The 411,416-nt window shown below is 36.0% G+C and carries 375 protein-coding genes, 3 tRNA genes and 1 pseudogene (1 of these 379 only partly in view); 207 read left to right on the forward strand and 172 right to left on the reverse strand.

Going from position 1 to position 411,416, the window contains the following annotated elements:
* The 4 genes in view from C8N37_RS16955 to C8N37_RS16970 are tightly spaced (at most 3 nt apart) and all read right to left on the reverse strand, a layout consistent with a single transcriptional unit that may run on beyond the window.
* On the reverse strand, positions 1–1,198 hold the 5' portion of the coding sequence (locus C8N37_RS16955; protein ID WP_108160025.1) for an AAA family ATPase. 29 nt of this gene lie to the left of the window's left edge; only the first 1,198 of its 1,227 coding nucleotides appear in the window; the start codon lies at positions 1,196–1,198; its stop codon lies beyond the left edge, outside the window.
* A 3-nt stretch (positions 1,199–1,201) separates the two neighbouring features.
* Positions 1,202–2,521: a restriction endonuclease subunit S gene (locus tag C8N37_RS22965; protein ID WP_211322294.1), complete on the reverse strand. Its 1,320-nt coding sequence runs from the start codon at positions 2,519–2,521 to the stop codon at positions 1,202–1,204.
* A complete protein-coding gene (locus tag C8N37_RS16965) occupies positions 2,514–5,519 on the reverse strand; it encodes a type I restriction endonuclease subunit R (RefSeq protein WP_108160026.1) in 3,006 nt (1,001 codons plus the stop codon). Before C8N37_RS16965 ends, C8N37_RS22965 begins: the two co-directional genes overlap by 8 nt.
* Positions 5,519–5,704, reverse strand: coding sequence for a helix-turn-helix transcriptional regulator (locus C8N37_RS16970; protein WP_108160027.1), 186 nt, complete (start codon positions 5,702–5,704; stop codon positions 5,519–5,521). The genes C8N37_RS16965 and C8N37_RS16970 overlap by 1 nt, the downstream gene beginning before the upstream one ends.
* Positions 5,705–5,921: 217 nt before the next feature.
* Here C8N37_RS16970 and C8N37_RS16975 point away from each other — a divergent pair, with 217 nt between their 5' ends.
* Both C8N37_RS16975 and C8N37_RS16980 read left to right on the forward strand, forming a co-directional pair.
* Positions 5,922–6,356, forward strand: coding sequence for a DUF1896 domain-containing protein (locus C8N37_RS16975; RefSeq protein WP_108160028.1), 435 nt, complete (start codon positions 5,922–5,924; stop codon positions 6,354–6,356).
* On the forward strand, positions 6,346–11,793 hold the full coding sequence (locus tag C8N37_RS16980) for an N-6 DNA methylase (RefSeq protein WP_108160029.1): 5,448 nt from the start codon (positions 6,346–6,348) through the stop codon (positions 11,791–11,793). Before C8N37_RS16975 ends, C8N37_RS16980 begins: the two co-directional genes overlap by 11 nt.
* A 94-nt stretch (positions 11,794–11,887) precedes the next feature.
* Here C8N37_RS16980 and C8N37_RS16985 read toward each other — a convergent pair whose 3' ends face one another.
* From C8N37_RS16985 to mobA, 4 genes are all read right to left on the reverse strand, one after another.
* A complete protein-coding gene (locus C8N37_RS16985; RefSeq protein ID WP_108160030.1) occupies positions 11,888–12,364 on the reverse strand; it encodes a hypothetical protein in 477 nt (158 codons plus the stop codon).
* 291 nt (positions 12,365–12,655) lie between these two features.
* A complete protein-coding gene (gene mobC, locus C8N37_RS16990; protein ID WP_108160031.1) occupies positions 12,656–14,656 on the reverse strand; it encodes a conjugal transfer protein MobC in 2,001 nt (666 codons plus the stop codon).
* A 162-nt stretch (positions 14,657–14,818) separates the two neighbouring features.
* Positions 14,819–16,111, reverse strand: coding sequence for a conjugal transfer protein MobB (gene mobB, locus C8N37_RS16995; protein WP_108160032.1), 1,293 nt, complete (start codon positions 16,109–16,111; stop codon positions 14,819–14,821).
* Positions 16,108–16,551, reverse strand: a complete 444-nt coding sequence (gene mobA, locus C8N37_RS17000; RefSeq protein WP_108160033.1) for a conjugal transfer protein MobA — start codon at positions 16,549–16,551, stop codon at positions 16,108–16,110. Before mobA ends, mobB begins: the two co-directional genes overlap by 4 nt.
* 734 nt (positions 16,552–17,285) lie before the next feature.
* Between mobA and C8N37_RS17005 the strand changes: the two genes are divergently transcribed.
* The 17 genes from C8N37_RS17005 to C8N37_RS17085 all read left to right on the forward strand — a co-directional run bounded on the left by C8N37_RS17005 (position 17,286) and on the right by C8N37_RS17085 (position 30,782).
* A complete protein-coding gene (locus C8N37_RS17005; RefSeq protein WP_108160359.1) occupies positions 17,286–18,053 on the forward strand; it encodes a ParA family protein in 768 nt (255 codons plus the stop codon).
* A 2-nt stretch (positions 18,054–18,055) separates the two neighbouring features.
* The gene (locus C8N37_RS17010) at positions 18,056–18,493 is read left to right on the forward strand and encodes a DUF3408 domain-containing protein (protein ID WP_108160034.1); all 438 of its coding nucleotides are present in this window, start codon (positions 18,056–18,058) and stop codon (positions 18,491–18,493) included.
* 5 nt (positions 18,494–18,498) lie between these two features.
* Positions 18,499–19,134: a conjugal transfer protein TraD gene (locus C8N37_RS17015; RefSeq protein WP_108160035.1), complete on the forward strand. Its 636-nt coding sequence runs from the start codon at positions 18,499–18,501 to the stop codon at positions 19,132–19,134.
* Positions 19,135–19,193: 59 nt separating this feature from the next.
* Entirely contained in the window at positions 19,194–20,270 is a 1,077-nt protein-coding gene (locus C8N37_RS17020; protein WP_244914454.1) for a hypothetical protein, read from the forward strand.
* A gap of 211 nt (positions 20,271–20,481) precedes the next feature.
* Positions 20,482–20,790, forward strand: a complete 309-nt coding sequence (locus C8N37_RS17025) for a DUF4134 domain-containing protein (RefSeq protein WP_108160036.1) — start codon at positions 20,482–20,484, stop codon at positions 20,788–20,790.
* A gap of 16 nt (positions 20,791–20,806) precedes the next feature.
* On the forward strand, positions 20,807–21,646 hold the full coding sequence (locus C8N37_RS17030; protein WP_244914455.1) for a DNA adenine methylase: 840 nt from the start codon (positions 20,807–20,809) through the stop codon (positions 21,644–21,646).
* Complete coding sequence (locus C8N37_RS17035; RefSeq protein WP_108160037.1) at positions 21,627–21,959, forward strand: DUF4133 domain-containing protein; 333 nt, start codon at positions 21,627–21,629, stop codon at positions 21,957–21,959. The genes C8N37_RS17030 and C8N37_RS17035 overlap by 20 nt, the downstream gene beginning before the upstream one ends.
* A complete protein-coding gene (locus C8N37_RS17040; RefSeq protein WP_108160038.1) occupies positions 21,956–24,460 on the forward strand; it encodes a TraG family conjugative transposon ATPase in 2,505 nt (834 codons plus the stop codon). Before C8N37_RS17035 ends, C8N37_RS17040 begins: the two co-directional genes overlap by 4 nt.
* A 26-nt stretch (positions 24,461–24,486) precedes the next feature.
* On the forward strand, positions 24,487–25,119 hold the full coding sequence (locus C8N37_RS17045; protein WP_108160039.1) for a DUF4141 domain-containing protein: 633 nt from the start codon (positions 24,487–24,489) through the stop codon (positions 25,117–25,119).
* 2 nt (positions 25,120–25,121) lie between these two features.
* A complete protein-coding gene (gene traJ, locus C8N37_RS17050; protein ID WP_108160040.1) occupies positions 25,122–26,117 on the forward strand; it encodes a conjugative transposon protein TraJ in 996 nt (331 codons plus the stop codon).
* Positions 26,118–26,132: 15 nt separating this feature from the next.
* Positions 26,133–26,756 carry a conjugative transposon protein TraK gene (traK, locus tag C8N37_RS17055; RefSeq protein WP_108160041.1) on the forward strand — a complete coding sequence of 208 codons (624 nt, stop codon included), beginning with the start codon at positions 26,133–26,135 and terminating at the stop codon, positions 26,754–26,756.
* Between the two features lie 11 nt (positions 26,757–26,767).
* Positions 26,768–27,205, forward strand: coding sequence for a hypothetical protein (locus tag C8N37_RS17060; RefSeq protein ID WP_108160042.1), 438 nt, complete (start codon positions 26,768–26,770; stop codon positions 27,203–27,205).
* A 10-nt stretch (positions 27,206–27,215) separates the two neighbouring features.
* The gene (locus C8N37_RS17065) at positions 27,216–27,503 is read left to right on the forward strand and encodes a nitrogen regulatory IIA protein (protein WP_108160043.1); all 288 of its coding nucleotides are present in this window, start codon (positions 27,216–27,218) and stop codon (positions 27,501–27,503) included.
* Positions 27,490–28,821: a conjugative transposon protein TraM gene (gene traM / locus C8N37_RS17070; RefSeq protein WP_108160044.1), complete on the forward strand. Its 1,332-nt coding sequence runs from the start codon at positions 27,490–27,492 to the stop codon at positions 28,819–28,821. The genes C8N37_RS17065 and traM overlap by 14 nt, the downstream gene beginning before the upstream one ends.
* A 27-nt stretch (positions 28,822–28,848) precedes the next feature.
* The gene (traN, locus tag C8N37_RS17075) at positions 28,849–29,742 is read left to right on the forward strand and encodes a conjugative transposon protein TraN (RefSeq protein WP_108160045.1); all 894 of its coding nucleotides are present in this window, start codon (positions 28,849–28,851) and stop codon (positions 29,740–29,742) included.
* Between the two features lie 24 nt (positions 29,743–29,766).
* A complete protein-coding gene (locus C8N37_RS17080; RefSeq protein ID WP_108160046.1) occupies positions 29,767–30,327 on the forward strand; it encodes a conjugal transfer protein TraO in 561 nt (186 codons plus the stop codon).
* A gap of 11 nt (positions 30,328–30,338) precedes the next feature.
* Positions 30,339–30,782 (forward strand): DUF3872 domain-containing protein, encoded by a 444-nt coding sequence (locus tag C8N37_RS17085; RefSeq protein ID WP_108160047.1) that lies wholly within the window; start codon positions 30,339–30,341, stop codon positions 30,780–30,782.
* Positions 30,783–30,838: 56 nt separating this feature from the next.
* Here the strand turns inward: C8N37_RS17085 and C8N37_RS17090 are convergent, their stop codons facing one another.
* The 14 genes from C8N37_RS17090 to C8N37_RS17150 all read right to left on the reverse strand — a co-directional run bounded on the left by C8N37_RS17090 (position 30,839) and on the right by C8N37_RS17150 (position 40,386).
* Positions 30,839–31,552 carry a hypothetical protein gene (locus C8N37_RS17090; RefSeq protein WP_108160048.1) on the reverse strand — a complete coding sequence of 238 codons (714 nt, stop codon included), beginning with the start codon at positions 31,550–31,552 and terminating at the stop codon, positions 30,839–30,841.
* A complete protein-coding gene (locus C8N37_RS17095) occupies positions 31,545–32,741 on the reverse strand; it encodes a DUF262 domain-containing protein (RefSeq protein WP_108160049.1) in 1,197 nt (398 codons plus the stop codon). Before C8N37_RS17095 ends, C8N37_RS17090 begins: the two co-directional genes overlap by 8 nt.
* A gap of 419 nt (positions 32,742–33,160) precedes the next feature.
* Positions 33,161–33,970, reverse strand: a complete 810-nt coding sequence (locus C8N37_RS17100) for a PRTRC system ThiF family protein (RefSeq protein ID WP_108160050.1) — start codon at positions 33,968–33,970, stop codon at positions 33,161–33,163.
* On the reverse strand, positions 33,967–34,695 hold the full coding sequence (locus C8N37_RS17105) for a PRTRC system protein B (protein WP_186812837.1): 729 nt from the start codon (positions 34,693–34,695) through the stop codon (positions 33,967–33,969). The genes C8N37_RS17100 and C8N37_RS17105 overlap by 4 nt, the downstream gene beginning before the upstream one ends.
* A gap of 7 nt (positions 34,696–34,702) precedes the next feature.
* Positions 34,703–35,650, reverse strand: coding sequence for a hypothetical protein (locus C8N37_RS17110; protein ID WP_186812836.1), 948 nt, complete (start codon positions 35,648–35,650; stop codon positions 34,703–34,705).
* Positions 35,651–35,670: 20 nt separating this feature from the next.
* Positions 35,671–35,847 (reverse strand): hypothetical protein, encoded by a 177-nt coding sequence (locus tag C8N37_RS22970; protein ID WP_186812835.1) that lies wholly within the window; start codon positions 35,845–35,847, stop codon positions 35,671–35,673.
* A gap of 22 nt (positions 35,848–35,869) precedes the next feature.
* Positions 35,870–36,088: a PRTRC system protein C gene (locus tag C8N37_RS17115; protein WP_108160052.1), complete on the reverse strand. Its 219-nt coding sequence runs from the start codon at positions 36,086–36,088 to the stop codon at positions 35,870–35,872.
* Between the two features lie 35 nt (positions 36,089–36,123).
* Positions 36,124–36,741, reverse strand: coding sequence for a PRTRC system protein E (locus C8N37_RS17120; RefSeq protein WP_108160053.1), 618 nt, complete (start codon positions 36,739–36,741; stop codon positions 36,124–36,126).
* A gap of 13 nt (positions 36,742–36,754) precedes the next feature.
* Positions 36,755–37,666: a hypothetical protein gene (locus C8N37_RS17125; protein ID WP_211322295.1), complete on the reverse strand. Its 912-nt coding sequence runs from the start codon at positions 37,664–37,666 to the stop codon at positions 36,755–36,757.
* Between the two features lie 29 nt (positions 37,667–37,695).
* The gene (locus tag C8N37_RS17130) at positions 37,696–38,175 is read right to left on the reverse strand and encodes a hypothetical protein (protein ID WP_108160055.1); all 480 of its coding nucleotides are present in this window, start codon (positions 38,173–38,175) and stop codon (positions 37,696–37,698) included.
* A 12-nt stretch (positions 38,176–38,187) separates the two neighbouring features.
* Positions 38,188–38,394 carry a hypothetical protein gene (locus tag C8N37_RS17135; RefSeq protein ID WP_108160056.1) on the reverse strand — a complete coding sequence of 69 codons (207 nt, stop codon included), beginning with the start codon at positions 38,392–38,394 and terminating at the stop codon, positions 38,188–38,190.
* 3 nt (positions 38,395–38,397) lie between these two features.
* The gene (locus C8N37_RS17140) at positions 38,398–38,838 is read right to left on the reverse strand and encodes a hypothetical protein (RefSeq protein WP_186812834.1); all 441 of its coding nucleotides are present in this window, start codon (positions 38,836–38,838) and stop codon (positions 38,398–38,400) included.
* Positions 38,839–38,886: 48 nt separating this feature from the next.
* The gene (locus C8N37_RS17145; RefSeq protein WP_108160057.1) at positions 38,887–39,960 is read right to left on the reverse strand and encodes a DUF932 domain-containing protein; all 1,074 of its coding nucleotides are present in this window, start codon (positions 39,958–39,960) and stop codon (positions 38,887–38,889) included.
* A gap of 48 nt (positions 39,961–40,008) precedes the next feature.
* Positions 40,009–40,386 (reverse strand): single-stranded DNA-binding protein, encoded by a 378-nt coding sequence (locus C8N37_RS17150; RefSeq protein WP_108160058.1) that lies wholly within the window; start codon positions 40,384–40,386, stop codon positions 40,009–40,011.
* A 15-nt stretch (positions 40,387–40,401) separates the two neighbouring features.
* Here C8N37_RS17150 and C8N37_RS17155 point away from each other — a divergent pair, with 15 nt between their 5' ends.
* The 3 genes from C8N37_RS17155 to C8N37_RS17165 all read left to right on the forward strand — a co-directional run bounded on the left by C8N37_RS17155 (position 40,402) and on the right by C8N37_RS17165 (position 42,324).
* The gene (locus tag C8N37_RS17155) at positions 40,402–40,683 is read left to right on the forward strand and encodes a hypothetical protein (protein ID WP_108160059.1); all 282 of its coding nucleotides are present in this window, start codon (positions 40,402–40,404) and stop codon (positions 40,681–40,683) included.
* Between the two features lie 365 nt (positions 40,684–41,048).
* Positions 41,049–41,906, forward strand: a complete 858-nt coding sequence (locus C8N37_RS17160) for a restriction endonuclease (RefSeq protein WP_108160060.1) — start codon at positions 41,049–41,051, stop codon at positions 41,904–41,906.
* A 142-nt stretch (positions 41,907–42,048) separates the two neighbouring features.
* Positions 42,049–42,324 (forward strand): Ada metal-binding domain-containing protein, encoded by a 276-nt coding sequence (locus C8N37_RS17165; protein ID WP_108160061.1) that lies wholly within the window; start codon positions 42,049–42,051, stop codon positions 42,322–42,324.
* A 21-nt stretch (positions 42,325–42,345) separates the two neighbouring features.
* On the opposite strand, the gene C8N37_RS17170 is transcribed toward C8N37_RS17165, so the two are convergent.
* The 4 genes from C8N37_RS17170 to C8N37_RS17185 form a co-directional block, all read right to left on the reverse strand.
* Positions 42,346–45,087 carry a DUF4365 domain-containing protein gene (locus C8N37_RS17170; protein ID WP_108160062.1) on the reverse strand — a complete coding sequence of 914 codons (2,742 nt, stop codon included), beginning with the start codon at positions 45,085–45,087 and terminating at the stop codon, positions 42,346–42,348.
* 162 nt (positions 45,088–45,249) lie between these two features.
* A complete protein-coding gene (locus tag C8N37_RS17175; RefSeq protein ID WP_108160063.1) occupies positions 45,250–46,482 on the reverse strand; it encodes a site-specific integrase in 1,233 nt (410 codons plus the stop codon).
* Positions 46,483–46,889: 407 nt separating this feature from the next.
* Positions 46,890–46,976: transfer RNA gene (locus C8N37_RS17180), tRNA-Ser, on the reverse strand.
* A 131-nt stretch (positions 46,977–47,107) separates the two neighbouring features.
* The gene (locus C8N37_RS17185) at positions 47,108–49,222 is read right to left on the reverse strand and encodes an HD family phosphohydrolase (protein ID WP_108160064.1); all 2,115 of its coding nucleotides are present in this window, start codon (positions 49,220–49,222) and stop codon (positions 47,108–47,110) included.
* 170 nt (positions 49,223–49,392) lie between these two features.
* On the opposite strand from C8N37_RS17185, the gene rpe reads away from it, so the two are divergent.
* The 4 genes from rpe to C8N37_RS17205 all read left to right on the forward strand — a co-directional run bounded on the left by rpe (position 49,393) and on the right by C8N37_RS17205 (position 56,578).
* Positions 49,393–50,073 carry a ribulose-phosphate 3-epimerase gene (rpe, locus tag C8N37_RS17190; protein WP_108160065.1) on the forward strand — a complete coding sequence of 227 codons (681 nt, stop codon included), beginning with the start codon at positions 49,393–49,395 and terminating at the stop codon, positions 50,071–50,073.
* Between the two features lie 458 nt (positions 50,074–50,531).
* A complete protein-coding gene (locus C8N37_RS17195; protein WP_108160066.1) occupies positions 50,532–53,294 on the forward strand; it encodes a bifunctional aconitate hydratase 2/2-methylisocitrate dehydratase in 2,763 nt (920 codons plus the stop codon).
* A gap of 58 nt (positions 53,295–53,352) precedes the next feature.
* The gene (locus tag C8N37_RS17200; RefSeq protein WP_108160067.1) at positions 53,353–55,620 is read left to right on the forward strand and encodes an aconitate hydratase; all 2,268 of its coding nucleotides are present in this window, start codon (positions 53,353–53,355) and stop codon (positions 55,618–55,620) included.
* A gap of 67 nt (positions 55,621–55,687) precedes the next feature.
* A complete protein-coding gene (locus C8N37_RS17205) occupies positions 55,688–56,578 on the forward strand; it encodes a hypothetical protein (protein ID WP_108160068.1) in 891 nt (296 codons plus the stop codon).
* A gap of 31 nt (positions 56,579–56,609) precedes the next feature.
* Here C8N37_RS17205 and C8N37_RS17210 read toward each other — a convergent pair whose 3' ends face one another.
* Both C8N37_RS17210 and C8N37_RS17215 read right to left on the reverse strand, forming a co-directional pair.
* Entirely contained in the window at positions 56,610–57,446 is an 837-nt protein-coding gene (locus C8N37_RS17210) for an MBL fold metallo-hydrolase (RefSeq protein WP_108160069.1), read from the reverse strand.
* A gap of 83 nt (positions 57,447–57,529) precedes the next feature.
* Positions 57,530–58,672, reverse strand: a complete 1,143-nt coding sequence (locus C8N37_RS17215) for a serine hydrolase domain-containing protein (protein WP_108160070.1) — start codon at positions 58,670–58,672, stop codon at positions 57,530–57,532.
* A 336-nt stretch (positions 58,673–59,008) separates the two neighbouring features.
* Here C8N37_RS17215 and C8N37_RS17220 point away from each other — a divergent pair, with 336 nt between their 5' ends.
* On the forward strand, positions 59,009–61,615 hold the full coding sequence (locus C8N37_RS17220; protein WP_108160071.1) for a TonB-dependent receptor: 2,607 nt from the start codon (positions 59,009–59,011) through the stop codon (positions 61,613–61,615).
* Between the two features lie 161 nt (positions 61,616–61,776).
* On the opposite strand, the gene gap (C8N37_RS17225) is transcribed toward C8N37_RS17220, so the two are convergent.
* From gap (C8N37_RS17225) to C8N37_RS17255, 7 genes are all read right to left on the reverse strand, one after another.
* Entirely contained in the window at positions 61,777–62,775 is a 999-nt protein-coding gene (gene gap, locus C8N37_RS17225) for a type I glyceraldehyde-3-phosphate dehydrogenase (protein WP_108160072.1), read from the reverse strand.
* Positions 62,776–62,784: 9 nt separating this feature from the next.
* Entirely contained in the window at positions 62,785–63,393 is a 609-nt protein-coding gene (locus C8N37_RS17230) for a redoxin domain-containing protein (protein WP_108160073.1), read from the reverse strand.
* 95 nt (positions 63,394–63,488) lie between these two features.
* Positions 63,489–64,574, reverse strand: coding sequence for an AI-2E family transporter (locus C8N37_RS17235; RefSeq protein WP_108160074.1), 1,086 nt, complete (start codon positions 64,572–64,574; stop codon positions 63,489–63,491).
* Positions 64,575–64,789: 215 nt separating this feature from the next.
* Positions 64,790–65,182, reverse strand: coding sequence for an SMU1112c/YaeR family gloxylase I-like metalloprotein (gloA2, locus tag C8N37_RS17240; RefSeq protein ID WP_108160075.1), 393 nt, complete (start codon positions 65,180–65,182; stop codon positions 64,790–64,792).
* Between the two features lie 6 nt (positions 65,183–65,188).
* Complete coding sequence (locus C8N37_RS17245) at positions 65,189–66,253, reverse strand: NADH:flavin oxidoreductase/NADH oxidase (RefSeq protein WP_108160076.1); 1,065 nt, start codon at positions 66,251–66,253, stop codon at positions 65,189–65,191.
* A 53-nt stretch (positions 66,254–66,306) separates the two neighbouring features.
* A complete protein-coding gene (locus tag C8N37_RS17250; RefSeq protein ID WP_108160077.1) occupies positions 66,307–67,026 on the reverse strand; it encodes a 3-ketoacyl-ACP reductase in 720 nt (239 codons plus the stop codon).
* Positions 67,027–67,078: 52 nt separating this feature from the next.
* Positions 67,079–67,666: an NUDIX domain-containing protein gene (locus tag C8N37_RS17255; RefSeq protein WP_228115828.1), complete on the reverse strand. Its 588-nt coding sequence runs from the start codon at positions 67,664–67,666 to the stop codon at positions 67,079–67,081.
* A 22-nt stretch (positions 67,667–67,688) separates the two neighbouring features.
* Between C8N37_RS17255 and pyrE the strand changes: the two genes are divergently transcribed.
* Entirely contained in the window at positions 67,689–68,336 is a 648-nt protein-coding gene (pyrE, locus tag C8N37_RS17260) for an orotate phosphoribosyltransferase (protein ID WP_045752542.1), read from the forward strand.
* 18 nt (positions 68,337–68,354) lie between these two features.
* Entirely contained in the window at positions 68,355–68,753 is a 399-nt protein-coding gene (locus tag C8N37_RS17265) for an SRPBCC family protein (RefSeq protein WP_108160079.1), read from the forward strand.
* A gap of 90 nt (positions 68,754–68,843) precedes the next feature.
* Here C8N37_RS17265 and C8N37_RS17270 read toward each other — a convergent pair whose 3' ends face one another.
* The 6 genes from C8N37_RS17270 to C8N37_RS17295 all read right to left on the reverse strand — a co-directional run bounded on the left by C8N37_RS17270 (position 68,844) and on the right by C8N37_RS17295 (position 75,954).
* On the reverse strand, positions 68,844–69,560 hold the full coding sequence (locus C8N37_RS17270) for a superoxide dismutase (RefSeq protein WP_108160080.1): 717 nt from the start codon (positions 69,558–69,560) through the stop codon (positions 68,844–68,846).
* Between the two features lie 579 nt (positions 69,561–70,139).
* Complete coding sequence (brnQ, locus tag C8N37_RS17275) at positions 70,140–71,435, reverse strand: branched-chain amino acid transport system II carrier protein (protein WP_108160081.1); 1,296 nt, start codon at positions 71,433–71,435, stop codon at positions 70,140–70,142.
* Positions 71,436–71,680: 245 nt separating this feature from the next.
* On the reverse strand, positions 71,681–72,280 hold the full coding sequence (locus tag C8N37_RS17280) for a hypothetical protein (RefSeq protein WP_108160082.1): 600 nt from the start codon (positions 72,278–72,280) through the stop codon (positions 71,681–71,683).
* Positions 72,281–72,293: 13 nt separating this feature from the next.
* Positions 72,294–72,854 (reverse strand): biliverdin-producing heme oxygenase, encoded by a 561-nt coding sequence (locus C8N37_RS17285; protein WP_108160083.1) that lies wholly within the window; start codon positions 72,852–72,854, stop codon positions 72,294–72,296.
* A 10-nt stretch (positions 72,855–72,864) separates the two neighbouring features.
* Complete coding sequence (locus C8N37_RS17290; RefSeq protein WP_108160084.1) at positions 72,865–73,578, reverse strand: HmuY family protein; 714 nt, start codon at positions 73,576–73,578, stop codon at positions 72,865–72,867.
* Between the two features lie 6 nt (positions 73,579–73,584).
* On the reverse strand, positions 73,585–75,954 hold the full coding sequence (locus tag C8N37_RS17295; protein ID WP_244914456.1) for a TonB-dependent receptor: 2,370 nt from the start codon (positions 75,952–75,954) through the stop codon (positions 73,585–73,587).
* A 289-nt stretch (positions 75,955–76,243) separates the two neighbouring features.
* Between C8N37_RS17295 and C8N37_RS17300 the strand changes: the two genes are divergently transcribed.
* Genes C8N37_RS17300 through C8N37_RS17310 form a run of 3 tightly spaced genes read left to right on the forward strand, consistent with a single transcriptional unit; the run spans position 76,244 to position 79,971 of the window.
* Positions 76,244–77,095 (forward strand): heme/hemin ABC transporter substrate-binding protein, encoded by an 852-nt coding sequence (locus C8N37_RS17300; RefSeq protein WP_108160085.1) that lies wholly within the window; start codon positions 76,244–76,246, stop codon positions 77,093–77,095.
* An 8-nt stretch (positions 77,096–77,103) separates the two neighbouring features.
* On the forward strand, positions 77,104–78,138 hold the full coding sequence (locus C8N37_RS17305; RefSeq protein ID WP_108160086.1) for a FecCD family ABC transporter permease: 1,035 nt from the start codon (positions 77,104–77,106) through the stop codon (positions 78,136–78,138).
* 3 nt (positions 78,139–78,141) lie between these two features.
* Positions 78,142–79,971: a heme ABC transporter ATP-binding protein gene (locus C8N37_RS17310; RefSeq protein WP_108160087.1), complete on the forward strand. Its 1,830-nt coding sequence runs from the start codon at positions 78,142–78,144 to the stop codon at positions 79,969–79,971.
* Positions 79,972–79,980: 9 nt separating this feature from the next.
* Here C8N37_RS17310 and C8N37_RS17315 read toward each other — a convergent pair whose 3' ends face one another.
* A complete protein-coding gene (locus tag C8N37_RS17315; protein WP_108160088.1) occupies positions 79,981–80,940 on the reverse strand; it encodes a helix-turn-helix transcriptional regulator in 960 nt (319 codons plus the stop codon).
* 263 nt (positions 80,941–81,203) lie between these two features.
* Between C8N37_RS17315 and C8N37_RS17320 the strand changes: the two genes are divergently transcribed.
* The 7 genes from C8N37_RS17320 (at position 81,204) to C8N37_RS17350 (ending at position 89,614) form a co-directional block, all read left to right on the forward strand.
* A complete protein-coding gene (locus tag C8N37_RS17320) occupies positions 81,204–81,563 on the forward strand; it encodes an S-adenosylmethionine decarboxylase family protein (RefSeq protein WP_108160089.1) in 360 nt (119 codons plus the stop codon).
* 3 nt (positions 81,564–81,566) lie between these two features.
* Positions 81,567–82,973 (forward strand): hypothetical protein, encoded by a 1,407-nt coding sequence (locus tag C8N37_RS17325; RefSeq protein WP_108160090.1) that lies wholly within the window; start codon positions 81,567–81,569, stop codon positions 82,971–82,973.
* 14 nt (positions 82,974–82,987) lie between these two features.
* A complete protein-coding gene (locus C8N37_RS17330) occupies positions 82,988–83,206 on the forward strand; it encodes a DUF350 domain-containing protein (RefSeq protein ID WP_108160091.1) in 219 nt (72 codons plus the stop codon).
* The gene (locus C8N37_RS17335; RefSeq protein ID WP_108160092.1) at positions 83,199–84,713 is read left to right on the forward strand and encodes a polyamine aminopropyltransferase; all 1,515 of its coding nucleotides are present in this window, start codon (positions 83,199–83,201) and stop codon (positions 84,711–84,713) included. The genes C8N37_RS17330 and C8N37_RS17335 overlap by 8 nt, the downstream gene beginning before the upstream one ends.
* Positions 84,714–84,792: 79 nt before the next feature.
* Positions 84,793–86,310 (forward strand): NAD(P)-binding protein, encoded by a 1,518-nt coding sequence (locus C8N37_RS17340; RefSeq protein WP_170114554.1) that lies wholly within the window; start codon positions 84,793–84,795, stop codon positions 86,308–86,310.
* A gap of 153 nt (positions 86,311–86,463) precedes the next feature.
* Positions 86,464–87,510, forward strand: coding sequence for a ferredoxin--NADP reductase (locus C8N37_RS17345; protein ID WP_108160094.1), 1,047 nt, complete (start codon positions 86,464–86,466; stop codon positions 87,508–87,510).
* Positions 87,511–87,706: 196 nt separating this feature from the next.
* On the forward strand, positions 87,707–89,614 hold the full coding sequence (locus C8N37_RS17350; RefSeq protein WP_108160095.1) for an acetoacetate--CoA ligase: 1,908 nt from the start codon (positions 87,707–87,709) through the stop codon (positions 89,612–89,614).
* Positions 89,615–89,749: 135 nt separating this feature from the next.
* Here the strand turns inward: C8N37_RS17350 and C8N37_RS17355 are convergent, their stop codons facing one another.
* The gene (locus tag C8N37_RS17355; RefSeq protein ID WP_108160096.1) at positions 89,750–91,357 is read right to left on the reverse strand and encodes an acyl-CoA carboxylase subunit beta; all 1,608 of its coding nucleotides are present in this window, start codon (positions 91,355–91,357) and stop codon (positions 89,750–89,752) included.
* A gap of 151 nt (positions 91,358–91,508) precedes the next feature.
* Here C8N37_RS17355 and C8N37_RS17360 point away from each other — a divergent pair, with 151 nt between their 5' ends.
* The 4 genes from C8N37_RS17360 to C8N37_RS17375 all read left to right on the forward strand — a co-directional run bounded on the left by C8N37_RS17360 (position 91,509) and on the right by C8N37_RS17375 (position 95,525).
* On the forward strand, positions 91,509–92,654 hold the full coding sequence (locus tag C8N37_RS17360) for an acyl-CoA dehydrogenase family protein (RefSeq protein ID WP_108160097.1): 1,146 nt from the start codon (positions 91,509–91,511) through the stop codon (positions 92,652–92,654).
* 16 nt (positions 92,655–92,670) lie between these two features.
* Positions 92,671–93,492, forward strand: coding sequence for a hydroxymethylglutaryl-CoA lyase (locus tag C8N37_RS17365; RefSeq protein WP_244914457.1), 822 nt, complete (start codon positions 92,671–92,673; stop codon positions 93,490–93,492).
* A 12-nt stretch (positions 93,493–93,504) separates the two neighbouring features.
* Positions 93,505–94,290: an enoyl-CoA hydratase/isomerase family protein gene (locus C8N37_RS17370; protein ID WP_108160099.1), complete on the forward strand. Its 786-nt coding sequence runs from the start codon at positions 93,505–93,507 to the stop codon at positions 94,288–94,290.
* 512 nt (positions 94,291–94,802) lie between these two features.
* A complete protein-coding gene (locus C8N37_RS17375) occupies positions 94,803–95,525 on the forward strand; it encodes a class I SAM-dependent methyltransferase (RefSeq protein ID WP_211322296.1) in 723 nt (240 codons plus the stop codon).
* 296 nt (positions 95,526–95,821) lie between these two features.
* On the opposite strand, the gene C8N37_RS17380 is transcribed toward C8N37_RS17375, so the two are convergent.
* From C8N37_RS17380 to C8N37_RS17415, 8 genes are all read right to left on the reverse strand, one after another.
* On the reverse strand, positions 95,822–96,289 hold the full coding sequence (locus C8N37_RS17380; RefSeq protein ID WP_146171101.1) for a hypothetical protein: 468 nt from the start codon (positions 96,287–96,289) through the stop codon (positions 95,822–95,824).
* Positions 96,290–96,299: 10 nt separating this feature from the next.
* Complete coding sequence (locus C8N37_RS17385; RefSeq protein WP_108160101.1) at positions 96,300–98,159, reverse strand: CocE/NonD family hydrolase; 1,860 nt, start codon at positions 98,157–98,159, stop codon at positions 96,300–96,302.
* A 141-nt stretch (positions 98,160–98,300) separates the two neighbouring features.
* Positions 98,301–99,605 (reverse strand): DEAD/DEAH box helicase, encoded by a 1,305-nt coding sequence (locus C8N37_RS17390; RefSeq protein ID WP_108160102.1) that lies wholly within the window; start codon positions 99,603–99,605, stop codon positions 98,301–98,303.
* Positions 99,606–99,680: 75 nt separating this feature from the next.
* Entirely contained in the window at positions 99,681–100,688 is a 1,008-nt protein-coding gene (gene asnA, locus C8N37_RS17395; protein ID WP_108160103.1) for an aspartate--ammonia ligase, read from the reverse strand.
* A gap of 286 nt (positions 100,689–100,974) precedes the next feature.
* A complete protein-coding gene (locus tag C8N37_RS17400; RefSeq protein WP_021189141.1) occupies positions 100,975–101,301 on the reverse strand; it encodes a HesB/IscA family protein in 327 nt (108 codons plus the stop codon).
* Positions 101,302–101,392: 91 nt separating this feature from the next.
* Complete coding sequence (locus tag C8N37_RS17405) at positions 101,393–102,565, reverse strand: cysteine desulfurase family protein (protein WP_244914459.1); 1,173 nt, start codon at positions 102,563–102,565, stop codon at positions 101,393–101,395.
* 25 nt (positions 102,566–102,590) lie between these two features.
* Positions 102,591–103,025, reverse strand: a complete 435-nt coding sequence (locus C8N37_RS17410; protein ID WP_108160104.1) for a DUF983 domain-containing protein — start codon at positions 103,023–103,025, stop codon at positions 102,591–102,593.
* A gap of 2 nt (positions 103,026–103,027) precedes the next feature.
* Positions 103,028–103,897: a helix-turn-helix domain-containing protein gene (locus C8N37_RS17415; protein ID WP_108160105.1), complete on the reverse strand. Its 870-nt coding sequence runs from the start codon at positions 103,895–103,897 to the stop codon at positions 103,028–103,030.
* Between the two features lie 136 nt (positions 103,898–104,033).
* On the opposite strand from C8N37_RS17415, the gene C8N37_RS17420 reads away from it, so the two are divergent.
* Entirely contained in the window at positions 104,034–104,885 is an 852-nt protein-coding gene (locus C8N37_RS17420) for a mechanosensitive ion channel family protein (protein WP_108160106.1), read from the forward strand.
* Positions 104,886–105,008: 123 nt separating this feature from the next.
* Here C8N37_RS17420 and C8N37_RS17425 read toward each other — a convergent pair whose 3' ends face one another.
* The 5 genes from C8N37_RS17425 to C8N37_RS17445 all read right to left on the reverse strand — a co-directional run bounded on the left by C8N37_RS17425 (position 105,009) and on the right by C8N37_RS17445 (position 110,316).
* Positions 105,009–105,992 (reverse strand): 2-hydroxyacid dehydrogenase, encoded by a 984-nt coding sequence (locus tag C8N37_RS17425; protein WP_108160107.1) that lies wholly within the window; start codon positions 105,990–105,992, stop codon positions 105,009–105,011.
* A 178-nt stretch (positions 105,993–106,170) separates the two neighbouring features.
* Entirely contained in the window at positions 106,171–107,601 is a 1,431-nt protein-coding gene (locus C8N37_RS17430) for a serine hydrolase domain-containing protein (protein WP_108160108.1), read from the reverse strand.
* Positions 107,602–107,637: 36 nt separating this feature from the next.
* Complete coding sequence (locus C8N37_RS17435; RefSeq protein WP_108160109.1) at positions 107,638–108,378, reverse strand: LytR/AlgR family response regulator transcription factor; 741 nt, start codon at positions 108,376–108,378, stop codon at positions 107,638–107,640.
* Positions 108,371–109,414, reverse strand: coding sequence for a sensor histidine kinase (locus tag C8N37_RS17440; RefSeq protein WP_108160110.1), 1,044 nt, complete (start codon positions 109,412–109,414; stop codon positions 108,371–108,373). The genes C8N37_RS17435 and C8N37_RS17440 overlap by 8 nt, the downstream gene beginning before the upstream one ends.
* Before the next feature lie 2 nt (positions 109,415–109,416).
* Positions 109,417–110,316 carry a LiaF transmembrane domain-containing protein gene (locus C8N37_RS17445; protein WP_108160111.1) on the reverse strand — a complete coding sequence of 300 codons (900 nt, stop codon included), beginning with the start codon at positions 110,314–110,316 and terminating at the stop codon, positions 109,417–109,419.
* A 284-nt stretch (positions 110,317–110,600) separates the two neighbouring features.
* On the opposite strand from C8N37_RS17445, the gene C8N37_RS17450 reads away from it, so the two are divergent.
* Positions 110,601–110,930: a DUF3276 family protein gene (locus tag C8N37_RS17450; protein ID WP_045753998.1), complete on the forward strand. Its 330-nt coding sequence runs from the start codon at positions 110,601–110,603 to the stop codon at positions 110,928–110,930.
* Positions 110,931–111,141: 211 nt separating this feature from the next.
* Here C8N37_RS17450 and C8N37_RS17455 read toward each other — a convergent pair whose 3' ends face one another.
* Positions 111,142–111,873 (reverse strand): FadR/GntR family transcriptional regulator, encoded by a 732-nt coding sequence (locus tag C8N37_RS17455; protein WP_108160112.1) that lies wholly within the window; start codon positions 111,871–111,873, stop codon positions 111,142–111,144.
* A 138-nt stretch (positions 111,874–112,011) separates the two neighbouring features.
* Here C8N37_RS17455 and C8N37_RS17460 point away from each other — a divergent pair, with 138 nt between their 5' ends.
* The 3 genes from C8N37_RS17460 to C8N37_RS17470 all read left to right on the forward strand — a co-directional run bounded on the left by C8N37_RS17460 (position 112,012) and on the right by C8N37_RS17470 (position 117,901).
* A complete protein-coding gene (locus C8N37_RS17460) occupies positions 112,012–115,311 on the forward strand; it encodes a SusC/RagA family TonB-linked outer membrane protein (protein ID WP_244914460.1) in 3,300 nt (1,099 codons plus the stop codon).
* Between the two features lie 21 nt (positions 115,312–115,332).
* Positions 115,333–116,868 (forward strand): SusD family outer membrane lipoprotein NanU, encoded by a 1,536-nt coding sequence (gene nanU / locus C8N37_RS17465; protein WP_108160113.1) that lies wholly within the window; start codon positions 115,333–115,335, stop codon positions 116,866–116,868.
* 112 nt (positions 116,869–116,980) lie between these two features.
* Positions 116,981–117,901: a dihydrodipicolinate synthase family protein gene (locus C8N37_RS17470; protein WP_108160114.1), complete on the forward strand. Its 921-nt coding sequence runs from the start codon at positions 116,981–116,983 to the stop codon at positions 117,899–117,901.
* Positions 117,902–118,022: 121 nt separating this feature from the next.
* Here C8N37_RS17470 and C8N37_RS17475 read toward each other — a convergent pair whose 3' ends face one another.
* Both C8N37_RS17475 and C8N37_RS17480 read right to left on the reverse strand, forming a co-directional pair.
* The gene (locus C8N37_RS17475) at positions 118,023–119,849 is read right to left on the reverse strand and encodes an alpha-L-fucosidase (RefSeq protein ID WP_170114555.1); all 1,827 of its coding nucleotides are present in this window, start codon (positions 119,847–119,849) and stop codon (positions 118,023–118,025) included.
* 180 nt (positions 119,850–120,029) lie between these two features.
* The gene (locus C8N37_RS17480; RefSeq protein WP_244914461.1) at positions 120,030–120,863 is read right to left on the reverse strand and encodes an AraC family transcriptional regulator; all 834 of its coding nucleotides are present in this window, start codon (positions 120,861–120,863) and stop codon (positions 120,030–120,032) included.
* A gap of 568 nt (positions 120,864–121,431) precedes the next feature.
* Between C8N37_RS17480 and C8N37_RS17485 the strand changes: the two genes are divergently transcribed.
* The 4 genes from C8N37_RS17485 to C8N37_RS17500 are packed head-to-tail and all read left to right on the forward strand — an operon-like array spanning position 121,432 to position 128,011.
* The gene (locus C8N37_RS17485) at positions 121,432–124,188 is read left to right on the forward strand and encodes a DUF1553 domain-containing protein (RefSeq protein ID WP_108160117.1); all 2,757 of its coding nucleotides are present in this window, start codon (positions 121,432–121,434) and stop codon (positions 124,186–124,188) included.
* Positions 124,189–124,193: 5 nt separating this feature from the next.
* Positions 124,194–125,687 (forward strand): DUF1501 domain-containing protein, encoded by a 1,494-nt coding sequence (locus C8N37_RS17490; protein WP_108160118.1) that lies wholly within the window; start codon positions 124,194–124,196, stop codon positions 125,685–125,687.
* A gap of 12 nt (positions 125,688–125,699) precedes the next feature.
* Positions 125,700–126,581 (forward strand): sugar phosphate isomerase/epimerase family protein, encoded by an 882-nt coding sequence (locus C8N37_RS17495; RefSeq protein WP_244914462.1) that lies wholly within the window; start codon positions 125,700–125,702, stop codon positions 126,579–126,581.
* Entirely contained in the window at positions 126,578–128,011 is a 1,434-nt protein-coding gene (locus tag C8N37_RS17500; RefSeq protein ID WP_244914463.1) for a DUF2231 domain-containing protein, read from the forward strand. Before C8N37_RS17495 ends, C8N37_RS17500 begins: the two co-directional genes overlap by 4 nt.
* Before the next feature lie 201 nt (positions 128,012–128,212).
* Here the strand turns inward: C8N37_RS17500 and C8N37_RS17505 are convergent, their stop codons facing one another.
* The 7 genes from C8N37_RS17505 to C8N37_RS17535 all read right to left on the reverse strand — a co-directional run bounded on the left by C8N37_RS17505 (position 128,213) and on the right by C8N37_RS17535 (position 136,545).
* Positions 128,213–128,731: a GNAT family N-acetyltransferase gene (locus C8N37_RS17505; protein WP_211322297.1), complete on the reverse strand. Its 519-nt coding sequence runs from the start codon at positions 128,729–128,731 to the stop codon at positions 128,213–128,215.
* 125 nt (positions 128,732–128,856) lie between these two features.
* A complete protein-coding gene (locus C8N37_RS17510; RefSeq protein ID WP_211322298.1) occupies positions 128,857–129,336 on the reverse strand; it encodes an N-acetyltransferase in 480 nt (159 codons plus the stop codon).
* A 57-nt stretch (positions 129,337–129,393) separates the two neighbouring features.
* A complete protein-coding gene (locus C8N37_RS17515; protein ID WP_108160370.1) occupies positions 129,394–129,849 on the reverse strand; it encodes a VOC family protein in 456 nt (151 codons plus the stop codon).
* A gap of 81 nt (positions 129,850–129,930) precedes the next feature.
* Positions 129,931–130,779, reverse strand: a complete 849-nt coding sequence (locus tag C8N37_RS17520; RefSeq protein ID WP_108160120.1) for a helix-turn-helix domain-containing protein — start codon at positions 130,777–130,779, stop codon at positions 129,931–129,933.
* A gap of 169 nt (positions 130,780–130,948) precedes the next feature.
* Entirely contained in the window at positions 130,949–132,631 is a 1,683-nt protein-coding gene (locus tag C8N37_RS17525; RefSeq protein WP_108160121.1) for a RagB/SusD family nutrient uptake outer membrane protein, read from the reverse strand.
* Between the two features lie 10 nt (positions 132,632–132,641).
* On the reverse strand, positions 132,642–135,602 hold the full coding sequence (locus tag C8N37_RS17530) for a SusC/RagA family TonB-linked outer membrane protein (RefSeq protein ID WP_108160122.1): 2,961 nt from the start codon (positions 135,600–135,602) through the stop codon (positions 132,642–132,644).
* Between the two features lie 544 nt (positions 135,603–136,146).
* Positions 136,147–136,545 (reverse strand): ribosomal maturation YjgA family protein, encoded by a 399-nt coding sequence (locus tag C8N37_RS17535; protein WP_108160123.1) that lies wholly within the window; start codon positions 136,543–136,545, stop codon positions 136,147–136,149.
* Between the two features lie 193 nt (positions 136,546–136,738).
* On the opposite strand from C8N37_RS17535, the gene C8N37_RS17540 reads away from it, so the two are divergent.
* From C8N37_RS17540 to C8N37_RS17550, 3 genes are all read left to right on the forward strand, one after another.
* Complete coding sequence (locus tag C8N37_RS17540; protein WP_108160124.1) at positions 136,739–137,311, forward strand: Crp/Fnr family transcriptional regulator; 573 nt, start codon at positions 136,739–136,741, stop codon at positions 137,309–137,311.
* A gap of 71 nt (positions 137,312–137,382) precedes the next feature.
* Positions 137,383–138,204 (forward strand): alpha/beta hydrolase, encoded by an 822-nt coding sequence (locus tag C8N37_RS17545; protein WP_108160125.1) that lies wholly within the window; start codon positions 137,383–137,385, stop codon positions 138,202–138,204.
* Positions 138,191–139,075, forward strand: a complete 885-nt coding sequence (locus tag C8N37_RS17550; protein ID WP_170114556.1) for an EamA family transporter — start codon at positions 138,191–138,193, stop codon at positions 139,073–139,075. The genes C8N37_RS17545 and C8N37_RS17550 overlap by 14 nt, the downstream gene beginning before the upstream one ends.
* A gap of 91 nt (positions 139,076–139,166) precedes the next feature.
* Here C8N37_RS17550 and C8N37_RS17555 read toward each other — a convergent pair whose 3' ends face one another.
* Complete coding sequence (locus C8N37_RS17555) at positions 139,167–140,531, reverse strand: aldehyde dehydrogenase (protein WP_108160127.1); 1,365 nt, start codon at positions 140,529–140,531, stop codon at positions 139,167–139,169.
* Between the two features lie 32 nt (positions 140,532–140,563).
* Complete coding sequence (locus C8N37_RS17560; RefSeq protein ID WP_108160371.1) at positions 140,564–141,151, reverse strand: glutathione peroxidase; 588 nt, start codon at positions 141,149–141,151, stop codon at positions 140,564–140,566.
* A 346-nt stretch (positions 141,152–141,497) separates the two neighbouring features.
* Here C8N37_RS17560 and C8N37_RS22860 point away from each other — a divergent pair, with 346 nt between their 5' ends.
* Positions 141,498–141,647, forward strand: coding sequence for a hypothetical protein (locus C8N37_RS22860; protein ID WP_170114557.1), 150 nt, complete (start codon positions 141,498–141,500; stop codon positions 141,645–141,647).
* Between the two features lie 3 nt (positions 141,648–141,650).
* Here C8N37_RS22860 and C8N37_RS17565 read toward each other — a convergent pair whose 3' ends face one another.
* Genes C8N37_RS17565 through C8N37_RS17575 form a run of 3 tightly spaced genes read right to left on the reverse strand, consistent with a single transcriptional unit; the run spans position 141,651 to position 143,548 of the window.
* Positions 141,651–142,634 carry an aldo/keto reductase gene (locus tag C8N37_RS17565; protein WP_108160128.1) on the reverse strand — a complete coding sequence of 328 codons (984 nt, stop codon included), beginning with the start codon at positions 142,632–142,634 and terminating at the stop codon, positions 141,651–141,653.
* A gap of 12 nt (positions 142,635–142,646) precedes the next feature.
* The gene (locus C8N37_RS17570) at positions 142,647–142,934 is read right to left on the reverse strand and encodes a putative quinol monooxygenase (RefSeq protein WP_108160129.1); all 288 of its coding nucleotides are present in this window, start codon (positions 142,932–142,934) and stop codon (positions 142,647–142,649) included.
* Positions 142,931–143,548 (reverse strand): NAD(P)H-dependent oxidoreductase, encoded by a 618-nt coding sequence (locus C8N37_RS17575; protein ID WP_108160130.1) that lies wholly within the window; start codon positions 143,546–143,548, stop codon positions 142,931–142,933. The genes C8N37_RS17570 and C8N37_RS17575 overlap by 4 nt, the downstream gene beginning before the upstream one ends.
* A gap of 294 nt (positions 143,549–143,842) precedes the next feature.
* Here C8N37_RS17575 and C8N37_RS17580 point away from each other — a divergent pair, with 294 nt between their 5' ends.
* Positions 143,843–144,742 (forward strand): LysR family transcriptional regulator, encoded by a 900-nt coding sequence (locus C8N37_RS17580; RefSeq protein ID WP_108160131.1) that lies wholly within the window; start codon positions 143,843–143,845, stop codon positions 144,740–144,742.
* 207 nt (positions 144,743–144,949) lie between these two features.
* On the forward strand, positions 144,950–145,933 hold the full coding sequence (locus C8N37_RS17585) for a Gfo/Idh/MocA family protein (RefSeq protein ID WP_108160372.1): 984 nt from the start codon (positions 144,950–144,952) through the stop codon (positions 145,931–145,933).
* 199 nt (positions 145,934–146,132) lie between these two features.
* On the opposite strand, the gene C8N37_RS17590 is transcribed toward C8N37_RS17585, so the two are convergent.
* Positions 146,133–146,450, reverse strand: coding sequence for a hypothetical protein (locus tag C8N37_RS17590; RefSeq protein WP_045755665.1), 318 nt, complete (start codon positions 146,448–146,450; stop codon positions 146,133–146,135).
* A gap of 889 nt (positions 146,451–147,339) precedes the next feature.
* Between C8N37_RS17590 and C8N37_RS17595 the strand changes: the two genes are divergently transcribed.
* A complete protein-coding gene (locus C8N37_RS17595; RefSeq protein ID WP_108160132.1) occupies positions 147,340–147,846 on the forward strand; it encodes a sigma-70 family RNA polymerase sigma factor in 507 nt (168 codons plus the stop codon).
* A gap of 90 nt (positions 147,847–147,936) precedes the next feature.
* Here the strand turns inward: C8N37_RS17595 and C8N37_RS17600 are convergent, their stop codons facing one another.
* The gene (locus C8N37_RS17600; protein ID WP_108160133.1) at positions 147,937–148,980 is read right to left on the reverse strand and encodes a DNA topoisomerase IB; all 1,044 of its coding nucleotides are present in this window, start codon (positions 148,978–148,980) and stop codon (positions 147,937–147,939) included.
* A gap of 432 nt (positions 148,981–149,412) precedes the next feature.
* Here C8N37_RS17600 and C8N37_RS17605 point away from each other — a divergent pair, with 432 nt between their 5' ends.
* The 7 genes from C8N37_RS17605 to C8N37_RS17635 all read left to right on the forward strand — a co-directional run bounded on the left by C8N37_RS17605 (position 149,413) and on the right by C8N37_RS17635 (position 155,389).
* Positions 149,413–150,402, forward strand: a complete 990-nt coding sequence (locus tag C8N37_RS17605; RefSeq protein WP_228115855.1) for an aldo/keto reductase — start codon at positions 149,413–149,415, stop codon at positions 150,400–150,402.
* Positions 150,403–150,575: 173 nt separating this feature from the next.
* Entirely contained in the window at positions 150,576–151,292 is a 717-nt protein-coding gene (locus tag C8N37_RS17610; protein ID WP_211322299.1) for a type 1 glutamine amidotransferase domain-containing protein, read from the forward strand.
* Between the two features lie 16 nt (positions 151,293–151,308).
* Complete coding sequence (locus tag C8N37_RS17615) at positions 151,309–152,277, forward strand: YihY/virulence factor BrkB family protein (protein ID WP_108160135.1); 969 nt, start codon at positions 151,309–151,311, stop codon at positions 152,275–152,277.
* Between the two features lie 504 nt (positions 152,278–152,781).
* Positions 152,782–153,102, forward strand: coding sequence for a hypothetical protein (locus C8N37_RS17620; RefSeq protein WP_108160136.1), 321 nt, complete (start codon positions 152,782–152,784; stop codon positions 153,100–153,102).
* Between the two features lie 20 nt (positions 153,103–153,122).
* Positions 153,123–153,944 carry a hypothetical protein gene (locus C8N37_RS17625; RefSeq protein WP_108160137.1) on the forward strand — a complete coding sequence of 274 codons (822 nt, stop codon included), beginning with the start codon at positions 153,123–153,125 and terminating at the stop codon, positions 153,942–153,944.
* A gap of 439 nt (positions 153,945–154,383) precedes the next feature.
* Positions 154,384–154,677, forward strand: coding sequence for a hypothetical protein (locus tag C8N37_RS17630; protein ID WP_146171102.1), 294 nt, complete (start codon positions 154,384–154,386; stop codon positions 154,675–154,677).
* A gap of 34 nt (positions 154,678–154,711) precedes the next feature.
* A complete protein-coding gene (locus tag C8N37_RS17635; RefSeq protein WP_108160139.1) occupies positions 154,712–155,389 on the forward strand; it encodes a hypothetical protein in 678 nt (225 codons plus the stop codon).
* Between the two features lie 164 nt (positions 155,390–155,553).
* Here C8N37_RS17635 and C8N37_RS22865 read toward each other — a convergent pair whose 3' ends face one another.
* Both C8N37_RS22865 and C8N37_RS17640 read right to left on the reverse strand, forming a co-directional pair.
* On the reverse strand, positions 155,554–155,715 hold the full coding sequence (locus C8N37_RS22865; protein ID WP_170114558.1) for a hypothetical protein: 162 nt from the start codon (positions 155,713–155,715) through the stop codon (positions 155,554–155,556).
* 30 nt (positions 155,716–155,745) lie between these two features.
* Complete coding sequence (locus C8N37_RS17640) at positions 155,746–156,948, reverse strand: glycosyltransferase family 4 protein (RefSeq protein WP_108160140.1); 1,203 nt, start codon at positions 156,946–156,948, stop codon at positions 155,746–155,748.
* 445 nt (positions 156,949–157,393) lie between these two features.
* Here C8N37_RS17640 and C8N37_RS17645 point away from each other — a divergent pair, with 445 nt between their 5' ends.
* From C8N37_RS17645 to C8N37_RS17675, 7 genes are all read left to right on the forward strand, one after another.
* A complete protein-coding gene (locus C8N37_RS17645; protein ID WP_108160141.1) occupies positions 157,394–158,860 on the forward strand; it encodes an ATP-binding response regulator in 1,467 nt (488 codons plus the stop codon).
* A gap of 6 nt (positions 158,861–158,866) precedes the next feature.
* The gene (locus C8N37_RS17650) at positions 158,867–162,469 is read left to right on the forward strand and encodes a response regulator (RefSeq protein ID WP_108160142.1); all 3,603 of its coding nucleotides are present in this window, start codon (positions 158,867–158,869) and stop codon (positions 162,467–162,469) included.
* Positions 162,470–162,486: 17 nt separating this feature from the next.
* Positions 162,487–162,858 (forward strand): response regulator, encoded by a 372-nt coding sequence (locus C8N37_RS17655; RefSeq protein ID WP_108160143.1) that lies wholly within the window; start codon positions 162,487–162,489, stop codon positions 162,856–162,858.
* On the forward strand, positions 162,859–163,683 hold the full coding sequence (locus tag C8N37_RS17660) for a CheR family methyltransferase (RefSeq protein ID WP_108160144.1): 825 nt from the start codon (positions 162,859–162,861) through the stop codon (positions 163,681–163,683).
* A 19-nt stretch (positions 163,684–163,702) separates the two neighbouring features.
* Positions 163,703–164,272 carry a chemotaxis protein CheB gene (locus C8N37_RS17665; protein WP_108160145.1) on the forward strand — a complete coding sequence of 190 codons (570 nt, stop codon included), beginning with the start codon at positions 163,703–163,705 and terminating at the stop codon, positions 164,270–164,272.
* 69 nt (positions 164,273–164,341) lie between these two features.
* A complete protein-coding gene (locus C8N37_RS17670; protein ID WP_108160146.1) occupies positions 164,342–164,722 on the forward strand; it encodes a response regulator in 381 nt (126 codons plus the stop codon).
* A gap of 322 nt (positions 164,723–165,044) precedes the next feature.
* A complete protein-coding gene (locus C8N37_RS17675) occupies positions 165,045–165,569 on the forward strand; it encodes a YciE/YciF ferroxidase family protein (protein WP_108160147.1) in 525 nt (174 codons plus the stop codon).
* Positions 165,570–165,813: 244 nt separating this feature from the next.
* On the opposite strand, the gene C8N37_RS17680 is transcribed toward C8N37_RS17675, so the two are convergent.
* Positions 165,814–166,725: a diacylglycerol/lipid kinase family protein gene (locus tag C8N37_RS17680; protein ID WP_108160148.1), complete on the reverse strand. Its 912-nt coding sequence runs from the start codon at positions 166,723–166,725 to the stop codon at positions 165,814–165,816.
* Positions 166,726–166,809: 84 nt separating this feature from the next.
* On the opposite strand from C8N37_RS17680, the gene surE reads away from it, so the two are divergent.
* Positions 166,810–167,541 (forward strand): 5'/3'-nucleotidase SurE, encoded by a 732-nt coding sequence (gene surE / locus C8N37_RS17685; protein WP_108160149.1) that lies wholly within the window; start codon positions 166,810–166,812, stop codon positions 167,539–167,541.
* Between the two features lie 168 nt (positions 167,542–167,709).
* Positions 167,710–167,949 carry a hypothetical protein gene (locus C8N37_RS17690; RefSeq protein WP_108160150.1) on the forward strand — a complete coding sequence of 80 codons (240 nt, stop codon included), beginning with the start codon at positions 167,710–167,712 and terminating at the stop codon, positions 167,947–167,949.
* 141 nt (positions 167,950–168,090) lie between these two features.
* Here the strand turns inward: C8N37_RS17690 and C8N37_RS17695 are convergent, their stop codons facing one another.
* Entirely contained in the window at positions 168,091–168,603 is a 513-nt protein-coding gene (locus tag C8N37_RS17695; protein ID WP_108160151.1) for a hypothetical protein, read from the reverse strand.
* A gap of 102 nt (positions 168,604–168,705) precedes the next feature.
* The gene (locus C8N37_RS17700; RefSeq protein ID WP_108160152.1) at positions 168,706–169,167 is read right to left on the reverse strand and encodes a ferritin-like domain-containing protein; all 462 of its coding nucleotides are present in this window, start codon (positions 169,165–169,167) and stop codon (positions 168,706–168,708) included.
* A gap of 238 nt (positions 169,168–169,405) precedes the next feature.
* Between C8N37_RS17700 and C8N37_RS17705 the strand changes: the two genes are divergently transcribed.
* Entirely contained in the window at positions 169,406–169,621 is a 216-nt protein-coding gene (locus C8N37_RS17705) for a hypothetical protein (RefSeq protein ID WP_244914464.1), read from the forward strand.
* A 1-nt stretch (position 169,622) separates the two neighbouring features.
* Positions 169,623–170,300 carry a DUF421 domain-containing protein gene (locus C8N37_RS17710; protein WP_108160153.1) on the forward strand — a complete coding sequence of 226 codons (678 nt, stop codon included), beginning with the start codon at positions 169,623–169,625 and terminating at the stop codon, positions 170,298–170,300.
* Positions 170,301–170,354: 54 nt separating this feature from the next.
* Here C8N37_RS17710 and C8N37_RS17715 read toward each other — a convergent pair whose 3' ends face one another.
* The 5 genes from C8N37_RS17715 to C8N37_RS17735 form a co-directional block, all read right to left on the reverse strand.
* The gene (locus tag C8N37_RS17715) at positions 170,355–171,401 is read right to left on the reverse strand and encodes a fatty acid desaturase (RefSeq protein WP_108160154.1); all 1,047 of its coding nucleotides are present in this window, start codon (positions 171,399–171,401) and stop codon (positions 170,355–170,357) included.
* 329 nt (positions 171,402–171,730) lie between these two features.
* Complete coding sequence (locus tag C8N37_RS17720) at positions 171,731–171,925, reverse strand: cold-shock protein (RefSeq protein WP_045753501.1); 195 nt, start codon at positions 171,923–171,925, stop codon at positions 171,731–171,733.
* Positions 171,926–172,239: 314 nt separating this feature from the next.
* Positions 172,240–174,777: an outer membrane beta-barrel family protein gene (locus C8N37_RS17725; protein WP_146171103.1), complete on the reverse strand. Its 2,538-nt coding sequence runs from the start codon at positions 174,775–174,777 to the stop codon at positions 172,240–172,242.
* Between the two features lie 158 nt (positions 174,778–174,935).
* Positions 174,936–175,625 carry a LytR/AlgR family response regulator transcription factor gene (locus C8N37_RS17730; protein ID WP_108160156.1) on the reverse strand — a complete coding sequence of 230 codons (690 nt, stop codon included), beginning with the start codon at positions 175,623–175,625 and terminating at the stop codon, positions 174,936–174,938.
* Entirely contained in the window at positions 175,615–176,655 is a 1,041-nt protein-coding gene (locus C8N37_RS17735; RefSeq protein ID WP_170114559.1) for a sensor histidine kinase, read from the reverse strand. Before C8N37_RS17735 ends, C8N37_RS17730 begins: the two co-directional genes overlap by 11 nt.
* Before the next feature lie 146 nt (positions 176,656–176,801).
* Here C8N37_RS17735 and C8N37_RS17740 point away from each other — a divergent pair, with 146 nt between their 5' ends.
* Positions 176,802–177,191 (forward strand): DUF1398 domain-containing protein, encoded by a 390-nt coding sequence (locus C8N37_RS17740; RefSeq protein WP_108160158.1) that lies wholly within the window; start codon positions 176,802–176,804, stop codon positions 177,189–177,191.
* Positions 177,192–177,394: 203 nt separating this feature from the next.
* Here C8N37_RS17740 and C8N37_RS17745 read toward each other — a convergent pair whose 3' ends face one another.
* The gene (locus C8N37_RS17745) at positions 177,395–178,330 is read right to left on the reverse strand and encodes a hypothetical protein (protein ID WP_108160159.1); all 936 of its coding nucleotides are present in this window, start codon (positions 178,328–178,330) and stop codon (positions 177,395–177,397) included.
* Positions 178,331–178,616: 286 nt separating this feature from the next.
* Between C8N37_RS17745 and C8N37_RS17750 the strand changes: the two genes are divergently transcribed.
* Positions 178,617–180,032 carry an MFS transporter gene (locus C8N37_RS17750; RefSeq protein ID WP_244914465.1) on the forward strand — a complete coding sequence of 472 codons (1,416 nt, stop codon included), beginning with the start codon at positions 178,617–178,619 and terminating at the stop codon, positions 180,030–180,032.
* A gap of 243 nt (positions 180,033–180,275) precedes the next feature.
* Here the strand turns inward: C8N37_RS17750 and C8N37_RS17755 are convergent, their stop codons facing one another.
* Positions 180,276–182,078 carry a serine hydrolase gene (locus tag C8N37_RS17755; protein ID WP_108160161.1) on the reverse strand — a complete coding sequence of 601 codons (1,803 nt, stop codon included), beginning with the start codon at positions 182,076–182,078 and terminating at the stop codon, positions 180,276–180,278.
* Positions 182,079–182,311: 233 nt separating this feature from the next.
* Here C8N37_RS17755 and C8N37_RS17760 point away from each other — a divergent pair, with 233 nt between their 5' ends.
* A complete protein-coding gene (locus tag C8N37_RS17760; RefSeq protein ID WP_186812833.1) occupies positions 182,312–183,049 on the forward strand; it encodes a phytanoyl-CoA dioxygenase family protein in 738 nt (245 codons plus the stop codon).
* 130 nt (positions 183,050–183,179) lie between these two features.
* On the opposite strand, the gene C8N37_RS17765 is transcribed toward C8N37_RS17760, so the two are convergent.
* Positions 183,180–183,647, reverse strand: a complete 468-nt coding sequence (locus C8N37_RS17765; RefSeq protein ID WP_108160162.1) for an Lrp/AsnC family transcriptional regulator — start codon at positions 183,645–183,647, stop codon at positions 183,180–183,182.
* A 143-nt stretch (positions 183,648–183,790) separates the two neighbouring features.
* On the opposite strand from C8N37_RS17765, the gene C8N37_RS17770 reads away from it, so the two are divergent.
* From C8N37_RS17770 to C8N37_RS17785, 3 genes are all read left to right on the forward strand, one after another.
* Entirely contained in the window at positions 183,791–185,176 is a 1,386-nt protein-coding gene (locus C8N37_RS17770; RefSeq protein ID WP_108160163.1) for an MFS transporter, read from the forward strand.
* 735 nt (positions 185,177–185,911) lie between these two features.
* Entirely contained in the window at positions 185,912–186,328 is a 417-nt protein-coding gene (locus C8N37_RS17775) for a VOC family protein (RefSeq protein WP_108160164.1), read from the forward strand.
* Between the two features lie 438 nt (positions 186,329–186,766).
* Positions 186,767–187,312: a GNAT family N-acetyltransferase gene (locus C8N37_RS17785; RefSeq protein WP_211322300.1), complete on the forward strand. Its 546-nt coding sequence runs from the start codon at positions 186,767–186,769 to the stop codon at positions 187,310–187,312.
* Positions 187,313–187,822: 510 nt separating this feature from the next.
* Here the strand turns inward: C8N37_RS17785 and C8N37_RS17790 are convergent.
* Positions 187,823–187,896 (reverse strand) — tRNA-Ile (locus C8N37_RS17790).
* A 328-nt stretch (positions 187,897–188,224) separates the two neighbouring features.
* Between C8N37_RS17790 and C8N37_RS17795 the strand changes: the two genes are divergently transcribed.
* Entirely contained in the window at positions 188,225–189,478 is a 1,254-nt protein-coding gene (locus C8N37_RS17795) for an MFS transporter (RefSeq protein WP_108160165.1), read from the forward strand.
* A gap of 127 nt (positions 189,479–189,605) precedes the next feature.
* Here C8N37_RS17795 and C8N37_RS17800 read toward each other — a convergent pair whose 3' ends face one another.
* Positions 189,606–190,367, reverse strand: a complete 762-nt coding sequence (locus tag C8N37_RS17800; RefSeq protein ID WP_108160377.1) for a hypothetical protein — start codon at positions 190,365–190,367, stop codon at positions 189,606–189,608.
* Positions 190,368–190,695: 328 nt separating this feature from the next.
* Here C8N37_RS17800 and C8N37_RS17805 point away from each other — a divergent pair, with 328 nt between their 5' ends.
* Positions 190,696–192,501: a serine hydrolase gene (locus tag C8N37_RS17805; protein ID WP_108160166.1), complete on the forward strand. Its 1,806-nt coding sequence runs from the start codon at positions 190,696–190,698 to the stop codon at positions 192,499–192,501.
* Positions 192,502–192,901: 400 nt separating this feature from the next.
* The gene (locus C8N37_RS17810) at positions 192,902–193,759 is read left to right on the forward strand and encodes a bestrophin family protein (protein WP_244914466.1); all 858 of its coding nucleotides are present in this window, start codon (positions 192,902–192,904) and stop codon (positions 193,757–193,759) included.
* Between the two features lie 258 nt (positions 193,760–194,017).
* On the opposite strand, the gene C8N37_RS17815 is transcribed toward C8N37_RS17810, so the two are convergent.
* Both C8N37_RS17815 and C8N37_RS17820 read right to left on the reverse strand, forming a co-directional pair.
* Positions 194,018–194,404 carry a GNAT family N-acetyltransferase gene (locus C8N37_RS17815; RefSeq protein ID WP_244914467.1) on the reverse strand — a complete coding sequence of 129 codons (387 nt, stop codon included), beginning with the start codon at positions 194,402–194,404 and terminating at the stop codon, positions 194,018–194,020.
* A gap of 167 nt (positions 194,405–194,571) precedes the next feature.
* Positions 194,572–195,096 (reverse strand): O-acetyl-ADP-ribose deacetylase, encoded by a 525-nt coding sequence (locus C8N37_RS17820; RefSeq protein ID WP_108160168.1) that lies wholly within the window; start codon positions 195,094–195,096, stop codon positions 194,572–194,574.
* 772 nt (positions 195,097–195,868) lie between these two features.
* On the opposite strand from C8N37_RS17820, the gene C8N37_RS17825 reads away from it, so the two are divergent.
* Positions 195,869–197,323 carry a TlpA disulfide reductase family protein gene (locus C8N37_RS17825; RefSeq protein WP_108160169.1) on the forward strand — a complete coding sequence of 485 codons (1,455 nt, stop codon included), beginning with the start codon at positions 195,869–195,871 and terminating at the stop codon, positions 197,321–197,323.
* A 288-nt stretch (positions 197,324–197,611) separates the two neighbouring features.
* Here C8N37_RS17825 and C8N37_RS17830 read toward each other — a convergent pair whose 3' ends face one another.
* Positions 197,612–198,955, reverse strand: coding sequence for a serine hydrolase domain-containing protein (locus C8N37_RS17830; RefSeq protein ID WP_108160170.1), 1,344 nt, complete (start codon positions 198,953–198,955; stop codon positions 197,612–197,614).
* 1,377 nt (positions 198,956–200,332) lie between these two features.
* On the opposite strand from C8N37_RS17830, the gene C8N37_RS22870 reads away from it, so the two are divergent.
* Positions 200,333–200,503: a hypothetical protein gene (locus tag C8N37_RS22870; protein ID WP_170114560.1), complete on the forward strand. Its 171-nt coding sequence runs from the start codon at positions 200,333–200,335 to the stop codon at positions 200,501–200,503.
* A gap of 157 nt (positions 200,504–200,660) precedes the next feature.
* On the opposite strand, the gene C8N37_RS17840 is transcribed toward C8N37_RS22870, so the two are convergent.
* From C8N37_RS17840 to C8N37_RS17850, 3 genes are all read right to left on the reverse strand, one after another.
* The gene (locus C8N37_RS17840; RefSeq protein WP_108160172.1) at positions 200,661–201,359 is read right to left on the reverse strand and encodes a CPBP family intramembrane glutamic endopeptidase; all 699 of its coding nucleotides are present in this window, start codon (positions 201,357–201,359) and stop codon (positions 200,661–200,663) included.
* A 76-nt stretch (positions 201,360–201,435) separates the two neighbouring features.
* Complete coding sequence (locus tag C8N37_RS17845; protein ID WP_108160173.1) at positions 201,436–202,017, reverse strand: Crp/Fnr family transcriptional regulator; 582 nt, start codon at positions 202,015–202,017, stop codon at positions 201,436–201,438.
* A gap of 90 nt (positions 202,018–202,107) precedes the next feature.
* Positions 202,108–202,317: a hypothetical protein gene (locus C8N37_RS17850; protein ID WP_108160174.1), complete on the reverse strand. Its 210-nt coding sequence runs from the start codon at positions 202,315–202,317 to the stop codon at positions 202,108–202,110.
* 292 nt (positions 202,318–202,609) lie between these two features.
* Here C8N37_RS17850 and C8N37_RS17855 point away from each other — a divergent pair, with 292 nt between their 5' ends.
* From C8N37_RS17855 to C8N37_RS17880, 6 genes are all read left to right on the forward strand, one after another.
* The gene (locus C8N37_RS17855) at positions 202,610–203,227 is read left to right on the forward strand and encodes an RNA polymerase sigma factor (protein WP_108160175.1); all 618 of its coding nucleotides are present in this window, start codon (positions 202,610–202,612) and stop codon (positions 203,225–203,227) included.
* Positions 203,228–203,292: 65 nt separating this feature from the next.
* Positions 203,293–204,267, forward strand: a complete 975-nt coding sequence (locus C8N37_RS17860; RefSeq protein WP_094773699.1) for a FecR family protein — start codon at positions 203,293–203,295, stop codon at positions 204,265–204,267.
* A gap of 126 nt (positions 204,268–204,393) precedes the next feature.
* A complete protein-coding gene (locus tag C8N37_RS17865) occupies positions 204,394–208,041 on the forward strand; it encodes a SusC/RagA family TonB-linked outer membrane protein (RefSeq protein WP_108160176.1) in 3,648 nt (1,215 codons plus the stop codon).
* A gap of 13 nt (positions 208,042–208,054) precedes the next feature.
* Positions 208,055–209,707 carry a SusD/RagB family nutrient-binding outer membrane lipoprotein gene (locus C8N37_RS17870; RefSeq protein ID WP_108160177.1) on the forward strand — a complete coding sequence of 551 codons (1,653 nt, stop codon included), beginning with the start codon at positions 208,055–208,057 and terminating at the stop codon, positions 209,705–209,707.
* Between the two features lie 31 nt (positions 209,708–209,738).
* Positions 209,739–210,935 carry a purple acid phosphatase family protein gene (locus C8N37_RS17875; RefSeq protein ID WP_244914468.1) on the forward strand — a complete coding sequence of 399 codons (1,197 nt, stop codon included), beginning with the start codon at positions 209,739–209,741 and terminating at the stop codon, positions 210,933–210,935.
* 1 nt (position 210,936) lies between these two features.
* Positions 210,937–211,782, forward strand: coding sequence for a glycerophosphodiester phosphodiesterase family protein (locus tag C8N37_RS17880; protein ID WP_170114561.1), 846 nt, complete (start codon positions 210,937–210,939; stop codon positions 211,780–211,782).
* Between the two features lie 112 nt (positions 211,783–211,894).
* Here the strand turns inward: C8N37_RS17880 and C8N37_RS17885 are convergent, their stop codons facing one another.
* The 8 genes from C8N37_RS17885 to C8N37_RS17920 all read right to left on the reverse strand — a co-directional run bounded on the left by C8N37_RS17885 (position 211,895) and on the right by C8N37_RS17920 (position 222,902).
* The gene (locus C8N37_RS17885; protein WP_108160180.1) at positions 211,895–212,734 is read right to left on the reverse strand and encodes an SDR family NAD(P)-dependent oxidoreductase; all 840 of its coding nucleotides are present in this window, start codon (positions 212,732–212,734) and stop codon (positions 211,895–211,897) included.
* 72 nt (positions 212,735–212,806) lie between these two features.
* Positions 212,807–213,715 (reverse strand): helix-turn-helix domain-containing protein, encoded by a 909-nt coding sequence (locus C8N37_RS17890; RefSeq protein WP_108160181.1) that lies wholly within the window; start codon positions 213,713–213,715, stop codon positions 212,807–212,809.
* A gap of 407 nt (positions 213,716–214,122) precedes the next feature.
* Complete coding sequence (locus tag C8N37_RS17895) at positions 214,123–215,133, reverse strand: purple acid phosphatase family protein (RefSeq protein WP_108160182.1); 1,011 nt, start codon at positions 215,131–215,133, stop codon at positions 214,123–214,125.
* A gap of 12 nt (positions 215,134–215,145) precedes the next feature.
* Positions 215,146–216,795 (reverse strand): RagB/SusD family nutrient uptake outer membrane protein, encoded by a 1,650-nt coding sequence (locus C8N37_RS17900; protein WP_108160183.1) that lies wholly within the window; start codon positions 216,793–216,795, stop codon positions 215,146–215,148.
* A 15-nt stretch (positions 216,796–216,810) separates the two neighbouring features.
* Positions 216,811–219,837 carry a SusC/RagA family TonB-linked outer membrane protein gene (locus C8N37_RS17905; protein ID WP_108160184.1) on the reverse strand — a complete coding sequence of 1,009 codons (3,027 nt, stop codon included), beginning with the start codon at positions 219,835–219,837 and terminating at the stop codon, positions 216,811–216,813.
* A 19-nt stretch (positions 219,838–219,856) separates the two neighbouring features.
* Entirely contained in the window at positions 219,857–220,924 is a 1,068-nt protein-coding gene (locus C8N37_RS17910) for a FecR family protein (protein WP_170114562.1), read from the reverse strand.
* A 205-nt stretch (positions 220,925–221,129) separates the two neighbouring features.
* Entirely contained in the window at positions 221,130–221,654 is a 525-nt protein-coding gene (locus C8N37_RS17915; protein ID WP_094773689.1) for a sigma-70 family RNA polymerase sigma factor, read from the reverse strand.
* A 168-nt stretch (positions 221,655–221,822) separates the two neighbouring features.
* Positions 221,823–222,902: a baeRF3 domain-containing protein gene (locus tag C8N37_RS17920; RefSeq protein ID WP_108160186.1), complete on the reverse strand. Its 1,080-nt coding sequence runs from the start codon at positions 222,900–222,902 to the stop codon at positions 221,823–221,825.
* 459 nt (positions 222,903–223,361) lie between these two features.
* Here C8N37_RS17920 and C8N37_RS17925 point away from each other — a divergent pair, with 459 nt between their 5' ends.
* The 11 genes from C8N37_RS17925 (at position 223,362) to moaCB (ending at position 234,668) form a co-directional block, all read left to right on the forward strand.
* Positions 223,362–223,955, forward strand: a complete 594-nt coding sequence (locus C8N37_RS17925) for a (2Fe-2S)-binding protein (protein WP_108160187.1) — start codon at positions 223,362–223,364, stop codon at positions 223,953–223,955.
* Positions 223,952–224,929 carry an FAD binding domain-containing protein gene (locus tag C8N37_RS17930; protein WP_108160188.1) on the forward strand — a complete coding sequence of 326 codons (978 nt, stop codon included), beginning with the start codon at positions 223,952–223,954 and terminating at the stop codon, positions 224,927–224,929. The genes C8N37_RS17925 and C8N37_RS17930 overlap by 4 nt, the downstream gene beginning before the upstream one ends.
* A 66-nt stretch (positions 224,930–224,995) precedes the next feature.
* Complete coding sequence (locus C8N37_RS17935; RefSeq protein WP_108160189.1) at positions 224,996–227,203, forward strand: xanthine dehydrogenase family protein molybdopterin-binding subunit; 2,208 nt, start codon at positions 224,996–224,998, stop codon at positions 227,201–227,203.
* Positions 227,204–227,263: 60 nt separating this feature from the next.
* On the forward strand, positions 227,264–228,394 hold the full coding sequence (locus tag C8N37_RS17940) for an XdhC family protein (protein WP_108160190.1): 1,131 nt from the start codon (positions 227,264–227,266) through the stop codon (positions 228,392–228,394).
* An 8-nt stretch (positions 228,395–228,402) separates the two neighbouring features.
* Positions 228,403–229,383, forward strand: coding sequence for a GTP 3',8-cyclase MoaA (gene moaA / locus C8N37_RS17945; RefSeq protein WP_108160191.1), 981 nt, complete (start codon positions 228,403–228,405; stop codon positions 229,381–229,383).
* A complete protein-coding gene (locus C8N37_RS17950; RefSeq protein ID WP_108160192.1) occupies positions 229,383–231,149 on the forward strand; it encodes an NTP transferase domain-containing protein in 1,767 nt (588 codons plus the stop codon). The genes moaA and C8N37_RS17950 overlap by 1 nt, the downstream gene beginning before the upstream one ends.
* A gap of 6 nt (positions 231,150–231,155) precedes the next feature.
* Positions 231,156–231,890, forward strand: coding sequence for a sulfite exporter TauE/SafE family protein (locus C8N37_RS17955; RefSeq protein ID WP_108160193.1), 735 nt, complete (start codon positions 231,156–231,158; stop codon positions 231,888–231,890).
* Positions 231,891–231,981: 91 nt separating this feature from the next.
* Positions 231,982–232,212 (forward strand): MoaD/ThiS family protein, encoded by a 231-nt coding sequence (locus C8N37_RS17960; RefSeq protein WP_108160194.1) that lies wholly within the window; start codon positions 231,982–231,984, stop codon positions 232,210–232,212.
* Position 232,213: 1 nt separating this feature from the next.
* Entirely contained in the window at positions 232,214–233,323 is a 1,110-nt protein-coding gene (locus C8N37_RS17965) for a HesA/MoeB/ThiF family protein (RefSeq protein ID WP_108160195.1), read from the forward strand.
* Positions 233,324–233,752, forward strand: a complete 429-nt coding sequence (locus C8N37_RS17970) for a molybdenum cofactor biosynthesis protein MoaE (protein WP_108160196.1) — start codon at positions 233,324–233,326, stop codon at positions 233,750–233,752.
* A 1-nt stretch (position 233,753) separates the two neighbouring features.
* Positions 233,754–234,668, forward strand: a complete 915-nt coding sequence (gene moaCB, locus C8N37_RS17975) for a bifunctional molybdenum cofactor biosynthesis protein MoaC/MoaB (protein WP_108160197.1) — start codon at positions 233,754–233,756, stop codon at positions 234,666–234,668.
* Between the two features lie 10 nt (positions 234,669–234,678).
* Here moaCB and C8N37_RS17980 read toward each other — a convergent pair whose 3' ends face one another.
* Positions 234,679–235,815, reverse strand: a complete 1,137-nt coding sequence (locus tag C8N37_RS17980) for a cysteine desulfurase family protein (RefSeq protein WP_108160198.1) — start codon at positions 235,813–235,815, stop codon at positions 234,679–234,681.
* A gap of 591 nt (positions 235,816–236,406) precedes the next feature.
* Here C8N37_RS17980 and C8N37_RS17985 point away from each other — a divergent pair.
* The 3 genes from C8N37_RS17985 to C8N37_RS17995 all read left to right on the forward strand — a co-directional run bounded on the left by C8N37_RS17985 (position 236,407) and on the right by C8N37_RS17995 (position 239,316).
* Positions 236,407–237,711, forward strand: coding sequence for a Gfo/Idh/MocA family protein (locus C8N37_RS17985; RefSeq protein WP_108160199.1), 1,305 nt, complete (start codon positions 236,407–236,409; stop codon positions 237,709–237,711).
* Positions 237,712–237,956: 245 nt separating this feature from the next.
* The gene (locus C8N37_RS17990) at positions 237,957–238,313 is read left to right on the forward strand and encodes a response regulator (RefSeq protein WP_108160200.1); all 357 of its coding nucleotides are present in this window, start codon (positions 237,957–237,959) and stop codon (positions 238,311–238,313) included.
* 283 nt (positions 238,314–238,596) lie between these two features.
* Positions 238,597–239,316, forward strand: a complete 720-nt coding sequence (locus C8N37_RS17995; protein WP_108160201.1) for a YoaK family protein — start codon at positions 238,597–238,599, stop codon at positions 239,314–239,316.
* A gap of 15 nt (positions 239,317–239,331) precedes the next feature.
* Here the strand turns inward: C8N37_RS17995 and C8N37_RS18000 are convergent, their stop codons facing one another.
* The 4 genes from C8N37_RS18000 to C8N37_RS18015 all read right to left on the reverse strand — a co-directional run bounded on the left by C8N37_RS18000 (position 239,332) and on the right by C8N37_RS18015 (position 242,851).
* The gene (locus tag C8N37_RS18000) at positions 239,332–239,928 is read right to left on the reverse strand and encodes a methyltransferase domain-containing protein (RefSeq protein ID WP_108160202.1); all 597 of its coding nucleotides are present in this window, start codon (positions 239,926–239,928) and stop codon (positions 239,332–239,334) included.
* A gap of 611 nt (positions 239,929–240,539) precedes the next feature.
* The gene (locus tag C8N37_RS18005) at positions 240,540–240,725 is read right to left on the reverse strand and encodes a hypothetical protein (protein ID WP_108160203.1); all 186 of its coding nucleotides are present in this window, start codon (positions 240,723–240,725) and stop codon (positions 240,540–240,542) included.
* 256 nt (positions 240,726–240,981) lie between these two features.
* Positions 240,982–241,347: a response regulator gene (locus C8N37_RS18010; protein ID WP_108160204.1), complete on the reverse strand. Its 366-nt coding sequence runs from the start codon at positions 241,345–241,347 to the stop codon at positions 240,982–240,984.
* Positions 241,340–242,851 (reverse strand): PAS domain-containing sensor histidine kinase, encoded by a 1,512-nt coding sequence (locus C8N37_RS18015; protein WP_244914469.1) that lies wholly within the window; start codon positions 242,849–242,851, stop codon positions 241,340–241,342. The genes C8N37_RS18010 and C8N37_RS18015 overlap by 8 nt, the downstream gene beginning before the upstream one ends.
* 1,007 nt (positions 242,852–243,858) lie before the next feature.
* Between C8N37_RS18015 and C8N37_RS18020 the strand changes: the two genes are divergently transcribed.
* A complete protein-coding gene (locus C8N37_RS18020; protein ID WP_108160206.1) occupies positions 243,859–245,301 on the forward strand; it encodes an SDR family oxidoreductase in 1,443 nt (480 codons plus the stop codon).
* Positions 245,302–245,346: 45 nt separating this feature from the next.
* Here C8N37_RS18020 and C8N37_RS18025 read toward each other — a convergent pair whose 3' ends face one another.
* From C8N37_RS18025 to C8N37_RS18045, 5 genes are all read right to left on the reverse strand, one after another.
* Entirely contained in the window at positions 245,347–245,766 is a 420-nt protein-coding gene (locus C8N37_RS18025; protein WP_108160207.1) for a nuclear transport factor 2 family protein, read from the reverse strand.
* A gap of 355 nt (positions 245,767–246,121) precedes the next feature.
* Entirely contained in the window at positions 246,122–246,622 is a 501-nt protein-coding gene (locus C8N37_RS18030; protein ID WP_108160208.1) for an RNA polymerase sigma factor, read from the reverse strand.
* Positions 246,623–247,055: 433 nt separating this feature from the next.
* Positions 247,056–247,457, reverse strand: a complete 402-nt coding sequence (locus C8N37_RS18035; protein ID WP_108160209.1) for a hypothetical protein — start codon at positions 247,455–247,457, stop codon at positions 247,056–247,058.
* Positions 247,458–247,592: 135 nt separating this feature from the next.
* Positions 247,593–248,042 carry a hypothetical protein gene (locus C8N37_RS18040; RefSeq protein WP_146171104.1) on the reverse strand — a complete coding sequence of 150 codons (450 nt, stop codon included), beginning with the start codon at positions 248,040–248,042 and terminating at the stop codon, positions 247,593–247,595.
* Between the two features lie 108 nt (positions 248,043–248,150).
* Positions 248,151–249,533, reverse strand: a complete 1,383-nt coding sequence (locus tag C8N37_RS18045; RefSeq protein ID WP_108160211.1) for a type III PLP-dependent enzyme domain-containing protein — start codon at positions 249,531–249,533, stop codon at positions 248,151–248,153.
* 552 nt (positions 249,534–250,085) lie between these two features.
* On the opposite strand from C8N37_RS18045, the gene C8N37_RS18050 reads away from it, so the two are divergent.
* Genes C8N37_RS18050 through C8N37_RS18075 form a run of 6 tightly spaced genes read left to right on the forward strand, consistent with a single transcriptional unit; the run spans position 250,086 to position 258,816 of the window.
* Positions 250,086–250,640, forward strand: a complete 555-nt coding sequence (locus tag C8N37_RS18050) for an RNA polymerase sigma factor (protein ID WP_108160212.1) — start codon at positions 250,086–250,088, stop codon at positions 250,638–250,640.
* A 53-nt stretch (positions 250,641–250,693) separates the two neighbouring features.
* Positions 250,694–251,686, forward strand: a complete 993-nt coding sequence (locus C8N37_RS18055) for a FecR family protein (protein WP_108160213.1) — start codon at positions 250,694–250,696, stop codon at positions 251,684–251,686.
* Between the two features lies 1 nt (position 251,687).
* On the forward strand, positions 251,688–254,726 hold the full coding sequence (locus C8N37_RS18060; protein WP_108160214.1) for a TonB-dependent receptor: 3,039 nt from the start codon (positions 251,688–251,690) through the stop codon (positions 254,724–254,726).
* 4 nt (positions 254,727–254,730) lie between these two features.
* Positions 254,731–256,074 carry a DUF4876 domain-containing protein gene (locus C8N37_RS18065; protein WP_108160215.1) on the forward strand — a complete coding sequence of 448 codons (1,344 nt, stop codon included), beginning with the start codon at positions 254,731–254,733 and terminating at the stop codon, positions 256,072–256,074.
* A 31-nt stretch (positions 256,075–256,105) separates the two neighbouring features.
* Positions 256,106–257,650 carry a DUF6850 family outer membrane beta-barrel protein gene (locus C8N37_RS18070; protein WP_108160216.1) on the forward strand — a complete coding sequence of 515 codons (1,545 nt, stop codon included), beginning with the start codon at positions 256,106–256,108 and terminating at the stop codon, positions 257,648–257,650.
* A 20-nt stretch (positions 257,651–257,670) separates the two neighbouring features.
* On the forward strand, positions 257,671–258,816 hold the full coding sequence (locus C8N37_RS18075; RefSeq protein WP_108160217.1) for a cytochrome-c peroxidase: 1,146 nt from the start codon (positions 257,671–257,673) through the stop codon (positions 258,814–258,816).
* Positions 258,817–258,819: 3 nt separating this feature from the next.
* On the opposite strand, the gene C8N37_RS23300 is transcribed toward C8N37_RS18075, so the two are convergent.
* The gene (locus C8N37_RS23300) at positions 258,820–259,233 is read right to left on the reverse strand and encodes a DUF6713 family protein (protein WP_108160218.1); all 414 of its coding nucleotides are present in this window, start codon (positions 259,231–259,233) and stop codon (positions 258,820–258,822) included.
* Positions 259,234–259,520: 287 nt separating this feature from the next.
* On the opposite strand from C8N37_RS23300, the gene C8N37_RS18085 reads away from it, so the two are divergent.
* The 4 genes from C8N37_RS18085 to C8N37_RS18105 all read left to right on the forward strand — a co-directional run bounded on the left by C8N37_RS18085 (position 259,521) and on the right by C8N37_RS18105 (position 263,250).
* Positions 259,521–259,901 (forward strand): DoxX family protein, encoded by a 381-nt coding sequence (locus C8N37_RS18085; protein WP_108160219.1) that lies wholly within the window; start codon positions 259,521–259,523, stop codon positions 259,899–259,901.
* A gap of 590 nt (positions 259,902–260,491) precedes the next feature.
* A complete protein-coding gene (locus C8N37_RS18090) occupies positions 260,492–261,328 on the forward strand; it encodes a sulfite exporter TauE/SafE family protein (protein WP_108160220.1) in 837 nt (278 codons plus the stop codon).
* Complete coding sequence (locus C8N37_RS18095) at positions 261,328–261,708, forward strand: DUF1634 domain-containing protein (protein WP_108160221.1); 381 nt, start codon at positions 261,328–261,330, stop codon at positions 261,706–261,708. The genes C8N37_RS18090 and C8N37_RS18095 overlap by 1 nt, the downstream gene beginning before the upstream one ends.
* 609 nt (positions 261,709–262,317) lie before the next feature.
* Positions 262,318–263,250 carry a hypothetical protein gene (locus C8N37_RS18105; RefSeq protein WP_146171105.1) on the forward strand — a complete coding sequence of 311 codons (933 nt, stop codon included), beginning with the start codon at positions 262,318–262,320 and terminating at the stop codon, positions 263,248–263,250.
* A 3-nt stretch (positions 263,251–263,253) separates the two neighbouring features.
* Here C8N37_RS18105 and C8N37_RS18110 read toward each other — a convergent pair whose 3' ends face one another.
* The gene (locus tag C8N37_RS18110; RefSeq protein WP_108160224.1) at positions 263,254–263,637 is read right to left on the reverse strand and encodes a winged helix-turn-helix transcriptional regulator; all 384 of its coding nucleotides are present in this window, start codon (positions 263,635–263,637) and stop codon (positions 263,254–263,256) included.
* A gap of 152 nt (positions 263,638–263,789) precedes the next feature.
* Here C8N37_RS18110 and C8N37_RS18115 point away from each other — a divergent pair, with 152 nt between their 5' ends.
* A complete protein-coding gene (locus C8N37_RS18115) occupies positions 263,790–264,467 on the forward strand; it encodes a YceI family protein (RefSeq protein ID WP_108160225.1) in 678 nt (225 codons plus the stop codon).
* A gap of 103 nt (positions 264,468–264,570) precedes the next feature.
* Here the strand turns inward: C8N37_RS18115 and C8N37_RS18120 are convergent, their stop codons facing one another.
* Positions 264,571–265,986, reverse strand: coding sequence for an MFS transporter (locus C8N37_RS18120; protein ID WP_108160226.1), 1,416 nt, complete (start codon positions 265,984–265,986; stop codon positions 264,571–264,573).
* A gap of 119 nt (positions 265,987–266,105) precedes the next feature.
* Between C8N37_RS18120 and C8N37_RS18125 the strand changes: the two genes are divergently transcribed.
* Together C8N37_RS18125 and C8N37_RS18130 are read left to right on the forward strand one after the other, a co-directional pair.
* Positions 266,106–266,444, forward strand: coding sequence for a winged helix-turn-helix transcriptional regulator (locus C8N37_RS18125; protein WP_108160227.1), 339 nt, complete (start codon positions 266,106–266,108; stop codon positions 266,442–266,444).
* 122 nt (positions 266,445–266,566) lie between these two features.
* Entirely contained in the window at positions 266,567–267,634 is a 1,068-nt protein-coding gene (locus C8N37_RS18130) for a DUF4476 domain-containing protein (RefSeq protein ID WP_108160228.1), read from the forward strand.
* Between the two features lie 21 nt (positions 267,635–267,655).
* Here C8N37_RS18130 and C8N37_RS18135 read toward each other — a convergent pair whose 3' ends face one another.
* The 3 genes from C8N37_RS18135 to C8N37_RS18145 form a co-directional block, all read right to left on the reverse strand.
* Positions 267,656–268,600 carry an alpha/beta fold hydrolase gene (locus tag C8N37_RS18135; protein WP_108160229.1) on the reverse strand — a complete coding sequence of 315 codons (945 nt, stop codon included), beginning with the start codon at positions 268,598–268,600 and terminating at the stop codon, positions 267,656–267,658.
* 210 nt (positions 268,601–268,810) lie between these two features.
* Positions 268,811–269,566, reverse strand: coding sequence for a non-homologous end joining protein Ku (gene ku / locus C8N37_RS18140; protein WP_108160230.1), 756 nt, complete (start codon positions 269,564–269,566; stop codon positions 268,811–268,813).
* 60 nt (positions 269,567–269,626) lie between these two features.
* Positions 269,627–269,818, reverse strand: coding sequence for a hypothetical protein (locus tag C8N37_RS18145; protein WP_108160231.1), 192 nt, complete (start codon positions 269,816–269,818; stop codon positions 269,627–269,629).
* A gap of 1,600 nt (positions 269,819–271,418) precedes the next feature.
* Between C8N37_RS18145 and C8N37_RS18150 the strand changes: the two genes are divergently transcribed.
* Complete coding sequence (locus C8N37_RS18150; RefSeq protein WP_108160232.1) at positions 271,419–272,897, forward strand: glycoside hydrolase family 130 protein; 1,479 nt, start codon at positions 271,419–271,421, stop codon at positions 272,895–272,897.
* Here C8N37_RS18150 and C8N37_RS18155 read toward each other — a convergent pair.
* Positions 272,875–275,091, reverse strand: a complete 2,217-nt coding sequence (locus tag C8N37_RS18155; RefSeq protein WP_108160233.1) for a glycosyltransferase family 4 protein — start codon at positions 275,089–275,091, stop codon at positions 272,875–272,877. The genes C8N37_RS18150 and C8N37_RS18155 overlap by 23 nt on opposite strands.
* 383 nt (positions 275,092–275,474) lie before the next feature.
* Here C8N37_RS18155 and C8N37_RS18160 point away from each other — a divergent pair, with 383 nt between their 5' ends.
* Positions 275,475–275,663 (forward strand): CsbD family protein, encoded by a 189-nt coding sequence (locus C8N37_RS18160; RefSeq protein WP_108160234.1) that lies wholly within the window; start codon positions 275,475–275,477, stop codon positions 275,661–275,663.
* 538 nt (positions 275,664–276,201) lie between these two features.
* On the opposite strand, the gene C8N37_RS18165 is transcribed toward C8N37_RS18160, so the two are convergent.
* Positions 276,202–276,275 (reverse strand) — tRNA-Ile (locus C8N37_RS18165).
* A gap of 86 nt (positions 276,276–276,361) precedes the next feature.
* On the opposite strand from C8N37_RS18165, the gene C8N37_RS18170 reads away from it, so the two are divergent.
* From C8N37_RS18170 to C8N37_RS18205, 8 genes are all read left to right on the forward strand, one after another.
* On the forward strand, positions 276,362–277,000 hold the full coding sequence (locus C8N37_RS18170) for an HAD family hydrolase (protein WP_186812832.1): 639 nt from the start codon (positions 276,362–276,364) through the stop codon (positions 276,998–277,000).
* 88 nt (positions 277,001–277,088) lie between these two features.
* On the forward strand, positions 277,089–277,283 hold the full coding sequence (gene rpsU, locus C8N37_RS18175; protein ID WP_021190399.1) for a 30S ribosomal protein S21: 195 nt from the start codon (positions 277,089–277,091) through the stop codon (positions 277,281–277,283).
* A gap of 93 nt (positions 277,284–277,376) precedes the next feature.
* Entirely contained in the window at positions 277,377–278,255 is an 879-nt protein-coding gene (locus tag C8N37_RS18180) for a tyrosine-type recombinase/integrase (protein ID WP_108160236.1), read from the forward strand.
* A gap of 14 nt (positions 278,256–278,269) precedes the next feature.
* Complete coding sequence (gene hpf / locus C8N37_RS18185) at positions 278,270–278,614, forward strand: ribosome hibernation-promoting factor, HPF/YfiA family (RefSeq protein ID WP_045754592.1); 345 nt, start codon at positions 278,270–278,272, stop codon at positions 278,612–278,614.
* A gap of 190 nt (positions 278,615–278,804) precedes the next feature.
* A complete protein-coding gene (locus tag C8N37_RS18190; RefSeq protein WP_108160237.1) occupies positions 278,805–279,179 on the forward strand; it encodes a DUF6686 family protein in 375 nt (124 codons plus the stop codon).
* A 180-nt stretch (positions 279,180–279,359) separates the two neighbouring features.
* Positions 279,360–279,887: a ferritin gene (locus C8N37_RS18195; protein WP_108160238.1), complete on the forward strand. Its 528-nt coding sequence runs from the start codon at positions 279,360–279,362 to the stop codon at positions 279,885–279,887.
* Positions 279,888–280,026: 139 nt separating this feature from the next.
* Positions 280,027–282,783, forward strand: coding sequence for a TonB-dependent receptor (locus tag C8N37_RS18200; protein ID WP_108160239.1), 2,757 nt, complete (start codon positions 280,027–280,029; stop codon positions 282,781–282,783).
* Positions 282,780–283,748: an NAD(P)H-quinone oxidoreductase gene (locus C8N37_RS18205; RefSeq protein WP_108160240.1), complete on the forward strand. Its 969-nt coding sequence runs from the start codon at positions 282,780–282,782 to the stop codon at positions 283,746–283,748. Before C8N37_RS18200 ends, C8N37_RS18205 begins: the two co-directional genes overlap by 4 nt.
* Here the strand turns inward: C8N37_RS18205 and C8N37_RS18210 are convergent.
* Positions 283,745–284,617 (reverse strand): AraC family transcriptional regulator, encoded by an 873-nt coding sequence (locus tag C8N37_RS18210; RefSeq protein ID WP_108160241.1) that lies wholly within the window; start codon positions 284,615–284,617, stop codon positions 283,745–283,747. The genes C8N37_RS18205 and C8N37_RS18210 overlap by 4 nt on opposite strands.
* A gap of 140 nt (positions 284,618–284,757) precedes the next feature.
* On the opposite strand from C8N37_RS18210, the gene fucP reads away from it, so the two are divergent.
* The 7 genes from fucP to C8N37_RS18245 all read left to right on the forward strand — a co-directional run bounded on the left by fucP (position 284,758) and on the right by C8N37_RS18245 (position 291,472).
* Positions 284,758–286,020: an L-fucose:H+ symporter permease gene (gene fucP, locus C8N37_RS18215; RefSeq protein ID WP_108160242.1), complete on the forward strand. Its 1,263-nt coding sequence runs from the start codon at positions 284,758–284,760 to the stop codon at positions 286,018–286,020.
* Positions 286,021–286,027: 7 nt separating this feature from the next.
* Complete coding sequence (locus C8N37_RS18220; RefSeq protein WP_108160378.1) at positions 286,028–286,363, forward strand: L-rhamnose mutarotase; 336 nt, start codon at positions 286,028–286,030, stop codon at positions 286,361–286,363.
* Position 286,364: 1 nt separating this feature from the next.
* A complete protein-coding gene (locus C8N37_RS18225; RefSeq protein WP_108160243.1) occupies positions 286,365–288,029 on the forward strand; it encodes a UxaA family hydrolase in 1,665 nt (554 codons plus the stop codon).
* A 133-nt stretch (positions 288,030–288,162) separates the two neighbouring features.
* Positions 288,163–288,927 (forward strand): SDR family NAD(P)-dependent oxidoreductase, encoded by a 765-nt coding sequence (locus tag C8N37_RS18230; protein WP_108160244.1) that lies wholly within the window; start codon positions 288,163–288,165, stop codon positions 288,925–288,927.
* Between the two features lie 56 nt (positions 288,928–288,983).
* Positions 288,984–289,841, forward strand: a complete 858-nt coding sequence (locus C8N37_RS18235; protein WP_108160245.1) for a fumarylacetoacetate hydrolase family protein — start codon at positions 288,984–288,986, stop codon at positions 289,839–289,841.
* Positions 289,842–289,851: 10 nt separating this feature from the next.
* Positions 289,852–290,679 carry an amidohydrolase family protein gene (locus C8N37_RS18240; RefSeq protein ID WP_108160246.1) on the forward strand — a complete coding sequence of 276 codons (828 nt, stop codon included), beginning with the start codon at positions 289,852–289,854 and terminating at the stop codon, positions 290,677–290,679.
* 1 nt (position 290,680) lies between these two features.
* Positions 290,681–291,472, forward strand: a complete 792-nt coding sequence (locus C8N37_RS18245) for an L-fucose dehydrogenase (protein WP_108160379.1) — start codon at positions 290,681–290,683, stop codon at positions 291,470–291,472.
* Positions 291,473–291,535: 63 nt separating this feature from the next.
* Here C8N37_RS18245 and gap (C8N37_RS18250) read toward each other — a convergent pair whose 3' ends face one another.
* From gap (C8N37_RS18250) to pfkA, 3 genes are read right to left on the reverse strand one after another with little or no spacing between them, the layout of a single operon-like run.
* Positions 291,536–292,534, reverse strand: a complete 999-nt coding sequence (gap, locus tag C8N37_RS18250) for a type I glyceraldehyde-3-phosphate dehydrogenase (RefSeq protein WP_108160247.1) — start codon at positions 292,532–292,534, stop codon at positions 291,536–291,538.
* Positions 292,535–292,538: 4 nt separating this feature from the next.
* Positions 292,539–293,390, reverse strand: a complete 852-nt coding sequence (locus tag C8N37_RS18255; protein WP_108160248.1) for a hypothetical protein — start codon at positions 293,388–293,390, stop codon at positions 292,539–292,541.
* Positions 293,391–293,409: 19 nt separating this feature from the next.
* Complete coding sequence (pfkA, locus tag C8N37_RS18260; RefSeq protein ID WP_108160249.1) at positions 293,410–294,396, reverse strand: 6-phosphofructokinase; 987 nt, start codon at positions 294,394–294,396, stop codon at positions 293,410–293,412.
* Positions 294,397–294,559: 163 nt separating this feature from the next.
* Here pfkA and C8N37_RS18265 point away from each other — a divergent pair, with 163 nt between their 5' ends.
* The 9 genes from C8N37_RS18265 to C8N37_RS18305 all read left to right on the forward strand — a co-directional run bounded on the left by C8N37_RS18265 (position 294,560) and on the right by C8N37_RS18305 (position 309,986).
* The gene (locus C8N37_RS18265) at positions 294,560–295,231 is read left to right on the forward strand and encodes an NUDIX hydrolase (RefSeq protein WP_108160250.1); all 672 of its coding nucleotides are present in this window, start codon (positions 294,560–294,562) and stop codon (positions 295,229–295,231) included.
* A 158-nt stretch (positions 295,232–295,389) separates the two neighbouring features.
* Positions 295,390–296,001 (forward strand): TetR/AcrR family transcriptional regulator, encoded by a 612-nt coding sequence (locus C8N37_RS18270; RefSeq protein WP_108160380.1) that lies wholly within the window; start codon positions 295,390–295,392, stop codon positions 295,999–296,001.
* Between the two features lie 21 nt (positions 296,002–296,022).
* Complete coding sequence (locus C8N37_RS18275) at positions 296,023–297,372, forward strand: TolC family protein (RefSeq protein ID WP_108160251.1); 1,350 nt, start codon at positions 296,023–296,025, stop codon at positions 297,370–297,372.
* A 12-nt stretch (positions 297,373–297,384) separates the two neighbouring features.
* Entirely contained in the window at positions 297,385–298,443 is a 1,059-nt protein-coding gene (locus C8N37_RS18280; protein WP_108160252.1) for an efflux RND transporter periplasmic adaptor subunit, read from the forward strand.
* 16 nt (positions 298,444–298,459) lie between these two features.
* A complete protein-coding gene (locus C8N37_RS18285) occupies positions 298,460–301,636 on the forward strand; it encodes an efflux RND transporter permease subunit (RefSeq protein WP_108160253.1) in 3,177 nt (1,058 codons plus the stop codon).
* Positions 301,637–301,811: 175 nt separating this feature from the next.
* Positions 301,812–303,653, forward strand: a complete 1,842-nt coding sequence (gene glmS, locus C8N37_RS18290; RefSeq protein ID WP_108160254.1) for a glutamine--fructose-6-phosphate transaminase (isomerizing) — start codon at positions 301,812–301,814, stop codon at positions 303,651–303,653.
* Between the two features lie 5 nt (positions 303,654–303,658).
* Complete coding sequence (locus C8N37_RS18295; RefSeq protein ID WP_108160255.1) at positions 303,659–305,845, forward strand: DUF4954 family protein; 2,187 nt, start codon at positions 303,659–303,661, stop codon at positions 305,843–305,845.
* Between the two features lie 245 nt (positions 305,846–306,090).
* Entirely contained in the window at positions 306,091–308,094 is a 2,004-nt protein-coding gene (locus C8N37_RS18300) for a DUF3857 domain-containing protein (protein ID WP_108160256.1), read from the forward strand.
* Positions 308,091–309,986, forward strand: a complete 1,896-nt coding sequence (locus C8N37_RS18305; protein ID WP_108160257.1) for a DUF3857 domain-containing protein — start codon at positions 308,091–308,093, stop codon at positions 309,984–309,986. Before C8N37_RS18300 ends, C8N37_RS18305 begins: the two co-directional genes overlap by 4 nt.
* Before the next feature lie 44 nt (positions 309,987–310,030).
* On the opposite strand, the gene C8N37_RS18310 is transcribed toward C8N37_RS18305, so the two are convergent.
* Positions 310,031–310,303, reverse strand: coding sequence for a hypothetical protein (locus C8N37_RS18310; RefSeq protein WP_045754652.1), 273 nt, complete (start codon positions 310,301–310,303; stop codon positions 310,031–310,033).
* Between the two features lie 304 nt (positions 310,304–310,607).
* Between C8N37_RS18310 and C8N37_RS18315 the strand changes: the two genes are divergently transcribed.
* Both C8N37_RS18315 and C8N37_RS18320 read left to right on the forward strand, forming a co-directional pair.
* A complete protein-coding gene (locus C8N37_RS18315; protein ID WP_108160258.1) occupies positions 310,608–311,252 on the forward strand; it encodes a Rossmann-fold NAD(P)-binding domain-containing protein in 645 nt (214 codons plus the stop codon).
* 214 nt (positions 311,253–311,466) lie between these two features.
* On the forward strand, positions 311,467–313,680 hold the full coding sequence (locus C8N37_RS18320; RefSeq protein WP_108160259.1) for an NADP-dependent isocitrate dehydrogenase: 2,214 nt from the start codon (positions 311,467–311,469) through the stop codon (positions 313,678–313,680).
* An 88-nt stretch (positions 313,681–313,768) separates the two neighbouring features.
* Here the strand turns inward: C8N37_RS18320 and C8N37_RS18325 are convergent, their stop codons facing one another.
* The 9 genes from C8N37_RS18325 to C8N37_RS18370 all read right to left on the reverse strand — a co-directional run bounded on the left by C8N37_RS18325 (position 313,769) and on the right by C8N37_RS18370 (position 323,994).
* On the reverse strand, positions 313,769–313,990 hold the full coding sequence (locus C8N37_RS18325) for a hypothetical protein (protein ID WP_108160260.1): 222 nt from the start codon (positions 313,988–313,990) through the stop codon (positions 313,769–313,771).
* Between the two features lie 103 nt (positions 313,991–314,093).
* Positions 314,094–314,609 (reverse strand): MepB family protein, encoded by a 516-nt coding sequence (locus C8N37_RS18330; RefSeq protein WP_244914471.1) that lies wholly within the window; start codon positions 314,607–314,609, stop codon positions 314,094–314,096.
* 35 nt (positions 314,610–314,644) lie between these two features.
* The gene (locus C8N37_RS18335) at positions 314,645–315,301 is read right to left on the reverse strand and encodes a DUF1801 domain-containing protein (RefSeq protein ID WP_108160261.1); all 657 of its coding nucleotides are present in this window, start codon (positions 315,299–315,301) and stop codon (positions 314,645–314,647) included.
* Positions 315,302–315,491: 190 nt separating this feature from the next.
* Positions 315,492–316,757 (reverse strand): hypothetical protein, encoded by a 1,266-nt coding sequence (locus tag C8N37_RS18340; protein ID WP_146171106.1) that lies wholly within the window; start codon positions 316,755–316,757, stop codon positions 315,492–315,494.
* 6 nt (positions 316,758–316,763) lie between these two features.
* Entirely contained in the window at positions 316,764–318,752 is a 1,989-nt protein-coding gene (locus tag C8N37_RS18345) for a hypothetical protein (protein ID WP_108160263.1), read from the reverse strand.
* 4 nt (positions 318,753–318,756) lie between these two features.
* The gene (locus tag C8N37_RS18350; protein WP_146171107.1) at positions 318,757–319,443 is read right to left on the reverse strand and encodes a hypothetical protein; all 687 of its coding nucleotides are present in this window, start codon (positions 319,441–319,443) and stop codon (positions 318,757–318,759) included.
* Positions 319,444–319,600: 157 nt separating this feature from the next.
* Positions 319,601–320,230, reverse strand: a complete 630-nt coding sequence (locus tag C8N37_RS18360) for a response regulator transcription factor (protein ID WP_108160266.1) — start codon at positions 320,228–320,230, stop codon at positions 319,601–319,603.
* A complete protein-coding gene (locus tag C8N37_RS18365; RefSeq protein WP_108160381.1) occupies positions 320,230–322,488 on the reverse strand; it encodes a sensor histidine kinase in 2,259 nt (752 codons plus the stop codon). The genes C8N37_RS18360 and C8N37_RS18365 overlap by 1 nt, the downstream gene beginning before the upstream one ends.
* 150 nt (positions 322,489–322,638) lie before the next feature.
* Positions 322,639–323,994: a WG repeat-containing protein gene (locus tag C8N37_RS18370; RefSeq protein WP_108160267.1), complete on the reverse strand. Its 1,356-nt coding sequence runs from the start codon at positions 323,992–323,994 to the stop codon at positions 322,639–322,641.
* A 363-nt stretch (positions 323,995–324,357) separates the two neighbouring features.
* Here C8N37_RS18370 and C8N37_RS18375 point away from each other — a divergent pair, with 363 nt between their 5' ends.
* The 5 genes from C8N37_RS18375 to C8N37_RS18395 all read left to right on the forward strand — a co-directional run bounded on the left by C8N37_RS18375 (position 324,358) and on the right by C8N37_RS18395 (position 329,343).
* The gene (locus C8N37_RS18375; protein ID WP_108160268.1) at positions 324,358–324,825 is read left to right on the forward strand and encodes a hypothetical protein; all 468 of its coding nucleotides are present in this window, start codon (positions 324,358–324,360) and stop codon (positions 324,823–324,825) included.
* Between the two features lie 69 nt (positions 324,826–324,894).
* The gene (locus tag C8N37_RS18380; protein WP_108160269.1) at positions 324,895–326,418 is read left to right on the forward strand and encodes an NAD(P)H-hydrate dehydratase; all 1,524 of its coding nucleotides are present in this window, start codon (positions 324,895–324,897) and stop codon (positions 326,416–326,418) included.
* A 368-nt stretch (positions 326,419–326,786) separates the two neighbouring features.
* Positions 326,787–327,590, forward strand: coding sequence for a hypothetical protein (locus C8N37_RS18385; RefSeq protein ID WP_108160270.1), 804 nt, complete (start codon positions 326,787–326,789; stop codon positions 327,588–327,590).
* 220 nt (positions 327,591–327,810) lie between these two features.
* Positions 327,811–328,206, forward strand: a complete 396-nt coding sequence (locus C8N37_RS18390; protein ID WP_108160382.1) for a VOC family protein — start codon at positions 327,811–327,813, stop codon at positions 328,204–328,206.
* A gap of 168 nt (positions 328,207–328,374) precedes the next feature.
* Positions 328,375–329,343 carry an ROK family protein gene (locus C8N37_RS18395; protein ID WP_108160271.1) on the forward strand — a complete coding sequence of 323 codons (969 nt, stop codon included), beginning with the start codon at positions 328,375–328,377 and terminating at the stop codon, positions 329,341–329,343.
* 135 nt (positions 329,344–329,478) lie between these two features.
* On the opposite strand, the gene C8N37_RS18400 is transcribed toward C8N37_RS18395, so the two are convergent.
* Positions 329,479–330,114 (reverse strand): alpha-ketoglutarate-dependent dioxygenase AlkB family protein, encoded by a 636-nt coding sequence (locus tag C8N37_RS18400; protein ID WP_211322301.1) that lies wholly within the window; start codon positions 330,112–330,114, stop codon positions 329,479–329,481.
* Between the two features lie 299 nt (positions 330,115–330,413).
* Here C8N37_RS18400 and C8N37_RS18405 point away from each other — a divergent pair, with 299 nt between their 5' ends.
* The gene (locus C8N37_RS18405) at positions 330,414–331,796 is read left to right on the forward strand and encodes a M20/M25/M40 family metallo-hydrolase (RefSeq protein WP_170114563.1); all 1,383 of its coding nucleotides are present in this window, start codon (positions 330,414–330,416) and stop codon (positions 331,794–331,796) included.
* 145 nt (positions 331,797–331,941) lie between these two features.
* Here the strand turns inward: C8N37_RS18405 and C8N37_RS18410 are convergent, their stop codons facing one another.
* Entirely contained in the window at positions 331,942–332,883 is a 942-nt protein-coding gene (locus C8N37_RS18410; RefSeq protein WP_108160273.1) for an alpha/beta fold hydrolase, read from the reverse strand.
* 697 nt (positions 332,884–333,580) lie between these two features.
* On the opposite strand from C8N37_RS18410, the gene acnA reads away from it, so the two are divergent.
* Positions 333,581–336,355 carry an aconitate hydratase gene (gene acnA / locus C8N37_RS18415; protein WP_108160384.1) on the forward strand — a complete coding sequence of 925 codons (2,775 nt, stop codon included), beginning with the start codon at positions 333,581–333,583 and terminating at the stop codon, positions 336,353–336,355.
* Between the two features lie 130 nt (positions 336,356–336,485).
* Here the strand turns inward: acnA and C8N37_RS18420 are convergent, their stop codons facing one another.
* The 4 genes from C8N37_RS18420 to C8N37_RS23125 form a co-directional block, all read right to left on the reverse strand.
* Positions 336,486–337,139, reverse strand: a complete 654-nt coding sequence (locus C8N37_RS18420; protein WP_108160274.1) for an HAD family hydrolase — start codon at positions 337,137–337,139, stop codon at positions 336,486–336,488.
* Between the two features lie 378 nt (positions 337,140–337,517).
* Positions 337,518–338,342, reverse strand: a complete 825-nt coding sequence (locus tag C8N37_RS18425; RefSeq protein WP_108160275.1) for an NHL repeat-containing protein — start codon at positions 338,340–338,342, stop codon at positions 337,518–337,520.
* Positions 338,343–338,577: 235 nt separating this feature from the next.
* Positions 338,578–338,904, reverse strand: coding sequence for an ankyrin repeat domain-containing protein (locus C8N37_RS23120; protein WP_244914472.1), 327 nt, complete (start codon positions 338,902–338,904; stop codon positions 338,578–338,580).
* Positions 338,891–339,145: an ankyrin repeat domain-containing protein gene (locus C8N37_RS23125; protein WP_244914473.1), complete on the reverse strand. Its 255-nt coding sequence runs from the start codon at positions 339,143–339,145 to the stop codon at positions 338,891–338,893. The genes C8N37_RS23120 and C8N37_RS23125 overlap by 14 nt, the downstream gene beginning before the upstream one ends.
* 610 nt (positions 339,146–339,755) lie before the next feature.
* On the opposite strand from C8N37_RS23125, the gene C8N37_RS18435 reads away from it, so the two are divergent.
* From C8N37_RS18435 to pepF, 4 genes are all read left to right on the forward strand, one after another.
* Positions 339,756–340,229 carry a hypothetical protein gene (locus C8N37_RS18435; protein ID WP_108160276.1) on the forward strand — a complete coding sequence of 158 codons (474 nt, stop codon included), beginning with the start codon at positions 339,756–339,758 and terminating at the stop codon, positions 340,227–340,229.
* Between the two features lie 90 nt (positions 340,230–340,319).
* Entirely contained in the window at positions 340,320–341,120 is an 801-nt protein-coding gene (locus tag C8N37_RS18440; RefSeq protein WP_108160277.1) for an SOS response-associated peptidase, read from the forward strand.
* Positions 341,121–341,139: 19 nt separating this feature from the next.
* Positions 341,140–341,865 (forward strand): hypothetical protein, encoded by a 726-nt coding sequence (locus C8N37_RS18445; protein WP_108160278.1) that lies wholly within the window; start codon positions 341,140–341,142, stop codon positions 341,863–341,865.
* Between the two features lie 293 nt (positions 341,866–342,158).
* Entirely contained in the window at positions 342,159–344,033 is a 1,875-nt protein-coding gene (pepF, locus tag C8N37_RS18450; RefSeq protein ID WP_108160279.1) for an oligoendopeptidase F, read from the forward strand.
* Between the two features lie 124 nt (positions 344,034–344,157).
* Here pepF and C8N37_RS18455 read toward each other — a convergent pair whose 3' ends face one another.
* Positions 344,158–344,565, reverse strand: a complete 408-nt coding sequence (locus C8N37_RS18455) for a hypothetical protein (protein WP_108160280.1) — start codon at positions 344,563–344,565, stop codon at positions 344,158–344,160.
* A 165-nt stretch (positions 344,566–344,730) separates the two neighbouring features.
* Complete coding sequence (locus C8N37_RS18460) at positions 344,731–345,273, reverse strand: RNA 2'-phosphotransferase (RefSeq protein WP_108160281.1); 543 nt, start codon at positions 345,271–345,273, stop codon at positions 344,731–344,733.
* Between the two features lie 819 nt (positions 345,274–346,092).
* Here C8N37_RS18460 and dinB point away from each other — a divergent pair.
* Entirely contained in the window at positions 346,093–347,271 is a 1,179-nt protein-coding gene (gene dinB / locus C8N37_RS18465) for a DNA polymerase IV (RefSeq protein ID WP_108160282.1), read from the forward strand.
* Positions 347,261–350,197: a DNA polymerase III subunit alpha gene (dnaE, locus tag C8N37_RS18470; protein WP_108160283.1), complete on the forward strand. Its 2,937-nt coding sequence runs from the start codon at positions 347,261–347,263 to the stop codon at positions 350,195–350,197. Before dinB ends, dnaE begins: the two co-directional genes overlap by 11 nt.
* 30 nt (positions 350,198–350,227) lie before the next feature.
* Here dnaE and C8N37_RS18475 read toward each other — a convergent pair whose 3' ends face one another.
* On the reverse strand, positions 350,228–350,701 hold the full coding sequence (locus tag C8N37_RS18475) for an SRPBCC family protein (protein ID WP_108160284.1): 474 nt from the start codon (positions 350,699–350,701) through the stop codon (positions 350,228–350,230).
* 314 nt (positions 350,702–351,015) lie between these two features.
* Here C8N37_RS18475 and C8N37_RS18480 point away from each other — a divergent pair, with 314 nt between their 5' ends.
* Positions 351,016–351,546: a GNAT family N-acetyltransferase gene (locus C8N37_RS18480; RefSeq protein ID WP_108160285.1), complete on the forward strand. Its 531-nt coding sequence runs from the start codon at positions 351,016–351,018 to the stop codon at positions 351,544–351,546.
* Between the two features lie 99 nt (positions 351,547–351,645).
* Here C8N37_RS18480 and C8N37_RS18485 read toward each other — a convergent pair whose 3' ends face one another.
* The gene (locus tag C8N37_RS18485; protein WP_108160286.1) at positions 351,646–352,476 is read right to left on the reverse strand and encodes a hypothetical protein; all 831 of its coding nucleotides are present in this window, start codon (positions 352,474–352,476) and stop codon (positions 351,646–351,648) included.
* Between the two features lie 612 nt (positions 352,477–353,088).
* On the opposite strand from C8N37_RS18485, the gene C8N37_RS18490 reads away from it, so the two are divergent.
* From C8N37_RS18490 to C8N37_RS18500, 3 genes are read left to right on the forward strand one after another with little or no spacing between them, the layout of a single operon-like run.
* Positions 353,089–354,468: a hypothetical protein gene (locus tag C8N37_RS18490; protein ID WP_108160287.1), complete on the forward strand. Its 1,380-nt coding sequence runs from the start codon at positions 353,089–353,091 to the stop codon at positions 354,466–354,468.
* Positions 354,469–354,471: 3 nt separating this feature from the next.
* Positions 354,472–355,476: an SPFH domain-containing protein gene (locus C8N37_RS18495; protein WP_108160288.1), complete on the forward strand. Its 1,005-nt coding sequence runs from the start codon at positions 354,472–354,474 to the stop codon at positions 355,474–355,476.
* 3 nt (positions 355,477–355,479) lie between these two features.
* Positions 355,480–355,701: a hypothetical protein gene (locus C8N37_RS18500; RefSeq protein WP_108160289.1), complete on the forward strand. Its 222-nt coding sequence runs from the start codon at positions 355,480–355,482 to the stop codon at positions 355,699–355,701.
* A 412-nt stretch (positions 355,702–356,113) separates the two neighbouring features.
* Here C8N37_RS18500 and C8N37_RS18505 read toward each other — a convergent pair whose 3' ends face one another.
* From C8N37_RS18505 to C8N37_RS23305, 9 genes and pseudogenes are all read right to left on the reverse strand, one after another.
* A complete protein-coding gene (locus C8N37_RS18505) occupies positions 356,114–356,884 on the reverse strand; it encodes a phosphatase PAP2 family protein (protein WP_108160290.1) in 771 nt (256 codons plus the stop codon).
* 307 nt (positions 356,885–357,191) lie between these two features.
* Positions 357,192–357,881, reverse strand: a complete 690-nt coding sequence (locus tag C8N37_RS18510) for a VIT1/CCC1 transporter family protein (protein WP_108160385.1) — start codon at positions 357,879–357,881, stop codon at positions 357,192–357,194.
* Positions 357,882–357,888: 7 nt separating this feature from the next.
* The gene (locus C8N37_RS18515; protein WP_108160291.1) at positions 357,889–358,557 is read right to left on the reverse strand and encodes a cytochrome b/b6 domain-containing protein; all 669 of its coding nucleotides are present in this window, start codon (positions 358,555–358,557) and stop codon (positions 357,889–357,891) included.
* A gap of 51 nt (positions 358,558–358,608) precedes the next feature.
* Positions 358,609–359,796: a DUF3570 domain-containing protein gene (locus C8N37_RS18520; protein ID WP_244914474.1), complete on the reverse strand. Its 1,188-nt coding sequence runs from the start codon at positions 359,794–359,796 to the stop codon at positions 358,609–358,611.
* A 34-nt stretch (positions 359,797–359,830) separates the two neighbouring features.
* Positions 359,831–360,061 carry a DUF4266 domain-containing protein gene (locus tag C8N37_RS18525; protein WP_108160292.1) on the reverse strand — a complete coding sequence of 77 codons (231 nt, stop codon included), beginning with the start codon at positions 360,059–360,061 and terminating at the stop codon, positions 359,831–359,833.
* 1 nt (position 360,062) lies between these two features.
* On the reverse strand, positions 360,063–360,998 hold the full coding sequence (locus C8N37_RS18530) for an FAD:protein FMN transferase (RefSeq protein WP_108160293.1): 936 nt from the start codon (positions 360,996–360,998) through the stop codon (positions 360,063–360,065).
* A gap of 7 nt (positions 360,999–361,005) precedes the next feature.
* Positions 361,006–361,428 carry a thioredoxin family protein gene (locus tag C8N37_RS18535; RefSeq protein ID WP_108160294.1) on the reverse strand — a complete coding sequence of 141 codons (423 nt, stop codon included), beginning with the start codon at positions 361,426–361,428 and terminating at the stop codon, positions 361,006–361,008.
* A gap of 119 nt (positions 361,429–361,547) precedes the next feature.
* Positions 361,548–362,810 carry a sensor histidine kinase gene (locus C8N37_RS18540; RefSeq protein ID WP_211322302.1) on the reverse strand — a complete coding sequence of 421 codons (1,263 nt, stop codon included), beginning with the start codon at positions 362,808–362,810 and terminating at the stop codon, positions 361,548–361,550.
* Positions 362,807–363,455 (reverse strand): annotated as a pseudogene (locus tag C8N37_RS23305) (response regulator transcription factor). The gene C8N37_RS18540 and the pseudogene C8N37_RS23305 overlap by 4 nt, the downstream one beginning before the upstream one ends.
* Before the next feature lie 414 nt (positions 363,456–363,869).
* On the opposite strand from C8N37_RS23305, the gene C8N37_RS18550 reads away from it, so the two are divergent.
* The 8 genes from C8N37_RS18550 (at position 363,870) to C8N37_RS18585 (ending at position 370,670) form a co-directional block, all read left to right on the forward strand.
* Positions 363,870–364,076, forward strand: coding sequence for a hypothetical protein (locus C8N37_RS18550; RefSeq protein ID WP_108160295.1), 207 nt, complete (start codon positions 363,870–363,872; stop codon positions 364,074–364,076).
* 445 nt (positions 364,077–364,521) lie between these two features.
* Positions 364,522–365,019 (forward strand): GNAT family N-acetyltransferase, encoded by a 498-nt coding sequence (locus C8N37_RS18555; RefSeq protein WP_211322303.1) that lies wholly within the window; start codon positions 364,522–364,524, stop codon positions 365,017–365,019.
* Positions 365,020–365,048: 29 nt separating this feature from the next.
* On the forward strand, positions 365,049–365,576 hold the full coding sequence (locus tag C8N37_RS18560; RefSeq protein ID WP_108160297.1) for an NADPH-dependent FMN reductase: 528 nt from the start codon (positions 365,049–365,051) through the stop codon (positions 365,574–365,576).
* 375 nt (positions 365,577–365,951) lie between these two features.
* The gene (locus tag C8N37_RS18565; RefSeq protein ID WP_108160298.1) at positions 365,952–366,761 is read left to right on the forward strand and encodes a ribose-phosphate diphosphokinase; all 810 of its coding nucleotides are present in this window, start codon (positions 365,952–365,954) and stop codon (positions 366,759–366,761) included.
* Positions 366,754–368,262: a nicotinate phosphoribosyltransferase gene (locus C8N37_RS18570; protein WP_108160299.1), complete on the forward strand. Its 1,509-nt coding sequence runs from the start codon at positions 366,754–366,756 to the stop codon at positions 368,260–368,262. Before C8N37_RS18565 ends, C8N37_RS18570 begins: the two co-directional genes overlap by 8 nt.
* Positions 368,252–369,034, forward strand: a complete 783-nt coding sequence (gene nadE, locus C8N37_RS18575; protein WP_108160300.1) for an NAD(+) synthase — start codon at positions 368,252–368,254, stop codon at positions 369,032–369,034. The genes C8N37_RS18570 and nadE overlap by 11 nt, the downstream gene beginning before the upstream one ends.
* 14 nt (positions 369,035–369,048) lie before the next feature.
* The gene (locus C8N37_RS18580; RefSeq protein ID WP_108160301.1) at positions 369,049–369,963 is read left to right on the forward strand and encodes a cysteine hydrolase family protein; all 915 of its coding nucleotides are present in this window, start codon (positions 369,049–369,051) and stop codon (positions 369,961–369,963) included.
* Between the two features lie 2 nt (positions 369,964–369,965).
* Positions 369,966–370,670: an NUDIX hydrolase gene (locus C8N37_RS18585; RefSeq protein ID WP_108160302.1), complete on the forward strand. Its 705-nt coding sequence runs from the start codon at positions 369,966–369,968 to the stop codon at positions 370,668–370,670.
* A gap of 120 nt (positions 370,671–370,790) precedes the next feature.
* Here the strand turns inward: C8N37_RS18585 and C8N37_RS18590 are convergent, their stop codons facing one another.
* Both C8N37_RS18590 and C8N37_RS18595 read right to left on the reverse strand, forming a co-directional pair.
* Entirely contained in the window at positions 370,791–371,138 is a 348-nt protein-coding gene (locus C8N37_RS18590) for a hypothetical protein (protein WP_108160303.1), read from the reverse strand.
* Positions 371,139–371,630: 492 nt separating this feature from the next.
* Positions 371,631–372,302, reverse strand: coding sequence for a hypothetical protein (locus C8N37_RS18595; protein ID WP_108160304.1), 672 nt, complete (start codon positions 372,300–372,302; stop codon positions 371,631–371,633).
* A gap of 621 nt (positions 372,303–372,923) precedes the next feature.
* On the opposite strand from C8N37_RS18595, the gene C8N37_RS18600 reads away from it, so the two are divergent.
* Complete coding sequence (locus C8N37_RS18600; protein ID WP_146171108.1) at positions 372,924–373,553, forward strand: hypothetical protein; 630 nt, start codon at positions 372,924–372,926, stop codon at positions 373,551–373,553.
* A gap of 222 nt (positions 373,554–373,775) precedes the next feature.
* Here C8N37_RS18600 and C8N37_RS18605 read toward each other — a convergent pair whose 3' ends face one another.
* A complete protein-coding gene (locus C8N37_RS18605; RefSeq protein WP_170114565.1) occupies positions 373,776–374,207 on the reverse strand; it encodes a toxin-antitoxin system YwqK family antitoxin in 432 nt (143 codons plus the stop codon).
* A 220-nt stretch (positions 374,208–374,427) separates the two neighbouring features.
* A complete protein-coding gene (locus C8N37_RS18610; protein WP_108160307.1) occupies positions 374,428–375,615 on the reverse strand; it encodes a GAF domain-containing sensor histidine kinase in 1,188 nt (395 codons plus the stop codon).
* A gap of 494 nt (positions 375,616–376,109) precedes the next feature.
* Here C8N37_RS18610 and C8N37_RS18615 point away from each other — a divergent pair, with 494 nt between their 5' ends.
* From C8N37_RS18615 to C8N37_RS18690, 16 genes are all read left to right on the forward strand, one after another.
* Positions 376,110–376,715: a Crp/Fnr family transcriptional regulator gene (locus C8N37_RS18615; protein ID WP_186812831.1), complete on the forward strand. Its 606-nt coding sequence runs from the start codon at positions 376,110–376,112 to the stop codon at positions 376,713–376,715.
* Positions 376,716–376,811: 96 nt separating this feature from the next.
* Positions 376,812–377,459: an NADPH-dependent F420 reductase gene (locus C8N37_RS18620; RefSeq protein WP_108160308.1), complete on the forward strand. Its 648-nt coding sequence runs from the start codon at positions 376,812–376,814 to the stop codon at positions 377,457–377,459.
* Positions 377,459–378,187, forward strand: coding sequence for a hypothetical protein (locus C8N37_RS18625; RefSeq protein ID WP_108160309.1), 729 nt, complete (start codon positions 377,459–377,461; stop codon positions 378,185–378,187). Before C8N37_RS18620 ends, C8N37_RS18625 begins: the two co-directional genes overlap by 1 nt.
* A 28-nt stretch (positions 378,188–378,215) precedes the next feature.
* Positions 378,216–378,632: an ester cyclase gene (locus tag C8N37_RS18630; protein ID WP_108160310.1), complete on the forward strand. Its 417-nt coding sequence runs from the start codon at positions 378,216–378,218 to the stop codon at positions 378,630–378,632.
* 460 nt (positions 378,633–379,092) lie between these two features.
* Entirely contained in the window at positions 379,093–379,674 is a 582-nt protein-coding gene (locus C8N37_RS18635; RefSeq protein WP_108160311.1) for an LOG family protein, read from the forward strand.
* A 605-nt stretch (positions 379,675–380,279) separates the two neighbouring features.
* Positions 380,280–380,732 carry a nuclear transport factor 2 family protein gene (locus C8N37_RS18640; RefSeq protein WP_108160312.1) on the forward strand — a complete coding sequence of 151 codons (453 nt, stop codon included), beginning with the start codon at positions 380,280–380,282 and terminating at the stop codon, positions 380,730–380,732.
* 522 nt (positions 380,733–381,254) lie between these two features.
* On the forward strand, positions 381,255–381,968 hold the full coding sequence (locus C8N37_RS18645; RefSeq protein WP_108160313.1) for a hypothetical protein: 714 nt from the start codon (positions 381,255–381,257) through the stop codon (positions 381,966–381,968).
* A 402-nt stretch (positions 381,969–382,370) separates the two neighbouring features.
* A complete protein-coding gene (locus C8N37_RS18650) occupies positions 382,371–382,706 on the forward strand; it encodes an antibiotic biosynthesis monooxygenase family protein (RefSeq protein ID WP_108160314.1) in 336 nt (111 codons plus the stop codon).
* A 23-nt stretch (positions 382,707–382,729) separates the two neighbouring features.
* Positions 382,730–383,137, forward strand: coding sequence for a GNAT family N-acetyltransferase (locus C8N37_RS18655; RefSeq protein WP_108160315.1), 408 nt, complete (start codon positions 382,730–382,732; stop codon positions 383,135–383,137).
* Positions 383,138–383,367: 230 nt separating this feature from the next.
* A complete protein-coding gene (locus tag C8N37_RS18660) occupies positions 383,368–384,501 on the forward strand; it encodes an NAD(P)/FAD-dependent oxidoreductase (RefSeq protein ID WP_108160316.1) in 1,134 nt (377 codons plus the stop codon).
* Positions 384,492–385,205, forward strand: coding sequence for a methyltransferase domain-containing protein (locus tag C8N37_RS18665; RefSeq protein WP_108160317.1), 714 nt, complete (start codon positions 384,492–384,494; stop codon positions 385,203–385,205). The genes C8N37_RS18660 and C8N37_RS18665 overlap by 10 nt, the downstream gene beginning before the upstream one ends.
* Positions 385,202–386,254: a type III polyketide synthase gene (locus tag C8N37_RS18670; protein WP_108160318.1), complete on the forward strand. Its 1,053-nt coding sequence runs from the start codon at positions 385,202–385,204 to the stop codon at positions 386,252–386,254. The genes C8N37_RS18665 and C8N37_RS18670 overlap by 4 nt, the downstream gene beginning before the upstream one ends.
* 6 nt (positions 386,255–386,260) lie before the next feature.
* Positions 386,261–386,695 carry a 3-hydroxyacyl-ACP dehydratase FabZ family protein gene (locus tag C8N37_RS18675; protein ID WP_045756417.1) on the forward strand — a complete coding sequence of 145 codons (435 nt, stop codon included), beginning with the start codon at positions 386,261–386,263 and terminating at the stop codon, positions 386,693–386,695.
* Positions 386,692–387,963, forward strand: coding sequence for a beta-ketoacyl-[acyl-carrier-protein] synthase family protein (locus tag C8N37_RS18680; RefSeq protein WP_108160319.1), 1,272 nt, complete (start codon positions 386,692–386,694; stop codon positions 387,961–387,963). Before C8N37_RS18675 ends, C8N37_RS18680 begins: the two co-directional genes overlap by 4 nt.
* Before the next feature lie 11 nt (positions 387,964–387,974).
* A complete protein-coding gene (locus C8N37_RS18685) occupies positions 387,975–388,229 on the forward strand; it encodes an acyl carrier protein (RefSeq protein ID WP_108160320.1) in 255 nt (84 codons plus the stop codon).
* The gene (locus tag C8N37_RS18690; protein ID WP_108160321.1) at positions 388,226–388,732 is read left to right on the forward strand and encodes a 4'-phosphopantetheinyl transferase family protein; all 507 of its coding nucleotides are present in this window, start codon (positions 388,226–388,228) and stop codon (positions 388,730–388,732) included. The genes C8N37_RS18685 and C8N37_RS18690 overlap by 4 nt, the downstream gene beginning before the upstream one ends.
* A 239-nt stretch (positions 388,733–388,971) precedes the next feature.
* On the opposite strand, the gene C8N37_RS18695 is transcribed toward C8N37_RS18690, so the two are convergent.
* Positions 388,972–389,859 carry a LysR family transcriptional regulator gene (locus C8N37_RS18695; protein WP_170114566.1) on the reverse strand — a complete coding sequence of 296 codons (888 nt, stop codon included), beginning with the start codon at positions 389,857–389,859 and terminating at the stop codon, positions 388,972–388,974.
* 122 nt (positions 389,860–389,981) lie between these two features.
* Between C8N37_RS18695 and C8N37_RS18700 the strand changes: the two genes are divergently transcribed.
* Together C8N37_RS18700 and C8N37_RS18705 are read left to right on the forward strand one after the other, a co-directional pair.
* On the forward strand, positions 389,982–391,193 hold the full coding sequence (locus C8N37_RS18700; RefSeq protein WP_108160323.1) for an MFS transporter: 1,212 nt from the start codon (positions 389,982–389,984) through the stop codon (positions 391,191–391,193).
* 144 nt (positions 391,194–391,337) lie between these two features.
* On the forward strand, positions 391,338–391,700 hold the full coding sequence (locus tag C8N37_RS18705) for a GNAT family N-acetyltransferase (RefSeq protein WP_394342495.1): 363 nt from the start codon (positions 391,338–391,340) through the stop codon (positions 391,698–391,700).
* A 473-nt stretch (positions 391,701–392,173) separates the two neighbouring features.
* Here the strand turns inward: C8N37_RS18705 and C8N37_RS18710 are convergent, their stop codons facing one another.
* Positions 392,174–392,479 (reverse strand): winged helix-turn-helix transcriptional regulator, encoded by a 306-nt coding sequence (locus C8N37_RS18710; protein ID WP_211322304.1) that lies wholly within the window; start codon positions 392,477–392,479, stop codon positions 392,174–392,176.
* A gap of 142 nt (positions 392,480–392,621) precedes the next feature.
* Between C8N37_RS18710 and C8N37_RS18715 the strand changes: the two genes are divergently transcribed.
* Both C8N37_RS18715 and C8N37_RS23200 read left to right on the forward strand, forming a co-directional pair.
* Positions 392,622–393,224, forward strand: a complete 603-nt coding sequence (locus C8N37_RS18715; protein ID WP_108160326.1) for a nitroreductase family protein — start codon at positions 392,622–392,624, stop codon at positions 393,222–393,224.
* Positions 393,225–393,368: 144 nt separating this feature from the next.
* Complete coding sequence (locus C8N37_RS23200) at positions 393,369–393,503, forward strand: hypothetical protein (RefSeq protein ID WP_261775300.1); 135 nt, start codon at positions 393,369–393,371, stop codon at positions 393,501–393,503.
* A gap of 626 nt (positions 393,504–394,129) precedes the next feature.
* On the opposite strand, the gene C8N37_RS18720 is transcribed toward C8N37_RS23200, so the two are convergent.
* Positions 394,130–394,738 carry an MgtC/SapB family protein gene (locus C8N37_RS18720; protein WP_170114567.1) on the reverse strand — a complete coding sequence of 203 codons (609 nt, stop codon included), beginning with the start codon at positions 394,736–394,738 and terminating at the stop codon, positions 394,130–394,132.
* A gap of 575 nt (positions 394,739–395,313) precedes the next feature.
* Between C8N37_RS18720 and C8N37_RS18725 the strand changes: the two genes are divergently transcribed.
* On the forward strand, positions 395,314–395,592 hold the full coding sequence (locus C8N37_RS18725; RefSeq protein ID WP_108160328.1) for a hypothetical protein: 279 nt from the start codon (positions 395,314–395,316) through the stop codon (positions 395,590–395,592).
* A gap of 212 nt (positions 395,593–395,804) precedes the next feature.
* Here C8N37_RS18725 and C8N37_RS18730 read toward each other — a convergent pair whose 3' ends face one another.
* Positions 395,805–396,227 carry a GNAT family N-acetyltransferase gene (locus tag C8N37_RS18730; RefSeq protein ID WP_108160329.1) on the reverse strand — a complete coding sequence of 141 codons (423 nt, stop codon included), beginning with the start codon at positions 396,225–396,227 and terminating at the stop codon, positions 395,805–395,807.
* Between the two features lie 397 nt (positions 396,228–396,624).
* On the opposite strand from C8N37_RS18730, the gene C8N37_RS18735 reads away from it, so the two are divergent.
* Positions 396,625–396,846 carry a hypothetical protein gene (locus C8N37_RS18735; protein WP_146171109.1) on the forward strand — a complete coding sequence of 74 codons (222 nt, stop codon included), beginning with the start codon at positions 396,625–396,627 and terminating at the stop codon, positions 396,844–396,846.
* Here C8N37_RS18735 and C8N37_RS18740 read toward each other — a convergent pair.
* Positions 396,836–398,812 carry a PAS domain-containing sensor histidine kinase gene (locus C8N37_RS18740; RefSeq protein WP_108160331.1) on the reverse strand — a complete coding sequence of 659 codons (1,977 nt, stop codon included), beginning with the start codon at positions 398,810–398,812 and terminating at the stop codon, positions 396,836–396,838. The two genes, C8N37_RS18735 and C8N37_RS18740, sit on opposite strands and share 11 nt — an antisense overlap.
* Before the next feature lie 293 nt (positions 398,813–399,105).
* Here C8N37_RS18740 and C8N37_RS22680 point away from each other — a divergent pair, with 293 nt between their 5' ends.
* The 4 genes from C8N37_RS22680 to C8N37_RS18755 all read left to right on the forward strand — a co-directional run bounded on the left by C8N37_RS22680 (position 399,106) and on the right by C8N37_RS18755 (position 401,001).
* Complete coding sequence (locus C8N37_RS22680) at positions 399,106–399,306, forward strand: hypothetical protein (RefSeq protein WP_146171110.1); 201 nt, start codon at positions 399,106–399,108, stop codon at positions 399,304–399,306.
* Between the two features lie 264 nt (positions 399,307–399,570).
* A complete protein-coding gene (locus C8N37_RS18745) occupies positions 399,571–400,071 on the forward strand; it encodes a HEAT repeat domain-containing protein (RefSeq protein WP_108160332.1) in 501 nt (166 codons plus the stop codon).
* 86 nt (positions 400,072–400,157) lie between these two features.
* Entirely contained in the window at positions 400,158–400,697 is a 540-nt protein-coding gene (locus C8N37_RS18750) for a hypothetical protein (RefSeq protein WP_108160333.1), read from the forward strand.
* A 22-nt stretch (positions 400,698–400,719) separates the two neighbouring features.
* The gene (locus C8N37_RS18755) at positions 400,720–401,001 is read left to right on the forward strand and encodes a CPCC family cysteine-rich protein (protein ID WP_108160334.1); all 282 of its coding nucleotides are present in this window, start codon (positions 400,720–400,722) and stop codon (positions 400,999–401,001) included.
* Positions 401,002–402,286: 1,285 nt separating this feature from the next.
* On the opposite strand, the gene C8N37_RS18765 is transcribed toward C8N37_RS18755, so the two are convergent.
* The 3 genes from C8N37_RS18765 to C8N37_RS18780 all read right to left on the reverse strand — a co-directional run bounded on the left by C8N37_RS18765 (position 402,287) and on the right by C8N37_RS18780 (position 404,234).
* Positions 402,287–402,685 carry a hypothetical protein gene (locus C8N37_RS18765; RefSeq protein WP_108160336.1) on the reverse strand — a complete coding sequence of 133 codons (399 nt, stop codon included), beginning with the start codon at positions 402,683–402,685 and terminating at the stop codon, positions 402,287–402,289.
* Positions 402,686–402,876: 191 nt separating this feature from the next.
* Positions 402,877–403,335, reverse strand: coding sequence for a hypothetical protein (locus tag C8N37_RS18770; protein WP_108160337.1), 459 nt, complete (start codon positions 403,333–403,335; stop codon positions 402,877–402,879).
* 314 nt (positions 403,336–403,649) lie between these two features.
* Positions 403,650–404,234, reverse strand: a complete 585-nt coding sequence (locus C8N37_RS18780) for a hypothetical protein (RefSeq protein ID WP_108160339.1) — start codon at positions 404,232–404,234, stop codon at positions 403,650–403,652.
* Between the two features lie 108 nt (positions 404,235–404,342).
* Here C8N37_RS18780 and C8N37_RS18785 point away from each other — a divergent pair, with 108 nt between their 5' ends.
* On the forward strand, positions 404,343–404,546 hold the full coding sequence (locus tag C8N37_RS18785; protein ID WP_108160340.1) for a hypothetical protein: 204 nt from the start codon (positions 404,343–404,345) through the stop codon (positions 404,544–404,546).
* 635 nt (positions 404,547–405,181) lie between these two features.
* Here the strand turns inward: C8N37_RS18785 and C8N37_RS18795 are convergent.
* The 5 genes from C8N37_RS18795 to C8N37_RS18815 form a co-directional block, all read right to left on the reverse strand.
* On the reverse strand, positions 405,182–405,658 hold the full coding sequence (locus tag C8N37_RS18795) for a DUF6896 domain-containing protein (protein ID WP_108160342.1): 477 nt from the start codon (positions 405,656–405,658) through the stop codon (positions 405,182–405,184).
* A gap of 24 nt (positions 405,659–405,682) precedes the next feature.
* A complete protein-coding gene (locus C8N37_RS18800) occupies positions 405,683–406,087 on the reverse strand; it encodes a hypothetical protein (RefSeq protein ID WP_108160343.1) in 405 nt (134 codons plus the stop codon).
* Positions 406,088–406,236: 149 nt separating this feature from the next.
* Positions 406,237–406,914, reverse strand: a complete 678-nt coding sequence (locus C8N37_RS18805; protein WP_108160344.1) for a hypothetical protein — start codon at positions 406,912–406,914, stop codon at positions 406,237–406,239.
* Between the two features lie 163 nt (positions 406,915–407,077).
* Positions 407,078–407,476, reverse strand: a complete 399-nt coding sequence (locus C8N37_RS18810; RefSeq protein ID WP_108160345.1) for a DUF5958 family protein — start codon at positions 407,474–407,476, stop codon at positions 407,078–407,080.
* A gap of 77 nt (positions 407,477–407,553) precedes the next feature.
* Positions 407,554–408,054 (reverse strand): GNAT family N-acetyltransferase, encoded by a 501-nt coding sequence (locus C8N37_RS18815; protein WP_108160346.1) that lies wholly within the window; start codon positions 408,052–408,054, stop codon positions 407,554–407,556.
* Between the two features lie 334 nt (positions 408,055–408,388).
* On the opposite strand from C8N37_RS18815, the gene C8N37_RS18820 reads away from it, so the two are divergent.
* The 4 genes from C8N37_RS18820 (at position 408,389) to C8N37_RS18835 (ending at position 409,954) form a co-directional block, all read left to right on the forward strand.
* A complete protein-coding gene (locus tag C8N37_RS18820; RefSeq protein ID WP_108160347.1) occupies positions 408,389–408,622 on the forward strand; it encodes a hypothetical protein in 234 nt (77 codons plus the stop codon).
* 30 nt (positions 408,623–408,652) lie between these two features.
* Positions 408,653–408,892: a hypothetical protein gene (locus C8N37_RS18825; RefSeq protein ID WP_108160348.1), complete on the forward strand. Its 240-nt coding sequence runs from the start codon at positions 408,653–408,655 to the stop codon at positions 408,890–408,892.
* Between the two features lie 34 nt (positions 408,893–408,926).
* Entirely contained in the window at positions 408,927–409,247 is a 321-nt protein-coding gene (locus tag C8N37_RS18830) for a hypothetical protein (RefSeq protein WP_146171111.1), read from the forward strand.
* Between the two features lie 365 nt (positions 409,248–409,612).
* Positions 409,613–409,954, forward strand: coding sequence for a hypothetical protein (locus C8N37_RS18835; protein WP_108160350.1), 342 nt, complete (start codon positions 409,613–409,615; stop codon positions 409,952–409,954).
* A gap of 100 nt (positions 409,955–410,054) precedes the next feature.
* Here C8N37_RS18835 and C8N37_RS18840 read toward each other — a convergent pair whose 3' ends face one another.
* The gene (locus C8N37_RS18840) at positions 410,055–410,951 is read right to left on the reverse strand and encodes an alpha/beta hydrolase family protein (RefSeq protein ID WP_108160351.1); all 897 of its coding nucleotides are present in this window, start codon (positions 410,949–410,951) and stop codon (positions 410,055–410,057) included.
* Between the two features lie 220 nt (positions 410,952–411,171).
* Positions 411,172–411,416: hypothetical protein (locus tag C8N37_RS22975; RefSeq protein WP_211322305.1), on the reverse strand; the 245-nt coding region annotated here is incomplete at its 5' end.

The raw sequence follows: 411,416 nt of genomic DNA on the forward strand, positions 1-411,416 counted from the left end.
TTGGAACCACTTCATTTGATACTGCTGGCACAGCTTGTGCTACTTCTGGTTGTTGAGATTCTGCTGCTATTTCTTCGTCAAAGATTAATGGCAAATAAAATTCATACTTATCAGTAAAGGCTTTTAGTATCCTTTTAAAAAGGTCTTTATTATCATCACCCATTTCCACAGGATCGAAGATGGAATACTTTCCGTGACTAAAGAGTTGTAACGCCCTTTCAAAAAGCACCTCATCCTCCATTCCATCAATACATTTATCGATTTTATCATAACCAAAAAATGTTGCAGTTTTTTCTAAAACACTTCGTAAAGAATTAAAATGATAAGTAAATATTTTGTTGGATACAGCGATTTTATTTAGCTCACTAAGTGTTGCGATATGATGAAAAAATGGAGTATCACTGGTGTCTTGCAAAGCATATCCGCTAGTTTTTTTACAATGTAAAAAGTACCGTTTATTCTTTACCTTTCTTCCAAATTCATTATACAAAACATTGAAAAATAAGCTATGGTGTGTAGAAATTACCGTTTTAATTTCATTACCTTCAGTTGTTAGCAGGTTGCATAAATCACAGGCTACCGCTATAGCATTATTTTCATCGAGTGAAGAAATTGGGTCATCGATATAAATGTACTTAACCCAACTGTACGCCGGGTCTTTATCAATCGCTAATTCGCAAATTGCGAGAAAGAAACACCAAATAAATAGCGTTTCTTCGCCTCTCGAAATCTTTATGTTTTCTACTGTTTGTTCATGTCCGTCAACTACGATACTTCTAGAAAAAGTTACAGTTGAGGTATCATAATTAATATCGAATTTTAAATCTACGTAGTTATTGAAAAATGCTTCGATTTTAGCATCAAGCTCTAACTCGTGTAATCCGTCAAAAAAAGCTGAATCAGCATTTAGATTTAATACCCTATTGGTATCGTTCTCCAAATCGTTATTCCAAGAAAATAAGTCTTCTGTAAAAGCATTAAAATACAAAGTATCTCTGTTTGTTACATTTCCTTCTACATCAAACTCTTTACCTGCCTGCTTAAAATCCATGGAAAGTCTGGTTTTTCCAGTGCCGTTGTGGGCAAAAAAGAGAACCAAATCTTTCATTGGGCGATGATCGCCAGTTAAATCCTTTCTGAAATGCAGAGCAACTTCTTCTAAGGTTGTAAAATTGATTAATTCGTTTTTATTACTCATGCCCTAATCATTCATTTTTGGAAATAGACTTTGCATCAATCCTTTTTTATGTAATCTCAATTGATCTATTTTTTTTGTTTGTAATGTAATCAACTCATCTAATGCAGATAAGCAAGAAGCTATTTTTTGTTGCTCTTTCTTATTTTTTGGAAATGCTATCAATATTTCCGAGATTCTAGTAGCAGAAATGCCCAACACTTTTGCACCTTGTGATTCCCGTTGAATTTGTTTTCTTATCCAAGCGGATTTAAACAAATAACCTCCGAAACCAATAGCTAACTGGCTTTTCTTTTGTCTCGCCAATAATGTGTGTAAACCTGAAACTATTTTTTCTCCATTAAGATTGACAATTTCAATGCTTTTACCTATATCATTTAAATCCTCCGAAGCGTCTGCAAAAATGACATCACCCTCCACACAATAACTATCCTCTTTTATTTTGTCTATTGAAACATCTTCATTTATAAAAGGTACGTCTTCATTTGTTATGTCGAATAAAGTAGGATATTTCATATGAATATCTCCATAATGTATATTTTTTACACTTCCAGTTTCATAGTTTAAATTATCTCTCGAAAATGAATTTGTGACGTAAAACTTATAAACTTTTCCTAATGATGTTTGAATCCATTCTTCATCATTTTCAAATTTTAGAAATCGCTGTTTTGGTTTCTTTTCTCCTTTTTGAGGAAAAAGGTTTTGCATCAACCCTTTTTTGTGGTCGTTTAATAAATCCAATCTTTGAATGTGAGCTTCGATAACTTCATCTAAAGAGAAAATTGAGTTTGCAATTTTTTGTTGCTCTAATAAACTTGGCATCGCCAATTCTAATTCCCTAATCTGCGAGACTGCAACTACATTTTTTATTGCCCCACCTGCTGATTGAGATAGAAGCTTGTTCTGATTCTCTTCTGTTTCTAAGCTTATTTTAACAAAAAAATTATCGTAGTTCTTTTTTACCGTAAGTTTAAGTAGTGCTTGATTGATAACACCTTGCTCGTAATATTTGGGAATCATTGCAAATTTCCCCATGGTTCCAGAGCAACTCATAATGAGGTCACCTGATTTAACAGAAAATCTTTTTAATTCTTTATATTTTTCTTCATTTATTCGATACCTAAATGAACTAAAGTCACCATAAATTGCATGTGATTGTTCATACACTGCAAATCCTTCATCTACAAAAATTTCTTTTTTTAATGCCCCGCCAAAAGGGCCACGTACTAAAGTACAAATCTCTTCAAGAGGTTTAGCTTTCCAAGTATCCTCATTTTCAAATTCAGGAAAACGCAATTCTGGTATCAAAGTATTTTCTTTATTCATAAGCTGCTAATCCTGCTATTTCACGCCCTTGGGCTAATTTCTTTAGTTGTGGTATTAAATCTTCCATTAATCCCAATTCCCTCACTCTACGTTCTTTCCAATTCAACTGTAATGGTTCTAATAAATCCGTTAGTTTTTCACCATCGAAAATCATTCGAGAAACAATCTTCTCCACAAACATTTTCAAGTCTGCGGTTTGAAGTCCATATTTCGCCGCTATCGTTGCAAGTTCCTGATTATATTTCTCATCCTTAAACGCATCATACATTTTCTTAAGCTCTTCCGTAGTATAGCCAGTAGTCCAATCCAAAGCACCAATAAATTCCGTCAAATCGATTTGCTCTTCCATTAGGTTAGAGTTAGCACTTAACAGACTAATGACCTGTGCTTTTGTCATTTTCTGCTTGGAGGACTTCTTCTGAGTGCTATCAGCAATCAAATTCATGATGTAGTCATAATCAATGACCGCAGAAGCAAACAGAACGAACTCAAAATCCAATTGCTGAATTTCTTCCGGTGCGTTATCTCCCTCTTTTTCCTGTCTTTTTTGAAATCTCTTAGCAGTTTCTATGTAAGAGCTACGGAAATCCTGAAAAGTTTCTTTTGGTAAAAGAGATTCAATTTCTATTCTTTGCCCTTCATTCAAATCCGTAAATTGATCTAACTGTAATTTGAAACGTTGGACTTCTTTAAAGGTTTCAATAAAAGCTATTTTTGCTGCATCGCCTTTTAAGTTGTAAACATCATCAGGTTTCATTAAAAGACTGTTGTCTTCCATGAACTTGTTTAATTTCTCTATTGCTCCTTTAAACTTATCCATTACAACCGGAGCGGGATCTACCAGCCATATTTCTCTTGGATTATCGACCTTCTCACCAGAAAATAAAGCGATTGCTTGATTTACTTCATCCTGTTGTGAGCGAAAATCAAGAATATTACCGTACGGTTTGGTATCATTTAAAACTCGATTAGTTCTTGAAAAGGCTTGAATAAGCCCGTGGTATTTTAGATTTTTATCTACATACAGTGTATTCACGTATTTAGAATCAAAACCAGTAAGCAACATATCCACTACAATGGTAATATCAATCTTATTTTTATGTGCATATTCTTTATTATTGTATTTCTGATCTTTGATTCGCCTTTGAACATCCTGGTAATATATATCAAATTCGTTTATGGTATGGTTTGTTCCAAACTGCTTATTATAACCGGATATAATATCAGTCAACGCTTTTTTCTTTTCCTCAGGATTTTGCTTGTTATCTTCTTTTTCCTGTGTTAGATCGTCCTGAAGCTGTTTGATGTCCGCTGCATTTTTCTGACTTTGTTGGTCACCTTCTTTGGCAATCAGTTGTGCTGGAGGAGAGAATACACAAGCTATATTTAAAGATGAATAATAGATAGGATCATTTAAATGTTTCTTTTCCTGAATTTCTTTAAATAGTCGATGGTACTCAATAGCACTATTAATCGATGATGTAGCGAAAACAGCATTGAATTTTCTGTTATTAGTTGCTGCATCATGTTTTTCCAAAATGGCCTCTACCACTGCCTGTTGTGCTATTGCTTCTCCTGGTTTAGCGACTTGACTGCCTTGCCCTTTGAAATAATCAATATGAAAACGAAGGACATTCTTGTCTTCTATGGCATGGGTAATAGTATAAGAATGCAATTCCTTCTCAAAGATATCCTTTGTAGTTTTGTAGGAACCATATTCTCCTTCGCGAATATTGAAGGTAGCATTTTCATCAAAAATAGGAGTTCCTGTAAAACCAAATAATTGAGCATTTGGAAAAAAATCTTTTATCGCTTTATGGTTATCACCAAATTGAGAACGATGACATTCATCAAATATGAATACCATTCGTTTATTTCGTAAAGGTTCTAAACGCTCTTTATAATTCTTCTTATTTGTTCCATCAAGTGCTAATCCTAACTTCTGAATCGTAGTGACGATAACTTTATCTGCATAGTCGGTAGATAATAATCTCTTTACCAATGTTTCGGTATTTGTATTCTCTTCTACACTTCCTTCTTGAAATTTATTAAATTCTTCACGAGTTTGCCGATCAAGGTCTTTACGGTCAACCACAAACAAACACTTTTCAATGTCAGGATTACTTTTTAATAAAGTCGATGCTTTAAAGGAAGTTAGAGTTTTTCCACTTCCTGTTGTGTGCCATATATACCCATTTCCTCTGTTGTCTTTAATACAATCAACAATTGCTTTTACAGCATAGATCTGGTAAGGTCGCATCACTAGCAATTTTTGCTCGCTTTCTACCAAAACCATATATTTACTAATCATTTCACCAAGTGTGCATTTTGTCAAAAACTTCTCAGTGAAATCGTGTAAATTATTAATCTTGTTGTTGTTGATGTCTGCTAACTCGTAAACAGGAAGAAATTGTTCATCGGCGTTAAATGCAAAGTGTTGATTTTTATTATTGGCAAAGTAAAGTGTTCTACCTCCATTACTAACAATAAATAATTGCATGTAACAAAGCAAGGAATTACTGTATCCATTACCAGGTTCATTTTTGTAATCAACAATTTGCTGCATAGCTTTCCTGTGAGAGATATCTCCTTTTTTAAGTTCAATTTGAACCACAGGTAAACCATTAATGAGCAAAATAATATCATATCGTTGATGGCTATTTTCGGTATTAACTCGCAATTGATTGATGACTTCAAAATCATTCTTGCACCACTGTTTGTTATTGACAAGAGTATAATGCAATGGAGTACCATCTTCTCTTTGAAAATACTGTCTTTCTCTTAACAGCTTTGAAGCCTCAAACACATCTGGATTTACTATCTCTTCACGTAAACGCAAGAATTCATTATCGGTCAATTTTACACGATTTAATGCCTCGAATTTCTGACGAAAATTTGATTCCAAAGATTTTCTATCAACAATTTCAGGTCGATAGATATATTTGAGCGCTTTGAGTTGCTCAATCAGGCTAAGTTCTATTTGGTTTTCTTTGCTCATTATTCTATTAATAAATCTTTGGCACTAACTCCGAGAATGTTTGCAATTTTATACAAGTCTTCAATACTTGGTTGTCTAACATTTCGAGAGTACTCGTTAACAGTGTTGTAACTTTTATTCAATTTCTTTGCAAGCCAAGTTTGTGAAATTCCCTTTTCCTTTAATACTTCTTTAATTCGGTTCATTAACTTAATGCTTGAATAATATACAGTGCCAAATATAATGAATATACAATATTAAAAGGTGAAAATACCCACTATATAGCAGGGAGTTTATAAATTTTCATTAGAAATGCTTTATCATGACAAATCTAACCTCTCAAAGCCAAACCCTTACACTCCTCTTGATACAGAGATCACCTGCTATAATTTAGAATTCATCTGAAATTCTAAATAAAATAGTATGAGTCAATTACCAAAAGAGTTGTCGTATTTCGAATTACGACTTCAGGAATTATTGAATACCAGTTTCCCTGAAAAAGCTTCCGATCAAAAATTTATTATGCAGCGATCTGCACTCGCTGACACCACATATGAAGATGCCTTTCGGGCAGGTTATTCTATAGATGAATGCAATTCAATTGCCAATGAAGTTCTTTTCGAAGGATTACATTTTTCGCGCTTCGACACCATATTTCAGGTTGTCTGCCATGAATTTGATTCGTTAATGGCGGACGATACCTTACGTCCATTTGCGTTAAAGATGTTACCAGTATGTGAGCCCGTGTTTGCCACATATGAACTGACGGATGATTTTGCTTATAGTTATGAATTCGATAAGCTATACACCGAGCTGACGGGAACCATAGCCATTTGGATTGGTGAGAATGGGCTTTGATAAGCGTTTTCACCTACAACAAAATATAAAGTCCTTACATATTGCATTTCAACTGGAAAAAGAAGGCCGGGAGGCTAACGTAGGTGAACGACAGCAGCTCATGCAGTATAAGGGATTCGGGGGACTAAAGTTTGTGCTTAATCCTGTGACAAGAGATTCGGATATTGACTTCTGGAGTAAGTCTGAAAGAAGCCTGTTTGATCAGACCAAAGGACTTCATCAATTACTTCTGGATAATTCTACCGATGAAAAACAATACCGAGGGTATGTAGATAGTATGAAAAGTTCTGTACTTACCGCTTTTTATACTCCACCTGAAATTATTGATGCCATATCGTTTGCTTTAAAAGAGCGTGGGATTCAAATTAATAAGTTCTTAGAACCCTCTGCAGGTATTGGTTCTTTTATAGAATCATTTAAAAAATCGAATGGCCCAATACGGGATATTTTGGCTTTTGAAAAAGATCAGCTAACTGGTAATATCCTTAAACAAATTTATCCTGGTAGTAATGTAATGGTCAGGGGCTTTGAGGATATCTCTGAGAGGGAGCAGGGTACTTTTGATGTCATAGCGAGTAATATTCCTTTTGGTGATACTTCTGTTTTCGATTTATCTTATTCTCGTAGTAAAGATCCGGCCAAAGCTAAGGCGGCTCAAAGTGTACATAATTACTTCTTCTTGAAGGGGACGGATATGCTACGGGATGGGGGCCTATTGGCTTTTATCACCTCTCAGGGGGTATTGAATAGTCCGGCAAATGAAACTATACGTCGGGCGCTGATGGAGAATAATAATCTTATTTCGGCTATCCGTTTGCCCAATAACCTGTTTACGGATTATGCCGGGACAGAAGTAGGCAGTGATCTAATTATCCTGCAAAGAAATACAGGTAAAAGCCAATTATCTGAACGAGATAAGCAATTCTGCACTGCATCTATCCAAACTGATGGGATAGCAAATAATAGTTTGTTTGATAACCTGGACCGTACCGTTCATACTTCCCTTCATAAAGGAACCAATCCGTATGGCAAGCCATCTTGGGTTTTTGAACATAATGGCGGTGTGATTGGCATCGCTAAGGATATAAAGCAAATGCTTTCGGACGATATCGAAAAGTACTATTTCCATGATCTATATTATGGTATTTCCAATAGGGAATCTGTGATCGGCAATCCGAATAAGCCTGTTTCCGTACAGGAGGTTGTAGAACCCTTAGACAATGCGACTGAAATTAAGGTGGAGTCGGTCCCTATTCCATCTGACAATAATCAGCAGGACGTTAAGCAACTCAGCCTTTTCGATCTTTTTGAAAATAATGCAGGTTCTGTGACCACCTTATCCCGGCCAACAAAAAAAACCAGGACTAAAAGAAGTAGTTCTAAATCTATAATTAATACTAAAGGTTTGCAGACCGATCTGTTTAGTAGCCTTCCACCTGATTCTTATCTGACAACGGGGAAAAATAGCGAAGGCAGGAAGGGAAATAAAAGTGTTCCGAAAAAGACGGGCATTGTAGGTGACTTATTTTCTTCCGTTAACGAATCAGATTCGGAAAGTAAACCTGAAGCAGTCGTGCTTCCTATTCCAGCAGGAGGGTCTTATACTGGAAAAATTAATTCCTTTCATCGAAACGATTGCCTTGCCTTAGATAAGGGATGGGTTGGCCATTTAAAGCAAGTCCATACAAAAAATGGAGATGCCTATTTCCAACCTTTGCAGTTACCCGCACTTCAAAAGGAAAAAGCGGTAGTCTATATTAAACTGCGGGATACCTATCATGACCTTTATCATAAGGAAGCTACCCAGCACCGGGAATTCGCGGAAGAGCGGAAAGTTCTTAATGAATTATATGACGCTTTTGTAAAACGGTATGGCAACCTGAACAGTGCGGATAATATCAAGCTCATTAAGACAGACAGTGCAGGTAAGGAAATTCCTTACCTGGAACGTGTTATCGGTGGAGTTGTGCATAAAGCTGATATTTTCAATCATCCCGTTAGTTTCTCCACTATTACTATTGCCACAGACAACCCTGATGAAGCTTTAGCCGCTTCTCTGAATAAATATGGACGTGTTGATCTTGACTATATGTCTGAGATAAGCGGAATACCCTGGGATCAGCTTACGGCCGATTTAGACGGCCGAATCTATTATAACCCAATTCGGAAGGAATATGAAGTTAGCGAACGTTGGCTTGCTGGAAATGTGGTAGAAAAAGCCAAGTCCGTAAAAGCATATTTGGATGCTCATGACGACTTACCTCCGGAAATAGAGGTTGAAGCTTTAGATAGCTATCGCGCTTTGCTTCGTGCAAGGCCCAATAAAATTGACTTTGAAGAACTTGATTTTAACCTGGGTGAGCGCTGGATACCTACCGAAATCTATTCCCGCTTTGCATCCTCTTTATTTGAAACGGAGGTAAAGGTTAGCTATTCCGAAAGTACGGATGACTTTGCTGTGGCCTGTGCTACTAAAAATCTACTAATCCGGGAAAAATATGCTGTAAAGGGCGAGCGGAGGACCTTTGATGGAATTTCTTTATTGAAGAATGCCTTAGTCAATACTACTCCGAATATCAAAAAGACTATAGTAGACGGGGATAAGGAATACAAAGTTATGGATATGGAAGCCATACAAATGGCTAATACTAAGATTGACGAAATCCGTTCTGCCTTTACCGAATGGCTGCATGCGCAAAGCTATGAATTTAAGCAGCGGCTTACCGATCAGTATAACGATACCTTTAATTGCTTTGTTCGACCAAATTACAATGGTATCCATCAGGAGTTTCCGGGACTGGATCGTAGAGCATTAGGTATTGATGACTTATACAGCAGTCAGAAAGATGCCGTCTGGATGATCAAGCTGAATAATGGCGCTATTTGTGATCATGAAGTTGGAGCCGGCAAGACGCTGATTATGTGTACTGGTGCCCAGGAAATGAAACGACTGGGAATGGCCCACAAGCCTATGATCATTGCCTTAAAAAGCAATGTACATGAAATAGCGGAAACCTACCGTACAGCTTATCCTCATGCCAAAATACTTTATCCTGGCAAGGATGATTTTACCCCACAAAAGCGGCTAAGGATCTTTGGTGACATTAAAAACAATGACTGGGACTGTGTTATCCTGACGCACGAGCAATTTGGCATGATACCCCAATCTCCTGAGATACAGCAGGAGATTTTGCAAATAGAATTGGAAAGTGTATACCATAATCTCGAAGCCTTAAATGCACAAGGGAAAGAGGTTAACCGACGTATGTTGGTCGGTGCTGAAAAGCGACGAGATAATCTGGAAGTTAAACTAAAAACCCTTGAATATGATATAGCGAATCGAAAGGATGATGTGGTTGATTTTAAGATGATGGGAATCGATCACCTTTTCGTGGATGAAAGCCATCAGTTTAAAAATTTGATGTTCAATACCCGGCATGATCGTGTTGCCGGTTTAGGTAATTCTGAAGGTAGCCAAAAGGCGATGAACCTGCTCTTTGCCATTCGTACTATTCAGAAGCGTACAGATGCCGATATGGGCGCTACATTTCTTTCTGGCACTACGATCAGTAACTCCTTAACTGAATTATACCTCCTGTTCAAATACCTGCGTCCTCGGGCTTTGGAGAAACAGGGAATCAACAGTTTTGATGCCTGGGCAGCGATATATGCGCGAAAATCAGTTGACTATGAATTTTCGGTTGCCAACAACATTATAGCCAAAGAGCGCTTCCGTTATTTTATTAAGGTGCCGGAGCTTGCACAGTTCTATGCTGAAATAACGGATTATCGTACCGCCAAGGATATTGGTATTGACCGGCCTGTAAAGAACGAGATCTTATATCATATTTCTCCAACACCTGATCAGGACGAATTCATTGGGAAATTAATGTTGTTTGCTGTTAACGGTGATGCAACACTTTTGGGGAGAGTACCCCTTAGCGATAGTGAAGAGAAAGCAAAAATGCTTATAGCGACGGACTTCGCTCGCAAGATGTCGCTGGATATGCGGCTGGTTAATGGTAAGTATGAAGATCATCCCGGTAATAAGGCTACACATTGTGCTTCTAACATCGCAAAATATTATAAAAAGTTTAATGCTCAAAAGGGCACCCAGTTTGTTTTCTCTGATCTGGGAACCTATAAACCCGGGCAATGGAATATTTATACAGAAATTAAGCGCAAGCTGGTCGAAGACCACGGAATTCCCGCGCATGAAATACGTTTTATTCATGAGGCCAAAAGCGATAAGCAACGTAAGGCGCTTATTAAGGCCATGAACGATGGTAAGATCCGCGTTCTATTTGGTTCGACCAGTATGTTAGGGACAGGGGTTAATGCGCAAAAAAGAGCAGTAGCCATTCATCATTTGGACACTCCCTGGCGACCCAGCGATTTAGCGCAACGGGATGGTCGCGCTATCCGTAAGGGAAATGAGATTGCGAAGTTCTTTGCTAACAATACAGTTGATGTTATTATTTATGCTGTTGAGAAATCATTGGATAGCTACAAATTCAATTTATTGTACAACAAACAATTTTTTATCGATCAGCTAAAATCAAATAGTCTGGGAAAACGTATTATAGATGAAGGTAGCATGGATGAAAAATCAGGTATGAATTTTTCAGAATATGTCGCTATTCTTTCCGGAAATACGGATCTATTGGAAAAGGCAAAGATAGAAAAACAGATAGCCGGAATGGAAAGTGAAAAGCAGGCATTTAACCGTTCTAAATCTAGTTCAAAATTTAAGCTTGAGGGTTTTATTCATGCTATTGAAACTTCAAACAGTCGATTGAATCGATACAAACAAGATTGGGCTATATTGAAAGAGCGAGTCCAGAGACATCCTGATGGAGCTATTATAAATAAAATTGTCTTAAATGATCTACCTGAAAATGCCAATTTTAAACAAATAGGAGCAAAGCTCTATGATCTTTCAATAGATATTCATTGTATTGATGGCTATAGAAATATAGGTAGTTTGTATGGTTTCCCTTTATTGGTAAGGACTGAAATACCCCAAGGAGAACGGACAACCATTGATAAGGATAACCGCTTCTTTGTTATGGGCGACAGTGAAATCAAGTATTCTTTTAATAATGGTATTATGGCGAAAGATCCTGAAACTGCAGCATTGAATTTCTTAAGAGCGTTGGAAAAGTTGCCGGGTTATATTGAGGAAGAAGAAAGAAGTATTGAAGGGCTTAAAAAGGATCTTCCGATATTAGAAGAGCTGGTTAACGGTACTTGGTCTAAAGAAGCTCGATTAAGTGAGCTTAAAACTGAGCTAGCCGCTGTAGAAAGGAAGATTCTGCTGTCGCTTTCATCCGAAAAGGAGTCTTTGGATGGCGAAGAAAACTCACAGGCTCCGGTCAAAGAATCGGAAAGTATTGTACGAACAAAAGGTGTTCATTTGCCGAGGGGGATTCTGTAAAAATTTAATCCTAAAAATAAAGCCAAATAATGTTTTTATTATTTGGCTTTAAATAATTCATTGTTAACCTATACACCATAAGGTTTAAAATGCATTACCAACTATTACAACGATCACAAATACCGTAGCCGGCATCCTGATCAAACTTTATTTGTTCTTTGACGTTTGCTAAGAATGAGGTGCCACAACATCCACAGGTAAACCAGGCTTTCTCGTGGCCCTGCGGATTGATAGTAATAAGTTGTGCATTCTTGATCATGATAAAATTAGAAGTTTCAGATTCTTGCAAATATTTGCCCAATATGTCTACATTGTCAATCCAGCCATTTGTAATTGATTCCACCTGTTGGTAATTTGCATCGATAGAATGGATTTCTTGGCGTAAAATGGCCAATTCCAAAAGCATATTATCAATATGTCCGTCCGGTACAGCATACATAAAGTACTTCCCATCATTGCTGGTCCATTTCATAACCTGATATGTCTCTATGCTACCACTCTTAATTTTAATAGCCGCTTCCATAGCGTTTGTAACTTCAACAATCTCGTGTGTTCTCGCTTCGTAATACATAATTTAATTTTTTGAGGTTAAACAATATTTATATGGCTACGGAATTCGGGTTTTCTCCTGACCTTGCGATGCGGGTGGGTTATGTTCGAAAAGCCAAAAGGAACACTGAATAAATGATGGCTATGTGCGGTTGAAAAAATGCCATAATATACCTACAAATTATAGGCGTAATATGGCATGAGTTTATGCGGTAGTCTTTTGGCTAAAGTCAGGGGATAAGCCCGAACTTTGCTAGGAAATAATGATGGATAAAAATTTATTAAATCCCATTTTGGGAATATAGATGGAAAACTATTTTTGTTGCACCAAATGCTGCAGGTTTGGATCATTACTGATCCTTTCTAATTCGCTGACAATTACAAGGGCTATATCGGCCTTTATTTGTCGATAATTAGCATCAATTATTTCTTGCATATTGTCCTTTCCTGATTCATCAGTAAAGGACAATATTTGTGGAATCTTTTTATAGGCTTTGGTTTCAGCAGTCACCTTATCCGTATCCACTACAATCTCTGCATGAAAGATTTTCTGGTCGATACGTTCATCAAAGTTATCTGCTACTGCCCCGACAAACATACCCTGGGTAAGCGTGGAAATTTTAGAAGCCGGAATCAAACTATCAAGTTGGGTGCTAATGGAGGTAGACTTGTCATTGCGATTGATAGTCATACTCTGTCTTTTCTGTAATACTTTACCAAAACGCTCAGAAAGGTTCTTTGCCGTTTCACCGACCACTTGACCGGAGAATATGTTGCCAACAGTATTTTGAATAACTTTTGCTTCTTTATCTCCATAGTCTCGGATTAGCTGGCTGAAGTCTTGAAATCCTAGACATACGGATACCTTATTTGATCTGGCAGTTGCTATAAGGTTATCTAGACCACGAAAATATATGGTTGGAAGCTCGTCGATGATCACTGAACTCTTTAATTGGCCTTTTTTATTGATCAGTTTTACTATTCTGGAATTGTATAAACCTAGCGCAGCGGAGTAGATATTTTGCCGATCCGGATTATTGCCAACACATAAGATTTTAGGTTCTTTCGGGTTGTTGATATCTAAGGAAAAATCGTCCCCAGTCATTACCCAATAAAGCTGGGGAGATATCATTCTTGATAACGGAATTTTCGCCGAAGCGATCTGACCTTGTAACTGATCCTGTGCACCTCCCAACCAGGCATCCATAAAGGGAGAGAGGTAATTTTCTAAAGCGGGATAGGATGTTAGTATGGTAAATACATCAGCATACTTTTTGTTTAGTAATTCTATTGCATGCGGAAAGGTGCAGTACTTGCCATCCTGATATATTTTTAGATACCATATAATCGCTGCCAGTAAAATAATTGGGGACTCGACAAAGAAATCGCCCTGTTTGGTTATCCACGATTTATTAAGGTTCAACATTATCGTATAAGCTGCTTCGTAAGCATCTGATATATCCGACATGAATGCTGCATTTAACGGATTGCAACGGTGGCTCTTCCGCGGGTTGTCGAAATTGATTACATAGAACTTGGGTTTTACTTCATACTTATCCGTATTTTTTATTAGGTGATTATAAGCAATGGTGGATAGGTCATCAAACTTGAAGTCGTAGATATACATAGAGAATCCTTTCTCAATATGTTGTTTGATGTAGTTGTTTACGATTGCAAAGGATTTTCCGGAGCCAGGGGTACCCAGTACAATTGAGGCTCTAAAAGGGTTTACCACGTTTGCCCAACCATCATTCCATTTATTTTTGTAGTAAAATTTAGTAGGTAAATTAACGGAGTACTCGTTCTCCATCAATTTGGTTTCCTGCTGAAAGCTTTCGTTTTCATTGTTGAAAACGTCAGTCATCAGGTTGTTCTTCAAAAGCCGGCTCATCCATACACCAGCCATCAACAAAGCGATATACCCTAATGCGATGGAAAGAAAATAAAGGAAAATGCCAATCTGTGGGGAAAGCTGCAGGAGTATCGTATTAAGGAAAAACAGGGCGAATCCTATTCCCAGCGCTGTGTAGATTTTAGGCCAGGTAATTTTCTCATTTTTTACGCCTTTTGTACCCAAACAACTAAGGGCCAATAACAAAACTGCAAATACCTTTGTATACAGTGTATGTTCAAAAAGTCCTGCTGTCCTATTGAAATTGAACAGAATCTTATTGATAACTTCCAATGTCCAACCCCTGTCATAAAAGAAGTTATGGCAGTACCAGTAAAGGTGCATTAATACCAGTAGGATACTCACTGCACGCATAAAAGCCATGATCTTGGCTAGTCCTCTTAAATCGTCTTCTCCTTGCATTTTTACCTGATTAAAATGTTCGGGAGTTAATTTAGGAGCTAGTCTAAGGAGCTAATTGTATAGGGCAGGCTTTGGTGTTACCTGGCTTTGTTTGGCATGGTATAGGAATAAAAAAAGATGGCAATTGCCATCTTAATTTTTATCTCGTTTATAGGAATGGAATTATTGTTGCTGTCCTGGTTTTCTTTTTTTCCTTTTTCTTTTCATAATATTGGTGAAGGCTTGTTCTTCATAATCCTCATCTTGGGCTTCTGGTAATAATCCTCCCAACGCTTCAATCAAACCTTCACCAGTTGATTCGAATTTTAGGAAGTCAAATAAATGGTGTGGTTCTTCCTTAGTCAAGGTTAATTCCTTTGTATAGGGCTGTTCGGTATTATTTAATTCGGGTATTTTCAGATCCGGTACCACGTTATTATTCCAGAAGTTATTAAAGGTATTGGCTGATAAATGCTTTGCTAACCTCGATCCATTCCAAACCGTTCGGGAATTGTGATCTATAAAAGTTATTCCATAGATACGTCCCGTTTCATTTCTACGGACAACCACATTTATTCCTTGATTGGATAATTGTTTTTTGAATCCCTTTTCATCCATCGTTACCTTCAGGGCAGTTGTAATGATAGCATTCAGAGTTTGTTTGCATAAGTGAGCATTCAAGTCATCCTTGCTTTTTCTAAAATGCTCCTCTAAGTTTTTTAGACTTGCTGCCTTCCCAAATAATGAAGCTTTGAACGGGTTTCCCGCCTTTTCACCGTTTTTGTTTAACGGAAAATATAAAAGACCCTGCTGTAGCTTTCCTTGCAGCTCGCCTTCTATTTTCTCCGTTGTAATATTGAAAAGAGAAAGTAAACCATTGTATTCGCCTAATGTTTGGAATTTATAGTAACTCGGTAGGTGACGAACTACAGATGCGATCTGGCATTTAACATCACCTGCCTGATAATCCACCGGATTGAAAATTTTATCATTGTACTTTTGCTCTTTTTCTGTAGCGGCAATTAAGCCATATTTCGTTTCTAGCTCCCGGCAAATCTTCATGGAGCGCATTTTCTCAAACTTATCCGAAATCTTTTTGCCCTCTTCGTCAACACTTACGGATACAATATGTATATGAGATCGATCAATATCAGAATGTTTAAAAACAATATAAGGTTGTTCACCGTATCCCATTTCCTTCATATACTGTTCAGCTATGTTCTGGAATTGTTCATTGGTAACCTTATCTTTCGGATCGGGATTTATGGAAATATGGATGGTATGTTTCTCCGTATTGCGGTTAGCAATAAGGTACGGTGCAAAAGACTCCGCTAATTGGGCAACAGAATAGTGTCCGTTTTTAGTTTCAATCATCTTATTGGTTAACAAAATCTCTCCTTTTTCATGCTGAACTTTAAGCTGGTTGTATGCCAATGCTCCATATAAATTTGAGCTTCTCCCGATTTTTGCTATCATTTATCAACAGGTTTTTTGAGTTGTTTTATTTCAAATTCCTCGGTGATCTGGATGATTTTCTGGCAAAGCAGGGCCATTTCTGCTGTCTGTTTTTCTAATTTGAAAAGATAGGCTGCCGCCTTTTTTTCCGATAGACCACCATATAGAAGCTTCACCACCTGGTTATAATTAACCCCAATAGAGCGGAACTGGCTATGAAATGAAGTCAACCGCATATAGAAATCAAGAGTGCCTTTATCGATCTTAACCGTCTTTATGGTTTTAGAAAAAATGCAGGATGTTATAAAGTGTGCTTTAACCATTAGCCCGGATTGCTCAAAAAGTTCGAGGAATTTATTATGTTCTTCCTGATTAAAGGAAATGGTATAACGAAATTTGGCGGGGTCCTTTTTGGGACGCCGACCCACTCTTTTGGGTAATGTCTTATTATTTTCTTTCATCACTTTTCAACTTATAATTTTATTAAACGCCCTGACTTCGGAAGGTGTTTTCTGCCCCCTGCAAGGGCAAGTAGTTTTGCGCATCGGAAATCATTTCGAGATGCGCAAAACACAACTTGCCGTGTTCCGGTGAACACAAGAATCCCGATGATTCGGGATTGTGGTTAACATGGAAAAAACGGCTTTGGGCCGTTTCCATTAAGCACAGATTTGTATTCAAATAATTGGATAATTCCTTGTCTTTTGTCATTATACAAAGTAAAATGATATGCTGCATTGTTGAACATAGCACTACCCGGCCAATTAAAGCCAAGAACAGCCAAACAGGTAAACCAGAACAATTACAATTATATATATGCATTTCTTTGAACCTACAAAGTGGCATAAGGGTGTGAGTACATATCCATATTGGTACGTAATTACAGCAGTAATAATAATGGTATGTCTTCAATTAGAGATACAGTTAGATAAAAAGGGATACCTGTAACTATATATGGTTTTAGCAAACTATACTGATACTTATAACTGCATACCCAATGATATGGAAATACCTATCTAATGGATTAGGTTCTATTGTAGTTATAAGAATGAATATTTAGGATGGTATTTAATACTGTATTTAGTTACTACCCTATAACCTTGTTTATATATGAAGATCGAGTCTTTCATAGTCGGTTATCTCTGTACTTATGTTCCTATGTGAGTTCCAAGTTGTATACATAAATATTAACGATATGAAGGAAAAATTAAAAACAAAATTTATCGCTTTTGCTTCCCAGAAAGGAGGTGTAGGAAAAAGCACTTTTACAACACTTGTCGCTAGTACGCTTCACTATAGGATGGGATATAATGTGGTCGTTTTTGATGCGGATTTTCCACAGCACAGCCTCATAAAAATGAAAGCCAGGGACAAGGCTATGGTTATGGAGAATGAATACCTACAAAAACTGGCGTATAGGCAGTTTACGACCATCAATAAAAAAGCATATCCTATCATTAAGCATAAAGCTGATGATGTACTTCATGAAGCCCAAGAATTTGTAAACAATTCGACCATTCCTATTGATGTAGTTTTCTTTGATCTACCGGGTACAGTAAATAGCCCAGGGATTTTAAATGCCCTTGCCGGTATGCATCACATTTTTACCCCCATCTCGGCAGATCGTGTGGTCATGGAAAGCACACTTATTTTCAATCAGCTTCTACAAGACGTTATAATGAAAAATGGGGAAACATCAATTGAAAGCGTCCACCTCTTTTGGAATCAGGTTGATGGTAGAGAAAGTACACCGCTATATGCTATTTATAACCAACTAATAGCAGAATTGGGATTAAAGTTGATGCGCAGCCAAATAAAGAGCAGTTCCCGATTCCGGAAAGAGAATGAGGCTGAAAGTAAATTAGTTTTTCGTTCAACTGTAATGCCTCCGGATGAACGGTTAATGAAAGCCTGTCAACTAGACCAATTTATACGTGAGTTTACAACTATTATAAAACTGTAATTATGGGAAACGAAAAGAAAAAGACATCTCCTGGAATTAACGCAGAGCTGATGATGAGTATGATGGAGGAAGGTGTAAAAAAGGAAGGTTTACAGGTTCCAGTAGAAACTACGTCAGTTGATGCCCCAAGTAATGATGCCCCTGTAAAAGAACAAGGGTTGAATAAAGCAAATACAAGAGAAAAGAGTAAAGTTAGAAGATCCTCAGAAGTAGAATATGAAAGTATTTTTTTTCGGAGAACCGACACTAATGCCAGAGATGGAAAAACGGTTTATATCCGACCCGAATTTCATGATAAACTATCTCGGATCGTTCAAGTAATCGGTGAAGACAAATTATCTATTTATGCTTACCTGGATAATTTGTTGGATTACCATTTTAAAGAATTCGGTGAGCAGATCACTAAGAGTTACAATGATAAGTATAAACCAATATTGTAATAATTATGGAAATCGTAATTGTGATTTGCTTGCTTATTATCATCATCTTGCTTTTGCATGACAAGGTTGTCATTTATAAATGGTCACATCAAAATAAAGCATCTGAAAAGGTTAACCCTGACTTACCCGATATCATAGGGCAACCGAAGGCTATACCAAGACTTCAAGAGCCAATTGAAGCCATCGAGTCTCAAGTTGTTTTCCCGATAGTAGATCCACATAATTTAGATATTGAGTACGACAAAAATGAGATTGTTCGTATTCAGATTCCTCAGGAAGAACTTGATGAGGTATTTGGAACCATGCCTGATTTTGAGGAAGAAGAAGAATCATGGATGGGTCAAGGAGTTGAGGTTGATGATTTCGGCTTTGCACAAGGAGTATCCTTTGATGAACTGGCTAAGGTTGGTAGAATTTTGAAGGAAGAGAAACTGGAGTATAATCAAAAAATGGAAGCTGTTGAAATAGTTCAAAAATTACAGGGAACAGAATTATTTTATTTATTGGAAAACTCTATAGAAGGGGCTTCGCGCAAAATTGCACAGCTTTTAGATAGTTCATTTAACTCTTCTATGGACTCAACTTCTTCCACAATGCGGAGTGATGATCTTTCTGACTTTGATATTGAAGAATATATTTAGATAAACTGATTCAGAAGAATGGTGATCTTATAATTTGATAATCGTTTTAAAGCATAACAATGAATTTAGAAAATGATCCTAATTTTTTTTATGAAGAATACAGGGGCCATATTATAGCAAGCTCAAAGAATAATGTTCCTGAAAACTCCATTAGCAGTAATCTAATTGTTTATTACAATTCCGACTCTCCAGAATATGCATTTATAGTCGGTTCAGATAAAAACAATGAACTAGGAAGTAAGGAATCCTTTAAGCAAATGGTAGATGAAGCCAGATCATATATTGATTTGTGTTGTTGCCAGGACTTGAATCGAGGAATTGAGAAGCCTGGTACAGCTTTACCAATTGTAGATATTGAAGGAACGGATTTCTTTGTTGATGTAACCAGGTTCCAGCTAATAGAAGTTTTTAATAGCAATAATGTAATTCCATTTATTAAAATGGAAGATTATGGAGATTATTATAGTTTCGACTATAACAAACTATTTAAGAACGTTCCTGAACATTATAACAAAAATAATATAGAAGTTGACATACCGCAATTTGTGGAATTAGATCCAAATGGTATGGCGCATAAATATGGTATTACTTTAGAACAAGTAAGCGCCAAAACCGACTTTGACTTTATTGTTGATCAAAAGGAATTTGATTTACGCGTTAACCAGGGAAGGTTGCCGACAATTGATATTGCTGGCCACTTGTTTTATGTCGATATGCGTATGGACAAACTTCGACCGAAGGATGATTTCTTATCAAATGGTATTACTTTTTCGGAGATCGACGATCACTACTCTGAAGAACGAAAAGCCTATTTGATTCCATATGATCCGCAAAAACATGAATTTAGGAGATTGGATTATGATAAAATAAGCAGCATACCTACAGATCTTCTTGCAATTGAAATTCCATTTCAACAGGAACTTGATCCTGTTGGATGGAACCGCCAGAATGGCTGGGATATTAAGCAAGATTTAAAGCATTTAGGAATAAAAAGTCATTTCAAAGCAAAGGAAATCGATTGGAAGAATACCTATATTGTAGATATCATAAAAGATAATTTAGAGAGGTTAAATCAAAAAGAAGAAAGACCTAAAGTTAAAACTGAAATATCAAAAAGTAAAGGTCGAAAAATATAAAGTGGAAGAACATTTAGTAATAAATGAGCTAAGTGCCAAACTGTAAAAAGTTTGGCACTTTTTATTGCTTTTATATTCGGTTATAGTGCCAGTAAATGCCAAGTTGTTCCACTCACTTCCACTTTGTTTACACGACTTAAAATCTGAAACACATTTGCCTAAGAATCCCGTATGGTGCGGGTTTCGATTAACAAATTAATGTGTTTCAATTATGAAAAAACAAAGAAAAAAATTATTTCTGGTCGGGTTGGTCATGTTATCAGGATTCAGTGCGTTTGCCCAAGGTGGAAACGGATCTGCTGGAATTAGCGAAGCGACGCAAATGGTGACGAGCTATTTTGACCCAGCGACGCAACTCATCTATGCCATTGGGGCTGTGGTTGGCTTAATTGGGGGTGTTAAGGTTTACAATAAATTCAGCTCTGGTGACCCAGATACATCGAAGACTGCAGCTTCCTGGTTCGGAGCCTGTATTTTCTTAATTGTCGCGGCTACTATCCTTCGTTCCTTCTTTCTCTAATCCTTACCGAAACGTTATGGCAACAAGAAAAAGAATGAAAACGCCGCTGACCTACTATGGTGGCAAACAAGGATTGGTAAGTATTATACTACCTATTATCCCCGAGCATTTAACCTATGTAGAGCCCTTTGTTGGTGGAGGGGCAATTTTCTGGGCTAAAGCGCCTTCTAAGGTTGAGGTTATTAACGATTATAACCGAGAGCTTATCAACTTTTACGAAATCTGTAAAAATGATTTTGTAGAACTGGAAAAGATGATTAGGATTAGTTTGCACAGCCGCTCTCTACATTCTGATGCACAAGTAATCTATAAACATCCCCATTTGTTTACCAGGCTACAGCGGGCATGGGCAGTTTGGGTATTGTGCCATCAATCTTTTGGCTCAAAAATGGATGACGTTTGGGGATATGACAAGCTTGGAACGACCTCCGCAACCAAACTATTTAATAAACGTGAATCCTTCACAGAAGATTATGCTATCCGGTTACAAAATGTTCAGATAGAGAACACTGATGCGTTGCGAATTATTAACTCACGTGATCATTCCTTAGCCTTTCATTATTGTGATCCCCCATATTACAACTCAAACTGTGGCCACTACGACGGGTATTCATCTGAAGATTATCTAGCCTTGCTAAAATGCCTGTCCGAAGTAAAGGGGAAATTCCTATTGAGTAGTTACCCAAGCCCTGAACTCACAGCGTATGCAAAAAATTACAACTGGATTTCTATAAAGCTTCAACGGGATGTGGTAGTAGATAGCAATTCCGGGAAAGCAAGAAAGAAAAAGACAGAGGTTCTTACGGCCAATTACGAACTAAATAATCAACAACATTATGAGCAATTACAATATTAATAAAGGCGTTGGGCGAACTGTAGAGTTTAAGGGGCTTAAGGCGCAATATCTTTTCCTATTTGCAGCCGGATTGTTAGGTGTTCTGATCCTGGTCATGGTGATGTACATAGCCGGTCTCAGCTCGTATTTCTGCTTGTTTTTAGGTGTTGCAGGTGCATCCCTTATAATTTGGCAGACTTTTTCCCTGAATAGGAAATACGGGGAACACGGCTTAATGAAAATTGCAGCCCGGAAGCGACACCCAAAGTATATCATTTGCCGGAAGTCTATACGTCGCTGTATTAAATTCACTCCTAAATCCGGTGTTGTATGAGAAATGTATCAAAGATTACAACACTGGAAAGTAAGTTCCCGTTATTGGCGGTTGAAAACAACTGCATCATTTCCAAAGATGCTGATATTACGGCCTGTTTCGAAGTGCATTTACCAGAACTGTTTACAGTGGCTTCTGTTGAGTATGAAGCAATTCATGCTGCATGGCACAAGGCAATTAAAACATTGCCTGATTATACAGTCATCCATAAACAGGATTGGTATCTTAAAGAAAATTACGCACCTGATCTAGGACAGGAAGACCAAAGCTTTTTAGCCAAGTCGTACCAACGTCATTTCAATGAGCGTCCATTTCTAAATCATTACTGTTACCTATTCCTGACCAAGACTACAAAGGAACGGATGCGAATGCAAAGTAACTTTAGTTCCCTTTGCAAAGGCACGCTTATACCTAAAGAGATCAGGGATAGAGATACGATTCACCGCTTTATGGAATCGGTAGCGCAATTTGAACGTATCGTTAATGATAGCGGATTTATCACCATTAAAAGGCTCACCGAAGATAATATCGTCGGGACCGTGGAAAGTCAGGGATTGCTAGAACAATATCTCACGCTATCAAAAGATGCCGGAATACCCATGCAGGATATTTCACTTGGTGCTGAAGAAGTACGTATTGGTAATAATCGTTTATGCATGCACACACTTTCAGATACCGACGATTTACCAGGCACCGTTTCTGCAAACAGTCGATTTGAAAAGCTATCAACTGACCGAAGCGATTGCCGTTTGTCTTTTGCTGCTCCAGCTGGATTATTATTGAGCTGTAATCATATCTATAACCAATATCTGTTTTTGGACAACAGCGAAGCAAATCTTCAAAAGTTTGAAAAGTCTGCCCGGAATATGCATTCATTGGCCAGATATAGCAGAGCAAACCAAATCAATAAAGAGTGGATAGAAAAATATCTGAATGAAGCGCACAGCTTTGGACTTTCGTCTATAAGAGCGCACTTTAACATCATGGCCTGGTCGGACGATCCGGTAGAGTTAAAGCAGATCAAGAATGATTGCGGTAGCGCATTGGCACTAATGGAATGTAAACCTAGGCACAACACAACAGATGTAGCTACATTGTATTGGGCAGGAATGCCGGGTAATGCCGGGGATTTTCCGAGTGAGGAAAGTTTCTACACTTTTATAGAACCTGCATTATGTTTTTTCTCCGAAGAAACCAACTACCAAAATTCTCCGTCGCATTTTGGTATTAAATTATCAGACCGCTTAACGGGCAGGCCTATTCATGTAGACATTTCCGATCTGCCTATGAAAAAAGGGATAATTACTAATAGAAATAAATTTCTGATTGGCCCTAGCGGATCTGGAAAATCTTTTGTAAGTAACCATCTTCAGCGACAGTACTACGAACAGGAAGCTCATATTCTCCTTGTAGATACCGGAAACTCATACCAAGGACTGTGTAACCTGATCAACAGTAAAACCAAAGGAGAGGACGGTATTTACTTTACTTATACAGAAGAGAATCCGATTGCATTCAACCCATTTTACACCGATGATTTAGTTTTCGATATTGAGAAGAGGGAGAGTATAAAAACGTTGATAATGACACTTTGGAAACGGGATGATGAACCGCCAACCCGTTCTGAAGAAGTGGCCTTGTCCAATGCTGTTTCCGGCTACATAGAAATTATAAAACAAGCAGATTCCAGTCCTTCATTCAATGGGTTTTATGAATATGTGGGTAGCGATTACCGTATGATATTAGAAGAAAAAAAAGTGAGGGAAAAGGACTTTGACATTGCCAATTTTCTCAATGTACTCGAACCCTATTATAAAGGCGGTGAATATGATTATTTGCTTAACTCAGATCAGCAGTTAGACCTTCTTTCCAAACGTTTCATAGTGTTCGAAATAGATGCAATCAAAGATCACAAAACGCTGTTTCCTGTCGTCACTATCATTATTATGGAGGTGTTCATTAATAAGATGCGCAGATTGAAAGGAATTCGCAAGGTAATTCTCATCGAAGAAGCCTGGAAAGCGATTGCGAAGGCGGGTATGGCCGAGTATATTAAGTATTTGTATAAAACCGTTCGCAAATTCTTCGGAGAAGCCATAGTCGTAACCCAGGAGGTGGACGATATCATCCAATCTGAGATCGTAAAAGAAAGTATCATCAATAATTCGGATTGTAAAATCCTGCTTGATCAGCGAAAATACATGAATAAGTTCGATGATATCCAAAAGATGTTGGGATTGACTGATAAAGAAAAGGCGCAGGTCCTTTCCATTAATATGAACAATGATCGGTCACGGAATTACAAAGAAGTATGGATTGGACTGGGTGGTACCCATTCCGCAGTGTATGCCACTGAGGTGAGCACTGAAGAATACCTTGCTTACACCACCGAAGAGGTTGAAAAGATGGAGGTCATGCAACTTGCGGATGAATTAGATGGAAATGTAGAACTCGCCATAAAGCATATCGCCTCACAAAGGAGAGATCAAGACAATCAATAATTATTAACAACATAAAAATTCAAGAAATGAAAAAGATCATTTATCTCGTAGTTACTGCCATTACATTAGCAGTAGTACCAGCGGCAAAAGCCCAATTCATTGTTGCTGATCCGGCAAACCTTGCGTCGGGCATTTTAAATAGTGCAAACGAAATCATCCAAACATCCTCAACTGTAAGCAATGTAGTTAAAAACTTTAAAGAAGTTGAGAAGGTGTACAACCAGGGTAAAGAATATTATGACAAGCTTAAAGCGGTCAGTAACCTAGTAAAAGATGCCAGAAAGGTACAGCAAACGGTATTGCTTGTTGGGGATGTGTCCGAGATGTACGTTAAGAATTTCGGTAAAATGATGAACGATCCAAACTTTACACCACAAGAGCTGGTGGCGATTGGTAACGGATATTCAGCATTGTTAAATGAAAGTACCGAATTACTGAAGGAATTAAAGCAGATTATATCCTCTTCCAGTCTTTCACTTAATGACAAAGAGCGCATGGATGTGATTGATAGGGTTTACAAGGAAGTGAAGGAATACCATAGCCTGGTAAGGTACTACACGAACAAAAATATTTCAGTCAGCTACCTTAGAGCAAAGAAAAAGAATGACGGTAAGAGGATACTGGATCTATATGGTAGCCCAAGTCAAAAATACTGGTAGCTATGGAATGGAATAATCTTCACGAACTACTGCGGGCACTTTATGATGACATGATGCCGCTTGCAGGGGATATGGCAGCAGTTGCAAAAGGTCTTGCGGGATTAGGAGCCTTATTTTATGTGGCATTAAAGGTTTGGCAAGCATTGAGCCGTGCCGAACCGATAGATGTGTTTCCATTATTACGCCCTTTCGCTTTGGGATTGTGTATAATGTTTTTTCCAACTATCGTTTTAGGCAGCTTAAATGCCATACTTAGCCCGGTGGTTACCGGTACACACTCTATGCTCGAAGACCAGGTGCTGGATCTGAACAAATTGCAGGTGCAAAAAGATCAATTGGAATATGAGGCGATGATCCGTAATCCTGAGACGGCGTTTATGGTTTCAGACGAAGAGTTTGATAAGAAGTTGGATGAATTGGGATGGTCACCTAGTGATATCGGTACAATGGCAGGAATGTATATGGACCGGACTGGCCATCAAATCCAAAAGGCAATCAAGGATTGGTTCCGCAACCTGCTTGAAATACTCTTTCAGGCCGCCGCCCTTGTGATTGACACCATAAGAACTTTTTTCCTGATCGTTCTTAGTATCCTTGGGCCTATAGCATTTGCTATCAGCGTGTGGGATGGATTTCAGGGTACACTCGGGAAATGGTTTACTCGCTATATAAGTGTATATCTCTGGTTACCTGTCTCGGATTTGTTCAGCTCGATGCTAGCAAGGATTCAATCTTTGATTTTGGAAAGAGATATTGCCATGCTTGCTGATCCGACGTTCATCCCTGATACCTCCAATACTGTATATATCATTTTTATGATCATCGGTATTGTGGGATACTTCACCATACCTACTGTAACGAGTTGGATCATTCAAAGCGGTGGTGCAGGAAACTTTACTAAAAATGTAGCGCAAACCGCAAGCAAAGCCGGTGGAGTTGCGGGAGCAGTAGCTGGATCTGCTGCAGGAAATGTAGTTGGTCAACTCATGAAAAAGTAATTAAAATTTTAAAAAATGGAATTTAAAACATTAAGAAACATTGAAAACAGTTTTCGGAAAACCAGGCTATATGCTATTGTATTTGCTGTCCTGTGTGCCGCTGTGTGCGGATATACAATTTGGAAGTCTTACTTTTTTGCTGAACAGCAAAGGCAAAAAGTATATGTATTGGATAATGGCAAATCTTTAATGCTGGCGCTCTCGCAAGACGCCAGTATTAACCGACCGGTTGAAGCCAGGGAGCATGTAAAACGTTTTCACGAACTATTCTTTACACTTGCACCCGAAAAAGGTGCAATTGAAAGTAATATGAAACGGGCATTTAATCTGGCTGATAAATCTGCTTTTGATTATTATAAGGATTTATCTGAAAAGGGTTATTACAACAGAATAATCTCTGGTAATGTACAGCAACGGATTGAGGTGGATAGTGTCGTTTGCAATTTCGATCACTATCCCTATTCTGTGCGAACCTATGCTAAACAGTTTATTTTCCGATCCAGTAATGTGACTAAGCGTAGCCTGGTTACTTCTTGCAATCTCCTAAATTCAGTTCGCTCGGATAATAATCCACAGGGGTTCAACATAGAAAAGTTTGCAGTAATTGAGAACCGGGATATTGAAGTTATTGAACGATAAAAACGAACCTCATGGAAAATATATCAAATCTTGAAAACTTTGCTAAGATACTTACTGAGAAAGGATACAATGGATACTTTCTTACTGCATCAAAATACCCAGATAAAATAAAAGAAAGCATTGAAGCCTATCTAAAATGTTGCCAAGATGGGACAGACAATCAACCTCGTGGAGATCATATGCTACTCTCAACTTATTTAAAATGGGATGGCGAAGATAAACCCCATGTGCAGTGCACCATGTATGTAAAAAACCTGGGCAATAAATTTTTTCTGGATAAGATGGAGATTAATCTAGCCGCGCCAGGAAATCTATCCATTAAAAAAGTAGTGCTAAATAATCTGACTGTTGCTACCGCACCAAACAGATTAGAGGCTGTTGATATGGTTTGGAGAGTCCTTCAGTTTAAATCTGAAAAAAATATGAAGCGCGCTCGTTTAAAATTCTAAATGAGTTGAAATGAAAAATATAATGTTAAGTGTTCGAGACCGCATAAAAGTGTTAGAACATTGGTGGAATTCTTTACCCCTGAAAAAGCAGCAACAATATACTCGTATACTGTTTATTTCATATGCCTTACTAACGGTAATTATTCTACTAAATGTTTTTTTTGAAATAGCTCAACCAGAAAATAATATAAAGATTGAGCATATCAAGCCACCCGAGTTACAAGGCGGTAAAAGTCCTGCTTCGATGCAGGATACGGTTTCAATAATTATTAAAAATAAAATTTATGAAAGAATTTGAAAATAAGGTTCGGTTTCCCGGAGAAAAAAGCGACCCGGAAAAGATAACCGAATCAATTGATGAAAAGAAAATTAATAAGGACCGGATAAAAAAGATCTTGATTTTTGGTCTTATGGGGATTGTGTTTTCAGCCTGTATGTATCTGATATTTAAACCGTCAGTCGAAAAGGAGGAATTGCAGAATATTGGATTGAACGATGCTGTACCTGAAGCAACTGGAGCCGGGATGCAAGCGGATAAGCAAAAAGCTTATGAACAGGAAATGTTCGAACAAAAAGACCAGGAAAAGCGGAACGCCTTAACTACCCTTTCTGATTATTGGAATACGGAATCTAAAGAGCCAAACAATAATGAAACTTTAGAGGAGGCAGGCACTGTAAATTTAAACAAAGCTGACAATCAATACGGTAAATCAACCAATCCTGCACTTTATAGTTATCAACGCGCTCAGAATACCTTAGGTTCCTTTTACCAGGATAATAGTTCAGAAAGCAATGAGTTAAGAAGACAGGTGGAGGAATTAAAAGAAAAGCTTGCTGAAAAAGAGATTCCTAAAGCTGCAACCGTTGATGACCAATTGACTTTAATGGAGAAGTCATATGAAATGGCGGCAAAGTATCTTCCCAAAGGAACGAATGTTGGAAACACTCCGGTTAGTGATAGCGTTAAGGTTTCATCAGCAACCAAAAGTCAAAAGGAATATTTTGTTTCATTTGCTCCAGCAAGAAAGAATGCGGTTTCAGCATTATATAGAGAGCCAAGTGATAGTACATTCTTCGCGGAGTGGAATCAAAACCGAAACCGGGGATTTTATACTGTTGGATCTACAGATCAGGTCGTTCAACCTAAAAACAGTATCAAAGCGAGTATATATGAAGAACAGACGATTGTAGGCGAGGGAGGAGTACGTTTGCGGTTATTGGAATCAGCCAGAACACCTAACCGGGTTATTCCTATTGGTTCAATTGTTACTGCAATTGGAAAATTTCAAGGCGGTCGATTACAGCTAAAAATCAATTCGATTGAATTTGAAGGCCATATAATCCCGGTGGATATTACTATTTATGATGTCGATGGGCAAGCTGGTCTTTATGTTCCGTATTCTCCCGAAATGAATGCACTTACGGAAATGGCCGGTAATATGAGCCAGTCCTCCGGACAAAGTATCATGCTTACCCAATCTGCAGGCCAACAAGTCGCTGCGGATCTCAGCCGAGGGGTGGTACAGGGTATTTCTGGTTATTTCTCAAAGAAGGTAAAGACACCGAAGGTTACCCTAAAAGCAGGTCATCAAGTTTTTCTTGTTTCAAAAAAATAAGGTCTAACGATATTTAAAATTTATATAATGAATAATCACATTTTAATCACTTGGGCAATAGCCCTACTATTTGGTATCCATTTTCCAGTTTTGGCCCAGGATACTATAAACGCTTCGCTTTCACTAGGTAAAATAGAACCTTATAAAATGGAGGTTACTTATGATAAGACTTCCCACCTGATCTTTCCAACTGCAATAAGATATGTGGATCTTGGCAGTGACAATTTGATAGCAGGGAAAGCGGATGATGCTGAAAACGTATTACGCGTAAAAGCTTCTGTGAAGGACTTTGAGCAGGAAACAAACTTTTCAGTGATTACCAATGAAGGGAAGTTTTATGGCTTCAATGTATATTACAGTACAAACCCAGAAGCTCTAATTTATGACCTTTCGCATATGCAGAAGGCTGTCGATAAAGTAGGTGGGAGTGAAGTCCTATTTGAGGAGCTGGGAAATAATTCACCATCACTGGCCGGATTGTTACTGGAAACTATCTATAAAAAGGATAAGCGGATTGTTAAGCATATCGGTGCTAAGAGCTTTGGAATTCAATTTCTGCTTAAAGGAATTTATATCCATAATGGAAAATACTATTTCCATACGGAAATGAGTAATAAGACTAATGTTCCCTTTCAAATTGACTTCATCAACTTTAAGGTGGTGGACAAAAAGCTGGCTAAGCGGACGGTAATCCAAGAACGAACTATGATTCCGCTTCGGACTTATAAACCTTTAGCCGAAATCGCAGGAAAGTCCAAAGATCAGAATGTGTTTCTACTGGACCAATTTACTATTGCAGATGACAAGGTTCTATTAATTGAAATCTTTGAAAAGAACGGTGGCCGGCAGCAAACACTTCATATAGAAAACTCAGACCTGGTTAGTGCTCGTTTGATCAATGCAATGCACTTAAAGTTTTAATCACCTTTTAATTTCGAAATAGACATGAAAAAGTACATCTGTATTATGATGTTCCTGTTAACAGGAATAATTAGTAGCCAGGCGCAACGAATGATGCCAAAGCAGAAAGGATTAGAAATTAATGCTGGTATCTTATCATTTGATCGAATTGGTGCCGATTACTACCTGGGTATCGGGATGACGTTAAATGGTAAAAACGGCAATTATGGACTTTGGGGTTTGCAGTACTCGCAACAAAACCATTCCTATAAAGATATCACTATTCCTGTTGAAAGCTATTTAGCGGAAGGAGGCTATAGTATATTTCTTTTAGGGGATAGACGCAAGAATATTGCATTGAACCTTGCCCTAACTGGAGTTGCAGGTTATGAAAGAATTAATAATGGTGAAACAGTCCTCTATGATGGTGCAAAGATTCTAAGCGAAGAAAATTTTATTTATGGTGCTGGTGGGCAGCTCCGCCTCGAGACTTACCTGACCAACAAATTTGTTTTAAGTCTTCAGGGAGGAACAAGGGCTCTGTGGGGAACTGATCTGGAGCTCATGCGACCATCCGCAGGTTTTGGAATTAAATTTAACTTTTAAATGCACAAACAATGATGAAAATGATAAATAAATTCAGAACATTTTTTTTTATTATAATCTTAGTTCTGGTCAGCATTGGGACAGTATTCACTTTTGTGTCCTGTAAAAAAGATCTGGAAATTCAGCAGGATTTTCCATTTGAGGTTATAGTAATGCCGGTGCCGAAAGCCCTAGCTATTAACCATTCGGTTGAAATCCGTGTTAGTATTAAAAGTGCTGGCACATATAACGGAACAGATTATTTTATTCGGTATTTCCAATATGATGGAGAAGGACAGCTAAAGTGTTATGATGACCCGTCGTACCAACCCAATGACCTATATCCTATACCATCGGAAGAGTTCAGGTTATACTATACATCCCTATCGACTGTTTCGGAAGCGTTTAGTATTTGGATATCGGACAGCTTCGGGAATGAAAAGGAAGTGAAGTTTGAGTTTAATAACAAGGGTTAGAATTTAAATGCAAAGACTAAAAAAGGCTTATCAAAAACGATAAGCCTTTTTTGTTGTTAATTATCCTTTAGGCACAAATACTTTTCATAAAGTCTAATAAAAACTTTATCGATAAGAATAAGGATTCCAAATCTTATTGGGTAATTATTCAAATTGTAATTTTCTTCAGATAGTTCTTTAAGTGTTGGCAAATTACTTTGGTAGGAAAGGGTATTGTGAGCGCACCTATTTCGGTGTTTATAAAGTAATTCATACTTATCTTGTAGAACGTTTTCAAGTAAATTGTCTGAAGTAGCAAAAAAATGATTCTTGATAAGATTGGTATGATTTAAAAAGAAATCACTTGCAATAACTTGATTCCATGATCCTAAATTTGTTTCTTGGAACGCTTTCTGTAACTCCCAAATTGTCTTTCTTCTTATTTCTTTCCGATTTATTGAGGTAGTTACATCAAAATTAGGTTCCATTAGTTTTATTTGATCTAGCAGATCATTATAAACTAAGTTTTTTTCCTTGTATGTAGAACAAGCTCCTAATAAAGTTTGTGTGAATCTTTTATACCGATATTCAAAGTCAACACTCGCTAATTCCCAACAAATAATTTTCATTTTTTGTTCTTGAAAGCCAGTCATTTTCAAAAATGTCGACTGTAAGATATGCTCATTTAATGGATATGTTTCAATTCCATTGCCTAATCCATAATTTCCTGAAACCACATCACTTAGAATGTTGCAAATGGGAGATAGAATAAAATTACTTTGATTATGCATTTGTATACTTATTATAAATGTCAATAGAAGCGTTTATTCTTTCTTTTAGATATTTTAATGCACTCGGTGCTCTTTTATGTGCTTCGTCAGATTTAAATAATGCTATTTTTTCATTTAACTCAACAAATAATTCTGTCTTTTTCGAAGTGTCAATGGTTTTTTCTTTATAAACGATTAAATAAATTAAGCCCAAAAAATACATATCTAAATCTATGATAGAAGTATATTGCTTATGCATTTCTAAGTCGTTCATTGTTGATTCAAGTATATCATAGCGTGATTTAAAATCATTAGTTGGAAAAATTGAATTAAAGTTTATAAAAATAGAGGATGTCGATTCGCCCACCACAGAGTAAATATATTCCTCATAATACTCTTCCATCTTTTGTTTATACCCCCGAGCAATTTTATTAGTATTTCCATCCTTATCATACTGAGACAATAAAGCTAAGAACCTTGCGAAGTCTACCTTTTTGTTTACGCTCACAGTGTTTACAGTAAATGCTTTCACAAATTCAGGATCGAAAAAACCCTCTAGTTCACTATTAAGGAAGTACAAAGGAGCCCTACTTTCTTGCTCTAAAAGTTTCTCTCCTTGAAGATTGATATTTCTAAAAACAGATGAATAATAATTTAATTGATCTTTTTCATTTTTGGTAAATGGCACTAAATAAGAAAAACCTAAATATGTCTCTTCTAGAAATTTATCTGTTATATTTATTGAAAGAGTTTTGTAATTCCCTGGTGCAATACTGCTTAAAATCTTTTCCTTATTATTGCCCTTTTGTGTAAGGTATTCAAAATCCCAGCTTAAAATATTATCAAGCAGATAGCCATCTTCTTCTTCCTCATCATCATCGTCATTCTCGTTCGCAATTTTAATTGCATTTAAAGTGGCCTTAAATTGGCTTTGATCAGGATACAAGCCTAAATATGCTAATAAAATACTCGTTAATCGTTGTTGCCCATCAAGAATTAAATTTTCCCCCTTTCCATTTTCTATCTTGAATAATCCAATTGTTATAGGAGGAACAAACTGCTTTTTCTTAAAGCTCTTAATAAGAGTCTCTACCTTTTTCTCATTCCAAACAAAAAATCTTTGGTAATTCGGCAGCACTATGTTTTGTTTAAGAATTAGGTCAATCCAGTGTTTTAAATTATATTGACCATAATAGACTCTGTTTTCCATTTTTTTGAAAGTGTATTTTTTTAATAATAAGGTTAAAAGGATAAATTATTTCAAATGTATATCATTTAATACATTATATATAATGTTTTTACAAATTATTTAAAAAATGTTTCATTATTATCAAAGGTAATTCCTAAAGGTTCTATTTTTTTGCCAAAATAAGCGTATTCTTCTTCTCTGATTATCGGTTTCTTTGCTACTTTCTTTTTCGGATACCTCACGAAAGAAAGTAGTTACAATGGGGATCAGTTAAAGGGATATCAATTATCCCACATAAGCAACACGCAATCGTTTTGACAATTTATTGGGAGCAGGTTGGAGGAATAGGCTAATTGACAATGTGATTGCACCTATTCACACGCAAAAATGCGCTTCCGAAAGGAGTGAGGAAGTGCATTTTTGCCGCCAGGATTGGCGATTTAAGCGACTTTTATGGGAGTAGTGCGGTAGTCTTTGAGATTATGAAAAAAACCCTTAGACTGTGTCATACCATTGCGAAATAGCTTCCACAGTAGGTCGCAACCCATTTGAGCCAAAGATCCATTAATAAATAGGTCCTGCTTTGCTAAGGCATCAGGAAGGCTACAACTTGGAGTATCATCTTCTTTTTCAGATTGTTTCAGTAGTTCTCCATATTCATCCGTAATAAATGGTAAAGAAGCAACGGTTTCATATTTTTTAGATTCGGGTTGGTCTATGCTACCTACTGTTGCAAGAATAACTTGTCCAGTATGCTGGCTATTACCAAAGTCAAGCCAGTACAGCGGTCTGTTTCTATCATTCCCAAAAGCTTTTTTTGACGATTTAAGTATTTCTGCCACATCAAATCGTGCTTTTACATTATCAACACAGGTTATTGTAATATTTGCAATTGCCTTTTCGTTGATGTTACCAAATCTATCACGTTCAAATTTACTAGGCTGTGCTTTCCAATTTGTACCTTCATTACGGTTTGCCTTATTGATAATGGCAACGGATTTTAATAAACCAACCTCTGACCTAGCGAACTTTTGCCTACCTAAATTAGCGGTTGTAATTGTATCATCGTCCCAAAGAGTGACAAATAGACCTGGGTGCCCAAATTCAATAAGACTATGATTCATTTCTAAAAGTGCTGTCAGAACTTTGCTACCTGTACCGCCTGCACCAATTAAGTTTATGGTTATGGGGTTCGTAGGCGCAATAAGATAATTGTCCACAAAATGAACTGCTGTTTTTATGGTATTCATTTTATAAGATTTTTAAGGGTCATATTATTCTTTTTAAGAGCGTCTAAAGGGAATGGCTTGTCTGTCCCGATAAGCTTCTTCCAAATTTGGATACAATTGCCATTTACTGAATTTAGTCCGTCCACAAAGTGGCTGAAATAGCTATTGAAAAAATAGTACTCCCACGCGGTTGTAAATTCCTCCAATGATGCGAAGTTTTTTATTTCAACATTTACTGTTCCCAAACATACCTTACCATCATGATAGATATTAAAGTAGGGGGCGTAATATAATGGCGTTTTTGCTGTCGGTCTTTCATCACTTGATAAGGCGAAAACCGAAAGGCTGTTTTTTGTTGCATACCATACCATCGGTGGTACAAATGCAAAACCATTTGGAATTCCTAATCTACTTACAAAAAACAATTCTCTTTTTTGTGCATTTGTGTACCAAAGGACAGAACCATTTTTTGATGGATTAAGATGTAAAATGTTTGGCGACAATATATCTTTTGGTTTTAAATAAGCTTTATTCTGCTCTTCTTCTGTTTGTAAAGCTGCGGCAAGTTCTTCCGCTTCCAGTACGGTAAGAGGATGAGCATTAATAGGATTTCCATTGTTGTCCATTTCAAAGTGTTCAACATATGTATCTTTAAAATTATCGTTCTTCGTTTGGTAGAAAACTAATGCTGATACTGGGTAATACAACTCACCAAAATTTTGGGTAATATCATTAATTGCTCTCATTTAGAATTTATTTATAATCATATAATAAAGTGCATAGATCACATAGTAAGTTAAAGAAGCGCTTTTCAAAATCTAATGTGTAACCTGCAATTCTGCTACCATCAATTGGAGTAAATATTGTTGGTACTTCAATTTGGCTACATTCATTAAATTCATTGTTGACGGTTTCTTTGATGTTGTTATATAACCATCCTTTGTCTTCTGCATAAAAAGAAATGTATTGATCCATCCTAATAATTCTCTCGTCATCATCATAAGGATTAATCTCAGGAATTAATGAATTACGAAAAATGCTTTCCTTTGGATATGCGTTATATAGGGCATAAGCTTCGTTTGCTATCATCCAGCAGTCGCGGTCAAAGTCATCCACTTTATTAAAGAGCCTTAATCGTTGTTCAAAAACATTCAAGTTAAACGGGTTCTGTAACTTTTTGAGAATTGAATCGCCAATTATTTCAGCTTTTACTATATCACCCATAGCATCTTCTTCTTCTTCCTCGTCCTGTTCCACCCATTCCCTGTGCATTTCATAGTGATAATACAGATAGCTAGATTCATTTCTGTAATAAGGTACATTAGCAATGCTATGCAGATAGCTAAAAACGGATAAAAGCAAACGAGCATTTCTTTTTCGCTCAGGGTCTTTTATCATTTTATAAAGGGGTATTACTGGGATATAATACAAAGAGGAACCCGTATAATGAACTTGCTTACTTGCCAAATATGTTTTCCTTTTACTTTGGGCAATATGCAAATTTTCCCAATCGGCAACATTCTCCTTTAATTTTGTCTGCATATCCCAAATGCCCAATGAAATATTATAGGGAAATGGGTAATTTATTGTAGACAATGGATTGATATTGAATTTACTTGCAGTTTTGGTAAGGGATTTATAAAAATCCCTTACTGTTCTTTTAGCTTTATAATCAAATTGTAAACCTTCCTTAGCATTCAATTTTGGTAAGAACTGGCACTTTAGAAAACTATTGGAAGCATCGAAACTGGTACTGATTGCTGTTTGTCTTTCTGAATCTCGTTTGCATCTTTCGGTATTTGCATCCATAGAGCAAATTTTCCCAATTGTTTGTGAAGTGTTTTCTCCCTTTTGCCCGTAGGTAACGTAATTGTTCCTGCTATTATTTTGCGTTCCATAAATCATAATAAAAAATTAGAGTTAACCTTTTGTACCCATAACACTTTCAAAAACATATTCGATTGCATCATCCTTTATTTTAGGAGCAGATACTTTTGCCGTTGTCAATATGGGATACATACTGGAATAATGGTTCAATACTGCATCTGTACTCCATCTTGGCTCAGGGTCATTTAATATAATATTCTGCCCTTTGTCTTTCAGGATAAATTTCCTTTTCAATTCTGTAGCTAATAACATAGTGTATCAATTTAAATTAGTGAATAAATAGCCAATTAAATAGCCTGTTCTCCCAAACTATCAACTTCTCTTTCAGGCTCAATTAAATGGCTTTGTTCGACTTTATCCGGAAGGGGTTGGCTTATTTCATCCACCGAAGCAAAAAGGTTAGGAGCTGAGAACTTGTCGGATAAAGATTTTTTCCGTTTTAGGATTTCTTCAGCCATTTCAGGGTATTCTGTGGCATCAGGAACTTTCATCCATGCGTCACGGTGCCTTCCTTCTTTTTCAAGTTCATCCACTTTAGCCATTGCATCTTTATACTTCTTGTCTTTGGCTTCCTGCTCTTTCTTGGCTTTGTCCGTTTTTTCTTTTTCCATTGCCGATTGCTTTCGAACTTCGTCCATTTGTTTTTCGAAAGCTACCATATCTACTAAAAGTCCCGATATCTTTTGTACAGGTGTAGTAATTTTTTGGAAAAAATCCTCGTCAAATTCCTGCGGAGTTGCATTTATAGTTACGGAAGGAATAAGATTTTTGGCCTTATCTCCGCAGGCATCATTTAGGACCAATACGGAAACAACAAGGTTGTTTTCTATTCCTTTGGAAATATTTAATTGTAATACGCCTGTGTATTCCAACTGTGCTATTTGATTAAAAAAATTTGTGTTCATATCTTTTCTAGTTTTATAGGGTATTATAATTATCTAAAGCCTTAATATCCTGTTCGGTTAAAGTAGTGGTGTAAAGGAATGTGCCAGGCATGACGATAAGGTCTGTACCTTTTACACGGAAAAAGTTTATATTTTGGTTTTTTTTAGCCCGATAAAATTTATCATATTCGTCCTCCATTGGGTTTTTCCAATCAGGCGTGTAATTGGTATGAATTAGAAACTTTGACAATTCAACAAAGGAGTAAATTCGAATATGTGGAATCGGTATCAAATCCTTTATAGTTACTTTGAGGTCTGGTAAATCTTTTTTTATAGCTTTTAAAAAATATGTTTTCATCTTTTTAGTTTTTATTGGTGCATTTTCTTCGCCGAAATAGGTCAGTTTATGGTAATTACAACAAGCAATAGCATCGCTTATGCGGTCTAATAGAATTCCTGCTTGGGTGCGCTGTTCTTTTAACCTTTGACCTACAAGGTTACAATCCAAATGTTTTTGTAAGATTTCCTTAAAGATATCTGCTTCATAATATTGATAGCTTCTGCTATGTTCTACAATGCGGTTATAGCACCATTCCGTAAATACCTGTGATTTATGTCCCTTTGTCTTTTTTTGGTGAGGTTGCTTCACTAAATCCTGACGGGAAAACCCGTATCTACCCATTAATTTGCGTTTTAATTTTTCAGTTTTGATTATATAATCTACACTGATATACCATTTAATTAAGGCGGTTTTATTGGGGTTATGAACCCGAAATTTATAGTTGCCATATTTACGCAAATCAATAAATGGTAGACGTTCTCCATTTGGCAAATCCAAATAATCAGGTTTGATTTTTCCTTTTTCAATAGCCGAATAAACCGAAGTGGCATAGACCATTTTAAGAAAGGCGAATTCTAAAATTGGTACGTGTGATTTTGTTATCATGTTTTCCATGTTCTTTCAATTTGTTTTTGTTAACCTATTCTATTAGCTGACCTGAATTGTTCAATTACATAATCAACTTCCTTTTCTGTTTTACAATCCCTAAGTTGAAGATTCAGTTTTTCGACCTCTTTATATGGTATAAATGGATTTAAACCATATTCAATGTGGCATCCCTCTATTTTTACCAAGACCCTATATGGCTTTGTAATTACACTTCGTAACCTAAATGCTTGCAATGCAAAATCCACCAAACCCGTTTTACTGTACAATTCTAGGAGCTGATTCATTTTAAAAAACCTTCCGTAGCGAGTTAATGGAGATTTCTTTTTCTTTTTGCCTTTTGTTTTTGTACGGATTCTTAAATCGTCCAAGAACTGTTCATGTGTATAGTCCTTGTATTCTTCACAAAGAATGGCAAATGCAAAAACTGGTTGTTGCTTAAATAGTCTTCTCGCTTTCCGCAACCTGCGAAGTGCAAATAATTTTTCAGGAGGTAAGGGCTTGCCCATAATTGAAAACTTTTAAGAATTGAACTTCATAATTTGTGACTTCTTTACCTGTAAAAGTTTCTCGTACAAGTCCGTCCAGTAGGCACTTTGTTTATTGTCAAATTGTTCATAGCCTTTATTTACATGGCGGTAATCTTTACGGTCACCTGTGATTAAAATAGCTTCATCGAGGTCTGCAACTTCAATATTGTTTCCGTTTAAATCTGTTATGTTTATCATAGCTTATCGGGGTAAAGTGGGCATTAAAGAATTATCTGAATTTAAAATGTAATAGGTGATTGTTTTATCACTCCCGAAAAACAGGTCGATTGCTTTTTTTAGGAAAAAATCACATTCCTTTGAACTGGCATATTCAATTAGGCAATCTTTTGTGAAAATTGCATCATTACCATCAAAAAGATAGTCTGCAAAGGATTTTGGCTTTTGCCAAAGCTTGCCTTTATTTCTATTCATATTGTCATACGTGGAATAAACAAGCCTAAACCAAAAATCCGCGGTAAGAAATCCTTTTACATTCCATGCTTTGCGTAATGCGATTTCGTATTTCAAATACATTTCACATTCCTTTTTAATGGCTTTTTGGATGTTTTCCAATTCTTCGGGAAACAAGGCAAAAAGTAATTTCCCTTTATCTAAATCGTCCATAGTATAAAGTACTTTCATAATAATAAGATTAAGGCTACCACCATAAAGGAGGTAGCCTATGGTGAATTAATTGAATTGTAAAATTTCTGCTCCGTTCATTTCAATGGAAGTACACAGGTCGAAAGCCTTCTGACTTCTCTTTTGTGCTGTACCACCTAGTACGATATTCTTTAGCTTGTCTTCATCGTCTGAAAATTTCTTTACATTTTGATAGTACCCCGTAACGGCATTGTAAGCGCCGAATAACGTGCCTTTGGTTGTATCCAAAAGTTGGGATTCACTTGTCATGGCGTATGCAAAAGCATCTTCTACAATGTTTCTAAATGCAGTAGAAAAGTCGTCTTCAGCTCCTTGCTTAATAAGGTCAAGCGTTTCACTGTTAGGGCATAAAGCCAATTGGATTAGCTTTTTTACTTGTTGATCCGTTACTTTTAACCTTGTCCAGTTATTGAATACCCCTTCCAGTTTGTTGCTCATGGAATTTGCTATACCCATTATTTTATGGGCATTGTCCAGTCGTTCCTTTGCATTTGCGGTATGTTTGATGCGTACCACATTTTGCATATTGTGGATTGCTGCATTGAGTGTATTTTGACAGACAATTCGCACGGGGGTAAATGCTGCTGTTATGCTTCCACTTCCATCGTGGGAAGTAGTAAGGAATATATATTTCTCCGTCACATCATCACCATCACCTACACGGATATAATCGGGCAGTTTTGCGGTAATAAAAATGCGTTCCCCGTTACCTAATGCTCCTGCGGTTTCGTATAGGATACCGTGTTTATCACCCACTATGGAATCAAAAAAACTAAAGGCGTCTCTGTTCTGTATGATATGGTAGTCATTACCGACAATACCCAATACACAATTATTGTCGGTGCGTACATTGGCAAAGTAATTTGGAACCTGAATTTCTTTCATGCCCACCTCTAAGCCGTTTGCGGTTTCTATTAGACCGTTACCGTGTGTTACAAGGGGAGATTTAACTACCTCATAATCCAAACCTGCCTGAATTATTGCTTCTGCACTTGTGGGATAGTTGTCTATAATTTGCCCTAAGCCGTGCCATGCCTTTTGCTTTACGCTAAAAAATGAGTACCGTCCTGTTATTTCGTTGAAATTGATATTGTGTGCCATGATATAGAAATTTTAATGTTTGAAAAATTGATTGGGTTCTTATCTTGTTTAAAATGGGAGGTCTTCCTTCTCTGTGTCCATTGGTTGGTCTGCTGTGTTCTGTACAGGGTCGGCTTTCTTTACTCCTGCAAGCGCTTTAATATTAGAGGTGTGAAAATTTAATTCTGCCTTTGGTTGTCCGTCCGTGGTTAACCATGCTCTTGCGCTTGGGTGTCCTGTCAGCTCCACCAATACGCCTTTGGTTAGGAACTTCATTACTTTCGTAGATTTCCAAAATGAGCAATTGAAATAAGCTGTATTGTTTACCCGTTCTCCCTGTTTGTTCTTGTAGCTCTCGTTTACTGCTACTGAAAAGTTTACCACTTCTTTACCGCCCTTTGTGGTGTTCACTTCGGCGTCTCTTGTTAATCTTCCTGTGATGTTCATGTCATTACGTTTTAAATGCTTAAAAAAATTGTTTACTCCTTTTTTGTCTTTCCTTTTTGGTGGCTCGCTTTGCTTCGCTTCTCATTTTTCCAAAAGAAAAACCGGAAAAAAGAAAGCAAGAATCGGAAGTGTGCAATAGCGCAGACCAAGAAAAAAAATGATTTAATGGGGGTTCCTTTAGGGGGAAACCGTTCATTCATTTTTTTTATTGGTGGCTTTGTGGGTGTGCTGCGCATCTTCATCTTAGCTGCCCTTTTAACCGGTTGCCTGTGGAAAATGCACAAGTGTATCACTTGATTGTAATAAGCCAGGCTTAGGGGCCTGGCACTGAAATTTGGAAAGGAATGGGAAATGTGTAAAGGGATATATCCAATTTTCAGAAAAAAAGCAGCAAAGCTCTTTGTCCGTATTGGTGCAATAGGATAATGTGCTTTGCCTTTCTTTATTGATTTAAAAACCGCCAGGGATGGAAGCGGCATACTCCGATTTATCGGAGATATAGTGGACAGCCTGATCCATGAAGAGGCGGCATAACAGTTACGTTTTTACATCTTTATTAAATTACTTTTTATCGTTATCTTGATATCTAAATGAGGTATTCTTTTATCAACCTTTTTGTTTTTGCGAATAAGTAAATATTTTTAAAAACTAAATTTTGAATTATGCTTGATGAATCTGCACTTGATTGGGAGGAATATGAAAGGATCACAAAATATATTTACCAGTCCCTTGGAGCGAACTATGGTATCAAGGTCATTGGCTACGGCAGGGATAATAATCTGAAAGGATCTTCTGGAGTTAAACATCAAATAGACGTTATGACGGAACAATTTCTAGGTGGGAAGAGATTACTTACCGCTATAGAATGTAAATACTGGAATAGAAAAGTAAATAAGGATGTTATCATGAAGCATTTGGAGATAATGCAGGATTTAGAGATAGAGAATGGTATCATCGTCTGCAAATCTGGGTTTACGAAGGATACAGTTACCTATGCTGAACATAGAGGTATAAAGCTTGTTATTTTACGTGAAGTCGAAGAAGATGAAAATGAACATGGAACGGAAATTGAACTGGGAACAATTGAATTGAAGATTCATAGCACCATCACTCGAGCAAATATTACCAGCATAAATTTTGGCAAAAAAGCTGTTCATTTTGATCCATCAATAGGAGCTGTGTATTATTGGAAACTACATAACGCTTCAGGCAATGAATATCCATTAAAACCTTTATTGTTTGCATATGGGGATAAAGTAAGGCGCCAAAATGAGCCGTTGAAAAACATTACTATAGACTTTCCCATTGATGATGGTTGGCTTATAAATATTGGTGAGGAAGAAATAGAAGTAGAAAAACTTGCTGTCACCGGCTTTCTATTGATTAAAGATAGTAATAATGTAAAATCCTTTACTTTAAGTGACCAGGTATGGATGGTAATGGAAGAGCTGTTTGATGTAAGGAGACTAAGTATGTCAAAAAGTGGTTTAATATGGAACCTACCAAAGAAAACCAATTAAATACAATCTAAAAGAAAATTGGTCAATTTCTTCTGTACCGGTTTAATGGCATTTAACAAATTTTATGCGATCATAAGTTACATTTGTTTAGGATATAAAATTTAATGTTTGGCATTTATTACTGTTGAATAGAATTGATAAAATGATACAAAATATTGAGTTAGGAGATACTGCTTTGGATAGAATAGTAGCAGTAAACGGTCTGGTAAAAAGAGGCATGATAAAGTTTTCAGGTGACAGCCGTTCTAATATTTATGGGTTAATTAATTGTGCATCAGGAAGACGAACGAGGATCAAAAATCGTGTGTTCTTTAAAGATGAAAAAGAGGCTTTAGATGAAGGCTATAGGCCATGTAGTCATTGCCTGAATGAAAAATATAGAAAATGGAAAGAAGCAACTTTAGGAAATTTAAGCTAATAAAATACTAAGGTATAATTATTAAAAAAGTTCTTCTACCTCATCTATTTGAGGGTTGTAGATATCAAAATAAAGACGCTCAATTTTTTGATCTCGATTATTTCTAAGATAATTTTTAATGGCTTTCTCTAATTTCTTAGATTTCGCAAAATGATTGAAGTAGTATTTTGTCGGATATAATCCTAACCAAGAAATTTTAAATTTTTCATAGTCATAGCTTTCAAGATCCTGTAACCAATCATAATAATCTCCAAAACCTTTAAAATTTTTATTTGAAATATCGTTTGGTTGGATATTAAATTTAAAACATAGATTTAGAAACATATCAAACAAGGGGTAATCATTGTCTTGGGGACCATAAAAACTATTCTTGAAGGAATGCTTATTTGGATTTGGAAATGTTGCCTCTATAAATTGCTGCAAGAATTCCGATTCTTTAAAAGGCAACACATTAAAAATAGCAGAATTATAATAATGATCAACCTTAAATTTTTTATGTAACTGAGTTATAATTCTTCTCTTAATCTGGGTTTTTAAAGTGTTATCAACTACTGGATGAAAGTATATTAAGGTATTAAAATATTCAAGTTTATCATTTTTCCCATCAAATGCAAGCTTCATAAGATTCTTGCGTTGCTGTTGTGAGAATATTAAAATCTGATTTCTCAATTTCAATTCAGCAATGAATATACTTAATCGTGTTTCAAGATACATATCTTCTTTTTGAAGGAAAAAGAAAATGAGTTCTTTTAATAGGTCTGTAGAGAGCTGACTTCTCTTACGACCAAAAAAGCTATTAATTTGAGCATAAGAATCCGGGCTCGGTAAAACCGACTTGGATATGCAATCAATTATTTCTCTAGTTATCTTTTCTGCTTGTGAATCGTTCATCTGCAACATAGCAGCGAGAGATAAACAGTTATTAAAAATCTTCGGATATAGGTTGCGCCATAATGATCCATCATCTGAGGTATAAGCTTTGAAAGAATCAATAAATAAATAATGGTTGCCTAATAAATTGGTGATTTTTTCGAAAAATTTTCCTCTAACTCCGTTATAGGGAATTGACTTAAAATGATATTTATTGAAATATCGCCAAATCAATTTATGGTCACCGTCAAAAATCAGTTGATTTATATGATAATCATTAAATTCGGTAATTACGTTACTATTAGTTTCGCGAAGCGCTAAAGCTATGAATAGTCCTTCTGTGAACTCATCCATTAGATTATGGAATTCACTAAAACGATCATAAATTATTCGGTTTCCTGATATAAAAGAGTTCAGTTGAGCAAATCCGGTAAACAATTGATCATAAGAATGGGTGATGAAATTTCCTCCTTCAATGAAGCTTTGGTATTCGTTTCTAAGTTTTGACATTGCAGTTTGAATTTCATATGCATTGTCTGAATAAAAGCGAACATCCTTAATATAATTAAACAGTTTTTGATGATGGCTTCTATTTCGTTCTTTATACACAAACTGATCCAAATTAATTTCCATTAATGCTTTTCCATGCTTGTACGCGTCTCTATCATAATAAGCATACCTGATAAGTTTCCCCAATTTGATCAAATTAAACTGAGTTATCATAAACAAAGTTTTTTTTCTGTCTTTAAATGCTTGCCTTCCAATTTCCTCGAAAGTCTTAGCTGACTTCAAGAAGTCACCGAATGTATAGTGCATATATGCATTAACCATTTGTTCATCAAGTGTTTTATCCTTTACCTCACTAAGTTTTTCCATAGCAAGAGGAATTTCTAACCTGTTGTAGCAGCAAGCTACACAGTTGCAATCACTATGGTTAAAATAGCGGGTAGATACTTCTTTTCTCGATTTATGAGAAACAATGCTATAAATATGATTTTGACTAAATTTGGACAGTATAGTTTTAGCCTTTTCCTGGTAATCTTTTACACCTTTGATATACGAAGAATCCGCAAAATTAATAATCCCATCAGGTTGCACACTAAAAGTATCCAGCATTGCGACAAGATCCTCATTATCAGTGTAAAGCTTGAATTGTTGGTAAAAAGCTGGTTGATCTTCAAAGATTTTAAACGGATAGTATTGAATCAGAAGGTTAATTGGGACGAATTGTACTTCTTCATAGAGATACTCGATAACATTGTATAATTGTTCCAAAAGGGGTTTGTTCCGATCAACTTGAAAATCTGTACCTGCCGTGAGTGAATTTTCGTTTTTTGTTGCGACCTTAAAAAATTGTGACGTTTTAGATGCTTCGACATCTCCTAAAAATTTCAAGAAACTGCCAGGCGTCAACCTATTTTCAGGATCAATGTATAATTGTAAGGACTTTTTATTTTCTATAATAGATTTCTCTAAACGTTCTTCAAGGGTGTAATCGAGTTGAATAGGATGCCAGTATATGGTTTTTGTTGAATTATCACAAACAATAAAAATTAATGCCCATGGCATTTGCTGCTTATAATACTTAATATGTCTATGCTCTAAAGGAAAAGAAATCAACCCTTTGTTTCTGGTATTTTTTAATGTGGTTACTGGCTCGTCCGTTGCTTTGACTTGTAACTTGAACATTTCTACAGTTTCATTGGGCTTGCGAATAAGGTCAACCTGAAAATCTACCCCACGATCTTTTTGATCTTCTTCAGATTTTATAACAATATGTAAATCTGGATATATTTGTCTGATTTCTTCTAGCACATTATTTAGTAATATATTGCCGGATTCCTGAATTTCTTCTGAAGTTCGAGAAACATTACCATGCTTTTTTTTTGCCATTCTTTACTCCTTTATTATTATCAAATTTAATATTTTAATTGATGATAAATCAATCCTTTAATTAAGCTATTTAAATTTATTAAGCAATATTAAAAAGTTGAAAAAAAATAAGCGCAACAATTGCGCTTATTTTTTTCAGGTTGCTATCATTTTTTGAAATCCTTAGTATTGAATATTAATTTGAAGATATTTTTGTTGGAGTAATGTCATGTCTTCACTTATTTTTTTATCAATTATTTTTGCATAATGTTGAGTTTGTTTTAAAGATTTATGTCCTAGCATTCTAGAAACGGTTTCTATTGGAATACCATTAGTCAATGTAACAGTGGTTGCAAATGTATGTCGTGCCATGTGAAAAGTTAGATTTTTTTTGATAGAACACAAATCTGCAATTTCTTTTAAATAAGCATTCATTTTTTGATTCGAGAAGCATGGAAATACTTTTTCATTAAACCGCCCCTCGTTGAATCCATCATATTTACTAATTAAAAATAAAGCTTGGGGAAGAAGTGGAATCTTTGTCAGGTTGTCTGTTTTCTTTCTTGTATAGGAAATCCAGGTTTGTTCGTCAACACCAGTAAAGAATTGTGAAGGGGTTAACCTGAAAACATCTATATAGGCCATACCTGTAAAGCAGGAGAAAATAAAAATATCTCTCACCAGAGAAAGGCGTTCTATAGAAAACTTTTTCTTTAATAAGATTTTCAATTCATCTTCGGTCAGGAATTCACGGATAACATCCTTTTTGACTAGTTTGAATTGACTAAAAGGATCTTTTTTAATCCATCCTAATTTAACACACTGTAACACAATCTTTTTAAAATTTCCAAGATATTTCGAAGCCGTGTTTTGACTACAGTTCCTAACAGTTTTTAGCCAAAAGTCATATTCCTTGATAAATTCATAATCTAGTTTTCTGAGCTCTAAATCCTCTACATTATATTTCCATTTGATGAATTCCCTGGTATGAGAAAGGCTGGTTTCATAACGCTGAATTGTTCCGGTAGCAAAATCTTTGCCCTCCAAACTTTTCATTTTATCATTTTCATTCTTGAATATCTCTAGTATAAATTTTCTATCATCCGTTTTTCCAAACAGTAATTGGAATAAATTTTCTGTAGAAATATCTTCCCCAGATGTAATAAGTTCGCGCTTGACTTCATAGACTTTTGCAACTAAAGCATCCAAGTAATGATTGATTGTTTTACTATCCTCTTTATTGCCAATTGCCCGATTTGCGTTTTGATCCCATCGATCTTTAAACCAAGTTCTTTTCGTGGAGAATTCCTTAGCAATTCCATTAACGGTAATTCTTCCATACAATTTTCGTTTCAATCCATCACTGCTGTCTGTTTTCTTTAAAAAGAACAGCAATCCAAAGCTTTTTTCTAACATAACAAATAATGTTTATGGTTATACAAAGTTCGAATTGATGCACCTTTAATACAAGATGTAAAGCTATTTAACTAGTTGATTTACATTTACTTACGTTATTAAACGTGGCAGTTTTTAAGTCAATAATAAACTGCCACGATTGCGGCGTATTATTATTGAAGATTTTTGAAATTTTTGTTATTTGACTAAAATAAAAATGCCTGTAAATAGTGTATTTACAGGCATTTTGTATTTAAGGAAAATCGTCAGAGCATGAAAAAGGCGATATTCTTTATAGAATATCGCCTTTGAGCGGAGAGAGAGGGATTCGAACCTTATGGGTTAAAACCTCTTCCCGCGCGTATTCTATAGTGCTTAAAACAAAAATGCCACGAATAAGGATTATTCGTGGCATTTATATCATTTAGCGGAAGAGGAGGGATTCGAACCCTCGGTACCGTTTCCAGTACGACAGTTTAGCAAACTGTTCCTTTCGGCCACTCAGGCACTCTTCCTCGTTTTGACATTGCAAACATAAGGCAATTATTTTATTCTGCAAAGTCTATTTTATAAAAAAATAAAAAAAAATCGTAAGGTTTTAGTAAGCGATTGTATGTCAATTTATTGCTTGTCCAATAAATTTCACTTATTTTTTCTTACTGAGATCGTAATCAACCCTGACGTGATAAATACTCTTCAACATCGCCTTGAAAATGTTTGAAGACTCCGTGATTTCCTTCAATGTGATGTTACTATTTGCAAATTGATTCAATTTTAATTTGTGTTCAATGATCTTATCGACAAGTGTATTGATCGACTCTTCTGTATGCTCTTTAAGGGCTCTAGATGCTGCTTCTACGGAATCGGCCATCATGAGTACTGCTGTTTCTTTGGAATAAGGAATTGGCCCTGGATATTGATACAACGATTCGTCAACAAGTTTGTCCGGATTGTTCTTGATAAATAAATTGTAGAAGTAATCGACTTTTGTGGTACCATGATGTGTCTTGATGAAATCGATAATCACATCTGGAAGTTGATTTCTCTTTGCTATTTCAACTCCTTTGATGACATGGGAAATAATAATTTGCGCACTCTGTTCTGGAGATAGCTCATCATGTGGATTCTTTTCTGTTTTTTGATTTTCGATAAAAAACTGTGGATTTGTTATTTTTCCGATATCATGATACAATGCTCCAGCGCGTACGAGTAGGGGATTTCCGCCTATTCTATAAATAGCAGCCTCTGCTAAATTTGCTACTTGAAGCGAATGCTGGAAAGTCCCTGGTGCTTTAAAGGATAGTTCTCTTAGTAGTTTGGAATTACTATTGGTAAGTTCCATGAGCGTTAAATCCGAAACAATGCCAAAGAGTTTTTCAAATGCGTATACCAATGGATATGCCATTAAGGTAATCATGACACTGACAACAAAAGGTATGACGTCCATGATATTGATCGTACTCAGGGATCCATTTCGTGTCAGCAGAAGACCAAAATAGGCAATGAGGTAAGTGGCGAGTATAATCGCAGATGAAATAAAGAATTGCTCTCTCTTGACTAAAGTTTTGATGCTATAGATCGCAACTATACCAGCCATAAATTGTAAAAAAACAAATTCATATGAGTTGGGGACAAATAAAGCGGCTAGCAATACCATCAATAGATGGATATTTAAAGCTACTCGCGAGTCGAATAGAATCCGGATGATAATCGGGACGGAACAAAAGGGGATATAATATAAATTGGGAATCTTAATTTTAATCGCCCACGATAACGCAGCGAGCATCCCGATGATCACAATCATGATAATCGAAAGTAGGCGATTGTTGTAGTAGATATCTTTTCTGAATAGATAGAGAAATACCAATAAGATGGATAATGCCAGAGAAATAATCAAAAACTGCCCTAAGGTAACATAGGTTTGATTACCTGATATTTTACCTTCGTCTTCGTAGATCTTACGAAGTGATTCTAACTTTTGATAGGTTTCATTGCTGATAATCTTATCCTTCTCGGCTATAAGTTCACCTTTTTGTACTACCCCCCGAGTAGAGGAAATATTAGCTAAAGCTGTTTGTTCTAGTCGTTCTGTTTGTTGATCGTTATAGACGTAATTGAGCGTAATGTAGTTTTTTAAGGTTTCCAATAGCCACTTTTTATAGACGATCTTGGACGAATTGTTGAGGACTGAATTTGCATATTCATAGGATGATTCTATGGTGTAACAGTCGGCGGTATTTTTTTGAGTGGCTACTTTGTCTTGGATCAGGGTAAAATTATACTGTTTTGCGGCGGGACTTTTGTCGTCATTTCTATTTTGAAATCGATTATTTAGAGATAAGATACCACGATCGTAAAGATGTCCTAATATGGCATTCCCCACCAATCGATAATCTTGGATTTTTTGAGTTGTTGTATCCAATTTATTGGTTTGCCATTTTTCAGCTAGATCCGTTTCAAACTGATCAATCTGCTCTCTACTGATGGTGGGATTGACATCATAAATAGGTTGAATGGTTTTGAGGATATTTTTTTTATCCTCATTTAATTCTTCTTGTGTTTTAAGAATAGCAAAATTATAGGGGGAAATCAAGTTTTCATGATCCCACACTTTTCCTTTCTGAAATTCGTAACGAAAGCGTGCTTGCTTTGGAAGGAATATACAAATAAGAATAATCGTCGCCAATATTAAACTGATCTTACGAATGAGGTTAAGATTGTTGTCGGATTCGCGATTATATTTAATTTTTAATCTACTCACGGAATTGAATTGTTGTTGGATAATAAAGAATTACTCAAGCAAATGTACTTAAAAATGTCCTATTATTAAGTTCTTTGTCAATAGGAACCAGGGTTATATTTAATTTTTTTGATTTAAATTAGAGGCTTCCGCAAGACTTAATTATCTTTGTAAAAACAAATCAAAGACTCATGTCAAGTAAAAAGCATCTTATTGCACCTTCAGTTTTGGCAGCGGATTTCGCTAAATTATACGATGATATTATAATGGTAAACAATAGTGAGGCCGATTGGTTTCATATTGATATCATGGATGGCGTATTTGTGCCAAATATTTCTTTTGGTTTCCCTGTGATGCAAGCAATTGCAAAGCATGCGACAAAACCATTAGATGTACATCTCATGATTGTAGATCCAGATCGTTATTTACAATTGTGTAAGGATTCGGGAGCTGCGGTAATTACCGTACATTACGAAGCATGTACGCATTTACACCGTACGTTAGCAGCGATTAAAGAGTTGGGTTGTCAAGCAGGGGTTGCCTTAAATCCACATACTCCAGTTTCTTTATTGGCAGATGTTATCGCTGACTTAGATTTGGTATGCTTGATGTCTGTTAATCCTGGTTTTGGAGGGCAGAAATTTATTCAAAATACTTACAGTAAAGTTAAACAATTGCGTGCTATGGCTGCAGGTGTAAATGATGGATTGTTAATCGAAATCGATGGCGGGGTAGGTGTAGCTAATGCAGGAGCATTGCTTCAGGCTGGTGCTGATGTCCTAGTTGCTGGTAGCTCAGTATTTGCAGCGGCTGATCCAACTCAGTCCATAGCAGACTTAAAAGCAGTTGATATTCAGTTGCAAAATATTTAATCAAAATAAAAGGATATAGAAAAGGGGGAAATCAGACATGACTTCCCCCTTTTCTATATTCGTAGCTCAGATCATATTTAATATCAGCGTCAAAATTTATTAATAATACGGAGTACTAATTTTAGAAAATTAAAGTGTAAATGATTGTTTTTTAACTCTTTATTTTACTTTTTTGATGTAAAATAATTCTTGTTTAGAATATTTCCAAATTGAGGGAATAAATATCAATGATAGCTATTAACCACTGATTTTTAGTATTTTTGTGCTCACATTTCAGCATTGATTTTATTGAAAATAGATCTTTAAAATCAATACGGTATGAAGCTCAATGAAGTGTCACGGTATCCACGCATAACCTGATATTTTTTTAGCTTAATGTATTAAACTTGTGGCTGTATTGGAAAACTGCATTGTGTATTTTTTTGAACAGCCTTTAACATATAAAAGATTTATAAACTATGAGTATTTACAACGATTACGTACAAGAGGTTGTAGAACGAAAAGGTCAAGGATTAAATCCTAAACCAATTGATGGAGCAGAATTATTAAGTGAAGTTATTGCTCAAATTAAAGATTTAAATAACGAAAATAGAGCTGATTCTCTAAACTTGTTTATTTACAATACCCTGTCTGGTACAACGAGTGCAGCGGGTGTAAAAGCAATATTTTTAAAAGAAATTATTCTAGGAAAAGAGGTCGTCGCAGAAATTACGCCAACTTTTGCATTTGAGTTATTGTCTCATATGAAAGGTGGTCCTTCTATCGAAGTACTTTTAGACCTAGCATTAGGTGATGATGCGGCTATTGCGAAGCAAGCTGCTGAAGTGCTTAAAACACAAGTTTTCCTTTATGAGGCGGATACGACTCGTTTAAAAAATGCCTATACTAACGGGAATGTCATCGCAAAAGAAATTCTAGAGAGTTATGCTCAAGCTGAATTTTTCACAAAATTGCCTGAATTGCCAGAAGAAATAAAAGTGGTTACTTTTATCGCTGGTGAAGGTGATATTTCTACGGATCTATTATCTCCAGGTAACCAAGCGCACTCGCGCTCGGATCGTGAGCTACATGGTCAATGTATGATCACTCCAGAGGCTCAGCAACAGATTAAAGCTTTACAAGCACAGCATCCAGACGCTAGTGTGATGTTAATTGCTGAAAAAGGTACCATGGGAGTAGGGTCTTCTAGAATGTCAGGTGTAAATAATGTGGCATTATGGACTGGTAAACAAGCTAGCCCTTATATTCCATTTGTTAATATTGCTCCAATTGTAGGGGGTACTAATGGTATTTCTCCAATTTTCTTGACTACAGTAGATGTAACAGGTGGTATTGGAATTGATCTTCAAAACTGGAAGAAAAAAGTCGATGCAAATGGTGAGGTTATTCGTAATGAAAATAATGAGCCCATTTTAGAGCAAGTGTATTCAGTGGCTACAGGTACTGTTCTTACAATCAATACTATAACTGAAAAATTATATCATGGAGATCAAGAGTTAATCGACATTTCTAAATCTCTTACTCCTCAGAAAAGAGAATTTATAAAAGCAGGTGGTTCTTATGCTATTGTATTTGGCAAGAAAATCCAAACATTTGCGGCTGGGGTATTAGGTATTGAAATCCCGAAGGTATTTGCTCCTTCTAAAGAGATTTCTATTGAAAACCAAGGCTTAACTGCAGTCGAGAAAATCTTCAATAAAAATGCTGTAGGTACAACTCCAGGAAAAGTATTACATGCTGGTTCTGATGTTCGTGTTAAAGTGAATATTGTAGGTTCTCAAGATACGACAGGTTTAATGACCGCTCAAGAGTTAGAAGCGATGGCCGCAAAAGTCATTTCTCCAACGGTAGACGGTGCTTATCAATCTGGATGTCACACCGCATCTGTATGGGATAAAAAAGCGCAAGCTAATATTCCTAAATTGATGAAGTTTATGAATGACTTCGGATTGATTACAGCGCGTGATCCAAAAGGGGAATACCATGCTATGACTGATGTTATTCACAAGGTATTAAATGATATTACGATTGATGAATGGGCGATTATCATTGGTGGTGATTCGCATACGCGTATGTCCAAAGGTGTAGCTTTTGGAGCTGATTCGGGAACTGTTGCCTTGGCATTAGCTACTGGTGAAGCCTCCATGCCGATTCCAGAGTCTGTTAAAGTAACATTCAAAGGAAGTATGAAGCAACATATGGATTTCCGTGATGTGGTTCATGCGACACAATCTCAGATGTTACAGCAATTTGGTGGAGAGAATGTATTCCAAGGTAGAATCATCGAGGTTCATATCGGAACACTTCTTGCCGATCAAGCGTTTACATTTACAGATTGGACTGCAGAAATGAAAGCAAAAGCTTCGATCTGTATTTCCCAAGATGAGACGCTAATTCAATCTTTAGAAATTGCTAAGAGCCGTATCCAGATCATGATCGATAAGGGTATGGAAAATAAAAATCAAGTATTACAAGGATTAATCGATAAAGCTAACAAACGTATCGAGGAAATTAAGACAGGTGAAAAACCTGCTTTAACTCCAGATGCAAATGCTAAATATTATGCTGAAGTGGTGATCGATCTTGATATTATTGATGAACCGATGATTGCTGATCCTGATGTCAACAATGTGGACGTCTCAAAACGTTATACGCATGATGCCATTCGAGAGCTTTCTTACTATGGCGGTGACAAAAAAGTTGACTTAGGTTTCGTAGGTTCTTGTATGGTACATAAAGACGATTTAAAAATCGTTTCTCAAATGCTGAAGAACGTAGAGAAACAACTTGGTGTTGTTAAATTTAATGCACCATTGGTTGTAGCTGCACCTACTTACAACATCATTGATGAATTGAAAGCTGAAGGAGATTGGGAATATTTACAGAAATATTCTGGTTTTGAATTCAGTGATATTTTACCAAAAAGTACAGCACGTACAGAGTATGAAAATATCATGTATTTAGAGCGTCCAGGTTGTAACTTGTGTATGGGTAACCAAGAAAAAGCGGCAAAAGGGGATACCGTAATGGCTACTTCTACTCGTCTTTTCCAAGGTCGTGTAGTGGAAGATAGAGATGGTAAAAAAGGTGAATCTTTATTAGCCTCTACTCCAGTGGTTGTGCTTTCTGCTATCTTAGGTAGAATTCCAAACATGCAAGAGTATAAAGCTGCTGTTGAAGGTATCAACTTAACAAAATTTTCGCCTATTTCGACAAAGTAAAAACTAATACTGGAGTTTGAGTAAATAACTTATATAAGTATCATAAAATTAGAAATATATGGCTTTTGATATAGAAATGATTAAAAAGGTATATAGCCGTTATGAGGAGCGTGTAAACGCTGCTCGTAGCTTGGTTAATAAACCTTTAACCCTATCTGAGAAAATTTTATATACTCACTTATGGGATGGAAATGCAACTGAAACATACGATAGAGGTGTATCTTATGTTGATTTTGCTCCAGATCGTGTAGCAATGCAGGATGCGACTGCACAAATGGCATTATTGCAATTTATGCAAGCGGGTCGTCCTCAAGCGGCTGTTCCATCAACAGTACACTGTGATCACTTGATTCAAGCGAAAGAAGGTGCTCAAGTAGATTTGCAAAGAGCGAATACAGAATCAAAAGAAGTTTTTAATTTTTTAGGTTCTGTCGCAAATAAATATGGTATCGGTTTCTGGAAACCAGGAGCGGGTATTATTCACCAAGTCGTTTTAGAAAACTATGCTTTCCCTGGTGGTATGATGATCGGAACAGATTCACATACGGTTAATGCTGGTGGTCTAGGTATGTTGGCTATTGGGGTTGGTGGTGCAGATGCATGTGATGTCATGGCTGGTCTACCTTGGGAACTTAAATTTCCGAAATTGATCGGTGTTAAATTAACAGGTAAATTAAGTGGCTGGACTTCGCCTAAAGATGTGATCTTGAAAGTTGCGGGTATCTTAACTGTAAAAGGTGGTACTGGTGCTGTTGTAGAATATTTCGGTGAGGGTGCTCAATCTATGTCTTGTACGGGTAAAGGTACAATCTGTAATATGGGTGCTGAAATTGGTGCAACGACCTCTACATTTGGATATGATGAGTCGATGGAGCGTTATTTACGTGCTACTGGTCGTGCTGATGTTGCTGATGCGGCAAATGCTGTTAAGGAACACTTAACTGCCGATGCTGAAGTATACGCAAACCCGGAATTATATTTTGATCAACTTATTGAGATTAATTTATCTGAACTCGAGCCTTCATTAAATGGTCCTTTTACACCAGATCTATACACACCAGTTTCACGTATGCGTGAAGAGGCTGCTAAAAATGGTTGGCCTACAAAAGTGGAGTGGGGATTGATCGGTTCATGTACAAACTCTTCTTATGAAGATTTGTCACGTGCTGCTTCTATCGCTAAACAAGCGGTTGATAAAGGTTTAGTAACGAAGGCAGAATTTGGTATCAATCCGGGTTCTGAGCAAGTTCGTTATACTGCTGATCGTGACGGTTTATTGAAAACTTTCGAAGATCTGAATGCAACCATCTTTACAAATGCTTGTGGTCCATGTATTGGTATGTGGGATCGTGTAGGTGCTGAAAAGCAAGAGAAAAATACAATCGTCCACTCATTCAACCGTAACTTTGCAAAACGTGCGGATGGTAACCCGAATACATTTGCTTTCGTAGCTTCTCCTGAGATCGTTGCGGCAATTGCAATTTCGGGTGATTTGGGCTTCAACCCTTTGACAGACACCTTGACAAATGCTCATGGTGAGCAGGTCAAGTTGGATCCTCCTACGGGTGATGAATTGCCTGAAAAAGGGTTTGCAGTAGAGGATGCTGGATATCAAGCTCCTGCTGAAGATGGTTCATCTGTTGTAATTGATGTGAATCCTGATTCTGACCGTCTGCAATTATTAGAGCCTTTCGCTGCTTGGGAAGGTACAGACTTGAAAGGTTTGAAATTATTGATCAAAGCTAAAGGTAAATGTACAACTGACCATATTTCTATGGCTGGTCCTTGGTTGAAATACCGCGGTCATTTGGATAATATCTCTAACAATATGTTGATTGGTGCTGTTAATTACTTTAATGAAAAAACAGACTCCGTTAAAAATCAATTGACTGGTGAATATGGTCCTGTTCCTGCTACTCAACGTGTTTATAAAGTGGCCGGTATCGGATCTATCGTAGTTGGTGATGAAAACTATGGTGAAGGTTCTTCTCGTGAACATGCTGCCATGGAGCCACGTCACTTAGGTGTTCGTGCGGTATTGGTTAAATCTTTTGCTCGTATCCATGAGACTAACTTGAAAAAACAAGGTATGTTGGGGTTGACTTTTGCTAATAAGGAAGATTATGATAAGATTCAAGAGGACGATACAATCGACATCTTAGGATTGACAACATTTACTCCAGGGCAGCCGTTAACTTTGGTACTTCACCATTTGGATGGAACTGAAGATCAAATCTTAGCTAACCATACTTACAACGCTCAACAAATTGAGTGGTTTAAGGAAGGTGGTGCTCTGAACATTATTCGTAAAAATCAGGTAAAATAAAGTTATTATTTTGCTTATATGAATATAACCCGGTACTTTTGTGCCGGGTTTTTTATTGACAAACAATATGAATAAATTTTTATTGGCCTTAAGTGTGCTAACAGTATCTGCTTCTTCTTTATTTGCACAAGATCACAGTAGCGAATTACCTGCAAAACCAATTGCTAAAAGCATATTCAATCCGAAATATTCGCGTACGGAAAGCAACAAAGGTAAGTTTTATTTTCATTGGGGATATAACTTTTCATCATACTCTAAAAGTGATATTCATTTCAAGGGTACGGGATATGACTTTACTTTATTGGATGTAAAAGCATCGGATAGACCGACTAAGTTGTCGATGACCTATATTAACCCTGCTACGATTTCAATTCCTCAATTCAATTTCCATTTTGGGTATTTTATCAAGGATAATTACTCCATTTCGTTAGGTTGGGATCATATGAAATATGTGGTCGATATTCCTCAAACTGTACGGATTAAGGGGCATATCAGCCCTGAAATTTCTGAACCGGGTATTCCAACAGGTGGTATGGCTGGAACGTATAATGGTGAGCAAGTAACTTTAGTAGATTCGGTATTGAAGTTTGAGCATACGGATGGATATAATTTTGCTTCTGTCGCACTAGAAAGACATGATGATATCTGGGTCTCTAGAACTGGAAAATCTTATTTGTCTATGGAAACTGGTGCTGAAGTTGGATTGCTAGTTCCAAGGACTGATGTTCGATTATTTGGAGTAGGAGAGAATAATTTTTGGAATATTGCTGGTTATGGAGCTGCTGCAAAAGTAGGCTTACAATATCATTTTTTAAAGTGGATGTATTTGCAGACGAGTTTCAAATCCGGCTGGACAGATCTTAATAATATTCGTACTACGGGTAGAAACAATATTGATAAGGCAAGTCAATCGATATGGTTCTTTCAGAACTATTGGGTGCTTGGTTTCAAATTTTAAATAAAAAAGCGGATGAACATCCGCTTTTTTATTAAATATCAGAAAGCTGAAAACTCTCTTTCAGCCTTATTCCTTTTTCTGTATGCTGTAAAGTACAACAAGCGTTGACAGCATCATGTTCTAAGAAAAGGATATACTCTTGATCCACAATTTCCTGCCAGTAGTTTTTCCTTTCCTCCATCGTGGTCAGTGGTCTCACATCATAGCCCATGACATAAGGAAGGGGGATATGTCCTACAGAAGGTAATAGATCTGCCATATATAAGATTGTTTTGTCTTTATATTGAATTTGCGGTAACATCATGGATTCTGTATGTCCGTGAGCATACCTGATTTGGATATTTGGACCAAATGGATTGGTCTCTTTTTCAATAAATTTAAGTTGTCCGCTTTCTTGTATGGGTTTTATATTTTCCTCTAAAAAAGATGCTTTTTCTCTTGGATTGGGATGAGTCGCCCAATCCCAATGTTCGGTATTACTCCAGTAATTAGCATGCGTAAATGAAGGCCGTAACTTATCTCCTTGTCGTGCTATTGCTCCACCACAATGATCAAAATGTAAGTGCGTCAAGATGACATCTGTAATATCTTCTCTATTGAAACCATATTTTGCTAATGATTTATCGATGCTATTGTCTCCGTGTATATAGTAGTGTCCAAAAAATTTTTCAGATTGCTTGTCGCCCAATCCTGTATCAACAAGTATTAACTTTGCGCCGTCTTCTATCAACAGTAAACGATTGGTCCAAGTACACATATTATTGGAATCGGCGGGATTTGTTTTATGCCATATGGATTTAGGTACTACACCAAACATAGCTCCACCATCTAATTTGAAGTTTTGAGTTTCAATTGTGTATAACTGCATAACTTTTTCTTTTTATGTATCTCATACGAATATACTAGTTTTGTTTAGCAAAACAGAGTCTTAAAAATAAGATCATAGGTTGATCAATTCTGAATCATAGTTTGATAGATGAGCTGAATACAATCTTTTAAGAATGGATTGAATTCGGTGTATTCGGGTACATGGCAACCATTTGTGATGACTACTATTCCGAATTTTTCTTTAGGATCAAAAAACATCGCACTATAAAGCCCATATGCAGAGCCTGTATGTCCGATCAATGTTTTATGCGGAACTAATTTGTCCGTTTTCATAAGAGCGAGGCCATAACCCTCGTCAGATGTAATCGGGATCTGCATCAGTTTTGAACTGCTCTTTTTGATGATTTGCAGCCCATTAAATCCTTTTCCATAATTCATATGCATACCCATATACTTCGCCAGATCAACGGCTGAAATCTTCATTCCACCAGTAGGAGAGAAAACAGGTGTAGAATGAGCTATTGTATAATTTTTGATTTCCAATGATCTTGAAAGATAAGCATTGGGCTGGGGATTGAATTCTTGTTTATTATTATCATATTCATAGAGCGTCACAAACTTCTGTTTATCTAAGGAGTCTACACAATATCCTGCATACAATTGCAGAGGATCGAGGATATGTTCCTTGATATATAAATCAAATCGCTGTCCCGATAACCGTTCAATAACCGCTCCAATCATATTAAAATTGAGGTTGCAGTATGCATATTTTGTCCCTGGCTCATAGTTGCTATACGAGTTTTTGTATTGATCAGAATGTGTTGGATTGATAACATCCAAGTCAAAGTATCCATTTTTATCATTGATACTTGAGGTATGCGAAAGTATCATCTTTAATGTGATCTTTTTATCTGGAAAATTAGGATTTCGAATTTTGAATCCAATCAGATCACTAAAATCATCATCCAGATGACATTTATTTTGTTCGATCAATTGCATAATAGCCGTTGCGGAAAAGGATTTTGAGATTGATGCTATTCGAAAGATATCATCAGGATGAAGAATTTGATCCTGTTCTACGTTTTTAAGCCCGTAAGACTGAGAAAACAGCATGGTATTATTTTTTACGACAGCAACTGATAGACCAATAGCCTGATATTGTTTCATAATATCGGTGATTTTTTCGTCAAAAGATTGTTGTTGAGCCCAGCTTAATTGGTTGCAATAGCAGACTCCGATAATAAGTATGAATAGGAATTTTTTCATGATTTATGGATTAGTATTGAAAGGTATAAATAATAAATAAATATTGATGCAACAGTTTGCATTTTTATGCAATGGTGTTGCAGATTTTAGCTTTATCTGAGATCCTGAATACTTTCAGATATAAACGATCAAATCGGAGTATCATCGCTATACGCATTCTTGGATTGGCGTGATGTGTAGGAAGATGATTCTACGTAATGTTTTGTTAGTTAGTGTTTTGTGTTTATTTTTTGATTTTAAAATATTTTTTATATTTATTTAAAATAAGTCTAAATAGAATGAAAAAAAGATTGTAAGTTTGCATCCAAAATAAAATTAATCTATTTATCATATACTATGAAAAAGTCATTTCTCGGCTTGGTACTAAGCTTAGGATTAGTCGGGGGGATACAATTAGAAGGAATTGCACAGCACAGTGGAATTCATGGAAAACTAAAAAATAAATCTGGTAATCCAATTGAGGCTGCGACGATCATTGTTAAAGAATTAGGGAAATCGACAGCAACTGATCGTAATGGATCCTTTTCGTTTTCTTCATTGCCCGATGGTACTTATACCATCATCGTTAAAAGCTTGGGTAATGTCATTGACGAAGAGCGTATACAAGTTGTCAATGGGGTTTCGCAACAGATCAATTTGGTCGGGCAGAGCAGCGATTCCAAATTGGATATCGTGGATATTCGTGGATACAATTCACATAATAATCAGACAGTCAGTGTTGGGAAAGCTGGAATTGCTGATAAAGATCTGCCACAGAGTGTTCAAATTATAAATGAGCAAGTAATCAGAGACCAACAAGTGAATCGATTAAGTGATGCCTTAAAGAACGCAAACGGAATCGCTATGGGGGCAAATAGGGGCGGTGTTAACGAAAATTTCTATGCACGTGGTTATAGTCTTGGAGCAAATAATATCTTCAAAAATGGCGCGCGTACTAATAATGGTGGTTCTATAGAGGCTAGTACTTTGGAGTCTGTCGAGATATTAAAAGGAAGTGCTGCGTTATTATATGGAGGTGTAACGGGTGGTGCTGTTGTCAATTTAGTAACCAAAAAGCCAAAATTTGAGTATGGTGGAGAAGCTTCGGTTCGTGTTGGTAGTTATGATTTTTATAAACCAACGGTTGATGTCTATGGACCTCTTTCTGATCAATTAGCTTTCAGAGTGATCAGTACTTATGAAAAATCAGGAAGCTTCAGGGATCATGTAAATTCTAAAAGGTTGTATGTCAATCCTTCTATTTTATATAAGATCAATGACCGTACGGATATCAACTTTATGTTTGATTACCTAAAAAGCGATTACACACCAGATTTTGGTATTGGATCCGTGGATGGCAAACTAAATAAAGATGTCGGTCGTCATACTTTTTTAAATACACTTTGGGCATATAACAAAACAAATACGACAAATGGTCAGATTAATTTGAATCATCAGTTTAATGATAATTGGAAGTTAAATGCTATTGCTAGCTACCAAAGCTATGGCCGTGATTACTATGGATCTGATCGGATCCAAGCTGCTGCCAATGGTATTGCCCCGCGTAATTTAACGCGTTCAAAATCGGATGAACTGACGTTCAATCAGCAATTGAATTTAACTGGTACAGTAAAAACGGGATCTATCAAGCACAAGATTTTGGTGGGAGCTGATGCTGATCAATCGAACACGAAGGCTTATGCATATCGTATTGATAATACTTTAAATATCAAGACAGTCACGTACGATCAAAAAGGATTGCCCATCATCATGCCAGGATCTGTTTACGATAATATAAATGTTTTTGATCCGGTATCAACAGTATATACTTATATTCCTAGTCATTTTGAAAATAATCTAGCAAATCCTAAAGTTACAGTTCCTGCAGTGATGCAGACTGGGGTTAGAACAGATATGCCAGGAGCAGAATATTTAACCAGAACAACGACTAATATCTACCGTTATGGTGTGTTTTTACAAGATCTGATTGAGGTTACAGACAAATTTAAGGTACTTGCGGGTTTACGATATACATATCAAAGAACGCCTTATGCTGAAAAATATACCTATGCTACTGATGTAACTGAAGATGTTAAAAATTTGGATGCTAACCAAAAGGAATTGGGCGCAAAAGTTGATCAAGCTTGGTCTCCAAAATTTGGATTGATCTTCCAACCCATCCCAACATCAAGTATCTACGTTACTTATGCGAATAACTTTACATCTAATGCGGGTTATGATGTCGACTACAAACCAATGGGTCCTTCGACTATAGATCAGTATGAGGCAGGTATTAAGAATGATTTTTTCAACGGACGATTGACGGCAAATGCTTCGGTATACCGCATTAATAACAACAGATTTGCACAGCAATTGCTCGTTAAACCTGATGGAACGGATAATGGTGATACAAACATGAAAGAGTTTTCTGGCAAAACGGCTTCGGACGGTGTTGAGCTTGATGTAACGGGTTCTATTTTACCGGGCTTAGACATCTTAGCAGGATATTCTTATAACTATATGCGTTATACAGAAACGAGTCCTATCACCGAAATTACTACGGTTGTCAATGGCACTCCGAAGGTTACAGAGGTTTCTGGTAATCAGGAAGATGTTCGTTTAGTCGGTACTACAGCACATACTGCAAATGGAACAATCTTCTATACTTTGCAAAATGGCGGTGCTAAAGGATTAAAATTGGGCGTATCGGCATTTTATACAGGAAGAAGAAATGCAGGCTGGAATAATACCAAGATCAATGTGAGAGATGGTCTTGACCGTCTGATTACTGTCAGTCCTTTTACAACCGTAGATATCTCTGCTGGATATACGTTTAAAAAATGGACTATTCTAGCTAAAATGTCTAACATCAATAATGCGTTTAATTATTATATTCATGAAAATTATAGTGTGAATCCAATTCCTCCTAGAAGTTTTATGACCACATTGACTTATAAGTTTTAAGGAATTTGTTGAGTGAACTTTATGTAAAAAGGGTCTAACTTTTTGGGCGCATTGCCATTAGACCCTTTTTACATTTTTGTTACGATGCTGAGCTGATCGTACAATTTTCTTTTAGAGCTGGATGCGCGAGCAACTATTTCTTGCTGAAATGACCTGTTGTTCTAAAGTTTACTGATTTTATCCAGTATATCTACCAGTCGATTTGAATAACCAAATTCATTATCGTACCATCCCACAACTTTAACCAGTCCGCCTACGATAGAAGTTAGTTCTGAATCAAAGACACAGGAATATGGATTATTGATAATATCCACAGAGACTATCGGATCTTCTGTATAGTATAATACATTCTTTAATTCACCTTCTGCCGCTTCTTTAAATTTCGCATTGATTTCTGCTACTGTAGGTTGATGTATCAACGTACAAGTGAAATCTGTCAGCGAACCATTTAACACCGGAACACGGATACCTGCCCCCCCCAATTTACCCTCTAGATGAGTGAAAACATTGGTGATTGCTTTAGCTGCACCTGTAGTGGTTGGAATAATAGATGATGAGGCGGCACGGGCTCGACGAAGGTCGCGATGTGGAGCATCATGCAGATTTTGATCACCTGTCATCGAATGCACCGTCGTGATATAACCGTCTTTTATACCCCAGTTTTCATCTAATATTTTCACTAATGGCGCAACATTGTTTGTCGTGCATGAAGCGTTAGAGAGTATAGGTACATTTAAGTCAAATTCCTTATCATTGATACCCAATACAATTGTTGGTACATCTTTATCAGAAGAGGGGGCTGATATGATTACTTTCTTGGCACCAGCCAGCACATGTAAATTTGCTTTTTCTCTACTGGTAAAATGACCTGTTGATTCTATGACCACATCTATATCTAATGCCTTCCAAGGAAGGTTTTCTGGATTTTTTTCATTAGTCACTAAAATCCGTTGATCATTGATAATGAGGTGATGCTCATCAAAATCAACTGTACCAAAGAATGGACCATGAACAGAATCATACTTAAATAGGTGTGCCAATGTCTTGGTGTCGGTTAGGTCATTGATCGCAATAACCTGCAAATGATCGGCACCCCTAAGTAAAATATTGCGTAGTGTATTCCTTCCAATACGTCCAAACCCATTTATAGCAATATGCATGACTAATTACTATTTATGAAATTCAGCGATTGCTTCATTTACATTTTTGTCCCCTTCCCATTGCGCTTTCAACTGGCCATCTGCACCATATACATAATTAGCTGGAAACTGCTCTGGAACGTGTATTTTTTGAATAAATTCTTGATTTTTATCTACTAAAATTTCAACGTTTTCCATTTTGGATAGTTTAGGAGCAAAATTGTCAAAAAATCCTAATACCAATGCTGGATCATTCATAGAAACGTAATAAATGTTGATGTCTTTAAGTCTCTCTCTATTTTTTTCTAATTCAGTAGCTTCTTGTTGGCAGTGGCTGCATCCAGGATCAAATAAGATAAATACAGTGTTTTTATCTTTTGAAACATCTGATTTTGTGACTTTAATTCCGGATTTTAATTGATAGAAAGTGAAATCTGGAAGCATTTTAGCAGCTTCTTTTGCCACGGCAGTAGGAGCAGCTGCATGAGCACTGTGATCATGTGCACTATGGTCGTGACCATCATGCTCATCATGAGCTTCTGTTTTTTGTGCTTCTTGTGTCTTATTATTTGAATTGCAGGAGAAAAGCATGGATGCTGTAAAAATTCCTGTTATGCCTAATATTAATTTTTTATTCATGGTAATGGTATCAATTATCTATCAAAACTATAAAAAATATTGAATTTAAACTTTAAAAATGCTCATAATGACATTGCACTGTATATTTGACTTGGTCAGGTAATGATATTTTGATCCTGATCATAATTTGTAAATGATGTGGACTCAATGATTTCTGGTTTTCCTTTGCCATATTCGTTGTTATACACTTTAAGCAATACGCGAACGGAAGAAATAATTAATGGACCAAATATAAGTCCTAACATCCCAAATAGGTTTAATCCTAATAAAACACCAAATACGGTAATCAATGGTGGTACATCGCCTAGTTTTCTTAAGATCGTGAATCGGAGGACATTATCGATGCCGCCAATTAATATAAATCCATACAAAGCAAGTCCAATAGCATTGCCCGTGGATCCTATGGCAAGTAGGTAAATCGCTGTGGGCACATATACGGTCATCGTTCCCAATACAGGTATAATGGTGGAAATTGCTGTAATGATACCTAATAAAATAGGGCTGTCTACGCCAAAGATCCAATAACCAATACCCGCTACGATACCCTGACATATTCCTAAAATCGGAATCCCGATCGCATTTGAACGAACCATCATACTGATTTCATTCCACAATTCATTTTTACTCTGTTGTGAAAATGGGATCGCATGCCCGATTGTTGATTCCATCTCTTTACTATAATATTGCATGAAATAAAGTACAAATAATGCAACAATGATATTGACAACTGTTTCTGCAACAGAATTCAGTACATTAGGTATATATTTCGCTAATCTTTGCAGTGAATTGAGAATGGCTTCATCTGATAAATCTATGTTTTTTAAGACGGGCTTGTTGTGCATATAATCTTTTACAGAATCAAATTTGGAAAGAATATCTTTTTGATTGACGATGAGTTGTTCCAATTGTGGCATCAGATAATTGATCAATCCCCAAAGTGGGAATACGATAAAGATGACCGAGAGACTGATCAGGAAAATGCTGGCTACGGATTTGTTCCATCTTTTTTTCTCTGTAAGGGTATGGTAGATATTTCTGAATAAAATGTAAAGTGTTATTGCTCCTAAAAAGCCTGGTAAATAATAGGATAAATTGGTGAAAATTAATATACAGATCAATAGAATGATCGTTATCAACATGATCTGGTTAATCGAATTGTTGTTTATTTGTTTGTACTTCATGGTCGGCTCCTCAGAATAAGTAAATACTAAGCACTTGATTTGCTAAAATAAGATAAATTTGTTTTACCTAATAGCATTATAATATAAAACAAATTTATCGATATCTCTGATACCTTCAAGAATTATTTTATAGTGGAAATATATTAAATATTGCTGATAATTTTTTGGAGAGGAATAAAAAAAAGCTAGCTTTAAAGTGAGCTAGCTTAAATAAATCAAACTTCGTAAAGCTCCAGAGGTAACCCATCTGGATCTTGAAAAAAGGTGAATTTTTTATTGGTCAATTCGTCAATCCGAATGGGTTCGACAACAATGCGCAATTGTTCCAAATATTGTACTTCTTTAGCAATATCCGATACCGCAAAAGCGAGGTGTCTTAAACCAATAGCTTCGGGTTTAGAGACTCTTTTAGGTGGGTCGGGGAATGAGAACAATTCAATAATATAGTTTCCATTCAATGCCAAATCTAATTTGTATGAATCTCGGTTCTCCCGATATATTTCCTGAATAATTGTCAAACCCAATAGTTCTGTATAGAATTGTTTAGACCGTTCATAATCGCTACAGATAATTGCGATATGATGTACTTGCTGTAAATTTAGTGGCATATCAGGTTATTTAGCACGTTCGTATTGTGATGGCCAATCGATAGGATCCCCTAATACTTCTGCAAAATGAAATGGAAGATGTGGGTCTTTCAGAAAAGCGCGGGCGATCATGATGATATCTGCTTTATTATCTTGTAAAATCTGTTCAGCATGAACAGCTTCTTTTATAAGCCCAACGGTGGCTGTAGTGATGCCAGTTTCTTTTTTTATTGCTGCGGCAAAGGGAAGTTGATAATCTTGTTGAGGATTTATTTTTTGATATACAACTGCCCCTCCTGTAGAGACATCTATCACTTCGACACCGCGTTTTTTTAATTCCTCTGCCAGGGCAATAGATTGCCCCAGATCCCAACCATCGTCAGCCCAATCGGTAGCAGAGATTCTGACCCATAGTGATTGTGTAGTGAGTTCTTGTTGTATTGCATCAACAATCTCCAATAAAAATAATATTCTATTTTGAAATGAACCACCATATTGATCCGTTCTGATATTGGAAAGCGGTGATAAGAATTGATGGATGAGATAACCATGTGCTGCATGAATCTCGATAATATCGTAACCTGCCTGAACAGCTCTTCGAGCAGCGATTTTAAAGTCGGCAATTGTCTCTTTAATTTCTTCAATCGACAGCGGTAGGGGAGCAACCTCTTTTTCTGGCCTAAATGCCAGTGCTGAAGGTGCAACTGTTTGCCATCCATTTTCTGCTTGAGGAGCGATCTGATAATGATTTTCCCAAGGTTTTCCCGTACTAGCCTTACGTCCTGCATGTGCTAATTGAATCCCTGGAATGGCATGATGTTCCTTAATAAATGTCGTGATTTCTTTAAATTTTTCGATGTGTTCATCTTTCCAAATACCCAAATCTCCAGCGCTGATTCTCCCTTCTGGAACTACAGCTGTCGCTTCTTGGATGATTGCAGCAGCACCTCCTGTCGCGAATTGCCCTAGGTGCACCAGGTGCCAATTGTTGGCAAAACCATCAAGGGCAGAATATTGGCACATGGGAGAAACCACGAGTCTGTTTTTGAGCGTGATATGTTTGAGGTTTAGTTTTGAAAATAAAATACTCATATAATAAAGAAATTAAAAATGAAATAAAAAAGGAGCAAGAGCTCCTTTTAATTTTATGATGGATTTGTGGACCATAAAGATGCAGATTTTAACATGGCTCTTCTTGGTAATTTCAAATTTGCAATAATTAATTCTGCAAAATCTTCTGGTTGTAATACCGATTCCGGATTTCCGTCTGTCAAACCTAATTCTTTGGACATATCCGATGCAATGGTGCTTGGCATCAAGGTACATACACGAATGTTATGTTTGCGAACTTCACGCATAAGTGAATCTGCCATGCCAATAACTGCAAATTTCGAAGCACTATAGGCTGAGGTTGTAGCTGCACCATTCAATCCTGCAGTAGAAGAAACAAAGATAATATCACCTTCATTTTTTTCGATCAACTGTGGAAGTATAGCCTTCGTTACATAATAACTGCCCAGTACATTGGTCTGGATAATACTCGTCCACATATCAGCATCCATATCCAATAACGAACCAAATGATGCAATACCAGCATTGTTAATGACGATATCAAACTTGCCAAATGAATGGTTTAATTGTTCAATACCTTGTTGTACAGAGGTTAGATCTGAGATATCAAAAACAGCATATGTAGCCGTCACACCCAAATCTTGTAATTCTTTAACGGTCAATTTTAATTGCTCTTCACGACGCCCTGTAATGGCGACATGTACGCCTTCTTTTGCCAACGCAATAGCAGTTGCTTTTCCTAATCCACGCGCGCCACCTGTTACTAATGCTTTTTTACCAGCTATATTTTCCATATTTTAAAGTTAGCTATTCGAGTTAAGCTTAATGTCAATAGAATTTAAAATTTTACAAATTGTCCTCTAAAATATGTGCAATGATGGGATAGGTATTTTGCCTCACTTGCTTTAAGTTTCTTCCATCGAGCCATTCAGCTTGGGTGATATCTTCTTCAAGTTGTGGTACGAGCTTAGGGACTTTATTGACCCCCATTTCATACCAGTTGGTTTGTTTCAATACAAATTCACCATTTCTGAGATAATAGGTATGGTACGAGGTCTGTATTTTTTTTCCGAGATAGTCTATCTTTAATCCACACTCTTCTTCGACTTCCCTTACTGCAGCTTCTCTCATCTTTTCATGGCTTTCAACTTTACCTTTTGGAAGGTCCCATTTGCCTAATCGAAAAATGAATAAATAGTCTCCTTCGCCATTTTTAACTAAGCCACCTGCAGCTTTTATAATTTTATGCTTTTCTTTTAATTTCTGAAAAACCGATTCACAATCTTTGTGTATATATATAAATGATCTAGGAATGTCATTTTGTTCAGATAATTTAAAAAGTTTTTCAAGTTCAATATCTTGAACATCAATAGTTTGAGGGTTTTTAACGCCCGTAGGAACAAAATCTGCCAAAATTAGCACAGATTGGTTCATATAAATTTTATAAATTTGCGACATGAATAATTTAAATGAGGTTGAACAAAAAGTTGCTGAATCCTTATTGCAAATTAAAGCAATAAAATTGCAACCTAAAAACCCTTTTACTTGGGCATCGGGTTGGAAGTCTCCAATTTATTGTGATAATCGTATTACTTTATCGTATCCAGCAATCCGTACGTATATTCGTCAGAAGCTTTCAAAGTTGATTCAAGAAGAATTTGGATCTGTGGATATGATTTCTGGTGTAGCTACTGCAGGTATCCCACAAGGTGTTTTAGTTGCTCAAGATTTGGGCCTACCATTTTCTTATGTGAGAAGTAGTGCTAAAGATCACGGTCGTCAAAATATGATTGAAGGTGAGGTTGTTAGCGGTCAGCGCGTTGTTGTTGTTGAAGATTTAGTTTCTACAGGTAAAAGTAGTTTAGTTGCTGTAAAAGCTTTACGCGAAGCGGGATGTAATGTAGTAGGTCTAGTCTCTATATTTACGTACGGTCTTGATGAAGCTACGAAGAATTTTGCGGATGCAAAATGTACTTTTCATAGCCTTTGTGATTATAATTCACTTATTCAAGTGGCAGCAGAAAATGGTTTTATTTTTGAAGAGGATGTGGAGCTATTGAAAGATTGGAGAAAAAATCCATCGACTTGGTCACCGACAGTTTAATAAATAAAGGATATTTTTATGACAACGATTCAGAATAATGTAACGATTGAAAAGTCAGTTCAAGAGGTTTTCGCTTTTTTAACGGACTTAAATAATCATGAGCAATTGATGCCTGAAAACATTTATAATTGGTCTTCGACTGCTGATGAAGCACGGTTTACAATCCAAAATATGGCTAAATTAGCTTTGAAAGTAGAGGAACGTATCGTAGATCAAGAAATAAAATTAGTACCAGCAGAAAAAGCTCCTTTTGATGTTACATTAAAGTGGACTTTGTCAGCAGTAGCAGCTGATGTAACAATAGCAACCTTTACTATTGATGCTGATCTGAATATGATGATGAAAATGATCGCTTCGGGTCCATTGCAAAAATTAGCTGATTTTCAAGTGAATAAATTGAAAGAGATTTTAGGATAATCTATCCCTATGTTATCCTGTAAATTTTCAGTCTATAAAGAAATGTCTTCCAAATTGGAAGACATTTTCATTTTATAGCGATATGATACGTTATGCAAGTCTTTCGTGTACTATTTTCCAATTCACTACATTCCACCAGTTTTTGATATAGTCGGCTCTCTTATTTTGATAGTGTAGGTAATAGGCATGCTCCCAAACATCAAGTGCCAAAACTGGAATTCCTCTTTGATCTACGACATCCATCAACGGATTGTCTTGATTTGCGGTAGAGGTGATCTTTAACTTACCCGATTCGTCTAAGATCAACCATGCCCATCCAGAACCAAATCTAGAAGTTGCAGCTGCTGCAAATTCTGATTTAAATTTTTCCATGCTTCCGAAAGATGCAGTAATCAGTTGCATTGTTTTCTCAGAAGGTCCTGTTTGCTTAGCAGATAAATTTTCCCAGAAGAAATTGTGGTTCCATGCTCCCCCAGCATTATTTCGAGCCTTAGCAGAATATTTAGAAATATTTGCTAATAATTGTTCTTCTGATGATTCTGAAATATTTTCGGCAACAATGGCTTCATTGATCGCTTTGATATATGCAGCATGATGCTTCGTATAATGGATTTCCATAGTGAGTGCATCAATATTTGGCTCCAGATCGGAATACGTGTACGGTAATTTGATTTGACTAAAAGAAAGAGGAGCGGCTAGATGACGAGCAGGTTCAGCTTGCGCTAAATTTGTTAAAACACTGCTCGATACAGCAACAGCCAATGTTGCCTTAGCGGTGTTGTGAAGGAAATTTCTACGTGTTTGCATTCTTTTATTATTAAGTTAATAGTAGTAATATAACGTGTTTTTTTAGTTTTATTATTCTTTATTGCGGGAAATTTTGAAATAGAACATGAATGTTACTAAACCATGACTTTTTGATTCTATATCAAATGTAAATATAGTTGTAATTCACCTTTTATGTTAATAAAATTAAATTTTAAAATAATTAATGGCGCGGTATTAATTTTTATTATCAACTTGTTGAGATAGGCTTTTTTATGGTAAGGCCTAAAGTTCTGGTCAAAATACCAAGATATGTCGCGATATTTACTTTTGATCGCACAATTTTATATCTATGTTGCAGTTGCGAAAGCGATCAGCATATTTTTTAAAAATGCAGGTTAAATAATGTCTGTACCGATCTATGCACATCATGGTTTAGTGGACGGTTGCCCTGTTAGGATTTCGTGGCTAGATTTTAGCAGATTATGAATTGATGTTAAAAGATTTTACTTCAGATACTAGCTTGTTATCTCGATGATATCGCTATTTTAATTCGTGAAATTATCGTTATTAGAAAGGGCATTATGTTATTGAAAGGTAACAACGAACTTTTGTATGATATTAGTATTGCTTAGTTTTTAACTTGTCCCATAATAAAAACAATGCGAATCCAATGATCGACGGGACTACCCACCATAACTCATATCCTGCAAACGGGACTGATCGTAGCATTTTTTCTGCTCCTCGTATATGGATATCAAATCCTGCTAAAAGATAAATTGTAGAAAATAGTGTAGTCCCTGCTAGAGCTCCTATGTACGGTAATCTGGACTTTATAAAACGACCAAAAATCAGCACATAGAGTACAAGGGTAATGACGATCGGATAGATGAAAGCTAAAAAAGGATACGCAATTTGAATAATATATTCGACTCCAGTAATCGCAAGTACTGCTGAAAAAAGACAACAAATGATGACAATCCACTCGTAAGTAATTCTATTATTAAACAGTTGACTGAAAAATGTGCCTACGGCGCAAGTCAATGCAATTGCAGTGGTTAAACAGGCTAATGCTATACTGATCGAAATCGCTAATACGCCATAACTACCAAATATTTTGTGTGAAATAAATAGCAGTAATTCGGCACGTTTCACATCAGTAGATACGGGGTAACCAGATTTAGCCCCTAAAAATACTAAACCACCGTATATCAATAGTAAACAAAAGGTTGCAAGACAACCCGCACTGGTGACAATTCTATTTTTATCTTTTAGTTTTTCATATCCTTTGGCTTTTGCAGCAGCGATAATGATACTACTAAAAATGACTGAAGCCAGTACATCTAATGTTTGATATCCTTCAATAAAACCGAGCTTAAAAGCTTGTATAGATTCCATTTGATGTGTAATGTCTGCTGATAAAGGGAACAAAGCCCCCATAATGATCATACCGATCAATAAAATCAAAAGTAAGGGTGTTAGAAAATTTCCAATGACATTGACGACTTTGGATGGGCGGATAGATAGGATAAAGGTAACCGTAAAAAATAAGATCGAACCCCAGATCGGTGATAGGTTAGGGAAGGCTGGGAGTAGACCGACCTCAAATGTGGTGGCAGCAGTTCTAGGAATAGCAATCAACGGCCCTATACCGAGCATGATGATGATACCCAATATAGTGGCTATATAAGGATGTGTTCTATTGCCTAAATCTTGGAATGATTCTCCAGAGTTGATGATGGATAATACGCCCAAAAGTGGAAGTAAAATACCCGTAAGACAAAATCCAATGATAGCCCAATCCCACTGATCAGCCGCATGGAGACCTATAAATGGAGGAAGGAGTAGATTTCCCGCTCCAAAAAACATGGCAAATAAGGCGAATCCCAGTGTGGTAATATCTTTGATTTGTTTCATTAGTTATCATGATCTTGTTTGTCATATCCCTTATTGATCCTGCACATATAGCAATAAGCTTATTTTGCAGATCGCTTATATTTTAAAAAGCAAGTTGGAATATGAATTGAATTATTAATTGGCAAATATAATAGACTTTCTAATTAAACCGTTATCAACACATATAGGGTGGGGCAAAAAACACCAAAGCATCTTGATTTTCATCAAAATGCTTTGGTGTTTTTATTGAAAATAGATTTTTAGGTCTACTTTGCAAAATGTTTTACTTTTAGTGTGTAAGTGGCTTCACCATTTAAAGCGACAACTGACTCGGCATTGAAGATAATTACTTCTTCCGCATCTTTAGATAGGGTTGTTCCTTTATACAAAATAATAAATCGATTTGCTGTAGGATAGACTGCATGATTGTTTTTAAAATCATAGATAATCCAAGTTGGTCCAGTTGCTGGTTGGCCAGCACTTGAAGCATCAATAGCTAATGATGGTGTTTCAGTAAAATTAAGCGTCTCAAGATCTGAGACTTTTATGGCATCAATTGTTTTACCAGCAAGGTCAAAATATCCAAATTTATAAGCTGTAGTGCTGGGTTTCAAGGTTGATCCGTACATTCCTGATAAATTGATCGTACTTGTTTTTTCTTCTGCTGCTATATTTTTGACTAAATCATAATAAAGCGTTGTTGATGGAGGTACTACAATTGTGCTTGTTTTAACTGTTGCTTTGCTATCTAAAAGAATTGCAGGATTGACATCATTATCATCGCTCTTGCAAGAGCTCAAATTGAATACTGTTATGGCAACAAATGCTAAGCTAGCGATGTTTTTCAGTTTAAATGTGAAATTCATGATTATATATAGTTTAAGATAAAACAGATTTAGAGTTAAATGTATTGGTAAATGCTGCGAATGTAGCCAAAGCTGCATCAATTGCTTGCTGATGATCTTCGTCAGCGACTTCTTGATTGATAATAGCTGTGAATTCAGCCCATTTGTCTTGCGATTTATCGCCGTAGCCATTGAAGAAGTTAAAACCTGTGGTAATTCCTCTATGTTGTAGCATCTTGACAATATGCGGACCGCCCATAATAGAACCTTCTAGTACATATAATGCGCCGATAGCTTGGTTTTTATTTTCAATATCTGGTGAAGCAACCTCTGGTAAATTGTCCAGTTTGCCGCCTAGATCTACAATATCTTTTTCTATGTGAGATGCATTTCTTCGTGTAGCAAAGTACGGAGCCAAGCTACTAGGTAGTGCTGCTTCAATATGTGCTTCAGCCGCTTTAAAGTAAGCGTAAAAATATTTTAATACATCTGCATAATCTAAGTTATTTTCAATTGCTTTCAATTTGAAAATCACATTTTTTTCTAATTCTTGGTGGCCGTTTTTAGTGGCTTCTTTGATTTTTAAGTTTAACATAATAAGTGTATTATTTAGTTTTTAAATTTTTTGAACCGTCTTCTTGAACGAAATACTTGAATGTGAAGTAAGGTGCAGGCCAATTTAGATCGGTTACTGCTGCTGGAGCTCCTTTATACATGCTGATCATCTGTAATTTAGCATAGTTGCCATTGCTTAAACGGATCACGTATGTTCTTCCTGGAGCTGTTTTTGCCAAATGCGAAACCATATCATAATTAAACCAGCCCTGAGAGTCTGAATCAAGAATCATACCGACGCCATTGATACTTTTTTGTTCAAAATCGGCATCACTGGGTGCTGTAGTGACTTGATCATAAGCTTGTTTGACTAAAATAATTTTGTGTTTAGATCCATTTCCAAATGCAGGGGTACTATTTACAGTACCATCATTGACATAAAGCGTGCTGTTGTACTGACCTGAAAATGCGATGTCCCAGTCTGTTTTACTAAAATTAGCATTTGAATCGGCCTTATTTTTTAACCAAGTCTGCTTTTTATCAGAGAAACGGAAAAGGAAAGTATGAAAGTCTCGAGTTTCTTTGGGATTTCCATTTCCCGCAGACCCATTGCCTACGTAGGCATCTACATCACCAGCCAAATCACTGATTACTGTACTCACACCATCGCTTAATTCTTCGTTTGGGTTTACATTTGATTTGCTGCAAGATGATAATAGTATTCCTATACAGATGTAATTTCCTATTTTAAATAATGTTTTCATAGCTATTTATTTAGTTATTCTATATGATATACCCATTAGTATAGTTCTACCGATTTGTCCTGGGATTAAATAGTTGACATAGTTTCCCAGGTTTTCTCCACTCAAACGAACAGTGAATGGTAGTTGATCAAATTTTTTCTCGATAGTCGCATTGTAAAGGATATGCTGATTGACAAATATATCGAACCGATCTATAAAATGATTTCCATTGGCATCGCCGAAAGCATATTTTCCTCTGAAATTAGCACGAGCATTCACAGTTAAGTTAAAGGGAGCTTTATAAATAACGCCTACATTGAACTGATGTCTTGATCTATTTTCCAAGCCCCAGTAGTCTTTGGGGGTAGGGGTATAGGAATTGCCTGTCTTTGCATCGTATAGGGTATTATATGGCCAATTGCCTTGTTTAATACTGTCGGCTATACTCATGTCTTTGGCGATTAGATATTGATATCCTGCATTGATCGTAATTTGTTCCATTGGTCTTGTTGAAAAGGAGACATCAAATCCTTTGTTGACAGATTGAGGGAGATTCTGATAGGAATATATCGCCATGTTCTGCATGCCTGTCGCAACTTGGATACTATTGATCTGATTTTTGAGTTGATGATGGAATACATTAACTTCCAGCGTGGTATTTGATAATGGTTTCCAAGTGAATCCTGCATTGATCGAAGTGTTACTCTCTGCCTGTAGGTTACGATCAAGTTGATTGATGATATAATTGCGTTTTTCAGAGATCTGTCCAGCTGCATCCATCTGATCGAGAGTATTACGGAGTACTTCGTTACCGATGACATAATAATTGGCGGCAGGATTATAAAAGACCTGATAGCGTGTTTTGAAGTCTGGTGCTTTAAATCCAGTCCCTATGCCCGTTTTAAAAGTAAGTTGAGGCAATAGTTGATACGTCACTCCAAAGCTAGGATTCAGTTTGCCTCCATAATTATCGGTTTGATCGTAGCGTAAGCCCATGACAATTGTGGTTTTTTTTCCGATTGTTTGATTGGCCTGAGTATATAAAAAGAAGTTTTTCTGATTTTTGTTATCAAAATTTTCGGCAACATCCATCGATTCAATAGACCCACCTAAGCCCATCGTTAAATTGAGCCCATTGTACTGATAAGCAAATTGTTGTTCTAGACGATGCACCATTTGCGTAAAATTGTCCGAAATTAGGCTAGCATCATTTTGTTCGGCAGTTACTTTATTGTCAGATTGATAATGAGAGAGGTAATATGTAGATAACGATTTCCAACGCTCATTCCAACGGCTATCGTAGAAGATTGAAGCATTGACATCTGTTTCTTTCTGTTGATCTAGCGTGCTGTAATCTTGTCCATAGGCACGTAGCATATCTGATTGACGATAGTTGTATCGGCCTGATGCTCCAATGAAATGTTGATCATCTTTCAACTGATGCCTGACCTTTCCTTGAATAGCAAAGGTCTGATAGGGTGGAATTGTTGTACCGCTAGACTGATAATTTTTGTTAGTATTATAGCCGTCTGTCCGATAGTAGTTGGTCGATAGTAAAGCTGTTCCTTTGTTTTTATTAAAAGAAGTTTCACCTTCTAAGGTCGCATCTAATATATTAAAACTCCCATAGTTTATATTGCCATGCAATTGAGGTGTCACTTTACCTAGGCGGGTAATGATGTTGATCGCACCACCCAAAGCATCACTTCCGTAAAGGCAAGAAGAAGCTCCTTTAATGATCTCTATTCGTTCGATATTTGTTACAGAAATACGAGATAAGTCAAAATTTCCCGAACTTCTGCCAAGCATGGGCTGTCCATCGATCAGGATCATCACATATTCGCTGGAGAATCCCTGAAGTTGAACGCCAACAGAGCGATTACCACCGGCAGTATTACTGACAATCGCGATACCCGTTTGTTCTTTTAACACTTCGTCTAAGCGTCGACTGCCCATCAGTTCAATTGCTTTTCTATCAATGATAGTCACAGGCATAGCCGAATTTTTTGGATCTATTAGTGATGGGCGATTTTGAATTTCTTGTGTCACTAAAGCCTCATTCAACAATTGATTGGATTTACGAAGCTGAAAGCGATGTATCTGTTTGTCTTTTGCTAGTAATTCTATAGAACCATGCAGAGTTTCATATCCAACTGCAGTTAATGCATATCTATAAATTCCTGCATACAGCTTTTTTATGAAGAAGGTGCCTTGATGATCTGATTTTGTGGAGGAATGATCAGGATCAAGTACAATGCTGACATCAGAAACTGGTTTTTGTTGTTCATCTACTACCAATCCCTGAAATTGCGCATTTTGTTGTGCGTATAGCGTGTTGCCTTTTCCGAAGAGAAAAAGAAAACTAAAAAGCAGCAAGAGATTGTGTATAGTCTTCAAAGTTATTTGTAATAATTCTAAATAATAATGCAAGTATCTCCATAAAATGCCAAAGTTTATTTATGCATTGTGTATTTTGATTTGTGCAAAGCGTATTAAATTTTGTGCTATCTGATATTATATTCCTGATTTAACGCGTGTGAATATTTATGTAAAAACATGATAAACAATGTTTTGAGTGTTTTTATGGAGGGCCTTGTCTGTTAGTGGAAGCGTATTACAAATGTAGCCCTTTATTTGTAATTAGTTTAAATAAGCTCATTTTTGTTTTCATCAATGAACAAATAATATGAAGAAAATTTTCAATAATCTCGCGCTTATCGTTGTTTTATGGTTTTGCTATTCAGTAACTATAGCACAAGTTAATCCACCTAAGAGAATAGTTTCCTTAAGTGGGAGCTTGACCGAAATTGTCGATGCACTGGGATTGGGAGCCAATCTGGTTGCTGTAGACGTGACCAGTGATTATCCAGGTTATGTGAAAGAAATCCCAAAGGTGAGTAAGAACAGATCAATTACTGCTGAAGGCATTGCCTCATTCAGACCTGACATCGTTTTGGGATTTGAAGGTGAAGTGAATGCTGCTGTATTAGCACAATTTAAAACATTAAATATTCCATGTATTTTATTTACACAGGATTTTTCTGAGGCAGGGTTGACTGGATTAGTTAGAAAGGTAGGGCAGTCCTTAAATGTATCTGCTAAAGCAACTCAAGTAGCGGAGCAATTGTCAAAAGATTTAAAGTCTGCTATCGCAAAAGCCAAATCGAGTAAAGCAACTAAAATGATGTTCGTGTATGCCCGTGGAGCTGGTGCAATGAGTGTATCGGGTTCTGGTACAGCTGTTGATGCGGTTATTAAGTTAGCGGGTGCCCAAAATGTGATGAAAGGCTTTACCGGATATAAGACTTATAATACGGAAGCATTAGTACAGGCAAATCCAGAAGTAATCTTGTTATTTGATTTTGGAATGTCCAGTTTAGGAGGAAAAGATGCTATACTCAAATTACCTGGGGTTAACTTAACCACAGCAGGTAAAAATAAAAGAGTAATTGCTATGGATGCCTCCTTGTTAAATGGTTTCAGTATGCGTTTACCACAGGCGATACAGCAGTTGCACGAAAAATTATTTGGGAAATAGTTGCTGTAATGAAAAATACCTTAATTTACACGCTACTCAGCATATTACTTATTGTCGTAGTCATATTTTCGTTAGGGATGGGATCGATATCGGTTTCCTTTTGGGATGTTTGTTCTATACTGTTACATAAGATAGGTCTTAAAGCATCATCAGGCATTGATGAGTTGACTGTCAATGTTTTGGAACAAATACGGTTACCTCGAATTCTGATGGGCATTGCAGTGGGTGCAGCCTTAGGGATCAGTGGTGCGGCTATTCAAGGTATATTTCGAAATCCATTGGCTGAACCGGGATTAATGGGGATTTCTTCTGGGGCTTCTTTTTTTGCAGCTTTGGTGATTTCTTTCGAAGGTTTACTGCTTCCTTTAATTTCAGCAAGCTTAGGATATTATGTTCTTGCTTTTGCTGCATTTTTAGGTGCTACATTAACGGTTCTTATTGTTTATCGTATTTCGATGAACAATGGAAAATCACATATCGCCACCATGCTACTCGCAGGAGTTGCCATGAATGCATTTGCTGGTGCGTTGACAGGATTAATGAGTTACTTAGCAACTGAACAACAATTACGCTCCATTACATTTTGGTCATTAGGGAGTTTAGCAGGAGCATCATGGGAAAACATTCAAGTGTTATATCCTTGTGTATTGATTTCTTTAATTGTTTTGCCTCTTTTTGCTAAACAATTAAATGTTTTTGCTTTAGGTGAATCTCAAGCCGAAATGATGGGGGTCAATACCAGCCGATTGAAAATTGTTGTTATTTTATTTTCAACTTTGGCTGTAGGGGCAGCAGTGGCATTTTCTGGCGTCATTAGTTTTGTTGGTTTATTAGTGCCACACGCAATCCGATTGATTGGTGGTGTTGATAATCGCTATGTGTTAATTGCGTCAAGTATTGCTGGCGCTTTGGTTTTGACTCTTGCTGATCTATTGTCGCGGTTGATCATACAACCATTGGAACTTCCGATTGGCGTTATTACAGCTTTATTGGGTACTCCCGTTTTCTTATTTATCCTGATTAGAGACAAGAATAAAATCTAATTTATGCTACAAGTACAATCACTATCATACGAAATTAAAGGACGTTCTATTTTAAGGGAGATTGATATTTCTATTCAAAAAGGAGAGTTTTATGCTATTGTGGGAGCAAATGGTGCAGGGAAAACATCTTTGCTGCGCATACTTGCATCAGATCTGAAACCTGCTAAAGGAGAGATATGGTTTAAAGGCAAGCCTTTGCGTTCTTATTCATTGAAGGAACTCGCTTATTCGAGAGCTTTCTTACACCAATCTAATAGTATGGCGATGGCCTTTACGGTGGAGGAAGTGGTTCGCATGGGACGCTATCATTTAAAAGCAGTTCAAAAGCAGCATGACCTAGCGATAATGGAGTGCATGCGTATTTGTGAGGTGGATCATCTTGCTGACCGAAAAATCCAACAATTATCGGGAGGAGAGCAGCAGCGTGTTCATTTTGCTAGGGTATTAGCGCAAGTTTGGGACCAGAAAGATGTGCTCCTTTTATTAGATGAGCCTGTCGCGAGTATGGATATCCAATTTCAACATCAAACCTTAGCGATTGCGAAGGCATTGACTGCTGTAGGCTTTAGTGTTGTTGCCATCCTACATGAATTGAATCTTGTCGCACAATATGCAGATCGTGTATTAATGCTTAAATCGGGACGGAAATGGTGGGAGGGAGCTCCTATTGAAGTGCTCAAGCCTGAAAATATATATGCTATATTTGGAGTGCAAACTAAAGTGAGTACTGATATGGCTACGCTGACACCGTCTGTACAAACTTGTACAGTGCATTATTCAGCAGCAAAATTTAATTCAAATTATAAACATGAATTGGCTATGGAATTGAAAGAAAAATACGAAAATTATAAAAAAGATCATCCTAAAGCAAGGATCTATGATTGTGCTAAAGCACTTGCTGTCAGTGAGGCACAGCTTCTACTGACACAGTTATCAGATGATGTAGTGTTGCTTAAGGACGATATGTGGGCTATTCTGCAAGAATTACCGCGTCTAGGTCATGTGATGGCTCTAACGCGCAATGATGCATGTGTGCATGAAAGAAAGGGTACTTATCCAGCAGCTGCCAACGAAGGTCATGTGGTGTTGTTTCATAATGATGATATTGACCTACGGGTTTTTATTCAAAATTGGGCATATGCATTTGCTGTAAAGGTCAAAGATCTATGGAGTATCCAGTTTTTTGATACTTCAGGTTTGGCAGTCCATAAAGTATATTTGACCAAGGACTCTAATCCGCTTGCTGTGTATGAAGAACTGGTCAATGCTTATCGTGCTGTAGATCAAACCTATTTTACAATCAACATTCCTGCAGTTTTGAGCGATATCTCCATTCCAGATTCGGAGATTGATATCGATAGTTTTCAATCCGATTGGTTGAATATGAAGGATAGTCATGAATTTTTCGGTATTCTGCGTAAATATAGCTTACAAAGAACTCAAGCACTGCGATTGGCACCAGCAGGTTTTGCAGAAGAAATGTCTAGTGATAGATTTTCCGAAATCTTAAATGAGGTTTCTGAACAGCAGGTTCCTGTGATGGTTTTTGTCAGTAACAAAGGTTGTATCCAAATTCATTCGGGGCTGATCTCTAGGCTTGTGACTATGGATAACTGGTTCAATGTGTTAGATCCACAATTTAATTTGCATCTTAATATGGATGCTATAGACCAAATATGGCTTGTACGGAAGCCATCAACAGATGGTGATGTACATGCAATGGAAGTGTATGATAAGCAAGGTAATTTGATCGTACAATTTTTTGGAAAGAGAAAACCTGGTGTACCTGAATTGGAATCATGGCGCTCACTACTACTGGCGCAAAAGGTATAAAGAATATAACTAACGGCTTATTTCTGAAGGAAGTAAGCCGTAATATTTTTTAAATGCGTGTGTAAAACTTGCCTGATGTTTGAAACCCACGATGGTGCTCACTTCATACATGTTTTTGTTTTCATTTAAAATCAAACGCTTTGCCTCTTCCATGCGGATACGCGTGATGTAATTGTAAATGGTCGTCCCGAAATGTTGTTTAAATCCATTTCGGAGTTTAAATTCATTCAATAACACTAATTTTGATAGTTGTTTGTGTGTCGGGGGATTAACAAAACTATTCCGAAGGATGCGTTGTGCCTCTTCCAGTTTTTGAACATCTTCGATCTTTAAAAGATCAGTTAGCTTATCACTGATGAAACTGAATTGCTCAAATTGAAGCATGATTAATTCCAATATACGTGCATTGACGAATATCTGTTTCAATTCATTCTTATTTGTCGTGGTACGAATACTATCAATGATACCCTTCATTTCTGTGGTGACAAAAAGGTCTTCTTCGACAATAGAGATTACTTTTCTTTCTTTCATTTTCTCTTTGAACTCTACATGCAGCGGAGTATGTATGCTGATCATATTCTGATAGAGCTCTGGTGTCATGATGACCATAAAATAGAGAAAATCCTGATTGGTCTGAATCGGGTGTTCTTCGTAAAGAGATGGAATATAACGGATGTTGTGTTTACTGAACGTAAACCCGTGTGCAGATTCTGATTTGCTCAGGATAAATTGACTCACTACAGCTTCTCCTTCTATCTCTGAAATGATATCAACCGGTGCCGAAACACGCATATCTGCACAGAGCACAAATAGACCTCTGCTGAGGATCTGATACGTACTGATATTGATCGGACTTTTATTGATTGCAATGTGCTTTTCGGATAAAATGGTATTGATAGAGCTTATTTCAGGAAGCTCTTCCCAAAATAGCCACTCATTATGTTGTTTTATCTTTGCCTTTATAATCATACCTAATCACAAATATACACTATTTATAATAAATCTAAATTAATTTATTGAAATGAGACCTTTAGATGACGAGCAATTATTCTATTTTAAAAAACAGGTTAATTGAAATGCAAGCAGATGTTTATGAATAAGATAATTAGCTTATAGTCTATGAATCTAAGTGTCATGTCGGGCAATAACTTGGTTAATCTACTCTATTTTAATATCTTTTAAATTAAAAAAATGTATATATTTGCCGCCATAGCCGAGAACCATTTTTAGAAATGAACGAACAGTATAAGCCAGGAACCCATCAATTATTAACACTACAGGTGAATGATGTTGATCTGTTAACCAATATGTCGAATTTTTTGGATTTTACAATACATCAAATAAATGATCATGGTTTGAAAATTGTTGGAATCTCATCTCATGAATTTGACAGTAAAGGGTTCACAGTAGCTATATGTTTGATGGAATCACATATCTGTATCCATACATGGCCTGAGTTTTCGCAGCTTACACTAGATATTTATTTATGTAATTATCTCAAGGATAATACGGATAAAGTACTTGAGCTTGGAGAGATTTTTAAGCATTATTTTGATGCTTTAGTATTGAATGAAACCATTGTTAACCGGTAGTTTATGCTTATCATTTGTCCGAAATGTAACATTCGACATAATTTTGAGGTTGAAGTTGTAGATTATAAAGGTTTTGTTTGTTCTAATTGCGGAAGTTATTATAAAGGTGAAGATCATACGACCTGGAGTTTTGTTAAAGTTTTTCCGAAGCCTGAATATATTTTATGGGCTAGCTTAGGGGAACGGATTAGAGAAAAGAAAAACGAGTATGTGGTTATTACCAAAATACAACGGGTTAATCTAGATGGGGAGTATAGTAATGAATATGTAGGCCTCAGTGCCAAAAACAATGAAATTTACTGGAGTGATGGACCTGATTATGCGGCTATTCTACATTCGGTTGGACTGCCAGAAATAAAATCAGTAAAGGAAGATCGGCTTAAATTACAGACGAGGACTTATGTTTTAAAATATCAGGATTCTCTCGAGGTTGTATACGCGGAAGGGTTTGTCTTTGAAGATCTAGATGCAAGATCTCAAGCTAATACTTATGTCAATAGTATCAATGAAGATCGTTTTGTTTCGCATGAAATTATTGATAACGTGAACGAGTACTATAGTGGAACATATCAAAATCAAGAAGACTATTTTCAAACCTTTCAATATTATAATGAATATCTAGGCCGGAAGAAAAAAACGAGCTATATCTTTAATGTATTGGCTATTGTTTTTATTATCCTTATCGGTTTAGGATTTTTGGTAATAAACAGGTCCAATATTCAGGAGTATTACTATCAATTTGATCAAAAATTTACCTCTTCAAAATTGAATAATGAATACATTGGGGAGTCTTTTAGTGTCAATGGCGGTGAACCACAAAAATTAACTTTTCAAGGAATTTCAGATGTTAATGCTCCCAATGTGCATCTTCGGATCAAGTTGGTTAATGAACTTACCAATCAAATACAGGAAACAGCACTATTGCAGCATCATTATAATGAAGTCAATCATGCTTGCGGTATTTCGGTGAGTTTTTGTAAAGTAGAGCCCGGCACCTATCACATGGTATTTGAAACCTACTCAACTAATAAGAGTGCTGTTTTAGTATATCTAAATGAAGACTACAAGATTACTTTTGGAGGTGTAGATTACTGGGGCTTAATTATTACTTACGTTTTGCTTGTATTATTGGTCTTGTGGATCAGAAATTCATTGTTAGGACTTGGAAAAGATAGCCTTATGTTTGTCAATAAAGAAATTAATTATTTAACGGTATTGAATTATAAAGGCTTTGGATCCTGGTTCGTGATCTTGTTTGGATTATCTTTAGGCTTACAGTACTATAATAAATATATCAAAACTTGTACAACATCTTATCAAGTAAATACAGTGGAAGATAATACCTATACCGGATCTCGGTATCATTATTATCGACCAACATATTCGGATTATGGTTCTAGTCACAAATAAAAATATATAGTCATATGAATTATGAAATCTTTTACAAAGGAATAGCGGCATCGATTGTCTATTCTATAATCGGAATTGTCGTTTTTATATTTGCTTATTGGGTTATAGAGAGGTTAACACCTGAAAAATCATGGCAAGAAATCGTTAAAAACAAAAATATTGCATTAGCGATTGTTTTTGCTGCATTCATTCTAGGCATATCGATTATTATTGCGGCAGCTATTCATGGATAAAAAAAAGAATCTGCCCATTTTTCTGCTGATATCTGTTTTCATAATTGCTACATGTGGCCTTATTTATGAGCTGGTTGCAGGTGCATTAGCTAGTTATTTGTTAGGAGATTCTGTAAAACAATTTTCATTTATTATTGGGACCTATCTTTTTGCGATGGGCGTGGGTTCGTTTTTTGCTAAGTTTATTGTTAAAAATCTGTTAGACCGATTTATAGATATCGAGTTGTTGATTGGAATAATTGGTGGAACTAGTTCTGTTATTTTATTTCTGTTATTTCAACAAGTTGAACACTTCCAGTTGATCTTATATCTTTTTGTTTTTTTAACAGGTTGTCTTAGCGGAATGGAAATACCGCTGTTAATGAATATTTTAAAAGATCGTGTCAACTTTAGAGACTTGGTTTCTAATGTCTTCACTTTTGACTATATCGGTGCTCTTATTGCCTCTGTATTATTCCCAATACTACTCATTCCGAAACTTGGGGTAATGGGGACATCTTTATTTTTTGGAATTATCAATGTTACTGTTGGCATATTTCTCTCTTTTTATTTGAGTAAGCAACTTAAAAATCCAATTATTCTTAAAATAAAGTCACTTGTATGCTTTATTATTTTGATTGGTTTGTTTTTTTACTCAAATGAACTGTTAAAATATTCCGAGAATCAGCTATACAGTACCAATGTTATATATAAACACTCTACACCATATCAACGTATTGTACTGACTGAGGCAAAAGGAGAATATCAACTGTTTTTAAATAATAATCTCCAATTCAATACAAAGGACGAATATCGATATCATGAAACGTTGGTCCATCCAGCGATGTCTATTGCTAAAAGTCCAAAGAAAGTACTTGTTTTAGGAGGGGGTGACGGGCTCGCAGTAAGAGAAATTTTAAAATATTCTTCTGTAGAAAAAGTAGTGCTTGTCGATCTGGATGAGGGGATGACAAAATTGTTCCAGACAAATGAACTGTTGAGAAAGCATAATGCTAATGCATTGAACAATGCTCGTGTTGAGGTTATCAATATGGATGCGTTTCTTTGGGTGAAGGAAGCAAAAGATAAATTTGATGTGATGATTATCGATTTTCCTGATCCATCTAATTATAGTTTGGGAAAACTCTATACAAACAATTTTTACAAAAGCCTATATCCACTTATGGAGCCGCAATGTATCGTTTCTGTTCAAACAACATCTCCATATTTTGCACCAAAATCTTATTGGTGCATTTATGAGACTATCGCATCTGTTTTTCCGAATAATTTGGCCTATCATACTTATGTTCCTTCTTTTGGCGAATGGGGATTTAACCTCTTCTCACCCGATATGAGAGTCAATTTTAATCGCGTAAACCAGCGTGTTCCAAATTTGAAGTATTATAATTATAATCTTCAGAAAATGACCGATTTTCCAGCTGATATGAAAGCCGTAGATGTGGAAATAAATCGTTTAGATAATCAGATTTTAGTACGGTATTTTGATGAGGAGTGGAGTAAAATATAAAGAATCCAGGCGATCATTTGTTAAAAATAGTATTTTACTGACGTTAGGAAGCTATCTTTTATCTTCCTGTAAAAGGAGAATGAATACTATATTTCTAAAATTAACGGGGACAAACCATATTTTAGGACATAAACTACGGTTTCCTGATTTTCCAAATATTAGTGAGATACTGGAGGTTCCAGTATTAATTATAGGGGGTGGGATTGCAGGGCTTACAGCCGGATATACATTAAATAAGCGTGGAGGGAAAGATTTTTTTCTTGTAGAATTAGATGCTGAGACGGGAGGGAATGCAAAGAGTGGAGAAAATAAGTATTCCAAATATCCACTTGGAGCTCATTATTTACCGCTTCCAAATGCTTCTAATGTTGAGTTGATTGATTTTTTATTTGATGTAGGAGTTGTAATTGGCCGAGATGACAATGGCAATCCAATTTTTGACGAAGAGCAGTTGTCCTTTGCTCCACAGGAACGTTTATTTATCAAAAATTATTGGCAGGAAGGTATTGTACCGCAATATGGAAGTAGTGATGCTGATCAACAGGAGCTTACCAGGTTTCTGCATAAGATGGAAGAGTTTAAAGCCTTGAAAGATCAAAATGGCCATTATATTTTTAATATTCCAATGTGCTATTCTTCACCTGAAAAATTTGATTTAGGCCTTGATCAGATAACGATGGAAGAGTGGTTACGAAAAGAAGGTTATACATCGAGCTATCTTCATGAGTATCTTAATTATTGCTGTAGGGATGACTATGGTACTGGAATAAAATATACCGCTGCATTTGCGGTGATTCACTATTTTGCCGCTCGAAAGCACGATTTTAAAAAATATGAAGATGCTGTACTTACGTGGCAAGAAGGAAATGGTCGATTAGCCAAGTTATTGGCTGAAAGCTTCGAAAATCAAATTTTGAAACAACATATGGTTTACAAAATAACGGTAAACGAAAGTAATGTTGAAGTGTTGCTGTTCGATGCGCAGAGAAAGGTGTCAAAAAAAATAATAGCTGAAAAAGTGATTAATTGCTGTCCGCAATATGTCAACAAGTACCTATTGCCGCAAAGAGTCAAAAATTTTCAACTGCTACAGTATGCTCCCTGGATTGTTGCAACAGTGGTGCTGCATAAATTTCCTTTTGCTGATGGGGCCAACCTTGCCTGGGAAAACATTATTTTTGGAGCAAAGGGATTAGGGTATGTATATGCACAGCACCAGAGTCTTGGCCAGTTTAAAAGCCCATTTGTAATTTCATATTATCATAGTTTGGACGGTACGGATTTAAATGAACAAAGGCGTAAACTGTATAATCAAACTGATGAGCAATGGAAGGAGTTTATTATTAAGGATCTTTCAATAGCGCATTTTGGTATTGAAGATGAAATCATTTCGATAGAGATTTTTAGGCATGGCCATGGCATGGTTTCTCCAATTCCTGGTTATTTGTCTTCTGAATATAGAAAACAACTGACTTTACCCATTGCTAACAAGATTTTCTTTGCGCATTCTGATTTAAGTGGAATTTCTATTTTTGAAGAAGCTTTTTATCAGGGAAGGGAGGCTGTATATGATATGCTTGATAATTGGGAAGCATAATGTTCAACATTTTTGAAGATAAAGCAGATCCGTTAAGTATTAAATTTTTCGTATAGATTTGGTTAAGAAATAGATGAATTCATTATTATAGCTATCTATAGCCTATTGCAATTAATGATTTGATAAAACTCGATGTGAATACTATCTTTGGCTATGCACAAGCTCAGAATTACGAACATCATTCCGCGTGAAAATCACAATGTAACCATTAATTTTGAACCAGTATCAGGGGAGTTTCCAACTTATAAAGCTGGTCAATTTTTGACTTTATCTTTTGAATTTGCTAATCGGGAGCTGAGGAGATCGTATTCTTTCAGTAGTTCTCCAGATGTCGATGAACCCTTAAGTATTACGGTTAAGCGGGTTGAGAACGGTGAGATTTCCCGTTTTTTACACCATAAAATTCAGGAGGGAGATATTGTGGATGCATTAGATCCACAGGGGTTGTTTACTTATGATCCTATTCAAGATAGCGAACGTACCGTATTTTTATTCGCCGCAGGTATTGGTATCACTCCTTTATTCTCCATCTTGAAGACTGCATTGGTTCGGGAAAGTAAATCAAAGATTGTGATGGCTTATAGCAATAGCTCTCCAGAGGTAACTCCTTTTAAAGAAGAACTACAGGAATGGGCAAAAAAATATCCGGATCGTCTTCAGATTATTTGGATTTACTCCAACAGTAAAAATCTGATGACAGCAAGATTGAACAGAGATTATATCCTTTCCATTTTGAAAAATCATTTGCCAACTACACATCATAATGTTCTGTTTTACACCTGTGGTCCGGTAATCTATATGGACTTGTGTCGATTTACTTTGTTAGGGATGGGGTTTGATGAATCTCAAATCAAACGCGAGACCTTTTTGCTTCCTGAAAATGAAGAAGACGATGATGATGAATCGGAAAAAGAGGTGGATAAAAGTACCTATTCCATTAAGTTAAACTTTCAAGGTCAAAGTTATCATCTGGACATCCCATATAATAAATCTATTCTAGATGTTGGTTTGGAAAACAAGATTAAGCTCCCATATTCCTGCAAGTCGGGTATGTGCAGTACCTGTATATCGGATTGTTCACAAGGAAAGGTACGCATGACCTATAATGAAGTGTTAACAGATCGTGAAATTGAAAATGGACGTATATTGCTGTGTACGGGACATCCAATTGAAGCGGATACGGTTATAGATGTATTTTAATATTATATTTTTTTCTATTCATAGTCGTACTGTCAACGATTATGTGGATCTTTTATTGGTATTTCAATCTACAGGCTTATTATTCTGAATTAGATCATGACGTGTTAGCATCTATTTTATATTGATCAATCGTTTGATCTCATTTATTTTACATTATTTTCGTTAGATTTGATTCAAACCAAATGAATCAAAAATAATGAGTAATTTACTTTGGGAGCCTTCTATTGCTTATCAAGAGGAGTCTTCTTTACACCAGTTTAAAGAATTTGTAACAAATAAACGGCAACTCAGCATGGATTCCTATCCTGTACTCTGGGACTGGTCTGTTTCACATCTAGATGAGTTTTGGGAAGATATAGCCCTATTTTTTAATGTTATTTTTCATCATCCTTATCAGCGGGTTTTTGAAACATCTACACAAGGTTTTATTGGTTCTAAATGGTTTGAAGGCGCTACATTAAATTATGCTGAGCATATTTTTCGTCAGTCGACCATAGATCGTCCAGCTCTTTTATTTCAAGAGGAGAATAAGCCCGTTCAGGTGATTTCATGGAAAGAACTGGAAGTGATAGTTAAATCGCTACAAGAGTATCTTATAGGGCAGGGGATACAGCAAGGTGACCGCGTCGTGGCTGTGTTGAAAAATAGCCCAGCTTCTATCGCTCTTTTTTTAGCAGTAAATAGTATTGGTGCGATATGGTCATGCTGTTCTCCAGATTTTGGAGCGACAAGTATATCCGAGCGATTTGCTCAGGTGACGCCCAAACTTTTATTTGCAGATGCGGCATATACCTATAACGGCAAATGGTTTGATCTGAAAGATTCGATGATCGATTTAGCTTCGAATCTAGAAAGTTTAGTCGGGGATGTCATTTTTGTTGGGGAACAAATTTGGGAGGACATCATATCTCAAGACACGGGCTCACCATTGCAATTCACAGCAGTTCCTTTTGATCATCCGATCTGGATTTTATATTCTTCGGGTACTACTGGTAAACCTAAAGCGATCACGCACAGTTGTGGCGGTATTTTATTGGAACATTTCAAAGCTTTGGCTCTTCACCAGAATGTGCAAGAGGGGGAACGATTTATCTGGTATGCAACTACTGGTTGGATGATGTGGAACTATGCCCTTTCTTCTTTATTGGTAGGGGCAACGCTGTGTATTTACGAAGGTTCTTTGGTCTATCCTGAAAAATTATCTTTTTGGAATTTTATTGCTGAACATCAGATCGATCATGTGGGTGCTGGTGCGGCTTATTATATCGCTAATCAGCAATTTGAATTGACAAAGCCGCGTTATCAACCTAAAACTATCGGTTCTACAGGTTCTCCGTTGCCTCCGCAGACATTCTCTTGGTTACAAAAGCAATTTCCACAAGCACAGATAATTTCCTTAAGTGGCGGAACTGATGTATGCAGTGCATTTCTATCCGGAAATCCTTTACTACCGGTATACGCTGGTGAAATACAGTGCTTGACCTTAGGGTCAAAGATTGAGGCTTATAATGAAAATGGAGAATCGGTAAAAAATGAGGTGGGCGAGCTGGTTATTACATTGCCTATGCCTTCCATGCCAATATACTTTTGGAATGATCATCACAATATTCAATATCAAGCTAGTTATTTTGATAAATATCCAGGTGTTTGGTGTCATGGGGATTGGATCAAGTTTACCGAGCATGACGGTATTATCGTTTACGGTCGTTCGGATGCTACTTTGAATCGAGGTGGCGTACGAATCGGGACTGCTGAAATCTATAATATATTGAACACTTTTTCGGAAGTTGCCGATAGTTTAATTATTTGTCTTGATCAGGAGGATGGAACATCGACCATGCCATTGTATGTTCAGATGCGGGATGGAGTTTCCCTTAACGATGAACTGAAGGCTGCGATCAAATTAAAGTTAAGAAAGAGTTATAGTCCGCGCCATGTGCCTGATGATATCATTGCGGTACCAACGATACCTTACACCCTTAGTGGCAAGAAATTGGAGATTCCTGTGAAAAAAATTATGATGGGAACTCCACTCGAAAAAGCGGTCAGTGTAGCTGTATTAAAAGATCCTAAGTCTTTGGATTTTTGGTTAAAATCACTTTAGTTCAGTGTTTTGTGTATTCTATTGTAAATAATTACTATAGATAAAATAATAAAGCTCCGATTTACAAACCGGGGCTTTATTATTTTTTATGCTATGGATTTATTTTTGTAAAATATGGTGCTCGCCCTATAGTGATCAGGTTTGGATCACACCGACATTGTAGCGTTCAGTTATTGGATTATGATTAGCAGCTTCTATTCCTAGACTAATCACCTTCCTTGTTTCATCAGGTCTAATGACTCCATCGACCCAGATACGGGCAGCAGCGTAATAGGGGCTGAGCTGCTCGAGGTAACGCTTCTTGATATCATCTAGCAGGGTGTTCTTTTCTTCTTCTGAGATCTCTATTCCTTTCGCTTTTAGGGCAGATTCTTGAATCTGTAAGAGGGTATTACCGGCAGCGGCACCACTCATAACTGCCATCTGTGCTGTAGGCCAAGCATAGATTAATCTAGGATCATATGCTTTACCACACATTGCATAATTTCCGGCACCATAGCTATTACCAATGATGAATGTGAATTTAGGAACGACTGAATTTGCCATCGCATTGACCATCTTAGCACCATCTTTAATGATGCCGCCCTGTTCGGAGCGACTACCGACCATGAAACCTGTTACATCCTGCAAGAATACCAGTGGAATTAATTGTTGATTACAGTTCATGATAAAGCGTGCAGCTTTGTCTGCCGAATCGCTGTATATTACGCCACCCATCTGCATTTCAACAGCACCAGCTGGTTTCTTAGCTTTAACTATTTCTCGTTGATTGGCAACGATCCCTACTGCCCATCCGTCAATACGGGCAAGACCACAGACAATCGTTTTGCCATAATCCTGTTTATATTCTTCAAAAGTACCTTCGTCAACCAAAGCTTCTAAAAGCTTGTGCATGGAATAGGGTTTTGTACGATCTAAAGGAAGTATTTCTGCGATTTCTGTACTTTTTCGTAGTGGTTCTTTAGATTCCTTTCGATTGAAACCTGCTTTTGGGTGTGCACCAAGTTTATCCATAACACCTTTTATGGCATCAAGACAGCTTGCTTCATCCGGGAATTTATTGTCTGTCACACCAGAGATAACAGAATGTGTGCTTGCGCCTCCCAATGTCTCCGCATCTACTGTTTCACCAATAGCAGACTTTACTAAATAAGGGCCAGCTAAAAATACGGAACCCGTTCCTTCAACGATAAATGCATAATCGGACATGATCGGCAAATAGGCACCTCCCGCGACACAACTGCCCATTATAGCGGCTATTTGAGGGATACCCATAGAGGACATTTTAGCATTATTTCTAAAAATGCGTCCAAAATGTTCTTTATCAGGGAATATTTGATCCTGCATCGGTAAAAAGACACCTGCAGAATCGACAAGGTATATGATGGGAATTTTGTTCTCCATAGCAATTTCTTGCGCACGTAGATTTTTCTTGCAGCTAATGGGGAACCAGGCACCAGCCTTTACAGTGGCATCATTAGAGACAATGACGCATAATTCGTCTTTAACATATCCAAGCACACAGACAACACCTGCATTTGGGCAGCCGCCTTCTTCAGGGTACATCTTGTCTCCGGCAAACTGGGCAATTTCAATATAAGTTCTGTGATCATCGAGTAGGTATTCGACACGCTCCCATGCAGTGAGTTTTCCTTTAGCTTTTAATTTTTTGATTTTATCTTCGCCACCTCCCAAGCGAAGTTCTGCTCTTTTTAGTTCTAACTCTACAATTAGTTCATTCATGTTATAATTGGATTTTAAGCATGTCAAATTCAGAATTTGATAATATGAGATAAATTTAACATTATATTTTGAGTTTCTCTAAAAAAAGATGTTATAATTTTGTTATTATTGTAAATAACAGAATTCCAATTATAAATTAAAGATAACATTTATGTTTATTGAAAATGAACAACAAATGATGATGATTCGCCAAAGTGCTCGAGACTTTGCTGAAACTCATATTCGTCCCTACATCATGGAGTGGGATGAATCACAAACATTTCCAGCGCCTTTATTTAAGAAACTCGGAGATCATGGTTTCATGGGCATTATTGTCCCGGAAGCTTATGGTGGATCTGGCTTTGGATACCAAGAATATATCACTATTCTGGATGAAATATCCAAAGTTTGTGGTTCCATAGGACTTTCGGTAGCGGCACATAATTCGCTGTGTACAAATCATATATTGAGTTTCGCTAATGAAAGTCAGAAACAAAAATACTTGCCAAAATTAGCCACTGGAGAATGGCTGGGTGCTTGGGGGCTTACTGAGACAGGTTCGGGGTCTGATGCTGGAGGTTTAACTACTGTTGCGGTTCGTGATGGTGATTATTTTGTATTGAATGGTTCTAAAAATTTCATCACGCATGCGATTAGCTCGGATGTAGCTGTTGTCCTAGCGCGTACAGGCGAGAAAGGTGACAAAAAAGGTGTGACTGCTTTTATTATCGAAAAGGGGACTGAAGGGTTTTCTGCTGGTAAAAAAGAAAATAAATTAGGGATGCGTGCTTCAGAAACAGCTTGTCTATTTTTCGATAATTGCCGTATTCATCAGGATCAGATGGTCGGTGAAGAGGGGCAGGGTTTTGTTCAGGCATTGAAACTATTGGATGGTGGACGTATTTCAATTGCAGCGCTATCGTTGGGAATCGCTCGTGGTGCATATGAGTGTGCTCTGAAGTATGCAAACGAAAGAGAACAGTTCAATCAGAAGATTTTTGAATTTCAGGCGGTTGGATTTAAGCTTGCAGAAATGGCTACAGAAATTCAGGCAGCAGAGCTGCTGACCCGTCAAGCGGGATACATGAAAGATCGTGGTGAGCGTATTTCTAAAATCGGCGCAATGGCTAAGCTTTATGCTTCCGAAGCTGCTGTATCGGTCTCCAATGAATCTGTACAGATTTTCGGAGGATATGGCTTTACGAAGGATTATCCTGCTGAAAAGTTTTTTAGAGACGCAAAATTATGTACAATCGGGGAAGGTACGTCGAGTATACAGAAGATGGTTATTTCTCGGGAAATTCAAAAAGATGCCTAAAAAAGAAGATATAATTTTGGTAGAATGTCCCAGAGATGCCATTCAAGGGATATCGCATGTGATTCCAACAGAAAAAAAAGTTAAGTATTTGAACATGTTGCTTGAAAGCGAACTGTTTGACTGGCTTGACTGTGGATCGTTTGTGTCTCCAAAAGCTGTTCCGCAATTGGCGGATACTGAAGAAGTGCTTCGTCAGCTGAATACTTCTGGTAAAACGAAGCTGCTGGGGATTATTGCTAATGAACAAGGTGCCCTACGTGCTGTGAAATCGGAGAATATTACGTACTTGGGCTATCCTTTTTCCATCTCTGAGGTTTTTCAACAGCGGAATACGAATGCGTCTATAGCGGATTCATTTGAGCGATTGAAGGGGATTGTTGAAATCGCCCGTAAGCATGAAAAAGAAGTGGTGGTCTATATATCTATGGCGTTTGGAAATCCATTTGGTGATTTTTGGAGTAATGAACTTGTGCTGGATTGGATGGACAAAATTGCTGCCCTTGGGGTGGTGGAGTTCTCTTTGGCAGATACAACTTCTGAGGCAACATTGCCGCAGATCACACAACTTTTTGAACAGGCGTTACAACGGTTTCCTGCCTTACATATCGGTGCACATTTTCATTCTCCTAAGGCAAGTAGTCTAGATAAAATCAATGCTGCTTACTTTGCTGGGTGTAGAAAATTTGATGGTGCTATTTTAGGTTTTGGTGGCTGTCCTTTTGCTGAAGATGATTTGGTTGGGAATATTCCCACGGAAGATTTAATGTATTATTTTGAGCGAAAAGGGCAGGATAAAATATTGACCTTTGGTGGTGAATTTATTAATTTAATAGCATAAAGTCAGATTGTTATGAATGGTTATTTGAATTATAAGTTTATTAAGGTAAAACAGCTCGATCATGTTTTTTATCTGACGTTGGCCCGTCCTGAAAAACGAAATGCTTTTACACCGTTGATGATCGATGAGATCCATCATGCCATACAAATGGCGGATGCTGACCCTGAAGTTCGGGTAGTGGTGCTTGACGCTGAAGGCCCTGTTTTTTGTGCGGGTATGGATCTAAATGCTTTTGAAAATCCAGATAAAATTGACCATTCGGATGTCGTGCCGCATGTGGATTTATCATTGGGCGAGGTGATGTCAATTTTGAATAAACCTTCCATTGCAGTTCTCGAAGGAAATGTGATTGCGGGAGGTTTTTTAATGATTCTGGAGTGTACTTATGTTTTTGCTCATTCGGCTGTCCAGTTTTCTTTACCAGAGGTTCAGATTGGTTTATTTCCTTTTCAAGTCTTAGCTGGTTTGCTTAAACATTTACCGTATCATAAAGCAATGGATCTATGTATTCATTCGGAGGTCATAACGGCACAAGAAATGAAAAGTATGGGATTGGTTTATGATCTTCTGGATCAAAAGCCAGATATTTTACCTGCATTGATAGCTAAGCTCACTTCTGCGGCACCTTTGGCCGTGAAGATGGGCTTTGAGGCAGCGAAGCAATTACGTGAGCTTAAATCGTCTGATCAGTATGCTTTTCTTCTAGAGCAGTTGGTTAAATTGAGGTCAAGTCATGATTTTAAAGAAGGAATGGCCGCACGTATGGAAAAAAGACCTCCAAATTGGAAAGGAGAGTAATTGTTATTAAAACATGCTGAAGCTAGGTCTACTCGTTAAAGGTGAAAATTCCCACGGGATAGAGGTAAAGATAATGCATATAGCCCAAGCAGTGTGGATTAAGATCGTTCTGAACTTATCTGCACTGCTTTGTTTTTTTATGGTTTTATATCAATAGTCGTAAATGCCATACTACCAATGGTCGCCATGTTGATCTGTTCCATCACCAAAAAGCGTACTTTGATGATGTTTTTGAAGGTGTCGATAAATAGTTGACCGTCTGACTTTCAGTATAGTCGGTTTGATCCTACGATAAACTGTATGTAAAGTAGTATCAATGTGACGATTGAAAGTCTATAATCATACAGTTTTCATGCGACACCTTTTTTCCAGCCTATATGACCTGAATTTGAAATGTGAACAATTGATGTGTTTTAAGGTTTAATATGCTGCCCTTAGTGTGAAAGGATAACAAACTAAGGATGTAAATGTATTTTCTTTAATTTCCTATTTTTATATTGTAATTTTATGAAATGACTGATTTTGGAACAAAAAAAGGTGGCTACACACAGATGAAAGGGTTTCGTCAAAAAGCTGAGTATGCTCTCAACAGGGTCAGGTTTTTGACAAAACAGCGAGGAGTCATCAATACTTGTAAATTTATTTATAGTCGATATTTATATTTTTTTAAGTACCGCATCAATCTGGCTGGAGTAATGACTCCGCAAGAACTTAATATTCAGAATAAGGGTGCCTGTAATTATGAGCCTATAGCACATTATACCTTTAATAGAATGTTGAAAAATATTAACTTCTGTTGGCATGAAAGCACTTTTGTTGATTTTGGATGTGGAAAAGGGGCTGCTATTTTGCTGGCAACTCGGTACAATTTCAAACGTTATATAGGCGTCGAACTATCTCCATTATTGGTTGATGATTGTCGTAAAAATATTCAAAAATTTATTGGAAACAGGGTTTTAGATTATAAAATTGTCCATTGTAACGCAGCGGATTACCTCATTGAGGATGATGTTAATGTATTTTATTTTTTTAACCCATTTGCTCCGTCTGTTCTAAAATCTGTGTTGGATAATATTGAATTATCGCTGATTAAGAGACACAGAAAAATAATAATTTTATATTGCAATGGAGTGGATCTATCCTTAATATTGGATCGTGGCTACAAAATAGTTTACTCGGAGGATGTAGATCCTATTACCCGATATTCATGTGGTAATTATGCCCTTGGAAATTAATATTATATTGAAAATATTCCAATAGCTGCTATTGCAAATTACTTCAACTGATTCTCATCTGATGTTTTACCGAGGTCGTCATGAAGGCTTACATGTTCCCGCTTTAATTGATAAGTTGACCTCTATGGCACCATTAGTAGTTAATGGTGGTTTTTTGTAAGCTAAGATGCTAGGGGGTTTAAAGCGGCTGATCAATGCGCTAATAAATCGTTCGATAATTGAGGTTAAGTCATGATTTCAGAGCGGGGTAAACGGTCGCAAAGAAAAAGCCTGCCAAATTGAGAGGAGCGTAATCCTTAAAACATTCTGAAGCTCGGTCTGCTGGTTAATGGGGAAAATTCCCATGGTATAGACGTGAAGATAATACATATAGCCCAAGCAGTGTAGATAAATATCGTTCTGAATTTAGCTACAGTGCTTGGTGTTTTATGGGCTTTTATATAACCAATTGTAAATACGATAATGCCAATGGTCATCATGGTGATATGTTCCATGCCAAAAAAGCGTACCTGACGCAATTTGACGGCATCTTTAAAATTTTCAATAAAGTATTGTACGATTGGGCTATCAAAATAGAGCGTTAATCCTACTGCAAACTGTATGTAAAGTAAAGTTAGCGTTAGGGTCTGAAGTGCAAAATCATACAGTTTTATTTGATGCTTTTTTTTCCAGCCCATATAGCTGCGCAGTAGCAAAAGAATAAGACAGATGACAATCATCCATCTGGTAGCCGAGTGCAGGGCAAGGAGAAAATGGTAAAGCATGCTATTATACTTATTTTAAAACTGAAAATTCAATATATGAAGAGTTGTTATGATCGTGAAAAATGCGATGTGTGGCTTTTCTGTAGTCACTTGCCGTGGCTTCATAACCTTCAAAAAATTGCTGTGGATTTCGTTCTGCAATTGGAAACCACGTGTTTTGTATCTGTATCATGATGCGGTGGCCTTTTTTGAAGGTATGTGCGACATCTGGCATACTGTAGTTGACCGCAGTAACGAAATCTGGTTGCATAGGTTCTGCTTTTTCAAATCCATTCCGATATTTTCCCGCCATAATTTCACCACGAACCAGCATTTGGTAGCCATCCATTACTTTATTGTTGAATGAAGGGCTGTTTGCAGGATAAACATCAATTAGTTTGACAACATAATCGGCATCTGTTCCAGAGGTGGATACTTTTAAGAAGTTTTTAATAGGCCCTACTATGGTGATATCTTCTGTTAGTGGTTCTGTTTGATACACCATAACATCAGGTCTAGTTGAAGCGAAACGCTGATCGTCGATCATGTATTCGCGTGTCCTGCTCTCCATAACACCACCTTGATAGGGTACAGGTTTGTTAGGATCGCTGACGTACTCATCCCATGAATCTGTACGGCCCACTTTTTCAAACCCTAGTTTGCCTTGGGGTTGTAGATACAGTTTTTTATCTTCTACATCTTGTGGTGGCCATTTTTCAAATGATTTCCATTGATTGCTTCCGGTTACAAATATATTGGCTTCAGCAGCTTTGAAATCACCTTTTCCCTTTAAATAGTAATTGAAAAATGGCAATTCAAATTTTTCTTGATAGGTCACACTTGTTTTTTGGTCGAACTGGATGTCACCGAATGAGCTTCCATCACCACGGACCCATCCGCCATGAAACCAGGGTCCTGCAACTAATATCGAGTTATTCTTTGGGTTCTGTTTTTCTATTGCTTTATAAGTCTCAAATGTTCCGTAGGCATCTTCTGCATCGAAAAAGCCACCGACAACCATGACAGCAGGTTTAACATCTGTTAAGTGCGGTAGTATCTCGCGATCTTTCCAGAACTGATCATAATGCGGATGAGCAAATGCGTCATTCCAAAATTTTACAGAATCGCCAAAATAGGTGTCTTTTAGATCTTTGGCAGTTCCGGCATTCATATAAAATTGATAAACATCTTTTGAAGGATATTGAAAAGTTTTCGGTGCTTGGTCTGGTGTGATGGGTTTAGGTCTTGGGATTCCAAAACTGGACATAAACTTGAATGCGTCACCTGTGAATAGTACGCCATTATGATGAAAATCGTCGCCCATATACCAATTCGTAACGGGTGCTTGAGGAGATACTGCTTTTAGAGAAGGGTGTGTTTTAACTAGGCTTACGGTGGAGTAAAATCCTGGATAGGAAATGCCATACATGCCTGCTTTGCCATTATAGTTTTGGAGATTTTTACTTAGCCATTCTAGTAAATCGTAGGTGTCCGTGCTTTCGTCAATTTCCTTTTTTCCTTTTTTTAAATTGGTAGGCCTAATATCATCAAATGTTCCTTCACTCATCCATTTGCCACGTACATCTTGATAAACAAAAATATAGCCTTCCAGAGTCATTGCTGGAAAATTTCCTAAAGTCTCTTTAAATTTATCTTCGCCATAGGGTCCAACGGTATATGGGGTGCGATTTAGTAAAACAGGATACTGCTGGCTTTTATCTTTTGGTGTGTATATGGTCGTAAATAGTTTTACGCCATCACGCATAGGTATTGCAATTTCCTTTTTGTCATAATGTGTTTTAACATAGTTCGTTTCGAGTGTTTCTTGTGCCTTTACTTGATGTGTAAAGCTGATGACGAGAACTGAAAAAACGATAAGTGCTTTTTTCATGGTATTAGATTAATGTTACGGTAAGACAAGGTAAGGAAAATCTATAAAATAGCGGATTAAAAAAACCAGATTAAGGGTTTAGCCTGTCGTCTGGTTTGATATATGCGTAAAAAATAGTTGATAAAAAAGGATTAAATTGTTCTAACTTCTTAGAATTCTGATTTTTTTACCTTTGATTTTACCTAAATTGGAATGTTTTAATATGGTGCTCACTAACGGACGTTTTACAGCTACAAAAGATTCTCTATCTTTCACTTCGATGATCCCTACATCACTTTTTTCAATTTGGTCTAAGTTGAGTAAAAAACCGACTAAGTCAATTTTGTTTACTTTATCTTTTTTCCCCGCTGAAAAGTATAAGGTTGCAAATTCAGAGTTTTTTGGTAAATCATATTCTCCATCTATTTCTTCAATGGCGATATCATCGGCAACATAAGGGTAATCTTCGTCAGGTTTTAAAATGATGAAGACTTCACCTTTGGCTTGCATACGTGCTGTCCGACCATTTCTGTGCGTAAAATCATCTTCTCGGTAAGGTAGCTGATAGTGGATGATGGCGTCAATCTCAGGGATATCAAGTCCCCGAGCGGCAAGATCCGTTGTGATCAAAATGTGATTGCTATTGTTTCGGAATTTTAATAATGCCAATTCGCGATCGCTTTGTTCGAGTCCACCATGAAACACGTCATGTATAATATCCCTATTTTGCAGTAATTCGCTGATGTGATCGACAGCATCACGATGATTACAAAAAATGAGGACTTTTTGATTTCCTATTTTGCACAGTAATTGAAATAAAGCTTCCAGCTTTTTATGAATAGGTGCAACAATCTTTTTGATTGTCAATGCTGGAGTGCTTTGGGTATCGTTGAGGAAATTAACTTCTGTAGCAGCAGATATGCCTGTGAAATCAGGTATATCTTTCATTGCGGTAGCAGAGGTTAATATACGTGTTTCTAAGGTTGTTAAATAATCAATAATGAAAGACATCTGTTCTTGAAAGCCTAACTCGAGCGATTTGTCAAACTCATCCAAAACTAAAGTCTTGATTTGAGTCGGATCAAAATGATTGCGCTCCAGGTGGTATACAATACGACCTGGTGTACCGATGAGGATCGCAGGAGGATTTTTCAGATTGTTTCTTTCGGTTTTGGTATCGTGACCACCGTAGCAACATGTTATTTTATAACCGGTAGCAATTCTTTTTAATACGGATTCGATTTGCAAAGCCAATTCACGAGTCGGGACTAAGATCAAAGATTGTACTTCTGCTGCATCTTTATCTAATGTTTTCATCAATGCAAGTGCAAAAGCTAAGGTCTTGCCTGAACCGGTTGGTGAGAGTAGGATGAGATTTTCTTTTTCTTTGAATTTTTCCATTACCTCATTCTGCATTTCATTAAGCGAAGAGATGTGGAGTTTTTGTAATATGGCGTCTATTTGCATGTTACAAAAGTACACAAAGTATTATATAAAAAAAGATCTGCTAGTAGCAGACCTTTTTTATATTTTGAAATTCAATTATAATAAATGAATCCCTTTCTCTTGGAGGGACTGTTTTTCTTGTTCGTCCCAGATACTGACTTGAACTTCACCGATATGTGCTTTTTTTAGCATGAACATACATACTCGGGATTGACCTATTCCACCACCAATGGCTTCTGGTAATTCGTCATTCAAGAGCATTTTGTGAAAAGATAATGCTGCTCTTTCGGGGTTATTTCTGATAGCGAGCTGTCTCTCTAAAGCTGTTTTGTCAACACGGACACCCATAGAAGATAGTTCAAAAGCTGTATTCAAAACAGGGTTCCATACTAAAATATCACCATTTAGACCATTGGTACCGCCCCCATTGTCCGTGCTCCAATCATCATAATCTGCCGCACGTCCATCATGAGCTTCGCCATTAGATAAAACACCTCCAATACCATAGATAAATACAGCACCATACTCTTTGGCAATTGCATTTTCTCTTTCTTTAGGAGTCAATGTTGGATAAGTTTGTAATAGCGCCTCGGAAGAAATAAAGGTAATCTCCTCTGGCAGTACTGCTTTAGTATCGGGGTATTGACGCTCCACTTGTTTTTCTGTAAAGCGTAAGGCATCATATATCTTGAGAACAATATCTTTTAAAAAAGAAAATGTTCTTTGTTCTGAAGAGATTGTTTTTTCCCAGTCCCATTGATCTACGTAGATAGAATGGATCGGCGTATAGTCTTCATCAGGACGTAGCGCGCGCATATCGGTTAATATACCTTCTCCGACCTCAAGTTCTAGCTCTTTTAACCTTAAACGCTTCCATTTGGCAAGTGAGTGAACAACAACAGCTTTGCGTTCTTGTAATGCTTTGATCGGGAATGCGACTGGTCTTTCGATGCCGTTTAAATCATCATTTATACCTGTACCATCGAGTACAACCAAAGGTGATGAGATAGGAATCAATCCTAAATTATTTCTAAGTTGTTGTGCAAAAGTATCCTTTACAAAACTAATAGCAACTTCAGTTTTTAATAACTTTCTTTTATCCATGAAATGTATATATATCAAAAAATAGCCTCTTGGTTATCTATTTTTTATTTGTATTAGTCGAGAATTTATGTGAAGACACGATCAACATAAATTCTATTTTCCCTCAATTTGCATCAAAAATAACAATATTTCAGATATAACAAGGTATTGTTGGGAAATTTATTTGCAACTTGAGATATTTTTGATTTGATGGCAAGAATATGCCTATATTGATGATATCTTATAAAAACAAAGAGGTCGTCCTATCATGATAGGACGACCTCTTTGTTTTTTATATGTTTGTTTTTTAAACGGAGAAACTTTCACCACAAGCACAAGTTCTGGTGGCATTTGGGTTATGAAATTCAAATCCTTTACCATCTAATCCATCCGAATAATCAAGTTCTGTTCCCGCTAGGTATAAGAATGATTTTATATCTAAACATACCTTAACACCTTTATCTTCACAAAACTGATCGCCTTTTTTTTCTTCGTTATCGAAATGCAGTTTATAGCTTAAGCCTGAACAGCCTCCGCTTTCAACAGCAACACGCACAAAATAACTGCTGTCATATTTTTCAGTACTCATTATCTCTTCAATTCGAGATTTTGCTTTGTCTGTAACGGTTACCATATTGCTGAATTATTATATTTAATATTGAATATTACAAATTACGATAACTTCTTTTTTAATTCCAATATAAATCTGTTCGCAAATGTAATAATTAAGTAATAAGACCAGCTTGAAAGAGTTGCCAGATTGGAGAGTGTTCTCTAATTTTTTTTACTGCTGCTGTTATTAAGATAATGGTGGTGTAGATTTCTTGTTTTGTTGTCAATCGACTTAGGCTGAATCTTACTGTTGCTAATGCATCTTCTTTTGAAATACCCATAGCGAGCAGTACATGCGAGGGGTCTCTGGTGCCGCTCACACATGCAGAGCCTGAAGACAAGGCGAGTTGCGGGCAATGGGTCATAAGTTCACTCGCTAATATATGTCTGAAACAGATCGATGTCGTATTGGGCAGTCGTGAAACTTCTTTTGCATGGATATATACTTCAGGTATTGCGCTTAAAGCATTTTCTAGATCATTTCTCAATTGCATGATCGCATCATCATGTGGTATATGTACCATTGCTGCTCCTAAGCCAACGATGTTGGGAACATTGTATGTTCCTGCTCGAAACCCATGCTCTTGTCCTCCGCCCGCGATTAATGCACTTATTTGTATCGGTTTGCTTTTACGACGAATAAATAGTGCTCCGATGCCTTTGGGACCGTGCAGCTTGTGCGCGCTTAAACACAATATATCAATAGGGGTTTGGGCAAGATCGAGTTGGAATTTTCCGATGTATTGTGTTGCATCACAAAAATATAGACAATCTTTCCTGTTGCAGATGGCTGAAATTTCATCAATCGGGTGTATATAGCCTGTTTCATTGTTTGCGGCCATGATGCATACTAATATAGTCTGTGGCGTTATATGCTTTTCTAACATACTAAGATCTATTTTTCCGGTGTGGTCTACCTCTAGATAGGTGACTAAAGCGCCTTCTTTTTCAAGATCTTGTAAGGTCGTCAAAACAGCTTTATGCTCTGTCTTAACGGTGATGATATGTTTTCCTTTGGATTGATAGTTTTTATAGATTCCCTTTAGCACCGTATTGATAGATTCGGTTGCGCCTGAATTGAAAAAAACTTCTTTTGTTTGGCAATTGAGCGCTTGGGCAACTTGAATGCGGGCTTTTTCAACAGCAGCGTTGGCTTCGCGTCCCATACTGTGATACAGGCTGGATGCGTTTGCATAATTATGGATGAAATAGGGTACCATGGTCTCCCATACATCATCCATAATTCTAGTAGTAGCATTATTATCAAGATAAATCAAATCCTTCATGATATAAAGGTAGAAATTATCTTGTTTATAAAGTCCTTGACGTCGGATTGATTTCTTTTTGTTTGATGTTGGGATTGTAATTTAATCCTGGACTCAACCAATACATCAATACAACTCTCGAATATCGGTAATTGAAAGGGCTTAGTATAAAAACTGTTAATAGGGCTACAATCGAGTATAGCCAAAATGAATTGTCATTGCCGGTTATCACATAGGCAGCAACACAAGCTGTAATCATTTCAGCTACTGTAAATGCATAACTAACAAACATCGATACATAAAAATAACCAGGTTCACGTTCGTAACGTAGACCACAGTAATCACAATGCGTATTCATTTTTTGAGTTTTAAAACCGTAAGTATTCCCAGTGAATATTTTACCTTTTCTACAACGAGGGCACAATGCTTTGCTGGCGGCTTTAAATTCTGATAATTCGTAGGTAGTTTCCTGCTCTTTCATATCTAACTGTTGTTTTTTCTGAATTCATCGGGTGTTAATCCAGTAGCTTTTTTAAAAAATTTAGTAAAATAAGAGTTGTCATTAAAATTCAACTCGATGGCGATCTCATTAATATTGAGATTTTTATTGACCAATAACCTTTTTGCTTCAAGTAATACACGCTCCCTGATTATCTCTCCTGCGGCACTTCCAATGTAAGACTTGCAAATGGCGTTCAAATGATTGGGAGTAATAAATAATTGTTCTGCATATGCTTTTGGCAATCTGATTTCTTTAAAATTTTTTTCCACTAATCGTTGATAATTATGGAAAATGGTGTAATTATAAGGATTACTTGTTTTTTCTGTTTTTGTGCCATGCCATGACTCAATCCAAAGTAAGAGTTGCAGCAGGCTCACACGAATTAAATCTGTAGCAATTGGATTTTTACTCGTTTCGTAAAATGCTTCAAACATAGTTAAGGCATCTTGTTGATAAGTGTCTGGTATAGTAAAAACAATCTGATCGTTTTGACCACTTAAAAACGAGAAACGATTTAAGTAATCAGTCCTTAATAAAAAGGATTGAAAATATTCTGGATCAAAATTGACAACAAAGCCTTTTTCGTCCCCATTGAAATTCCAAGTATGGACTTGCCCTGGTGCCATAAAGTAGATTTGATAGGGTTCTATTTCATGTTTTTCAAAATCGATCAAATGATTTCCTGAGCCTTTCGTAAACAGCACAAAATGGTAGAAATTGTGTTTATGCGGAAATACCATATTGTGATGTTTTGCGATATAATCAGCAAGATGATCTACAAATAACAGACTGCTCGAATCATTGTTGATGGAACAGTTGTCTAATACGGGTATGGTACTTTTCTTTATCACACTACAAATTTACTTCAAATATAATATATGCGACTGATTTAATTATCGATTTAATGGTGTTTTTCAACGATTGATAAATTTATTGTCAATTTGTGACCCAATTGTTATATTTATAGGAAACAAAAGCAGATTACACATGAATAGATTAGAAACCAGTCTGGACACGTTATTAGAAGTTGTACTTTTAAAGGTACCAAGTATTATTACAGGGATTATTATATTGATCATTGGAAGTTACCTTGTCAAGTTTTTACTGAACCTCATCAGTAGGCGATTTGAGAAGCGTCATGTAGACTTATCAATTCGAGGTTTTGTGATGAGTATATTGCGCGTTGTGTTTTACGCATTATTATTCTTGACGGTAGCAAGTACGATGGGGATCCAAACAACGTCGTTTATTGCAGCATTATCTGCATTTGGTCTAGCAGCAGGTTTAGCTTTACAGGGTAGCTTAAGTAATTTTGCTGGTGGGGTATTGATCCTTTTATTTAGACCGTTTGAAGTCGGAGATTATATGAGCAGTAATAATGGCACTTCGGGGACTGTGGAACGAATAGATATCTTATATACGACTTTAATTGCCGGAGATGGTGTTCGTGTATTTAGTCCAAATGGCCCTTTAGCAAACTCCGTTATTCAAAATTTCACAAAAATTACCAACCGACGTTTTGAGTATACTGTAGGTATCTCGTACGATGCTAATATTAAAGAAGCTCGCGAAATCATTATGAATGTGCTTCATGCTGATCCTCGTGTTCTAAAAACACCTGCTGTAGAGGTGTTTGTAAAAGGATTGGGAGATAGTTCTGTTAATTTGACCATACGTGCATGGACAAAAAAAGAAGATTTTTGGCCTGCAAATAACGAAAATCAAGAGGCTATTAAAATTGCTTTGGATAAAAATAATATTAGTATCCCGTATCCGCAGACCGAGATGCGTATTATTTCGGATCCAAATGGGGGACAAGACCGTATTATGAAATCTTAATCTAAGGATCGGATTAAGATGAAGTACCGATAGGCTAAAATAGCTTGTTGGTACTTTTTTAGTTTTGTAGGGTCCTTTTTAGCATATCTTGGTAAAATCAGTTTATTGACTTTATTGATCAATTTATATATTATTTTCATAGATCTCGTTATTTAATATTTGTGGCATTTTGATTTGATTTTTTAGTGCTATTAAATTATTAGCTGCCATCAGAGCCATGTTATCTCTTGCTTCGACTGTTGCGGATCCAATGTGGGGTAGCACGGCCACGTTGGACAAGTTTAGCAACGGATTATCGGCATTCATCGGTTCTGGATTTGTCACATCTAAACCTGCTCCCCATATCTCTTCATTTTTTAATGCAGTGTAAAGATCTTGTTCATGATGTAATCCTCCTCGTGCTGTATTGATGAAAATTGCTGTATTTTTCATTCTTTTGAAGGCATCTTTATTAAATTTCTCTTTCGTTTCCGCAGAAAGATTGGCATGCACCGATAGTACATCACTCTGCGTCAGCAATTCATCGTAATTAACGTATGTAGCATCAAGTAATCTATTCGCATTCTGATTTGGATGCCTATTGTGATAAATGATATTCATATTATAGGCTGCTTTCGCTTTGCGGGCAAGTTCAAATCCGATACGTCCTAATCCAAATATACCTAAAGTCTTACCATATAATTCTATACCCAGGTGTTCAGTCAATTCAAAATTTTTCCATTCATCGCTGATGATTTTTCGGTACATATAAAAAGCTTTTCGTGATACGGCCAACATCAATAAGAAAGCGATATCCGCTGTTGCGTTGGATAAGACGTCGGCAGTATTGCTCACTGGTATACCTTGTTTGGTAGCTTGATGAAGATCAACGCTATCATATCCTGCGCTCATCAATGCAATTCCTTTGAGATGGCTACACGCATTAAAAAACTTCTCATCCAAGAGATTGTGCCCTGCGGCAAAGAGATAATCGACCTTTTGACAGGCCTCGATTAAATCGGATTGATCAATATTTCCTGGTTCAGTACGATAGGTGATATCAAAACCAGCCTGTTGTAAACTATCAATAGCTTTCTGGGGAATTGTTCTGCATATAAAAACTTTCATACTCGTATCATCAAATTAATATAACCAAACTTAGGTAAATTTGTTTTATATGAGATAATTATATACTAAACAAATGACCAATATTTCGTCTACCATCCAGAATTATGGAATACGGGAAATAAAAAAATAGGGAACATATAATTTAATATGTTCCCTGAGTAGCAGTATGATCGATGGATTATTTTTGAGATAATAGAAAATGGAAGATCGATATTCCGGTATTTTCTACCGATTCTGCAGCATTGGAAAGTAAAACTACTGCTGTTTTTTTGTCTGGAGCGATGGCTATGAATGAACTGCTTCCTCCTGTTCCACCTGTATGGAAATAATACGTGATATCGTCCAATAAATCCATGTGCCATGCTAAACCAATGTCGGTATTGGGTGGTATGAAATAAGTAAATTGACGTGTCAGCGCCATTGCATTTTCAAGTTGCGTTTGAGGCATTTTGAATTGTACTTGAGCAAAGTTGAGTAGATCTGTTACCGTAGATTTTAAACCACCAGCAGCACTAAAGATTTGAAAATCCCAAGCTTTAGTTTCTTCACCATTGCTATTATATACCTTTGGAAGGTATTGTGTTTTCGGATTGAGCATATCCGATGTAGCTGTTAAGCCTAAAGGCTTGGCTATAATCTCCTGAATATTGGTGTTATAGCTCTTTTTATTTAATGATGTTAAAATGTCTCCAAGTAAAGCATAACCTAAGTTGCTATATTCATATTTTTCACCGCTTTCATATGTTGCTTTGAATGTTGATAGGAATTGATATAAATACTTTCTATCATAATCTTTATAAGGATTATTGGGGTCAAAATTTTTGGTTTTATCCAGATTACTTGGTAATCGAGGTAAACCTGAGGTATGATTAGCTAAAGTTTTGAAGGTAATTTTTTGTAAACTAGGATTTGTTTTTAACGAATCTGGTAAAAAATCAACGATCGATTGATCGAGACTTAATGTTTCATTTTCAACAAAATTAGCAAGGAGTGTCGCTGTGAAAATCTTGGAAAGAGATCCTATTTCATAAAGTGTCGAACTGGTTGGCAGGGTCTTATTTCCCTTTTCAGTTTCGCCATAGAAGTAGGTGTTGAGCTGGCCGTCCTTAATGATACCAATGGCTAAAGATTGTGTGTTTCCTTTTTTCGTATACACATTCGCTGCCGAATCAATGAAAAAATCAATTTTATTTTCGACAACAGTATTGGTCAATACAGGTTCCTTCTTTTCTGCAACTGGTTTGACAGAAGGGTAGAAACCTAATGTATGGTAATGAAAAGTGCTATCTACACCAAAAGGAACTCGAAAGGATTCTTTTGCAAAATCTATACGATACTCGCTAATACCATTCTTAAAGTTTATTTTTTCAGCATGTTGGATCCTTCCTAAAGGATAGATTTCACGATCTAATAGGTTTTTTAATGAAGAGTAAGGTACTGCTTTTTTAAATCCATCATTGGCTAAACTATAAATGGAATCTGTCTGTTGTGAATTGATAAAAAATTCTATTTTATTATAGAATGTATGATTTATTTGTTCTTGATTAGAATGTTGAGCAACAGCAGACAATGAACTACTGAGTAAAAGTGCAGCAATAAAATTTTTCATAATGAATATACTGCTGCAAATTTACATAAACTTTATCTATATGCCAATCATTTGTTTTAATCTGGCATATCCGGATTTACTGATATTTAGTTTTTCACCTGTGATTAAAATGGCTACAAAACTGTCCTTCTCCCAAGGTTCTATACGCGCTAATTGATCAACTTTGATGATATAGGAGCGATGAATTCTGACAAATGTTTGTTCATCTAGATGTTTTTCAAAAAAAGCCATTGTTTTATTTTTTAGAAATAAGCCATCTGGGGTATGAATTTTTACATAGTCATCGTAAGCTTCCAAATATTTGATTTGTGGAACTGGTATTATTTTAATTTGGGTTCCAGTTTTCACTACGATGCGGTCTAATTTGGATTCTTCTTGATGAATAACAGCTTCATAATTGGGTGTCGGTTCGGCAGCAGGTTTAGCAAAATTTAACTTAAACTTTTCGAATGCCTGCTTAAATCGATTTGGTGAAATTGGTTTCATCAAATAATCAATCGCATTTTTTTCGAATGCTTTTAATGCATAATCGTCAAATGCTGTTGTAAATATGACTGCAGGTGGATTTTCTACCAATTCCAGCATTTCAAAACCGGTCAATTTTGGCATCTGAACATCTAGAAATAGCAGGTCAGGTTGATGCTGCTGTATTGCCTTTACTCCTTCAAATCCATCTCCACATTCAGCAACAATAGAAACTGATGGGTCCTGGCTGAGGTATTCTACTAAGATAGAACGCGCTAAGGGTTCATCATCAATAAGGATAACTTTAATCATATTGCGGTATTTTGATACTACTGGTAAATATATTGTTTTCACTTTGGGTTGTCAGAAGATCATTTCGACCGAAAAGTAAAAATAAACGTCTTTCAATACTGGTAAGTCCAAATCCTGTTCCTTTTGATTGGATAGCTTCACTTGGGTCGAACGGATTTTCTATGGAAACGTGTAACATCTTATTGTCTAAGAAACATTTGATGTTAATGGTTACATTTTCAGTAACGTTATATAGTCCATGTTTAATCGCATTTTCAACTAGTGGCTGTAAAATCATGGCTGGTATTTTAGTTGATAAGACATCTTGATCATGATCAATATGTATATAAAGGCGGTGACCAAATCTTACTTTTTCAATGTCCAAGTATAATTCCAGATGGTTTAACTCTTCTTGTAAAACAATTAATTGATTGTTTTCTTTACGAAGTGTACCCCTCAAAAAATCAGATAATTGAAAAGTCATATTGCGAGCCTCTTCGGGTTTACTACCAATTAATGCAATAATAGAATTTAGGCTATTGAAGAGAAAATGAGGTTGTAGTTGCTGTCTCAGGTTGTATAATTCAGCTTCGCGCAATTGATTCTCCGAATCTTGTTTTCTTTTGATATTCGAAATATACTCTTCTTGTATATTCCATACAATAATGAAAATTGCTACAGAAGTCAGAATCAGAAAATTGACAATGTAACGGTAGGGAATAATCAGATCATAGATCTTTAAATGCTCTTTTGGTAGATAATATTGGACAACCAGGCGACTGCCTAGGATGCTAATACCACTCATGATAAATCCGATAATCAGTACTTTCCAAATCTGATTGGGTTTGGGGATATAGTAATTCAAAGTGGTAGAAATGGCATAGCAACAGAGCATCATCATCAGGCTATTGATAATGGAGTCTTTAATAGTTATATCACTAGGAAATCCAGATCTATACATCAAAGCATATTGCATGACAAAGTAGCCAAGCAATATGCTTAAACAAATGATTAAAATGAGTCGATTTTTATTCTGCAATAACAGTTTATCCTTCATGGCTAGGCATTTCTAATGGTCAAATTCCCAAAAAGACAAGTACCTGTAATATATAATTTTTTTGCGGGGTCTCTTGTGAGCCCTACGTTGAAACGTCGGTCGTCGACATCTCCAAAAACCGAAGAGACATTGGAGTATACTGTCCAATTTGCAGGTACAATAATTTTGGCACTTCCAAACATTTGAAAGGCATCTATAACTGCTACATCTGTAATATCAGCTTGTGTTAGATCAATGGATACACTGCCAAACATACATGCAATGTTTCCTCCTCTAAAATTTTTAGAGAGAATGAGTTTTTTAAGGCTCGCAAATATGGAGTTAACATTAAGAACGTCCTCGAAGCTATTATCTGTTTGTGTGTAATTTGGAGCAGCGAAGGTCTGCTCGTTGAGCAGACCTTGATTACTGTTATCTTTTGCAATGGAATTTTCATCTGTTGTTTTATCTTCAACTTCAGCTTGAACACCTTCTGTAGCAGGATCGACAACGCGTTTGTCCCAATCGAAATCTGCAGGGGGCTTTGGTGGACTATTAGGGCTTAGTGGCGTAGGAGGAAGTGGGGGCAATCCCTTTTTTCTACCCATAATAAAGTATGCGCCTAACCCGATAATCAGGATCGGAAAGATGATACCACCAAAATCAGTGTGCATAATTCTTTTTGCAAGAAACGCTAGACCGACAGCTATTAATATAACAGCGGATTTTTTCTGAAAATTGGAATTAACACCAATGACTAGACCTATAATGATCGGTATCATATACCAACCAAATATCCAGGATGGAAAGAAGAAATCTATGTTTAAATTTTTTAGCAATAATAGGATTCCAATGAGTATGATGATACCACCTATGATATTTTTGCTGTTGTTGCTTTTTGGTACGAATGGCTCTTTTTCCATGACTTTTAAATTTATACTTCAAAGATATAGGTGTTTTATAACCTTGAGTAAGTGAAATAGGTAATCGATCAATATTATTCGGTAAATGTAATAAAAACCTCGGTGAAAAGATATTCTTATCAAGCGATTGATTGCATATTATATCCAAATATAAAAGTCTTATATGCTAAAATAGTGCAGGACAGGCTTAATATTTATTTTTTTTCGAATAATATTTGGAAGTTTCATGCTAATTATTATATATTTATCAAAGATTAAGATTACTTAAACTTAAATAATAACCAATGGGAGATTTTGAAAACAAAGAGCGAGAAGAGGTTTTTTCAAAAAAAGTGAGAGCAGGTAAACGTACTTATTTTTTTGATGTAAAGGCTACACGGTCTAACGATTATTACATTACTATCACTGAAAGTAAAAAACGTTTTGAAGATGGACAGTTTATTAAACACAAAATATTCTTGTACAAAGAAGACTTTGAAAAATTTGCAGAAGGTTTGACAGATGTTGTTGAATACATCAAGTCAAATCAAGAAGTTGTTGAAAAACGTTATGAGCCTAATTTTGAGGACCCAGCATATGCTAGTGAATCATCTAAAGATGATTTTTCTTTCTAAAATTTTTACAAATTCACTATAGAAGGGCCGTAAGAAAATTATTGCCCTTTTTATTTTTTTAATCAGCATGCCTTGAAGATCATGCAGAAAATGTCCCCTTTCTATCCAAAAATGAAAGGTGACATACTGCTTAGAAGTGCGAGTGGTGTAGCAAGGCGCAGTTCTATAGAGACGGCTTATCTTGCTTCCAGTTTGCTTTAATCAGATCTTATTAATCAACGATCGTACTGTCATACTGTTGGATGCGCTGAAAGTGATTGTCTAAATGTTGTCGCATAGCATTTCTGAAGACTTCAGGAGTACCGACTTTTAGAATATCTACGAGCCCACGATGGGAAATAAAGTTTTTTGAATTTGATTTTTCAATCAACATTCCACTTGAGTGAACGAATTTAAAGACAGGTAAAAGTAAGTTCTGAAAATCCTTTAACATGATATTGCCACTGATTTCATATAGCTTTCCATGAAAAGCTACTTCGATTTCAATGTCAAATATACTATTATCTAAATCCATAGATTCTTTCGAAACAATTGCTTCTAATTCTTGAATATCTTCAGGAGTGATGCGTTGATACAGTAAATCGGCCATACCGAGTTCTAGGATTAATCGCATCTCAAATAAGTCGCGCAATGTTTTATCGTCCATAATAGTTGGATAAAGCGACTTTTTCATCGGACTGATTAAATCAGGACTTGTTAACACAGCCCCTCTATGTTTCTTGGATTCAATTAATCCCACTAATCTTAGTCGTGACATAGCTTCCCGTATTACCGTACGGCTCACGCCCAAAGTTTCTGCCAATTCTAATTCTTTTGGAAGTGCATCGCCTATTTTTAATCCCTGACTTATAAATAAATTGATGATTTCTTTCTCCACTTTATCAACTAAAGATGAGGTGTCAATGGTATTTACAAAATTGATTAATGTTGAATTTGTGCTCATAAAAGTGCTTGTATACGCTTAAAAGCAAATATACATATAAATAACAACAAGTATGTTATACATAATATTAAATTTATGTTGCTTTTAATAGATTAATTTATATAAATTTGCTTTATGTAATACTTAATAATAACCAATATGTATTCAAACCGCAAATTAAAACATTTATTAATCTGGTCTATGCTAGTGGGAAATCTAGCTTTAGTGCATGCACAAGATCGAAACATCCAAGGTAAGGTTAGGGACGCCGTTACAGGAGAGGTGCTCAGTAATGTCACAGTTAGTGTAAAAGGAGGTAAGCAATCCTTACAGACTAGAGCTGATGGATCATTTATTTTACCTACTCATCCGAATACAATCTTAATTATCACTTCTACAGGCTATAAATCTCAGGAGGTACAAGTTGGTCAAGGAGAGACATTGGATATCAAGCTAGAATCTTCAAATCAACAAATTGATGAAGTTGTTGTGGTGGGGTATGGGACACAGAGCAGAAGAAGTGTAACCGGTTCTATTTCTAAATTGGATAAAGAAGTGCTTCAAAATTCGCCTAGATCTAATGTTGCAACTGCACTTCAAGGAAGTATTCCAGGATTACAGGTTGTTAATAAATCTGGTCAACCAGGTGCAGCTCCTATGTTAAAGTTAAGAGGTGGGGCGTCTATCAATAATCCGGGAGCTCCTCTAGTTATTGTTGATGGTGTTATTCGGGATCTGAATGATATCAGTTCTGAAAACATTGAGTCGATTGATTTATTGAAAGATGCTTCTGCGACAGCTATTTATGGCGCTAGAGCAAACAATGGAGTGCTTTTGGTGACGACTAAAACAGGGAAGGCAGGCACTTCTAATATATCCTACAAATTTGTCGGAGGCTTTAACCAGCGCAGAGCAGGTTATGAATATATGAATGCAGGTGATTATATCCAATATACGCGACAAGGCTATTTAAATGCTGGGCGCTCATTGCAATCTGTCAATAGCTCAAGGGGATTGGGTATTTCATCAGACCCTGCTTACAATTCTGCATTTGATATTAAACAATTCACAGATGAATTGAAGCCCTTATTAAATCAGGGTTGGAAGCTTGTGGATGATTCCTATGGAGGTCAGATCATTTATAAAGATCATGGTGGTGAAGTGGAAGATGCCTTATTTAGAAATACCTATACAAAAGATCATTATGTAAATGTTTCGGGAGGAAATGAAAAAGGGAAATACTTCGCAGCATTTGATGCTTATAATGAAGATGGCGTGATCGTTGGTTCTAGCTACAAAAGATACACGGGAGATATCAATGGTTCTTACAAGTTGAAACCTAACGTGGAAGTATCAACCAATGTTACACTTTCCACTGCTTCACAATATGGGACACCATCTTCCGAAACGAATGCGATCTATAGGACATTAGCGATTTGGCCTACTTTTAATCCATGGATTGATGACGCTAAAACACAACCGAATCCAGGTATTTCAGTCAGTGATGGAAATCCACTTTACTGGTTAGGGCGGTTGAAACGTAAAAATGAAACGAACCGTATTGTGGCGAATGCTTCTTTAAAATGGGATATATTGCCAGGCCTTTATCTTAAAGCAACAGGTAATGCTTATATGAAAGAAGAGTTGAATGAGTCTTTCCAAATGTCTACCCAAACTTATTCCAATATATTTTCAAATCCACAAACGATTGGGAGTAGTTCAAGAGATGCTTTTCGTAATTTGAATAGAGACTTTCAGACGCAGTTCAATGGTATCTTAAATTATTCGAAAAGTATTGCAGAAAAGCATAATATTTCTGCAATGGTGGGAGCAGAATATTTTAAAGTGAAGACCGACTATATGCAAGTGTATGGAAAAAATGCACCTACTGATGATATCCCTACGGTCAATGCATCTACGGTTTTCGCAGCTGGAAGTAATACCAGTAATGCATCTGAGTACCGAATCATATCTTCAATGGGACGACTTGCATATGATTATGATGGCAGAATATTGATCAATGCTGTATATCGATTAGATGGAACTTCTATATTAGCACAAGGAAATCGTACTGGATTTTTCCCTGGGGCATCCGCAGGATGGAATATGCATCAAGAAGAGTTTTTTAAGAAATCCGTTCTTTCAAAATATATAACCACCTTCAAACCACGGATAAGTTATGGCGAGAATGGAAATATAGCAGGTCTAGGTCGCTACCAAGTACAAGGAGTATATAACGTGCAGCCCAGTTACAATGGTTTGGCTGGCTATTTAAATACTTCTCCCGTAAATAAGAATTTAGCTTGGGAGACCAGTAAAACAACAGGTGCTGGTTTGGATTTGGGTATATTGAACAATCGGATTACTGTATTATTGGATTATTACGATCGCCGTACAAGTAATTTACTAACCAATTTGTTGTTGCCTAGTTACGTCGGATTTCCAAACATCACAACGAATTTAGGGACTTTACAAAATAAAGGTTTTGAAGTCGCGGTACAGTCACAAATTTTAAAAAATCCTGATGGATTTAATTTAAATATTGGTGCTAATGCTGCTTTTGTCAAAAATAAAATCTTGGAACTTCCATTTAATGGTGTTGAAAATAATAGACAGGGTGGTTTACGGGTTTACGATCCAGCTTCAGGTCAAGTTAAATGGGTAGGAGGTTATCAAGAAGGTCAAACATTGGGCGATATCTATGCTTATAAACAAGTTTCTATTTTTAAAGATGATGCAGAAGTAAGTCAGATAGCAGGCAATAGAACTGATCAAATTGCTGGGATCACTGGACCTAATCTACCTGCAGGTAAAAATGGAAGGATAACGCCCGGCGATGTCAATTGGCTCGATGTTGATGGTAATAATATCATCGATTCTCGTGATCAAGTATATATCGGAAATATCAATCCTAAGTGGACTGGTGGTTTTACTACAAATATGAGTTATAAAGGATTCACTATGTTTTCCAATTGGGAATTTGCATTAGGACATACCATTTATAATGATCTTGTTGCGCGTACATTGGGTAATTATCAGGGAACCTTTAATTATTTAGAATTACAAAAACAAGCATGGTCTCCTACGAATACGGACACAGATATTCCAAAAGTTTACTTTGCAGATCAAGTTGTAGGATCAAAACAGAATTATACACGGGGTAATAATGGCAATCCAAATTTGAATAGTAATAATTCTAGATTTTATGAGAAAGGGGATTATTTAGCGCTTCGCGAAATTACTCTTTCCTATGATCTTCCAAAATGGTTATACTCAAAAACACATATTCTTTCACGAGCTCGAATTTATGTAAGTGGAAATAACCTCTTTTATATTACTAAATTTTCTGGTCCAACGCCTGAACCGCCAGTTGATGGAAACAATGTAGGAACTGGTGTGTATGGTGGTACATATCCGACCCCGAGATCATATGTATTGGGTGTTCAACTTTCTTTTTAATTGAATTAATTGAAAACTATCATGAAAAAAACAATATTAACTTATCTATTTGTAGGAAGCTTAACCTGTTTGGGATTAAATTCATGTACAAATGATCTGGAACTTACGCCAGTAAGTAACTATAGTGATGAAATTTATTGGAAGACAGCAGATCAATTTGACGCATTTGTTGTCGGTTTGCATTCCAGATTTAGAACGCATGAGCGCAATTTTTTACTTTTAGGCGAATTGCGTGCTGGGCTTTTCGGCAATGATCCAGGAACTACTGCATCTTTCACTGGAGAAGCATCACAAGGTCTGGAAAGAATGTGGCTACACAATTTGGATATGGATAATTCTGGAGTAAGCAATTTTGGAGGATTATATGATCAGATCAACCAACTTAATTTAATGATTAACAAATTGAACAGTACCAATGTATTGACTGAAGGAACAAAAAACTATTACTTAGGTATGGCGCATGGTATGCGTGCATTTTACTATTTCCAGTTATATCGGACTTGGGGAGATGTCGTTATTCAGACCGAAGCTATCGATAAGATTGAAGTTTCAAATCTTGCAAAAGCGGCATCACCTGCAGCAGAGGTAATAGCGCTGATTAAATCAGATGTGGATCAATCAGTTTCAGCTTTTGGAACAGATTATAGTATTAAACAAGAACGTTCTTTTTGGTCTAAAAGTGCTTCTTTAATGCTCAAAGCAGAGGTTTATTTGTGGTCAGCACATCGCGAGGGCGGTAAACCAGATGCTACTATTGCAAAAAATGCTCTGACAGATATTAAATCTAATTTACCTTTAGCTTTGCAAACAGACTTCAACAGCGTTAATGATGTAAAAAGTAAAGGAAATAATGAAATGATATTTGTGCTTCGACATAAACTGAATGAAGCCACTCTTGGATTTATTACAGATTTTGTTCCTAATGCAAATATTCTTGTTAATTTCTCCGATTCTTTGGCTAAACGTCAATTTAGTGTGACACAGGATAATTATGGAGGTTTATTACGAATCCCAACTCGTATCCGTACTTATCGTAATTATCATGATTTAGACACGCGTAAAAACACCTCTATTCAGGCGGCATATAGTAAAGATAATACAGGTAATTATAAAATTGCAGGTTGTTTCCTAAAGAAATACCAAGGAGAGCAGAATGCAGGTTCTAGAGCTTACACCAATGATTATCCCATATATCGTTATGCAGATCTTTTATTATTGTTGGCTGAAGCAAAAGTCATTCTAGGAGAAAGCCCGAAAGAAGAAATCAATCTAGTACGTAACCGTGCATTTGGTACTCATTATACGGAGAGTGTATTTGGTTATCCAAATCAATCTGTTGATAAAAATCCTAATGAAGCGATTTTACAGGAACGTAAATTTGAATTTTTAGGGGAGGGTAAGTATTGGTACGACTTAAGAAGGTTTGGCAATCAATATGTGTTTTCCCATACAGATTTATCGGCACAAGAGGCTTATAAGTTGTTATGGCCGATTGATCGTGCTTCACTGACAAACAACAGAGCTCTTAAACAGACGGTTGGCTATCCTGAATTTTAATAGTCTGCCAATCGTTTATTGCTATTATTTTAATAAAAAAACATATCCTGCCTCATTTAGTAATTGAAATGGGGTGGGATCATATTTAAACTGAAAACATAAGTATATATTTATGATCACTCAAAAAATCGAGGGCTTAATTGCAGCTCCCTTTACGCCATTTAATGAAAACGGCACATTAAATTTAGCCCAAATACCCCATTATTACCAATCTTTAAAAAACAATAATGTGAAGGGGGGATTTATCTGTGGATCAACAGGAGAAGGAGTATCTTTAACCTTTGATGAAAAGGTGGAGGTGTTAAAAGCCTGGGCTAAACTCACGGTAGCCGACTCAGATTTCATCTTGATGGTATTATTGGGAGGAACTAATATTAAGGAGTGTATTGAACTGGCTAAAATTGCTGAACAAGAAGGTGTTGATGCAGTTTCATTTACATCTCCATATTATTTTAAACCTGCTGATGTAGGACAATTGACTAAATGTTGTGCTGAAATTGCTGCAGCCGCACCCCAGACGGCTTTTTATTATTATCATATACCCGTATTGACTGGCGGAAATTTTGCGATGCTTGACTTATTAAAAGAAGTAGATGGCAGGATCCCCAATTTTGCAGGTATTAAATACACCCATGAAGATTTTATGGATTTTTTATCGTGTATGAATTTTGCTGGACGTAAATATGATATGTTGTGGGGAAGAGATGAAAATATGTTGTCATCCCTTGTGTTAGGAGCAAAGGGGGCTGTTGGAAGTACTTATAATTACGCAGCACCATTATATCACGAGCTGATAGAAGCATTTAATGAAGGTGACTTTGAACGAGCCAACTTGTTACAACAAAAATCTATTGATATGATTACTTTATTAGGAAAATATGGTGGTATAGCAGTAGGAAAGTCATATATGAGACAAATTGGAATAGATTGTGGTGCGTTTAGACTTCCCGTCAAAAATATGTCTGTTGAACAATATCAATCATTTGAACATGATGTTGCTCAATTGAGCTTTAACACATTTTGTTCAAAGTAGTAGCAAACTTATTTCACATATGTATGAGTTAAAGCAATCCTAATGTTCGGTTTGTGCGAAAAAGTCGATTCCCTTTTATATATGATAAAAAGGAATCGACTTTACGATATATCGATATTATTTATTTAGCAGGAATCAGGCTGATTGAACTGATCTCTGGAAGCATGTTTCCTTTGATTTCAAGTGCATTGAGCTCAACTTTTAAAGCAGTATCACCCAGCGATTGCTGAGAGATCTCAAATGTTCCAATTTCCATATCTACAAACTGATTGCCTTTAGCATCCTTAAGTTGGTATGACAGTTTGTTGTTTCCCAATGAAAGTGAAATTGTACCTGATTTTTGTTCATTAGGGAGATAATTGACAACTACTTTATAAGTGCCAGGACGTTGTATTTTGATATCCCATACCACTTGATCTCCTTTATTTGACCAATCACCTATTGCATTAGGACGATTGGGATTATGTGTCGTAGCACCGACAACTTTAATACCTCCAGAGCCAGTTAATTTGGCATTATTTGCTGTCAATACTATTCGTCCGTCTTTTTGAGTGCGTATCTGCTGTCTTATAACCTCTGGCAAACCCTTAATTTCAGCTACGATCACCAATGGCATTCGACCGTTAAAATTAGCTGGTAATTGAATTGTCTTGCCAGCAGATGTATTTGTAATTTTTAAAGACTTTTTAGAATCTCCTATTACATATGATTTACTGATCGTACTAGCCAAGGGCACCTCTATGGTCCCATTTTGTGGAATATCAAAAACATGGAAATAAAGCTTTTTACCCTTCTGAGTACAGTATCCCCAGTCAAGACCTTGAAATGGGCTTGCCGTAGTACCGTAGATTGCTTCACTATTAACTTTCATCCATTGTCCAATATCTTGAAGCAACATCACTGCTTTTTCAGGTATTGCACCTTCACCATCAGGTCCTACGTTAAGTAAGAAGTTTCCACCTTTACTAACAGTTTCAATAAATAAACGCATTGTTTTGTCAAAAGATTTCCAGTTTTGGTCATGTGCGCTATATCCATAACTTTCATTCATGGTATGGCTCACTTCCCAGTCCATGCCTGGAAGACCAGTTGGTGGAATATATTTTTCGGGAGTACCTATATCTCCATTTTTATTTTCTAGGCCATCCCAGAATCTATTGTTAACGATAATTTGCGGTTGCCATTTGATCAAGTCTGTCAAGATACGCTTTGTTCCCCAGCTTTCGCCTTCTCTGTTTTTACTGCTAAAGTCCAGCCATAGCACATCTAATCCGCCATAATTATTAGCAAGTTCTTTTACTTGTCCGTACAGATAATCTTTATAAACTTCGTGATTTGGTTTATAATCAGTAGGGTTGGGATTCAGATAGGAAAGGCCTTCGTAAGAATCAGGATGTTGCCAATCTAAGAGTGAATAGTAAGCTCCTGCTTTTAGACCTTGCGCACGAAATGCGTTGATAACTTCTCCATATAAATCCCGACCCATGGGCGAGATATTCGTACTTCCTGTGATATCATTTTTTAAAGAATAGGGTTGTTGGCTATTAAAAATGGAGAATCCTTCATGATGACGTGATGTAATGATGACATATTTCATGCCTGCTTCCTTAGCTAAAGATGCCCATGCATGGGCATCAAATTTTGAAGCCGTAAATTTTGGTTTTAATGCTTCCGCATAAGGTTTACTTGGTACCTTGGCCCAAGCTTGTATCCATTCGGCATAGTGTTGTGGATATTGTTTTCCATCCCAACTACCTCCAGCAGCACTGTAGAGACCCCAATGGATAAACAAGCCAAATCGAGCTTCTCTAAACCATTCCATACGACTGTCCTTTGTTTCTTTCCATCCGGATACTCCTTCGTATGGAACTGATGAAGATTGCGCAGTAGCAGATAAAACTGCTGTAGAAAGTAAACTGAGGAGTGTAATTTTTTTAATTATTTTCATGAAGGTTTGGTTCGGTTTGACACAAGGATGCATCAAGTTGACGATTGTTTTTATCTTTTGGAAATAAATCGAATGATTTGTATGTTTTAAATTAATAACGGTTATTGATCGCTCATAACATATAGAAAAATCGATTTGCATTTTTTGAGTTCGTTAAATCCGTACAACATAGCAAGAATTTTAAAGATGATCATGAATGTTAAATTTTCCTAGTTCCATTTCCTTTCGGTATAAACTCGGATTCTTATTCATAATTTCTTTAAAGAACTTATTGAAGTTCGTTAGATTTTGATAACCGCTCGCATAGCAGACCTCAGAAATATTATAGTTTTTATCTTTTAATAGTTTACAAGCATGACCTATTCGCATTTCATTCACAAATCTAGAAAACGATTTCTGTGTGTGTTTTTTGAAAAAGCGACAGAATGCATTTGGAGTCATATCCAATAAAGCAGATGCATCCCGCAGGGAAACAGTATCTTTAAAATTTTGCATGACATATAGATAAATTAAATTTATACGTTTATTTTCTCTTTCGCTATAAATAGGTTTGTATGCACCATTTGACAAACTATCGTATTCATTCGTTTGGTACAACAATGTGATGAGATTCAGAAAACCTGTTATTTTCGATAAAGAATCTTTATCGATTAAATCGCGCATCATAACAATTGCTTTTTCTAATGTGTCACCAAAAAAACGTAAACCATCTTTTGCCTTATCTATAAACTGCTCCATGGCTTGGATCGTAGATTGATCATCGGTTAATTGAATGAGAAAATCAGCAGGGAAATAGATGACAATAGCTCTCGCACGTTCATGATGATTTTCCGTTAAAAATACATCGTCATTACGCCAGATATGGGGAATATTTGGACCAATCAATACTAGATCTCCAGCGCTAAATGAGTCGATATGGTTGCCAACAATACGTTTACCATAGCTTTCTTCAATGAGAACAAGTTCACATAACTCGTGAAAATGTAGGGGATTACTTAAAAAAGCTTCGTCCACCAGTTTACGAATATATAAATTTCAATATCATAAAACAATTTTAAGCTATAGGCAGTAGTCAATACTATAAGGAGGGATATATAGTTGTAAGAGCAAATTCAAAATATACGTATAGTATCTTCACATTTTAACTATTGCTTTTCAATAACATTATTTTTTAATACTTCAATGATCCCAGAATTTGAACATTTACGAATGCTCAAGTCATTAAGCATGATCGCGTCATCAACGTTTATTCCAAATATTAACTGGACTATATGAATCATAGTTTTTTAAAAATATAGGTTTAAAAAAGATAATACCCACAGTTTTTAGTTACTTAAGTAAGTAAACTCTTCAATAGCGTTAATATTCTGTCACTAATTGATAATTTGGTTGTAATTTCTTATTGTTTAGATCGCTAATTTTATAATTATTAAAAATAGACCAGCTTTAAGCAACATCATTATAGAAACCTTAGTATTATTTTATAAAACCTAAAGAGCCAATTTAACAATTTGTCTTTGTATAAAAATCTAAATATCGAGGTGGAGATTTAACCTTAAAGTTAAATATATATATATTAAAAATGAAGAAGAAAGTCGTCGTCGTTAGCATTTTATTGAGTGTAATTGTGGCTGTCGGATTATTGACCTTTCAACAGGAGAATCCTGTCGATTTTAGTGCTGATGTGAAGCCGATTCTCAATAAACACTGCATTACATGCCATGGGGGAGTAAAGAAAAATGGCGGATTTAGTTTACTTTTTGAAAATGAAGCATTTGCGAAAACAGAATCTGGTCAATCAGCTATAATTAAGGGAGATGCAGACCATAGTGAATTTATTAAGCGGTTGACGAGTGATGATCCAGAGTTAAGGATGCCTTATAATGCGCCTATGCTCCATGATGATGAAATAGATATATTAAAAAGGTGGATAAATGAGGGAGCAAAATGGGGTGAGCATTGGGCATACACTTTACCAGAAAAAGTGGAAGTTCCAAAACCTTTTTCATTTGCAAGCTTATTAGGGATGAACCCATCTGGGATATCGAATAATATCGATTATTTTATTCAGGACAAACTGAAAGAAAAAGACTTATCTTTTTCAAAAGAGGCAGATAAAGAAACTTTATTGCGACGCCTTTATTTAGATATTGTTGGTATACCTCCAAGTTTATCCGAACTACAATCCTTTGTAAAGGATACGAGAGAAGAGGCTTATGAGGAAAGAGTTGATCGACTATTAGCTTCTCAGCAGTATGGTGAAAAATGGGCAAGTTGGTGGTTAGACCTAGCTCGTTATGCCGATACAAAGGGTTATGAAAAGGACGGTTCAAGACAGATTTGGCCTTATCGCGATTGGCTCATTAAAGCTTTTAATAAAGATATGCCTTTCGACGAATTTATGGTACAGCAATTAGCGGGTGACTTATTACCTGATCCAACTAAAGATCAGCTTATTGCAACTGCTTTTCACAGAAATACGATGAATAACGATGAAGGGGGGACAGACAGTGAGGAATTCCGTATGGCTTCAGTTTTAGATCGTGTCAATACGACTTATCAGGTTTGGCTGAGTACAACTTTTGAATGTGTGCAGTGTCATAGTCATACTTATGATCCATTTAAATTTGAAGAGTATTACAAATCTGTCGCTTTTTTTAATAATACCCGTGATGAGGATACTCAGGGAGATCATCCCAGATTAAGGTTCTATAAGGCCGAAGATGAAAGCAGAGTGGATAGTATCAAATCTTGGTTGACCCAGAAAGGAAATCAAAAGTTGATTCGTTCAACAGATTTATTCTTGCATACATTAGAACCTAAAATTCACGCACATTATAGTGATCAAGTTGAAAATGGTGCTTTGTATGACACCAAATGGCTCGGAATACGTTCTGGTGGAAGTGCACGATTGAAACATATTACTTTACAAGGAAAGAAGCAACTATATATCAACTACTGGACAACTTTAAAGGGAGGCACTATTGAGGTAAGAAAGGGAAGTAAGACGGGGCCATTACTGACCCTTGTACAACTTCCTAGCACTTCGGGAAGGCAGGTTATTCAAGCAGATATGAAGGAAGATACCGGAGTTCATGACCTTTATCTACTATTTAAGAATGCAACAGCAGCAAAAGATCAGCCGATTTGTATGATTGAGTGGTTTGCGTTGCGCGAAGGGTTTCCAGTATCTACAGACCCGGAGTCCCAGCGTATGCAAAATAACTTTATGCAACTGATTAATACAAATCCTGAAAGTGTGCCTGTGATGATTGAAAATCCTGCAGAAATGCATCGTAAAACACATGTGTTCGAGCGGGGAAATAGGTTGGCTTTAGGTAAAGAAGTACAGCCAGCAGTCCCAGCAACATTAAATCCATTTCCAAAGGGGGCGCCTAACAATAGATTGGGTTTTGCGAAATGGATTGTAAGTAAAGATAATCCTTTGACAGCACGTACTTTGGTGAATAGAATCTGGGCACAATTATTTGGACGTGGGTTGGTGGAGCCACTTGGGGATATGGGGACGCAGAGTACACCATCTATGCATATTGAATTATTGGATTACTTAGCGCTAGATCTCATGCAAACAAAAAAATGGAGCATGAAGTCTTTAATTAAAGATATTGTCATGTCTTACACTTATAAACAATCATCAAGTTTAAATCAAGGTGATGCCGATAAAGATCCTGCCAATATTTATTTAGCAAGGGGTCCCAGATTCCGACTTTCTGCTGAACAGATTCGTGATCAGACATTAGCTGTTAGCGGTCTCCTAAGTTCCAAAATGTATGGACATTCGGTGATGCCCTATCAACCGGATGGTGTATGGATGACCGTGTATAGTGGTGAATCGTGGACTACAAGTACAGGTGAAGACCAATTTAGAAGGGGGCTTTATACATTTTTGAAACGGACAAGTCCTTATCCTTCATTTATCTCTTTTGATGCATCGAGCAGAGAAGTTTGTCTGGTCGACCGTATCAGAACAAATACGCCATTGCAAGCGCTTACAACTTTAAACGATCCTGTTTATCTGGAAGCAGCTAAACATCTTTCAAAGCTTATGCAGCAGGAAGGATCAGGAGATTCTAAAAAAATAATTTCCTATGCTTATAAGAAACTGATGTTAAAAAATCCGAGTGCAGAAAAAGTTGTTGCATTGGAAAAATTATATAAAGAGGCATTACTAAATTTCAATAAAAAACCGGCAGAGGCTATCAAATTTATGGCTGTAAATGCCAGCGAATCAAAAGATCCAGCTTTAACTTCGAATGCTGCTTATATGGTTGTAGCCAATGCATTATTAAATCTGGATGAATTTCTTACAAAATCGTAAAGGACATGAAAGATCTCAATAAATTATTTCGTGAATTGCAACAACAGAAATTGCAGGCGGTCACGCGTAGACATTTTTTGAAGGATTGTGTGGCAGGTGTGGGAAGCATTGCATTAGCTAGTTTTTTGGCAAGTTGTGGAGGTAACTCGGGCTCATCTGGAGCGATAGATCTAAATGCACTGAATCCACTAGTGCCGAAATCCCCACATTTTCCAGGAAAAGCAAAGAGCGTCATTTATTTGCATATGGCAGGAGCTCCTTCACAATTGGAACTCTTTGACTATAAGCCAGTGTTGCAGACATTACACAATCAACCTTGTCCAGAGTCACTATTAGCGGGAAAAACTTTTGCCTTTATTAGAGGAATTCCTAAAATGTTAGGCCCACAAGCGGCTTTTAAACAATATGGACAAAGCGGTGCTTGGGTATCCGATCATTTACCACATTTTAGCAAGGTTGTGGACGATGTCAGCTTCTTAAAAGCTGTGCATAGCGATCAGTTTAATCATGGTCCTGCCCAAATGTTTATGCAAACTGGTAGCGCAAGGCTGGGCAGACCAAGTATTGGGTCATGGGTGACTTATGGTTTGGGATCTGAAAATAGCAACTTGCCGGGTTTCGTTGTCTTGACTTCAGGAGGAAAAACTCCTGATGCAGGAAAGAGTGTCTGGGGATCTGGATTCTTACCATCCGTTTATCAAGGTGTACAATGCCGTTCGAAAGGAGATCCTGTAATCTATCTTGCCGATCCGGAAGGAATGAGCAGAGATTTGAAAAGGCATGCTATTGATGCAATCAATGACGTAAATAAGGAAGAGTATAATACCTATAAAGATCCTGAAACATTATCTCGAATAGCCCAATATGAGATGGCTTACAAAATGCAGGTGGCAGTTCCTGAGGTGATGGACATCAGTCAAGAACCCGCGCATATCCATGAACTATATGGTACAGAGCCGGGTAAAGAATCTTTTGCTAATAACTGTTTACTGGCGCGTAAACTAGTTGAACAAGGTGTTCGTTATGTTCAACTATTTGATTGGGGCTGGGATAGCCATGGTACAAATGCTTCTGATTCTATAGATCTGGGATTCCGTAATAAGTGTAGAGAAATCGACAGACCAATGACAGCTTTAATTATGGACTTGAAACAACGCGGGTTATTGGATGAGACATTAGTCGTATGGGGAGGAGAATTTGGGAGAACTCCAATGCAGGAAAATAGGGATAATAGTGATATGCCATTTTTAGGTCGTGATCATCATACGGATGCCTACACGATCTGGATGGCAGGAGGCGGAGTCAAAAAAGGGGTGACCTATGGCGAGACCGATGAAATCGGGTTTACAGGTGTCAGCGGAAGATCGTCCGTTCATGACGTACATGCTACTATGCTTCATCTACTTGGCTTTGATCATGAAAAATTTACTTATGAATTTCAGGGAAGGCCATTCCGTTTGACGGATGTTGAAGGTAACCTGATTAGTGCGATTGTTTAATAAATACGTGGAATGAAATATCTATATAGCATTATGCTTTTTGTTTTGTGGGCTCTACCAAATCAAGCTCAAGTAAATGATCATTTGAAGATCAAGTTCTACTGTACCAATTGGGGTATGGCTGAGTCGTGGGATAGTTACTGTGCCCGAGTAAGTCAAGCTGGATTTGACGGTCTAGAGACTTGGCTTCCCGCAGCAGGAGAAGAGCGTACAGCCATGTTTGATGCTTTAAAAAAACATAAGCTCTCTTTGGGTTTATTAAGTGGAGGTGGTGGTGCCAATTTTGAGCAGTATCTGGCTTCTTTTATAAAAAATGTTGAGGATGCCGCGCAACAAAAACCGGATTATATCAATTGTCATACTGGAAAAGAGTATTATACGTTTGAACAAAATAAAGCTTTAATTGATGCAGCAGAAGCCATTTCTAAAAAAACGGGTATCCCAGTTAGACATGAAACACACCGCGGCCGATTTAGCTTTGCCGCACATATTACAAAAAAGTATTTAGAAGAGATTCCGCATTTGCGTTTAACATTAGATATATCACATTGGTGTAATGTTCATGAGTCCATGTTATCAGATCAGAAAGAAGCCGTTCAATTGGCGCTTTTAAAGACTGGACATATACATGCTCGTGTTGGTCATCCGCAAGGACCACAGGTTAATGATCCCGCTGCGCCAGAATGGAAGCCTATACTGGATCAGCATTTAGCATGGTGGGATGAAATTGTACGTATCCATAAGGAAAATAAGGCAAAAGTTTTGACCATAACAACTGAGTTTGGTCCATCAGGATATTTGCCGACTTTACCCTATACACAACAACCTGTAGCCGATCAATGGAGTATCAATGTGTTCATGTTAAATCTTTTAAAAGCACGATATAAATCATGATGTTGTTTTTTGAAGAGCTCATGAATTTTACAGGAAGATGGCATCCAATTTTAGTACATCTTCCTATCGGAATGTTAATTATTGCCTTTATAAGGGCATTGTTTTCAAGAAGAGAACACTATAAAAATATAGGACCGGCAATATCATTATCGTTATTGTTAGGAAGTATCGCCGCAGTTTTAGCTTGTTTTACAGGATACCTGTTGTCTTTGCAAGGTGGTTATGAGCAAGAAACGTTGAATTTTCATCAATGGTTAGGGCTTGCTGTTGCGGTCATTAGTCTATTTTTGTATTTTCTTTATAAAGAGGGAGTCCGTTATTCTTTTATAGTAAAATTAAGATCTTATCGCCTGTTACTGTTATTTGTAATGTTTATTCTTATCGGTTTTACAGGTCACTTCGGAGGTACCTTGACACATGGCAAAGGATATTTTAAAGATGCGCTTCCCTCGGCAATTAAAGATGCAGTAGGGATCGAGCAGGTATCTGAAGAAACAATTTTACTGACAAATGTGCAACAAGTACAGGTGTATTCAGGGATTATCCAGCCTATTCTGAAACAAAGATGTGAAAGCTGTCACGGGGAGAAAAAGAAAGAAGGAGGTTTAGCTCTTCAAGATCAAGCCCATTTATTAAAGGGTGGAGATGGAGGAACGGTTCTTATCGCTAATGATTTAGAAAAAAGTGAATTATATGCTCGTTTGATTCTACCCGAAGGGCATAAAAAAAGAATGCCTCCAAAAGGTCGTAAACCAATTACCGCGGAACAGATTAAATTGATTGAGTGGTGGGTGAAAGAAGGTGCTGATTTTGGTAAAAAATCGAGTGACTTGGTACAGACTGCAGAGATTAAGGAGATTTTAGGGAAATTGGAGAAGGGAAGTGAAACTACTTCACCGTTTGAAGAACTTCCAGAAGCAAAGAAATTGCCTGTAGATTTTGTACAGCAGTTGCAAGCAAAAGGAATCAAGGTTTTGCCTATAGCCAGCAATAGTGAGTATGTAGCCATTAATGCCATTAACTATCCTGAATTTGATGATCAGGATTTAAAAGATCTTTTAAAGATCAAGGATAACATTGTGCAATTGAAATTGGGGAATACTGTTATAACTGACCAAGGACTTAAGATGATGACCGAATTTCCTAATTTGATGAAGTTGCATTTAGAAAATACGAAAATTACAGATGTAGGGATCGGTTATTTAAATGGGCATCCTGCATTATCATACATTAATTTATTTGCTGTTCCTGTTACAGATAAAGGGTTAGAAAAATTAAATAAAATGCCCAAATTGAAACAGATCTATGCTTATCAAACTAAAGCAACGTTAACCGGTGTTGAAAATTTGAAGAAGATCGCTAAACAAGTTGTGCTGGATACAGGATCTTATCAATTACCTTTTTTAGCTTCGGATACTGTTCGTTTTTGAAAACGGTCTATCAATTGAAGTCCTTATTGGTAGGTAACCTACGTGGCAAATTTCAATTTTTAAATGCTTTTTTTTAGCCTTATTTTTTAATAAAAAATATAAATCTAATAGGGTGATGTTTAAAAATTATTAAAGAAATGATTTTTATTCCTATTAGTAAAGGATTATAATTGTATTTTATCATTGGATTTATAATGAATATTATAAATCCAATGATAAATTTTTCTGCTTCCTTGTTAATATTAATTTTTCAATGCTAACGCCTTCTTCATTTCCTTGAAAGTAGCTTATAAATCCAAACTTTTCTAACAATTTTCTAGAAGCAATATTTTGTGGATGAATTACCGCAATGATATCTTTGTCCTGATCTATTTTCAATGCTAAAGATAATAGATGTTCACAGATTTTAGTTCCTAGACCTTTCTTCCAATGCTCTCTTTTGAGTAAATAGCCAATTTCAAAAACGCTATTATCTTTTTTGTAAAAGACTAGTTTGCAATCTCCTATGATTGTGTCATTTGCTGCGTCTAATACTTGAAAATAACCTAAACATTCATGCTGTCGGCCTAGATCCAGAATAAAGTCAAATTTTTTATTAGCATCAGCTACGGACATACCTTTTCCAGTGATGTATTTCATCACATCATCTTCCTTAACGAGATTGTGATAGTGCAAAAAGTCTTTTGCAGTATATTTTTTAAAGGTGAGTTTGGTAATCATATGTGATAAAAATTAGATCTTAGCAAATGGCGATTTTTTTATTTTGAGGTTTTTAAAGGTTTCATTATATGTGAATAAGTTAAAATATGGAATTTTTAAATAGAAATCATGTTTACCAAAAAATATTACTCTTTATGCCATTTCATTATCAGCTCAATTTCTCCTGTTTCAGCATCTATCAGTTCGGAAACCTCTACAAATCCCTTTTTTTGATAAAATGCTACACTTGGTCTGTTCTTTTTGTAAACTTTTAATTGGAGATTATGCCGCATTTTTTTGGCATGATTTAACAATAATGTTCCTACCCCTTGACCTTGACCATGTGGTGAAACAAAAATGGCAGCTACATCATTCTCTACGAGTGCAATAAAACCTAGAATTCTAACTCCACTGTCTAATAAGTATGTTTCTGAAGAGGGTAAATATTGTTTTCGCATGGCAATTTTATTTGCCTTCCAATATTCTTTTTTAATAAAGTCATGTGCTTGCAGTGATGCCTGGTACCATATTTCGACAAGCTGATCCAGATCAGCTTCATCTGCTTTTCTAATCATTGAATTATTCATAATCGCGTATTTATTGCATGTTTGTGTTTTAGTATTCATGGAGGATTTATGGTTTAATAGCTCTCTCATTCAAAAATAACATGCTTATACTTATTTTTAAATTGTTTTTGTTATTTTTTGCCAGTCAGCATAGCTTAATACCCCTAATTCAGGCTGTCCTTGACCGTCTAACATACTGATAAACTCCAGACTATTGCCATCAGGATCGTCAAAATAAATAGCAATAGCGGGCATCCATGCAAAAACCATTGGATCAGTACAACCGTTGTTTAAAAAATTGTAAGGTTTTAAATCATTTTTTTCTAGCCATGATACGGCATTGTCTCGTATAAATTCCAAATCACAATGAAATGCAAAGTGTCTTTTTTGAATCGGTGAAGGTTTTTCCCATAGCCCCAGCATCGCTTTTTTAGCGGGTGTCAACCAGAGAAATGCAATGCGACGGGGATGGTCGATATGTGCCAATTCCAAATTTAGGGTATGGGAATAAAATGCAATCGCTTCTTCCATATTGCTCACTTCGATATGGGTTTCAAATAGTCCATTAATCATAGTTTCTTGTTTTGATTTAGTCAAAGCTAACAAGAATATCACCATGGGTAGATAGCAGATATGCGGTAAAGCAGACCTTTTTTACGGTTTTGATCGGTAATCGGTAGGAGTCATGCCCCGTAATTTGTAAAAGAGTCGTGAAAAGTGATTGGCTGTGTCAAAGTTGAGCATGAGCGCAATCTGTTTGATGTTCATATCTCCATATTTTAACAAAAGTTCAGCTTCAACCATAAGCTGATTTTGAATTAAACGGAGTGCCGAATATCCAAGTTGATCATGTACACATTCGCTTAGGTATTTAGGTGATATATGAAGTTTATCAGCGTAAAATGCGACATCTTTAGCTATTTTAATATGCTCTTTTACTAAATTTCGAAAGCGCTGTGTAATTTGATATTTTCGATTAATGGAAGTATCCGAATTGATTAAACAAACTTCACAGATCCGGTTATATTCGTATAAAAGTTGGATGAGATAAAGACGAATCATGTCTATTCCAAATGGTTTACCATGATCAAGTTCCAATTTTATTTTTTTAAACTTATAGCAAAAATCATGAAATTCTATCCTTTTTAACGGAAATGTTGGCGCATATTCTGGATTTATAAATAAGAGGTCTTGCAGAATCTTGGTTTCAAATATACCTGTAGATAGGAGTGTGCTGTCAAAATTAATGATCTGTGCCGCATAATCGGAACTAGGACGCTGTAATGAATAGGTAGATAAAGGTGGGATTATAGTAATAGAACTTTTAGTTATTCGAAAAGTATGATGATCGATCTGTATTTCACAAAATCCTTTCATTCCTAAGATAAGCACGTAACAGTTTGTTCTCTGATCATTTATTGCCTTGAATTCTGATGCAGAGCATAATTCTATCTGTACGGTACTATCATTTTTCAATGTGTTAAGGAGTTCTTTTTGAGTCATTATTTACTATTATATTCTTAGTAGAGGTTTTATTTTCCTTTATTTTATCTATTCATGGTCTGACTTGTGCCAGATAACAAAAGTACAGCATATCTGCAGTAAATTTTCATGTATTCCTATGATAAAAAAATAAACCCCTTAAATCAATGACTTAAGGGGGTATTATCGGTTAGTAACCAGGGTTTTGTTCTAGCTTATTGTTTCCAGCAATAGCTTGATTCGGGACCGGGAAACGGTTGAGATGTATGCTATTAGAAGGGGAGTGATCCCACCAGTTTTCTGTCGTAAAGGCTTTCCATCTGATGAGGTCAGTTCTTCTACGTCCTTCTCCTAGAAATTCGATACTCCATTCATCGAGAAAACGATATTTATCTATATTAGCCATTGTTACTGGATTTAAATCAATATTGTCTTTAAAATTTCTTTTTCTGACCTCATTGATTAATGTGACAGCTTTACTTTTATCTCCGATACGAAATTCACACTCGGCTAACATATAATAGATTTCCGCTAATCGGATCACCGGCATATCTGCGCCCCATCGCAATGTATTATTAGCTAGATTCGGAATTGGAACTTTTACCAGACGAATTCCAGTATTTTCTTCACCTTCGGACATCTTTGATGGAAGTTGAGCCACAGAACTGTATTTTTTTCCTGGACCAACTTCTGAAAAACGTGCCACCTGATCTACAAAATTCAAGGGCTGTTTATTATATTCTTCACCGCCAAGAATGGCTTTCCCGTCTGGAGATAGATGAGGTCCCACAATGAACATACCTTCATAATTTTCAGCACCTAAATAGTGATAGGAGTTCTTTCGGAAATCTCCATTATTCAATGTTTCATAAGGTGATCCTAATTTAAAATCACTGATATATAGTGTACCATCTGGTTTTCTGGAAGGAGTAAGGTGGGCACCATTATTCCCACCCATATCTTGACTAAAATATTCACGTGTATTGTAATGGTAGAAGTCCGCATAAAACCAATTGTATTCTAACATTTTAAATTCTGAAGGCATAGACCATATGATTTCTGGAGAACTGTTGTTTTTGAAGCCATGAACCCCATTCCAGGTTGGGTCTAGTTGATAATCACCATATTCTTTATTGATGAGTGCCTGACTTAATTTTCTACTTTCCTCATACATCGGTTTACCAATATAAGTTTCCGCATTAAAATACAATTGAGCAAGCATCGCCGCTACAGCAGCTTTTCGTATTGCCCCTTCTTCTTTATCACCAGCTTTTTTTGCAGGTAAATTATTCAATGCTGCAGTTAGTAACTTTTCAATATGTAAAAAGAGTTCCTGATCGGTATTTCGAGGAAGTGATTCTTGATCTAGTGATTCAAAAATCGGCATTCCTCCAAAATAGTCCAATCCTCTCAAATAGAAGTATGAAATTAAAGCATCGAGTTGAGCCATATCAGCATTTTGGCGCTCAGCAGTTAAAGCAAATTTTGTATAATCCAATTTAGAAAGGTCATTTTTGGTATCCAGAGCAAGAGCAACTCCCATGAGGGTTCCACGCCAAGTTCCCCAGATCCAACCGTCATCTGCGGTCCATTTATGATAATGATATCGTTCATTTTCTCCACCATTATACCAATGTCTGCCCTTTGTCGTGATCGCAAAGTTGTCTGCGGTATACTCTTGTAGTCTCCAGCGATCTTCTCCCAGATACCATTTTGCATGTGTAAAAGGTCTAAACAAGGCTGCTTTAATATCTTTTTCACTTTTATAAAATGTTTCAGGAGTGACAGAACTATAAAATTCCTGATCTAATTTGGTACAGCCCTGAAAGATGAGTCCTGCAGATAGTGTTAATATCGATATGTATTTTTTCATGATTTTATTTTTAAAAATTAACTTGTAGACCCATCATAAAAGTTCTGGTTTTTGGATAGACATTCCTTTCTTCAAAACCAGGTTCAAGTCCATTGATGTTCACCTCCGGATCCAATCCGGTATAATTTGTAAATACAAACAAGTCCCTTGCGGTAGCGTAAATACGAAGTGACTTAATAGGTTTGATGAGCTGAGGATGGAATGAGTAACCTATATTTAGTGCATCAACTTTTAAGAATGTTCCTTTTTCAAGCCAATAATCACTCAATTCTTTTTCACCTTTGATATTTTTATGTTTGTCATAGGCTTCTGCCAAAACATTCTGTCCTTTCACATTTGGCAAACTGTAGTACATATTGATCATATTAAATACATCATGTCCAATCCAACTACGCATATAGATACTTGCATCCCAGTTTTTATAAGAGAACTGATTGTTCCAAGATAATTGAAGCGTTGGGATCGCATTGCCGACGAAGGCTTTATCGCCAACAGTTTTACTCCGTTCTCTAACATCAAATGTATTTCCATCTTTGTCGTATAGCTGCCAGTAACCATCATCTGTAAATCCTGCAAATTTCCAAATGTAAAATCTTCCTATATCTTCGCCTGGATAAAGTCTCACTGCTGATCCAGGAGAACCTGGCGCAGGAAAGTCTTTTCGATCAGTAAATGTTTGGCTGCCCCACAGGGTATTGAGGGTACTTTTATTATGAGACGCCACAATACCAGTACTATACGTGAAGTGCTCATTGGAGACTGCTTTGAAATTTAATTCAAATTCGTAACCCGTATTTTGCATGCTTCCCACATTCATCGTTGTTTTATCATGGATTGCTGGTGGTTGGGAGACGCTGATGTCATAAATAAGGTCATCTATTTTACGCTTATAGATGTCAATTCTTCCGCTCAGTTTATTTTCTAGAATTGAAAAATCTAGACCCAGATTATACTCTTTTTTTACTTCCCATTTGATATCAGGATTTTGATTGTGCATGACACCGTATGTTCTAAACCAATTACCATCTTGTAAAAACCAGGTATCAGCACTATACATTCGGCTCGCTACTTTAGCGTCAAAACCTTCATTTCCGGTTTCACCATATCCTGCCCGCAATTTTAAATCATTGATAAAACTAACATCACTTAAGAAGGGTTCTTGTGAGATACGCCATCCTGCAGATAGACCAGGAAAGAATCCCCATCTATTTTTGGGAGCAAACTTACTAGAACCCTCATAACGTGCTGTCGCAGTCAGGATATAGCGATCCAAATAAGAGTAATTGACACGACCAAAAAAAGCAGCTAATTTCACCCAGGGATTGCGCCATGAGCCCATACCTGCTCTACCTTCCACTAAATAGCTCCCAGTTCCCATATCATTTTCTTTAATGCCATCTACAGGGAAATCAGAGTTATTGGCTGAAAATCCTTGACCATTAAAATCTTGATAACTGTAACCTGCGACCGCATTTACCGCATGATCTGCCCATCGATTATTGTAATTAACCGTCCATTCAAATACCCGGTCATTATATTTGTTATAGTATTGTGAAGCATTTCCATCTACACCATCCTGCCTTGATAATCGATGTTGAGCGGATCGATAATAAGTGCCATGTTCAGAATTGTTTTTAACCCCAATTGTTGCACTTGTGGTTAGATGTTCGGTGAGATTGAGCTTTAACGTACTATTGGCTAACAGATATTTAAATTGTTTTAAATCTGATCTCAGTTTCACTTCGGCCACTGGATTCCAATAATCATATCCACCCACTAGTACATTAAATCCGCTGACGTCATTGACATCATAAGGAGTCTCTGTTGGGTTAAGCACCATTGCCATATTGAAAATGTCATTATTGCTCCCAAACGCTTTTGCTTCATTGTAGCTTACATTGGTGTTTAGTTCAGCAAACCCGTCAAAAAACTTAAAGGATGAATTGATACGTCCACCGATTTCTTCCCTTTTAGATGTAATGGCCATACCGGTAGCATCTCGTTTTGTAAAGGTCGTGTACACATTGGCATTTTCAGATCCGCCACTGATGTTGACCACTTGTCTATGGCTAAATGGATTGTTATTTGTCACTTCATCGTACCAATCTGTTTTGTGTCCCAGGTCATTACCGAGGCCATATTCAACAAATTTTTCAGCAGATAGGACTTCAGGTTTTTTGCGCACGGTTTCAATGAAATATTCTGAAGTAAAATTGACTTGTGCTTTTCCTATTTGAGGTCTTTTAGTTGTAATTAAAATAACGCCACCAGAAGCTCTAGTTCCATAAATCGCCGCGGCCGAAGCGTCTCGCAGCACATTAATTGATTCAATGTCTTCCTTAGCAACCGAATTGATATCACCACCAGGTACACCATCAATCACAACCAAAGGACCCTGAGATGCATTGACCGAATTAACACCTCGTAGTTGCAAGGAAATTCCTCCATTGGGATCAGTCCCGTTGGTGGAGATGACGCTTAGCCCTGGAACTTTTCCTTGGATAGCAAGTAATGGTGAGACCGCACCAGCGACCATGTCTTTTTGTTTGATGGTGGATACAGCACTGGTGAGTTCTTTTTTATCGATCGTACCATAACCAACTACGACAGCTTCTTCTAGGCTTTGTGCTACCGATATCATTTTGATATTGAGGACGGTTTCACCATTGTATCGAACCTCTTGTGTTGTAAATCCAATCATCTGGATGGAGATCACTTCATTTTTTTTGACATTGTTCAATTTGAAAATTCCATTCTGGTCCGAGGCGGTACTGTTGGGAGTACCTTTTACATGAATGGTAGCTCCGGCTAAAGGGCTTCCAGCTTCATCGGTGATACTACCGCTAAGTACTGACTGTAACTCATTACTGTAGTGGGTCATAGGCGATGCCATAGATGTGATCGCGTAGAAATTGGTACTAAACAGCAATAATTTGGTAGCTACTTTAAAATTGTTGATTTTAAATTTCATAAGCTAAAAGGTTTATAAGAGGTGTTTAAAATTATTGGTGAAGATTATTTTGAGTATAATCCGTTAGATATTGAAGTCAATACGCCGTAGCAATAATAGGAGCTTATTAAGTATTTAATAATTATCATAGTTGGTTTGGTTATAATCCTCAAATTGAGAAATTTTTAAACTTTAAACCTTATGGTGAGACATTTTGATATGATTATGAGACGATTTGCTTGCATTTTATCTTTTTAGGTAAAAAAGTATAAAATCATAATAAAATAATGCTGATCTCACTTTTTGAAATTGATGGTCCTAATCTATCCTGTTAAAGATTGTTTTTGGATTATGAACAAGCACTTGTGTTTGCTTATTTCAACGTATAGATACGTATTTAAAGTTGTTGGGAGAAAGATTTAAATTTAGATGTACAATGGGATTGTTTTTCTATGTAAATATAAAGCGTCTATATCGCAATTGTGTTTAATCAACTGAAATAGACTTTTAGAAAAATAATAATAGAAACTAAGATCATTTAGATTGGATGATGTCTTCACGCCATTTACATGTTTTTCGGAGGACAGATCTTATAGTTTTTATCTTTGTCCAATAAGAAAGCAAGAGTAACGCCAACGATATAACCTATTAAATCTGACCATAGGAATCCTTGTCCAAATACCAGACGAAGTATTGGGTTATTTCTGATATAGATCAAAAAGGGATATTGTACCAATTGCAAGCATTCAATGAAAAAACAAAAAACAACCGCTGTTGTAAAGGAGAATAAATTTGAACGATCATAAAATAGAAACCTAGAGAGCCAGTAGACCATCACAGCATAAAGTATATCACCCGTTACAGCTGGAATAAAGGTCAATTTTCTAGAAGCTAAGCCTACTATTATTGTTATTATAGCAAGGTAAAGATACTTTATCTTTTTATTTCTCAGGTTAGTTATCATGAATGATTGCGATTACTATTTTTGATATTAACGTCAAGAATTTTTAATTACTGTGCTTGTAAACCTCTCGTAGGCTGATCTTAATTGCGAAAGTAGTTAAATATTTCGGAGAAGTGAATAAGTCGGATAATAGAACTTGAGTAGTGAGAGTAGGAACAATTGTGTAATTTAGCCAATAGCAATACAATTGGATATGGATGATTTTTTGAAACACGTAAATTCTTATTACCCCCTTTCAGAGCAAACAGCTGATGCTGTTAAGGCCATTTGCAAAATACAATCTTTCAAAAAGAATGATTTAATTTTAAGCGCAGGTGATCGGGCACGATATTATTATTTCATCCGCAAAGGTTTGTTGGGGTATTATACTGTTGATGACGATGGTCGTGCTATTTTCAAACTGTTTTTTGAAGAAAATAGCTTTGTTGCTTCTACATCGGCGATCATTGAAAATAAGCCCAGTACATTTAGTATCGTCGCTTTAGAAGATTGTGAATTAGTGATGTATTCTGCTCAAGTTTTCCGTGAGCTAGTGGTCAAATATCATGATTTGGCCTTGTTTCAAATTCATTATTTAGAGAAAAATTGGGTTGTGAAGAAGGAACCTTTAGAAATTGGTCTAAAATGGGATACAGCAAAAATCCGTTACATTAAACTTTATGAAAATCAGAAATTGTATCAACGACTTAAACAACATCATATTGCTTCATATTTAGGTATTACACCAACTCAATTAAGCCGTATACGTAAAGAGTTAAATTTCTAATCTCTCAACATATGTAAACGTTTTTCATCTTTTGAACCTAGACCTTTGTCCTGGATTAAAATAAAAAGAAGATGAAAAAAACAGCAATGACATGCTTTATTTTTGTAATTATACTACCTGTTTTTGGACAACAGATTATCCATGAGCAAGTATATAGTGCAAAAATGCAAAAGAAAGTTCCGGTAGTCATTATCACGCCTAACATCGTAAAAGGGAAAAGCTATAAAACGGTTTATATTTTACATGGTTATAGTGGCAATTCCGAAAGAACTTATCAGCAGGACATCCCTGATCTAACCACAAAATCACAGATTTTTCAAACCATTTATATTTTACCTGATGGTAATTTTAACAGCTGGTATGTCGATAGCCCTATTGATACTGGATCACAGTATCAAACTTTTATAGGAGATGAATTGGTGAAATATGTAGACGCTCATTATCCAGTCGTTTCTAATAGGGCAAGTAGGGGTATTTTGGGATGGAGTATGGGTGGTTATGGTGCAATTAACATAGGTGTTACCTTTTCACATGTGTTTTCTCTAGTTGGGAGTTCATGCGGTGCATTGGATTTTGCCCAATTTGGTGAAGCCTATCATCAATATCAAGTTGATCAAGTATTAGGTGCATATCAACAATTAGATCGATCATACTTGACTTCCAATAAGATCGGGAAAATGAAAAATGCAGATCAATTTTACATTTTGGACTGCGGTATTGAAGATGAACAGATGATCGGTATGAATAGAAGCTTTCATAATCAGTTGATAGAGGCAAATGTGGACCACATCTACCAAGAATCAAAGGGTGCTCATGATACCTCTTATTGGAGCAGATCGCTTTCTAATCAATTGGCCTTATTTGAAAATTACTTTTATTATGAAAAATTTTAGAGCAGTTATTTATGTGCTATTGGGAGCCATTAGTTATGGATTATTGGCGACAATTGTCAAATATGCGAATGGCTTAGGTATTGGAACAAGCGCACTTACATTTTGGCAATTTTTTATTGGATTTATATTTTTATTAGGTCTAGACTTAATTTGGAAAAAAAGAGCAGGAGTGGCGAAGACGGTGGTATCTTTTAAATCAAAGTCAAGGTTGCTGCTTTGGGGAACATCGCTTGGACTTACAACAACGCTATACTATCTATCGATTCAATATGTTCCTGTATCCGTAGGGATTATACTGCTCATGCAGTCCATCTGGATTAGTCTCATTGTTGAGATTGTCGTTCATAAAAAAAGACCAAATACGATTAAGATTATTGGTGTGATCATCGTTTTGATTGGTACATTGTTTGCAACAAACATTTTTGATGCGGAATTTAACCTCAGTGCAAAAGGTCTTCTATTGGGGTTCGGAGCAGGAGCTTCCTATACGGTATCACTGTTTGCATCAAGCTCTGTTGCTTTGGATGTGCCTAGTCATATTCGCAGCAAATATTTAGTTATGGGAGGTTTGCTTTTGATTATTCTATTTTGGAATATTCATATCGTTGAACAGATGAGTTTGGATAGCTTATATTGGGGAACTGTGATTGCTATCTTTGGAACTATTTTACCTCCACTTCTTTTCACAAAAGGTATTCCACAGGTGGGAATTTCGTTGGGTAATATTTTTGCTAGTCTGGAAATTCCTGTATCGATTCTATCTGCAGTTATCATTTTACATGAGTCTGTTGTCATGGTTCAATGGACTGGTATCATATTGATTTTGTTTGCAATTGTATTGATGAATAAAAAAATAAAAACTTATTCTTAAATGATGATTATGCAAGTCTAATCATAGAGACGTTTGTAACATGCAAACGTCTCTATCGTGATATATATTGAATCCGCTATCACGGTCTATTTTAAAGTAATCTTTTAATCCATTTTAATTTTGTCTCTGTGTAAGGTGGATATTTAATATTGGGCTCACCCCATGTCGCTTTTTTCAAGACTGATTTTTGATGTGTAAAACACTGAAATCCAGCTTCACCATGATAGTTGCCGATGCCTGAATTACCTACCCCACCAAAAGGAAGATATTCATTGGCGACATGCATGATTGTATCATTAATACATCCGCCACCAAAAGATAGGTATTCAAGAAACATTTCTTTTTCTAATGATTCGTTACTGAATAAATAAGCCGACAGTGGTTTTTCTTGTTGGCTGATGATTTGATAAGTTTGCTCTAGATCTATGTAGGTCAATATAGGTAGGATGGGTCCAAATATTTCTTCTTGCATCACTTGATCTTCCCAACTGACATCAGTCATAATAGTAGGTGCAAAATGAAGCAGTTCCGGATTGTTTTTCCCGCTGATATAAGCGACCTTATCTTTATTGATCATCTGCTCGAGACGGTCATAATTGCGTCTATTGATGATGCTTACATAGTGATCTGAATGTTCCGTATAGCGTATTTCTTCTAATACTATTTTGATCATTTGCAATACCTGATCTTTGATCGACTCGTGGACATATAGGTAATCTGGAGCAATACAAGTCTGTCCGCTATTGAGAAATTTTCCCCATATCAAACGCTTAACGGCAACTTTTAGATCTGCTGAAGGGGTTATAATCGCTGGTGATTTACCTCCAAGTTCCAATGTCACGGGACATAAGTGTTTAGCAGCAGCTTGATACACGATTTTGCCGACTTTAGGACTTCCTGTAAAGAAAATTTTATCATAACGCAGTTCCAATAGAGCGGTAGTTTCTGGTATGCCACCCTTGATCACATAGAGATACTCTTTTGGAAAATTTGTATTGATAAGCTCTTCCATGAACAGCATGGTCTGCTCAGGAAGTTCACTTGGTTTGATCATAGCCGTATTACCTCCTGCTATCGCACTAACCAGAGGCGCTAGTGTCAATTGGTATGGATAATTCCATGCTCCGATAAGGAGTGTAATTCCTAAAGGATCTGAATATCGATAACTCTTTCCGGGTAGATTTGCCAAGTTTGTGCGAACTCGTTTGGGCTTTGCCAGTCTATCGAGGTGTTTTAAATAGAAATCTATTTCGGAATAAATAATAGTCAGTTCATTGGTATAAGTTTCGAAAGGAGATTTTCGAAAATCTTTGTAAATAGCATCATAACATTTTTCTTCGTTGGATTTAAGTAGTTCCTTTAATTTGAAGAGTTGTTGTTTTCTGAAATTAATAGATTTGGTAGCTCCTGATAGGAAGAATTGTCTTTGAGACTCATGTATCTGTTGTAAATCCATATATTTAATATGTGTAGCCTCTATTGTTATTTTTAATTTTCGACTGCTTTAATAAATTCGGTATCCATAGGAGAAATACTTGGCCCAAAATAATGAGTTAGATTTCCATTCTCATCAACGATATATTTGCTGAAATTCCAATCTGGTGCATGATCATTCCATCCATTATACGAGGCATTTGTTAACCATTGAAATACGGAGTGCTGTGCGCTGTCTTTGATGACTGTCGTTTTTTTAGCAACAGGAAATGAAAGTCCGAAATTTAACTGACAAAATTGTGTAATTTCAGCATCACTACCTTGTTCTTGACTACCAAAATCATTAGCTGGAAAAGCAATTATAGCAACTTGATCGCCTAACTTTTCATGTAATTGTTGTAATTCTTCATATTGACGGGTATAACCACAGTCAGATGCTGTGTTTACCAATATTACTTTTTTTCCTTTAAGATTGGAAAAATCTAATTGTTGACCATTGCTTTTTATTATATTTAAATGGTAAAATGACTCCGGAGTTTCTTTTTCGGGTTTGTTGTAACGAATTGTCCCCATCTTTCCTGATTTGGAAATCTTTTTGATCAGAGGGTAGAGGATATGCATTATTTTTTGCTTTAAATTCATAGTGAAAGACTTTTGATGTGTGATACCGGTTATTTTTTCGAAATCAGTTGTGAAAAACATGGAGTCCTTTAAAAAATATTTTAAATAGCGACTGCAGGAACTAAGTTACAAATAAATAGTTTGTCTGTAGTGAGATGCTTGTGCCTCTTGAATTCATTAGAATAAATTTTAAAAATGAAGTTATTATAACAAATCACCATATCATAAGTCTTTGTTAATTTCTAAAGGTAAAAGACAGATCATCTTTACATAATCAAAACTAGCATGTTTGCTATTAAAAAATAAAATATCAGTTACTATTGTCTTGACACAAGATATCTATAATGAGGGTTCAAATTGAAATAAATTGTTGAAAGTACTTGATCGAGTGCTGTGGATAGAAGCGTTGAGTATACATGGACTGCTTCGTGCGGATGGATTATTTAAAACAGAAAAAGGAGAAGTCTACGTATTTTCTTCTCCTTTTTCTGTTGTACTTGAATGTAATACCTTATAAAAATTAAAGCTTTGAAAGCTGATTATTGATGAAGATTAATTCTTCTGTGCTGATGTTGATGTCCATTGCTTTAGCATTGGCAACAGATTGTTCAGCATTTCGAGAACCAGCCAATACAACTGTTATGGCAGGTTGAAGTGTTGTCCAGCGTAGTACCAATTGTGCTACAGATACTTTCTTATTTTGCGCAATAGGCTCAAGTGAGGCCAGTAAATTCTTTACTTTTTCAAGATTAAATTGAGAAAAATAGTCATTACGATGATCATTTTCTTTTAATTTACTTTCATTAAAATATTTACCTGTTAACAAACCTCGTTCCATGGGGCTGTAGACTATGATTCCTGTTTTGGTGTCGAATGCATAGGGTACCAAATCATGCTCAATACCACGGTTGAGCATACTATAGGAAACTTGATTACTGGCTAATTGGATTGTTTCTGACGCCTCTTTTAATTGTGGTATGTCGTAATTACATACTCCGGCAGCACGTATTTTTCCTTGTTCAATCAGTAACTCCAAAGCCTCCATAGTTTCGCTGATGGGAGTTGTCGAATCTGGCCAATGTACTTGTAGCAGGTCGATGTAATCTGTCCCCAAGCGTTTGAGACTCTCTTCAACTTCTTTCATGATATTAGCCTTTGAAGTATATTTAAACACAGGAACAGCTTGCCCATTTTCTTCTGCGTCAAAGAAAAATGCTCCTTTACCTCGATTACTACCATCCCAAACTAATCCAAATTTAGTCAATAACTGTATTTTTGATCTGTCTTTTCCTTTGATGGCTTCACCGATCATTTCTTCGCTCAAACCAAATCCATAGAATGGAGCAGTATCGATACTGCTAACACCATAATCAAGTGATGCATGTATGGCAGCAATAGAATCTTTCTTTTCATTTCCGCCCCACATATTTCCTCCAATGGCAAATGCTCCGTAAGTGATTGCTGATAATTCTAGGGTTGTATTTCCTAATCTTCTATATTCCATGATGTTATTTTTTTAAATTAATGTTGTAATCAATATGGTGGGTGGCTCCTGTAGTTTTTCTTCTATCAATTTACCAAATGCTTGAATGTAGGATTGTCGGTTGTGGTTGTCTAGACCCGCTTGTGATTTCCATATCTCGTAGAAGATAAACAGATTATCATCATCAATAGCTTGATGTAAGCTGTATAATTCACACGCTTCTTCTTGACGTGTTTCTTCAACCATATGTTGTAATACAGAAAGGATTTCAGCTCTATACTCACTTCTTGCTCTAATGAGGGCTGTTAAATAAATTTTCATGATATTAATTTTTCTGTTATTATTTCTGTGAACACTTTTTCAAGATGATTTTCATAAGCTTGCATATCGCGTAAAATGTCAGCATTTTTTTCAACATCATGAAAGTGAAAACTCTCTAGTTTTTCAAGTGATGCAAAGGCATTCATGCTATGGAAACCAAATAGAGGTCCCTCGTCTACACTGGTTTGTTTGAAAAACTCTCCAGGTAATGTAAAAGCTGTTTTAGGTGCATTCCAGCTGGATGTGACCATGTATTTTCGGCCCTGTAACATTCCTCCGGTGCCATAGTTAATGTCGGGGTTTTCGGAACGTCTTCCATCATTACGATAAATTCCTTTACCATGACCTGCCGTAAATACCTCATCAATATATGTTTTAAAACCATTTGCAACCTGAAACCACCACATCGGAGTGTGGTAGATAATATAATCTGCCCAAACAAATTTTTCCACTTCTTTCTCTTTGTCGTATCCTTCAGATATCGTTGTTACTTTGACCTCCACATCCATAAACCTTTCGAAAAATGCAACTGTGTGTTGCGTGACTGTTTTATTAAATTTTCCGCTTGAATGAGCGAATGACTGTCCTGCATTTATAATTAATATATGTTTCATTTTATGCGATTTTAAATTTCTGATACAAATTTATTAGTATATGAGTTATTATTATAATAGTATAAATTATACACATGTATCATATTTATGATACATGTGTATGGATAGATAATTCCCATTATAATTGAATAGCATAGGTGTGCTGTACACCTATGTATATTCTATTTGTATGTTGTAGTGAATTATAAATGCCTATATGATCGATCCATCGATATGATGAGTACGCTAAAATATGACTACCTTAGTATTATTTTAATGATAATTTACTTTTAATTAGACTATAATATTGATACTATGGTTAATTTAGAATGGTATCGTACTTTTAAGGCGATTTATAAAACAGGTACCTTGACTGGAACTGCAGAGGTATTATTTATTTCGCAACCTGGAGTTAGTTTACATTTGAGCTCGTTAGAAACGTATGTGGGACATAAGCTTTTTGATCGAACTGGTCGTAAGATGATTCCTACTGAACATGGGAAAGTTTTATTCAATGCATTAGTCGATCCATTAACTAAACTTGAAGAGGTCGAAAAAAATTTTCAGCGATCAACGGAAAAGCATGTTCCCACAATAAGTGTAGGTATGTGTTTTGAAACTTTTCAAATTACGTTAGAACAATATGTTTCTACACTACCTTTTAATTTAATTATCAGTTTTGGAGATTATCCAGAAATGTTAGATCAATTAGATAAAGGGATTCTGGATTTGATCATAACACCAAAAAAAGGAATTTCTGCAAATATAGAACATGAGTCCTTTTCTCATGAGAAAATTGTATTGGTGGCAGGCAAAGATGTCGATTCTATTGCTTTTAAAGAAGTGCTCAAGACTAAAAATAAGGGTTTTATCGAAGAGTGGTTGAAGCAACAAAAATGGTATGGTACGACAGGTGATATGGAACATCTTTTTAACTTTTGGAATTTGAATTTTGGTAAAAAGCCAGATTTTAGACCCAACTATATTGTTCCCAATCTCAATTCTATAGTGCGTTGTCTCAGTGCTGGAACTGGTTTGGCTGTAGTTCCAGATTTTTTATGCCATAGCGAGATTGATAACGGTAGCATACAACTGATCTGGGAAGGGGATAAAAAGTTGAAAAACACCCTATATTTCGGCAATCGGAAAAAAACTGTTCATCATGAAGAAATTGATCATATTAAAACATTATTCAGAAAAGTAATGGCAAGATAATTGTTTTTTTTGGTTTAGTTTAATAGTACCTATACTTCTGTAACAAATCAAATTGGTATCAAAAAGCTAAAGTTTTGAGTTTTTTTTATAAATTGAGATTAAGTTCATGGGATATACTTATACTATTGAGATTGATGAAATTAAAAGGTCAAGCTGATCATCTTTTTTTGTATTAATGCGATAACAACTGATTTTTATAGAATGGAAATGAAGAAAGCTCATATAAAATGGGGGATTATTGGATGTGGAGATGTAACAGAAAAGAAGAGTGGTCCTGCCTTTAATAAAGTCAGTAATAGCCAATTGTTGGCTGTTATGCGGAGGAATGGAGAAAAAGCAGCAGACTATGCACGTCGACATCACGTTCCATTGTGGTATGATGATGTAAATCAGTTATTACTTAATTCCGAAATTAATGCCATTTATATCGCTACACCGCCCTCTTCACATTTAGAATATGCTATTAGGGCATTGAAACATGGTAAAGCAGTTTATATTGAAAAACCAGTTACGCTCAATGCAGATGAAGCAATAGGTCTGGCTGTCGCTGTTAAGCAATATCAAGGAAAGCTTGTCGTCGCTCATTATCGAAGACAGCTTCCCATGTTTCTCAAAATTAAAGAAATCATTATGGAAGGAGTGATTGGTGATATCCGACTAGTGGATTTACGTCTTTGGCAATCTAGATCTCCTGATTTAGTTACTCAGGATGCATCAAATTGGCGTACAAACCCAGCAGTTTCAGGGGGAGGATATTTCTTTGATCTTTCGCCACACCAGTTAGACTTAATGCTTTATTTCTTTGGAAATCCCCTTTCTTATTCAGGTTTTAGTCAGATTCAGACTCCTCATGGTGAAGTTGCGGATCAAACAAGAGGAGTAATATTATTTGATAATAAAGTTGTATTTAACGGAAGCTGGAATTTTAATGTATCGAAATCCGATAATGTGGATAGTTGTGAGGTAGTAGGAGAGCTAGGTAGCTTAATATTTTCAATATTTGGCAATAAGATGACCTTAAAAAATGGCGATGGAGAGCAGGAAATTTTCTTTACACATCCCGAAAATATTGAACATCCGATGATTGCTAATACTGTAAATTATTTTTTAGGGAAGGGGACAAATCCAAGTTCAATAGAAGAAGCAGTTACTTTAATGCGTATCATTGATACATTTGCTACAGTAATATAATTGATTTTATGATACTGTACACGAATGTTTTCTCCTCTTATTGTTTATAAAAATTAATTCGATAAATACAATTTGATCAATTTAAATTTAATTCTGTATTGTTGAGCCTGTTTTATATCAATCAATTTTTCTAAAAAAATAGGAATCTACCAGTTCATGGTCGATTCCTATTTTTTTTTTCTGTTTGGACTACTACTAGTTAAGCAACATCAATTGTGGCTTGAATAGTTTTTGTTATTGCGTCCAATAATACTTCTTTGTAAGCCATGAAATGAATCTGACGATCTACTTCTTCTGATAATTTCAAAGCAGTTTTAGCTGTTTTGACAGCTTGTAATTCATTTAAATAAAGATTATTAAATGTCTCTGTGTCTTTATTTTTAAGTATTCTTATCGTATGAGAATATTGTTCAAATATATCCGTTATGATCGCTAAATTAGCGCTATCAAAATGTTGAAGTTCAATTGTTTTTTCAGAAAGCTTCTCAAGCTTTTTTCTTTCTTTTGCGTAACCCATAATGTTTGCGAAGATACTGAATTTTATGTATCTATTTGCACCTTAAATGGAATACATACCTGCTAAGATTACAACAGCCTATACCTTTTATTATTATCTAATCCTCCTAGTTCTTATATTATATATCCAAAATATTTGATTGTTGAGTTTTTTTATTTTAAGTTATCATGCACTTATTATTTTCTTGAATCGGGTACTATAAACCATCACCATATAGCTAGTTTTACTTTCTGTAACCGAATTCCTATATTAAAATGATATTCTGATTAAAATAAATACTTGAAATATGTTAATTGTTACTAACAAAATGTCTTACTGAAGGTTTATATTATAGGTGATGATCATGTCCTGTACATTTCTGTCATTAGCAGATGAACAAATTAAAGCAAGATCAGAAAGTACGTTTAATGATTTAAGTAATCTAAAAATCGCTTTGATGAGGTAATAGTCATTTGAAACTTATGGTATTCAATAATGAAATTGAAACGATAAATATTCAATGTTTTTTGCTTTCAACCCGTATTCTTTCTCAATTGTATACAGAAGTGGACAACTTATTTTTCTGATTTCAATACCATCATGCGCTGCCAAAAACAAATATTAGATTTTTTGTCTTTCATAGGGGTTAAATACCTAGTGAATGGAATAAAATCATTCCTTTAATTGAGGTTCTGTGTATTTTAAAAATACACATCCTAATTTAACTTTAGGTTTAGGCGTATAAATACTCATTTTTACGAATAAAATCGAGAGGATATAGCATACTGTTTGCTCTTTTGTTAACAGCAATCTTGATCAAATGTTTTTAATTAAGATCAATATTGTCAAATAAAATTAAAGTAAGCGTTAACAAAGATTTATAACAGTACAGCACAAAAAATTATCCTTTATGACGAAGACAGAATTTAACACCCAAGTAATTGAGCAGACAAATGAGCTCAAGGTTTTTGCAAAACGTTTTACAAATGATCATGACGAGGTCAATGATCTGTTGCAAGATACAATGTTGAAAGCGGTTAGCTACTTTCGTAATTTTCAAGAAGGATCTAATCTAAAAGCTTGGCTTTATACCATTATGCGCAATACTTTTATCAATAATTACAGACGTACAACAAAAAGTCGTTCTTTTATTACTACAGAAGACGAAATCAGTACGGCACATCTTCATTATTCTTCTGTTAGAAATGGAGGTGAAGATAAATTTGTAATGGAAGATATTCAAAAAGCATTAGGAGAATTAGATGAAGGATTTTATGTACCGTTTACTATGTTATTTGAGGGGTATAAATATAATGAAATTGCGGAACATCTTAATCTACCAATTGGGACTGTAAAAACACGTATTCACATTGCCCGTAAAAGATTAAAAGGTACTTTGGCAACTTATAAAAATTAAGTTTGATATCAATATAAAAAAGGGTCCTCCACAAATCAGATGTGGAGGACCCTTTTTTATATGGTTTTGTGAGTTAGCTTATTTTTAAAATTAATTTTCTAATGATTTGATAAATTTTAAAAGGCTTTTCTCTGTTGCATCACCCGAATCTTTTATTTCTAGTTTTTTATTTAGTTTAGAAAGTAATGTTTTCAATGCACCTGATACATATTGTTTTTGTAAATCGGGATGTATATAGTAGTTGCGGGTGACTGTTCTCGTATTACCCAATTGTTGGGCAACATAATCGAGAATATTCACCAGCATTTTTTTTCGTTCACTTTCAATTTCCGAAAATGGTTGTTGAGCCATCATCATTAAAGCTAGAGAGCAACCTGCCCATGTTCTAAAATCTTTACAGGTATAGTCTTCTTGCATTGCTTTCTTCAGGTAAAGATTGAGATCTCCAGAATCTAGCCTTTGGATATTCCCTTCTTGATCATAATATTGAAAAAGTTCCTGACCAGGGATATCCTTCAAATTTTTTAACATTTTCGCGATTTTAGGTTCTTTGAGATATACCTGTTGTACGACACCTTTTTTTCCTTTGAATTTGAAAAAAATTTCATTGCGGTCGATTTTTATATGTCTATTTTTTAGAGTTGTAAGACCAAAAGATCCATATTCTATTTCATAAGACTTATTACCAGCTCGTATATAAGTGGCATTCATGGTACAAATAGCTATTGCACAGACTTTGTCTTTTATCATGCCCTTTTTTCGTAAATCTTTTTCAAGTTGATGGCGCAATAGCTTCATTTTCTTAGCAAAACCCACCAATCGATCAAATTTTTTTAGATTGCGGATACTGGACCAATTAGGGTGATACTTGTACTGTTTGCGACCACGTTGGTCTATTCCGGTGGCTTGTATGTGACCATTTTTAAATTTACATATCCACACATCACGCCATGCAGGTGGTATCACTAGTGCATTTATTCTCTTAATGGTATCTTCATCTTCAATGGGTCCTTTTTTAGAAAAATAACAGAATTTTCCTTTTTTCTGTTTGCGTCCATAACCTGATTCTTTACCAGTAACATAACGCAGATTGAGCTCCACAGCTGGATGGGGAGAAGATATTGTAGTTTTCATTGAAAATTTTATTGTTTTGGTAGAATCAAGAATTAAAACTCGCAATCCTCAGATTGGTGAGTCTTTTTATTATTTATTAATCAATTTTAGCCATCCTATTTTATTGTAAAATTATAGCCCACCTTAGATCTTCGTATCCTATCGAAATTCTATGGTAATAGTTTAAACTAATTTGTGGTAACAATGTTTTGATAAGTGAAATTTTAGGTATTATTTGCAAGAGCTTAGGTATTTGTAACCATTTTAATGGTCGAAGACTGCTCTAATGACCTTTTATAGGATATTTTTATTGGATTCAGCAATTCTCTAAATTTTGAATATAGACATTGATTCTTATCCTATTAAAAAGAGCTGATCATTCGACAAGTAAAGAACGAACCTTTTTATATGTCATTCGTTATATCAGTATTGTCAATCATTAAATTACAGAGTATGGCTTATTTATTTGAAGAAAAACATAGATTAGGATTAGGTGGGGTAGCAATAGGGACTGGCTTTGAGGTCTTGTCTGATAAACAGTCGCACATGATATTACAAAAAGCCTGGGATTTGGGTATTCGCTATTACGACACTTCTCCTTGGTACGGATTGACCAAAAGTGAGGCAAGATTTGGAGAGTTTTTAAAAGAACAGGATCGATCTGAATATTTACTATCATCAAAAATTGGTCGCTTGTTTGAACCGGTGATACCAGAAGCGGTCCCTCCGACAATGTGGAAATCTCCATTTTCATTTGATTTTGAACATGACTATACTGCTGAGGGTACAAAACGTTCTATTGATGATAGTTTACAAAGGATGGGGGTGGATCATTTGGACATTGTATTTGTTCATGACTTGTCTGAAGATCAAGTTGGTGATCGTTATGCTTATTTTCTTAAACAGGCGGAGCAAGGTGCATTTAAAGTATTGTCCGATTATCGCGATCAAGGTATTATAAAAGGGTGGGGTTTAGGTGTCAACAAAATTGAACCAATTTTAGATTGTTTAGAGGTTGCTGATCCTGATGTATGTCTATCAGCAACGCAGTACTCCATTCTTGAGCATGAGGATGCGGTCGATCGTCTTTTACCTGCGGTAAAAGATCGGGGAGTCAAGCTAGTCTCTGGAGCTGGTTATAACTCGGGATTCATTGCTGGAAGAAATCGCTACAATTATAAGTCAATTATACCGAAGGGTATGGTTGAAAAGAGGACACGTATTGCACAAATTGCTGCTGCTTACGGTGTTGATATGATCGCCATAGCTATGCAATTTGTATTGGCTAACGATTCGTTTGTTTCCATCATACCAGGGGCAAGCACAGTAGATCAGGTGGCTAGTAATGTACATGCTTTGCACGCAAATATCCCTCATCAACTTTGGCAAGAACTAAAACAGGAAGGACTCATTTATGAAAATGCTCCTGTACCGCAAGGATAATAATATGCCCCAGTGTCTGTTTATTTTACCATTGATCAGGTGGATTCTGAGTCTTAATCGGTCAATATTACCCTTTTGCTAATGCCTTTATAGGAGCGTAATAGAACATTGTTCTGTATTGGCTGTTATCTATTTGCATCATATTATATTTTAACAACTTTTATTTAAAAAAAATGGAAAATCAACGGCATATATTAATGATCTTAACTTCTCATGATAAAATGGAAGATACAGATAATAAGACTGGTGTTTGGCTAGGTGAAATGACAGATCCTTATTATAAATTTATAGATGCGGGCTATCAGGTTCTTTTTGCAAGCCCGTTAGGTGGAGAACCTCCTATTGATCCCATGAGTAAATTAACAGAACACGTTACAGCATCTAATAGGAGGTTTATAGATGATTCCATTGCACAATCACAATTTAAGGATACCCTGTCATTAGATAATATTCTTTCTTCTGCATTTGATGCGGTTTTCATTCCTGGTGGTCATGGACCTCTTTGGGATTTGTCAAGACATCCAGATGTAAGCAGATTGCTTCAAGATTTTATAAAAGAGGGTAAACCTGTGGGTGCTGTATGTCACGGTCCTGCTGCGCTACTCGCTTTAGCAAAGGATCACCCAGATTATTTAGTTGGTAAAAAATTAACAGCATTTACAAACGTAGAGGAAAAGCTAGTTTTTCGCAATGATCATATTCCATATCAATTAGAAACCAAATTGCAAGAATTGGGTGCAGATTTTAGTTCTGCATTAATACCCTTTGCTGTTCATGTAGTACAAGATGGGAATTTGGTTACCGGACAAAATCCGTTATCTGCGGGACCGACTGCATCTAAAATTATAGAATTGCTTGAAGGATTAAATGAGCAAAATCTTGAGTTATAAAAATTAGATTAAACATATGGAAAATAAGGAACAAGGATTTTTAAAAAAATATTTTGAGGTTTTCAAAAATGCGGTTTTAGGATTTGTAAATGAAGATTGTCTTAAATACAGCGCATCACTTTCATACTATACGATCTTTTCCATCGGTCCGATATTGGTTCTGATGATTTCGTTAGCAGGTATATTTTTTGGCGAAGATGCGATTCAAGGTAAAGTATTTTCAGAGATGAGAGGGTTAGTTGGTCCAAGTGCTGCAAAGCAAATTCAAGAAGTAATCATGAATCTGAAGTTATCCGGAAAATCTAATTTAGCATTGATCGTTAGTATCATTACATTATTAATTGGTGCTACTACAGTTTTTGGAGATATACAAAATTCTATTAATAGAATATGGCATGTGAGAGCAAAACCAAAGCGTGGATGGTTGAAGTTAATAACAGATCGTTTACTATCTTCTTCTTTAGTGGTTGGTCTTGGTTTCTTATTAATGGTCACATTGGTTGTTAATGGTATTATTTTAGCTTTTACAGATCGATTACAACTATATTTTCCAGATATAACGGTGTTTTTTATGGATGCTGTTAATTTTGCATTGAGTTTTGGAATTATTTTTATTCTTTTTAGTATTATATTTAGAACTCTTCCTGATGTGAAAATCGAATGGAAAACAGTTAGGACCGGGGCTTTTTTTACTGCAATCTTATTTGTCATAGGTCGATATGGAATTGGTTTGTATTTACAATCATCAGGTACTGAATCGACATATGGTGCAGCAGGAGCATTGGTTCTGGTATTGTTATGGGTGTACTACACGGCAGCAATCCTTTATTTTGGTGCTGTTTATACCAGAGAATTTGCCGTAGCAAATGGTATTCCTATCAAACCGGCCGATTATGCGGTGTATGTTGAAGAAAAGGAGAGAGAACGTATTGTTAATGAAATTCCTCCTGAAGATGTATCCGCAGATAAAGATGTTTCATCATAGTCATGCGTAAAGTGTTGTGGTGCTTTCTTTTTGTTTATGATAGATTAAAATGTAGCAGATATGAATTTTGTTTAGCTGCATGTTGTCAAGTAAACTCCAATTAGAAAAATAGCGAGCGGCATGATGATGCCCACAAAAAGTAATATGCTTTGTGGGCATTTTTTATTACAAGAACTTTGCTATCTATATGTATACTTGATTAGATTTGCGGTGTGATTTTTGTTTCAAAATCTTTTTAAGATTATTCCTTTGTTATGAAAAGCTAAATTATTGTTTGTTTTGCTTTTAAACAATTCCAGTCTTGATAAATTAGTTGTTTTTTGATTTAAATTTATTACAAAGTATGATCATCCAATTGTTATTATAAACCGTTATTATTCTTCATATCAGTGGCGCATTTTACAAAACAGATAAAGATCAATTGGCTATTCAATTATCCAATTATAGTGGGAGGAGGGATATCAAAAGCAGGAAAAAGACCGCGAATGGAATGAACTTCTGCTTATGAAAAAACAAAATCAAAAGTCTTTAAAATCACAAGATTTTGTTCTTGTTAATCAAGATTATGGTACCTTTTTTCTAGATTTGGAGGATTATGTATTGAATACCAAAACTAATCAGTATATACGTGAAAATATAAATGAAATTTATCCATCAGCCAATCGCTATGAGGATGACCGATATTTGCGCAAATATATCCGACAGCAACCCAACGCCAAAAAGGAAGAAAACCTGAGTCAAATGCGCATTGCCAATGGAAGTATCTTTTTTACGAGCTGTGATGACGTTGAAAAATCATATCATTATAAAAATGATGCAGAATAAGGAAAGCAAAAGGACTAATTATGAAAAGAGATGCTCATTCTATCAGCATTGTTAGAAAAAATTTTGGAAAGAAAAATAGTGCTGCTGCATTAATTTTGGTTAGTCTGTTTAGTCTTATGGGATTGATGGGGCTTATTATCGATTGGAAAAGTGGTCTATGTGGAATTGTTCTTGTTGCTTTACTTTACCTTATTTATAGAATAGTCCAATTTCAATATTTTATATGGTTTATTATTTCTAGCTTGATTGCCGCATATTTTTTGAGTGAATGGCTGGAAATTGCATTTTTACAGCTAGTTATTACGTCAGTATGTATTTCCTTTATATTTTTAATAAAACCCTATTATAATGATTATATAAAACCAGATGACTTTGAGGTTTTTTATTTAGATCGAAAACAACTGAGGTGCTTAGCTACTTTTGAAGATGGGGATTATAAGGGGTACGCAATCAATCCGAAAAACTACTTGAAAAGGTATGAAACTGTTCAAATTAAAGGAATAACATGTGTCAAAAACCATATCACTATTGCTGTGGGAGATTTATTGGTTAGACCAAGGGAGCTATCCGTAGATGATGTGGATCAGATATGGGATTATTTAAATATTCATTTTCCAACTATGTTGGATCAGAAAGATGATATGCAGCGAAATAAGCTAAAAGAAAATCGGTATTACATGCATAAATTTTTTATCTTTTCTCCTGTTATAATTTTGGCTCCCATCATTTATTTTTTTGGAAATAATGGAAGTGATAAAAGATTTACATATTGTTGTTTATTGCTTATGATCCTTTTACCGATTATAATTTCCAAGTCCTTGCGAAAAAAAAATAAAGCATAGGATAGTTAGCCTTTGATTTTTATAGCTTTCATTTTAACATATGAAGTGCATGAGTTTTTTACTATCTATTGTCGCTAAATTTATTCATTTGCGTTGAACAGATTTGTTGTCGTTTAAATAAGGCTTGTAAAATATTGGAAGTATTGTAAACGAATCAATTCATTACTTAAAGAGATCTTATTTTACAATTTATGTAAATGATAAAAATAATTAGCCCGCCTAGATTTTCTTATCCCGACCGTTTAAAAGGGGGGAAAACAACTCTTATTGCAGAGGGTGAGGAGTATTTCGTATACGAAGATGGACGGATTAATAAAAAATAAGAACACTTATGGTTTAATGGCACTCTTACTTGTTATCGGTGTTTGTAATTTAAGAGTAAATAGCAGGGGTATATGCCCACAAAAGTTAATGTATAGTTTAGTTAATTTGAAAAGATATGATGGAATTTATTAAAAACAAAGTAACGATTTTTTTTGCGCTCAGTATATTATCAATTTTAATTGGAATTTTCATCTCTATTGTACTTTATACAGGAGTTTCAGCTGCAGACAAATTAGCGGTGATGTATATTATTTTTGGCGGGATTCCTGTTTTTCTTGTCATGGTGATTGATAGAATATTTGTGTGGAAATTTGGTGCTAAGAAAGTAAATAGGGTAGAGCTTTATATAATTATTGTTTTTTTTGTAGTTTTCGTACTCAACTGGATCAGATTGCGTTCACAGGTTTAAATAAATTGAAGAATTAAAAATAAATAAATTTCCAATGAAGAAGAATAAAACCAAAATGATTATTTTAATAACAGGAGTAATTGTACTTGTACTGCTAGTTGTGAGCAATTTTATTTATGTTTCACCTCGTGAGACATTGCTTTATAAAGCGCAACAATATCTCACCTATTCAAAATCAGATTGGGAAAATTATGAAGAAAATAAAAAGATATTAGCCGATAATCCGGCAGACGGTCATATGGAGACCGCAGTAGAAAGGTCTATATCTCCTGATGATATTTATTCTTTAGATACAAACCGTATAGCTCCAGAGGTTAAAGATGAGGAATTGAAGAAAATTAAAAAAGCAAATTTCGAGAATTTAATTCCTTCTTCCCATGTACCTGATCATGAGGATGTCCAAGCTGCATTGATTCGATTCACTAAAGGTCGATTAACCGATGTTATTATCAATCAAAAGATAAATATCAAAGTCGGAAAATGTTATGATAACCCCCATACAGAAGGTAACTACCATTGTGTAAGCTGTATGATATTACTGTATAATCGAGATACTAAAGATTGGCAAGAGGCGCCAAATGGAGATAATTTTCTTAAGCCAGCATACGATTTCTATCAACCCTCAAAAGGCGATATTTGGGAAGCAAAAGATCTTTCTATACGCATTCCATTTGATTATGATTTATATAAAAAATTTGAAAGTAATCACTAAATAAAATCAGAGGAATAAATCAATTTTCGTTTGATAGAATTTTTGAAAAATAAATTCTAATAATCAGTCATCGCCTATCTAAAAATAGTATGGATAATTTGGAATTGATAGATCGTCTATCAATTCCAAATTATCCATAAGTGTTAACCTAATGCGTTTATAGACTATGCATCTTCATGATTATCGACTTCATTTGGATTAGGTGGCAAAGGATTTGTATCTTTTGAAGGCCGTGTACCAGTATCACTTTTCACTTTAGTCTGTGCATGAGGATCAGATGTCTTTTTCTTTTCTTTTACTTCCGTTTTTATATTTTGCTTTTTCATATTTAATAGGCTAGTGATGCCGTTATTTCTTTATGATGATAACCTATTATTCGTTTGAAATATAGGCGTTACCACATGGTGTTGTACTGCATTATTCAAACTTATCGTTGTGGTATTTTGATCACTTAATTCTTTCAGTAATGCTAATTGACACTTGCCGACATTTGCCCATGACATTTGTTTTCCATATGCAGCAGCATTATTTCTATAATACAGCATTTTAGCAGGGTTAGCCAACAAATCATTTACTATTGTTGAAAGTGCATTGGCATCATTAAAAGGGAAAAGTATACCTCTATCTTCCGCTAATAGATCCTTAGCATACCAATAAGGTGTAGAAATACATGCTGTACCTGCTCCAACGGCAAATGAAAGAGTACCACTACTTATCTGATGTTCATTGGGGTATGGAGTTACGTAGATATCACATGCACTTAAATATTCTTTCAGTAATTTTTCTGATGCAAATTGGTTAACGAACTGCACTTTATGACCAATATTGAGATTCATGACCATCTCCATTAGATCTTCTCTGTATGTATCACCTTCTGTACGTAAAACATTGGGATGAGTAGAGCCTAATATAATATAAACAAAATCATCGTCTTCAATATTCGCCACAGATTTTATTGCTGTTTCAAAACCTTTACTTCTTCCCAAAAATCCAAAACTTAACATCACTTTTTTATTTTGAAAACCAAGTTTTTTCTTAGCGATTTCTTGATCACATTCAAACTGAGGAACGCCATGTGGAATTAGAGCAATAGATTCTGGATTAATTTGGTAAATTTTTTCCAACATATCGATGGCACGTTGTGTCATGACTGTTAGTTTGCTACTATATTGCCCTAATTGACGGATGATCCGATATTCAAACGGATTCGGTTGCTCCAGTACCGTGTGCAGGTTTGTCACTACTGGTATTTTAAGATTTTTAATCAAATCAATGATATATTTTCCTGTCTCTCCTCCAAATATGCCGTATTCATGCTGAATAATGCACGCATCGAATGTTTCATTAATAATCTCTGCTGCTTGAAAGTAGCTATTCAGATTTTCTTTATCAATAACATATGTAACTTCTTCGGGAAATACATATTCTGATCCATCGGATACCGCAAATATACGATGATCCTGATTTGAAGAGTACTGTAAAGATTGGTACAGATCATGAGTAAATGTAGCGATACCACACTGCCTAGGTGGGTAAGTTCCAATGATAGCTATTTTCATATATAAAAAAACATTTTTAGTCTATAAGGTTTTGAGATTATTTGCTGAAGTAAATTTATATTACGACCATAATTTAACAACACCTTTGATATAAGAACAAATCACATCTTGTTTAGTTCCACCAAAATGTCTATAACTGGTCAAAACAGGCATTAATTCTTTTTGAGCAAGTATAAATTTCCTAGGACATGTGTTTATTCAGTAAAAGAGTCTTTAAATGATTATATTTTGCTGTAATACGATATAATAATACTCCTAAAGACATTTTTAAAGTGTGTTCATCCTGATTGGCCATGTAGGATTAAGCAAGATCTTTAAGTCAATGAGGCCTACTTTTTAATATACTTTTATTATTAAAAAATAAAATGCTATTTTTAAACTTTATCATTCGAATACCTATGTTGGAGCTGCTGTTGTTTGCATAGGTATATGAACTAAATTGGCTATGATTTTAATTGTTGACGACCAAGAAGCGAATATTTATTCACTTAAAAAATTACTGGAATCCCAAAATTTTATAGTGGATACAGCACTGTCTGGAGAGGAAGCGCTTAAAAAAGTATTGAAAAACGATTATGCTTTAATAATATTGGATGTTCAAATGCCTGGAATTGATGGGTTTGAAGTTGCAGAAACGCTATCGGGTTTTAATAAAACAAAGGATGTTCCAATTATTTTCTTATCCGCTGTTAATAAGGATAAAAAATTTATCACAAAAGGATATGCTTCTGGCGGAATAGATTATGTGACTAAACCTATAGACCCAGATATTTTAATGTTGAAAGTGAAAACTTTTTCCCGTTTATACGAACAAACATTAGCATTGAATGAAATTCAGCAAGTACTTCGGTCTGAAATTGAAGAAAGAAAAAAAGTACAACAGGAATTAAAAGAACAGGTTGACAATTTATATTCTACTTTAGAATCTCTCCCACAGTTGGCTTTTACAGCAAATGGAGCCGGTGACATCGAATTTGTAAATAGTAAATGGCTCTCATATGCCGATGCGAATATGATGCCTGCCACACATGTTGATGATATGGATATACGTACAGTTTGGGCTGAAGCAATAGTTGCTGAAATACCCATGGAACTTGAAGTGCGCATCAAAGAGTTAAAATCCGAAATATTTAGATTTCATCTACTACGTATTATTCCAATTAAAGAAAAGAATAATCAGCTTAAGTGGGTCGGTACTTTTACGGATATCGATGATCAAAAGCAGATGGAAAAAAAGAAAGATGAGTTTTTAAGCATCGCCAGCCACGAATTAAAAACCCCGCTAACGAGTATCAAAGCCTATGCACAATTGTTAGAAAGGACCCTCAATACCAAAGCCGACGATCCCGCAGGAAAATATATTAATCGAGTACAGAGTCAAGTGAGCAAATTAAATGCACTTATCACCGATTTGCTCGATATTTCAAAAATTGAGAATGGAAAATTAAAGATCACAAAGAAGAGTTTTGATTTTGAAAATCTTTTGTCCAATGCTATTGATATCATTTATCAAACACATGATAATAATACGATGGTTATTGAAAGACAAGGCGATCGTATAGCTGATGCATTTTTGGGTGATGAAATACGTATTGAACAGGTATTGATCAATTATTTGACAAATGCAATAAAATATGCCCCCAATACAGAACGTATTATTGTCCATACAGAAAAAGATGCTCATCAGGTGAAAGTTAGTGTAACCGATTTTGGTATCGGAATACCGGAACACAAACAGAAAAATATATTTGGTAAATTTTATCGGGTAGAGGAGTCTTCAGTTCGATTTCAAGGGTTAGGAATTGGCCTCTATATCTGCTCCGAAATTATCAAACAGCATCATGGTACAGTCGGTATCCAGAGTGAGTTGGGCCAAGGGTCAACCTTTTATTTTACATTACCTCTAAATTAATATTAAATGCCTAAACCATTTTTAAGAAATTTACAGATTGGATTTGGATTTTCCTTGCTACTATTACTTGCAAGTTCTACAGCATCTTATATCAGTATAAAAGAACAAATTAATAATCGAACAAAAGTAGATCATAGTCGTCGCGTAATTGCTTCAGCGAATAAGATTTTAAATGATTTACAGAATGCGGAGACTGGACAAAGAGGGTTTCTTCTGTCAGGGAAAGAAACATTTTTAGAGCCTTATCTCAATAGTATACAAACCTTACCAAAATCATTAAAACGTACACAAGATCTTGTCAGTGATAATCTTGGGCAAAGTCAAGTGGCTGATAGTCTTACTTATCTGGTCAACTCTCGACTGGGGATCTTAACTAATTTGATTGAAATAAAAAGACAAGGTCAGCAAATCACTTTAGCTAATTTAGAAGAAGGTAAGCATTACATGGATAGTTGTCGCGCTATTATAGCTCGATTTATTGGTGTAGAGGAAGTTTTCTTGGACAAAAGGTCAAATGAACTGAATAAATCATCTCTGTATACCTCTATTTTTGTCGTTATTGCTGCAATTGTTTCGTTGTTGATTACTGTTGTATTTTACCTTCGTATACGTGAAGATTTTATAAAACGTGAAGGATTGCAGAAGTCTTTGCGCGATAAAGATGAAGAAATCAGCCGTAGGCTGAAAGCAACACAGCGTATTGCCAATCAAATAGCAGGTGGTGATTATTCTGTTCAAGTTAATGATGATGAACAGGATGATTTGGGTAGCTTAGGTGGTTCTTTAAATCAAATGGCCAATGCGTTAAAAAAATCATTTGATGACTTGAATCATAATGAATGGCGACAAACAGGTCTAGCGCAGTTAAATGAAATTCTTGTTGGAAATAAGACTGAAGAAATTTTAGTGGCTGATGCTCTTCATCAACTCATCAGTTACGGGAATGTGACCAATGGTGCTTTTTATCTATTAGAACAAGAACGAATTGTACTTAAAGGTGCCTATGGCTTAGAAAATCGAATGATAAAATCGGTTAAGATCGGTGAAGGAATGATTGGGCAGGTCTTTAAGGAGGGGAAAGTGAAGCGATTTGAACATCTGCAGGATAAAGATTATGTAGTAAGTTTTGCTAATGGACAGGTTCAAATCAATCATGTGCTTTTATTGCCTGTATTTGTTGATTACAACTGTATAGGTGTGATCGAGCTAGGTGCGATAGAAGCTTTTGAAAATGTGAAATTACCATTCTTTATAGATGCGACCCGTAATATCGGGATTGCTATTTCAGCTGCTAAAAGTCGTGATCAGGTGCAGCAACTATTGGAGGAGACACAGACACAAACAGAAGAATTACAGGCACAGCATGCAGAGTTAGAAAATTTAAATACGGAGCTAGAAGCACAGACACATAAGCTACAATCATCCGAAGAAGAACTGAGAGTACAACAAGAGGAACTCGTACAGTCTAATCAAGAGTTGGAGGAGCGATCCAAGGCGTTAGAAGAAAAAAATTACCTCATTGCGGAGCGTAATTTAGAGATACAGCATAAAGCAGAAGAATTAGCTTTGAGTACAAAGTATAAATCTGAATTTTTAGCTAATATGTCACATGAGCTGCGAACTCCTTTAAATTCGATTCTTCTTTTATCCCGACTTATGTCGGAGGATACGGATGGTAATCTGAATGAAGATCAAATCGAGTCAGCTAAAGTTATCCAAAGCTCGGGAACAAGTTTACTGAATCTTATTGATGAAATTTTGGATCTTTCTAAAATTGAATCTGGAAAAATGGAACTTGATTATCAAGATGTAAAATTGGAGGATGTGATACATGATTTGCAAAATTTATTTCTACCATTAGTAAAAGATAAATCACTTTCATTTCATATTATTACCGAGTCGAATAGTACAGCTATTATTGAGACTGATCGTCTACGACTTGATCAGGTCTTGCGAAACTTGCTTTCTAATGCCATTAAGTTTACGCAGGAAGGAAGTATAACGCTAGCGATATCCGACGATAAAGAGCATGATGACCAGTTAATTTTTGAAGTCAAAGATACGGGAATAGGAATCGCACAAGAAAAGCAAAAAATTATATTTGAAGCATTTCAGCAAGCGGATGGTTCTACTCGTAGAAAATTTGGAGGAACAGGGTTAGGGCTCTCGATCAGTAGAGAAATTGCTCGTTTATTAGGAGGTAAGATTTCTTTAAAAAGCCAGGAAGGTGAGGGAAGTATTTTTACATTGATTCTTCCTAAAAGAAAAGTTTCTGAAACAATAAAACCTACTTCTGAGGAATTGATTGACATTATTGCTTCTGATATCACGGAGATGACAACTATCGTTTCGGAATCTGCAACTTCTAATTCTAATATCGTATATAATATTCCAGAAGAAGTAGCTGATGATCGTGATAATATTGTACAAGGGGATAAGGTGATCTTAATCGTAGAAGATGATACTGCTTTTGCAAAGGCCTTGTTGAAATATACACGTCAGCAGCAGTACAAAGGTGTTGTGGTGGTCCGCGGTGATATTGCTGCTGATTTTGCAGCTCGTTATCTACCGTTGGCTATTTTGTTGGATATTCAGCTCCCGATCAAAGATGGTTGGGAAGTGATGGATGAGATAAAAAGTAATCCACAAACGCGCCATATACCAGTTCATATCATGTCTTCGCTTCGCGTTAAGAAAGAAAGTTTACTGAAAGGTGCGATTGATTTTATAAATAAACCTGTTGCTATTGAGCAAATTGGACTGATGTTTAAAAAGATAGAAGATGCACTTACACGTTATCCAAGAAAGGTACTTATTGTCGAAGAAAATCCAAAGCATGCCTCAGCACTATCATATTTCTTGAGTAATTTCAATATTGCAGCAGAAATTAAAACGAATGTTGACGATAGTGTACAAGCGTTATCTTCAGATTCGGTCAATTGTGTCATTTTGGACATGGGTGTTCCGGATAAGATTGGTTATGAAACTTTAGAAGCAATCAAGAATAATGAAGGACTCGAAAACTTACCTATTATTATTTTTACAGGAAAGAATCTCTCTCATGCAGAGGAGGTGAAAATAAAACAATATGCCGACTCGATCGTTATAAAAACGGCTCATTCGTATCAGCGAATCTTAGATGAAGTGGGACTGTTCTTACATTTAGTTGAAGAAAACACGACAGATCAGCAGAAAAGGAAAGCAAATAAATTAGGCTCTTTGAGTGAGGTGCTGACAGGTAAAAAGGTGCTGATTGCAGACGACGATGTAAGAAATATATTTTCTCTTTCAAAAGCTTTGGAGAAATATCAAATGAATGTTATTTCTGCGACAAATGGAAAAGAAGCTTTAGTCCAATTAGATAACCATCCGGACATATCCATTGTACTTATGGATATGATGATGCCTGAAATGGATGGTTATGAAACGATCCGATTGATCCGTAAACAATCTCAATATACCAAATTGCCGATCATGGCAGTCACTGCAAAGGCGATGACGGGTGATCGTGAAAAATGTATTGTGGCGGGAGCTTCAGATTATATTTCCAAACCAGTTGACACAGACCAACTCCTCTCTTTACTACGAGTGTGGTTATATGAAAATTAAGAGCATAAAACAGTGTGATGAAAAAAGTTAAGTTAGTATTGATTATTGATGACGACAATCGCAATATTTTCGCGCTGCGATTGGCGCTAAAGTCGAGAGGATATCAATCACTTTCCTGTAATAGTGCAAAGGAAGGAATTGCTCTACTGGACACAAATAGGGATATTGAAATCGTCTTGATGGATATGATGATGCCTGATATGGACGGTTATGAAGCTATACAGGTAATCAAATCATCTCAAATTTATGGTGATATTCCAGTGATTGCTGTTACTGCTCAAGCCATGCAGGGTGATCGGGAAAAGTGTATTGAAGCAGGTGCTCGTGAATATGTCCCTAAGCCGATTAACTTAGATAGATTAATAAGCATAATTGAACAAAACAGTTAGATGTGGGAACCGAATATTATAAAAAATGAGGATATCGAACTTCTTTTGACAGATGTCGCTGAGCGTTATGGTTATGATTTTACGCAGTATAGTAAGGCTTCACTCAAGCGGCGATTGAATAGAATCTGTTTAATTGATAAGTTTAGTAGCTTTGCGGAGCTTCGATATCGGGTGATGAATCATCCCGAATATTTACAACGCTTTGTTGAAGAAATAACGGTCAATGTTACGGAAATGTTTCGGGACCCAAATTTTTATAAATCATTGCGGGAAGAGGTTTTCCCACGATTAGGTACTTATCCTTTTATACGAATATGGGTTGCTGGTTGTTCTACGGGAGAAGAGGCATATTCTATTGCTATTCTTCTTAAAGAGGCTAATTTGTATCATAAATCATTGATTTATGCAACTGATATTAACCCCGGTGTATTAGAGCGAGCTAGTAGTGGTATTTTTCCGATTAGTCAAATGCAGTTATACTCGGAGAATTATAGGTTATCCGGTGGTATAGAAGATTTTTCTAAATATTATACCGCCAATTATGATTCTGTCCAATTTCACCATAATTTGAAAGAGAAAATGATTTTTTCAACTCATAATTTGGTTTCGGATAGTTCTTTCAATGCTTTTCAACTTATTCTTTGTAGAAATGTATTGATCTACTTTGATAAAGAGCTGCAAAATAGTGTTTTTGACTTGTTTGATATCAGCCTGGATGCATTGGGATATTTAGCTTTAGGATCTAAAGAAACTATTCGTTTTTCGAAATTAGAAAAACAATATAAGCAAATTGGTGACGAACGGATCTGGAAAAAGATCCGATAATCTTAGTATATAATTAGCGATGTTAAAAAGGACAAATATAGTCGTTATTGGAGGGTCAGCAGGAAGCCTCAAAGTGCTTCTCGTAGTTTTGCCTCATCTTGATAAAGATCTTTCATTTCCTATTGTTATTATTATGCATCGCAAGGCTTCTTCCGATTCGGTATTAAATAAACTGCTGGCACATAGTACACAATTAGAAGTCATCGAGATCGAAGATAAAATGACCATGCTACCTGGCTGCATCTATATTGTACCTCCTAACTATCATATGCTTTTCGAAAATAAAACATTAGTATCTTTGGATTTTTCGGAAAAACTTAATTTTTCACGACCATCTATTGATATTACATTTCGCTCTGCTGCAGAAGTTTTTCAAGAAGGGGCAGTAGCCTTGCTTCTTTCTGGCGCAAATTCAGATGGGGTTAATGGATTGAAAGAGATTAAAAGCTATCAAGGTACTGTAGCTGTCCAAGATCCCGCAACTGCTGATGTCGATTACATGCCTTTACAGGCTACTTTGCATGTAGATGTGGATATTATCCTAAAACCAACGGAAATTGCAAGTTATATTAATCGATTGCGTATTTAATCTTCATTCTTTTACAAGACAAATTATTATATTAGCGACTTGTTAATATTCCCTATACATTGATTTACTATGAAAGATAAAACTATCCTGCTCTTTGATGATGATGTAAATATCTTAGAGGTATGCACTATTATTTTAGAAAACTATGGGTATACAGTAGCTACTTCCGAGACATCGCACGATATTATTGAAAAAGTAACTGAAATTAGACCAGATGTTATTTTAATGGATAATTGGATCCCTGAAATTGGTGGTATAAAAGCAACTCAATTGGTGAAGCAACACCCAGATTTTAAACATATACCAGTTATATACGTTTCTGCCAATAATGATATTCATCTTTTAGCAGAAGAGGCTGGCGCTGATAGCTATCTTGAAAAACCATTTAATTTGGATGATTTGGAAAGTGCTGTAAATACGATGTTAATGGGATCAAAAAATCAAGTTTAAGCTGAAGGGATTTACTTTAGACGAAGGATTTAATACTCTTATACATAAAAAAAGATTCTGAATACATCAGGATCTTTTTTTGTTTTGTGATGTGTTCATATATTGTCCTAACTGATCTTTATAAAATTTGTCTAATTTTTAAAGCAGTAAATATTCTTTATCTCCATTGGTGATTGATGACTTTTCAAAACATATGTTAATCTACTGATTATTTAGTGCTATCTACCTAATTTGCTGCATTTGTACGTGATGTAGCCTATGTCCGAAACTAATAAGTTGCGAAGGGGTTATATGTATAGTAAAAAATTAAAACTTATATATTATGGCAACAGCAAAAAGTAAAAAAGATAGTATGCCTAACGCGCATCTCCACGAATTATTTGTAGACGAATTGAAAGATGTACTTGGTGCTGAAAGACAATTGTTGAAAGGGCTTAAAAAACTAGCCGATGCAGCACACGGAGAGAAGCTTAAGCAAGCTTTTAAAAGCCATTATGAGCAAACTGAAGGACATATTGAACGATTGAAGTCTGTATTTTCAAGTATCGACTTGACCGCTAGAGGGAAGAAATGTAAAGCAATGGAAGGCTTATTGAATGAAGCAGAGGAAATTTTAGAAGAGTTTCAAGATAGTCCTGAGGTAGTAGATGCTGCTCTGATCGCTGCGGCACAAAAAGTGGAGCATTATGAAATCGCTACTTATGGTTGTTTGGTCACATATGCTAAATTAATGGAACATAGTGAAGCGGAAGAACTCTTAGCTGCAACTTTAGCAGAAGAAAAGGATACCGATGTTTTGTTAACAGAGATTGCTATGAGCGAATCAAACTTAGGTCAGTCAAAATAATTTTTGATAGACTGATAAAGATTATAATCAGCTGTCATCTTGAAATAGGTGACAGCTGTTTTGGTTATAAGAAGGAGCTATATCATACTCATCCACAATATCTATTGATCACAGATTACAAACTTAGATGTGAATGACAAGTGGAAAACAATATACACATCATATCACTGCGCTATAATCATTTTTTGTTTTTGTACATTTTCATGATACCATTTATGATTAGTGCCCTTAGTCATAAGCATCTCTAAGATGATGTCGGAACTAAAAATTCCAATACATTTTCCCTAACTTCAAATACGGCAATATTTTTCAAAGGAAGGACAAGTTCGTCGTCAATATGCATATAGGCACTTTCACAGTCTATGGTTAGTTCTTTAGCTTCAAATGATTTATAGTTAAAGGTCACATCCTGTTGATCAATTCTTTTTTTAATATAGTCAGCAAAATCTGCACGTTGTTCTTCATCAACATATACGACATTAAACACACCATCATCTGTTGCTGCTTCAGGAGATAATATAAGATTGGGGCCAATAGATTGAATATTCATCACTTCCAATAAGATACAATTTCCTTCATAAATCTGATCATCTGCTTTTATCCAAAATTTTTCAGATTGAGCAGATAAAATAATATCATGCAGTACCTCAAGAGCTAGTTTCAATTCATCTTTTGCATTTTTCACCTTACTTTTGTCTACTGCAATCATCTTTTGGATTAAATGTGGAAATACACCATAACCAGCACCTTCCAGAAAAAAATCTGTTGTTTCCGCATTTTTGATTACACCAACATCAAATCGTTGTCTCTTACTATTGTTCCAGCTTTTGATGTGGCTTGAATGATTTAAATTACTATCGATTCCTAGTGCAATTGATAGATTATTGGCAGTTCCCATGGGAAGAATAGTGACGGGTATCTTTTTGTCAAGTGCATTTCTTTTAACAAGCTCTTTTACAACACCTCTCACCGTTCCATCTCCACCTGCCACAATTGCAAAGTCTGCCTGATCCAATTGATGAACCCAACGGTCTCCTTTTTTAACTGAAAAATACACACAAGTATATCCTTCATTCTCGATACATTCTACTAAATCAGACTTTAAATGATCTTCATCTCCCGCGCCGGGATTATGCAGTAAAATAGCTTGTTTCATACATTAATTTATATATATAACAACATTTGCCGAGACTATTTGTTGTTATATATATAAGATTTATTTGCAGTAACGATACACACTATGAGAATTTTGATTACGAATGACGACGGTATTTATAGTCCAGGCATTGCATCTCTTGCAAAAGTGGCTAGAAAATTTGGACAAGTTAAACTGGTTGCGCCCGATGTTGAACAGTCTTCGATGGGACATGCTGTCACACATTCTCGACCTTTGAGCTATAAAAAATCACCAATCGAGTTTCCTGATGTTGAAGCCTATCGAGTGAATGGAACACCAGCAGATTGTGTCGCTATGGGCACTCATTTATGGAATGATGTGGATGTGGTGTTATCAGGGATCAACATGGGGCCTAATTTAGGTAATTCGATGTGGCATTCTGGTACATTAGCAGCTGCTAAGCAAGCTGTTTTATTTGGAATTAAAGGTATAGCGCTCAGTACGCCAGTTGGTGACACAGAGCCTAATTTCGAGGCACTAGAGCCATATGTTGAACAGACGCTAGACTTATTGTTGAAAGATAAAGAATTGGCTTTGTATAATGTTAATTTTCCTGCTCATCCTACCGATATGATGTGGACAAGACAATCTGTTCGCTTGTATGACGGGACCATTATACCAGGAACAGATCCTTTAGGACGTAAACACTATTGGTTTACAGTGTCACCGTTAGGCCCTGCAGATGAAGGTACAGATCGTTGGGCGGTGGAAAATAACCTCGTTTCTATTACACCATTAAGACTCGATCTTACAGATGAAGCTGTACTTGCCAAAAAGTTGATGGATCAACGCTAGTGATTCATCCCATTTATAGATTTTGACTCCATCAAAAAGGAGTGATTACTGGTGCATTTTCTAATTCATTATGTATCATAAGTTATAGGTATGCTTAAGTCAATAATTTGATGTCAATTTAAATATAATTTAAAAATGAAAAATTTAAGAACTATATTCTCACTTCTAATGCTTTTTTTAATAATCATAGCATGTGGTGGAAATGAAAATACGAAATCAAGTTTACAGGGAGGTATGCAAGACACTGTTCAGCAGAAAGTAAATCCAGGTGTTCCTTTGGATAATTTGCATAGAAGTAAAACAGGAGATTCAACTTTAGGGAAAAAGGATATTAAAACGGGTATTCCGCTAGATAACTTAGAACGTAGCAAATCTCCTGATAGTAGTAGTCAGTCATTGCCACAGTAAGTTAAGCTATTTGTTTTGTTTACCTTACCAGAGCTTTGTGATGGATGCTTATGGAATGTCCATTAAAATAAAGATTACTCATGGGTTGTATTCTTTCCTTATCAAGCATCAATTGATAATACAAGAGTATTTTAAACACTATTATTCCGATCGGTAGTATACCCAACCTGAAAGATTATCTATGGAATCACTTTGTATCAGATTAACCAAGAGGTCACTATCCATAAATAATATACGGGTACTGTTTACATTCAATTCTCTGATCGGATAGAATAGTGCATGATCATTTGGCAATTCCACATTACTTTGTAAAGCAATATAACCTTGTAAAGCAATATAACCTTCGGCAATTAAATTATCGATAAGTGTTGGTGTTATCGAATTTAAGTCATGCATCATTTTACCAATCCATTTTTTTTCATCTTCTACGTATTTTGGATAGTATTCTTTCGTATACTCTAAGATTAGATTTTCTCCTTCAAGATTCATTCCTTCGCGTATCATCCTTAACCCGGTACAACGAGCTTCTTCTTGGTAATAATCTTTTCCATAGTCAAATTTGATTTCTCCTGCAATAGAACTTGCCTCTATTTTTGCACGAAGCGCCATTTGTCGGTTACGGAGTTCGTGTATGTAATCATAATTTTGATCCATAGTAAAGTGATTTTATACTTATAGCTTTTTAGATATGACCTTAAAATGCTTTAAGCAGGTGATGTTGGACATGGTAGTTATATTCTTTACTGTAATTAAATTTTACAGGGCAGCATCTCTTAAATTGCGGACATGATCATGAGCAGCTTTCTGTTTCTGTGCATGATTTCGAATAATACTGACGATATGTATAGGTAGATCTGGTGATTCTTGAATTGCTTTTTCGTATGCCTTTTTACTAGCATCCTCACCGCGTTCACATTCTTCGAGGATACTTTTACGATCATGGCCAGATAATGAAGCTTTAAGATCAAGCCAAAAGCGATGCAATTTTCCAGATATAGGTTTTCCTTCTGTTGTTTCTTCACCATTAATAACAGCGAATGGATTCAGTTCATGATTGAATTGAGTGGTTTGTTGAATATAATCTTCAAATAATGATCTTAAATCTTGATCGCTTCCGTCTTTTAAATTTCCTAAAGCACGTGTATAACCATCTATTCTATCATTGTTGATCAGAATTAAATCATGGATAATCTCTGCGGTAGTTTCACTGGTATACATATATTTTTTTTAATTTATTTAATATTCACTTTTTATTAATGATGTAACAAATCTACCTACACAAAAGTTTTTGTTATCCCATTGTTTATCAATTCTTAATGAGTGGTACAGGAGTTTATTGATATGGTGTTTTGGAGACCAGTATTCCGTATAGCATTTAGCGTATTTATCGCAGCATTATAGAGACAAACTTTTGGCTTCATATCACGTTATATAGCTATGTAATATGAAATAAAAAATGATGGCAACTAAAAATGAAAATGAAAAAGTAGGTATTGTCAATAAAGATCAACAACCTGAAAAAAAGAAAACAATTACTTCAGTAATTGATAAAAGAGATAAAAATCAAGAAGGTGACGGCGAAGCTGGGTTGGATCCACAAGTTGAACAGCTGCATCATATGCCAGAACCAGATATTTTTCCACGCGAGCATGTAAATACTAAAAATAAATAAGATGATAGAAATCAAGAAGATGTTTTTAGAAGGTGCTGAACTTGATTTTCTGCTGGAGATTGTCGGGCGCTCAGTCATCATGTTTATCTTGATATTAGTGATTTTGAGATTGTCTGGTAAGAAAGGGGTAAGGCAACTCACCCTTTTCGAAGTAGCCATTATTTTAAGCTTAGGATCTGCTGCGGGCGATCCTATGTTTCAAGAGGAACTGCCTATTATCTATGCTCTAGTTGTATTATTTTCAGTTATTGTTATCTACAAATTTGTTACTTGGTTATCTTCCAAGTCGACGCTGATCAATAAGATCTTAGAAGGGGAGGCTATGGTCGTGGTCAGAGATGGTATGTTTGATCTAAAACATGAGCATGATGGCGATTTTTCGAAAATGGAGTTTTTCTCCGAATTGCGCAATCAATCGGTAGAGCATCTTGGTCAGGTTCGTATGGCTGTACTTGAAATAGATGGTTCTATGAGTATTTTATTTTATCCAGATGCAGAAGTAAAATATGGACTTCCCTTATTTCCAGATGACTATAAACGAATTATATCTAATCAGGACGGAGTTCCCGTCGCCTGTATGTATTGTGGACAAATTTCACCCCATATCCCTATAAATCAATCTTGTCCTCGATGCCAAAGAGAGAACTGGGCATTTGCGATTGATACTAAACGAGTGTAATCATGAGGTATCTAATTACCTCATGATACTTAAGAAAAATAAGTTATTTCCCTATTAACTTTTGTTAATTTTTTCTTTTGCTTGTAGATATGGGTTATGATAACGTTCGTAGAATAGTTTTTTGTCATCCCTATAGCTTGATACGGCCCCTAATCTATGCAAAAGTTTAATATAATACCATGCTAAGTCTACTTGATAAGGTTTAAAGCCACTACGTGCACTTTTAGGAAATAAGTGGTGATTATTATGCCATTCTCCAGCAACTATGCCTGGCCATATTTGATTAATGGATTTGTCATTGACGCTAAAATCTATACCTTCTCTTTGTTTATCTTCTCCTTTGGCATGGCCTTCATAATTGAAAGTTCTTACTCCAACACCCCAAAAAGCAGCAGCTCCAAAAAGACTGCAAGCAAGGGCGTGCCCACCCATTAGGTAAAATGCGAAGTACCAAAAAGACCAGTTTAATAACCACGATGCTATAGCATATGCCGGTGTTACATATGATCCCCACTTTTGATACTGTTTGTATGTGTTTGCTGATACACCAGTATGTTGCATGAGCAATTTTACTCTCTTATAATCCTGTTCGTTAAGATTTTTTGCTATTGGTTGGTGATTAACATCGGCAAGAAAACAATATAGAAATCCTGCTTGCGCATTGTATGGATCACCTGGTTGATCAGATTTAGCATGATGAACATGATGCGAAATCACATAGATCTCTTCCGGAATGACATTGATCGTTAGATTCTGAGTAAAGAATCTCCAAAAAGCATTTTTGAATTTGTATGCCCCATGGGTGCAATACCGATGATGCCAAATGGTTCCATGGGTACCCATAATGATCATACTGTATACAAACGCAGCTAACAGTGTCCACCAACTCAGGTAATTTGTTAAAAAAATAAAGAAAAAAGGAATTAGACAAATGATCTTAAACCAACTGAAAAAAGGTAGCCAATTTTTTCGATCTTTAAAAATGTTTATTCTATTGAAGAATTCAATGATGATTTCCTTATTAGTTGGCTTGATAAGTTTGCCCGTAGCGTCTTGCCACCCATAGGAAGGTGGTTGTAATACATGATCTAAAAATGACATGTTTGTAATAATTTTAGTTTAGGGATGTTGTCAGATCTGTTCTAGCTAAAAAAATAAGCGTTATATGAATATTTTTTAGCGTAACATTTCGTATTTATAAATATCTTCTAATGGAACTATTTATGATCGATTAGTGGATAATTTGGAGTCGTAAATGGTTGATTGAATATTGTTGTTCTCGAATTAGCGATCATCTGAAATGCCATATTTACCAATAGCTGGCATGTACATGTTGTAAACGAAATCTAAATTTAAAAAATGTAGTAAATTAGCACAGATGCTAATCACTACATCAATATGGAGAATTCATCTAAATTCTCCAATTCTTTTTATCTTGCTACGCGTACGTTGAAAGCGTTAACACCTTTTTGGCCATTTTCTACTTCAAATGTTACGCTGTCATTTTCACGTATATCGTCCATCAAACCTGTTGAATGTACAAATACATCTTGACCACCATTTGTTGGTGTGATAAAACCGAAACCTTTGGTAACGTTAAAGAATTTTACTGTTCCTTCTTGCATTATATTATTGTTTTTATTAAAAATTATTTAATTCCAGACCCATGTTTATGTCATGGTATGACACACATAAGTTAATCGATCTGCTAGCAAGAAAAGGATGTGTATTTTTGAAGGTTGATAGAAGTCAAGCTCTAAGAGTACTGCGCACTTTTTATGAATAACAAAAATTGGCAGTTGCAAAAAGCGATAAATAACACGTTACTAATTTACTATTTTGTGTTGGATAATCGCAAGGCAGAGCCTGATTCTAAAACAAATGTAAGTATTATATATTGAAAATCAAAATATAATTTTTTTTATCCTCCATAAACTCCTTATTGCATCTGTATACCCTCCATAGCATTTTGATTTTTATTTTTCTTAAACATATTCATATCCATTTTTCCAAACCGGTATGATAAATTTAATTTAACAAGTTGTGGATTCGAAAGACGATAATAGCTTTGTGAAAACCCTTCACCAGAGGAAACGACAGTGTTGCCTCGACTTCTGAAAATATCGTTTACAGCAAGAGTTACGGATGCTGCTTGATTCTTCAAGAAACTTTTCTTGATGGCAAGATCAACCCCATAGAATGGTTTGATATAACCTTGTGACGAACTTTGAGCCTGATTCATCGGCGGACCGAAACTTTGATTTTGTGTAACTGGCATATTTGTTTTGCCTTGATATTCAAAAGCTAATTGAAAATTCCAATTATTTTTAATATTGAATGTGTTGTTTAATTTTCCAAATACTGTCCACATCGCATCAGTTTTTACACTTTCATTTACTTCTATTTTAGAATTGTAAAAATTCAAATCTGCAGTTAGGTCCCACCATTTTTTTAGATTATTGGTATACGTAAACTCTGCACCATAATTTCTGCTGGAGTTGGCATTAATATAGGTATTGATGAAGTCCATTTTATCTGTGATCGGATTGAGCTCTTGTGTCAGATAGCGTGTAATCAAATTATTGGTTCTTTTGTAATATACAGAAGCCAAAAAAGTACCTTTTCCATGTGTCCTGCTATAAGAAATTTCACCCGATGTTGTAAACTCTGGTACGAGATCTGCATTACCTCTTGTGATATTTAAACTATCTGTGTAGTCTATAAAAGGTATAATTTGAAAAAAATTGGGACGATTAACCCGACGGGTTACACTCATTTGAACCTGATCTTTCTCAGATATCTTTTTACTCAAGAACAGGGATGGAAATAGGCTAAGTGGATATCGATTGTGAAATTTTTCATTGGTATTCAAAAGCTCTCCATCGTAAGTAGAACTTTCGCCACGAAGACCAACTTTGTATGATACCCAATCTTTTAAATTTCCACCAAGAGAAGCGTATACTGCATATACGGTGTTTTTATTATCATAATTGGTAGATGCTGATGTGATATTTTCGAAATTTTCTTCACCTATAGCTTTTAGTGAATTGTCATTGATATTTGTTAAATTATTGATCTGTGCACGCAATCCTGTTTCGAGTTTCATACCATTTTTGAATGGTTTAACGTAATCAGCTTGGATAGTCATAAACTGATTATCACCTGAACCATTATTTTTTTGTATCTGCGTACCTGTAATCTGGTTCATACTATTGAGGTAGTTGGTCGTGTAAAGGCCATTGGATGTATTACTCCCTCCAAAATAGTTAAAGTCAACTGTCAATTCTTCACCTTCTGTTTTGAATTTTTGAACTAGACCAGCTTGTAGACCTCTAGGTTTAAAGCTGCGCTCTGATTCAGAAATTCTATTGCTTAGTGAAGTGTTGCTTGCTGATTGTGTTGAGATCAACGTGCTTTCATTAGGACGAAATTTTCCTTCAACAAATATTCCGGCGATTGAAAATGTAGTCTTCGGAGTAAAATCATAATCTAAACCCAGTCTTCCAAAAGTGATCATCCCTTTTGTTTTTCCTTCTATATCTTGATCTACAACTGAATTTTCGTTGTTGATATTACTCAATCGATGACTATTTCCCTCGGTATTAGTCCGCATACGCATATTCATACCCGTTAAAGAAATATTTAATTTGTCCTGACGTGCATTGAGACTTCCCATAAAATTGGTTCCGCCAAAGCGGTCACCTCCAAGGGTCACCATACCATTGTAACCTGTTTTTTTATTTTTCTTAAGAATGATATTTAAAATACCTGCCATACTTCCTGAAGCATCATACTTAGCAGAAGGATTGGTAATGATCTCTATTTTTTCGATAACGTCGGCTGGTATTTGATCAGGTGAAAGTGTTGTTGGTTTACCATCTACGAAAATTGTTGGAGCAGCATTTCTGAGTTTGACATTGCCGTCAATATCAACTTGTACAGATGGCATATTGCGAAGTACATCAATGGCTGTTCCTCCTGCTGCTACGATATTCTTTTCTACATTGTACACTTTTTTGTCAATATCAATCTCCAGCAGCGCTTTACGCCCTGTCACGGTTACTTCATCAAGTTTTTGATTGTCGGGTTCCAGGACAATGGTCCCCATATCTTTGTTTATATTTTTGTTACTATTCCCATATTCTACGAGTATATCTTTAGCAGTATAACCGACAGAGCTAATTTTTAATTTCCATTTGTCTTGAATGGATACATTTGAAAAACTGAATGTGCCATTCTCCTGAGAACTGGTACTTCTTATTAATACTTCTCTTTCCTTGCCCGAGTTTTGGTCTTTGATTACATGCAACAGATTGACCGAGGCTTGGGCAATTGGTTTACCTTGGCTGTCTACAATCTGACCTAAAAGTTTACCTTCAGAAATAGTGATGCTACTTGGTCGGTTAGTGGAAGAAGTTTGGGCATGTAGCGTCGAAATAGACGCTGCCATCATAAATGCTGATATATAAGTTTTCATTTTTTCTTTTTTCAATACATGCGGACAGTTCAGGTAAGGTAGTCCGATATAGAGCAAATGTGATAAGGATTTTTGATCTACACAATCAACTGTAGACAAATCACATGAATGTGTAGACGAATGGAAGTAGATTAAATGAAATTGATAGACCTAAATCTTCATTTTAGATGAAAAAGATCGATATTCGTCATGTATTTTTTGCCGATAGGCAGTGCAATTTCTGGGAGCGTAAGCTTCGTTTGGGTAACATGCTCAATTCTACTTTTATTAATGATGAAAGAGTTGTGGATACGTAAAAAATCAGTTTCAGGAAGTATTTTTTCCATACCCCTTAGGTTGCTACGCGTAAGGAGGGGCATGGCACGATTTACTAAATAAATTTTGACATAATCCTTCAAACCTTCGATATAACTGATCTCATGTAAAAAGATCTTTGTTTTTTTATATTCCACATTGACTACGATGTGATCTATTTTTGGTTTATCACGTCTCAACATGATTTCCTCCACTTTCCGAATTGCTGTCGTCAATCTTCCCTTTGAGATGGGTTTGAGAAGATAATCGACTGCATTCAGCTCAAATCCCTCTACAGCATACTCATGATAAGCTGTAGTGAAAATAAATAATGGAGGGTCGGTTAATTCACGGATAAATTCCGTCCCTAATTTTTCGGGCATCTGGATATCTAAAAAAATTAGATCTACAGGTTGATCTTTTAAAAAATCAGACACATCATTAGGAGCATTGAATTTCTGTAAAATCTCGAGATTGTCAAAACTTAATAAATCATCTTCCAAGATATTTAGGGCAAATGGCTCGTCATCGATTAGTATACATTTAATCTTCATCAGTAGTCAGTTTTAGTATAACTTCAAAATACCCTTGATCATTTTTATTAATGGAAAGATGATGCTTATTCGGGTAGAGTAATTGTAAACGACGCTGTATATTGGCTAAACCAATACCTTCGTTTACACGAGGGTGGTTGTGCTGCAAAATTTTATTGCTTGATTTAAAAGCAATTCCGCCAGGTATTTTAATAAATTGAAATATGATGTCCGGTGTATTTTTGCTATCCACTCCATATTTAAATGCATTTTCTACAAAATGAATAAATAGTAATGGTGGAATCATTCTATTTTTTAGATCGTTTTCAATTTCAAGCTGTATATTTCCAGTAACCGGAAGCCTTAGTGTTTGTAAAGCGATGAAATTTCGCATATGTTCAATTTCTTTAAAAAGCTCCACTTTTGGACCATCAACCTCATAAAGGATGTAGCGCAATATTTCAGATAGTTTAATGATTGTATCTTCTGAATCTGGAGATTGCTTACGGATCAGCCAACGAATATTATTTAGCGTATTGAATAGAAAATGGGGGCTGATCTGGAGTTTTAAGATGGTGAGTTCTGCTTTAGTTTTTTCCAATGCAATTTGCTTATTCAATTCTTTCTGCCTTGCCTGTTCTCCATAAAGAAAGATCATGGATGAAGTGATCATACAGAGTGAATATATAATCGCTGGACCTATTACCAGTCGTACAAATAGAATATTCTCTTTTGTAAAATGAGCTAACTCTCCATTGGGATTAAAATAAACAATTGCATAGTTGAGAGCAACATACGCTAGAAAACCAAAAAGAATGATAGATACAAAGATCCTACGATGGCTAAAGAAATATTTTGGCGCAACATAGTAGCAGTGTAAATAAAAGCTAGTTGCCAAAAATAAAATATTAACGAGATGAGATATGCCCGAATAAGGTTTAAATTCTGCAATCTTGTCTGGTTGGTAGAGGTAGGTAATAAAAGGAAGAAACAATAGTATAGTCCAGATGACAATATGCAAATAGAACTTTTTGAAGAATCTACCAATCATAACATTTTTTTTTAACCATAAAATTTTCTGGTATCTCAAAAATATAAAATTATTCATCAGTATATAGAAAATTAGTGATAACATTTATCTTCGTATAGTATTGTGAGTAAAAAATAGGTTATAACTTTTATTAAAATTTAAATAACATGTTTACACTAGAACAAATCAATGATGCTCATCGTAAAGTTAAATCAGGAGCGGAGTTTCCCTATTTTATGAAAGCAATTAAGGCTCTAAGCGTTATGCGCTATGAAGCTTATATCAAGGATGGACATATTGATTATTATGGTCTTCATGATGATATCGTAAAGTCTGATGCGAAATATGCACCACTAGAAATTGCAAATGATGTGAAAAAAGATCAATTTAAAACCGAATTGTTAGCTCATCAACAAGGTAAAACAGACTTTTTAAGTTTTATTAAAATGTGTGCTGAGGTTGGGGTTGATAAATGGATCATTTGTATGGATACGATGACTTGTACATATTATGATCAAACAGGAAATGAAATTTTGGTAGAGAACATTCCAGTATAAACTCATGATTTTGAGATACTACTGATGCTGATTCACTTGGTAAAGTCAATCCACTTTACGAATAAAAAGTTCTAATGCTGATCAGGTCAGTTGTAGTATTGTTTAACATGACAGTAGTATTTTGTCATCTAACATATTTTAAATGTATTTGGATCTACTTCGTGTACAATATCTTATCTTTCTGTTAAATTTTTGAAACAAACTTATTTTGATTCATACCATTCGAGTATGTAATTGTTATTTTTTTGTTCACTTTCTATAAATATAGTCATCGGTTTACCAAATAATAGTTGAATGGCATTGGTATCAAATTGTTGAGCATCGTTTTCTAATGTTGATTTGTAATAAATTTTTAATGGAAATAAAATTTGACTTTGATTTTTCTCATTATAGCCGCGTAAAACCTGACTGTCATTCGTACTTGTCGCATAAAATTCACAGTCATTATAAATAATGGTTTTACGTATTACATTTTGTTCAAAATTTTCTTTTCCATTTGAATCGTTAAAATCTATTTTAGGGTCATAAACTTTGAGAATTGACTCCAATTTGGACTTTTCTTCAAGTGTAGTTAAGATATGAACAGTGAAAAAATAATCATATTTATTTTCAGGATAGGCTACAAAAAAGCAATGAGCAGCTTTGTCTGATGAAGATCTTACATTTGCTTTCTCAATCTTTAGTCGTCTACTTAAAAATTCTGCTTCATCACCAATTATTTCTTTATGATAAGTTATTTTTCTAAATAATTTTGTATCGATCTTCTTTGGATCAATTTTTAGTATAAAAGGGGCATCAAGATAAACCGCTTGTCCATTTTTATAATAACTGATGTAGGCATTCCAATGGGGTATGCTGCTCATTATGCTAACATCCATTATTAATGTAGCAAGCGCTTTATTGCTAATGGTATAAGGTTCATTGTCAATCTTAACCACTATAAAATCCGTTTGTGCATTAAAATCTGCAATAAAATTCCCAATAGGTTTGCGTTGTTGAATTAAGCCAAAAGGTTCTAGATTTTTCATGATAGCGATGCTGTCGTTTTTTATTGGTTTTACTTCCTGTGCAAAACATACGGCATTCAATAAAAAAAGCAATGCCAAGCAAAGGTGTTTATATGTTTTATCATCATTCATTTTAATTCACCAAATTTAAGCCATTAACGATTTAGGCTATTGTCTTTATGAAATTAAAGAAAAACTGTTGATTTGTTTGTATAATTCTCTTTATTATTTACCAAATTTGTGATGGGATGTAAATTTACGTCTCTATTGGAGATATTACTTTTCTTAAAGATTTATTTGCATAATGTACGTGTAGCGTAATTATAGATTTAAAAATTATCTTTCATTTCTATTGTTGAATACTTAACATCAATACAGGATAAAGAGAAGTAAATATGTATGTCAAAATTAAATGAGCATGATGAATTTAAATGAGCCTGCAAAGACTTTAGAGTCAACAAAAAAAATACTCCCTATCATTCTTGCTACCTCTATATTTATGCAGATGCTGGATTCAACTATCCTCAATACTTCATTGCCTGCTATTGCAAAAGATCTGAATGAATCTCCATTAAATATGCAGAATGCCATTATCAGCTATGTCCTTACTTTAGCAGTTTTTATGCCTGTAAGTGGATTTCTATCAGATAAATTCGGTACTAAGCGTGTGTTTATTTTCTCCATAGTTTTGTTTAGTGCTGGTTCCTTATTTTGCTCACTTTCTCAAAATTTGATGCAACTTGTAATCGCACGAGTGATACAGGGTATCGGTGGTAGTTTGATGACTCCAGTAGGCAAATTGGCCCTCATTAAAACTTTTCCAAAAAAAGAATTATTGAAAGCAATGAATTTCGCGATTATTCCAGCTTTAATAGGACCCGTATTAGGCCCATTGGTAGGTGGGTATATGGTCGATTATCTTTCCTGGCATTGGATCTTTCTAATTAATATACCCATTGGTCTAATAGGTCTGCTATTAAGTCTGAAGTATATGCCCGACTATAGATCAAATATTATCAATTTTGATCTAAAAGGATTTCTCATCTTCGGTGCGGCATCATTACTACTTTCGATTTCCTTAGAATTATTTGGCAATACTGCTCACCTGACACCAGTGCTACTCGTGGCATTAAGTGGATTCTTTATGCTGTATTTTTATTATCGCCATGCAAACACAGATGATAATCCTATTTTTCCTTTAAATTTGTTTCAAGTAAGAACTTTTCGGGTCGGTATTTTAGGTAATCTAGCTACACGATTGGGGATTAGTTCTATTCCATTATTACTACCCATGATGATCCAGATTGCTTACGGTCAGTCTGCTGTAACATCAGGATGGATTGTTGCTCCAATGGCTTTAACAGCTATGTTCGGAAAATCAGTAGTGATAGGCATCTTAAATAAGTTCGGTTATAGAGCAACCCTAATGACCAATACATTTATTATTGGATTGCTGATTTGCTGTATGGCCATACCTACGATAAATTCATCCATTTACTGGTACATACCTATTATAGCCACTCTTGGTTTTTTTAACTCTATTCAGTTTACTTCCATGAATACCATTTCTATCGCGGATTTACGGCAGTACCATACCAGTAGTGGCAATTCATTAGTTTCTGTTAATCAACAATTGGCAGTTGGTTTTGGCGTTGCATTTGGACTGATCGTGTTGAAACTTTTTCAAGCTGATGTAAAGTTGATTCATCATGAAATTCATAATGCTTTCAGGTATACGTTTTTAGTGGTGGGCAGCTTGACCATCCTATCTGGATTTATTTTTAGAAGATTGCATTTTAGAGACGGAGAAAATATGAAGTCCGAAGAAAAATAAAAGCCATAGATCAAAAAAAACATATTTTTTGATCATCCATCCACATGAAGTTCCATTCATGATATTCCTTAAGAATCAAATAGGAGACATCTGGCTTTTTGTTATATCACAGATGTCTCCTATTAGAATACCCTGTCATTGATTTACCTTGTAACGATGAAACAGGAAATGATTATTCTTTGCTCCTATTGAAGAGGTTAATCGTTAATAAGGGGCTATGCTTAACACAAAAGATCCTTCATGTTATTTTTTTCGAACGGCTTTAAAATTTCCGTTTGGCTGTTTGAATGTTAATGATACAGCTTTGTCATCGACTAGTTCAAATTGCAGGTTATATCCGGTTAGTATATTGATTTTGAAAGTATGGTTTCCAATAGCTGTAGTTTCATAATCTGTCTGTCCTGGAACAGAAGCGACCAAAATATTGCCTTTGAGGTATATCTTGATCGTAGTGCCTCCTAACGTATATTCACCGACATATTGTTCCATCATTTCTTTTGGTAAATCGACTTCTTTGGGACGGAAGGTAAATAAAACAGATTTTCCATCCATAGGTATCGTTAGACCTGCTATCTTTCCATCATTACCCGAGCTGAAATTGAATTTAAATTCACTATAAGCGGTATCAATTACTCCATTTTTATCGATATCTCTAGCCTCGAAGACATCATAATGAAAATGTTTTAGAAAAATATGCTCCTTTCCAAATTTTGCAAATAGCGAATCGCCTTTATGATAGACATGAATTATTCCTGCAATAGGATTTTCATAAGATCCTACATAACTTTCTGCTTGGTGAGAGGGCTTGGTATTTAAGATTTGTTCTTTTTCTGCTGGCAGATTTTTAATTTCCTTTTTCTGAGCTACTTCTTTTTTCTTATTCTGCTCAGCATTCCAATCTATCGGATTGATTTTTAAAATACGATCGGCGATGGTATTACTGATGATAGCTGGTACGGGTGAATTGCTTTGATTGCTCAGTACGACGATACCGAGTTTATCTGATGGAAAAAAGGATACACTTGCAGAAAAGCCATCAATATTACCACCATGCTCTACCTTATAATGTCCACGGTAAGAACTGATCATCCAACCTAGACCATAACTGGCCGAATAAATATCTTTATACTCTTTAGGTAAACCGCCCGCTATAACCATTTGTGCAGAAGCGGCTTGTTCTATGTAAGAAGATGGTAAAATATCGTTACCCATATAAGATCCTCCGCTAGTCCACATTTGCAACCAATGCGCCATATCATTTACACTACTGTTAATTGACCCAGCAGGACCCATGCCCGATATATCATAATAATCCAGCTTATTAATTACGCTATCGTTTTTTAAAGTGTAAGGCAGCGAAGCATCCGAATCTTTTTGCATATCGTAGATACTGGTATTTGAACGTGTCATGGCTAATGGTATAAAAAGCTTTTCTTTTATATTTTGCTCCCAAGTTTTTCCAGTTATTTTTTCAGCAATCATACCCTGAAGAAGAAACATATAATTATTATACTGCCATTTTTCTCTAAGTCCCACATTAGGTTCCATATACTTGATTCTTTGCATTAAGCTATCTCGATTTGGCGTATTAAAGAGATACCAAGAATAATCATATCTGGAAAGTCCCGTACGATGGGTCATCAGATCACGAACGGTAATTTGATTATTCATATTGTCATTAATAAAACGCAAGTCGGGTAAATATGTCGTTGCCTTACCATCCAAAGAAAGTTTACCTTCTTTTTCCAATAAACCCAGTAGCGCACAAGTAAATGCTTTAGAACTGGAACCTATAGCAAATAGCGTATTGGGCGTTACAGGCTTCTGCCCTTCGAAGTCCCGATAACCAAAGCCCTTACTATAAATGACTTTATTTCCTTCAGTAATGGCTACAGCAAAGCCAGCAACTTTTTGATCATGTAATACTTTGTTTAATACAAGATCTAAATCCGTAAGCCTTTTATCAAGTTTTACCTTTTCCTGTTGAGCAAATGTCGAAAAACTAATTATGGAGAGGGAAAGGTAAATAATCGTTCTTTTCATCATATTAAAATTTGTTTAATCTTTTATTTTTATGGAGATCAACTTATACCGTTAGATATAAGAATTTTCTTAAATCAATGATACGATATAATTATAACCAATACAAGAAATAATTTATTGTATTGCAATATTGTATGCCTTGTGATTATTGTTCCTTTTTTATTACCTTTAGTGATTGGGTTCATATGCAATGTTTGGTCATATTGCACCATGTTTCAGCTCCAACAATCGAAATTATGCGCGATATAAAAGATGTCTTAAAACAGAAACAACATGTATTAGATGTTGGGTTTGCAGTGATTGAACACATTTATTCGAATGAGGAAGTAAATAGTATTTTGAATGCTATCCATAATGCCGATACTTCAAAACCTACATTCAGAAAAACAACAGACTTATTCGCTATTCGTCAATTCTTAAGAGAAATTCCTGAAGTTTTGGCACTTATATTTACGGACAATCTAAAGAAAATCATTCGAGACATTATTGGCGACAATTTCTTTGTCGTAAAGAGCATTTATTTTGATAAACCTGAAAATTCGAATTGGTATGTGTCTTATCATCAAGATCTGACGATTTCGGTCGATAAGAAATTAGAAATTGAAAATTTCGGACCTTGGACGATGAAACAAAATCAATATGCAGTACAGCCCACCATTGACCTGTTAGAAAACATGATGACCATCAGAATTCATCTTGATGATACAGATGAACATAATGGCGCTTTAAAAGTTATTCCAAAATCTCACAGTAAGGGTATTTATCGCCCGGAGACAATAAATTGGGATGATGAGGTTGAAACAATTTGTTCCGTGAAGAGGGGAGGGATCATGCTGATGAAACCCTTGTTATTGCATAGCTCCAATAGAACTACCAATAATAAGAAAAGACGGGTCATACATATCGAATTTTCAAATTTAGAACTGCCGATTGAATTAAAATGGTCAGAGCGTATAAATTTTAACCTCATATAGACATTGGAGATAATCCCTTTCCATCTTTCAAAGTGGTTTCAATAACTTATCCAACTCACGATGTAATACTCTATTTAGCATATCCAGGCTTGAGAGAATCTCATCCAAGTTGGAGGCTATCATGAGCTATCTAATAGATGATCTGGGAACTTTCTTTAATACTGTTCATGACGAAAATACTTTTTGTTTGTCCAATACCCTCTATCTCAGAAAGCTGATTCACAAAAAAATCATGGAATACATCCATATTCGGAGCTAGAATTTTTAACATAAAATCAAAGTCACCACTGATATTATAAAATTCCACTACTTCATTCAATTTACTCACTTCTTCTATAAATTTTGATGCGGTCTTTTTATTATGTGCATTTAGAGCGATCATACATATCACCATCATTCCTTTATCCACTTTTTTACGATCTAAAACAGCCGTATATCCTTTTATGATCCCTAATTTTTCCATACGCTTGATTCGCTCATGAGTAGGTGTTGAGCTTAGGTTAATTCGGCCAGATAGATCGCGGACACTCAGCTTAGCATCTTTTTGTAATAAACGTAGAATAGCGAGATCCTTTTCATCAAGTGTATAATTTTCCATTTGTTCTTTTATTAGATTCAATATTGATATTTAAAGTGTAAATGTTCTTTTTTTTGTTTTGATTATGATGTATTGTTCCAAATTTAGCGAATAGTTTTATTATTTGTCCCAATAATTTTAGTTTTGCAGGCAATTTGAATGATATGGGAACAAGGAGAAATATAATATTAATACTAGCATCGATAGGAACTTTTGTTGAAGCGTTGGACATTGCCATTATTAACTTAACGATTCCCTCCATTCAACAACAGTTTCATATTGGTGCAGATAAGGTACAGTGGTTACAGACCTTATATGTTTTATTTTTTGGAGGTTTTTTGATTATTGGAGGTAAACTATCTGATGAGATTGGGCGTAAAAAATTATTTCTTTTAGGCGGGTTGATTTTTATGTTTTCCTCATTAGGCGCAGGACTCTCTCCCAACTTTGAGGCGCTTGCCCTATTTCGTGCTTTACAGGGGCTTGGGGCAGCACTTATTATGCCAGCATCATTGTCTATTGTCACCAATACTTTTACTGAAAATCAAGAAAGAAATCGTGCATTAGGAGTTTTTAGTTCATTTGCAGCGATTGGGTCTGGAAGTGGATTATCGATAGGAGGGATCATCAGTACCTACCTGAGCTGGCACTGGGTATTCCTGATTAATGTTCCCATTCTTTTCATCACGTTAATATTAGCATATCATTACCTGCCATCTGATGAAAAAATTAAAAATGTTCAGAAAACAGACGCTATTTCTGGATTACTATTGGTTTTAGGATTATTAAGTCTAACCTATGGTACACATGAGCTTATCCATATCCATGAACATCCCCTATTGGTAGTTGGCTCACTTGCATTGGCCGCATTTATATTAAGCACTGTATTTTATCGTTTGAAAACAGTGTCCCAACCCTTAATCAACCTCGAGCTATTTAAATATAGATCATTGGTGGCTTCCAATCTTGCATTCTTTACTTTAGGAGCATTTTTTATAGGATTTTTATTTTTGATATCCTTGATGCTCCAAAAAGATATGCATCATAGCGCTGCTTCAGCCGGTATCATGTTGGTGCCTTTTAGTATCATGTCTGCAGTAGTAGCTAAATTTATACTGCCCACTATTTGTCGAAAATTTTATCCTGCACAGATGGGTATCTTAGGATGGTCTTTTATGTTAACAGGTGCCATATCTTTACTATTATCCATCTACTTTGGTCATCCGCTACAGATTGTTTTATTCGGCGCTGCGTGTATTTCAGGAATTGGAATGACCATCTGCTTTACCAGTTTATCTATTTTAGGCATTCGCGATGTGGACGCAGTTCATTATGGTGTAGCATCAAGTTTAACCAGTACGAGTTACTTTTTAGGAGCTGGAATTGGTCTGTCATTTATGACTTTAATGAGTCAATTATTTCCTTCCAAATTGGCTGTAGACCATTTAAGCTTGAGTATCTTAGCCTGTTATGCTGTGATTGCTATGGGGATTTTGAGGTATTTGATCATTAAAGAATTAAAAGCTGAAAAAGTTCAAGTTGCTATTTAACCTGAGCTGTAGAAACTGAGATAAAACTACTCCTGGTTACTATATTTTTTACCCATCCTTCTACAGCTGTAATTTTGGAAAATTTCGCTCATCATGCACATCCAATATTGGTGACTGAGTCATTAGGTTCTGGTTTCGATTGCGTAATATCGAGCAAATCAAACTCGATCAAGTAGATTATAAATATAGCTATTTCGCGCTTACATGCTTTACTGTTTTTAAGTATTGACTTCTGCTAATGAGAAATTTTAGATATCAGCTTGGCAAAGATGGGATTTTTTTGACGTTTTGTACTTCATTGGTTTTAGGTTTTATACTCTTGAACTTTATTTCAAATATCACGGCTATGAAATTGAGCGGTAACAAAATTTGATTAACAGATGCTACTTCAGGCATCGGCAAAGCATTGACAGAGAAATTCTGTGCATCAGACAATCATATAGTAGTAGTGGGTAGAAATGAAATAAGGTTAGAAGGACTTAACAGATCCAATACTCCTAAAATACTTAAACAGGCAATAGAAAGAAAGTCAGAATACATAGGTTTAATAATCGAACGAAAATAAAATTACTACTGGCGAGGTATTGCATAATTGAGGATGAAGTTCTACAATAAACATAAGTACTTTTCAATACATTTGTATTATACTGAATGCTCGTTTGTATTGTTTCGACACTGCGACAATAGCTGAAGCGTTGAGTATTATTTTACAATATAACCTTTTACAAACCTTTTATGACAACTGTAAATCCATATCTATATTTTAACGGGAATTGCGAAGAAGCTTTTCTTTTTTACAAATCAGTCTTTAATTCCGAGTTTAAATATATCGGACGCTATAAAGATGTTCCACAAACAGATCGAGAAATATTTTTAGAACAAGACAATAAAATTATGCATGTTTCTCTTCCAATTTGTAGAGAGACAACATTGATGGGTTCTGACAATGCAGAGCTATTCCAACAAGCTGTTTCAACTAACAATTTCTCATTAGCTATTAGCACCGACAAAAAGGAAGAGGCAGATAGATTATTTCAAAATCTTTCTGTAGATGGTAAAATAAAACTAGCGATGAATGAAACATTTTGGGGTTCATACTATGGAATTGTTACGGATAAATTCGGAATTAACTGGAAGATTAGCTTTGAATAAAAGCATTTAATTCTACAAAAGTCATTATTAGAGAAGCTGAAATAAGCTATAATAAGCAATTCAAACAATAAAAAATTCTGTAACGGAAAATAACTTTGTCAGACCCTCTTTGGTAATCGATGAAGATTGTGAAGAATTTCTTACGAAGAGAGTAAAAGGTTGGGTATGTGAAATTGAAAATCAAATTGTAGGTTTTGCAATTGCATAGTTGAGAGAAAATAATATTTGGGTGTTACTTTTAGGTCTTTAATTTGAAAAATAATTATGGGACTGCAACTGTACAAGGTAAAGTTGGATTGGTATTTTACTCAATAAAAGGGTATAGTATGGTTAGGAAAAGTCTTTAATACAAGAGCAGCGCAGTCTTATAGGAAAGCAGGTTGGAAAGAAATGTGTATAAACACAACCAAGGAAAATAAATTTGAAATGATACTAGGCATGGGTAAAAAAGATTCAATAAACATATTGGGGGACCATATTAAACTTCCGCCATATGCGGATTTTCCAAACATCGAAGGAGAAATAATTTCGCTCAGACAAATTGCGAAGGCTGATCTGGAAGACATCATCGGGATTTCTTTTTATGATGCCATTCAGGCAACGACTGCAGAGATTGCAGGTGAGATGCAAGCTAAAATAGATAATGATTACAGGGAAGGAAACACCATCCATTGGGGAATTGTAGAAAATTCTACCGGTAAAATTACTGGGACTTGTGGTTACTATCGTGGATTTGAAAATGCAGAAGGTGAACTTGGATGTGTTTTGCTTCCTCAGTACCGAGGAAAGGGTTTTATGACAATTGCCATGCAGCTAGCCATCAACTTCGGACTGAACAGTATGGGGTTGAAACGTATCAGGGCTAGTACAACAGCGCAAAATTTCTCGGCAATAAGTCTACTTGAACGACTTCGCTTCATTAGAGTAGTCGAATTAGGAAATGATGTCATTGAATATGAACTGAGGATACAAAAGAATAGTTAACAAAATTATACACCTAATAAAAGTATCATGATTTTGAAAGGGCGTATAGGCTTCTGATAACCGTACTGTTAATGGCTTCTGCCAATTTTTCATTTATATGTTACATTATCGCATATTTCGGCCAATTGACTTCAGGCCATCTTTTGTGAAATCTTTCCATTTGCCGTTTATGCTCAGGTTATGTTCACTTAAAGAAAGAAATGAATGATAGGATCAATTCAATGGAAGCTAATTTGGGACAGTTATCAGGTAAAAGCAGGGAGATAAGTTAAATAATATAGGAATCGCTAAAACAGGTTGAAGAGATTAATAAGTTCTACGAAACCAGTACTTTAGAGCGTAAACGAAATATAATTAGTTCGATGTTCCCTGAAAAACTTGTATTTGAAGAAGCAAAATATCGAACCGCTCGAATCAATCATGGAGTGGAGCTTATCTTGCTGAAAAACATTAAATTAAAAGATAAAAAAAATGGGACAAATCAGTGTTTTTCTGACTTGTCCCATGAGGTGCTCCCAACTGGGCTCGAACCAGTGACCAAAAGATTATGAGTCTTCTACTCTAACCAACTGAGCTATAGGAGCATGTTTTGAACGCTTAGAGCTTTATTTCTTTAGCTTTCGACAAAGATACCAAATTTGAATTTATTATAAAACAATAATTGATAAATTATTGAAATAGGATTTGAGTATATGTATTTTTTTAACTTTTCAATTTCACCTTTTAAAACCTACCATTCAATCGGTTTTTCTAATTAAGAAATTGGTTATAAGTCAGCTAGAAGAATGTTTGCCAGCAACTTCACGTATTTCAATATTGATATCAAAGTGTCAAAGAAAATCTATAAATTCAGATCGCTTTAAAGATATTACGCATTAAAATTTTTACCTTTACAAACGTAAAAATCATAAAATGGAACAAAGTAAAGCAGGAGCAGCCACCAAATTGTATATTCTTGCGTGGGTATTTGGACTTATATTCTATTTTTTAGATTATGTGATACGTTCTTCTCCAGCAGTCATGTTACCTCAATTGGCTGAACAATTTAAGGTAAGTCCTGTTGGTCTTGTTACTATAATAGGCACTTATTATTATACCTACTCTACGGTTAGTTTGCTTGCAGGTTTGGCACTGGATAAATTTGGGGCTAAATATTCGTTGTTTATAGGAACTTTTATATTAGGACTCGGTTGTTTACTTTTTGTACTCTCCAATTCATTTTCAGGTAATGCTGGTCGTTTATTGCAGGGGGCAGGCTGTGCGTTTGCCTTTCCAGGATGTGTATACTTAGCTTCAAAAGGGTTCTCCGCAAAATCCTTGGCAACAGCCATAGGCTTTACACAATGTATAGGTATGCTTGGAGGTTCTGCTGGGCAGTTCATTGTTGGTCCATGGATTGAACAGGGAGTAAATATTAATCATTTTTGGCTTACAACCGGTCTAGTCACGATTCTAGTTGCTTTTGGTCTATTACTCGTGATACCTAAAAACGCTGATCAAGTTAAACCGGTAAACCACATTGGTTCAAAAGGAATTTTATGGCCTTATAAAGTTGTTTTTTCAAATCCTCAGTCTTGGTTGTGTGGGATAATATCTGGCTTATTATTTGCGCCTACCACGATATTTGCCATGACCTGGGGAGTTGCTTTCTTCGAACAGGATAAAGATTTTAGTTTTCATACCGCAACTATAGCCAGTGCGATGATCCCTATGGGATGGGTGTTGGGATGTCCACTTTTAGGGTATATAACGGATAGAATTGCTGCACGTAAACCTGTGTTATTGGCAGGTGCAATGGTTATGATCTTGGCTATCTGCCAGATCATTTTTATGCCAGATCTGTTATCGGCATATACCACTAATTTTATATTTGGAGTTGCTTCTGGTGCTGCTATGATCCCTTACTCGGTCATTAAAGAATCCAACCCAGATGAAGTTAAAGGTAGCGCTACAGGTGCGATTAACTTTATAACTTTTGGAGTTACCACATTGTTGAACCCTATTTTTAGTAAATTTTTTGGACAAACTTTATCTCAGGGAGCCAATAAATCTACACATTTTCAACTGACAGGTTTATTCTGGATTGCCGGTATAGGGCTTGCTATTATTTTAATGTTCTTTTTAAAAGAAACAGGACAAAGAAAAGTAAATAAATTGATTTCATAAGATCTATTCTCTTTTCATCATGGAGTTATAGCGTCATATATTCATCGGTATTTTGATTTAAGATTTTAAATATCTTGTTTTTAATCATTTAAATTGAGTAGGGCAATAAATTCCTTCGATACATGTTCTATTCTATTTTTTTTATGATGTTATCTAAATGGTCAACCACTAGGTTAATTATTATTTTGTTTTGCGGATAAAACCTTTCCATCTCCGCTTGAAGTTCTTTGTAGGATTGCAATGCCTGATCGTCATTTGCAGTTCCATCAACAACTGAAATAGAAATCACATAGGTACTATTTATTTTTTCAGCATACACATACTTAGTTACTTCCTCATCAAAGAAAGTTGTTTGCGTCAGAATGTCTGCCAATTTATCAACTTCATGATTAGTCAGGTTGTCACTGTCAAAAACAAGTTCATGTTTCATAACACCATAGGTATTTACCGTTTCAGTTGTTCCTGACCGATCCGTAACAAATATGACAGAAAATAGTATGATCAAGGTGACCATAAGACCAATTAGTCCAACGCAAATTATACGTCCCCAATTGAAAACCTCTCCACCTGCCTCGATATAAAGTTCAATATTTTTACCTTGAAAATAGTTAAGTAAACCAGCAGCAATAGTGGTATAAATGATAGGAATTATTTGATTTGGAATTTTGATATGATCTGGAATTAAGAATATACCACCACAAATTATAATAGTCGTTATAACCGTGTAAATCCAAGTTTTTTTAGCTTTGCCGTATTCTCCAAACACTTTAAAATTTTCCGCGATAAAGTAACCTGCAACTAAGGGACCACCTAAAAATGTTCCAACCCAAATTGCTTTATCTTTATAAATTTTTTTACTTCCGTTCTGAATTTCAAGGGCTTGTTCCATATTATTGATTAAAGGTGCATTCACACGCTGTTTTTGGTATTAAATGTAATATTTTCACCTTAAGTATACAAATTCACCTTCACATTTCCTCCGTTCACCGAGTTTTTCCGTGTGTTAGTCTAAATGTTATGGTTATCGGTTTATTTTTATGCTACTTTTAAATCAATAAATAGGGCAGCGGCTTCGAAGTTTCAATTGTTGGATTTTGAGCTAAGGTCAAAAATCCCACAACCCCATAATGAGCATAGCTGGAAATGCTCATAATAACTTCATCAAAGATGAAAAGCAAAATGTTATGTTTTAATTATTAACCTAAATTTAGAAGATCATGAAGATTATAAAACCTCTCCATATTACATTTATTTTCGCAATGTTGGTGACAACTGTTTTTGCCCAGAACGACCGACAGCTGCAAGAAGAGATTACAAAAGTAGAATCCGGCTTAATACCACCAGTCCGGTTTGAGGGCGAATCTTCATGGGATATCGTTTCTCGGATGAAGTTTTATGATGTTCCCGGTGTAAGTATAGCTGTTATCAAAAATTCCAAAGTCATCTGGAGTAAAACATACGGATACGCCGATCTTGAATCTAAGACCGCAGTGAGCGCTAATACCTTGTTTCAAGTAGCTTCGATGAGTAAACCAGTAAGTGCTTATGCTGCGTTGAAGGCAGTAGAGCTAGGTAGGCTAGATCCTGATATGGATGTGAACGCATATTTGGTATCATGGAAAGTTCCTGATCATGAATGGACAAAAACGAAAAAAGTCACGCTTAAAAATATGCTGAGCCATACTGCTGGATTCACTGTAAGCGGATTTCCCGGTTATTCAATAAAAGATCCAATTCCCACATCAGTTCAAGTATTGAATGGCGAAAAACCCTCTAATACGCCTATGGTTTTTGTTGATAAAATTCCTGGGGCCAGTTTTCGATATTCAGGAGGTGGATATACGGTGATGCAGCAAATGCTTGTGGATATCGAAGCGAAAGACTTTACAACCATAATGCGTGAAAAAGTGCTCTTGCCTCTTCAAATGAAAAACAGTACGTTTGAGCAACCACTTCCATCCTCAGCAGCTCAATTTGCAGCTACAGCCTATAGTGCAGACGGAAAACGAGTGGAAGGTAGATATCATATCTATCCGGAGCAGGCTGCTGCAGGTTTGTGGTCTACTGCAGAAGATTATGCCAAATTTGTCATTGATATTCAAAATACATTGAGCGGCAAAAGCAATGTCATTATTTCCAAAAAGACGGCTGAACAATTTACTACTCCTTTCATAGAATCATTTATAGGCTTAGGCATTTTTCTTGAAAATTATGACGGCGAGATGTATGTTTCCCATGGTGGCTGGAATGAAGGGTTCAGTAGCAGTTTTATTGGTAGTAAAACAAGTGGTGACGGAGTTGTAGTGCTTACGAATACGAACAAACCCCTGTTTATCAATGAACTCGTCCGTTCCGTTGCTTTAACATACAGTTGGCCTAATTATATTGCACCTGCTCATAAAATTTTACCTTTAACCCAACAAGATCTAAATTCCTATTTAGGAAGATATAAGTATGATCAGTATGGGTTTATCAAAGTATATAAAGAAGATGGTAAACTGATGGCCGTTCAGAACTTGAATAATCCGACAGAACTGATCAAAGTAGGAGAACATACATTCGCGATGCGTGAATGGAATTTTAAGGTGAGTTTTGTACAAGATACCATCTCAGGAAAGAAAGAACTCATACAGACGTTGGCTGATCAAACAATCCGTTCTAAAAGCCCAAAATTAGTTAAAGATGAATTTGTACCCTTGGAGTTAATTTTAGAAGGTCATTTTGAAAAGGGTGCCGAAGCTTATCAAAAAGCAAAAAAAGAAGATAGTAACCATGAGCAACTTTCTGAAGGTTTTTTGAATAGTAGGGGATATGAACTGCTCCATCAGAATAAAACTACCCAAGCTATTGATCTTTTTAGAGTCAATACACGCTTATATCCCAATAGTGAAAATGTATATGACAGCTTGGGAGAAGCCTATTTAAAAGCCGGAAAGAAAGATAAAGCAAAGCAGAGTTACCAACAGTTAATTAAAATCAATCCTAAAAACGAACGTGCTATTCAGATTTTAGAAACGTTATAGTAAAAAACACATAAAATATAGTAGTTAATTAGGTACATCTTTGACTAATCTAAAAGATATAGGGATTGCATCTAATTAATGGATATTAATTAAACAGGAAAAGCCATTGTTTAGATACTTTGCCTGTTACGTAGATGTACTGGAATATCACATAGAACGTTACATTTAGTCCTACTATTGGAGGATAGGAGTTTAGCAATTTTACCCATGATTTTTTTGAATAAGGAAAAGTAAAAATTTGTTCGTCAACTTCCTACTTTATTGGAGTACCAACTTAACGATACATTAGTAAACAAGTCTCTACAAATTCAAAATAAAATAGAAATATGAGAAACAGATGTCAAGAATCATTGTTTATCATATTATGATACTAAACTCGTCGAAGATTCCCTTCCGTTATATGTTTAACAAAGTAAAAAAGGAAATCACTTTGGTGGCCATTATTGGCTTAATTTTTAATGCCTTTACTTATTTATTGGAAGATAGGCTTCCCGATATGCCATTAGGAGTTCCTGCATTTTTAGGAACAGCCATATCGGTTTTATTGTCTTTCAAAATGAGTCAATCTTATGAACGATGGTGGGAAGCTCGAAAAATATGGGGCGCTATTGTCAACGATTCCCGTTCGCTTGTCATCCAGTTACAAAGCTATCTTGATGCCGAATATGTAGGTGCTATAAAGGACATAGCCTACAAGCAGATTGCTTGGTGTTATGCATTAGGGGATTCTCTTCGCGGTCTCAATCCTCTTGCTAGACCGTTGGAACTGACGCAGGATGAAATTGATTTACTTCAACATCATAAAAACGTGCCATTGGCAATCACCCAATTACAGGCACTCACGATCAAGAAATTATCAGAGAAGCAAGCTATGCACGAGTTTTATCGTGTTCAGCTGGATCAGACTTTAGTGCGTCTCGTAGATGCTATGGGTAGGGCCGAACGGATCAATACGACCGTGTTTCCAGTTACATACCGGCTTTTCCTTCACGGTGCGATATATCTTTTTTTAATCACTTTATCGATAGCCATACAGGATGTAAGTCCGATTTTCGAGATTCCACTATTGGTTCTTATCGCAGCCTTGTTTTTCCTTGCCGATAAGACAGCATATAATCTTCAGGATCCATTTCGTAATCGACAAAGTGACACACCAGTAACAGCTATAGCCCGGAATATTGAGATCAATATTAAGCAATTGCTTGGAGAAGATGATATTCCAGAGCCATTGAAACCAAAGACTTTTTTTATTATGTAGTTTATTGGGGTAGAAAAGCAGTTTAGTAAGATTATATCAAAGCAATAATTAGGAATTACAATTGCTGAGTTGATGGTCAGTTTAATCAGTGAAAAACATATCTTTGAATTCTACATGATCATAAATCTGAGCAACCCCCATTATATAAAGATAAGTAATGGGAGTTGTTTTTTCATTTATTGTCTTGATTTATAATTTAACTTTTATCTGGTAAATTCTAGTTTGCTCTTCCCAAGGATGATATCCCTGCCCAATATATTAAAATCCTAATTTTTCATAGTATCCGATATAGTCCGTGCAAAGATTTAAATAGGTAAAACCAAAATTTCTTGTATCTGTTTTTGCTCGCTCAATGATTAGGTTGCCATAATTGTGACCCCTATTTTTTTCATCAATAAATAGCGCACAAAGCCATGGATATAAATCCATTCGGCTAATGAAATCATTTGTAATCAATCCTCCACAACCGATTATTTCATTTTCTTTCTCTAACAAATACCATTGAGGTAATGGTTGTTCTGCGTCTATACAATTTGTTATGCAATCTTCATAAATAATTGGTAATACTTCAGACCAACTGTTTTGTAAGTATTGTATTGCTTTTTCTTTATATTCTGGATTTTCTCTAACAGAAATTACTTTCATTTGTTTGATTTTTTTTGATAAAAAAGAGGAGCATAGTCCTTTAATACACTCTATTGATGTTGTTTAGTTCGATAATTTTACGAGGATACTATTCATACTGTAGAAGTACAGCAGATATCGATTCTATTATCGAATTTAATATTTCTTGTTTTAAATTTCCGCTTAAACTAAATCTTAATTTTAGTCAGAAGATCATTATATATGATGAAGTTTCCTTCATCAAAGCAAACGAATATAACCTTAGTGATTTTATCGTTCGTTTTCAAAAACTCCTTCACGGTACGGATGGCAATTTCAGCAGCTTTCTCCTTTGGAAATTTGTATATCCCCGTACTGATATTTGGAAAGGAAATCGATTCAATTTCATTCTCCACTGCAAGTCGAAGGGAGTTTAGATAAGCCGTTGCCAGTAAAGTTTCCTCATTGCTTTTTCCATTGTTCCAGACTGGTCCAACGGTGTGAATAACAAATTTGGCAGGTAGATGACCTGCAGTAGTTATCACTGCCTCACCAACTTGACAACCACCTTGTTTATTTCTTATTTTTTGACAGTCCTCGAGTATAGACAGCCCACCAGCTTGGTGGATGGCTCCGTCAACACCACCACCTCCCAATAAAGAAGTATTTGCGGCATTTACAATTGCATCGACAGGTATTTTTGTGATATCTCCCTTTATTATTGCTATTTCCATATGATTTTTGAAAATTAACTTAAAGGTAGTAATAACTTACACAATCCTAATCATATCCAATTGAATTGCTAGCATATCTTAGTATAATTAACGTTTTCATCATGGTTTCACTATATAAGTAATGCTAGTTTTTTGCATATCAATACGATCTAAAAAATATAAATCATATTTAGCAGTCACTTTTGTATCCATAATACTAAATATGAGTTGATAAATCCCGAAAATGAATGAAAAATTTCAGCTGACATATGAAACGGAAAAAGACAAAAAATTCTTAAAGCATTTCCTAAATATTTATGGTTAGGTGTTAAAATTGTTGCAGATATTTTGTTTCATCGAAATTTTGATAGGCATCCAACAGTTGAGGACGAAATAATTAAATGACAACATTTAATTATTCGAGAACTAGTTTTTTTTAAAATCTAGAAGAAAGAACAATTCAGAGTCTGACAATAAATAAAAAAAACTAAACGAAAAATAATGAACGAAAGATATTTAATCAAATGTAAAACAGAGATTATACAATATCAATTTTATAATATGAATGCTGAATTAATTCTTTGGAAAAATTTATTTAAGGCTCAGGATTGGTGTTTTTCTTAAACTAGAGAGCTTAAATCCGTCATATATTCAAGACAAAAAACGTTTCACTACTACAGTTACTAAAAAATTGCTCCTAATATGATAAATAATGTTAAAATTATATTTATAGTGTGTAAATATATTAATTTCATTTATAATTATAAACTTTCTGAAACTAATTCAAAAAATTATGAAAAAGAAATTAACATTGTATTTGGTGATAATAACGAGTGGGCTTCATGCCCAACAGAGTGCGGAGCAAAAATTTAGAAATCTGGGGATTATTAATGAGGGAACTTTGGCTCAAAAAGATTCCCTTGCTGATGCATTTTTTACAAAAAACAGTAATTTTTTGGAGCGTGATTTTATGAATTCTATTAATATGTTGTATGCCATGCGAAAAAATGATAAAGCAGCAGCTTTGAAAGCATTGACTATAGAAAAATTTCCAAAAGGATCGTTGACTCGAGATATTTTTATTGATACTTCATTTGAGAATGACGGTGGAGCTGCCGAAAAAGAAAGAGCATATCATGAATTGTTAGAAACATGGCCTATTACAAAATTTCCGGATGAGATGTATCAATATAATTATGCTTTAGAGGCTTTGATAAAAGCTTTTATGAAAGAAAAAAATACTGTAAAAGCTCTTTATTATCTTGAATCGATCGAACAAAGAGCTACTAAAGCAGCTGGTTATCTGTCCGTTGCTCAGTCACTTCTAGAGGATGGAGATGTAATAGGAGCTAAATCATTTTTGAAAGTACCGATGGAGGAAAGCTTATTTTATATGTCTCAACCAATTGATAGTAGGGATGAAGAAAGTGTGTTTTCATCCACACAAATTGAAAGTTCAGTGCATGCCTATGCACAGATTCTATTGCAGGAAAAAAAATATAATGAAGCGATAGAAATTATTGAACGCACCATGCAACAAGCTCCTTCATTTACAGATGGTTTGCAAAAAATATATTATAAATCATTAGTTGGCGCTGACCGTAAACCAGAAGCATTTCAAGTTTTGAGCAAATTATATGAACGAGGTGATTTAAGATTAGAAGGTGACTTTAAAAAATTGTATCAAGATATAAATGGTTCGATGGATGGTTATTTGGAAGTGAATACTCATTTAAGAGATGAGTTAAAAAGAGCCATTCGTCAAGATTTTGATAAAAATGGAATGTTTAAAAAGGCTCCTGATTTTGAATTATTGAATATGGAAGGAAAGTCCGTATCGTTGAGTAGTTTAAAAGGTAAGGTAATCGTATTGGATTTTTGGGCAACATGGTGTGGGCCTTGCATTAGATCATTTCCAGCAATGGCGGCTGTTCAGCAGATGTATGCTGAAGATAAAGAAGTACAATTTTTATTTATTAACACTTGGGAGCTCGATAAAGATTATAAGAAAAAAGCAATTGCACTGATGAAAGAAAGTAATTATCCATTTGAGGTATTATTTGATGATATTACAGATGGTAAGACAGGGCAGCTTTTAGCCGATAAAATGGGAGTAAATAGTGTACCAGCTAAGTTTATTATAGATAAAAAAGGAAATATTAGATACTTTATCAGTAAGCTCACCAATGCTCAAAATGTTGATTATATCAAATTGGAATTACAAGAATTAATTGAAGCTGTAAAATAACCTCCTTAGAAGACCGAAAGTCATTTTCTTTTTCTGTCAGGAACTAGCTGAAGAATTTATTTCGTCTTTGCTACGTAATAGTTATAAGTAGTTTTTGCTATATCAACTATGATTTGCTCCTTCTTCACAAAGTTTTATTTTGAATGATTAAAGCCAAGGTCATCCTGCTATTAATATTCTTGAGAGTATATTTTAAGATTCTGTAAACTATTTTTTATACACAATAATTCCTTATCAAAATCTCTATATAAAGATCATTTTATAATTTTTTATAAAGAAATTAAATTTTTATTTGGTTTTATCTCCCGTTTTTGTTGATAAGCCTTCTTTGATTTTTATTTCAAATATATTGTTTTGTTTTAAGGTGAATTCAACACTCATATCTTCATCTTTTATAAAAAATACATTTTCTTTTTCGGCTGACAATTTTAATTTTGTGTCATTGTTAATTTGTAAAAATAAAGTGTTGTTTTCAAGCGTAATTTTAGTAATGTAATCCTTTGATACTTCATATTGACCAATATATGATCGTAGTACATCTGGTTTTAATTCTATCTCTTGTTTAGGTTTAGGGATTACATAAATTTGATTGGTCATAATCTTATAGATCGAATTACCAATTCTTTCCAATGAAGTGGAGGTGATATTATTTAATAAAATAATACAAAGATCATTTTCAGTGTTCATTAAAAAATAACTAGTAAATCCTTCAATGTTTCCACCATGGTTAATAATTTTGTTTCCTCCAATAGTATCAATAAACCAACCATATCCGTAACCTCCTAAATATGCTGTAGTAGCAGCTTCAAAACTTTCTTTTGATACAATTTTAAATGTTTTTAAACCATTATAAAATTTTTGTAAATCTCCTATAGAGCTATACAAAGCCCCTGAAGAAAATGAAAGGTATGGATTCCATAATTTCGCTTCTTTTTGTTTTGTATTAGATAAGTATGTATATCCGTTTACTTTTTTACTCTCCTTTTTTAGTGCACTATAAACTAAGCCTGTATTCGTCATTTTTAAAGGTTTAAAAATATATTTCTGAAGGCATTCTTCATAAGTCTCTCCTGAAACTTTTTCAATGATGATCCCTAATAAATCATAACCAGAATTGGAATAGCTAAATTTACTTCCTGGATTAAATTCCAAAGGTTTTTCTATGAAAAATGCCATTTTCTCCTCACTAGTAAATTGACGAGTCGTATACAATTGTTCCCTATATATAGGATCGTCGAGTGATTCAAAAAGTCCGGAGGTATGAGTAAGAAGATGTTTTACAGTAATCTTTTTATCATGAGGAAAGTTCTTAAGAAATGTGCTGACGGGTTCGTTAATTGAAATGTGATTTTCTTCGAACAATCTGAGTATTAATAATGCTGTAAATGGTTTGGTTAGCGAACCAATTGGAAATACGCTTTCAGACGAAATTAATTTATTTTGAGTTTTGTTAGCGTAGCCGTAACTCTTTTCATATGATTTTTTCCCTTTTTCAACTACTAAAACTATTCCATTAAATTTATATAGAGAAACATATGCGCTTAAAAGGCTATCAATTTTTACCCTTTTCGTTTGTGCAATTGATAATTGACTTGCAAACACTATAAAAAATAAGAATAGTAGTCGATTCATTTCTAATTTGTTTTCTAGTTGTTATAAATGATAAATCATATTTTTAATCCTACTATTTTTGGTTCTGACGAAATGCTGATTTCATGTTAGTTCATGTCAATAGTATGAGTTGTTGATCAAATGTCTAAAATATTCGTTTAATTTCTGCCCTGTTTCCTAATAATTTTTATTAATAGTCATATCCTTTCAGTCTTTTTTGTTAAAATTTAATATCAACTCCTCACCATAAATTACCGTTGTGTTATTCTAAGATATTATCATAACAGTTGTACTCTGAATTGTTTTTAATTTTTAATTTGGTTATTTAATTTTGTTAATTAGTTGATTATGTGTATTTTCACATAACCTTTCATAAAATATGCACACGCAAAACTGCTGTGCTGCGAAGCCTCCCAACCTGGAGGCTTTGCTGTATAGTCCCCTCGTAACCGCTAATGAGGAAGGATGTAAATTTTTTCTTGTAATGTTTCATAACTTATTTTTTATTGGACAGATCGAAAGAAATTTTACCGCTACCCTTAATTCTTCTTTGAAATTGGATGAATTTGACTTATTTTATCCGACCTGCCAGAACAAAGTTCAATAGCATTTTTCGTTATTTTTTGGGATTTGGAGCCCTATGTTTTGTGAATTTATACCCAATAATTTGGGTATTTGAACCCTAATTATTGGATAGAAGCTACTTTTTTCTACTGTTTTACTACTTTTCTTCTGACTTTCTTCTGACCAACTTCTACCTTTTCTTTAGTGCGCTTCGACTGGGCTTCGAGGCTCCTTCGATACAACAGCATGAAAAGTCGAAGCCAGCTCGAAGCAGACTCGAAGCGAGCTGGGCAATAGGCAGAAATTAGTCTGGTGTTGACTGCCTGTTGTGATGGATCTATCGGCTGAAATCCAATTTTTTGCGCTTTCTTTTGCCGTGTTCGGTCGGATGTAGGTCAATAACATGATGCCGATCGGTTTCAGTTCGGTCATTCTCCTTCTAACTATTGATGATTGTTTTATAGTGTGGTATGTTTGTTATGTCAATTGATAGTTTTTCCATACACCTCACAGATGAAGGGAGAAATCATGGAGTGAGTAAAAGCATGGGACAAGCTGAAGGCTTTGGTTGACGCATTTTTGGAAAACGACTGGGTACTGTATTCGGTGATAAAGTAACAGGTTAAAATAATAACTAAAATAAGCCGATCGCTACAAGTGGTCCTGCTTGCGCCAATAAAATTGCCCGGCAAGGCATTACACATCATTAAATATATCGCACTGGGTCTTGGTATGATAGAAACAGTGCTTGCTGGATGAGCCAGACAAAAAAAGGAGAGGAGCAGTCACCACCACCAGAGCAGATCCTTCGGAATAAAGAACAGGAGGTATCCGATGAAAGTTAAGGATATCCGCGTCGGTAAACTTGGTGGGACACTTTGTTCCATCTATGTGAGCTTTTCTTTTGGAGATTTGATGCAATTTGCATGGATGGCTGTAGTCGGGATGCTCGTGAGTTATGTGACGAGCCGATTGTTGGGAAAAATAAAGTCAAAAATGAAATAAGGGTCTAGTGTAATAGCTTAAAATCAATAAAGGAGATACCCCATGTATCTCCGTTGATATTTCGGATTATGAATCAGGATGCTCTGCTTTAAATTTTAATAAATCAAAGCTCGCCGAATTGCTTTTACTTTAATTTAGGTATATTTTACAATAGGACTCAGTTATATTCAACACCTATAACTTTTTCTTTATTTTGCTGTTTTTTTCTAATGATTAGCGCAATTACCCAAATTGATATCAAGGAAAGTATTAATAAGACTTTAATGGTGTTCATGTCTGGAAAAAAGTTATTAAGGGAGTGAAACGCAGATACTGCCAATAGAGAATATGTCTGATTGGCAACTTTTCCGATCCCCCAACTTCCAAGAATTAAAATCCCGAAAAATAATAGATTTGAGCTTGTGAAATCAAAGTTTAAGTGCCAAACGAACCACAATATGGCTACTATGAAAATATTTATAATCTCCGGTAATGGCTTAAGCTGTTGCTGCAAAAAACCTCTCCATCCGATCTCTTCTAAGAGACCATAGATTAAAATTGCGGTAATGGCTTCAAATGATATTGTGCCTTTAGTACCATACTCGACACCTAGAATCAGTACAATAGGTAATGTCCAGTATAAAAGAAATGGGGTAAGTATATGGCCATAGTTTCCCTTTAATGTCAGAATCGGTTTTATTTTAAATACGGCAAATACCGTTATTGCAGCAATAGTTGGCGATATACCTTGCAGGATAATTTTAATGAAACCGCTTGGTAAATTGCTTAATAAATCAGTTTTATTGGTCAGATAGCGAAGGGCAATTGCGATGATAAAAAACGTAAGGATAGCAAGATAATTAACTTTATTTTTCATGTTTAAAGGCTTTGTTTAGTACCCAAAAATAGAAAGATGATTTCGTTAAAAACTTGACGAAAGTTAAGAAAGTGCATTATATGTTCTTTTTTCTAATTCTACTTAAACTTTCTGCAGCAATGCCTAAATAGGAACAGATGATTTTTAGAGACGTTCTCTGAAAAACTTCTGGACGATCTTGTATTAACTTCAAATACCTTTCTGTAGGAGATCGTGTAAGTAGATTTATTTGCTCAGATTGCTTCCTGATAAACATGGCATCCGAAATTGCTTTACCTATAAGTAACCCTGTGCTGGATCTGGTATACAATGCATGGAGATCGTTGTAGCTGATCGACCATACGTGTGATTCTTCTAAAGCTTGTGTTTTTATAACAGTTGGAGACTGGGTCAGAAATGAGAGATAGTCACTGAATAATTGTTCTTCGTAATAAAGGTTAATGCACACGTCTTTTTCATCTGCCAAAACAAAGTGAGCAACTGAACCACTGATTAAAATGTTAATATATTTTTCTTGTTTGTGGTAATCCTTAATTAATTCATTTTTTTTAAATGTGCGAACACGCAGATATGTTGCAAATGCTGTCCAAAGGTTGATATCCGCTTTGTAAAATGGATCAAATATTTCTTTTACTCGTTGAGGTGTTGGATGTTCCATCGATAGTTTTTGGCTTATACGGTATTATTAAATGAATAATAACATCATCTTAATTCCTTTCGTTGCTGACGATCATATTTTTATACTCCTCTAATTTAAGGCTTCGCAAATATAACCTAGTTTTTCAAGGCAGATGATGATGCTGTTATTGGCAATAACTACATTTTCGATCCTTAAGATATTGTCGCAGTCATCAAGATCGAAATTGATTTTATAGTTTGGATTTTCTTTGGATAGAATGACAGATAGAAGTTCCGCTTCTTTTTTGTTTGTTACATTTGTTTTAAATATCTGTACCATAACAGTTGGATCGTTTTGTATAAGCAAATCTATAAATTCATTTCACATTTTGGATGTAAAAAAGAGTTGAAACGGACAAAATTGGATTTGAAACGTTGGCGGGCCACTCATGGGTATAACGGCTCCAAGTAACCAAGTTGACTTAACTGCAGTTAAAATCGTCACCGTCAATATCTAAATAAATAGGTGGATCACGATCTTTTTATCGCCCCTTAAATACGATCTGAATGAATAATAAGGTTGATGATTAATTAATATTAGCGTAATATCATCGACCTATCTTTGTCGGGTCATGTCTACTCAAATCAAGAAGGAAATCCTTTATTTATCTCGATTTAAGAACGGGGATCCGCGTGCATTTACTTTTTTCTTTGATAATTATTGGGAAGAGCTATATATACTGGCTTATCGGCATTTGCAGGATGAAGCAATTTCGAAAGATATTGTTCAGGAAGTATTTATTCAGATTTGGGAAAAACGCCACTTGCTTAAGGAGGATTACGAATCGTTAAAACCTTATTTTTTTAAAGCAATTAAGAATAAGATCTTAAATCATTATGCAACAGAGAAAGTACGAGAAAACATCATGGAAAAGATGCTGTACCGGATGGACAAGTTTACAGCCTTGAGCGATAATACACATGCGCAGTACCAGGAACTAGAAAATATAGTAGATCGCTCTGTAGCTAGGTTACCCAAAACCATGCAGGCTGTATATCTTTTGAGAAATGAGAATTACTCCATTCAACAGATTGCTCAAAAACTGAGTATTGCCGAGCAGACGGTAAAAAATCATCTGTATGAAGCAAAGAAAATATTGAAGCAAGATCTGACGCAACGATTTGCCGACCACGATGATATCTTTTTAGTTTTAGCAAGTGCTTACTTATTTCATAATTTCTTAACCTAAAGAAAACAGTTTCTTAAAGTATTTTGAACCTCTTCACCTGTAGTAAGTAAAACAACAGCATACAAGTGAATTTAGAAGAGTTTAAGAATATAATACAGCGTTACCTTTCAGATAAACTGTCTGAAGAGGAAAAAAAGAACGTCGATAGCTGGTATGATGAGGTGTCTTCTGGTACAGCAGATCCCTTTACAGATGAACAGCATAAAGCCAAAGTAAAGGAAGCGATATTCGCGGCATTTCCTCCAGCCATTCAAGCAACTAAAAAACAGGCGCGCGTGGTCCGACTCCGCTGGATTTCTATTGCAGCTTCAGTTTTGATATTCGGTGTTTCAGGTTTGTTAATCTATCAGAAGTCGCAACCTTTCCGTCAAGGTAATACGACAGCCGCAATTGCTTTCACACAGATTTCGACGCGCCCCGGTGAACAGCGGGAATGGCAACTTCCAGATCATTCCACCATAACGCTGAATGGAAATACCCAAGTTCGCTATCATGCACAGGAGTATCTGCAAAGCCGAAAAATTTACCTGGATCAAGGAGAAGCCTTTTTTAATGTGCAGCGTGATACCCTACATCCGTTTTCTATCGAAACAGGAGCATTGACCATTGCTGTGCTCGGTACTTCTTTTAATGTCAATAATTCGGAGCAATCAAAAAATATAACCATTGATGTTAAAACGGGACGTGTGCGTGTCGGAAGCAAGATAAATCCGTCATTACACGTGCTTACAGCTGGAAAGAGTTTACAATACAAAAAAAATCTGGGCAGCTATAAACTGTTTGATACCAATGCCGATCATGCCAATATTTGGACGCGTGGTGGTATTTTGATGTCTGGCGCTAATTTTCAGGAATTAAAGGAACTTATTTACAATCGCTATGGCTTGATCTTACGGAGCGACAGCTTGGATACAGATCGTTTTAGCTATTCGCTGCTTTTACCGCAGGTAAAATCGGTCGATCAGCTGCTTCATATGATCTGTCATATTCACCAAATTAATTTTAGGAGGGAAGGAAATGAAATAATACTACATCACTAAACTTAAAACAGTTAAAGTTGGGAAACGGGGGGAGTTTCTCAATAGAAAAGTGCTCATCTGGAAAACCGCAAAATCGACCAGTGAGCACCCTTAATTCATGTTAATGATAAACATTAATGCAAATATATGTATAAAATCACGAAGCTCAGCACATTGGCTGCTGCATTAGCTTTCAGCTCATTTGTATCCATTTCTGAGGTTAACGCAACCTCAGTATTTGCCCATAGTAGGCAAGTAAAATCTGAAGGAATTAATATCCATCTAAAAGAAGGCAATGCTTCGCAGGCGCTTATGCTTCTTTCGCAGCAAACGGGTCTCGGTATCGGTTATGACAAGCAAGTTTTACAATTGGAGAAAGTTGCGGTCAAAGAGCGCACTTTTCAAAACGCAAGCTTTGAAGAGGTATTGCGTTATATTTTGAGAAATACCAACATCCAGTCAAAAAAAGTAAACGGTGCCGTGGTTTTGGTGGCAGAACAGGCGCAGCAGACCTTTAATTTGCGTATGCATGTCAGCGATGAAGCACGTAATCCTATTGCCGGAGCATCTATTAAAATTAGATCCAACGATCAAAGTGTACTGACCAATGCTAAGGGCGATGCTCAATTGAGAGTTCCGGCCGGTACTTATAACATCTTGGTTAGCCATATATCTTATGGAACCAAAGAAGTAAATGCTGTTAAGATCGATGCCAATACCTCTGGAGTACAGTCTGTCATTTTAGAGGAAAATAAAAATGAACTAGGAGAAGTGGTGGTCACTGCTCTGGGCATCAAGCGTCAGGACCGCTCACTTGGATACGCTGTAGGTACGGTGAAGGGTGAAGATCTGAATCGGGTGAACAATGATAATTTTATGATTGCTATGGCAGGAAAGGTTCCGGGGGTTGCGATCAGTGCCACAGGTCCTACAGGTTCTTCGGTGAGTATGGTGATTCGTGGTGCTTCATCTTTAAGTACCGATAATCAGCCTCTGTTTGTCGTTGATGGCGTGCCGATTATGAATCAGCTCAATAATATCGGCCAAATCGGTGATGATAATAAGGTCGATTATGGCAATGCGATATCCAATATCAATCCAGAGGATATTGAAAATATATCTGTTTTAAAAGGCCCTAGTGCCGCTGCTCTGTATGGATCGCGAGCTGGTAATGGTGTTGTTTTGATCACCACCAAGAGCGGTAAAAATGCGGAGAAAATGACGATAAACGTAACAGCCAATACCGTATTCGATATTCCGTATCACTACATCGACTTGCATAATAAATTTGCGAGTGGTACGATGCCTTGGAAACCAGGAGATCTTCCCGGAGATCTGAAAATTGAAGACGAATCCAGTTACATGGTAGGACCTGCTCTAGATAAGGGGTATAAGGCCATCCAATGGAATAGCCCACGTGATGCCAATGGCAACCAGATCCCGACGGAATTAAAGTCTTACCCGAATAATATCAAAAATTTTGTACAGACCGGAATAACGAGTACCAACGGTATTTCATTGGCTAATCGCAGTGAACGACTTGATTACCGTTTTTCTTATTCTAATATGAACAATAGGGGTATTGTACCTCATGCGGACTTGTTTAGAAATACGTTGAATATCAATGCAACGATGCGTTTGCGCGATAATCTTTCATTGGGGATGTCTTTGGATGCGAGTCGAAACAATTCAAATAATCGTCCTGCTACCAATCGCGGAACAAATCCTTTGCAAGCGGCATATGAAGTGGCACCACATATTAATATATTGGATCTGAAAGATTATTGGATGCCTGGACAGGAAGGGTTACAGCAACGCTCGCAGTCTATGGGGAATTTTAATAATCCTTATTTTTTAGCCTATGGTGTTAACAATGGTTTCGTGCGCGATCGTGTATTTGGAAATTTGCGCTTGGATTGGAACATTCGGAAGGATTGGAATATGATGGTGCGCTATGCGACAGATGTATACTGGGAGAATCGGGAAACCAAGATTCCGTACAGCTATACCAATGAACCACGAGGTGCCTATGGTATCGTCAATCTGATGAATATGGAACAGAATATTGATTTTCTGACTACCTATAATAAGAAATTGGGCGACTTTCATGCAACAGGATCTTTAGGTGGGAACCTCCGTTATTCTAAATCAAATTCGGTACAAAATGCCTCTAAGAATGGTGCTGGTCTAACCACTCCAGGTTTGTACAACCTGGCTAATATCAGTCCGCTGAATTTGGATTTTGCAAGTAGTCTTTCAGAGCGTGCTGTCAATAGCGTCTACGGATTAATAAACCTCAGTTATCGGGATATGGTATACCTGGATCTGACAGGTCGAAATGATTGGTCAAGTACTTTACCCGCCGCCAATCGTTCTTACTTCTATCCGTCGGCATCCCTGAGTGTATTGGCCGACCGTGTTTTTACGCTGCCAACGGCTGTGAGTCTCTTCAAGTTGCGGGGGGGTATAGCCCGTGTCGGAAATGATACCGGAAGCTACAATTTGTTTAATGTGCTGAGTAATCCAGGAAGCTGGGGGGATGTATTGCGTATCACACGTTCTGGAAAACTTCTCTTACCAGATCTTAAGCCAGAAGAGGCCACTTCCTACGAGGTTGGTGCTGATATCGGAATCTTGAAAAACAGGTTAAAATTTGAAGGAACCTACTATACGCTAGATAACAAAAATCAGATCATTTCTACGACATTGCCGAGCTCCAGTGGATTTAGTTCGAGAAATATTAATGCAGGTCTACTGAGTAGCAAGGGAATAGAACTGGCATTGTCTGGACGTCCTGTTGAAAAAGAAAACTGGACCTGGGATCTAGGTGTTAATTGGCATCGTAACCGAACGCGGATCAATGCGCTGTCGGAAGGTGTCGAGTTTCATACATTCTGGACGGATGGTCGTGGTGGAGCACGTACTTACGTAGGGGAAGAGATCGGCGATCTGTATGACTCTAAACTCGTGACTGTCGAAGATCCATCATCGCCTTACAATGGTTACCCTATCTTGGATAAAAATGGTTCTTGGCAGGCCGTACGTATTAATAATAGCCGTAATAAGATCGGCAATTTTAATCCTGATTTCAGTATGGGGATCCAGTCTTCTCTACGCTATAAAAAGTGGACCATGAACATCGCTGCCGATATGCGTTTTGGAGGTAAGTTTATGTCCCAGACTTACCGATATTTTGAATCGAACCTGACTACGCAACGGTTTTTGGATCAATTGATCAATCCAAATGGGCTGACTGGAGAGTCATTGCGTAACTATCTGATTGAAAATGATCTGGTGCGTGTGCAGGGCAATCGTTATCCTATTGTTGGTGGGCCTGGTGATGAATATGGCGGATACCCTATTAATGTGGGTGGAAATGTTGGAAATTTCGGCGTATTCAACCCCGGTGTCATTGCCGAATACGATGCCAAAGGAAATATCACGGGATATAAAGAAAATCTGGGAGGTGAGGGTACAAAATATATAGCTTACTCTGATAATTACCCTTGGGATTTTATGAATGCAGCGACCTTTGACGCCTCTTTTATTAAATTAAGAGAACTGTCCTTCAGTTATGATCTGAAAGGAAAATGGCTTAGCCGTATGGGCATCGATGGGGGAAGTGTAGGGGTGTATACCCGCAATCTCCTTTTATGGACGAAGGCTAAGGTTGGCATTGATCCCGAAATGGCTTTTCAATCTGAAGTAGGAGTCGGTTTTAAGCAAGGGATAGAAAGGTACAACGTGACTCCTTGGGCTATGCCGATCGGATTTAAGGTTAATATCACATTTTAATATAAAGCCAACAATGAACAATTATTTTAAAACTATAAAAATATCGCTGTTTGTATCTGCTATCAGTTTATGCTTGTGGAGCTGTAAAGATCTAACAGAAATCAATATCAATCCCAATGGTGTAAGTGAGGAAGAAGCAAACCCAAACTTACTTTTGCCGACTATACTTGCTGGTACTGGAAGTAAATATAACGATCTCAGTTTTACAGATCTGGGAGGTGTGGTGCAGCATACGCAATTGGATGCCTGGTTTGGCTCACACAATGATTATGAGTGGACCGGGGGAATATTAAGTTGGGATGCTTATTACGGGTTTCTACGCGATAACGAATTGATGCGCCGCCGATCGGAAGAATTGGGGTTTGATTTTCATCATGGTGTTTCACTGGTTATGCGCGCTTATCTTTTTGGGTTGATCACAGATTTGTGGGGCGATGCTCCCTATACGGATGCGCTGAAAGCTGAACAGGGTGGAGTGCAGTATAATTTCCCCAAGTTTGATCGACAGGACGTGATCTACAAGGGCATAATTGAAGAGCTGAAACAGGCAAACACCTTGTTTTCAAAACCTAATGGTCGTTATGACGTTTTGGCAAGCGCAGATATCTATTTTGGGGGTAACGTCGAAAAATGGCGTCGCTTTGCAAATTCATTGGCATTGCGCTACTACATGCGCATCGCTGAAAAAGAAAATACCTATGCCAAGCAAGGAATAGAAAATATGCTGGCTCACCCGGCAGACTTTCCGATAATCACAAGTGCAGCGGACGAGGTTGTGATGAATTTTGTTGGCAACAATGCATCAGATTCTTGGCCCTCGAATACCGTTTTTGATGCAAGTGGCAGTAACTTTCGCCGGATGAAGATGTGTGCAACACTTATTGATCGTTTACAAGCGCTTCATGATCCACGAATAGCGGTTTGGGCAAAAAAGGTGGAAATCCCGATCGAGATCCGCACGACTGAACCGAGTGGGACGGATAAAATCGTGAATGGTGTACGTATTGTTTCACCCGATGTGGTCAAAGGTATTGCGGTGGATGTCGATGCGGAATATGTGGGACTACCACCTAGTGTGTCCAAAAACCCATCGGCTTATAATCTCAATCCGAGTCCTGGACAAACGTCGATGAATCCGCATGTTTCTTATCTCAATGATAGCTATAAGGCTGCAAAAGGTGGAATACTGAAAGCTAGACTACTCGCGGCATCTGAAGTGAGTTTTATATTAGCTGAAGCGGCTTGGAAGGGATGGACATTGCCAGAGTCTCCTAAGGCCTATTATGAGCAGGGCGTGCGCAATTCGCTCGCTACCTGGGGCAAAGAAGATGCGTATAACGTATATATTCAACAGCCTGGTGTCGCTTTTAATAATACACAAGCACAGATTATGGAGCAGAAATGGATTTCTAACTGGTCAACAGCAACACAGGCTTGGTTTGACTACAGAAGAACGGGCTATCCGCAATTGAAAGCTGGTCCTGCTGCGATTCGTTCTCAATTGCCATTACGTATTCCGTATATGCAAAATGAAATGAGTGTGAATCAAAAAAATGCGACTGAAGCCTTGGCTAGAATTGAAAAAACGGCCTACTCGCAAGCCGATAATGAAAATAGTGCATGGTCCAAGTCTTGGCTGCTACAGGGAACAAGTAAGCCCTGGTAATTTTATATGTAAACCATTAATATTGATGATAATGATTTTAAAGAATTTAATTTTATCCTTGAGTCTGTGCTGTGCCCTATATACAGGAACAGCACAAACGAACGATCACAGCCTATATCCTGATCGTATCACACTGACTTGGTCAGATCAGCCATCAACGACACAATCTGTAAGTTGGCGGATAAATGGTTCTTCTATTAAAGCTGTGGGGCAGGTTGTAGAAGAGCAGAGCAACCCGGATCTGGAGAAATCTGCACAGACGGTAATAGGTGTAACGAGCCCTTTGAAAATTGAGGGGCAGACTGCGGATAACTATGGGCAGGTTTCATTTGAAGGCCTAAAGCCTGGTACACTATATACCTATCGTGTAGGCGATGGGACGAATTGGAGTGCGTGGAATCAGTTTCGTACGGCCGATGTAAAGGGTGGTTTTTCATTTATTTACCTGGGCGATGCACAGAATGATCTACGTTCGAAATGGTCTCGTTCTATTCGTAAAGCTTTTCAACAGGAGCCTAATGCACGTTTTATTGTCCATGCTGGCGATCTGATAAACCGTTCTAATAACGATAGCGAATGGGGTGAATGGCATGAAGGAGCTGGATTTATCCATCAGATGATACCTGCTGTACCCACACCAGGCAATCATGAATACCGCAGAGACTCTATGGGGCAGCTGATCTTAGATCCGCACTGGAAAATGCATTTTAATCTTCCTAAAAATGGACCTGCGGATATGCAGGACGCAGTGTATTACCTAGATTATCAGGATGTGCGCATGATCTCATTAAATTCGCAATTAATCATGTTGGATTCTATTGCTGCTCAAAAACAGGAACAATGGTTAACGGAGGTTTTGGCATCTTCAAAAGCCAAATGGAATATTGTGGTTATGCACCATCCGGTTTATTCAACAGCAAAGAATAGAGACAATACCATTCTTCGAGAACGTTTTAGACCTATTTTTGAAAAATATGGCGTAGACTTGGTTTTGCAGGGACATGATCATACCTATGCACGAGGAACAGCTGGTCAAGTTCGTCCGGTATATCTCCTTTCAGTAGCAGGGCCAAAGATGTATGGTTCTGATTCGGAACGTTGGATGGAAGTGTCAGGTGCGCAGACACAGCTCTACCAAGTTATTCGGGTGACTGATGAAAAGCTTTATTTTTCAAGTTATAAACTCAATGGGCAGCTGTTTGACTCATTTGAATTATCTAAGAAATAAAATGGGACATGCTATTCGTATATTTTTGATCGCATCATGTTTGTTGTTCTCAACGGTCTATGCACAGTCTGTGCGATTGTTAGCAGAGTTGGGGAAGAAGGACATCCATATTGCGGCACATCGAGGGGTGCATACACAGTATCCTGAAAATTCTATTCCAGCGATATTGGAGGCTATATCTTTAGGGGTTTCTATTGTTGAGATTGATATTCGTAGTACCAAAGATGGCGTGCTGATCTTGATGCATGATGGCATGGTAGACCGCACAACGACTGGTAAGGGGAAAGTCAGTAACCTAAGCTATGCTGAAATACAAGATTTGTATTTACGGGCTGCACCTGCAGGTGCAGCCTCTAACGATCGTGTTCCAACGTTGGAAGAAGTGCTGCGTTTATGTAAGGGCAAAATTATCTTGGATATTGACTTTAAGGAAGAAGACGAAAGGTATGTGGCAAAAACTTTTGAATTGATTGCCGCAGAAAATATGGAAGATGAAGTTCTTTTCTTTTTATATGATCACCGAGCTATCGAAAAGCTTTATAAGCTGAATCCTGGTATCACTCTTTTTCCACGTGCACGAAGTATGAAAGATCTGCATGAGATACTAAAATCCAATCGTACTTCCATTGTTCATATTGATGAGTCTTTCGATAATTATAGTGAATTAGTAAAGCTGAAAGATCAGGGTGTCACATTATGGATGAATAGTTTGGGTGATATCGATAAGCAAGCGCTTAGGCAGGGTAATAGTGTTTACGAACTGTTTCTAAAAAAGTATCCTTATATTAAGATTATTCAGACGGACTATCCAGCGCTATGGACCAAGATGTTAGGGAGTGAAAAATAAATAAATGGAGCAATTATAAACACAAAGTGTCTTCTGTCATCTGATAGAAGACACTTTGTGTTTTATAAGCCTCTTTGAGGCTCTATGCTTTACTGGTGAAAAAATGATGTTATTACAGTGCCGTCGATAGGGTATAACTTTTCCATTGCTCGACATCATTGGTGAGGATATCTATCTTTTTATAAACAATATCATAAGCGTCGCTGCCCAAAAATAAATGTACGGGTGGATTTTCTGATTGGGATATGGCGATTAATGCATCGGCTGCTTTATCAGGATCATTGGGTTGATGGCCATCAATATCGTTCAAGTGTGCTTGTTCAGATTGACGGGCGGCTTCGTATGCTGCTATCGTATGCTGTGGAGTCTGAACAGATCCTTTAGCTAGAAAATCGGTGCGAAAATATCCCGGATATACGACCGTTGCCTTTATTCCAAATCCTTTTACTTCTTCAGCTAGACTTTCTGTTAAACCCGCAACAGCAAATTTAGTGGCACAATAAATTCCCCAACCTGCAAATCCCCCCGAAAAACCACCTATCGAAGCAATATTAAAAATATGTCCCGATTTATGTTGGCGTAAATAAGGCATCGCGTTTCTAATGATATTTAAGGAGCCGAAGACATTGATGTCAAAACTGCTTCTCGCTTCTTCGTCCGTTAATTCTTCTAAAGTGCCTATTTGTCCAAAACCTGCATTGTTAACGATAACATCTAGCTTTCCAAAATGCGCTATACTCGTTGCAATTGCATTTTTTACGTCCTCGTTGTCGGATAAATTTACTTCTATTGGTAAAAATAAATCCGATACATCACCAAGCTCTTGGATCAAAGTGTGTTTATTCCGAGAGGTGGCAATTACCCTAAATCCTTCTTTTAATAATTTTTTCACTAGTGATAAGCCCAAACCTTTTGAAGCTCCTGTGACTAACCATACTTTTTTTGTATTCATCGTTTTGATTTTTATGATAATACAAATGTAAAATGATGCTCAAGAGTAGGATAACGAAAAGCTAACAATAACTTACGAAATTATAACATTTCTAAATTTCGTGGGATTAATGTCTAAATGTTTTTTGAAGAAATTATTGAAATGCGTCACTTCGGTAAAGCCTAATGCAAAAGCAATTTCAGATACATTCCAATCGGTTTGGACTAAAAGAACTTTAGCTTCTTGTAGCAAGCGTTCGGCAATGATTTGGGTGGGAGTTTTATGGGTGATTTCTTTGACTGCTCTGCTCAAATGGTTGACATGTACTGCAAGTTGACCGGCAAAATCAGATGCAGAACGAAAATGTACCCTTTGTCTGGCATCTTCAATAGGAAATTGTCTTTCTAGTAGTTCCAGAAACAAAATAGCGATACGATGTGAAGCATTGATTTCTTGTTTTTCGATCTTTTTTGCGGGCTGCATTTTTAAGGTTTGATGCAGAATTTCAAACACCAAATTCCGCAACGCATCGTATTTATGTACATACTCCGAATCAATTTCTTCAAACATAGTCAAGTAGATATGCTTTATCTTTTCGGTTTGTTCGTCGCTAAGTTCAAAAATTGGAGTTCCATTAGGCTGGAAGACTTCATAATTTCTCAAGTTTCCGAAATGATGAAAAAATGAAGGCGTAAACACACAGAAAAAACCGGACTGCTCGTCGTCAACTGATTCCCAATTATAGGGGATCTGCGGGTTGGCAAATAAAAGTGCTTGCTTTTTTATCTCGATTTCCTTATCGGCATAATAAATTTTGTTTTTGCCAATAATTAAGCTGATTTTATAATAGTCTTTCCTACTGTATGGTACCGGTTTGGCATGGCTACCTACAAAATCATCTAATCTAAATACATTAAAATGGCCAATCTCTTTCCGGATATTATCAGGGACCCAATTGAGCTTGGTCTTATAAAAATCTTCAATTGATTGTGTCTTTTCCATTTTTCAAAGTTACAAAAAACAAACAACTGAAAGCGTGCTCGGTTCTCTACAATAGTCTGTCATGCAGACTTCATCGTATCTATTTGAAAAATTTTCATAGATACAATTGGTATAAATCCATTAGCTGTTGATGTCCTAGCAGCATTTTTAGCGATTGTGAAAAGGGGGGCAAGGTATGATGAGTTTAACAAGAACAATTTAGCTTATCAGCAATATGTATCACGAAATTGGATGTTATTGCGAATGTTGAAGAGAGGGGGCAATATGGAAAAATAGGAGTCTGGTTCCAAAAGGCGTAAGAGTGGTTTTTATGTAAAATGATCTGTAATTTTTAATTAAGCTACGGTAAAAAAGGAGATACAAAATCTGTATCTCCTTGTATTGCTAGATTGTTTTATTCCTCTTATTTACGGTGTACCGCTAGAAAGGATGGTCCTGTAAATAACGTTTCCTTGGTGGTCGATGCACTGCACCTGTAATCGATCCTGATTTAGGGAGAAGTACATAAACCCATAAATAGAGGCCTCAAAGCGACTATAACTTAAACCTTTTTTAACAGGAGTCACTTCAGAACCGCTTCCTGAAATGAACTGATGGAAACAATTGTTATCCATCTTTAAATGCTGCATAGAATGTTCGTGTCCAGACAGGTATAATGGAATCCGATGTTTGGTTAACAAGGGTTGCAAGACCTTCCTGACAGCTAATGTATCATAGTTCTCCGTGCGCGGACCTGCCGTATATAGCGGATGATGACCGACTACAATCTTCCATTTTGCTTTAGAAGATTGAAGCAGCTCATCTAGCCAAGCGATTTGTTTTTCAGGTTGTTGACCACTCACATGGGGACCATATTCGCTATTCTGATAGAATTCGGGTATCAATGGATTGGTGTCTATAAAAGCGAAAAGCACCTCGACGTCATCCTTGATCTTAAATGTTTTACTGTAATAACGTGCTGGCATCTTCCATCTACGGCTAATGCTGCTGTAGCGTATCTGGGCATCGGGATCTGACTTGTAATCATGATTTCCCAAGATCGGATACCAATCCCATTGCAAAGAGAAATCGGTATAGACATTTTCAAATGAATAATGCCATAGCGGATCGTGTTCGCTAGCAACTCCTGAAGGATAAAAATTATCACCTGTCGAGATGATAAAATCATTGGGATGCTCGCTGGCCCATTTGCCCATTTGCTGTGCCACCTGGATCTGATGGTCAGCACCATTGCGTCCCCAATCGCCAACAGCTAAAAAATGCAGATCATACTCGTCTCTTAGCAAAGCGCGGCTATTGATATCTTCGCTCTCTATTCTTGTTGTTGATCCATCAACTATATTCCCCAAAGGTAAACCAGAAAGTCTACTGGCCATAGCAGTACCCAAGGTACTGATGACAAATGCTCTTCTTTTCATGTTCAACTGTGATTAGTACCCGTTATTCTGTTTCCATTTTGTATTCACTTCCATCACAGGTCTTGGGATAGGAAATATGCGGCGGAAGCGTTCCGAATATCCTGCGCTGTATAAAGATTTGAATCCCCAGTCTTCCTCAAATTTGCCAAAGCGGATCAAATCATTTCTGCGCCAAGATTCATCAGAAAATTCCCTCGCTCGCTCGTCCAGTATATCGGTTAAAGTAGGTGGGGCAGTTAATGCAGGAGCATTGACATAGGCACGTATTTGATTCATCAGCGACATGGGTGTTTCCCCATTTGTAGGTGCTGCACCCCGTAAGATCGCTTCGGCTTTCATCAATAAAATATCGGCATATCGGAAGATAGGCACATCGTTACTTTGATTTCTATTATTTGCAGCCGTTACGTTTACATCCATGTAAAATTTAACCGATCGGTAGCCCATCGATCGCCCTTTTTGATCATTACCTGCATTGAGTGTCGGACCTCCATCTGGGCGAAGTTTGATTTCTTTTGTCGTTTCCATATGCCAGTCAAAAGTGACATTAGCATCGCTGCCGGCATAGTCTTGATCGATCCCTTTTTTAGAAGTTTTGATTAAAAATGGACGCGTTAGATCTGGAGCATAGTCAGACCAATAGTATTGAAGTCCACCCATGTAAGCCGCATTTCTGTCATCACCTGTCAGGTTGAATTTGGCTAGGAAAGTAGGTAATACGCGGAATGTGCCCCCCACACTTTGTGGTAGTTGAGCAAATTGATTTTGTCCGCTGCGGTGTATCCAAAAGCGTGCATAATTCATTCCTTGCTGTTTCTCTCGATCGAAAGGCATAGCAAATATGAAATCTTTGATCTGCGGTCCATTGTCGGGATGGAATTTTTCCATGAACTTGTGGCTGCTGAGGTTAAATTGACCAGACCCAATAATGTCATCACACATTGCTACTACCTGTGCTAGTTTTTCATTAGGCATGCCTGCGGTGTAGTTTGCGACATCACTCGAGGTATATACGGCCCAATTGAGGTATAATTTGGCTAACAAAGCATCTGCCATGTAACGTGTTGCTTTACCATATGTGGAGGCAGAAACTTCTTTGGGCAAACGATCTCGAACAGCCAATAATTCGGTGGAGATGAAGTTGGCAATTTCAGATCGTGAAGAGCGATCTGGAATTTGATCAACCTTGCCGGTGATCAGTGGTGCTCCTCCAAAATTGTCCATCAATATAAAGTAAAAGTAAGCTCTCATGGCGCGCATTGGTGCGGCTTTATCACTTTCATTATCCCCAAAAATGGCCAGTACATTGTTGGAAAGATTGATGCCGGACATAGCTGCATTCCACATCGTTGGCAGGATGGCATTATCAGGAGTCCAATTATGGACATGGAGCTCGCGGAATCGACCGCCATCATACCAATCGGTACCCAAAGAAAGGCTCACGGCCTCGTCAGAGGATAGGGTTTGCGCCATCCAATGGTTGTTGCCTAATGCAGCTCGATATGCAGCATAAACATCTGCTGATATGGCTTCCGCTGCTCTATCGGTGGTTGGAAATTCGGTATACTGTGATTTGATATCCACATCTAAATCGGTACAGGCAACTAAAGTTGCCGCAAATGCAGATAGGGTAAAAAGACGGAAATATGGTTTTGATTTCATGATAAAATATGCTGATTATAAGTTAAAGTTTAGACCAAACAGGATGGTTCGGGTGCGTGGATAGGTCTGCCTGTTATCAATACCAGGAGTGAGGCCGCCAAGATCTACTTCAGGATCTATCCCCTTATAGTTGGTGAGTACAAATACATTGTTCATAGTAGCATAAAGCTTGATGTTTTTCAACTGGCCGCCGATACTTCGAATGTTGTAGGAAAGTCCCAGATTGGCTAAGCGCAGGTAATTGCCATTTTCCAGGTATCGGTCTGATAAATAGTGTGCATTGATATCAGTAGCTTTTTCCGTTTCGATCACACTGGCCAGTAGGTTTTTCTGACCGGCATTGCCCACAACATTGGAATGGCGTGCTCGTGTCGCATTCATGACCTTGTGACCAAATACCCCTTGAAACATACCGGTTAAAGCGAAGTTTTTGTAGGTTAACGTATTGTTCCATCCTAAAGTTAGTTTTGGTTGTGCACTTCCGGTGATGGTGCGATCTTTATTGGTTGGCGTGATGGTGGTTTCACCTGTGCGTTGTTTGGTCTGTACATCGCGTACATAGAAGGTCGATATACCTGCATCATTATAACCAGCCCATTCCCATGTGTAGAACTGACCAATGGGGGCACCCTCTTGAAGCCGTTGCTGAAAAGCATTACTTTGACCGGCTCCGCCCAAGTCTGCTAAATCTACGTAGTCAGTCGAAAATTCTTGGTTTGTAATACGGGTTACTATATTTTTATTATGGGATGCCACGATGCCTGTGTTCCAATTGAAATGTGTTGATTTTACCGGAACAGCATGGAGGGTGAGCTCGATTCCTTTATTATTGATTTCACCGACATTAGCTGTTAATGACCGATACAAATACTTGGTCGTGGAAACTGCATAATCATAAATGAGGTCCGTGGTGTTTTTATCGTAAAATTCTAATGTACCGCTTAATCTATTATGGAGAAATGCGAAATCTAGACCTAGGTTGAGCATCCCAGTGCGCTCCCATCGTAAATCTGGGTTTGAATTTCGAAGCGCTGCGAGCGTCCGAAGATCGTTGCCGAAAGCATCTGTGTAGAAACTCGATGTGGCGCCGTAGACTTGTCTTGCGGTAAATACATCGAAGCCCAAGGAATTGCCGCTGACGCCATAACCAGCACGCAATTTAAGATCATCGAAGAAATTCATATCACGAATAAAGGATTCTTCTGACAGTCTCCAAGCTCCTGAAATGGAGGGAAAAGTCGCCCATCTGTTGTTGGCTCCAAATGCCGAAGATCCATCTCGTCTTACTGTAGCTTGAAAAAGGTACTTATTGTCATAAGCATAATTTACTCTTCCATATACAGAGATCATACGTAATGTCGAAAGGTAATAATTACCAAACCCCAAGATATCCACAACATTGGCCATACCTGGATTATAATAGCTTAATCCATCATCGTAATAGTCCGAAGTCGTCAACTGAAAGCCATCATTATTATTGTTTTCTTCCCATGAATAACCGGCTAACGCTGAAAACTTGTGTACATCTCCAACTGTGCGATCAAAGCTCAGGTTCATCTCCATGATCTTGCGTTCATCTTCTACTGCAGCGCGGATAGATTTTCCATTTTGATTACGTGCTGCCATGGATAAGCTAGAATAGTATTGCGCATTGTTATACTGACGGTTCTGTAAGGAGAGGTCAATGTTATAGGTCAGGCTGGGCAATATTTTATAACCGACTTTGGCATGCGCTTGTATCATTTTGCTTTTGGTATAGTTCGTATTCTCTTCTATCAATGACACGGGATTAACATATTGAGAACGATCTGTTTTTTCAAACCAAGCACCAGATTCTGTCCGGACCGGAGATACGGGTAAATAATAATACATGGCATCGTATACACTTAAGCCATCTCCAAGCGCTAGGACATCATTTTGTTTGGTGATACTGGTATTAATACTGAAAGAAGCAGTCAGGCGATTGTCCAGTGCTTTGGTTTGTACAAATCCACGCGCGATCTGGCGGCCTAAATCTGTTCCTTTGATCACACCATTGTTTTTAAAGCTATTGAGGCTGGCACTATATTGCGTTGTCTCTGTACCACCGATAAGGGATACATTGTGATTATTGGATATGCCTGTACGTGCGACCTCGCGTTGCCAATCGGTATTTGCACCGAGGTCATCTGTAGGTTCCATCGAAAATTTGTTGTCAGCAATATACTGCCTATACTGCTCTCCGGTCATCATCTCATACCGTTTAGCGATTTTGTCTATCGCCAAATATCCGTTGTAACTGATACTGGCCTGTCCAGCTTTACCGCGTTTGGTTGTCACGATAATTACACCGTTGGCTGCTTTGGATCCATATATAGCCGTTGCTGATGCATCACGTAAGACATCGATCGATTGGATGTCGTCTGGTGCCACAAGCGCAAGTGATGCCCCAGGAACTCCGTCGATCACATAATACGGTTCCATTGCTTCTCCACTTCTTAAGGTCGAAGCGCCACGCAAACTGACCGAAGGTGCGGCATTGGGATTACTATTGTTGGTAGATATGGTCAATCCCGGTACTTTACCCTGAAGCATCTGAGCAGGAGAAGTCATGACACCAACATTCATATCTTCTGCTTTGACGGTCGTAATGGAACTGGTGAGATCTTTTCGGGAGATACGGCCATATCCGATAACCACCTCATCCAATGTCGTTGCTGTGGGGGTAAGCTTGACACTTAACGCCAATGGTTTTCCGGGTTGGACACGGTAACCGGATAGTGTATCTGATCGAAAACCTACCGAAGAAAATATAAATTGATAAGGACCACCTTCGGGCAGGTTACGAAAAGAGAAAAGTCCTTTTTCGGAAGAACTCGTCGTGAAAGCTTTACCCGATTCCCGATGAAGGGCTTTAATGCTGACTCCAGATAAAAACTTGCCATTTTCATCTTGTGTTGCTCCTTTTACTTGTTCCTGCTGTGCTTGTACTTGGGAAAGACCTGCAGTAAATAGTGCAAAGAATAACACGCTTTTTCTGAATTGGTTCTGTTTGTTGAACATGATTTTATTAGTAATTGATTTATGGATTGATAAGCTGATCGGTTATAAATTCTTTTTGACGATAGATGGTATAAGAACCATCCGGTTCTTGTACATAACGCAGGTCATTGATGAGACAGATCACTGCCAATACCTCTTGCAGTGTTTCGTGCTGTGGATCGATACTGCCTGTGTATTGGATGTTAGCTACGTCTTGCTCACCTATTTTTATTGAAGCGTTATAAGTTGTCTTGAGGGTAACAAAAACCTCAGACAATGGAATATTGTTGAGTTGAATTAAAGTGAGGCTTAGCTTATTCTGTTCAGGAGTACTGATCGCTGTTACTTCTTTTTTAATCACACCGGCGTGATGCGCTATGATATGCATCTGCTTATTAAAATATAGAGATTCTCCAGTATTTTTTAAGAATACATTTTCAAATGCAGGTTGCTGAGCGGTTGAAGCAACGACAACTTTTCCGGTATGGAGCGTCACAGATATATGTTTCGCTTGGTTGCGTGTATCAATAGTAAAAGAGGTGCCTAGAGCAGTTGTTTTTGTTCCGCTGGCGTATACGCTAAAGGGTCGTGAGGCATCTTTCGCAACTGAAAAATAGGCTTTCCCGTCTAAGTAGATGACGCGATTCTGATTGCTGAAATGTTTTGGGTAGCGGATGGTACTTTGTGCAGATAATCTGACTTTAGTGCGGTCAGGTAAGGTATGTGTCTGGATGGATGTCTGGTTGTTGATTAATGAAATCCAGGTCGTATCCTCTTTAATACTTGGTTTTTTCTGTTGCTCAACTAGATTAGGTCTGTTAATATAAGTAGCTGGTTTTATCCAAAACCAAATACCCAATGATAACAATAGGATGACCGAAGCAGCGGCATAATAGGTAACCCGTTTGAGATGAATTTTGCTATTGTAATGACGTCCTTCAGGTTCACTTTCCTTGTTGATTTCGTCACGGATGTACTGAGCCATTTTAGTTGAGGGGGTGATCTGGTTAGGATCTCCTTCATGGGACTGCCATTCTTGATCAGGAAATATATCTTCAATAATGGATGGATCTTTCCATAAATGCTTTCGGATAAATCGCTTTTCCATACTTTTTTGCTGATTGCCTGTTTTCTTTTTTCTGAACCTCATACTAGCATTACGTGGTTCGACAGGCTATCCCTAGCGACTTAACAATTATTTAATCTAGGATGGATGGAATACGGAAGTATTTTGACTTGTATTTATCTTATTATAAGGAAGATAATGGTTGTGGAATGGAATATTTAATTTGTGCTAGATACCTGTATGTTACCTAGAGCATAATCGAATAAATATGCTGTTTGAGTTGCATAAGCGCTTTGCCAATATGGTGTTCGACAGTTTTTGGGGAAATGGAATACAGTTGCGCAATTTCTTTATGAGTGAGTCCTTGTTTACGACTCAACTCAAATACAATACGACGCATTTTGGGCATGTTTTCGATGTCCTGCTCCATGATCTGCAAGAGATCTTTACTTTCGATAGCAGTTATCAAACTGTCGGTGAATGGGGTATTTGCCGATTCGCCTTCATACTTAAAACGGTTAGATTCTTTTCGGAGCAAATCGATCATCACTTGTCTAGCCATTCCAAAAATTTGGATATGAATGCCCAGTTGTTCGTTCAATTGGTTTCGTTGCTTCCATAATTTGATGAACGTAAGTTGTGTTACTTCCTCAGCAATGTATTCGGATCGGGTTTTTAGTAGGATAAAGCTATAAATTTGGGTATGATATTGGTCATAGACCTGAGTGAAAATTTGATGGTTATCTTCTTTTATCGCTTTAATATGTTCCATACCTGAGCAAAGGTAAACTGTCCTTGTGGCATATTTATTAAGCGAATATTATGATTTTGTGAAGAATCTATCCATTTAAATTTTGATCAGGATACTCATCCATCCTCATGTATGGTCCAATTAGATTTGCCCTTGATCAGGATGGATGAGTGAAGCTGTTTTAAGTCATTAATACCTAACTTGTAAGACTATTTCACCTAGATCGGCTAAATCTTCTTGTGTTGTAAAGACCACACGGCCTTTTTTTGACAATACTTCCCAAGCGATATTACTCACAATATCATCAAGTGCATTTTCGTGGTTTGTATCTTCTACAAGATCAAAAGTTCTTTCGTCTAGCATGACCACTGGTTGCGCAAAATCATTATGAACGATCAGAAGCTCTCCGCGACCATCTAATGCCGCTTGATAGATTTCTTGTAAGTCGGTCAGTACTTTACCTGTCCCAACAGCTTCTTTCATCTGACTGATGGCTTGGGTACGCTCTTGCTGCTGTAGGGATTCAATAATCTTCCAAGATTGTTTGACGATTTCATGAGGAGCCACATGATTATAATTGATTGCAGCATGACCAATATAAGCAGCTGGGATATCGGCTACCTGTTGCAGTTTGCTGTAATTATCTTCTGTAGCAATCACGATGCAGGGCAATCCAGTTTCGTGGTGCACTTTTACGAATGCTTTATCGACATGATTTAGATACTCACGCACCATGTTGTCCACTTTTCGGGCATTGCTGCCTTGGTCTGCATTTTCAACTTGAAGCGTATTCTCAGCAAAAGGAAAGTCATCATTAGTGATTTCAGTAATTATACTATCATTGACTGCTTCATAGATTCCTACGCCACTTTGCGACAACAGCATCAATAAATAATTGGTACTTCTATTATTGGATTTGATGAGTGAGCGTACAGCAAATCTTTCGGCGATATGTACACCTTCGTGACTAGTCTGCCATGCAGATTTTATAATTTCCTCTGTATCATTGGATAGAAAAATATGTAAACTGTCCAAGCTATAATTGAGATCAATTTTAGCACTTATAGTCTGTATTTTTTCTAATAGCGGCGCTATCGTTTTTTTATCAAACTCTGCAGTCAATCGATCCTCGGCTTCTTTAAGTAAATTTTTCAATGAAACAGCATCTGTCAAGTTGTCCGGATGCGTGCGATGTGTATTCAGTGATATGGTTACACAAGGAATACTTTTTACATTGGCGATTTTCTGTAATTGTTCTTTTAATATCATAACTTTTACATTTTATTAATCAGAAATTTAATTTAAAACTGATATTTGTTGAGTGTTTTGTTAATATAGTTAAAAAACACTTCATACCCAAGAAAGTTTGGGTATTTAACTTTATCTTAACAGGGAAAAGATCTTCTTGATGAATGTGTTTGTGAATGGACATAAGTTCTATTGATGGAAATCAATTCAAGCATCTGCAGCGTGAACAGCCTACCAGTAAGAATGGTAGGAAAAACAGGAATACGGGTAGATGATAGCTGGTCTTTATTACTGAAATTTGATACGGAGTGGTCAATGCTAGATGGATGATCAGGAGATGTTATGTGATGATCGGATATAAATCAATGCTATTTGGTGGTTCATAAAACCTTTGACCTATTTTATTTGTTTTAACAGTAACTCAAGTGGAGTAGATCGAGCATTTTATGTCTGCTTTATGGCGTAAAAAATATTCTAATTATGAAGAAAAATACGAATTTTAGTAGAAGATTTTTTTTAAAAACTACAGGAGCATTCACATTACTGGCGTCCATTCCTGCAGTTTTAAAAGCTACTTATATACAGGTTAAGGAGTTTATTGTTCCTTCTAAACGTATTGTACCTTTAACAGTTTCTGTCAATAAAAAAGCGTATCAGCTGGATTCAGATACCCGTACCACTTTGTTAGATTTGTTGCGTGAGAATTTGGATTTGACAGGTACTAAAAAAGGTTGCGATCATGGTCAGTGCGGGGCATGCACGGTACATGTTGATGGAGAACGGGTCCTCAGTTGTTTGACGCTCTCTGCGATGCTAGTCGGGAAGGAAGTGACGACTATCGAAGGTATTGCCGATGGTGATCACTTGCATCCTATGCAAGAGGCTTTTATATCCTGCGATGGATTTCAATGTGGATACTGCACTCCCGGTCAGATTATGTCTGCTATTGCTTGTGTCAAAGAGGGGCATACCCATTCCGTCGAAGATATTAAGGAATATATGAGCGGCAATCTTTGTCGTTGTGGAGCCTATAATGGTATCGTTGAATCTATTCAAAAAGTTGCTGCATCATGAAGCCATTCGAACTTATAAAAGTGACCAATACCAAGACTGCACTTTCACATAAAAAAGAACAAGTACAGTATATCGCTGGAGGGACCAATCTGGTCGACCTCATGAAAAAAAATATTCATCTTCCGGATACTTTATTGGATATAAATGATGCACTTATACGTCACATCGACAAAAAGGATAATCGTATTTTTATTGGAGCAATGGTTCGTAATACAGAAATCGCAACAGATAAAACGGTTTTAAAAGAGCTGCCCTTACTGTCCAAAGCCGTTTTAGCTGGTGCTTCTCCTCAAATTCGTAATATGGCATCTACCGGTGGCAACATTTTGCAGCGAACCCGATGTCCCTATTTTTATGATATCACGACCAGCTGCAATAAACGGATACCGGGTTCTGGATGTAGTGCATATGAAGGCGAAAATAGAATGAGTGCGGTAATCGGATATAGTAAGGACTGCGTAGCTGTTCATCCATCTGATCTATGCGTGGCATTTGTGGCATTGGATGCGCAAGTACACGTAATCGATACAGATCATAAAAAATCAATTATTCCTTTTCAGGATTTTCATCGTCTCCCTGGAAATGATCCTCATTTGGATAATAACTTACCTGAGCATGCCTTGATTTCCTTTATTGAAATACCTGAAAATCCATTTGCGCGAAATTGTGCTTATATCAAAATTAGGGATCGTGCATCTTATGCTTTTGCTTTAGTTTCGGTAGCTGCGGCTTTACATATGCAAGGAGATCGTATTATTGATGCCAGGCTTGCTTCTGGAGGAGTAGCACATAAACCTTGGCGCTGGTTGGAGGCAGAAGAATTTTTAAGAGGTAAAAATGTAAGCGATCTTGTTTTTAGCCAAGCTGCGGATATCATTGTCGGAGATTTACATCCCCTGGCACACAATGGTTTCAAATCTAACATGTTGAAAGGTGCTGTAGAGACTGCTCTCGCACAATGCCTTGTCGTTTAATCGGTTTAAATAACTGGAATTATTGGTCATTGTACCTAATTTTTTCGAAAAAAATAAAATGTAAGCATGAGATACTTCGAACAACAACATCAACCACCGCGAGAAGGGCGCGTTGAAGCGTTGGATAAAGTTACCGGAAAAGGTAAATACGCTGCAGAATATAAATTAGATGGCATGTGTTATGCGGTTTTGATAGGTAGTACCATTGCTAGTGGAAAGATCAAAAATATGGATTTGACAAAAGCAAAACAAGTCAAATCGGTCATCGGTTTTGTTTCCCATTTACAAAAACCTGAAGTCCCTGGATTTGCGAGCGAGGCGATGATCAAAGCCTCACGCTTTGGGCTTCCGATCTTTCATACGGATACCATTTACTTTAAAGGGCAACCCATCATATTGGTCATAGCGGAAACACTTGAAGATGCCACGTATGCAGCTTCTCTGGTAGAAGTGGAGTATGAGACGGCTCCATTTAATGTCGATTTTGAATCTAGCTATGGGGCAGTGCCTATGAAAGAAGCAGGGAAAGAGCGGGGAAAATTGGATGCATGGAGCGATGCAGCTGTTGTCGTCCAAGAAGAGTATAACATCAAGCCTGAAGTACACCATCCGATGGAAATGCATGCTACGATCGCCCAATGGACCAGTGAAGATCATCTCATGCTATATGACAAGACGCAGGGCGTAAATAATGTTCAACAGGTCATTGCACCTTTATTTAACCTGAAAAAGGAGCATATAGAAGTGATGAGCGAATTTGTTGGCGGAGGCTTCGGTTCTGGACTTCGCGTATGGCCTCATGTGCTGGCTGCGATTATGGGTGCTAAACAGGTTAAAAGGCCTGTAAAACTCATGCTGACCCGCCCCCAAATGTTTATCGGAACAGGATACCGGCCTGCCTCATGGCAAAGAATCAAGTTGGGTGCAGACCTCTCTGGCAAGTTTTTGGGTATTCATCATCAAGCCAAAAACGAAACTTCGCTCTACGAACGTTTTTCTGATCAGATCACCCGAGTGACCCGATTGATCTACAACTTTGACCACCTAAAAACCGAAGATGCTCTAGTACCTTTAAATATAAATGCGGCTACGTGGATGCGTGGACCAGGTGACTGTACGGGAGATTTTGCGATCGAGTGTGCGATTGACGAACTGAGTTATAAACTGAAAATGGATCCGCTAGATGTACGATCTAAAAATATTGCTGCAACACATCATCCTGACAATAAGCTGCCATGGTCATCCAACTACCTGCTGGATTGTATGACAGAAGGTGCGAAACGGATCGGATGGAAAAATCGAAATGCTGCACCTAATGCCATGCGGGAAGGGGACTGGCATGTTGGTTATGGAATGTCTGTTGGGATGTGGAATGCAGGAAGAAATAAAACTAGTGCCGCCATTAAAATGATGTCGAACGGTCAGATTATCGTACAAACGGCTATGACTGATATCGGAACGGGTACAGGTACGGGTATGAAAAATATAGCGCACGAGCTGACAGGGATTCCTAGAAACAAAATTACGATTGAATTGGGTAACTCCAATTTACCACCTGCACCAAGTCAAGGTGGAAGTACAGGAATGTCATCTGTGAGTGGTGCAGTAGTTGATGCGGTCAATCTGCTAAAATTAAAACTTGCTGAATATGCTGCAGTAACGAACCTTAAATTTAAAGACGCGCCTGAAGAATCAATTGTATTGTCTGAAACAGGAATTTCGTTAGCTCATGAACCGACTGTAAAGGTCTCCTACAGCGATCTCTGGAAGACTAATAAATTAGATACTGTAGTGGTGGAGGCGACATCCGCACCAGGGGAGGAACGCAAGAAATATGCTTTCTGCTCTTCTGCTGCTCATTTTTGCCAAGTTAGAGTCAACATAAAAACTGGAAAAGTGAAGATTGATAAATTGATCTGTGTTGCTGATGGAGGTAAAATAGTGAATGAAAAGGCCGCTGCTAATCAGATGTCAGGTGCTGCAGTAGGAGGGATTGGAATGGCTTTGATGGAAGAAAGACGCTTTGATCATAGATTTGGTGGACTTATTGGTGATGATTTGGCTGGTTACCATTTTCCAGTCAATGCTGATGCCCCAATCATTGATGTGAGTTTTATCGGTAAACCGGACCCTCATATTAATCCTACAGGAGCAAAGGGTCTGGGTGAGGTCGGGATTATTGGTACTGCGGCAGCAATCGCAAATGCCATATATCATGCGACAGGAAAGCGGCTACGTGATCTGCCCATCACAGCAGATCAGATACTAAGTTAAGTACGATGGTTACTAGGGTTTTATAATTAATATATAGCATTCAAAATTGAGGTGTAAAAGATGAGTGAATTGGGGGATATTATCGCAGCCTATCGGAAAGCAGAACAGGAACAAATTCGTACCGTATTAGCGACAGTGGTTAAAGTGGAAGGGTCGTCTTATCGGATGCCGGGAGCACGGATGCTTGTTTCGGAATATGGGGAGATGACGGGAGCCATCAGTGGTGGCTGTCTAGAAGGAGATGCACTCCGAAGAGCGCTATTGGCGCTTCACCAACAAAGCAATAAATTGGTGACTTACGATACGACCCATGAGTCAGATCAACATATCGGTATCCAACTCGGATGTAATGGAATTGTGCATATCTTGTTTGAATATATTGATTCAACAGATCCCTATCACCCCATCGCATTATTGGAGAAATTACTTCACCAACGAGTACCAGCGATCGTTACGACTGTCTTTTCATTTGACCGGAATGCTCAACAACAGGGAACCTGCTGCATCCAGCTTGAAAAGGAGACGATCAGCAACCCACATATCAGTATCTCTTGCGCAAACCTGAAACCCTTGATGGCGCAAGTGAATCATAATAAGGAAACATTAAGGACTGTTTTGGAACATGATCAGGTGAAGTATGAACTTTTACTGGAATATCATTTACCCACGGTACATCTGTTGATTATTGGTGCTGGAAATGACGTGCAACCTGTCGCTGAGATGGCTGCCATCATCGGTTTTGAAGTGACTGTGATTGACGGCCGTGCCAGCCATGCGACTGCAGATCGATTTAAAATGGCTAAACGGGTGATCGTATCGTCAGCTACTGATGTTGTTCATCAAGTGGATATCGACCATTATACTGTTGCGGTATTGATGTCCCACAATTACGATTATGATAAAACAATATTGAAGCAGCTTGTCAATACCTCCTGTTCATATATTGGTTTATTAGGTCCTAAAAAGCGTTTTCAGCGTGTTGTAACTGAAATGCAAGAGGAAGGGATTGTGATCGACACCGCTGCACAGGCAAAATTGCATGGTCCTGTTGGCCTTGATATCGGAGCCCAAACTTCTGCAGCGATTGCACTCGCTATACTTGCAGAGATAAAAGCCTTTCTGCACCAGCGTTCAGGAAATTTTCTTCGAGACCGAACAGAAAAAATGCACCATGATATCTCTACACTATAATATATACTATGCTATTCGATAAATTTGGCCGCCAACATACTTATCTTCGGATCTCGCTTACAGATAATTGCAACTTGCGTTGTTTTTACTGTATGCCTGAAGAAGAATATGCATTTGCGCCTCATGCTAAGCTGATGCAACCAGACGAAATACTTACTATTGCTCATACCTTTATTGCCCAGGGGATTACAAAAATACGGTTGACTGGTGGAGAGCCATTTGTACGGAAAGATGCTGATCAAATTTTGGCGGGTTTGGCAACGTTACCTGTTGAACTTACCTGTACAACAAATGGAGTACGCGTGGATACTTTATTGCCCATGATCAAAGCGGCGAATTTCAGTAGTATCAATATTAGTCTGGACACGCTAAAGCCTGAAAAATTTCATAAAATAACTGGAAGAAATCTATTTCATCAAGTTCGGTCCAATACTGATCTGCTATTGAAAAGTGGGATCACTTGTAAATTGAATGTGGTCATCATGAAAGGTTTAAATGATGACGAAATAGTGGATTTTGTGGCGCTTACTGAAACTATGCCATTGGAAGTTAGATTTATCGAATTTATGCCCTTTAGTGGCAATAAGTGGACAAGCAATCAGGTATTTACGTTGCAAGAGATAAAAACAGTGATTCAAAGTCGGTATGCCATGGAGGAACAGGAGGGGAGTATTCATGATACGGCGAAGCATTTTCGCATTTCAGGTCATCGCGGTTCTATCGCAGTGATCAGTACGATGAGTGAACCTTTTTGTAGTGGATGCAATCGCATTCGATTGACTGCAGATGGTAAATTGAAAAATTGTTTATTCTCGACTGCCGAAACGGATTTGTTAACTGCTCTCCGTTTGGGAAAACCCATATTGCCTTTGATAAAAGCCAATATTGAAGCAAAAGCATTTGCTTTAGGAGGGCAGTTGAAGGAAGATTTTACGCAAATAGATACCGATCAACTTGAAAATAGAAGTATGATAACTATTGGAGGATAATGAATAATACTGGAATTATAATTTTGGCTGCCGGCAATTCCTCTCGTTTGGGAACTGCAAAACAGCTGCTGCATTATCAGGGTCAAACGTTATTGTTGCATATCGTACAAGAAGCATTGTCCTGTCATCCTGCTGCTGTTATTGTCGTTGTTGGTGCCGAAGCTCAAGCGATCGCTGAAACACTAGCTGATCGAGACGTTAGCATTTGCTATAATGCGGACTGGTCAACGGGCATGGCTTCTTCTATCCGTAAGGGGATGACGCAGTTAATCGCAGAGAACAGTATGGTGACGAACTGTATCGTTACTGTAAGTGATCAACCTCATCTATCGGGACAAAATTTTAGCCAATTAGATAAGCTGCAATCTAAAACTGGAAAGGGTATAGTTGCCTCGACTTATGCAGGTACCATCGGTGTCCCTGTTTTATTTACGCATCCTTATTTTGAATTGCTGCTATCGTTACAAGGTGATCAGGGTGCGAAAAAAATTGTGGGGCAGCACTTGGATGACCTGGCAACCGTTGGTTTCGAACAGGGTGCTATTGATATCGATACGCCTGAAGATATGATACACTTGAGTCAAAAACTGGTGACTGTTTCCGAGGCGCAAGCAATCATCAGGAAATATGCAACCCATGACTACATCAGCTGTAAAAGTCTGACTGATGTTAACGGATATGTGCTGGCAGAATCTATTGTTTCTACGTGTGATATTCCTAATTTCAGACAGTCGTCGATGGATGGTTATGCGATCAGATATGCGGATCGTATGGATACACTAGAAATCGTAGGAGAGATGCGTGCTGGAAGACAGGCTCGTGTAACATTAACCTTCGGACAAGCAGTTCGTGTGTTTACGGGAGCACCGTTACCTGAAGGAGCAGATACCGTTGTGATGCAGGAAAAAGTCTTTCGCGAGGATGATAAACTGACTATTAAAGACGATCAGCTTACCATTGGTATGCATGTGCGTCAAAAAGGGAGTGAGGCACAGCAAGGTGCATTGGCTTTAGGCGCAGGTCATCTGCTTACACCTGCTGCCATTGGATTTTTGGGGGGAATAGGATGTCAAGAGGTACTGGTCTATGATGGTCCAACAGTAGGTATTATCGTGACAGGTGATGAATTGCAGGAATTGGGCAAATCACTCAATTTTGGTCAGGTTTATGAATCTAATTCACTTCAGCTTCGGGCAGCTCTTCAGCAAGCAGGAATAAAGAAGGTGCAACGCTATCATGCTCCAGATGATCCTAAAAAGCTGGAAGCAGTATTGACAGCAGCACTGCAGGATTGCGATTTGATTTTATTGGTAGGAGGGGTGAGCGTAGGTGATTATGACTTTGTTGTTCAGACTGCTGTTGCACAATCTGTCGTACCGCATTTTCATCAAGTAAAACAAAAACCTGGTAAACCACTATTTTTCGGGACTAAGGGTAAGCAGCTGGTATTTGGATTGCCTGGTAATCCTTCATCAGCATTGACTTGCTTTTATTTGTATGTTTTGCCTGCTCTCGATCAGATGATGCAGCGTCCTGAGTCACTTTTGACAAAAACAGCCATAACAACAGCAGATTATTATAAAAATACAGGCTTGACGCATTTTATTAAGGCTTATATCGATGATGAAGGTCGGGTGCTGCCCTTACAGGCACAGGAATCGTATCGATTGCAGTCGTATGCACATGCCAACTGTTTGCTTGTGCTCCAGGAAGAATCTCCAGGTGTGCAGGCGGGTGAAGAAGTTCAAATCATTTTATTGCCTTAATGGACCATGGAGACCGATTTTTTTTATATTATCTTATTTGCCGTCGCATTTTTGTATGCATCGGTTGGACATGGTGGAGCGAGTGGATATCTGGCACTGATGGCTTTATATGGCGTTGCCCCTCAAGAAATGAAGCCAACTGCGCTATTTTTAAATTTATTTGTTTCCCTCACTTCTTTTATTCAATATTATAGGGGAAAGCATTTTAAAAAAGATATTTTTATCCCCATTGCACTAGCTTCGATACCTTTTGCATTTTTAGGAGGCATGTTATCCATCGATGACCATCTTTATAAAACCATATTGGGTATCTTGTTGTTGCTTCCTATAATTCGTTTTTTCTTTTTTAAGCAGGTACCAGACGATCGCTTGGTGGCACCAGTAAAGTGGATATCTGTCCTATTGGGGGCTATTATTGGATTACTCTCTGGAATGATCGGAATAGGTGGCGGAATTATTCTTTCTCCTATTTTGATTTTGCTCTTGTGGACCAATCAAAAGCAAACTGCAGCTATCAGTGCAGCTTTTATTTTTGTTAATTCACTTGCCGGATTGGGTGGGATGCTGACACAGGGAATTTCGTTAAGTTCTAATATGATTTTATATATTGTCATTGCATTTTCTGGTGGTCTTATGGGCGCATATATGGGATCCAAGAAATTTAATCAGGAGGTACTCAAATACATTTTGGCAACTGTTTTATTAATGGCGGCCTACAAATTGCTCTTTACATCGGCATAAGTGAATCCTAGATGATACGTATCCTGGATAGGTATCTATTTTTGGAATACAATTGGATGTGAGCGATTAATATTAATATTTTATAAATAAGATGAAAAAAATTAAAATACTTGCATTTGGACCTTTGGCGGAGATTATGGAAAAGGAATTTTTGATGGAGGCGGTAGATACTAAAATGGTGCTGGATACGCTAGTACAGCAGTTTCCATCGCTTGGGGATCGTAAAATAGCACTGGCTGTGAACGGTAAAATTAGGAAGGATGTGGTATTGCTGCAGGATCAGGATACGGTAGCGCTTTTACCGCCTTATTCGGGAGGTTGATATGCAATGGAAAGCACGTTATGAAAGGCACTATAGCTTGCCTGGTTTTGGTCATTTGGCACAGGAAAAACTTGCTGCTGCTAAGGTACTGGTGATCGGGGCTGGCGGATTGGGCTGTCCTGTATTACAATACCTGACAGCAGGGGGAGTAGGGTGCATTGGTATTGTGGATTTTGATACCATCCAGCTCAGCAACCTACAACGGCAGACTTTGTATCGTACCGATCATGTGGGACTCTTAAAGTGTCAGGTCGCTGCACAACAATTAAGGGCAATCAATCCAGATGTCAAGATCATCGAACATCCGGTCCAACTGGATCAAAATCAGGCAGATCTAATTATACAACAATATGATATTATCGTAGACTGTACCGATAACTTTGCGGTACGCTATGTTATCAATGATTGTTGTGTGATCTTACAAAAGCCACTGGTTTTTGCTGCTATCTATCAGTATGAAGGGCAAATCGCGATATTTAATGTGGAGAATGATCAGGGAATGGCATGCAATTATCGGGATTTATTTCCGGTAGTACCTACTGCTGAAGAAGCACCAAATTGTATAGAAAATGGTGTTTTAGGTGTTCTTCCAGGTATTATCGGTTTGATGCAAGCTACAGAAGTGATTAAATTAATTACGGGTATCGGGGAGCCTTTGATCAATAAGTTGATGACTTTTAATGTCTTGAATTATCAATCCATGATTGTAGAAATTACAGATGATGCACCTGTACAGGTTGAAAATATGGGTATTACTACTTTAGGGATAAAAGAGCACGTTGATCATGCCCGACTTCTAGATGAGGATATATCAGGTATTCAACCCCATGAAATAGAAGTCTATCGCTCCGATAGTGATGTCAGTATCATCGATATACGAGAGTCAGATGAAGAGCCTGCTTTTCCAATGGCTGATCAGGGAATCCCATTGTCGGTCTTATATGCTCGTATGGATGAAGTACGGGCTTCACATATTATTGTGGTGTGCCAGAGCGGAAAACGTAGCATACATGCTGCTCAGCAATTGAAGATGCATTTTGGAAACACCAGAAGAATAAGTCACCTGATTGGCGGAATCATACGCTACTTAAATAATAATAAACCAGAATAGATGAAAAATATATTTGTTCAAGGCGCGATATCACCAGATGATATTGCGAAAAGTATAGCAAATCACAGTAGTAAAACGGATATTGGTGCGCACGAATTGTTTCTGGGTCAGATTAGGGCAGATGAGGTGGAGGGCCGAGCTGTAGCCGCCATTGAATATACGGCCTATGAAGAGATGGCACTAAAAAAAATGGCTACGATAAGAGAAGTACTTTTTACAAAATATAGGTTAATCTGTATGCATGTATACCATAGTTTAGGTAAAGTCCATACCGGAGAGCTTTGTCTATTTGTATTTGTCTCTTCCAGACATCGTAAAGATGCACAACAGGCTTGTCAGGAAATTGTGGAGCAGATCAAAAAAGAACTTCCTATCTGGGGTAAAGAAATATTCGAAGACGATACGCATCAGTGGAAAAAAAACAATTAAGATGGTAGATATTACACATAAATCCTATACGCTGCGTAAAGCGATCGCAACAGCAGTTGTGGTGACTTCCAATGGCCGGACTGTTGATGCCATAAAAAATGGGCAAGTCCCTAAAGGTAATGTTTATGAGTTTGCACGAGCAGCGACTTTATTGGCCATAAAAAAGACGAGTGATCTCATTCCTGATTGTCATCCGTTGCCCATCGAATACGCAGCGGTTGATTTTGAGATTGAAGGGCTTACCATTGTGATTTCGGTAACCGTCCATACGATATACAAAACGGGGGTGGAGGTTGAAGCGATGCATGGTGCTTCGGTGGCTGCTTTGGTGCTTTACGATATGCTGAAGCCTATAGATAAAAATGTCGAAATAGGTTCCATACGTTTATTGCATAAATCTGGAGGAAAAAGTGACCAGGTACATTTGGCTGAGAACCGAAAAATTCGGGCAGTAGTGGTCGTGTGCAGTGATTCGGTTTATTCAGGAGAAAAACAGGATCGATCTGGTTTAATTTTGAAAGAGCTATTGGAGGAACACGATGTGGAGGTAGTCAAATTGGACGTTGTCCCGGATGAAGTGGATGCTATCCAGGATCAATTAAATGCCGCTCAAGGACTTGGTGTCGATATGCTGATCTATACCGGTGGGACGGGTGTTTCTAACAGGGATGTTACTCCAGATGCAGTGTTACCATTTTTGACCAAACAGTTGCCCGGTGTGATGGAGGTCGCTAGACAATATGGTCAACAATTTGTAAAGACTGCGATGTTGTCGAGAGCTGTAGCTGGATTTGCAGGCAATATGTTGGTGTTGACACTGCCAGGATCTACAAATGGAGTCAAGGAAAGTATGAGGGCCTTATTTCCCCAAATCTTGCATGTTTTTCCAGTGAAAGATAATCAGGGACATGGATAGTAGAGGATCATCAACCGCGAAATTTGGTTATGATTTTTTTGATTCTTTCAAGGGCATAATCGATGTCATCGGCTGATGTAAATCGTCCTAAACTCAAACGTATGGCTGAGCGGTTATGGTGATCGTCTAGTCCCATTGCTTTTAATACTGGAGAAGGTTTATTTGTGACAGAGGAGCATGCTGAGCCACTGGAAACAGCAATATTTCCGAGTGCCAATATCATTTCCTGTGACTGAATATCAGGGATACATACATTTGTAGTATTGTATATGCGCTTTTCTAGATGACCATTTACAAAAACGCCATCTATTTCCAATAATGATTTTTCAAGGAATTCGCGGAGTTTGCTGATCTTTATTTTTTCAAGTTCCATTTCTTTTTTAGCGATTGATGCAGCTGCGCCCAGACCAATGATCCCAGGTACATTTAGGGTACCACTCCTAATGCCACCTTGCTGCTGTCCGCCGTGTATCAATGGTCTTAAACTTTTTAGATCAGGATTAGTGTATAATGCCCCAATGCCTTTGGGACCGTAAAATTTATGCGCGGAGAGTGGCATAACATCGATCCCCATTTTTTTGACGTCTATCGGAATCTTTCCTACAGCCTGAGTTGCATCGCATAGTAGCCAGGCTCCAGCCTGATGGGTGATATCTGCAATTGCCTGTATGTCTTGAATCACTCCTGTTTCATTATTTACAAGCATGATACAGACGAGTTTGGTATCACATGTGATGCTTTCCTGTAGCATTTCTAAATCAATCATACCATCTCGGTCTACGGGAAGATAGGTGACTCGATATCCAGTAGTGGCGAGATAACGGCAGCATGCTAATACGGCATTATGCTCAGTCGCGGCACATATAATATGTTTGCGATGATCCTCTGGAATACCCTTGATCGCCATATTAATGGCTTCCGTGGCACCGGATGTAAAGATCAGGTCTGTAGCTCGACAACCGATCAAATACGCGAGATCTTCTTGGGCAAATTCTATTTCTTCGAGCACCTGCATACCAAATAGATGTGGACTGCTAGGATTGGCATATTGTTGCTTAAAGTAGGGCAACATGCGTTCTAATACCCGATCATCAAGTGGTGTGGTGGCGTTATAATCTAAATATACGATAGATGATTGCATATCCATAAATGTACTGAATTAAATTGATAGGATTGTCTCAAAATGTTCCTTTTGGACCCATTTATGTTGACCATTTTACTAATTTCCTTATCCTGATTACTGATCTCATCCTCAAAATCTACACCATGGTTTAAAAATATACACATTTAAAAATAAGATTCATTTTGATTATAATCCTTTGTATGAAATGTATGGATTAAACGGATGGATCGTCGCTTTGAATAAATGATCGAGATATACGGTTATGTCATTACTACATATAAACATTGATCGAAACCATTCTAATGAACGAAAATGAATCCATCGTCGCTGTCTTGGATGTTCATAAGGTGCACATCTTTAAGAAGTTGATTTTCAAATAAATTCATATTCCGGTAAACATTATTGAGTTGCTGTCTTAACTATGCTGATCTTTTATGGTGGGATATAGCCCACAAGGTTGATCCACTGCAGTTTCGTTATTATTTTTTGTTTTTGTTAAATAAAATACGGTTCTTTATATATTAAATGTCAATAAGACATATAAATTGAACTGATGCACAGACCTTTGTGCTCTCGTTCGAAAACCAAAAATAAACGAACAAACTATAAACGATTATGAATAAAACATCAAGAAGAAAATTTATCAAAAACTCAACAGCTGTTGTTACTGTGGCTGGATTGACCGCTATATTTCCCAAGCTATATGCGGCTGTAGGTGCTGATCGAAAAATCCGTATTGCCGCCATTGGTATCAATGGTATGGGATGGTCTGATTTAAATGCGCTATTAAAGCACCCTGATGTGATCTGCACAGCACTTTGTGATGTTGATAACAATGTCTTACAGAAGCGGATAAAAGAACTTGAAGGAAGGGGGATTAAAGCTAAGGGCTATACGGACTATCGTGATGTATTAAAAAGTAAGGACGTAGATGTGGTCGTTATCGGTACTCCTGATCACTGGCATTGTTTACAGATGATAGAAGCATGTCAGGCAGGAAAAGATGTTTATGTTGAAAAGCCATTGGGCAATTCGATCGCAGAATGCCGGGCGATGGTGGCTGCAGTAGAGCAAAATAAATCGATTGTACAAGTAGGACAGTGGCAGCGTAGTCAGCAGCATTTTCGTGATGCTGTCGCTTTTGTTCACTCTGGGAAGCTAGGCAAAATACGATTGGTAAAAGCATGGGCATATCAAGGATGGATGAAAAGTATTCCCGTTAAACCCGATGCGGCGGTCCCTGCTGGTGTCAATTATGATATGTGGTTAGGCCCTGCAAAGAAACAACCTTTTAATCCGAATCGATTTCATTTTGATTTTAGATGGTACTGGGATTATGCTGGCGGATTAATGACGGACTGGGGTGTTCATATGCTCGACTATGCGCTATTAGGAATGAAAGCATCTAAGCCGATTTCAATCATGGCTTCTGGTGGAAAATTTGCTTATCCGCAGGATGCTGCACAGACTCCCGATACCTTGACTACCGTGTATGAATTTGAGGGATTTAATATCCAATGGGAGCATGCTACTGGTATTGACGGAGGTCCTTATGGAAAAGATCATGGTGTTGCTTTTATTGGAAACAACGGCACTTTGGTACTGAATCGCAATGGTTGGGAGATCATCCCTGAAAAGGGTCGGATGGAAGGGGTTGCCTTTCAACGTGCGGTCGATGATGGATTGGACTTGCATGCCGTTAATTTTATTGAAGCAGTTAAAAGTAGAGATTCATCAGTTTTAAATTGTCCTGTAAAAGCAGGTGCCGAAATTGCTATTTTTTCACAGATGGGGAACATTGCATACCGTACGGGAAAGAAAATTTATTGGAATCCAGATACTTGGTCATTTAGTGATGCTGAGGCTGATCAATTAATTTCAGCGCCTTACCACAATGGCTATCGTTTGCCAAAAGTTTAGGTTTAAGTTATTGGCGTAAGGGTGGCAGTGGCACATCAAAAATCATTAAGTAAGGGATTTGTCTACAGTTTTCCTTATTTAATGATTTTTTTTGTTTGTGTACTACAGGACAATATTTAGATGAAATCAAAATTAACCTCTGTATTTATTTAGTTATCAGTTTTTTATGTAGATTTTTATTTTGTTTAGATGGGTTTTAGAATATTGATTTATAACTTTATATTTGTTTCAAAATCGGTAGTAGTATGAAAAAGAAAGTTGTTCTTATTCAGGATGATGAAGATATCCTAGATATCATGGATGAAGTATTGACCGATGAAGGTTTTGAGGTTACTTCATCATTGTCAACTGAGCCTATTGAAATTATTGATGAGATCGATCCTGATGTTGTGGTCGTCGATGAGCATATCCGGGGAAGTAAGAAAGGATCTAAAATAATTGAGGAGCTCAAAAGTGATGCAGAAACCGAGGATATAGCTGCTGTCTTAACATCTACATCTTATGACTTACCTCAAACAGCAAAAGCATGCAAAGCAGATGATTATATCGAAAAGCCGTTTGATTTGGATCACATGGTTGATGTGGTTAAAAAAAATTCTTAACTACGAAATGGTTTCTATTGATTCAAAATGAAGCCATATATGTTGATGCTCCTACAGGAATCCATTCAATCATCGCCGGAGCTAAATGATTAATTTTTTTAGTTATATAGCCCTATAGTGTTGTAAATCAAATAAGTAGATGAGTTTTAGGTTTGGTCTATAAAAAATGTAGCTTTGGAGATCGGAATAGAGCTTTTACTTTTCGTTGATCTGGATAAAGTGCTGTACTCCTAGCACTAAGGAAAGGCAAAATTTCATTTTCATTATATTTGGATACATCATTATGTTTAGGCATCGAGATAGGGGACGTACTTTTGTCCACAATGTTCAATTGGCGGCATTATTGTCGTTTGTGGCTGGCGTGGTCAATATTGTAGGTGTCCTTTCTTTTAAAACTTTGACAACTAATGTAACTGGACATTTTGCCTTTTTTTCGGAAGAACTTTTTTCGAATAACTACGGATTGGCTTTCTTAAGCATGATCTATGTCCTTTCTTTTTTTCTTGGTGCATTTCTAGCCAACACCACGATGGAGATGACTTCTAGAGGTTCGGTTCATTTTTCATATATGCTACCGCTCTTGATTGAAATTTTTCTTCTTGCATTAGTTGCTTTTTCATCATATGATCATGCTGTTGGGCTTTCCTGTGTGCTATTGGTCGCGATGGGCTTGCAGAATGCGTTGGTAACAAAAATATCAGGTTCAGTAGTGCGTACTACTCATCTAACGGGATTGTTTACTGATCTAGGAATAGAATTATCGCAAATGATTTTCTATAAAAAAAGCCATGAACGGAAGCGTCTGAAACGTGCTATCGTACTCAAAGCAATCATTATTGGCGGATTTTTCTTTGGAGGAATTATGGGTGCATTGATGTATGGTTGGTTTGATCGAAGAACATTGTGTCTACCTATCTTCATCTTATTGGTAGCACTTTATTATGACCGCATGCTGTTGGGTTATTATAGATTCAGAAGAAAACATCAAGGTAATCATCAGTAAGTATGCAAATATAGATTAACTAATTTTTTTCCAAAAGTTGAGCATTCCACTACATGCCGTTTGGTCCAGTTCAAAACTAGTGGGAATTTCTTCCCATCCACTCCAATAAGATACTATACGAGTACCAATAGGTAGTTGTTTGAGTTGTTTTCTCAGGTATTCGGTATATGAATAATAGAGCTCTTTGTCGGGTATGACAGTATGGTCTATAGGGCAAGAGCTATCCATATTTTCATAGAAAGAATTGTAAAAATAAAATGCATCATAATCTGCAAAAGAGATTTGATCAATGTTGGCATGAATAAATTCTACGTTATCAATATGATGTTTTTGGGCGATTTCATTGGAGATTTCAACGAGCGATTCTCGCTGTTCAACGCCATAAAATCTACCTTCGGTACAACATGCTCCAACAAGACAAAATTTGCCTGCACCGGCGCCTATATCTAAAACCTTATCGTTGGGATGCTGAACTAAATAATTGGCTGCCATCTTCGCAACATCGACAGGAGTCCAATGTCGTTGTGCTAATTTTTTTATGTTAGAGGGGTATAAATCGTTAAATGTACTATCATCAACATTTACATCTGATCTCAAAGCTTTAAAAATCATTTGTTTTTTGTTTATTGTTAATATGAAAGTGTAATAAAGGGATGGATTCTTTTATTTATTTTTTGTGCTATTGATCATGAAATTTTCAATGTAAGCGGATGCTTAGTGATTCAGGATTTATCTATATACTGCTTTTCGCTGATTTTCATATGGTGAAATTTATCGATTGACATGCTTTGGATCTCTTGGATGCTCCATCGTCGATATTTAATTTTACTAAATTACGATAATATATTTTTACTCTAACAATTTAAAATGAAATTTAAGGATTGAGAAAGGTTTTCCGTAAGTTTCTATTGATCGAAATAGAAGAAATACGGGAAGTCTATCTGCAAGCTTATGTCCTCTCGAATAGGAAGAGATCAAGATATCTACAGTGCTCCGCTCAAAATTAACCTTTAGCATCAGGGATCATGCTTATGAAAATAATAGTGATGGGATAGGTAATCATCATTCTTAAAAAATGCCCCAATAAGTATCTAACTTATTGGGGCATATCTATAACTTGTTTAATGGGACGAATGATGAAGATCAGTATTTAAAAGATCGAATACCTCTGGGACGGGTAGGGCCATATTCTTGTAACTGTTTATCAATTAGGAAAGATCAGATTAAGATTCGTCTTTTGTATTTTTGACGAGTCCTATGCCCGAGAAAAAAAAGATTAGCCCAATGATACCTACTACGATAAAAGTGGTATATGCAGTGCTTTTATTGATTAATTCATATCCAGTATAAATTAAAGCAATAATACCCAAAATAGTGAGTACGGTGCCGAAAACGCGTTTTACATTCATTTTTTATATTTTATGTTATATAACAAGAGGCTTTGCTGGCTTTGCTGAAAAATTGTAAAACCAGATTTATTTTTGTTCTTCAATAATTTTATATTAGATGTGTAATTTTGGAATTAATGATGATCTATTTATATAACCTACGAACGAACGGAAAGTTTTAATTTGGGCTAATATGATTTTAGTAAAAGTATGATCTAATTAGATAGAGCCGATCATGACTGATCCATGCGCTAATTATAATAACAGCTTATTACCATTAGTTTGGTAGTAAGCTGTTGATTTTCAATAGGATATCATCAAGATCAAAAGGTTTGGCTATAAAGCCATCTGCTCCGACTTCCATAGCAATCTTGTTGCCATCTCCACTTGCTGATAAAACGATTACAGGTAGTTGTTTTATTTCTGGGGTACTACGGATTGCTTTTAGTATCTGATCACCCGACAATACGGGCATCCATAGGTCCAATAATAGGACGTCTGGGGAGTGAATCATGATTTCTTTAATCACGTGAATACTATTAAGCTGAGGTAAAACTTCATAGCCCTCTAATTCAAGTAACATTTGAAGTACATCAAGTATTCCCTGATCATCATCACAAATCATTATTTTCTTACTATCCATAGTTATTATTTTTCATGATTGGTAATGTAAAATTAAATGTCGACCCTTCACCGATCTCACTTTCGACCCATAAGGTTCCTTTATGGTTGACCACAATTTCATGAGATACATATAAGCCTATTCCTAGACCTGGATATTTTTTTTGAATATCGCTTGCTCTAAAAAATCTTTCAAATATTTTGATCTTATCTTGGTGATTGATACCCATACCATAATCTTTAACTGAAATTTTAACAAAATTTCCTACATTGTTGATATAAACTTCTACATTTTTTGATCCAGGAGCATACTTGATCGCATTGGAAATTAAATTATTAATGACCTGTAATATTTGCATTTCGTCTCCAATCACAGTGGCATTTGTACAACCTGAGAAGGAGATATGATGTCCTGGTATAGCTACCGATAGGTTGTCAATTGCATCTTGTACGGTTTTATCAATTTCAAAAGGTTCCATATGCAATTCGATATTTCCAGAATGAATCTTTGATGTATCCAATAACTTAGAAATAAGCTTATTTAGTTTTTCAATATACACAGAAACCTTATCAAGAGAAGTTGTAAACTTTTCTGGATTTTTAGCGGGGTCCATACGCTGAAGAAGTTGTATAAGACTTTTTATGGTGGTAAGTGGAGTTTTTAATTCGTGGCTTGCTATAGAGAGAAAATCATCTTTCCGACGGTCTAATTCTTTTTTTTCTGTGATATCTTCTATTGCGATTAATATCCGGTCTTTATATTGTCCTTCCAGCTCTATTCGATATGCATTGAGTAACATTACTTTTTTTCCGATGTGTTGAAAATGATGTTCGACTTCGTAATCAGTAACTGGGTTGTTGGTGGGCAATATCTTTGTTAAAAGATCCTTTAAAGGATCGATATCCCATTGATGGTTTCCTAGCTCGAAAAGGACTTTACCAACGGTTTCTTCCTGGGTGACTTTAAATGTGCTTAGGAAATGATTATTGGCGCTTAATACTACGTAATTTGAGTCTAACACCAATAAGCTCTCTCTTACCGTTTGAATAATACTGGATAAGAAAGCTTCTTTTACCATAATCTCCTTCGTGCGTTCTCGTACTTTTTCTTCTATATAAGTTTTTTCTTCACGCAATTCATATTCGACTCTTTTTCGCTCCGTTACATCGTGCTGCACACCGATAAAGTGGGTGACTAATCCTTCCTCATTTTTGACAGGTGAGATCAATAATTCATTCCAAAACAATTGGCCGTTTTTTCGGTAATTTCTAATTTCAACCTTACACTCTTTTCCCTCTCTTATACTGTCTTTGAGTAATTGTCTTTCAGCTTGTGATCTGTCCTGAGCTTGTAAAAAGCGACAGTTATGACCGATTATTTCATCAGTTGAATAACCTGATATTTTTTCAAATGCGCTGTTGCAATAGATGATTGGATTATCAGGTTGCAAATTATCGGTGATGATAATACCGGAGTTTGCCGAGTTTAACGCCTGGAGATATATATCGAGATTTTCATTTATCATATACTTTAATTTCATGGTGTGAAGTCATTTCTAATCATAACTTCATCTTTAAAACTTAATATCTGTATGGTGATTTTACAAATATTATGCCTTTTCAAATAAATGAGTTAAAGTAATTTTTAAATTCGTGATCATTGGCATCTTCAATCATTGGCTTCAGAGTCGTTATTACGCCTTATATTTGATATTATATTTATTTTTATTATTACTGTAATACAGTTTGTTATCATTTTTTTATTAAAATAATAGGCTGTAATCAGCTAAATTACATGATGTGCATAACCGTATTTCTTTTATTTATATAGCGTATTGCAGTCGCTAATACCCGTAGAAATTCTGAATAGAAACGTATTTGACGGTATGAAAATAAATTGGGAAATGAAAAAAATTTAGAATAGGATCACATTAAATTTCCAGAATTCGTTGCTATAATATTTAATCTGGTTTTCTTTGAAATAATAATAATGTTAATATCTATATGAAACTTTTAAGTATAAAAATAGTTTAATCTACTAGATTACCTGTATTACCTTGGAATACTTTTTTTGATGCTTTTCGCTGAACCTGTCTCGAACTTCTTTAGTTTGACATCTTTGAGTTATGTTCAATTGATCATCTATCTTCTTATTGCTGGTACCAGTACTCTTTGGATGGACGTTTATAAATATTGGAATAGGTCGATAGTAATAAAAAAATGATACAGTATGCTGTCTCGGAACATTTTTTGATGTTTGAAGTCTTTAGGTAACTCAAAATTCATGAAGAATCTTATGATATGGAAGTACTGGCTCGATCACTTCGTGACACATGATCATTATCTGTTATGCCAAATATAATTACTGTGTCTGGTGGATGTTAAAAAATAAAGTCAACATGGATCACACATTATATAACATTTTATTGTTTAAACTGTAATGACGTTATTTATTAGTGGCGACGAACTATTTTGGAATAGATGTTTTTGAGCTAGGGTGAAGTAGTATTGACGAACAAGAAATTTTGAAGATATGAAGATATTGTTAACGGGTGCTACAGGTTATATCGCACAGCGATTGCTTCCAGTATTACTTGAAAAGAAGCATCAGGTGGTCTGCTGCGTGCGTGATCAGAATCGTTTTGATAAAAGCAAATATGAGGGGTTTGATTTTGAGGTGATAGAAGTAGACTTTTTAAAGAAGGATTTTCTGAATCATATTCCGCAGGATATTGATGTTGCTTATTATCTCATGCACTCTATGTCATCTTCAGAAAATGATTTTACAGAAACTGAACTTCTTGTTGCTGATCATTTTAAAGCTTGTATGGAACAAACAAGTGTTAAACAGGTTATTTTCTTAAGTGGTATCGTCAATAGTAAGCAGCTCTCGAAGCACTTACAATCTCGTCTGAACGTGGAAGAAAGATTGCATTCCAATCATTATGCTGTCACGACTTTACGGGCAGGTATTATCGTAGGTTCGGGTAGTGCGAGTTTCGAAATCATACGGGATTTGGTAGAAAAGCTGCCCATTATGATTGCACCAAAGTGGTTGATGACCAAATGCCAACCTATAGGAATTCGTGATGTACTCAGTTTTTTAGATGGGGTGATGATGCAGGAATATACATTTAACAAGGCTTATGATATTGGTGGACCGGAAGTATTGAGCTATAAAGATATGCTTCTTCGGTTTGCGCATGCTAGGGCGCTTAAAAGGTGGATATTTACAGTACCTGTCATGACTCCGAAGCTTTCTTCTTACTGGCTTTATTTTGTGACTTCTACTTCTTATCCGCTTGCTAGTAGTTTGGTTGAGAGTATGCGCGTAGATGTTATAGCACAACCCAACGATCTTCAAGAAAAAATTAATATTCAACCCATGAGCTACGAAGTGGCTATTCAATTGGCTTTTGGAAAAATCGAACAGAATCAGGTTATATCGAGTTGGCGAGAGGCAATGAATATCGAAAGATATCCAGATCAATTTGTAAAACTGATAGAAGTTCCGCAAGATGGATGCTTTAAGGACATCAGATCTATGGAAGTGGCAGATCCCGATATTGTATTAAAACATATCTGGTCGATCGGTGGAAAAACTGGATGGTATTATGCAGACTGGTTATGGGGGATCCGTGGATTTCTGGATAAGTTAGTAGGGGGTGTTGGACTGCAACGGGGAAGGACAAATTCAGAGACCTTGTCTACAGGTAGTGTCATTGATTTTTGGAGAGTAATTTTAGCCGATAAGAAGGATCGTAGATTGTTGTTATATGCTGAGATGAAATTACCAGGTGAGGCATGGTTGGAGTTTAAAATTGATAAAAATAATGTTTTTATCCAAACAGCCACTTTCCGTCCACTGGGTATTTCTGGTAGGTTGTACTGGTATGCTGTATTACCTTTTCATTCCTTTATTTTTAAAGGAATGATGAAGAATATTGTTAAAGGTACTCATAAGAACAAGTCATAAGACTTCTTCCTTAAAAGTCTTCTCATAGCATCTATCAAATGAAATTTAATTACCGGTCGCTTGTCTGGCGATCAGCTTCCAGCCGTCTTTTTTTTCAATCCATACATTCGTAAATCGTCTGTTTTTCACTTTCCCGTCTTTAGCATACTCTTTTTCACTCCCCATGACAATAGCTAAATCATCTTGGAAAGTAATTTTTTCAATACTCCGGTCAACTTTTGGAAAGACATGACCACTTTTCATAAGGGCTAATATATCTTGAACACCGACGATCTTACCCATCGCATTGTTGACGACATACTTTTCTGTCCATATTGATTTTAATGCTGTTGTATCATTTTTATCCAAAAGAATTGTCCAATCTTTTTCTAGCTTTCTAATTTCATTTTCTTTATTATTTACCTGTCCTAATAATTGATTTGATAAACATACTAAACTGAATAGACTTAAGAATAACTTCATCATAATGGATTGGATTTAACAATTATTGTTTTTAAACTGCATTGAAAGTAATATAAAGGAGTTGTGCGACTCTTCTTGCTCGAAATATGATGGTAAAGTACAATTTTAAAATTTATAGTCGTGTTGTATCTTTAAAAAAGTCCAAATAAAAGTTGATTAATGCCATAATTATGGCATTCTTATAAAGATTTGCGCATCCATCACTCATTACATCATTATAGACTCTTTCTGTCATTATGGGCTTGATATGAAAGTGTGTTTTTTTCACGTACCTCATCAACTCCAGCTAAATCACATAGGAATTATCGATTTGAAACTAATGAAGACTGGATATAAACTCACAAAACTATACCCTGTACTATGATGATTGGTACATTTTTAATTTTTGTTGTAAAACTTTACGTGTCAAATGAATACGGGATTTAACTGTTCCCTCTGGAAGATTAAAGGTTTCTGCAATCTCGTGATACTTATAACCGTCTAAGTGTAAACGGAAGATCTCCGCATTTTCAACTGGAATGCTATTTAAAGCTTTTTGGATATCATCATGAATCATTTTGTATTCATTTGAATTGAAGGATGTGGTATCGAAATGATCAGTATGGATACAATCTTCATATATCATATGCTTACGTCGTTCTCTTCGATATTGATTGATATAAATGTTTTTCATAATCACATATAACCAGGTCATTAGTTTAGGATCATTGATAAAACTATGCACTGATTTAAGTGCTCTTATAAGAGTTTCTTGAATCAAATCTTCCTTTTCATCGTAATCAGACGTAAATTGACTAGCGAAATGGTTCAATAATTGCCTTTTTTCTTTAAATAAGACATTTAAGTTTGCATTTTCCATACTTACCTCCCTGTTATGATGAGTAGTACATTTAATAACGCTTAAATCTTTGTAATAGTTTGATAGTGAATGTGCTATATTGTTTGTTTTCTAACTATACGTATAAATTCGTTCCAGGCATTTGTATGTAAATAGTCTTATTTTCATTTTATCCATGAGTTTATTTAAATTTCAAGCATTTTTTAGATCGCTATAATTTTTAAAACAGGTATTTATATCGTATGCTGCAGGAGCCTTCATTATTGCTTTAATGATACATAGGCATATGATTGCTCTAAATCATGTTTCTAGAAAAATATAAGGGTAAAAACTTAAGTTGTAAGAATGCGTGACCATTTAGGGAATCAGAACTAGCAAGGAAATAAAAAAAGGAATGCAAATTGACTTGCATTCCTTTTTTTAGATTAATATCTAAATCAAGATAGTGGTTCTTCTATAAGAAATTGCCATCATTGTCTTCTTCTTCAAGACCATCTTCTTCGATGTCGCGATCGTCATCGTCAAAAACTTCTTCCTCAGGATCACCCTCTAACAGATCTTCCTTTGGATTGTCTATTTCTAATTCATCCTCCTCGGGATTTAATTTATCACTGTCTGGATCTACTCGATCGATTAAGCCATCTTCTTGATTTTCTCGTTCTATTGATTCATGTTCCGCATTGCCAACTTCTTGAAGCGGATCATATTGTCTAGAATCTTGTAATTGATTTTCAGATCCGTAATCTTGTTCCGATAAATTATTTTGTTTTGGAACGATCGAGTTACTATTTTCTAATATTACGTAAATGATCAGACCTAGTCTGTTTTTTGCGTTGCTTTTTTCAATTGTGATCATATTTTGATTTTAGGGAATGGAATTTAAGATAAAGAGTAGGTTCTGCTAGCGTGTTTGTCACTTATTTAACGACCTAATTAGAATAGGGAATGCTGTAATTTTAATAATTACTTAATTACCTTAATAATTGTTGTGTTATTCCAATTCAAGATCATCTTTATCATCAATTTCTACTTCATCGATATCCTCTTGCTCAGGCAATTCAACGGGCTCTTCTCTTGTGAGATCATCATTTTCTTCAATTGGAAGTTCTTCTTGGGGCTCACCTTGATCTATTTCATCTTGATCTTCATCGGGAAATTCCACTGGATCTTCTGTATCTAAATCGCTATTGTTTGAAGTATTTTTTGTAGATTCTTGTCCATTGGATTGTGCATCATCATCCTCTGGTACAAAATTTGGATCTTCTAATTCTGGATCAGGATTTTCAGCAGGATTTTCTGATTGTTTTTGCTCGCGCAAATCATTCGGATTTTTTGGCGCACCATCAGGATTGTTGGTCTGTGATTGATCGGCATTTTCCAATATTACTGCAACAATAAAACCTAGTCCTCTTGTAGTGGTATTTTTTTGTTGTTTCATCATAACTGTCCTTTTTTAAATTAATCAATGTATAGAAAGAACAGACAACGTGCTGTAATAGTTGTTCCAATAAATACCTGAAATAAATGAATTAGTACGTCGTCGTTTTGATTACTTACGATAACCCAAAATTTTTAAAAGATGATCACTCGTTTGTTTATCAGAAAAGACAGTATATTGTAGATCATGGTGATCATCTCGATCAATGATGATATGTTTTGGGGAAGGAATAAGACAATGATTAGCCCCTCCAAAACCACTGAGAGCTTCTTGATATGCACCAGTATGTAGAAAGATGATATACTGTTCATGATCAGTATCTGGCAGCATTATATATTCATTACGTCTAGTATTAGGATAATAATCCGAACTGTCACATGTTAATCCGCCAAGCAAGTATGGTTTATTATTTTCCTTTAAATTATTGATAGCAAATACGGGATACTGTTGTTGAATAGCCCATGTATCTGGGAGATGGGTAATAAAAGAACCATCAATAATAGCCCAATCTAGACGGTTTCCTGGTTTTTTTTCATTTATTTTAAAAATAGTAGCTGTGGCCTCTGCTACCGTACATTTACCGAATTCGGTCATAATATCTGGCTCTTGGACGCATTCTTCTGCACAGATGTTTTTAATGGTTGATACCAGATGTAGAACTAAAAGCGATAGGTCCAAGGTTTCACTTAATGAACTTCTAAATGGCATACCACCTCCGATATCTAAAGTGCTCAGTCGGGGATTTAGTCTTTTCAATCGGCAGTAAAACCGAACAACTTCTTCTAACACATCCCAGTATTCATGGCCAGTATCCAATCCTTTTTCATTAAAGAAATGTAGTGTGGTGAGCGACACTTGATTGTTTGTTTTGATATCATGCTGGTAGTGATTAATGATATCTTCGGGTGATAGTCCAAACCTTGACTTTTGATTATAGGATTTTAAAAATGTCAGGTTTATTCTCATTCCAATAGTTAAACAAGTCCTCGTGCTTATGTTTTCAAGATAATGGAAAAGTTCACTTTTACTATCGATGATAGGCATTACTGAACAATAGTCTTGCTGTATCAAAGATGAAATTCCAGTGAGATATTCAGGTGTCTTATAACCATTACAAATGATCTTTGTACCCCGTTTTACAATGGCATCTTCAATCAAAGATTTGATTAAATCGATATCATATGCCGATGATATTTCAATACCAATATGGGATTGAATAGCTTTCTCAAGAACATGCTTAAAATGAGAACTTTTTGTACAGTAATAGTATGTATATGTACCCTGGTAGTCAGTTTTTTGTATGGCTGCCTTAAAATAAAATTTCATCTCCTTTATTTTTTCTTCAATGTCGGGAAGAAAAGTAAATCGTAAAGGGGTTCCATTTTCTTTTGATAGCCTAAGTAAGTCAATATCTCTATAAAATAATTTAAAATCTTTTATATCGAAGTCATCAGGTAGATCAATCACCTCCTGGATCAATGGTTGTTCTTTCATTCACCAATTCTTGTTTTAAAAATAATGCGAATATATCATTATAGTTACGTTAGATTAAGGTAGTAAATGTATAATAAATAGTATTTTTCGAGGGTGTGCTCTTGACCTTGATGGTATAGTATGAAATCTATTTATGTCTTCTAAAGCCAAGTGAGATAGATTTAAGGAATCACTTTATTATAATTATCAAATATATAATATAAAATTCCTATTAGTGTGAAAAAAATAATTATCTTTGCCTGAAATAAGATTTAACATGATACTGTAAGATCTTGTGCGATTTGATAATACCAAAACCATTATAGAAAAGATCTATTTATATCGCTACAGACATTAAATCTGTAGCGATTCTTTTTTGATTATAATGTCTGAATACCTCACCTTTTTATTACCTGTTTGAGGTCAAATTTGATTCATGAGCATAAATTTGCTGTTTGCAAATTGTTTAGTGATATTGAATTAATAGGATGTATTACTTTTACGAGTATTTGATTTATAATCTATATTATTTGGAATAAATCTAAACAATGTAGTATCTTAGCGATCTCAATCATGAAAACGCACTGGGTCAATATTAAAGCAGGGAATAAAGAGAGTTTCTTTATTTTTTACGATACGTTGTATCGATCTCTTTTCCAATATGGAATGGTGATCGCTAAAGATCGAGAAGTGGTTAAAGATGCGATCCATATTCTATTTTACGAACTGTGGGAAAAACATGAACGTCTTCCAATAGACATCAAAGATCCTAAATACTATGTTTTTGTTTGGCTAAAGCGCATAATTTTTCGACAACTTAAACTGCAACAATTTTCATTTGAAAGTTTGCTTGAAGAACCCTATGAGGAATCTATGGAAACTCAAAAAATAAGACTGGAGGAAATGATGGAAAGAGAGCGAAATCTCTATGCTGCGATGGCTAAGTTGACCAAAAAGCAACGCCACTATATTGAGTTGAAATTTTTCCTTAATAAGTCTTACGAAGAAATTGCTATTTCAGAGAATGCTGCTGTCCGAACGGTGTATAACGTAATTTATGAAGCTATAAAGAGCCTTAAGGGACAATTAACATCGATCTTAATCCTTATTTTAAATTATTATAAATAAAATAGGTAAAATTGAGGTATTTCATGCACTACTCTTAAAATGCATGAAAAATAATGGATAACCCTACTCTTGAAAAACTCATCTGTGATCCGTCATTCATAGATTATTGTCTGAATCATGAATCAGACAATTTTACTTATTGGGAAAACTGGATTGAGGAAAATCCCCACTATGTATCCTTAGTAGTAGAAAGTAAAACGTTAGTTTTACAGCTTCAGGCTATGCCGTCTGAGGAAGAAGTCGCAAAGGAAAGACAACGTCTGTATCAAGCGATTGATGAAGCTAAAGTAAATCGTCAATTTCTGTTTCGCAAATGGTTTCCTTACGCTGCCGCGTGTCTACTGGTTGTGGGTATGTGCATCTTTTTGTTTCGACAAAGACCGGCTATACTGCAAAACCCTATGCCAATAGTTGCTCTTTTAAAACAACAAGTTCCCGCGGGTAAGTATATGAACGTCCAACTGACTGATGGAACAAAAGTAAGATTAGGTCCTACTTCTACATTAGACTATCCTCAGCAATTTGCAGCTAGTGAACGAAAAGTGACGCTTAAAGGTGAGGCTTTTTTTGATGTAGCTCATCGTACAGACCAACCCTTTATCATCCAAACAGGAGAATTTCATGTTAAAGTGTTGGGTACCTCATTTAATATTCATGCTTTTGAAGAGGACAAGGTAGCAAAGATTGCCTTGTTTACGGGTAAAGTGGAAATCTTTAATGATAGCATACGCCTGGTAATCTTACCTGGACAGGCATTTGTATATGACAAAGTGTTGGCCAAATATACTATAGAATCTTTTGATCAGGGACAAGAACGAGAGACGATGAATGGGGTATTGCACTTTAATCATGCTACTTATTCGGATGTTGGTAAACAATTGGCTCGTAAATATGGTATTTCTTTTCAGGCTAATGCAGATGTAGATCTTGATTTTTCTGGAACTATGGCGCATGAAAATCTGGATCAGGTATTGGATAAATTAACCTTAACCACCTCATACCGCTTTTCTCTTGAATCTAACACCTTAATTGCTCATAAAAAATAATATGAAAAAAAATAATAGACTCAGTAGGATCTGGGTTCGTTCTTTATTTCTTGGTATCACTTTTTCATATCATGGATTAACGGTATCGGCACAACAGCTCCATATTGAAAGTAAAAGTCAGTCGCTTAAATCCATCTTGGAACAGATCGAAAAACAGTCGGGCTATAGTTTTCTTTATGATGAAAAAACCATCAATCTCAACCGTAAGATTTCACTACAAATGACCGGTTCACTGACTCAGATCTTACAAAGTCTGGAGCAACAGACTTATCTGCAGCTGAGGTTGTCAGGAAGAAATATCTTAATCAACAATGGCTCTGTAGGTGTTCTGACTGGGAAAGTGACCGATGAAGCGGGATTGCCCTTATCGTTGGTTTCGGTGTTCTTTAGAGAACTGAACCAATATTTTTTGACAGAGCAAGATGGTTCTTTCCGGTTCCAGTTTCCAGCACATCGTCTGAAATCTGCTGAGATCAGGTTTTCGATGATCGGAAGGCAGGGCACTACGCTTAACGTAGCGCTGGATAAACAGCAGACAGGTATATCGACTGTACAGTTACCGTTATTAAGTGTAGGCCTCGACGAAATTACGGTTAGCCCTCGTACGAATCAAAATTTAGAAAGTAATAGTTCACTTTATATTAATCGGGAGGTTATTGAACAGTCAGGAGCGCTTAGTCTCAACGATTTATTGAGTTTAGTACCTGGACAGAAAATCGCTGCTCCATCTTTACAGCAGGTACAGCAGGCTAACTTACGTAGTGCTTCATTCGGTACAAATTCTTTGGGCACCAAAGATCCTTTTTCATTGAATAATTCTTTTGGAATTGCTTTGATTATGGATGGAATCGCGCTATCCAATAATGCCAATATGCAGACGCTCAATCCTGGGATCAGCGGTATGGGAAATTCTTATGTAGGCGGTAATATATCCGATTTAATGGGTAGTGAAGAACGCGGGGACCGTTATACTGGTGATTATACGTTTGGAGGGATCGATTTACGTCAAATTGCAACGGATAACATTGAAAGTGTGGAAGTGGTGGCTGGTATCTCTTCGGCAAAATATGGAGATATGACCAATGGGGCTGTGATCATCAATCGGATCGCTGGTGCAACTCCCTTCAACTTTAATATGCAACTTCGTGATAATGCAACTGTATATGGACTAACGAAAGGTTTTCAAACTAAAAAGTGGGGTGCTCTTACCGTAGGCGGTAATTTTACACGCTCTTATAATGATAACCGTGATAAGCTCAAATCGTATGACCGTGTTGGAAGTAATTTGATATGGAGTACAGCAGCTGGTCAAGATCGTGCTTTTACCAATACATTTACTGCTGATTACGGTCGCAATCTGGACAATGTACGTCGTGACCCAGATGATCCTACTGCAACACTACTGCGCTATAGGGCCTATAATTTTTCTGTTGGTAATCGGACTAATTACAGGATCGACAACAGTTTTCTGACTAATATTGGTTTTAATGTGCGTTATAGTGAGACTTATCAGAATACCTATAAAGAGCAATTCATGAATAATACTTACATCATCTATACCGATGCCACGGATGTAGGGGTTACAAATGGAAAATATGCTTCTGGTATCTATACAGCAGTGACCAATCTGGAAGGCAAACCTGTTGATTTTACGGCTAGACTGGATTTGAATGGTAGTTTCCATACTGGTGATATTTTACACCAATTGAATTTTGGTTCTTCATACAATTTTTCAAAGAATAAGGGGCGAGGGCAGATCGTAGATCCTACACGTCCTCGAAATAATACTTCAACTGCAAATGGAGATAACCGATCTGAACGATATTATGATTATTCACGTATCCATGCTCAAAATCAGATTGGATTCTACGCCGAAGATGTTTTTAGAACAACTATAGCAGATCGCAATCTGCATGTACGGATAGGAACGCGGTTGGATCTGTTTGAAGGTTATGCTACATTTTCACCACGTACAAATATCAATTATGAAATCACTCCGGATCTGCGCATTGGTTTAGCTTATGGATGGGGTAGTAAAGCTCCCGCATTGGCTCAGTTATATCCGGGTCCCGTATTCTTTGAAATCCCGCTATACCAACGCACTGCAGTAAAAGATAATGGTGCTGTGGATGAGGTAAATAGTTTATACTTACTATATGTAGATAAGTTTACTCCTGACAATAGCAAATTGAAACCTGCACTTTCTGAACAGTTGGAGTTATCGTTGTCCTATGAACATCGCGGATTTAGAGGGGGCTTGAATGTATACAGTAAACGCAATTATCGGGATATATATACCGAAATGTCTTTTAGCTCAATCTTATTGGGTAACTACATAGACAATTCGGACCAAGAATCTGAGTTGCCCTATGTGATTGATGGTCAAAAACGTCATCGCCTGTCCCGCTATAATTTTGTTAATGGGGGAACGACTAAAAACCAAGGTATCGAGATCATGTTATCCACCCCAAAATGGACGGCGATAGCCACTTCATTTAATCTGCGTGGCGGTATAACCAAATCCATCTATAACCCAGTTCAAAATTGGAAAAACGTAACCAATAACACCAATAATCCAAATTATGCTGTAACCGGTGTATATCCTGTATTTGAGCGCACCAGCTGGACCAGTAATGCTGCGCTTACCTCGAGTACCCATATTCCAAAGGCTAAACTTTTATTAAACTTTATTACGGAGTTTAATATTTTGAATAAAACCAATACCGAAGCTATAGACGGTATTCCCGTAGGTTACTTTACGCAAGACGGTAGCTATTTTGAAATTAAGAAATTTGACGAAGGAAATGCGGACTATGCACATCTGCTTCGTCCTATCGAAGAAGTAAACAATCAAAATCAACCCGGGTTATATACCAATTTTCATCTTAACTTATCTAAAGAAATTAGTAAACGACTGACCTTGGCCTTTCATGTTTATAATGTATTTAATTATCGTCCGCAATATAAGCGATCGGATAATACGATGGTCATTCCTAATGGTAAACCAAGTTATGGTGCTCAAGTAAGACTTAAACTTTAAGCATATGAAATTACAACAATATTTAATGCTGATGATCATTTTTATGGGGTCATTGAGCAGTTGCCAAAAAGAATTATTGCCCAATAATGGCCCTGTGGATGTTACAGTCAATATTACTTATGAAAGCGAGGAGTATCAAGATAAATTACCTGTAGATACCATCACGGTTAATATCTATTCGTTGAAAGGGAAAAAAATATACAGTGCCCAAACGGGTGCTGACGGTCATATTATGTTTCCACAGCTTGCTCCTAATACCTATAGGATACAAGCTGTGATCAGCTTTAAGGTCGATTTGTTTAATCAATTGCTGGATAGGCAAGAGGATTTTGATGTCACCTTTAGTTCGGAGATCAAAGAGATTATGGTCGGTAGGGATATAGATCATCACTGGGATTTGTCCTTGGTGAGTGGCAATTTCAATCCAAATGGCTTGGTGATCAAACAGATCTATTATGCGGGTTCGCATGCGACTTTGGGAGCAAGTTTCCGAGATCAATTTATTGAAATCTTTAATAATTCAGATCAGATCCAGTATGCCGATAGTTTGTGTATTGCTGAGGCATATGGAGCAAATAGTATCAATTCACTTTATAGTTATCAAGCCACTAGTAAACAATATGATTGGAGTAAATCATACGGTATGCCTGAAGGGATAAGGGCAAATGCGGACTATGTATATGCGCAAACTATACTCCGCTTGCCAGGTCAAGGTCAGGATTATCCGATCGCTCCTGGTCAAAGTATTGTTATAGCGGCTACGGCAACCAATCATAAAGCGCCTTATGAGGGAGCAGATGGGAAAGTAATCGCTGTTCAGGATCCAAGTTTAACAGTCGACCTGAGCAAAGCAGACTTTGAAGCTTACTATGCACCTTATATCGGTACAACAAGGCCTTTAGCATCTGATGTGGATAACCCCAATGTGCCGAATGTGGAGGTAATCCGACGGGGAAGTGGTGCCGATTTGATCATGAGCCAGACCGCACAGCAAAGCTGGTTTATCTTTCGATCTGATGCTATGGGACCTGAAGCAAATTGGAAGGGGTACGGATTGCCTTATGCGGATGGTCAGGTTAATAATTCCAAAGCATATATACAGGTGCCAGTTGATCTGATCTTGGACGCAGTAGAGCTGCAGTCTTCCACTTCAACGCAATATCCAAAGCGATTTTCTGCTCAAAATGATGCGGGATGGATTGCTGTGGATGGTGGAGCTCGTTCCTCGAATGCTGTCATTCGGAAAACCAAAGCAGTGGTCAATGGAAGAAGAGTGCTGCAGGATTCTAATAATTCGAAAGATGATTTTGTTTCCATCAAAGCAAACCCAAAGGGTTTTGCAGATTAGATCAGGTACTTGATTAAAATTAATACCATTCATGAAAAAACGAGATATAATAGGATTGTTGTTTGCAACTTGGGGGGCTTGTCTTCCGGTATATGCGCAAACGACTGTAGAGCAGGATACTATAGAGCGCCGAATACGTCAATTTACTGTTGAGAACCCGATGTGGTTAGAGAAGTCTGTTTCACCTCGCTATAGCCTAATTCAATTGGGATACAGTCAGATCAGTGGTGAGTATCGGGCTGCTCAGGATGCACAAAAAATAAAAAATATCAATTTTAACTCGGAGGGTGCGGTAACGATTAAAGATGTACGGCTTTGGGGAAGATTTGCTTATAACCGCAGTACGGAAGATAGTACGAGGTTTGCCCATCAAACGCGAGAAAATCTGGCATCACCCTGGTACTTTGGGTCGTATGGCTACAACCATTATGAAAGGACCAATTACTTGATTCAGACTAGGGGACAAAAATACTTTGCTGACCGTCGGTACTCGGTGTTCGGGGGCTTGGATTATCATGTGGGTAATCATTTTAGTAACAACGATCCAAGAGGTACGATTGATGCGATTCAGGTCAATGGAAGCCTAGGGGGGAGTGCCCATATTGCTTCTGGATGGGAGCTTGGGGCAGAGGCGAAGTATGGCTATGGCCAAGAGCGTGTGGAAATAGCCTATCGTAATGATCAATATGCGTTAAGTGCGGTTGAATCTCCTTATATGAACTACATCGTAAGAGGATATGGTTGGAAAGTGAGCGATTGGTTAAATGAAAAGCGGATGTATTATCAGAATGATATGAAACGTTATGGTGCTAAGTTTTATTTATCTTGGGATGGGCATTTGGGAAAGTTCTATGGAAATATAGGATACCTGCAGGAAGTACAACGCTATAGACAGACGTTACGTAATGATTCGCGCATCCATGAATTGAGCAAGTTCAATCTGGATCAATTGAGTTACCAACTTTTGTGGAACTTAAAACAGGCTAATCGTACCTATCTGGCATCTTTTAATAGTTTCATTCATAGCGGTAAGGATCGGGTGATCGAAAGTGGCGATGCACAGAATTATGTCTACCGAAAGAAACGTCATACATTGGATTTTTCGTATTTGGTGCAGAATAAAAAGTGGCAACAGCTATATGAAGCTAATATAGGTTATACCAATCAATTGCGCCATGATGGAGGTACGGAAACACGATTGGATTATGATCGTCTGGACTATGGATTGGCAACATTATTTACCTATGCTACAGCAAGAAATCAAGAGTTTGAATTTGGTTTGACCGCTTTTATGGAAAGAAATATTGGTGTTGCATGGACGCTTCCTGTAATCAATGAAAATGTATTTCATCAATATGTGTTTTATCATGATATTCTGTATCATCAGGCAAATATGTGGGGAGGTAAATTGCGTCTGGGTTTTATGCAGCGACTTAGAAAAAGTAATTACATCAAGTTGACAGCAGATTATACGTATCGTAAAGCTGATCAAGCTGATGCTTTGGATAGAATGAATTTGGCTCCTTTGGGGAGGATACGCGAGGAGGGAAGCTTACGTTTAAGTTATGGGTTTTAAATTGGAGATATTTGATTTTGATGAAGAAAAATAAGTTTTTGGTGGCACTGATGGTTTGTTTACCTGTACTAATCAGTGCTTTTGGAGATGCAGTAGATACGGGATATTCGATGGTTGATCTTCGCCGCATATACAGCAGCGGTGATATGAGCCAGTGGCCTAAACCACATTTAGATGCTTCGGTTCAAAAAGGGTTTGTTGATATTGGAGTTTTACCCGCTATAGAATATCCGCAATCAAATCCCTTCAGTAAAGAAAAGGCTTCATTGGGAAAACTATTGTTTTTTGATGCACGGTTATCGGCATCGAAGCAGTTATCCTGTGCGAGCTGTCACGATCCGCAGCTCGGTTTTGGTGATGGTAAGAGTTTAGCTCATGGCCACGGTAGAAAAGAAGGGAAGCGTAATGCGATGACTTTGTATAATGTGGGATATTATAAGAGTTTCATGTGGGATGGAAGGGCTAAGAGTCTGGAAGATCAAGTTTTGTTGCCTGTGCAAGATCACGTGGAGATGAATACCGTTTTGGACACGATGGTCGCACATGTTCGCGAGATAGAAGGATATAACGTACATTTTAAAAGCGCTTTTGGTGATGATCAGGTGACTTTATGGAGAATCCAGCAGGCATTGGCAACTTATGAACGCAGCATTGTGAGCTATCCAAATAAATTTGATCGCTTTGTGTCGGGGCAATCCGATGCGCTAAATGATCAGGAATTAGAAGGGCTTCATCTTTTCCGAACTAAAGCTCGATGTATCAATTGTCATAGCACGCCTTTGTTTTCGGATAATTTGTTTCATAACGACGGACAGACACTCTATGGTACCAAGCAGGAGGATTTTGGACATTATCATTTAACAGGTGATCAGAAAGATATAGGAGCATTTCGAACACCTTCACTTCGTAATGTTGCATTGACGGGGCCTTGGATGCATCATGGAAACTTCCCTACGCTTAGGGATGTTGTAGAGCTTTATAACCTGGGCAATCCTGCTCCTATACAGAGAAGGGTGGTGGTTGATGAAAAGACGAGACCTATTCATTCCCCTTTGTTAAAAAAACTTGACCTTTCTAAAACGGAAGTCGATGCGGTATTGGCATTTTTGCAGGCACTAAGTAGCCCAACGCAACGTCGGATAGCGATGCCTGATCTTCCTGAATAGGGGTTATATATTAAGTATATTATTATTTATAGGGTGAAAACTAATCATGAGGTATGAGATTGAATCTTTCGTCAAATCTAGGATACCACATATGGCTATTCCTATAATTAATGTCCAGGAAATGTAGTCTTTGAATTCATTGTTTTTATGTTTGATAAATAAGAGATGAACAATTAGATGTAGGATCATAAAAATATCAAAACCCTTAATAAATGTGCTAGAGGATTGAATAGGTGTGAGTCCATCATATATCAAGAAGAATAATGGGATATGTGCTAAGAGGAAGAGCAAATATCCCATTTGTTCGTTGAGCAAAGAGAGTCCTGGAAAAATCCGCCATTCTTTACACCTTATGGCATCGACTTCATGAAGGATGAACAATACGATTCCGATATATAAAAAGATCTGTTCTGGCATCTGATGTCGCTATTTTTAAATTTAGTTGATAACTAATTAAATTTAGAAGCAAATATAGGACTATGTCCTCATAATACATCTTCATTAATAAAAACTCCTGTTATAAAACCAACTGTATTTCAGATAATTTTTAATGTGTTAATTAGGAGCTACTTTCGGCAAAAAAAAGTGCAATAAATAATAAAGAGCTCATGAATAGGAAGTGGTATAAAAAAACATAAAAAAAATAGAACAATAATTGTTAAATACTGTTTTATCTCGTGAGTAATTAATTAAAATAACCAATTATGAAAAACAAGATTTTTTTCGTGTTATGCTTATTGACAGGCCTTATGTTTATTAATGCAGGTTTGGATAAATTTTTTCATTATATGCCTATGCCTAAAGACATGCCAGAGGAAATGGTAAAATCGAGTAAGGCTTTTATGGAAATAGGCTGGTTGATGCCTTTAGTGGGTGTGGTCGAGATTGTTGGTGGACTGTTGTTGATTTCGGCTAGGACTAGGGCATTAGGCGCTCTTGTCATATTGCCGATATTAACAGGTATTTTGCTGACTAATATTACAGTAGCTCCTTCTGGACTGCCCATTGTATTTGTATTGATCGCAATTATCTTATGGATCATAATTGATAATTGGAAAAAATATCTTCCGATGATTGACAAATAACTTATCCAAGAACTTTTACATTTTTATTTATGTCTGATTTATGCCCTATTTACTTCATGTAGATGCCTATATCAATAATAAAGAGAAGTTCAACCTGTTTTTGTTGTTTGCTTTATATCTGATTTAATGGATATGACATACTCAAGATGAGTAGTCATATCCTTTACTTATTTTCTATTTTTTTTGATTCTTTGTTCTATAGGTAAATCCAAAATTGCCATTAGCAATAAGTAATATCCTTTTTTCAATCCTAACTTTGTTGATTTTTGAGTTTGCTTATTCATGACTTTAATTTTTAGTGTTACTACGTTTCAATAGGCTTTTTTCAAAGCTTGTGCCATCTTAAGGGTAGGAAATGATTAAGGGTATTTATCTGATTAGATTTGCGTATTTTAATAATATATGATCGTTATTTATACTTAAATCCTACTTGCTGTTGTACAAGATCAATAATAATTATAGCTCAACAGGGATTTATATTAGAGAATCATTAGAAAGTGAGCGGAGTAACTTTTAAAAATAATATTATCCCTAACTTTGTTGTTTTAGAAAATTAAGGATTTTCTACGTGTAAATTCTATTATAAAAATATGACTGTTTTAACGTTTACATTAATTATGCTACTAGGGGCGATTTGCGCTGGTATTATTGGGTCCCTATCGGGGCTTGGCGGTGGTATAGTCGTAATCCCTTTACTGACTATCTTGCTTGGAGTGGATATACATTATGCAATTGGGGCCGCATTGGTTTCCGTAATCGCTACTTCCTCTGGATCAGCAGCGGCTTATGTCAAGGAAGGTATTGCCAATATGCGTCTAGGAATGTTTCTGGAGATTGCTACAACAGCTGGTGCGGTGGTAGGTGCTTTAATTTCTACTGCTGCACCAAGTTCTTCTATTGCTATATTATTTGGTTTTGCTTTGATTTTTTCTGCTGCAAATTCACTTCGAAAAAAAGAAGAGCATATCGTGACTCAATCCAGTAAACTTGCTGAAAGATTGAAATTACCGTCTACTTATCCCGTTGTGAAAGGACAGGAAGTGGCGTATGGGACTAAAAATGTAATTGGCGGTTTTAGCATGATGGGTCTTGCTGGTGTACTTTCAGGAATGCTGGGTATTGGTTCGGGAGCTTTTAAAGTGATTGCCATGGATACGATAATGAGAATCCCTTTTAAAGTATCCACAACAACCAGTAATTTTATGATGGGGGTGACGGCATTGGCTAGTTGTGTTATTTATCTTCAAAAGGGATATATTGTTCCTGACATATGCTTGCCGGTGATGATTGGAGTATTGATAGGGGCAATGATTGGATCCAAAATATTGATGGCTACGGATCCGAAAAAGCTCCGGATATTTTTTGCTTTTATCATTTTTTTCTTAGCTTTTAATATGATTTATAACGGTTTTAAAGGTAAGTTCTAATGCAGATTACAGATAAAATTATTCAAAAAATAATAGGTAACGTCTTAAAATACGGTGTAAGAAGTGTATTAATCATCAGTATTATCGGGGGATTGATCTTTCTTTTTAATCATTCGAATGAGACTGTTGCCTATGGAAGATTTACGGAAAATGATCGAAGTATTGTCGATGTTGTTTCTGGCATTTTAAAGGGTGTAGCGAATCTTCAGGGACGTGCGATTATTTATTTAGCTATTTTAGTGCTTTTTTGTACGCCTTTGTTAAGATTGTTGCTTTCCTTATTGAGCTTTATACTTGAGGGAGATAAGTTATATGTTTTTATAACAAGTATTGTTCTTGTTATTATTGGGTTTAGTATGTATTTCGGGTTTGGACATTAATAGCCGACTCATCCAAGTATTTGATATCAATATCGTTCATACTGATCATCTCAAACTTTTTGATAAATGAAAAGTTCTCCACATGGGAGAACTTTTCTATATAAAGGGTACTTGTTTTCTATTTTCTCGCCTTCTTGATTTTTTCTTCTATTGGTAGGTCTAAAATTGCCATTAGCAATAGGTAATATCCTTTTTTCAATCCTAATTTTGTCCCGTTTTGATTCTCTGCATTCATAGTAGTCAATTTTAATGTTCAGTAGATATAACTGTGAAAACTTTTTACAAAGCTTGTGCCATCTTATACCAACTTTGTAATCAAGCGTATTTATTTTAAGTGTTTTAAGTATTTTTCTGAGGCTCATTTGTTATTTATACGTACTGCTCACTTTATATTATCTCACTATTTTCTCCATTTGACTTATCATAAGCACTTGTTTTAGGGTGATATTATAAACTACTGAGCACGTAATTTTTTTCCATTTTTGCGATCAGGGGTATTATTTTTTAAGGAAAATTTTACTTAGCAAAACGTGTTTTTTAGATAAAATAATCCTAACTTGCTCAGAGCAAATTTTATGAGTTGTTTGACCACTGTTAATGTATAAACCCATGATCCTAAACCATTCTAAATTACTAATTGCCAGTATGGCGACTTTTTTTATTCTTTCCATGATTTCTTGTAATAAGGATGACTTGAATCATAATACAGCGCTTTTTGATACAGATTACAAGGATATCCAATTGAATTCTGGTTTTGCTCGTAATGGTATTGCTATTCATTCAAAGGAGTGGTCAGTTGCATATGTTAAAGATGCTGTTACAGGAGAATTATTATCCGATAAAGAGGGAAATCCAGCTGTATTAGCTACTGTTGGTGAGGTAGAGCTATGGGGTAGTTGGTTGAAATTGGAGAAGACTGATGAAAATAATTTGTTAACGATGTCCTTGACAGAGAATTTTAATCGTATTCCTCGAAAATTTTTGATCGGTATCGTTGCGGACGGCAAGCAAGATGAACTTTCTTTCACTCAGAATCGAGGAGAAACCTATGAGATTGTTAAAAAGGAGATTATAGAAGTACCGGGAAGCCGAAAGGAATATAACAGTAATGAGGGTTGCTATACCATCACGCTAAATAATAATACTTCTAGTGCAAAAAATATGGAGACTACTTCTATATTTAAAGATGTTAAATACATGTCCGAATTTACAAGTGATGATCAAGATGCTTTTAGTTGGATGAATACTCCAGACTCACTTATTTTTATGGGTGAAATCTTGAAGGATGGGGTGACGTATTGGTCTAAACAAGTTCCTTATAAAAAAGGCCAGTATTTAGAATCTTATATGAATGAGGGAAGTAAACAAGAACTGCTAGTTGAACCGTATACAACGATCAATGTAAGTGGTGAAATCTCGTATTTAACGCGGGAGTGCCTTTATACTTTTACTATTAAAAATAAGTCTTCGGGTTATATTTTTGATATTTCTGGCGTTTGGAAACAAAAAGTACCTTTGTCTTCAATAACTAAAATCTTCTAATCGTTAGATCTCTGATGTTTGATCATGCTGTTTTTTAAACATAGCATTTCGATATGCTTCACCCCATTTGGCAATTTCATCTATAATGGGTTCTAATGTACGGCCATATTCGGTCACTTCATATTCGACAGTGATGGGTTTTGTGTTGAGTACTGTGCGACTTATCAAATGATTCATTTCCATATCCTGCAGTTCTTTGGATAACATTTTTGCAGCGATTCCGTCTACTTCGCGAAGCAGGTCCATAAAGCGTATTTTACCGCCTTCCATAAGTGTTCCTAGAATGTGAAATTTCCATTTCCCTGATAGAATTTCCATGGTGTCTGTTATCGCTGTTATCCGTGCCTTACATCCTGACCTATTATTGATGGTTTGATTTTTTCTCATGAGCTATCTATTGATCCAAAATTACAAAGTAAAATTACGGAAACGATCATTAGTTTCCAATAGGAAAGTAGTTTCAAAAAGGAAACTAATAGCAATTGTAAACTATCACTAAGTTATCTTTGCATGGTATTTAATTATCAAAATTATAAAAAATGAAAAAATTATCAATCGTAGCAGTAGTGGCTTCTGTAATCTTAGCCTCATGTGGTGGTTCAAATGGCGACAAGGCACAAACGGGAACAGAGCAGCAAGTAGCTGAACAAAAGGGTGTAACTTTTACAGTTGATACAGCTGTAAGTACTATTAAATGGAAAGGATATCACAAAGGTGGTTTTGATCCAAGATTTGGTACTTTAAAAAGTGAAGGTACTGTATCTCTTGAAGAGGGTACAATTACTGGTGGATCCTTTGTTATTGATATGAATTCTGTGGTTACAGATAAAAGTTCTGTAGATCCTGCAAAATCAGGAGGAAAAACTTCTGCAGACTTAGATGGGCATTTGAAAACTGGTGATTTCTTTGAAGTAGAAAAATACCCTACAGCTAAATTTGAGATCACAAGTGTAACTGCATTTGACGCATCTAAAGACAAAAGTGTAATTGCTGATGCTACAAATATCATTAGCGGAAATTTAACAATTAAAGATAAAACTGTAAATGTTACTTTTCCTGCAAAAGTAAACGTAACGGATAATGAAGTGGGTGTTCAATCTAAATTTACCATCAACAGACAAGATTGGGGCTTAGCTTATGGAACTGAAGGTGATCCGAAAGATTGGATGATTTCTCAAGAAGTAGATATGGAATTGAATATCACTGCAAAAAAATAAGCAGTTAAAAAACACGCTTTAAATAATTAAAGCGTGTTTTTTAATTATTGGATATAATCTAAATCTGATCACCAACAAGATTTATCAGTATACTATTTGCTGATTATTTGACGTCTAATTTTGTCTTTTTATTGGGCAATAATATAGTAAAAATTGCTACTCCTGTTAATAATACAATAGAAATAAGAGTCGAAAAGCCATAAGCATGAGTTAGATTTTTCATTTGTAAGAATGTTTCTTTTTGGTCATGTAAATATATACCTAACACTAACGCAATGCCTAAGCAAATAGCAATTTGTTGTATGGTCAGATAAATACCAGAACCTATCCCAGTAAGATCTGTATTTAAATCCTTTAAAGCGATGGTCATTAAAGAAGGCAGTACAGTTCCGCAACCTAAGCCGTAAAAGAACAATATTCCATGGAGTTGTTGAATAGGAACCCTGCTTTGATTGTAAATGAAAAGATGTGCTATTAATCCAATTACCATCATGGTTAATCCGATAAGGATGATCTTTTTGCCATTTTTTTGAATAAAACGACTTACTATCACACTGGCAATAACATATCCTACTCCTTGATATACAAATGCAATACCTGTCATGGTAGGTGTAAAGTGCTTATAGACCTGTAAATAATTAGAATTTATAATGAAATAAGCATCTTGTACCATGTAATAAGCTAATGCGGCACCTAAGCCTAAATTAAAAATTTTATTGTTAAAAAGCGAGAAATTAATTAGGGTATCATGACCAAGATCGTATTGATTTTTCTGTTGTTTCAGAAAATATAGGATGAAGAGTATAGAAGTGCCTAATAAGATAATAATCCATATTGGCCAATGTAACTCAGGTCCTAATATCAAAGGACAGATTAAACAAATGAGTACTCCAAACAATTGAAACATGGATATCAAGTTGATGTGTAAGGTTGGTTGTGCTTGGATGGTGGGAATGGTTAAATAGGCCATAAAAAAAGCAAAAATACCAATAGGAATATTGATGAGAAATATTAATCGCCAGCTTTCATCGATCCAGGTCTGATCTGGAAGGATACCTCCCAGCAGTTGACCTAAGATAGATGCTACTCCAGCAATGCTACCATAAATGCCTAGTGCCAATGAACGTTTTTCTTGTTCTTTAAATAAGAAGGTTAACAATGCGATGCCTTGTGGCACCATAAGACCTGAACTTATACCTTGTAAAAGTCTCCCAAATAGTAATAGATATACTGTGTTTGATAGCGCACAGATGAGGGATGAAGTCGTAAAACCAAGCATACCGATGAGATATATTTTTTTTCTACCATAGTAATGACCTGCATTTCCAGAACAAATTAATAAACTTGCATAGCCAATTACATATAGAATAATGATCCATTGGGTTTCACTTGTAGTAAGTTGCAGTGTCTCTTGTATAGAGGGTAGGGAAACATTGATGATAAATAAGTCGATAACGAATAAAAATATCCCTGTAGAGAGGATGGATATTTTAAGTATATCTCTGATCTGAAGCTGCATATTAAAAGTTTTTGTTAATTTTATCAAGCAAATTTAAGGGTGTTACTTTTCGTTATCAAGTAGTTATAATAAGTATACCAAGTATAGTTTTATGTACTCATACTCAGTATAAGACAATTATGGAAGAAAAAAATATAAAAAATTTTGGGAGTTGTTGCGATGTCAACGGTATCTTTAAAATTATAGGTGGAAAATGGAAAGTTTTGCTTATTAAGTCTATTGCGCAACAATGTCCAAAAAGATTTGGTGAGTTGAAAAGGGAAATGGAAGATATTGCGCAGACGACGTTGACCATGCAATTGCGAGAACTGGAAAGGGATGGTATTATTTGTCGCAAAGTTTATCCGGAATCGCCCCCTCGGGTTGAATATAAATTAAGTGATATGGGGAAAACATTATTGCCAGTTATTGAGATGTTGGACCAATGGTGGGTGGAATACAAAGAAATACAGCCTTAAACCAGGAATGTCATTTAAGATGATGCTATCTGATTGGAGTGATCGGAAATATAATAGTTATACACGTGTCTTAATCCTTTTCCATTTATTCTTGTCAAAAGAGCATAATCTAAATTATTATTATGTTGAAGAAATCATATTTAATCGCCATATTCTTGTTTTGCTTTAGTTTGGCTTATAGTCAAAATAGAATAGGCAGTGGGGGAAATGTGACCATTTTCTCTGACCGTGATCCATTTTATTTGTTTATCAATGGTATTCAATACAATAACCAACCTTCAAAACAGGTGCGTGTTGAACAATTGAAGGATCATCTTTATGATCTTCAAGTTGAATTTGTCGGTAGAGTGAAATCTTCACTCTCGAGAAAAGGAGTTTCCATACTGAATGAAGATGGAGAATTTTTGGATTTAACCTATCTAGCAAACAATATCAGAAGTAATCGCATGCGTAGCTTGACCCTATATGCCATGTTTCCTACAGATAATCATCTTCCTGATCCTAGAGCTGCTCAGGTATTTGCTTATGGAAGACCGAAGCAGATCGTTGATTCTGAATCGGAGTATGAATATGGTCATGAAACCTATTATGGGGATGAAATGACAGCATCCGAATTTAATGCTTTTTTGAAAACGATTGATCAAGGTGGATTTGATAATGATAAGTTAAAAATCGCTAGTATGTCTACTTCGCAGGTTTCTTTCTCCCTGAATCAGGTCAAAGACGTACTAAAAAGGTTTTCATGGGATGAGGGTAAGCTTGCTTTTGCAAAAATGGCATATGCAAATTGTCCTGAAAAAAGGAACTATATGTTGCTTACTGATCAGTTTTCTTTTGGCGACAGCAAGAATAAATTGTTGGATTTTATTAAAAATCAACCAATTGATAGTGAATATCTAGAAAGAATGAGTGAGGTTGAATTGAATAGTTTGATTAAATTGATGAGTCAAAGTGGTTTTGACGAGGATAAATTGAAAATACTGACAACTGTAAGTGGAAAGGTAGCATTTCCTGTAGCTTCTATTAGGAGAATTCTTAAAGAACTAAGTTGGGATCAAGGAAAATTGTCTGCGGCTCAAAAGCTATATCCAAATTGTCTCGATAAGCGTAATTATGCAACCTTGTTAGATGAGTTTACTTTCCTGGATTATAAAAATAAATTTACTGCTTTTGTTAGAAATCAGAAATAGGGTTTTAACTTATGTATAAGCTTATTTTAGTTTGCTATTAAGCCAAAGGACAATCTCTTGGTAGACTTCATCCTTAATCGATTCGTTGAGGAGTTCATGACGCATCTTGGGATATAGGTGATATTGAACATCCGTGTTTCCATGTGAAAGAAGGTCTTGTGCGGTTTTAATAACCCCATCTCCAAAATTACCGATTGGATCTTCTTCACCACTTTCTAATAGGAATGGGAGTGAAGTGGGTATATTATTTGTCCAGTTGGGACCGCTGCCCCGATTGGCTACATATATTGTGGCATAAAAAGCGTTGTTTGAAAATGGGATGCCACAGAGTGTATCTGCTATGAAATGATCCCGGTTTTCTTTGGCTAAACTGAGCCAGTTATTATTCTTTTGATTTGGTTCATCTTTGAATTTGATGTTGTTAAAAGCTCCGAATGAATAATTAATTAGATTGGACTTTCTTTTAGGAAGTATTTTATTTAAAAGTCCTAAAAGCCTTTCTGCTAAAATTGCAGATCTGTCCATAGTGCCTGTTCCGATAAGAACAACGCCACAAAACAGATTTCCAATTTCTTGTAGGATACATCGTGTGATAAATGATCCCATGGAATGCCCTATAATAAAATGTGGCCTATCAGGATATTGGTTTGCGAGTAGTTGTGCCATCTCGATACCATCATCTACTAACCTTGCGCCAGGATTCTGTCTTTGAATATATCCTAGGGCATCTTTATTTTTTACAGAGCGTCCGTGACCTAGGTGATCGTATGTCATAACCAAAAAGCCTTTTGCAGCTATAAAGCGAGCGAAATCATCATATCGACCACTATGCTCTTGCATACCATGTAGGATGAGTATCGTAGCTTTAGTATCTACTTCTGATGGGAAATAAAGGGTGTTAAAAATATCATGTTTACTTCCATTGATGTCTGTAATCTCGTGAAAGCTGGATTCTGAATGGATCATATATTAAAATTCGTTTGGGTTATTCCTAAAATGAATTTTCTTTTTTAACATGCTGTATTTTTTAACATAATATGTAAAGTCGCACATCCCGAGCTAAGATAAAATTTATTATTCATTTAATAGCTTAATATAGTTATATATCCATCAATCCAATATCACGTATTACCTGAATGAGGTAACACGTGATATCGGAGGAGTATGATCTGCGATTTAAGCTAAACTTGCTTTCAATTTTGCTAATAAGTCACTGGCTTTAGTGTTATCGACTTTTATTTTTCTGATCGATGCGCGTTTTCCTTTGTCTTTTTGTTGAATAATTTTGAGTAAATCTTGAGTATATTCATTTTTGTATTTACTAATATCAAAAGATTTGCTGTGTTGTTTGATGAGTTGAAGGGCCATATCCATTTCCTCTTTTTTAATTTTAATATTACCTGGCAACTTCAATTCATCGATGGCTCGAATTTCTTGTTCGTATCGTATTTTATTGAGCAATAAACTTCCTTTGTATGGCTTGATAATAGCCAAATGCTCAACATTACGCATAACAAATGAGCCCAATCCTGCCGTTTTACTTTTTTCTAATGCTTTTTCGAGCAATTGATAAGCTTTTTCTCCACCTTTTTGAGGTTCTAAATAATAAGGTGTATCAAAATAAATACTGTCAATTTCATTAAGCTGAACGAAAGCGTGAAGGTCAATGATCTTGCTTTTTTCAGGACTTGCTTCTTCAAAGTCTGCATCTTCTAGGATAACGTAATGATCTTTGAGGAAGTATCCTTTAACAATATTGTCCCAAATAACTTCTTTACCTGTTTTTTCATTGACTCTTTTGAACTTAATATTAGATTGATCTTTACGGTCAAGCATATCAAGATCTAAATTACTGCTTTCAGTTGCACTAAACAATTTCACTGGAATATTGACAAGTCCAAATCCGATAGCTCCGGTCCATATAGCGCGCATATATAATGTGTTTTACTGTTTCGTAATAAAAAATGTATTTTTATTTTATTATTAACGACGTTACATGGAGCAGGTCTGTTTTAATTTTCTAAGAACTTCGTCGATGTACTCTGGAAATTGTGTTAAAGCCTCTCTTAAATGTCTCTCTCCTTCAATGAAGCCTTCTGTTCTCGCAATTTCCAAGGCGGAAAGATATACTTTTTCAAGATAACCATCTGGCATTTGAGCAGAATCTAAATCAGTGTTGTTCATAGCTTTAAAATTTAAATGTTGTGTGTATTATTGTTTACTGATAAACTGTGGTTATAAAAGAATTAGACAGTTTGTTTAATATAACATATTGATAGGTAAATAGTTTTAAGAAAGGTGAATCTTGTTGTGATGCATTTCATTTGCAAGAATATCCATGTGTTATTATAGGCATTGATGCACTATCGCTGTATATCTTTTATCGATGTTTTTGTATACTAATGATCTGTATTGGAAATGCTTTCTTCACCTATCGCCGAAATGAAAATATCAGGAGCGGGTTATCTTTGTATTTCCTGTTAATTTTTTTTATTTCATTATTAAATAAAAAAAATTAACATATTTATGTAGTCAGTAAAAATCATATTTTATGAGCGAGTTATTTAAAAATAATCTTGGTATAAGATCTTTTTGTTGCTACATACTAGTGAGTGCTCATGCTTTTGGCGTTAGTATTTTTTTATACCATGTTCTGATCATATTATCACATATAATTTTAGCAAAATCCCTTATTTTTTGTTATTATGATAACGGCCAAGGCAGCTATCTTAATCACACTATTGATGTTATTGTGTTCCTATATCCTTAAACATATTCAAAAAAATATTTTAGATAATTATAGGAATAAGCGTTTTGAAAAATTAATTTAAAAATTTTCATCTATTTTTAACCATTCATATGCAAACTTTGGAGTGATGCACTATTCATGATTATTATCCTGATGAATCTGGATGAATGAAAAGGATTAAAGTGTAATAATGGTTATATGTTGAAATTACAAGATTTAGCAGCGAAAAAAAATACAGCTAACCAAATGAGCCCTTTAATTAGGAAAAAAAGAAATGCACCTATTCCTACATTTTTAAGCCATTGTCTATTTTTATCTTTTTTTTGCATGAAGGATTTATATGTAATATGTAATTTTGATCTGATTATATCTAAGTTATTTAATTTTATTGGATCTTAAAAACACTTTTTTGAGAAATCGATTGGCTTTTCTTATATGGTAAAATTAGTATGATGTAGATGTTCGAGCATATGAGGGAAATTACTGAAATTTATAGGTTGGTTTACCAACCATGACTATTCTCTTTTTCGAAGGGGTAGTTTTAAAATGAGTCTTTATTTAAATTGATTGAAATCTGATATCAGTTTATTTAGTATAGGCATTTTTATAAGAAATACTCTGTTGAGTAATGCATAATTAGTGTACCAATTGATCTGAAGTTTTTTAAATAGTAATTTTTATGTGATTTAAACTTTATTTAAGTGTGGATATTCTGAACAAAATTTGTATAAAATAGCCTCTATAGAATCAAATTCCATTTACCAATTTGTTGTATCAATTTTGTTATCAAAAAAATGGCAAATTTTGTTATTTTTATCAGGCATTAATATGAATTGCTGATGTATATCAAAATGGTTATGAACAACTTTTGAATTATTTACCATCTACTAAAGGGTAATCGCTGTTCTATTGAGAGGTACTACTAAATTGGTTTCAGAAAACGGATTGTTTAAAATATGCTAAAATTTTATAACAATGTGATCATTGATGCGTTTTAAAGAAGAAATTGATTAGTCATATTTATATTCGTTTTTTATGTATAAACCCGTTCAAGTTAATCGGAAAGATATTTATTTTAAACCTGATACCAAGCGTGTACTTGCCCGTTTTTTTTCATTGGGAGATGAACGGTCTGTTAAAGTTATTCATCGTGTACTAAAATTGTCTGATGAAAAACAAAAGGAAGTTTTTGGACAAGTATTACGTAGTTATTCGCAAAGACATCGCAGTATAGTCAAAGTTTTTGAACGAAATTTTGAACGTATACGTCACTTATTAGACCGATTAGATATGCCAACGGATAAAATATCCATGACAGCAAAATTATTGATCGGTTCTTACTTTACCATGGAATATTCAATTGAATCGGCAGCACTATTTAATCCTTCTATTGTTGAACATCCTGATCAGAGTGAACTCTTCAAAGGGGAGAAAAGGGTGATTATAAGTTTTAGAGCTACTGGTGAAGGACATGTGTCATCTATTGTTTTTCGATCTGGTTATATTGATGTTGAAAACAATATTCATTTGGACGTGATGGGTACGTTATTGGATAAACCTATCAATATTAAGAATCACCGGTATAATAAAAGTAGCTTTATTTCGAAGCTTGTCGAATTGCATCCTAATGGAGCGTTGGCTATGGAGAGGCTGATTGAGCACTTAACGGAAACTTTTACTTATGAAGAACTGAAGCGTTATGTTGAGGAGGTGAGAGCTGGGATTGAGTATTCAGCAGATAATGATGGAATATTGAAGCAGGCGATATGGTTGGCTTCATCACACTACGAGATGACATTCTCGTTGGATACCGCTATATCTGAAAGAGTTATCTTTCCTATTTCAGATACGGAAAAAAGAGGTATTGAAGATGCTCGCTTTGTGCGATTTATAACACCCAAAGGGGAAGTTATTTATTATGCTACTTACACTGCATATGATGGGTTTAGTATTTTGCCAAAATTGTTAACGACAAAGGATTTTTATCATTTTACGGTTAAGCCTATTCATGGTGAGATCGCAAACAAAGGTGCTGCTATTTTTCCTCGAAAAATCAAGGGAAAATATGCTATGCTATGTCGTATAGATGGCGAAAACAATTATATTGCTTATTCTGATTATATCAATATTTGGAATGAAGCAATTCATTTGGTACAAGAGCCTGAGAGTCCATATGAATTTATACAGATCGGAAACTGTGGTTCCCCGATTGAAACCACAGCTGGATGGTTGATCATTACCCACGCAGTTGGTCCTATGCGCGAGTATGTGATCGGTGCTTCTTTATTGGATTTAGAGAACCCACATATTGAAATAGGACGCTTAAGTCTTCCAATTTTAACGCCCAATGATATGGAGCGGGAAGGATATGTGCCTAACGTCGTTTATTCTTGTGGCGCGATCGTTCATAATGATCAATTGATAATGCCTTACGCTATGTCTGATTATGCTTCGACTTATGCAACCATCAATCTGAACGATTTGATACAAGCTATTCTTCAACCTGAAGTTTAATATTTAATTCTTTATAAATAGTTATATAAGATATAAAATAACATAATGTACTTTCTGCTCCTTGATTCCGATTGATACCATAGGTCTCTAGCCCATCGCAACAACCTTTCGTATGATGATCGTAAAGAGGGAGCTTAAGGTCATTTTCACCTAAGAACCATTCGAAAGAGCGAATCATTTTTTCAAAATATTCATTGTTTTTGGTGATTTCGAACACTTCTCTAAATAGGAGTACAGTGGCCGTAACATCAATAGGTTGTTGACCAAATTTACTCATGTTTTGATTTTGTTTAGCCCACTTTTGATTTCCTATGATGGATAAAAATCCGTTTTGCATAATGATATTTTCCAAAAAGTAAAAACTCGTAAATCCGATTTCTTTCAGTTTGTCATCATTTAAAAATTTGTTAGACATGAGTATAGCTAAAGGTATAATAGCATTGTCATAGGCAAGTACAGGTTCAAACCATTTCCAGTCTTCATCAGCGCTGGCTTCATATTCATGTACTAATTTGAATGCTAATTTACGAAGTAGCTCGGTGATCCGTTCGTCATTGGGTTGTTGTTTTAAATATTCGGATATACCCATCATCGTATAGGCAATTGCACGAATTGATTTTAAATTTTCAAAATGCGGTACTGCTTTAAAAAAAATGAGTGAACCTAATTGATAAAAATCATTGTACGGTGCGGTATTGAAAAGATAACCTAATGCCCAAATAGCTCGACCAAATGAGTCTTCCGATCCAGTCTCTTCTAAAAATTCATTTTGGAAATTCATGAAATTATGAAAGAGACCATCTTCTCTTTGCGCATAATAGATATAACTTAGATAAGTGGAAATTCTTTTCTTTGTTGCTTTCTCTCCAAAAGCATCATGTTGCATTAAACTTACGAGAAGTGCTCTAGCGTTATCATCTAAACAATATCCTTCTCTGTAATTTGGAGTTGCAAAGGTAGCATGTTGAATAATGCCGACATGGTTGGTCAATCGATCTAGATGATCCCATCTAAATTTTGGAAAACTTTCCAGGCGATCTATTTTTGTTTTGGTATCGGGACTCAAAGGTGCTAAAAATAGATTTTTGAATAATTTGGTATAGGAATGCCCCAATTTATTCCAAGTCGTCTTTTCGCCGTGATGACGAGCTTTAATTCTAAGATCTTCAAGTTTTTTTGGATTGTCAAATAGATCAATCAGAATATTTTTTAATTCTTTATAATTTTTAAAATCAAATAAAATACCTCTTCCATCAGCCAATAAATCTTTAGCATGCCAGTAAGGTGTGGATAATACTGCAGCTCCAGCTCCCACTGCGAATGAAAGTGTACCACTTGTTATTTGGGCCTCATTAATATAAGGTGTGATGTAAATATCACAGGCTGTCAGGTAAGTTGTCAATGCCTCAGTGCTAACAAAATCATTGACAAAAAGAACATGTTGCTCTAGCCCTTTTTCTTTTATGAGTTCAATGAGATATTCTCTGTATTCTTCTCCAGATTCCAATAAAACATTGGGATGTGTTTTGCCGACAATAAGATAAATGGTTTCAGGATATTCTTGCACAACTTTAGGAAGTGCTTGGATAACGGTTTCAATTCCTTTATTACGGGCTATAAAGCCAAATGTTAAGATGATTTTTTTGTGGGCTAAATGGAGCTGCTCTTTTGCAATATCTTGTTTATAATCGAAAGCGGGAACTCCATGGGGTATCAATCGAATTTTATTTTCATGCACATGATAGATTTTCTGAAGTAAATCTATCGCATACGAACTCATCACTACAATGATAGAAGCTCTTTTGGCAATTTCTATCAAAATAGCTCTTTCGTCGATATTTGGCTTTTCTAGTATAGTATGTAAATTCACTAATAAAGGCATGTGAAGCTGATTTATCAATGAGAGGATATAAACACCACTATTTCCTCCGAATATGCCATATTCATGTTCCAATACCACGCAGTCGTATTTGTTTTCATTTATGAAATGAGCGGCTTGAATATAATCTAATTGCTGATGAGTATTAATTTGGAATACGACTTCTCCTGGATAGGAGTACGGTTGATCGGAAAGTGCTATTACGTGCTGTGTGATTGTTGAATCTTGGTGGTCTATGGATTGTATTAAATCATTGGTAAAGGTTGCTATTCCACATTGTTTCGGCAAATAAGTACTAATGTAAGCTATTTTCATGTTTGATTTGTAAATTTTATTGTGAAATTAAATTGTGATCTGTCTAGGATACTGTTGTTTTACTTTTTGTATGTAATGAGTTCTGTGATCAATAAGAGTGGATGCTGTAGTAATACTTGTTTTATTTTAGAACCTATCTTTAATCGTGAAATCTCGACTAGCAAAACCATGATCTTCTTTGATTCGATTAGTAAACAATTAGATAAGAGGAAAGTTTTTAATCGGTTCAAGATACTCTTTTTAATTTGACATTAGCGAAGTCATTGTAATTCATCCAATATAATAAACGTGTTTACATCATTATTTTTATGGTAATTGAAAACAATTTGATCGATTGTGTGTTATTTATATAGTACTTAATTTAAAAAAAGGAGATTTTTATTATGAGCGAATTAACATGGAAAGGTCGTTGGAACGAACTAAAAGGAAAAGTTAAACAGCAGTATGCAGATCTAACAGACGATGATTTATTGTATGCTGAAGGAAAAGAAGATGAGTTATTAGGTAAGCTTCAAAAGAAAACTGGGAAAACCAAGGAAGAAGTTGAAGATTGGTTAGACAAAATGAAATAGTCAATTAAAAAAAATAGTATGTTATCATACAAATTGGGCTGTATAGACGATATATGCAGCCCATTTTTTATGATCAATTTTATGATTGAGTAGTGATATTTTAACAATAAATTGCATGTTTAACCATTAATAATCAGATTTAATTGAGCGTGTTAAATAAATTATCTAAGAGGTTTAAAAAAAAATAGCTTAATATTCAATTAGTTACATTTGAGTGTTAAAATTTTCCCTCATTTGTGAAAAAAAACTTTTATCTTCGTATAGCCCATCCCAAAAGGGCATGTTTTTCATAGGTAGATGAAAAAGTCGAGTTTTCCTAACTCGACTTTTTTTTATGATCCTCATATTTGGCTTAATATAATTTCTAAGATGGAGGAGATAATTTCTGTTGATTTTCTATATCAAGCTCATATTTTCTTGTTTGTAACAACAAATAATTGTGAAATATAATTTTTTTAAAGATGTTTTCGGTTTTTTAAAAAAGTTTCAACATGTTGAAAATGGAAAAAGCCTCACTTCTAGTGAGGCTTTTAAGCAGTGCTCCCAACTGGGCTCGAACCAGTGACCAAAAGATTATGAGTCTTCTACTCTAACCAACTGAGCTATAGGAGCGGTTAAATTTTATGTCAAAATATAACGTTTTGTGCGTTTTGACGATGCAAATATTGATATTTGTATTGATATTTCAAAATAAAAAGATGAAAAAAATTAAAAATATTATCCTGGATTATGGTGATGTGATCTTTATGATCGATTTTTTGAAGATGGAAGCTGCCTTTAGTGAGTTGGGTATCAAAAATGTACGTGATTATTATGGACATCGGGCACAAACAAAACTTTTTGATGAGTTTGAACAAGGGCAAATTTCATCTCAGGACTTTAGAGAAGGTATTCGCAATATTTCTGGTATTTTTTCATTAAAAGATGATCAAATCGACAGCGCTTGGAACGCCATGTTGTTGGGTATACCTGAAGGAAATCATGATTTATTGTTAGCATTGAAAAATAAATATCGACTATTTTTACTGAGTAATAATAATGAGATTCATTATAATTGGATCATGAAATATTTGAAAAGTAAGTTTAATTTGGATGGTAATGCCTCGTTTTTTGAAAAAGATTATTATTCACACCTGATGGGTATGCGGAAACCAAATGCCAATATTTTTGAATATGTACTATCCCAAAATGGATTAAAGCCCGATGAGACGGTGTTTATTGATGATAGTCCACAACATTTGAAAACCGCGGAAGGACTGGGTCTACAAACTTATTTGTTAACAAAACCTGATACTTTACAAGCATTACTTGGTAGAGAGGGATTTTTAGAAAAATAGTAAAATATATTTTTGAAGTTACCGATCATAATTGTACCTTTGCAACACTTTAAAATTAAAAGGCTACGAAAGGAGGTATATACAGAGCATGATTATCGTAAATGTAAAAGAAGGAGAATCTTTAGATAGAGCATTAAAACGTTTTAAAAAGAAATTCGAGAAAACTGGAGTTTTAAGAGAACTACGTTCACGCCAAGCTTACGAGAAGAGATCTGTAACTCGTCGTATTCAAGTTAAGAAAGCGATTTACAAACAAGGATTAAACCAAGAGGTTTCAATCTAAGGTTTCTTAGAAGATATAAAAAAAGGGAAAAGTTTACTTTTCCCTTTTTTTATGCGCTTTATTTTGCTAATTTGGTTACAAATAGAAAGGCGTATGTATTTGAAGGAGTTTGAACGATATTTGCAATTTGAAAGACGGTATTCAAAGCATACCTTAATTGCTTATGTTCATGAAGTAAATTTATTCTTAACCTTTCTTGAACATGAACATTTGGCATTTGATCAGGTAAACCATCGGGATATGCGCCATTATTTTGCACTGATGGCAGAAGCTAAGAAATCGGCTAGTACAGTCAATCGTAGTATTTCTTCCTTGCGCACCTACTATAAATTTTTACAGCGAGAGGGGATCGTGAAAGGCAGTCCTATACAGATAAAAGCTTTGAAAACACCTAAAAAACTTCCTGTAGTTGTTGAGAAAGATAAATTATTGCAATTATTGGATCATATGGAAGTGAATGTGCATGATTTTGAAACTAGGAGAGATAAATTGGTCGTGGAACTGCTTTTTGGTACGGGTATTCGACTTGCTGAACTATTACAAATTCAAGACCGAGATATTGACTATTATAATAAAAATATGCTTATATTCGGTAAAAGGAATAAAGAAAGGTTAGTCCCGATCAATGAAACGTTAATAAAAGAATTACAACTTTATTTACAAGCTAAAAGTTTGTATATTGAAAATAATAAATCGAGTTTCTTAATCGTTACTAAAGAAGGAAAACCAGCCTACGAGAAATTGATTTATAGAATTGTGCATAAATATCTGTCGATGGTTTCTTCACAAAAGAAGAGAAGTCCGCATATATTAAGGCATACTTTCGCAACTGCATTGTTGGACAATGGGGCTGATCTGAATGCAATAAAAGAGCTCCTCGGACATGCAGGACTTGCAGCGACGCAAGTGTATACGCATAATTCGGTGGAGCGGTTAAAGTCTATTTATAAACAAGCTCATCCAAAAGCTTAAAAAAAGGAGGAAAAATGAACATTACTGTGCAATCAATTAAATTTAATGCTGATCAAAAGCTAATTGAGTTTATCCAAAGAAAAACAGGAAAATTGAATCAGTTTTTAGACTCAATCATTGGTGGAGAATGTTATTTGCGTTTAGAAAATGTAGATGATGAAGCTAATAAGGTATCGGAAATTAAAATAAATATACCAGGAAGTCAGCTTTTTGCGAAGGGACAAGCTAAAAGTTTTGAAGAAGCAACTGATATTGCAGTAGAATCCTTGAGAAGACAAATTAATAAACATAAAACCAAAACGAAGACACAGGCAAGTAATCATAAAGAAATTTTGACTACTGAAGAAGAAGAGTATTAATAAATTTATACATTCATGAAAAAGGACTAATCGATGAGGTTAGTCCTTTTTTTAGTTAAATACCTTTTAAATTTTAATATGATCCTTCAAAAAGTAATTGCTATTTATAATTGTTAAAAATAAATTCATCAGTTACTTGGATTGATTATAAATAATGTCTAATTTCGTCTTGTCATAAATAAATAAGAAAATGATCAATACAATCTGTCCATTAGCAAGTGTAGAGGAGGTTTTTAAAACTGGAACTGGAGCGATCTATCAGTGTAGTCGTAAAAATTGTTATTGGATGGAGTTTGCGGGCTCAACGACTTCATTTTCTGTTTCTGATTTTTTAAAATTTAAGAAATATATTGATCAAATTAATATTGAAAAAATGTTAATTGATACAGCGAGATCTTCAGATTTTACTTTAGTCATGCCCTATCGTACAGAACGATGTTTCCTTCTTTCTGTTCAAGATATTCTAAACCTAAGAGAATTGTTGGATGGCGCTAAATTTATGATAGAATTAAATAGTGTCATTAAAGCCTGTTTACGGAGTTCTCTAGTCGCCGTTTCGGTATAATCATCTTAATTATAATTATACTGATTCTAAACAGATTATCTTTTCTGCCCCTAATTTAGACTTAATTTGTATTGTATATTTTTTATACAAAAATCAGTTTCCAGCCGTATATTTGTATTGTTCAAGTAGGTCAGGTATTATCAAACTTGATCTTTACTATTGGAATTAAAACTTACAGATATGAAAGATTTATTAAAACTAAAATCTTCTTTAACAGAGGAAATTGAAAATATATTAAATGCTCAAATTAAAGTTGAAGCACACTCTTCATCATTATATTTAGCAATGTCATCTTGGTGTGACGACCAAGGTTTGGAAAATGCTGCTGAATTTTTTGCTAAGCAATCTAATGAGGAAAGAGAGCATATGTTGAAGATATTTAATTATATCAACAATAGAGGCGGACGTGCAATATCTCCTGAAGTGACAGGCATACCTTCTGATTTTGACTCTTTCCGAGGAATTTTTGAATCTGCATTAGAGCAAGAGATGTTTGTAACTGAGCAATTTAATAACATCGCTGATAGATGTATGAAAGCTAAGGATTATGTTACTTTCAACTTTTTACAGTGGTTCTTATCGGAACAAGTTGAAGAAGAGTTTGTTGCAAGAAGAATTTTAGAATTGTTTGATGTAATAGGTGAAGAGGGTACTGGTCGTTGGGAAATTGACAAACACTTAATCAAGGTTGCTTTTTCAGGTGAATAATTAATTTATTCTAATAAAAATAAAAAAAGGTGGTTTATTTTAAATAAACCACCTTTTTTTATACAATAATTCAATATTGCTCGTTATGGTTGTGCAGAATATTGTGTATATTAACATATTAATAGAATAAGTTGTTTTGATGTCGGATAAATTCGAAATATCAGGTAATAATCATAAGATCATTTTATTTATCATTCTTTTTTTTGCAGCAAATAGGGTTGAAGCTCAAATGCAAAAGAAGGAAGTGTATGGCTTTGTTGTGGACAGTGAGGGTCAGCCTCTTGCTGGTGTTAATGTACGATTGACAACTTCATTGGACACTGTTATGGCAATAACATCTAAAACAGGGTTCTATAAATTTTTTCAAGTAAAGGGCAGTAACATTCGATTGAATTACAGCTCCCTTGGATTACAGATCGTAGACCGTTCTTATCCTCAATATAATACCACTGATCGCGTAGTAGCAGAGACTATCATATTAAAACCTCAAACTTCGGTTTTAAAAGAGATTGTCATTAAGAAATATAAGCCTATAACATTTAAAGAGGACACTGTACAGTTTAATATGGCAGCATTCCAATTTGATCGACGAACATTATTAGAAGATGCTTTAAAGCAAATTCCAAATTTTCAAGTTTCCAGAGATGGTTCTGTATATGCTTTTGGAAAACCGATTACTTCAGTACAAGTGGATGGTAAAAAATTTTTTGGTGGAGATGTACTTACAGCTACTCGAAATCTTCCTGCAGATTTCATTAAAAATATTCAAGTAATTGACTTTTATGGGGATGAAGCTAATGCGAAAGGGACAAAAAGTGGCAATTCAGAGAAAATTTTAAATATCATTTTAAAAGAAGATAAAAAGAAAATCACTTTCGGACAGGTGACGGGAGGACTGGGCAATCAAGATCGGTATCTTGCTAGTGCTGGTATTAATAAATTTAATGATGGACAAGAGTTATCTTTTATCGGTTCTATTAACAACACTAATACCAATTTATTTTCTTTTGGATCTCCGAATGGTGGTGGTTCTCGGGACCGGGTCATGGGTGAATTGGCAGACTTTGCAGATCCTACAGATGGATTTAATAATGTCGGATCTTTGGGAGCTAGTTTTTCAAGTAATTTAAGTGATAAAATTTCTGCCTTTGGAAGATATAGTTTTACAAATGCAAAAAATACAACTAAAGGAAACTCCTATTTGCAATCAGTGTACGGTTACAATACAATCAGTAATTTAGAAGATTACGTAACAAAGACTGTCGATAATACCCATCATATGAATTGGGGTTTTGATATAAAATTATCCGATTCGGATATGTTAAAAATATCACCAACATTTTCTTGGAGTAAATCGAAAGGTGATGAAATTCGTGATCGCTATATTAAAAATAGGTTGATTACCAACAAGGGAGAATATGCTTCTGAAAATAATAGTACAAGTCCAAATGCAGAAATAGATATCTTATATGCTAAAGTCTTTAAAAAACCAGGAAGAAAAGTAGTATATAACTTGCATTTGGGTTATAATTCTCTTGAAAAAAATGAAAATATCGTTGATCAAAATACGATTATCGACAGTACATTAAATGAGATCAATACAAAGAATACTTTTTTGAATCAATTTGTTAAAAGTAATAATCAGAATCAAGATATAAAAAGTTCACTATCAATTATAGAGCCTGTAGATAAAGGTGGTGTTCTGGAATTAAATTATGATTTTAATTATACTGCAATTGATGCTAGGCGTTTAGTTCATGAGCGGAATAATGAACTCAATGAATTAAACCGGATTGATTCGCTTAGTTTAAGCTATGATTATGCATTTTCATCCAATAGAGTTGGAATGAAATATCAACAAGATATTTTTACCAAATTTAAGTATAATATTGGTTTTGCTGTTCAACCGACAGAACTTACGGGATATTCCCGTGACAAATCAATTAAAACTTCATATAGTAATGTCAACTTGATACCAGCGGCGGGTATAAAATGGAAATTTAATGAAAATTCTGATTTGTCTATTGATTATTTAGGTAAAAACAATCAACCTAATTTCTATCAGATTCAGCCAATATTAGATAATACAAACTCCCAAAATATCATCGAAGGAAATCCGGATCTAAGAGCCGAATTTGCAAATCGTATTTTAGCAAAATATCGTAAATCGATTGTTACCAAGGGACAGTATTTTGAGGGTAGTCTTGCGTATAATTTTGTCTCGGATAAAATTGTTTCTAATCGGAGTACGGTTTTAAATTCTACTGCACAAAAGACCACTTTTCTAAATACTTCTGGTTATTACGATATTAAGGCTTATTATCTATTTACTGCGGCGCTTTTTAACGATAATATACAAATGAGTCTGAACGGCAATGCAGATTATTATAACAACGTTACGTATATCAATGATAGGCGCAATGACGGAGGACATTTTTTATATTCGCAATCACTTCAATTCCGCTATATGTTCAATGATTTATTTGAAGCAGAACTTAATGGTAATTACTCTTTAAACAAGGCTTCTTATAAACTACCTTTTAATGATCAGATAATTGCACATACTGGTGTTCTAGGATTAGGTTCGAAGTGCTATGTAAGTGAACATAGTTCTTTTGGTGTAGAGGTATCCCAAAGACTAAACGCGGGATATTCTTCCTCGTCTTGGACAAATATTAATCCGACAATTATTAATGCGTACTTTGAATATACTTTTATGCGGAACAACTTAGCTATGCTTCGTATCCAGGGTTTTGATCTCCTAAATCAAAATTCAGGAATTACGAGAGATGTAATCGGAAATGATATCTTAGATGTCCAAAATGAAAGATTGTCGCGTTATTTTATGGTTTCTCTAAATTTCCGTTTACAAAAATACCCTAAAAAATCACAATGAAAGCAGTTATTATAACAAAATTTGGTGGGCCTGAAGTTTTAGAGGTGCAAGAGGTCAATAAGCCAGCATGTACTGGGTATGAAGTTCTGATTGAGGTTAAGGCTGCAGGAATGAATCGGCCAGACGTTTTTCAAAGGAAGGGAAATTATACAGCTCCTGATGGTGCCCCTGCTGATATTCCAGGCTTAGAAGTAGCTGGAGAAATTGTGGCAATAGGAGATTTGGTACGTGAATGGAAGATTGGAGATCAGGTTTGCGCGGTCTTATCTGGAGGTGGTTATGCTGAATATGTCTCTGTTGATCAGGGACAATGTTTGCCTATACCTAAAGGTTTTAGTTATGTTGAGGCAGCAGCCTTACCTGAAACCTTATTTACCGTTTATCATAATGTATTTAAGAGAGGGGCTTTGAAATCTGGTGATCGTTTTTTAGTTCATGGCGGAAGTGGTGGTATTGGATCTATGGCAATTCAATTGGCAAAATTATCTGGAGCAAAAGTATTTGTTACGGTAGGATCAGATGCTAAAGCATCATACTGTAAACAAATAGGTGCGGATGTTGTGATCAATTATAAAAAGCAAGATTTTGAGGAGATCATTGGTAAAAATCAAATTGATGTTTTACTGGACAGTATTGGTGGTGATTATTTCGCGAAAAATATAGAAATATTAAAGGAGGATGGTCACTTAATTTATATCAATGCCATGAAAGGTGCGAAAGTAGAATTGAATCTTTTTAAACTCATGCAAAAACGCATTTACATATCTGGAAGTCTCTTGAGAAGTAGAGATATAGCATTTAAAAAGGAGGTGCGTAACGAAATTATTGATCATGTTTTTCCTTTGTTGCAACTGGGTTTATTTAAAACAAATATATTCCGAACATTTAAACTTGAAGATGCGCAAATAGCTCATGCTATATTGGACTCCGGAGATTTTACAGGGAAATTAGTTTTCGTATTTTAGTAGTTTCGCGAGATCTCTCTTTGATATTGCAAAGGAGTAAAACCAGTTGCATCTTTAAAGTACTTATGGAAACTTACAAAGTTTTGAAATCCGCTTTCAAAGCAAATCTGTTTGACATTTAGTGTCCTTTCGGCCAATAATCGGCAAGCATATCCGATACGCATTTCAATAAGATATTGAAATAAGGTCTTTCCAGACTTGGTTTTAAAATAACGACAAAATGAATTGGTCGTCATACCAGTCATGGAAGCAATATCTTCAAGTCGGATTTGTGTTCTATAGTGCTGTGTGATATATTCCATAATTACGGTCATTCTTCCAAAATCTAGATCTTGCCGGTCGATAGGATAATTCTCACTTGACAATAGATGATACGCTTCTGACTCTGCAATTAGGGTTAAAACTTCTATTAATGCAATTATTTTAGTTGAATTTTGACTTTTTAAAAGTCCTTCTATAAGAGATTGTGCTGATTCTAATATTGTTCTATTTAATTGAATTCCTCTTTTAGATTTTTTAATTAAATTCTTTATTTTATGATTTTCAGGTAGATTGAAGAATTGCTCGCCTAAGAAATTTTCTTTAAAATGAGCTACTCTGATATCTGCTGATGCGGCATTGGGGCCATTCAAATATTGGCTATCAAATAGCCAATAATGTGGTAAATTGGAGCCGACCAAAACAATATCCCCGCTTGAAAAATTGTTAACACTGTCACCAATGAATTGGGTACCAGCCCCTTTTTCAAAATGTATTAATTCTAATTCTTCATGATAGTGCCATAGATTATGATTCTGTGGTACAATATCATTTCTTACACTGAAAGATTGTACATTGCTGTTATTGACTTTTAATAGCTGAGGCTTCATTTATTAATAAATATATGCACATTTTTTGATTTACTAGCATGATGCATGATAATATAGTTTATTATTTGGGTAAAATACTTAAATTTTGTTTCATTATTTATTCTTTATTTTACATAAACCAATGATAAATTATATTCTATATGTCGATCAGTAAAAGTAATAAACTAGCAATTGTTCTTGTAACGTCCTTATTCTTTTTTTGGGGATTTGTTCATAATCTAGATCCAATTTTAATTCCACATCTGCGTAATGCATTTAGTTTAACGCATTTACAGGCTTCTTTAGTTGATTCGGCTGTTTTTATTGCATATTTTTTACTGGCTATCCCTGCAGGTATAATCATGAAAAAATATGGTTATAAATCAGGTATTTTAATTGGCTTGATACTTTTTGCTATAGGTTGTTTTCTTTTTATACCAGCGGCGAATCAGATCAGCTATGTTTTCTTTCTAGGCGCATTATTTGTAGTAGCTTGTGGATTGACTATCTTAGAAACTGCAGCTAATCCTTACGTAACGGTATTAGGGGATCCGAGTAAGGCTACTCAACGTTTAAATTTTGCTCAATCTTTTAATGGTTTAGCGGCATTTATTGCTCCCATTCTCGGCGGTAAGTTTATTTTAGCAGAAAAACCTAAGTCTGATACTGAAATAGCTGCTATGACTGAACAGGTTAAAATTGCCTATATTCAAGCAGAGACTGCAACAGTAAAAGGACCTTATTTGGTTTTAGGTTTAATTATATTGATTGTAGCAGCTATTCTTTTTTTTACAAAGCTTCCTGATATAAAAGATGACGAAGGGGAGCAAAAGTCTGGCTTTTTTCATGCGTTAAAACATAGGAATGTAAGATGGGGTGTTATCGGTCAATTTTTTTATGTTGGTGCTCAAGTTTGTGTATTAAGTTTTATGGTTTTGTATGCCACTGATGTTGCAGGCATAGCTCCTTTGAATGCTTCAAAATATGCAAGCTTGGCTGGTTTATCATTTATGTTAGGTCGCTTTGTTGGTACATTTTTCATGAAATATATTAAGCCTTTAACATTACTTATTATCTATTCAATAATTTGTATCTTATTGTCATTCATTGTGATATATGGTTCTGGTGAAGTGACCGTTTATGCTTTAATTGCGGTTGCTTTCTTTATGTCAATCATGTTTCCAACTATTTTTGCAGTAGGTGTTGAAGGTATTGGAGCAGATACAAAGTCAGCGTCGAGTTTAATCATCATGTCAATTGTGGGCGGGGCAGCACTTCCTCCAATACTGGGATTAATTTCAGATAAAACTGGGGATCTGCAGCTTGGATACTGGGTACCTTTAATCTGTTTTGTCGTGGTATTGTTATTTGCATTAGCAAATAGAAAATCAAATAATCAAATTGTAAATTCTACTCATGAATAATAGTAATATGAAACAGTATACGTTTGCTCTCGATTTAGTGAATGATCCGCAGCTCATAATGGAATATGAAAACTTTCATCGTGCTATATGGCCAGAAATTGAAAGTTCAATACTAGAAGCTGGAGTCACAAAAATGCAAATCTTTAGATTTGAGGATCGATTATTTATGATTATGGAGGTAGATGATTCTTTTTCTTTTGAGAAAAAAGCACATATGGATGAGCATAATCCTAAAGTTCAAGAATGGGAGCAGTTAATGTGGAAATATCAAAGTGCAATTCCAGGTGCAAAGGAAAATGAAAAATGGGTGTTAATGAATAAGATATTCGAATTGAAAAAATAAAATGATAAAGGATAAGAAAACATATTTGCAGATTCATCCAGATGATAATGTGTTGGTGGCTTTACAAGATTTGCCTCAAGGGACCGTGATTGTATGGAATAATAGCAGTTTTGCATTATTGGAGCATGTTGCTGCTAAACATAAATTTACCATTCATCCTTTGTCAAAGGACGATGAGATCTATATGTATGGGGTATTGGTAGGAAAGGTAAATTTTGATTTAGAAACGGGGTCATTAATATCTACGTTGAATTTAAGACATGCTGCAGATGATTTTAAATTAAGTAAAAGGAATACTTCTTGGAATAAACCAGATGTTAGTGTTTTTAAAGATCGGACTTTCAATGGTTTTCATCGTTCTAATGGTACTGTTGGTACAGCTAATTATTGGGTAGTAATTCCTTTGGTTTTTTGTGAAAATAGAAATGTTCTGACCTTGAAAACTGCTTTTGAAGAAAAGCTCGGTTATAAAATTAAAGCTAATGATTATAGTTCGGAGGTAGACGAGTTGATACGTTTGTATCATTCAGGTGCTGATGTATCGCAAATTATCGCTCAAGATTTGAGCGCTTCTGTTGGTCAAACTAGTGATCACAGACTATTTGCAAATGTAGATGGTATTAAGTTTTTAAATCATGAAATGGGATGTGGTGGTACAAGAATGGATTCAGATGCACTATGTGGACTGTTGGCTGGTTATGTAACGCATCCAAATGTAGCTGGAGCTACTATTCTTAGCTTAGGTTGTCAACATGCTCAAGCTTCGATTTTGCAAGCTGAAATCGCAAAAAGGGATCCACTGTTTGACAAACCTTTGTATATTTTTGAACAACAAAAAGAAGGTACTGAAAAGGAGTTAATGCAAAAAGCTGTTAAATCAACTTTTGCAGGGATGATGGAAGCGAATAGATATACACGTAAGCCTGCTTCTTTGGATAAATTATGTATTGGATTAGAGTGTGGGGGGTCAGATGGTTTTTCTGGTATATCTGCTAATCCAGCTTTAGGTTATCTTTCTGATATGTTGGTGACATTGGGTGGTTCTGTTATTTTAGCAGAATTCCCTGAGCTATGTGGAGTAGAACAAGAGCTCAGTGATCGGTGTGTAGATGAAGCTACAGCAGACAAATTTATGGAGTTGATGCGCGTATATAATGCAAAAGCAGAAGCCGATGGGTCTGGTTTTTATATGAATCCTTCGCCTGGAAATATACGTGATGGGCTTATTACCGATGCTATAAAATCTGCTGGGGCAGCAAAAAAGGGTGGGACATCTCCTGTAACAGCAGTAATTGATTATCCTGAATTGGCCAATAAGCCTGGCTTAAATCTTTTATGTACTCCAGGAAATGATGTTGAGAGTACTACAGCGGAAGTGGGTGCTGGTGCTAATATTGTTTTATTTACGACCGGATTGGGTACGCCAACTGGAAACCCTATTACTCCAGTAGTAAAATTATCTACAAATACTAAAACATTTGAGAAAATGTCTGATATCATAGATCTTAATTGTGGAACAATTATCGAAGGAGATGAGTCCATTGAGGAAGCTGCTCATCGCATTTTAGATTATGTGATTCAAGTAGCGAGTGGTGAGGTAACTCCTAAAGCAGTTCTCTTGGGTCAGGACGATTTTATTCCCTGGAGGAGGGGTGTATCTTTATAAGATAGGATGAGCTATCAGATTGCCTTATATGTAATATACAATTTGAAATTTTAAAAAAGATAGCATTTGAAAAGTTAGATTTTCGATTATCAATTTTTTGCTGATCGAAAATTAATATGTTAAACACAATAATATGTCAAAATTAGAAAACAAAGTCGCTATAATAACCGGCGGTGGAAGTGGAATAGGACGTGCCATGAGTTTGCTCTTTGCTGCAGAAGGTGCTACCGTTCATATCTTGGATTTAAATGTGGAAGGAGCACAAGATGTTGTGACGGAGATATCAGCTGGTGGAGGAAAAGGATTTGTCCATAGTTGTAATGTAAGTCTTCAAGAAGAAGTTCTAACCATAGTAGATCGCATTGGTAAAATTGATATCTTGGTCAATAATGCCGGTATAGCACATATTGGTAAATTAGAAAATTGTACAACAGAAGACTTTGAACGTATCTTCAATGTAAATGTAAAAGGTGCTTACAACGCTTTGTTTGCCGTAATCCCAAAAATGAAAGCAAATGGAGGTGGAGCTATTTTGAATTTAGCATCGATTGCTGCTTGGGTAGGTATTAGCGATCGTTTTGCATATTCAATGAGCAAAGGTGCTATTTTTGCTATGTCACTTTCTGTCGCTCGTGACTATATGGCTGATGGAATTCGCTGCAATAGTATTTCTCCTGCTCGTGTGCATACACCATTTGTTGATGGGTTCATTAGTAAAAATTATCCAGGACAGGAAGCAGAAATTTTCGAGAAACTATCTAAAAGCCAACCAATAGGCCGTATGGCACAACCAGAAGAAATTGCAAAGTTGGCTTTGTTTTTATGTAGCGATGATGCCGGTTTTATCACTGGAAATGATTATCCAATTGATGGTGGTTTTATTAAATTGAATAATTAAGAGTAAAATAACGGAGAGGCTTTTGAAGTCAGGTTTTATAATAAAAGATTAAAGATATGAAATTAATACGTTTTGGAGAGCAAGGCAAAGAGAAGATTGGGGTGCAGATCGATGGTATAAATTATGACACTTCTGCTTTTGGAGGTGATTATAACGAGTCATTTTTCGAAAATGATGGTTTAGCTGCCTTAGAGGAATTTGTAAAAGCAAATTCAGGTAAATTAATTCCTATAGCCGATACAGAAAGAATTGGAGCTCCCTTTGCAAGACCTTCAAAAATCGTTTGTATTGGATTAAATTACAAAGATCATGCTGAAGAGACTGGAGCATCAATTCCTGCAGAACCTATCATCTTTATGAAATCGACTACTTCTTTGTCAGGTCCTTACGATAAGGTGATGATACCACGGGACTCTGTGAAAACAGATTGGGAAGTAGAGTTTGGTATTGTGATAGGTAAAAAAGCTTCGTATGTAGATGAATCTGATGGTCTGGATTATATAGCAGGTTATGTGCTTCATAACGATGTTTCAGAACGTGAATATCAATTAGAGCGTGGTGGGACATGGGACAAGGGAAAAGGTTGTGATACATTTGCACCTATGGGACCATATTTGGCTACTAAAGATGAAATTAAGGATATTAATAATGTCAATATCTGGTTGAAAGTTAACGGTCAGATGTATCAAAATGGAAGTACAAAAAATTTAATTTTTTCTGTTCCATTTATTGTTAGTTATGTATCTCAATTTATGACGTTGTTACCAGGTGACGTAATCTCTACAGGGACACCAGCAGGTGTTGGCTTAGGCTTTAATCCTCCTATATATCTAAAGGCTGGTGACATCATTGAATTGGGGGCTGATGGATTAGGGGAGTCGCGTCAGGAAGTAATCGCTTATTCGCGTCATTAATATCATTATTATGCGTATAGATGCTCATCAACATTTCTGGCAGTATGACCCCGGTCGTCATAGTTGGATTACGAACAAAATGCACGTTTTAAAAAAGGATTTTCTTCCATTAGATCTAAAATTTATTTTAGAAAAAAATGAATTTGACGGCTGTATTGCTGTACAGGCAGATCAATCCGATCAAGAAACTAAGTTTTTAGTACAACAAGCAAAACAACATCCTTTTATTAAAGGGGTGATTGGTTGGGTGGATTTGCGTGCGGTTAATATTGATGAGCAATTGCATCAATATAAAGATGAATCACTTATCAAGGGTTTTAGACATGTTGTGGAAGGAGAAGAGGATCCGGACTTTCTAATACGTGACCATTTTCTCAAAGGCGTTGAATTTTTATCAAAGTATGGTTATACTTATGATTTATTAATTAGACCTCGTCATTATGCTGCTGCTTTAAGATGTGTTCAAAGTAATCCAAACCAAATATTTATTTTAGATCATATCGCTAAACCGCCAATAAAATCACGCGAATTTGAAGAGTGGGCATTATTTATTGAAGAATTAGCTGTTTTTTCAAATGTGAGTTGTAAAGTTTCAGGTTTGGCGACTGAGGCCGATTGGTCGAGTTGGCGTTTGGATGACTTTAGCCAATATTTAGGTCATGTATTTGATACTTTTGGTAAAGATCGTATCATGTTTGGTTCAGATTGGCCTGTATGCTTGTTAGCCGCTTCTTATGAAGAAAGTGTTGCCATTGTTGCATCTAAATTAGACGCATTTACTAAAGTTGAAAAAGAAGCGTTTTGGGGGATGAATGCATTTAAAATTTATAATTTATAATATGAATCTAAATTTAAAAGATAAAGTTATAATAGTTACAGGAGGAGCAAAGGGTATTGGTAAGGCAATTGTTTTGGGTCTAGCTCAAGAAGGTGCTATCCCTGTGATTGTTGGCCGTCGACAAGTGGATAATAATCTTGTCAAACAAGAAGTAGAGGCTCTTGGTCAACAGGCGTATGCAGTGCAAGCTGAACTTTCAGATCCAAAAGATTGTGAAATTGCAGTTGCAGAAACACTTAATCATTTTGGTCGCATTGATGGCTTGGTCAATAATGCTGGTGTGAATGATGGAGTAGGTTTGGCATCCGGAAATTACGAGAAATTTGTTGCCTCTTTACATAAAAATCTTATTCATTATTATTTAATGGCTCATCATGCTTTAGATGCTTTGATCGTATCTAAAGGAAGTATTGTCAATATTACTTCAAAGACTGCTGAGACAGGTCAAGGAAATACATCTGCATATGCCGCTTCTAATGGAGGTAGAAATGCATTAACGAGAGAATGGGCTGTAGAACTGCTCCCATATCAGATTCGTGTCAATGCCATAGTGGTTGCAGAATGTGCCACTCCACAATATGATACATGGATACAAACTTTAGACAATCCAATAGAGACTTTAAAGAAAATTACAGATCGTATACCTTTAGAGCATAGAATGACTACTGCTGAAGAAATTGCACATACTGCATTATTTCTTCTGTCTGATAAATCAAGTCATACTACAGGGCAGTTGATACATGTTGATGGTGGTTATGTACATCTTGACCGATCAATTATTGCCGAAAAATAAGAGAATAAATAAAAAGGGCTTTTAATAATTATTAAAAGCCCTTTTCTATCATGTGAATAAGGATTAACCTAATTTACCAACTTCTTGAACTAAATCAACAATTTTGTTTGAATAACCCCACTCATTGTCATACCAAGATACAACTTTTACAAAATGGTCATTCAATGAAATTCCAGCTTTAGCATCAAAGATTGAGGTACGAGCATCTCCTAAGAAATCAGATGAAACAACTTCATCTTCAGTATAACCTAAGATACCTATTAATTCACCTTCTGAAGCTTCTTTCATAGCAGCTTTAATATCTTCATAAGAAGCAGCTTTTTCCAAACGTACTGTTAAATCAACAACAGAAACGTCTGCAGTAGGAACACGTAGAGACATACCTGTTAATTTACCTTTTAATTCAGGTAAAACCAAACCTACTGCTTTAGCAGCACCTGTAGAAGAAGGGATGATGTTTTGGTAAGCACCACGTCCACCTCTCCAGTCCTTAGCAGAAGGTCCATCTACTGTTTTTTGAGTGGCAGTAACAGCATGTACCGTTGTCATTAAACCTTCAACAATTCCAAATTTGTCATTTAACACTTTGGCAACTGGTGCTAAACAGTTTGTCGTACAAGAAGCATTAGAAACGATGTGTTGGTCTGCTTTTAATTCTTTGTGGTTAACGCCCATAACGAAAGTAGGAGTATCATCTTTTGCAGGAGCTGACATAACTACTTTTTTCGCACCAGCATCAATGTGTTTTTGAGCTAATTCTTGTGTTAAGAAGAAACCAGTTGATTCGATAATAACTTCTGCACCAACTTCATTCCACTTTAAGTTTGCTGGGTCTTTTTCTGCAGTAACACGAATTGTTTTTCCGTTAACCACTAAGTTTCCGTTAACAACTTCTACAGTACCATCAAATTTACCATGTGTTGAATCATATTTCAACATATACGCCATATAATCTGGCTCGACTAAGTCATTGATACCAACAACTTCAACATCTGGACGATTTACCGCAGCTCTGAATGCTAAACGACCAATGCGGCCAAATCCGTTAATTCCAATTTTCATATTATTAATTTTTATTGATATAATACTTGATAAGATTATGAATAGGTTCTTTAATAATTGTTCCTATTGATATATTAAATTCTTCTGTTGCAACCTCTTTTAAAAGGTCTTCAAAATTTGCAGCTACAGAACCTGTAAAATTGATGTCATTATCAGGATGTTCTTTATATAGCGGCTTGATGAAAGTCTTCAGAAATAAGCGAAATCCATTTTTCACGATCTGAATGATGAAAGGATGATTTTTATTTTCTAAAACAAAGTCAGAGAATGAATTGAGGAAAATGGTAGGTTGGGGTGAGTTATACACTTTTTCTAAAATTATTTTCCTATCAATGGCAAATTTATTCAACAGTTTGTCTTCTAAATCCTGAGGAAGCGTATCTGTTAGATAGTGTTTCAGTAATAATCTGGAGGTCCAATTAGTTGATCCTTCATCGGCTAATATATAACCAAGACCATAATTGTTAGGGATCACTTTCTTTCCCGTATAGAAGGCAGCATTTGAACCGCTTCCAATAATCCCAATAATTCCTTTTTCATCACCAAATGTTGAAATTGCCGATGCGATCACATCATGTTCCACCTTTACTTTGGCATTTATAAAAAATTTTTCGAATACAGCCTTGATTTTATTTTTACGCTCTGGAGAAGATGATCCTGCACCAAAGAAATAGATACGTTTGATCTTTTCAGCATTATTGATCAAATTGGTATTCTTATTTAAAAGCTGTGCAATATATCTTTCATCCTGTAAATAGGGGTTAATGCCACTAGTTCTGAAACCAGTGATCACCCGACCTTTATCGGCTAACCTCCAATCTGCAAATTTTGAACCACTGTAGACTACTGCAATCATCTGAATTCTTTTCTTTAGTCTAGATTGCTAATACTTGAACAAGCTCCAGCATATCCGGACTCAATTTGTACTCTTTATTATTAATAGCTTCTTCCAAAGGTGTGGTAACGACTTCGTTTCCTCTAACACCGACTGTAATACGATTGTTCCCTTTCAATAACTCTTTTACAGCAGCAAAACCTAAACGGCTGGCCAGTACTCGATCAAAACTTGAAGGAGAACCACCGCGTTGCAAGTGCCCTAAGATACTAACTTTTGTGTCATAATAATCAAATTTTTCTTTGACTTTTTTCGCAACGTTGTATGCACCGCCATTATGATCACCTTCTGCAACAATCACAATGGACGAAGATTTTTTGCCGCGTCCATCTGCTGCAGATAAATGATCGATTAATTCATCAATCGCAGTCTCTTTTTCTGGTAGTAAGATTGCTTCTGCACCACCCGCGATACCTGCATTCAAAGCTATACAACCAGAATCACGGCCCATTACTTCAATAAAGAATAAACGTTCGTGAGATGCAGCCGTATCTCTGATCTTGTCGATCGCTTCAATCACTGTATTAGTCGCCGTATCATAACCTAATGTAAAGTCAGATCCATAAAGATCATTGTCGATCGTACCTGGTATACCAATCACTGGGATATCATATTCTCTTGAGAAATATTCAGCACCTGTAAATGTACCGTCGCCACCAATAGCTACTAGAGCATCAATACCTGCGGATTTTATATTTTCATATGCTTTAGCTCTTCCTTCTTTTGTTTTAAATTCTAGACATCTCGCTGTTTTCAGGATAGTACCTCCTAATTGAATAATATTACTAACGGAGCGGGATGTCATTTCTGTAAAATTACCGTCTAACATACCTTGATATCCTTGGTATATTCCAGTAACACTTAATTTTTCGTATAATGCTGTGCGGACTACGGCTCGAATGCAAGCATTCATGCCTGGAGCGTCTCCGCCTGATGTAAAAACTCCGATTCTTTTAATATTCACCACTGTCAAAAATTTTAGGTTTTACGAATATAGTGTATTTTTTACACTATTGAAATTATTTTTTATTTTTTTGTTTTGATATAATTGAGGTAATATTATTAACTTTATGGCATAAGCTACATATTCAACTCATTGTTTTAAGTAAAGATAATAAATTAGAAAAGTTTTGTATACTACATTTACAGTCGATTGTGTCATTTTTGGTTTTTATGAAGGGGAACTTCATGTTTTACTAACAGAGAGAAATGAATATCCTTTTAAGGATTGGTGGGCCCTTCCAGGCTTTTTTGTTAATAATGATGAGGAAATGGAAGATGCTGTGAAGCGGATATTATATGAAAATACAGGTCTTAAGGACGTTTTCTTGGATCAATTGTATGCCTTTGCAGGTTTAAAAAGACACCCGCAAGGCAGGATATTGACCGTGGCTTACTATGCGCTGCTCCAACTGGATAAAACAAAAATTAAGTTGAAGCCAGTAACCTCGTATATGAGACAAGCAAAATGGTTTCCATTGAACAAAGTGCCTGATCTTGCATTTGATCATACTACTATATTAAAGCAAAGTGTTGAAAAATTACGTCGCCGCATTGCAAATACACCTATTGCTTTTGAGCTTTTGCCAGATAAATTTACATTAACTCAGTTACAATTAGTTTATGAAAGTATTTTAGGAAGAGAATTGGATAAAAGAAATTTTAGAAAGAAAATGATCAATTATGGTTTTCTAAAAGAATTAGATGAAGTTCAAAAAGGAGTAGCTTATCGTGCTGCAAGGCTGTATAAATTAGATAAACGTAAATTTTTAAAACAATTTCAAAATACTATCACATTCTAGTTTGAAAAAATTCAATCTTAGGAAAGTGTATATCATTCGATATACACTTTTTTTTATTTTATAAAATTGACGATGTGTTGACAAATTAATTGCAAAAAAAAATCACTTTTTGTATATTTGACCAAATTTTATATAAAGTCAAAAGTTTAGAATTAAATATGTCATCAAACACTGATAATAAAAAAGAGCTCATAATTGCCGCTGCTATCCGAAGATTTGCGCACTATGGCTTTTCCAAAACAACTATGAATGAGATAGCAGAGGATGTGAAGATTACGAAAGCAAATCTTTACTATTATTATCCTGAAAAAACAGCTTTAATTCATGATGTAATATTAGCGGTCACAGATGATTTTAGGAAGTTGGAACAAGATTTGATCGAGAAGTCCGACTCGTCAATTTTTGATCTTATTTTAGCGTTATTGGATTTAAAATCAGCTTTTATTGAGCAACACTACATGTTGCATATGAATGAAAATATGGAGTGGATAAAAGGAGCTCCTTTACAAACTTTGATGCGTGAAATTCACGAAAAAGAAATTGTCCAAGTAGCTAAATTATTCCAAAAAGGAGTAGATAATAAGGAATTGGCAATTGAAGATGTTAATAAAGCGAGTGAGACATACGTATACCTGATGAAAAGTATTGGACTTGTAGGAATACTTTGCGATGTATTTACCGGTATTCCAACACAATGTAATGTTGGTGATGTTCTGCAGAAGCAAAAGGATGCAACTTTACTAATATTCAATGGTTTAAAAGTTAAATAAGATTTCGAACAATTATAAAAAATGAAAAAGATAAGAATAGTAGGGGTGCTATTAGCAGCTTTGTTTTCAGTTAATTTCTTGCATGCACAAGAAATTTTGACGCTGAATCAGGCACTTAAATATGCGCTGGAAAACAAAGCGGAGGCAAAAAAATCAACACTTGATTTGGAAAATGCCCAATATAAGATTGATGAAGTTCGAGCAGGTGCTCTACCGCAGATCACTGGTGCTGGAACATTGACATACAATCCTATGCTACAAAAGGTTGCATTACCTGGTGAAATAATTGGTAAACCTGGTGAAACCGTGTTAGTAGCTATGGGGCAAAAATGGCAATCAAATGCAACTCTACAGGTCAACCAACAATTATTTAATCAATCTTTATTTACAGGTTTAAAAGCGGCTAAGACAACAAAAGAATTTTATGTCATTAATAAAGATTTATCTGATGAACAATTGATCGAGAAAGTTGCAAATGCTTATTATGATGTTTTTCAATCCCAACTGCAGCTTCAAACGGTGGATAATAATCTTAACAGTACGACCAAAACAAGAGATGTCATCGCTGGTTTAGTGCAAGCGGGTTTAGGAAAGAAGATTGATTTAGATCGAACGAGTGTAGCTGTCAATAATTTAAAAGCAAATCGCCAAATCTTGGTCAATGCTTTAGAATTGAAAGAAAATGCTTTAAAGTTTGCTATTGGTATGCCAATGGAGCAAGATGTTAAACTTCCCAATGAAACATTTGAGATCAATCCTGCAACAGCAGATTTGGCTGCTTCAAATTTATCATCAAGAACAGAAGTACGTTTATTAGAAAAACAAAATGAGCTTCTTGAGTTAAATCGTAATGCGATGAAAGCTGCATATTATCCTAATCTTTCATTTTCTGGTAATTTAGGATATTTAGGAATGGGACAGACTTTTCCAATATTTTCAAAAAATGAAGGAGTCAAATGGTCTGGTTTTTCTGGTTTGGGATTAAATTTATCAATTCCAATATTTAACGGTGGCGAAACTAAAGCTAAAATTAATCAAGCTACTATTCAATTGAAACAAGCTCAAGTGGATTTAGAGGATACTAAGTTAGCTTTGAGCTTAGCGAATGAAAATGCGAGATCGCAAATTACAAATAGTCTACTCACAATAAATAGTAATCGTGAAAACGTAAAACTGGCAAAAGAAGTTTTGGATAACACTCAAAACAACTACAAAAATGGACTAGCAACTCTAACAGATTTATTGGATGCAGAGAATGCTTATTCAGATGCACAAAATAATTTAAGTACTTCATTGTTAAATTATAAAGTTGCAGAGATACAGCTTGTTAAAGCAAAAGGGGAATTAAACACATTATTAAATAGCAAATAGTAACCAATATATATGAAAAAGATATTAATCACAGGAGTCATAATTATTGCTGCATTAGCAGGTATTATGTACGTGTTGAAAAAAAATAAGAATGAAAATGAAGCACAAACAGCTGTTGTAGCACAAAAGAATGCGGCTGTCGCTGTACGTGTTGCTGAGGCTGGTTTCAAAGATGTCAATACTGTATATGTCACTAACGGTACTTTTCTTCCTAAGCAAGAGGTGAAGCTTTCTTCAGAAGTTGCAGGACGAGTGGCTCGTGTGCTTGTAGATGAGGGTGCTTACGTTAAAGTAGGACAAACATTAGCAATTATTGTTGGAGATAAGCAAAATGTAAGTGTTAGCAATGCACAGGCGGTATATGAAAATGCAAAGAATGAAGTAGCTCGGTTTGAAAGTGCATATGCTTCCGGTGGTGTCACTAAACAACAGTTAGATCAAATGAAATTGCAACTTGAAAATGCAAAAAATAGCTTGCGTTCTTCGCAGATCACAGCCTCTGATGTTAACGTAAAAGCTTCTTTTGCGGGTATCGTCAATAAAAGAAGTATTGAGCCTGGTTCATATGTAAGCCCAGGAAATGAAATGTTTGAAATTGTCAATGTATCTTCTTTGAAATTGAAAGTAAATGTAGATGAGAAAAACATTGGGTTTGTGAAATTAGGACAAAGTATAAAGGTAGAGTCTGCGGTTTTATCCAATAAAACATTTCAGGGTAAAGTTACATTTATTGCCCCTAAAGCAGATGGAAGCCTAAATTTTCCTGTAGAGCTGGAAATTAATAATAATGCGGCAAATGATTTAAAAGCGGGTATGTACGGTACTGCATATTTTGGAGATGAACAAACCGCTAATGCTTTAGTTGTTCCAAGAGATGCTTTCGTCGGTAGTGTGAGTTCAAATCAAGTTTTTGTGGTCAAAGATGGTAAAGCTGTTTTAACTAAAGTGACTTCTGGAAGAGTATTTGGAGATCAAGTCGAAATCATTTCAGGTATTGAAAGTGGTGCGCAAGTCATTACGACAGGACAGATCAATTTATTGGATGGTACTGCTGTAGAAATTATTAAATAATTAACGTAAGTTTTAAATGAAAATTTCTGAAATATCTATAAAGCGGCCGAGTATTATCATAGTCATATTCTTATTATTGACTATTGGTGGTATCGGATCGTATTTGAATTTAGGTTACGAATTAGTTCCTAAATTTGATGTGAATGTTATCACAGTACAAACCGTTTATCCGGGTGCTGCACCATCAGAAGTGGAAACTTCTGTGTCAAAAGTAATAGAAGATGCGGTATCATCTTTGGAAAATGTGAAAAAGATCGAAACTAAATCTATGGAAAGCGTTTCTGTAGTGATGATTACATTAAACACAGGGGCAGATGTCAATTTTCTTTTGACTGATGCGCAACGTAAGATTAATGCGGTGATTAACGATTTACCTGAAGATGCTAAAACCCCGTCTTTGAGTAAGTTCTCTCTAGACGATGTGGCGATTATGAACCTCTCGGTAACATCCAGTCTTTCCGAAAAGGAATTGTATGATCTATTAGATCAAAAAATTCAACCTGTTTTTGCCCGCATTTTAGGTGTTGCAAAAGTAGATCTTACTGGTGGTGAAGAACGTGAAATTCAAGTAAGTGCAAATCCTGAAAAATTAGAAGGATATGGATTGACAATAAGTGATGTTCAAAAAATCATAGCCTCTTCTAATTTAGATTTCCCAACTGGTAGTATCAAGTCTAGAGACAATCAGACAACCATACGCCTCTCAGGTAAATTTACATCCTTAGATCAAATGCGAAATCTTCCGATAACAACTCCTTCTGGAGTATCGATTCGTTTGAGTGATGTCGCTGATGTGCAAGATGGTATAAAAGATATTGAGAAAATAGCCCGTATCGATCAAAAGAACACAATTTTGATGCAAGTCTTTAAACAATCTGACGCCAATGCGGTTGCAGTATCTAAACTTGTTAGAGAGACCCTTGGCGTTATTGAAAAAGACTATAAGGAACAAAATATTAAAATTGACGTAGCGAGTGATTCAACAGAATATACGATTAATGCAGCAAGTAATGTCATGCACGATTTAATGATTGCTGTGGCATTAGTCGGTTTTATCATGTTGTTTTTCCTACATAGTTTACGTGATGCCTTTATAGCTGTTGTGGCCATTCCATTATCATTGATTGCGACATTTATAGGACTATATGTGATGGGGTATACCCTTAATTTAATGTCCTTATTAGGTTTATCCTTAGTGGTAGGTATCTTGGTGGATGATGCGATTGTTGTTATTGAAAATATTCACCGTCACATGCAGATGGGCAAAAGTAAGATCCGGGCTGCATATGATGGAGCAGCGGAGATCGGCTTTACTGTAACAGCCATAACATTGGTTATTGTAGTTGTATTTTTACCAATCGCACTATCATCGGGTTTAGTATCCGATATCCTTCGCCAGTTTTGTGTAACGGTCATATTCGCGACCTTAATATCATTACTGGTATCCTTTACTGTGGTACCCTGGTTGTATTCGCGTTTCGGAAAATTATCACATATAAGTAACGCGACGTTCTTTGGCCGAATTTTAGAAAAATTTGAAGCAGGCTTACAGAAATTGACACATTGGATTTCTGGAATTTTAGAGTGGGCGTTAAAAAACAGATGGAATAAGGTGGTTACGCTCGTTGTGACGATTGTTATGTTTGCCGCATCAATTAGTTTATTGGTGATGGGTTATATCGGAACTGATTTCTTTCCTGGTAATGATAAGGGAGAATTTTATCTGCAGTTGGAGCTTAATAAAGATGCTTCGGTCGAACAGACAAATTTTATGACTCAAAAGGCAGAATCATACTTAGCTGGGAGACCAGAAATTGAACGTGTGATTACCACAGTAGGACAAGCCTCCGATGGTATGATGGCAGGTACATCCGGAACAAAATATAAGTCTGAAATGCAAATCTATTTGAAGGATGGTCATAATAAATTGGAGCCTACAAAAGTGTATGCAGCGAAATTAAAGAGAGAAATGGAAAATCATCTCGTTGGTGCCAAAGTGAAAACAGTTTCTATCGGTATCATGGGAGCTGAGCAAGCCCCATTAAACTTAACAGTTATAGCCTCATCGCAAAAAGACGCTTTAGAATTTGCTGATAAAGCTGCTGCATTGTTACGCAATGTCTCTGGAGCGACAGAAGTGAAGTTGACTTCCGAAGATGGTAATCCAGAAATTAATGTGCAGTTGAACCGTGATAAAATGAATGCTTTAGGATTAAATGTTGCTACTGTGGGTGCGACTATGCAAACGGCATTTTCTGGTAATACGGATACAAAATATCGTGCTGGTGATACCGAGTATGATATTAATATTCGTTATGATGAATCGGGTAGAACGAGTATGGACAATGTTAAAAACTTGAAGTTTATAAATGCTAAAGGAGAATCAATCACATTAGAGCAGTTTGCCGATATTGAATACGGTTCAGGACCGACTTTATTAGAACGTCGAGATAAGTCTCCTTCTGTTTCTGTTCAAGCTCAAGTAGTAGGAAAGCCCGCAGGAACTATTGCAACAGAGTGGGAGACTGAATTTAAAAAACTAAAATTGAAACCGGGTGTATCTTTCAAGTGGGGAGGTAACATGGAGAACCAACAAGAAGGATTTGGTACTTTAGGAATAGCATTATTAGCTTCTATTATTTTAGTATACTTTGTTATGGTAGCCTTATATGATAGTTTTGCAACACCATTTATTGTCTTATTCTCGATCCCATTATCTTTCATTGGAGCATTCTTATTATTAGCATTGACAAATCAAACTTTAAATATCTTTACGATTTTAGGTATTATTATGTTAATCGGTCTAGTAGCTAAAAATGCCATCATGTTGGTTGATTTTGCTAATCATAAAAAAGATGCAGGATTTACGACTTATGAATCATTAATTGCGGCCAATCATGCTCGTTTACGTCCTATTTTAATGACAACTATTGCGATGGTTATCGGTATGGTTCCTATTGCTATGGCACAAGGAGATGGTGCTGATATGAACCGGGGTATTGCCATTGTCATTATAGGTGGATTATTATCATCATTATTTTTAACGTTGATTATCGTGCCAGTGGTGTATTCAATTTTTGATGGAATTCAAAGAAGATTAGGAAATCATGAGAAAATAGATTATGAAGCGGAGATGGTCGCTGATTACGTTCCTAGTGACGATTATGTAGATGAAATGTCTACGAAGCACTAGTTATAAATAACTTTTATTAAAACAGAAAAGCCCTGCATGCAGGGCTTTTCTGTTTTAATATTATTCATATTCCATTAATGTTAAATTTTCATAAAATTATTTGAAACAATCGATTGCATGAAAAATAATGCTAATTTTGAACCAATCATTTTAATATTAACTTAAATAATAAATTATGTGTGGAATAGTTGGTTATACAGGTCCTCGTCAAGCATTTTCAATTGTTCTTGATGGACTTAAAAGGCTTGAATATCGTGGGTACGATAGTGCTGGAATAGCAATCGTGCAACAAAATGAACTTCATGTTTTTAAAAAAGCAGGGAAGGTAGCAAACTTAGAAGCTGTAGTAGCCGACCATGATGTGAGTTCACATACAGCTATTGGACATACCAGATGGGCTACACATGGAGAACCTTCGGATAAGAATGCTCACCCACATTATACTCCAGATGGCCAAATAGCCATGATTCACAATGGTATCATAGAAAATTATCAAACCATTAAAAATGAATTGTTAAGTAAGGGATACGAATTTAAAAGTGATACGGATACTGAGGTCTTATTATATTTTATTGCTGAAATAAAAAAAAATAATGCGTGTAGCTTAGAAGAAGCTGTGCGAATTGCTTTAAAGCGAGTTGTAGGAGCATATGTAATCTTGTTAATAGAACCAGAACATCCTGAAACGATTATAGCAGCAAGAAAAGGAAGCCCTCTGGTAATTGGTATTGGAAAAGGCGAGCATTTTCTTGGTTCTGATGCTTCACCAATGTTAGCATATACCAATGAAGTCGTTTATATCAATGATTATGAGTTGGCAATTGTTAAACCTGATGAGCTTATACTTAAAAATATTGGCAATGAGCGTGTCACACCATATGTACAAAAATTAGACTTGGAGTTAGCTGCAATTGAAAAAGGAGGATACGATCACTTTATGTTAAAGGAGATCATGGAACAGCCTCAAGCTATTTTTGATTCTATGCGTGGTCGATTAGATTTAGAAAAATTGACGATCACATTAAGTGGTATTGAACAATATGCAGAACAAATCTGTAAAGCTAATCGTATAGTCATTGTTTCTTGTGGTACAAGCTGGCATGCCGGTTTAGTCGCTGAATATTTAATTGAAGAACTTTGCCGCATCAATGTTGAAGTGGAGTATGCTTCTGAATTTCGTTATAGGAATCCAATTATTAACGAAGGGGACGTTATTCTAGCTATATCTCAAAGTGGTGAAACTGCAGATACCTTAGTTGCTTTAGAAAATGCTAAAAGTAAAGGGGCAATTATTTTAGGTGTGGTAAATGTAGTAGGATCGTCTATCGCCCGTTTATCGCACGCAGGAGCTTATACTCATGCTGGGCCTGAGATAGGAGTTGCAAGCACCAAAGCGTTTACTGCGCAACTGACAGTTTTAGAATTAATTGCTCTTAAAATTGCATATATCAAAAAGTCTATTGACGACGATCAGTATGCACATCTTTTAAATGAATTAAATGCTGTTCCTGATAAAGTACAAGCGATTTTAGACAGTCAAATTCCAAAGATTAGAGAAATAGCTCGTAAATATAAAGATGCTCGTGATTTTCTATACTTAGGAAGAGGTTATAATTTCCCGATAGCTTTGGAAGGTGCTTTAAAATTGAAAGAGATTACGTATATACATGCCGAAGGATACCCTGCAGCAGAAATGAAACACGGACCTATTGCATTAGTTGATGAAAATTTACCTGTTGTTTTTGTTGCAACTAAGGATCGATACCATGAAAAAATTGTCAGCAATATCCAAGAAGTAAAGGCAAGAAAAGGACATGTGATTGCTGTTATAACAGAAGGTGATGAAGTATCTAAGCAATTAGCAGAAGATTATATTGAAATTCCTGAAGCGGATGAAATTGTTGCACCTATACTTTCTGTGATTCCTTTACAATTACTTTCTTATTATATTGGAGTAGAACGAAATCAAGATGTAGATAAGCCTAGGAATTTGGCAAAATCAGTGACCGTTGAATAAGAAATATGAGTCAAATAAAAAAAGGTAATATTGTTCGCTTAGGTTTTGATTTTATTCCCCCAGCTTTTATTCCTAAAGGTAAGGATGAAAATCATCATCGGTTTGAGCAAAATGCAAGATCTGATTATAGAAGCTTAACGGTAGAAGAGATTGTTGTTTTAATCGAAAATGGCAACAGAGCTGATAATTGGGAACATATATTGGTCTGTGATCCATTTATACCCTATCAGATTAGACATAATAATTTTTTTGGATTAGTTCGTATCGGTTCTATGGAGCCGATTTATTTGGAATATCGCAACTTAAAGTTAGAGTCAGGAATATACAATAGTACGATCGTGAGTTGTGATATAGGTGATGCCGTAGCCATCCACCATGTCCGATATATGTCACACTTTATCATTGGAAATGATGTTATTTTAAGTAACATCAGTGAGATGGAGACCAGCAGTACAGCAAAGTTTGGAAATGGTATTTTGAGAGAGGGAGAGTCTGAAGACTTAAGAATTGCACTGGAATTATGCAATGAAAATGGCGTGAGATCGATTTTGCCTTTTGACGGTATGCAAGCAGCTGATGCTTATCTTTGGACTCGTAATAGGCAAGATTTACAATTGCAAAATAGATTTAAAGAAATTACAGAGAAAAGGTTTTTAAAAACAAGAGGTTCCTATAGTATCATTGGTGACAGATGTATCATTAAAAATTCACAGAATATCAAAAATGTGAAAATAGGCTCCGATGCATATATTAAGGGTATTAATAAATTGAAAAATGTTACCATTAATTCTTCTCCTGACGCCTTTACCCAAATAGGAGAAGGTTGTGAGCTGGTTAATGGTATTGTTGGTTATGGTTGTCGTATTTTTTACGGAGTTAAAGCAGTGCGTTTTATTTTGTCGTCTTTTTCACAATTGAAATATGGCGCAAGGCTTATTAATTCATTTTTGGGAGATAATTCTACCATTTCTTGCTGTGAAGTACTTAATTCTTTAATTTTTCCTGCGCATGAGCAGCACCACAATAATTCTTTCCTATGTGCAGCTGTGGTTATGGGCCAAAGTAATATGGCTGCTGGGGCAACAGTTGGATCCAATCATAATTCAAGAGCAGCAGATGGAGAAATTATCGCTGGAAGAGGATTTTGGCCAGGGTTATGTGTCAGTTTAAAACATAATTCAAGATTTGCTTCCTATACGCTTTTAGTTAAAGGAGATTTTCCGCACGAATTAGATATTCAGATTCCTTTTTCTTTAGTCAATAATGATGTTAAAAATGACAAATTGATCATCATTCCAGGCTATTGGTTTATGTATAATATGTATGCACTGATCCGCAATGGTAATAAATACGAGAGTAGAGATAAACGCTTGTTGAAAAATCAATATCTGGAGTATGATATACTTGCTCCTGATACGGTGAATGAATTGTTCAATTCGTTACGTATCATAGAATTTGCTGTCGGCTCACATCATAATGTCAGATTAAGTGATGTAACGCATGAACAAATTCTTATTGACGGTAAGACAAAATTAACTGGTGATAGTAATGAAATACCATCATCAATTGAGGTAAGTGGATTTGAGCATTCAAAGCGAAAAGTAGAGCTAGTGAAGGTCGGACAGGCATATTCGCTTTTTAAACGTTTTATTCAATATTATGGCTCCATTCATATCATTGACTTTCTCAAGAATAATTCTTTCGAACAATTAAAAGATAAAATGAAAGATAGTCAACGTTTGGAGTGGGAAAATATTGGAGGACAATTGATAGAGAAAAATGCTATTGAACAGTTGATGTCCGAAATCAAATCAAGTAAAATTGATGAGTGGGAAGATGTCCATAAATATTATCATGATTTGAGTAAATCTTATTTAGAATCCAAAAGATCACATGCTTTTGCTTCTATATTGGAAATAACTGGTGAAACTTGGGAAACAATAACTATTGAAACATTAAAAAGCTGGATGCACGAAGCAATTTTACATCGAACCTGGATGGTCAATGAAATATTTGCAAGTAGAGCAAAAGATTATGTCAATCCATTTCGAAATATGGTTTATAATAGTGATGAGGAAAGGGATATAGTGGTAGGTAAGTTAGACGAGAATAGCTTTATTTTGCAGCAACGTGAAGAACTTCAAGTTTTTGAAAATGGTGTTCAAGATCTCCTGATTAGCTTGTCCATGTAGTTGATAAGTTTGATAATAATTACCTATAAGGTTAATTTAAAAAAGATGAATCATTCGTTTTTTATATATTGATGGCTATATATATTTATATACAGCCATTATATTTAAATCGTCAGATGGATTGAATTTAAGCTATAGCTAATGGGTTCTTCTAGTTTTTACGAAAACCTTAAATAATAAAACGATATTTAATAACTTTAAATATCGTTTTATTATTTATATTTGCCTAGCCAATTCTTAATAAAATGCCATATAAGAAATTATTATTACCTCTAGTGATGTTATTGATCACGACTGTTGATTGTGTTCAAGCACAAAAAAATCAAAAAGTTGAATATAAATTTGGGAAAATTCAACCACAAGATTTTTTGATTAATGCATCAGGAATAGACTCAGCAGCATCAGCAATTAAATTATTTGATATCGGAAATTGTTACTTTGAGATAAGTCCTATATCTAAATCATTTGTTTATGTTTATGAGAGGCACGTCCGTTATAAAATCTTAAACAAAAATGGTTATAATTATGCAAATTACTCTATTGGGCTTCATAAAAGCAATAGTGAATCCAAGGAGGTTTTAGAATTTATGAATGCAGCTACCTATAATATGGTAGATGGTGTCATGACAACGAGTAAAATTGATAAAGATTCAAAATTTACGGAAGAAGTCAATAAGAATACTGTTTTTAAGAAATTTACACTACCTAATGTAAAAGAAGGATCTATTATTGAATATAAATATAAGATCAAATCTGATTTTATATTTAATTTACCCGGTTGGAGCTTTCAAAGTGAAATACCAACATTATGGTCCGAATACACAATCACTATTCCAGAGTATTTCGATTACAAATTTAATAGAAGCGGTTATTATGAAATCGCTCATCCTGTCCATGAAAAGGTCAATGCAAGTTATGTCACCAATGTTCAATCTTCAGCTACTCGTGATCGTTATGTTGCAGAAAACATGCCTGCACTAAAAGATGAGCCTTTTATATCTAATTTAGATGATTACAGACCATCAATTGATTTTGAACTTCGATCAACGAATTTTCCTGGTCAGTTTTTTAATGACTATACAGGATCATGGCCGAAGATTGTTAATGCTATTCTTGATGATGATAATTTCGGGGGATATTTAAATAAGGGTAATTACGCAAAAAATAATTTAAAGACAATTCTATCTTTAGAAAATGATTCTCTGAAAAACGCAAAGAGAATTTATAAATATATTAAGGATAACCTAAAGTGGAATCAAAACTATCATTATTATAGTACTGAAACAAATCCTAAAACCATATTTGAGAAAAAAACAGGTAATTCAGCCGATCTAAATCTAGCATTAATCAATTTTCTAAGAGAGGCCAAGTTTAATGCTTATCCTGTATTAATCAGTACGCGCTCAAATGGTAAACATCCTGGTTATCCAGTGATCAGTAAATTTGATAATGTTATAGCCGCAGTAGAGATTGGAGGAAATGTCTACTTTCTTGATGCTACAGCTAAAGATATGCCATTTGGAATGATTCATTATGAAAATTTGAATCATGAAGGATTTCTTATCAATGTTAATGATAAAAGTGGGGGATGGATTAGTACCGAAACAAGCTTTGGAGATGAAAGTATGCATGTCTATCAGTTAACATTAGATAAGGAAAACAAACTTAAAGGAACGCTAACAAATTATTTCAATGGATATGCTGGTTTAACAGCAAGAAATGCCTATAGAAATGCCATTAATGAAGAAGATTATTTGAAAAACTTGAAAAAGAGTAAAAATGGACTAGAACTCCATAATTTCAAAATTTTAAATCTCGATAGTTTAGATGAGCGGTTTATTGAATCTATGGATGTGGAAATAGAGGATCATGTAGAAGAGGCTGGAAATCTAGTGTATTTTAGTCCATTGCTTTATGAGCAAACCAAGGAAAATCCTTTGAAACATGAAGAACGAATTTTTCCTGTGGATTTTGCTCACCCTATTATGGAAAATTGTCGTGTTGTAGTTATAATTCCAGATGATTATGAAATAGATAAACTTCCGAAAGGAGGAATTTTTAAACTTCCCGAGAATGTAGGATCATTTACCATATCTTATCAGACAGAAGGAAAGGCGTTATTGATTAAGAGTATTGTCACCATTAGTAAATCAACCTACAGTCCAGAAGAGTATTTCGATTTGAAAGAATTATTTGCAGCCATTGTCGAAAAACAAGCTGAGAAAATTGTATTAAAGAAAAAAATATGATCAAATATACATTAAGTATCATGTTCGTGATATGTAGTCTTTTTTTAAAGGGACAATCAACTTGGGATATCGCTAAAATTCCAGATGACTTAAAAAAAGATGCCATAATTGTGATCAGAAATGAAGAGCAATTTTTAGATATAAAAGGTGTAAATGCTGCAAAATATGATTATAAAATTACAGCCACTATATTTAGCAAAGCAGGTGATGATTTTGCTGTAATGGAAGAAGTGTATGATAAATTTTCAAATATCTACAATATTAAAGCTGTACTTTATGATGCCGCTGGTAATAAAATTAAGGAATATAAAAATTCCGACATTAAGGATCAAAGTTTACTTTCCGATTTTTCTATTTTTGAAGATAATAGAGTAAAAAGGCTAAAATTTGTTAGCAATACCTACCCATATACAATAGAGTATAGTTTTAGCCAAGATTTTAAAGGATTACTTTATTTTCCACAATGGCGCGATATTAAAGATTTTGGTATGTCGGTAGAAAAATCCAGTTACACGATTCAAAAAGATAAAAATTATCAAATGAAATATTTGAGTCGTTCGGGATTACAAGTAGATTCAACCACAACTGCCGGTAAAACACTATATAAATGGAATAGTAATCACGTTGCTGCTGTACCGAGAGAACCTTTATCTATCGGGATCAATAACGTTTCTTCTTGGGTCACAGCATCGCCCAATTTATTTGAATACGACGGGTCTAGTGGTAATTTTGATACCTGGAAAAATTTTGGACATTGGATCTATAAACTCAATGCAGGTGGAAATAATTTACCGGATGCATTCAAAATTAAAATTCGAGATTTGACCAAAAATGCACAGTCACCACATGAGAAGATGGCGATTTTGTATCGTTATTTGCAACAAAATACACGTTATGTCAGTGTGCAGTTAGGTATTGGAGGGTTTAAGCCAGTAGTCGCTGAAAAGGTCGCAACAATTAATTACGGTGATTGTAAAGGATTATCCAATTTTATGAAGGCGATGCTAAATGAAGTTGGAATACAGTCACATTTAGTCATGATAGGTAATCGAAAACCAAGTTTAAATGAGCAATATTCAAGTATCGGTCAAGCAAATCACATGATCTTGGCTGTACCGTTAAAAAACGATACAACCTATTTAGAATGTACGAGTTCCTATTATCCAATGGGATTTATTGGTTATGGAAATGCGAATAGAAAGGTGCTGTTAATTACTGAAGAGGGTGGAGTACTTGTAAAAACACCAGTTTACACGGCTGAAGATAATTATCAAATCAGTAAAACTAAAATCACATTTCATAATGAAAATGATATTGATGTCTTAACCAATACACGCTATGGGAATTCCCAATTTGAAGATAATTTAAGAACAACTTTATTAGAACCAAGCGAACAAAAGAAAAAAGTATTGGAATACAGTACAATCCCCATCCAAACTTTTGGACATTATAAGTGTGAGCAGAAAGATAAAACTAAGCCAGAATTAGAAGAAGAAATTGCATTTAAATCTAAACCATTATTAAGTAAAGGGGGGGATAAGTTGTTTTTATTACTCAATCAAGTTAATCGAAAGGAATCAGTCCCAATTAAAATTGAAAACAGGAAAACTTTTTTTTCTGTTCCATATGCTTATCAAGACATTGACGAAATTAATTTTGAATTACCAAGCGGATATCAAGTTGATTTTATACCAAAAGATATTATAATAGACTCTGAATTTGGAACCTATGCGGCTACATTTACTTTCAAGGATGGTGTTATCCTTTACAAGAGAGCACAGAAAATGAATGATAAAACTTATCCACCGGAAAAATATAATGAGTATGTTGACTTTTATAAAAAAATAGTTCAGGCAGATAAGCAGAAAGCCGTAATCACAAAATCGATGTAAAATTTAATTTTGTCTAAGGAGCGTAATTTTGGAAGTTCGAATAGTTAATCGTCTAAATCGGCCATATAGATATCATGTACAACAAATTTAACATGTTTTTCGGGCGTAAACATGTCCAAAACATCTTCTGAGTCAATTGGGTATAAGGTTTCGGTATCTGCATCTAACATTTCAGAGTCAGGAATAAGTTCAAAGAATGTAATTCCATTAGTTTGTGATAATTCTTCAACTTTTATACAGATTACATCTTGAGATTTCCAATTAGACCAAATTGTTTTGTTGAACAATTGATAGGGATTTTTTTCAGTTTCAGACATAGTTACAAACATAGGTATTCGTACACCGATAGCAAAATTTCAATCGATATAAATTAATCAGGAGATTGGGATAGGGCTGCGTGATCATTTATATAGTCAACATGTATAGATAGATTGACTGAGCAAAGTTCCAATTGTTCCATACGTGTTAATCTCATGTTTTTAAAATCATACCTGAGCAAGTTGAACCGGAGATCACCCGAGGTCATCAATGCGCTTAATCGTTTAAAAATCTTTCATAATATATCTCCATAGTAATTAATATCATAGTAAAATATAGGTCACGAATCATTATCTTTAGCATATGGTAGCAATTGTTATTGGTGGAAGCGGAGCGACAGGTAGAGAACTTGTTCGACAATTAGTAGTGGACCCTCGATTTAGTAAAGTTCGGGTATTATTGCGACGTCCTTATTTTGAATATCATGATAAATTAGAAGAGATTATTGTTGACTTTGATAAGCTATTCTCTTTTCAAGATCAGATAAGGGGAGATATCGCTTTTTCTTGTTTAGGAACCACATTAAAAGATGCCGGAAGCAAAGAAGCCCAGTGGCATATTGACTATGACTATCCTTTTCATTTTGCGAAAATGTCTTTTGAAAATGGTGTTACTCATTTCGTTTTACTATCTGCAGCCGGAGTAAATGCAAAATCGCGAATCTTTTACAATCGAATGAAAGGATCTTTAGAAGATGCAATCAAAAACATTGGCTTTCAGCAACTCACTATCTTGCGTCCAGGATTTATTGAGCGACCTCATTCAGATCGTTTGGGTGAAAAGATCGGCTTAAAAGTCATTAACGCTTTTAATAAAGTTGGCATTTTTAAACAATATGCCCCAATTAAAACTAAACTACTTGCAAAAGCGATGTTGGAAAGTGTTTTTACATATAAAAAAGCTAGACAGGTATTAGAATTGAAAGATATAAAAGCAGTCATCAAATAGTCTGCAAATCTGTTTTCCATGTAATAGGATATAGGGCATCTTATTTTCATTTAATTCAGTCGAGCCAATATTTTACTTTCAAGCGTCATAATTCAACCTTTTGTGGCGATTTAAATTTGATTTTCTTATCTTTAGGCGAATTTTGAAGCAACCTAACCGTTCGTTTTAATTTCAATTTTGTTTAAGCAAGTTAAAAGATTTCAATAAAAAAATTATGTCATCTAAAATCATTTACACCAAGACAGATGAAGCGCCATTATTGGCGACTTATTCATTCTTACCTATTGTACAAGCATTCGCTAAAACAGCTGATATCGATGTTGAATTAAGAGATATTTCTCTTGCAGGTCGTATTTTGGCGAACTTTTCAGATGTACTAAGCGAAGATCAAAAAGTAGCTGATGCTTTAGCTGAATTAGGACAGTTAGCAACCACTCCAGAAGCTAACATTATTAAGTTACCCAATATTTCAGCTTCTATTCCTCAATTAAAAGGCGCAATTGCTGAATTACAGGCTGCAGGATATGCAATTCCTAATTTTCCTGACAATCCAGAAACTGCGGAAGAAAATGAAATCAAAGCGAAGTATGCCAAAGTATTGGGTTCTGCTGTAAATCCAGTTTTACGTGAAGGAAACTCTGATCGTCGTGCACCGAAGGCGGTTAAGAATTATGCTAAAGCAAATCCACATTCGATGGGTGAGTGGTCTGCAGATTCAAAAACTCGCGTAGCTTCGATGGCTCATGGTGATTTCTATGAAACCGAGCAATCAGTTACGGTACAAAATCAAGGACAGTTCAAAATAGAGTTTGTGAATACCGATGGTACTATTTCTGAATTAAAAGGTTTATCACCATTAAAAGCAGGAGAAGTAATCGATTCATCAGTAATGAGCTTATCCGCTTTAAAAGGTTTTGTTGCAGATACAATTGCAGCAGCCAAAGCTGACGGTGTTTTGTTGTCTGCTCACTTAAAAGCAACAATGATGAAAGTTTCAGATCCTATTATTTTTGGTGCGATCGTAGAAGTTTACTTTAAAGATGTATTTGCTAAGTATGGTGAATTGTTCAATTCTTTAGGAATTAATAAAAATAATGGTTTAGGTGAAGTATTGGCTAAAATTGTAGGCAATCCACAGGAATCAGAAGTTAAAGCAGCTATTGATGCCGCTATTGCTAATGGTCCGGATTTAGCAATGGTCAACTCTGATAAAGGAATTACAAATTTACATGTGCCTTCAGACGTTATTGTTGATGCATCTATGCCAGCTATGATCCGTACTTCGGGACAAATGTGGAATAAAGAAGGAAAGTCTCAGGATACGATTGCCATCATTCCAGATCGTTGTTATGCCGGCGTATATGAAGCAACGATTGAAGATTGTAAAGAGCATGGTGCTTTAGATCCTACCACTATGGGTTCAGTTCCTAATGTTGGTTTAATGGCTCAAAAAGCAGAAGAATATGGATCTCATGATAAAACATTCCAAGCTACTGCAAATGGTACGATACGTGTCGTAGACAATGAAGGAAATATTTTAATGGCGCAAACGGTTGAAACAGGTGATATCTTTCGCATGTGTCAAACAAAAGATGCACCAATCCAAGACTGGGTAAAATTGGCTGTTAACCGTGCTCGTCTGTCTGCTACACCAGCAGTATTCTGGTTAGATGAAAACCGTGCTCATGATAGAGAGATTATCAAAAAAGTAGAAAAATACTTAGGTGATTTTGATACAAATGGATTGGATATTTTTGTTATGAATCCAGTAGAGGCAACTAAATTTTCTTTAGATCGCATTCGCGAAGGTTTAGACACTATTTCTGTTACGGGTAACGTATTACGTGATTACTTAACCGATCTATTCCCTATTTTAGAAGTAGGTACATCTGCAAAGATGCTTTCTATTGTCCCTTTAATGAATGGTGGTGGTCTATTTGAGACTGGTGCTGGGGGTTCTGCTCCAAAACATATTGAGCAATTTTTGCACGAAGGATACCTGCGTTGGGATTCTTTAGGTGAATTCTTAGCTTTAGGTGCTTCTTTAGAACACTTGTCACAAACTCAAAATAATGCAAAAGCATTAGTCTTGGCTGAAACATTGGATGTAGCTACAGAAAAATTCTTAGCAAATGATAAGTCTCCTGCACGTAAAGTAGGTCAGATCGATAACCGAGGGTCTCATTATTATTTAACGGCTTATTGGGCAGAAGCTATAGCAGCGCAAACCAAAGATGCTGAATTAGCTGCAAAATTTGCACCTTTAGCTAAGGCATTAGCTGAAAATGAAAAACAGATCAATGAGGAGTTAATTGCTGCTCAAGGTAAAGCTCAAAATATCGGTGGTTATTATTTCCCTAATGATGATTTAGCTACTAAAGCAATGCGTCCTTCAGAAACATTAAACAATGCAATCGCATCTTTGTAATAAGATTTTGCAATAACATAAAAAAACTCCATTCGTTATGAGTGGAGTTTTTTTTTATGAAATAGCATAATTGAGTAATCAATATCTGTTAATTTTTGTTCTTAAGTAAATTCATCTCTAATACAACCTGTTCTAAAGCATCTGGTTTGACAATAGGTCCCTCGAATACTTCAATATCGTTCGAAGTTAACTGGTTTTTTCCAAGTGTACCTCCTTGTACTTTTACAAATGGATGAAAGGATACTTCTGGAGAACAACTAGTGGAACACTTATTACTATGTTCTTTGTTTTTATTTCGGAAGGGATGCATAATGATTCGATTATGTCTATAAATGGTATTAACAATTTACACATAATATATGTAAAGTTCAAACTATATTATCCAAAATACCCATTTATTAAACAGACTCAACTTAAATCTGTAATAAATGTTTTGCTCTTGTGAGATCGATTTGTTGATGTTCAGGTAGGTGTAAAAAATATAATTTTTGCCAATCTTGGGTTTTCTGCGCCTGTTTATTTTCAACGACATCCCAGTTTGGATAAACTCGAAACCCCCGTTTGCCTTCTTTACCATTTCCAGAAAGTATCCCTTTTTGGAATAAAATAGCTTTTGGGAATATGAAGATTCCAAGATTTGGTTCTTTTCGCACAGCTATGATATAAAAGTCTATAGGATCATTAATTTCGAAAGGAGCGATAATACCAGAAGTAGTTCGCTGCCATAAGGTAACAAATTGCCCAGTCTTTGTCGGTGTTATTTTAGCTGTCCTATATTTAAATTTTCGATTTATCAATTCAAAATTCTGAGCAGCATATTCTTGACTTTCTAGTTCTCGTGTTAAGTTTGCTATTGCTAAACCGCAAGTCCGAAAGACATATTGATCTATTTTTTGTAAGTTAGGATCGACAATTTGAGTATATAACAAGGGAATAAATTTAATTTATACTTTATTTGAAAAAGTTAGTTTTCTGTACAGGTTGATTGTAGGAGCTGATGGGAGCCATCACAGGAAGGCATGCGTTTTGATAAACCACAGATACAGTCATTTAAGCCTTTTCCCTTCAAGATGCGTGGAATATATTTTTCAATACGTGCTTGGATAGTCTTAGATTGTTTAGGCGCTGCGAAATGAAGTAAATATGCTCGTTGTCTGCCTGGAGTTAAGGCCTGAAAGGCAGCGGTCAATATGGGATCTGCTTTTAATTTTTGTTCAAATTCTAAAGGAACTAAAAAATCGGAAGTCTCTTTTAATACAACTTTCAATCCACTTTTTTCAACTTCTATAGCTTCAAAAATATATGCTTTAATTTGAGGCTCTTTCTCCAATATATCTGCAACATTTGTAAACTTTATACTTCTTGAAGATTGAGAGTTCTCACCATGTTGCATCAGCAGTGAGTACGTATCACTTAATAGCGCACCTTTAAAAAAGCCAAGTTCGCAATAAGATTTAAAACGATTGATAAGAACAACATTTTTATTGTTGTATGTATAGCAAGGTGTTTTCCACTTAAGCGTTTCCATGAGTTGACAGTCAAGTACAATTCTACGCAAAAGTTTCATTTCTTCTTGCCATGTCTTGCTATTATTTAAATATTCATCTACTTGAGGATTCATGATAGAAACAGATGCTAATTTTATAATTGTAATGATACAAATATAAATAGACTTTACCAGAGCTTATTATAATTGTAAAAAAAAGATCTTCTTATCGTTTTGATTTAAAAGTAGATTTTTTTCTAAAAAAAATGATACAGTATATTTCTACACTGTATCATCTTCAAAATATTAATTCGGTTCCGCTATACTAATAATTGATTTGTCCCTTTATGGACAATTTCTTTTGATCCTGTAGCGTAGTCATTATTGTCGCCTGAACTTTATTGTCTTTTAAATTTTTAAATAGAGACAACGTCCATTCTTCTGGCCATGTCTTAAAATCAATAAAGCAATAAAAAGGATATGATGTGGGTTTGCTCTCAATCTGATTGATAAAATTATCAGAAGTTGTTTGTAACAAATATTGACCGGCTTTCATTTTATGGAACTGATAAAACATATTATTGGGAAGTGATTCTTCCAGCGATTTATTATATTTCCATGCCTGTATGATATGAGGTACACGTAGATCCTGGATCTTTTTCGCTTCAACAGCATTAAAATCCTCATCGTATTCGTAAGTAATCGAAGTATCCCTTTGAGTGGTAGGATCAGCTTTTATTTGTAAATCAAAATAATTAGAATAATTTTGGGCTAACTGTGCTTCATTAAGTCCAGTATACTTGTTCATTAAATGTGCAAGTATAGGAATATCTTTTAGATGAATCAAACTCCAGAAAGCAAGCGTCTGATTTGTGGTGTCCATAGCTCTGATTTGCAATTCTTGATCTATATTTTGGGAAAGTAACCACTCACCATCAATTTCTGTTTTATTTTTTCCAATTGATGCTTCAATTTTTAAGCTTTTGTCTCTCTGTACATAGTTAATGTGCTTTTTTGACAGTACGTGCTCAAATCCTTTCAAATCACCGATTTGTGTCCATGTATCAGTATCATGTAACAAAGATTCAAGATCTGCGGTTTCTGAACTGTTATCTAAAGCTATTTTATAGATAAAACAATTTCGATCGAATAGTATTTGGATATGTTTTCCTATCATAACACTGACTATACCCTTTTCTTTATTTATGAATTTTATCCCTTTGGGATAATGGTTGGCGAAAAAAGAAAAGCAATCTTCATAGTCCTTTATAGCCAAAATACCGTAAAATTTATTTTTCTGATCAGCAGTGTTGAACAGAAAAATTCGGGCTGGAATCGAAATTCCTGCATCTAAAATTAGGCTTTTTATCCATGTTTCTTTACTTTTTACATCAGGAGATTGATCACCCTTTGAAAGCAGGGAAGAGATATTATCCAATAACAAATCATCAACTGCGATAGATAAGACAGAAGTACTTTCTTTACTTACATATTGCTTCTCAATTTTGTTTTTTCGAACCATATAGATGGTCCACCCAAGTACACATATTAAAAACAATAAGGAGCAGATGATTATTGCAATTCTTTTCATCTATGATTAGTTTTTGATAGGATGATCTAAATTTTTTAAAATATGCTTCAAGATATATTGAAGTGCATTTTTGTCCTCTTTCGGTAACTCCACAGAAAATTCTCCTGAAAAGCGATTTTTATGAAGATGAGTTGATTTAATTTGAACATCTCCATAAGCAGAAAGATCTTTAAGTGTTTGTTGCAAAGGTGCGGTAACAGGAATTTCAAGTTTACTAACAACTTCGGGTATCGCATTGGTATGAACAACCATATTAAAAGGATTAGTAGACATGTCTTTTTTTACTTTCATATTTCTACTTGCTTTAAAACGATTTTGTTCAATGGAAGTTAATTGCTCCAAATCACTTCCTACAAATACAATATCATGCTTAAAAAGAATATAGATTGGTTCTAATTTTTTCTGTTCAGAAATTTTATAAATACCATTTTCCAAACTTACTTCTTGTTTCTTTACTGCAAATTCAAGGATTTTTTTGTATAACCGTTGATCCTGAGAAGTAAACATCCAAAGGAAATTAGGCACATATTCATCTTTTGTTTTTGTTATTTCTTTATAATTATAATCATCATCATATTCATAGGAAACATAATCTTTTGTTACTTTCTGTAGATCGTTTAGAAAGAAAACATGATCACCCTTCATTACTTTACCGATAGATTTTTCATCTAATCCAATTTCTAAGGCGGTAGCAGCTATAGTTACTACATCAGCATATTCTCCCGCTAGTGGTGCGTACCAACGAGATATTAATGCCGGTAATTGCTTCAGGTACCCCTCTGTACTGATATTCATAGAGGCATATGCTAAGTGATTTTCAGGAATATATTGACTGAATTTTTTATTAATTGTATTATTATAGAGTGTTTTGAAAATTTTGGCCATTTCTGCATCTACACCTACTGTTCCAGTCAATTTCAGCGTATGCTGATCTTGTATCAAATCAAATGTAGCATCTTCATAGCCGTATTTAAAATTTTTCAAATCAACACCGTAAGCCATTTTTAAGACGTCGTAAGGCAAAGCATCCTGATATAATTTATCCAGATTTGGTATCCATACCCTTAGTAGATGTTTTTGATCAGCGATCTTGACTGCTTTATGTTGTCCCAGATTATTTTTAGGATCTAAATAATCGTTAAAATCATTAGTAAGCCAAGTGCCAAATAGTTTATTTTTAAGAGAATCATTCTTAGCTTCTCTGATTTGGCTGAGAAGATATAAAGAATCAGATTCAAGATCGTAACTATCCGTTTCAACTGTATCAGCATCATCATCCCAATCAATAGATATGAGAGCAGCGGTATCAGCATAAGCTATTTCAGCCTCAGCGGTAGCTTCACTAATTTCCTCTAAGATATTTACGGTATCAGGTAAAACTTCTTCAGTAGCTATAGCTTCAACCGCTACAGCAGTATCTGCCGCACTTAAAGTTTCATCATATAGCCAACTATCACTGCCGCCACCATATACACCTAGATCTAGACCATAGCGATCGGCCACCTCTTTCATTTGAAAGTAATTGCGGTGCAGATCGCCTGTCAAAACAAATAAGGTTTCTTGATTCCATGCCACCTGCGTCTTTCCGTCTTTTGAAACCCTTCTTTCGTAGCCACTATAAATAGGAAGCACATCAAATTGTGAAAACATACGCTCTTTGACTTTGTGGTTTGCTTTCAAGGGAATTAAAACACCAATATAATATAAGCTATCCGTATTCGTCCGATAAACAAATGCTTGTTTATCTAAATTGACATCTAATTCTTCCAAGCTTTTAATAGAAAAATCCAAGTTATTTCTTGTCTTATCAAAGGCTCCTAATTTCGTTAAGGTCTCATTCAGTAATTCTATAGAACTGTGTTCTACAATGGCTTTATTATTAATGGCGACAACAAAGTCCGCTTGAGATGGTATTTTTTTCGTCAGCTCTTGAGCTGTAGCTTGCACGCTTGCAAAAGCAGCGAGCGCTATCAAGGATAGGTATTTAAAATTCATGTATTTATTTATTATTTAAGGTTATGGTGTTTGCTAGGGAAGCCTTTCCACTAGCAAGATCAGTTGCTTTTAGTTTCAGTAAAACTGCTTTTGCAGAACTTGATATTTTTGCCGAAGCATGTTGTTGTGATTTGACAGTTTTGTCAAATCGTACGATTTGGGTATAATAAGCATCATTGAAATATTTTCGATCAGTTTCAGATATACGTGCATATTCTTTACTTAAAACCGGAGAGTGTGTATATGTTCTGGTGAAAGTACCTGTATGAGCATTGTAAGTATAGCTATTATTATTACCCAAAGCACTCTTAAAATGAGTGCCCAGGGCTTTACTAAAGTTATTTAATGCCGATACTGATGCAAAATGGCAAGAAACAGTTGCAATATAATTGTTGAAATCCAAACTATATTGTACCTGACTAATGCCTGCTGTATTTTTTAAAATACGAATCATATCTTCAGTTTCACTTTTTATCTTCTCTTTTGTGGGTATTTGAATGCCATTAACACTCTTTAGTTTCATTAATGAAGCGACCTTAGTACTGCTTTTACTGAGATTAAGAGTAGCCTTAATGTTTCCTGATCCATTAGCATTCAAGTTAATATCTTCAATAAAATCAAAGCAACTCGTCAGTAGACTGCAGCAACAGATTAAGGTGAATAGTAGTGAGAACGATTTGAGTTTTATCATTTTTAATTATTTTTTAGATTTAACAAGATTTACTTCTTCAAAAGAATGGGATCTGGCACGGTGAAAATAACTGCTTTTAATATATTCATTTGTAAAAATAGTATTTTACACACCTATTCCGTATCGCCGATTATCGTGGTTTTAGGTGAAATTAATATTATTGACGTATAAGTCCATATTCAATGGCTAATTTAATAACTGAGTTTAAATTTTTTGCTCCAAATTTTTCAATCAGATTTTTCCGGTGACTCTCGACAGTATGTGGACTAATGAATAATTTTTCTCCGATTTGGCTAGTAGTTAGTCCAGATGCTGCTTCCGAAAGTACTTCTTTTTCTCTACGCGTCAATTTTGGAACTATTTTTAGTTCATCTTTAGTTTTCTTATCTACAATAATTTTAGTCTGTGAGCATAAAAATTTGTTTCCTTTTAATATTTGTTCTATCCCATTGATAATTTCTTCTACAGAAGCATTTTTTTGAATATATCCATGAGCACCTTCTTGTATTACACTATTGATCACAGCATATTCATTGTGAACACTGATGATTATAATGTGCATCTTAGGGTATTTAATTCTAAGAGATCCTATCAATTCTATACTATTTGCGTCAGGAAGATTGATGTCTAACAAAAGTACATCTACAGATATTTTTGTTAATGCAGTATGCATCGTATCTGCATCTGGAAAACAACCCACCACCTCCAAAAGTTCTGATTTGGAGAGTATATTTTTAAGTCCCTCTAAGAGTAGGGGATGATCATCTGTAATCGCTATTTTAATCATTAATTTTTATTTTTTGGAAATAAAACCTCAACACTCGTTCCAAGATTTATTTCAGATTGGATACTGAATCTTCCTTTTAGAAAATCGATCCGTGATTGAATATTATAAAGTCCTGCTGATTGATTTCCTTTAATCTGTTGTACATCAAATCCAAGGCCATCATCTTCAACAGTGATACAATAACTATCAGCTTCTTCTACAATCTGAATGATGATTTGTTTTGGATCTGCATGTTTTATTGAATTATTGACCAGTTCTTGTACAATACGATAAACCAAAAGTTGCTGTTCTTTTGTTAGCTGATTTTTATAATGTAAAAATTGTACATCAATATCTAGACAATCATTTGACATACGGGCTGCATAATCTTGCAGTGCTTCCTGCAGTCCAAATCTATAAAGTAGATCAGGCATGAGGTTGTGAGCGACACGGCGGAGTTCTTCTACAGCAGTATCTAATTGTTGTATGGACTTTTGCATGTCATCTTTCATGGGTAAATCTAACTTATCTGTTATTTGTGATAAGTTTATTTTAGTGCTGGATAATAAACCACCTAGTCCATCATGTAGATCTCGTGCCATACGTCCACGTTCTTGTTCTTGGCCTTCAAGCATAGCCGTTAAGTTAGATATTTTAGAGTTTTGACGTTCTTTGTCTAACGAAAAATTGTACAACTCCGTATGCTGACGCATACTCTTGGATCGCTGTTTATAGGCATAGAGAAGCAAACAGATGAGCAGTAAGAAAACTAGAATTAAAACCACATAATATTTATTTATCTTTTCCTTATAGGAGATTTCATTTTTAAAACTTATGATATCATGAGCACGACTTTGAGTTTCAAGACGGGACAATTTTAATTCTTGAGTTCTTTTCTCCGATTCCAACTGCGTTAGTTCCAGTTCCTTTCTTTGATTTTCCTCATGCAGCTGTAAGTTTTCAAATGCTTGCTTTTGCTGTAGACTAATGGTCTGCATCAAATTAATTTGTTGTTCCTTCTTATCAGATTCCAACTGCATGGTGATCAGTTGTTGTTGCTGTCTTTCTTTGTCAAACTGAGCTTCTAATCGCTTACCTAGTTCTAATTGCTCTTGATTATAGATGGATTTAAACGTCTCCATATACGCTTTGTGGTAGCGAATTGCTTCAGTCAAATTTTGGTCTGATTCCGCGATTTCAGAAAGATTTTCATATATACTCAAGATGATATTTTGATCGGGTACACTACTTTTAGAGATCTCGACAAGGGCCGACAATAAATATGCTTTTGCTTCCTTAGAATTTTTATTTTTCAAGGCAATCTCTGCCATGATACCATAGGCAGAGGCAACGTGGGTGTACTGCTGCGTCTTTAGACCCTGCTTTTGAGCAAGTTTAGCATATTGAAGCGCTTGATCTTGAAAGCTTTCAGGGTAAGAAGTCAGATAAAGATGAGCCAAATTATTGGCAACAAAAGAAAGGTTTGAAGGGAATGGAATGTTGTTCTTGTTTTGGTTATAGGTATTGATCGCCTGTAAATAGTATTTTTCAGCTTGATCACGCAACTGTTGCTTAGTTTCATCCGCTCTATAACGTTGCTCATACATATATCCCATAAGCATATAAGCATCAAATATAGCAATCGGATCATCTTGCTGAATGGCTAGATTTAAAGCAAGTAAACTATATTTTTCTTGCAATTGGTACTCATTCCAATTCGCATATATTGAAGTAAGTTCTTTGTATGTTGATGATTTTCGGGAGCTTAGAGTGGGAGAGGGATGGGACTGATCAAAATAGTTAATAGCACGTAAAAAACTTCGTACAGCCTCACCCTCTTTATTATTACGGACATATAGCCAGCCTTCACAATAATAGACATAGCCTTTGATTTCTTGATCCTTAGATTTGTGAGCAAATTCCTTTGCTTTGGATAAACTATTTTGTGATTCCTTTAAACGCTCGGCAATGCGATTGTTCATTGCATCAATGGCATACAGATTCGCAGCATATTGACCATCCTCATAGCGAACTGCTATCTGAATATTTTCTTTCAGTATTTCGGCAGCTTGATTTTCTTGTTGATTGAAAAATAAGGCTCTTACATATTTACCAGCTATATATAATCGTTCCGTATTCGAAGCAGGAGTGTTTTCATATTGTTGCTTCAACTTATCCAATATTTCTTGAGCAAGAGCACCAGTCACGATTAAACACAACATCAGAATAAGTAGAATTTCTTTAAATTGTTGGCCAAAACCGATTATGCTCTTCTTCATTTGCATTCCTTGTGGATCTTTCTGTAAGAGACTAAGATATCATTTTTTATAAACATGTAGTGATTAATTGCTCAAAATAGCATGACAGCGGTCATTTGTAGATAAAATTGATCGCCGATTTTAAGGACATAATGAGGTGAATATTTAAAATTATTCAGCTTCGACAGCCGCTATTTTTTCCCCTTTAGTATTAATATAATAAAAGTCTTCCCCAGCCTCATCTTCCGATACGATGGCCACGCCATCTGAAAAGGCAATTGCAGTTGTGAATTTGAAAGGGATAGTTGTTTTACCCTTATCGTCAATAAAACCATATTTTCCGTTTTTCATAGCCAAGAACGTTGTTCCTTCATCTGGTAAAGCCATATAATCATATCCGCCTGCGATTTTCTTATTATCGTGAATGCTGTATAATGCATAGTATTGACCTTGAGTTGAAATAAAGTAATGCTGATTTCGTCCCATAATGTATTCATGCACCGCAGGAATGACTACTTGCTCTTTTTCATTAATATACCCACTTTTATTATTTTTTGTAAACTGGATAAGACCATGTTCAGGAAAATTAATCATATCATAATTAGCCTTAATTAATACTTTGCCATTTTCATCCAATATACCATACTTATCATGTTGACCGTAAATGAATTTACGGTCATTTTCTGAATAGGTTAAAAAGTCATATCGTAGAGGAATAACCTCTTGCCCCCTTAAATTGATCGCACCAAATTTGTCAGAAGCTGTATTTACAACAGATATATCACCAACATATGGTGCTATAAATGCATATTTTGGTTGGACAAGGATTGTTCCGTTTAGATCACGTACTCCATATCGTTCACCTGTTTCATCAGTAAAGAGGAAACGGTCATCAGCTATCTGCGTATAACCAAATCCTTCTGCAGAATCGACCTCCATTTGAGTATAATTTTCTGGAATTTCGAAGAGTTCTTGAGGTAATTCTTCAGGTTCAATTTTTGTAGCAACGTAACCATTCCCAGAAACGGTTATGGATAATGGTGCTCCAGGTAAAATATCCAAAAAATTAAACTCTGACCAAGATAAATTAGGAATTTGTTCGGTATAGTAAACATCCAATTTGATTTCTTCGTTAGTATCTTCATTAGTACCCAGATTTAAAACGGCAAGTTGACAGGTATAACCGGCTATTTTTTTATCCTGGTCTATTATATATTCAATATCAATTTGGGTATTATCCTTTTTATCTCCGTCATTAAGCATTAAATATTCTTGTGTTTGAGGAATTAATATAAAAGATCTATAATTTTTTTTATCTGTGATTTCGATCTGACTTTCATCATGCGTATAGGATATGCGCATAAAATCCTGATTTACCCAAGCTTTTAATTGCGTATCACTTATTCCGTCATCTCCAGAGATCTCCGTATTTATTCCGTAATCAATACGAAAAACCTTTTTGGACTGCGCTAAAGCTGACCAGCTAGTTAAACATACGATCATCCATGTCAGTGTTAATCTTTTCATGATATTATTAAAGTTTGATCACAAAGGTGATTAATGAGTCTTATTTTTTTTATCCCTGATAACAGCCATATTGGATATTGCTGTCTTAGCATTTATTTTACTTCTTCTTATTTTTTGTTTTTTATCAAACTATTTAGGGACGATATTTAAGATAAGCTATCAGTTCGCAGGCACTCCATCTTATGAAATATTTATTAATTTAAGCTAGTGAATTATTAGATTATTTGGGTATAAAGACCTGTTTTGTAACGATTAAATAATAAATTGTAAACAATAGCTCCATACAGTTTGTTGAAAGCATATACAGTTGTATGCGATCCAAAGATGTTCCATATTATGCAAGTCTATTTATTAATTTGTTCCATGTTATTCTTTTTCCAGCCTTGCTCAAATCAAGTACAACGGATTTCAGAGGAAGAGTCGGCGCTCCGAGATATAGTGTTTATGCGCACTGAAGGATTGTTGATGACACAAATGCTGGAGAAAAAGTCCAAGAACAAACATATATTGAAGATGTGTAAACAAGTAAAAGTATATTATATACAGACTCAACCCCAGCTGTTGGCAGTCACGCAAGGAAAGGATCTCAAATTGGATGAAAGTCAATTTGCAACTATCGCCAAAGAAGTAGCGAAAAAGTTTGAAAATTATAATATCAATCGTGAAGACAAGTGGATCGACATGTATAAACATCATATCCACAATAGTATTCGCGTATATAGTTTGTTTTTGAAAAGAAGAGAATGGTTAAGTGTTACCTATTTCTCTTTTGAAGCATTACCAGAATTGATCAATTTGGAATTAGAATTTAATAAGTTGGAAATCAAATAACAAGATTTTAGAAATTGATATGCTATTTTGATCATTTTACACCTATATTTAGTTCATATTTGGAATAAAATGAAAATTCTTTCTGCAGGGCAAATTGCTCAAATTGATGCCATAACTTGTGACGAACAGCATGTAACGAGTTCAGATTTGATGGATCGGGCAGCTCACGCTGTTTTTTTAGAATTAAAGAAGCAGTACCATAACATGGCCAATCAACATTTTACTATTATCTGTGGGAAAGGAAATAATGGCGGCGATGGACTTGTGTTAGCACGCATCTTGGATGATAATTTAGCAGAGATTAAGATTTATTTATTAAAGTCAGCAGATTATGCCAGTAATAATCTGATCAATCAAAAAAAGATTTCTGATAAAAGGATTCAATTTTTTACTGAAACAGATGATTTAACTTTTCCTAAGGATACCATTGTGTTAGATTGTCTTTTTGGGTCTGGCTTGCGTGAAGAATTAAATGAAAAATGGAACCATATCTGCAACCAGATCAATCAAGCTGATGTCGTGGTATATGCCATTGATATGCCTTCTGGATTAGTGGCTGATCATCCTACATCTCTTAAAGCCCCAGTTATTCACGCAGATTTAGTGTATACTTTTCAGGTTCCGAAACTCAGTTTGTTAATGCCACAAAATCAATGTTTTTATAATGACTTTCAAGTGCTGGATATTCAATTGAGTACACACGCTATTGAGCTTACAGACTCGATTATGAACTATGTCACAGAAGATATCATTTGGTCATTCTACAAAAAAAGAAAAAGGTTTGAGCATAAAGGCAATTTCGGGCATATCCTGATCATAGGTGGTAGCAAAGGGAAGATGGGAGCGGTTCAGTTTGCTTTAAAGGCCGCATTGCGTAGTGGATGTGGTTTGGCCACAGCTTATACACCATCAAACGGGAATACCATTATACAAACGGCTGTCCCCGAAGCGATGTTGTTGTTGGACGATCAAAGTAGCTATATCACCAATATACCAGAACTATCGTCTTATCAAGCAATAGGAATTGGAGTAGGTTTGGGGACTGCAGTAGAAACGGTTAAAGCATTTTCAAAATTTTTAAAAAGTATCAGTGATCAACCTATAGTAGTTGATGCTGATGCCTTGAATATATTAGCAACCAATTCTGAATGGTGGAGTGCCATACCGCCAAATAGTATTTTGACCCCACATCCAAAAGAATTGAGCAGGATCATTGGGACTTGGACTGATGATTGGGATAAATTAGAAAAAGTGAAAAAATTTGCACATCAGTATCAATTGAATATTTTGGTCAAAGGTGCAAATAGTGCTATGGTCATGGCAGATGGAACGATTTTTTTTAATAGTACAGGAAATGTGGGTATGGCTACCGGTGGAAGCGGTGATGTTTTAACGGGTATATTAACCGCATTACTAGGTCAAGGCTATTCACCAAAGCAGGCATTAATATTGGGTGTTTACATACATGGTAGAGCAGCAGATATAGCCGTACCAACTATTGGAAAGTATAGCCTCTTGCCATCTGATATCATATCCTTTTTACCTCATGCGTTTCTTGAGATAGAAAAGAATGCATCGTTAATATCTAGGTAAATATCAGGATTAACAGCAGCTATTTAAGCCGTTTTTAGTGACAAAATATAATGCAAGAATTTCCGCTAAACCAATACGATTGTCCAACCAATATATTCGCCCATCCCTGAGCTGGTACACAGTAAAATGGATAATTTTTACGATCTCTCGAATATAAGGTTATTTTTAATAAAATAAGCTTGCATATACGGCGATGATACCAGCAAGTTGATATATTCAGGATAGTGATTATTATGAGTAATTCTATTAAGAATAGATGCTTCCAAAATTGCTTATTTTAAATATTAATGATATATTAGAAAACAATAAATAGAACCTATCAAGGGGCTATAAGTATGAATATACCGTAAAATTAACTATTATTGAAAATGAAGATTTATAAAACTTTTATTCCCGTATGTGCAGCACTCATTCTATCTTCCTGTTCTTCTAACTACTTAATGACTGTTAATAGTGTCAATATTAAAAAAGATCAAGATCGTAGCACGTTTCTATATTCAAATGATACCGTAGCTGTTCATTACTCTTTTGCAGGTAAAAACGGCGAGATTTACGTTAAAGTAGAAAATAAATCAAATAATCCAATCGTTTGGGATTTAAAAAACTCAGCTTTGGTGATTAATGGTAAAGCAAATAGCTATGCTGATGGTCGTATCAATATGAAAGGACAAGTGAATCAAATGAGTACTTTTAATGATGATTATACGTATGGATATTTTAAGGGAACAGCAACACTCCCTAAAGATGTATTATTGATACCTCCACATGCTTATGTTGACGGAAGTTATTTTGATTTGCGAAAGGATATTAAAGAATTAGTATCAATAGCTAAAAAACAAAAGGCAACGCGATATGGGATGAATGGAAATCAATATCAGGTGAAAGAAGCTAAATTTAATGAAGATAACTCTCCGTATATATTAAGAAGCTTTTTGAGTTATTCCATTTTGAACAATAATGAAATGGTATTAAAGACGACAGAACAAAAATTTTATGCCCAAACATTGTTTCAAACAGGAGCTATGTCTTTAAATAATGTGTTCGAATATTATACCGAGAAAGGAGACATGATGGCTTATCGAAAAATAAAAGGTGAAAATGCACTATTGCTTGGCGGTGTTGCGGTATTAGGTGCAGCAGCCGTAGCGCTTGATGATAAAGAAGTTAAATAAGTTATCATCGATTGTAAGAGAATACCCTATCGAGATAGATAGGGTTTTTTATGTTTTTTTTAGCTATAAAAGCGATTACTGACATACAGTTGTCAACCCCCCACTTATTTTTGTGCCCAACAGAAATATCTTTATTAAACATAAACACGGCATCACATTTTGAGATCATATGCTCAAAGAATGTCACCTAGACCATAGACAAAATTTTAGTAACAACAGTATGATTAAATTTAAGTACACCATTCTATATGTGTCCGATGTGACACGATCAATTCAATTTTATGAACAAGTATTTGGCTTTGTTAGAAAATTTATTACCCCAGAAAATGATTATGGTGAACTCACTACAGGGGAGACTACGATTTCATTTGCATCACATAAACTTGCTAATACAAACTTGACGGCAGGATATACAGCAAGTTCGCGTTTAGACAAACCCTTCGGGATAGAATTAGGTATCGTAACCGAAAATGTGGAAGATCTAGTGGACAAAGTATGGGAGTTTAATGGCGTTATTGTTGAGCAGCCCACCGTTAAGCCATGGGGACAAACAGTTTCTTATGTACGAGATCTGGATGGTTTCTTGATTGAAATTTGTAGCCCCATGCATGAATAAAAGAATCACGAGATGAAAATTAATCTCTTCATTCATGTAAAAAATGACTTCATGAACGAGTTTTTCTTCTTTGATCTAAGACAGTCATCCTTCAATTAGTATTTTTTAAATAGCGCATTTATACATTTTTTTTTATAGTTTTAGCGATTTAGTATATTAAATTAAGAAATGGCGTTAACAAACTTGTCAGCACGAGTCGCTCTTGGAATAGATATCGGCGGAACCAACACTAAATTTGGAGTGGTAAATCATCGTGGGGAAGTTCTTGAAAAAGGATCCTTAAAAACAGATGAATATGAGAAAGTAGAAGATTTTATCGATGCATTATATCATCAAATCTCTCCTTTAATTGAGAAATATGGAGCAGATAAAAATTTTGATGGTATTGGAGTAGGGGTACCTAATGGTAATTATTATACCGGCACTGTTGAACAAGCTCCTAATTTGCCTTGGAAAGGGGTGATACCTTTTGCCGAAATGATGCAAGATAAATTTAACATGGACTGTACCATTACCAATGATGCAAATGCGGCAGCCCTTGGAGAAATGCTTTTCGGAGCAGCTCGTGGTATGAAAGATTTCATCATGATTACTTTAGGTACTGGAGTAGGGAGCGGAATTGTTGCCAATGGAAATGTTATCTATGGACACGATGGCTTTGCGGGAGAATTAGGGCATTCCATCGTAAAACCCGGAGGTAGAAAACACTGGAGCACAGGTTCAGAAGGAAGTTTAGAAGCTTATGCTTCAGCAACAGGTATTGCAATTACGGCAAAGAAAATGCGTGCTGAATTTCCGAGCTCGATGTTAAATCAATATCCTGAAGAGGCTATCAATTCCAAAACCGTTTATGAATGTGCTATAAAAGGTGATCCAATTGCGATTGAAGTTTTTAGATACACAGGGCAAAAACTGGGTGAAGCATTAGCAAATTTTGTAATGTTTTCATCACCAGAAGCGATTTTGCTATTTGGAGGAGTAATCAAGGCAGGAGATTTTATTTTAAAACCCGCTAAACTTCATATGGAAAGAAATCTTTTACCCATATTCAGGGACAAGGTAAGATTAGTTTTTAGTGAGCTACCAGAGGCTGATGCAGCTATTTTAGGTGCAAGCGCTTTAGTTTGGGAGCAATAGCATTCTGTTACCATTCATTTCTAATAAGCATCTAGAGCTGATAAAATAAGACTTAGCAGATGGTTGGTATCAATAAATCTGGTAAGTCTTATTTGTTAACTTTTTTTATCGATGATACGATCCAATTGTTTTCAATTAGTGACCTTCAATACGGTTGACGTTTCTGAAAGTAAGGTTTATCCGAGGTAAAATATTTTTAGCGGTTTTAGGTACTTGGTGTTGCCAGCAACTATTAGTTGTTCCTGCCATCAGGAGAAAAGATCCATGGTGCAAGGGGATTTCCACTTGTTTTACGGCCTTCAAAAATCGATGGCGAAGGCGAAATAGACGAGTTTCTCCAAAACTGACCGAAGCGATTACAGGATTGGGACCTGACTGATCAATATGATCACTGTGCCATGCTACACCATCTTTTCCGTCACGATACAGATTAAGTAAGACCGCATTAAAGCTTAATCCGGTTTCTTTTTCCACACGTTTCCGGATGGCCAATAGTTCAGGAGTCCAGTCAGGACCATTTAGATTAGCACCACTATTATTTTTATTTTCATACCACGCAATCATACGTGGTGCTTTCACCGTTTTGTCAAAGATTTCCATCTCATATTCACGCCATGTTGTATCCCTCAATAGCGTATTATAATAATAATCAGATTCTTCTTTTGTAAAGAAAGAATCGATCAGCATCAGATCGGTATCCGGGAGATCAAATCGGACTTTCCCCGCATTTCCCGTAGCAAATATTTCCGTATCATCAAATAAAGTCATCATCGTATCTTATGTTTATCAATTCAAGGTGCAATAATGCGATTAATCATGTCCCAAAATAATGAATCAAAAATACTAATTTTATTAGTTTGTTGAAACTATAAATGTTAGTGTTTTTTTTAGAAAAAATAGATGGCAGGAAATTTCCCATTGATAAACATTGAAATGATCCCTTACACAACCGTGATTGAACCTATTCTGATCAATTATATATTTCCCTTCAAATTAAAATCGAATTAGCTTAGCCGTTCCACTTCCTAAAAAAAATACTTATGTTTACTCCACAGAACACAACTAAACGAATGAAACGAACCATTTTACTCACCTTACTTTCTATATCCACTTTTACGCAAGGAGCTTTTGCACAGCAGGACTCCATTATGTTGGATAAGATCTATCATGAATCATTTTATAATGGGCAGGCCTATGACAATCTGCACCATTTGACAAAAAAAATCGGTCATCGTATAGCAGGATCACCACGGGCGGATAAGGCAGTAGCTTGGTCGAAAAGCATTATGGAAGAGCTTCCTTTTGACCGCGTGTATCTTCAAGATGTGAAAGTTCCATATTGGGATCGCGGGCCTCAAGAAAAAGCTTACCTTGTTGGTTCTAACGAACCTTTGAGTGTATTGGCTTTAGGAGGATCTGTTTCCACCCCAGCTAAAGGCTTGGTCGCAGAGGTGATTGAAGTAGAACTGTTAAGTGATTTAAAGAAATATGGAGATCAGGTACGCGGGAAAATTGTTTTCATCAACAAACCCTGGGATGAGTCCATCGTAGAGACAGGTGTAGCATATGGTCTCAATTCAAGTCAAAGAAGCCGAGGTCCAGCAGAAGCGGCTAAGTTGGGTGCGGTAGCCTATCTATTTCGCTCACTGTCTTCCTCTAAGACCGATGATTATCCACATACAGGAGGCACAGGTTATGTAAAAGGTATTGATAGTATACCCGCGATGGCGATATCAGCAACATCAGCTATTAAGCTGAGTAATGCGTTGAAAGCAAATCTGCATACAAAAGTCTACTTAGAGCAGCATGCAGCATGGAAAGGAATAGTACATACGCATAATGTCATTGCAGAATGGAAAGGGCAGCAATCTCCAGATAAGATCATCACGATTGGTGGACACATCGATTCTTGGGATGTAGGCGAAGGAGCTCATGATAATGGTACGGGAACTATGGGGACTTTAGATGCTATTCGTACGCTGATGGCACTTGGATATCAACCAAAGCACACCATCCGCTTGGTCTTTTATATGAACGAAGAAAATGGTGTTCATGGTGCATCAGCTTATGGGCAGATCGCAAAAGATAAACAAGAACAGATTATTGCCGCGATTGAAAGTGATGCCGGAGGATTTGCACCTCGAGGTTTTGATATCAAAGCCTCAGCCGATCGAGTTGCTTGGATACAGCAACACTGGAAGCCCTTGTTCGACCAGAAGTTCTGGGTCTCACGATTTCTACAAGGAAGTCCAGGAGTAGATTCTGGAGTCTGGGGCAAGCATTTTCCGAATACCGTGATGTTCAATTTTAGACCAGACCCACACCGTTATTTTGATCTGCACCATACCGCAAAAGATGTTTTTGAAGCGGTAGATAAGCGCGAGTTACAATCTGGCGTAGCAGCTATTGCCTCACTATTGTATTTGGTTGATCAACAAATTGATCAATTATAGTACTTAAAACAGCATAAATAAACTAGAGCCATGCATACATGGGCTCTAGTTAAATCGTTTGATGCAAAGCAATTCCATTCCTTCGTTATCTTCAAAATGATCCCAGCTAGGCTAGTCATAGAGTTATTTGAAATAGAAATCGTAGCTATATCTTATTATAAGAACGCAGACATGTCTCATAAGCATTTACTAATTCTTGAGCTACTAATTTAGGATCCTGATGGTGAATTCCATGGCTGTATCGCGGCAATAAGACCAACTTACTAGAACGATTGTTTTTGATCATTTCTGCATAGTGTTTTATTCTCAAATCATCCAATTGTTTCCACCAAGGGATTAGGTTAATACCTAATTTAAGGTTTTCGTTCATCGTTGTTTCATATTGCTCTATATGCTTATGATAGGAAATCATTACCGTTACCGGAATATCAATAAGAGGGGGTAAGGATGTGTAATTTTTAAAAAAATCTGGCGTACTCTCTTGGAGCTCCCGCTGTACTTCATATCGAAAACCTTTTGTCGTTGAAGGGTCTTTTAATATGTTCTTGAAATTAATGGTCAATAACTCTCGGTATCCTGTTTTGCTTGCGGTGCTGGACTTTACCTGGTCATCTTCTTCTTTTGTTAGCATAAAGTCTGTCGGGTCAATGAAAAATAAACCACAAACTTCATCGGGATATTGTGCTGCATACAAGCGGATAAACGGTCCCCCAATAGAATGTCCAACGAGTAAGTATGGAGGACTTATAGTTAAGGTCGATAATAAATCGTGAAGCCTTTTTACAACTTCAATATCTGTACGGACTAAACTATCGATCTCAGACTCTCCAATTCCGTTTCTATCGTACACGATACCTGCAAAACCATGTTCAATAAAAGGAAATAAACTCCCGTAACTGCCGCCACCAGAACCAAGACCGCTTTCAAACACGACAATGGGTTCATTTATTTTTCTATTTTCAATTCCAAATGTTTTGTAAGCCATTTTTTTATTGTTGATGGATACAAACTTTCTTTCAGAAATCTGAGAATAGACCAACGATACGGAAAAAGTGATCGTCAATATAAAGGTGATGAATAATTTCATGGACTGATATTTTAAATAAAAATGGATGTACAATAATGGCTATATGCTTTGATTATAAACTTATAGTGGATTAAACGGCTACATGTAAAAATTTAATAGCGCTCAGTATGAACATTGTTCACATACGCGTTCACTAATATCAATATTTGTTGTTTTTTTAGTTAGCGCTATTCGGTGTATCATACTATTTGAACGGTAAGTGTACTGATTATTCACGTGAATGGCGAAGGCTCTTACTCTCCATATCCTATTTTTAAGAATATGATTGCGTTTAAACATAAAAATATAAAATCAAGCATTTGAACAATAAAATTCCAATGGCCTATGCGATCACTGTTAAAAAGGAAATTTTTAAATGAAGACAATTTATACGACTTTATACAACTACTGTATAGGATACCAATTGGATCTTAAAATGGGGTTTAGTATCAGGTAAAATAGTAGATCTTTTTTAGAGAGTCAGGTCCAGTATAGAATAGATATGCTAATGACTATGTTGGAAAAAATGATCTGAATGGAATATAGAGGTCATCAGTAGAATAGAAAGTATACGATATATAAATAACTGGTCAAACCAAAAATAGAGGTTCTCTTTTTTAAATATTATAGTCAAAAACTGGAACAATTGCGGCGTGCTATTTGTTTTGCATCTAGATAGTTAATTAAGTATATTTAAATGTTAACAAAACTTGTACATATGAGCATAAATAACGCTAAATCACAAAAAACAATAGTTATAAACGAAAAAAGTTATAACTATTGTTCGCTAAAAGATCTTCCCCAAGGTTCAGTGTCCCATCTACCATTCAGTATCCGTATCCTACTTGAAAACGTATTGCGTAATTATGATGGTTTCAGCATTACCGATGAGCATATTGATACACTCATAAATTGGAATCCAGAGCCATTTGACAAAGATATTCCTTTTAAACCCGCACGGATCTTGATGCAAGATTTCACAGGAGTCCCTGCTGTAGTTGATATGGCGTCCCTTCGTGCAGAATATGTTCGTCATGGAAAAGATGGTCAAAAGATCAATCCTGCAATTCCAGTAGATTTAGTGATAGACCATTCAGTACAGGTAGATTATTATGGAACGGATTATGCTTACGACAAAAATGTAGAACTAGAATATCAACGTAATAAAGAGCGTTACGAATTACTCAAATGGGCACAGCATGGTTTGAAAAACTTTACGGTAGTCCCTCCTGGAATGGGAATTTGTCACCAAGTAAATCTGGAATATTTAGCTAAAGGTATTATAGAACGTGAAGGCTGGTTATTTCCCGATACTTTGGTGGGTACCGATTCGCATACGCCCATGGTCAACGGTATGGGTGTAGTGGGTTGGGGTGCAGGAGGTATCGAGGCCGAAGCCGCTATGTTGGGGCAACCGATCTTCTTTACCTGTCCTGAAGTAATTGGCTTAAAATTGACGGGAAAAATACCTGAGCTTTGTACAGCCACTGATATGGTCTTGTCCATTACTAAGGTGCTTCGAGATAAAGGTGTTGTGGGAAAGTTTGTTGAACTTTTTGGAGATGGATTGGATCACTTGACGGTTACAGATCGAGCAACTATTGCCAATATGTCGCCAGAATTTGGCTGTACGATTACTTATTTCCCAATTGACGATCGTACTCTGGAGTATATGTATACAACGAATCGGACACCTGAACAAATTAAGATTGTGGAAACGTATTGCAAAGAAAATCTACTATGGAGAACAGGTCATGAAGAAATTAATTTTTCTTCTATAGTGGAGTTTGATCTATCCACTTTAGAGCCAACTGTTTCTGGACCAAAGCGCCCGCAGGACAAAGTTTTGGCAAAAGATTTAGGCCATCAATTTTCAAGTTTGCTGCAGCAAGAATATCAACGTAATTATAGCTTGCCGAATGAAAGAAAAGAATCGGCTTGGCTTGCAGATGGAGGGTCAGGGACAGAATTTACTTTTGGTAAAGTTCCCAAGAACAGTGAATCAGAATTAGAGGTTGTGAAAGATGCGATACAGTCCGTCCGCATCAAATATAAAAATCAAGAATTTGTATTAAGCGATGGAAGCATTGTGATAGCAGCGATCACGAGCTGTACCAATACGTCTAACCCTGCGGTCATGATTGGTGCGGGATTATTGGCACGCAACGCTATAGAAAAGGGCTTGAGAACAAAATCATGGGTCAAAACTTCTTTAGCACCCGGCTCTAAAGTTGTTACCCAATATCTGAACCGATCAGGATTAAATACGGACCTGGAAGCATTACGTTTTCACACTGTAGGTTATGGGTGCACCTCTTGTATTGGTAATTCGGGGCCTTTACCGCCACATATTGCCGAAGCTGTAGACAAAGGAGATCTAGTAGTGGCATCGGTATTATCGGGGAATAGAAATTTTGAAGCAAGAGTACATCCGCAGGTGAAAATGAATTTTCTGATGTCTCCTATGCTTGTCGTGGCTTATGCTTTGGTAGGTCGGGTAGATGTCGATCTGATAAACGAGCCACTGTCATATGATCCGAATGGTCGTCCCGTTTATTTGAAAGATATATGGCCAAGTCGCGAAGAAATAGTAAAAACAGTCAACGACTGTGTTAAACAGGGGGATTTTCAGGAAGTATATGATGTCATATTTGACGGTTCAGAAGATTGGCAAAATCTAGAGGTAAGCTTAGATGAACGCTTTGAATGGAATAAAGAGTCAACTTATATCAAAGAAGCTCCATTTTTTGAAAATCTGGAGGCGACCCCAGATCCCATCACGGATATTACCCATGCTCGTGTCTTATTATACTTGGGTGATTCAGTCACGACGGATCATATATCACCGGCAGGTTCCTTCCGTGAAAATAGTGCTGCTGGACAATACTTATCCTCCCATGGAGTAGAAACCGCTGATTTTAATTCTTATGGTTCCCGTCGTGGAAATCATGAGGTCATGATGCGAGGTACTTTTGCCAATGTACGTATCAAAAATAAGATCGTAGAGAAAGAAGGTGGTTTCAGCGTGTACTTTCCAACAGGAGAGGTAAAAACAGTGTATGAAACTGCTATGGAGTATAAAAAGACAGATACTGCGCTTATTGTATTGGCTGGGAAAGAATATGGATCAGGTTCGTCACGCGATTGGGCTGCCAAAGGCGCTTATTTATTAGGTATCAAAGCGGTCATCGCAGAAAGTTTTGAACGGATCCATCGCAGTAACTTGGTCGGTATGGGGGTAGCACCTTTAGTATTTACTAATGGACAAAATGCCGAAATTTTAGAACTAGACGGAACTGAAATTTTTGATATTATTGGACTTGCTGATCAGTTGACTCCGCACAAATTGTTGGATGTAAAAGCAACTCATCCTACTGGAAAAATAACGGAATTTAAAGTTCAGGCTCGGATGGATTCAGCTATAGAAATCGAATATTATAAAAATAATGGCATTTTACAATATGTGTTAAGAGATTATTTAAAAAACAGTTAATAGGTGGATTTGAAATCTGTATAAACAATACGTACGTGTTGCATGAAAAATCAAAAAGTCACGTCAAACGATGTGGCTTTTTGATTTTTATACTTCAATAACTCGCAATTTATTGGATATTGCCCTCTTATTATCGTTTAATTACAATATCGAGTAGCTGCTGCGGTTCATGAATAATATAATCTGCTCCATGTAGTCTCAATTCTTCTTCATCCCGAAATCCCCATGTTACACCGATTGCACTTACTCCAGCATTATGCGCGGTATCCATATCGACAGATGAATCACCTACATAGCAGCAGTCACTTGGCTGCAAGTTCAGCATGCGGAGCGTTTCGAATACAATATCGGCATCAGGTTTGGGCGGATGTCCAGTTCTATGTCCCAGTAGAACATCAAAAGAAACCTCCGGAAAATATTTTTCAACCAACGGAATGACAGCTTCATGATATTTGTTGGATGCAATTGAAATCAAATAGCCAGATGATTGAAGTGTTTGCAATAAGGGAATAATACCAGTATAGGGTTTGGTACAACTTTCAGTTTGCTCTTCATAGCGTTTCTTAAATGCAATAAGTAATCGTGTTATGGTATCCTCAGTTCTAGCCTCTGTAGGTAATGCGCGTTCAATGAGCATGCGAACCCCATTTCCTACAAATTTTTTATAAGATTCTAAGGGGTGCTTAGGATATCCAAATTGGTCAAGTATGGTATTGCAGCTCTCTCCTAAATCTTGGAGAGTGTCTAACAATGTGCCATCTAAATCAAATATTATTAGCTTCATGGGCTAAATTTAAAAAAACAACACTATATAGTCAGCAAAATTTCTTTTATAAATGACTATTTAGACTTTAAAATACGATCTAGGACTGGAAAGTTGTGATGATGGTGTGAAGGAAAAAATGGATGTCTTCAGATTAGCTCCCATAATTTTAAGATGTGCTTCATTTTTTCTTAAGGAAGTATTGGATGAAAATAGATGCTGCGCTTATATCAAGGAGATATTGATTCAGGATAGGGGAGAACGCTATATGTAGAGATGGGTTTGGGAAGTAACTATAGTTTTTAATAAAGATGCTAAGATTGTTTTAAGATCACAGCATCTTTATTAAACCTTAATTCAGGTAAGTGTTTTTGAATGCACTTCCCTAAAAAGGATTATCTATTTCAATTGATATGCTGCAACACTTTTCTTGAAGAAAGTTGGTACATAAATAATCTTTTTAACAGGGTCATATCCGATATCTGCTGTGTTTTTCTTCTCGGCAGTACTATCCAGTAGTAATTCATATTTTCCATTAGCATGAACATAATAAATATAGCCCGCCCAGCATGAATAGACGAAGTCACCATTGCCGATCGGTTCTATGCCATCACCGCCACATGGTAGATCGGCTATTGTTGTCAATTCCTTCTTTTCATTAGCCTGTAGCAATTGCTTATTGCCACCAGCGATATACAAATCTTTACCGATAGCTTTTAAACCATTGACGCCATCAATATTTTCAAGATAAACAACATCTTTATTATTAATGATTTGATGGATCTTTTTTGTCCTCGAATCCGAAACATAGACAACGCCTTTGTCACTTACAGTGATGTCATTTAAAAATATAGACCCTGCAATTGGGATTTTACGAACGATTTTACTAGAAGGGATATCAATGACAACGACATCCGTTATATCTGCCGCATAAAGGGTGTTTCCATATTTGGCAAGTCCTTTAGGAGAATTGAGCCCGTGGATCCAATCTAGATCTATAATTTTGCCATTCAGGTCTAATTTACCAATACCACCAATACCATCTTTCTCATCCGCACTATTTCCCATGATGGATACATATAGAATACCTGCTTTGGTATCTGGTAAAACAGATTCGGGCATATTGATAATAGAATCCGTTTCCCAGATTTTCTCCAACTTATGCTGTGCCTTGACAGTAATACCCAGTAGTATGGCGAGAGATAGCGTCATTATTTTTTTCATAATTGCTTCATGCTTAAAGAGGTTCAAACTTTGAAAATAAGCAAAATTTGGCAGATTATAAAGGTTCAGATGATTTTTAATCAGTTTTAGGTAGGCAGCAAAGTATATTCCTATATTACTTTAGGGTTTAGATGTTGGTTTTAAAATGAATTTGATGATTCTGTAATTGATTTAAATGTTCTCATACAAGCATGACTACTTAACAAAAATGATAAGAAGACTTCAAACGTGCTAGTTACCAGGTAGCTGTTTGCTCCAAAAGCTGAACGATAGCCGAATATCCCTTGTTGCGAGCATGTTGTATCGGAGTGATTTTCTCATGGTCGGCAATATGGATGTTACATCCCGCATCGATCAGTGTCCGAACAATATTACTATATTTTTGACTTCCATCACCCAAAATTACAGCCTCCATCAAAGCGGTCCAACCCAGTCGATTAACATGATCAATCGGGAACCCTTCTGTATTGGCTAACACGTGTACGACCTCCAGATGTCCACGCTCGCAGGCAGGAATAAGAGCTGTACCATGATACCTGTTGAATACATCAACGAGCTCCATGCAATAAATAGAGTTTCACCAGTTCGAGATTTCCTGTCGCTCCTGCATATAGAAATGGACTGTCTTTGATATGATCTTGTTGATTGACATCTGCCTGATAGGATAGCAGCAACTTGGCCATATCAAGGGCATTATTTTGTGTTGCAATTAAAAGTAAAGATTTGCCATCTTGATCTGCTATATGAACAGAAGAGCCGTTCTTTAACGCTTCTTCAACTAGAGCTAATTGATTCTTTTGCACAGCTTCAATCAATTTTTTTGAGATGAGGTATCACCATTCATATCGGTATCAGTATGACAAGAGTTTAGAAATAATAATGAAAAAAATACAATAAGATGTTGCATAAGTACGGGTATAAAAGGTAATAAAGTAATAAAGAATATCAACCTTATAAGCAAAGTTAGTATATAAACGGCATTTGAATAGGTACGATTTATATAGAAACTTGTATATATTATCTCATTTAAGCTAATAATTATAGTAAATAAAAGCTAATATGTTTAGTTTAATTGTTTATCTTTGGATATTCAATATGGATAGACACCCAAGAAAACTGGTTGCTCCCCATTTTATACTGTAACCCATTAGATTCTTTAGGATCATATGATAGAATAGATTTGACGACAATATAAAATACTGTTCAGAAAAAGAATTTCATTTTTTATGAATTTAATCCCTAGGTTCATAGGAGATGAATGCTTGAAATAATCGTAGATTTTTTCATAAAAATTGCCCTCTGTAGTGATACTTAGGGCTTTTTCTTTCAAGTTTAAAATAGTAATGTGATGCAGTCAAAAATGATATTTTTTAATGACAATTATTATCTTCGTATCAACAATAGAATAACGCGATGCTGTACAATCCATTTGAACCATTAATTCGACATACTTGGCAAGATTTTCTTGAGAAAGGTTATCGTGACTTTGTGCTGCAGCGGTTGGAGTGGCCAGATATTAGCAAAGGACAAGGCTTTCTACTATCACCATATTCAACTCCGGAGCAAGCACATCTACATGCAGCAGAACTTGGAGCTAAAGAAGGTAAAGCTGTACAAATACCTGTAGATTTGAACAAGATACAACAATTATTAGAGGTCAATTCTGGCTATCGTGTTTTCATCAATCGTTTTTATGAAGAGCATTGGGATAAACGCATGTTGCGGGTATATCAGGATAGAATTATTAATTATTTGCGTAGCAATACCAATTTCAAACGAGAAGATCCAATTGATATTTTGTTTACTCTGGAACATGGACGTGTATGGGCTCTCATCTCAGATGGGAAAACTAAAAAGAAAGTCAAGGCTATAGACCTGATCAGTTAACATGAATCTATCAGATCGATACATGAAACAAATAAATACTTCAAGTGTTTAATATTAAATTATTTAACTTCTTCTATTTTAATAAATACTATGTGTTGGGACATATCACTTCATACTAATCTTGAGATTGTGAAAAAAGCTTTTCCTACTTTAAGGGACGAACGTAAGCAACTTGAGTATGATTATCGGAACTTTGAAAATGTGCAGGCAATCACCTTTCCAGCATATCCCATTATTTGTAAAGATCAAGAAAACGAGAAAATCGATCTCATAGAGATGGAATGGGGTATATTGCCCACCTATATTCAAGACCCTAAAGAGCAAGGCGAACGTCGTCGTAACATGATCAATGTACGTAGCGAACGTGTCTTTGCCGATCGTAATTCGTACTGGCACCGTTTGAAAGACCAACGCTGTCTTATACCCGTGTCAGGTACATTTGAACACCGTAAGATCCATGATAAGAAAAAGAAAATACCATATTATATTGGACAAAAAGCAAGAGAATTTTTTTTTATCCCAGGGATATACCAATGGCATGAAATAATTACGCAGGATGGTGAGATTCATAAAGTAGGTAGCTTTGGTATGTTGACCCGTGAGGCAAATACTGTGATGGGACATATACACAACGATGGACCCAATAAAAAAAGGATGCCGCTATTTCTCACACCAGAACTTGAACAACAATGGCTACAGGCAAAAGATGATAAAAGCTTACTGGACATCTTCAACTATGAAATAGCAGACCAAGCACTAGAATATTATCCTGTTTACACACTACGAGGCTACCCCAATAGACCAGACGGCAAGCATCGATATGAACCCTATCCATGGGCAGATGTACCACCTCTAGGGCAGGATGGACCGATGCAGCAAAGTTTATTTTGATTCTTATTAATAAGATGATATGCACTTTGAGCCTTTGACCCGATCGCTACTTCTAGAGTTGCGGCATCGTGGATATAATATGTTGACCGCCAAGTCTACTGAGACTGATCACAATCCGACCTGGTATCCGCTTTCAGTTCCCGATATCTCAGATTACCTATTGAAGTTGGATTATAATTTAAGTATAGACGAACTACAACAACCTCAGATTTTGGTCATTGAAGATGCTTTGATGCATATCAACGATGACCAGTTAGAAGGTGAAGTGTTTATCGAAGATAATTATCATCAAGGTTTACAGGAAAAGATTCAACAATATGACAAACATTATCAATTCAGTTCTAATCCACAACAATATAATTTTTCATTCGATCCTCAGCGTATACTTATTCGCAATCATGCCTTACACTGTGGAGACCATATTTTGTATTTGAAGTATCTAGCTTTACATTATCCGCAGCATGTTATCGACGAGATGTGCGATTTAGAAGATGTTACCCGATCGTTGTTATGTCTCGATACCAAACAGGCACAAGAGTGGTTTATGACCAATAATATAGCTGTCATGCAATCTGATATCTGGATCTGTGACGAAGATGCAATATTAAAAATAGTAGCGACTCAAGAAGACGACCATATCTGGAGCTTCACGGATGACAACGAAGAGCTAATGAATAATTTAATGGTCCCGAAAGATATTCTTTCCTTGAGAGATATCTTTTGGATTGATCCCAGAATGAAGTGAATATTTTAATCTGGGATAGATGATAGGCTTTTAAAGCAAATTTATTGACAAATTTCAACATATCCATGATTGGGAAGTAGCAGAAGATATGAAAAACGAATGTAAATAGCGTATAAATCCATATTATCTTTAATTACAGATAAACCTGATAATAATTGAAAAGTAAATTTAATAAAACATTCGATTGATCAGTTTGACCCGATAAGATTCTGGTAAACTTCAGTAGCTGTTATTATGAATACTTGACAGAATTTAAAAGATGTTTTGTAAATTGTGGACACTATTTATACAATATGCGTAGAAAAACTCAAATGATCACCGCGATGATGTTATTCTCAACGACGGTTGCCGTAAGTCAAATGAAAGTTCGTGAAGAACTGCCTGAAAAATATAAATGGGATCTGTCCCATCTCTATGCTACAGATGAAACTTGGAAAGAAGAAAAGGAACGTTTACAACAAAAAATGCAGAAAGTAGCTTCTTATAGAGGCAAACTTACGCAGTCCGCTAGCGCACTTTTAGAAGCACTTCAGTTGAGTACCTCACTCATAAAGGAAATGGCTAAGTTATCATCCTATGCTTCGATGAAATCTGATCAAGATACCCGCGTGACAAAATATGCTGGTATGAATCAAGAGTTACAACAGCTTTTTTCAGAATATGGCGCATTGACATCGTATATGGAACCTGAATTATTGACTCTCAAAGAAGATCAGCTCAATGCTTTTTTTGCAAAAGAAAAAGCATTGAGTACCTATAAGTTTTACCTCACTGATCTACTTCGTAAGCGTGCGCACAGAGGCTCAGAAGAAGTTGAAAAAGTATTAGCATACTCTTCTTTAATGTCTGGCAATGCTGCCAATATCTACAGTACCTTTATGAATGCAGAGTTTCCATATCCAGATGTTGAATTGAACGGCGAATCTGTCAAACTCAATGCTGCCAATTTTGCTTTGTATAGAGCGAGCGAAAATAGAGTGATTAGGAGCAAAGTATTTGATGCTTATTTTTCCAAATTGAATGAATTTCAACGTACCCTGGGTGCACAACTCTATGGAAATATCAATGCAGCATTGTTTGCTACAAAAGCCCGCAATTATGAAAGTACATTAAAAATGGCGTTGGATGGTGGTAACATTCCAACCGCTGTTTTTCATAATCTCATCAAAAATGTAAATGGCAATTTAGAAACGTTTCACCGCTATTTAAATCTACGAAAACGCATGATGGGAGTAGATACCTTGCATTATTATGATTTGTATGCACCTCTTGTGGCTAAAGTTGATTTATCCTATACAGTAGAAGAGGCCGAAGAAAATATTTTAAAATCCTTAAAACCTTTGGGTACTGATTATATAAACGTGTCAAAAAAAGCATTCGGCGAAAGATGGATTGACATGTATCCAAACGAAGGAAAAAGATCAGGAGCATACTCCAATGGTTCGGCATACGATGTACATCCCTATATTCTCATGAATTATAATGGAAAGTACAATGACATGTCTACCCTTACCCATGAATTGGGGCATACCATGCATAGTTATTTAACCAATAAGAAGCAACATTACGCCAATTCAGATTATTCGATTTTTGTTGCAGAAGTAGCATCGACTTTAAATGAGGAGTTATTGAACGATTATATGCTGAAACAGATCAAAGACGATGAAACCCGACTTGCGATTTTAGGAAATTATCTAGAAGGAGCCAAAGGAACCTTATTTCGTCAGACTCAGTTTGCCGAATTCGAATATATGATCCATGAAAAAGTCGGCAAAGGCGAAGCACTCACAGGTGAAGATTTTGACAAGATATATTTAGATCTGACTAAACGATATTATGGTCATGATAAAAATATTTGTATAGTTGATGATAATGTGAAATCTGAATGGTCTTATATTCCACATTTTTATTACAATTTTTACGTTTACCAGTATGCGACATCTTTCACCGCATCTACAGCACTCTCCGAGAAGGTGTTACGAGGTACGGATGCTGATCGTCAGAAGTACCTCAATTTCCTCGCTTCAGGAAGTACCAAATACCCTGTAGACCTTCTTGTTGATGCCGGTGTCGATATGAATACATCTGAACCTTTTGATTTGACAATTGCGAAAATCAATAAAGTCATGGCAGAGATGGAAACCATTTTAACCAGATTGGGCAAGTAAAACCTACGGTTATATACATCCAAAATAAAAGCCGTAGTCATACGGTTTTTATTTTGGATGTATCAGAATATCGATGTTATAAAACCACTTTATCTTGAGGCTGATCTTTTCAGCCATATATAAATTATAATTTTATAATTCCCTTTTCAATCATTTCTAGCATTACTGGTGAAGCATTTTTAAATGTGGGCATTTGTTCAGTAAGGCTTCCTGCATTTTTTTTATTGACTTTAAACGTTAAATCCATTTCCGTAGTAAAAAGTAAAGCCGTTGTAAAAGGGTTTTTAATATAAGAGCTTAAAACTGTAAAAGCTTCATCAACAGAGTGGAAGTGCTCGATTTCTTCTGTTTTGTATTTTAAAGTTAAAGCAAAGTTATATTCTCCGGTCTCTAAAAGATGAAGTCGCACATAAATATTTTTAAGTTCAGTATCACCCATTGTTTTGGCCAAAGTAAGTTTTGCAAAAGTCCCTTGGTTGATACTTGATATTATTTGGTCATAAAATTCAACAAAAATAGTCTGATATGGCATTTTAATATAGTTTGAACTGCAAAATTACACTAAGTAGTTGATAAATACCTTCTTTTTTTACAAAAAGAGAATTATACAATCTATTTAGATACAAGTTTTCCAATTGACATTAGGTAATAAGACTAAAGGACATGCTATCTTTTCTACAGTATTCTAATACATTAATTATAAAATTCTCAAATATCGAGTTGGCACTTCTTCTGTGAGCCATACCCCATTTTCTGATAGATAGAAAGTATATCCTTCCTGTGCCATCTGTTGAGCTAAGACCGTTATTATAACCGGTTTTCCGTGTCTTTGCCCAACTTTTAAAGCAATTTCCTTTTCTTTACTGAGATGCACGTGTTGACGATTAAGTTTCTTAATACCGGTTTCCAGAATTGAATGGACAAATTGTTGAGCTGTACCATGATAAAGCACCAAAGGTGGAGTTTGAGCTTCTAATCCAAGATCAATAGGTATAGAATGACCTTGATTTGCTCTAATCTTCTGAAAGGAAGAGTCAAAAATAAACCTCTTTTTAGGATTTGTATCAACAATCTGTTTTAGGGTGTTAAAATCCAATTCATTATTGTGCTTATTTATTTTTTCAATCAGGTCTGTTGTATCTGCCCAGCCCTGTTCATCCAATGTGATACCTATTGCCTCAGGCCGGTGACGAAGAACTAAACTTAAAAATTTGCTTATATGTTTATATTTGTTAGTCATTTTTTATAAATTCTTAGTATTTTAAAATTGATTGGCTTTATCTTTTTAAAGGGAAGCGGATATTATTTGGAGTATGATTACTGTTGGGTAAATTGATCCCCGACTTCGTACTTTCAAATGAATTTTCTTTTTTTTAGAGCACGAGCAAATATCCAAGCAGCCATAGACAATAAGTTGAGTGAAGTAATAATAGCAAATGACATCATTATTGATGTTTTTGTCTTTTAAAAATATAGTTTTTTAAAGAAATTGAATCGAAAATAAAAAGATATTTTCGATTTCTTATACATAAAATATAGCTAGTATTTGAAAACTGATCTGTGAGCTTATGAGTTCATCATTAAAAATCAAAAGGGCCTAATTTTCATTAGACCCTTTCTCTTGACGTTTAACTGTACAGTAATCTGGTATGTTTCTTATTGTTTCCTATTTTTTGTTTCATAATCCAAGGCATTTTACATGCATATTTGGATTTTTTTACTGTACCACGTCGTTTATGTTTTATGCTTCCAAAAAAGCATATGTGTTGTTGCTTTCTATATAAATAACACTTGGCGTCTTAAAAGGTTCAAAAAATAGTTGTTTTTTTTTAATTTCTGACCAAACTCTTTTATTGATTGTCATGATGTGCAGATTTTCCTTATCTTAATTATACCCATCTCCTTTATTTTTGACTAAATATTTTAGTCTTTATATTCAGTTGTTTATCATTTAATTTATCGGATACGTAACGTTAATAACTAAAAATATTAGTATATTTGAATGTGGTATAAATACATTCCATCAGGGAGGTCTTTAGAGATGCATAAGTTTTAGCAAATGGAAAGGAATATAGTACATTGTGATCTTGACACCTTTTTTGTGTCCGTCGAGCGGTTGCTCAACGTTGGTTTGGTGGGACAACCTGTGCTTATCGGAGGAAGTTCAGACCGTGGTGTGGTGGCATCATGCTCCTATGAAGCACGTCGTTTTGGCGTCCATAGTGCTATGCCGATGCGGTTGGCATTACGAATGTGCCCAGAAGCGATTGTCGTTAGGGGTGATCATGATCTCTATAGTAAGTATTCTTCCATGGTCACGGAGATCATTGAGGAATGTACTCCCATTGTTGAGAAAGCCAGTATCGATGAACATTATCTGGATGTGACGGGGATGGATCGCTTCTTTGGCTGTTGGCAATGGACACAGGAACTGCGTCAGCGTATTATTCGAGAGACGGGGCTACCCATCAGCTTTGGGCTTTCGGTCAATAAAACCGTGAGTAAGATCGCTACTGGGCAGGCAAAGCCGTCTGGCGAACTCTTTGTAGATACTGGAACTGAAAAGGGATTTTTGGCACCACTTTCTATCCGTAAGATTCCGATGGTAGGCGAGAAGTCCTATACCTTACTCCGCAATCTGGGTATTAGTAAAATCGGTACACTACAGCAAATGGAAGTCTTCACGATGCAACGGGTGCTTGGAGAGAATGGGATTAATATCTGGAGGAAAGCCAACGGTCAAGACGATTCCTTGGTCTTGCCCTTTCGTGAGCAGAAGTCTATGAGTAAAGAAACTACTTTTCAACAGGATACGATTGATATGGAGGTATTGCGTAGTACACTCATCAGCATGGTCGATACCTTGGCATTTGAACTCCGTAAAGATCAGAAACTGACCAGCTGTATTACTCTTAAGATACGTTATAGTAATTTTGATACCCATACCCAACAGGTCAAAGTTGGCTTCACCAACTCCGACCGCTTGATCACCGAAAAAGTGATGGCGCTTTTCAAAAAATTATATAGTCGTAGGATGCTCATTCGGTTGATCGGAATCAAATTTTCCAATCTGATCTATGGTTCCTATCAGACTGATTTATTCAACGATAGCAGTGAAGAAGTCAATCTTTTGCAAGCCATGGACAAGATTCGTTTACGCTACGGGAGTCAGTACCTCATGAAAGGTATATTTGCTCCAGACCCCCCTTCTAAGAAAGGAGGGCGTCGTGCTCCTTAATTTGCATAGTTATTATAGCCTGCGTCATGGAACGCTCAGTTTGGATCAACTACTGAAGGGGATGATGGTCAACGGTTATGATACCGCGGTGCTTACTGATATCAACAACAGTACCGGATCTTTAGATTTTATCCGAAAAGGTCAGGAGGCTGGTATCAACATATTAGCAGGTATGGAATTTCGTCAGGACGACATCTGCTGTTTTATTGCGATTGCACAGAATGAGCGTGGTTTCAGTGAGATCAATGCTTACCGTACGCAGCTCAATTTGGAAAGAGCAAAAGTTCCTGCACAAGCTCCCGAATTCAAAGAAGTTTTTGTTGTTTATCCTTTGCAGCAGATGGGCAACTTTGCGCTGAAAGATTATGAATATATCGGTGTTCGTCCGTCAGAGCGAAGTAAAGCTATATTAATGAACAAACAACAGCTATCCAAAGCCGTTATACTGGCACCCGTTACTTTTGAACAAGCAGATCATATCTTTCATAGACAGCTCAGAGCCATTGACCACAACCTGTTGATCTCACAGCTCGCAGATGAACAAGTAGCACCTATTGATGAAGTATTCGTTTCGAAAGCCATGTTGATCAAGCACTATGCAGAACTACCACAAATCCTGCACAATACCCATCGTCTACTAGCGCAATGTCGCTTTTATATGGATTTTGAAAGTGTCAAGAACAAAGCCACCTTTACCGGAAACCGTTATGAAGATAAGCAGCGACTGCTTAAATATACAGAAGAAGGGTTTTTGCGTCGCTATGCCAAACAAGATCGTGTAGCACGGGAACGTATCGAGCGTGAATTGGAGATTATTGAAAATCTTAATTTTTCAAGTTATTTTCTGATTACCGATGATATCTGCCGTTATGCCCGACATTGCGACTACCATTACGTCGGTCGAGGTTCTGGTGCCAACTCCGCAGTAGCCTATTGTTTAGGTATCACTGATGTAGATCCCATTACGTTAAATCTACCCTTTGAACGATTTCTTAATCCCAAACGCAAAAGTTCTCCCGATTTTGATGTTGATTTCAGCTGGAAAGATCGTGACGATATGTACGACTATATCTTCAATAGTTACCAGCATGGCTATACCGCCATGATGGGAGCGATGAGTACCTTCCATTCAAGGAGTATACTGCGCGAACTTGGTAAGGTATATGGTTTGCCTAAATCTGAGATTGACCGCTTGGTCCATGAACCTGAGCATATGCTGAATAAAAATGAGGTAACCAATACCATCCTGAGTGTATACAATCGCATGGCCGATTTTCCAAATCAGCGAACCATCCACGCCTCTGGAGTACTGATTTCCGAACAGCCACTGGTCACTTATTGCGCATTGGACTATCCGCCCAAAGGTTTACCGACGATGCAATTTGATATGTATGTGGCCGAAGATATCGGTTTTGAAAAGTTTGATATCCTATCCCAATGTGGCATTGGGCACATCAAAGATTGCCGGGAGATTGTGCAGGCCAATCAGGGTATCACGATCGATACGCGCGATCCAAAGCGTTTTTTCGAAGACCCAAAGATTGCCCAGCAGCTGCGTTCTGCCAATACTATCGGTTGCTTTTATATCGAGAGCCCAGCTATGAGGCAGCTTCTGACCAAATTGCATTGTGACGATTACCCTACTCTGGTAGCAGCATCTTCTATCATTCGTCCAGGAGTATCCAGCAGTGGTATGATGGCTACATTTATCCAGCGACATCATGATCCTAGTCAGGTCGTTTACCCACATCCGGTATTTAAAGAACAGCTGGAAGAGACCTATGGCGTCATGGTTTACCAAGAAGATGTGATGAAAATTGCAAACGCCTATGGCGGATTGGATATGGCTGATGCCGATGTATTGCGTAGGATGATGTCTGGAAAATACCGCAGTAAAGACCACCTTATCGAAATCGAAAGCAAGTATTTTGACAACTGTCGAGCTAAAGGGTATGATGAAAAGGTAAGTAGGGAGATCTGGCGACAGATGGAAAGCTTTGCCGGTTACTCCTTTAATAAAGCTCATTCCGCATCTTTTGCGGTCGAAAGTTACCAGAGCTTGTACCTCAAGACCTACTTTCCTTTGGAATTTATGGTCAGCGTACTCAATAATTATGGAGGTTTTTATAACCGAAAGGTCTATGTCAACGAAGCTCGTGTTGCGGGAGCGACTATTTGCCTTCCTTGTATCAACTGCTCGGAATACCAGGCTAGTATCTACGGTCGTGATATCTATCTCGGTTTTGATTGTATGCAGCATTTTGAATCCAAGCAGACCGAACGACTGGTGGAGGAACGCAGAAGAAATGGGCTTTATCAAAGCTTAGAGCAATTTATAAAGCGTACTGGAATGGGATTGGAGCAACTTATTATTTTGATTCGTATAGGAGCATTCCGCAGTTTTGGAAACAGTAAAAAGGAACTACTTTGGGAAGCACATCTGTTGCTTAGTAAACATGCTAAAACAAGTCCCACAGTGGAGCTATTTGAAATAGAAAGTCGCAAACCCATCTTGCCACCTTTGGAAAGCGATATCATTGAAGACTATTATGATGAGATGGAGCTGATCGGTTTCTGCGTTAGCGGTACATTTTTTGATTTGGCCAGAAGCGATTTTCGTGGCGATGTGCAGGCGCGTGAATTGCTAAGCTATGTCGGCCAAACTATACGTATGGTAGGTGATTTTGTAGCCGAGAAGTATGTAAAGACCAAACGTGGAGAGCTGATGAAATTTGGAACCTTCTTCGATATCGAAGGCAAGTTTTTTGATACCGTACATTTTCCACCTTCACTGATGCAGTATCCTTTGATGGAAGCAGGTATATATCTTATTGAAGGTAAAGTCGTGCAGGAATTTGGCTGTCCTTCTCTGGAGGTCATACGCTGTGCTAAGATGCCTCTTAGGCCTGATCCAAGAAGTATATAATGACAAAGGAGTGCTCATGAAAGATGACCACTACCAATCCAATTCTTTCCAACGATCCGTTTCTGCAAATTCTTTTATCGTATGATTTCGTGTAATGAGAAATTTCTTTAAGTAATCCGTTAATACGAATCGGTTAAATAATCGCCCACATATTCCCAAAGGAGATTGAAAATCAAAGATATCTTTCATGATTACTTGATCACCAACCTGTTCAAATATATGTTCGTGATAAAGCGATTTGAATATACCTTTTACTTGCTCATCAACAAAATAATAGGGTCTTTCAAATGTACATATTCTAGAGGTCAATTTTTGTTTGATCCCAAAATGAGTAGCCTGCCAAGTTACATATTCATTGAGCCCAATAAGTCCTTCAGTTTTACCATCAATAGCTTTTTCATGGGTATTCAAAGCTGAAATCTTATGAAGATCAATGCTTCTGGCAAGATCAAAACAAAGCTCTATGGGAGCATTTATCTCAGTTGTAATTTCAATTTTTGGCATCGATTTTTATATATACATGCAGTGCTTTATTGTGTTATTTCAAATGTATTGATTTTTTTAAAAATCAAAAGGGTCTAATTCTCATTAGACCCTTTATCTTGGCGTTTCACTGCACAGTGATTTTTTATGTTTCTTATTGTTTTCTATCCATCGTTTTTTTAAAATATTTGCATTTTGTACTGTACCAATTCATATATGTTGGGTGCTTTCCAAAAAGCATGGTTATTATCTTTTATTCTATAAGAACACTTGTCGTTAAAAAAAATCAAAAATGAGACTATATTTTTTTAAATTACGTGCAAATATCATAAATTTTGGAACCATCAATTTTACAAATCCATAAATTGTCGACAGAGCGATTGACACTCATTCCATATACAATACCTATATGTACGCATATATTAAATCAAGAGCTTGATTTTTTAAAGAAGATGGATCTGAGAAAGGGTAGAGGTTGGCCTGATGACGATGTGCTGGAAACTTTACCAAAAATAATCAATAACCTTTCCGAAATTGGAGCACCCACAGGCTTTGAATCGTGGATGATTATTAAAAATGAAACGTCGGAAATAATAGGAGATATTGGTTTTAAGGGATTTAATCAAAAAGAACAGCTTATAGATATCGGATACGGGATCATACTTGGAGAACGAAGGCAAGGATATGCCGAGGAAGCAGCAAAAGCTCTTATAGGATGGGCCTTCAAACAAGGTATAGTAAAAGAAATTACGGCAAAATGTCTTACTGACAATGTAAGTTCAATCCATCTTCTACAAAAGTTAAATTTTAAAAAAGTCAAAAGAGACGACATTTTTTTATATTGGTCGCTTCCATATGGAAATTAAATAGATAATATCTGTCAGATCTTTAATACTCCTAAATTAAAAGGAGTATTAAAGATCTGACAGACTTACAATAATCAATCCTCAACTGCTGATGTTTAATTATTTTAAAGGAATCCGTTTAGCTAATGTTTTTAATGCTCCCTTATAAGAATCAACACCTCCCATAAAAGGTTTTCTTGTATCCGAAAATAACTGTTTTCCCTGCGCATCATAAATCGTCATTAACACTTTCGTATCATAATTTATACTCGTATATGAATTATTGGACTGGGTAACTGTTCCTTTGGTTTTATCGTCCTTTTTCTTGTCATTATAAGTTGCAACTCCCGATCCATAACTATAAGTTCCTTTATTTTCAATATCGTATACACCTAATAAGATATAATCTACCCCCAGCATTTTGGCAAGCTCTTCCGGGGTATGATTGGCGATATCTGCCAGATTAATATTTGATTTAGCAAGTGTAGCATTTGTTGTTCTTGGATCTTGCACTTGAATAGAAAGTGAGCGTGATCTCAGAGCATCAACACAGGATTGCTGTATTTCTCGTCTCATAATATCTGTTGTAAGAGTTTGATCATTACTCGCAATTTCAAATGGGATTACGGCTAATCTAGTACCTCCTTGGATACTGCTGCTTTGGCTTATCACAGCATTTACAGAATTTGTCGTCGTATTTGTTGACTTAAAAGATTCTTCTCTACCGTTTCCAAAAACAATTTTATCAATTAAATTTTTTTTAAGCTCATATTGAAGTTCTTCGCCAGTATAGGAAAATTTAATAAGGTCATCTCCTATAGTGATTACTTTTCCCTTTTTTTGTCCACCATCCAAAAGGTAAATGGTATCTTCCTTTTGCTGAGCGAATATACTAGATATGCTGATCAGTACGAAGAACAAGTAAGCCGAAAGTTTTAAGTAGGTTTTCATAAATTAATAGTTAGATTATAGATTTTTTATACATGTTTTTTTATGTCATATATTGGACCGCTTTACATAAGATGATATAGCTTATTTTATAGTATACTATAAAATAAGCTATATCAAAATGTTGTAAGTTATTTAACACTAGGTATTTGTATAAACAAATATACATCTATAATAGTTTTTCATTCAAAAAATAATTTTGAATTATAGGTGTTGTTTAGATTTGCTTCAAGTGCTGAGCTGTAGAAATATGATCTCTCACTGTTAACAGGCTTATTAAGTTTACCATACACCATGATCCTTATTATTTTCCTTAAATCATTAAAGTATAGTTTAAACGAATGCTTGTAGCTTACTGTTGTTGTATTTAGTTTCGTTGCTCATGATCTCATTTATCTTAAGATGATAATTCGTAATCATGAAAAAAGAAAAACTATTTCAGGAAAGTATGTTGCAGTTGTGTAACTGCTAATTTAAATGTTATTTTCGATCTTTATCATCCAGGATCTGAAAGGATTTCAATAATGCGAGTACAAAAACTTTTAGTTTGCATATTTGTTTTACATAGATCAGATATTATTTATATTTTTAATCTCACAATCTGTTATAGAGAGCATGGCAAAACAAATTAAGGCGTTAAAGTGTCCACATTGTGGCAGTATTAAGAAGCAAAATATTAAAGAAGACCATTATATCTGTAACAATTGCGGCACCGAGTATTTCCTTGATAATGATGATATCAATGTCAATGTAAAACATGATTATGGAAAATCAAGTGGTCTTGATCCTAAAGCAAAAAAATATGTCCTATTAGCCATAGCAGGAGTTTTGTTTTTTATCGTTTTTTCCAACCTCATCAGAACCTGTGGCAACGATAGTGGCAGATCTTTCAAATCCGATGATTCCGATGATTCACCAAAGAAAAAAGAATATGTAGATCGGGTTAAAGAGTTTTTAGCTTTTACGGCATACAATACCAAAAATCCGATGTTGCTCTTTATTATCACCCGTAGCAAGGATGGGTTCAGCAGAGAAGGAGCCGAATATTTTGCCCGTTTTTATGATCCTATAAAGGAAAAAACAGTCAATGATATTCCGCTTGCAGGTTGGAAAGATGATTATTATATCCGTAGTCGGGTTTTCAGCGATGGTAATTACTACATCTGTGCTGATAAGAGTAATAAAGTATATAAAATTGATCCGGCAAAAAATGAAGTAGTAGATATGACTAATACATTTTTTACCGATGTACCAGAGCTTTCTTCCGGTATCGCTACGCTAAAATTTACACAAGATCGAGAAGGTGACGGTTTTAATATCATGACCAATGATGGAAAGGAATATTATTATTATCCATTGGCCAGAAAGATCTATAAAAATCATTCTGAAAGACGTGAAGCGGGGACAGGTCTCTCCAGTTTATTATCAGGAGCGATTACTTCTGTATATTATACATTTTCCGAAAAAAGTACGGATTACCCAGAAGAAAAAATCCAGTTGATTAAATATTGGTACAAAAATAATCCGGGCTATCCGATTATGCTTCCTTATAGTCATCAAGTGAGCTGGCAGAAGGTGTATCAATATCCAAAGAAATCGGGTATCTACTACGGTTCGTTTCCATTTACGAAAAAATTGATGAAAGAACCGCGGATTACAAAATTTGTTGATCTCACACCCGATCGTCTCTATTTCAAAGCCAATATCGCTTACCAAGATAGCACAAATCTGTATATAACGGGACTGCCAGATGCTAATCCAGAGGGCAAAACCTTTATCCAAAAGATAGATACAGAAACAGGGAAAATCATTTGGACTTATATGCCAAAGAGTGATAATTATTCTATTGAAGGTGATATGTATGGCTATAACGGCGGGTTAGTTTTTAGCTACTATGATAGAGCAACCAATGGCAGTACCAATCGCATTATCATGATAGCAAATGATGGTAAAGTAGTAAAAGATATCGAAAGAGACGAAATATTTAAAAGATAAAACATGGGACTATTTAATTTTTTCAAGAAGCAAATAGCTACAGTTATATCCTGGCAACCTCAGGATCATAATTTGTTGGTGTGGAAATATCAGGCAGCAACAGACGAAATAAAAAATGCAAGTAAATTGATTATTTCACCTGGGCAAGGTTGTGTTCTGGTATATGAAGGCAAGATTACAGATGTGATCGATCAAGAAGGAGTATACAATATCCGTACAGATAATCATCCATTTATCACTTCACTGCTCAAAGTTGCGCAGCTGTTTGAAAGTGAACATAAAATGGGCCTCTATTATTATCGTAAAGCCGAAGTCGTGAATCAGGGATGGGGTACATCGTCACCTATTAAGTATTTTGACGAATATTACAAAATCCCGATCCAACTGGCTGCTTATGGTAATTTCTCTTATCGTATCAAGGATGCAGCTAAGTTTTTTACGGATTATGTGGGTACGCAGGATACATATAGTACCGATATTTTTCGCGATGCTGTACAATCTCGTATTATACAAGTTTTGACTTCTAGTTTTGCGAATGAAAAATTACCTTATACAAAGATTGATGCCGAAATCGATCGTTTATCTCGTGATTTGAAAGAGCGGCTCAACCAAGATCTGGAAACATTTGGTGTACAACTCAATGATTTCAGAATCGAGGGCAATTCTTTTGACCAAGATACACAAGATCGCATTGGAAAGATTGCCGATATTACCGCAGACAGCTACGCTGCATCAGAAGGTGGACTTAGTTACGTTGAATTGGAAAAGCTCCGCGCTTTGCGTGATGCTGCGAAGAACGAAGGGGGCCTAGCAGGTGCAGGAGTTGGGCTAGGCGCAGGGATGAGTCTGGGAAAAGTATTTAGTAATTCCATTGATGAAGTTACGCAGCCAGTAGTAGGTGTAGATCCTATGGAGCAACTGCGAAAACTAAAGCTCTTACTCGATGAAAATATTATTTCGCAGGAAGAATTCGATCAGAAGAAAAAAGAATATCTAAATAAATTTTAATCGATGAAGCATCTTATTACATTTATATTCGTAGCATCTCTCCTGGTATTGGGATTTATTGCATTAAATTACATTTGGCATTGGGTACCGATAGATTACACTGGAATCGTAAAAGTGTTTATATCCGTGTTAGTCGTAATTTTTATTGGTACAGGGCTTGCGATGGTTTTTAGTGCAGGATACAGTCGAAAAAAACACCAACAGGATGTCGGAAAAAAAGATTAATATTTCAATTGCCAAATATCTGCACAAAATGAATCATGTTTTGCTTCAAATCGGATTATCAAATCGTAGATTAATGACGGAGTCTGTATCATAAATTGATACGAAGCGCAGAAGACTTTAATCAAATCAATTTATAGGATGAGAGTGTAGTGAAATTGGTTTGATCTACCTAATTGTAAAGTAACAATGCTGACGCTTTCAACAGTTTCAATCAGGATACAAGAGCAATGACCAAACAGTTAGAGAAAGATAATTTAATTATAAAATAGGGTATGATAAGTAGGAGCATAAGTGCATAAAAATTGATCACTTCCGCTAGATAACTGATATGGAGGTATAAGTAATCCATATAGATATGACTGTCAGAAGATATTTTATCATATGGCTTTTGAACAGAACTCAAGTCATGAATTTAAAAGGATATGGTTCCCCCAATGGTAAATTGTTTACCATTATAACTTGGAATAAACACATAACTCGTTTTATTTTCTTGCTTTTTTTGATCCAGTAAGGGCAACAACCAATAGGCAATTTTTGTGCTTAATATTCCTATTCCTGCGCCCATAGCGACATCAGATAACCAGTGTTTATTATTATACATCCTAAAGAAACCAGTTCCTGTTGCCACAGCATATCCGGCCACTCCATACCATATCGACCGATCCTTATATTCTTGCCAGAGTAGTTCTGCTCCAACAAAAGCAGTGGCAGTATGTCCCGAAGGAAAGGAATTGTTGGCAGAGCTATCCGGACGCCATACGGTACCCGTATTTTTAATAGACATCACGGTTGCTGTCATAATGACATTGGACACAGCAGCAGTAAAAAGGCGTTGTTTTAAAGTATGTTTTGCTTTTATACCAAGCGCATCTAACGCAAATATACTTGCAGTACCAACATACTGACTAAAATCATCTACTGAAAATTTACGATCAATATTTTCCCTTAATTCAGTCCGAATATCTTGATTTTGATCAATTAGGAAATGACTTTCTAATGCAATTACTCCATAAGTCATCAATCCTACAGGTACAATCAGCTGTTTGTAAGGAATACGCTTGAATAAGGAAGATTTTATCGCATTGCTGTCAATAGGAGACGATGTGATTTGTTGCCCGTGACTTGTCATAGTCAGTCCCATTAAGCATCCCCATAACATTAGGTAAGCATATTTAAATCTCATTGTAAAACCGATTTTTATTAGAAGTTATATTAAATATGAAAGTATAAGAATGAAATTATTCCTATTAAAACTGTCTATGATTTTCTATTAAATAGTAGGGTTAATTTTTCAGCTAACAGCTTGATTTTGATATGTGTCATCCATCCCTAAAAATTTGAAACGTTCTTTAGGATGATTATATGTAGCAGTCTATGGAAAAAAGAACGGAACATATGCTACAGACCTATGGTAATGATTGTTAAAGAACCCATGTTGATCCTGCTCTTTGTGATTTGTATAATCAATATATATAGCGTCTACAACTATTTTAATGTGTCTGTACACCAAATAGATAACCTACAAAAGCAGTCACAAGCATAGCTGCCGTACCCCAAAAACAGATTCTTAATACTGCTTTTCCACGATTGGATCCACCTGCTTTTGCTGCAATTAGAGCTGATAGCGCTAAAAATATAATGGCAAAACCATATTGATATATAACCATCATTTTAATTGGAGCAAAAATAGAAACTAAGAGTGGGAGCAAACCTCCAATGATAAATGAAGCAGCCGAAGCTAGTGCAGCTTGCATCGGTTTCGCCATGGTGATTTCATTAATGCCCAACTCATCTCTCGCATGTGCTCCCAGAGCATCATGATTGGTAAGCTGTATAGCTACTTGCATAGCCAGGTTTTCATCAAGGCCACGTTGTTCGTATATTTTCGCAAGTTCTATTAACTCCAATTCAGGTGTATGTTCTAATTCTGCCTTTTCTCTTTTCAAGTCCGAAATCTCGATATCGGATTGTGAGCTTACAGAAACATATTCACCGGCTGCCATTGACAGAGCCCCTGCAACTAGCCCTGCTATTGCAGCAAGTACAATGGGTTCGCGCGTAGTGCTCGCAGCAGCAATTCCAATAGCTAGACTTGTTGTTGAAAGAATACCGTCATTGGCACCTAATACAGCAGCTCTGAGCCAGCCACTTCTGGTCGTGTAATGTTCTTCAGATTTCATATCTTGATTATTTACCACCATGGATCATATGTGATACTATTCCTCTATTTTTTCCTATTTCAGCGAGCACAACACCAATGATGTGAACGACTATAAATGCAAGTATAATATACATAGAAAAGCCATGAAATTCTTTGATATTATGGCTTGTTTCCTGGCCAATACCTAAGTCTTGTTTAAAGGTAAGTAACATGCCTGTGATGACCATGATGCTTAAAAATATGTAAAATAGGAGATAAAGGAATTTAATCGCAACCTCATGTAGGGCTTGTGTGGACTTTTTGGATAAACTGCGGTAGTATTGAATTGATTTTTTTAAAATGAAAAGAAATCGCTGCTCTCTAATTTCAAAAAGGCTACTGCTTAATCTAAATAGAAATAATACCGTCAGTGCAATGCCAAAATAGCTATGTATGTCCCATACTTTATCTTCTAGACCATGGGCCACATGTGATGCTTGTTGATTGGTTATACTTACTGCAACGGAATGTAATTGCTCTTGTATATAATGGGCGTTACGATTTACATCAAATAGTGTTGAATTTAATAAAACGGTCAACAATGATCCTGTTATGACAAGTAAGTTTAACCAATGCCATAATCTGGAACTGGCACTATGCTTTTTTATGAAATTAGGATGTCCAATATCTTTCCTAAGATTTTCAATATGATCCATATTTAGGTTAGTTAAAAACCAGCTGTTGGTATAGCTTTAAGCTGGAATAGTTTATTTTATCTTTAAATTTAACGAAATTATATCAGACATCAAATTAGTTGATCTGCTGTAATGCCCATATCTCAGTTCGAGCATATTGAGATGCTGCCATCCAAATACACCATTTGGAGGAGTAATTCTAATACCTGCGCCATAGAAATCACTATTCAGAGTCGAAAGATCATAATCGCTGGTGTAATATTGAGATGTTGGGGCATGTTCACCATAGGCAGCAAAATAATGCGCTCCGGTTTGATGATTGTATCGATAAAAAGGACTTATTGAGATAAAAGATGTTAATTTAACGGGCACTTCTATTTCTGCTGTATGCGCTCTTATACCCCAATTGTCCATAAAGAAGCGGTAATATGTTCGTAAAATTACTCGATCTGTTGCAAAATAATTGATACGCGCTGCTATTGGCAGTTTATAGCGCTGATCAGGTAAGTTTTCAGCCTTTAACGAACCGTCTGTAAAATAGACACGTTGGTATTTAGTGTCCAACAAGCCCTTTTGATATGCCGGTTCTATCATTATTAGTGCTTGTAATTTAGGGTTGATGACCTGCGAAAGTGAAAATGCAGCGCTGAAAGAATTGCGCGGGCTTGAGCCTTCACTTTTTGACAATTGACCACTATTTGCCGGAGATCGCAGTTCAATGGGCAAAATGACTTTCCAAGTATCCAAAAACGCTGACAATTTGAAATCAAACTGTGTATTCTTATTTTTGGACAAACGAGACAGGTTAAAGCCTGCACCTAACGATTGGTAGTCATATTCTGTAGAAAAAAAACCTGTAAAACCAAAGGAATTGCCTGTTTTCTCATTACTTTGCGTCCAATTTAAAGATGGATAAATACGTGTATCTGACATAGATGCAGAAGAAATTGTGCTTGGATCAATTTTATCTGATGAAGCAGAAGTGTAGTGATCAATACCTATTTCAAAAAGGAACGTATTTTTATTTCCAGCTTTATTTAATTTTGATAATTGCAGATCTAGAGTATTAGCAAAATCACTTAATTTTTCTGTCCCAATACCACCTGTGACAGCCGAATTATTCCCATTCTGTTTATAATATGCAGATACGAGATTGATTTCATCGATCTTGAGGCTCCGACTCTGATAATTGGATGAGTCAGCAACTGTTTTGTTCAGTTTAATTTGTCCGTTGGCACCCAATATGCCTATAAATAGCATGCAGCATGGAGATAGATCTTTTTCATAATTTTAGTTAATTACAGCCGCAGCCACCACCACTCTTACCACCATTGGCACCAGATCCACCTTCGCGGTACAATTGAAAACTCTGTTCAAATTTCTGTACCTTTCGAGAAGATAAATTCATCTCAGCATCACTGATTTTATTTTTCTGGTAGGGCTTCACTGTAGTACAGGAGGCTAGTGCGCATAGGATCAACATACTTGCAGAACTTATGATCACTTTTTTGAATGATTTTTTCATATCAGTGTTTTACATTAATATTGTTTGAAGTATATAATTTATCCGCATCATCGATGATAATGCAGGCTACATGCTGTAATTGATTGATCAGATCAAGTCCAACATGAATTCCCAAGACCATAATCGGAGTAGCAAGCGCATCTGCAAGTTCAGCACTAGGACAGAGAATAGTGACACTTTTAATCCCAGTTACAGGCAGACCCGTTTTAGGATCTATAGTGTGGGAGTACTTTTTTCCATCTATCGTAATATATTTTTCATAATTACCAGAAGTCGCAATTGCCATATTACTAATGTTGAGAGCAGAAAATAGTTGACCGCATTGATTAGGATCAGCAATACCGATCGTCCAGTTTTTATCATTGACCTGTTTTCCCCATGTCACTAGATCACCAGCGGCATTGACAATACCGCTTTTGATTCCAACATTTTGTAAGATTTGTTTAGCTCGATCGGCTGCATACCCTTTGCCTATACCTCCAAATCCAATACGCATACCCCGATGTTTTAACATGACAGTCGAGTCTTGGTCATCTATCATCATATTTTTATAATCAATCAGACAGACAGACTTTAGGGCTATTTTGGGGTCAGGAAGTGCAGTCATAGTCGTATCAAAATTCCATAGGCTTTTATCAATAGAACCGTATGTAATATCAAAGGCACCTTGCGTTATTGCGGATATTTTTATGGAACGTTTGATGAGCTGAATCACTTCATTGTCCACTTTTACGGGTTGAATACCAGCATTACGGTTAATGAGGTTGGTCTGGCTAGTTTCTTTAAATGTGCTGAATAAATCTTCTATCCGACGCACTTCCTCTATAGCCATATCAATAGCTTCTTGTCCTATTTCTTCATTATCGGAAATGACAGTAAACTCAAATCGATTTCCCATCAATTTTAGAGTCCTCTTAGAAACAACTGGTATTTTCATTATAATTTTATTTCGTGCTGACTTCTTTTACAAATCGCTCGGCGGTAATATTGGGGTATCCATCCCAAGATTTGAGAATTTTTCCATTTTCATCCAACAAAAGTGTATATGGAAATTTTCCATCGGGATTATACTGTTCAGCTAGTGCCTCATTCCTTTTTACTTGATCAATGGAAAATCTATTTTTTTTCTGTCTTGGAAAGTCTGCGCGAACCAATAGCAGTTTATCTGCTGCATAATCTTGAAAAATAGCTGATTCAAAAATCTCCTTTCTCAAACGGATACAAGGTATACACCAGTCAGATCCAGAAAAATTGATCAGTATATTTTTATGCGTGATTTTAGCTTGTTGCTGTGCTTCATGGTAATTATCACTCCAAATTAAAGAGGTTGGAATAATTCCAAAGAATAGGATGAAAAGTAGTTTCATGTCAATATACTTGAAGTACGTTTAAAGTTTATTTATGAAGCTAATATCACCAGCAATTCTGTAGAGATTATGAAGTTAGTTGTTAATTAAAGTTAATATTTAAAAAAATATGATGGCTATTAAGCGTTGTCGAACTGAATATGGAATGCATGTAGTTCTTCTTGAAAGGTATACAGGAGGCTATAATTCTGGCGCATGCAAACTTGTTTCAGAATAGCAAGTCCGAGACCGGTTCCATCGGAGGAGTTATCTTTATAGAATCGTTCGAAGATCTTGATCGGATCAAGTGCTGGTTGCATACTACTATTGGAAAATTGCAAGTTATGCTTGTGCAACTTAATGTCAATCTTTCCACCATTGAAATTGTGGCGTATGGCATTGTTAAATAAGTTATTAATTAAGATTTCAATCAGCGAACGATTGGCGTAAATTAATGAATCATCAAGTGAAGTGGTCATCTCTAGTTTTCTCTCCTGAATAAACTCCTGAAAGTAAAGAATTTTGTCATTGATCAATGTTCCCAGATTAATATATTCTTTATTTTGAAGTTGATTATTGTCTATTTTAACAAGTAATAGCAGAGATTGATTGAGCTTGGTAAGTTTAGAAGTAGCACGATAAAGATCTTCTAATATTTCACTATCTTCTTTCTTTAGCGAATTTGACTGCAACATAGTATCCAGCTTTGAATTGATAACAGCCAGAGGAGTCATCATTTCATGTGAGGCATTTTCAGTAAATAATTTGATTTCCTTATAATCGGACTTTATTTTTAATGTTACCTCCACCATGGCATCATTCAACTCTTTAAATTCTTCAATTTTGGTTTCTATAGGTTTAAACACTTCTTCTTGGTTGATATTAAAAGCTTTGATGTTATGGAGGAGCTGCTTGAAGGGTAACCACATTTTTCTGATTAAAAATCGATTCACCAACCACAGTACGACAAGTAAAATCATTAATGGTAGTAAGATGATGAGAACAATACTTTTGATCTGTTCCTGACTTTCAAATTTTGACGCAATTATCTTTACCTCATAGGGTTCACCATTTAGAAGAAGTTGTGTCTTTAGATAGCGCGCTGATTCTTGGTGTTTTTTTTTCGGATTGTAAAAATTTGTATCGGCAAATATTTGACGTTCATCGGTGAGTTTTTGTAATTTTTGATATCCGATAATCACGCCGTCAAATCCATCTGGAGAGGGCACTATATTTTTGACGTGAGCAAAGTCTTTAACTTCAAGTAATTCTTCATATAGATGATCTTCAATCTGCTTATTGATATACAGTCCGAGCGTTTGATAGAATAGAAAACCGATTACTATTAAGCCGCTCAAAGTGATTCCAGCTAAAATCCGGTTATAACTTGTAAATAGTTTCATCTGTCCGTGAATTTATAACCAACGCCATAGACCGATTGAAAATATTCCTTACATCCCGCTTCTGTCAATTTTTTCCTAACATTTTTAACATGTGTATAAATAAAGTCGAGACTATCGGCCATATCGGCATCATCACCCCAGATGTGTTCTACAGCAGCAGATTTTGAAATCACTTTATTCTTATTGGAAACAAAATAGAGCAACAGGTCAAATTCTTTTTTAGTTAAATAAACAAGTCGATCATGAACTTTAACTTCCTTATTGCTGGTATCAATCTCCAATTCGTTGCATTTGACCAAGCTATTGCCATTATTCTAGCGTAGAGCTCTGATAAATGAAAAGGCTTAATCAAGTAATCATCGGCACCTAAACTCAAGCCTTCTATTTTTTGATTTAAGGAGTCACGCGCTGAAATAACAAGTACGCCATCATTTTTATTTAATTTCTTAAGGTACTTCAGCAATAAGATTCCATCTCCGTCGGGCAGCGTTAGGTCTAATAAAATGCAGTCATAGGTGTAGATTGATATCTTTTGGTATGCCTGATCGTAGGTAGAAGCCGAGTCACAGATATTTCCTTCAGCCGCAAGATATTGCACTATACTTTTTTTAAACTTTCTTCGTCCTCAACAATTAGAAATTTCATAGTATAAATATGCTGTTAAAATTCAGAAAAATGATATTTTTTTTGATTGTTATAGTATTGGAATTAAGTGCTTTTTTTTGATTATCATAAAAAATTGATGTTTTTCAAAGTTCGTATTCACTTTTAATTGTATTTGTTATCATTTTAAAAGGTTTTGTTGTCGTAAAACTATGTATGGCATGTGCTGGAACAATGATGCTTTCACCTAATTTCAACATGACCTCCATATTGCTTATATTTACTACAGCCATTCCATCAATGATTTGTATATACTGATCAAAAGGATAGAGTTTTGGTATGAGTTTTTTACCTCTGGCTACAGAAATCGTGATTATTCAATGAGTTGTTTTTTTAATATGAATTTAGTTAAACCGAATTTCATATATAATTGGTGATCTCACTTAACAGAAAAAAATGGAGACCGACGATAGGAAAGTAAAATCAAAAATCGCAAGTATACGAGAGGTCGTCCAACAGAAAAATATAGCATTGGATAACGACATGCAAAACCTTGATGAAAGAGCCGAGAAAGAGAATGAGTCCTTCAAGCGTGATGTCAAAAAAGATATGGACGATCTGGAGAAATCTTTAAAAAGCTTAAATGATGGTGAAAAAAAATAAACCAAGTGAACTTATTGTGAAAATGTGATTCAACCACAGTTAAAGATTAAAAGCCTACTCATCGATGGCCTGGGCATCTAAAAATAATATGGCGATAGACTTTTTACATCGAATGCAATAAAATTTTAATGATAGTTTCACAAGCATAAGTAATCTGGATTATAGCTATTTAATTGCAGAAAGCGAATATGAAAAATTTTATTAAGAATATTTCATTCTCCATATCTTTTATACTAGAGTGAACTTGTTTAATAAATTCAATAGTTTTACATGACAAGTAAATTCAGAAACAACGAAATAGGAGAATAGGTTTGATAATTCAATGCTAAGTAAATAAGTTTGTTAAATGAATATAAATTCCTGTGTTCATGAACAACCTTAATAGGAGTATTGTGCAGTCGTTCTTGTTAGCAACTGACTCGTTAAAAATTCTAAAGGGTAATTTATGAATTGCATGATTAGAAAAGGCATTCCAAAGGATATCATTCAGGCCGCACAAGTATTAGAGGAAGTAAAAGCATATATGCTGAATATAGGCATTGATCAGTGGGATCAAGAATATCCAAACAGAATCGTCTTGACTCAGGATATTGATAGAGAAGAAGCTTTTATTTATGAAGAGCAAGGTGAATTATTGGCCTATATGGTTTTAAATGAAAAATGTGATCAAGAATACGCTGAATTAAACTGGAAAACAGCTACTCCGTTTGTCGTGATTCATCGCTTATATGTAAAACCGTCTGCACAAGGTAAAGGTATCTCAAGCAAAATGATAAAATATTCGGAGCAATTTGCTCTGGAAAATAAATATCAATCTATACGTTTTGACGCTTTTTCTTTAAATGAAACAGCCAATGCCGTGTATATAAAAAAGGGCTATGCATCTGTAGGGACCGTCCTTTTTCGAAAAGGAGTTTTTAACTGTTATGAGAAAGCAATGTAATTCATACAAAACCTGATAAAGAATAACATATGAAAAATATTTTTGTAATAAATGGTAGTGCAAGTAGCAATTCATCCAATCAAAAACTCATCCATATATTTGCAGATTTCACCAAAGATATTTTTAACCTCAAGATTTTCAACGAGCTTAAATCACTTCCACATTTTGATCCCGCACTTTCTATTACCGAAACGCCCAAAGTAATTTTAGATTTTAGAAAAGAGATAGAAATTGCTGATGGTATTATAATATGTACACCTGAATATGTTTTTAGTATGCCAAGCGGACTGAAAAACGCAATGGAATGGTGCGTTTCAACGACCTTATTTTCAGACAAACCGATAGGCCTTATTACAGCATCAGCTCATGGTGAAAAAGGACATGTCGAATTACAGTTGATCATGGAAACCTTAATGGCAAGTTTTACTGCAGATACGACGCTTCTAATTTCGGGAATAAAAGGGAAAATAAATGAGCAGGGTGACTTAATGGATGATAAAACTAAAGATTCCTTATTCAAATTTGCACATGCGTATTACGATCTGATTTCATCTTAATTAAGCGATAAGTATTATCAATTTTCATATTTTCTGAATATCAAATATAGATGTGGAGGGAACATATATTGCTCTTTTTTTGTCAAAATTTCGCTTTTACATAAGCGAATAATAAGTAAGTACGTATAGTATTTAATTTTATAGATATAGCAGTATGAACTTTCACGATAACAGTAGGCAAATGAGTAGTATATGGAGAGATGTGGTTTTTCTGCTTACGTATTTCTAGTTTTTTTAAATATATTTATTTGTTTATCAATACTTTATATTTTTATTAAATTCTTTTGAGTGAAAAGTACTCAAAAGAATTGCATACTTTAAAATTATTGCTCATATTTGTTGAGTAAAATATACTCAAATATAAAAGATAGAGTTATGATTGTACTTAACACCTATGCCATAATCACAGAGCAGTTTCCTAATAAGGAAACGAAAGTGAAAGATTTTGATCCGTATATCTTAAAAGACAATTTGCTTGAATTCACCTATCAAGAAGATGGTGATCTAATCAAACTTCTTTTTGTTAAGAAAAGAATTGATCAGGAGCAGGTAAATTGTAAGCTCGTGATCAATTATATGCCTTATAGCCGTATGGACCGTAAAATTGAAGGTGATCTGTTCACCCTTCAGTATATTTGTGCATTTATCAATGACCTACACTTTGAAAAGGTGTACGTTATTGAACCGCACTCGGCCAAAACCATTGAACTGTTGCGCAATAGCGAGGCCATCTACCCAGCACTAGATTGGTTACCAGCGATTATGGATCAGATGCAGTTTACAGATCAAGACCGAATTGTTTTTCCGGACAAAGGAGCAGCTGCACGCTATCATAATACAGGTTATGACCATAGCTGCATATTTGACAAAACCCGCAATCCAGAGACAGGACGCATTGAGAATATGCTTCTCAAACAGGGTGATATACCAAAAGGGGCGAAGTGTATCATCGTAGATGACCTTTGTTCTGCTGGAGGAACTTTCCTTTGGGCAGGTCAGACTCTCAAGCAAATGGGAGCCAGTGAAATTTATCTTCTGGTCACGCACTGTGAGCCACGTGTATTATCCGGTAAATTGCTCGATCAAGATTCACCCATAGACAAAGTATTCACCGGCACCTCAATGATGCAGCAAACGCATCCCAAAATAGAATACATCACCATTAACCTTGAAAACTATGTTTAATCCGATAAGTAAAAATCCTATTCTTTGGACAGACGGTTATAAGCTATGCCATAAAGATCAGTATCCGGCCAGAACCAATTGGGTATATGAAACCTGGACACCCCGAATGTCGCGTATAGCTGGTATTAGCCATGTTGTATTTTTCGGATTACAAGGAGCATTGGCAGAAATGACTCATGCCTTTGAACAGTATTTTTTCAGTCAGCCACTAGAGACAGTTGTGTCAGAATATGAAGAAGCTATCCAGCATGTTTTTGCACAGACCAATGCTAATTTTGCTGCTACTCACAGTTCTGCCCATATCCGAGCCCTGCATCAATTAGGTTATCTGCCTATTCAGATCAAAGCTATGAAGGAGGGAAGTTTGGTACCCATTGGTGTCCCGATGTTTACGATTGAAAATACCCATCCTGACTTCTTTTGGTTACCCGGTTATTTAGAGACCCAGCTTTCAGCCTATATCTGGTCACCCATGACAGCAGCTACCATTGCAGATCGTTACAAAAGATTGTTGAACAGCTATGCCGAGAAAACAGGAGATATTCACAAAGTACATACCCAAGCAGGTGATTTCTCCATGAGGGGAATGGGTTCTCCAGAGACCGCCTACCGCACAGCAGGAGGACATCTATTGAGCTTTTCGGTATCAGCTACGCTTTCTGTACGAAACTATCTTAAATCTTATTATGCGGCAGGCAATGATATACTGATGTATACACCATCCACGGAGCATAGTGTTATGTGTTCTTATGGCGAGCAGGAAGTGGAGGCATTTCGACACTTGATTACCGAGGTATATCCCAGTGGTAATATTTCTATCGTATCTGACACCTACGATCTTTGGAATGTAGTTGACCAAGTTCTGCCACAGCTGAAAGAACTGATCCTCTCGCGAGATGGAAAAGTGGTGATCCGTCCAGACAGTGGAGATCCTATTCATATCATCTGCGGCGATAAGGATTCCGATCGTGAGACCGTTAGAAAAGGGATTGTTGAACGCCTGTTTGAAATCTTTGGCGGAACAGTCAATTCAAAAGGATACAAAGAGCTAGATCCCCATATCGGTGTAGTTTATGGAGATTCCATTACCGTCGATCGTGCAGACAAGATCTGCAGTGGCTTGATGGAAAAAGGCTTTGCTTCGACTAATACCGCTTTAGGAATCGGTTCATACACGTATCAATATGTGACACGTGATACGTTCGGTTTCGCATTAAAAGGCACAGCAGAAGAAGTAGACGGTCAGTTTAAAGCGATTCAAAAAAGACCAGCTACCGATATCGGCAACTTCAAAAAATCACAAAAGGGTATCGTAGCAGTTGTATTTGAAGATCATGACTATCGCTTGATTGATGACCTTAACCCGCAGACAGTTAGTGAATTAAAAAATAAAAATCTTTTAAAAGATTTTTATATCAACGGTGAATTCGTTTTCACCAATACATTTGAAGAGATCAGAACTACCTTGAAAATAGAATCAAATCGCGTATATGGAAACTAAACAACACAAGCCATTTGTTATCAATGATGACAATGTCGCACAATATGCAAGTAAAATAGCAACATGGATAGCTCAACAGGTCGCTGCTGCCAATCGCAAAGGAGTAGTACTGGGTATGAGCGGAGGTATAGACTGTAGTGTAGTTGCCTGCCTGTGCCATTTGGCGAAAGTCGATACACATTTGGTCATGATGCCTTATGGCAATGATATGAGCAATACCCGAAGCTCACAACATGCATTAGAACTGATTCAAAAGTTCAATTTTGCTCATCATACTTTCGATATTCAGCCAGCAGTAGATGCCTTGACTATTACCAATGTATCGTTCTTGGCACAAGCAGGAACTGTCAATCAAGCCTTGAGCCAAGCCAATATCCGTCCTCGTGTGCGGATGACCTACCTCTATCAGTTAGCACAGCTAGGTAGCCGGTTTGTGATCGGTACTGGCAATATGGCTGAACGTACTGTTGGATACTTTACCAAATGGGGTGATGGTGCTGCAGATCTTAATCCTTTGGGTATGCTGACCAAACAGGAGGTTTATACCTTGGCAAAATGTCTCGGTGTGCCCGATTCCATCATTGAAAAGAAACCATCAGCGGGGCTATGGGAAGGACAGACCGATGAGGATGAATTGGGTATGACATACAATCAAATAGATGCGTTTATATTAACAGGAACTTCAGGAGATGAAAACATTGATGCCTTAATACAGCAACGTATAGCGCTATCCGCTCATAAGTTTGAGACCGTTCCAATTTTCAACAACTAAGCTTTTAAAATATCATGAATACCAGGTATCAGCAAATTATCGACATCAACCATATCGCTTCTTACACAATTAATGAACAGATAGATGATATGTTAGCCCTTGGACAATCCGAAAATATAAAACCTGCAGCGCAGGATGAGAAACGGAATCTGCTATTGGCTATCGATGTGCAGAACGATTTTATGGAGGGCATTGGCAGTCTGGCCGTTCAAGGTTCGAGAGCAGATGTTCAACGCCTTACAAAATGGATGTATCATAATATGGCTTCCTTGACTCAGATTATCTGTAGTTTGGACTGTCACTCCATGATGCAGATTTTTCATCCTGTTTGGTGGGTCGATCAAGAAGGTAATCATCCGGCACCATTTACCATCATTGCTTACGAAGATGTTGTTCAGGGTATATGGGTGGCAGCCAATGGGGGCAACGAACGCTCTTTGGAGTATCTCCAGAATTTGGAAACTGATCATAAGAAAAAGCTTTGTATATGGCCCTATCATTGTTTAGAAGGAACAGTAGGAGCTAAGCTCGAAAGCCAGTTTACCAAAATGCTTTACTTTCATGCGGCAGCCCGTAGCACAGCTCCCCAGTTAATTTATAAGGGACAAAATCCCTACTCCGAGATGTATGGTATTATCAAAGCCGAATACGATCGTGATCAATATATCAACTATGAAGTGCTCAATTCCGTGAGTCAGTTTGATGCCATCTATATTGCAGGTCAGGCTTCCAGTCATTGCGTATTGGCTTCTGTGACCCAGATTTTAGAATATTTTTCAGACAATAAGGAACTCACCTCACGTATTACTTTACTTGAAGACTGCATGTCGCCAATAGCCGGATTTGAAGATAGTACAAGGCAGCAGTTTGAAGTACTTCAGGAGCGATATGGTATCCACATTCGTAAATCAACTGACATCGTTTTATAGTTATGAACAGCGCGAAACAAACGTTCACCTATGAATATCCAAGACCAGCAGTCACAGTAGACTGTGTGATCTTTGGATTTGATAGAGGAGAACTCAAAGTGTTGCTCACCAAGCGTGGAATCGAACCATTTTTAGGCAAATGGGCATTTCCCGGAGGATTCATTTTAGAACGTGAGAGTGCCGATGAATGTGCCCGTCGCAAACTGGCTGAAGAAGCAGGATTAGAAGATATCTATTTGGAGCAGCTCTATACTTTTTCAGCTTTAGATCGGGATCCCCGTTTTCGGGTTATCAGCATTGCATATTACGCCTTGGTCAAGTCTACAGATTATCTTATTGAGGCAGGACTTGATATTGAAGAAGTAAAATGGTTCAGTTTGGATGAAGCTATGCCGTTAGCATTTGATCACGATCAGATTCTATCGGTTGCCATTGAACGGCTGAAAGGAAAGATACGTTACCAGCCCATAGGTTTTGAATTATTGCCGGAGCAATTCACATTGCCCGATCTCCATAAGCTGTACGAGACCATTTTGCAAAGAGCTGTCGATCGGGGTAATTTTCGAAAGAAGATTTTAAGTATGAAACTGCTGATTGATCATAGTGAAAAGCAACCAGATCGACATGCTCGAGCAGCTAAGATTTATAGCTTTGATCGTAACAAATACGAAGCTCTCAAAGAATCAGGATTCTATTTTGAGCTTTAATAAAATGTTTTTTTTAAACCATTCAATTAATTTCATTAAATCCCTTATCATAGTCCTATTTTTTAATGAAGAAAATTAGGGCTATGATATTTTAAACCCAATTTTTTTTAGCAAAATTATTTAATGCCAATCAAAGTAACAGTATCTACACTGTTTTGCTAATGGAGTTCTTGCCAACTTGCCACATTTTGGGCAATTGTTAAATGTAATTTGTGCATGATGGTTAGACAATATACGTTGAGCGGTATTTTTATAGAATTTTTCTATTCCATCATGTATGAGTGATAAAGCTGTAAGATCTTTAGTAAGCAAAACGGCTTTAAAGTAGATCTTCTTTATTTTATCCAAATCCTTATTTCCTTCAAGTTTCAATAGTGAATGGATATGTTTATAAGCTAATTTCTCCTGTGGAGACATCAGATGAAGGTAATGGGTAATGATATAGTTTTGAGTGTCTTGATCCATCATAATTTTAAAGGTCAATTACCATAATTCGGTGTGGCGCAATATGCTTCCTACCCAAGGGAATATCGCCGTAGAAAAGGCCGAAATTGCAAAATCGCTTTATTTTGCTGGTATTTAAATTGTTTTTAATACTAATTTTGGCAATGTTTCCATGCTCGTTACGTTGTTCGCTCAACAGGAGCTCACTATTGGCTCTCATTCGATATTCCTATTTTTTTATCGGCCTCTGTATCTTACCCCATCTGCGGTAACCGTCTGTCTAGGAAATAACTTCTCTCTCAGGCATCTTGTCGATGATCAATATACCATCCCCTTAACCTTGAATCCAAATTGTGTGATTAGTTGAGTATCGCATCCCGTGTTTTGGTGCTATGTTAAGTGGTATTAAGTCGAAACCACAAACGCAGATATTATGACCAAATTTCAATTGAAAAACTATCTTTAAATTTCACACGTCATACTATCTGATACAAATTCTTGTCGGAAATGAATTAATTATTTTGGGAAAGCCATATTTAGGCTTCTAAAATCTATCCATTCCGCATATTTTTCATGTACATTGCTTACCGCAATTACTGTTAATTTATTTTCATTTATAGTCAGGTTCTTTTTGTGAATCACAAAATAGCTTACATTTTGCCTACCATCATTCCATTTTATTAGCTCTTCAATAATATGCTGTGTTTCTTGCTCTCCATTTTCATCCAAAAATATAGGACGATCTTTTGTATTTTCGTTTTTTTTATAAAACGTTGGTTTTCCGAAACTTTTATTGAATTCGCCTATTAATAATTCACAATTATTGTTGTTTTCTAATTCTAATTCATAAGTAAAAGCAGAATTGTTGTCTTTTAAATAGTATATGATCAAACTACTTATTTTACCGAGGTTCAGATCATTGAATTGAAAATTTTGGTTAGGAGAAAATGAAAATTCTTCGTAATCCAAATTTAAGTTATACTCTGAATTATTATTATCAGTCTTATTCAACCCAAGTGGAATTAGTATTTTATCCAAATTAGAATTTAAGTTAAATTCATTGATTTTAATAGTATCCTTTTTTACAATAACTATTTTCTCCATTTTGTTATTCATTTTTTTTGATTCCTGCCCATTACAAGAAGTCAAACATTGAGCAATTGTAAAAAGTAATAAAAGTTTTTTCATATTATTGTCCGTTGGTCTGTGATATAAGTACAACCAATTTCTAAAATTTAGGTTTGCTAAATCTTAAGTGTTTTTAAAATCTCTACAGTTTCGTTTATGCACACATAATTATACTATTGTATTTTATAAATCTACATTGAAAAGTTCAAAGTAAAATAAACTATTTAAAAATCGCAGGGCTTTGCTTGATTATGCATGCTCTTACCGCTGATAGGTTGGATTATCGTAGTTATTGGATTGAGAGCCGTATTGGAAATCCAAATGGAGGTAGGGCACCTATTATTGTTATTATATTACAAACGAAACTCTAAAAGTCAAAAAAATTGATTTGGCCAAATGAACAAATCTGACTTATGAAGAATAATTTTTTTTAAGAAGCACAGCAGTACAAGTTAAAGAGTGACAAAAAACTAAGTTTTCATAAATGTGGCAAAGTTTTGTTAGTGAATTAGTAATTTTAATCAATAACACATAAGATTAGATTTTTGATAGAAAAAACTTTGTTGATATTTCTAATTGTAGTGTAATCGGTCTTTCGCTATTTAAAAGAAGAAGTGCAGCTGTAATGGTTTCTAAACAAACTCTATGACGAAATCAAAAAAATGGTCAAAACCAAACGAAATGAAAAATATTTATCTATACGCCATATTCATTTTAAGTTCAGTCCCAATGAGTTTATATGCCCAGGGTACTAAATTTAAAGACAATTATACTTATCAGGTCAGGGAAGAAAGGGGAGACTTAAATAATGATGGCAAATTGGATAAAATAACGGTAAAGATGGATCTAGTGGATGATACAAGACCGTTAAGATTGCAAATTTTTCTATCTCAACCCAATGGAAAATTAACTTTGGATGTATCTTCCACAAAGATTATCGAACCTCAATATCCTATTGAAAATCAAGGAAAATTTAATGGATATCAAATTCCCTATTTCTTTATTGAAAGAGGCATTTTAAAAATGTGGAGTGAGATTAAGGGCGGGAATATTACATACCACTTCAAATATAATAATGGTAATTTTGAGTTAATTTATGTCAATAAGATCACCAATGATGCAACCAACGGTTATATAGATGAAAATACAATATTTACAGCAACAAACTTTGACCTAGTTACAGGGGTGAGAATCGAAACTGATGAAATATCAGGTTCAGTCAAACCGTTGAAAGTAAGAAAAAAAATCGTTTTAATAAGACCCTTGCCCAAAATACAGGATTTCAAATTTTCTGATCAAGAATTATATTAAGAACCCAATGGCTCCTTAAATTTGCGCATTAATCAGATAAATCGAAACCATAAAACCATAAAAAGAAATATATAGAAAAGATTCTGCACTTCGGTCCAATAAAAAAGTCGCTGGCAATCTTTTCGAAACTAGTACTAAAACCAAATATATGATGAAAAGTAACATCATTTTAATCATATTTCAGTTTTTGATATCTTGTTAGACAAATAGTTTTGACCTTGATCAATTATCCTTTCCTATTATATTTTCTTTTTTCTCGCCAGTAGATTTTCCGTTCGTAAATTTTTCAATGCTTTTGAGCTGTCCATTCTCGTGATATTCCTTCCACTCGCCTGTTTTTTCTCCATTTTCATAACTTCCAGTTTCCATTAATTGTCCATTTTCATAATATTCGTTACTTTCGCCTGTTCGCTTTCCGTTTTTATAATTCTCTATAATCCATAATTGTCCATTATCGTGATACCATTTCCATTCGCCTGTTTTCTTTCCGTTTTCATCAAACTGACCTTGTTCTTTTAAGGTTTCATCTGTATAAATAGTTTTATGCTCTTCTGAAAGAGAGGTATATTTAGAATTATCACCAGATTTTTTCTCTTGCCCGTTGCAGAAAGTGAAAATCTGTAAAATGGTGAGTAGTAACAATAGTTTTTTCATTTTTAATATCTTTTTGTCTTTTAAGATTGTCCAGTTCATCATCATAATTGCATTTTTATCACTAGATATTGTCAATTTTAAAGTGCAGTTCTAAATCTGTGAGGGTTTTCGCCTTCGCAGTTCCAAAATATACTTCCAATAATTAGTTTCAGACTTTTTATTTGAAAGTATGCTAAATATTTCATGTTGAAAAAAGATATGGTTTTCTTTTATAAGTAATTTATTGATTATACTTAAATGTAAAACAGGTTTCTTCATCAGTAGAATTGACTAAAATCTGACCTTTGTGCGCATTTGCTATTTCGCTTGCAATATACAGACCTAAACCAAGCCCCTCCTGTCCGAGATGTACTTTCCCTCTGGAAAAAGGTTTAAACAAATGTTTTTCTGTTTCGGGAGAAATTTTGTTTCCTTTATTGATCACACAGAGTTCAAAAAAATCTGATTCGCTTTTTGCCGTGACCATGATTGGAGAATCTTTTGATCCATGGGAAATTGCATTTCCCAAGAGATTAGAAAATAATTGCGCTATGCGTTTATAATCTCCTTTAGTCTGGTGATTTAAATTTAGATCGGCTAATATTTCTCTATCGGGATAGACAGTTCTGAGTTCAATAATGATCTGATGAAGAGTTCCTTCAAGATCCTTATCATTATCATAATTCAGTACGATTCCACTTCCTAAACGTCCGCGGGCAAAATCAAGCATATTGTCAATTAATCCTCTTACACGAAGGGTAGAATCCTGTATAATTTTTGCTAATTTTAAGTTTTTTTCATCTAAAGAATTTCGGAACATAAGCTGCGCTGCGCTGAAGATTGCACCGACCGGATTGCGAAGGTCATGTCCTAGAATGGCAATAAACTGTTCCCTTATTTCTGCATTTGTCTTTTCTTCTACCAACTTAGTTTGAGTTTCTCTTAGATGTTCAAGGGTTTCCACATGAAGGGCAATTAATTCAGCAAACAATTTGAACATACTAATTGTCCTCTCATTATTTACCCGTGCAGGCTTCGGATCGATAGCACACAAGGTTCCAAAAAAATCTCCGTTCGTTAGAAAAATTGGGATCGAAATATAACTTTGAAGACCATACATTTTGGGGGTGTGGTGATCAGAATAGATCGGATCTTTCTTTACATGATCGATGGCAACCTCTTTCTGCTCATCCATCACCTGTTGGCATAAAGTGGTTTTGACTTTTAGTTCTCCACCCACCCCGAGACCGAAATTGATTTTATCATTAATAGCGCAAGCGATCCAACGATCTTTTGTAACTCTCGCAACTGCCGCAAAGCCCATTCCAGTTGTGCTGCAAATAACTTCAAGTATTTTAGTTACAGCAGGAATTTGGTTGATTTGCTCTATATCAGTTTGATAATCTTGTGATTTCGTAATGTTGCACATATAAATAAATGATTTTTAACACTCTAGATCACCTGATCCTACAGTATTTCTAATGATTAAAGATATAAAAATATTTATAGTGTTAAAATCTGTGGTGATAACTGAAGAACAAAGTCCGATAGAGTCAAAGCGAGATTTAAAGAAGTTGAACTATATAAATATAAAATTTGATGTGCTATTTTAATTTCTCTCCAATTGCTAAACTAATCTCAAAAAACGATCTTTTTTAAAAATTTTCCTTAATGGTGAAGATCGTTTCAAACTATATTGCTTTATAATGATAACCTGAAAAATGGTTCAGAATAAACTTCTATGTTATATCTTATAAATTAACTGTAGTAATACAATCTTGGGTTGAATGGAATATCTTGGTTTGAAGATTCCATAAGAATTCATATGTCATTCGCTGTTTTAATATAATTCTACAGAAAAATTAAGGTCCTTCGGTTTTAACTTTTAATGTCTAAATTTGTTGCATAGAGTAAAACCAAATCATGAGAAAGGATTTAATAGATGCTTATTTAGCTCCGCTTTACAGTTACTTTAATGGACTGATTCCTTTAAGTTCTCAGGAGCAGGAACTTATTGCCGAAAAATTCCGTCCAAGACTTTACCGCAAGAGGCAATATATACATCAGGAAGGTGATGTATGTACCCAGCTCAATTTCGTGATCAGGGGCTGTCTTAGAATGTACAAGGTAGATGAGAAAGGAAATACGCACATCATCCAGTTTGGTTCTGAAAACAAATGGATAAACGATCTGGGAAGCTTCCATAGCAAAAGGATTTCCGAGCTGAACATTGATGCGCTCGAAGATACTATGGTCTTGCAGGTCGGTTATGATGACCTCATCTCCATGTATGTTCAAGCTCCAAAATTTGATCGTATTTTTAGGGTACTGACTGAAAACAGTTACATTGCAGTTCAAAAAAGGCTGCTGCAAAACATCAGCTCAACCGCAGAGCAACGCTACCATTATTTTTTAGAGACCTATCCCGAGCTATCCTATCGTCTACCCCAGACCCAGATTGCATCGTTTCTTGGCATCACTCCCGAATTTTTGAGCCGCTTAAGAAGCCAGCAATCCAAAAAGCCTTAATCTAGATCAAGGGTATTTCTTGATGTAGTTTATTGGAGACAGGCTGTCATTTGAACGAACTTTGTATAAACGTTTAACAATTTAAAATTAAATAGTATGACAGCATCAAAAGTAGCAGTGATCGGTCTTGGTAATATCGGTCAGGCATTAGCAGCCAATCTGGCAAAAGGTGGGCATGCATTTATTGCAGCCGACCGTAATGTTGAAAAAGCAAGGGAGCTATCGGAAAAATGGGGTTCTTCGGCAAACTTAAGTGACATCCCTTCGGCGTTGACAGCCGCGCAAATTGTTATCCTCTGCATTCCTTTCGGCGCATTTTCAGGATTCATGGAGCAATATAGTGAAGAATTAGAAGGGAAAATCATTGTTGACCCCTCTAACCCAATAGCAGCTGATGAGAATGGCGGTTTCAAGAAGATAATCCCGAAGAATGAATCAGCAGGTGAAATCAATGCAAGCGCCTTACCCAAGGGAGCTAAACTGGCCAAGGCATTGGGGACGCTCGGATCAGCGTCATTACGTAAGGCGGCATACCAGGCTCCACAAAAAAATGTACTCTTCTATGCAACAGATGATAACAGTATCAATGGTTATGTTGAGCAGCTGATACGTGACAATGGCTTCGATCCGCTACGTGTAGGTGGTCTCGATCAGTCAATCCGTATAGAAGTTTTCGGCGACTTACATGAATTTGGTGCGCTGGGTAAGGTTGTTACGGCAGCAGATGCCAATGATAAAATCTGATGCAAGGGATTTTCTATACAGTGAGAACAAAATCCAAGGGAACAGTTCTCGTGGCTCTGGCTTTGGCGATGTTCAATTTTGCTCATGCGCAAAATATAAAGTTTGAGGGAAGTGAGTTTGAGGTATCAAATGTGAAAGCATCAGTCATTGATTTTCGGGGTGAGAAGGTTATGAAAGTTGAAAGGGATTTGAATAAGCTCGCTTTTGACCCGCAAAGACTGGAAGCTACAGTTGATGAACCAACTTTCTTAAAGCTTAAAGATCTGGACCTTGAAAACGGGACTATTGAGGTAAAGGTATATAGCCAGATTCAGGATCCGTCCCCATTTCAGTTTGCACAGGGGTTTATAGGGCTTGCATATCATATCAAAGAAGACAATTCTGCGTTTGAATCCATTTATCTCAGGCCAAAAGTAGGCAGGTCGGACAATCAGGCGTTCAGGAATAAGACCGTGCAGTATTTCTCCTATCCAGATTATAAATTTGAGCGACTGAGAAAAGAAGCACCCGGTAAATATGAAACCTCTGCACCTGTAGATATAGAGGAATGGATCAGCCTGCGAATAGAACTTAAAGACGAAAAAGCATACCTTTTCGTTAACGATGCGGCATATTCGACATTCGTTGTAAATAAGAGGCTCGGTAAAGAAAAAAAGGGGAGCGTGGCCTTATGGGTAGATATCGGAACGATAGGTTACTTCAAAGACCTCAGGATTACAAAAAAATAATATTAGCAGAACTAAAAGAATAAATTAAATGAAAAACGAACTCAAAAATACAATGAACAGGTTTGTTGATTTCATCAATACTGCAGATGAAAAACTAGCCGCCGAACTTGTAAGCCAAGAAGCCATATTTTTAGCGCCTACCAACCCCGAACCATTAAAAGGGCCAGATGGATACATGGCGATTTTACAGATGATGCGCAGTGGGTTTCCAGATATACAGTGGCATGCCGACGATATCCTTGTGGATGGCGATAAAGTTGCCGTCAGATATACGATGAACGGAACCCATAAGGGCGATTTTTTTGGTATCTCTGCAACACAGAAAGCTATCGAGATCAAGGCAATGAATTTCTACCGCTTTAATGATGGCAAGATCATCGAAGAATTTGGAATGCCCGATTTATTGGGACTTCTGCTACAGCTGGGTGGCAAAATTGGGGCGTAGTGCAAATCTGGAAAAGGATAACAGCAAAACCGCGGACAGCTTGAATTAGTTCATGAAAAATGAGCTCTTTATCTTGTTTATATTTGGGATTAACGATAGTTTTTTGGCAAATAAATGCGCTGAAGACATCGGGATACTAAACTACAAGCTTCTTACATAATCGAATATACCGTTCCGTAACATAAATTTCGATCACTTCTGCTGAGCAACTTACTTGGAAAAAAACTCTATATATTCTATCTGCTGCCCATTAAGCGATACATTTACGAACACAATCGTTGATATAGTTAACAACTTAATTGGATAGTGATCGTGATAAAAATAAATTAGGGTATCCATTTATGAGATTTGTCGGGATAAATGTTCTTTTCTTCCAATTAAATGAAAGCTTTTTAAAATCTTTCTCTAAATGTAATTTTTAAAAAATTATCTTTGTACCACATTTATTAAGAATATAAATATGAAATCATTAGCTGTATTTTGTGGATCTAGTTTTGGGAATTTAAAAAAATACGAAGATCAAGCATATGCACTTGGAAAAAAACTTGCTGAAAGAAAAATAGATTTAATTTATGGAGGTGCAAATGTTGGTCTAATGGGAGCTGTTGCTAATGGTGCTGTGGACAATAATGGAAAAGTAATTGGAGTTTTACCAAATTTTTTAAAAGGTAAAGAAATTGCTCATCAGGACTTGAGTGAATTAATTATTGTAGAAACGATGCACGAAAGAAAAACAAAAATGAATGAATTATCTGATGGGGTTATTACCTTGCCTGGAGGATATGGTACACTAGAAGAGTTTTTTGAAATGCTTACCTGGGCACAACTTGGCTTACACAAAAAACCAATCGCGATACTAAATATTGGGGGTTTTTATGATGAACTTTTATCTATGATTCAAAAGATGGTTAATACAGGTTTTTTGAAGGAGGTTAATCAGCAAATGCTTATTGTTAGTGATAATATTGATGAGCTCTTAAATAAGATGGCAGATTACAAGGCACCGCTTGTGGAAAAATGGGTTACTAAAGATGTAATTTAGTAGGACTAACCATAGCACTCCGCTTTTAACGTTTTAAAAAAGCGTTACTTATTTTAAATTACTGTTGAAAGTATTTTCTATGTTTTATACTTTGCCTTACGGCTTTCTGTAATTTTTAATCAAACCAATCACTACATCAATTTCATTTCGAGCAAGCGCTATTGAAACTCGGGTATTCTTAAATATCAAAAGGGCCTAATTTTCATTAGACCCTTTATCTTGGCGTTTAACAGCACAGTAATTTTTATGTTTCTTATCGTTTCCTCTTTTTTGTTTCGTCATCCAGGTGCTTTTAAAGCAATTGGATTTATTTACTGTCCTACGTCATTTATCGCGTTACACTTTCCAGCGGAAAGTATATTTGTTATCGCTTTGTATAGTAAGAACACCCGTTAGCTCAAATAGTTCAAAAAAGTTTAAAATAATTTCACCTATCTATTTCCTTCATTCACCGAGTTTTTTGTGGTGTTAGTCTAATTGCCATAGGGTAGGGATGATTTACACCCTACTTTTGAATCAACAATTGCTTTAGCAAAGCATCAGGGTTTAAGTTGGTGGATGAGGGGCTGATGCAATTAGGAACAGAAAAAAATTAAAATAAAGACATGATGAACACTTTAGCAAAAACATTCGTAGCAGCAGCCTTGATCGCAGTATCTACTTTCAGTATGGCAGCAGGCAAACCCGCAGGAGACAACTCTAAAAAAACAACTGTCAACCTTTCCACAGCAGATCTAGCTATTGATCATTACGTAGCAGTGATGACTAAGGGACAGTCGGCAGGAGTAGAACAACTGTTTACATCCGACTTCAACCAAAAAGTACATGCATCAAAAGATAAGACCAACAGCCGTTCAGAAGTTATCTCCTTCTTGAAAAAACAAAAAGGAGCACAGTTGAACTGTAAAACAAGTACCACAATCGAACAAGAGTCTGATGATTATATGTTAGCCAAAGTAACGATGCAGTTTGATGGATTTACCAAAACTGATCTCGTGAAATTGGTCAATGACGGAGGTAATTGGAAGGTCTCTCAATCCATTAACTCGTACAAGTAAATTATTGTTTAATCATATGTTTAGTTTAAGCCACGTCGTGAGATGTGGCTTTTTTATTTACAGTTCTATCTGAAAGGATTGATCCATTTTGCAATAATCAACAGCAAACGATTACAAACAACTACAAAGGCTTAATGCAAAGGTAATATTTTTAGTTTTTATAATTTTTGACGAATATGATGCCGCTTCAATTGTACCTTCGGTTTATATGGCTAAATCCATTATCTCCATGCTCGTCGGTTGTGCCATCGATGATGGGTTCACCGGCTCTAAGGTTGGTAGTGGAACGTGCGTTAGCAGGAAAATCTATTTCTGATTATCTTAATGAAAAGATATGGTAGTCAGTAGGGAAGGAGTATACTTCCTCTTAGAGTATTGATCAAAAGAAAGACGGTCTTGAGAAAACCTTTACAAAGCTGTTTATTTATAAAATTATGTAGCACTAGCTGTGTCGTCCCCGTTTATTATGGTAACACTAGCGCAATGTGTCTTTTTTAAATATAAGATTTAAGTTATCATATTATGAAGAAATACTTTAGATTATTAAGTTTAATAACTGTTGTCACCGCAGGACTTTTTGTGGTCAGTTGCAGCAAAGATAAGGACGATCATCAGCCTATACCAGCAGCTTTATTTACGATGGTAAATGGATACAGTGGTGCAAAGGCTGTTATTTATTATGCAGACGGAAATATCCTTCAGAATCCTAATTTTCCTTTGTTATATAAATCGCAGAGTAAGGTAGGCTTATTTCCGGGGTCACGCAAAATAACCGTTATTTCTAGAGACGGTAATTTGATCGATAGTACGATTGTGGTTAAAGACAGTACCATTTATAGTTCTTTTCTTTACGGAAATAAATTAAAGCCAGTACAGGCAATTACAACTGACCGAGTCAACAAAGAGATCAAAAAAACAGAATCCGGATTACGCTTTTTTAATTTTTCTGAAGGCAGTGATCAAGTAACGCTTCACATCGGAGATCAAGCCGCACCAGCAGCATGGACCGACCGTGCTAAAGAAACACAGCAATCTGTGACTGCACATGAAAGTTTTATTGCACAAAAAAGTGGCACTTTCACAGTAGTTGCTAAAAATAAAGCAGGAAAGACGCTCGCATCACGTGAGAATATTAAATTATCTGAAAATCACTATTATTCTTTTATTCTGATCGGCGATCCAGCTCAGGACAGTCAATCCGTATATTTAGGATTGGTCGAACAACATGCAAATTAGTCAAGTTTAAACTCAGCTATTTTAAAAACAAACAAAGCCCTTATTTAACCATAAGGGCTTTGTTTTTGAAATTTACTGTTTTCGGTCATGTTATGCCTCAACAGGATTATATGAATTTAACATACGCTTCGTTTAAATCATACGCTGTATAAAGGCACCTGGACTATCCATTTTATTCAAACTGGATGATAAAGGAAGCCCTTTTTTAAGATACATTTACATCGGAAAGAGCTAAGCAATTGATTTGGCAATTAAAAAACATGCCTTAGTGGCTTAGGTAAAGGCTTCTAATGATTCAACCTTTACTGGATAAATGATTTGTTGGTCATTTATTAAGGTTTTTTGTCAAGTAGCTGCCCCCAAAGATTGCAGCTATTTCAAATTTAATTAAAATAAGAAGATATGATAGCAGTAATATTTGAGGTAATTCCCAAAGAGGGAAAAAAAGAAGAGTACTTGAACATCGCAAACCCACTAACACCAGAATTGGATCATATTTCTGGATTTATCTCCATAGAACGTTTTCAAAGTCTTGTTGACCCGAAAAAAATTCTTTCACTTTCATTTTGGGAAAATGAAGAAAGTGTTAGAGAATGGCGTAACCTTACCAATCATAGAAACGCACAACAGGCAGGAAGAAGTTCGGTGTTTGACGATTACAGATTACGTGTCGCAGCAGTAATTAGGGATTATGGTATGACTCCAAGAGAAGAAGCTCCTGCAGACAATATTTTTTAAGGTAAGAATAAAAAAAATTGAAAATGATAATATACCAAATTGAAGAAAAAATCGGATCAGAGGAGTTTAAACAAGTATTGATAAATTCCACACTAGGGGAAAGACGACCAGTAGATGAGCCTGAGAGAATAGCAGGAATGCTTAAATATGCAAATCTTATTGCAACCGCACGAGATTCTGGAAAATTGATAGGTGTAGCAAGGTCTTTGACTGATTTTGTTTACTGCACCTACCTTTCAGACTTAGCAGTAGATGAGAACTATCAAAAGATGGGAATTGGTAAAGAATTAATACGTCTTACAAAAGAGCATAGCCCCAATGCAAAACTTATATTATTAGCAGCACCAAAGGCTGTGGGTTATTATCCTAAAATAGGTATGACCCAATCGCAACAACGCTACGTGTTGGATCATATGGAAGATTTAAAATAAGTTGTCAAAGGATAATGGAAAAACCTATAATAATTAGGGAATGCAAATTTATATAATTTAATATATCTCGAATGTAATCGATTTTTTAGTTCAAACAAAATCATCTCCAAATTGTTGATTAAAATGACGGAAAATAATCAATATGTTTTTGTGACTGAATCTTAAATTACTTTTTACATACAAGCTTATTTGACAACTTTAAATTTATGATATTCCTATTTTATTGATATATGAATAAGAATCCTGATGTAATTATTATTGGTGGTGGCCTAGCAGGCTTGACAGCTGCATTACATTTGTCAAAAAAAGGATTAAAAGTTACATTAATTGAAAAGTATACCTACCCCCGACATAAAGTTTGTGGTGAATATCTTTCCAGCGAAGTATTACCTTACTTAGATTGGCTGGGTTTAGACATTTTACAATTACATCCAACAATTATTAACAAACTTAAATTTACTCATCAAAATGGTAAAACTGCAAATGCACACTTACCATTAGGAGGACTTTGTGTCAGTCGCTATTCGCTGGATAATTTCTTATATCTAAAAGCAATAGCAATGGGATGCACTGTAATCAAAGCGACAGTAACAGCTGTGACTTTTAATGCAGATAGATTTACAGTTATTACCGAAAATCAAATTTTAATAACAGAAATCGTATTGGGTGCATACGGGAAACGCTCGAACATGGATCAAGTACTAGCACGCAATTTTATAAGTAAAACAGCTCCATGGCTAGCGGTAAAGGGTCATTATTCTGGAGATTTTCCAAATGATGTAGTAGCACTACACAACTTTAAGGGTGGATATTGTGGTATTACAAAAGTTGAAAACAACGCCATAAACATGTGCTATCTAGCAGATTTAAAATCATTCAAAAAATACAGAAACATAGCAGAATTTGAACAAAATGTACTATATAAAAATAGACATATCAAATCTTTTTTTGAAAAAAGCACAGTACTTTTTGATAAACCAATTACAATAAGCCAGATATCATTTGATAGAAAGCCGATCATTGAAAACCATATATTGATGATAGGTGATGCTGCAGGTCTTATTCATCCGCTTTGTGGCAATGGCATGGCCATGGCTATGCACAGCGCCAAAATTTCGTCAGAACTGATAGTAGATTATTACACAGGTAAAATCCCTACACGAAAGCTATTAGAAAAGGAATTCACACGACAATGGAAACAAAATTTCGGGAAGAGATTGTTAATCGGTAACCTTTTAGCTAAAGCACTGCAGCATCAAACCATCACAACATTATTGATCAGTGTCGCAACGATGTTCCCCTCTATTCTCCCCAAGATAATTAAGCAAACACACGGTAAACCGATAACAATCAAATGGGCATAAATACGAATGAGAGAACACAAAAAACCGAATTAATGGATGATTTCTCACTTCAGGGTGAAGAATTGCGAGAAGCATTGGATAAAATCGCACGGATCAATCAGTTCCTCGGTGGGAATAATATTACACTTGATGGTGTAAATCAATTATTAACACACGTGGATAGGTCCAAACCAATCACTATTGCAGATATAGGCTGCGGTAACGGTGATATGTTACGGATGCTGGCCAAATATGGTAATAAGTACCATATTAATTTTAAAATGATCGGAATAGATGCAAATGAATATACGATAAATTATGCTCGAAAATTATCAAAAGATTACGATAATATCGACTATATATGTGCGGACATTTTTGACGAGGATTTCAATACCTTAAAATACGATATTGCGCTTTGCACCTTAACTATTCATCATTTTACTAATGAAAAAATAATAGATTTAATCACTATCTTTAATCGTAATGCCTCTGTAGGAATAGTTGTAAACGATTTAGAGCGCAGTAAACTGGCTTATAGACTTTACCAAATGGTATGTTTTGTTTTCAGATTAAACAGGATGTTGCAAGAAGATGGATGTACATCCATACTAAGAGGATTTAAAAGAAATGAACTGCAAAGTTTTGCAAAAACACTAAATTTAAAAAATTATACCATCCAATGGAAATGGGCCTTTCGTTACCAATGGATTATACCTAAAATATGAACGTAAAGATAGTAACTGTTGCAAAACAACTACCGAAATATTCAAGCGATACAGCTGACATACTTCCAATGCTAGATACTTGGCTTTATGGACAAGAAACACGTTTTATAAAAAAAGTAAAAAAAATATTTGAAGGTGCAGCAGTAGATACACGGTATTCAATTATGGATCCTATTGAAGTATTTACAGCAACTTCTTTCGAAGATAAAAATGACATTTACAGCCGAGAAGTCATTATCCTAGGTGAACAAGTTCTTGAGAAAGCACTTAACAAAGCCGGATGGGATCCAAGCACCTTAGACTATATTATAACGGTAAGTTGCACGGGTATTATCATCCCATCGTTAGATGCATATCTTATAAATAAACTGAAACTCAGGCAGGATATCGTCAGGTTGCCAGTTACAGAAATGGGCTGTGTGGCGGGAGTATCAGGTTTGTTGTATGCCAAAAACTTCCTCAAAGGCAATCCTAAGAAACGTGCTGCAGTAATAGCTATCGAAGCTCCTACAGCCACATTTCAACTTGATGATTTTTCAATGTCCAATATCGTGAGTGCTGCTATTTTTGGTGATGGGGCAGCTTGTTGTCTACTTTCTTCTTATGAAGAAGATTTAGGCCCTTCCATACTTGATGAACAGATGTATCACTTCTTTAATACAGAGCACATCATGGGATTTAAACTTACCAATAGTGGTTTACAAATGATTCTTGGCAGTGAAGTTCCGGATACTATAGCACAACATTTTGGCGATATTATACATCCATTCCTTAAGAAAAATAATCTAGAAATGAGAGATATAGACCACATGATATTTCATCCAGGAGGTAAAAAAATCGTAATGACGGTCGAAAAATTATTTTCAGAATGGGGGAAAAATATTGACAACACAAAAGAAATACTATTGCAATATGGCAATATGTCAAGTGCAACCGTTCTTTATGTCCTAGAGCGCACTATGGATAATAATCCCCTTCCTGGAGACTTGGGATTGATGTTAAGTTTTGGTCCGGGATTTACAGCACAAGGGCTTCTATTAAAATGGTAATATACAATGAACGTAACAGATATTATAGCACAATTACCCTATAGTAAACCATTTTTATTTGTAGACGAGTTGCTTCACGTTGATGAAAATGGAAGTATTGGTACGTATACTTTCGATGAAAATCTGGATTTCTATAAAGGGCACTTTAAAGAAAAACCTGTTACTCCTGGAGTAATTCTAACAGAAACGATGGCGCAGATCGGTCTGGTATGTCTCGGCATTTATCTTCTTAACAATGAACTTAAAAACACTCAAATCGCATTTACTTCTGCCGATATGCAGTTTCTAAAACCTGTATATCCTAGGGAAAAAGTTACTGTAATTTCTCAAAAAGTATATTTTAGATTCGGTAAACTGAAATGTAACATTATGATGAAAAATGAAGCTGAACAAGAAGTTTGCAGAGGTACACTTGCAGGAATATTAATCCCTGAACTATGAATAGAGTTGTCATAACAGGATTAGGGATCGTTGCTCCAAATGGAGTTGGCATACCGGCCTTTACCCATGCTATTAAAAATGGTCTTTCTGGAATACGTCACGATGATGAATTACGACAACTGCAGTTTTCTTGTCAGATAGTGGGAAAACCCCAGATTACAGATGAAATAAAGTCAGAATATTTTACCGATCTTGAACTTCGCGGCTTTAACAGTAGTGGCATACTATATGGTGTCATTGCAGGTTTAGAAGCATGGAAAGATGCAGGACTTCCAGTAGAAAATAATCATGACCCTGATTGGGACAGTGGAACTATATTTGGATCAGGAACATCAGGTATTGATAAGTTCCGCGAAAGTATCTATAAAATAGATGATTTACAGATTCGTAAGCTCGGCAGCAGTGTTGTTGCTCAAACCATGAATAGTGGTATTAGTGCCTATCTAGGAGGAAAATTAGGACTTGGAAATCAAGTAACCACCAATTCTTCAGCATGTGCGACTGGAACTGAAGCGATCATAATGGCTTACGACCGTATCAGGTCAGGAAAAGCAAAACGCATACTGGCGGGTAGCACTTCAGATAGTGGCCCTTACATCTGGGCAGGGTTTGATGCATTAAGAGTATGCAGTTCTAAATATAATGAACGTCCTGAAGAAGGCTCGCGTCCTATGAGTGCAACAGCATCAGGATTTGTACCTGCATCCGGTGCAGGTGCATTAATTGTTGAGGACTTGGAAAGTGCACTAAAACGGGGCGCAAATATCTATGCAGAAATTATAGGCGGAAATGTAAACTCTGGCGGACAGCGTGGCAATGGCAGTATGACTGCCCCCAACAGTACTGCGGTTCAACGATGCATTATCGATGCTCTCAAGAACGCCGATATCTCGGCAAGTGATATTGATGCTATAAATGGTCATCTCACAGCAACAGCTAAAGATAGCCTTGAAATAGAAAACTGGACAAAAGCATTGGAACGCGACCAAGATAATTTTCCCTATATTAATTCGCTAAAAAGTTTGACAGGTCACTGTCTTAGTGCCGCAGGAAGCATTGAAAGTGTGGCAACAGTACTGCAACTTCATCATGGGTTTTTATTTGGAAATGCGAATTGCGATGACTTACATCCCGAAATAGCTACACGGATTGATAAATCAAAAATACCATCAAAAACCCTCAACATCAATTTAAATATAATTGCTAAGGCTAGCTTTGGCTTTGGTGATGTAAACGCCTGTATAATATTTAAAAAATTTGAAATTTAATCTTATGAATTATGAATAAAGAACAACTAATAGAAAAGGTAAAGGAAATTATAAAACCTTATACCACCAATAAGGAAGCATATGAAAATCTTACAGAGGACACCGATTTCATCAATGATCTTAACATCAACTCTGCAAATCTGGTAGATATTGTACTTGATATTGAACAAATTTTTGACGTGGTCATCGATAATACCGATATGGAACGTATGTTAGATGTTAGGACAGCAGTTGAAATTATAGAAACTAAACTGGCTAAAAAATGATTGGTAATGATGTAATAGATTTGCAGCAAGCCCGTCAAGAAAGTAACTGGCAAAGAAAAGGGTTTCTGGAAAAATTATTTACACAAGAAGAACAGTGCTTAATAGCCAATAGTTCCGATCCAGAAATTATAGTATGGTTAATGTGGAGCATGAAAGAAGCAGCTTACAAAATCCTAAATAGACAGACAAAAAAAAGAGAAATCATCCCTCAAAAACTATTGTGTAAAATGCTGACACGGAGCGATAAAGGCGCAGCTGGTCAAGTGTTTTATATGGGGAATATCTACCATACAAGAACTATATTAGCTGATGATTTTATACATACCATTGCTGTTAATTTCTTAGAAGACCTTGATCTAGTAGTTGAAATAGACAAAAAAGACATTCTAAAAGATATATACGGAATACCTTGGGTAGGTATTTCAAGTTTAAATCAATGTAAAGAGGCATCAGTTAGCAACCATGGTCGTTTTGAAAAAACAGTGACAATTGAAACAAAATAATTTGAGTATCCTTTTAAATGTCCCGGTAGGTGAAATATTTTCTTAATGTAAGGTCTGTCTGCCAAAAATAGCCATTCCTATTGCTCCAAAAATGGTAAGGAAAATTTAAAAGTCTTCTGAGTTATAGACGGATATGGATATATGGCTATATCTAATGAAAAACATGAAAAATACCAGATTTTTTATAGGCCAAATCAACTAGTGTTTAAGTAGGTTTTTCTTTAGAATTGTGCATACCTTCATGATAGTTTTAGATTTTTAGCAGATATCGTTAACATTTTTTTAAATTCTTTGACAGATTCCGTTTCATAAGTACCTTTTAATGAAATGATCTTTGCATATCTCATCAAACCATCATCCCGAATAGCAACAGAAGCCAAAGTAGTCCCCAAAACACTTGTTTTGATGAAGATACTGTACCAATTTCCTGAGTTGACGAGTCTAATGGCTGTGGGTATATCATTGACTTCAATCGTAAATTTTGGACTTAAACCTTTTGCTGAAAAAGCCCTGTGAACGGTATGAGTCATATCATACCCCATTGTTGCAATAACTAAAGGAAGTTTACAAATCTCTTCCAGGGAAATACTCGTTTTACAGGATACTTCTGTACCTGCTAAAGCTGCCAGTACCATTGGACTGCTGAATAAATTTTTATAAATAAAATAGGGCACTATTTCGGTTTCATGAAGAGCCAAGACAAAATCTACCTGAGCTTGTTGAAGCTTCTCATACAGACTGTGGGAGGGCTCATAGATCACTTTAATTTTTATTTGAGGAAATTGCTCTGCAAACTTTATTAAAGTTTCTACAAAGAAATCCTTAAGACCATAAGCAACGCCTATGGTTACAGTACCAACTCTTATCTTTTTCAAATCCTGGAGCATTAACTTTCCATCTTCGGCTTTTCTGACACTCTGTTCGGCATATTCAGTAAATAATCTACCAGGTTCTGTTAGCTTTATCTGCTTACCAATACGGTTAAAAAGAGAAACATCCAGTTCCATCTCCAGTTGTTTGATTTGCTGTGATAATGTACTCTGGCTTATATTTAAGTACTTTGCTGCTTCAGTAAAACTCAGTAATTCTTGTGCTTTGAGAAAATATTTAAGTTGTCTAAGTTCCATTTTACTTTTATGATTTGCTCGTCCAAAGGTATAAAAAGTATCATTAATCCATCGAAAAAATCGATCGATGCTATCGAATAAAAACGTTTTGCCGATTTGAAAAAAGAGCGGAGATTTGTCATATGAAATCAGCATCTCAGTCTATCGAAAGTGGAAAGTTGAACTTTTTTAAAGTTATGAATTTGGGCATAGCGCAAATCGTACTTTGGGGTGGTTCATATTTTTTACTGTCTGTCTTAGCAAAGGACATTATAGCCGAAATGAGCTGGTCTTATCAGCAAGTTTATGGTTGCCTCTCACTTGCCCTTTTGGTTTCAGGTTTGCTATTACCTTCAGTGGGTAGGACTATACAGCATACTGATCGTCATGCTGTATTACTTTTTTCGGGGTTAGTGATGGCGATAGGTTTGATCATCATCGGCAGTTCAAGTAATTTTCTGATGTTTGCATCAGGTTGGGTGATTATTGGTATAGCAATGGCAATGGGGCTATATGATGCATTGTTTGCTGCAATTGGTAAAAGATACAGCCTTAACGCAGCAAAGTCAATCGTTTGGATCACTCTGATATCCAGTTTAGCACCTTCCGTTTCTTGGTTATTTACCAGCTATATTTTGGATGTTTTTGGATGGAGATATACCTGCTATACATACGCCATATTGCTGATTATTACTATATTACCGATTCATATGCATGTTTTCAAAAATAAAGAAGGAAACAAAAGCACATCAAAAGATGGAACCTTGCAATCCGCAGTCGAGCCCTTCCGTTCAAAATTGTATTATTTATTATCAGCAAATTTTACTCTTGGCTCGGTCATAACCACCAGCGTTATCATACACTTAATCCAAATATTACTACATGGCAAGACCGAGATGTCAATGGTATTCGTAGTAATATCTTTTTTAGGACCAAGCCAAGCCATTGCACGAGTTATTGAGTTGATCATTGGAAAAAGGAGCGCTATTGAAATGTCCTTTATTTCTACCATAATCATTTTTTTTGGTATGATATTGATTTTTGTGTCCCCCATATTTGCAATACCTGGAGTAGTTGTTTTTGGAATAGGAAATGGGATGCGTTCAGTTTTGAGAGGAACGTTGCCATTGTCTGTTTATGGTAAGGACAATTATGCCTTGATTCTTGGAAGACTTGCAAGGTTGCCGTTACTAGCACAAGCAACAGCTCCTTTTCTTGGAGGATATCTTATTCAGCAATTTGGTATGGTAATTTTCTTATGTGTAATCAGTTTTATGGCAATCGTCAATATTTTTTTAATTGCATTAATCAAACAAGCAGTAGAACAGTACAAATTAATTTCTATCCATGAATAATATGAAATATATTTTTAGACAAGCTAAAGAAGAAGATGCTTTCAAATTTGGAAAATTTTAGAAAAAGCGATCAAGAGACGAAAAGACGATGGGAGTACACAATGGCAAGATGGCTATCCTAATCTATCCATTGTTGAAAATGATATTAAGAACAGTTTTGGTTACGTGCTGGTTGATGAAGATATCATCATTGGTTATTGTGCTATTTTGATAAATGATGAACCAGAGTATTCGAACATACAGGGATCTTGGTTGACTAATGGTGATTTTGTGGTTTACCATAGAGTTGCAATATCTGAAAAGTATCTTGGTCAAGGATTGGCTCAGAGCATTTTACAGCATATCGAAGATTTTGCACTTAAACACAATATTTATAGTGTAAAGGTTGATACTAATTTTGATAATAGGGGTATGCTTTGGATATTGCAAAAAATGTCCTATCACTATTGTGGTGAAGTAACATTCAGAGGAAGTCCAAGAAAAGCCTTTGAGAAAATCTTAAGATAAGGTAGGCGTAATAGATCAAGCATAGCTTGTAGATCAACTGTCCATTATAGTAAAGTGTAATACTTTTAATATTTAGTTGGTTTTCACGTTAGAACCAACAATAATTTTAAGTGGGTTTTCCTTGATTGCCAAAACCTGTATTTCCTCATCATAGATGTAGTCAGACAACTATTTGTCAAGGTCGTTGTATGTATCGTAATTAAATATTTAGCTTTATTTTCGCACTGGTATTCAAATTTAACAATATATAATATTGAACATGATCGGGGTTTAAAAAAGCCATTGAGACAGCTTTGAAATTTAAAAATATGGGTTTACCACTAGAACAAATTGCTGAGTGTACCGGGCTTATCATTGATGAGATTAAAAAGCTGAAATAAATCAAATAGATTCTACCATAAACATATAAAGCCATTCTGCATAGAATGGTATACCAGCGCAACCTGGGATTTTGAAGTTTCTGATTTTTATGGCTACTCATATTCCACCATTGTTATTCTCTTATTCGTTTTTGCAGCTTCATTTCCCCACTCAGCAATAGAATGGAGTAAGGGAATAAGAGTTTTGCCAAAATCAGTCAGTTCGTATTCCACTTTTAAAGGTGGCTTGCTGGTATAAACAGTTCGAGTAATCAATCCGTCTGCTTCCATTTCTTTTAGTTGCAGACTCAAAGTTCTTTCAGTTATAACGTAACATGCTTTTCTCAATTCGCTGTATCGTTTTTTTTCGATTAAATGAATGAGTATTGTCGCTTTCCATTTTCCACCTATATACTTCATTGTGAGGCTGGTGTTGCAAGGATATTGTTTGTCGTCTATATTATACATCTGTTACTATCAATTTTGACCGTTATTGCAAAGCTAAAACACTATACTTAGTTTTGCAACATTAAAAAGTATAGTTTAATCTAATTTGAAAATCATGAGTTTTTTAGATCTTGCGAAACGTAGATACGCAACCAAAAAGTATGATCCGGCGAAAAAAGTTTCGGCAGAACAAATTGAGGAACTGAAAGAGATAATACGGTTAAGTCCGTCTTCAATTAACAGCCAACCTTGGAAATTTACATTTGTTACGAATGAAGTTGTAAAAAGAGAGCTGGCTTCCAAATCCTATATGAACGAAAATTCTATTAAAGATGTTGGTCTTCTAGTTGTGTTCAGTGTAATGGACGATATTGAACATTTTGAGCAACGCAATATTTCCATTTTGCCCGAACTGTGGCGGACCGCTTTTTACGAACCAATTGTCAAGTCGAATGGTGATGTAGCCACAAAATCATGGATGGAAAATCAGGTTTATCTTTCCTTAGGATACTTTTTGAGTGCGTGTATAAGTATGGGATTGGATGCTACCCCGATGGAGGGTATTGATCGTAGTGCCTATAAAGGTATTTTAGCACATGACGGGTTTTCTCCGTTGTTCGCTGTTACGGTAGGTTATGCCGATAAAACTGATTGGGCACACCCGACTGTTTTACCAAAATCACGTTTTGAATTGAACGAAGTGGTGCAATCCATCTAAAAAAATAAACAAATACCCTTGAGTTTGGTTCTCACAATGCTATTAGCACCTTTTGCATCTGTTCACTTTTAGGTTGATCATAGTAAAAGGTGCTTCTATAAAACCTTTTTGGTTTGAATTGCTCATCTCATGTAAGGCAATGTCTTGCAGGAATTTGAATGTCTCTCACTGAGCAAAGTAACCATGCAGTTTGACGGATTTACCAAAATTGATCTGGTGACACTGGTCAATGACGGCGGTAACTGGAAAGTATCTCAATCGATCAACTCGTATAAGTAATTTACCATTTAATCATATGTTTAGTTAAGGCCATGTCGTGAGATGTGGCTTTATTTATGATAAATTGATTAACTTTTTTAAAAGTGAAGCTGAAGGCAAATTGGACAAAGTATTGTATATGCTCAAGGATATGTCTACGTTAAAGACCTTTCCAAGGATTTTCAGTTCGGCAGTATTTCAACGGTTCTTTCAGTTGGCCCGCTAAGCAAAAGTGACAAAGGAGGAACGAACTATTCATGCTATTCGTTCTAAAATGTAAATGTCATGCCGAAGCAGTGCAGAGGTATTAAGAAGGATTAGAAGACAATTGGAAGAGGCCAAGCAAGCAGCAATAGAGTAGAGGCTAAAGCCAAAGTCCAGCGCCAAAAAGCCATTGAGGCAGCTTTGAAGCTGAAAGAGATGTATTTTTCTATTGCTCAGATTGTCAAAGCCACAAGCCTGACCATCGACGAGATCGAAAAGCTGAAATAAGTGATCGTAGATCATATACAACAAAGTTTATATATTTAAATCACTCAATTTCATTACATCGGCATGGTAAATTTAAACGTTTTTTAATCAGATTTAATCCCTTACCGGCCGCGAATAATCAAAGATTTGGTTGCTAAACATAAGTGTGACAAACATTAAGAGAAGCTTAAGATTTCTGGTCGGGTAGCAAGTGTTTCGCTCATTTCCAATAAGTATCTTTTTTTACCTGATACCTTGAAGTTTACTATTAAATGATCGTTTTCTTTTACAATTTCCATCCGTTCTAAAGTAAGTCCTTTTGTATTTAATATATTTTCCAATTGCGGGACCTGATCAAAGTCAGGATCACGAAAGGTTACACTCAGGAGCTGTTCTTTTTGCAGTTGTGCAATCATTCGCTCCACCCGGGTAACCATTAATAATACCCCAAGAGTAATTAAAGTTAGGCATAGTGCAAGCGCGTGATAACCTATTCCTGCTGTCATTCCGATTGCTGCAGAAGTCCAGATTACAGCAGCAGTCGTCAAGCCACGAATAGAAATTTTGTCTTTAAAAATTACACCTGCTCCAATAAATCCAATACCTGTAATAATATTTGCCGAAATTCGGTCATCAGTACCTGTACCATGCTGGGAAACTATGGTAAAAATAGTCGAGCCCAGTGAAATTAAAATTATTGTTCGAAAGCCGGCAGACTTATTTTTATACTCTCGTTCAAAGCCAATGGCTCCTCCACATATGATAGAAATAACCATTGCTACCATGTCATTAATTTCTACTGTAAAATCCATTAGTATATCCTCTTATATTTATTGCTTCTTTTAAGTGTTTGTTGATTTTGTTACGGTTGGAAAAGGAATTAGCTATTTTTCCAAACCCGTTGACAGAGGTGTTTAGCAATCAAGCCCGTATTTGTTCAAAGACCCTTTGGTCAATATGAGTACAAGTACTAAAACTGCGAGCCATTTCATTTTTGCATAATGCTGAAATTATTTGAAATATATAGTTCACGAATATAGCTAAATCAGTTGAAAATTATATAGTAAGATAGGTTTTTAAAAGGCAGCTGATGATGTTTTTTAATGGACTTTTGTTTCAGAATCACCGTATAAACTGTCTTTCGGTATAATTTCGTTTTGCAAATATTTTACATCAGACTCTGCACAAAATTTGATATTCTTCAGTGCCATTGTTTCGTAGTTAACCCAATTACAATCTTGATCCTGTATCCTATGGGGGTTTATGAGTGAATTTAAAGAAGAGTCGGCTACAATCGTGATCGAGCAGATTCTTGATGCACGAGAGGGAGTGTTACAAGGAAAATTCTAAGGTTTTCTGATTGATCTATTATTTTAAACGATTAAAGATAAATTTAAAGCAAATACAGAACGAGTATATACTCAATCATCCTGAAGCGGTAAAAACTGTTAAGAGCAAAGCACAGCTCACTTTTAGACAGATTGCCGGTATACGAGAGTCTGCATTTAGTATTTCCAATTTATTTAGTATTAGCGAAGGGGAGCAGATCGTTAGAGCAGGTTTTGCTCGTTGGCCAGATGTTATAACAGGAGAGTTGGAGCTATTGAAGAGGAGTTTGGTGATATTTTTATCAGAATAATAGGGTACCAGCATAGTTAGATAAAAAAATAGAAATCCCTTCGGACGGCGATCACTTATAAATCTAGCACGGGAAAATAATTGTTGGATTTACGAGCAGAAAACAAGAATATTTTATACTCCCGATCAATTTTTAGAGAAATGGCCAATCTTGTATCATGAGGGGCGAAGAGGAATTAATTTATTTGAAAGCTCTCCACCTTGTATATAAAATTACAATTGCATATGCAGTATGGGATATTCTTTACCACTTCCGTCCAGTTCGGATTTATTTATTGTTTTAAAACCAATATACTTGTAAAAACCAACCGCTTGAATATTTTGTTCATTTACATCCACTTTAGTTACTTGTAGATTTGCTATGGCATATTCAACTAATTTTTTACCTATTCCAGTACCCCGACAATCATTGTCAACAAATAACATTTCAAGATTTCCTTCAGAAACTCCCATGAATCCGACCAAAACTTTCTTCTGCTCAAATCCAATCAGCTTAACATGCTGAAAATATGTAGGAATTTGTTCTTTGTAATATAGTAAATCTTCTTCTTTAAGAAAATCATGAGTATTTATTACGGCACTTTCCCAAATTTCCATCAAACGTGGATAATCAGCGGCTTTAATTTTTATAAACATATATCATAAATTTGTTGTTCCAAAGGTCCGAACTTATTTTCCAATACACTGAATCCAAGTTAAAAAATAGGCTTGCGTATTCTGCTCAATGCCTTTATATAGGAATCATTTATTAAATTGTATAGATGTAGCAGAAGCTGCCTGATCTTTTCTTCATTTAAACCATCGTTATACTTTAAAACTATATTCGCTCTGTAAAGAGTTCTAATTTAGCTTGTATAAACTGTTTGAAGCGATATTTCATACCCAAGAAGCTATATTGTTAATAGTATCTGTTGATGAGCCTATATTTACCTCAGAGCTTAAGTTAACCACTATTCATACCATCGAGGGGAGAGAAGTCCAGCGTTATTTTGATCCTATATCGGCAACAGCCGAATTTATAGCCACATCCTGATTGACCGAATTTGTACCCCTGCTATTCAAAGCGATGAATGAAATAGGAGAGGATCAAGAATTCAAAGATCGTCAAGCCACGCTCTTCCGTTATTTTGATTTCCTGGACAGGCATCAAGCTACAGCCATACGCTATGGACAATTGCTGACGGATGATTTAACCGGTGCGCAGTTTAAGATCATTAGCAAAGCTATGAGCAGTTCAGACGGCGTTATAGGTTGAATGGTAAGGTAAAGGAAAATATACTTCCTTCATCTTTTACACTCTGAACCTGAATGGTTCCATCATGCAGTTCGATGATTTCTCTACAAAGGTAAAGCCCAATTCCGAAGCCCGATATCAAGCCGCCAGTATTTTCTTTCACCCGATAATAGCGCTCGAATATCCGTTGCTGATCTACCTCATCAATCCCTTTTCCAAGATCTTGAACATTTACATTTAAACTATTATCGTTGGCAGAATAATCTACTCTGATCGTCGATCTGATCGTCGAATATTTGACCGCATTTCCAACAAGGTTATGGAGTACCTGCGCTATTTTTTCTCGATCTGCATGTATCATTATTTTTCCAGATGCTTTAAAGAGAAAATGATGAGTTTTGATCGTCGACAGCACTTCATCTTCAATTTCGGCAAACAGTGATTGAAAATCAAAAACAGTTTTCACCAGATGCAGCTGCCCCGAATCAAGTCTGGATACGTTAAGAAACCCATTAATCATGGTGTTCATATATTGTACCTGCTTGACAGATTTCCCCAGCATATTTTGCGACATAGGATCTTTTGTAAGTAAGTCCATCCGTTGCAATATCTGCAGATAAGCCTTAAGAGAGGTAAGCGGTGTTTTAAGTTCATGGCTCACCATTCCAATGAAATCATCTTTTCGCTGTTCCTCTTTTTTTTGTTCGGTAATATCCCTCAAGGTACCATTTAAGCTGAGTGGATTACCTTTCCTATCATAGAACACTCTTCCGTTTGCCTGCAGCAGTCTAATTTTTTTATCAATATTATTTTGAATCCGATATTCTATGAAATAATGACCATCAGAATCTTTACTTAACACGTGCTCGATGGCGAGCGACACCCGATCCCGATCTTCCGGCAAAATAACTGCGATGGCCAGAGAAAGATCCATGTGTTCGTCCGATGAAAGTCCGAACCACCTCTTAAGAAGAGTATTTCCGGAAAAGAGATTTGTTTCAGTTTGGTAGTAGAAGGTCGCGAGCTCGCCAGCATCTACTGCTAGGTTCAGCATCTGTTGATCATTTTCATTCTTCTTACGCAGCATTATCTGTTGGGTAATTTCTTCAAGAATGACCAAAACACCTGAAATACTGCCGTCATTAGAAAATATGGGCTGATAGATGGAATTGACGATTGCCTCTCTCAATCCAGCTTTATCAAGCAGTTTTACTGTTAATTCTGTGTTTATCTTAGGCTCACCACTTTGGTATACGTGTTTAAGCCAATTGTTAACAGGCTGTTCACGCATTTCCGGACGAGCACTTTCGTGCGGATATCCAATGACTTCCCACTCCTCTCGTCCCCATATCTTAAGAATCGCAGGATTGGCGATTTCAATATGATGTTCAGGCCCTTTTAACATGGCGATTCCAACAGGCGCCTGTTCTATAATTGTACGAATGTATTCCCTGCTGTCAGCCAGTTGCTTTATATATCTATTGAGCTCTTCGTTGGTAGATGTCAATTCTTCGAGAGTCGCAGCCATTTCCTCGTTGAGCGCCTGCTCTCTTTCCTCTTTATGTTTGATCTGCTCTAAAAACTCACGGCGAGAGGTCACCTCCAGTGCCGTATTCAGTATACACCAAGTTCTATTGTTTTCATCAACAAGAGCTCTATATTCGTAATCAAAATAATCAAGCGTCTCCTTTCCGTTCTTTATTAACTTTGCAGGAGCCTCAGCAACGGAGTACGTTATCCCTGTCCGCCAAACCTCTTGCAACAACTCTAAAAAAGGCTGTCCTTCCAATTCAGGAATTGCCTCTATCAAAGGTTTACCTATCACAGAAGCATCTTTGCCCCAAACAGCCAACATTCCTTCATTCGCAAAACGGATGATCATATTCTCACCGCTATAAATGGCTGTAGGTGAGGGCGAGGAAGCTAGTGCCTGAATAATTAAATCAGCACTAAACGGAATAATATTTGGACTTTCTTGGGAATTCATTATAAACAAAAATATGAAAGATAATTTATTTATGTATAATGGTTTTAAAATATTACTTTAGTGTAACGACCTATGCCTTATCATTAAATCGCATGAGGACTTATGCGTCGTAGCCTTTTTCTTGCAGCTTGTATTTTGTTACTTCCTCACGAAATAAAAATCGTTGACATTGAGGATAGAATAATACAAGAATACGTGAGCATGAACGTATAGAAGAGGTACATAGACAACACTTGCTTGAAAAGACTTCTCTCAAAAACACAGCCTCTCTGATTAAATACGCAGTGAAATATGTGATTAAGAACAAAGTCAAAGCATGTTTGATTATAGAACGCTATACCGGTATCTATGCGATGACTAATGCTACAGCCGAGTTTATAGCCACATCCCGATTGACCGAATTTGTACCCCTGCTATTCAAAGCGATGAATGAAATGGGAGAGGATCCAGAATTCAAAGATCGTCAAGCCACGATCTTTCGTTATTTTGATTGATTAGTTTGTGAAATTCTTCCATCGGTCTTGAGGATATCTATAAAGTAATTTTTTTAATTTTCATTTTTTTTATTGAAGAATTTTATGCACGTTTATGAGTGAATTTAATGAAGAGCATGTTACAGTACATCGAGCAGATCTTGGATGTGCCAGAGAAAGTGTTAGAATGGAAATTCCCACTAGTTTTCTAAAATTAGTAAATGAAATCCTATGATGTATTTTAATTCAAAAACACCGCAATCTAATCATAAAAGTAATTAAGTAATGTTTGATTTTTGGAAATTTTATAAAGGACTGTTTAGTAGGGATGATTATTTCGACAATTATTGGGATAAGTTCCCTGAGGGGCAACATTTACAGTTTAAAAAAGAAACACTTTCTTTACTGAAAAACAATGTTACAAATAAAGATGAAAAGGGATTAGCTAATACCTTAGCTGTTCTTTGTAATGATGGAGCAGACAGCGATTATACAGATATTTTACTACAACTTTTAGATGAGAAATGGCACATTTCTGAAGAGGACATTATAAGTGTTCTTGAATTAATTAAGGACCCTAAAAGTGTAAACAAATTATATGAAGTTGCTCTTGACGTTCCTGATTACGATGAAATGAGAGCTATAGCAAAAAAATGTATATGGTCTTTAAGTGCAGTTAATACACCTGAAGCAGTTCAAAAGTTAAAGTTGTTAACAAAAGTTGATGACCCAATTATAAAGGAAAATGCAATATTTGAACTTGAGCACGTTCTCAAAAAGAAATAACTAGTAAGGTAATTATGATTTGGAGGAAATAATAAAAAAGTTTTGACAATCTGCTTGATTGCATGTATTACATTACAAAAAATTGAATGACGACAAAAAAGGCATACGAAATATTGACATCTTTGCCAGTTTATGGACCAATGTATGTGTCAGTAACAGAAAGTGGAGAACCATTTTATTCCGAAGGTTTTCCTGTTCGTTTCTATAAAAATGACGGCACAGAATGGGTAGCGAACTTTCAACCAGGTTGGACAGACTTTGCAGAAATTATAGAACTTGAAAAAACTCAAAACTTGTTAGTAATTGCTTGTGGCACTTGTTACATAATGAATCCAAACGACACAAAACCTATCGACGTTTTCGGAGTTGGCTATTGCGATATTTTTAAAGCAAGTAAAAATAGATATGTATTTCAAGACCAGATCGATCTGACAATTTTTGAGCAAGATGGTACACATTGGAATACAGAACGAATTTCGTGGGATGGATTAGCAGAAATTAAAGTTGAAAATAATTTAGTGTCGGGATTAGCGTTTTATCCTATGAATGATGCTAACGAATGGATTGAGTTTCAGTATGACCTTGACACAAAAACTTTGACGGGTGGAAGTTTCTATTTATTTTGAGAACAAAAAACCTTAAGAAAATATGTTAACAGAAAAGTTTGCTTGCCCCTGTTGTGGCTACAAGACATTTATAGAAAGACCCAATGGTTTATATGATATCTGTGAAGTTTGCTTTTGGGAAGACGATCCAATTCAACTTGAAGACCCGAACTATGAAGGTGGTGCAAACCCAATTTCACTAATACAAGCACAAAGGAATTTTATTGAATTTGGGGCTTGTGAAAGAGAGATGATAAAAAATGTAAGACAGCCAGTAAAGGGAGAAGAACGAGACGAAAATTGGAAACCATCACATTCGGAATGAATCCGAAGCCAGCTTTGTAGCGTTTGCTTCTCAGATCCCTTCGGGATTTTTCGGTGGACGCTTCTGCCAATTATGAAAACAAAAGCAGGAGCTCTATAAGAGCGTAATCGAGTTCTTAAAGTAAAATCCCAGTAGCTATCGGGTAGATGCAGTTATAGGCTTCAGCGTCAATATTGATGAGCTCTCGGGCAAAGGAACACCGATCGTTTGTACTCATCGCTATCGGTACACCTGTATTGCTCAATCAGATTAAACCTATATAAGCAGAAGTGGTAGGTGGAGATATCGATGGATATTAAGAACGAAGTCAAAGCAAGCTTGATTATAGAACGCTATACTGGTATTTATGCGATGACCAATGCTACAGCCGAATTTATAGCCACATCCTGATTGACCGAATTTGTACCTCTGCTATTCAAAGGGATGAATGAAATAGGAGAGGAAAGGGGGGCAACTTAACCGAGAAAGAGAAAGTTACGTTGGTAGAAACGATCATTACTGTATACGACAAGTTCTTCGAACTGAGACTAGCCTGTGCGATCAGCTCCAATTTTACACGAATTATACGGGGCACGCCTATGTCGGCGATATAGGCATGCTGGAGTTTGGAAAAATATTAAATATGTTTATCACTACTATGGATCTGCCTTAGGATAAATTGGAAGGAAGTAGGGAATCCAGAGCTAACCATTATTACTTTTCATAGCTATAATATTTATTAGCTGATTTCCTTTTCAATTGAAAGATAATATAGCCAATGAACGGAAATGTGGACGAAAGAATAATGTAAATGCATTGCGCTAGAAAACTCGAGCTAATATGAGTTACATTTAGAACTTTATCCAAAATTTTAAATATTAGTACATCATATAATATATAATAAGCCTCAAGTATAACCCACAAGATCGAGATATCTACGTTGTTATTAAACTGATAACTTCCAGTTATGAGTATACACAATACAAGTATTACCAGCCCAATCATTCCGGGCAAGAATACGGACAGTATCCTTTTATTATTTTGCCCCTGTATATATCCAGCATAAATAAGCCCTGCCGCTTGTATCCCAAAAATAACTAGATTAAAATTTAAATTCTCAGTAAAGTATAGTAGCCAATCCCGATCTTTGAATAACGCATAAAAGGTCATGATCATAAAACAGAGATGAACAAATAGGGGAACGTTCATTTTTTTCATTTTACCAATGTTACTTCTTATAAAATCGCAATGTCTTTGCCGCATTTATAAGATCCTTTTCGTTTTGTAGATTTAAATCTTTCTCCATTTATTTAATCGGGGTTGCGTTGCAAATGATTGGTGTGCTGAGTGTCAATACACTAACGCAGTCATTTATGCCAAGAATAAGATACTCTTTTGGTTTATCCTCGAAATAGCCTGTTACAAATCCTTCTCGTTTTTTTTCAAGATCAAACCATCCATTTTCTACCACCTCCAATAACCACCCTTTAGGTCTTTTATTATTCCAAAATTCTAAGAGATTACCTTCGTCAAGTACTCTAAATCCAATGATGCCATTGAATTTGATAGTGGCTTTGTCTTCATCCATGTCAAATGATTTCACATCAATCGATAGTGATGGAACATCATAACTTACCCTTACAACTTCTGGTAATTTGTATTCAAATGGTAATCCATCAACTTTAATAGAAACAGCATCTTTCATAATTCAATTTTTTGCTACTTTTAGACTAATTGATACCGACTTTAAATAGTTCTTTTCATATCAACTACATATTTTCTTTAATAAATTTTTTAAGAGATACTGTCGTAGACTATAATATGGTAGGCACAAGATAGCTATTTATCAAAGTAATTTAAACTTTTAACACCAAGCTTTTTTAGCAACATCAGTAATTATTCTGTTCCAAATAGTTCTCCATTAAAAGTATGTGTACAGCAAGGGCAAAATGGTTTCATATCTTTTGCTTTTAGATTAGGATTAGATAATTGTAAAATATTGTTATGATCAACATATAGGCCAGAAAAATAAGATGACTCTCCAATTCTTACAAAGTCTTGCTTTTCGTCTTCTTTTAAAGCTACTACTGCAAATATTGGCTCAGCTTTATCTAACCTAGATTTTGCTTCACTAAAAACTTCGTTCCAATCAGAACCAACTTTCGATATTAAAAATCTGTAAAGTGGCGTGTAATCTAAACCTCGCTCTTTTTTAGCAGACATCTTTCCTTTAGCTTGCTCTAATGTTTCCTTATTGCTATGACGTGTATCTCTATAATCTCCACCAAAATTATGATGCACATTAAATGTCCTCGTATTTACTTTTTTATATAATTTGGATTTATCTTTGTTCATTTTCAGGATTTAGGTATATCTTGTTCACTTCAAGCGGTTGTTTCGCAAATTTATTTTTACTTTCGGCTCCTTACACTCATAAATAAACCGAATTTTTTTACATCTTAGATAAAGATTGGGGTAGTTGTCATCATTTTTAAACCGAAGCTTTTCACTACTCCTAATCTGTCAAATGCCACGTTGCCAATTCCCAGTTGTTGTCTGGATCGATTCGACAGTCAAACTGTCTTGAGGAGGATTTCGCCGTAATAATTTCTCGCAAAAAGTTATTTGAAATTTCAGGATCGTAGACTCTCCAAATTAATTCTCGAGTTTTATTCCAGGTTATTCTTGCAAGAAATAAGGTAATCATCTTCTTTAAAGAATAAAGTTAAATGGTCTGCCCAATAATAATTATTTCCGTCTTCATCAATTTCAAAAGCTGATATAAATACATATTCATTTAGAAAATTCAATTTCCAAGATAATGGAAGTTTAAATTGTTGTTTCTTACCTTTTGGCAACATTATGCCAAGTTTAGTTTGATATTCTTGGTTTTCGCTTTCATCCCAATAGATATCAATTGAAGTTATAGTTTTTCCAATTAAAGATTTCCAATTAGAATTTTCAGATACATTTATTGTATTAATTCCATCTCTTATTTTGATTTCCGAAATTTCCGCAAAACCAATTCCGTAGCAATAAAACTCATCATCCCATTTTATTTGTAATAGTTTTCCGTTTTCAATTTGTAGTAGAACATTCATATCAACAGAATGAATGTTGTTTGAATAATTCCAACATTCAGGCTCAGATTCATAGTTTAATTCTTCGTAAAAGACTTCTTTAATTTTCTGTCCTATAAAGCTCGAGTTTGTTCTATTGATATAGTCAATTTCTTTTTGCAGAATTTCGGTCATATGCTTGCAATTAACTTTTCCGAGGTTGGTGACAGTGGAGTAAAAGAAAGCACAGACTTTCAATTTTGAACCACCGTAAACATAAGCTATTTACTATTTACTAAATTTATGAAAAAAAGGAAATATAAATGGCTGTTGCGACAAAAAAAGGAGAAACTTTCAACTTCTCCCTTATACCTCCATTTCTCCAATACGATCCACCAGGCTTGCTATTTTGGAAGCTTCATCTCACAGGCTACCGTTACAGGGCAAGTCTTTAAGAAAGAAAAAAAGACTAAGTTTGAAAAAGTTAATATAAATCCAGTGGCATAAGGCTCGAATTATTTGTCTTTAAAACTGGTGACTTTCGGTCGGAATGAGTGGTATACTTTTTCCGGAATATTCAAATGTAAATGGATAAATTAGTATTCACAGAAAAAAAGCAAAATTTGATAGATGTAATAAACTGTACTTTAAGTAATACCGATAGAAGGCAAGGGAATCACTTAGCTTAGTTCTGGATATAGGTTATTATCTTGCTATAATGTCTAAAAATCGAAATTTTATAAAAAGTAAAAATAAAGAGCAAAAAGATAAAGGTTCTGGGAGGCTCCACATTTTATGGCGGATAACAATAATTTTGTACATTGTTGTCATGCTGTCCCTTCTATTTAAATGTGGCGGCAACGGAGCTGATTGGTTTCCAGGAAAACGTATATATTTGAGATAACTAAGGTAGAACTTATCCATCTCGAGCGCTTCAAAACCAAGTTATGCAGGGCCTTTATGAATCAAAATTTTATCTCCAAACAATGGTATTTCTTATCCCTAGATAAAGCATTTGCTTGAATATATGATGCAAAATGAACTTGAAATAACCTTACTCAAAATCGGAATTCAGGAACCTTTGAATTACTTTTGACTTCCCAGTCATGTATGCGAAATATATTGGTTGAAAGTGAATAAACTCAGAAAATGATATCCCCATTTAAAGAATTATTTTTCTTGTTTAATACTAGTGTCTTAAATGGGAACTTGTGAATATTGATTAAAATACCTGTTTTAATTAATTCTTCAAATAATTCGTTGTAATAATTTTCAGAGTTAATAACTGCATAAATAGATTTTAAAGATTCGCTAGTTTGTAAAAATTTATATAAATAGAAATGATCAATTGCACCAAAATTTCCTTTTCTATTAATCTTCACATGCAAGTATTGCTTTGTTTTTATATTTTCAAAATCACAGGCATCCCCATGGAAACAATACGTCCAGTTGTTTTTTAGATTACCCTTCCACAGATTATTTTGTCTACTTGTTAGCTTTTGAAATGATTGATCTGACTTTAAATCAAGATTAAATTCATGAGCTAAAACTTTTATCATCTCGTTTGCTTTTTTTTCAAAAGCTTGAATTACTTCAATAAGCATATCTAATTCTTTCATATAAGTATGTAACGAATTTAGATTTCATCTATCATCATTAGATGTCTTTGAATTGGTCATTATATATTTTACTTGATGTGGAAACTCTTCTTCAAAAAATGGATATGATATACCACAAATTATAATCTCAAAAACGTCACTGTCCATCCCTTCAATATTTGTCACTTGCCCTCTAATTTCAATTCCATTTGGATTAACCACTATCAAATTAGGAATGTCAGCTGTTCCAATCAATTTGTCATCTGGATAGTCAGTAATGATTACAATATTGTTTTTCACGCAATAAGTTTTGAAAAAGTCAAAGCCTGAATCAATATGTTCCAACGTTACGCGTCCAAAAACAACACCCATTGGTGTATCTGCTTTTTCAAGTTCAGTCGCACCTTTTTTTTTGTTGTCAAGAAATATGTCGTACTGTTGGATAGTCATTGGTAACGTGTTTACTTAAATCTAATTTAGCCAAACTAATATATAAAAACTATCGCTAATTCATCTCTATAGGCAAATTTTGTAGGGCATACATTATCATGTTTTAGAGTATAATTGCCAGAATTATTTTTGTTTTGCCCACTTATCCTTTAGGTGTTATTATCAAGTATATTTTGAATAAATGCATCCGCAGCCAGAGATTTTACAGTATTCTTGTTTAGAATTCCTTTATGGATTTTTAAAGTGTATTCTGCCGCTTTAAACCATTCCATCGGAATTCGATCTATTTCTTTGTCGGGGATGAATGAATAAGAAGAATTTAGTGAATTAATTTTTACTACTGTTTTTTTTACTTCACTGGAGTAATGACTGAGTTTCGTGACATCAATACTATCCTCAATTCTGTTTTTCAGATAATTATCGTTTAGCAATCTTACTTCTGTCAGTTTAATTATTTCAACAAAATGGGCTATAGATAGATTGTCAAAGCCACTCCAACGATAATCGTAAAGATTCCGATTTTCTGTGCTAAAATAATGCTTTCGCTCAATCTCTGATAATAAATGTCCAGGTCTTATATAGCTTTCATCAGGAATATCACCCCACACTGCAGACCACCTCACCGTCTTGGAATAATAAAAAGTTCCGCAAAAAGCATCGTCACTGTATCGATCGATCGTTAGGCCTAAGGATAAATAAAACCTATTTTCCAATTTCTTTGAAAAGAAACCTTGCGCACCAGTTATTGACTCTTTAAAAAAACTATATCCTAATTTTTCTATAGAAATTTTAATTCTGGAAATTAATTTATCTTTTGTCAATTTCATATTTTTATTTAACAGTGAATTCGTTGTCTCTATAAAACTAGTTATTATTTGATTTCATAATGACCTCTACTTAGATATCGAAAATACCTTAAAGAATCAAAATCGGCTAGAATCTATAACTAGAGAAGTTTAATTAAATTGACGTCTGGGGCTTGGATTTAATTTAGTTATTATGCCAATCATGACCGCAACCATTTTTACATTCCGTATTCCGTCGTTGTATATCGGTTTGTTTGAATATCCACAAAAGTGCAATAATGGTCTTTTGTTGTTCATCTTTACGAAGTGTCTCCAGTTTGTTAAATGCAATTTTACTACGGAACGATTTTAAAATTACAACTGGAGTAAAAGTAGGTTTAAGTGGTATACTGGCAATTGCTTGGATGTATGTGTCGGTAGTATAATTTACTTTTTCGGGAATCGAATTGAAAATATAATTTCTCAGCAATATGAAAACAAATTCAAATTCAAAATTGGAGTGATTTAATATTAATGAACTGCCTTGATTAAATTCAATTTTATCCTGAGCTATTTGATTTACTAGTTTATAAAATTCTTCCATTAGTATTCCAAATATTGATAATTAATTTTTAATACTTTCAATTAGTAAATAGCTGATTTTATGATAGACTCCTAAATTTAGACTATTTTTTTTTCCATAATAGCATCTTCCATTATAAAACCATCTCCAATATCAATATTTTCTTCCCCGACTTTCTCAAAACCTATACCCTTATAAAAATCGATAGCAGAATTATCTCTATTAACATTTAAAGAAAGACTATGATTTTTGTTCTTCATTGCAATATCTGTAATTGTTTTCATGAGTAATTTTCCGACACCTTTTCCCTGTGATTCAGGAAGAATGTATATTTTATGAATTTTTGTTTTCGATAAACCTTTATAATTTAACTCGTAAGAAGCATATCCCAAGTGCTTTATTTCATCTTTTACAATCAGGAACTGATGTCCCTTATTTGTGGTCTGTTCAGATAATGCATGTATGCTATACATCATATTAAGCATATAGCTAATCTGTTCTCCTGATAAAATAAGGCCGAAAGTATCTGGCCAAGTTTCATGAGCGATCTTTTGGATAATAGGATAATCACTTGATGTTGCAGTATAAATAGTAAGCATAATTATTTGGAATTTTTAAAATCTTTATTATCATCTAATAATTGTCTAAATATAACAAATCATTAGTATCCACGGCACCAGGCTATATAAAAATAAAAACTAAAAATTATAGCAAATAAAAGCTAACATAATTAGTTTTATTATTTACCTTTGGATATTGAATCAGGATGGACACGCTACAAGATAACTGGTTGCTCAACATTCTTGCGTGTTCATTCTGTTCAATATTGAATTAAAAAAGGGGAGGTCTGATAGTTCACTTTATAGTAAAGAGACTTAAGGGAGAAATGTAACCCTGTTAGGAAAAAGGCGAAAATAATAAATACTAATTGCGATGAATGTACCAGTGACAATCGAGATCTTGAAAGACTTAAAGCATAAAGGGTACAATATCCTGAAGTCCGACAATAGTGTGGATGATATTATACAGCATTTTGTCCCGACAAAAGTAAAGGACCTATGGGCGTTTATGAGCGAATTTAAGGAAGAGTCTGCTACAGTCGTCATCGAGCAGATTCTTGATGCGCCAGAGGAAGTGTTAGAAGGAAAATTTTTAAAGGTTTTCTGATTGATCTATTAATTTTTAAAAACCAAAGAGATGAATTTAAAGCAAATACAGCAAGAGTATATACTCAATCATCCTGAAGCGGTAAAAACTGTTAAGAGCAAAGCACAGCTCACTTTTAGACAGATTGCCGGTATACGAGAGTCAGCATTTAGTATTTCCAATTTATTTAGTATTAACGAAGGGGAGCAGATTATTAGAGATGGTTTTGCTCGATGGCCAGATGTTATAGCTGGAGAGTTGGAGCTATTGAAGAGCAGATTGGTTGATTAATGAGTCGTTAGGTGATATTTTTATCAGAAATAATATGGTACCAGCATGGTTAGATAAAAAAAGAGAAATCCCTACGGACGTGCGATCACTTATAAATCTAGCACGTGAAAACAATTGTTGGATTTACGAGCAAAAAACAAGAATATTTTATACTCCTGATGAATTTTTAGAGAAATGGCCACTCTTATATCATGAGGGGCGAAGAGGAATTAATAACAATAAGGAGTTTGCTATTAAGAGTCCTTATGTGGCGATCAAACAGCGTGCAGAATGGGTGAAAAGAGCAAATGAAGAACTGCAGGCAATTTTAAAAAAGCTCGAGAGCTATGAGGCACAATTTAAACCTCAGAAATAGCTTCAAGAGCTAGGGCTTCCTAAAGAGATTTCCACGTCATATTTATCTTGTAATAAGATTATTATCTTGATTTTTACCTCCAACAGTTTCATGATACAGATTTTCTCCGCTCAAGCACCATTTTCTAATTTATTGATTGCAAATTTGAGCTTCGTAAAACCAGCCGAAGGTAGCTTATTCTAAGTATCTATCGTCTTTCTTCTATTTAAAATTAGTAATTCATTCCCGAATTATCTAGTTTTGAACAAAGCTATTTAATGTGATCGTACAAAAGTATTTACATTAAAAAAAATTGTATAATGAAGTATATCGTAGTTTTTTTATTCATCATATTTGTATCATGTTCTCATAGAAAAGATAAAAATATGGAAATATACTTTAACACAGCGTCGTTGGTAACTGAAGTCTTTAATATAAGTATTGAATCGAAAACTGATGTGCTACTGGATACAACATTAAATCAGACGACAGTTGTCACGTATAGGAAAATAGCTGATAGTGAAATGAAAAACAATGAAAACTACAATATTGTGGTAAATGGTATTGATAGTTTAATTAATATTAATAAGAAATATACGAAGCTGTTTATAGGTTATCAGGAAGAGTGTCTATTTCCTGAAAGGACCGATAGAGCACGTCATCCAGATGAATTTTTTCTTACGTTTGACAAAAAATATCATAAGCTTACATTGGAATTAAAGGAATAGGTGGAAAGTTTAATGATTCTTCTACTTTCGATTAGTGTCGATAGACCATTTTTTTGTTTAATAAACCTCATTCGGCTTTAACAAAGAATACATGGTAAACTTATTTTTTAAATCTTTCTGCTAAGCTTTTGATCCAATCTATAGCAAATTGAGTGGGCTCCCTACTGGCAGATAGGGAGAGGTTATGTCCAAAGTTAGGGAATATTTTGTAGTCGAAATCTTTTCCCTGAGATTGAAGACTTTCTAATTTTTCAATAGATAATCTTATCGGTACTTGGATATCTTTGTCTCCAAAAAGCCACAGTCCACGAATTTTTAATCTCTTAAGCGATTTGACGGGGTCAGTATTTACAAAATGAAATTTGTCCGGTGCATTGCTGATATGTTGGCGTACCTCGGACTCCGAATGCGTATCCCAAAAGTTGCGGTTACCGTTGGTGAAAAATTGGAAACGAAGCTGTTCTAGAGTAGGTATTACAGGGCCACTTAACAATACTATAAAATCAGTTTTTTTATATTTATCTGCGGCTATGGGTATTACCCAGCCAGCTTGACTTCCTCCCATAAGACCCATTGGGATATTGTCGTCATGGATTATTGCTTTGAACGTTTTTAATGCTTCCTGTACATCTGTCGCCAGTACGTCGAGATTATTGGGATCAATGTTGTTGGTGCCTACTTCAGGTCCAGCATATTCACCATCAGACTCACCAACCCCTCGTTTGTCATAAGTAAGGACAGAAATACCACTATCAGCTAAGAATGAAGCTAATTCATTAGATCTCAATTCTTTTCCAGATCCATGAACGATAACCACAGCTGCTTTCGGATTTTTAGCGGCATAAATTGTCCCCGATAATTTTATTTTTTTACTAGTAAAACTGATCGGATTTATAGTTGTGGATTGAGCATATAGTGTCAGTGATGCTAGTAGAAATGAAAAGAACAGCCATGCTTTGCAAAGAACGACGAAATTACGCGTGTGGATGATTGTCATATTTGGATTTTAAAATTTATACAATGATCACTTAACATTAGGTATCTAGCAATGTGTTTTCGGCAAGTGCATTGAAATTATTCGGTGAAGGAATGTATTTCTTAGGTTAACGACAAGTTTTGAAATTGACTAGACGCTTTAAAGTTTATAGTATAAGCCTATTTAATCAATTTTCCGTCTTTATAAGTTTGAATGGCATTCTGTTTACCATTTTCACTCGTCATTTCCCAAACACCGTCATATATACCATTCTTCCAGTTTCCTGTAGCCCTTTTGTTCCCATTGGGAAACCAGTAATGGTGCGTGCCGTTAGGTTTTCCATCAACAAATTGACCTTCCCGTGCTTTTTTTCCATTTGGATGCCAAAACTCCATAATCCATTCTGTTTCAGATTCTCTATTTTACCGCGAGAATATAGGATTCCATTCAGATAATAGGTGTCTTTCATTCCATCACTGATAGGTT

The organism is Sphingobacterium faecium (genome assembly GCF_003054045.1).
GTDB lineage: Bacteria > Bacteroidota > Bacteroidia > Sphingobacteriales > Sphingobacteriaceae > Sphingobacterium > Sphingobacterium faecium.

Coding starts and splice junctions, on each gene's coding strand:
- C8N37_RS22970 (WP_186812835.1), bottom strand. CDS start 35,847: ATGGAACGCAAAATAATAGCAGGAACAATTACGTTACCTACGGGCAAA.
- acnA (WP_108160384.1), top strand. CDS start 333,581: ATGAGCATAAATAACGCTAAATCACAAAAAACAATAGTTATAAACGAA.
- C8N37_RS18610 (WP_108160307.1), bottom strand. CDS start 375,615: ATGTGCAACATTACGAAATCACAAGATTATCAAACTGATATAGAGCAA.
- C8N37_RS17720 (WP_045753501.1), bottom strand. CDS start 171,925: ATGCAAGAAGGAACAGTAAAATTCTTTAACGTTACCAAAGGTTTCGGT.
- C8N37_RS17880 (WP_170114561.1), top strand. CDS start 210,937: ATGGGACATGCTATTCGTATATTTTTGATCGCATCATGTTTGTTGTTC.
- C8N37_RS17500 (WP_244914463.1), top strand. CDS start 126,578: ATGATGTTGTTTTTTGAAGAGCTCATGAATTTTACAGGAAGATGGCAT.
- C8N37_RS17210 (WP_108160069.1), bottom strand. CDS start 57,446: ATGCAGTTATACACAATTGAAACTCAAAACTTCAAATTAGATGGTGGA.
- C8N37_RS18365 (WP_108160381.1), bottom strand. CDS start 322,488: ATGAAGAAGAGCATAATCGGTTTTGGCCAACAATTTAAAGAAATTCTA.
- C8N37_RS17370 (WP_108160099.1), top strand. CDS start 93,505: ATGAATGGTTATTTGAATTATAAGTTTATTAAGGTAAAACAGCTCGAT.
- C8N37_RS18145 (WP_108160231.1), bottom strand. CDS start 269,818: ATGAACAACACTGATTTAGATTCTGCTCAAATGCCAGATGGTTATCTT.
- C8N37_RS17580 (WP_108160131.1), top strand. CDS start 143,843: ATGGTTAATTTAGAATGGTATCGTACTTTTAAGGCGATTTATAAAACA.
- C8N37_RS18740 (WP_108160331.1), bottom strand. CDS start 398,812: ATGAATTCCCAAGAAAGTCCAAATATTATTCCGTTTAGTGCTGATTTA.
- C8N37_RS17495 (WP_244914462.1), top strand. CDS start 125,700: ATGAAATATCTATATAGCATTATGCTTTTTGTTTTGTGGGCTCTACCA.
- C8N37_RS18410 (WP_108160273.1), bottom strand. CDS start 332,883: ATGAAATTATTCATCACCTTTATATTGACGATCACTTTTTCCGTATCG.
- C8N37_RS17220 (WP_108160071.1), top strand. CDS start 59,009: ATGAAAAAGTCATTTCTCGGCTTGGTACTAAGCTTAGGATTAGTCGGG.
- C8N37_RS18025 (WP_108160207.1), bottom strand. CDS start 245,766: ATGATGAAGTTATTCTTAAGTCTATTCAGTTTAGTATGTTTATCAAAT.
- C8N37_RS18335 (WP_108160261.1), bottom strand. CDS start 315,301: ATGAATCCTCAAGTAGATGAATATTTAAATAATAGCAAGACATGGCAA.
- C8N37_RS17165 (WP_108160061.1), top strand. CDS start 42,049: ATGATACAAAATATTGAGTTAGGAGATACTGCTTTGGATAGAATAGTA.
- C8N37_RS18160 (WP_108160234.1), top strand. CDS start 275,475: ATGAGCGAATTAACATGGAAAGGTCGTTGGAACGAACTAAAAGGAAAA.
- C8N37_RS17725 (WP_146171103.1), bottom strand. CDS start 174,777: ATGAAAACTTATATATCAGCATTTATGATGGCAGCGTCTATTTCGACG.
- C8N37_RS18555 (WP_211322303.1), top strand. CDS start 364,522: ATGAATTGCATGATTAGAAAAGGCATTCCAAAGGATATCATTCAGGCC.
- C8N37_RS17920 (WP_108160186.1), bottom strand. CDS start 222,902: ATGATATTAAAAGAACAATTACAGAAAATCGCCAATGTAAAAAGTATT.
- C8N37_RS18715 (WP_108160326.1), top strand. CDS start 392,622: ATGAGTTTTTTAGATCTTGCGAAACGTAGATACGCAACCAAAAAGTAT.
- C8N37_RS17505 (WP_211322297.1), bottom strand. CDS start 128,731: ATGATTACCAAACTCACCTTTAAAAAATATACTGCAAAAGACTTTTTG.
- C8N37_RS18655 (WP_108160315.1), top strand. CDS start 382,730: ATGATAATATACCAAATTGAAGAAAAAATCGGATCAGAGGAGTTTAAA.
- C8N37_RS17760 (WP_186812833.1), top strand. CDS start 182,312: ATGCGCGATATAAAAGATGTCTTAAAACAGAAACAACATGTATTAGAT.
- C8N37_RS17425 (WP_108160107.1), bottom strand. CDS start 105,992: ATGAAAGTTTTTATATGCAGAACAATTCCCCAGAAAGCTATTGATAGT.
- C8N37_RS18120 (WP_108160226.1), bottom strand. CDS start 265,986: ATGCAGCTTCAGATCAGAGATATACTTAAAATATCCATCCTCTCTACA.
- rpsU (WP_021190399.1), top strand. CDS start 277,089: ATGATTATCGTAAATGTAAAAGAAGGAGAATCTTTAGATAGAGCATTA.
- C8N37_RS17060 (WP_108160042.1), top strand. CDS start 26,768: ATGGAAAATATATCAAATCTTGAAAACTTTGCTAAGATACTTACTGAG.
- C8N37_RS18530 (WP_108160293.1), bottom strand. CDS start 360,998: ATGAAAATACCAGTTGTTTCTAAGAGGACTCTAAAATTGATGGGAAAT.
- C8N37_RS17600 (WP_108160133.1), bottom strand. CDS start 148,980: ATGAAAACTACAATATCTTCTCCCCATCCAGCTGTGGAGCTCAATCTG.
- C8N37_RS17960 (WP_108160194.1), top strand. CDS start 231,982: ATGAAAAAAATTAAAATACTTGCATTTGGACCTTTGGCGGAGATTATG.
- C8N37_RS17290 (WP_108160084.1), bottom strand. CDS start 73,578: ATGAAAACATTATTTAAAATAGGAAATTACATCTGTATAGGAATACTA.
- C8N37_RS17625 (WP_108160137.1), top strand. CDS start 153,123: ATGAAAAGAGATGCTCATTCTATCAGCATTGTTAGAAAAAATTTTGGA.
- C8N37_RS17755 (WP_108160161.1), bottom strand. CDS start 182,078: ATGATGAAAAGAACGATTATTTACCTTTCCCTCTCCATAATTAGTTTT.
- C8N37_RS17770 (WP_108160163.1), top strand. CDS start 183,791: ATGGGAACAAGGAGAAATATAATATTAATACTAGCATCGATAGGAACT.
- C8N37_RS17215 (WP_108160070.1), bottom strand. CDS start 58,672: ATGAAAAAATTCCTATTCATACTTATTATCGGAGTCTGCTATTGCAAC.
- C8N37_RS17875 (WP_244914468.1), top strand. CDS start 209,739: ATGATTTTAAAGAATTTAATTTTATCCTTGAGTCTGTGCTGTGCCCTA.
- C8N37_RS17955 (WP_108160193.1), top strand. CDS start 231,156: ATGGAGACCGATTTTTTTTATATTATCTTATTTGCCGTCGCATTTTTG.
- C8N37_RS18620 (WP_108160308.1), top strand. CDS start 376,812: ATGACAGCATCAAAAGTAGCAGTGATCGGTCTTGGTAATATCGGTCAG.
- C8N37_RS17765 (WP_108160162.1), bottom strand. CDS start 183,647: ATGGAAAATTATACACTTGATGAAAAGGATCTCGCTATTCTACGTTTA.
- gap (WP_108160247.1), bottom strand. CDS start 292,534: ATGAAAATTGGAATTAACGGATTTGGCCGCATTGGTCGTTTAGCATTC.
- C8N37_RS17280 (WP_108160082.1), bottom strand. CDS start 72,280: ATGAATTTCACATTTAAACTGAAAAACATCGCTAGCTTAGCATTTGTT.
- C8N37_RS18635 (WP_108160311.1), top strand. CDS start 379,093: ATGAAATCATTAGCTGTATTTTGTGGATCTAGTTTTGGGAATTTAAAA.
- C8N37_RS18645 (WP_108160313.1), top strand. CDS start 381,255: ATGAAGAAATACTTTAGATTATTAAGTTTAATAACTGTTGTCACCGCA.
- C8N37_RS18020 (WP_108160206.1), top strand. CDS start 243,859: ATGAAGATATTGTTAACGGGTGCTACAGGTTATATCGCACAGCGATTG.
- C8N37_RS18820 (WP_108160347.1), top strand. CDS start 408,389: ATGAATGTACCAGTGACAATCGAGATCTTGAAAGACTTAAAGCATAAA.
- C8N37_RS17285 (WP_108160083.1), bottom strand. CDS start 72,854: ATGTTAAACTTAAAAATCAAAGAAGCCACTAAAAACGGCCACCAAGAA.
- C8N37_RS18210 (WP_108160241.1), bottom strand. CDS start 284,617: ATGAAGCCTCAGCTATTAAAAGTCAATAACAGCAATGTACAATCTTTC.
- C8N37_RS17200 (WP_108160067.1), top strand. CDS start 53,353: ATGGCTTTTGATATAGAAATGATTAAAAAGGTATATAGCCGTTATGAG.
- C8N37_RS17205 (WP_108160068.1), top strand. CDS start 55,688: ATGAATAAATTTTTATTGGCCTTAAGTGTGCTAACAGTATCTGCTTCT.
- C8N37_RS17865 (WP_108160176.1), top strand. CDS start 204,394: ATGTATAAAATCACGAAGCTCAGCACATTGGCTGCTGCATTAGCTTTC.
- C8N37_RS18255 (WP_108160248.1), bottom strand. CDS start 293,390: ATGATTGCAGTAGTCTACAGTGGTTCAAAATTTGCAGATTGGAGGTTA.
- C8N37_RS18245 (WP_108160379.1), top strand. CDS start 290,681: ATGAATCTAAATTTAAAAGATAAAGTTATAATAGTTACAGGAGGAGCA.
- C8N37_RS17830 (WP_108160170.1), bottom strand. CDS start 198,955: ATGAATCGACTACTATTCTTATTTTTTATAGTGTTTGCAAGTCAATTA.
- C8N37_RS18395 (WP_108160271.1), top strand. CDS start 328,375: ATGGCGTTAACAAACTTGTCAGCACGAGTCGCTCTTGGAATAGATATC.
- C8N37_RS18095 (WP_108160221.1), top strand. CDS start 261,328: ATGCAGATTACAGATAAAATTATTCAAAAAATAATAGGTAACGTCTTA.
- C8N37_RS18125 (WP_108160227.1), top strand. CDS start 266,106: ATGGAAGAAAAAAATATAAAAAATTTTGGGAGTTGTTGCGATGTCAAC.
- C8N37_RS17630 (WP_146171102.1), top strand. CDS start 154,384: ATGATGGAATTTATTAAAAACAAAGTAACGATTTTTTTTGCGCTCAGT.
- C8N37_RS17550 (WP_170114556.1), top strand. CDS start 138,191: ATGAAAAATTTTAGAGCAGTTATTTATGTGCTATTGGGAGCCATTAGT.
- fucP (WP_108160242.1), top strand. CDS start 284,758: ATGTCGATCAGTAAAAGTAATAAACTAGCAATTGTTCTTGTAACGTCC.
- C8N37_RS18425 (WP_108160275.1), bottom strand. CDS start 338,342: ATGAAAAAAATAATGACGCTATCTCTCGCCATACTACTGGGTATTACT.
- C8N37_RS17805 (WP_108160166.1), top strand. CDS start 190,696: ATGAAGATTATAAAACCTCTCCATATTACATTTATTTTCGCAATGTTG.
- C8N37_RS17320 (WP_108160089.1), top strand. CDS start 81,204: ATGAACGAACAGTATAAGCCAGGAACCCATCAATTATTAACACTACAG.
- C8N37_RS17335 (WP_108160092.1), top strand. CDS start 83,199: ATGGATAAAAAAAAGAATCTGCCCATTTTTCTGCTGATATCTGTTTTC.
- C8N37_RS18810 (WP_108160345.1), bottom strand. CDS start 407,476: ATGGAAGAATTTTATAAACTAGTAAATCAAATAGCTCAGGATAAAATT.
- C8N37_RS17130 (WP_108160055.1), bottom strand. CDS start 38,175: ATGGGCAAGCCCTTACCTCCTGAAAAATTATTTGCACTTCGCAGGTTG.
- C8N37_RS18445 (WP_108160278.1), top strand. CDS start 341,140: ATGCACTTTGAGCCTTTGACCCGATCGCTACTTCTAGAGTTGCGGCAT.
- C8N37_RS18005 (WP_108160203.1), bottom strand. CDS start 240,725: ATGAATGTAAAACGCGTTTTCGGCACCGTACTCACTATTTTGGGTATT.
- C8N37_RS18155 (WP_108160233.1), bottom strand. CDS start 275,091: ATGAAAATAGCTTACATTAGTACTTATTTGCCGAAACAATGTGGAATA.
- C8N37_RS17700 (WP_108160152.1), bottom strand. CDS start 169,167: ATGTATACCAGTGAAACTACCGCAGAGATTATCCATGATTTAATTCTG.
- C8N37_RS17040 (WP_108160038.1), top strand. CDS start 21,956: ATGAGAAATGTATCAAAGATTACAACACTGGAAAGTAAGTTCCCGTTA.
- C8N37_RS17615 (WP_108160135.1), top strand. CDS start 151,309: ATGGAAAATAAGGAACAAGGATTTTTAAAAAAATATTTTGAGGTTTTC.
- C8N37_RS18535 (WP_108160294.1), bottom strand. CDS start 361,428: ATGAAACTACTTTTCATCCTATTCTTTGGAATTATTCCAACCTCTTTA.
- C8N37_RS17740 (WP_108160158.1), top strand. CDS start 176,802: ATGTTTACACTAGAACAAATCAATGATGCTCATCGTAAAGTTAAATCA.
- C8N37_RS18315 (WP_108160258.1), top strand. CDS start 310,608: ATGGTAGCAATTGTTATTGGTGGAAGCGGAGCGACAGGTAGAGAACTT.
- C8N37_RS18675 (WP_045756417.1), top strand. CDS start 386,261: ATGAACGTAACAGATATTATAGCACAATTACCCTATAGTAAACCATTT.
- C8N37_RS17930 (WP_108160188.1), top strand. CDS start 223,952: ATGAAGCCATTCGAACTTATAAAAGTGACCAATACCAAGACTGCACTT.
- C8N37_RS18800 (WP_108160343.1), bottom strand. CDS start 406,087: ATGACTATCCAACAGTACGACATATTTCTTGACAACAAAAAAAAAGGT.
- C8N37_RS17355 (WP_108160096.1), bottom strand. CDS start 91,357: ATGAATGAACTAATTGTAGAGTTAGAACTAAAAAGAGCAGAACTTCGC.
- C8N37_RS17590 (WP_045755665.1), bottom strand. CDS start 146,450: ATGGGTTACGCAAAAGAAAGAAAAAAGCTTGAGAAGCTTTCTGAAAAA.
- C8N37_RS18680 (WP_108160319.1), top strand. CDS start 386,692: ATGAATAGAGTTGTCATAACAGGATTAGGGATCGTTGCTCCAAATGGA.
- C8N37_RS16965 (WP_108160026.1), bottom strand. CDS start 5,519: ATGAGCAAAGAAAACCAAATAGAACTTAGCCTGATTGAGCAACTCAAA.
- C8N37_RS18665 (WP_108160317.1), top strand. CDS start 384,492: ATGGGCATAAATACGAATGAGAGAACACAAAAAACCGAATTAATGGAT.
- C8N37_RS17065 (WP_108160043.1), top strand. CDS start 27,216: ATGAAAAATATAATGTTAAGTGTTCGAGACCGCATAAAAGTGTTAGAA.
- C8N37_RS17305 (WP_108160086.1), top strand. CDS start 77,104: ATGAAAAATACCTTAATTTACACGCTACTCAGCATATTACTTATTGTC.
- C8N37_RS17715 (WP_108160154.1), bottom strand. CDS start 171,401: ATGTCATTTTTAGATCATGTATTACAACCACCTTCCTATGGGTGGCAA.
- C8N37_RS17300 (WP_108160085.1), top strand. CDS start 76,244: ATGAAGAAAATTTTCAATAATCTCGCGCTTATCGTTGTTTTATGGTTT.
- C8N37_RS18475 (WP_108160284.1), bottom strand. CDS start 350,701: ATGCCAAAAATTGAAATTACAACTGAGATAAATGCTCCCATAGAGCTT.
- C8N37_RS17560 (WP_108160371.1), bottom strand. CDS start 141,151: ATGAATTTAAAGCAAAAAATAATGCATATCCTCTACCCTCTGATCAAA.
- C8N37_RS17540 (WP_108160124.1), top strand. CDS start 136,739: ATGGATGATTTTTTGAAACACGTAAATTCTTATTACCCCCTTTCAGAG.
- hpf (WP_045754592.1), top strand. CDS start 278,270: ATGAACATTACTGTGCAATCAATTAAATTTAATGCTGATCAAAAGCTA.
- C8N37_RS18310 (WP_045754652.1), bottom strand. CDS start 310,303: ATGTCTGAAACTGAAAAAAATCCCTATCAATTGTTCAACAAAACAATT.
- C8N37_RS17995 (WP_108160201.1), top strand. CDS start 238,597: ATGTTTAGGCATCGAGATAGGGGACGTACTTTTGTCCACAATGTTCAA.
- C8N37_RS17385 (WP_108160101.1), bottom strand. CDS start 98,159: ATGAAAAAAGCACTTATCGTTTTTTCAGTTCTCGTCATCAGCTTTACA.
- C8N37_RS18525 (WP_108160292.1), bottom strand. CDS start 360,061: ATGAAAAAATCATTCAAAAAAGTGATCATAAGTTCTGCAAGTATGTTG.
- mobA (WP_108160033.1), bottom strand. CDS start 16,551: ATGAAAGAAAATAATAAGACATTACCCAAAAGAGTGGGTCGGCGTCCC.
- C8N37_RS17045 (WP_108160039.1), top strand. CDS start 24,487: ATGAAAAAGATCATTTATCTCGTAGTTACTGCCATTACATTAGCAGTA.
- C8N37_RS17905 (WP_108160184.1), bottom strand. CDS start 219,837: ATGTTCAACAAACAGAACCAATTCAGAAAAAGCGTGTTATTCTTTGCA.
- C8N37_RS18520 (WP_244914474.1), bottom strand. CDS start 359,796: ATGCTATTTATAGGCATATTGGGTGCCAACGGACAAATTAAACTGAAC.
- C8N37_RS22870 (WP_170114560.1), top strand. CDS start 200,333: ATGAAAGTTAAGGATATCCGCGTCGGTAAACTTGGTGGGACACTTTGT.
- C8N37_RS18585 (WP_108160302.1), top strand. CDS start 369,966: ATGAACAGCGCGAAACAAACGTTCACCTATGAATATCCAAGACCAGCA.
- C8N37_RS17965 (WP_108160195.1), top strand. CDS start 232,214: ATGCAATGGAAAGCACGTTATGAAAGGCACTATAGCTTGCCTGGTTTT.
- C8N37_RS17420 (WP_108160106.1), top strand. CDS start 104,034: ATGAATAGATTAGAAACCAGTCTGGACACGTTATTAGAAGTTGTACTT.
- C8N37_RS16970 (WP_108160027.1), bottom strand. CDS start 5,704: ATGAACCGAATTAAAGAAGTATTAAAGGAAAAGGGAATTTCACAAACT.
- C8N37_RS17315 (WP_108160088.1), bottom strand. CDS start 80,940: ATGATTATAAAGGCAAAGATAAAACAACATAATGAGTGGCTATTTTGG.
- C8N37_RS18485 (WP_108160286.1), bottom strand. CDS start 352,476: ATGAAAACCTACTTAAAACTTTCGGCTTACTTGTTCTTCGTACTGATC.
- pepF (WP_108160279.1), top strand. CDS start 342,159: ATGCGTAGAAAAACTCAAATGATCACCGCGATGATGTTATTCTCAACG.
- C8N37_RS18195 (WP_108160238.1), top strand. CDS start 279,360: ATGAAAGATTTATTAAAACTAAAATCTTCTTTAACAGAGGAAATTGAA.
- C8N37_RS17820 (WP_108160168.1), bottom strand. CDS start 195,096: ATGGAAATAGCAATAATAAAGGGAGATATCACAAAAATACCTGTCGAT.
- C8N37_RS18745 (WP_108160332.1), top strand. CDS start 399,571: ATGTTTGATTTTTGGAAATTTTATAAAGGACTGTTTAGTAGGGATGAT.
- C8N37_RS17840 (WP_108160172.1), bottom strand. CDS start 201,359: ATGAAAAATAAAGTTAATTATCTTGCTATCCTTACGTTTTTTATCATC.
- C8N37_RS18380 (WP_108160269.1), top strand. CDS start 324,895: ATGAAAATTCTTTCTGCAGGGCAAATTGCTCAAATTGATGCCATAACT.
- C8N37_RS17640 (WP_108160140.1), bottom strand. CDS start 156,948: ATGAAAATAGCTATCATTGGAACTTACCCACCTAGGCAGTGTGGTATC.
- C8N37_RS17750 (WP_244914465.1), top strand. CDS start 178,617: ATGATGAATTTAAATGAGCCTGCAAAGACTTTAGAGTCAACAAAAAAA.
- C8N37_RS18065 (WP_108160215.1), top strand. CDS start 254,731: ATGAAATTACAACAATATTTAATGCTGATGATCATTTTTATGGGGTCA.
- gap (WP_108160072.1), bottom strand. CDS start 62,775: ATGCATATTGCTATAAATGGGTTTGGACGTATTGGAAGGAATACACTA.
- mobC (WP_108160031.1), bottom strand. CDS start 14,656: ATGCAAGGAGAAGACGATTTAAGAGGACTAGCCAAGATCATGGCTTTT.
- C8N37_RS17265 (WP_108160079.1), top strand. CDS start 68,355: ATGACAACGATTCAGAATAATGTAACGATTGAAAAGTCAGTTCAAGAG.
- C8N37_RS17115 (WP_108160052.1), bottom strand. CDS start 36,088: ATGTTATTAGCTACAGAATTGAAAAGGAAATTTATCCTGAAAGACAAA.
- C8N37_RS17435 (WP_108160109.1), bottom strand. CDS start 108,378: ATGATTAAAGTTATCCTTATTGATGATGAACCCTTAGCGCGTTCTATC.
- C8N37_RS23120 (WP_244914472.1), bottom strand. CDS start 338,904: ATGGAGCTCGTTGATGTATTCAACAGGTATCATGGTACAGCTCTTATT.
- C8N37_RS17985 (WP_108160199.1), top strand. CDS start 236,407: ATGAATAAAACATCAAGAAGAAAATTTATCAAAAACTCAACAGCTGTT.
- C8N37_RS17345 (WP_108160094.1), top strand. CDS start 86,464: ATGCACAAGCTCAGAATTACGAACATCATTCCGCGTGAAAATCACAAT.
- C8N37_RS18350 (WP_146171107.1), bottom strand. CDS start 319,443: ATGATAAAACTCAAATCGTTCTCACTACTATTCACCTTAATCTGTTGC.
- C8N37_RS18770 (WP_108160337.1), bottom strand. CDS start 403,335: ATGAACAAAGATAAATCCAAATTATATAAAAAAGTAAATACGAGGACA.
- C8N37_RS17620 (WP_108160136.1), top strand. CDS start 152,782: ATGAAAAAACAAAATCAAAAGTCTTTAAAATCACAAGATTTTGTTCTT.
- C8N37_RS17950 (WP_108160192.1), top strand. CDS start 229,383: ATGAATAATACTGGAATTATAATTTTGGCTGCCGGCAATTCCTCTCGT.
- C8N37_RS17800 (WP_108160377.1), bottom strand. CDS start 190,367: ATGGAACAAGCCCTTGAAATTCAGAACGGAAGTAAAAAAATTTATAAA.
- C8N37_RS18640 (WP_108160312.1), top strand. CDS start 380,280: ATGATGAACACTTTAGCAAAAACATTCGTAGCAGCAGCCTTGATCGCA.
- C8N37_RS17125 (WP_211322295.1), bottom strand. CDS start 37,666: ATGATAACAAAATCACACGTACCAATTTTAGAATTCGCCTTTCTTAAA.
- C8N37_RS23300 (WP_108160218.1), bottom strand. CDS start 259,233: ATGCCAGAACAGATCTTTTTATATATCGGAATCGTATTGTTCATCCTT.
- C8N37_RS17105 (WP_186812837.1), bottom strand. CDS start 34,695: ATGAGAGCAATTAATGATATTACCCAAAATTTTGGTGAGTTGTATTAC.
- C8N37_RS18455 (WP_108160280.1), bottom strand. CDS start 344,565: ATGCCATATCAGACTATTTTTGTTGAATTTTATGACCAAATAATATCA.
- C8N37_RS18730 (WP_108160329.1), bottom strand. CDS start 396,227: ATGTTTATAAAAATTAAAGCCGCTGATTATCCACGTTTGATGGAAATT.
- C8N37_RS18370 (WP_108160267.1), bottom strand. CDS start 323,994: ATGAAAAGATTAACACTGACATGGATGATCGTATGTTTAACTAGCTGG.
- C8N37_RS17605 (WP_228115855.1), top strand. CDS start 149,413: ATGGCTTATTTATTTGAAGAAAAACATAGATTAGGATTAGGTGGGGTA.
- C8N37_RS18390 (WP_108160382.1), top strand. CDS start 327,811: ATGATTAAATTTAAGTACACCATTCTATATGTGTCCGATGTGACACGA.
- C8N37_RS18785 (WP_108160340.1), top strand. CDS start 404,343: ATGAAAAAAAGGAAATATAAATGGCTGTTGCGACAAAAAAAGGAGAAA.
- C8N37_RS17475 (WP_170114555.1), bottom strand. CDS start 119,849: ATGAAAATAATTAAAAAAATTACACTCCTCAGTTTACTTTCTACAGCA.
- C8N37_RS18400 (WP_211322301.1), bottom strand. CDS start 330,114: ATGATGACTTTATTTGATGATACGGAAATATTTGCTACGGGAAATGCG.
- C8N37_RS18795 (WP_108160342.1), bottom strand. CDS start 405,658: ATGAAAGAATTAGATATGCTTATTGAAGTAATTCAAGCTTTTGAAAAA.
- C8N37_RS18295 (WP_108160255.1), top strand. CDS start 303,659: ATGAGTCAAATAAAAAAAGGTAATATTGTTCGCTTAGGTTTTGATTTT.
- C8N37_RS17035 (WP_108160037.1), top strand. CDS start 21,627: ATGAGCAATTACAATATTAATAAAGGCGTTGGGCGAACTGTAGAGTTT.
- C8N37_RS18225 (WP_108160243.1), top strand. CDS start 286,365: ATGATAAAGGATAAGAAAACATATTTGCAGATTCATCCAGATGATAAT.
- C8N37_RS17135 (WP_108160056.1), bottom strand. CDS start 38,394: ATGATAAACATAACAGATTTAAACGGAAACAATATTGAAGTTGCAGAC.
- C8N37_RS18750 (WP_108160333.1), top strand. CDS start 400,158: ATGACGACAAAAAAGGCATACGAAATATTGACATCTTTGCCAGTTTAT.
- C8N37_RS18435 (WP_108160276.1), top strand. CDS start 339,756: ATGCTGTACAATCCATTTGAACCATTAATTCGACATACTTGGCAAGAT.
- C8N37_RS17145 (WP_108160057.1), bottom strand. CDS start 39,960: ATGGCACACAATATCAATTTCAACGAAATAACAGGACGGTACTCATTT.
- C8N37_RS18325 (WP_108160260.1), bottom strand. CDS start 313,990: ATGCATCCCTTCCGAAATAAAAACAAAGAACATAGTAATAAGTGTTCC.
- C8N37_RS17340 (WP_170114554.1), top strand. CDS start 84,793: ATGAATACTATATTTCTAAAATTAACGGGGACAAACCATATTTTAGGA.
- C8N37_RS17610 (WP_211322299.1), top strand. CDS start 150,576: ATGGAAAATCAACGGCATATATTAATGATCTTAACTTCTCATGATAAA.
- C8N37_RS17895 (WP_108160182.1), bottom strand. CDS start 215,133: ATGAAAAGAAGAGCATTTGTCATCAGTACCTTGGGTACTGCTATGGCC.
- C8N37_RS18515 (WP_108160291.1), bottom strand. CDS start 358,557: ATGGATCATATTGAAAATCTTAGGAAAGATATTGGACATCCTAATTTC.
- C8N37_RS18040 (WP_146171104.1), bottom strand. CDS start 248,042: ATGATGAAACAACAAAAAAATACCACTACAAGAGGACTAGGTTTTATT.
- C8N37_RS17375 (WP_211322296.1), top strand. CDS start 94,803: ATGACTGATTTTGGAACAAAAAAAGGTGGCTACACACAGATGAAAGGG.
- C8N37_RS18600 (WP_146171108.1), top strand. CDS start 372,924: ATGAAAAATATTTATCTATACGCCATATTCATTTTAAGTTCAGTCCCA.
- C8N37_RS17390 (WP_108160102.1), bottom strand. CDS start 99,605: ATGCAAATAGACGCCATATTACAAAAACTCCACATCTCTTCGCTTAAT.
- C8N37_RS17660 (WP_108160144.1), top strand. CDS start 162,859: ATGTGGGAACCGAATATTATAAAAAATGAGGATATCGAACTTCTTTTG.
- ku (WP_108160230.1), bottom strand. CDS start 269,566: ATGCGCGCTATATGGACCGGAGCTATCGGATTTGGACTTGTCAATATT.
- C8N37_RS17405 (WP_244914459.1), bottom strand. CDS start 102,565: ATGAAGGATTTGATTTATCTTGATAATAATGCTACTACTAGAATTATG.
- C8N37_RS17645 (WP_108160141.1), top strand. CDS start 157,394: ATGATTTTAATTGTTGACGACCAAGAAGCGAATATTTATTCACTTAAA.
- C8N37_RS17730 (WP_108160156.1), bottom strand. CDS start 175,625: ATGAAGATTAAATGTATACTAATCGATGACGAGCCATTTGCCCTAAAT.
- C8N37_RS17245 (WP_108160076.1), bottom strand. CDS start 66,253: ATGAGTATTTTATTTTCAAAACTAAACCTCAAACATATCACGCTCAAA.
- traJ (WP_108160040.1), top strand. CDS start 25,122: ATGGAATGGAATAATCTTCACGAACTACTGCGGGCACTTTATGATGAC.
- C8N37_RS17175 (WP_108160063.1), bottom strand. CDS start 46,482: ATGTTAGAAAAAAGCTTTGGATTGCTGTTCTTTTTAAAGAAAACAGAC.
- C8N37_RS18835 (WP_108160350.1), top strand. CDS start 409,613: ATGGAAATATACTTTAACACAGCGTCGTTGGTAACTGAAGTCTTTAAT.
- C8N37_RS18300 (WP_108160256.1), top strand. CDS start 306,091: ATGCCATATAAGAAATTATTATTACCTCTAGTGATGTTATTGATCACG.
- C8N37_RS18495 (WP_108160288.1), top strand. CDS start 354,472: ATGGGACTATTTAATTTTTTCAAGAAGCAAATAGCTACAGTTATATCC.
- asnA (WP_108160103.1), bottom strand. CDS start 100,688: ATGGATAAAAGAAAGTTATTAAAAACTGAAGTTGCTATTAGTTTTGTA.
- C8N37_RS17520 (WP_108160120.1), bottom strand. CDS start 130,779: ATGACTCAAAAAGAACTCCTTAACACATTGAAAAATGATAGTACCGTA.
- C8N37_RS17670 (WP_108160146.1), top strand. CDS start 164,342: ATGAAAGATAAAACTATCCTGCTCTTTGATGATGATGTAAATATCTTA.
- C8N37_RS18085 (WP_108160219.1), top strand. CDS start 259,521: ATGAAAAACAAGATTTTTTTCGTGTTATGCTTATTGACAGGCCTTATG.
- C8N37_RS17850 (WP_108160174.1), bottom strand. CDS start 202,317: ATGGTACAGATATTTAAAACAAATGTAACAAACAAAAAAGAAGCGGAA.
- C8N37_RS17535 (WP_108160123.1), bottom strand. CDS start 136,545: ATGATAACTAACCTGAGAAATAAAAAGATAAAGTATCTTTACCTTGCT.
- C8N37_RS18320 (WP_108160259.1), top strand. CDS start 311,467: ATGTCATCTAAAATCATTTACACCAAGACAGATGAAGCGCCATTATTG.
- C8N37_RS18780 (WP_108160339.1), bottom strand. CDS start 404,234: ATGACCGAAATTCTGCAAAAAGAAATTGACTATATCAATAGAACAAAC.
- C8N37_RS18505 (WP_108160290.1), bottom strand. CDS start 356,884: ATGAGATTTAAATATGCTTACCTAATGTTATGGGGATGCTTAATGGGA.
- C8N37_RS18230 (WP_108160244.1), top strand. CDS start 288,163: ATGTCAAAATTAGAAAACAAAGTCGCTATAATAACCGGCGGTGGAAGT.
- C8N37_RS18540 (WP_211322302.1), bottom strand. CDS start 362,810: ATGAAACTATTTACAAGTTATAACCGGATTTTAGCTGGAATCACTTTG.
- C8N37_RS17795 (WP_108160165.1), top strand. CDS start 188,225: ATGGAACAAAGTAAAGCAGGAGCAGCCACCAAATTGTATATTCTTGCG.
- C8N37_RS17705 (WP_244914464.1), top strand. CDS start 169,406: ATGATGGCAACTAAAAATGAAAATGAAAAAGTAGGTATTGTCAATAAA.
- gloA2 (WP_108160075.1), bottom strand. CDS start 65,182: ATGCCACTAAATTTACAGCAAGTACATCATATCGCAATTATCTGTAGC.
- C8N37_RS17400 (WP_021189141.1), bottom strand. CDS start 101,301: ATGGTAACCGTTACAGACAAAGCAAAATCTCGAATTGAAGAGATAATG.
- C8N37_RS17695 (WP_108160151.1), bottom strand. CDS start 168,603: ATGGATCAAAATTATGATTACATACACGAACTCCGTAACCGACAAATG.
- C8N37_RS18055 (WP_108160213.1), top strand. CDS start 250,694: ATGGATAACCCTACTCTTGAAAAACTCATCTGTGATCCGTCATTCATA.
- C8N37_RS18840 (WP_108160351.1), bottom strand. CDS start 410,951: ATGACAATCATCCACACGCGTAATTTCGTCGTTCTTTGCAAAGCATGG.
- C8N37_RS17085 (WP_108160047.1), top strand. CDS start 30,339: ATGATGAAAATGATAAATAAATTCAGAACATTTTTTTTTATTATAATC.
- C8N37_RS17150 (WP_108160058.1), bottom strand. CDS start 40,386: ATGAACATCACAGGAAGATTAACAAGAGACGCCGAAGTGAACACCACA.
- surE (WP_108160149.1), top strand. CDS start 166,810: ATGAGAATTTTGATTACGAATGACGACGGTATTTATAGTCCAGGCATT.
- C8N37_RS18270 (WP_108160380.1), top strand. CDS start 295,390: ATGTCATCAAACACTGATAATAAAAAAGAGCTCATAATTGCCGCTGCT.
- C8N37_RS18550 (WP_108160295.1), top strand. CDS start 363,870: ATGGAGACCGACGATAGGAAAGTAAAATCAAAAATCGCAAGTATACGA.
- C8N37_RS17575 (WP_108160130.1), bottom strand. CDS start 143,548: ATGAAACATATATTAATTATAAATGCAGGACAGTCATTCGCTCATTCA.
- C8N37_RS17170 (WP_108160062.1), bottom strand. CDS start 45,087: ATGGCAAAAAAAAAGCATGGTAATGTTTCTCGAACTTCAGAAGAAATT.
- C8N37_RS18070 (WP_108160216.1), top strand. CDS start 256,106: ATGAAAAAACGAGATATAATAGGATTGTTGTTTGCAACTTGGGGGGCT.
- C8N37_RS17090 (WP_108160048.1), bottom strand. CDS start 31,552: ATGCATAATCAAAGTAATTTTATTCTATCTCCCATTTGCAACATTCTA.
- C8N37_RS17650 (WP_108160142.1), top strand. CDS start 158,867: ATGCCTAAACCATTTTTAAGAAATTTACAGATTGGATTTGGATTTTCC.
- C8N37_RS17655 (WP_108160143.1), top strand. CDS start 162,487: ATGAAAAAAGTTAAGTTAGTATTGATTATTGATGACGACAATCGCAAT.
- C8N37_RS17080 (WP_108160046.1), top strand. CDS start 29,767: ATGAAAAAGTACATCTGTATTATGATGTTCCTGTTAACAGGAATAATT.
- C8N37_RS18590 (WP_108160303.1), bottom strand. CDS start 371,138: ATGATGGATCAAGACACTCAAAACTATATCATTACCCATTACCTTCAT.
- C8N37_RS18385 (WP_108160270.1), top strand. CDS start 326,787: ATGAAGATTTATAAAACTTTTATTCCCGTATGTGCAGCACTCATTCTA.
- C8N37_RS18340 (WP_146171106.1), bottom strand. CDS start 316,757: ATGAAAAGAATTGCAATAATCATCTGCTCCTTATTGTTTTTAATATGT.
- rpe (WP_108160065.1), top strand. CDS start 49,393: ATGTCAAGTAAAAAGCATCTTATTGCACCTTCAGTTTTGGCAGCGGAT.
- C8N37_RS16980 (WP_108160029.1), top strand. CDS start 6,346: ATGGGCTTTGATAAGCGTTTTCACCTACAACAAAATATAAAGTCCTTA.
- C8N37_RS18345 (WP_108160263.1), bottom strand. CDS start 318,752: ATGAATTTTAAATACCTATCCTTGATAGCGCTCGCTGCTTTTGCAAGC.
- C8N37_RS17910 (WP_170114562.1), bottom strand. CDS start 220,924: ATGGAAAAGCGATTTATCCGAAAGCATTTATGGAAAGATCCATCCATT.
- C8N37_RS18035 (WP_108160209.1), bottom strand. CDS start 247,457: ATGATCACAATTGAAAAAAGCAACGCAAAAAACAGACTAGGTCTGATC.
- C8N37_RS18490 (WP_108160287.1), top strand. CDS start 353,089: ATGGCAAAACAAATTAAGGCGTTAAAGTGTCCACATTGTGGCAGTATT.
- C8N37_RS18000 (WP_108160202.1), bottom strand. CDS start 239,928: ATGATTTTTAAAGCTTTGAGATCAGATGTAAATGTTGATGATAGTACA.
- C8N37_RS18240 (WP_108160246.1), top strand. CDS start 289,852: ATGCGTATAGATGCTCATCAACATTTCTGGCAGTATGACCCCGGTCGT.
- C8N37_RS18280 (WP_108160252.1), top strand. CDS start 297,385: ATGAAAAAGATATTAATCACAGGAGTCATAATTATTGCTGCATTAGCA.
- C8N37_RS17140 (WP_186812834.1), bottom strand. CDS start 38,838: ATGAAAGTACTTTATACTATGGACGATTTAGATAAAGGGAAATTACTT.
- C8N37_RS17450 (WP_045753998.1), top strand. CDS start 110,601: ATGGGAGATTTTGAAAACAAAGAGCGAGAAGAGGTTTTTTCAAAAAAA.
- C8N37_RS17470 (WP_108160114.1), top strand. CDS start 116,981: ATGATCACTCAAAAAATCGAGGGCTTAATTGCAGCTCCCTTTACGCCA.
- C8N37_RS18710 (WP_211322304.1), bottom strand. CDS start 392,479: ATGAAGTATATAGGTGGAAAATGGAAAGCGACAATACTCATTCATTTA.
- C8N37_RS18695 (WP_170114566.1), bottom strand. CDS start 389,859: ATGGAACTTAGACAACTTAAATATTTTCTCAAAGCACAAGAATTACTG.
- C8N37_RS17485 (WP_108160117.1), top strand. CDS start 121,432: ATGAAGAAGAAAGTCGTCGTCGTTAGCATTTTATTGAGTGTAATTGTG.
- C8N37_RS17155 (WP_108160059.1), top strand. CDS start 40,402: ATGCTTAAAAAAATTGTTTACTCCTTTTTTGTCTTTCCTTTTTGGTGG.
- dinB (WP_108160282.1), top strand. CDS start 346,093: ATGGAAAGGAATATAGTACATTGTGATCTTGACACCTTTTTTGTGTCC.
- C8N37_RS18630 (WP_108160310.1), top strand. CDS start 378,216: ATGAAAAACGAACTCAAAAATACAATGAACAGGTTTGTTGATTTCATC.
- C8N37_RS18180 (WP_108160236.1), top strand. CDS start 277,377: ATGTATTTGAAGGAGTTTGAACGATATTTGCAATTTGAAAGACGGTAT.
- C8N37_RS18075 (WP_108160217.1), top strand. CDS start 257,671: ATGAAGAAAAATAAGTTTTTGGTGGCACTGATGGTTTGTTTACCTGTA.
- C8N37_RS17690 (WP_108160150.1), top strand. CDS start 167,710: ATGCTTTTTTTAATAATCATAGCATGTGGTGGAAATGAAAATACGAAA.
- C8N37_RS18625 (WP_108160309.1), top strand. CDS start 377,459: ATGCAAGGGATTTTCTATACAGTGAGAACAAAATCCAAGGGAACAGTT.
- C8N37_RS18565 (WP_108160298.1), top strand. CDS start 365,952: ATGATTGTACTTAACACCTATGCCATAATCACAGAGCAGTTTCCTAAT.
- C8N37_RS17710 (WP_108160153.1), top strand. CDS start 169,623: ATGATAGAAATCAAGAAGATGTTTTTAGAAGGTGCTGAACTTGATTTT.
- C8N37_RS18805 (WP_108160344.1), bottom strand. CDS start 406,914: ATGAAATTGACAAAAGATAAATTAATTTCCAGAATTAAAATTTCTATA.
- C8N37_RS17490 (WP_108160118.1), top strand. CDS start 124,194: ATGAAAGATCTCAATAAATTATTTCGTGAATTGCAACAACAGAAATTG.
- C8N37_RS18560 (WP_108160297.1), top strand. CDS start 365,049: ATGAAAAATATTTTTGTAATAAATGGTAGTGCAAGTAGCAATTCATCC.
- C8N37_RS17015 (WP_108160035.1), top strand. CDS start 18,499: ATGGAAATCGTAATTGTGATTTGCTTGCTTATTATCATCATCTTGCTT.
- C8N37_RS17430 (WP_108160108.1), bottom strand. CDS start 107,601: ATGAAAAATTTTATTGCTGCACTTTTACTCAGTAGTTCATTGTCTGCT.
- C8N37_RS17890 (WP_108160181.1), bottom strand. CDS start 213,715: ATGGAAAAGACACAATCAATTGAAGATTTTTATAAGACCAAGCTCAAT.
- C8N37_RS18570 (WP_108160299.1), top strand. CDS start 366,754: ATGTTTAATCCGATAAGTAAAAATCCTATTCTTTGGACAGACGGTTAT.
- C8N37_RS18660 (WP_108160316.1), top strand. CDS start 383,368: ATGAATAAGAATCCTGATGTAATTATTATTGGTGGTGGCCTAGCAGGC.
- C8N37_RS17885 (WP_108160180.1), bottom strand. CDS start 212,734: ATGAATACAAAAAAAGTATGGTTAGTCACAGGAGCTTCAAAAGGTTTG.
- C8N37_RS17735 (WP_170114559.1), bottom strand. CDS start 176,655: ATGATTGGTAGATTCTTCAAAAAGTTCTATTTGCATATTGTCATCTGG.
- C8N37_RS17745 (WP_108160159.1), bottom strand. CDS start 178,330: ATGAATGATGATAAAACATATAAACACCTTTGCTTGGCATTGCTTTTT.
- C8N37_RS17020 (WP_244914454.1), top strand. CDS start 19,194: ATGAATTTAGAAAATGATCCTAATTTTTTTTATGAAGAATACAGGGGC.
- C8N37_RS18190 (WP_108160237.1), top strand. CDS start 278,805: ATGATCAATACAATCTGTCCATTAGCAAGTGTAGAGGAGGTTTTTAAA.
- C8N37_RS18690 (WP_108160321.1), top strand. CDS start 388,226: ATGATTGGTAATGATGTAATAGATTTGCAGCAAGCCCGTCAAGAAAGT.
- C8N37_RS18305 (WP_108160257.1), top strand. CDS start 308,091: ATGATCAAATATACATTAAGTATCATGTTCGTGATATGTAGTCTTTTT.
- C8N37_RS17680 (WP_108160148.1), bottom strand. CDS start 166,725: ATGAAACAAGCTATTTTACTGCATAATCCCGGCGCGGGAGATGAAGAT.
- C8N37_RS17310 (WP_108160087.1), top strand. CDS start 78,142: ATGCTACAAGTACAATCACTATCATACGAAATTAAAGGACGTTCTATT.
- C8N37_RS17845 (WP_108160173.1), bottom strand. CDS start 202,017: ATGGAACATCCAACACCTCAACGAGTAAAAGAAATATTTGATCCATTT.
- C8N37_RS17460 (WP_244914460.1), top strand. CDS start 112,012: ATGTATTCAAACCGCAAATTAAAACATTTATTAATCTGGTCTATGCTA.
- C8N37_RS17270 (WP_108160080.1), bottom strand. CDS start 69,560: ATGCAAACACGTAGAAATTTCCTTCACAACACCGCTAAGGCAACATTG.
- C8N37_RS17595 (WP_108160132.1), top strand. CDS start 147,340: ATGACGAAGACAGAATTTAACACCCAAGTAATTGAGCAGACAAATGAG.
- mobB (WP_108160032.1), bottom strand. CDS start 16,111: ATGATAGCAAAAATCGGGAGAAGCTCAAATTTATATGGAGCATTGGCA.
- C8N37_RS17030 (WP_244914455.1), top strand. CDS start 20,807: ATGGCAACAAGAAAAAGAATGAAAACGCCGCTGACCTACTATGGTGGC.
- C8N37_RS18765 (WP_108160336.1), bottom strand. CDS start 402,685: ATGAAAGATGCTGTTTCTATTAAAGTTGATGGATTACCATTTGAATAC.
- C8N37_RS17510 (WP_211322298.1), bottom strand. CDS start 129,336: ATGAATACTAAAACACAAACATGCAATAAATACGCGATTATGAATAAT.
- C8N37_RS17380 (WP_146171101.1), bottom strand. CDS start 96,289: ATGCTTTACCATTTTCTCCTTGCCCTGCACTCGGCTACCAGATGGATG.
- C8N37_RS18200 (WP_108160239.1), top strand. CDS start 280,027: ATGTCGGATAAATTCGAAATATCAGGTAATAATCATAAGATCATTTTA.
- C8N37_RS18720 (WP_170114567.1), bottom strand. CDS start 394,738: ATGGTAGCAATGGTTATTTCTATCATATGTGGAGGAGCCATTGGCTTT.
- C8N37_RS18830 (WP_146171111.1), top strand. CDS start 408,927: ATGGTACCAGCATGGTTAGATAAAAAAAGAGAAATCCCTACGGACGTG.
- C8N37_RS17775 (WP_108160164.1), top strand. CDS start 185,912: ATGACAACTGTAAATCCATATCTATATTTTAACGGGAATTGCGAAGAA.
- C8N37_RS17570 (WP_108160129.1), bottom strand. CDS start 142,934: ATGAAAATTTATTTAACAGCCCTCATTAGAGCAAGAAGTGAGTATAGA.
- C8N37_RS18090 (WP_108160220.1), top strand. CDS start 260,492: ATGACTGTTTTAACGTTTACATTAATTATGCTACTAGGGGCGATTTGC.
- C8N37_RS17325 (WP_108160090.1), top strand. CDS start 81,567: ATGCTTATCATTTGTCCGAAATGTAACATTCGACATAATTTTGAGGTT.
- C8N37_RS18815 (WP_108160346.1), bottom strand. CDS start 408,054: ATGCTTACTATTTATACTGCAACATCAAGTGATTATCCTATTATCCAA.
- C8N37_RS18650 (WP_108160314.1), top strand. CDS start 382,371: ATGATAGCAGTAATATTTGAGGTAATTCCCAAAGAGGGAAAAAAAGAA.
- C8N37_RS18700 (WP_108160323.1), top strand. CDS start 389,982: ATGAAATCAGCATCTCAGTCTATCGAAAGTGGAAAGTTGAACTTTTTT.
- C8N37_RS17555 (WP_108160127.1), bottom strand. CDS start 140,531: ATGGATTTACAACAGATACATGAGTCTCAAAGACAATTCTTCCTATCA.
- C8N37_RS17940 (WP_108160190.1), top strand. CDS start 227,264: ATGAGTGAATTGGGGGATATTATCGCAGCCTATCGGAAAGCAGAACAG.
- C8N37_RS17455 (WP_108160112.1), bottom strand. CDS start 111,873: ATGAGCACAAATTCAACATTAATCAATTTTGTAAATACCATTGACACC.
- C8N37_RS18275 (WP_108160251.1), top strand. CDS start 296,023: ATGAAAAAGATAAGAATAGTAGGGGTGCTATTAGCAGCTTTGTTTTCA.
- C8N37_RS18105 (WP_146171105.1), top strand. CDS start 262,318: ATGATCCTAAACCATTCTAAATTACTAATTGCCAGTATGGCGACTTTT.
- C8N37_RS18595 (WP_108160304.1), bottom strand. CDS start 372,302: ATGAAAAAACTTTTATTACTTTTTACAATTGCTCAATGTTTGACTTCT.
- C8N37_RS17195 (WP_108160066.1), top strand. CDS start 50,532: ATGAGTATTTACAACGATTACGTACAAGAGGTTGTAGAACGAAAAGGT.
- C8N37_RS17810 (WP_244914466.1), top strand. CDS start 192,902: ATGTTTAACAAAGTAAAAAAGGAAATCACTTTGGTGGCCATTATTGGC.
- C8N37_RS17665 (WP_108160145.1), top strand. CDS start 163,703: ATGTTAAAAAGGACAAATATAGTCGTTATTGGAGGGTCAGCAGGAAGC.
- C8N37_RS17990 (WP_108160200.1), top strand. CDS start 237,957: ATGAAAAAGAAAGTTGTTCTTATTCAGGATGATGAAGATATCCTAGAT.
- nadE (WP_108160300.1), top strand. CDS start 368,252: ATGGAAACTAAACAACACAAGCCATTTGTTATCAATGATGACAATGTC.
- brnQ (WP_108160081.1), bottom strand. CDS start 71,435: ATGAAACAAATCAAAGATATTACCACACTGGGATTCGCCTTATTTGCC.
- C8N37_RS17935 (WP_108160189.1), top strand. CDS start 224,996: ATGAGATACTTCGAACAACAACATCAACCACCGCGAGAAGGGCGCGTT.
- C8N37_RS18420 (WP_108160274.1), bottom strand. CDS start 337,139: ATGAAGCTAATAATATTTGATTTAGATGGCACATTGTTAGACACTCTC.
- C8N37_RS17410 (WP_108160104.1), bottom strand. CDS start 103,025: ATGAAAGAGCAGGAAACTACCTACGAATTATCAGAATTTAAAGCCGCC.
- C8N37_RS17360 (WP_108160097.1), top strand. CDS start 91,509: ATGTTTATTGAAAATGAACAACAAATGATGATGATTCGCCAAAGTGCT.
- C8N37_RS17005 (WP_108160359.1), top strand. CDS start 17,286: ATGAAGGAAAAATTAAAAACAAAATTTATCGCTTTTGCTTCCCAGAAA.
- C8N37_RS18170 (WP_186812832.1), top strand. CDS start 276,362: ATGAAAAAAATTAAAAATATTATCCTGGATTATGGTGATGTGATCTTT.
- C8N37_RS17515 (WP_108160370.1), bottom strand. CDS start 129,849: ATGATTAATGGACTATTTGAAACCCATATCGAAGTGAGCAATATGGAA.
- C8N37_RS17785 (WP_211322300.1), top strand. CDS start 186,767: ATGGGTAAAAAAGATTCAATAAACATATTGGGGGACCATATTAAACTT.
- C8N37_RS17330 (WP_108160091.1), top strand. CDS start 82,988: ATGAATTATGAAATCTTTTACAAAGGAATAGCGGCATCGATTGTCTAT.
- C8N37_RS18015 (WP_244914469.1), bottom strand. CDS start 242,851: ATGATAAATGAAAATCTCGATATATATCTCCAGGCGTTAAACTCGGCA.
- C8N37_RS17825 (WP_108160169.1), top strand. CDS start 195,869: ATGAAAAAGAAATTAACATTGTATTTGGTGATAATAACGAGTGGGCTT.
- C8N37_RS18405 (WP_170114563.1), top strand. CDS start 330,414: ATGAAACGAACCATTTTACTCACCTTACTTTCTATATCCACTTTTACG.
- C8N37_RS18375 (WP_108160268.1), top strand. CDS start 324,358: ATGTTATTCTTTTTCCAGCCTTGCTCAAATCAAGTACAACGGATTTCA.
- C8N37_RS18755 (WP_108160334.1), top strand. CDS start 400,720: ATGTTAACAGAAAAGTTTGCTTGCCCCTGTTGTGGCTACAAGACATTT.
- traM (WP_108160044.1), top strand. CDS start 27,490: ATGAAAGAATTTGAAAATAAGGTTCGGTTTCCCGGAGAAAAAAGCGAC.
- C8N37_RS17900 (WP_108160183.1), bottom strand. CDS start 216,795: ATGAAATCAAAACCATATTTCCGTCTTTTTACCCTATCTGCATTTGCG.
- C8N37_RS17350 (WP_108160095.1), top strand. CDS start 87,707: ATGAGTAATTTACTTTGGGAGCCTTCTATTGCTTATCAAGAGGAGTCT.
- C8N37_RS18205 (WP_108160240.1), top strand. CDS start 282,780: ATGAAAGCAGTTATTATAACAAAATTTGGTGGGCCTGAAGTTTTAGAG.
- C8N37_RS18580 (WP_108160301.1), top strand. CDS start 369,049: ATGAATACCAGGTATCAGCAAATTATCGACATCAACCATATCGCTTCT.
- C8N37_RS16975 (WP_108160028.1), top strand. CDS start 5,922: ATGAGTCAATTACCAAAAGAGTTGTCGTATTTCGAATTACGACTTCAG.
- C8N37_RS17565 (WP_108160128.1), bottom strand. CDS start 142,634: ATGGAATATAGAAGATTAGGAAATACAACCCTAGAATTATCAGCAATC.
- C8N37_RS17815 (WP_244914467.1), bottom strand. CDS start 194,404: ATGAAAGTAATTTCTGTTAGAGAAAATCCAGAATATAAAGAAAAAGCA.
- C8N37_RS18670 (WP_108160318.1), top strand. CDS start 385,202: ATGAACGTAAAGATAGTAACTGTTGCAAAACAACTACCGAAATATTCA.
- C8N37_RS17095 (WP_108160049.1), bottom strand. CDS start 32,741: ATGGAAAACAGAGTCTATTATGGTCAATATAATTTAAAACACTGGATT.
- C8N37_RS18825 (WP_108160348.1), top strand. CDS start 408,653: ATGAATTTAAAGCAAATACAGCAAGAGTATATACTCAATCATCCTGAA.
- C8N37_RS18060 (WP_108160214.1), top strand. CDS start 251,688: ATGAAAAAAAATAATAGACTCAGTAGGATCTGGGTTCGTTCTTTATTT.
- C8N37_RS18615 (WP_186812831.1), top strand. CDS start 376,110: ATGAGAAAGGATTTAATAGATGCTTATTTAGCTCCGCTTTACAGTTAC.
- C8N37_RS17855 (WP_108160175.1), top strand. CDS start 202,610: ATGTCTACTCAAATCAAGAAGGAAATCCTTTATTTATCTCGATTTAAG.
- C8N37_RS18605 (WP_170114565.1), bottom strand. CDS start 374,207: ATGAAAAAACTATTGTTACTACTCACCATTTTACAGATTTTCACTTTC.
- C8N37_RS17230 (WP_108160073.1), bottom strand. CDS start 63,393: ATGAATAAAAAATTAATATTAGGCATAACAGGAATTTTTACAGCATCC.
- C8N37_RS18130 (WP_108160228.1), top strand. CDS start 266,567: ATGTTGAAGAAATCATATTTAATCGCCATATTCTTGTTTTGCTTTAGT.
- C8N37_RS18440 (WP_108160277.1), top strand. CDS start 340,320: ATGTGTTGGGACATATCACTTCATACTAATCTTGAGATTGTGAAAAAA.
- nanU (WP_108160113.1), top strand. CDS start 115,333: ATGAAAAAAACAATATTAACTTATCTATTTGTAGGAAGCTTAACCTGT.
- C8N37_RS17100 (WP_108160050.1), bottom strand. CDS start 33,970: ATGAATACCATAAAAACAGCAGTTCATTTTGTGGACAATTATCTTATT.
- C8N37_RS17545 (WP_108160125.1), top strand. CDS start 137,383: ATGAAAAAAACAGCAATGACATGCTTTATTTTTGTAATTATACTACCT.
- C8N37_RS18050 (WP_108160212.1), top strand. CDS start 250,086: ATGAAAACGCACTGGGTCAATATTAAAGCAGGGAATAAAGAGAGTTTC.
- C8N37_RS18360 (WP_108160266.1), bottom strand. CDS start 320,230: ATGATTAAAATAGCGATTACAGATGATCATCCCCTACTCTTAGAGGGA.
- C8N37_RS18285 (WP_108160253.1), top strand. CDS start 298,460: ATGAAAATTTCTGAAATATCTATAAAGCGGCCGAGTATTATCATAGTC.
- moaCB (WP_108160197.1), top strand. CDS start 233,754: ATGGTAGATATTACACATAAATCCTATACGCTGCGTAAAGCGATCGCA.
- traK (WP_108160041.1), top strand. CDS start 26,133: ATGGAATTTAAAACATTAAGAAACATTGAAAACAGTTTTCGGAAAACC.
- C8N37_RS17445 (WP_108160111.1), bottom strand. CDS start 110,316: ATGGAAAAAGAGCCATTCGTACCAAAAAGCAACAACAGCAAAAATATC.
- C8N37_RS17250 (WP_108160077.1), bottom strand. CDS start 67,026: ATGGAAAATATAGCTGGTAAAAAAGCATTAGTAACAGGTGGCGCGCGT.
- glmS (WP_108160254.1), top strand. CDS start 301,812: ATGTGTGGAATAGTTGGTTATACAGGTCCTCGTCAAGCATTTTCAATT.
- C8N37_RS16985 (WP_108160030.1), bottom strand. CDS start 12,364: ATGTATTACGAAGCGAGAACACACGAGATTGTTGAAGTTACAAACGCT.
- C8N37_RS17635 (WP_108160139.1), top strand. CDS start 154,712: ATGAAGAAGAATAAAACCAAAATGATTATTTTAATAACAGGAGTAATT.
- C8N37_RS17915 (WP_094773689.1), bottom strand. CDS start 221,654: ATGGAACATATTAAAGCGATAAAAGAAGATAACCATCAAATTTTCACT.
- C8N37_RS17160 (WP_108160060.1), top strand. CDS start 41,049: ATGCTTGATGAATCTGCACTTGATTGGGAGGAATATGAAAGGATCACA.
- C8N37_RS17925 (WP_108160187.1), top strand. CDS start 223,362: ATGAAGAAAAATACGAATTTTAGTAGAAGATTTTTTTTAAAAACTACA.
- C8N37_RS18030 (WP_108160208.1), bottom strand. CDS start 246,622: ATGGAAAATGCAAACTTAAATGTCTTATTTAAAGAAAAAAGGCAATTA.
- moaA (WP_108160191.1), top strand. CDS start 228,403: ATGCTATTCGATAAATTTGGCCGCCAACATACTTATCTTCGGATCTCG.
- C8N37_RS18460 (WP_108160281.1), bottom strand. CDS start 345,273: ATGACTAACAAATATAAACATATAAGCAAATTTTTAAGTTTAGTTCTT.
- traN (WP_108160045.1), top strand. CDS start 28,849: ATGAATAATCACATTTTAATCACTTGGGCAATAGCCCTACTATTTGGT.
- C8N37_RS18010 (WP_108160204.1), bottom strand. CDS start 241,347: ATGGATAGTAAGAAAATAATGATTTGTGATGATGATCAGGGAATACTT.
- C8N37_RS17980 (WP_108160198.1), bottom strand. CDS start 235,815: ATGGATATGCAATCATCTATCGTATATTTAGATTATAACGCCACCACA.
- C8N37_RS18685 (WP_108160320.1), top strand. CDS start 387,975: ATGAATAAAGAACAACTAATAGAAAAGGTAAAGGAAATTATAAAACCT.
- C8N37_RS17025 (WP_108160036.1), top strand. CDS start 20,482: ATGAAAAAACAAAGAAAAAAATTATTTCTGGTCGGGTTGGTCATGTTA.
- C8N37_RS17530 (WP_108160122.1), bottom strand. CDS start 135,602: ATGAAATTTAAAATCAACAATTTTAAAGTAGCTACCAAATTATTGCTG.
- C8N37_RS18510 (WP_108160385.1), bottom strand. CDS start 357,881: ATGAAATCTGAAGAACATTACACGACCAGAAGTGGCTGGCTCAGAGCT.
- C8N37_RS18045 (WP_108160211.1), bottom strand. CDS start 249,533: ATGAAAGAACAACCATTGATCCAGGAGGTGATTGATCTACCTGATGAC.
- C8N37_RS17525 (WP_108160121.1), bottom strand. CDS start 132,631: ATGAAAAAATACATATCGATATTAACACTATCTGCAGGACTCATCTTT.
- C8N37_RS18220 (WP_108160378.1), top strand. CDS start 286,028: ATGAAACAGTATACGTTTGCTCTCGATTTAGTGAATGATCCGCAGCTC.
- C8N37_RS22865 (WP_170114558.1), bottom strand. CDS start 155,715: ATGAAAAAGCAAAATATAAAAACGGAAGTAAAAGAAAAGAAAAAGACA.
- C8N37_RS18110 (WP_108160224.1), bottom strand. CDS start 263,637: ATGAGAAAAAATCAAACCATCAATAATAGGTCAGGATGTAAGGCACGG.
- pyrE (WP_045752542.1), top strand. CDS start 67,689: ATGAATAATTTAAATGAGGTTGAACAAAAAGTTGCTGAATCCTTATTG.
- C8N37_RS17675 (WP_108160147.1), top strand. CDS start 165,045: ATGGCAACAGCAAAAAGTAAAAAAGATAGTATGCCTAACGCGCATCTC.
- C8N37_RS18135 (WP_108160229.1), bottom strand. CDS start 268,600: ATGATCCATTCAGAATCCAGCTTTCACGAGATTACAGACATCAATGGA.
- C8N37_RS18150 (WP_108160232.1), top strand. CDS start 271,419: ATGTATAAACCCGTTCAAGTTAATCGGAAAGATATTTATTTTAAACCT.
- C8N37_RS17585 (WP_108160372.1), top strand. CDS start 144,950: ATGAAGAAAGCTCATATAAAATGGGGGATTATTGGATGTGGAGATGTA.
- C8N37_RS17235 (WP_108160074.1), bottom strand. CDS start 64,574: ATGAAGTACAAACAAATAAACAACAATTCGATTAACCAGATCATGTTG.
- C8N37_RS18235 (WP_108160245.1), top strand. CDS start 288,984: ATGAAATTAATACGTTTTGGAGAGCAAGGCAAAGAGAAGATTGGGGTG.
- C8N37_RS17970 (WP_108160196.1), top strand. CDS start 233,324: ATGAAAAATATATTTGTTCAAGGCGCGATATCACCAGATGATATTGCG.
- C8N37_RS18115 (WP_108160225.1), top strand. CDS start 263,790: ATGAAAAAATTATCAATCGTAGCAGTAGTGGCTTCTGTAATCTTAGCC.
- C8N37_RS22965 (WP_211322294.1), bottom strand. CDS start 2,521: ATGAATAAAGAAAATACTTTGATACCAGAATTGCGTTTTCCTGAATTT.
- C8N37_RS17870 (WP_108160177.1), top strand. CDS start 208,055: ATGAACAATTATTTTAAAACTATAAAAATATCGCTGTTTGTATCTGCT.
- C8N37_RS17440 (WP_108160110.1), bottom strand. CDS start 109,414: ATGAAGGATAAACTGTTATTGCAGAATAAAAATCGACTCATTTTAATC.
- C8N37_RS17255 (WP_228115828.1), bottom strand. CDS start 67,666: ATGAACCAATCTGTGCTAATTTTGGCAGATTTTGTTCCTACGGGCGTT.
- C8N37_RS18500 (WP_108160289.1), top strand. CDS start 355,480: ATGAAGCATCTTATTACATTTATATTCGTAGCATCTCTCCTGGTATTG.
- C8N37_RS17120 (WP_108160053.1), bottom strand. CDS start 36,741: ATGAACACAAATTTTTTTAATCAAATAGCACAGTTGGAATACACAGGC.
- C8N37_RS17010 (WP_108160034.1), top strand. CDS start 18,056: ATGGGAAACGAAAAGAAAAAGACATCTCCTGGAATTAACGCAGAGCTG.